General features: G+C 36.7%; 413 protein-coding genes, 5 tRNA genes, 1 pseudogene and 1 riboswitch (2 of these 420 running past the window's edge). Of the genes and pseudogenes, 182 read left to right on the top strand and 237 right to left on the bottom strand.

All coding sequences use genetic code 11. From position 1 onward, the window contains the following. The 4 genes from BGC7_RS07520 to BGC7_RS07505 all read right to left on the bottom strand — a co-directional run. A protein-coding gene (locus tag BGC7_RS07520) for an amidophosphoribosyltransferase (RefSeq protein WP_050700936.1) crosses the window boundary here: on the bottom strand, positions 1–461 show its beginning. It extends 946 nt beyond the left edge of the window; only the first 461 of its 1,407 coding nucleotides appear in the window; the start codon lies at positions 459–461; its stop codon lies beyond the left edge, outside the window. A gap of 73 nt (positions 462–534) precedes the next feature. Next, positions 535–1,728, bottom strand: coding sequence for a pyridoxal phosphate-dependent aminotransferase (locus tag BGC7_RS07515; RefSeq protein WP_050700935.1), 1,194 nt, complete (start codon positions 1,726–1,728; stop codon positions 535–537). A 56-nt stretch (positions 1,729–1,784) separates the two neighbouring features. Further along, complete coding sequence (locus tag BGC7_RS07510; protein WP_050700934.1) at positions 1,785–3,002, bottom strand: bifunctional 3,4-dihydroxy-2-butanone-4-phosphate synthase/GTP cyclohydrolase II; 1,218 nt, start codon at positions 3,000–3,002, stop codon at positions 1,785–1,787. A gap of 114 nt (positions 3,003–3,116) precedes the next feature. Continuing rightward, positions 3,117–5,186: an LptF/LptG family permease gene (locus BGC7_RS07505; RefSeq protein ID WP_050700933.1), complete on the bottom strand. Its 2,070-nt coding sequence runs from the start codon at positions 5,184–5,186 to the stop codon at positions 3,117–3,119. A 215-nt stretch (positions 5,187–5,401) separates the two neighbouring features. Here BGC7_RS07505 and BGC7_RS07500 point away from each other — a divergent pair. After that, positions 5,402–5,475: transfer RNA gene (locus tag BGC7_RS07500), tRNA-Met, on the top strand. Between the two features lie 168 nt (positions 5,476–5,643). On the opposite strand, the gene BGC7_RS07495 is transcribed toward BGC7_RS07500, so the two are convergent. The 10 genes from BGC7_RS07495 to BGC7_RS07450 all read right to left on the bottom strand — a co-directional run bounded on the left by BGC7_RS07495 (position 5,644) and on the right by BGC7_RS07450 (position 22,202). After that, on the bottom strand, positions 5,644–6,900 hold the full coding sequence (locus tag BGC7_RS07495; RefSeq protein WP_050700932.1) for a hypothetical protein: 1,257 nt from the start codon (positions 6,898–6,900) through the stop codon (positions 5,644–5,646). A 28-nt stretch (positions 6,901–6,928) separates the two neighbouring features. After that, on the bottom strand, positions 6,929–8,731 hold the full coding sequence (locus tag BGC7_RS07490) for a DUF4855 domain-containing protein (protein ID WP_050701079.1): 1,803 nt from the start codon (positions 8,729–8,731) through the stop codon (positions 6,929–6,931). Between the two features lie 92 nt (positions 8,732–8,823). Beyond that, positions 8,824–10,197 (bottom strand): BT_3987 domain-containing protein, encoded by a 1,374-nt coding sequence (locus tag BGC7_RS07485; RefSeq protein ID WP_185112958.1) that lies wholly within the window; start codon positions 10,195–10,197, stop codon positions 8,824–8,826. A gap of 21 nt (positions 10,198–10,218) precedes the next feature. Continuing rightward, positions 10,219–12,093, bottom strand: a complete 1,875-nt coding sequence (locus tag BGC7_RS07480; protein WP_050700930.1) for a RagB/SusD family nutrient uptake outer membrane protein — start codon at positions 12,091–12,093, stop codon at positions 10,219–10,221. A gap of 11 nt (positions 12,094–12,104) precedes the next feature. Continuing rightward, on the bottom strand, positions 12,105–15,233 hold the full coding sequence (locus BGC7_RS07475) for a SusC/RagA family TonB-linked outer membrane protein (RefSeq protein WP_050700929.1): 3,129 nt from the start codon (positions 15,231–15,233) through the stop codon (positions 12,105–12,107). A 233-nt stretch (positions 15,234–15,466) separates the two neighbouring features. Continuing rightward, positions 15,467–16,552: an SGNH/GDSL hydrolase family protein gene (locus BGC7_RS07470; RefSeq protein ID WP_050700928.1), complete on the bottom strand. Its 1,086-nt coding sequence runs from the start codon at positions 16,550–16,552 to the stop codon at positions 15,467–15,469. 9 nt (positions 16,553–16,561) lie between these two features. After that, entirely contained in the window at positions 16,562–18,469 is a 1,908-nt protein-coding gene (locus BGC7_RS07465) for an FAD-dependent oxidoreductase (RefSeq protein WP_050700927.1), read from the bottom strand. 2 nt (positions 18,470–18,471) lie between these two features. Further along, a complete protein-coding gene (locus BGC7_RS07460) occupies positions 18,472–19,653 on the bottom strand; it encodes a n-acyl-d-glucosamine 2-epimerase (RefSeq protein WP_082206535.1) in 1,182 nt (393 codons plus the stop codon). A 33-nt stretch (positions 19,654–19,686) separates the two neighbouring features. Further along, positions 19,687–21,087, bottom strand: coding sequence for a sugar porter family MFS transporter (locus tag BGC7_RS07455; protein ID WP_050700925.1), 1,401 nt, complete (start codon positions 21,085–21,087; stop codon positions 19,687–19,689). 11 nt (positions 21,088–21,098) lie between these two features. Beyond that, a complete protein-coding gene (locus BGC7_RS07450; protein ID WP_050700924.1) occupies positions 21,099–22,202 on the bottom strand; it encodes a DUF4434 domain-containing protein in 1,104 nt (367 codons plus the stop codon). A 636-nt stretch (positions 22,203–22,838) separates the two neighbouring features. On the opposite strand from BGC7_RS07450, the gene BGC7_RS07445 reads away from it, so the two are divergent. Next, on the top strand, positions 22,839–24,050 hold the full coding sequence (locus BGC7_RS07445; RefSeq protein ID WP_050700923.1) for an ROK family transcriptional regulator: 1,212 nt from the start codon (positions 22,839–22,841) through the stop codon (positions 24,048–24,050). Positions 24,051–24,159: 109 nt separating this feature from the next. Here BGC7_RS07445 and BGC7_RS07440 read toward each other — a convergent pair whose 3' ends face one another. From BGC7_RS07440 to BGC7_RS07395, 10 genes are all read right to left on the bottom strand, one after another. After that, positions 24,160–25,491, bottom strand: coding sequence for a TlpA family protein disulfide reductase (locus BGC7_RS07440; RefSeq protein WP_050700922.1), 1,332 nt, complete (start codon positions 25,489–25,491; stop codon positions 24,160–24,162). A 26-nt stretch (positions 25,492–25,517) separates the two neighbouring features. Next, positions 25,518–27,005, bottom strand: a complete 1,488-nt coding sequence (locus BGC7_RS07435) for a RagB/SusD family nutrient uptake outer membrane protein (RefSeq protein WP_082206532.1) — start codon at positions 27,003–27,005, stop codon at positions 25,518–25,520. Between the two features lie 11 nt (positions 27,006–27,016). Continuing rightward, the gene (locus BGC7_RS07430; protein ID WP_242034428.1) at positions 27,017–30,301 is read right to left on the bottom strand and encodes a SusC/RagA family TonB-linked outer membrane protein; all 3,285 of its coding nucleotides are present in this window, start codon (positions 30,299–30,301) and stop codon (positions 27,017–27,019) included. A 44-nt stretch (positions 30,302–30,345) separates the two neighbouring features. After that, on the bottom strand, positions 30,346–31,479 hold the full coding sequence (locus tag BGC7_RS07425) for a TlpA disulfide reductase family protein (RefSeq protein WP_185112957.1): 1,134 nt from the start codon (positions 31,477–31,479) through the stop codon (positions 30,346–30,348). 338 nt (positions 31,480–31,817) lie between these two features. Continuing rightward, complete coding sequence (locus BGC7_RS07420; RefSeq protein WP_050700919.1) at positions 31,818–32,618, bottom strand: inositol monophosphatase family protein; 801 nt, start codon at positions 32,616–32,618, stop codon at positions 31,818–31,820. A gap of 30 nt (positions 32,619–32,648) precedes the next feature. Beyond that, on the bottom strand, positions 32,649–33,737 hold the full coding sequence (locus BGC7_RS07415) for an AMP-binding protein (RefSeq protein WP_050700918.1): 1,089 nt from the start codon (positions 33,735–33,737) through the stop codon (positions 32,649–32,651). Between the two features lie 230 nt (positions 33,738–33,967). After that, positions 33,968–35,023 carry an o-succinylbenzoate synthase gene (locus BGC7_RS07410; RefSeq protein ID WP_050700917.1) on the bottom strand — a complete coding sequence of 352 codons (1,056 nt, stop codon included), beginning with the start codon at positions 35,021–35,023 and terminating at the stop codon, positions 33,968–33,970. Positions 35,024–35,033: 10 nt separating this feature from the next. After that, positions 35,034–35,855 (bottom strand): 1,4-dihydroxy-2-naphthoyl-CoA synthase, encoded by an 822-nt coding sequence (gene menB, locus BGC7_RS07405; protein WP_050700916.1) that lies wholly within the window; start codon positions 35,853–35,855, stop codon positions 35,034–35,036. A gap of 5 nt (positions 35,856–35,860) precedes the next feature. Continuing rightward, a complete protein-coding gene (menD, locus tag BGC7_RS07400; RefSeq protein ID WP_050700915.1) occupies positions 35,861–37,525 on the bottom strand; it encodes a 2-succinyl-5-enolpyruvyl-6-hydroxy-3-cyclohexene-1-carboxylic-acid synthase in 1,665 nt (554 codons plus the stop codon). Positions 37,526–37,538: 13 nt separating this feature from the next. Further along, positions 37,539–38,633 (bottom strand): isochorismate synthase, encoded by a 1,095-nt coding sequence (locus BGC7_RS07395; protein ID WP_050700914.1) that lies wholly within the window; start codon positions 38,631–38,633, stop codon positions 37,539–37,541. Between the two features lie 311 nt (positions 38,634–38,944). Between BGC7_RS07395 and lpdA the strand changes: the two genes are divergently transcribed. From lpdA to BGC7_RS07370, 5 genes are read left to right on the top strand one after another with little or no spacing between them, the layout of a single operon-like run. Beyond that, positions 38,945–40,294 carry a dihydrolipoyl dehydrogenase gene (gene lpdA, locus BGC7_RS07390; RefSeq protein ID WP_050700913.1) on the top strand — a complete coding sequence of 450 codons (1,350 nt, stop codon included), beginning with the start codon at positions 38,945–38,947 and terminating at the stop codon, positions 40,292–40,294. A gap of 12 nt (positions 40,295–40,306) precedes the next feature. Beyond that, the gene (locus BGC7_RS07385) at positions 40,307–41,059 is read left to right on the top strand and encodes a lipoate--protein ligase family protein (RefSeq protein WP_050700912.1); all 753 of its coding nucleotides are present in this window, start codon (positions 40,307–40,309) and stop codon (positions 41,057–41,059) included. Positions 41,060–41,109: 50 nt separating this feature from the next. Then, positions 41,110–42,453 (top strand): dihydrolipoamide acetyltransferase family protein, encoded by a 1,344-nt coding sequence (locus BGC7_RS07380; RefSeq protein ID WP_050700911.1) that lies wholly within the window; start codon positions 41,110–41,112, stop codon positions 42,451–42,453. Between the two features lie 18 nt (positions 42,454–42,471). After that, positions 42,472–44,502, top strand: a complete 2,031-nt coding sequence (locus BGC7_RS07375) for an alpha-ketoacid dehydrogenase subunit alpha/beta (protein WP_050700910.1) — start codon at positions 42,472–42,474, stop codon at positions 44,500–44,502. A gap of 20 nt (positions 44,503–44,522) precedes the next feature. Further along, a complete protein-coding gene (locus BGC7_RS07370) occupies positions 44,523–45,029 on the top strand; it encodes a flavodoxin (RefSeq protein WP_050701078.1) in 507 nt (168 codons plus the stop codon). A 176-nt stretch (positions 45,030–45,205) separates the two neighbouring features. Here the strand turns inward: BGC7_RS07370 and glgP are convergent, their stop codons facing one another. Continuing rightward, positions 45,206–47,791: an alpha-glucan family phosphorylase gene (gene glgP, locus BGC7_RS07365; protein ID WP_050700909.1), complete on the bottom strand. Its 2,586-nt coding sequence runs from the start codon at positions 47,789–47,791 to the stop codon at positions 45,206–45,208. Positions 47,792–48,003: 212 nt separating this feature from the next. Next, positions 48,004–49,656 (bottom strand): glycogen/starch synthase, encoded by a 1,653-nt coding sequence (locus tag BGC7_RS07360; protein WP_050700908.1) that lies wholly within the window; start codon positions 49,654–49,656, stop codon positions 48,004–48,006. Positions 49,657–49,801: 145 nt separating this feature from the next. Here BGC7_RS07360 and BGC7_RS07355 point away from each other — a divergent pair, with 145 nt between their 5' ends. The 4 genes from BGC7_RS07355 to BGC7_RS07340 are packed head-to-tail and all read left to right on the top strand — an operon-like array spanning position 49,802 to position 52,258. After that, positions 49,802–50,086 (top strand): hypothetical protein, encoded by a 285-nt coding sequence (locus tag BGC7_RS07355; RefSeq protein ID WP_050700907.1) that lies wholly within the window; start codon positions 49,802–49,804, stop codon positions 50,084–50,086. Next, positions 50,083–50,622: a 1-acyl-sn-glycerol-3-phosphate acyltransferase gene (locus BGC7_RS07350; protein WP_050700906.1), complete on the top strand. Its 540-nt coding sequence runs from the start codon at positions 50,083–50,085 to the stop codon at positions 50,620–50,622. Before BGC7_RS07355 ends, BGC7_RS07350 begins: the two co-directional genes overlap by 4 nt. Before the next feature lie 11 nt (positions 50,623–50,633). Then, positions 50,634–51,419 (top strand): nitrilase family protein, encoded by a 786-nt coding sequence (locus BGC7_RS07345; RefSeq protein WP_050700905.1) that lies wholly within the window; start codon positions 50,634–50,636, stop codon positions 51,417–51,419. Between the two features lie 26 nt (positions 51,420–51,445). Further along, positions 51,446–52,258, top strand: coding sequence for an META domain-containing protein (locus BGC7_RS07340; protein ID WP_050700904.1), 813 nt, complete (start codon positions 51,446–51,448; stop codon positions 52,256–52,258). Between the two features lie 101 nt (positions 52,259–52,359). Here the strand turns inward: BGC7_RS07340 and recA are convergent, their stop codons facing one another. Genes recA through BGC7_RS07320 form a run of 4 tightly spaced genes read right to left on the bottom strand, consistent with a single transcriptional unit; the run spans position 52,360 to position 55,019 of the window. After that, positions 52,360–53,382: a recombinase RecA gene (gene recA / locus BGC7_RS07335; RefSeq protein WP_050700903.1), complete on the bottom strand. Its 1,023-nt coding sequence runs from the start codon at positions 53,380–53,382 to the stop codon at positions 52,360–52,362. Between the two features lie 18 nt (positions 53,383–53,400). Then, positions 53,401–53,859, bottom strand: a complete 459-nt coding sequence (gene bcp, locus BGC7_RS07330) for a thioredoxin-dependent thiol peroxidase (RefSeq protein WP_050700902.1) — start codon at positions 53,857–53,859, stop codon at positions 53,401–53,403. Positions 53,860–53,877: 18 nt separating this feature from the next. Next, positions 53,878–54,408, bottom strand: a complete 531-nt coding sequence (locus BGC7_RS07325; protein ID WP_050700901.1) for a hypothetical protein — start codon at positions 54,406–54,408, stop codon at positions 53,878–53,880. Positions 54,409–54,443: 35 nt separating this feature from the next. Further along, complete coding sequence (locus BGC7_RS07320) at positions 54,444–55,019, bottom strand: LOG family protein (protein WP_050700900.1); 576 nt, start codon at positions 55,017–55,019, stop codon at positions 54,444–54,446. A 210-nt stretch (positions 55,020–55,229) separates the two neighbouring features. On the opposite strand from BGC7_RS07320, the gene BGC7_RS07315 reads away from it, so the two are divergent. Then, positions 55,230–55,730, top strand: a complete 501-nt coding sequence (locus BGC7_RS07315) for a surface-adhesin E family protein (RefSeq protein WP_050700899.1) — start codon at positions 55,230–55,232, stop codon at positions 55,728–55,730. Positions 55,731–55,780: 50 nt separating this feature from the next. Further along, the gene (locus BGC7_RS07305; RefSeq protein WP_157258679.1) at positions 55,781–57,535 is read left to right on the top strand and encodes an LIC_10190 family membrane protein; all 1,755 of its coding nucleotides are present in this window, start codon (positions 55,781–55,783) and stop codon (positions 57,533–57,535) included. A gap of 46 nt (positions 57,536–57,581) precedes the next feature. Here BGC7_RS07305 and BGC7_RS07300 read toward each other — a convergent pair whose 3' ends face one another. Continuing rightward, positions 57,582–59,201 (bottom strand): hypothetical protein, encoded by a 1,620-nt coding sequence (locus tag BGC7_RS07300; RefSeq protein WP_050700896.1) that lies wholly within the window; start codon positions 59,199–59,201, stop codon positions 57,582–57,584. A gap of 39 nt (positions 59,202–59,240) precedes the next feature. Further along, entirely contained in the window at positions 59,241–59,609 is a 369-nt protein-coding gene (locus BGC7_RS07295; RefSeq protein WP_050700895.1) for a YccF domain-containing protein, read from the bottom strand. A gap of 137 nt (positions 59,610–59,746) precedes the next feature. Here BGC7_RS07295 and BGC7_RS07290 point away from each other — a divergent pair, with 137 nt between their 5' ends. After that, positions 59,747–60,136: a hypothetical protein gene (locus BGC7_RS07290; RefSeq protein ID WP_050700894.1), complete on the top strand. Its 390-nt coding sequence runs from the start codon at positions 59,747–59,749 to the stop codon at positions 60,134–60,136. 24 nt (positions 60,137–60,160) lie between these two features. Here the strand turns inward: BGC7_RS07290 and BGC7_RS07285 are convergent, their stop codons facing one another. The 3 genes from BGC7_RS07285 to BGC7_RS07275 form a co-directional block, all read right to left on the bottom strand. Further along, positions 60,161–61,156, bottom strand: coding sequence for a hypothetical protein (locus BGC7_RS07285; RefSeq protein ID WP_050700893.1), 996 nt, complete (start codon positions 61,154–61,156; stop codon positions 60,161–60,163). Positions 61,157–61,331: 175 nt separating this feature from the next. Next, positions 61,332–61,766, bottom strand: coding sequence for a hypothetical protein (locus BGC7_RS07280; protein ID WP_050700892.1), 435 nt, complete (start codon positions 61,764–61,766; stop codon positions 61,332–61,334). 129 nt (positions 61,767–61,895) lie between these two features. Then, positions 61,896–62,660: a hypothetical protein gene (locus BGC7_RS07275; RefSeq protein ID WP_050700891.1), complete on the bottom strand. Its 765-nt coding sequence runs from the start codon at positions 62,658–62,660 to the stop codon at positions 61,896–61,898. 235 nt (positions 62,661–62,895) lie between these two features. Between BGC7_RS07275 and BGC7_RS07270 the strand changes: the two genes are divergently transcribed. Continuing rightward, positions 62,896–63,165 (top strand): zinc ribbon domain-containing protein, encoded by a 270-nt coding sequence (locus BGC7_RS07270; RefSeq protein WP_050700890.1) that lies wholly within the window; start codon positions 62,896–62,898, stop codon positions 63,163–63,165. A 4-nt stretch (positions 63,166–63,169) separates the two neighbouring features. Here the strand turns inward: BGC7_RS07270 and BGC7_RS07265 are convergent, their stop codons facing one another. Together BGC7_RS07265 and BGC7_RS07260 are read right to left on the bottom strand one after the other, a co-directional pair. Further along, positions 63,170–63,703 carry a GNAT family N-acetyltransferase gene (locus BGC7_RS07265; protein WP_050700889.1) on the bottom strand — a complete coding sequence of 178 codons (534 nt, stop codon included), beginning with the start codon at positions 63,701–63,703 and terminating at the stop codon, positions 63,170–63,172. A gap of 289 nt (positions 63,704–63,992) precedes the next feature. Next, positions 63,993–64,379: a hypothetical protein gene (locus BGC7_RS07260; protein ID WP_185112956.1), complete on the bottom strand. Its 387-nt coding sequence runs from the start codon at positions 64,377–64,379 to the stop codon at positions 63,993–63,995. A 115-nt stretch (positions 64,380–64,494) separates the two neighbouring features. Here BGC7_RS07260 and BGC7_RS07255 point away from each other — a divergent pair, with 115 nt between their 5' ends. The 3 genes from BGC7_RS07255 to BGC7_RS07245 are packed head-to-tail and all read left to right on the top strand — an operon-like array spanning position 64,495 to position 66,795. Then, entirely contained in the window at positions 64,495–65,148 is a 654-nt protein-coding gene (locus BGC7_RS07255) for an outer membrane beta-barrel protein (RefSeq protein ID WP_050700887.1), read from the top strand. An 11-nt stretch (positions 65,149–65,159) separates the two neighbouring features. Then, positions 65,160–66,026, top strand: a complete 867-nt coding sequence (locus tag BGC7_RS07250) for a TolB family protein (RefSeq protein WP_050700886.1) — start codon at positions 65,160–65,162, stop codon at positions 66,024–66,026. 4 nt (positions 66,027–66,030) lie between these two features. Next, positions 66,031–66,795 (top strand): CPBP family intramembrane glutamic endopeptidase, encoded by a 765-nt coding sequence (locus BGC7_RS07245; protein ID WP_050700885.1) that lies wholly within the window; start codon positions 66,031–66,033, stop codon positions 66,793–66,795. Between the two features lie 58 nt (positions 66,796–66,853). Here BGC7_RS07245 and BGC7_RS07240 read toward each other — a convergent pair whose 3' ends face one another. Then, positions 66,854–67,810, bottom strand: coding sequence for an NAD-dependent epimerase/dehydratase family protein (locus tag BGC7_RS07240; protein ID WP_050700884.1), 957 nt, complete (start codon positions 67,808–67,810; stop codon positions 66,854–66,856). A 3-nt stretch (positions 67,811–67,813) separates the two neighbouring features. Next, positions 67,814–69,010 carry a glycine C-acetyltransferase gene (gene kbl / locus BGC7_RS07235; RefSeq protein WP_050700883.1) on the bottom strand — a complete coding sequence of 399 codons (1,197 nt, stop codon included), beginning with the start codon at positions 69,008–69,010 and terminating at the stop codon, positions 67,814–67,816. A 191-nt stretch (positions 69,011–69,201) separates the two neighbouring features. Here kbl and BGC7_RS07230 point away from each other — a divergent pair, with 191 nt between their 5' ends. Further along, positions 69,202–70,233, top strand: coding sequence for a glycerophosphodiester phosphodiesterase family protein (locus BGC7_RS07230; RefSeq protein WP_050700882.1), 1,032 nt, complete (start codon positions 69,202–69,204; stop codon positions 70,231–70,233). 212 nt (positions 70,234–70,445) lie between these two features. Here BGC7_RS07230 and BGC7_RS07225 read toward each other — a convergent pair whose 3' ends face one another. Then, on the bottom strand, positions 70,446–71,387 hold the full coding sequence (locus tag BGC7_RS07225) for a hypothetical protein (protein ID WP_050700881.1): 942 nt from the start codon (positions 71,385–71,387) through the stop codon (positions 70,446–70,448). Between the two features lie 184 nt (positions 71,388–71,571). Here BGC7_RS07225 and BGC7_RS07220 point away from each other — a divergent pair, with 184 nt between their 5' ends. After that, positions 71,572–74,115, top strand: a complete 2,544-nt coding sequence (locus tag BGC7_RS07220; protein ID WP_050700880.1) for a S9 family peptidase — start codon at positions 71,572–71,574, stop codon at positions 74,113–74,115. A gap of 12 nt (positions 74,116–74,127) precedes the next feature. Continuing rightward, a complete protein-coding gene (locus tag BGC7_RS18305) occupies positions 74,128–74,487 on the top strand; it encodes a DUF3795 domain-containing protein (protein WP_082206528.1) in 360 nt (119 codons plus the stop codon). Here BGC7_RS18305 and BGC7_RS07215 read toward each other — a convergent pair. Then, the gene (locus BGC7_RS07215; RefSeq protein ID WP_050700879.1) at positions 74,462–75,376 is read right to left on the bottom strand and encodes a dimethylarginine dimethylaminohydrolase family protein; all 915 of its coding nucleotides are present in this window, start codon (positions 75,374–75,376) and stop codon (positions 74,462–74,464) included. The genes BGC7_RS18305 and BGC7_RS07215 overlap by 26 nt on opposite strands. Positions 75,377–75,484: 108 nt before the next feature. Here BGC7_RS07215 and BGC7_RS07210 point away from each other — a divergent pair, with 108 nt between their 5' ends. Continuing rightward, positions 75,485–76,444 carry an NAD-dependent epimerase/dehydratase family protein gene (locus BGC7_RS07210; RefSeq protein ID WP_050700878.1) on the top strand — a complete coding sequence of 320 codons (960 nt, stop codon included), beginning with the start codon at positions 75,485–75,487 and terminating at the stop codon, positions 76,442–76,444. 75 nt (positions 76,445–76,519) lie between these two features. On the opposite strand, the gene BGC7_RS07205 is transcribed toward BGC7_RS07210, so the two are convergent. After that, the gene (locus BGC7_RS07205; RefSeq protein WP_050701077.1) at positions 76,520–77,245 is read right to left on the bottom strand and encodes a pirin family protein; all 726 of its coding nucleotides are present in this window, start codon (positions 77,243–77,245) and stop codon (positions 76,520–76,522) included. A gap of 268 nt (positions 77,246–77,513) precedes the next feature. Between BGC7_RS07205 and BGC7_RS07200 the strand changes: the two genes are divergently transcribed. Both BGC7_RS07200 and BGC7_RS07195 read left to right on the top strand, forming a co-directional pair. After that, entirely contained in the window at positions 77,514–78,278 is a 765-nt protein-coding gene (locus BGC7_RS07200; protein ID WP_050700877.1) for a hypothetical protein, read from the top strand. A 55-nt stretch (positions 78,279–78,333) separates the two neighbouring features. Further along, positions 78,334–78,915 carry a DUF1287 domain-containing protein gene (locus BGC7_RS07195; protein ID WP_050700876.1) on the top strand — a complete coding sequence of 194 codons (582 nt, stop codon included), beginning with the start codon at positions 78,334–78,336 and terminating at the stop codon, positions 78,913–78,915. Between the two features lie 9 nt (positions 78,916–78,924). Here the strand turns inward: BGC7_RS07195 and BGC7_RS07190 are convergent, their stop codons facing one another. Beyond that, positions 78,925–79,881: a tetratricopeptide repeat protein gene (locus BGC7_RS07190; RefSeq protein WP_082206567.1), complete on the bottom strand. Its 957-nt coding sequence runs from the start codon at positions 79,879–79,881 to the stop codon at positions 78,925–78,927. Between the two features lie 237 nt (positions 79,882–80,118). Between BGC7_RS07190 and BGC7_RS07185 the strand changes: the two genes are divergently transcribed. Further along, a complete protein-coding gene (locus tag BGC7_RS07185) occupies positions 80,119–80,703 on the top strand; it encodes an acyl carrier protein phosphodiesterase (RefSeq protein WP_050700874.1) in 585 nt (194 codons plus the stop codon). A 3-nt stretch (positions 80,704–80,706) separates the two neighbouring features. Here the strand turns inward: BGC7_RS07185 and BGC7_RS07180 are convergent, their stop codons facing one another. Next, positions 80,707–81,444: a LexA family transcriptional regulator gene (locus BGC7_RS07180; protein ID WP_050700873.1), complete on the bottom strand. Its 738-nt coding sequence runs from the start codon at positions 81,442–81,444 to the stop codon at positions 80,707–80,709. A gap of 338 nt (positions 81,445–81,782) precedes the next feature. Between BGC7_RS07180 and BGC7_RS07175 the strand changes: the two genes are divergently transcribed. Continuing rightward, positions 81,783–82,085, top strand: a complete 303-nt coding sequence (locus BGC7_RS07175) for a hypothetical protein (protein WP_050700872.1) — start codon at positions 81,783–81,785, stop codon at positions 82,083–82,085. Positions 82,086–82,147: 62 nt separating this feature from the next. Here BGC7_RS07175 and BGC7_RS07170 read toward each other — a convergent pair whose 3' ends face one another. Then, positions 82,148–82,960, bottom strand: a complete 813-nt coding sequence (locus BGC7_RS07170) for an MBL fold metallo-hydrolase (protein WP_050700871.1) — start codon at positions 82,958–82,960, stop codon at positions 82,148–82,150. A 358-nt stretch (positions 82,961–83,318) separates the two neighbouring features. Between BGC7_RS07170 and BGC7_RS07165 the strand changes: the two genes are divergently transcribed. Further along, positions 83,319–83,861, top strand: coding sequence for a DUF4924 family protein (locus tag BGC7_RS07165; protein ID WP_050701076.1), 543 nt, complete (start codon positions 83,319–83,321; stop codon positions 83,859–83,861). Between the two features lie 2 nt (positions 83,862–83,863). On the opposite strand, the gene BGC7_RS07160 is transcribed toward BGC7_RS07165, so the two are convergent. Both BGC7_RS07160 and BGC7_RS07155 read right to left on the bottom strand, forming a co-directional pair. Next, entirely contained in the window at positions 83,864–84,235 is a 372-nt protein-coding gene (locus tag BGC7_RS07160) for a hypothetical protein (protein WP_050700870.1), read from the bottom strand. After that, positions 84,232–84,786 (bottom strand): RNA polymerase sigma factor, encoded by a 555-nt coding sequence (locus BGC7_RS07155; RefSeq protein ID WP_050700869.1) that lies wholly within the window; start codon positions 84,784–84,786, stop codon positions 84,232–84,234. The genes BGC7_RS07160 and BGC7_RS07155 overlap by 4 nt, the downstream gene beginning before the upstream one ends. Positions 84,787–85,023: 237 nt before the next feature. On the opposite strand from BGC7_RS07155, the gene BGC7_RS07150 reads away from it, so the two are divergent. The 3 genes from BGC7_RS07150 (at position 85,024) to BGC7_RS07140 (ending at position 89,282) form a co-directional block, all read left to right on the top strand. Then, a complete protein-coding gene (locus tag BGC7_RS07150; RefSeq protein ID WP_050700868.1) occupies positions 85,024–85,434 on the top strand; it encodes a DUF6249 domain-containing protein in 411 nt (136 codons plus the stop codon). A gap of 297 nt (positions 85,435–85,731) precedes the next feature. Then, the gene (locus tag BGC7_RS07145; protein ID WP_050700867.1) at positions 85,732–88,239 is read left to right on the top strand and encodes a TonB-dependent receptor; all 2,508 of its coding nucleotides are present in this window, start codon (positions 85,732–85,734) and stop codon (positions 88,237–88,239) included. Between the two features lie 140 nt (positions 88,240–88,379). Then, a complete protein-coding gene (locus BGC7_RS07140; protein WP_050700866.1) occupies positions 88,380–89,282 on the top strand; it encodes a DMT family transporter in 903 nt (300 codons plus the stop codon). 59 nt (positions 89,283–89,341) lie between these two features. On the opposite strand, the gene murA is transcribed toward BGC7_RS07140, so the two are convergent. From murA to rfbB, 4 genes are read right to left on the bottom strand one after another with little or no spacing between them, the layout of a single operon-like run. Then, on the bottom strand, positions 89,342–90,646 hold the full coding sequence (gene murA, locus BGC7_RS07135; RefSeq protein ID WP_050700865.1) for a UDP-N-acetylglucosamine 1-carboxyvinyltransferase: 1,305 nt from the start codon (positions 90,644–90,646) through the stop codon (positions 89,342–89,344). Between the two features lie 33 nt (positions 90,647–90,679). Continuing rightward, a complete protein-coding gene (gene murB, locus BGC7_RS07130; protein ID WP_050700864.1) occupies positions 90,680–91,687 on the bottom strand; it encodes a UDP-N-acetylmuramate dehydrogenase in 1,008 nt (335 codons plus the stop codon). A gap of 32 nt (positions 91,688–91,719) precedes the next feature. Continuing rightward, on the bottom strand, positions 91,720–92,454 hold the full coding sequence (locus BGC7_RS07125) for a hypothetical protein (protein ID WP_050700863.1): 735 nt from the start codon (positions 92,452–92,454) through the stop codon (positions 91,720–91,722). Between the two features lie 25 nt (positions 92,455–92,479). Beyond that, positions 92,480–93,616, bottom strand: coding sequence for a dTDP-glucose 4,6-dehydratase (gene rfbB, locus BGC7_RS07120; protein WP_050700862.1), 1,137 nt, complete (start codon positions 93,614–93,616; stop codon positions 92,480–92,482). Positions 93,617–93,817: 201 nt separating this feature from the next. On the opposite strand from rfbB, the gene BGC7_RS07115 reads away from it, so the two are divergent. After that, positions 93,818–95,152, top strand: a complete 1,335-nt coding sequence (locus BGC7_RS07115; RefSeq protein ID WP_050700861.1) for an NADP-specific glutamate dehydrogenase — start codon at positions 93,818–93,820, stop codon at positions 95,150–95,152. Positions 95,153–95,282: 130 nt separating this feature from the next. Here BGC7_RS07115 and BGC7_RS07110 read toward each other — a convergent pair whose 3' ends face one another. Continuing rightward, complete coding sequence (locus BGC7_RS07110) at positions 95,283–96,143, bottom strand: sigma-70 family RNA polymerase sigma factor (RefSeq protein WP_050700860.1); 861 nt, start codon at positions 96,141–96,143, stop codon at positions 95,283–95,285. Positions 96,144–96,374: 231 nt separating this feature from the next. After that, complete coding sequence (locus BGC7_RS07105) at positions 96,375–97,895, bottom strand: Do family serine endopeptidase (RefSeq protein ID WP_050700859.1); 1,521 nt, start codon at positions 97,893–97,895, stop codon at positions 96,375–96,377. A 271-nt stretch (positions 97,896–98,166) separates the two neighbouring features. Here BGC7_RS07105 and BGC7_RS07100 point away from each other — a divergent pair, with 271 nt between their 5' ends. Together BGC7_RS07100 and BGC7_RS07095 are read left to right on the top strand one after the other, a co-directional pair. Next, positions 98,167–99,042, top strand: a complete 876-nt coding sequence (locus tag BGC7_RS07100) for an alpha-1,2-fucosyltransferase (protein ID WP_050700858.1) — start codon at positions 98,167–98,169, stop codon at positions 99,040–99,042. Positions 99,043–99,052: 10 nt separating this feature from the next. Continuing rightward, positions 99,053–100,522, top strand: coding sequence for a sodium:solute symporter (locus BGC7_RS07095; protein ID WP_050700857.1), 1,470 nt, complete (start codon positions 99,053–99,055; stop codon positions 100,520–100,522). A 13-nt stretch (positions 100,523–100,535) separates the two neighbouring features. Here BGC7_RS07095 and BGC7_RS07090 read toward each other — a convergent pair whose 3' ends face one another. The 14 genes from BGC7_RS07090 to BGC7_RS07025 form a co-directional block, all read right to left on the bottom strand. Next, positions 100,536–101,066, bottom strand: coding sequence for a GNAT family N-acetyltransferase (locus tag BGC7_RS07090; RefSeq protein WP_050701075.1), 531 nt, complete (start codon positions 101,064–101,066; stop codon positions 100,536–100,538). A gap of 171 nt (positions 101,067–101,237) precedes the next feature. Continuing rightward, the gene (locus BGC7_RS07085) at positions 101,238–101,936 is read right to left on the bottom strand and encodes a cell division ATP-binding protein FtsE (protein ID WP_050700856.1); all 699 of its coding nucleotides are present in this window, start codon (positions 101,934–101,936) and stop codon (positions 101,238–101,240) included. 83 nt (positions 101,937–102,019) lie between these two features. Continuing rightward, on the bottom strand, positions 102,020–102,616 hold the full coding sequence (hisIE, locus tag BGC7_RS07080) for a bifunctional phosphoribosyl-AMP cyclohydrolase/phosphoribosyl-ATP diphosphatase HisIE (protein ID WP_050700855.1): 597 nt from the start codon (positions 102,614–102,616) through the stop codon (positions 102,020–102,022). A gap of 2 nt (positions 102,617–102,618) precedes the next feature. After that, positions 102,619–104,235: a S41 family peptidase gene (locus BGC7_RS07075; RefSeq protein WP_082206523.1), complete on the bottom strand. Its 1,617-nt coding sequence runs from the start codon at positions 104,233–104,235 to the stop codon at positions 102,619–102,621. Next, complete coding sequence (hisF, locus tag BGC7_RS07070; protein WP_050700853.1) at positions 104,232–104,984, bottom strand: imidazole glycerol phosphate synthase subunit HisF; 753 nt, start codon at positions 104,982–104,984, stop codon at positions 104,232–104,234. Before hisF ends, BGC7_RS07075 begins: the two co-directional genes overlap by 4 nt. Before the next feature lie 60 nt (positions 104,985–105,044). Beyond that, on the bottom strand, positions 105,045–106,148 hold the full coding sequence (locus BGC7_RS07065) for an acyltransferase family protein (RefSeq protein WP_050700852.1): 1,104 nt from the start codon (positions 106,146–106,148) through the stop codon (positions 105,045–105,047). A gap of 25 nt (positions 106,149–106,173) precedes the next feature. Next, the gene (hisA, locus tag BGC7_RS07060; RefSeq protein ID WP_050700851.1) at positions 106,174–106,896 is read right to left on the bottom strand and encodes a 1-(5-phosphoribosyl)-5-[(5-phosphoribosylamino)methylideneamino]imidazole-4-carboxamide isomerase; all 723 of its coding nucleotides are present in this window, start codon (positions 106,894–106,896) and stop codon (positions 106,174–106,176) included. A 3-nt stretch (positions 106,897–106,899) separates the two neighbouring features. Beyond that, the gene (locus tag BGC7_RS07055; RefSeq protein ID WP_050700850.1) at positions 106,900–107,358 is read right to left on the bottom strand and encodes a magnetosome magnetite crystal formation protein family; all 459 of its coding nucleotides are present in this window, start codon (positions 107,356–107,358) and stop codon (positions 106,900–106,902) included. 98 nt (positions 107,359–107,456) lie between these two features. Continuing rightward, a complete protein-coding gene (gene hisH, locus BGC7_RS07050; protein WP_050700849.1) occupies positions 107,457–108,050 on the bottom strand; it encodes an imidazole glycerol phosphate synthase subunit HisH in 594 nt (197 codons plus the stop codon). A gap of 3 nt (positions 108,051–108,053) precedes the next feature. Next, positions 108,054–108,584 (bottom strand): TlpA family protein disulfide reductase, encoded by a 531-nt coding sequence (locus BGC7_RS07045; RefSeq protein WP_050700848.1) that lies wholly within the window; start codon positions 108,582–108,584, stop codon positions 108,054–108,056. Further along, positions 108,581–109,003, bottom strand: coding sequence for a VanZ family protein (locus BGC7_RS07040; RefSeq protein ID WP_050700847.1), 423 nt, complete (start codon positions 109,001–109,003; stop codon positions 108,581–108,583). The genes BGC7_RS07045 and BGC7_RS07040 overlap by 4 nt, the downstream gene beginning before the upstream one ends. Positions 109,004–109,077: 74 nt before the next feature. Then, positions 109,078–110,946, bottom strand: coding sequence for a peptidase U32 family protein (locus BGC7_RS07035; protein WP_242034427.1), 1,869 nt, complete (start codon positions 110,944–110,946; stop codon positions 109,078–109,080). 41 nt (positions 110,947–110,987) lie between these two features. Continuing rightward, a complete protein-coding gene (gene metA / locus BGC7_RS07030) occupies positions 110,988–111,953 on the bottom strand; it encodes a homoserine O-acetyltransferase MetA (protein ID WP_050700846.1) in 966 nt (321 codons plus the stop codon). A gap of 109 nt (positions 111,954–112,062) precedes the next feature. Continuing rightward, the gene (locus tag BGC7_RS07025; RefSeq protein ID WP_199318985.1) at positions 112,063–112,866 is read right to left on the bottom strand and encodes a hypothetical protein; all 804 of its coding nucleotides are present in this window, start codon (positions 112,864–112,866) and stop codon (positions 112,063–112,065) included. 116 nt (positions 112,867–112,982) lie between these two features. Here BGC7_RS07025 and glpE point away from each other — a divergent pair, with 116 nt between their 5' ends. The 6 genes from glpE to BGC7_RS06995 all read left to right on the top strand — a co-directional run bounded on the left by glpE (position 112,983) and on the right by BGC7_RS06995 (position 117,964). Continuing rightward, positions 112,983–113,270, top strand: coding sequence for a thiosulfate sulfurtransferase GlpE (glpE, locus tag BGC7_RS07020; protein WP_050700845.1), 288 nt, complete (start codon positions 112,983–112,985; stop codon positions 113,268–113,270). Between the two features lie 157 nt (positions 113,271–113,427). Beyond that, positions 113,428–115,275 carry a 2-oxoacid:acceptor oxidoreductase subunit alpha gene (locus BGC7_RS07015; protein WP_050700844.1) on the top strand — a complete coding sequence of 616 codons (1,848 nt, stop codon included), beginning with the start codon at positions 113,428–113,430 and terminating at the stop codon, positions 115,273–115,275. Between the two features lie 3 nt (positions 115,276–115,278). Further along, positions 115,279–116,313 carry a 2-oxoacid:ferredoxin oxidoreductase subunit beta gene (locus tag BGC7_RS07010; RefSeq protein WP_050700843.1) on the top strand — a complete coding sequence of 345 codons (1,035 nt, stop codon included), beginning with the start codon at positions 115,279–115,281 and terminating at the stop codon, positions 116,311–116,313. A gap of 130 nt (positions 116,314–116,443) precedes the next feature. Next, positions 116,444–117,184 (top strand): outer membrane beta-barrel protein, encoded by a 741-nt coding sequence (locus BGC7_RS07005; RefSeq protein WP_157258677.1) that lies wholly within the window; start codon positions 116,444–116,446, stop codon positions 117,182–117,184. Between the two features lie 41 nt (positions 117,185–117,225). Beyond that, the gene (locus BGC7_RS07000; RefSeq protein WP_157258676.1) at positions 117,226–117,831 is read left to right on the top strand and encodes a hypothetical protein; all 606 of its coding nucleotides are present in this window, start codon (positions 117,226–117,228) and stop codon (positions 117,829–117,831) included. 60 nt (positions 117,832–117,891) lie between these two features. Continuing rightward, positions 117,892–117,964: transfer RNA gene (locus BGC7_RS06995), tRNA-Gly, on the top strand. A gap of 88 nt (positions 117,965–118,052) precedes the next feature. Here BGC7_RS06995 and BGC7_RS06990 read toward each other — a convergent pair. Both BGC7_RS06990 and BGC7_RS06985 read right to left on the bottom strand, forming a co-directional pair. Further along, positions 118,053–120,914, bottom strand: coding sequence for a glycoside hydrolase family 3 C-terminal domain-containing protein (locus tag BGC7_RS06990; RefSeq protein ID WP_082206521.1), 2,862 nt, complete (start codon positions 120,912–120,914; stop codon positions 118,053–118,055). A 56-nt stretch (positions 120,915–120,970) separates the two neighbouring features. After that, on the bottom strand, positions 120,971–122,608 hold the full coding sequence (locus BGC7_RS06985) for a beta-N-acetylhexosaminidase (RefSeq protein WP_242034425.1): 1,638 nt from the start codon (positions 122,606–122,608) through the stop codon (positions 120,971–120,973). A 557-nt stretch (positions 122,609–123,165) separates the two neighbouring features. Here BGC7_RS06985 and BGC7_RS17850 point away from each other — a divergent pair. After that, positions 123,166–123,249, top strand: a tRNA-Leu gene (locus BGC7_RS17850). 299 nt (positions 123,250–123,548) lie between these two features. Here BGC7_RS17850 and BGC7_RS06980 read toward each other — a convergent pair. The 3 genes from BGC7_RS06980 to BGC7_RS06970 all read right to left on the bottom strand — a co-directional run bounded on the left by BGC7_RS06980 (position 123,549) and on the right by BGC7_RS06970 (position 125,427). Next, positions 123,549–124,994 (bottom strand): ligand-binding sensor domain-containing protein, encoded by a 1,446-nt coding sequence (locus tag BGC7_RS06980; RefSeq protein WP_050700840.1) that lies wholly within the window; start codon positions 124,992–124,994, stop codon positions 123,549–123,551. A 268-nt stretch (positions 124,995–125,262) separates the two neighbouring features. Further along, positions 125,263–125,344, bottom strand: a tRNA-Leu gene (locus BGC7_RS06975). Positions 125,345–125,354: 10 nt separating this feature from the next. Further along, positions 125,355–125,427, bottom strand: a tRNA-Gly gene (locus BGC7_RS06970). 164 nt (positions 125,428–125,591) lie between these two features. Here BGC7_RS06970 and BGC7_RS18030 point away from each other — a divergent pair. Further along, a complete protein-coding gene (locus BGC7_RS18030; RefSeq protein ID WP_185112955.1) occupies positions 125,592–125,753 on the top strand; it encodes a hypothetical protein in 162 nt (53 codons plus the stop codon). 76 nt (positions 125,754–125,829) lie between these two features. On the opposite strand, the gene BGC7_RS06965 is transcribed toward BGC7_RS18030, so the two are convergent. Together BGC7_RS06965 and BGC7_RS06960 are read right to left on the bottom strand one after the other, a co-directional pair. Further along, complete coding sequence (locus BGC7_RS06965; protein ID WP_050700839.1) at positions 125,830–127,530, bottom strand: tetratricopeptide repeat protein; 1,701 nt, start codon at positions 127,528–127,530, stop codon at positions 125,830–125,832. Between the two features lie 131 nt (positions 127,531–127,661). Further along, positions 127,662–128,531 (bottom strand): mechanosensitive ion channel family protein, encoded by an 870-nt coding sequence (locus BGC7_RS06960; protein ID WP_050700838.1) that lies wholly within the window; start codon positions 128,529–128,531, stop codon positions 127,662–127,664. A 297-nt stretch (positions 128,532–128,828) separates the two neighbouring features. Between BGC7_RS06960 and BGC7_RS06955 the strand changes: the two genes are divergently transcribed. From BGC7_RS06955 to BGC7_RS06945, 3 genes are all read left to right on the top strand, one after another. Further along, positions 128,829–129,623 (top strand): TIGR02757 family protein, encoded by a 795-nt coding sequence (locus BGC7_RS06955; RefSeq protein ID WP_221406073.1) that lies wholly within the window; start codon positions 128,829–128,831, stop codon positions 129,621–129,623. An 89-nt stretch (positions 129,624–129,712) separates the two neighbouring features. Then, entirely contained in the window at positions 129,713–130,390 is a 678-nt protein-coding gene (rsmI, locus tag BGC7_RS06950) for a 16S rRNA (cytidine(1402)-2'-O)-methyltransferase (RefSeq protein WP_050700837.1), read from the top strand. 46 nt (positions 130,391–130,436) lie between these two features. Then, positions 130,437–131,309, top strand: a complete 873-nt coding sequence (locus BGC7_RS06945; protein ID WP_050700836.1) for a Cbp1 family collagen-binding glycoprotein adhesin — start codon at positions 130,437–130,439, stop codon at positions 131,307–131,309. 65 nt (positions 131,310–131,374) lie between these two features. On the opposite strand, the gene BGC7_RS06940 is transcribed toward BGC7_RS06945, so the two are convergent. From BGC7_RS06940 to mtaB, 4 genes are all read right to left on the bottom strand, one after another. Next, positions 131,375–132,001, bottom strand: a complete 627-nt coding sequence (locus BGC7_RS06940; RefSeq protein ID WP_050700835.1) for a DUF4294 domain-containing protein — start codon at positions 131,999–132,001, stop codon at positions 131,375–131,377. A gap of 81 nt (positions 132,002–132,082) precedes the next feature. After that, on the bottom strand, positions 132,083–133,111 hold the full coding sequence (locus BGC7_RS06935) for a glycosyltransferase family 2 protein (protein WP_050700834.1): 1,029 nt from the start codon (positions 133,109–133,111) through the stop codon (positions 132,083–132,085). Next, positions 133,108–134,019: a lysophospholipid acyltransferase family protein gene (locus BGC7_RS06930; protein WP_050700833.1), complete on the bottom strand. Its 912-nt coding sequence runs from the start codon at positions 134,017–134,019 to the stop codon at positions 133,108–133,110. Before BGC7_RS06930 ends, BGC7_RS06935 begins: the two co-directional genes overlap by 4 nt. Before the next feature lie 2 nt (positions 134,020–134,021). Next, positions 134,022–135,332: a tRNA (N(6)-L-threonylcarbamoyladenosine(37)-C(2))-methylthiotransferase MtaB gene (mtaB, locus tag BGC7_RS06925; RefSeq protein WP_050700832.1), complete on the bottom strand. Its 1,311-nt coding sequence runs from the start codon at positions 135,330–135,332 to the stop codon at positions 134,022–134,024. A gap of 176 nt (positions 135,333–135,508) precedes the next feature. On the opposite strand from mtaB, the gene BGC7_RS06920 reads away from it, so the two are divergent. The 19 genes from BGC7_RS06920 to BGC7_RS06830 all read left to right on the top strand — a co-directional run bounded on the left by BGC7_RS06920 (position 135,509) and on the right by BGC7_RS06830 (position 154,135). Beyond that, positions 135,509–137,176 (top strand): AMP-binding protein, encoded by a 1,668-nt coding sequence (locus tag BGC7_RS06920; protein WP_050700831.1) that lies wholly within the window; start codon positions 135,509–135,511, stop codon positions 137,174–137,176. A gap of 174 nt (positions 137,177–137,350) precedes the next feature. Then, a complete protein-coding gene (locus BGC7_RS06915) occupies positions 137,351–137,572 on the top strand; it encodes a hypothetical protein (protein ID WP_050700830.1) in 222 nt (73 codons plus the stop codon). Between the two features lie 151 nt (positions 137,573–137,723). Continuing rightward, complete coding sequence (locus BGC7_RS06910; protein WP_050700829.1) at positions 137,724–138,584, top strand: ABC transporter permease; 861 nt, start codon at positions 137,724–137,726, stop codon at positions 138,582–138,584. A gap of 18 nt (positions 138,585–138,602) precedes the next feature. After that, positions 138,603–139,868 (top strand): ABC transporter ATP-binding protein, encoded by a 1,266-nt coding sequence (locus BGC7_RS06905; RefSeq protein WP_050700828.1) that lies wholly within the window; start codon positions 138,603–138,605, stop codon positions 139,866–139,868. 4 nt (positions 139,869–139,872) lie between these two features. Further along, the gene (locus tag BGC7_RS06900) at positions 139,873–140,571 is read left to right on the top strand and encodes a class I SAM-dependent methyltransferase (RefSeq protein ID WP_185112954.1); all 699 of its coding nucleotides are present in this window, start codon (positions 139,873–139,875) and stop codon (positions 140,569–140,571) included. After that, positions 140,568–141,485, top strand: a complete 918-nt coding sequence (locus tag BGC7_RS06895; RefSeq protein ID WP_050700826.1) for a hypothetical protein — start codon at positions 140,568–140,570, stop codon at positions 141,483–141,485. The genes BGC7_RS06900 and BGC7_RS06895 overlap by 4 nt, the downstream gene beginning before the upstream one ends. A 16-nt stretch (positions 141,486–141,501) precedes the next feature. Then, positions 141,502–142,704 carry a glycosyltransferase gene (locus tag BGC7_RS06890; RefSeq protein WP_050700825.1) on the top strand — a complete coding sequence of 401 codons (1,203 nt, stop codon included), beginning with the start codon at positions 141,502–141,504 and terminating at the stop codon, positions 142,702–142,704. Between the two features lie 32 nt (positions 142,705–142,736). Next, a complete protein-coding gene (locus BGC7_RS06885; protein ID WP_050700824.1) occupies positions 142,737–143,570 on the top strand; it encodes a glycosyltransferase family 2 protein in 834 nt (277 codons plus the stop codon). Positions 143,571–143,573: 3 nt separating this feature from the next. Further along, positions 143,574–144,632, top strand: coding sequence for a glycosyltransferase family protein (locus BGC7_RS06880; RefSeq protein ID WP_050700823.1), 1,059 nt, complete (start codon positions 143,574–143,576; stop codon positions 144,630–144,632). Between the two features lie 3 nt (positions 144,633–144,635). Beyond that, a complete protein-coding gene (locus BGC7_RS06875) occupies positions 144,636–145,646 on the top strand; it encodes a glycosyltransferase family 2 protein (RefSeq protein WP_050700822.1) in 1,011 nt (336 codons plus the stop codon). Continuing rightward, positions 145,643–146,869, top strand: coding sequence for a glycosyltransferase (locus BGC7_RS06870; RefSeq protein WP_050700821.1), 1,227 nt, complete (start codon positions 145,643–145,645; stop codon positions 146,867–146,869). The genes BGC7_RS06875 and BGC7_RS06870 overlap by 4 nt, the downstream gene beginning before the upstream one ends. Then, positions 146,866–147,657: a glycosyltransferase family 2 protein gene (locus BGC7_RS06865; protein WP_050700820.1), complete on the top strand. Its 792-nt coding sequence runs from the start codon at positions 146,866–146,868 to the stop codon at positions 147,655–147,657. The genes BGC7_RS06870 and BGC7_RS06865 overlap by 4 nt, the downstream gene beginning before the upstream one ends. Beyond that, on the top strand, positions 147,642–148,499 hold the full coding sequence (locus tag BGC7_RS06860) for a glycosyltransferase family 2 protein (RefSeq protein WP_050700819.1): 858 nt from the start codon (positions 147,642–147,644) through the stop codon (positions 148,497–148,499). Before BGC7_RS06865 ends, BGC7_RS06860 begins: the two co-directional genes overlap by 16 nt. A gap of 50 nt (positions 148,500–148,549) precedes the next feature. Beyond that, positions 148,550–149,398 (top strand): glycosyltransferase, encoded by an 849-nt coding sequence (locus tag BGC7_RS06855; protein ID WP_050700818.1) that lies wholly within the window; start codon positions 148,550–148,552, stop codon positions 149,396–149,398. Next, on the top strand, positions 149,395–150,516 hold the full coding sequence (locus tag BGC7_RS06850) for a DegT/DnrJ/EryC1/StrS family aminotransferase (RefSeq protein WP_050700817.1): 1,122 nt from the start codon (positions 149,395–149,397) through the stop codon (positions 150,514–150,516). Before BGC7_RS06855 ends, BGC7_RS06850 begins: the two co-directional genes overlap by 4 nt. Continuing rightward, positions 150,513–151,208: a WbqC family protein gene (locus BGC7_RS06845; protein WP_050700816.1), complete on the top strand. Its 696-nt coding sequence runs from the start codon at positions 150,513–150,515 to the stop codon at positions 151,206–151,208. The genes BGC7_RS06850 and BGC7_RS06845 overlap by 4 nt, the downstream gene beginning before the upstream one ends. A 21-nt stretch (positions 151,209–151,229) precedes the next feature. Further along, a complete protein-coding gene (locus BGC7_RS06840; protein ID WP_050700815.1) occupies positions 151,230–152,195 on the top strand; it encodes a hypothetical protein in 966 nt (321 codons plus the stop codon). 233 nt (positions 152,196–152,428) lie between these two features. After that, positions 152,429–153,307, top strand: a complete 879-nt coding sequence (locus BGC7_RS06835) for a glycosyltransferase (protein ID WP_242034424.1) — start codon at positions 152,429–152,431, stop codon at positions 153,305–153,307. Between the two features lie 9 nt (positions 153,308–153,316). Continuing rightward, positions 153,317–154,135, top strand: a complete 819-nt coding sequence (locus BGC7_RS06830) for a glycosyltransferase family 2 protein (protein ID WP_050700814.1) — start codon at positions 153,317–153,319, stop codon at positions 154,133–154,135. On the opposite strand, the gene BGC7_RS06825 is transcribed toward BGC7_RS06830, so the two are convergent. After that, entirely contained in the window at positions 154,136–155,515 is a 1,380-nt protein-coding gene (locus tag BGC7_RS06825) for a methyltransferase RsmF C-terminal domain-like protein (protein ID WP_050700813.1), read from the bottom strand. It abuts the gene before it with no gap. Positions 155,516–155,875: 360 nt separating this feature from the next. Between BGC7_RS06825 and BGC7_RS06820 the strand changes: the two genes are divergently transcribed. Together BGC7_RS06820 and BGC7_RS06815 are read left to right on the top strand one after the other, a co-directional pair. Continuing rightward, positions 155,876–156,580, top strand: a complete 705-nt coding sequence (locus BGC7_RS06820; protein ID WP_050700812.1) for an SAM-dependent methyltransferase — start codon at positions 155,876–155,878, stop codon at positions 156,578–156,580. A 100-nt stretch (positions 156,581–156,680) separates the two neighbouring features. Continuing rightward, entirely contained in the window at positions 156,681–157,016 is a 336-nt protein-coding gene (locus BGC7_RS06815; protein WP_050700811.1) for a YegP family protein, read from the top strand. A 96-nt stretch (positions 157,017–157,112) separates the two neighbouring features. On the opposite strand, the gene BGC7_RS06810 is transcribed toward BGC7_RS06815, so the two are convergent. From BGC7_RS06810 to BGC7_RS06740, 14 genes are all read right to left on the bottom strand, one after another. Then, positions 157,113–158,534, bottom strand: a complete 1,422-nt coding sequence (locus BGC7_RS06810; RefSeq protein WP_082206516.1) for an ammonium transporter — start codon at positions 158,532–158,534, stop codon at positions 157,113–157,115. 41 nt (positions 158,535–158,575) lie between these two features. Continuing rightward, on the bottom strand, positions 158,576–158,932 hold the full coding sequence (locus tag BGC7_RS06805; protein WP_050700810.1) for a P-II family nitrogen regulator: 357 nt from the start codon (positions 158,930–158,932) through the stop codon (positions 158,576–158,578). Between the two features lie 23 nt (positions 158,933–158,955). After that, a complete protein-coding gene (locus BGC7_RS06800) occupies positions 158,956–159,684 on the bottom strand; it encodes a TorF family putative porin (RefSeq protein ID WP_050700809.1) in 729 nt (242 codons plus the stop codon). 386 nt (positions 159,685–160,070) lie between these two features. After that, a complete protein-coding gene (pyrF, locus tag BGC7_RS06790) occupies positions 160,071–160,898 on the bottom strand; it encodes an orotidine-5'-phosphate decarboxylase (protein WP_050700807.1) in 828 nt (275 codons plus the stop codon). Between the two features lie 40 nt (positions 160,899–160,938). Next, complete coding sequence (gene prfA / locus BGC7_RS06785; protein WP_050700806.1) at positions 160,939–162,024, bottom strand: peptide chain release factor 1; 1,086 nt, start codon at positions 162,022–162,024, stop codon at positions 160,939–160,941. Positions 162,025–162,366: 342 nt separating this feature from the next. Next, positions 162,367–163,149, bottom strand: coding sequence for a helix-turn-helix domain-containing protein (locus BGC7_RS06780; protein ID WP_242034423.1), 783 nt, complete (start codon positions 163,147–163,149; stop codon positions 162,367–162,369). Positions 163,150–163,538: 389 nt separating this feature from the next. Then, on the bottom strand, positions 163,539–163,916 hold the full coding sequence (locus BGC7_RS06775) for a DUF805 domain-containing protein (RefSeq protein WP_050700804.1): 378 nt from the start codon (positions 163,914–163,916) through the stop codon (positions 163,539–163,541). A gap of 185 nt (positions 163,917–164,101) precedes the next feature. Beyond that, on the bottom strand, positions 164,102–164,686 hold the full coding sequence (locus BGC7_RS06770) for a hypothetical protein (RefSeq protein ID WP_050700803.1): 585 nt from the start codon (positions 164,684–164,686) through the stop codon (positions 164,102–164,104). Positions 164,687–164,850: 164 nt separating this feature from the next. Then, a complete protein-coding gene (locus BGC7_RS06765; protein WP_050700802.1) occupies positions 164,851–165,585 on the bottom strand; it encodes a hypothetical protein in 735 nt (244 codons plus the stop codon). Between the two features lie 28 nt (positions 165,586–165,613). Further along, a complete protein-coding gene (locus BGC7_RS06760) occupies positions 165,614–166,858 on the bottom strand; it encodes a glycoside hydrolase family 88 protein (protein WP_050700801.1) in 1,245 nt (414 codons plus the stop codon). 11 nt (positions 166,859–166,869) lie between these two features. Continuing rightward, positions 166,870–168,105 (bottom strand): DUF2264 domain-containing protein, encoded by a 1,236-nt coding sequence (locus BGC7_RS06755; protein ID WP_050700800.1) that lies wholly within the window; start codon positions 168,103–168,105, stop codon positions 166,870–166,872. A gap of 153 nt (positions 168,106–168,258) precedes the next feature. Continuing rightward, positions 168,259–169,608, bottom strand: a complete 1,350-nt coding sequence (creD, locus tag BGC7_RS06750; protein WP_050700799.1) for a cell envelope integrity protein CreD — start codon at positions 169,606–169,608, stop codon at positions 168,259–168,261. Positions 169,609–169,670: 62 nt separating this feature from the next. Next, entirely contained in the window at positions 169,671–169,967 is a 297-nt protein-coding gene (locus BGC7_RS06745; RefSeq protein ID WP_050700798.1) for a winged helix-turn-helix domain-containing protein, read from the bottom strand. Positions 169,968–169,969: 2 nt separating this feature from the next. Further along, positions 169,970–170,575, bottom strand: a complete 606-nt coding sequence (locus BGC7_RS06740) for a hypothetical protein (RefSeq protein ID WP_050700797.1) — start codon at positions 170,573–170,575, stop codon at positions 169,970–169,972. A gap of 332 nt (positions 170,576–170,907) precedes the next feature. Between BGC7_RS06740 and BGC7_RS06735 the strand changes: the two genes are divergently transcribed. After that, positions 170,908–172,440 (top strand): hypothetical protein, encoded by a 1,533-nt coding sequence (locus tag BGC7_RS06735; protein WP_157258675.1) that lies wholly within the window; start codon positions 170,908–170,910, stop codon positions 172,438–172,440. A gap of 68 nt (positions 172,441–172,508) precedes the next feature. On the opposite strand, the gene BGC7_RS06730 is transcribed toward BGC7_RS06735, so the two are convergent. From BGC7_RS06730 to BGC7_RS17610, 4 genes are all read right to left on the bottom strand, one after another. Continuing rightward, positions 172,509–173,078: an RNA polymerase sigma factor gene (locus tag BGC7_RS06730; RefSeq protein ID WP_050700795.1), complete on the bottom strand. Its 570-nt coding sequence runs from the start codon at positions 173,076–173,078 to the stop codon at positions 172,509–172,511. Further along, on the bottom strand, positions 173,068–173,478 hold the full coding sequence (locus BGC7_RS06725) for a hypothetical protein (RefSeq protein ID WP_242034422.1): 411 nt from the start codon (positions 173,476–173,478) through the stop codon (positions 173,068–173,070). The genes BGC7_RS06730 and BGC7_RS06725 overlap by 11 nt, the downstream gene beginning before the upstream one ends. Before the next feature lie 87 nt (positions 173,479–173,565). Beyond that, positions 173,566–173,703: a hypothetical protein gene (locus tag BGC7_RS17845; RefSeq protein WP_157258674.1), complete on the bottom strand. Its 138-nt coding sequence runs from the start codon at positions 173,701–173,703 to the stop codon at positions 173,566–173,568. A 14-nt stretch (positions 173,704–173,717) separates the two neighbouring features. Further along, entirely contained in the window at positions 173,718–173,939 is a 222-nt protein-coding gene (locus BGC7_RS17610) for an ATP-binding protein (protein WP_082206513.1), read from the bottom strand. Between the two features lie 308 nt (positions 173,940–174,247). Between BGC7_RS17610 and BGC7_RS06720 the strand changes: the two genes are divergently transcribed. The 5 genes from BGC7_RS06720 (at position 174,248) to BGC7_RS06700 (ending at position 180,095) form a co-directional block, all read left to right on the top strand. Next, positions 174,248–175,180: a hypothetical protein gene (locus BGC7_RS06720; RefSeq protein WP_050700794.1), complete on the top strand. Its 933-nt coding sequence runs from the start codon at positions 174,248–174,250 to the stop codon at positions 175,178–175,180. 124 nt (positions 175,181–175,304) lie between these two features. Further along, on the top strand, positions 175,305–175,715 hold the full coding sequence (locus BGC7_RS06715; protein ID WP_050700793.1) for a DoxX family protein: 411 nt from the start codon (positions 175,305–175,307) through the stop codon (positions 175,713–175,715). A gap of 217 nt (positions 175,716–175,932) precedes the next feature. Next, the gene (locus tag BGC7_RS06710) at positions 175,933–176,412 is read left to right on the top strand and encodes a methylglyoxal synthase (protein ID WP_050700792.1); all 480 of its coding nucleotides are present in this window, start codon (positions 175,933–175,935) and stop codon (positions 176,410–176,412) included. A gap of 127 nt (positions 176,413–176,539) precedes the next feature. After that, the gene (locus BGC7_RS06705) at positions 176,540–176,878 is read left to right on the top strand and encodes a translation initiation factor (RefSeq protein ID WP_050700791.1); all 339 of its coding nucleotides are present in this window, start codon (positions 176,540–176,542) and stop codon (positions 176,876–176,878) included. Further along, positions 176,868–180,095, top strand: coding sequence for a UvrD-helicase domain-containing protein (locus tag BGC7_RS06700; protein WP_050700790.1), 3,228 nt, complete (start codon positions 176,868–176,870; stop codon positions 180,093–180,095). The genes BGC7_RS06705 and BGC7_RS06700 overlap by 11 nt, the downstream gene beginning before the upstream one ends. Before the next feature lie 159 nt (positions 180,096–180,254). Here BGC7_RS06700 and BGC7_RS06695 read toward each other — a convergent pair whose 3' ends face one another. Continuing rightward, a complete protein-coding gene (locus tag BGC7_RS06695) occupies positions 180,255–181,814 on the bottom strand; it encodes a sulfatase family protein (protein WP_050701067.1) in 1,560 nt (519 codons plus the stop codon). Between the two features lie 155 nt (positions 181,815–181,969). Here BGC7_RS06695 and BGC7_RS06690 point away from each other — a divergent pair, with 155 nt between their 5' ends. Further along, the gene (locus tag BGC7_RS06690; RefSeq protein WP_050700789.1) at positions 181,970–182,569 is read left to right on the top strand and encodes a hypothetical protein; all 600 of its coding nucleotides are present in this window, start codon (positions 181,970–181,972) and stop codon (positions 182,567–182,569) included. 33 nt (positions 182,570–182,602) lie between these two features. Here BGC7_RS06690 and BGC7_RS06685 read toward each other — a convergent pair whose 3' ends face one another. From BGC7_RS06685 to BGC7_RS06675, 3 genes are all read right to left on the bottom strand, one after another. Further along, entirely contained in the window at positions 182,603–183,877 is a 1,275-nt protein-coding gene (locus BGC7_RS06685; protein WP_050700788.1) for a peptidase U32 family protein, read from the bottom strand. Between the two features lie 92 nt (positions 183,878–183,969). Beyond that, positions 183,970–184,779 (bottom strand): tetratricopeptide repeat protein, encoded by an 810-nt coding sequence (locus BGC7_RS06680; RefSeq protein ID WP_082206511.1) that lies wholly within the window; start codon positions 184,777–184,779, stop codon positions 183,970–183,972. Next, complete coding sequence (locus tag BGC7_RS06675; protein ID WP_050700787.1) at positions 184,776–185,687, bottom strand: LysR family transcriptional regulator; 912 nt, start codon at positions 185,685–185,687, stop codon at positions 184,776–184,778. The genes BGC7_RS06680 and BGC7_RS06675 overlap by 4 nt, the downstream gene beginning before the upstream one ends. Before the next feature lie 230 nt (positions 185,688–185,917). Between BGC7_RS06675 and BGC7_RS06670 the strand changes: the two genes are divergently transcribed. Further along, a complete protein-coding gene (locus tag BGC7_RS06670; protein ID WP_050700786.1) occupies positions 185,918–186,583 on the top strand; it encodes a YceI family protein in 666 nt (221 codons plus the stop codon). 59 nt (positions 186,584–186,642) lie between these two features. Here BGC7_RS06670 and BGC7_RS06665 read toward each other — a convergent pair whose 3' ends face one another. Further along, positions 186,643–187,482, bottom strand: a complete 840-nt coding sequence (locus BGC7_RS06665) for an energy transducer TonB (protein ID WP_050700785.1) — start codon at positions 187,480–187,482, stop codon at positions 186,643–186,645. A gap of 440 nt (positions 187,483–187,922) precedes the next feature. On the opposite strand from BGC7_RS06665, the gene glmS reads away from it, so the two are divergent. The 7 genes from glmS to BGC7_RS06630 all read left to right on the top strand — a co-directional run bounded on the left by glmS (position 187,923) and on the right by BGC7_RS06630 (position 194,112). After that, a complete protein-coding gene (glmS, locus tag BGC7_RS06660) occupies positions 187,923–189,767 on the top strand; it encodes a glutamine--fructose-6-phosphate transaminase (isomerizing) (RefSeq protein WP_050700784.1) in 1,845 nt (614 codons plus the stop codon). A gap of 101 nt (positions 189,768–189,868) precedes the next feature. Next, the gene (locus tag BGC7_RS06655; RefSeq protein WP_050700783.1) at positions 189,869–190,399 is read left to right on the top strand and encodes a Hint domain-containing protein; all 531 of its coding nucleotides are present in this window, start codon (positions 189,869–189,871) and stop codon (positions 190,397–190,399) included. 5 nt (positions 190,400–190,404) lie between these two features. Next, entirely contained in the window at positions 190,405–190,842 is a 438-nt protein-coding gene (locus BGC7_RS06650; protein ID WP_050700782.1) for a PaaI family thioesterase, read from the top strand. Positions 190,843–191,048: 206 nt separating this feature from the next. Next, the gene (locus tag BGC7_RS06645) at positions 191,049–191,618 is read left to right on the top strand and encodes a PspC domain-containing protein (protein ID WP_050700781.1); all 570 of its coding nucleotides are present in this window, start codon (positions 191,049–191,051) and stop codon (positions 191,616–191,618) included. Between the two features lie 12 nt (positions 191,619–191,630). After that, positions 191,631–191,966 carry a PadR family transcriptional regulator gene (locus BGC7_RS06640; protein WP_050700780.1) on the top strand — a complete coding sequence of 112 codons (336 nt, stop codon included), beginning with the start codon at positions 191,631–191,633 and terminating at the stop codon, positions 191,964–191,966. Positions 191,967–191,970: 4 nt separating this feature from the next. Next, positions 191,971–193,458 carry a PspC domain-containing protein gene (locus BGC7_RS06635; protein ID WP_050700779.1) on the top strand — a complete coding sequence of 496 codons (1,488 nt, stop codon included), beginning with the start codon at positions 191,971–191,973 and terminating at the stop codon, positions 193,456–193,458. 174 nt (positions 193,459–193,632) lie between these two features. Further along, positions 193,633–194,112 (top strand): hypothetical protein, encoded by a 480-nt coding sequence (locus tag BGC7_RS06630; RefSeq protein WP_050700778.1) that lies wholly within the window; start codon positions 193,633–193,635, stop codon positions 194,110–194,112. Positions 194,113–194,169: 57 nt separating this feature from the next. On the opposite strand, the gene BGC7_RS06625 is transcribed toward BGC7_RS06630, so the two are convergent. The 3 genes from BGC7_RS06625 to BGC7_RS06615 all read right to left on the bottom strand — a co-directional run bounded on the left by BGC7_RS06625 (position 194,170) and on the right by BGC7_RS06615 (position 197,335). Next, positions 194,170–195,177, bottom strand: coding sequence for an AI-2E family transporter (locus tag BGC7_RS06625; protein ID WP_050700777.1), 1,008 nt, complete (start codon positions 195,175–195,177; stop codon positions 194,170–194,172). A 108-nt stretch (positions 195,178–195,285) separates the two neighbouring features. Next, positions 195,286–196,686: a DUF5723 family protein gene (locus tag BGC7_RS06620; protein ID WP_157258673.1), complete on the bottom strand. Its 1,401-nt coding sequence runs from the start codon at positions 196,684–196,686 to the stop codon at positions 195,286–195,288. Positions 196,687–196,711: 25 nt separating this feature from the next. Further along, positions 196,712–197,335: a hypothetical protein gene (locus BGC7_RS06615; RefSeq protein WP_157258672.1), complete on the bottom strand. Its 624-nt coding sequence runs from the start codon at positions 197,333–197,335 to the stop codon at positions 196,712–196,714. Positions 197,336–197,539: 204 nt separating this feature from the next. On the opposite strand from BGC7_RS06615, the gene BGC7_RS06610 reads away from it, so the two are divergent. Continuing rightward, complete coding sequence (locus BGC7_RS06610) at positions 197,540–198,523, top strand: cation diffusion facilitator family transporter (RefSeq protein ID WP_050700774.1); 984 nt, start codon at positions 197,540–197,542, stop codon at positions 198,521–198,523. Between the two features lies 1 nt (position 198,524). On the opposite strand, the gene BGC7_RS06605 is transcribed toward BGC7_RS06610, so the two are convergent. The 6 genes from BGC7_RS06605 to BGC7_RS06575 all read right to left on the bottom strand — a co-directional run bounded on the left by BGC7_RS06605 (position 198,525) and on the right by BGC7_RS06575 (position 207,034). Further along, positions 198,525–200,132 carry an MFS transporter gene (locus BGC7_RS06605; protein ID WP_050700773.1) on the bottom strand — a complete coding sequence of 536 codons (1,608 nt, stop codon included), beginning with the start codon at positions 200,130–200,132 and terminating at the stop codon, positions 198,525–198,527. 3 nt (positions 200,133–200,135) lie between these two features. After that, positions 200,136–201,239 (bottom strand): HlyD family secretion protein, encoded by a 1,104-nt coding sequence (locus tag BGC7_RS06600; protein ID WP_050700772.1) that lies wholly within the window; start codon positions 201,237–201,239, stop codon positions 200,136–200,138. Positions 201,240–201,241: 2 nt separating this feature from the next. After that, positions 201,242–202,549, bottom strand: coding sequence for a TolC family protein (locus BGC7_RS06595; protein ID WP_050700771.1), 1,308 nt, complete (start codon positions 202,547–202,549; stop codon positions 201,242–201,244). Further along, a complete protein-coding gene (locus BGC7_RS06590) occupies positions 202,549–202,974 on the bottom strand; it encodes a MarR family winged helix-turn-helix transcriptional regulator (protein ID WP_050700770.1) in 426 nt (141 codons plus the stop codon). The genes BGC7_RS06595 and BGC7_RS06590 overlap by 1 nt, the downstream gene beginning before the upstream one ends. Positions 202,975–203,194: 220 nt before the next feature. After that, positions 203,195–206,524 (bottom strand): DEAD/DEAH box helicase, encoded by a 3,330-nt coding sequence (locus BGC7_RS06580; protein WP_050700768.1) that lies wholly within the window; start codon positions 206,522–206,524, stop codon positions 203,195–203,197. A gap of 3 nt (positions 206,525–206,527) precedes the next feature. Further along, on the bottom strand, positions 206,528–207,034 hold the full coding sequence (locus BGC7_RS06575) for a hypothetical protein (protein ID WP_050700767.1): 507 nt from the start codon (positions 207,032–207,034) through the stop codon (positions 206,528–206,530). A 149-nt stretch (positions 207,035–207,183) separates the two neighbouring features. Further along, positions 207,184–207,279: riboswitch (TPP riboswitch) on the top strand. A 116-nt stretch (positions 207,280–207,395) separates the two neighbouring features. Between BGC7_RS06575 and BGC7_RS06570 the strand changes: the two genes are divergently transcribed. The 14 genes from BGC7_RS06570 (at position 207,396) to BGC7_RS06505 (ending at position 223,447) form a co-directional block, all read left to right on the top strand. Continuing rightward, on the top strand, positions 207,396–209,612 hold the full coding sequence (locus BGC7_RS06570; RefSeq protein ID WP_050700766.1) for a TonB-dependent receptor: 2,217 nt from the start codon (positions 207,396–207,398) through the stop codon (positions 209,610–209,612). A gap of 64 nt (positions 209,613–209,676) precedes the next feature. Continuing rightward, positions 209,677–210,297, top strand: a complete 621-nt coding sequence (gene pnuC, locus BGC7_RS06565; protein WP_050700765.1) for a nicotinamide riboside transporter PnuC — start codon at positions 209,677–209,679, stop codon at positions 210,295–210,297. Positions 210,298–210,464: 167 nt separating this feature from the next. Next, positions 210,465–211,529 (top strand): glycosyltransferase, encoded by a 1,065-nt coding sequence (locus BGC7_RS06560; protein WP_050700764.1) that lies wholly within the window; start codon positions 210,465–210,467, stop codon positions 211,527–211,529. Next, positions 211,526–212,590: a glycosyltransferase family 2 protein gene (locus tag BGC7_RS06555; RefSeq protein WP_050700763.1), complete on the top strand. Its 1,065-nt coding sequence runs from the start codon at positions 211,526–211,528 to the stop codon at positions 212,588–212,590. Before BGC7_RS06560 ends, BGC7_RS06555 begins: the two co-directional genes overlap by 4 nt. Before the next feature lie 10 nt (positions 212,591–212,600). Beyond that, a complete protein-coding gene (locus tag BGC7_RS06550) occupies positions 212,601–213,863 on the top strand; it encodes a hypothetical protein (protein ID WP_050700762.1) in 1,263 nt (420 codons plus the stop codon). Next, complete coding sequence (locus tag BGC7_RS06545) at positions 213,860–214,567, top strand: nucleotidyltransferase family protein (RefSeq protein ID WP_050700761.1); 708 nt, start codon at positions 213,860–213,862, stop codon at positions 214,565–214,567. Before BGC7_RS06550 ends, BGC7_RS06545 begins: the two co-directional genes overlap by 4 nt. After that, a complete protein-coding gene (locus BGC7_RS06540; protein WP_050700760.1) occupies positions 214,567–215,106 on the top strand; it encodes a D-glycero-alpha-D-manno-heptose-1,7-bisphosphate 7-phosphatase in 540 nt (179 codons plus the stop codon). The genes BGC7_RS06545 and BGC7_RS06540 overlap by 1 nt, the downstream gene beginning before the upstream one ends. Positions 215,107–215,118: 12 nt before the next feature. Continuing rightward, a complete protein-coding gene (locus BGC7_RS06535; RefSeq protein WP_050700759.1) occupies positions 215,119–216,147 on the top strand; it encodes a GHMP family kinase ATP-binding protein in 1,029 nt (342 codons plus the stop codon). A gap of 4 nt (positions 216,148–216,151) precedes the next feature. After that, a complete protein-coding gene (locus BGC7_RS06530; protein ID WP_050700758.1) occupies positions 216,152–216,985 on the top strand; it encodes a hypothetical protein in 834 nt (277 codons plus the stop codon). Positions 216,986–216,994: 9 nt separating this feature from the next. Next, positions 216,995–218,056: a glycosyltransferase family 4 protein gene (locus BGC7_RS06525; protein ID WP_050700757.1), complete on the top strand. Its 1,062-nt coding sequence runs from the start codon at positions 216,995–216,997 to the stop codon at positions 218,054–218,056. 19 nt (positions 218,057–218,075) lie between these two features. After that, positions 218,076–219,593 carry a glycosyltransferase family 39 protein gene (locus BGC7_RS06520; protein WP_050700756.1) on the top strand — a complete coding sequence of 506 codons (1,518 nt, stop codon included), beginning with the start codon at positions 218,076–218,078 and terminating at the stop codon, positions 219,591–219,593. A gap of 370 nt (positions 219,594–219,963) precedes the next feature. Beyond that, a complete protein-coding gene (locus tag BGC7_RS06515) occupies positions 219,964–220,665 on the top strand; it encodes a succinate dehydrogenase cytochrome b subunit (RefSeq protein ID WP_050700755.1) in 702 nt (233 codons plus the stop codon). Between the two features lie 45 nt (positions 220,666–220,710). Further along, positions 220,711–222,684 (top strand): fumarate reductase/succinate dehydrogenase flavoprotein subunit, encoded by a 1,974-nt coding sequence (locus BGC7_RS06510; protein ID WP_050700754.1) that lies wholly within the window; start codon positions 220,711–220,713, stop codon positions 222,682–222,684. A 7-nt stretch (positions 222,685–222,691) separates the two neighbouring features. Then, positions 222,692–223,447 (top strand): succinate dehydrogenase/fumarate reductase iron-sulfur subunit, encoded by a 756-nt coding sequence (locus BGC7_RS06505; protein WP_050700753.1) that lies wholly within the window; start codon positions 222,692–222,694, stop codon positions 223,445–223,447. 82 nt (positions 223,448–223,529) lie between these two features. Here BGC7_RS06505 and pncB read toward each other — a convergent pair whose 3' ends face one another. Together pncB and BGC7_RS06495 are read right to left on the bottom strand one after the other, a co-directional pair. Beyond that, positions 223,530–224,693 (bottom strand): nicotinate phosphoribosyltransferase, encoded by a 1,164-nt coding sequence (gene pncB / locus BGC7_RS06500; RefSeq protein WP_050700752.1) that lies wholly within the window; start codon positions 224,691–224,693, stop codon positions 223,530–223,532. Positions 224,694–224,797: 104 nt separating this feature from the next. Continuing rightward, positions 224,798–226,042 (bottom strand): DUF1015 domain-containing protein, encoded by a 1,245-nt coding sequence (locus BGC7_RS06495; protein ID WP_050700751.1) that lies wholly within the window; start codon positions 226,040–226,042, stop codon positions 224,798–224,800. A gap of 289 nt (positions 226,043–226,331) precedes the next feature. Here BGC7_RS06495 and serC point away from each other — a divergent pair, with 289 nt between their 5' ends. Further along, positions 226,332–227,405 carry a 3-phosphoserine/phosphohydroxythreonine transaminase gene (serC, locus tag BGC7_RS06490; RefSeq protein WP_050700750.1) on the top strand — a complete coding sequence of 358 codons (1,074 nt, stop codon included), beginning with the start codon at positions 226,332–226,334 and terminating at the stop codon, positions 227,403–227,405. 12 nt (positions 227,406–227,417) lie between these two features. Continuing rightward, on the top strand, positions 227,418–228,341 hold the full coding sequence (locus BGC7_RS06485) for a 3-phosphoglycerate dehydrogenase (protein WP_050700749.1): 924 nt from the start codon (positions 227,418–227,420) through the stop codon (positions 228,339–228,341). A 78-nt stretch (positions 228,342–228,419) separates the two neighbouring features. Here the strand turns inward: BGC7_RS06485 and BGC7_RS06480 are convergent, their stop codons facing one another. From BGC7_RS06480 to asnB, 9 genes are all read right to left on the bottom strand, one after another. Continuing rightward, positions 228,420–229,175 carry a C40 family peptidase gene (locus BGC7_RS06480; protein ID WP_050700748.1) on the bottom strand — a complete coding sequence of 252 codons (756 nt, stop codon included), beginning with the start codon at positions 229,173–229,175 and terminating at the stop codon, positions 228,420–228,422. Positions 229,176–229,278: 103 nt separating this feature from the next. Beyond that, positions 229,279–229,821, bottom strand: coding sequence for a C40 family peptidase (locus BGC7_RS06475; protein WP_050700747.1), 543 nt, complete (start codon positions 229,819–229,821; stop codon positions 229,279–229,281). A 207-nt stretch (positions 229,822–230,028) separates the two neighbouring features. Next, complete coding sequence (locus BGC7_RS06470) at positions 230,029–231,450, bottom strand: glutamate synthase subunit beta (protein WP_050700746.1); 1,422 nt, start codon at positions 231,448–231,450, stop codon at positions 230,029–230,031. Positions 231,451–231,465: 15 nt separating this feature from the next. Then, the gene (gene gltB, locus BGC7_RS06465; protein WP_050700745.1) at positions 231,466–235,983 is read right to left on the bottom strand and encodes a glutamate synthase large subunit; all 4,518 of its coding nucleotides are present in this window, start codon (positions 235,981–235,983) and stop codon (positions 231,466–231,468) included. A 234-nt stretch (positions 235,984–236,217) separates the two neighbouring features. Continuing rightward, positions 236,218–237,336 carry a hypothetical protein gene (locus BGC7_RS06460; RefSeq protein ID WP_050700744.1) on the bottom strand — a complete coding sequence of 373 codons (1,119 nt, stop codon included), beginning with the start codon at positions 237,334–237,336 and terminating at the stop codon, positions 236,218–236,220. A 139-nt stretch (positions 237,337–237,475) separates the two neighbouring features. Beyond that, positions 237,476–239,653 (bottom strand): glutamine synthetase III family protein, encoded by a 2,178-nt coding sequence (locus tag BGC7_RS06455; protein WP_050700743.1) that lies wholly within the window; start codon positions 239,651–239,653, stop codon positions 237,476–237,478. Positions 239,654–239,692: 39 nt separating this feature from the next. After that, entirely contained in the window at positions 239,693–240,922 is a 1,230-nt protein-coding gene (locus BGC7_RS06450; RefSeq protein WP_050700742.1) for an LL-diaminopimelate aminotransferase, read from the bottom strand. 36 nt (positions 240,923–240,958) lie between these two features. Next, positions 240,959–241,798, bottom strand: a complete 840-nt coding sequence (gene dapF / locus BGC7_RS06445; RefSeq protein WP_050700741.1) for a diaminopimelate epimerase — start codon at positions 241,796–241,798, stop codon at positions 240,959–240,961. Between the two features lie 375 nt (positions 241,799–242,173). Continuing rightward, a complete protein-coding gene (gene asnB / locus BGC7_RS06440; RefSeq protein ID WP_050700740.1) occupies positions 242,174–243,841 on the bottom strand; it encodes an asparagine synthase B in 1,668 nt (555 codons plus the stop codon). A 430-nt stretch (positions 243,842–244,271) separates the two neighbouring features. On the opposite strand from asnB, the gene BGC7_RS06435 reads away from it, so the two are divergent. From BGC7_RS06435 to pdxH, 6 genes are all read left to right on the top strand, one after another. Continuing rightward, positions 244,272–244,781, top strand: coding sequence for a hypothetical protein (locus BGC7_RS06435; RefSeq protein ID WP_050700739.1), 510 nt, complete (start codon positions 244,272–244,274; stop codon positions 244,779–244,781). A 129-nt stretch (positions 244,782–244,910) separates the two neighbouring features. After that, positions 244,911–245,222 carry a 50S ribosomal protein L21 gene (rplU, locus tag BGC7_RS06430; protein ID WP_050700738.1) on the top strand — a complete coding sequence of 104 codons (312 nt, stop codon included), beginning with the start codon at positions 244,911–244,913 and terminating at the stop codon, positions 245,220–245,222. A gap of 19 nt (positions 245,223–245,241) precedes the next feature. Then, positions 245,242–245,505, top strand: a complete 264-nt coding sequence (gene rpmA, locus BGC7_RS06425) for a 50S ribosomal protein L27 (protein WP_050700737.1) — start codon at positions 245,242–245,244, stop codon at positions 245,503–245,505. Between the two features lie 204 nt (positions 245,506–245,709). After that, on the top strand, positions 245,710–246,210 hold the full coding sequence (gene fldA / locus BGC7_RS06420; protein WP_050700736.1) for a flavodoxin FldA: 501 nt from the start codon (positions 245,710–245,712) through the stop codon (positions 246,208–246,210). 7 nt (positions 246,211–246,217) lie between these two features. Beyond that, entirely contained in the window at positions 246,218–246,571 is a 354-nt protein-coding gene (locus BGC7_RS06415; protein ID WP_050700735.1) for a DUF2023 family protein, read from the top strand. A gap of 142 nt (positions 246,572–246,713) precedes the next feature. Continuing rightward, a complete protein-coding gene (pdxH, locus tag BGC7_RS06410) occupies positions 246,714–247,355 on the top strand; it encodes a pyridoxamine 5'-phosphate oxidase (RefSeq protein ID WP_050700734.1) in 642 nt (213 codons plus the stop codon). Between the two features lie 26 nt (positions 247,356–247,381). Here pdxH and BGC7_RS06405 read toward each other — a convergent pair whose 3' ends face one another. After that, positions 247,382–248,407 carry a DUF4349 domain-containing protein gene (locus BGC7_RS06405; RefSeq protein WP_050700733.1) on the bottom strand — a complete coding sequence of 342 codons (1,026 nt, stop codon included), beginning with the start codon at positions 248,405–248,407 and terminating at the stop codon, positions 247,382–247,384. Positions 248,408–248,691: 284 nt separating this feature from the next. Between BGC7_RS06405 and ybaK the strand changes: the two genes are divergently transcribed. From ybaK to BGC7_RS06385, 5 genes are all read left to right on the top strand, one after another. Next, entirely contained in the window at positions 248,692–249,171 is a 480-nt protein-coding gene (gene ybaK / locus BGC7_RS06400; protein ID WP_050700732.1) for a Cys-tRNA(Pro) deacylase, read from the top strand. Between the two features lie 178 nt (positions 249,172–249,349). After that, entirely contained in the window at positions 249,350–249,580 is a 231-nt protein-coding gene (locus BGC7_RS17605) for a 4Fe-4S dicluster domain-containing protein (RefSeq protein WP_082206506.1), read from the top strand. A gap of 64 nt (positions 249,581–249,644) precedes the next feature. Next, on the top strand, positions 249,645–250,727 hold the full coding sequence (locus tag BGC7_RS06395; protein ID WP_050700731.1) for a 3-methyl-2-oxobutanoate dehydrogenase subunit VorB: 1,083 nt from the start codon (positions 249,645–249,647) through the stop codon (positions 250,725–250,727). 41 nt (positions 250,728–250,768) lie between these two features. Beyond that, positions 250,769–251,527: a thiamine pyrophosphate-dependent enzyme gene (locus BGC7_RS06390; RefSeq protein WP_050700730.1), complete on the top strand. Its 759-nt coding sequence runs from the start codon at positions 250,769–250,771 to the stop codon at positions 251,525–251,527. A gap of 11 nt (positions 251,528–251,538) precedes the next feature. Next, positions 251,539–252,093, top strand: coding sequence for a 2-oxoacid:acceptor oxidoreductase family protein (locus tag BGC7_RS06385; RefSeq protein ID WP_050700729.1), 555 nt, complete (start codon positions 251,539–251,541; stop codon positions 252,091–252,093). A 43-nt stretch (positions 252,094–252,136) separates the two neighbouring features. Here BGC7_RS06385 and BGC7_RS06380 read toward each other — a convergent pair whose 3' ends face one another. Next, complete coding sequence (locus BGC7_RS06380; RefSeq protein WP_050700728.1) at positions 252,137–253,060, bottom strand: putative 2-dehydropantoate 2-reductase; 924 nt, start codon at positions 253,058–253,060, stop codon at positions 252,137–252,139. Between the two features lie 566 nt (positions 253,061–253,626). Here BGC7_RS06380 and BGC7_RS06375 point away from each other — a divergent pair. Together BGC7_RS06375 and BGC7_RS06370 are read left to right on the top strand one after the other, a co-directional pair. Then, positions 253,627–255,936 (top strand): M60 family metallopeptidase, encoded by a 2,310-nt coding sequence (locus BGC7_RS06375; protein ID WP_050700727.1) that lies wholly within the window; start codon positions 253,627–253,629, stop codon positions 255,934–255,936. A 28-nt stretch (positions 255,937–255,964) separates the two neighbouring features. Next, positions 255,965–257,092: an Ig-like domain-containing protein gene (locus tag BGC7_RS06370; protein WP_050700726.1), complete on the top strand. Its 1,128-nt coding sequence runs from the start codon at positions 255,965–255,967 to the stop codon at positions 257,090–257,092. A 79-nt stretch (positions 257,093–257,171) separates the two neighbouring features. Here BGC7_RS06370 and BGC7_RS06365 read toward each other — a convergent pair whose 3' ends face one another. Then, entirely contained in the window at positions 257,172–259,685 is a 2,514-nt protein-coding gene (locus tag BGC7_RS06365) for an ATP-dependent Clp protease ATP-binding subunit (protein ID WP_050700725.1), read from the bottom strand. 544 nt (positions 259,686–260,229) lie between these two features. Between BGC7_RS06365 and BGC7_RS06360 the strand changes: the two genes are divergently transcribed. Then, positions 260,230–260,829, top strand: a complete 600-nt coding sequence (locus tag BGC7_RS06360) for an IMPACT family protein (RefSeq protein WP_050700724.1) — start codon at positions 260,230–260,232, stop codon at positions 260,827–260,829. Between the two features lie 39 nt (positions 260,830–260,868). Here BGC7_RS06360 and gldN (BGC7_RS06355) read toward each other — a convergent pair whose 3' ends face one another. The 6 genes from gldN (BGC7_RS06355) to BGC7_RS06330 form a co-directional block, all read right to left on the bottom strand. Continuing rightward, positions 260,869–261,912: a type IX secretion system ring subunit PorN/GldN gene (gene gldN / locus BGC7_RS06355; RefSeq protein WP_050700723.1), complete on the bottom strand. Its 1,044-nt coding sequence runs from the start codon at positions 261,910–261,912 to the stop codon at positions 260,869–260,871. A gap of 5 nt (positions 261,913–261,917) precedes the next feature. Further along, positions 261,918–263,342: a T9SS ring complex lipoprotein PorK/GldK gene (locus BGC7_RS06350; RefSeq protein ID WP_050701065.1), complete on the bottom strand. Its 1,425-nt coding sequence runs from the start codon at positions 263,340–263,342 to the stop codon at positions 261,918–261,920. A gap of 76 nt (positions 263,343–263,418) precedes the next feature. Beyond that, the gene (locus BGC7_RS06345; RefSeq protein ID WP_050700722.1) at positions 263,419–264,369 is read right to left on the bottom strand and encodes a PorP/SprF family type IX secretion system membrane protein; all 951 of its coding nucleotides are present in this window, start codon (positions 264,367–264,369) and stop codon (positions 263,419–263,421) included. Positions 264,370–264,574: 205 nt separating this feature from the next. Beyond that, positions 264,575–265,063, bottom strand: coding sequence for a hypothetical protein (locus BGC7_RS06340; RefSeq protein ID WP_157258671.1), 489 nt, complete (start codon positions 265,061–265,063; stop codon positions 264,575–264,577). A 192-nt stretch (positions 265,064–265,255) separates the two neighbouring features. Next, a complete protein-coding gene (miaA, locus tag BGC7_RS06335) occupies positions 265,256–266,161 on the bottom strand; it encodes a tRNA (adenosine(37)-N6)-dimethylallyltransferase MiaA (RefSeq protein ID WP_050700720.1) in 906 nt (301 codons plus the stop codon). Next, positions 266,161–266,712, bottom strand: a complete 552-nt coding sequence (locus BGC7_RS06330; RefSeq protein WP_050700719.1) for an IS1096 element passenger TnpR family protein — start codon at positions 266,710–266,712, stop codon at positions 266,161–266,163. Before BGC7_RS06330 ends, miaA begins: the two co-directional genes overlap by 1 nt. 623 nt (positions 266,713–267,335) lie before the next feature. On the opposite strand from BGC7_RS06330, the gene BGC7_RS06325 reads away from it, so the two are divergent. Next, positions 267,336–267,842, top strand: coding sequence for an outer membrane beta-barrel protein (locus BGC7_RS06325; RefSeq protein ID WP_050700718.1), 507 nt, complete (start codon positions 267,336–267,338; stop codon positions 267,840–267,842). Between the two features lie 59 nt (positions 267,843–267,901). Here BGC7_RS06325 and BGC7_RS06320 read toward each other — a convergent pair whose 3' ends face one another. After that, complete coding sequence (locus BGC7_RS06320; protein ID WP_050700717.1) at positions 267,902–269,356, bottom strand: ATP-binding cassette domain-containing protein; 1,455 nt, start codon at positions 269,354–269,356, stop codon at positions 267,902–267,904. A 189-nt stretch (positions 269,357–269,545) separates the two neighbouring features. Here BGC7_RS06320 and BGC7_RS06315 point away from each other — a divergent pair, with 189 nt between their 5' ends. After that, positions 269,546–270,217 carry an OmpA family protein gene (locus tag BGC7_RS06315; RefSeq protein ID WP_242034419.1) on the top strand — a complete coding sequence of 224 codons (672 nt, stop codon included), beginning with the start codon at positions 269,546–269,548 and terminating at the stop codon, positions 270,215–270,217. 278 nt (positions 270,218–270,495) lie between these two features. Here BGC7_RS06315 and gldN (BGC7_RS06310) read toward each other — a convergent pair whose 3' ends face one another. The 9 genes from gldN (BGC7_RS06310) to mce form a co-directional block, all read right to left on the bottom strand. Further along, positions 270,496–271,356 carry a type IX secretion system ring subunit PorN/GldN gene (gene gldN, locus BGC7_RS06310; protein WP_050700715.1) on the bottom strand — a complete coding sequence of 287 codons (861 nt, stop codon included), beginning with the start codon at positions 271,354–271,356 and terminating at the stop codon, positions 270,496–270,498. Positions 271,357–271,372: 16 nt separating this feature from the next. Further along, the gene (gldM, locus tag BGC7_RS06305; protein WP_050700714.1) at positions 271,373–272,944 is read right to left on the bottom strand and encodes a type IX secretion system motor protein PorM/GldM; all 1,572 of its coding nucleotides are present in this window, start codon (positions 272,942–272,944) and stop codon (positions 271,373–271,375) included. A 34-nt stretch (positions 272,945–272,978) separates the two neighbouring features. Further along, positions 272,979–273,905: a type IX secretion system motor protein PorL/GldL gene (gldL, locus tag BGC7_RS06300; protein ID WP_050700713.1), complete on the bottom strand. Its 927-nt coding sequence runs from the start codon at positions 273,903–273,905 to the stop codon at positions 272,979–272,981. Between the two features lie 72 nt (positions 273,906–273,977). Beyond that, positions 273,978–276,107 (bottom strand): T9SS ring complex lipoprotein PorK/GldK, encoded by a 2,130-nt coding sequence (locus BGC7_RS06295; protein ID WP_050700712.1) that lies wholly within the window; start codon positions 276,105–276,107, stop codon positions 273,978–273,980. Positions 276,108–276,442: 335 nt separating this feature from the next. After that, positions 276,443–276,907 carry a hypothetical protein gene (locus tag BGC7_RS06290; protein WP_050700711.1) on the bottom strand — a complete coding sequence of 155 codons (465 nt, stop codon included), beginning with the start codon at positions 276,905–276,907 and terminating at the stop codon, positions 276,443–276,445. 128 nt (positions 276,908–277,035) lie between these two features. Next, positions 277,036–277,485, bottom strand: a complete 450-nt coding sequence (locus BGC7_RS06285; protein WP_050700710.1) for a biotin/lipoyl-containing protein — start codon at positions 277,483–277,485, stop codon at positions 277,036–277,038. Between the two features lie 16 nt (positions 277,486–277,501). Next, positions 277,502–277,678: a hypothetical protein gene (locus BGC7_RS18025; RefSeq protein WP_185112952.1), complete on the bottom strand. Its 177-nt coding sequence runs from the start codon at positions 277,676–277,678 to the stop codon at positions 277,502–277,504. A gap of 22 nt (positions 277,679–277,700) precedes the next feature. Beyond that, entirely contained in the window at positions 277,701–279,251 is a 1,551-nt protein-coding gene (locus BGC7_RS06280; RefSeq protein ID WP_050700709.1) for an acyl-CoA carboxylase subunit beta, read from the bottom strand. Positions 279,252–279,339: 88 nt separating this feature from the next. Beyond that, the gene (mce, locus tag BGC7_RS06275) at positions 279,340–279,753 is read right to left on the bottom strand and encodes a methylmalonyl-CoA epimerase (RefSeq protein ID WP_050700708.1); all 414 of its coding nucleotides are present in this window, start codon (positions 279,751–279,753) and stop codon (positions 279,340–279,342) included. A gap of 327 nt (positions 279,754–280,080) precedes the next feature. Here mce and BGC7_RS06270 point away from each other — a divergent pair, with 327 nt between their 5' ends. Then, complete coding sequence (locus tag BGC7_RS06270; protein ID WP_050700707.1) at positions 280,081–280,344, top strand: hypothetical protein; 264 nt, start codon at positions 280,081–280,083, stop codon at positions 280,342–280,344. A gap of 158 nt (positions 280,345–280,502) precedes the next feature. On the opposite strand, the gene BGC7_RS06265 is transcribed toward BGC7_RS06270, so the two are convergent. From BGC7_RS06265 to BGC7_RS06245, 5 genes are all read right to left on the bottom strand, one after another. Continuing rightward, positions 280,503–281,219, bottom strand: coding sequence for a head GIN domain-containing protein (locus tag BGC7_RS06265; protein WP_050700706.1), 717 nt, complete (start codon positions 281,217–281,219; stop codon positions 280,503–280,505). A gap of 66 nt (positions 281,220–281,285) precedes the next feature. Further along, a complete protein-coding gene (locus BGC7_RS06260; RefSeq protein WP_050700705.1) occupies positions 281,286–281,675 on the bottom strand; it encodes a DUF423 domain-containing protein in 390 nt (129 codons plus the stop codon). 3 nt (positions 281,676–281,678) lie between these two features. Continuing rightward, complete coding sequence (locus BGC7_RS06255) at positions 281,679–283,040, bottom strand: citrate synthase (RefSeq protein ID WP_050700704.1); 1,362 nt, start codon at positions 283,038–283,040, stop codon at positions 281,679–281,681. 7 nt (positions 283,041–283,047) lie between these two features. After that, positions 283,048–283,500 (bottom strand): GNAT family N-acetyltransferase, encoded by a 453-nt coding sequence (locus BGC7_RS06250; RefSeq protein WP_050700703.1) that lies wholly within the window; start codon positions 283,498–283,500, stop codon positions 283,048–283,050. Positions 283,501–283,505: 5 nt separating this feature from the next. Beyond that, entirely contained in the window at positions 283,506–285,776 is a 2,271-nt protein-coding gene (locus BGC7_RS06245) for an aconitate hydratase (protein WP_185112951.1), read from the bottom strand. Between the two features lie 257 nt (positions 285,777–286,033). Here BGC7_RS06245 and BGC7_RS06240 point away from each other — a divergent pair, with 257 nt between their 5' ends. The 17 genes from BGC7_RS06240 to nifJ all read left to right on the top strand — a co-directional run bounded on the left by BGC7_RS06240 (position 286,034) and on the right by nifJ (position 304,951). Continuing rightward, entirely contained in the window at positions 286,034–287,524 is a 1,491-nt protein-coding gene (locus BGC7_RS06240; protein ID WP_157258670.1) for a fibrobacter succinogenes major paralogous domain-containing protein, read from the top strand. Between the two features lie 167 nt (positions 287,525–287,691). Beyond that, positions 287,692–288,741: a tetratricopeptide repeat protein gene (locus tag BGC7_RS06235; RefSeq protein ID WP_050700701.1), complete on the top strand. Its 1,050-nt coding sequence runs from the start codon at positions 287,692–287,694 to the stop codon at positions 288,739–288,741. A gap of 13 nt (positions 288,742–288,754) precedes the next feature. Further along, positions 288,755–289,306 (top strand): RNA polymerase sigma factor, encoded by a 552-nt coding sequence (locus tag BGC7_RS06230; protein WP_050700700.1) that lies wholly within the window; start codon positions 288,755–288,757, stop codon positions 289,304–289,306. Between the two features lie 58 nt (positions 289,307–289,364). Then, positions 289,365–289,721, top strand: a complete 357-nt coding sequence (locus BGC7_RS06225) for a hypothetical protein (protein WP_050700699.1) — start codon at positions 289,365–289,367, stop codon at positions 289,719–289,721. Positions 289,722–289,738: 17 nt separating this feature from the next. Then, a complete protein-coding gene (locus BGC7_RS06220; protein ID WP_050700698.1) occupies positions 289,739–290,191 on the top strand; it encodes a hypothetical protein in 453 nt (150 codons plus the stop codon). A gap of 234 nt (positions 290,192–290,425) precedes the next feature. Beyond that, positions 290,426–291,280 (top strand): ATP phosphoribosyltransferase, encoded by an 855-nt coding sequence (gene hisG, locus BGC7_RS06215; RefSeq protein WP_050700697.1) that lies wholly within the window; start codon positions 290,426–290,428, stop codon positions 291,278–291,280. Next, the gene (locus tag BGC7_RS06210) at positions 291,277–291,804 is read left to right on the top strand and encodes a GNAT family N-acetyltransferase (RefSeq protein WP_050700696.1); all 528 of its coding nucleotides are present in this window, start codon (positions 291,277–291,279) and stop codon (positions 291,802–291,804) included. Before hisG ends, BGC7_RS06210 begins: the two co-directional genes overlap by 4 nt. A 4-nt stretch (positions 291,805–291,808) precedes the next feature. Continuing rightward, positions 291,809–293,086, top strand: a complete 1,278-nt coding sequence (hisD, locus tag BGC7_RS06205) for a histidinol dehydrogenase (RefSeq protein WP_050700695.1) — start codon at positions 291,809–291,811, stop codon at positions 293,084–293,086. Continuing rightward, positions 293,086–293,526: a GNAT family N-acetyltransferase gene (locus BGC7_RS06200; RefSeq protein WP_050700694.1), complete on the top strand. Its 441-nt coding sequence runs from the start codon at positions 293,086–293,088 to the stop codon at positions 293,524–293,526. Before hisD ends, BGC7_RS06200 begins: the two co-directional genes overlap by 1 nt. 4 nt (positions 293,527–293,530) lie before the next feature. After that, positions 293,531–293,980: a cupin domain-containing protein gene (locus tag BGC7_RS06195; protein ID WP_050700693.1), complete on the top strand. Its 450-nt coding sequence runs from the start codon at positions 293,531–293,533 to the stop codon at positions 293,978–293,980. Positions 293,981–294,084: 104 nt separating this feature from the next. Beyond that, positions 294,085–294,663 carry a DJ-1/PfpI family protein gene (locus BGC7_RS06190; RefSeq protein WP_050700692.1) on the top strand — a complete coding sequence of 193 codons (579 nt, stop codon included), beginning with the start codon at positions 294,085–294,087 and terminating at the stop codon, positions 294,661–294,663. A gap of 89 nt (positions 294,664–294,752) precedes the next feature. After that, positions 294,753–295,781 (top strand): histidinol-phosphate transaminase, encoded by a 1,029-nt coding sequence (gene hisC, locus BGC7_RS06185; protein WP_050700691.1) that lies wholly within the window; start codon positions 294,753–294,755, stop codon positions 295,779–295,781. Between the two features lie 21 nt (positions 295,782–295,802). Continuing rightward, the gene (gene hisB / locus BGC7_RS06180; RefSeq protein WP_050700690.1) at positions 295,803–296,918 is read left to right on the top strand and encodes a bifunctional histidinol-phosphatase/imidazoleglycerol-phosphate dehydratase HisB; all 1,116 of its coding nucleotides are present in this window, start codon (positions 295,803–295,805) and stop codon (positions 296,916–296,918) included. Between the two features lie 99 nt (positions 296,919–297,017). Further along, positions 297,018–299,084, top strand: a complete 2,067-nt coding sequence (locus tag BGC7_RS06175) for a putative porin (RefSeq protein WP_050700689.1) — start codon at positions 297,018–297,020, stop codon at positions 299,082–299,084. A gap of 6 nt (positions 299,085–299,090) precedes the next feature. Further along, positions 299,091–299,900 (top strand): transporter substrate-binding domain-containing protein, encoded by an 810-nt coding sequence (locus BGC7_RS06170; RefSeq protein ID WP_087880052.1) that lies wholly within the window; start codon positions 299,091–299,093, stop codon positions 299,898–299,900. A 208-nt stretch (positions 299,901–300,108) separates the two neighbouring features. Next, positions 300,109–301,299 (top strand): AAA family ATPase, encoded by a 1,191-nt coding sequence (locus BGC7_RS06165; RefSeq protein WP_050701062.1) that lies wholly within the window; start codon positions 300,109–300,111, stop codon positions 301,297–301,299. Positions 301,300–301,381: 82 nt separating this feature from the next. Further along, positions 301,382–304,951: a pyruvate:ferredoxin (flavodoxin) oxidoreductase gene (nifJ, locus tag BGC7_RS06160; RefSeq protein ID WP_050700688.1), complete on the top strand. Its 3,570-nt coding sequence runs from the start codon at positions 301,382–301,384 to the stop codon at positions 304,949–304,951. 72 nt (positions 304,952–305,023) lie between these two features. On the opposite strand, the gene BGC7_RS06155 is transcribed toward nifJ, so the two are convergent. The 5 genes from BGC7_RS06155 to BGC7_RS06135 are packed head-to-tail and all read right to left on the bottom strand — an operon-like array spanning position 305,024 to position 313,393. After that, a complete protein-coding gene (locus tag BGC7_RS06155; protein ID WP_050700687.1) occupies positions 305,024–306,382 on the bottom strand; it encodes an alpha-amylase family glycosyl hydrolase in 1,359 nt (452 codons plus the stop codon). Positions 306,383–306,408: 26 nt separating this feature from the next. Next, complete coding sequence (locus tag BGC7_RS06150) at positions 306,409–307,758, bottom strand: SLC45 family MFS transporter (RefSeq protein ID WP_050700686.1); 1,350 nt, start codon at positions 307,756–307,758, stop codon at positions 306,409–306,411. A gap of 29 nt (positions 307,759–307,787) precedes the next feature. Continuing rightward, complete coding sequence (locus BGC7_RS06145; protein ID WP_050700685.1) at positions 307,788–308,819, bottom strand: LacI family DNA-binding transcriptional regulator; 1,032 nt, start codon at positions 308,817–308,819, stop codon at positions 307,788–307,790. A gap of 34 nt (positions 308,820–308,853) precedes the next feature. Further along, a complete protein-coding gene (locus BGC7_RS06140; protein ID WP_050700684.1) occupies positions 308,854–310,698 on the bottom strand; it encodes a glycoside hydrolase family 13 protein in 1,845 nt (614 codons plus the stop codon). A gap of 19 nt (positions 310,699–310,717) precedes the next feature. After that, positions 310,718–313,393, bottom strand: coding sequence for a 4-alpha-glucanotransferase (locus BGC7_RS06135; RefSeq protein WP_050700683.1), 2,676 nt, complete (start codon positions 313,391–313,393; stop codon positions 310,718–310,720). Between the two features lie 450 nt (positions 313,394–313,843). Between BGC7_RS06135 and BGC7_RS06130 the strand changes: the two genes are divergently transcribed. After that, complete coding sequence (locus tag BGC7_RS06130; RefSeq protein WP_050700682.1) at positions 313,844–314,629, top strand: threonine/serine exporter family protein; 786 nt, start codon at positions 313,844–313,846, stop codon at positions 314,627–314,629. Positions 314,630–314,635: 6 nt separating this feature from the next. Further along, positions 314,636–315,145 carry a threonine/serine exporter family protein gene (locus BGC7_RS06125; protein WP_050700681.1) on the top strand — a complete coding sequence of 170 codons (510 nt, stop codon included), beginning with the start codon at positions 314,636–314,638 and terminating at the stop codon, positions 315,143–315,145. On the opposite strand, the gene BGC7_RS06120 is transcribed toward BGC7_RS06125, so the two are convergent. The 13 genes from BGC7_RS06120 to BGC7_RS06065 form a co-directional block, all read right to left on the bottom strand. Beyond that, positions 315,142–315,975, bottom strand: a complete 834-nt coding sequence (locus tag BGC7_RS06120) for a metal ABC transporter permease (protein ID WP_050700680.1) — start codon at positions 315,973–315,975, stop codon at positions 315,142–315,144. The two genes, BGC7_RS06125 and BGC7_RS06120, sit on opposite strands and share 4 nt — an antisense overlap. A 21-nt stretch (positions 315,976–315,996) precedes the next feature. Continuing rightward, a complete protein-coding gene (gene metH / locus BGC7_RS06115; RefSeq protein WP_050700679.1) occupies positions 315,997–319,689 on the bottom strand; it encodes a methionine synthase in 3,693 nt (1,230 codons plus the stop codon). 10 nt (positions 319,690–319,699) lie between these two features. Continuing rightward, entirely contained in the window at positions 319,700–321,058 is a 1,359-nt protein-coding gene (locus BGC7_RS06110; protein WP_050700678.1) for a DUF3329 domain-containing protein, read from the bottom strand. Between the two features lie 11 nt (positions 321,059–321,069). Further along, positions 321,070–322,458 carry a DUF3329 domain-containing protein gene (locus BGC7_RS06105; protein ID WP_050700677.1) on the bottom strand — a complete coding sequence of 463 codons (1,389 nt, stop codon included), beginning with the start codon at positions 322,456–322,458 and terminating at the stop codon, positions 321,070–321,072. Between the two features lie 3 nt (positions 322,459–322,461). Continuing rightward, complete coding sequence (locus BGC7_RS06100) at positions 322,462–323,865, bottom strand: DUF3329 domain-containing protein (RefSeq protein WP_050700676.1); 1,404 nt, start codon at positions 323,863–323,865, stop codon at positions 322,462–322,464. Positions 323,866–323,867: 2 nt separating this feature from the next. Then, positions 323,868–324,323, bottom strand: coding sequence for an SsrA-binding protein SmpB (gene smpB / locus BGC7_RS06095; RefSeq protein WP_050700675.1), 456 nt, complete (start codon positions 324,321–324,323; stop codon positions 323,868–323,870). Between the two features lie 151 nt (positions 324,324–324,474). Next, positions 324,475–325,788: a ribosome biogenesis GTPase Der gene (gene der, locus BGC7_RS06090; RefSeq protein WP_050700674.1), complete on the bottom strand. Its 1,314-nt coding sequence runs from the start codon at positions 325,786–325,788 to the stop codon at positions 324,475–324,477. A gap of 120 nt (positions 325,789–325,908) precedes the next feature. After that, on the bottom strand, positions 325,909–326,478 hold the full coding sequence (locus BGC7_RS06085; protein ID WP_050700673.1) for a hypothetical protein: 570 nt from the start codon (positions 326,476–326,478) through the stop codon (positions 325,909–325,911). Between the two features lie 6 nt (positions 326,479–326,484). Further along, on the bottom strand, positions 326,485–327,072 hold the full coding sequence (locus BGC7_RS06080; RefSeq protein WP_157258669.1) for a hypothetical protein: 588 nt from the start codon (positions 327,070–327,072) through the stop codon (positions 326,485–326,487). Between the two features lie 40 nt (positions 327,073–327,112). After that, positions 327,113–329,155, bottom strand: coding sequence for an alpha-L-fucosidase (locus BGC7_RS06075; RefSeq protein ID WP_082206500.1), 2,043 nt, complete (start codon positions 329,153–329,155; stop codon positions 327,113–327,115). A 102-nt stretch (positions 329,156–329,257) separates the two neighbouring features. After that, positions 329,258–330,241: a beta-ketoacyl-ACP synthase III gene (locus BGC7_RS06070; RefSeq protein WP_050700671.1), complete on the bottom strand. Its 984-nt coding sequence runs from the start codon at positions 330,239–330,241 to the stop codon at positions 329,258–329,260. Positions 330,242–330,315: 74 nt separating this feature from the next. Continuing rightward, on the bottom strand, positions 330,316–330,501 hold the full coding sequence (rpmF, locus tag BGC7_RS17600) for a 50S ribosomal protein L32 (RefSeq protein ID WP_082206497.1): 186 nt from the start codon (positions 330,499–330,501) through the stop codon (positions 330,316–330,318). Positions 330,502–330,562: 61 nt separating this feature from the next. Further along, on the bottom strand, positions 330,563–331,135 hold the full coding sequence (locus tag BGC7_RS06065) for a YceD family protein (RefSeq protein WP_050700670.1): 573 nt from the start codon (positions 331,133–331,135) through the stop codon (positions 330,563–330,565). 186 nt (positions 331,136–331,321) lie between these two features. On the opposite strand from BGC7_RS06065, the gene BGC7_RS06060 reads away from it, so the two are divergent. Both BGC7_RS06060 and BGC7_RS06055 read left to right on the top strand, forming a co-directional pair. After that, positions 331,322–331,891, top strand: coding sequence for an AraC family transcriptional regulator (locus tag BGC7_RS06060; RefSeq protein ID WP_050700669.1), 570 nt, complete (start codon positions 331,322–331,324; stop codon positions 331,889–331,891). Positions 331,892–331,978: 87 nt separating this feature from the next. After that, a complete protein-coding gene (locus BGC7_RS06055; RefSeq protein ID WP_050700668.1) occupies positions 331,979–334,285 on the top strand; it encodes a heavy metal translocating P-type ATPase in 2,307 nt (768 codons plus the stop codon). 87 nt (positions 334,286–334,372) lie between these two features. Here BGC7_RS06055 and BGC7_RS06050 read toward each other — a convergent pair whose 3' ends face one another. Next, positions 334,373–336,259: a DUF3857 domain-containing protein gene (locus BGC7_RS06050; RefSeq protein ID WP_050700667.1), complete on the bottom strand. Its 1,887-nt coding sequence runs from the start codon at positions 336,257–336,259 to the stop codon at positions 334,373–334,375. After that, a complete protein-coding gene (locus BGC7_RS06045) occupies positions 336,252–338,270 on the bottom strand; it encodes a DUF3857 domain-containing protein (RefSeq protein WP_050700666.1) in 2,019 nt (672 codons plus the stop codon). The genes BGC7_RS06050 and BGC7_RS06045 overlap by 8 nt, the downstream gene beginning before the upstream one ends. 400 nt (positions 338,271–338,670) lie before the next feature. Here BGC7_RS06045 and BGC7_RS06040 point away from each other — a divergent pair, with 400 nt between their 5' ends. From BGC7_RS06040 to BGC7_RS05975, 14 genes are read left to right on the top strand one after another with little or no spacing between them, the layout of a single operon-like run. Continuing rightward, a complete protein-coding gene (locus tag BGC7_RS06040; RefSeq protein WP_050701060.1) occupies positions 338,671–339,039 on the top strand; it encodes an NADH-quinone oxidoreductase subunit A in 369 nt (122 codons plus the stop codon). Between the two features lie 14 nt (positions 339,040–339,053). Next, the gene (locus tag BGC7_RS06035; protein ID WP_050701059.1) at positions 339,054–339,605 is read left to right on the top strand and encodes an NADH-quinone oxidoreductase subunit B; all 552 of its coding nucleotides are present in this window, start codon (positions 339,054–339,056) and stop codon (positions 339,603–339,605) included. 3 nt (positions 339,606–339,608) lie between these two features. Continuing rightward, the gene (locus tag BGC7_RS06030; protein ID WP_050700665.1) at positions 339,609–340,142 is read left to right on the top strand and encodes an NADH-quinone oxidoreductase subunit C; all 534 of its coding nucleotides are present in this window, start codon (positions 339,609–339,611) and stop codon (positions 340,140–340,142) included. Positions 340,143–340,156: 14 nt separating this feature from the next. Then, complete coding sequence (gene nuoD / locus BGC7_RS06025; protein ID WP_050700664.1) at positions 340,157–341,392, top strand: NADH dehydrogenase (quinone) subunit D; 1,236 nt, start codon at positions 340,157–340,159, stop codon at positions 341,390–341,392. A gap of 8 nt (positions 341,393–341,400) precedes the next feature. Further along, positions 341,401–341,928 (top strand): NADH-quinone oxidoreductase subunit NuoE family protein, encoded by a 528-nt coding sequence (nuoE, locus tag BGC7_RS06020; protein ID WP_050700663.1) that lies wholly within the window; start codon positions 341,401–341,403, stop codon positions 341,926–341,928. Positions 341,929–341,937: 9 nt separating this feature from the next. Then, the gene (nuoF, locus tag BGC7_RS06015; protein WP_050700662.1) at positions 341,938–343,293 is read left to right on the top strand and encodes an NADH-quinone oxidoreductase subunit NuoF; all 1,356 of its coding nucleotides are present in this window, start codon (positions 341,938–341,940) and stop codon (positions 343,291–343,293) included. A 7-nt stretch (positions 343,294–343,300) separates the two neighbouring features. Then, complete coding sequence (locus tag BGC7_RS06010; protein ID WP_050700661.1) at positions 343,301–344,344, top strand: NADH-quinone oxidoreductase subunit G; 1,044 nt, start codon at positions 343,301–343,303, stop codon at positions 344,342–344,344. Next, positions 344,344–345,372, top strand: coding sequence for an NADH-quinone oxidoreductase subunit NuoH (nuoH, locus tag BGC7_RS06005; RefSeq protein ID WP_050700660.1), 1,029 nt, complete (start codon positions 344,344–344,346; stop codon positions 345,370–345,372). Before BGC7_RS06010 ends, nuoH begins: the two co-directional genes overlap by 1 nt. A gap of 13 nt (positions 345,373–345,385) precedes the next feature. Then, entirely contained in the window at positions 345,386–345,919 is a 534-nt protein-coding gene (locus BGC7_RS06000; RefSeq protein ID WP_050700659.1) for a NuoI/complex I 23 kDa subunit family protein, read from the top strand. A gap of 27 nt (positions 345,920–345,946) precedes the next feature. Continuing rightward, positions 345,947–346,450 (top strand): NADH-quinone oxidoreductase subunit J family protein, encoded by a 504-nt coding sequence (locus BGC7_RS05995; RefSeq protein ID WP_050700658.1) that lies wholly within the window; start codon positions 345,947–345,949, stop codon positions 346,448–346,450. Between the two features lie 3 nt (positions 346,451–346,453). Next, entirely contained in the window at positions 346,454–346,777 is a 324-nt protein-coding gene (gene nuoK / locus BGC7_RS05990) for an NADH-quinone oxidoreductase subunit NuoK (RefSeq protein ID WP_082206495.1), read from the top strand. A gap of 6 nt (positions 346,778–346,783) precedes the next feature. Next, the gene (gene nuoL / locus BGC7_RS05985) at positions 346,784–348,673 is read left to right on the top strand and encodes an NADH-quinone oxidoreductase subunit L (RefSeq protein ID WP_050700657.1); all 1,890 of its coding nucleotides are present in this window, start codon (positions 346,784–346,786) and stop codon (positions 348,671–348,673) included. A 15-nt stretch (positions 348,674–348,688) separates the two neighbouring features. After that, positions 348,689–350,122, top strand: a complete 1,434-nt coding sequence (locus BGC7_RS05980; protein ID WP_050700656.1) for a complex I subunit 4 family protein — start codon at positions 348,689–348,691, stop codon at positions 350,120–350,122. A gap of 18 nt (positions 350,123–350,140) precedes the next feature. Then, positions 350,141–351,532, top strand: coding sequence for an NADH-quinone oxidoreductase subunit N (locus BGC7_RS05975; protein WP_050700655.1), 1,392 nt, complete (start codon positions 350,141–350,143; stop codon positions 351,530–351,532). Positions 351,533–351,609: 77 nt separating this feature from the next. Here BGC7_RS05975 and BGC7_RS05970 read toward each other — a convergent pair whose 3' ends face one another. From BGC7_RS05970 to BGC7_RS05955, 4 genes are read right to left on the bottom strand one after another with little or no spacing between them, the layout of a single operon-like run. Beyond that, a complete protein-coding gene (locus BGC7_RS05970; protein WP_050700654.1) occupies positions 351,610–352,680 on the bottom strand; it encodes an RnfABCDGE type electron transport complex subunit D in 1,071 nt (356 codons plus the stop codon). Further along, positions 352,667–353,953 carry an electron transport complex subunit RsxC gene (rsxC, locus tag BGC7_RS05965; protein WP_050700653.1) on the bottom strand — a complete coding sequence of 429 codons (1,287 nt, stop codon included), beginning with the start codon at positions 353,951–353,953 and terminating at the stop codon, positions 352,667–352,669. Before rsxC ends, BGC7_RS05970 begins: the two co-directional genes overlap by 14 nt. 26 nt (positions 353,954–353,979) lie before the next feature. Further along, complete coding sequence (locus BGC7_RS05960) at positions 353,980–354,903, bottom strand: FAD:protein FMN transferase (RefSeq protein WP_050700652.1); 924 nt, start codon at positions 354,901–354,903, stop codon at positions 353,980–353,982. A 3-nt stretch (positions 354,904–354,906) separates the two neighbouring features. Beyond that, positions 354,907–355,320 carry a hypothetical protein gene (locus BGC7_RS05955; RefSeq protein ID WP_050700651.1) on the bottom strand — a complete coding sequence of 138 codons (414 nt, stop codon included), beginning with the start codon at positions 355,318–355,320 and terminating at the stop codon, positions 354,907–354,909. A gap of 147 nt (positions 355,321–355,467) precedes the next feature. Here BGC7_RS05955 and BGC7_RS05950 point away from each other — a divergent pair, with 147 nt between their 5' ends. Beyond that, positions 355,468–355,983: a hypothetical protein gene (locus tag BGC7_RS05950; RefSeq protein WP_157258668.1), complete on the top strand. Its 516-nt coding sequence runs from the start codon at positions 355,468–355,470 to the stop codon at positions 355,981–355,983. 11 nt (positions 355,984–355,994) lie between these two features. Here the strand turns inward: BGC7_RS05950 and BGC7_RS05945 are convergent, their stop codons facing one another. Further along, positions 355,995–357,644, bottom strand: coding sequence for an alkaline phosphatase (locus BGC7_RS05945; RefSeq protein WP_050700649.1), 1,650 nt, complete (start codon positions 357,642–357,644; stop codon positions 355,995–355,997). Positions 357,645–357,770: 126 nt separating this feature from the next. On the opposite strand from BGC7_RS05945, the gene surE reads away from it, so the two are divergent. Both surE and lpxB read left to right on the top strand, forming a co-directional pair. Beyond that, positions 357,771–358,544 (top strand): 5'/3'-nucleotidase SurE, encoded by a 774-nt coding sequence (surE, locus tag BGC7_RS05940; protein ID WP_050701057.1) that lies wholly within the window; start codon positions 357,771–357,773, stop codon positions 358,542–358,544. 13 nt (positions 358,545–358,557) lie between these two features. Next, positions 358,558–359,694 (top strand): lipid-A-disaccharide synthase, encoded by a 1,137-nt coding sequence (gene lpxB / locus BGC7_RS05935; protein ID WP_050700648.1) that lies wholly within the window; start codon positions 358,558–358,560, stop codon positions 359,692–359,694. Between the two features lie 28 nt (positions 359,695–359,722). On the opposite strand, the gene BGC7_RS05930 is transcribed toward lpxB, so the two are convergent. Genes BGC7_RS05930 through recO form a run of 4 tightly spaced genes read right to left on the bottom strand, consistent with a single transcriptional unit; the run spans position 359,723 to position 364,780 of the window. Next, positions 359,723–360,934, bottom strand: a complete 1,212-nt coding sequence (locus tag BGC7_RS05930) for a DUF6051 family protein (protein WP_050700647.1) — start codon at positions 360,932–360,934, stop codon at positions 359,723–359,725. 1 nt (position 360,935) lies between these two features. Continuing rightward, positions 360,936–362,201, bottom strand: a complete 1,266-nt coding sequence (locus BGC7_RS05925; RefSeq protein WP_050700646.1) for a DUF2851 family protein — start codon at positions 362,199–362,201, stop codon at positions 360,936–360,938. Between the two features lie 5 nt (positions 362,202–362,206). After that, the gene (locus tag BGC7_RS05920; protein ID WP_050700645.1) at positions 362,207–364,000 is read right to left on the bottom strand and encodes a MutS-related protein; all 1,794 of its coding nucleotides are present in this window, start codon (positions 363,998–364,000) and stop codon (positions 362,207–362,209) included. Positions 364,001–364,057: 57 nt separating this feature from the next. Beyond that, positions 364,058–364,780: a DNA repair protein RecO gene (gene recO, locus BGC7_RS05915; protein ID WP_050700644.1), complete on the bottom strand. Its 723-nt coding sequence runs from the start codon at positions 364,778–364,780 to the stop codon at positions 364,058–364,060. A gap of 358 nt (positions 364,781–365,138) precedes the next feature. On the opposite strand from recO, the gene BGC7_RS05910 reads away from it, so the two are divergent. The 3 genes from BGC7_RS05910 to BGC7_RS05900 all read left to right on the top strand — a co-directional run bounded on the left by BGC7_RS05910 (position 365,139) and on the right by BGC7_RS05900 (position 367,300). After that, positions 365,139–365,771 carry an HAD family hydrolase gene (locus BGC7_RS05910; protein ID WP_050700643.1) on the top strand — a complete coding sequence of 211 codons (633 nt, stop codon included), beginning with the start codon at positions 365,139–365,141 and terminating at the stop codon, positions 365,769–365,771. A gap of 12 nt (positions 365,772–365,783) precedes the next feature. Next, positions 365,784–366,734, top strand: coding sequence for a riboflavin biosynthesis protein RibF (gene ribF / locus BGC7_RS05905; RefSeq protein WP_050700642.1), 951 nt, complete (start codon positions 365,784–365,786; stop codon positions 366,732–366,734). Between the two features lie 245 nt (positions 366,735–366,979). Then, positions 366,980–367,300, top strand: a complete 321-nt coding sequence (locus BGC7_RS05900; RefSeq protein WP_050700641.1) for an RNA recognition motif domain-containing protein — start codon at positions 366,980–366,982, stop codon at positions 367,298–367,300. Positions 367,301–367,379: 79 nt separating this feature from the next. On the opposite strand, the gene dnaA is transcribed toward BGC7_RS05900, so the two are convergent. The 8 genes from dnaA to BGC7_RS05860 form a co-directional block, all read right to left on the bottom strand. After that, on the bottom strand, positions 367,380–368,789 hold the full coding sequence (dnaA, locus tag BGC7_RS05895; RefSeq protein ID WP_050700640.1) for a chromosomal replication initiator protein DnaA: 1,410 nt from the start codon (positions 368,787–368,789) through the stop codon (positions 367,380–367,382). Positions 368,790–369,115: 326 nt separating this feature from the next. Then, the gene (locus BGC7_RS05890; RefSeq protein ID WP_050700639.1) at positions 369,116–370,003 is read right to left on the bottom strand and encodes an MlaD family protein; all 888 of its coding nucleotides are present in this window, start codon (positions 370,001–370,003) and stop codon (positions 369,116–369,118) included. A 43-nt stretch (positions 370,004–370,046) separates the two neighbouring features. After that, a complete protein-coding gene (locus BGC7_RS05885; RefSeq protein ID WP_369799075.1) occupies positions 370,047–371,210 on the bottom strand; it encodes an N-acetylmuramoyl-L-alanine amidase family protein in 1,164 nt (387 codons plus the stop codon). A 77-nt stretch (positions 371,211–371,287) separates the two neighbouring features. Next, positions 371,288–372,295 (bottom strand): 2-hydroxyacid dehydrogenase, encoded by a 1,008-nt coding sequence (locus BGC7_RS05880; RefSeq protein WP_050700637.1) that lies wholly within the window; start codon positions 372,293–372,295, stop codon positions 371,288–371,290. Positions 372,296–372,547: 252 nt separating this feature from the next. Continuing rightward, entirely contained in the window at positions 372,548–374,077 is a 1,530-nt protein-coding gene (gene rny / locus BGC7_RS05875; protein WP_050700636.1) for a ribonuclease Y, read from the bottom strand. A gap of 116 nt (positions 374,078–374,193) precedes the next feature. Then, complete coding sequence (locus BGC7_RS05870) at positions 374,194–374,499, bottom strand: cell division protein ZapA (RefSeq protein WP_050700635.1); 306 nt, start codon at positions 374,497–374,499, stop codon at positions 374,194–374,196. Between the two features lie 13 nt (positions 374,500–374,512). Continuing rightward, positions 374,513–374,812, bottom strand: a complete 300-nt coding sequence (locus tag BGC7_RS05865; protein ID WP_050700634.1) for a hypothetical protein — start codon at positions 374,810–374,812, stop codon at positions 374,513–374,515. Between the two features lie 158 nt (positions 374,813–374,970). After that, positions 374,971–375,168 (bottom strand): winged helix-turn-helix domain-containing protein, encoded by a 198-nt coding sequence (locus tag BGC7_RS05860; RefSeq protein WP_050700633.1) that lies wholly within the window; start codon positions 375,166–375,168, stop codon positions 374,971–374,973. A 188-nt stretch (positions 375,169–375,356) separates the two neighbouring features. On the opposite strand from BGC7_RS05860, the gene BGC7_RS05855 reads away from it, so the two are divergent. After that, positions 375,357–375,935, top strand: a complete 579-nt coding sequence (locus tag BGC7_RS05855; protein ID WP_050701056.1) for an RNA polymerase sigma factor — start codon at positions 375,357–375,359, stop codon at positions 375,933–375,935. After that, positions 375,932–376,459: a hypothetical protein gene (locus BGC7_RS05850; protein WP_050700632.1), complete on the top strand. Its 528-nt coding sequence runs from the start codon at positions 375,932–375,934 to the stop codon at positions 376,457–376,459. The genes BGC7_RS05855 and BGC7_RS05850 overlap by 4 nt, the downstream gene beginning before the upstream one ends. A gap of 69 nt (positions 376,460–376,528) precedes the next feature. Here the strand turns inward: BGC7_RS05850 and trmD are convergent, their stop codons facing one another. From trmD to BGC7_RS05825, 5 genes are all read right to left on the bottom strand, one after another. Continuing rightward, the gene (gene trmD, locus BGC7_RS05845) at positions 376,529–377,212 is read right to left on the bottom strand and encodes a tRNA (guanosine(37)-N1)-methyltransferase TrmD (RefSeq protein WP_050700631.1); all 684 of its coding nucleotides are present in this window, start codon (positions 377,210–377,212) and stop codon (positions 376,529–376,531) included. 98 nt (positions 377,213–377,310) lie between these two features. Then, entirely contained in the window at positions 377,311–378,078 is a 768-nt protein-coding gene (locus tag BGC7_RS05840; RefSeq protein WP_050701055.1) for an SDR family NAD(P)-dependent oxidoreductase, read from the bottom strand. Positions 378,079–378,083: 5 nt separating this feature from the next. Continuing rightward, positions 378,084–379,304, bottom strand: coding sequence for a DUF4468 domain-containing protein (locus tag BGC7_RS05835; RefSeq protein WP_050700630.1), 1,221 nt, complete (start codon positions 379,302–379,304; stop codon positions 378,084–378,086). Positions 379,305–379,492: 188 nt separating this feature from the next. Then, a complete protein-coding gene (locus BGC7_RS05830) occupies positions 379,493–380,383 on the bottom strand; it encodes a DUF3078 domain-containing protein (RefSeq protein ID WP_050700629.1) in 891 nt (296 codons plus the stop codon). Positions 380,384–380,407: 24 nt separating this feature from the next. After that, positions 380,408–381,337 (bottom strand): glucosaminidase domain-containing protein, encoded by a 930-nt coding sequence (locus tag BGC7_RS05825; protein WP_050700628.1) that lies wholly within the window; start codon positions 381,335–381,337, stop codon positions 380,408–380,410. Positions 381,338–381,459: 122 nt separating this feature from the next. On the opposite strand from BGC7_RS05825, the gene cdd reads away from it, so the two are divergent. Then, positions 381,460–381,945, top strand: coding sequence for a cytidine deaminase (gene cdd / locus BGC7_RS05820; RefSeq protein ID WP_050700627.1), 486 nt, complete (start codon positions 381,460–381,462; stop codon positions 381,943–381,945). Here cdd and BGC7_RS05815 read toward each other — a convergent pair whose 3' ends face one another. The 12 genes from BGC7_RS05815 to BGC7_RS05760 form a co-directional block, all read right to left on the bottom strand. Continuing rightward, positions 381,946–382,644 carry a M48 family metallopeptidase gene (locus BGC7_RS05815; protein WP_050700626.1) on the bottom strand — a complete coding sequence of 233 codons (699 nt, stop codon included), beginning with the start codon at positions 382,642–382,644 and terminating at the stop codon, positions 381,946–381,948. Positions 382,645–382,719: 75 nt separating this feature from the next. Next, a complete protein-coding gene (locus BGC7_RS05810) occupies positions 382,720–383,478 on the bottom strand; it encodes a uroporphyrinogen-III synthase (protein WP_050700625.1) in 759 nt (252 codons plus the stop codon). Next, complete coding sequence (locus BGC7_RS05805; RefSeq protein WP_087880051.1) at positions 383,469–384,341, bottom strand: DUF4271 domain-containing protein; 873 nt, start codon at positions 384,339–384,341, stop codon at positions 383,469–383,471. Before BGC7_RS05805 ends, BGC7_RS05810 begins: the two co-directional genes overlap by 10 nt. Positions 384,342–384,413: 72 nt before the next feature. After that, positions 384,414–385,682 (bottom strand): methionine adenosyltransferase, encoded by a 1,269-nt coding sequence (gene metK, locus BGC7_RS05800; RefSeq protein WP_050700624.1) that lies wholly within the window; start codon positions 385,680–385,682, stop codon positions 384,414–384,416. A gap of 222 nt (positions 385,683–385,904) precedes the next feature. Continuing rightward, positions 385,905–387,581, bottom strand: coding sequence for a tetratricopeptide repeat protein (locus BGC7_RS05795; RefSeq protein WP_242034418.1), 1,677 nt, complete (start codon positions 387,579–387,581; stop codon positions 385,905–385,907). Positions 387,582–387,630: 49 nt separating this feature from the next. Beyond that, positions 387,631–388,620, bottom strand: a complete 990-nt coding sequence (locus tag BGC7_RS05790) for a PstS family phosphate ABC transporter substrate-binding protein (RefSeq protein ID WP_050701053.1) — start codon at positions 388,618–388,620, stop codon at positions 387,631–387,633. Positions 388,621–388,654: 34 nt separating this feature from the next. Continuing rightward, entirely contained in the window at positions 388,655–388,861 is a 207-nt protein-coding gene (locus tag BGC7_RS05785; protein WP_242034417.1) for a hypothetical protein, read from the bottom strand. A 102-nt stretch (positions 388,862–388,963) separates the two neighbouring features. After that, entirely contained in the window at positions 388,964–389,797 is an 834-nt protein-coding gene (locus BGC7_RS05780; RefSeq protein WP_050700621.1) for an energy transducer TonB, read from the bottom strand. Between the two features lie 30 nt (positions 389,798–389,827). Next, the gene (locus BGC7_RS05775; protein ID WP_050700620.1) at positions 389,828–390,487 is read right to left on the bottom strand and encodes an ExbD/TolR family protein; all 660 of its coding nucleotides are present in this window, start codon (positions 390,485–390,487) and stop codon (positions 389,828–389,830) included. A gap of 33 nt (positions 390,488–390,520) precedes the next feature. Next, positions 390,521–391,132, bottom strand: coding sequence for an ExbD/TolR family protein (locus BGC7_RS05770; protein WP_050700619.1), 612 nt, complete (start codon positions 391,130–391,132; stop codon positions 390,521–390,523). Between the two features lie 70 nt (positions 391,133–391,202). Beyond that, the gene (locus tag BGC7_RS05765) at positions 391,203–392,024 is read right to left on the bottom strand and encodes a MotA/TolQ/ExbB proton channel family protein (protein WP_050700618.1); all 822 of its coding nucleotides are present in this window, start codon (positions 392,022–392,024) and stop codon (positions 391,203–391,205) included. 406 nt (positions 392,025–392,430) lie between these two features. After that, on the bottom strand, positions 392,431–393,816 hold the full coding sequence (locus tag BGC7_RS05760; protein WP_050700617.1) for an aspartate kinase: 1,386 nt from the start codon (positions 393,814–393,816) through the stop codon (positions 392,431–392,433). A 249-nt stretch (positions 393,817–394,065) separates the two neighbouring features. Here BGC7_RS05760 and menA point away from each other — a divergent pair, with 249 nt between their 5' ends. The 7 genes from menA (at position 394,066) to secG (ending at position 399,457) form a co-directional block, all read left to right on the top strand. Continuing rightward, on the top strand, positions 394,066–394,971 hold the full coding sequence (gene menA / locus BGC7_RS05755; protein ID WP_050700616.1) for a 1,4-dihydroxy-2-naphthoate octaprenyltransferase: 906 nt from the start codon (positions 394,066–394,068) through the stop codon (positions 394,969–394,971). Continuing rightward, positions 394,971–395,462: a metallophosphoesterase family protein gene (locus BGC7_RS05750; protein WP_050701052.1), complete on the top strand. Its 492-nt coding sequence runs from the start codon at positions 394,971–394,973 to the stop codon at positions 395,460–395,462. Before menA ends, BGC7_RS05750 begins: the two co-directional genes overlap by 1 nt. Before the next feature lie 87 nt (positions 395,463–395,549). After that, positions 395,550–396,386: a 1-acyl-sn-glycerol-3-phosphate acyltransferase gene (locus BGC7_RS05745; RefSeq protein WP_050700615.1), complete on the top strand. Its 837-nt coding sequence runs from the start codon at positions 395,550–395,552 to the stop codon at positions 396,384–396,386. 131 nt (positions 396,387–396,517) lie between these two features. Beyond that, entirely contained in the window at positions 396,518–397,792 is a 1,275-nt protein-coding gene (locus tag BGC7_RS05740; protein WP_050700614.1) for a sigma-54 interaction domain-containing protein, read from the top strand. Further along, positions 397,789–398,292, top strand: a complete 504-nt coding sequence (lptE, locus tag BGC7_RS05735) for an LPS assembly lipoprotein LptE (RefSeq protein ID WP_050700613.1) — start codon at positions 397,789–397,791, stop codon at positions 398,290–398,292. Before BGC7_RS05740 ends, lptE begins: the two co-directional genes overlap by 4 nt. Before the next feature lie 5 nt (positions 398,293–398,297). Next, entirely contained in the window at positions 398,298–399,089 is a 792-nt protein-coding gene (locus BGC7_RS05730) for a hypothetical protein (RefSeq protein ID WP_050700612.1), read from the top strand. Then, on the top strand, positions 399,086–399,457 hold the full coding sequence (secG, locus tag BGC7_RS05725) for a preprotein translocase subunit SecG (protein ID WP_050700611.1): 372 nt from the start codon (positions 399,086–399,088) through the stop codon (positions 399,455–399,457). Before BGC7_RS05730 ends, secG begins: the two co-directional genes overlap by 4 nt. 56 nt (positions 399,458–399,513) lie before the next feature. Here secG and BGC7_RS05720 read toward each other — a convergent pair whose 3' ends face one another. Further along, the gene (locus BGC7_RS05720) at positions 399,514–399,963 is read right to left on the bottom strand and encodes a type I restriction enzyme HsdR N-terminal domain-containing protein (RefSeq protein ID WP_050700610.1); all 450 of its coding nucleotides are present in this window, start codon (positions 399,961–399,963) and stop codon (positions 399,514–399,516) included. Positions 399,964–400,037: 74 nt separating this feature from the next. On the opposite strand from BGC7_RS05720, the gene BGC7_RS05715 reads away from it, so the two are divergent. The 4 genes from BGC7_RS05715 to BGC7_RS05700 all read left to right on the top strand — a co-directional run bounded on the left by BGC7_RS05715 (position 400,038) and on the right by BGC7_RS05700 (position 403,530). Beyond that, a complete protein-coding gene (locus BGC7_RS05715; RefSeq protein ID WP_050700609.1) occupies positions 400,038–400,811 on the top strand; it encodes an AMP nucleosidase in 774 nt (257 codons plus the stop codon). A 5-nt stretch (positions 400,812–400,816) separates the two neighbouring features. Beyond that, positions 400,817–401,821 (top strand): DNA polymerase III subunit delta, encoded by a 1,005-nt coding sequence (gene holA / locus BGC7_RS05710; protein ID WP_050700608.1) that lies wholly within the window; start codon positions 400,817–400,819, stop codon positions 401,819–401,821. 13 nt (positions 401,822–401,834) lie between these two features. Then, on the top strand, positions 401,835–402,791 hold the full coding sequence (locus BGC7_RS05705) for an alpha/beta hydrolase (protein WP_050700607.1): 957 nt from the start codon (positions 401,835–401,837) through the stop codon (positions 402,789–402,791). Positions 402,792–402,939: 148 nt separating this feature from the next. Further along, positions 402,940–403,530: a porin family protein gene (locus BGC7_RS05700; protein WP_157258667.1), complete on the top strand. Its 591-nt coding sequence runs from the start codon at positions 402,940–402,942 to the stop codon at positions 403,528–403,530. 47 nt (positions 403,531–403,577) lie between these two features. On the opposite strand, the gene BGC7_RS05695 is transcribed toward BGC7_RS05700, so the two are convergent. Beyond that, positions 403,578–404,990 (bottom strand): ATP-dependent DNA helicase, encoded by a 1,413-nt coding sequence (locus tag BGC7_RS05695; protein WP_050700605.1) that lies wholly within the window; start codon positions 404,988–404,990, stop codon positions 403,578–403,580. 82 nt (positions 404,991–405,072) lie between these two features. Here BGC7_RS05695 and BGC7_RS05690 point away from each other — a divergent pair, with 82 nt between their 5' ends. Beyond that, entirely contained in the window at positions 405,073–405,882 is an 810-nt protein-coding gene (locus BGC7_RS05690) for a DUF3822 family protein (RefSeq protein ID WP_050700604.1), read from the top strand. Then, the gene (locus tag BGC7_RS05685; protein WP_050700603.1) at positions 405,879–406,424 is read left to right on the top strand and encodes an RsmD family RNA methyltransferase; all 546 of its coding nucleotides are present in this window, start codon (positions 405,879–405,881) and stop codon (positions 406,422–406,424) included. Before BGC7_RS05690 ends, BGC7_RS05685 begins: the two co-directional genes overlap by 4 nt. Positions 406,425–406,597: 173 nt before the next feature. On the opposite strand, the gene BGC7_RS05680 is transcribed toward BGC7_RS05685, so the two are convergent. Beyond that, positions 406,598–407,134: a DUF4251 domain-containing protein gene (locus BGC7_RS05680; RefSeq protein ID WP_050700602.1), complete on the bottom strand. Its 537-nt coding sequence runs from the start codon at positions 407,132–407,134 to the stop codon at positions 406,598–406,600. 474 nt (positions 407,135–407,608) lie between these two features. Here BGC7_RS05680 and BGC7_RS05675 point away from each other — a divergent pair, with 474 nt between their 5' ends. Beyond that, the gene (locus tag BGC7_RS05675; protein ID WP_050700601.1) at positions 407,609–408,463 is read left to right on the top strand and encodes a KPN_02809 family neutral zinc metallopeptidase; all 855 of its coding nucleotides are present in this window, start codon (positions 407,609–407,611) and stop codon (positions 408,461–408,463) included. Positions 408,464–408,640: 177 nt separating this feature from the next. On the opposite strand, the gene BGC7_RS05670 is transcribed toward BGC7_RS05675, so the two are convergent. Continuing rightward, positions 408,641–409,900, bottom strand: a complete 1,260-nt coding sequence (locus tag BGC7_RS05670) for a DNA recombination protein RmuC (RefSeq protein ID WP_050700600.1) — start codon at positions 409,898–409,900, stop codon at positions 408,641–408,643. 108 nt (positions 409,901–410,008) lie between these two features. Here BGC7_RS05670 and BGC7_RS05665 point away from each other — a divergent pair, with 108 nt between their 5' ends. From BGC7_RS05665 to BGC7_RS05655, 3 genes are all read left to right on the top strand, one after another. Then, positions 410,009–410,350 carry a hypothetical protein gene (locus BGC7_RS05665; protein ID WP_050700599.1) on the top strand — a complete coding sequence of 114 codons (342 nt, stop codon included), beginning with the start codon at positions 410,009–410,011 and terminating at the stop codon, positions 410,348–410,350. Positions 410,351–410,430: 80 nt separating this feature from the next. Beyond that, on the top strand, positions 410,431–411,279 hold the full coding sequence (locus BGC7_RS05660; protein ID WP_242034416.1) for a bifunctional methionine sulfoxide reductase B/A protein: 849 nt from the start codon (positions 410,431–410,433) through the stop codon (positions 411,277–411,279). A gap of 165 nt (positions 411,280–411,444) precedes the next feature. Further along, entirely contained in the window at positions 411,445–411,867 is a 423-nt protein-coding gene (locus BGC7_RS05655; protein ID WP_050700597.1) for a DUF5606 family protein, read from the top strand. An 85-nt stretch (positions 411,868–411,952) separates the two neighbouring features. Here BGC7_RS05655 and BGC7_RS05650 read toward each other — a convergent pair whose 3' ends face one another. From BGC7_RS05650 to clpP, 5 genes are all read right to left on the bottom strand, one after another. After that, the gene (locus BGC7_RS05650) at positions 411,953–413,548 is read right to left on the bottom strand and encodes a S41 family peptidase (protein ID WP_050700596.1); all 1,596 of its coding nucleotides are present in this window, start codon (positions 413,546–413,548) and stop codon (positions 411,953–411,955) included. Between the two features lie 67 nt (positions 413,549–413,615). Next, positions 413,616–414,077, bottom strand: a complete 462-nt coding sequence (coaD, locus tag BGC7_RS05645; RefSeq protein WP_050700595.1) for a pantetheine-phosphate adenylyltransferase — start codon at positions 414,075–414,077, stop codon at positions 413,616–413,618. Between the two features lie 4 nt (positions 414,078–414,081). Further along, on the bottom strand, positions 414,082–416,277 hold the full coding sequence (recQ, locus tag BGC7_RS05640; protein WP_050700594.1) for a DNA helicase RecQ: 2,196 nt from the start codon (positions 416,275–416,277) through the stop codon (positions 414,082–414,084). Positions 416,278–416,371: 94 nt separating this feature from the next. Then, positions 416,372–417,610: an ATP-dependent Clp protease ATP-binding subunit ClpX gene (gene clpX / locus BGC7_RS05635; protein ID WP_050700593.1), complete on the bottom strand. Its 1,239-nt coding sequence runs from the start codon at positions 417,608–417,610 to the stop codon at positions 416,372–416,374. Positions 417,611–417,647: 37 nt separating this feature from the next. Next, complete coding sequence (gene clpP, locus BGC7_RS05630; protein WP_050700592.1) at positions 417,648–418,316, bottom strand: ATP-dependent Clp endopeptidase proteolytic subunit ClpP; 669 nt, start codon at positions 418,314–418,316, stop codon at positions 417,648–417,650. 172 nt (positions 418,317–418,488) lie between these two features. On the opposite strand from clpP, the gene BGC7_RS05625 reads away from it, so the two are divergent. Beyond that, positions 418,489–419,391, top strand: coding sequence for a metallophosphoesterase (locus tag BGC7_RS05625; protein ID WP_050700591.1), 903 nt, complete (start codon positions 418,489–418,491; stop codon positions 419,389–419,391). Positions 419,392–419,491: 100 nt separating this feature from the next. On the opposite strand, the gene tig is transcribed toward BGC7_RS05625, so the two are convergent. Further along, entirely contained in the window at positions 419,492–420,862 is a 1,371-nt protein-coding gene (tig, locus tag BGC7_RS05620) for a trigger factor (RefSeq protein ID WP_050700590.1), read from the bottom strand. A 273-nt stretch (positions 420,863–421,135) separates the two neighbouring features. On the opposite strand from tig, the gene BGC7_RS05615 reads away from it, so the two are divergent. Together BGC7_RS05615 and BGC7_RS05610 are read left to right on the top strand one after the other, a co-directional pair. Further along, the gene (locus BGC7_RS05615; protein ID WP_050700589.1) at positions 421,136–421,834 is read left to right on the top strand and encodes a Crp/Fnr family transcriptional regulator; all 699 of its coding nucleotides are present in this window, start codon (positions 421,136–421,138) and stop codon (positions 421,832–421,834) included. Further along, the gene (locus BGC7_RS05610) at positions 421,831–423,342 is read left to right on the top strand and encodes a GH3 auxin-responsive promoter family protein (protein ID WP_050700588.1); all 1,512 of its coding nucleotides are present in this window, start codon (positions 421,831–421,833) and stop codon (positions 423,340–423,342) included. Before BGC7_RS05615 ends, BGC7_RS05610 begins: the two co-directional genes overlap by 4 nt. Positions 423,343–423,447: 105 nt before the next feature. Here BGC7_RS05610 and BGC7_RS05605 read toward each other — a convergent pair whose 3' ends face one another. The 8 genes from BGC7_RS05605 to pyrH all read right to left on the bottom strand — a co-directional run bounded on the left by BGC7_RS05605 (position 423,448) and on the right by pyrH (position 432,157). Beyond that, positions 423,448–424,611, bottom strand: coding sequence for an OmpA family protein (locus tag BGC7_RS05605; protein WP_050700587.1), 1,164 nt, complete (start codon positions 424,609–424,611; stop codon positions 423,448–423,450). 32 nt (positions 424,612–424,643) lie between these two features. Then, positions 424,644–425,741 (bottom strand): GDP-L-fucose synthase family protein, encoded by a 1,098-nt coding sequence (locus BGC7_RS05600; protein ID WP_185112960.1) that lies wholly within the window; start codon positions 425,739–425,741, stop codon positions 424,644–424,646. 10 nt (positions 425,742–425,751) lie between these two features. Then, positions 425,752–426,906, bottom strand: coding sequence for a GDP-mannose 4,6-dehydratase (gene gmd, locus BGC7_RS05595; RefSeq protein ID WP_050700585.1), 1,155 nt, complete (start codon positions 426,904–426,906; stop codon positions 425,752–425,754). A gap of 171 nt (positions 426,907–427,077) precedes the next feature. Continuing rightward, positions 427,078–428,274: a peroxiredoxin family protein gene (locus BGC7_RS05590; protein ID WP_050700584.1), complete on the bottom strand. Its 1,197-nt coding sequence runs from the start codon at positions 428,272–428,274 to the stop codon at positions 427,078–427,080. Between the two features lie 8 nt (positions 428,275–428,282). Continuing rightward, positions 428,283–429,716 (bottom strand): cardiolipin synthase, encoded by a 1,434-nt coding sequence (gene cls, locus BGC7_RS05585; protein ID WP_369799074.1) that lies wholly within the window; start codon positions 429,714–429,716, stop codon positions 428,283–428,285. Between the two features lie 106 nt (positions 429,717–429,822). Next, positions 429,823–430,749, bottom strand: a complete 927-nt coding sequence (gene rsgA / locus BGC7_RS05580; protein WP_050700583.1) for a ribosome small subunit-dependent GTPase A — start codon at positions 430,747–430,749, stop codon at positions 429,823–429,825. Positions 430,750–430,843: 94 nt separating this feature from the next. Next, positions 430,844–431,407: a ribosome recycling factor gene (gene frr / locus BGC7_RS05575; RefSeq protein ID WP_050700582.1), complete on the bottom strand. Its 564-nt coding sequence runs from the start codon at positions 431,405–431,407 to the stop codon at positions 430,844–430,846. Positions 431,408–431,446: 39 nt separating this feature from the next. Continuing rightward, positions 431,447–432,157, bottom strand: a complete 711-nt coding sequence (pyrH, locus tag BGC7_RS05570; protein ID WP_050700581.1) for a UMP kinase — start codon at positions 432,155–432,157, stop codon at positions 431,447–431,449. Between the two features lie 612 nt (positions 432,158–432,769). Between pyrH and BGC7_RS05565 the strand changes: the two genes are divergently transcribed. Then, positions 432,770–433,582, top strand: a complete 813-nt coding sequence (locus tag BGC7_RS05565) for a peptidylprolyl isomerase (protein WP_369799073.1) — start codon at positions 432,770–432,772, stop codon at positions 433,580–433,582. 134 nt (positions 433,583–433,716) lie between these two features. Then, on the top strand, positions 433,717–434,277 hold the full coding sequence (locus BGC7_RS05560; RefSeq protein ID WP_050700579.1) for an NUDIX hydrolase: 561 nt from the start codon (positions 433,717–433,719) through the stop codon (positions 434,275–434,277). Positions 434,278–434,289: 12 nt separating this feature from the next. On the opposite strand, the gene BGC7_RS05555 is transcribed toward BGC7_RS05560, so the two are convergent. From BGC7_RS05555 to BGC7_RS05535, 4 genes are all read right to left on the bottom strand, one after another. Beyond that, positions 434,290–434,793 carry a pyridoxamine 5'-phosphate oxidase family protein gene (locus BGC7_RS05555; RefSeq protein ID WP_050700578.1) on the bottom strand — a complete coding sequence of 168 codons (504 nt, stop codon included), beginning with the start codon at positions 434,791–434,793 and terminating at the stop codon, positions 434,290–434,292. Between the two features lie 93 nt (positions 434,794–434,886). Continuing rightward, a complete protein-coding gene (locus tag BGC7_RS05550; protein ID WP_050700577.1) occupies positions 434,887–437,436 on the bottom strand; it encodes an adenosylcobalamin-dependent ribonucleoside-diphosphate reductase in 2,550 nt (849 codons plus the stop codon). A gap of 314 nt (positions 437,437–437,750) precedes the next feature. After that, the gene (locus tag BGC7_RS05540; RefSeq protein ID WP_050700575.1) at positions 437,751–438,512 is read right to left on the bottom strand and encodes a zinc ribbon domain-containing protein; all 762 of its coding nucleotides are present in this window, start codon (positions 438,510–438,512) and stop codon (positions 437,751–437,753) included. A 118-nt stretch (positions 438,513–438,630) separates the two neighbouring features. After that, positions 438,631–439,728, bottom strand: coding sequence for a Nif3-like dinuclear metal center hexameric protein (locus BGC7_RS05535; protein ID WP_050701050.1), 1,098 nt, complete (start codon positions 439,726–439,728; stop codon positions 438,631–438,633). A 432-nt stretch (positions 439,729–440,160) separates the two neighbouring features. On the opposite strand from BGC7_RS05535, the gene BGC7_RS05530 reads away from it, so the two are divergent. Next, positions 440,161–442,668: a BamA/TamA family outer membrane protein gene (locus tag BGC7_RS05530; RefSeq protein ID WP_050700574.1), complete on the top strand. Its 2,508-nt coding sequence runs from the start codon at positions 440,161–440,163 to the stop codon at positions 442,666–442,668. A 77-nt stretch (positions 442,669–442,745) separates the two neighbouring features. Here the strand turns inward: BGC7_RS05530 and dnaJ are convergent, their stop codons facing one another. Further along, the gene (dnaJ, locus tag BGC7_RS05525; protein ID WP_050700573.1) at positions 442,746–443,888 is read right to left on the bottom strand and encodes a molecular chaperone DnaJ; all 1,143 of its coding nucleotides are present in this window, start codon (positions 443,886–443,888) and stop codon (positions 442,746–442,748) included. A 22-nt stretch (positions 443,889–443,910) separates the two neighbouring features. Then, positions 443,911–444,453 (bottom strand): nucleotide exchange factor GrpE, encoded by a 543-nt coding sequence (locus tag BGC7_RS05520; RefSeq protein WP_050700572.1) that lies wholly within the window; start codon positions 444,451–444,453, stop codon positions 443,911–443,913. Positions 444,454–444,810: 357 nt separating this feature from the next. On the opposite strand from BGC7_RS05520, the gene BGC7_RS05515 reads away from it, so the two are divergent. Beyond that, complete coding sequence (locus BGC7_RS05515; protein WP_050701049.1) at positions 444,811–446,652, top strand: SLC13 family permease; 1,842 nt, start codon at positions 444,811–444,813, stop codon at positions 446,650–446,652. 12 nt (positions 446,653–446,664) lie between these two features. On the opposite strand, the gene BGC7_RS05510 is transcribed toward BGC7_RS05515, so the two are convergent. From BGC7_RS05510 to BGC7_RS05450, 13 genes and pseudogenes are all read right to left on the bottom strand, one after another. Beyond that, a complete protein-coding gene (locus BGC7_RS05510) occupies positions 446,665–447,147 on the bottom strand; it encodes a GAF domain-containing protein (RefSeq protein WP_050700571.1) in 483 nt (160 codons plus the stop codon). A 4-nt stretch (positions 447,148–447,151) separates the two neighbouring features. After that, complete coding sequence (locus BGC7_RS05505; protein ID WP_050701048.1) at positions 447,152–448,375, bottom strand: WcaI family glycosyltransferase; 1,224 nt, start codon at positions 448,373–448,375, stop codon at positions 447,152–447,154. Positions 448,376–448,380: 5 nt separating this feature from the next. After that, a complete protein-coding gene (locus tag BGC7_RS05500; RefSeq protein WP_050700570.1) occupies positions 448,381–449,187 on the bottom strand; it encodes a glycosyltransferase family 2 protein in 807 nt (268 codons plus the stop codon). Between the two features lie 70 nt (positions 449,188–449,257). Then, positions 449,258–449,413 (bottom strand): annotated as a pseudogene (locus BGC7_RS18300) (putative colanic acid biosynthesis acetyltransferase); the annotation flags it as partial. Positions 449,414–449,780: 367 nt separating this feature from the next. Continuing rightward, positions 449,781–450,953 carry a glycosyltransferase gene (locus BGC7_RS05490; protein WP_050700568.1) on the bottom strand — a complete coding sequence of 391 codons (1,173 nt, stop codon included), beginning with the start codon at positions 450,951–450,953 and terminating at the stop codon, positions 449,781–449,783. Further along, a complete protein-coding gene (locus BGC7_RS05485; RefSeq protein ID WP_157258666.1) occupies positions 450,954–452,162 on the bottom strand; it encodes a glycosyltransferase in 1,209 nt (402 codons plus the stop codon). Continuing rightward, positions 452,159–453,484: a hypothetical protein gene (locus BGC7_RS05480; RefSeq protein ID WP_087880048.1), complete on the bottom strand. Its 1,326-nt coding sequence runs from the start codon at positions 453,482–453,484 to the stop codon at positions 452,159–452,161. Before BGC7_RS05480 ends, BGC7_RS05485 begins: the two co-directional genes overlap by 4 nt. Next, the gene (locus BGC7_RS05475; protein ID WP_050700565.1) at positions 453,481–454,713 is read right to left on the bottom strand and encodes a glycosyltransferase family 4 protein; all 1,233 of its coding nucleotides are present in this window, start codon (positions 454,711–454,713) and stop codon (positions 453,481–453,483) included. Before BGC7_RS05475 ends, BGC7_RS05480 begins: the two co-directional genes overlap by 4 nt. 9 nt (positions 454,714–454,722) lie before the next feature. Continuing rightward, positions 454,723–455,784: a glycosyltransferase family 4 protein gene (locus BGC7_RS05470; protein ID WP_050700564.1), complete on the bottom strand. Its 1,062-nt coding sequence runs from the start codon at positions 455,782–455,784 to the stop codon at positions 454,723–454,725. Then, the gene (locus BGC7_RS05465) at positions 455,777–456,799 is read right to left on the bottom strand and encodes a polysaccharide pyruvyl transferase family protein (protein ID WP_050700563.1); all 1,023 of its coding nucleotides are present in this window, start codon (positions 456,797–456,799) and stop codon (positions 455,777–455,779) included. The genes BGC7_RS05470 and BGC7_RS05465 overlap by 8 nt, the downstream gene beginning before the upstream one ends. 97 nt (positions 456,800–456,896) lie before the next feature. Continuing rightward, entirely contained in the window at positions 456,897–458,195 is a 1,299-nt protein-coding gene (locus BGC7_RS05460; RefSeq protein ID WP_050700562.1) for an MATE family efflux transporter, read from the bottom strand. 45 nt (positions 458,196–458,240) lie between these two features. Next, positions 458,241–460,610 (bottom strand): GumC family protein, encoded by a 2,370-nt coding sequence (locus BGC7_RS05455; RefSeq protein ID WP_050700561.1) that lies wholly within the window; start codon positions 460,608–460,610, stop codon positions 458,241–458,243. 5 nt (positions 460,611–460,615) lie between these two features. Next, positions 460,616–461,373, bottom strand: partial view of a polysaccharide biosynthesis/export family protein gene (locus BGC7_RS05450; protein ID WP_050700560.1) — the 3' portion only. 52 nt of this gene lie beyond the right edge of the window; 758 of the gene's 810 nt are visible here — the last part of the coding sequence; the start codon falls outside the window, past its right edge — the gene reads right to left on this strand; it ends in the stop codon at positions 460,616–460,618.

Raw genomic sequence — 461,373 nt, 5'->3', positions numbered from 1 at the left:
GAACCTTTTATCTTTTCAAAGACAAACTCTATACCCTCAAGAAGGGTTTCTCCCTGCGAGATCAGCAAAGCTATCAGTTCGGTCTGATTTGTCTGCCCCGAACTGAATTCCATAAAATGGCATCCTTTATCCAGTAATTCCTTTTCAAGATCTTCCAGGTTATTTACTTTAGCCACTGTTGCAACGGCATATTTCCCAAGATGCGAACTAATGAATATTGGTTGAGGATCAGTATCACTGATAACTCCGATACCGGAATTACCCTCAAACTTCTCTAAGTCTCCCTCAAACCGCAAACGAAAATAAGAATTTTCGAGATTATGAATAGCCCGGTGAAATGTATCTCCATGTAGAGTAACCATTCCCCCTCTGCGAGTTCCTAAATGAGAATTATAATCAATACCGTAAAAAAGGTCTGTAGCACAAGCCGATTTAGATATTGTTCCAAAAAAACCGCCCATTTTATTTATTCACTTAAATGCTGACTAACTGTCTCAAAGCCTGATACAAATCAGGTGTTATATTCTGTCTATTCTATTTCAACTTAGCAAGTGTCTCTTTTACTCTCTTCATTGCCTCAATGATATTCTCATCTGAAGTAGCATAAGAAAAACGAATATAGTCTGGAGCTTCGAAAGCCAATCCTCCAACACAAGCCACATGTCCTTCTTCTAACAAGAACATAGCCAAATCGGCAGAGGTCTCTATTTTCCGTCCATTATATGATTTACCCAAATAATAGCTACACTCAGGGAACAAATAGAATGCTCCATCCGGTTTATTTATCTTAAAACCTTCGATTTCCGATGCCAGCTTAACAATAAGATCGCGACGGCGAAAAAAAGCCTGACGCATTTCTTCGACGCATTGTTGGTCGCCCAAATATGCTGCCTCAGCTGCTTTTTGCGAAATAGACGAAGCTCCTGATGTATATTGTCCCTGTAATTTATTGCATGCCGAAGCAATCCATTGAGGAGCAGCCATCCAACCCAGACGCCAGCCTGTCATAGCATAAGCTTTGGAAACTCCATTGATAATAACTACCCTGTCATTTATTTCGCTGAATTGAGCAATACTTTCATGTTTTCCCAGATAGTTAATATGCTCATATATCTCATCGGCAATTATGATTATATTCGGATATTTAGCCAATACATCGGCTAAAGCCTTCAATTCTTCTTTACTATAGATACTCCCAGTCGGATTTGAAGGAGAACATAGTACCAATGCACGGGTTTTAGGCGTGATAGCTGCTTCCAATTGTGAAGCTGTAACTTTGAAGTCTTGCTCTATACCTGTACGAATCACTACACTTTTACCTTCTGCCAGCTTGACCATTTCGATATAGCTAACCCAACATGGTGCAGGTATAATTACTTCATCTCCCTTATCTACAACAGTGAGTAAAGCATTGCAAACTGCCTGTTTGGCACCATTAGAACATATTATCTGTTCGGGCTTATAACTCAGTCCATTTTCTTTTTCCAGCTTTTTGCAGATAGCCTGACGCAACGAGAGGTAACCCGGTACAGGAGTATAAAAAGAAAAATTCTCGTCAATAGCTTTTTTAGCTGCATCTTTTATATGTGCCGGAGTAAAGAAATCCGGTTCACCCACACTCAGATTTATAACATTGATTCCTTGAGCTTTCAGTTCATTGCTCTTTTGAGACATAGCCAATGTTTCTGATACTGCCAAACTGGCTATACGTCCTGATACTTGTGCCATTTCCAGATAAAATTTGATGTTTATATTGTTTTATTTTTCATTTTCTTTAGAAAGTACTAATCTACATTGTGAAGATCGTGCCCCATACGCTCTTTTTTGGTATGCATATAGAACTCATTATACTTGTTTGGTGTAATTTCGATAGGTACATTTTCCACAACCTCTAGTCCAAAAGACTCCAACCCGGTTCTTTTTATAGGGTTGTTAGTCAGAAGCCTCATTTTACAAACATGCAACTCACGTAAGATTGCAGCACCAACGCCATAATCACGTTCATCTGCCCGATACCCTAAATGGAGATTAGCATCAACCGTATCATAACCTTCTTCCTGCAACTTATATGCTTCCATCTTAGCCATAAGACCTATACCCCGGCCTTCCTGATTAAGGTAGACGATAACTCCTTTACCTTCTTTTTGTATCATCTCCATCGACTTATGCAATTGTTCACCACACTCGCAACGTTTAGATCCAAAAATATCGCCGGTAACACAAGAAGAGTGTACACGTACTAAGATAGGTTCATCTTTATCCCACGAACCTTTTATCAGCACAGCATGTTCGAGCCCGTTCGATTTTTGCTTGAAAGCAATAAAGCGAAAATCGCCGTATGCAGTAGGCATTTTTACTTCTACCCCTCTTTCGATTAGAGACTCCCGTTCTAGTCTGAACTTGATAAGATCTGCTACTGAAATCAATTTCAGATTAAACTTATCTGCCATTTCTTTCAATTCCGGCAGACGAGCCATTTCTCCATCTTCTTTCTTTATTTCGATAAGAACTCCAACAGGGTATTTTCCAGCCAAGCGAGCCAAATCGACAGCAGCTTCGGTATGCCCTACCCTGCTTAATACGCCTTTATCTTTTGCACGTAAAGGGAATATATGTCCGGGACGCCCAAAGTCTTCTGCTTTAGTATCTTTCTTCGTGAGAGCAAGAATAGTCTGAGCTCTGTCGTATGCTGAAATGCCAGTGGTTACACCATTTTTCAACAGATCGATAGAAACAGTAAAAGGAGTTGCATGTGATGCCGTATTGTGAGTGACCATCATAGGCAAATCCAACTCTTCGCAACGCTCGGCTGTCAATGGTGCACAAATAAGCCCACGCGCATGCGTTTCCATAAAGTTTATTTTTTCCGGAGTAATTGCTTCTGCCGCAATAATAAGGTCTCCTTCATTTTCCCGATCTTCATCATCTACTACGATTACGAAATTCCCTTTTCTGATTTCTTCAATCGCATCTTCGACTTTGTCTAATTTTATCTTGTCCATGTTTTAATATAATATCTTCTTTAGATCGCAGATCTATTTTATTATTTTTTCTCTGTTAATAATAGCAATAATTCGTCATCATTAAGTATCATTGCTTCAGATATTCTGTTTACTTTATGTATAAGTTATGATCTCAACTTCATTTTTATCTTTCTTCATTTGTTTTCTTACATACAAATATATCAAAGGGTATGCTAATAGAGACAATACAAGGATAATTGCATGATACCATTTAGAGCGTACTTTAATATCTTTATAGAATGAAAAGTAGTATATCATAGAACGTACAAAAAGGAGGAAGTAAAGCACACCTACGATCCACGAGAAGTTTATTATAGCTATTACAGACAATAACACAAAAAACACATAGATCAGACTTGTTATGTTGGAACTATTGCAATACAAAGATTCTGCCATATTGATATACTCCTTATCTTGCCGGTCTACAATATCATTTATTTCGGCGCCACGCGATTTAAGAATACTCAAAGCAGCAAGCTGCCTTGTTTTATCATAACTATATTTCTTATAATTTTGAATAACATCCCTAAGTTTATCACTATCCATAGACTGAAGTCCGGCAAGCACTTCCGATTTTATATTTAATTCGGACAAAGCAGGGATCTTCTCTATTATTTCATTTCGTTTCTCATCGTTTATTTTTGCAGGCGATTTTACAAACAATATTTTCCTAAAGAATTTATCATACGCCTCAGGATTAAACAATGCCGAATCATTCATTGCCTTATACGTCAAAAACACACCTACAGGAAAGAACACGGCAGAACTCAGCCACATACCCTGCCAAACCTCCCATACGGCATCACGTGCCATTTTGTAACCTATATTATCTACTATGTAATATACAATATACAGAGCAACAGAAACGACAACAGGCATTCCCAATCCCCCTTTTCGTATAATAGCACCAAGCGGTGCACCGATGAAAAAGAAAACAAGGCAAGCGAAAGACAATACAAATTTGCGATGCCATTCTACCTTGTGCATTCTCAGATTTTTCTGAATCGTTTTTTTCTGTATTCCTTCAATTATATTGTATCTGTTATTTTCCGCTTCATTGGCTGCTGTTGCATAATATTGAGAAACTTCGTCTCTGCTATATGAGTTTAACAGTGAGTCAAAGTCGAGAGGAACAATGGGTACAGTAGTAGGAATAGTATCTTTTTTATTATCCGAAGAATGTGCTGTATCATTCGCACTTTCAGCTTCCACTGTACGGGAATACTTCCGATCTGCCTTGTAGGATAAATATGTCCGTTCTCCGATAGTAGCTCTGTCTCTCTTATTAAGGCTGTCTATAAAGACTGTCATAGAGTCTATAGAGCGCCCTAACTCTACTATGTTTTTCGAGATTTGAGTGCCTTCCAGCGCAGATTCATCCATACGATCGAACCCAGCATTAAATGGAATAATTATCTTTTTTGTCTTAAAGTTCTCTCTACTATATGGAACAAACTGATTGTTGCTGTGACGCGATGTATTTTTAATATCTGCCTGTCTGAAATTAGCAAATCGCTGACCATCATACAAGTCTAGCAGAAGAAATGTTTTGTCTTCCGACATCTTCATGAGTGCAGAATCGCAGACGAAAACCGACATATTATTAAAACCTTCGGATGTCTGATATATCATAACATCTTTCAACATCTTGGTTTCCGGATCTTTCTTCTTTACATAAATACTATAATCAGGAATTACACTATAGAAAGATCCTTCCGGAATATCTAATTCCGGTGATTTTTGTTTTATTGATATAAGTAGAGATCTGAATTTTACATTTATACGAGGTAATCCTTCGTTTTGAAAAAAGAATGCGCCTATAGCGATTGCACCAACCAATATGATCAACGGTTGCATAGCCTTAAGGAGTGATACTCCTGACGCTTTTATCGCCAGCAATTCTAATCGTTCTCCCATATTTCCGAATGCCATAAGAGAGGCTAGCAGTAACGCCAGTGGCAAAGCCATAGGTATAAATTGCAAAGCCGCATAAAAGAAAAGTTCGGCCAGCACGGTTGTTTCCAACCCTTTGCCCACCAAATCTTCGACATAACGCCAAAGGAACTGCATTAATACAATGAACAAACATATCCCGAATGTCATAAAAAAGACAGGAAGGAATGTTTGTACAATGAATATATATAGCCTTTTAATCTTTAGCATCTATGAAACACGCAAAATTGTGTACAAAAGTAGTAAAAAGAAAAATGTTAAGGGTAATAATATATGGAAAGATAACAATCTTAATTTTTATTAGATATTTTCGATCTGAAAACAAGGATATTGCTCAATCTCCAAAAATATTTTCATCATTTTAGAAGAATATGCTTGTATTATATAAAATATTCTCCTATTTTTGCACCCGCTAATAGGATGATGGCGGGATAGCTCAGCTGGTTAGAGCGCATGATTCATAATCATGAGGTCCCGGGTTCAAGTCCCGGTCCCGCTACAGAAAGATAAAGAACTTACAAATATAATTTGTGGGTTCTTTTTTTATATAAAAATATGATGTCTAAGTACAACACAGCCATTGTCCAATATTATTATGTGGACAATGGCATGTTTCAGTAAATATAAATAAAAAGTAGTATTAACTCAAATCCGGATAATTGTAAAATCAGTTGAATATCAAGATACAGCCAGAGGCACCAGAAGAAGATATTTTCATTGTCTTATTCAACTCTTTTCCTTCTGTAACAGTAATATCTGAATTCGGAGTTTTTTCATAAAAAGAAAATAATTTACCTACATACTTATCCGGTAATGTTATTTCTTTATCAACAGCCTTTTTACAATCGATAAAGATCGTATTCTTCCCATTGATTACTCCTTCGTAACAGAGAATATCAGCATCATCGGCAATAGGCTTTATAAACCAAGTATAGACTCCTTGCCAAGCAGTTACATCTCCTCTTTTATACTGTTTATGCGATATAATTTTATGATAAGATTTTCCATTAGAATTACCTATAAAAATAATGTCATCGTCTGCAATAGCATCGTGACTACCCAAACCAGTGTCTATCAAAAAAGAAGACTGATATGCTTGTGAGTTTTTCTCTACATATTTTCTAAAAAACGGGTAATCTTTTTTCAGGAAAGTATCCACTTCTGACTGGAGAGTCCAATCTGAATATTTTCCATTGGGAGTCATTGTATGTGTCTCTTTTTCAAACATAGATTGCATACCATAATACATTTGAACTTCTACAGGATTCTCGTTATCGAAACTATGAGTAACAGATACTTGAATATTATTCTTCCGAATATAATAATCTACACTCTCTGTACATAGTAATTCATTCAACTTCGTTTTTCCTTCTACTATTTGAGGTTTAGCAGGATTCATGATATGATTTACGACTTTTACATGAACATAATCAACTAATGCCAATGTATCTTTTGTCGCTATTTTATCATCCAAATAGATAGCAACATTCTCGGTAGATGCCGTTTTAGTTACATTGTCTATGTAGGCATGATTACCTCCGGCCCAGCCAAAGCCGGTTATATTAAATGGACCGATATTATCGCTGTATGCTAAATTGAGAGTAAGAGAAGGGGTTGCGTCAGGAAGATTAGTCGGTAGTTTCATGTTGTTATCAATAACACCTACTCTGTAAAAAGTAAATATTTCATTAAACATACACTTTCTGAACCAGTAAAGAATATCCTTATCATCATTCAGCTTAGCAGATATATACAACTGATCTCCAACTATCTTAACCCTTAACTGATCGGTAACACCTTGATCTTCCCCATCATCCGAGATAGGTATTTCATTGGGTAAATCTTCTATATAAGGATGTTTACTGGCACATCCTAGCAGACAACATCCTACAAGTAAAAATATGCCAATAACTTTTCTTGTCATAATACTTATTTAAAACACAATATAATTTTCATTTCTTTTTTAATCTCTGAAATATGACCGGCTCATCGGTAGTCAACAAATCAAAGCCCCTTCTTATGCACCATAACATCTCTTGCGGATTATTTACAGTCCATACATTAGATATCATTTTCAAGTCTTTCAGTTCCTGTAGCCACAGGGGATTTTTGTGATATGCCCAATAATTATAATCGGCTCCTGTCGCTTTCATTTCAAATAATTCTTTGGGAGATATATCCTGTCCCAAATACAGAACTGGAGTATTTGATGGGGCTAATCTCACAAACTCTTTGATAGCATGACGGGAAAAAGAAATATATTCGACACGTTTTGTCAACCCCTTCTTCTTCACCATATTCAAAATAAGTTCTACGGCTTTTGTTTCACGCTCGGGACTACTATGGGGTTTTAGTTCTAGAATCAATTTTATCTTCAATTTTTTCGCCCTATCAAGAAATGCTTCCAACATAGGCATCGTTTCTCCATTAGAGAGTCGGAGTGTACGAAGCACTTCTGATGAAGTTGTTTCTATTTTGTGTCCGTCATATACGTCATCATGATTAAGTACAAGTTTATCATCCGAAGCCAACCACACATCAAACTCGGTACCATAACAACGAATAGAATCGGCTTTTACCAGTGCAGCTATAGAGTTTTGAGCAGACCCCTGAGTTTTCCAAAATCCTCGATGAGCTATCACTTTAGTTTTGTTTTCTAAAAGATTCTTATATCTGCCACGACGATCTATAATAAGCTTTGCTAACCGATCCATTATAGCATGATCTTTCGGATTGGTAGATTTAGCCATATCAAGAAACCCGGAAAATCCACTATAGTAAGTAATTGCAGACTCTTCGAAGACATTATTCTTTTCAAAATAGTCAATATAAGCTTTTAGACGATTATACGAAGACTCTTTAGCATCGTACAATGCCTTCTCATCAAATTCGAACTCCATACCCATATTATGCTCATGTGCAGACATACACGCATCCTCAAGCCTCTTGTCAGGAACTGATGCACTAAAGAAATGGTTAGGCTGCTGATATGCAATATCAAAGCCAAGTTCTTTCCACCTTTCAAACCCTTTAGCCTGCCAGTATGGTATCCAATAAAACTTCTTGTCTAAAGAACGGATATATTTACCTAAAGGAATAGTTAAATCTTTACAAGTTTCGACATCTTCGGATACCCAATAGAAACCGGCAAGATCAAGATGTTTATACTTTTCCTTTTTAAAACGCTTCATCAACAAGTCGATATACCAATAAGTAGCCTGTATCTGATCTTCTTCTTTCGAGAAATCCATCTTCTTTCCATTTATTTCGCCCCAATCTTTCTGTCCTGGAAGCGCTTCCGGCAACCCTATTACAACCTTATGCTTAAAATCAGGTTTTCCTATTTCTTTTATTTGATTCTCAATACACTGATCTAACGCAGACAAGGATTTACCCTCTTCGAAAATACGATCCAACAGCCATAGCCATTCTGTTTTTCTTGCATCATTCTTATCATAACGCGATCCGTAGCCATAGCCTTTCCCATCTTTGAACTCAAGAAAAAGAAAACCATCGAAAAGCCAATCTTTACGGCCGTCTGCATATTGATGTACAACATAAGGCTGTATCTGATCGACCGTCCAATCCAAGCGATGAACTCCACCCTGATAGATAAGAGCAAGATCCTGTATATCAGTTGTCATATATTCTTTTGGTGCCGATTGAGAATAGACACCATTAGTACCAGAAACTAAACATACGAATAATAAAATATTGTATGGAAAGACTTTAAAGAAAGTAGTTAAGTTGTTCATTTCCGAGATAGTGATATTTAAATTGTTAATATAAACACAAATAAATAGTAAAAGCACTGACATTATATTCAGTGCTTTTACAGCATCTAAAATTACATTCCCCAAGCATTAAATTCGGAGATATTCATCTGGGCACCTCCAAGATATACACTAAACGCATCCGTTATCACAAAGCGAATATACCGTGCTGTTGTTTTAGGTACATCAAAAGAGATACTGCGAGTGGCTTCGGTCGGTGCTGTCCAATTTGCAATACGACTCCAATTTTCTTTATCGGTACTGACTTCTACATATCCGGCTTTTGCATTTCCTCTCCATGCGTCTGCTCCTGTCGGATTATCATATCCTAATCTGAATAAAGCATACTCCTTTCCCATATCATATATAAAGTAATAAGGAAAAGGTTTTGGTGTAGTCCATTTAGAACCCCAGAAAGTAGCAACATTATTGTCTATTGTTTTTTCTGGTCCCCAATCTAAAGCTGCAAGCCATGCGATCTCATCTTCTTTCGATGAAGTATTCCATTCAAGAACCGCCCAATCTGTTTTACCTATTTTATCTGGCTGGAAACTAATCGGATATAGTATATATGAAGCATCCGGATCAACACCATATTTAGATACTGATGTAATCTTAATGGGAAGTACATAACTACCAAACAGATATGTATTTTCGTCAGGGATCAGTGCCTTTTTGTGAAACGTAAATTTGAAATAATCTTCATTAAGATTCATCGGGATAGACCAAGAGCCGTTTAACGTATAGGCATCTTCAGGTAACATTTTGTATGTAGTACCGTGAGTTGTATTATAATTATTAAGCAATTGCTCATCAACTTCTATCTGATAGCTTACTTTCGATTCACTAGGATAATTTATACTAACTTTAACAAATATGTCTTCCTCGTTTAATCCTTTTATAGTAGGCATAAATGCCGGAGAATATAAACCTGCATCAGCCATCTGTATATACGGCTGTTTTAGGGTAGGCACTACTACTGTCATTTGACGATCATCAGCAATATTAATAGTATTACCCTCGGCAGTCATCTGAATGGGTAAAGCATAGGAAGCTGAAGAAGGTTGCAGCAATGCTAACTTTTCTTCATCCCATTTTACTTCAATATATTTACTATAGTCAGAGTTATCAAAAACCAGTTGATTTTGTACAATAGAATAACAATCTGCCGGTAATAGCTGATAAGACTTATTATTATTTGTATTATATTCTTCCAAAAGGGTTTCATTAACCGAGACAGTAACCTTAGCACTTTGTTTGCCTATTCCACTTTTTACAATATATAATTTATATGGAAGACCTGCACCAAGAAAAACTTCTGCTTCTGTATAAGAAGGCTTCAGAAAACCAACTTGATCGTCTACTATTAAGCGTTCTTTATCATCATCACATCCTGTAACCATGATAAAAACAATAGCAATTAATATCTGATAAATATTCTTTTTCATAAGTATTCTCATATTTAGTATTTACCACCCGTAGTTTTGAGTAATGTTTCTCATCTCGTTCAACTGCTCCTGATTGATAGGGAAGAAATAATGTTTTGGTTCAAATTTACGATCTCCACCAATCCATACTTTCGTAGTCCTGTCCCACGATTCTTCATACTTAGTAGCAGACAGATTCAAAGTATAATTAGGTCCTGTAAACTCTTTCTCTGCAATCATCCAACGACGTGCATCATAGTATCTATGTCCTTCGAAGGCTAACTCAACCATACGTTCTTTCTGTATAAGTTCTTTTAGTAAGGGCTGATTGTTTATCACTTCCGGATAGGCTTCTTCCAATTTATTCAATCCGGCACGAGCTCTAACTTTATTTATATACTTCAGAGCCTCAGCTTCGTCTCTTTGTGGTTTCTCGTTACATGCTTCCGCGTAGTTAAGGTAAATCTCAGCCAAACGGAAATAAGGCCAAAATACATTTCCCCAGCTACCATTATCCGTATTTAATGCTGGATCGAGCATACGGCGCCACAAGAAACCAACTTTTACGCAGTCGCCACCACTACCCAAGAAAGGAGAAGTTCCACCATCATAAAATGTAACGAGCTTTTTACCCGAGTATTGATTTATCCAATAAAAGCCATTTGCAAATACTGATGCATAATAGCGGGCATCTCGTCCAACACTGCTATTATGAGCTTTAATAACTGCAAAATTCTCAATTGGATGGGTATATCCATCAGTAAATCCTGTATTATTAAAACCCGACTTAGAGTCGATAATAGGATTACCATTACTATCATATCCGGTAACAGGATATCTTCCTGAAGCAGCCATAGGATAAGTATCTACAAGTTTAAGGGAAGGACAAAAACCTCCATAAGCATTCTTCATTACCTTAGGTGGCAAAAATCGGGAATGAAAATAATAACCGATACCGCCCAAACCTGTATTAATAGGGTTACGTGCCCAAGCACCTAGGATGATCTCATCGTTCCATTCTTCAAATATAACACCTTGATAAGATTTAATAGCCTTCTGCATAGGATCAGACTCTGAAGTATTTTCATATAATTCATAAACATTCAGGTCAATAATATCTTTTGCGGCAGTGGCTGCTTTTTCCCATTTCTGAGGGTCAGATGTTTGAGGAAACAAGTAGTTGCCATACAGGTTAACCATTTTACCCTTATAAAGATCACATCCATTGAATAATGGACTAGCTGCATAAAGAAGTAATCTTGACTTGGCAGCCATTGCGGCTCCTTTGGTTATACGCCCTGCCCATTTGGTTTTATCATCAACTCCGGTAGGTAGAACTGCAATCGCTTTATCAAACTCTTCTACCATAAAGTTGACATTTTCGTCGACAGTATGCCTGTCTATATCTTCAGCCTTGATGAGAGAATCAGGAGCACGATCGCCCCAAATATATACAGGCCCATATTGTCTAAACAGTTCGAAGTAGAAGAAAGCTCTCAAAAAACGCGCTTCTGCCTTCATTATATTTCTGGTATCTGCATCTATCTCGAGACATTCATCTACATGCTCTATGAAAATAGAAGCCTGATTAATTCCCTTATATTTATCTTCCCAAATATAAAATGCTTTAGTTGTTGGTCCCCAAGAGCCTGTATTGAATATAAGATAATCAACCCACTGATACCAAGAGAATAAAGCTTCATCGCTACGAGGGACAGAACTTCCTTCTGCGAGGTATTCCGCCTCACGTGGCAAAAAGCTATATACATGGGCCAGATACTGCTCAGTAGACACTCTTTTGCTAAATGTCTCATCACGAGTCAACTGGTCAAGTAAAGTTACTTCCAAATAATCGCTACAAGAAGAGAAGAAGAGTGATAGAAGTAAGAATATTGATGATATTTTTAATTTTTTCATAACTGTAAATTTTAGAAATTAACATTTAGGCCCAAAGTCAAAGACTTCATCTGAGGATAAACATTCCCATAGCTGGAAGCCAATTCAGGATCCCACAGTTTGAATTTACTAAAGGTCAACAGATTGACACCTTGTGTATAAATACGAACCGACGAGAGGCGTAGTTTTCTTGATATGCTTTTGGGAATAGTATATCCAAGTTCTGTATTTTTCAGCCTGATAAAACTCATGTCGCGTAGCCAAAAAGTAGATGCTTGCAAATTATTCTCAACCTTACTCATTGACAAGCGGGGGTAAAGAGCATTTGGATCAGGATTGTCTAACGACCATCTGTTTTCTGCCACATCTTTATAGATCTGCCCAGTATTTAATATATTATCAGATGCACCATAGAATGCACTACCTCCTATTATTTGAGTTACACGTCCTACGCCCTGAAAGAAAAGGGATAGGTCGAAACCCTTCCAACCTACACTCACACCAAAACCATAGTTGATTTCAGGAATATTTGTATGTCCGATTGCCACCATATCATTTGCATCAATAACATTATCTCCATTGATATCTTTATACTTGATATCTCCGGGACGAACATTACCGAATGTATGTTTAGGGCTATCAGCTATATCTTGTTCCGATTCGAACAAGCCTAACGAAATAAGGCCTCTCTGCTGATTGTAAGGATAACCGGTTGCACTCAGATATGGCCAAATAGGGGTTGGCTTATCGTCATACAATACCTTATTCTTATTATAATTAAAGTTGGCTCGTGCAGAAAAATACCAGTCATTCAGGCGCTGTTCATACTCTAAAGACACATCGAAACCCTGATTTTTCATTTTTCCCAGATTAACGTATTGAGTCACATTCTGGCCAACAACACTAGGTACACTTTCTTGTTGAATATAGATTCCCGATCTGCGTTCATCGAAATAATCAACCTGTAGGTTCAATTTATTAAAAAAGCCAACTTCTAAACCAATATTTCCTTTCTTCGCTTTTTCCCATGCAACATATTCGTTTCCAGGAACACCTGTAGCAATACCACTTATATAACCTGAGCCGGGATTTGTACCAAAAATATATCCGCTGGCATTACTGTTCATTTCCGAGTTAAAAGCAAAGCGTCGGTCTCCTCCAATCTGATCATTACCTATTTCTCCATACGACCCTTTAAGCTTCAGCAAATGAACTAGCGAACGTAATGAATTCCAATAAGATTCGTTGCTAATTAAATATCCTAAAGCAAAAGAAGGGAAAAATCCAAAACGCTTTTTCGGCGAAAAGTTTTCAGACCCGTTATATCCGAAATTAAACTCAGTAAAATAACGATCTCCATACGAATAAGTTGCACGTCCTGCTATACCTGTATTCCTATATGGGAATGCATAGATATAACTAGCGGGGAAATTATTGGTACGACTTCTCATATTGAATAGGAACAGCCCTCCTACCCGATGATCTTGTCCAAAAACCTGATCGTAATTTAATGAAGCTTCGAAATTGGTTGTTCGCGATCCGCTATTTGACCTCGATAAAGTCATATAGTCGCTACCATCATTATTTTTCACAAGAATAAGATCTCCATTGTCATCTCTGCCCGTGGCAAAGTAAGTAGAAGGAGCTATTGTTCTGTCCAATGTTGATCCGTTATATGCATCCCACGAATATTTAACGTTTGCTTTTAATCCGGGAGTAATAATATTTGAAAAGTCCTGTGTCAAAGAAAACAGGGACTGAGCATTGTTTGCAAAATCCTGAGAGTATCCGGTACCATTCAATGCATTGTAAGGATTGATACCAACAACAGGACGAGATATTGTTCCGTCGGAATAAACTGTTGGAATAGATAAAGGAGGTGTTATTATAGTATAAGCATATAATGTGGACAGTGATGATCCGGGACGATTTTTTGTCTCATACTGAGTAGATAGAGACAAGCCCAACTCGGTAGAAGATGTTATATTTATATCAATATTGGATCGGAAATTAAACCTATTATACTTCATTGAGGCGTCATACCGATCAGTATCGCCAACATTGAATATACTTCCTTCTGTATAATAAGAACCGCCTACATAATATCTAACTTTAGGAGAACCACCTGTAACATTAACATTCACGCGTGTACTGTTAGATATATCTTTGAAGATAGTACTCATCCAGTCTACATTTGGATACAGATCAGGATCGGAACCATTTAAGTAAGCTGCACGTTGTTCCGGTTGTATCGCCAATTTACCCGAAGCTTCCAATGTTATGTCATTATAATAATCTATCCACTGTGAAGCTGAAGCCAGTTTTGGTAAACGTACGGGACTGGAGAATCCATATTCGACTCTAGCACTCACTTTTGGAGCAGACTCAGTTCCTCGCTTGGTAGTTATCAGAACAATACCATTAGCACCGCGAACACCGTACAATGCCGTAGCTGTTGCATCTTTCAATATAGAGAATGATGCTATATCTTCTGCATCAACTAAATCCAGATCACGTTCTATCCCATCAACTAAAACCAAAGGCTTATTATTGGCTCCGAAAGTATTAACTCCCCGAATCCAAAAGTCGGCTCCGGCTCCCGGCTCTCCCGAACGCTGCATAACAACTATACCGGCCAATTGTCCTGCCAAACCAGAACTTAGCTTAGCAACAGGCAATTTCAATTTATCTGTAGTTACTGTATTTATTGCACCGATTATACTTTCTTTCCTTTGTTTTCCATAAGCAACTACCGTCACCTCGTCCAACTCCGCTGCTTTAGGCTTAAGGTTTATAAGAAATTGCTTTTTAGTTCCAACCGATATCACTTGTGTTTCCATTCCCAAAAAAGAGAATTCTAATTTGTCATTATCTGAAACTTCTATTTCGAAGCTACCATCTATATCTGTAAAAACTCCCCGAGGACTACCTGCAACTAGAACGGAAGCACTAGGGATAGGATCTCCAAACTCATCTAAAACTTTTCCGGTAACTTTCTTCCTACCAATCTGATCGGTAGTCTTTAGAGAAAAATCAACAGGCTGTAAATAATAATCGTTTGCTACTGTATCTATTGTTGCAACAAAACATAATATTATTACACTGACTATTCGTATTCTCGATCTATAGAAGAACGCTTTTACTTGAAAATTATACATCATTAGTTTAGTAATTATTTTTAGATTAACTGATTTAATAAATTTTCATCCCGAACAAATCGTTCGACCTGAATAGAAGAAAAAGGTAAGCTCAATTTAAGTTTTTCATAGGCAATAATCTATTACGTTTATATTACAGTATTTTATTTACCAATAAGTTGTCAAAAGCAAAACCTGAATTAACGAAAGAACAGTATTACTTTTTGGGGTCTTTGCAAAAGATTAATAAGAACAAGCTATTTACTATCTGAATATTTTATTAAATTCTGAATAATAGGACAAAGCATATCGGCATATCTGACAAAACCGAGATCGGTAAAATGTATAGCATCAATAGTGGCTTCACCATCATGTCCTATCATATTGGCAGAAGGCACCAGATGAATATTGTTTTCTCCCTGACCTTTTAGCTTATCGAATAGAGCATGAAGAGCTTTATTTTTTGCTTCCACTTCTTTTGCCACTTTCCGATCGAATATCATATGTGTAAAGACCGGATCTTCAATAAACAGAATAGGCGTCGAAGAATGTTTTTCTCGTATAATTCTATAGAAATCTACTCCTTTCTCGTCCATTTGCTGCACAGAAGCATTTGGCACAAAATCGAGAATAAATGCTCCGGCATCTACTTCAGCCATTATATGAGCAATTTCCAGATCGAGAAAAGCATTCCCGCTAAATCCAAGATTGATTATTTCACGATTCAAACGACGGGATATAATATTGGTATGAGCCATACCGGGACGAGATGCACAGCCTCCTTGTAGTATGCTTGTCCCATAAAAAACTAAGGGTTTTTCTCTAACAGGATAGTCTATAAGCGGCTGAGACAAGTAGCTTATTGAATCGACACCGATAGACAAGGAAGTAATCCCGTCATAAAGAGGTAGATAAAGAAGATATTCCCTATCTATTGGTTCCATATTAGCAATAATGACAGCACTATTTTCATGCCCGAAAGGGCGGGCTACATTGACAAACCTCCATGCTCCATCCTTTAGGCTGTAAAGATCTAGTCCTTTCGTATTGACAAAAGTCATATGATCCATTACATTGTTGAACAATACGTTCCACTTTGCAGCAATTGTAGTCGAATTTGACCGAAATCTCACAGCCAGTCCGGCAGTATTTTTCCCTAGATTCCATAAAGGTTTACGCAATGTATCTTTCAGAGAATCGGGCAAACGCTCATAACGGGATTCGGTATGAACTGTTGCTTTTCCATAAAGAGGAAATTCGTCTGCATTATGATATACTATCTGAGAATTTACTTCCGGAAAATATAATAAGGCTATTAATAGTATGTACACTATATTTTTCATTATTAAACATCAATTTTTATTACACATTTGATTTCCATATATATCTACATCTTCATCGAATGGTCTTAATATACCATCTACCAATACAGCGAATGCACCTCTTGTTAGCAGCGAATCAAGATCGAACGTCCCTAAAGAATACTCTGTATATAAATTTCTTGCTTCTGATTCTACATTTGCATAAGAAACAGCCTGCTTACCATCCTGAATAATATGAAGTATCTCCAATACATCTTTCAGAAAAACATTTTTACCATCGATCTGTAATTTGTTTCGAATTGCTGGATAAAACTCCATGAGTTCATCCAGTTCCGATAGGAGTAATAAAGAATCTGCTCGTAGCCAGGTTTGGTTTTCCCATCCAATATTACGCCCTTCACCTCGAAGAATACCTGTAGAGCCTATTCGTTGATATACCGGAAAACGTTTATCATCCTTTTCTACGTCAAGATATGGTTGCAAATATCCATTGGCAGAAAGAAGTTTTTTTTGTACCTCCCGAACAGAAACAGCTTCAACTTTACATTTATTTTCTATTGCTATGGCCGCTAATACTCCCGCAGCCTGGCCAATCTGGAGAACTACAGGTTGCAGGCGCGTTGTTCCATTAACTAAATTAGATACAGAAATGGACTTTTCAGCTACAATCAATCCTTCTACATCTTCTGGTATTAATGCCCCTAAAGGAATTCCGTATGAGGGAACCGGATAGAAATAAAGATTGGGTAGCGACTCATCGCCATGATAGCGTCCATGATGATGATCTACCGGATAATCGCCTACGGCAATGTTTGTCCTGTATAATTTATATTGCTGGCTATAAGGCGCTGTTATGTAATCTAATGTGAAACGTGTTTTTCCATGTATCCTCCGCGACTCTCTGTGATATGGAATAATAGGCAACCTATTTTCTGTTGGAAATTCGTCATCAGCTAATCCAAGAGTAGTAAAGCCTAAGTCTTTCTGTAAATAATATACAAAATTCATTGTATGGTTTTTGGCCTTGTCTAAAGCATCTTTTCTCTCAGAAGACGATAATTCCAAAATATTTAGATAATAGTCGTTACCTTCGATAGGCCAATTAATCATATACTTGTTATTAGGCAATTTTCCGTATGTAATCATTTTATCTTTTGTCCACATTCGGTCAGGCTCTTTCGGAGAAATACAAAGATCATTTATACATGCACATGCAAAAAGAGTAGAATCATAAGCTTCGGGACGAGGAATAAGTACATCATGTCCATAATCTTTCAATATTGCCACATATGTGAGATCTTGTACAATGTCATTCGACAATAGAGGAGCAATACTTTCATAAGTTTCATTTTTGCTATCCATACCAATATCATATCTCACTCCGCACATTTTAGCAACATCACCCAACTCTGTCGCATCGACAAGAACAGACGCCTTTACCGTTTTAGTACTGCCATCTGTATCGAGGGTAATCTCCCACTTATCATTGATTCTACTAGCAGCAATAATAGTAGTCTTATACCAGACTTTAAGTTTATCCTGCTGAGAACACATTTTCTTAAAGATCAGATTTCCGACTGATGGTTCGAAAAGAACACTGCTAACCCATCCTGTCCTTAGAGAATCTGTATGCCCGTAATAACTGACAAGAGAATCCCTAAATTCGCCCCACAAACCTCCGGGTAATTTATGATTACCGTCGATAGCGCTAACTCCGGCTGAAGTTAACATCCCCCCAAGCCAAGTCGATTCTTCTACAATCAATGTTTCAATCCCCATTCTGGATGCCTGTATTCCAGCAGCAACCCCACTGGTTCCACCTCCCACAACCAATAGGTCGACCTCAGCATCCCAATTCTTTGAGATAGAACAACCTGAGAGAGGAAATACTGATGAGACAGCAATCATGAATAGGACAATTAGCATTGATTTTTTCATGATTATATTCCTGTTTTTCCGTTTATTTCTTCCAAAACCTTCCAACACTGATATAGTCCGCGTGGAACATGAAAACATCCTTTCCATTTTCCTCCTTTAAGAGAGAGTAATACTTCTCCCCGGCGATTAAGATACCCGTACCATTCAGGATATTCATGATCTTTAAAATGTGTCCAGGTATATTCATGAACCTTTTCAAACCACTCTAAACACTCTTTCGATCCAGTAAGACTATAGCCTTTAAGTAGAGATATAAGCGTTTCGATGTGTACCCACCACAGCTTCTGATCCCATTCTAACTGTTGAGGCGGACGTCCTAAGCGATCCATATAATAAAAAATGCCACCATATTCCTTATCCCAGCCATAATCAAGCATTTTCAATGTGTTTTTAACAGCCTTTTCTATCAAATGCGGTCTTTTGAGACGTTTTCCCAGATCCATTATAAACCACATAGCCTCAATAGCATGTCCGGGATTCATTAAGCGGCCATCGAAGGTATCGGATAGTTGTCCGTCTGTCGTTACATTTTCAACAATAAGTCCATCAAGTTCAGGACGACAAAACACATCCATAACTTCATGGATACATGTATCCATTAACTTAGCCAAACAATCTTCCGATATCAGATGCTCTACTTCGAGTCCGAGATTGCATAAGATCATAGGTAATGCAAAATTTTTCAGATCCCGGGTACCTGGGTACATTTTATTCCATTTACCTTTTGGATTATCTAATTTCGATAGGATAATATTGAACGTTTTACGGGCTATTTCTGCATATTCTTCATTTCCGGTAGCTTTGTTCAGTTGCCCGAATGCCATTGTGGCAAAGGTGTATGAAAATATATTATATGGTTCTACAAGCGGGCTACCCTTACTATCGAGAGAAAAATACCAATTGTAATTACCATCGTGTCCGTATTTTTTCAGAAATTCGCCTCCTTGTATAGCACAATCCAACCACTCCTGCCGTTTCTCCACATTGTTATACATCGAGGAAAACATCCAAACTTCGCGCCCTTGCAACCAGATGAATTTGTCCGTATCGAATACAGAGCCGTCTCTATCGAGGCAAGAAAAGTATCCTCCAAATTCTTTATCCTGAGAATTTGCGAGCCAAAAGGGCAAAACATTGTCTAGCAGCTCCGATTTGTACTGCTTCTCTAATTTTTTTAAATCCATAAGATTGTATTTTTTATAATGTATTTTTCAGATTTATGTTTCCCAGTATTTTTCTATTTCCTCCAAGGATTTACCTGTAGTCTCAGGCACCAATTTCCAGACTATAAGCATATATGGCACACACATAACGGCAAATAGAATGAAGGTTCCTTCAGGTTTCAGATTCTGCAACAACCAAGGTGTAAGCTGGCCTATGAGATATGTTCCTATCCAAAGGGAGAATCCGGCTATAGACATGGCCAAGCCTCGTACTTTGATCGGATACATTTCTGATAGCAGAACCCAGATTACAGCACAGATAGATACAGCACAGAAGAAGATATAGGCTAAAAAGAAAATTAACAACAGCACGTTAGGAATCCCCAGATCTGTTCCTTTTACAAAATAGAACGCAATAAGAAGAAGTGAAACAATCATACCCGAAACACCATAATATACAAGCTTCTTTCGCCCGATTTTGTCTATAATAAAGATAGCCAAAACAGTAGTCAGCATGTTTACGAGGCCTACAATTACCTGATAAAAAAGAGAATCATCGCCTGACAAGCCGCTACTCTCGAAAATAGAAGGTCCATAATAAAGGACTGCATTGACCCCCATAAACTGCCCAAGCATAGCAATAGCCACTCCTATGGCAACGGCTTTCTTTATGCCCGGCTTCAACAGGATACGCCAATTAGATTTGGTCTCACCTCCTATTGTATTTTTAGTTTCATTCATCTCATAGATAGCAGATTCTACAGATCCATATATATGACTCAATATAGTTTCAGCCTTTGCATCCCGTTTTTTCAGGATCAGCCATCTAGGGCTTTCAGGTATAAAAAATATGACAATAAAGAATATTAACGCAGGTATTACTGCCATACCCAACATACTACGCCAGACTTCGTTATGAAAAATATGATACAATACAGGAGTAGTCAGTTGCTCTGCTCCATTTGCAGAATAACTCAACAACGCATAATTAACAAGATATGCTCCCAAAAAGCCAACTGTAACAGCTAACTGATAGAGAGAAACAAGACGCCCTCTATATTCGGCGACTGATATTTCCGAAATATAAAGTGGAGAAATAATAGATACTACTCCTATACCAACTCCTCCTATAATTCGGGCTACAACCAGATGATCGAAATCGGAAGCCAAAGCACAACCCAGTGCAGAAACAGAAAATAGAATTGCTGCTACCAGAAGAGTTTTTTTACGGCCGAACTTGTCACTCAAAATGCCGGCACACATCACTCCTAGAATAGAACCGACAAGTGCACAACCAACATACCATCCCTGCGATAAAGCATCGAGCGAAAACTGGGCAGAAACCTGCGCTATCGTTCCCGATATAACCGCTGTATCGTATCCGAAAAGAAAGCCTCCGAGAGCTGCTACAACAGACAAAAAGCTTATATAGCTTATATTTACACCTGAATTCATTAATTGAAAGGTTATTTTATTTGAAAATATTCTTTATACCGGTCATACAAGTGCCCTGCTTGCAAGTATGCAGATTGAGGGCTCATAAAATGAGAAAACTCAAATGTTATCGCTTTATCATAACCCGCTCTTTTAGCAGCCTCTAGCTTCATTCGTAGTTTATCGAATTTGATAGGGAAAAATTTGATAGGCATATCCCGATCAAAGGTTTCTGCATTTGTCCAGCATTGAAGCCCATACTTATCGGCAAGTTTTTTATTCACTTCGAAGAATGCATCTAATTCGTCATAGTCAATTTGCCCGTCCTGAAAAGCACATGCATCAACAACACCTTTTATTCCGTCAAATATCTCACCCCATTCTTTTTCATGCTCCTGTATCGAAACCGATTCAGATTTTGTCAACTGCCCGGATGCAGCCATAACCGCTTTCTTCCCATCTATCCATGGAGATATAAATGTAGGTAACCCATTAGAAACATCTTTACACTGCTTTCCCATGGAATAAAAAGCATTTATAGCCCCCTTTGTCTTACGGCTTATTTCTCCACTGACATACCAGCCTCCAAAACTTTTATATTTTTCACCATATTTTTTCCAGACTTCATCTATCACATATTTATTATACTCTATTTCATGCGACAAGTCACCTGTATCCCAATACTCCCCTGAGTCGTAAAGCCCAAAATAAAATTTCATATTATATTTTGTAGCCAATCGAAGATACATATCTACCAAATCGACAGAAGGCATATAACAACCTTTCTTTAGGAGATATTCTGAAGGGTAGGTAATAAATTTGCGATATCCGGAACGGATCATTATAACTGTATCAATTCCAATATTCTTCATATAGCGAAAATCCAAGTCCCATTCTTTTTCGCCCCAATTCTGATGTGGTATATCATGTGATATTTCGTCAAGAAAGGTCGCCGAAATATGAAGCCCTGTCCCTTTAGGCACTATTAAATTACTATTGACAGATTCATCAATCACCAAGTCGTGCCTGCCCCCCGGTGCCCCCCCACCATATGCAGCAACCGTGGGCATTGCTACGACTGAAGCTCCGGCAATAGCGGCCTTCTTTAAGAAATTTCTACGATTATTGGTTTCCATATAGTATTTTAGTTATTAGTTACATTTACAATGTATCTTAGATATTTTTCCTTTCCGAGAACATATATCGCAATAAGGCTTCACATAAATTTTTATACCTACAATGGTAATCAGCCAACTTATTTATACATGTACCTCTTCACTTAAGGTATCAGATTTAATATAGGAGTTATGGTTATTTCTTTTCAACGGCAAATATGAAAATATATTTTTTAATAACAAAGCATTTAATAAAATATTTAATTATATAAGCCGATATTTAACATTAAAGTTACAATATGAGTTATATGTAATAAATTAATACAGAAACATATGATTATTAAATAAACAAAGAAAAATATAAAAGATAAATGCAAGCATCATTCTATCTCGAAACTAAAACACAGTCATAAAACACTATAAAACAGAATAATAGTTGATAAATAATATTATTTAGCAAACATTATTCATTAGCTTTAAGCTATAAATACTTTGACAAGTAGACAAACCAAAATCATACAAATAGCATTACTCATCAAACATTTACGACAAGACAAAACAACTAATAAAAAAAAACGCTCTATTTAATAATATTTTTACTTACATTTGTATTACTTTTTGAATAAATTTTAAAAAGTAGCATTAAATAAAAAAAACATGAATATACAGCTACTCCAAGAGATAGAAAAAGGTACAAAAAGTGCTTTAATAAAGAAAAATATTATTAATTACTATATCCAGAATGGCAGTTCTACCATCACTGAATTGTCGAAAGAGTTAGACCTAAGCGTTCCAACTGTCACTAAATTCATTGCTGAGATGTGTGAAGATGGTTATATTAACGATTATGGAAAACTGGAGACCACAGGAGGACGCTACCCTAATCTTTACGGTCTGAATCCTGAATCGGGCTACTTCATAGGTGTAGATGTAAAGCAATCTGCTATAAACATAGGGCTCATAAACTTCAAGGGAGATATGGTAGACCTCAAAATGAGTCTACCATATCAGATGCAGAATACTCCTGAAGCAATGAACAAACTATGTGAGCTGATTCTAAGCTTTATAGATAAGCAAACTGTAGACAAGAATAAGATATTAAATGTAAATGTAAATATATCGGGGCGTGTAAATCCCGAATCGGGCTATAGTTATAGTCTATTCTATTTCGAAGAAAGACCTTTAGCCGAAATATTAAGTGAAAAACTGAATGGATATAAAGTAACTATAGACAATGATACCCGTGCCATGACCTATGGAGAATATCTATCGGGCTGTGTAAATAGTGAAAAAAATATCATATTTGTAAATGTAAGTTGGGGCTTAGCTATAGGAATTATAATAGATGGGAAGGTCTATACCGGAAAATCCGGTTTTGCCGGCGAATTTGGGCATATGAAAATATATGACAACGAGATTCTATGCCATTGTGGTAAAAAGGGCTGTTTGGAAACAGAGGCATCGGGTCTGGCAATGCACCGCCGCCTTTTCGAACAGGTGCGTAATGGCGCCTCATCTCTACTATCAAAGAAAATACAAAAAGATGAGTCTGTTACATTAGACGAAATAATAGGAGCAATAAATAAAGAAGATGTGCTCTGCATAGATCTTGTGGAAGAGATAGGCCAAAAACTGGGAGAACAAATAGCAAGTCTGATTAATATATTCAACCCGGAAATGGTTATAATAGGAGGAACTGTATCAATGACCGAAGATTATATTATGCAACCCATAAAAACGGCCATACGCAAGTACTCTTTAAATCTGGTAAATAAAGACTCAACAATAGCTATTTCGAAACTAAAAGATAAAGCCGGGGTAGTTGGCGCCTGCCTGTTGGCACGTACTCGCTTATTCGAAATATATTAACTTATAAACCTCCTGCATACTCAAAAAATTCAAGACATGTCAAAAAAAGAAAGTACCAACCTAAATAGTAGTACTTTCCTTTTCTTAAATACATTATATACTAATAATATTAAAGATATTGTTCTAACAAGCTCTCTATCTTTTCCCCTGATGATGGTAGCGGTGCATAAGCATCTATAATTGTAAAATCGGGAGCAATGAGTAGAAAACGAGGAATAAATTTCAACTTCCATCCTTTCTTTAATGCTTCATTATCTATAGAAATAAATTCAGGCAAATGAGACTCCTTTTTTTCTAAAAACTTAAGCCATGATTTCTTCTCCGTATCGGTAGAAACTGCTAAAAACACAATATTTTTATCCTTGTATTTCTCTGCCAAACTATGGAAATACGGTGATTCTTTGATACATGGACCACACCATGTAGCCCATAGATCTACATAGATCGCTTTCCCTTTATATGAGCTCAATAGGACCTCTTTACCATCTGGTGTTGCCAATTTTAAGTCTGTTGCAACATGCCCTTTACTTAGAATATCAACAGAATTTCTTTTTTTCTGTAATTCATCACGGACATCTCCCGCAGGCAACTGCGCTAAATAGCTATCTATATTACTCAGATCTTGCTCTGTAAACTTACGGTCGAGAATATCAGCATATTCCGAAGCTTGAAACAGAGTTTTTATACGAGGTTTGAGCTCTATTGTCTGCTTATATATGCTATCATCATATACTTTCGACAACACATCACGTACCACTGCCACGTCCATATATTTATCCTCGTTTATAGATTGAAGCAGAGGGGTTATAATAGGAAGGAGTGATGTTTTGAAGGCTACTTGATTACCATCATCTTTAAACTTGTCGCCACCATTATAATAAAATAAATATGACTGATAACTATTAATTACATCGGCTGTAATACGGGCTTGCTCCAGATCCTTGAATGCAGGCGAAGCTTCTTTTACATTGGCTAATTCTACTCTACGGAGAGTAGCCAAAGAATCTATTTTGAATTTTATGGCATCAAAGCCAAATGATAAGTTGACTCGACCTATATTTCCTAAAAATGAGCCACCTTTAGGAAATAATCTTTTTTTCATGTACGTGTTTAATTCTTGACTTGTACCTTCAAATACAGCATCAAGATTAGAACTGGTAAGATTAGCCTTCAGATTGTCTCCCGGAGATAAATAAATGGTATTTCTTCTCAGCCTAAAGAAAGAAGGACGATCGAGAGGAAACGTAAGGCTAAAATTGCCTGCCGAATCCACATCCAACATCTGATCACGACTTGTTCCGAGTAAGTTGAGATCATTATCATAAGTCATATCAACTTTCTTTCCGGCCATATCAGAAATTGTACCATATATAGTTGCTGTACTTTGAGCTGCGGCAGTAATTGAGACAAAACTCAATACGACTAAACATATATTTTTCATAATCAAACTAATATATCTAAAAAAGATTAATACTTATTTTGTTCAATCTCTCCATGGCTCGCATTTATTTCTACCTGATTGATAGGCAAGGCATATAACGAACTTCCCACAGGAATTGTATATGTAATCGGTGTATTTACATCTACACCCGAAAGACCTATCTTGAAGAATTCACGGGTCATAACCACATCGTCTTCTTTCGTATCAGTCACACTAAAACGTCTGACATCATACATTCTGAAAGCAAAAGGAAGTTCTCTACGACGTTCTGCCAATACAATTTTGAGAGCTTCACTTTGGTTTGCAGCAGACAGAGGGGTGTATGTGCCTGCCTTGTAACGCTTAATTCTTAGATCATCAAGAGTTTTCAGCCCTGTTTGCCAATTTCCTGTACGAATCTGCGATTCAGCCTTTATCAATACTACTTCTGCGGTAGTAAGACCAGATATTGCATATCTTCCATCACTGAAAAAGTTGTAACGATAAGCTTCGTACGGAACACTAAATCTTCTGTTTCCATGCTCAACGTACAATAAATCGAAACGTAAATCATTTTGATGATCGTAAAGATCAACCAACTCTTTTGATGGCAAAAACCATTGAGAACGGTCATTTGCTAAGCGAGGATATATCCATTCTTGCCAGAAAAGAAATTTTGCAGCTCCCCAGTCATGTGTCTCACTATAATATAAGGTTTGAGCAGGTAAATTGCCTGTAGCCGGATATGAAATAGGATTAGACCATCCTAATGTATTATAGTCTAGCAAGTCGGGGGCATCTGTAACAGCATTAGTAGCATACTCCAATGCTTTATCATACCTATTCTGATAAAGATATAAACGTGCACGAAAAGAATCCACTGTGTTTTTAGATACCCGCCAAGGTAATTTAGGATCAACCTTTATTATCTTCGTTTGTGCTGCGACAGCCAAATCAGCGTCTATCAGATTATAAATTTCCTGCTGTGAAACTCTTTTTAAGGACTCTTCAAAGTCTATTCCTAACTTCTTGGGTACACCCAATGAGCTAAGATTAGCATCACTATATGGGAGCGAATAAGTATTTATGAGCACCCAGTAAGAATAGGCTCTCAGGAAATGAGCATTTACACGCACAGTTTCTCTATCATCATTCGATCCTGAGACTTTGTCTATATTATTTATTATAAGATTGGCTCTGTAAATATTAGAATATAAGCCAGACCACAATCCGTCTGTAGCCTGTGAAGATATTCCGTCAAAATAATTTGTAAGATAAAACATTCGATCTATAGAGAAGCTATTAGGCGAAGATTTATAGAGTTCTCTCGACACCTCATTATCATCGCTTCCTGCAGGAATATTATTACTTGTCTCATAAGCAAGAGTGGGTATATTATCTATCAAGGCAAGAAGTTGACTTACACTTTCTACAGGCGCATTAGTTGATGTAGATGGTGTTTTATCTAAAAAATCACCGCATGACGAAGCTAAGACAAAAAATGCAGATATTAGTATATATTTTAGATGTTTCATATTCGTATATTTTAAAAACTAAGATTTGCACCAAAAGTTATTGTTGTACTAGGTTTTTCTTTTCCGGGCAACCATTCCGGGTCATAGCCATATTTGTTGGCTGTATATATAAGTCCCAAGTCCCGAGCCTGAGCAAATACTTTAGCATTCTTTATCCATAGTTTCTGAAGAAGAGCTTTTGGTATATCATATTCGAGGCTAACCTCTTTGAGACGAATAAAGGATGCGTCTTCTACATAATATTCAAGGTTAGGTACATACCTGTCCCATCTATAAAAACCGGTTTCTCCTGCCAAAGGTAGTGTCGGGCGCAACGAACCATCACTTTCATAAAAGTCTTTTATATATCTGTTCAAAGTAAGCTTGTTACCTCCAATAGCAGGCACAGCTCCCAGAGTTGGCGCACGAAATACACCACCAAAATTACCGGTGAAGAAAGCATATAGAGAAAACCCTTTATAAGAAATTTTGTTAGTCCAACCAAAAGTATGGGGAGACACGGTGGTTCCACTATAATTTAATATAGACAATCCCAAAGTACGATTGTGTAAAGCAAGATCATTCATAGAGTTCTTTGCTCCATCGACACCATATACATAAGGAACGCCATCTTCTGTTCCTGCATACTGGTACGAATGAATACTACCAACAGGACGTCCTTCTACAAAAGTAGTAGATTCGACAAGCTCATAAGCATATAATGATGGATTATACAGTTTGGTAATTTCATTCTTATTGTATGCGTAGATTACAGTGGATGATATACCGAGATCTATTTGTGGAATTTTTAGATTTGCAGTCAGTTCTAGTTCTACTCCTCTGTTCAGTATTTCAGCATTATTTATCTTTTGAGAAGTAGTACCATGGGCAGAGGCAATAGATACCAATCCGATGACATCTTTACTCTTACGATTATAATATTCGATTTTACCCGATAAGAATTTGAAAAGGCCAAAATCGACACCCATATTTGTCGCATAAGTTTTTTCCCATCTTAATTTAGGATTTCCAAGACTACTAACACTGGCAACCACAGTATTTGTAATACTAGAGACTGTACTACCCATTGAGATTAATGTTTGGGGAGATGTACTTTTCTCCGCATTACCATTAATACCATATGTTACCCGGGGACTAAGACGATCTATCCATGAGATATTCTTCAAGAAGTTTTCTCGTTTAGCATTCCATTTTCCTCCTACCGACCACATTGGTGACCACCTGAGAGAAGCATCTTCCGATACAAAATTAGAACCATCGGCCCGTATACTAAAAGAGGCATTGTACTTTCCATCATATGTATAGCCGGCATTACCATAATAAGATAAATAGCGATCTACACGACTAGAAAAGGCTGTAGCACCTCCTGCAATACTGGCTGTAGCACCCGTAAAATCCTTAAAAGGATCTAAAGATCCGCCATAACCATAAGGAGGTACTGTAGTAGTATTTCTTTCTTTATCATATCCATATACATATGGATAAGTTGTTCCCTCAAGAGTGTATTCACTCACTTCGAGACCTCCGACAACAGATATATCATGTACTTTAAAAAATGATTTATCAAAATTTATCTGATTTCTAAACACATAGTTATAGTACTTACTTTTGCTCGGACGTTCAATTCCTCCTTTCGGTATTCTAGAGACTCCTACAACTTTTGTTGCAGAATTATACTCTGTCATAGTATTTACTAAATTCCTTACATAATAAGTATCTGCACTGTCAAAATTCTTTGTATCAGAAACACTTGACTCATACTGAACTCGTGTATCGTAAGTAAGTCCATCTATCAATTTGATATTTAAACCTCCTTGCACTCTATATTTTAGCTCTTCTGTTTTGTAATCACGTCCTCTGACCTCTTGCAAAACATTATATGACCAATCATCATAAGGAAATTTATCTAAAGGGAGTTGAGATTGCTCATATCTATTAAAAGTCAAAATATTAGGAGCATAAGTTCCATCTTCATTTAATAATAATTCGTATGGAGAAAGAGAAGATAACTCACTCAATGCAACTCCACTATTATCAGTGTCTTTCTTTTGTAAATTAGCAGAAAAATATACTGTAACTGCAGGCGACAGACGATATGTATTATTGAAATTAACCAGATATCGGTCATAGCCTCTCTTTATCGTATTCTCGTCTCTCTTTTCGTACATCAACGATAAATAGCTGGTACTTCGTTCATTTCCGCCCGACACACTTACGTTATATTGTTGTACTGCTTGCGTCTGCAAAAGGTAATCTTCGATTTGTCCTGTATTGTTTGTATTACGCAATCTCTCAAGACCTGCATTCATATCTGCTTCGGACAACCCTAAGTATTTATTTGCATAATATAATTCCTGAGCAAGAGTTAAACCTTTCCTTATATTACCAAACGATGGACTGTATTCTCCTGAAAGTATCCATCCGTTTTTTAGGGCATCCAATTCATAATTGACTTGAGTACGGCTATCAGCTAAAGCCCATGTATCATCCAAGTTAGGTTTTGTTGCAAACCTATAAAAACCTTGAACATCTATTTTCAATTTATCTTTAGTTCCCTTTTTAGTTGTGATAACGATAACCCCATTGGCCGACCTTGCTCCCCAAATAGATGCTGCGGCAGCATCTTTGAGAATAGTAACGCTCTCTACATCATTAGGATTAATAGAGTTGAATGAACCCTGAATGGGAAATCCGTCTACAACTAATAATGGAGCTTTGTCTGCATAGAGGGTACTAGCCCCTCTGATAACAAAACTCACACTTCCATCAAGACTCTCAGTAGCCTTCATTCCAGGTACCAATCCTTGCAAGGCAGAAGATATGTCGGAAGAAGGGCGAGCGGCAAGGAGTTCAGATCCTACTCTATCAAATGATCCTGTAGCTCGTTCTCTCGACAGTGTTTGGTAACCTGTAACCACAACCTCCTCCAGCAATTTAGAATCTACTCCAAGAACAACATCAATAGTTCGCTGACTATCTATCTTATACTCCGAAGGTTTAAACCCTGTGTACGAAAATATTAGAGTCTCGCCGGGAGCTACATCAATACGATATTTTCCGTTTTCATCCGTTATTGTACCATTCGTGGACAGTTTCACTGTAACAGACACCCCGATAAGAGCTTCTCCGCTCTCATCTGTTACAGTTCCCGAAATAGAACGTTTGATTTGCTGGATCTCCGATACCTGAAGCAAATCTTGCTCCTTCAGAGAATTTGCAGCCACATCTATAGGGAAAGAAACCAAATAACCTAACCCTAATATTAAACTTATTTTTAAGTAAAATTCTCTTTTCATTGTATTCATTTAAAAAATTCAACTAAAATCGAAATCCCATTTAATTATTTATTATCAAGATATTTACCTAATGCCTCCTTCAAAGCATCTCCTCGTAAATTTTTAGCAATAATTTTTCCGGATGTATCTAATAAATAATTTGTTGGGATAGAAGACACAGCATAATTCTGTGCCACTTCATTTTTCCAACCTTTAAGATCCGATACTTGCGCCCACGCTAAACCATCTGCCTCTATAGCTTTGAGCCAATCTTCCTTTTTATCATCAAGAGATACGCCCAATATAGTGAATCCTTTATCTTTATATTCATTAAAAGCCTTTACAACATGTGGATTCTCATGTCTACACGGACCACACCATGAAGCCCAAAAGTCGATAAGCACATATTTACCTTTATAGTCCGACAGTTTTATAGGATTTCCATTTACATCATTCTGACTAAAATCAGGAGACTGCTGCCCTATAGATGTAGATTTCCAAATGGTAATCTTCTTTGAGAAATCTTGTCCGAGATAAGAATCTTTTACGTCTTTCGAGAATAATTGAAACAAAGAGTCAGCTTCGTTTGCATCAGGATCATAACCTATACGTGTACGAAACAAAGCATCTAATGCAAAAAAGGAATCGTAATGTAATTCTGAAAATTTTTGAGCTAAAAGCTTTTCCTCATTTCTCAGAGAATCAAATTTATTCTTGTACAACGTTTTTACATCCTCTGTCTTATCAGTATCATTTAAACCATAATACTGAGAGTACAGCAATTTTCTTTTATCAGTGAGCACCTTAGAAAAATCTACCCATTCTTTTTTAAGCTCATTTGATTTTGTCCCTGATACTATAGCATTTTTTATAGAATCAGTACCTTCTATTGTTATAAGACCTTTTTCTACATATACATCCTGATAGTCGCGAACATCTCTACTCAAGCCTGCTTTATTTTCATGGTTAACAAAAATAGTTGCTCTAAAAGGGCTTATATAGTCACTCTTGAATTCGAAAGCACCTTGATTAATATAAGTTGAATCAATTTTAATAGAATCACCAAGCATATAACGCATATATATTTTAGTAGAATCTTTTACTTCTGATAATTTTGCACTAACAACATACGTGTCAATCTTCTCCTTGCAGGCCGACATTAAGATGATGCCTACCAAAATAAATACAGTTCTTTTCATGTGATATAATTTGAAATAAATTAGAAATAAACTCGTTACCATTAGTTCTAAAAAAGTGCAGACATTGCTTGAGGAAAACAATACCTGAAAACTATAAAGATTAATCTAAAGTATATTCGATAAGGAATAACACCCATTAACACTTAGCTTTTCCGTTTTTTAGATCTTTTCACAAAAGTACGAACTATACATACTTTCATTCAATACCATAAGAATGGTATTTTTACATCTCTATCACACGATTCTCTAGACAACTATAACAAAATGATAAAAAAAGCAGCCCCAAACTGACTTTCAGTTCGGAGCTGCTTTTTGCTGTATATAGTTATGTACTATTCCTAAGATAATTTATCCTGATAACCAGACGTTAACGATATTATTTCGCTATGAAGTTTATTGTTTGAAGCTACAATATAATGATTGTCACAAAAACCGGCATTTCCGGCAAAATCGGAAACTTTACCTCCAGCCTCCTGAACGATTAAAGCTCCGGCGGCAAAATCCCAAAGCTTTAAAAAAGCCTCAGCCCACATATCGTATCGCCCTATTGCGACAAAACATAGAGCCATTGCAGCAGAGCCGCAAAACCTCACACTAGACACTTTCCCATAAAGGCTATCAAGCAGATGGTTTATCACCGGTTTATACGTTTTATCGTTGTAAGGCAAATCTAATCCGGCGAATGCTTTGTTCATCTGAAAAGTATCGGACACGCTGATTCGCTTGCCATTCATATATGCTCCACCATCTTTCCATGCATAAAAGCATTCGTCGCGACAAACCTCATAGACAACTCCGATAAGAAATTCTCCTTTGTTCATCAGAGCAATACTCACACAGTATGGAGCATAATCCTGAATATAATTTGTAGTACCGTCCAAAGGATCTATTACCCAGTAATAGTCTTCCTGCGCATAATCGGCAGTTCCTTCTTCTGTTATAAACCCGGCTTGAGGTAATATTTCAGCAAGTTTCTTTACTAATATTTTCTCTGTTTCTTTATCTACATAGGAGACATAATCGTGAGAGTTTTTCTCCTCTATTTTATTTTTATCGAAAATAAGTCTTTCTCTTTTAAGAAATGCCCCTCCTTCGATTGCGACCTTACAAACCTCAGATGTAATATTTTTCAAATCCATATTATTATATTCATTAAATATATTTTTATTCTATGCTTGACGTTTCGAGATGTTTAAAATCATTTCTTTAAGATCCGAACGGCTAACCTTTCCTGTTTCGGTCAGAGGGATAGCTTCTATTTCAATTACCTTTTTAGGCAGATAGTAAGCAGGTATCTTACCGTTTAACATCTTTATATCAAATTTGTTTTCTACGACTAAGACAAGTATTTCTCCAAACTTAACATCCGGCAAAGAAGATATTGCAAAAGGAGCTGATATAAATGGCTTCAGCAACATTTCCACTTCTTCTATCTGAATTTTTACACCTCCGCTATTAACTACATTGTCTCTGCGACCGATAATGCGGAAACTCCCGTCTTTCTCTATTTCGGCCACATCATTTGTGTATAACTTCTCGGCCGACACTAAGGGTGCATCTATAATCAGAGTATTATCTTCGGACAAAGATAAAGCCACACCATCAAGAGGAATATAATTTTCAGTTATATCATCGCCATTCAATTTTCGGAGAGCAATATGAGACAAAGTCTCAGTCATTCCGTACGAAGAATAAACATTATTGGGGAAAAGCTTCAGTTCTGCCACAAGCATAGGATCAATAGCTCCGCCTCCTATCAGCAGATTTTTCACATTACGAAGTCTTTCTTTTTCAACGCCTGACTGCAAACTGTTATAGACTTGCATCGGAATCATTGCCGCAAAGTCGAAAGATGTATTTGTTTCTTTTAGAGGATTTCCATTAGGTGTAATTAAATACAGATCGAGCCCTGCCACTAATGCTCTTACAACCATCATTTTTCCGGCAATATAATCTAAAGACATACAAAGCAGAGCCTTATCTCCTTGTTCGAGACCAAGAAAAGAACATGTAAGCTTAGCACTTTGCATCATACGTTCTTTTTCTACGAGTATATCTTTTGGGGTTCCTGTAGATCCTGATGTTTTTACTTGCAAAAATGGAGATCGGGAAAACCAATCTTTGAGAAAGAGATACAACTGATAGTGAAAGTCCGATTTCAGGGCAAAAGTAGGAATACCTTTACTCTTAAAACTATCGGGTAAATAAACTCCACCATCAATAGTTACTGTTTGTCTTTTTATATAAAGCTGATACATAATCAAATAATAATGCTGATCAATAGTTTTACTTTCTTTTAAACAGCTATGCGACCAGTTTCAGTAGAATATAATTTTAACTAAAACCTGACAAAGTTGTACACTTTTCTTTTGTTTTTCTCAATTGTCATTATTCCCCCCCCTTGGCTTTGCCTAAGCCTCCACTTCGAGGCTGTTGGAGGAGATCATATATAGATAAATATTTTAATCTCAACTACGAATTAACATAATTAAATGATATCTGAAACGGAGAATTCTTTTTCTGTAGAATTATACCATAAACAATCACCTTTTATTTGCAAAGGCATATCCACATTATTAGTATAAAGAGCACCCGTACCAAGTCCTTGAGGCAGCGTATTGCCAAAAGTAGCACACCACTGAGCAATCGCATTCAGACCTATGTTAGACTCCAAAGCAGATGTTATCCACCAACTGATATTCATAGATTCTGCCAAGGCTATCCATTCGTTACACCCATTAATACCTCCATGCAACGTCGGTTTAAGGATAATATATTGCGGCTTTATCGAAACAAGCAGTTGCTTTTTATCTTCTTTACTGTTTACCCCTATAAGCTCCTCGTCAAGAGCTATAGGAAGAGGTGTTAATCTTGTTAATTCAGCCATTACTCCCCACTGTCCTGCACGTATAGGCTGTTCTATAGAATGTAAGTGAAGTTCTGAAAGCCGCCTTAATTTTACCAAAGCATCGGATGGAGAAAAAGCTCCATTAGCATCTACACGAAGAGTAATCTTATCTGCACTATAATGCTTGCGGATATATTGTAACAACTCCAATTCTTTTTCGAAGTCAATAGCCCCTATTTTCAGTTTAATACAACGAAAGCCTTGTTGCATCTTAGCTTCTATTTGTTCGAGCATATAACTATAATCGCCCATCCAGATCAATCCATTGATAGGTATTCCTCTTTCTCCTCTCGAAAAAGGAGTATCCCACAATTTTGAACCGCTTTGATCCAAATGGCGCAAAGCTGTTTCCAATCCAAACAGAATAGACGGATATGGCCGTAAAGCTTCAATATCCAAATATCCTTCAGTTTCAAGCTTCGCACAAAAACACATTAAATCCTGCTCATACTCATCATGATAATCAGGGCTCAAATCATGCAAAGGAGCACACTCTCCTATTCCCCATTTCTCAGGTTCAGAAACAGAGGATACAACCACATACCATACTTTATGGTCGTAATATACTCCTCTTGAAGTTCCTGCCGGACGCTTAAAGTGAAGAGTATAGGGAATTATTTGAGTTTTAAACTTCATTTACTTAACATCAAGGAAATTTAGGATATTTCTTAAAGTCTGGTTTACGTTTCTCCAAAAACGCATGCTTTCCTTCCTGAGCCTCGTCTGTCAGATAATAAAGCAATGTCGCATTTCCCGCAAGTTCCTGTATTCCGGCTTGCCCATCAAGTTCGGCATTCAATCCCATCTTTACCATACGCAATGCCATCGGACTATGCTGCATCATTTCGTGAGCCCATTTCACAGTTTCATCTTCAAGCTGTTCGAATGGAACGACTGTGTTGACAAGTCCCATTTCCAGAGCTTCCTGCGCTGAGTATTGGCGACAAAGGAACCATATTTCCCGTGCTTTCTTTTGTCCTACTATTCGAGCTAGATAAGACGAACCAAAGCCGGCATCGAAGCTTCCCACTCTAGGGCCTGTCTGTCCGAAGATAGCATTATCTGATGCTATAGACAAATCACAGACTACTTGCAACACATGACCTCCACCTATGGCATAACCGTTTACCATAGCTATAATAGGCTTAGGGAGCGAGCGGATTTGTTTTTGTACTTCGAGCACTTGCAGACGGGGGACACCATCTTTACCAATATATCCTCCTTTGCCTTTTACATTCTGGTCTCCTCCGGCGCAAAAAGCTTTATCGCCTGCTCCGGTAAGTACTACAACATAAATATCCTGATTCTCGTGACAAATACGCAGAGCATCGCTTATCTCCATCGTGGTAGTAGGAGTAAAAGCATTGCGATAACGTGGACGATTAATAGTTATACGCCCGATACCTTCAAAATAGTCGAATAGAATTTCTTCATATTCCTTAATGGTCTCCCATTGTCTAACTGCCATATCTTTTATTTTTTTAATTGATGATAATAATCTTTAAATACCTGCTTACTTATTTCCATATCGGTGATTACTTCCAAAACGATGGATTCGTCCACTGTCTCGTCCATGAATACATTCAGAGCATCGTCCAATTCCGATCTATCATATGCAGACAAGTACCTCATTTGTGCTGCTGCAATCCATTCCTTTGCATGACAATCATGTGTCGCAGCCACATATTTGGTCAATGACGGAGCATTACTCAGTCCCGGAAGCAGATGGAATATCCCTCCTCCCCCATTATTTATGAGCAGAATACGCAGATTCTTTATATCTCCTATATTCCATAACGAATTAAGTCCGTAGAAGAAACTAAGATCTCCGATAAGGAGATAAGTAATACCTTTATATACAGACGCAAAACCAATAGCCGAAGGCAAAGAGCTTTCTATACCATTTGTTCCACGATTGCAATATATATTCCACGAAAGTTTCTGATTGTACAATTGAACATTTCGAACACTAGAACTATTAGCAAGATGCAGAACAGCCCCTTCCGGCAACAAGTTCAAAAAAGCACCAACTGCCTGAATATCGGAAAAAGGAATATCTGAAGAAGGTTCTTCGATTGTTTCTGTAGCATCTTTCCACAGACTTTGGTACACTTTATCTTCTTCACTGGAGATAGCAGAGAGTAAATCTTCTAAAAATCTGACATCATCTGTCTCCACCAATTCTGTTAATGACTGAAAAAGATCTATAACTTCATTAGACTTCGTCAAAAGCCAATGTTCCTGCGGTCTGTCCGATCTCAGAAATTGCTTCAATCGCTTAGATACGATATGACCTCCGAGAGTAATTACCAAATCCGGAGAGAAATTATTCTTTTCCTCTTCCGACAAGGCATATAGCCATGCATCGAAATTGGAAATAAACAGAGGAGAAACACAATTTGAAAGATATTCTGTAAGAATAATACAGTCTGTATGCTGAGCCAGTTTTTCCAGTACATTTACTAAAGCCGTATCTTTAAATGATTGTCCTACAATGATCATTCTCTTGGGAAGTGATTGCCACTTCTTTGCAAAAAGCTGTACATCGGCCCTCTTTATAGGCAATGAGTAGTTGATCCGCCTTACTGTTGGAAGTTCCTTTATCGAATACTCGAAAAGAGGTTCTGAAATTGGCACATTGATATGAACAGGGCCTGCTTCGCCGGCAGTACAAGATATAAGAGCCTCGTTAACTAGCCGATTACAGAACCATTCGTCTTGCTGCGAATTAATTTCAGGCAAATTCACAGACTTCTTAACCATAGTACCAAATGCACCCGATTGAGGTAATGTTTGCCCATCCATCTGACCAATCCACTCGTGTGAGCGATCAGCAGAAACCACAACCAAAGGTAGCTGCTGATAATAAGCCTCAGCTACAGCCGGAGCAAAGTTGAGCAGTGCAGTCCCCGATGTACAGCAAACAGCAACAGGACGCTTTGTACTTTGAATAATACCTAAAGCATAAAACGCAGCGTTACGCTCATCTACAACTACATGACATCTGAACGAAGGATCTTGCGAGAACGTTTGTAAAAATGGAGCATTCCTCGATCCGGGAGACACAACAATATCTTTTATCCCATACTCTTTAAGTAATGCTACTGTCTGTAATACATTTTTCTTGACTGAAAACATACCGTTCTATATTTTAATCTATTACAGAAAGTATTGTCTGTAATTTATTTTCGGTTTCGTGCCATTCCTGATTCAAATCGGAAGATAACATTAGTCCTCCTCCTGCATATAGTCGAAGCATATCTTTTCCTATTTGTGCGCATCTCAGATTTACATATAATCTACTAAATCCATCAATATTAAGTGGTCCTACAAAACCGGAATAATATCTTCTATCGTATTTTTCGTTTTGTAGTATAAAATTGAAAGCTTCTTTTTTAGGAAAACCACAAACAGCCGGACTAGGATGAAGCAATTCAAGCAAATCCCCTATATTATAACCTTCTTTCAACCTAAAATCAAATTTTGTCTTAAGATGTTCTATTTTTCCCGATTGGGCATTAAAAGGACCTTCTTTTCGCATATGGACACCTATTTTGCCTATTTGTTCCTGCATATAATCTACAACAATCTGTTGTTCGCTTCTGTTCTTATCATCCCACTCTTCAGTAGATATTTCTTTTGTTCCGGCCAAAGCTACTGTTTTGTAGACTTCGTTTTTTTCCGACACTAATAATTCGGGAGAGATTCCTATCCATGTTCCCGCCTCGGGAGTATTGCAAAGAAACACAAAACTGGATTCATGCATATCGCAAGCTCGTCTAAAAACCTCTCCTGCCCAAAAGCCTGTTCTCTTATCAATATCTTGTGTACGCGATAACACGACTTTCTGAAGCCGACCATCTACAAGGGATGTATAAAAGGTATTGTAGACTGAGCTATATTCTTCAGGCGTACTTAAGGAAGATTGAGTCTTAATATCTATATGAGATACCTTTTGTTCAAACTTCTGACCTGACAAGTATCTGAAAATAGAGACTTCATCATTTAAATGAATATCCGGATGTATCAGAGAGACCGGAGTATCTTCCGAAATATTGAAAGGAGCTATAACAAAGCCGCTTTTAGTATTCAGTTCTCTATAGTCGTTTATTGGAAATACATTGTTCGTTGTCTGTAATATCAGGTTTATTTCTTGCTGTCTGGCAAACCTGTACAGAGCAAAACGTACATTTTTTTGAATTAGAGAGTCAAAAATTCGATAATCGAAATCTTGATTTAGTTTCATTATTTTATCAAAAATTACATCAAACAACAAAAATACAAAATAGTAGGCTGTTTGTGAACATCATCTCATTTTTTTATATTCAACAAATTTTTCTTCATTAAATGCAAAAACATATAGTAAGTTTTATCTTGATTTTAGACACATACACTTCATATATGAAGACAATATATAATGCAAAAAACAAATTACTATACAAAATGTAAAAAGATAAAAATCATCTAACAGGAAATAACTACCATCTATTAAACTAAAGCTTTGATTAATTTGTTTTATGATAGAAATATTAACCGTTAACAAATTATATAAAACCCATGAAATTTGATTTAGCAATCATAGGAGGTGGTCCTGCAGGATATAATGCAGCAGAAAAGGCAGCTTCAAATGGATTAAAAACAGTACTTTTCGAGAAGAAATATATTGGAGGAGTATGTCTTAATGAAGGATGTATTCCTACTAAAACGCTTTTATATTCAGCAAAAACACTGGATAGTATAAAAGCCGCAAGTAAATATGGTATCACAATTGATGCAGAACCGAGTTTTGACTTAACTAAAATTATTGCCCGAAAAGACAAGGTTGTAAAAAAGCTTACAGCAGGAGTCAGTTATAAACTTTCGGCAAATGGGGTTACTGTAGTACAAAACACAGCAACCATACTTGGCGAAAAAGAAGGACTTATACAGATTTCCAGTGAAGGAAAAACATACGAAGTCAGTTATCTGCTTATATCTACCGGATCAGAAACAGTTATTCCTCCAATCAAAGGCTTATCGGAGACGGAATACTGGACATCGAAAGAGGCTTTGGAATCGAAAGAGTTACCAAAGTCTTTGGCTATTATAGGTGGCGGAGTTATAGGTATCGAGTTTGCATCTTTCTTTAATAGTATGGGAGTAGAAGTAAATGTTATAGAAATGTTGCCTGAAATATTAGGGGCAATGGATAAAGAAACGTCAGCCATGCTTCGAAGCGATTATGCTAAAAGAGGAGTTAAATTCCATCTTAATACGAAGGTTATAGAGGTTACAGCTAAAGGTGTGACTGTAGAAAAAAATGGGAAAAGCGAAAATATTGGAGCCGACAAAGTATTGGTCAGTGTAGGACGTAGAGCCATAGTAAAAGACCTTGGACTTGAATCCCTTAATATTGAACTTCACAGGGGGGGCATAAAAGTCAACGAATATATGCAAACCAACCATCCTAAAGTATATGCAGCCGGTGATGTCACAGGTTTCTCCCTTCTGGCACATACTGCTATCAGAGAAGGAGAAGTAGCTATAAGCCATATCCTTGGAGAAGAAGACAGGATGTCTTACAAGGCTATACCAGGAGTTGTATATACAAATCCTGAGATAGCAGGAGTAGGGAAAACCGAAGAGGAACTAAAAGCTGAAGGACAGCCGTTCCGAGTATTAAAATTACCAATGGCTTACGCAGGCCGTTTTGTTGCTGAAAACGAAACAGGAAACGGATTATGTAAAATCATTGTTGATGAAAGCGAACGTATTATTGGATGTCATATGTTGGGCAATCCCGTATCTGAAATAATAGTACTTGCCGCTGTAGCTATAGACAACGGAGACACTGTAGAAAAGTTCCGTAAACACGTATATCCACACCCTACTGTAAGTGAAATAATACACGAAACATTGTTTTCTTAGACTCAGGCCAAGATGCTCTGTATAAATAACACATATACTAACGCTTATTTTAACCTTGCTTCAGAAGAATACTTATTAAAAAATTCTTCTGACGATATTTTTATGTTATGGCAGAACGAACCATCTGTTATAGTTGGAAAATATCAGAATGTTTGGGCCGAAATAAACATGGACTTTGTAGAAAAAAATAAAATTAAAGTAGTAAGGCGTTTTTCTGGAGGAGGAACAGTATTTCACGATTCAGGTAATCTAAATCTAACATTTATCGAAAATAATAAGAATGCAGATTTCGACAAATTCACAAACAGGATAATAGCCCTTTTGGCTCAGCTAGGTATTCATGCTGAATCCGATGCACGTAGAGCAATAAACATAAATGGACTGAAAATATCAGGAAGTGCACAATGTGTACACAAAGATAGGATTATGTTTCATGCAACTTTGTTATTCTCTTCCGATTTAGAAAGACTAACGACAACTCTTGAAGGAGATCCCGAACAGTTCGACAACAAGGCTGATGGCAGAATATACGTCAAATCCGTAAAAAGTCCGGTAACGAATATTCTTCAACATTTGAATAAGCCTATTGATATAGAATATTTTAAAAAATATATAATGTATTATTTTTTGAACGAAAAGCAGGGTAATATGGTTTATAACTTTAGAGAGGAAGATGTTACAACTATCTCTGAATTGATGAACAATAAATATTCTACAAAGGAATGGAATTTTAATGGCAGAAAAGCATTAGTAGAAACACATTAAAAGGATTTTAATCTTATAATATCAAATAACATATAACTTAAGTATAAATCATGGCAAAATTTGAAATAAAAATGCCCAAACTGGGCGAAAGTATAACAGAAGGCACAATTATATCCTGGTCAGTCAAAGTAGGCGACAAGATTGAAGAGGATGATGTTCTGTTTGAAGTGAACACCGCCAAAGTAAGCGCAGAGATACCATCTCCTGTTGCCGGAAAAATTCTTGAAATATTATTTAAAGAAGGAGATACTGTAGCAGTAGGCGTTGTAGTGGCAGTCGTAGAACTCGATGATGAAGGAGAAGATGAAGAAACCGCTCCTGCCGAAAGTGCACAACAAGACAGTCCTGCTTCCTCCGAGCAAACCTCAAAGGCTACATCGGAAGAGAAAGCTCCGGCACCGGCATCTGTTAGAGATGAAAAAGTAAGCAAAGGTACAGAAGAAAGATGGTATTCACCGGTTGTATTACAAAAGGCAAAAGAAGCCGGAGTAGGACAAGATGAATTGGATAAGATAGAGGGTACAGGATATCTGGGACGAGTAAGCAAACGCGATATCGAAGTTTATATAGACAATAAGAAGAAGGGTGTAACTTCTACTACCATTTCAAAACCTGTTAAGACAGAAAAAGCTGCTCCTTCCGCTCCTTCGCCTCAGCAAGATGCGCCAAAAGCCGCTCCTGTTACAGTTTCGGATGGAGATCAGGTAATAGCTATGGATCCTATACGCCGTATTATAGCAGATCGTATGGTTGCATCGAAAAAAACTTCTCCTCACGTAACTAACGTAATAGAAGTAGATGTAACTAAATTGGTGCGTTGGCGTGAAGCAAACAAGGATGCATTCAAAAAGCGTGAAGGTATAAGCCTTACATATATGCCTGCTATTGCAGAAGCAACAGCCAAAGCATTGAAAGATTTCCCTCGTGTAAACTCATCGGTAGATGGCTACAATATCGTAGAGAAGAAACATATCAATCTGGGATTTGCTGTTTCATTAAACGATGGTAATCTAATTGTTCCGGTTATAAAAGATGCAGACAAATTAAGTCTTAGTGGCATTGCCTCATCAATTAACTCAATGGCAAACAAGGCTCGGGCAAATAAACTAATGCCTGACGAAATACAAGGAGGAACATTTACTATTACAAATTTCGGCTCGTTCAAAAGTATATTCGGTACTCCGATTATCAATCAGCCGGAAGTAGCAATACTTGGAGTAGGCATTATAGAAAAGAAACCTTCGGTAATAGAAACTCCTGAAGGAGACGTGATTGCTATACGCCACAAAATGTATCTGTCTCTATCTTACGACCACCGGGTTATAGATGGTATGCTTGGAGGAAACTTCCTTTACAGCATAGCTCAATATCTGGAAAACTGGAACGAGAAATAACTTCTAAAAGAAAACGAAATGAAAAAATACGATATAAAAACAACTGAAAAAGAAACCCTGAAAAAATGGTATCACCTGATGACACTCGGACGTGCTATCGACGAAAAAGCCCCGGCTTACCTTCTACAGTCTTTAGGCTGGTCTTATCATGCTCCCTATGCCGGCCATGATGGAATACAGCTTGCTGTAGGGCAAGTATTTACCCGAGGCGAAGACTTCATGTTCCCTTACTATCGGGATATGCTTACAGTCTTATCGGCAGGGATGACAGCCGAAGAGCTCATTCTGAACGGTATATCGAAAGCTACAGACCCTGCCAGTGGAGGACGCCATATGTCGAACCACTTTGCCAAGCCGGAGTGGCATATAGAAAATGTATCTTCAGCCACCGGAAACCATGACTTGCATGCAGTGGGAGTAGCAAGAGCAATTAAGTATTACAATCATACAGGCGTTGCTATCACTTCGCACGGAGAATCGGCTATGTCGGAAGGATATGTATATGAAGCCATCAACGGGGCATCGAAAGAGCAGCTTCCTGTAATATTTGTTATTCAAGATAACGGATACGGTATTTCTGTTCCAAAAAAAGATCAAACAGCCAACCGTAAAGCTGTAGATAACTATTCGGGATTGAAAAATCTCAAGATAGTACATTGTAATGGAAAAGATGTATTCGATTCGATGAATACAATGACCGAAGTTCGTGAATATGCAATAAAAAATCAAGCTCCCGTATTAGTCCATGCTAATTGTGTGCGTATAGGTTCTCACTCAAACTCAGATAAACATACCCTGTATCGGGACGAAAACGAGCTTAAGTACGTAAAAGAGGCTGACCCTTTATTCAAATTTCGCCGTATGCTATTGCGTTACGAGCGATTTACAGAAGATGAACTAAAAGAGATAGAAGCAGCTGTGAAGAAAGAATTGAGTGCTGCAAATAAAAAAGCATTGGCTGCTCCTGATCCCGATCCTAAATCAATCTTCGACTTTGTAAGTCCTGAACCATACCAACCTCAGAAATATGTAGATGGTATACATAACGAGGAAGGAGAAAAGAAAAATCTGGTAACAGCGATTAATGAAACTTTAACATCTGAATTTCGACAAAATCCTGATACCTTCCTTTGGGGACAGGATATAGCTAACAAGGACAAGGGCGGTGTATTTAATATATCGAAAGGCATGCAACAGGAATTTGGAGACAAACGAGTATTCAATGCTCCTATTGCCGAAGACTTTATTGTTGGTACAGCTAACGGTATGAGCCGTTTCGATCCTAAAATACGCATAGTTATTGAAGGTGCTGAGTTTGCAGACTACTTTTGGCCGGCAATGGAACAGTATGTAGAATGTACGCACGACTATTGGCGCAGCAACGGAAAATTCTCTCCTAACATTACACTTCGTCTTGCTTCGGGAGGATATATCGGTGGAGGTATCTATCACTCACAAAATATAGAAGGAGCTTTGGCAACGCTACCGGGAGCACGTATTGTATACCCATCCTTTGCTGATGATGCAGCAGGATTATTACGCACCAGTCTACGATCAAAAGGATTCACCGTATTCCTCGAACCAAAAGCATTATATAATAGTGTAGATGCTGCAACTCCAATCCCTGACGATTTCGAGGTTCCTTTCGGAAAGGCTCGCATACGCAGAGAAGGTAAAGACTTAAGTATTATTACTTATGGCAACACTACTTTATTTTGTCTCTCTGTAGCCGAACGACTATCCAAAGAAGGCTGGTCGGTAGAGGTAATAGATATACGCTCCCTGATCCCATTAGATAAAGAAACAATCTCCGAATCTGTGAAGAAAACCAGTAAAGCTTTGGTAGTACATGAAGATAAAGTATTTGCAGGATTTGGCGGAGAAATAGCAGCTATGATAAGCTCCGAACTATTTCAGCATCTGGATGCTCCCGTGCAGCGTGTAGGCTCTACTTATACCCCTGTAGGATTTAACACAATCTTAGAAAAAGCTGTTTTACCGGGAGAAGATCGTATTTATGAAGCCGCTAAGAAATTATTGGAATTCTAAACACTCAAAACATATATATGATGAAAAAAATAGGATTATTTTACGGTACAAGTACAGCTAAAACAGCGACTATTGCAAAAAAGGTAAAAGCAGCCTTTGGTGATGCCAAAATAGACATTATACCCGTGGAAGATGCCTGGAAGAAAGACTTCGAAGAATTCGATAATATTATTGTCGGCGTTTCTACATGGTTTGATGGAGAATTACCAAACTACTGGGATGAAGTAAGACCTGAATTGGAATCTCTAAATCTAAAGGGAAAAAATGTTGCTATTTTCGGACTTGGCGATCAGATCAAATATCCTGAAAACTTCGTAGATGGCATAGGGTTGCTCGCTAAATCCTTTGAGTCGGCAGGAGCGAAACTCGTAGGATTGACTTCTACAGAGGGTTATAAATTCGAAAACTCAGCAGCTTTGCGCGACAACAAATTCTTAGGATTAGCTATAGATTTTGAAAATCAACACAGCAAGACTGATGAACGAGTTAAAAATTGGGCAGAACAATTAAAAAAAGAGTTCAATTAAAGTTCTATACCCATTTGTTACTCTAGTATGTAAAGCTACATATAGCAAGTTTGGCTTAGAAAAAACATCTTTGTTTTTTATCTGAAACTTAATAATAGATAGAATGAATAAGGCTGTATTGAGATTTTCAATACAGCCTTATATATTAGAGTTTATTTATTGGGGATTCTAAATTATTAGATCCAGCGAACATATGCAAAATCCTGACGATGTGCCATATCCGGATGCTTAGGATATACACGGTACGCAAAGTTACTTATTCCCGGGATTTTAGTCACGATATCCAATTCGAAATAAACCTTAGAACCATCTTGTTTTACTTGTTTAAGCTCGACAGTAGAAACAAATTTATTTACTTTAAGATCAGGATCATATTCTGTCATTACACAGTCAACGCCTAGATCCCCTTTCATCTCTTTCTTATCTATAACAACTTTTACATTAAAGACTTGACCTTCTGTAAAATTAGGAGATGCTAATTGTGTTCCGTCTTTTATATTCTGTCCATTAAACAGAAGTTCTTCTACTGTAAACTTATCCCAATTGGCAGCAGTATCTTCTTTCCACGCAGCCAACTCTTTTGCTTTAGCATAGTTATCTCCGGCTACCAACTTAATACGTTCTCTTTCCGGCTTATAGAAGTTCTTAATATAGTCATCTATCATACGTTTAGTCGTATATTCAGGTGCTATATGTGCTATAGAGTTCTTTATATACTGTATCCATTCGGGAGAATACCCTTTCGAATTACGAGCATAGTATAATGGTAAAATATCATTTTCGAAGATAGAATATATCTCAGAAGCATCCAACTCATCCTGATATGCCTGATTTGAGAATGTCCGTTTATCAGTAAGACACCATCCGGCATCTTTGCGATAACCTTCATACCACCATCCGTCCAACACAGAAAAATTAAGAACTCCATTCATCAAAGCCTTTTCTCCAGACGTTCCTGAAGCTTCAAGAGGACGAGTAGGTGTATTCAGCCATATATCAACACCTGATATCAGACGTTTGGCCAAACGCATATCATAATTTTCTAAGAAAATAATTTTACCAATAAATTCAGGTCGACGAGATATTTCTACAATATGTTTTATCAAACCTTGTCCGGCTCCATCGGCAGGATGCGCCTTTCCTGTATATAAGAACTGTATCGGGTATTTCTCATTATTTACCAGTTTTGACAAACGATCGAGATCGGTAAATAAAAGATGCGCACGTTTGTAGGTTGCAAACCGGCGGCCAAAACCAACAAGTAAGGCATCAGGATTGATTTTATCTACAAGAGAATATATTGTAGATGGTGCCTTCTGATTTTTGATCCACCCTTCTTTCATCTGCTCCTGAACATAGTGAATAAGACGTTTTTTCATTGCCATACGCAACTTCCAAACCTCTGCATCAGGAACATTATAGATATTATCCCATATTTCATGATTAGACTGATCTTCGTAGAAGTTCTTATCAAATGTTTTTTCATACAGCCCTTTCATTTCCTTTGCTGTCCATGTAGGCATATGTACACCATTAGTCACATGACCTACGTGTAGCTCTTCTGCAAAATAAGAAGGCCATATTGGCTGAAACATTTTACGGGAAACAATGCCATGCAGATAACTTACGCCATTAGCTTCCAGACACGTATTTAGAGCAAATACACTCATACTGAATTTTTCGTTGCTACCCGGATGCTCGCGTCCCATATCAACAAATTCTTGCCAAGACAAACCTAAACGAGCAGGATAACTTCCCATATATTTACCGAGAAGTCCTTCATCGAAATAATCATGTCCCGCAGGGACAGGTGTATGTACTGTATATAAACCTGATGCACGCACAACTTCCAATGCCTGATTAAATGTCAAACCTTTTCCTTCAATAAGATCTAACAAGCGTTGCAGATTGATAAATGCTGCATGCCCTTCATTACAGTGATATATTTCTTTCTTTATTCCTAATTTATTAAGAAGCATGATACCACCAATACCTAACAAATACTCTTGCTTCAACCTGTTTTCCCAGTCTCCACCATAAAGCTGATGTGTAATAGGTTTATCAAACTCACTATTCAAATCAATATCTGTATCCAGTAAATATAGATTTATTCGTCCCACATTTACTCTCCAGATATTAGCATAAACATCTCTATCGGGATAAGGTACTGCAAGGATCATTTGGTTACCATCCTCGTTCAATACAGGTTCGATAGGTAATTCTCCAAAATTCTGCGGTTCATAATTCGCAACTTGCTGACCATCAGGAGATATTGTCTGAGTAAAGTATCCGTAACGGTAAAGGAAACCAACACCAGTCAGGTCTACATGACTATCACTAGCCTCTTTCAAGTAGTCTCCGGCTAAAACACCTAATCCTCCTGAATAAATTTTTAATACATGAGAAAATCCATATTCCATACTGAAGTATGCCACAGATGGTTTTTCTGTATCAAATTTTTGAGACATATATGTATCAAAATTCTTTATTACACTTTTTACCTTTGCCATCAAGGCACTGTCGGCCAGAATTTCATCTATTCTTTCATACGCTAGTTTCTGCAATAATATTACAGGGTTATGTCCTGACTCTTTCCACAGTTCGGAATCAAATTCGGAGAAGAGGTCAGTTGCGTCATTGTTCCATACCCACCATAGATTATGTGCTATTTTTTCTAATGGGAGTAATTCCTGTGGCAGATTAACCTGAGTGTAGGCACTTCTCCAAGTAGGAGAGTTAGAATAACTTGCTTTAATTCTCATATCAAATATAATTACTTAAACTTTTATTTCTTGATTAATATAGTGTTAGGTTTGCAGTATCTTTCGATACTACAAATATAATAAAATATAGCCACTACAACGGCTATTTTACTGATAATACTTACTATAGATTATACGCAATCGTTTGCAATACAATGTTTACTCACATGCCAAACTATATAGATATTCCAAGGCAAAAGATATTTAGAAAATCATCGCCTTGCATCTGCCTTCTGTAGGGCATCTTTATACGCATCTTTATAGTAGTCAAAGAAATGATCCCAGTCGGCAAGATTAGCTCTATCCAAAGCAGCTTGTCTCAGAATCTTTTCTTGTTCGGCACTTTTAGTGGTCATCTCGAATACTCTATTGCAAATATCTTCCGAAACCTCAATAAAGTTATAATCGTCACGAGTGATGACTTCGGCTCCATCGTCCATTCCTTTTTCATCTCCCATTTTCCTCATCCACAGACCAAATCCAGCCAAGGAAGTAGTTATGGTAGGAACAGAGAATGCAATACTCTCATGAGGAGTATACCCCCATGGCTCGTAATAAGAAGGGAAAACAGTAACATCCAGCCCTATCAACAAGTCGTAATAAGCCATATTGAATATGCCATCATTTCCATTCAGATATGATGGAACAAAGATTATTTTCACTCTGTCTTCTTTTCTGTTCTGCATTTGCAAATAAGCAATCTGGCTAAGAACAGAATCATGATTCATATTATGTAACCAGTGGGTTATGTAAGGATAAGAAAGAGGTTCGGAAGGAGTTTTCTTGTCTTCCAATCTTTTTTTCAAATCCATACGGGCGTCGTCTATCCATGCAGGAACCATAATAAATGCAATTACATCTTTTTGCAATTGTTTGATCTGTTCCAACCTATGCATAGCATCAACAAATACATCCAGCCCTTTATTTCTGTATTCATAACGTCCACTTGTGGCAACTAATAGCGCATCTTCCTGTATATCATAGCCCAACAATTTTTCTGCTACATTTATCATAGCTTTACGAGCTTTTAATCTTTTAGTTTCATGACTTTTACCTTTTGGAATAAAGTCTTTTTCAAAACCATTTGGGGTCACAACAGGTTCACGATGCAGTAGTTGTTTACATTCGCGAGCAGTAATATCGCTAACAGTAGTAAAGCAATCGACATTTTGCGCTGCCATTTTTTCTACAGAATGCTTGGCAACCATATTCAATTCGCGAGCCATCTGATCACTATCGTACGCATTCAGATAATTATACAAAGGCTTATTATTACCGGCAATAGACCGCCCAATAGAAGTTGCATGGGTAGTGAAGACAGTACCTACAGCGGGTAAGCGATCTTTTATATATAAAGCACCCATACCCAGCATCCACTCATCGAAATGAGCGATAACTTTCTGATTTTGTAATTCATGAAAATTATAAAAGCTTTCTATAACTGTACCTGTGGCATAGGCAAATATACATGACTCGTCATAGTCTCCGTATGCATGAAGCGAATCTACCCCAAACTTATTCCACATTTCGCTATATATAGCATCTTTGGCTGGATAAAACTGATCAAAATTCACCAATACGACAATAGGAGCACCGGGAACATCCCAACGTCCAATTCTTATTTTCAATTTATCTTTCTCTGTTGCTGCTATTTTCCAGTCTTTAAGCAAATCATGCTCTTCGAGAAACCATGGACTTTCATTTTCTTTCCAGATATCCGGGCCTATGAATATAACCTTATCTTTGCACAGCTGCTGCATTGATTTAGCCTTTGTAGATAGGACTGTATATATACCTCCAACTTTGTTACAAACCTCCCAGCTTGCTTCGAAGATATAATCGGGATTGTAGTTGTCTGTTATCATAAAAATGGTTTCTATTTTTTAGCTTTGTAAATACTTATAAAATCATAAAGCATAAAGGTTGTGAGTATCTTTTTAGTACCTTTGCTCCTCTATTCAAGAGAGAACAAAGATAACAAAGATATAAACTTATTAAAATTATTTAGAGATGAGTAGTCGTAGGAAACTGAAAAAAAACATAAATAACATAATGGACCTGCTTTACATTGATTGTATTTTTTACAAAACGTTTGTTATTGACGCAGATAAAGCGGCAGCTGACAAAGTTATAGAAAAAATAGCAACAGCACATGACGACTTATTGAAACGTGTGAGCTGTACAGAAGGCAAAGAAGTAAAAGGGCGAGTTAAAGCTTATTATAACAAACTAAGAGCAGACATAAAGAACCAGACCAACGATATTGCCCGCGACATAGCAGCATTAGGAGAATGAGAAAATTTTGTAAGTTTATACTTAATTTTATAGGGTGGAAAATTGTTGGAGACACTAACCTACCTAGTAAGAATGTAATATGTGTGGCTCCTCACACAAGTAATTGGGATTTACCTTTAGGCCTGATAGTATATAAAGCAATGGGAAGAAAAGCGTCATTTCTCATAAAAAAAGAATGGTTCTTCTTTCCTATGAATCTCATATTTAATGCTTTGGGAGGAATACCTGTAGACAGATCGAAAAAGACTTCATTGACAGAGCAAATGGCAGAGCTATATGCAAAAAAGGAAGATTTTCAGTTAGCAATTACACCTGAGGCCACCCGAAAACTAAATACAGAGTGGAAAAAAGGGTTCTACTTTATTGCACTCGCAGCTAAAGTACCCATTGTGGTTGCAGCAATAGATTACGGAAAGAAAGAAGCCAACTTTAAAAAAGTTTTTCAACCTACAGGAGATGTCGACAAAGACATTGAAGAAATAAAAAGCTACTACATTGGTATAAAAGGACGCCATCCCGAACATTTCTCACTATAACAGAAGAGCTTATGCAAGAAGAATATAAATTAGGTGTGAGCCTTGTACAATATGATATTGCATGGAAAAATAAGCAACAAAACCTAGAATACATCCACAACGTTATTTCCCAACTATCAGGAAAAACTGACATAGTGGTTCTTCCCGAGACCTGTACTACTGGCTTTTCTATGAATAGTCACAATTTGGCCGAGCCTATAGATGGAAAAACCATCTCATCATTAAAAGAGTGGGCAAAGGATTTCAACTTAGCTGTTTGCGGTAGTTATATCGCTTCTGAAAATGGCATATATTACAATAGAGGATTCTTTATTACTCCGGACAAAGAATTTTATTATGACAAACGACACCTGTTCAGAATGGGTTGCGAACCTCAGTTCTTTTCGCCAGGAGACAAACCTCTTATTGTAGAATATAAAGGCTTTAAGATAAAACTTCTTATTTGCTACGATCTCCGTTTTCCAGTATGGGCCAGAAATGTCGACAACGAATATGATTTGCTTATATATGTTGCAAACTGGCCTGCATCGAGATCTAAGGTTTGGAATGCTCTGCTAACAGCAAGAGCATTGGAAAACATGAGCTATGTATGTGGAGTGAATCGCATAGGAAAAGATGGTAATGGATTGCAGCATGAAGGAGGTTCAAGGTTAATAAATGCTAAAGGTGACGATATTTGTATTATTGAGTTAAACCAAACGTGTGTTGAAACTGTCTATATATCAAAATCGGATTTAGAAAAATTCAGAGAGAAGTTTCCTGTATGGAAAGATGCTGATATTTTCAGAATAGAATAAACATTACATAACAATTACAATAAATTATGAAAAGTATTTTAAGAAAGGCTGCATTATATGTTGCAGCAATCGCCTTAACATTCGGATTACAAAACTGTAGCACAGTGAAACCTATTGACAAAAAAGATCTTACTGGTTATTGGGAATTAAAATCCCTGAAAGGAGAAGATTCCAAATCTGCATTCTCAGGAAAACTACCTAGTATAGAGTTTGATTTCGATAAAAATATTGCACATGGGAACGGTGGCTGTAATAACTATACAGGAGCGTTTACAATAAACGAAAAGAATGAATTTTCGGCACCTAATTTTGCTGCAACTATGATGGCATGCCTGCAATCGAACAAAGAACCAGAATTTTTATCAACACTATCAACTCCTAATCTTATAGTAGGTTTGAATGAATCCGGAGCATTAATTTTTTCCCAAGGAAAAAATGTCGTACTAGAATTTGTAAAAGGAACAGCACCTACAAAAGTAAATAACATAGTAAGTAGTGAAACTCTGACCGGAAACTGGGAACTAACATCTATTGCGGGAGGAGATATTACAGATCTATTTGCAGAAAGAGTTCCGAATATGAGTATATCTTCAGACGGAAATATATCAGGGAAAGCAGGATGTAATACATACCGTACTTCTTATAAGCAAGAAGAAAATACTCTTACCTTTGGTCCGGCAATATCTACAAAGATGGCTTGCCCTAATCTTAAAGGTGAACAGCTTTATTTGAGTTTCTTCAATTCTCCTCTACAGGCAGGAATAAATGGAGATAAGCTAACTTTCTTTAAAGGAGGAAATGTTGTATTAGAATTTACCAAAGATACATCTTCTAAATAAGGGGGAATATATAAAAGAATAAGGCTGTATTGAATATCAATACAGCCTTATTTTTTAGCACCTGTTGCTATATAAGAATCTAAAAAATAGATTTCTACAACTTATTTTTTATCATTCAATGCAGCAAAAATCAAGCCTTCCAATTCTTCTGCCAATTCCGGATTATCTTTTATCGTATCTTTTGCAGCTTCACGCCCTTGTCCTAGTTTTGTATCATTATAGCTATACCAAGAACCACTCTTCTTTATAATTCCGAGATCTGATCCCAAATCAATAATCTCACCCGAGCGAGAAATACCTTCTCCATACATAATATCGAACTCAGCTTTGCGGAAAGGCGGAGCAACTTTATTCTTCGCAACTTTCACTCTGGTCTGGCTACCTTTCACCTCATCCCCATCTTTTAGTTGTCCAATACGACGAATATCGAGACGTACAGATGAATAATACTTAAGAGCATTACCCCCTGTGGTTGTTTCGGGAGAGCCAAACATAACTCCAATCTTATCGCGTAACTGATTGATGAATATACAAGTAGTGCTTGTCTTATTTATCGCAGCTGTTAATTTTCGTAAAGCCTGAGACATCAATCGAGCCTGTAGCCCCATTTTAGAATCTCCCATTTCTCCTTCAAGTTCAGCCTTTGGAGTCAATGCAGCTACCGAGTCGATAACTACAATGTCAATAGCTGAAGAACGGATCAGTTGCTCTGCAATTTCAAGAGCCTGTTCTCCACTATCCGGTTGAGATATATATAAATTTTCAATATCTACACCCAGTTTTTCAGCATAGAAACGATCGAAGGCATGCTCTGCATCAATAAAAGCAGCAATACCTCCTGCTTTTTGAGCCTCTGCTATAGCGTGAATAGCCAAAGTTGTCTTACCTGACGATTCGGGTCCGTATATTTCTATCACCCTGCCACGAGGATAGCCTCCTACCCCAAGAGCAGCATTGAGGGCTATAGAGCCTGTTGGGATAACAGCAATTTCATCTACTTTATCATCTCCCATTTTCATTATGGAACCCTTACCATAACTCTTTTCTATCTTATCCATTGCTGCCTGCAATGCTTTTAGCTTTTCCGTATTAGGAGCAGCTTTCTTTTCTTTCTCTTCGGCCATTATCCTTATTTATTAATATTATTGATTCAAAATTTGATCGGCATGCTCTTTGGTCTTTATTTCTTTAGGACCTATTATTTTATCTATTACTCCCGATTCATTAATTAAAAATGTTGTACGGAAAGTCCCCATGTACTTTCTTCCTGCCAACGTTTTTTCACCCCATACACCAAAAGCCTCTACTAATTTCTTATCAGTATCAGCAATCAGAGGAAAAGGTAATTGCTGCTTTTCTATAAATTTTTTATGCGATTTCTCATCATCTACACTTACCCCTAATATTTGATAGCCAGCCTTTCGCAACTGAGAAAAGTTGTCTCTAAAACTACAGGCTTCAGCCGTACATCCGGGAGTATTATCTTTAGGGTAAAAATACAATACGAGCTTACTACCCTTATAGTCAGAAGCGTTTATTGTCTTGCCATCCTGATCTGTCCCCAAAACATCAGGGATTTTATCTCCTACATTTAAAGCCATAATTATATATTTTCGTTACTATTGTATATATGTTTTCTTTTCAAAGGAACTCTTCAGCTTGCGAACCTTATTTCTAACCTCAATCCCTTTATTAGTAGCTTCATTAAAAGCTATTTCCGCATCATTATATTCATTGATATCTGAATCTGGAATAGTGCCGAGTATGCCATATCTTTCGAGTAAAGTAATCTTTTCCTTTACAACATCAGTATATTCCAAAACAGACTTTTGATAATCATCACCCCCTTTAAAGATAGGCATTTCTTCAACCGTCTGTCCTATTGCATCTATTCTTTTCAGATAATCACCAGAAGAACCCTTAAGATCAAGATCTATTCTTTTCGACCACGCACGCTGTATCAGCTCTTCATATTCTCCGTAAACGACATCAATATCTCTTATCATATCTAACAAAAAATAGTTATAAGCGACCTTATTGTCGATTCTCTTGTTTACTTCTACATTTCGTTTCGTAGTTTTAGCTCCTTGTTGTGCATTCAATGTACCCACTAATATTAAAGAGAGTACCGAAAGTAATAATGTTTTCATATAGCTGTGTGTTTAATGTGTCAAGATAGAAAAATTTATTTGGTTTCAAACCACTTATCGTTCGCCGGAGGAATATAATCTTCCATTTTATTTAACAGAAGGTCTATATCATCATCAACAATCAAAAGCTCTCTATATTCTTCTTTCAAAAATCCTTTATCAATCATCTTTGATGACATCTCGATCAACGCATCGTAATACCCTTCAACATTCAGAAGGCCTACCGGCTTTTTGTGCAGAGCTAACTGCGCCCACGTCAACATTTCAAATAATTCCTCTAACGTTCCATAACCACCGGGAAGAGCAATAACACCATCAGAAAGTTCATTCATCAAAGCCTTACGTTCGTGCATTGTATCTACAACATGCATTTCGGATACATCCTTCAACTCCAACTCTTTCTTTTTCAAGAAATCAGGTATTACTCCTATTACTTTTCCTCCATTGCTTAAAGCTCCACCGGCTACAGCACCCATCAGTCCTACACGGGCTCCACCATACACAAGTCCATAGCCTCTTTCTGCTATTTCGTGTCCTAACTGAGCCGCCTGATCTACAAAAACACCCTCATTACCTGATGATGATCCACAAAATATTGATATATTCTTCATTTAATATTATAATTGCTAAAACTAAAATTCGCCATTATTCTTTTAACAACAAGAGAAAAGCAAAAGATATATTGACGAAAGCAGTTAAATCTCTTCATTATTGCCTAACAAAGATAATAATAATTAGATACAAATTTATCTAAGAAAGATACTGTTGAAAACTTTTGAAAACCTATCTTTGCTAAAGATTATAATAAAATTAGAACACAAATGAACAATAGATACACATATTTAGTCCTTATTTTAGTCACAATTATGTTAGCATCCGGTTGCAAATCAATTCAGTCGGGCACAAGTAAAAAGAGTACTACCGAATCTTGGTTTAATATAGCTGTAGCCGAAGATGTAGAAATATTTATAGATACTGCCAGCATCCGCAGTGAAGGAGCAATATCTTATGCCCGAGAAAAACGAATATACATCACCTCCGAAAGTAAAAAACTGTATGTCGACAAAATACGCGCTGAATATACAAAAATGAAAAAACCTGAAAAAGCTAATAGATGGAACGATTTCAGCTATTGTATATATAATTGTCTATATGAATGTACAAATAAACGATTCAGGGTACTATCAGTAGAAGATTACGATTCTACCGGCAAGTTAATAGCTAAAACAACACCTGCCAAAGGTGTTTTAAAATGGTTGAATGTAGATAGTGAAACGGTCGGAGATTACACATTCTTCTTTGTATGCGACTATGGACAATAATAATTTATAATATAAAATTGTTTATCTTTGCAGTCTTCTAATTCAAGCCCATGGTCGCAGTAACTATTTCATGGATAGCAATTTCTATAATATTCCTCTCTTTCGGAGATATTCTTATCTCGCTATATAACAAATTATGTAGCAAGAATGAAAGATATGGCATAACTAACACATTCTTGTTAGGCATGTGTGCTACTCTTATCCCTTTATCTACATTGTCTTTCTGGCTACCATCTAACCAATATATCTTGCTCTTATTCCTATTATTAAGCATTGCATATTGGGTATTGAGGAGAAAGCATTGCATACAAATCTTTGAGAAAGTCAGAGCAAAAATAAAAAGATACTCCCTGCTTGAACTCGTTACTTTCGTTATTCCTGCAATAAGTCTTATGCTTGTAATATTGTGGCAGGTGGGGGTTTTCGACTCTTTATTTTATCATCAGCAAAATATTCGGTGGAATGAGGAATATGCTGTTGTGCCGGGTTTAGGAAATTTGGAGCACCGATTCGGATTCAACTCTAATTATCTTTTGCTCTCTGCTATATTCAGCTTCAGGTTTTTATTCGAAGAAGCAGTATACAGTCTACATGTATTAGTCCTTTTATATATTGTATGGTGGATAATAAAAGAAATTATAGATTCGGGATATGAAGCAAAGAGAATAGCTCTATTGTTAGTTATTACGGGATATATATTTGCATTCGGATATTCTTTTACTGCAACATCTACCGATGCAATACCTAATGTAGTAGCACTATATCTCTTAATGCGTCTTTTATTATACCCCGATTCTGTCAAAAAAGATTTCTTATTATTAATAGTATTACCAGTATCCCTGATTACATTTAAGATATCAATGGTGCCGTTATGCATAATTTCCTTATATATAATTTTCAATCTAATAAAGGAACGAGTATATAAGAACACACTCTTTATCCTATCAGTCTCTGCTATTATAGTTATTCTTTGGCTTGCAAGAAACGTTATTGTATCAGGATATCTTATTTTCCCTTTCCACGAAATAGACCTATTCTCTGTAGATTGGAAGATCCCTAAACATGTAGCAATAGACGAACGTGATTTTATTCTATCGTGTGGGATCAGGTCTTTCAACGATATGATTCAGCGACTTTCTCACTGGCAATCAGACATTCCTGCCATAAAAGACTGGATATTGTATTTTTCATTCCTGAGTTCAATTATTGCATCGCCTTTATTGGTCATTTTTGCATTGACACGAAAAAGGTACCTGAATAAGGTTACCTACTTCATATATTTCATTCTATTGGCAACTCTCTGTCTTTGGTTTTCCGGAGGGCCCGATCCTCGTTTCTTAGGCGGCATATTATTTGCCGTTATGTACTTCGATCTCTTCATTCTATTGGCTAGAGAAAAAGAAAAAAAATGTCGCAGAATCGGTATTACTATCCTTTCTATGTTTACCCTGATTATGGCTTATTGGCCTATAACAAGAACTGACAGGTTTATAGATATGTTCCACTTAAGTAATGACAACAAAAGGGCAAGACCAATATGGAGTATTATATACAAGCAATATCCTTATAGAGAGTTATTAAAATCGTGGAATGCGTATGAGGATAAATTCACTCCATATCAATTAGGCAACCTCACGATATATACAAGCAGATCACCAGAAATTCCAAACGGAAGATTTGTATGTTTCGATTCTCCTTTTCCTTGTACAGTATTCAAAACTGACGACTTATCCAAATATCAGGATATCACCACTATTGAGGCTAGAGGGAATAGCCTGCAAGATGGATTCAGATCGAAAGAATAAAGCCCTATCTTTTACTGACAGAGCTTTAATTACATTTATCATAATATCAGCGAGGAACTATACCGTCACTCACTTCAACTTTAGGTAGTGTAACAGGAGACAGTGGTTTTCGAAAGAAATTGACAAAGCTCGTATAAGATGATTCATAGTACATTTTATTAAACATAGCATCTGTCAACAACAGAGATTCATCGTCATATCTTACCTTATTCGATACTTTTATATTACAACTTTCTGTAGACTGCGAACCATAACTGGAACATTCCTGAAAGAAAATGAAAAAACGAGCGATATTCTTCGGTTGAGACAAGCGATATTGTAATACGAGATAATTTTGCTTGAATACAATCATATCTTCTTTTTCCGGAGTATCTATAATTTCCTCACTCTGTTCTACTATATCCTCCAACCTATAGCCAATACCCGCGTACGCCAATACCGGAAGCCGGAGAATGGAAGATGTCTCTAATTGGCTTATAACCTTCAGATAATCATCTTTTGCTATCAAATAGAAGGATTGCCCTGCATACTTTTCATACCTGACAATGAGTATATATGATTTCTGCTTATAACTTAAATAGCGCATCTCATAACGTCCCACTGTTTCAAAATCGTACAGATAACTTTTATCATCAACCCAATCTCCTTCCGAAGAGTAATACCAACCTTGAATATTTCCAAAAACCGCAACAGGCTTAGAAACGGTAGCTCTTTCTCGATTCTGCCTGTCGGAGATACGAATGTAAGATACTGTATCTGAAGAATAGCCAATAGAGTCGAACGGCTGTCCTTCGATATACTCTGAATCGAAGTCTGTCTGATTCGAAACAGAAGCGTTTCGATCTGTAATACCATCATCTACAATACCAGATACAACCTTGGTTGCTGTCGTTAATGAATTTTCAGACTCAGAAACAGCTTGCTTCTGTTCTGTTCTTTGTATCATATTTCCAAAATCAAACTCAGAAGATTTTATTTTTTCGGACAATGGTATCAATATCTTTTCGAAATTATTCCACGCTGTTTCAAAATAAGCTCCTTTAAGATTTCCACTCATTATAGAAGCCAGCTCAGGCAAACGAAAACGAACAACATCTTCATTATCTACATTCTGAGCATTTATCGAAAAATCTTGCTGCTGACCATTACTATCTTTTGCCAGAGATTCAGCCATAAGCTTCAATAGTTTTTCCGGACCGAACCCGCTATCATTATCCGACATATAACCAAATGAAGGAGATGTAATAGTCAAAGTTTCTGCATTCTTCTTCTTAATGTTATTTACCAAACTGGCATACGAGCGCTCTGTCATTATATAGAAACAAACACGTCTTTCTGTATAAGCATTAGACACATAGGCATTATTTTCATAGACAAGGGCATAGAAATTTCTATCACCGCTTTTCAGTGAAATAAACTGCATCCAAATAAAATTTTGAGGAACAGAGCCTTTCGATTGAGCTTCGAGTTTTGAATCTGCAATAGCATTTTCATTCGGAATCCAGTTTCCGGATATATCCTGTCTCCATCCCATAGCATTTCTTAACTTCTCAGATTGAGCTAAAATGGTCAGTTTATAATCATTCGTAATTCTGCTCTGTGCTACCATACTTCCGGCATAGCATACAAGTAATATTACCAACAGGTGAAACCTAAAATACTTCATAAATAGACGTTTGTGTGTTTTGTAAATACGTAAAACTTCTTATTCTATCTTTTTACCAAAAGGGACTAAAGCCAGATGTATTAATTTAAAATGCTGCTTGCCAAAAGGAATACCAACGATAGTAATACAGAATAGTATACCCCAGAACAAATGAGTTAGAGCAATCCAGAAGCCACCAATAATAATCCAAATAATATTCATTACCAGACTAAGGCATCCTGATGAACTCTCATCTTGTACTACTTTGCTTCCAAAAGGCCATAGTGCAAGGATTCCCAGTTTGAAAGCCTGAATACCAAAAGGTATTCCTATAATAGTCAACATCATAAGAAAACCTGAAAGAAAATATTCTATAGCAACCATAAAGCCGCCAAATATAACCCATATAATATTCCCAATAGTTTTCATTATTCCCAATAGTTTAATATTAATAAGCAAATATAAGAGGAAAAATATATATTCTGATTTTAACGCTTCCTTTTTTATCTCCGGTAGTCTTTTTTAATACAGAAATTATTTGTTATTTTGTTTCAAATACACATTTTATGTCAAGGAAACTATATATAATACCATTTATCCTTATAACCTTTATCTACCTGCAATGCACTCCTTACAACAGCGATAAGGTGAATCATCAGTTAATACAAGGGAAATGGATGCTTGTTGAGGCTGATCATAACAACAAAATATTAGATACGGTTAAAGTAGACTATCAAAACAATCAAACGATACTGGTATTTGACGATAATAATTTTACTCAGTATATGCCAGATTTGAATGACACTATTAATTTAAGATTCCTCATTAAGGATTATAGCCTGGCTCTATTAAAAGACACAATATTTGTCAATACTTTTAGTATAAAGCAATTAACACAGGACTCCTTAATCCTTTCCCAAGAAACAAATAAGCGGATATATAAAAAGATAAAATAATATTTTCTTCGTGCTAATTAATAACTAGATACGAACCAGATTCATATAAACTTTTACAATTTTACTTAGATTACTCTCACTTCGCTCTTCTTTGTAGTCAGTGAAAGCATTTGCACTTTTTTTCTCGTATACCCAGAGAAAGAAACTTTCGTTAACTAACTGAAACTCTTCTCCATTCTCACCTTTATCAATGGGTACTTTTTTCTTATAAAAGAAATAAATTACATCATCTACTACTGTTACAGGGTAGTCCACTTCTTCCCACTTATCAGTATCTCTGTTGTAACCACGCATAATACACCTCCGATCTCCGCCTTCTGTATAAAAGTCGAAAGTAGTACCGATTAGTACTTTCCCCATTTTCTCATTATACACAGGATCAATATCCTCTCCATAATATCTGAAAAAGCCATTTATCTGCCACTTTCCCTTCGACAGATCGTCAAAGTCTATTTTAACTTTTGCAGGATTAACACCATTGGTAGCTGTCGGATTCGTATTAATTTCACGATTCGCCCTTGTATCAGTTATATTATATTTTGTACCGTCTGCGGTTCTTCCAGGATAATTCCTAAACCATTTTACCACTCCATCAGTAGCTCCTATCTCTCTAATGCGCTGATAGGTGGTGGTATCTTTCCCGGTGTGTTTACTTTTCCATTCGAAAAGAACTGAATCTACTTTTGTTCTATAAGTTCCTTCCTCTATAAGATCATAAAGGACATTAAACGTTTTGAATTTATATTCTCCCGTAGCCGGATCTTTAAAGAAAGTTGTCTTAAAGCCGTCATATTCAGTCAATCGAAAACCAGGGTAAGTTGTCTGTACTCCACTTGAAAATTTCACCTGTATTTCTTTCTGAGAATAATAAGTTTCCCATGTTCCCAAGATTTGATCTTCTAACAGATCTGTAGGAGGAGTCGGAGGAATCCATTCATCTCCTTTCTTCTCATCATTATTGTTGGAACAACTTACTAACCCGATAAGGGCGAAAAGTAGTATATATAATATTTTTCTCATTGTTTGCTGAATGAACCATTGTGTAATCGAGTGCAAAGATAAATAATTATACCTAAAAATAGGATTATTTCTATATTTTTCACTCCATATGTATACATTAATCAGAAGTTTAACAGTTACCTAAAGCTTTTTAACGTCTATATAATAAATATATTGTCTTACTAACTTTTATAATTTAATGACCTACATTTTTTAATATCATTTTGTACTCGTAGTCATAATCATGGACAATAACCTCCATCTCATTCGAAGATTTTGATAAAACCTTAAAGATTAATTCTTTCGATTTCTGCGCAGTGGCTCTCCTACGCATATAATCTCTATAAGAAACAATAATAGAATCTCCTTCTATCGTATATTTGCCGGTTATATTAAATATGATAATACCTTCTGCCGCCGAACCTTTATGAAATATCATATTATCCCGGAAAATGTAAGTATCAGGATTTTGGGTAATAAGCTGAACACTGTCTCCCTGAATACGCTGAAATTCAATCCAGCGTCCCACTATATCATTTTTCGTAATCACAGAAGGCTCCTGTGACACAACTAATTGGCTTAAAAATAGAAAAAGCCCTGTCAATAAAAAGATTTTTTTTAGGTTATTCATCTCTTGTTTTATAAATATATGTGTGTATATATTATTGTAGTCTTGTCTTATTATTCCAAAAAGCGAGGTGTATATTCTTATCAAATATACACCTGCCTTCTTTATTCACCAAACCTAATCTAAAAAACATTATCTATTTCTTTCCGAATTAGAAGCTAACCGATAGTTGTTTCTTGTCGACTGCGAAGGTCTATTAATCTTACCATTATCTCTATTTCTTTCTTGTCTGTTTCGGGAAGAGCTATAAGTATCATTACTGTTACGACTTCTGTCCGACCTCACATTATCATTACTTCTATAGTCTCTATTTCTATTATTATCTCTTCGATCATCAGACCTATCTCTATTATAATTATTCTGAGGACGACTTTCTCTATTTCTATTGTTATAATCCCTATCCCTATTGTTGTAGTCTCTATCTCTATTATTATAATCTCTATTATTACTAGCTGGTCTTGTATTTGAATACCACACTACCCTATTATTCCGACTATTATGATAACGATAATCTCTGCTATCTCGTATTACAACTTGATTGCGGTAACCTCTATAGCGAGCGTAATCTCTGTAGTGAGTACGGTGATATCTCCACGGCTCATGCACATTCAACACAACCTTGTACAACCCGTATAGGTCATAGTTGCGATAACCATATGGTAAATAGCGGGCTGACATCCACCTACCCCGATCATAATAATAGAACATTCCTATATTTACATCGTAGTAACAATCTATATCAGGGAAATAATAATAGTTTACATAATCGTAACCTACCGGCCCCCATGCAGGCTGACGCCCAATATTTACACTTATATTCACGCTTTGAGCCTCAACTGTATTATATAATGAAGTTGCGCCTATCAATAATGCAAATGCTACTATAAACTTTTTCATAATCGTAAGTATTAAAAGGTGAATACCATTATATCTTCTCTTTGCTTCTTTGATCAATACAGATAAAAAAAGATTAATCACAATTCATCTCTTTAACTATAATTAACCCTATCGATAAATTAGAACACATCCTATTGTATAGATTATCAGATACATTTATTTTTCGCTCAAACGAAATTTATCAATTTATTTTTTGTTAATTTGCAATATCACGATCAATCTAATACATAAAACTATGAAACATAAATTATGTCAGAGTTGCGGAATGCCACTCAGCAGGAAAGAAGACATAGCGACAAATGCAGACCAAAGCAAAAACGAAGAATATTGCATCTATTGCTTCAAAGACGGATCCTTCACTTCCGATTGCACGATGAACGAAATGATAGAAAAATGCCTTTCTTATTTAAATGAATTCAATAAAGATTCGGATGTTGAGTACACCCGGGAAGAGGCACTGAAAAACATGCAGGACTTTTTCCCTAAGCTTAAACGCTGGAGCTAAAACATTACAGTTCTGCAAACTCTTTTGCATAGCGTACTTCTCCTTTCGTACAAGAAAGGCTTCCCTCTACAAGCTCTATAGCCATAAAAACCTCTGAAGGTACATTAAAGGGAGGGCGTATACCCCATCGAACAGATGGCTTGAAGCCGAATTTAGGATAATAAGCAGAGTGTCCAAGAACAAAAGCAGATCTATAGCCCAACTGTTTTGCCTTATCCAATCCATAACGTATAAGGCGGCTTCCGATACCTTTTCCTTGCCAATCGGGAGTTACAGCTACAGGAGCCAATGCCAGACTAACATCTATATGCTCCCCTTCGACAATAGAGATGATAGAAAACAAAATATGTCCCACAACTTTGTCATCTACAATGGCAATCAATGATAATTCAGGGACGAAGGCTTCACTTAGTCGGAGCCTGTCCACCAAACGGGCTTCTTCTTTCCGTCCAAAGGATTTTGTATTGACATCATAGATCGCAGGAAAGTCTTGGGCATGTTCCTGCCTGATCTCTAATTCGAAAAGACTATCTTTCATGTTGGCAAGGATTTAAAGTGTCTATAAAGATACAAAAAGATCTATTCACTAATCTAAAAAGAGCTAAAGATTATAGTTGTTTAGAATAGGAATCCATCTCTCTTGTCGGTGAGCAAAGTATGATTTTAACTAAAAGGTGACAAAAGTGACATATATCACTTACTTTTTACATGTATCTTTTTACATTCTCTAAAAGAGATATTTTCTTTATAGATAAAGTTTTCAGGAATTAAGAACAGATACAATTATATGAAAATTATTATTATTCGAAACAATGCAAAAAAAGATTTTACTTTTCTCTTGTTTCTATTCTTCTCAGCCTCATCACTATTTTGTTCGGATCATCTTTGTCGGAAACAATAAGACTGTCTCCGTCTATCACATAAGAGCAAATACGGCTATCTCCCATCCTGTTTGTAACTTTCATTTCGTTATTGGTGATCGCATATACCCCCAGAAACTCCCTGCTGGTGACTATCCCATCGGAGCGTATTTCCATATACACAGTATCACGATCTATAAGCAACTCCGGCTTACAGATTGTATCATCGGGTAACAGAAAAAACGTAGCTCCCGAATCTTCAACCTCCATTGCCCAGCGTCCCATTATAGATTTTCGTTCACCGCAAGCCATAAAGGCAAGTATGCACAAACAACAAAATACAAGCTTTTTCATTTTCAAATTTAACTAAAACGCCGCAATATATAAAAATATCAGATATCTTTTCACTATATTTGGTTTGATTTAGTTCAAAAAGAATTGCACGATTATAAAAACCAATCTTACGCCTATGAAAAAGTTAATAATAACTCTTTTTGTCATAATTACCACTACTCAAATTATAGCACAAGAAGGTCAGAAGTTGAATTTCGGAATAGACGGCTCTTTTGGATTACATTATTCCAACAGTGAAAAATCGAATCCATTGGCAGGAGGTATCAGTGTGGGGTACGAGTACGACTTTATGTTCTTCTTTGGTATAGAAGCAGGGTTCCGTTTTGGTGGATTCAATCAGAAAATAACGTATCACGATCCTAATTTGGGAATAGATGCTACAGGAAACAACAAAACTTCGGGCAGCAAAGATATATACAGAGGTACATATTGGGCTCCATATATAGCACCTAAAATATATTTACCTATAGGCTACGATGAAAAGAGAGACCGTCCCCGCTTCGTATTTATAGAGAATCGTCTATCATATACCCGGATGAATCTGGACTTGGACAAAATATCCAATGAGAAAGGATCTGCCCACAAATATCGCTTACAATATGAGATTAGAGCAGGCTATCAATTTCCGGTAAATGACAAATGGGCTATTAACTGCTGGTTAGCATATAATACATTCGACTTTTCGAAAATAAATCCAAAGATTATAAAGCAAAAAACATCAACTCCGATACAGATAGGTATAGGATTTAACTATATTATAAAACAATAAAAACAGTACCAATGTCTGCCCAAAATCCGGAAAAAGTAACAAGTATACTCGAAATATTCGATACCACGACAAAGCAAAGACATGTAATCAGAGAATTTCCTTATCTAATAGAAGCTCCCGACTGGACTTCCGATGGTGAATACCTGATATACAACAGTGAAGGGCTGATATATAAAATAGCTCTTTCGTCGCCACATAGAGAAGAACTGATAGACACGGGGTTCGCATCGATGTGTAACAACGATCACCTCATATCTCCTGATATGAAATGGCTGGCGGTGAGTCACAGATCTTTACCTCATGGTAAGCCGACTATTTTTATTCTTCCTGCGCAAGGAGGTACTCCCCTACAGGTTACTCCATCTCAGCCCAGCTACTTGCACGGCTGGAGCCCCGATAGCAAAAAACTAACTTATTGCGCTAACCGGAATGGAGAAATGGACGTATATACAATCAATCGTGATGGTACGGACGAAACCCGGTTGACTTTTTCGGAAGGTCTAAATGACGGCCCTGAATATTCACCCGATGGGAAACATATCTGGTTTAATTCTGTACGTACAGATTTGATGCAAATATGGAGAATGCGGACAGACGGAAGCGAACAAACACAAATAACCTTCGATGAAGATAAAAACTCATGGTTTCCTCACATATCACCCAACGGGAAAAATGTTGTATTCATCTCATACAACAAAGAAGATTCTCTACCTCACGAGCATCTGAGATATAAGAATGTGGAAATACGTATGTTGTCAGACGAAGGGAAGAAACCACAATCTTTGTTCAGCCTATTTGGAGGACAAGGCTCTTTCAATGTCAATTCATGGTCTCCCGACAATAAGTGCTTCGCATTCATCAGCTATAAATTGGACTAAAGAAATGGAAAAGACAGATACAGACAATGCCTTATTAAGGCCTATTTGGAAGTTTTTTTCCTATAATTGGAAGTTTGGCCTCTTTATTATCCTATTATTAGGAATTCCACGATTCATTCTTGTATTGCATGCCAATTCGTCGGGGGCAGGCTACGGCTTAGTCTCTATTATTTTCATTATTATGTGGTTTACTCCTTTTATCTTTCTTAATAAAAAAGGAAGATATAAAATAGGACTCAAGAAACCTGAAAATAAATATTGGCTTTTGCTTTCCTTCATTATCGGAACAGGTTTCTGTGCCATAATGTTTTTAGGAGCAAATCTATTGTACGGAGAAACATTAGACAACAGCTTTGTTTACATTGCCAAATCATATATAGTCCCTCAAGAGGCACTGGATAACAGTAGGTTTTTACTCTTCATCACATTTGCTATATCGGGAATGATATTCAGCCCAATTGGTGAAGAATTTTTATATAGAGGTGTTGTGCACGGAAGTTTCGTTGGTGAATTCGGAGAGAGGAAAGCCTCCTTTATAGATAGTGCTGCATTTGCATTGACTCATTTAGCCCATTTCGGCATTGTTTTCGATTTGGGAATATGGAGTATGCCTGTCATACCTGCCTTATTATGGATAACCGGGATGTTTTTACTTAGTCAACTCCTCTTTATATGTAAGCAAAAAAGCGGGTCTTTGTTCGGAGCTGTAATAGGTCATGCCGGATATAACATAGCGATGATCTATCTCATTTTCTATCATATATTCTAAGAAAAAGAAAAGCACGAATACAAATCCGTGCTTTTTCTATTTATTCCGACAAAGAGCATTATACATGTACCTCTCTGGTCTTTAATACTTTTATCATATCAGCAGTCATTTTTTCCAGATTATATTCCGGACGCCACTCCCACTCCTGTCGGGCACACGTATCGTCCAGCGAGTTTGGCCACGAGTCTGCAATAGCCTGCTTCAACGGATCAACATCATATTCCATCACAAAATTAGGATAGTGTTTCTTTATTGCTGCGCAAATCATCTCCGGATCGAAGCTCATAGAAGCAATATTGAAAGAATTGCGATGTATCAATTTATCTGGATTAGCCTCCATTATATTGATCGCGGCATTCAAAGCATCGGGCATGTACATCATATCCATGAAAGTACCTGCCTTTATAGGACAAATAAACTTTTCTCCTTTAACAGCATTGTAAAATATTTCCACAGCATAGTCTGTAGTTCCTCCACCCGGATGTGTGAGATTTGAAATAATACCCGGAAAACGAACAGAACGAGTGTCTACCCCCCAGCGAGTATAATAATAATCACTCATAAGTTCTCCCATTACCTTTGTTATTCCATATACTGTATTAGGTCGTTGAACTGTATCCTGAGGAGTTTTGTCTTTTGGTGTATCAGGACCGAAAGCACCTATCGAACTGGGTGTAAAAACAGAACAATTATATTCTCGCGCAACATCCAAACAGTTCATCAAGCTACCAACACCGACATCCCATCCAAGCTTAGGATTTTTTTCAGCTGTAGCAGACAAGATAGCAGCAAGATTGTATATGGTATCTATTTTATACTTCTTCACCACATCGGCTATTTGCTGTACATTTGTAGCATCTATTTCGACAGTAGGCCCCCACTCAAAAAAACCTTCAGGATAAGGTGGTTTATAATATCCACAAATAACATTACTATCGCCATAGATCGAGCGTAGTTTTATACTTAGTTCCGAACCTATCTGTCCGGTACTACCCACAATAAGAATGTTTTTCATATTCTATTTAATTACACCTAATTCTTTTCCTATCTTCGTAAACGCTGCCACACACTTATCCAAGTGTTCTTTTTCATGCCCGGCCGATATCTGAACTCTTATACGAGCCAAATCTTTAGGCACTACAGGGTAATAGAAGCCTGTTACATAAATACCTTCATCGAGCATTTTCGCAGCCATGTCTTGCGACAATTTTGCATCATAAAGCATCACTGCGCAAATTGAAGACTGTGTAGGTTTAATATCAAAACCTGCTGCTTTCATTTTTGTTACAAAATACTCAGTATTTGCATGCAGTTTATCTTGAAGCTCATTTGTACGCTCCATCATTTCGAACATCTTGATACCTGCAGCTGTTATTGCCGGAGGTATAGAGTTAGAAAACAAATAAGGACGCGAACGTTGACGAAGCATATCTATAATTTCTTTCTTACCTGTAGTGAAACCTCCGATAGCTCCACCAAAAGCCTTACCTAATGTACCTGTTATTATTTCCACCTTACCTTTCAGATTAAACAGCTCGGTAGTTCCACGACCAGTTTTACCTACGACTCCCGCCGAGTGTGACTCGTCTATCATAATCATGGCATTGTATTTCCGAGCCAGTTCATATATCTTATCCATAGGCGCTACATTCCCATCCATAGAGAACACACCATCTGTGACAATCAGACGAAAACGTTGCGATTGTGCCAGTTTTAGCTGTTTCTCCAGATCTTCCATGTCTGCATTAGCATAACGATAACGTACAGCTTTACACAAACGAACACCATCTATAATAGAAGCATGATTAAGGGAATCTGAAATAATAGCATCCTGATCGCTTAGAAGAGGTTCGAAAACACCCCCGTTAGCATCGAAGCAAGCAGCATAAAGGATAGAATCTTCTGTACCGAAAAACTTAGCTATAGCAGCTTCAAGCTGTTTATGCAAGTCTTGTGTACCGCAAATAAAACGAACCGAAGACATCCCGAATCCTCGCGAATCCATTGCCTGCTTTGCTGCCTCTATCAATTCTTTATTATCCGATAGTCCCAGATAATTATTTGCACAGAAATTCAGAACCTCTTGCCCTGTGCTTACTTTTATTGCTGCTCCCTGAGGAGAAACAATAATACGTTCATTCTTATACAATCCTGCTGACTGAATATCAGCAAGCTCTTCTTGTAAATACTTTTGAAAGTTGGAGTATGTGCTCATAGTGTTTAAATTTGAATGTAAAGGTAATAAAATGTCAAAACATTAGACAGAGTTGCAGAAGAAAAAAACACATAAAATTCAATAGTTTATGCCTAAAAAACAAAAGAGTAAAAAGCAAAACAATAAGAGTAAAAAGTATTATATAAATCCTCGAATTTATTAACTTTACAATTCTAAAAAAATATCGAATCATGAAAAGAACCAACATCTTATTATCTTTAATTCTAATTTGCACCTTTCCCTTGTTTTCTCAATCAGTAAAACAGCTATTGGTGCTGGACAACTATCTCATACCTGAAAACAAGAAAGGCGCTGTTATAGGCAAAGTTATATCACAAACGAACAACAAGGTTAAACTTATTAAAGATACCTCAAATCTATTCACGATAGACAACAAAGGTGTACTAAAACTTAAAAAAGGAGCTACCATTACCAGTAATTCTGCATACAAGTATGAAATAACCCTAAAATACGGCAATGATGAAAAGTCGTTCGAACTGGTAAAAGACAATTTCATCCGTAACGGAGTAGTTGCACACAGAGGAGCTTGGAAACACCATGATGCAAGTCAAAACTCTTTAAAATCTTTAAAAAAGGCTATAGAGATAGGTTGTGCAGGATCTGAGTTTGATGTTTGGCTATCCTCAGACAATGCTGTAGTATTATCTCACGACCCTACAATAGGAGGAAAAACAGTAGAAGAAACCACAGCCAGCGAATTGTACTCTGTTGCGTTAAAAGATGGCGACTATGTACCAAATCTGGAACAATACATAAATTGTATAAAAAAGCAAAACAGAACGAGATTGGTACTTGAAGTAAAAACGTCACAAAAAGGAACTGAGCGAAGCGAAGCTGTTGCAGACTCATCGGTGCAGATTGTTCACAGACTAAAGGCTCAGGGATGGACAGACTATATTACCTTCAGCTTCGAAGCAGCATTACGTATTAGAGAACTAGACCCTACAGCACAAGTCCTTTATTTGTCTAACGACAAAAAGACCTTAGAAGAACTTAAAGCAGCAAAGATATCAGGAATAGATTACCACTACAGCAGTTTCTTCAAAGATGAAGAGTTGGCTAACAAGGCCAGAAAAATGGGACTTCTAACGAATGCTTGGACAGTGAATAAAAAAGAAGACATGAAGAAAATTATCGGTCAGAAACTAGATTTCATAACTACAGACGAGCCGGAAATACTATTAGATCTTTTGAAAGAATAAATAAAACATCTGACACAATCAATAAAAACAAAAGCACCGGAAGGATATCCTTCCGGTGCTTTTGTTTTTATCTATAGATAAATTTATATTTTAATTATGGAATTTCTATCCTTTTTTCATCTATATAGAAGCTTCTGCAAAATAGGCTATTCCCCTTAGCCTTTCCGGCTCGATAAAGATGTGGATTTCTCTCGTAATTCTATTCACAACTTCTAACGAGCCGGATTTTTTTCATCCTCACCTTTCTTCTGATAGCCAAAAGATATAGTATAACCTTCCGGGATATCGTTATTGTTGACAATTCCATTGAGAGTAACCTGTGTCAAAAGGTTATTCTCATCATATTTATAGTCGTATTGTACTTCTGCATACAGCTCAGCCTTTCCTTGTACCACTCTTTCTATAAGAACCCTGATTACATTGTTTTTACTTTTTTTACCCAGATAGTCTGACATAAAAACAAGATTTGTAAGCAAAAGACAACCATTTCCAGATGTAAGAGAAACCGTATTATGCATCATCTCGAAGCAATAGCGCGATGCCTGAGTATATTCAGACTCATTATAGAAGAAACTATATTTGAAATTATACGATGCATTATGTGTTATTATTTCAACAATATTGCCATCTTTTATTGTATACTCTTCTGTGTAAGAAGGTTCTTTATACCCCGTCCATGCATAGCGATCCAATTTAATAAGATACCCTTGCGAATCGTAAGAAAAGCGCATCGAGTCATCTTGTACCTTATTTGCATCCTTTTCATTAAGCATATCCCGATACGTTGTATGAAGCCCATATATAGCTCTGTCATTTTCATCTAATTTCAAAATAAGGCTATCATAAGTGATATAAGAAGATGCTTCTGTTTTACGAGAAAAAGCTATTTTTCCTTTTTTATAATCAACATTATATGCATCTGATGTATTATTTATCATTTGTAATGAATAATTGTCATCGTACAAAAACTTCAAATCATTACGTCTGATAAATCCGAGACCAGCTTCCGGATAATCGACAGTCTCTAATAACCATTCGATCGGCTTCTCCTCTTCATCTGGCTTAGGGTGATATAACTTTATTGATTCATTCTCGCAAGAAGTAGTTATAATAATAGCCAACAGTAGTGTCAGGCAATAAATAAAAAGTTTCATTTCTGTTCGTTATGAAGTTTCATTTTCGGAAATCCCAAAGTGCCGACAAAGATAATACTTTATAATATAAACATCAGTGTATTATACTTAAAAACCTGTACCAAAAGGTATTTTTTAAGATTTATATAGTTTATATTTTGCGGATTATATATCTTTATCGTTCAATTATTAAAAACACACCATCATGAGATCTCTGCACTTATTGGCAACTATTTTTCTCTTAATTATCACATTTAATCTATCTGCTCAAAAAAAACAAAGAATAGCTCAAATCTATTCTACAGCTCCTGTATCCGTAGTATCTCCGTTTGCAGTGGATTCTTTAAATCTAAAAGGTGAAAAAATTTCAGAAAAAGAAATATTAAAACTACAATTATCAATACCCGAACAAGCTGTATTCGTGAGGCCTCTAAAATCTGATACAGCAGGCTATTTTTATCCCGAAAAAGCCAAAGAGGGCACTACCTTACAGTTGTTTTCTTTTTATCTCAATTCTGACAGATATGCCAAAGGCTCACTAAAAATATCTACACCAAATATGTTTGAACTATATGTAGATAATAAGTTAGTAACATCAAAAACTACAAAAGAAAATAATTTAGGAGCCGGTAAAGAATTTACGGCAAAGCTAGAGCCCTCTTACCCTCTACCGATTCGTATAGTTATCAAACTATTGACTTCTGCCGATGAAAAGGCTTCTGCTGCTTTCAGAGTTGAGATAGAAAATGACAAAGGAAGTAACGATGCTACATTTTTTACAGAACACACTGATAAAAGAAGTATAAACTTTACAGATATGCTGTTAGGTAAACGAGTATCTAATGTAAAGATATCTCCCAATGGCGGCTATGCGCTCATCTTTTACAGAAATACCCTAGGAGAGAAAAGTGAGTCGTCTGTAGACTTGTACGATATTAATGCAAAAAGATATATTCCCATAGATAAAAACGCAAATAAACGTCTTCTCGACTGGATGCCTCGTAGCGAAAAGCTATATTATACCTCTAAAAATGACAAGGAAACCAATCTGATAAATATAGACCCCGCCACTCTGCAAGAAACTGTTCTTGCTAAAAACATACCTGACGAGTATATAACTTTTTCACCTGACGAAAGGTCTTTCTTATATACAAAACAGGAAAAAGGTGATGAAGCAAAAGGAGATCTTAAACTTTTAAAATCGCCCGAAGACCGCCAAGCCGGATATATGAACAGATCTTTCATTTATAAATATGACTTAATTAGCGGATTGAGTCAACAATTGACTTACGGATTACACACTACATCACTTAACGATATTAGTCCTGATTCGAAACAAATTCTTTTTTCTATTTCTGACGAGACTTTAACAGAGCGTCCTTTCAGGAAATATTCCATGTATAAACTAGACCTCACCACAATGTCTGTAGATACTATATGGAAAAATGAAGGCTTTGCTTATAGTGCGTCATTCTCTCCTGACGGGAAAAAGATATTGATACAAGGTGCCGGAGAAGCATTCGGAGGAATAGGACAAAATATAGCTGAAGGACAAATAGCCAACAGCTACAATCGGCTCGCTTTTATCATGGATCTTACGACAAAACAGGTTGATCCGATAACTAAAAATTTTGATCCCAGTATAGAGCAATGCTTCTGGAATCCTAAAGACAACCTTATTTATCTGCGGACAACAGACAGAGACTATGTAAACGTATATACATATAATCCAAATGCAAAATCATTCTCTAAACTACCTCTCAACGAAGAAGTAGTACGCTCTTTCTCTACGGCCAATAACGCTCTATATGCAATCTACCATGGAGTAAGTATAGACAATTCTACAAGAGGATATATATATGATCTGAAAAATCAGAAATCTACGTTAATCGCTGATCCATACAGCGAAAGATTATCACATATAGAATTAGGTAAATTCGAGGACTGGAACTTTACCAACTCTGTCAATACCAAAATTGAAGGTCGTTTTTACCTGCCTCCAAACTTTGACTCCAGCAAGAAGTATCCAATGATTGTCTATTATTATGGAGGTACTACCCCTACCTCACGTACACTGGAAGGACCTTATCCTCCACACGTATTTGCAGCACAGGGCTATATAACTTACGTAATACAGCCAAGCGGAGCAATAGGTTATGGACAAAAATTTGCCGCACTACATGTAAACGCATGGGGTAAACGTACAGCCGAAGACATAATAGAAGGCACTCAGCAGTTCCTCAAAGAACATCCATATGTGGATAGTAAAAAAATAGGATGTGTAGGAGCATCATATGGAGGCTTTATGACAATGTACCTGCAAACACGTACAGACATGTTTGCTGCTGCCGTATCACATGCAGGCATTAGTTCTCTCAGCAGTTATTGGGGAGAGGGTTATTGGGGATACACATACAGTAGCGGAGCCAGTGCACACAGCTATCCTTGGAACAATCCTGATCTGTATGTAAGGCAAAGTCCACTATTCAGTGCCGATAAAGTAAAAACTCCGATATTATTTACTCACGGGACTGTGGATACGAATGTACCTATCGGTGAAAGCATACAAATGTACACCGCACTAAAAATACTTGGCAAACCGGTCGAGTTCATTCAAGTAAAAGATGAGAATCATGGTGTAATGAATTACAAAAGACGTGTAGAATGGAATAACTCGATTATGGCATGGTTCGACAAGTGGCTGAAAGATGACAATTCGTGGTGGAATGGACTATATCCCGATAAATAAAAATTAAAAAACTTGGACAATAAACTAAAACCGTACTATGGACGAATACCTGCTTGCGGAGTTTTCTGCGGAGGGTGTCCCACATATACACGGGATAAGAATCCATGTCCGGGTGCTGAAATAAATTTTGCGCGATGCGATCGGTGCAAGACATTTCACCTATGCTGCAAGGAAAAGGAGATATCACATTGTTATGAATGTATGCTTTTTCCTTGCTCCAAATTTAAAAGTTTTGCAAAAAGATGGATAAGATATGGGCAAGACTCTATAGAAAATCAAAAACTACTCAAAGAATTAGGCTCAAAAGAGTTTCTCTTATACTACAATTCGAAGTATAAGAATGAGTTTATTCCCTTATCAAAGGAAGGGTAGAGCAGCGAAGCAATCCTCCCATTTTAGATATTTCGTGATACGGAATGGCTTCCACCTCTAGTCCCCATTCTTCATACATATGAGTATTTAGACGAGTAAAACGTTCTTCACTGACCACAATATCAGGAGAGATAGAAAATACATTTGTATTCATATAATACATCTCTTCCTGTGTAATCTCAAAAACATTATCTTTCCCGAAGAAATCAATCAGAAAGTTGCAATCATTCACATCTTTAAATCCTCGCTTGTAAATAATAGCCTTATCGTGTCCTACAGGCATAAATGTGCAATCGAGATGAAGGATACCCTGACGGGGATCGACATCATTCTTTTCCAGCTCGAGAGGTACAAATACTTTATCAGGAAATAGCTCTTTGAGAAAAGCAATAGCATAGGCATTGGTACGAGCTGTTTTATATTCGGTATAATCCCGCTCTGTATATGTACCTACAAAAATAGTGTCGTTATACAACACCACATCCCCACCCTCCACATGAGCTTTCTCCGGCAAATTATATATTTTATTAAATGCGATATCTCCATACACAGGTGCATATGCCTCCTGCTCATCAGCCCTATCGGGAATAATATTTGATGTAATTATCTTATCATCAATTACAAAAGCTACGTCACGAGCAAATACCTGATTACAGTTAGGAAGGATAAGAGGACGCAAAACTTCCACATTATGCTTTATTAGAGTTTGTTCGAAAATAGACATCTCGTCTGCAATATCTTCTTCTGTTGGGTAAGTCCTATTCAGTACTGCTTCATAAGATTTTGCATCGTAAGTTTCTTCTAATGTAGGTACCTTACCCAAAGAATATGGCTGTCCTAACACAACAGTTTTCAGTCGTGCTGTTTCGTTCTGTATATTTAATATCATAACTAAGCTTATTTAGATGATTTACAAATATATGATTTTAAGTTATTACTAGAAAATAATGAGTCTCTCTATTTTTCTATTTATATTTACACCTCAAACATTTACACAATGACAAAAGTTGCAATAACAGGAGCTGCCGGTAATCTAGGAGGATTGCTGGCTCAAGAAATGAAAGAATTAGACATTACACTTAATTTACTTATTCATAAAAAGGATGTCTCTTCCAACTTAAAAGGACAAAAAAATATATCTGTATTCAACATCGACCTATCAGACTCTGAAACGCTTAGCTCTTCCCTCGAAAATGTCGATGTAATCGTGCATTTTGCAGGTATATTATTTAAAGCTAATCCCGAAAAATTTCTACCAACTACCAATACTCAGTATTTCAAGAACCTTTTAGATATAGCTGTAAAAAAGCAGGTGAAACGTATAATACTAATCAGCTTTCCACATGTAGAAGGAAAAAGCACCCCCGAGAATCCAGCAAAAGGAGTATTGACTGGAAGCCCGGAGTCTATGCATGCAAAAACCCGGCTTGAAGAAGAGATATTACTATTCGAATATGGAGAAAAATATAATTTTGAGCCTGTATCTCTTCGGGTAGGCATGGTATATGGGCAAGGTATATTGATGATAGATGCAGCCCAATGGTTTGCCCGTCACTATATACTCGGTGTCTGGAAAAAGCCGACTTATATTCATCTGATCTCAAAAACAGACTTTGTAGACGCCACCATAGCCGCCACATTAAAGCCCAATATTAGAGGAATATACCATATAGGAGACGAAGGCATCCAGACCTTGCAACAGTTTCTCGACCAAATAACGACCTACAAAGGCAATCATAAGCCTTGGCGCATGCCTGTGTGGATGATAATGGCTGCCGCACGCACCTTCGAACTACATTCTGCCATATTCGGAACCCAAAGCCCTCTTACTGTCGATTTTATCAAGATAGGAATGGTGTCATATTATGGAGATACCAAGCGTATGCGAAAAGAATTGCTACCCAATCTAAAATATCCGACTTACCTCGATGGAATGGAGTTATTCGGCAAGCCATAGCAACAATAGCCTATAGAAAAACAAAAAGGGATTATCTTTTTTAGATAACCCCTTCTATATATAAGCTATTTGAATTTAGAAATTCATAGGTACCTCTATCAACAATATACGAGCATTTTCTGTATTTGCAGTTATCTGTATCTTGCCGATATCGGATAAGCCAATAGCATCTCTGTAATGCAACGTTTCATCCCCTACCGAAAATTCGCCCTCGATAACCATTACAAAAAGCCCATTACCTTGTTTTTTCAATTCATACTCAAGACTATTTCCTTTATCGAACGTACCGATACTGAACCATGCATCCTGGTGTATCCATAAAGAAGATGCGTCATTCTTTCCATTATAAGGCTCTACAATCTGTACCAGACGATTCTTATTATGTATAAAATCGAAGGCTTTCTGATCGTAGCGCGGCTTCACATTTTTTGTGTCAGGAAATACCCATATTTGGAAGAAGTTTACAGGTTTATCCTCATTCGCATTATATTCGCTATGAGTGATGCCCGAGCCAGCACTCATCACTTGCACCTCTCCGGTTTTAATAACCTCAGTATGTCCCATACTGTCTTTATGTTCCAAATCGCCATATAACGGGATTGATATTATTTCCATATTATCGTGAGGGTGCGTACCAAAACCTTCGCCACCCTTCACAATATCATCATTAACTACACGCAATGCTCCGAAATGAATACGATCGGGATTATAATAGTTTGCGAAACTAAATGTATGACGACTATCAAGCCATCCATGATTTGCATGTCCTCTACTTGAAGAACGGTATAGTATTGTTTTCATAACTTTTACTCCTTTTCTACTAAATGCGTATTGAATAATATTTAGAACTTTATAAAGTTTTACAATACAAAGATACGACATACATATACATATTAAAAATAATAAAAACAATACATATATATAAATATATTAATACATATACTGACCAAAAAAAAAGTTAATTATACAAAATAACATATCATAACAATAATGTTTTATAGAATGATAATTAGACTAATCTATAATATTTTATTAGTTTTACAGTTGAAGTAATTAGAAACAAGAAGTTATGAAATATCTCGTCTTTACATTACTATTTATAGTATTGCCCGGAATTACTTTCGGACAAAGTGAACAACTAAAAGATAGCTTTCCTCCATTAAAAAAGCCACCTATTCAGTATAATGAAAAGCTTGAAACATATCTACAACTCGACAACTCTCCTGCAGGCAAGCCTTTGAGCAATCCCAACATTTTTCAAAATACACAGAATGAAGGGATAAAGCCTATTGAATTGAATTTACCTCCTCTCGAAGTATATACAGGGCCACCTCTGGAGAGCAATACTTTTACCAGAAACCCGTTTGCAAATGATTATTCTCTCAATTCGGGTGCTGCTATCAATAACAGAACATGGTTAACTTCATTCTCTAAACAAAGTACATACCCTACTTTAGGTGCTGTCAGAAATGTTGGTGTAAACTTCCATTACATGCCACTCAACTGGTTGGCTCTATCCGCAGGTACTTATGCTTCTAAATCGAATCTAGGAGGACATTCTTTTAACGATGCCGGACTAAGTGGTTCTGCCAAATTTATAATAAATGACAGAATAAGGTTGAATGCCTATGGACAATACTCTGCTAATGGTGGCAAAAATGGTGTACAAGGCCCAATGATGGGAATGTATCCACAAACATTTTATGGAGGAACGATAGAGGTGAAAATAACTGAAAAATTCGGGATAGAAGGAGGAATCGTTAGGGAATTGAATCCATTCAATGGCAAATGGGTAAACAGACCTGTTATATCTCCGGTATTTTATACTAAATAAAACAGAATATCTCCGAGTTATTCTAAAAAAACGAAGGTACAAACTATCGTAGACCATGAAAAAGACACTAACATTTCTATTTTTCCTTATTCTTTCATCAATTATTTATGCACAGGATGAAAATTTCTATAAACGTCTTTCCGATGCTGCAATAGAATTGACAAAAGATAAAGTTGTATATGATCCTGCATATTATTCTATAGCTTATCCCAACGGCGACATACCCGCTGGCAAAGGAGTTTGTACAGATGTTGTTATAAGGGCATATCGCAAACTAGGGATAGACTTACAGCAAAAGATACACGAAGATATGAAAGCCAACTTCTCCAAATATCCCAAAAAGTGGGGAATGAAACGAACAGACCGTAATATAGACCATCGCAGGGTATTGAATCAAGCGACATTCTTCAGCAGATTTGGTACAACAAAAAAGATATCAGCTAATGGAAGCGACTATCTCCCCGGCGATATAGTCACTTGGGATTTAGGTGGAGGAATTACACATGTCGGAATAGTATCGGATAGGAAATCGACAGATCAAAAAAGGCCTTTGATAGTACATAATATAGGACAAGGACAGGTATTAGAAGACTGTCTTTTCAAATTTAAAATAACAGGACATTATACCTATGAATAAGAATGTACTCTATTTCTTCTTAAGAAATGGTCTTAGATCTTTTATAGCCTTTTTAGCCACCTTATTTATATTCAATTCATTGTAAGGATCTAGATGCATTACAATCTTATAGTCATCGATGGCATTATCATATTCTTTTTGCAATGTATAGACTGAGGCTCGTGTAACATATGCCAATATATTAGCCGAATCGAGAGATATCGCCTTATTGCAGTCAATCAAAGCTTTATCTAAATCTTTTTGCATCGAATAGGCTTCGGCACGTCCTCTGTATGCAACAATATTAACTGTGTCCAATACTATTGTCTTATTATAGTTTTCTATTGCTTTGTCAAATATCTCTTTAGTAAGATATATATCACCTCTTCTGTTGTAGATATCTGTTATATAAGACGGATTGTATTTAGACGCCCGATTATAATCTTCCAATGCTAAATCCAACAAATCTTGCTTTTGATAAATTACCCCTCTGTTATAGTATGCATCTGTATAATCTGCATTTAGCTTCAAAGCCTTATCATAATCGAGAATAGCAAGACTGTCTTTTTCCTCTATTTGATATATCCACCCTCTATTAAAATATCCTTTGGGAGAAGTGGAGTCTATTCCTATAATAATATCTGAATATTTAAGAGCTTTTGTATAGTTCTCTTTCTTCACATATTCTTTGTAAATAAAATTGTTTGCTTCAATGAGTAATATATTCTTTTTTCGAGGAGTAATGAGGGCTTTATCTGTATCTATATTTTCAAGAATGGTATGAAATGCATCCAGTCTATCTTTTATATTATCGAGGCTATCGGGTACTCTACTCATTTGCCGCCTGTATTCTGCAATATGCTGATCTTGCTTAATCTCCTTATCGAAGAGACCACAAGAAGTAGGAACAACAAGAAACAAGAGGAAAATAACTATATAATATATGACCGTCTTTAAAGATTGTCTCGCGAAGTCTGCTTTTATCATATTGTCTTTGTAATGTAAATTCAATAAGTTTGGCTGCCAAATGTGGAAGCAAAGGTATTAAAAATATGCAATGTATGGATAATAAATTCAACTCTGTTGTCGAAAAATAATATTAACGGCCAACACAGGAAATATTAAATATGTAAGCTTTACTCATAATTTAGTATTCATCTGTTATAAATATTATCTTTATACTTAGATTATACAGTAATACAGTAATACAGTAATACAGTTAAGATGAATTTTTTGGCTCATGCATTTCTTTCTTTTGGCAATTCAGATATTCTGGTTGGCAATATGATTGCAGATATGGTAAAAGGCAAACAGATAAACGATTACCCTCTAAGTATACAAAGAGGTATTCATATACACAGACAAATAGATGCCTTTACGGACAATCATCCGGCTACCCAATATGCTGCAAATTATTTGCGCCCCTCTGTAGGAAAATATGCAGGAGCATTTCTGGATGTAGCTTACGACCACTGTTTAGCCTTGGACAAGCAATATGAGCCAAAAGAAGGATGGAATTCTTTCTCTCAAAAAAGCTACAAACAGATTGAGTCATATGCCGACATACTACCATCCAAATTCTGCTCTATGTTCATGTATATGAGAAATGAAGACTGGCTGTATAACTATCGTTACGATTGGCTTATAGAGAAAAGTTTTTACAGGCTAAAACAAAGAGCCAGTTTTCTACAAGAGGAGGCCCCTGTTTTCGAGAACTTTAAAGCTCACTATAAAGAAATTGATGATAGTTTCAAGACCTTCTTTCCTGAATTACTCGCTTATGTAAAAGATATTACGAACAAGCCATAACTTTCAGAACACACTAGACACCTTTTGTATAATATTTAGAAGCTGCCCTACATCATCAAGCTTGAGTTCAAAATCAGAGTATTCTGGCGATGAATTCAAGGAATGACACATAATTGTCCCCTTCTCCACATCTTGATTCGATATTTGCTTACACAGAATTGTATTATCCAGCACTATAATCCAGTTAGGAAAATCCTCTGTATGTAATTTGTTGCGCCAATGCTCTTTATTCAACTCTCTGGCCAAAACGATATCACCATTACTGAGACTTCGCTTAGTATCATTGTCCATGCTATCTCCTTTTATTTCGAAAGCAAAGTAACGTCCATGTCCAATTTTGTCTACTATGAAATCAAACTCTTCAAATTCTTCGTCTAATATTTCTGCATCCCGACACTCATCTATGTATTTTGCATAAGCTTTTACAGGAATGAAAGGTACACGCATACGATACCTTCCGTTTGCCATTTCATAATATTTCACTCCCGATTTGGTTACAACAAAAGGCTCTTCACCTTTTATCTTATTCGAGCGGCTCATCTTTCCACTTCCAGTAGCCAACCATTCTTCGCTCACATTAAAATATGAAGCCAGAATAGATATATTCGATTTGTTTGGCTTAGTTTTTCCTTCTATATAATTTGCAATAGTACCTTTAGTTATAGCTGTATCTTTCCAGATACGATAAGCCGTAACGCCATCTTTCTCTAATAAAAACTTTAATCTGTCTTTAAACTCCATAATATTACTCTGTTTATAGTAATCGACTGAGTATTCACTATGCAAAAATAGTAAAATATTAGATCAAAAATATTTCCTGAAGGTTAAAAATGGTCGATTTGATTGAAAAATTCTCTTTTCTGACATATATCAATATCTATCATATATAATACAAAGAAACAGAACATATCAACTAAAATAGCTAAAATTTCAAATCCTATTTAAACACTACCCTTTAATATTTTTTAGCCAGCTTAATTTATTTATTCATAAACAATCAGGCTTTTACCATTGTTATTCTAATAAATATCTTATATTTGTTAAAGGAACATTTATAGAATTCTAAAATACGACACATCATGAAAGGATTTATATTAGGATTAGCTGTAGGTGCACTAGGTGTATATGCAGCATTACGACTAACTGATGAAGAGACACGAGAAGAACTACGCAACAAAGTAAATGATGTTACAGACAAAGCAAAGGCAGAATTAGATCATGGACTTGTTGTAGGTAAGAGCAAGGCGCTTCGTGCAGGTGTAAGAGCAAGACAGGAAGTAAGAAAAGGAAAGAAAAAAATTAACGAAGTCGCCGGAGATGTAGCAGGCAAACTGGCTGAGGAACTTTCTGACTTTGAAGCAAAGGCAAAAGCAAAAGCTTAAAGAATAATATAAAAAAAAGAAAGCAAAAGGGGTTATGCAAAAAGCATAACTCTTTTTTTGAATCAAAGCAAAGCTTTAAAGTTATCATTAAGCTTTTTCACCTTACTTTTCTTGTTCTTTGCATCATGATAGTACATAAGAGTGTAACCTTCCTTTTCGGCCTCTGTCAAAAAACGTATTTTTTCGTTTAAAGAAGTAAGAGCACACAGATCATAAGCAGAAATCCACTCTAAAGAGACATGAGCCGAAGTAGGTACAAGGTCGCCCGGAAAAGTAAAAATACCACTCTCTGTTTCAATAAAAGAAACCAACTGTCCGGAAGTATGTCCATCGTATAAACGTAAGTTGAAGCCTTCAGCAATCGCCACATCGTCCTCAATAAGGTATAATAACCCAGCATCATATATAGGCTGAATATTATCTGCAAAAAAAGAATCGGCCTCTAATCTGTTAGGATGTAGAAAACTATTCCATTGTGCCTTACTTAGCCAATATTTTGCGTTAGGGAAAGCAGGAATAATTTTACCCCTATCTATTGTAGTGGCTCCACCGCAATGATCGAAATGAAGATGGCTCAATACCACATCCGTTATATCTTCGACTTTCAGCCCTAAAATAGCTAAATTGTCCGGTACACTTACAATATCATGAGGGAGATAGTAAGATACGGTATCTAGGTTCTTATCTCCCATCCCGACATCCAATAATATTTTACGATCATTAGATACAGCCAGTGCACAACGCATTGCCAAGGGACATAAATTTTCATCATTCGACGAATATTTACGTTTCCAAGCCCTCTTTGGTACAGCACCAAACATTGCTCCCCCATCGGCCATTATGTACCCGGTTTCTATTATCTTTATTTCAAACATACTGCTAATATACAAAAAAAGAAGAGACGGTTTCTCAACCACCTCTTCCCGGACCTTAACACTAATATAAAACTAACATATACTATGATAAAAACAGGTAAAAATCAACTAAACAATCTATCTAACACACTATGAAAAAAGTAAGATACCTGTTTATCAATAAAACAATAATAGCTATTGATTGTTCAATTTTCTTTCATTTATTTTATTAACAATATCTACAAACGAATTCACTTCATATGCACAAACCGTTTGCAGAAAAAGGATAGAATATTGTACTACCTCTTTTGAAATTCTGTATATATTCTCTATTTTTGTAAAATATAATAGATATAGTCTATACAAAAAAAGAAAAGCAATGCTTATAGCTAAAAAACTAAAAGAAGAGAATATTAGTGAATACCTGTTATATATGTGGCAGGTAGAAGATATAATAAGGGCAAACAATTTTGATATAGAAAAAATATACAATCGGATAATAATTCAGTTCAATCAACCGGACGAAACAAAGGCTGCTATAAAATCATGGTATGAAGGTCTTATCGAAATGATGAGAAGTGAAGGTATAGTCGAGAAAGGCCACCTCATCATAAACAACAATATAATAGCAGACTTAACAGATCTCCATATCCGATTACTGAAGGATGACAGCAACACAGATTATTCTTCTGCTTATTATAAAACTCTACCATTTATAGTAGAGCTAAGAACAAAATCTTCGGGGAAAGATGTTCCTGAACTTGAAACGTGCTTTGCTGCTCTTTATGGCTATTTACTTATGAGACTGCAACATAAAGAGATATCGGGTGAAACACAGGCGGCAATTTCGCAAATATCTTCTTTCATCAGATTGTTATCTCAAAAATATAAAGATGAAAACAATGGAAGCTTGAGTGTTTAAAATTATTTCTCTTTTTTCTCCCTTATTTTCTCTCTTACTATAATATCACCTACCAACAATAAGAATACAGAGAGGAATATTAATACAACAACAGGATTAAAATCTAATCTAAGAATTTTGAAATCAGGGATTAGAGCCGAAAAATTAAATTCTAAAGAATGCCCCATTAGTCTGAAAACGACAACAGGTATAGCCAGAGCTCCGGCAATCAGTCCCATAGCCGCAAAGAATGACAAAATCCGATTTTTTTTATGCCGCTTTGCCACACTATATTCTACACGCTTCATTAACTTGCTTTCGAAAGCAGAAGAAGGCTCACTCAACTCCATTTTCTGGAATAGGCTATTAAGCCTATCATTATCCTGTTTTGTCATTGTCGTATGAGTTTATCTAGTTCAAAGTTCATAATTTTTCTTATTCTGTGCAACTTCACTTTCACATTTGCTACACTATGCCCAGTAATACTACTTATATCCTGAATACTCTGATTGTTGAGATAAAACATAGTAATCAACAATCCATCATCGGGAGGTAACGACTTTAATACCTGATCGAGATATTCCAATTTCTTTTCAAGGCTGACCTCATCTGTCACTTCTGATATATTTTCGTCCGGAATATTCGAAAACTTATCTTCGATGGCTACAAATTCATATTTTCGCTTACGCAACTCAGAAATAGTAGTATTATAGGCTATACGATAGAGCCATGTAGCAAAAGCTGAATCTTCCCGAAATTTATCTATTGACTCAAATACTTTTATAAAAACCTCTTGAGCAATATCTTCTGCGTCTGCCTGACAATGAACAATTTTACCGACAACTGTAAGAACCATCCTCTCATACCGTCGCACAATATGAATAAACGCATCGGTATGCCCATCTTTTATACAGCGGATATAATAAATATCATCAAAGTCAGCCATACCCGTAAGACGCAGTTATATATAACAGGTTACAAAGTTAGAGCAATAAAATTAGAAAAAAATTAAAGAATAAGGTTTCAAGCTAATTTATTTATCAAACAAGCATAACAAATACAGTCTATTACAATATCAAGACACAAGTTTAAGTATTTTATTTAATTTTACTTGTAACCTTTCAATAGAGCCTGCGTCAAAATGTACAAACAGATAAAAATATATAACTAAAAAATAATAATTATGAATGATTTAATTCCAGCTATTGTATGTGCTATCGTATTCTATTACATCTATAAGATAATAGAACTCTTCGTTAAGAAAAAAGAAAGAATGACTATAATAGAAAAATTTTCCTCAGGAATAGACCCGGAAATATTGCAAACTCCGATGTATAAGCCATTAATAAAAAATGAAAATAACTCTATATGGTCAATACGCAGTGGCCTTCTTCTTTTAGGAGTTGGATTGGGGCTTACTTTGGCTGTCATTTTCCATCTGTCGGGAACACCACGGGTTGCAGGTACTCAGGAATATTATGATTATCAAAACACAGTTTCGATTCTTTATCCTGCATTTGCTATCATATTTGGTGGATTAGGGCTGGTTATCGCCTATTTTATAGAAAGAAAAGACAATAAAAAAGCTGAATAATGAGAAAAGATATCTTGAGGTACGAAATAAGATAATCTGGCTAAAAGCAATTTCGAATTGCCACTAACAAAATTATAATAGCCAAGTATCTTTTTACTAACTACATACAAAGACCTATATTGTCCCAATAAAAATGGCAATATAGGTCTTAATTGTTAAAATACGAGAAAAAAGGAGCTGCATAGTGATAAATATATAATAAATCGAATTAACAGACATAACCTAAACAAAATGTTAAAATCAATTTTTATCTTCGTTTAACTAAAAACTAGAAATCGAAAACATACGTTAGGCATTATGAAACCTTATCTCTTAACCGTGATCTTGTTGATACTCAACGGATCGTCCATCTATTCCCAAAAAGGTACCCTTGAGAATATTATTATCAAAGGGCAAGTAGTAGATTCCTTAACTAAGGAAACAGTTCCTTTTGCAACCATCAAAATAATGGAAAAAGGGAAGCCTACGATTCTCTTGAAAGCTGTAGCAGCAGATGATAATGGAAAATTTCGGCTAGCTGTACCTCAAAAAGGCAGCTATATAGTGATTGCTGAATTTATAGGTAAAGAAACAGTCACTAAACATTTAGATATAGATGAAATCAAAACCATAGATATTGGAACAATAATGATGAAAGATAATTCGAAAGAGTTATCTGAATTTGTCATTTCAGCACAAAAACCTCTTGTAAAAGTAGATCTAGACAAAATCACATATAGCATAGAAGATGATCCTGAATCTAAGACCAACAATGTATTGGATATGTTGAAAAAAGTTCCATTAGTTACAGTAGACGGAGAGGAAAAGATTCAGCTAAAAGGTTCATCCAACTTTAAAATATACCTTAATGGTAAGCCTTCGAATATGATAAGTAATAATCCAAAAGATGTGCTGAGAGGCATGCCTGCCAATACGGTAAAAGACATACAGGTAATCACTGATCCCGGAGCTAAATACGATGCCGAAGGTGTTTCTGGAATAATCAATATAATAACCCAGAAAAACACTTCGATGGGAGGAATAACCGGAACTATAAATGGGCGAGTAGACGATAAGGGTGCATTTGGAGGAGGAACATACCTTTCTCTTAAATATGGGAAAATAGGCTTTACCGGAAGTTATAATTATTACGAATGGAAACAACCTAAAGGTATATATAGTTCTTTCCGAGAAGATCTTGGAAGTACTCAAGAATCTATGGATAATAGATATCTATATCAGAATGGGGTATCTAAAAACAATGGAAACGGACAATATGGTTCAGGCGAATTGAGCTTCGAAATCGACACACTAAATCTTATCAATGTAGGATTCAACCGATACCTAGGAAGTTCGAAATCGGAGTCAGACTGGCTTGTAGAGCTTATGGATATTAACGATATCAGTAAATATAATTATAATCAGTTAGGAAATACAAAGAATACTTACGGAGGAACAGATCTAAATGTAGACTATCAACGCTCGTTTAAGAAAAAAGACCAGTTATTAACAGCATCCTATAGATTTAGCTTCAGTCCCAGCGACTCAAAATCATCTACAGATATACAAAACCCTGTAGGGATATTACCTCCTGAAGCAATAATTAATAAACAATTTACTGATGCTGATATGAAAGAGCATACGTTTCAAGTAGATTTTGTTACTCCATTCAACAAAATACATAGCTTAGAAACCGGAGCAAAGTATATTATACGAATCAATGAGAGCAATAGTGGTATAGATATACTTAACTTGCTGGGAGAATGGCAAAACAATCCTCAAAACACAGATAAATTCAAACACGAGCAAGATATTCTGGCCGCATACGGAGGCTATAGTGCCAAATTCAAAAAATGGGGTATAAAAACAGGGCTTCGTTACGAAGCGACATGGCTAAAAGCAGAGTTTCCTCTAATGGAAGATAAAGGCTTTAAAGTAGACTACTCTAATCTCATACCTTCTGCAACTGTAACCTATCAGATAAAACCTGCGCAAAATATCCGATTGGGATATAACATGCGCATCTCACGTCCAGGTATATGGCAATTAAATCCATACAACAATACATCAAATCCTAATTATATTCAAATAGGTAACCCCGAACTAGATGCCGTGAAAACCCACTCGATAAGTAGTAATTATGGATATTTCAGTCAGAAAATAAATATAAACCTGAATATGTCTTACAATTTTCAAGACAACAGTATAGAAAATATAACTACCCTCGAAAACGGAATTAGCACTACAACATATCAGAACATAGGAAACAGAAAAAGTACGGGCTTATCAGGCTATATAAGCTGGAGTCCTAACGATAAATTAAGATTATACTCCAATATGTCCGGACAATATATTGACATAAAAACAAATAATGAAAAAAAGCTGTCTAATAATGGCTTCGGTGGCAGCATCTTTGCAGGAGGTCAATATACTACATTTTGGAAAATACGGACAAATGTAAACTCCGGTTTTTTTAGTTCTCAAATAAGCCTGGAAAGCAAGAGTCCTTCATTTTTCTTCTATGGATTATCTGTCAGTCGCGAGTTTGAATTGAAAAATAAATTTGCTAAAACCGTAACGGTAAGACTATATGGAGATAACCCTTTTACAAAGAATAAAGAATTCAAAAGTAAAACTCAGAATGAAGCATTCTTTTATGAATCTAACTCCAGCCAGCGTATGCGTACATTCGGTTTTGCTCTCTCTTTCCGATTTGGAGAGTTAAAAAGTCAAATTAAGAAAACTCAAAGAGGTATCTCTAATGACGACACCATGCAGGGAGGAGGACAAGGACAAACAGGTCAATCGGGAGGTCAAGGTCAATAAATAGATATAAGGAAATAGATGTTGTAACCTTAAGAGAAATATTTCCCTTAGGGTTACTCTTTTTTGAGCTATAAATAGTCGTCTTTTTATTAATTTATCTGAATCAGAAAACACTATCTTTGTCTAACTTTTTTATGATTATGAAACAGGCATTTATCAAGCTGCACCTATCTATACTCATCGCAGGATTTACTGGCATATTCGGTAAACTTATTACTCTAAACGAAGGCATGCTGGTTTGGTATCGGCTACTTATAACAACTATATTTCTTTTTCTGATGTTACTATTTAGTAAAAAGATGATAAGAATATCTCTAAAAAGTATGTTGAATATAGGTTTTGTCGGACTAATTCTGACTCTGCACTGGATTTTCTTTTATGCTAGTATAAAAGCATCAAACGTATCTATAGGAGTAGTATGCTTCTCTATGACAGGCTTTTTCACAGCCATCTTAGAGCCAATAATCAATAGAAGAAAGCTGTCTATGAAAGAACTGATATTTAGCATTATCGCACTCTGTGGAATAGCACTCATCTTTCATTTCGACACAAGATATCGTACCGGTATTATATTAGGAACTATATCTTCCTCTCTTGCAGCTTGTTTTGTTATCGCAAACAAAAGACTTGGTAATAATACCAACTTCTCGTGGAATATCACTCTCTTCTACGAAATGATAGGTGGATTTATATGTCTGAGTGCCCTCCTACCCTTTTATCTGATAATATTTCCGGTAGAATCGTTTATACCTTCGGGATTGAATATATTTTATTTGGTATTGTTCTCGGCTATTTGCACTATTGGTCTATATATGCTGCAAATACAAGCATTGAAAAGTATTTCTGCATTTACTCTCAATCTCAGCTATAATTTAGAGCCAATATACAGTATTATTTTGGCTATGATAATATTCAATGAATCGAAAGAGTTAAATCCTGCTTTCTATACAGGTCTTGCTCTGATAGCTGCTTCGGTTGTATTACAGATGCTATCTGTCATGAAAGAGCATAAAAAAATTAATACAAGTAGCCCGAATATATAAGAACAGAGGCTAAACCGTTTTAAAGGATAGCCTCTTCTATATAATATGTATTATTTCGCTTAGTCTAATCTCATAATATTTGCGCCTAACTGGCTCAATCTGACATCTATATTTTGGTATCCTCTATCTATTTGCTCTATGTTATGAATTGTACTTTTGCCATCCGCACACATAGCAGCTATTAACAAAGCAATTCCAGCGCGAATATCTGGAGAAGTCATTGTTGTAGCACGCATAGCTCTCTTACCGGTTCCTATTACCGTAGCACGATGAGGATCGCATAGAATAATTTGTGCACCCATTTCTATCAGTCTGTCGACAAAAAACAAACGGCTCTCAAACATCTTTTGATGTATAAGGACACTACCTTTAGCTTGTGTGGCTACTACTAGTAAGACACTGATAAGATCGGGGGTAAGTCCCGGCCAAGGTGCATCTGCAATTGTAAGGATAGAGCCATCTATAAATGTATCAATAGTATATTCAGCCTGAGCCGGAACAAATATATCATCTCCTCTTCTTTCGAGCTGAATACCTAATCGACGAAAAGCATCCGGAATTATACCAAGGTCGTCATATGCTACATTTTTTATGGTAATTTCCGAAGCTGTCATTGCAGCCATACCAATAAAACTTCCTATTTCTATCATATCCGGAAGAATACGATGCTGGATGCCTCCTAACTCTTTCACCCCTTCTATACGAAGCAGGTTTGACCCTACTCCGGTTATATTTGCACCCATTTTATTCAACATCTTACTTAGTTGCTGAATATAAGGTTCACATGCTGCATTATAAATAGTGGTTTCACCCTCAGCCAGCACAGCTGCCATCAGAATATTCGCTGTACCTGTCACTGAAGCTTCATCCAATAACATATAAGTACCTTTCAGTCTATCGGCAGAAATATTGTAAATCTGGCGCACATCATCATAGTCGAAATTAGCTCCTAGTTTTTGAATACCAACAAAGTGTGTATCAAGACGACGACGACCAATTTTATCTCCTCCCGGTTTAGGCAATGATGCTTTTCCAAAACGTGCAACAAGAGGTCCTATTATCATAACAGACCCTCTTAAAGATGCACTCTTTTTCAAAAACTCAGGGGTATACAGATAGTCAATATTTATATTCTCGGCTTTGAAAGACCATGTATCTTCATTTATACGTTTGGTTTCAACTCCCATTTCACCCAATAAACCTATAAGATTATTCACATCAAGTATATCGGGAATATTTTCGATAATTACTTCTTCCGAAGTTAACAATACTGCACAAATTACTTGCAATGCTTCGTTCTTTGCTCCCTGAGGAGTGATATCTCCACTGAGGCGACAACCTCCTTCTATGATAAATGATGCCATATTTTTAGTTTTTAGGTAAAGCCTGTCAGGCCATTAAAATATTCTTACTTCCGGTTCCAGTTCTATACCAAACCTATTTTTTACTTCATTTTGTACTTCTCTCATAAAGTTAACAATATCATTCCCATCCGATGATCCATAATTAACTATTATCAAAGGCTGATTAGGATAAGTCCCTATATTACCAATACATTTTCCTTTATAGCCGGCATTGTCGATAAGAAATGCGGCCGAAGTCTTAACCAATCCATTTTTTTGAGGGTAAGCCGGCAAATTAGGATAAGCCCTCGACAACTCTTCGACCTTACTCTGCTCTATATATGGATTTTTAAAGAAACTCCCTGCATTGGGCAACACTTTTTCATCCGGCAACTTTCGGGTACGAACTCTAATCACAGCTTCACGCACATTCTCTATAGTAGGTTCATGAATATCTTCGAGCTCTTTGTTCAAATCAAAATATTTAGGTGAATAGACAAAGGTACGTTTGAGATGAAATACAACAGATATTATAATATATTTGTTAGTCCGCTTAAAGATACTGTCTCTATATCCGAACTCACACTCTATATTCGAAAAAGAAATTCCTTCACCAGTCTCTATATCAATAGCAACCACTTCCTTTATCACATCTTTCACCTCCGCACCATATGCTCCTATATTCTGTACAGGAGCAGCCCCTACTGTTCCGGGAATTAATGAAAGATTTTCTAAACCGGCAAAACCTCGCTCTACACAATAGGCTACAAATTCGTCCCAGTTTTCGGAAGCATTTACTTCTATAAAAACATCTTCATCCTCATCTTCTTCATCCGATATTTCGCGTAATCCTTTTATTTGAGGGTGGATAACTAACCCATCAAAATCTTTTGTAAAGAAGAGATTACACCCTCCTCCGATTATAAGTTTTTTTTCTTGTGAGTGATCTGTTAAACACTTACGAAGATCTTCTACATTTTGCGGTTGACAGAAGATTTTGGCAATAGCTTCTGTTCTGAATGAATTGTAATTTTTTAATTGGGTCTGCCTATAATAGTCCATTTCGGGAATAATTGATTCAACAAAAGGTCTGATTAGCTATGCTTTCGCTTATACCAGACAAATAATAAAGAAAGAACAGTTATAACGCCAAGCACAATAAGTATAATTTGCCAATGGCTCATAACAAATCTAATGATAAAGATAAGTGCTAAAACTGCAACAACAATGCCTGCCACTTGTAAAATCCGACGAATAGTTGTTTTACGTTTCATTACAGCAAGTTCTTCTTCCGATGGGTAGATAACTTCTTCTACAGCCTCATCTGGTTTCGGCTCTTCTTTTTCGTAAGAATTGTATTCTTCGACATCGTCAGATGAATCCAGCTCCTCGTATTCTACATCTTCAGGCTGATTGTATTCTTCTTCCTTACTTGAAATAAAGAGCGTGCTCTTTATATCGTCTTCTTGTTCCATTTCTACCTCCGGAAGTACAGATTCTGAAATTATCATTTCCTCAGAAGCCCCCTCTATTTTTTCCTTAATAGTAGTCTCTTGTGAGAGAGACTTATCGTTGCGGGAAGCCTCTGTGTCAGCAAGTCGTATTATAGTATCCACTCTAGAGGATGCTACTTTGGTATCAAAATCTCCGTTATTGACCATTTCGATCAATTCATCTTCTATTGCCGGATATTTAATCATCAACGTTTTACAAGCATTTGCGAAATCACGAAAACGTTGTATTTTATCTATTCTTATCTTTACATCATCACCGTTACCGGCTGGTATATCGAGAATTTTATCAGCTAGAATTGCCTTCAAGCGCTCCATATGTCAGATATTATATTTTATGCTATTAACGGTTATCGTACATTTGCTCGTAATATTTCAGATAATCGCCGGAGGTAACCTCTTCTACCCAAGTCTGATTGTCCAGATACCAATATATGGTCTTAACAATACCTATTTCGAAAGAAGTTTGTGGCAACCACCCCAATTCTTCTGATATTTTAGTGGGATCAATAGCATAGCGCTGATCGTGTCCCTGACGGTCTTTAACAAAAGAAATGAGATTATTGTTAATCCAACTGATATCTATTGATCCATCTGCGTTCTTCTCTTTTTTCAGAAGTACCTCACGATACTCAGGCTTACTGTCCATAATATCATGTATGGTCTTTATAACCAACTTCACTATATCAATATTCTTCTTTTCGTTATGCCCACCAATATTGTACACCTCATCTAAACGTCCATGGTGGAGTACTGCATCTATTGCCTTACAATGATCTTCTACATAAAGCCAGTCACGCACATTGCTTCCATCACCATAAACAGGAAGCTGCTTGCCTGATAGTATATTCTTGATGATAAGAGGTATCAGTTTTTCAGGAAAATGATAAGGCCCGTAATTATTCGAGCATCGGGTTATATTTACGGGCATTTTGTAAGTTTCTCCGTATGCTTTTACAATAAGATCGCCACCTGCCTTTGCTGCACTATATGGAGATCGAGGATCTAACGGAGTAGCCTCGGTAAAGAAGCCATCTTCACCCAACGATCCATAAACTTCATCTGTAGATACCTGCAAATATTTAACATCTTTACGCCAAATAGGATAATTATTATCGTCTTTACCAACAGTCCAATATTTCTTTGCTGTATCTAGTAAATTTTGAGTTCCCAAAACATTTACCTGAAGAAAAAGTTGAGGGTTTTCGATGCTTCTGTCCACATGGCTTTCTGCGGCAAAATTCACAACAAAATCAATCTGATAGTCTTCGAAAACTTTGTCTGTAGCCTCTTTGTCACAAATATCGCCCTTAACAAAGACTACCCTTTTATCGTCCAACTCTTTTGATAGTGTACCCAAATTACCGGCATACGTCAATGCATCGAATACAATCAGCTGCGCATCAGGATGCACATCTAACATATATTTCACAAAATTTGAGCCGATGAAACCGGCTCCTCCCGTGATTAAATAAATCATTTTTTTCTTTAGTTAGTATACTATCGCAAAAATAAGAAAAAAACAAGACTAAAATACATCTTCCAAATAATATATACAGTAATTTATCTTAATGGAAGAGAACAGATTTGAACAAATATCACTTTTAAGGCTCAAATATTATCAAATAGATATATTTTTACTACATTTGTATCCTCCATAAATCAAAACCTATTATAAAAAATGAAATCAGAACAAGTATTATCAGAATTGAAACGTAGATTTCCGAACGAGTCGGAATATCATCAAGCTGTACAGGAAGTGCTCGAATCTATAGAGGATGTATACAATCAACATCCCGAATTCGAAAAGGCAAATTTGATAGAAAGACTTTGCATACCTGACAGAATTTTTTCGTTCCGCATTACTTGGGTAGATGACAAAGGAAATACTCATACCAATATGGGATACAGAGTGCAGCATTGTAATGCAATAGGCCCATACAAAGGAGGTTTACGCCTACATGCTTCTGTAAACCTTTCTATCCTCAAATTCTTAGCATTCGAACAAACATTCAAAAACTCACTTACTACTTTGCCAATGGGTGGCGGTAAAGGAGGTTCAGACTTCAGCCCTAAAGGAAAATCGAATGCAGAAATTATGCGTTTCTGCCAGGCATTTATGACTGAACTATGGCGCCACATAGGCCCTGATACAGATGTTCCCGCGGGAGACATTGGTGTGGGTGGACGAGAAGTTGGCTATTTGTTCGGAATGTATAAAAAGCTGGCTCGTGAGTTCACAGGAACTTTCACCGGAAAAGGGCTTACTTTTGGTGGATCTCTCATCAGACCTGAAGCAACCGGATATGGAAACGTATACTTCCTTCTCGAAATGCTTAAAACTAAAAATATAGATATCAAAGGTAAAAAATGCCTCGTTTCCGGTTCAGGTAACGTTGCTCAATACACTTGCGAAAAACTAATAGAATTAGGAGCTATCCCTGTCTCTTTATCAGACTCAAACGGATATATATATGATCCGGAAGGCATTACTACCGAAAAGTTAGAATACGTAAAAGAGCTAAAAGAGCTTTACAGAGGTCGTATTAGCGAATACGCAGAGACATATGGATGCAAATATGTACCAAACGCACGTCCTTGGAGCGAAAAAGGCGACATAGCGCTACCTTCGGCAACACAAAACGAAATCAATGGCGAAGATGCTAAGAAACTGGTCGAAAATGGAATCTTTGCAGTTTCAGAAGGAGCAAATATGCCATCTACCCCTGAAGCCATAGAAGCATTTCAACAAGCTAAAATACTTTATGCTCCGGGCAAAGCGGCTAATGCAGGAGGTGTTTCTGTTTCCGGTCTAGAGATGACTCAAAACTCAGAACGGTTAAGTTGGGCTGCAGAAGAAGTGGACAATAAGTTGAAATGGATAATGCAAAACATTCACGAAAATTGCGTGAAATATGGTACAGAAGCCGATGGCTATGTAAACTATGTAAAAGGAGCAAATATTGCAGGATTTATGAAAGTTGCAAAAGCTGTGATGGCACAAGGAATTATCTAAATTACTCGAAAAAAAGTATATTGGAAGAACACTTTCAATATACTTTTATCTTTCTTTCAAAAATAAAAAGAGAGCTTTTAGGATTATCCTTAAGCTCTCTTTATAATTTAAACTTTGGTTACTTTCTATTTTAACCTAAGTAGCTTTTTAGTAATTTGCTTCGTGAGTTTTGACGTAGACGCTTAATTGCTTTTTCCTTGATCTGACGTACACGTTCGCGAGTAAGTTGAAATTTATCACCAATTTCTTCCAGGGTCATTTCCTGATATCCAATACCAAAGAACATTTTGATAATTTCACTTTCTCTCTCTGTCAATGTTGATAATGCCCGCTCAATTTCTTGTTGTAGCGACTCATTTATCAGCGTACGGTCGGCAATAGGAGCATCGTCATTTACAAGAACATCTAACAAGCTATTGTCTTCTCCTTCAACAAAAGGAGCATCCATTGAGATATGACGTCCTGAAACCTTCAACGAATCGGATATTTTGTCTACAGGTATGTCTAATTGCTCGGCTAGCTCTTCTGCTGATGGCTTGCGTTCGTTTTCTTGCTCAAATTTAGAGAAGGCCTTGCTAATTTTGTTTAGCGAGCCAACCTGATTGAGCGGAAGGCGTACGATACGCGATTGTTCTGCTAGAGCCTGCAATATAGATTGGCGAATCCACCATACCGCATAACTAATAAACTTAAATCCTCTTGTTTCGTCAAATTTTTCAGCAGCTTTAATTAGTCCGAGATTTCCCTCATTGATTAAGTCTGGTAGGCTGAGTCCTTGATTCTGGTACTGCTTAGCTACGGATACAACAAACCTAAGGTTTGCTCGTGTCAGTTTTTCTAATGCTGCCCGATCTCCTTTTTTTATGGCTTGCGCCAACTCCACCTCTTCTTCAACCGTAATAAGATCCTCTCGACCGATTTCTTGTAAATACTTGTCTAAAGACGCGCTTTCACGATTCGTAATTGATTTTGTAATCTTTAACTGCCTCATATACAGATATATGTATTAAAACATCTCGAAAATGTTTGCAAATATAGCAAAAAAATATAAAATACAGGCCGCAACCTGCCCTTATTCTTAATTTCCTTAGTTAATTTTACTCAAAATGATTTTTACTTAGCTTTTTGTTGTATAAAGTTTAAATACAATTTGTATATAAGTAATAACGCTTAAACAGTGTATTTGTTCCTGTTTAAGCGTTAATTATTACAAGTAAATTAATTATTCACTAAGATCTACAGCATAGAATTTCTTACTTCCATCTGCTGCAATACCAGCAACGAACAATCCTTTATCCTGACTATTTGCTACAGACTGAACAATACTTTCGACCTCAGAGGCAGAAGATACCGGTTGGTTATTAATTTTCTGTATAATAAATCCTTTTGCGATACCTTGCTTATGGAATTTTCCGGCATTATCTACTCCGGCTACTTCTACCCCATAGCTGATACCTAGTTGTTTTTTCTTTTCTGCACTTAGATCTTTGAATGCAGCCCCTATAGCACCCATAGCATCACCTTTCTTTACAATAGCTGTACTTCCTGAATTATTTTTTAAAGTAACATCATATGACTTATCTGCATTTCCTCGTTTGACCTGTACCTTAACTTTATCGCCAGGACGGAAACGGTTTACCTGATCCTGAAGTTCGCTTACATTTCTAACTTTCATTCCATTTATAGATACTATGACATCGCCTTCCTCTACTCCGGCTTGTTTAGCTGGACTCATTTCTGCAAAGCCTCCTACATAAACACCTTCATTTACAGCCAGATTCTTTGTCTTTTCAGGATCAGCTTCTTTTGCCATAGGTATATCTTGTATCATCACTCCTAATACGGCACGCTGCACAGTTCCATATTCTTTTATATCGGCTACAACTTTTCCTGCTATAGAGATAGGAACAGCAAATCCATATCCGGCAAAATCGCCTGTTTGGGAATAGATCGCAGTATTGATACCAACTAATTCTCCATTAGTATTTACCAATGCACCACCACTGTTACCTCTATTAATAGCTGCATCTGTTTGTATAAATGACTGAATATTATTAGATCCTGAAGAACCAATATTACCACGTGATTTTGCACTAACTATACCAACAGTTACAGTCGATGTTAAATTGAACGGATTCCCAACAGCTAATACCCACTCTCCAACTTTTAGATTATCCGAATTACCGAAAGGTATATATGGTAAATCCTTACCTTCTATTTTTAATAAAGCAATATCAGTCTGAGGATCGGTACCAACAAGTTTTGCAGTATATTTACTATTATCATTTAACGTAACCTCTATTTCAGAAGCTTTGTCTATTACATGATTGTTGGTTACAACATAACCATCTCCTGATATAATTACACCTGACCCGAACCCTACACTTGGCTGAGGATTACCATATCCTTGACTATCTCCTCTATCTCCAAAACCAAAAAAATATTCGAAAGGGTCTATCATACGCTGACGCCCCCCTTGTGGAGTCTGAGATTTTACTGTAGATTTGATATGTACTACTGCATGTATAGAATTCTCCGCAGCTTTTGTAAAATCAGGATACCCCTCCGCAGTAAAGGCGGCAAGATGAACTCCTTTTTGATCAAACTCATGCCCATAACTGTACACATCGGCAGAACTATATCCTTTTCTGTAATCCATGAAGCTATATGTACCATATGCAGCTCCTATACTCACTAATGCAACCAATGCGTAGGTTGAAATATTTTTCCAAATTTTATTCATATGCAAGTATTATTTAATTAATTATTCAAAGTTCTTTCTAATTCTTTTTTGATTAAATTTCTGTTTCAAATGTAAACACAAAAACTATACACTTGGTATGTGATTACTCTATTTTTTAACACTTTTAACCGAGCAAATCATCTTTATTGCAATTTTAACAATTCGCTAAGACTTTTTGTCAGTATAATGATAAATAAAAGATGATTTCGTTAGTTCTATTCATGACAATAATGCTTATTTTTGCTCCAGTTTTACCAGAAGATATACGAATATGAAAACCTGTAAACTGCAAGGAGGACTGGGAAATCAAATGTTTCAATATGCTGTAGTCAGAGCCACCGAAGCAGATAGAAACAGAAAAGTTCTCCTTGACACTTATTTTCTCAGAGAGAATAAAGGCTCTACTGACACCTTTACAGCAAGAGAACTGGAACTCGATATCTTTCAGAATCTCAATGCCGATTATCTTACCAATAGCTGGCGAAAGATATTACTTTCAAAAGGCGTTTTTTATCGATTGATACGTACCGTATTGAGAGTATCTCCTCTGGTTGTAAAACAAATAGAGAATGAGTTTATAAATATACCTCAAAGGAAAAATCTCTACCTTGATGGATATTTTCAATCCGAAAAGTATTTCAGCCATATAAGAGAAGAGCTACTCAATCAGTTTAAGTTTCCTTCACTGGATGGGAGAAATACAGAGTTGGCAAAGAAGATGACGATAGAGAATTCTGTAAGTATACATGTAAGACATGGAGATTTTCTAAAACTCAAAACGGTCTCAGATTATCACGGAGTACTGCCATTGAGCTATTATAAAGATGCTTTAGAGAGGTTGGGAACAGAAAAGGATCTGACCTTTTATATATTTTCAGATGATTCCGATTTTATACGATCTGAGTTTGAATTTCTATCCAACAGGCATATTATAGACTGGAATACAGGTCGGGATAGTTGGAAAGATATGGCTCTGATGAGTACTTGTAAACATCATATTATTGCCAACAGCAGCTTTAGTTGGTGGGGAGCATGGCTTTCGTCAGGAAACGGTTATACGATCGCTCCTTCCAAATGGTTTGGGGACAAAGCTAATTACAACATCTCTGACTTTATACCAGATAGATGGCAGACAATAAACATATGACAGATAATAAATGATGGGAGTCACTATTTTAATCATTATCGCGATATACTTTCTTGCATTGCTTGCTATATCATATTTCGTAAGTAAGAAAAGCAGTGACAATGATGCCTTCTTTCTAGGCAATAGACAATCACCTTGGTTTATTGTAGCTATTGCTATGGTAGGCACTTCCATCTCTGGTGTTACGTTTGTTTCTGTGCCCGGAATGGTTGGCAAGTTCGACATGACGTATATGCAAATGGTCTTTGGTTTTGTGGCTGGCTACTTTGTCATAGCCTACGTCTTATTACCTCTATATTACAGGCTAAATCTGACTACGATATATGGCTATCTGGAGAAGCGCTTTGGATTCTATTCGTATAAAACAGGAGCTTCATTCTTCATCTTATCGAAAGTAATAGGTGCTGCTGCCAGACTTTATCTGGTAGCTATGATATTGCAAACATTGGTATTCGATCAGTGGAATATTCCATTTTGGGTCACCGTTACAGGTATTATCCTTCTCATTTGGGGATATACCTTCCGCAGTGGAATCAAAACTATAATATGGACTGATACGCTACAAACATCGTGTTTGCTTCTAGGAGCAATACTAATTATATGGCAGGTAGCAACCAAGATGAATATGAGTTTTCCTCAGGTAGTAGATGCAATAAGCAGTAGTGAGCATTCCCGCATATTTGTTTTCGATGATTGGGCCTCGAGACAGAATTTCTTCAAACAGTTCCTGAGCGGAGTATTCATTACAATAGTAATGACGGGATTGGATCAGGATATGATGCAAAAGAACCTTACTTGCAAGACACTCAAAGATGCTCAGAAAAACATGGTGACATATGGGTTCTCTTTTGCCCCAATCAATTTTATATTCCTATCTCTAGGTATATTACTTCTTCTCTTTGTAGCTCAGGAAGGAATAGCATTGCCAGAGAAATCGGATCAGATATTGCCTATGCTGGCTTCAGAGTATCTAGGGCTTCCGGTACTTATATTCTTTACTATTGGTATTATTGCAGCGGCTTTTTCGAGTGCCGATTCTGCCCTTACCGCTCTTACAACATCAGTATGTATAGACTTGTTCAATATAAATAAAGAAGATGCTGTAAAAGCCCAGAAAACGAGGAAGAAAGTCCATGTCGCTGTCAGTCTCGTTTTCCTTTTAGTTATATTAGCTATCAATTACATTCAGCAAGAAAACATTCTGGATACAATTTATAAAGTAGCATCTTACACTTATGGTCCTTTGTTAGGTCTATTCTTCTTCGGATTGTTTTGCCGAGTAAATGTAAAGGATAAATTTGTACCAATAGTCTGTGTATTGGCTCCGATACTAAGCTTCTTCTTAGAAACCTACCTACATCGGGCTTATAACTATCAGGTAGGATATGAAATACTATTAATCAATGGTTTGCTCACTGCATTCGGGCTACTATGTATATCGCACCGAATAAAGAGTAAGCAAATAATTACCAATAACTAAGCTTTATCAGCTTTTAGCAATTATATACTATACTATAAAGCTTGCTTCTTATTTCAAGCATTTCTTTATCTATTGCCAAATTGCCATACGTCATGAGCATCATTGGTACTACTCCTCCATCTTCATGGTATGCTGGCTGCTGATATGATATATCTTCCCACAGCTTAAATCCTAAACGCTGATAAAACCCTATTCTACGTTCCGAAAGAATAGTCGTTGGCAATTCTACCTCGAGTAATATAGGCTTGTTTGCATATTCTATAAAGAGATTTATAACTTTACCACCATATCCTCCATTTCTAAACTCGGGAGAAATAGCAAAGTGCTCAGCAAATATAAAATCACCTAAATCCCAATAGGTAAGAAATCCTACAATCCCTTCATCCTCTACGGTAACTGAAATAACAAAAGGAGAATTTCCTTTGTATAAATCCAACATTTTTTCTACAGGACGGCGCTCACTTAGAGGGAAAGACTCTATATAAAGATTTTCAACAAACGATACCTCCTGATGATTCCGGATATCTAATTTTCTAATTTCCATAAGCTTTAAGTTATATCTCAACTACTATCTTTTATCTTTCAATGCAAATCTAAAACCAATTTTAACTAAAACCTGACAAACTTGTACTCTTTCCTCTTGTTATTATTTATTGTATTCAACAACTTTTATACAAGAAGAAAGCTATAGTATAGATAAAAAACTAAGATAAAACTAATTGCCGGTATTATGCAATTTGACATCCTTAAGAAGTCCGTCTTCACATTTGATAATCCTGCCGGGATATTTTTGTACTACAGCATAGTTATGAGTAGACATAATAACAGCAGTATCTCCCTGAGATATAGTGTGCAATAATTCGACAATCTGATTGCCTGTTTCCGGATCAAGATTACCTGTCGGTTCGTCTGCTAAAATAATCTCGGGAGAGTTCAGCAGGGCACGTGCTATAACTATACGCTGTTGCTCTCCACCTGATAGTTCGTGCGGCATTTTATATCCTTTATTTTGCATGCCTACCTGAGCCAACACTTCATTGATGCGTATGTCTATCAGGTCTCTGTTTTTCCATCCTGTAGCCCGTAAGACAAATTCAAGATTTTTAGATGCTGTACGGTCAATAAGTAACTGAAAGTCTTGAAATACAATTCCTATTTTACGTCTAAGAAACGGGACATCCCTTTTTCTTATAGATTCCAACTCATAGTCCAATATTCGGCCATGCCCCTTCTCTAGCGGAATTTCATGGTATAAGCTCTTAAGAAAAGTACTTTTACCGGAACCAACTTTTCCTATCAGATAAATGAACTCGCCTTCGTCGATCGTAATATTTATATCGCTCAATATAGTATTACCATCACGACCAAGATCGACTCCCTCATATTTTACAATTGTATCTTTTGACTTATCCATAACTATTCCATTGGTTATTTACAGTCAACAGTTATCTGTAAGTATAGTTCAAAAGAACCTGTTTACCTGTGACTTATTTCTTATTATTTTTTATGTCGTTTCTGAAGTTCTCTAGCTAGGTCTTCGATACTCAACCCCTTAGATGTAAGAAGTACGATGAGGTGATAAAGCATATCGGCAGACTCGTAGACCAAACGATCGTCTGTACCATTGCAAGCCTCAATAACAGATTCGATGGCTTCTTCTCCTACCTTCTGAGCCATGCGGTTTACCCCCGATTGGAACAATGAAGTTGTATAAGAACCTTCCGGCATTTCATTGTAACGTTTTTCAATAAACTGTTGAAGATATTTCAGAAAGAGTATATCTTCTTTGTTCTTCTCTTCGAAACAAGTATCTGCACCGGTATGACACACAGGTCCTACGGGATTTACCTTTACGAGGAGTGTATCTTGGTCGCAATCTTCTTTTATACTCACCACATTAAGAAAATTACCACTTTCTTCGCCTTTTGTCCACAAACGTTGTTTTGTGCGGCTAAAAAATGTAACTTTTCCTGTTTCCTGTGTTTTCTTCAGAGCCTCTTCATTCATATAGCCCAACATCAACACTTTGCTTGTTTCATTATCCTGTATAATAGCAGGAATTAAACCTCCGACTTTTTCAAAATTCAGATTCATTGTTATTTATTATTAATACGATCGAGGAGCCATAATAACTCCGTATCTTGATCGAAATTATATTTCTTATAGTCTTTATATTCAGGCATCATATCCGGCCAAAATATCTTTGCTCTCTTGTCTGCAACAGGAAGAAAATATTGAACACTGTTTGATATACTTCCTTTTACCTTAGTGTATGGTAATTCGAACGGTGTGACCTCCATATATGTATTAGGAGCTTGTGACGAAGGCACTCCAACTATTATTGCACCCATTTTCCATAAATAGAACGCATAGTGGAAAGCTGCACTAAAAGTCTGAACATCGGTCAATACATATACATGTTTGGGAGTGTACACCGGCTGTCCATTCAGATCTTTTATAAAGACACCCGCTCCACCCATCGCATTGCTTACAAAGATATCTCTTTTTTGCTGTATTGTTTTCTCTTCTTTCTTTTTTGTAAAGAAAGTATAATTTCCAAACCGATAATTTGAATTATTGGATTCATTGTATTTACTCAATGTAGTCCCATATTTCTCCATGAGCAATGGAGATATCAATCTGTAGAAAACATTATTCATGTCTGTATTCAGATATTTGTCTCCATACAACATATACAAACTAGGCAATGTTATATCAGTAAACCCTCCTCCATTTTTTCTTAGATCTATAATAAGATTCTCTGATTTGTTTTCAGACATCTCACACAACATACTTTTGAATATTTCAGAGAAAGATGGAATATCGTCTATCGCTTTGTCTCTATCGTCAGGTAACTCTTTATACAATATGCGCTTATATAGATTTGTAAGCATATTCTCAAAGCCTGTCCAGTTATTTTCTTTCATATATAAAAAACACTCCCGTGACATTATACTCCCAACTTTCATATACATAGTCTTACCTTCATTATCTAGGTAATCGAAGTACAAATAATCTCCCAAAGGTTCCTTTTTCCATTTTGGGTATTCTACCCTTTCTTGTATATCTGAAATCTTATTTTCTGAAAGCTCAAGATTAAACTTTTTCTCCTCATCGTCTTGTGTTAATACAGTCAGAGAAATATGGTCTTTCAAGTCGGGAAAAAGCCTGTATATATGAGAAGGATTATGTGTCATCATTTTTAGAGCATTATATCTGCTGTACTTATTTTCGCATGGTATAATCCGGGAAATCAAAACACATAATGAATCAATGGATATATTATTTATAGCAGTAAGACGTGCACCTAAATATTCCTTATACTGAAAAGATATTTTTTCTATTAGTAAACCATCGGAGATAACACGTAGAGATATAGGTATATATTTCCCTGAACTCTCTGTCTTAGAATCTGAGTTTAGATATGAATGTCCATCGTGTAGTCCGGATAAGAGGGAGCTTAACAAAGCGGTGTACTCTTTCAATGTAATATTGTCCGTTTCAATCTTTTGTTCAAGATCAAAGATCTCTTTGTGAAATTTCACTTTTCCTCCAAACTCAGTATATGGATCCGGATGAGTTTCTTCGAGCAATTTCACAAAATATCTCAACTCGTAAGATAAGGAATCTTTCAGCAAATATTGAGCATTGACTACCGATATACTTATTATCAATAGTAAATACAATAATATTAGATTCCTACAAAGTTTCATCTCACGTTGATATTTTCCTTTTTCAAATAATCTTTCAAGTCTTTTATCGCAATTTCTCCAAAATGGAATACACTAGCTGCTAATGCTGCATCGGCTTTGCCTTCGATAAAAACATCCTTGAAATGCTTCATCTTCCCTGCACCGCCTGAGGCTATAAGGGGAATATTGAGAGTTTCTGAAAGCCTTCGGAGAGCATCATTTGCATAACCTGTCTTTACTCCATCATGGCTCATACTGGTAAAAAGAATTTCACCTGCACCAAGATTTTCGGCTTCTTTAGCCCATGAGAACAGTTCTTTCTCGGTCTTGTTACGTCCTCCGCTGGTGTAGCAATGCCATATACCATCTTCGAAGTTAGCATCTATCGCACAAACACAAACCTGTGAACCAAAGTTTTTAGCTATCTCTGTTAATATTTTAGGATTTCTTATCGCTGTTGAGTTCACAGACACCTTGTCGGCTCCGGCATTCAGAAGTCTGTCTACATCAGACAGCTCATTTATACCTCCTCCTATAGTAAACGGTATATTTATATTGGCTGCTATACGCTTAACAAGATCTGTAAAAGTCTTTCGCTCTTCGTGAGAAGCTGTTATATCAAGAAAAACAAGTTCGTCTGCGCCTTGTTCACTGTAACGGATTCCGAGTTCTACAGGATCACCTGCATCACGAAAGTTTACAAAATTTACTCCCTTAACTGTTTTACCATCTTTTACATCCAAACAAGGAATTATTCTTTTTGCAAGCATTGTTTATCTCTTTTATTAGTTTTTCCTATAAAAATTCATTTCTCAAAAGTTGAACTTTCATCAATTACTGGCGTATACCTCTGCTTTCTTAACTCTTTTTTGCCTCATCTGTTCTATCTTTTTAGAAACCAGCTCGTTCAATAAAACTGAGCATAAAAGAGTTAGCACTACCAAACTGACACCGTACGCACCATCTGCATACAAAAATTTGAAAGGTCGCATGCAAATGAGGACAAATGTATGTGATATATATACAAGGTAAGATAATTCTCCTATATTTCTGTCAAATTTCCAACTTTTAGTCAATATAAAAATAAAGGGCAGAGCCATAAAAAAGATTGACAAATAGGCTATCCGCTTAATATCATATTCTAATGGCAGAAAGCTAAAAGCAAAAGTGATAGCCAGAAAACCAATCCATATAGAATTTAAGTAGACTTTCTTTATTTCTACAGCTGCTATCCTTTTGTAGATATGATATGCTATGATACCAAAAATAAAAAAGACCAGTTCAGTAGGGAAAAAGCGATGTGTCCAAGGATCATGGTTCAACCCGAATCCATATGATATAATAAACCGAAGAATAAGCAAAACAACAATCATTCCGATCAGATACCTAATCCGTTTTTTTACTATAAACGGAGCAATAAGATAAAACGTCAGCTCCAATGCAACAGTCCATGCTTGTGGCACAAAAAGAAAATCGCATAAAGCAGGATCAGACGCGGTGAAATCGGATGTAAAGAACAGATTCCCTGATGAAACATCCAACCCTAGAAACAGTACAGTATCTTGAAAAAACAATACAATATTGGTAAATATCAGAAATAGGATACTCCCTATACTCATAGAGTCGAAATATTCTGCATAAATATGAAAAAAACCACTCCCACTATATAAGTAAGCCGCTAACGAAACCAAAACGGTAGCAATTAATATTACCCAATAAACGGGATATATTCTCAAAAAACGATTTGATATAAATAACTTGTACGATCCATTAGCTCCAATATATTTTTCCTTTAATATCAATGCCATATAGAACCCCGATATTATATAAAATACCTGTACCGCTAATTGTCCTCCAACAAGTCGAAAGCCAAATATATCAGTCGAATGTGCTATCACTACAGATATAGCCAAAATTAGTCTTATAGTTCCCATGTTTACAAGGTCGGAAGAAATTTCATTATGCTACCACCCTATTTAATTCGTTTAGCGTTACTTTATTCTCATAAATGGCTTTACCTAAAATAACAGCGGGTACTCCGGCAGCTTCCAGATCGAGAATATCCTGAAAACAACTTACTCCTCCGCTGGCTATAAGATACAGATTAGGAAATGCTTCAAGAAGCTCTTTATACAAAGCTATAGACGGGCCTTGCAGCATACCATCTTTACTGATATCGGTGCAAACAACCTTTGTCACGCCTTCTTTCATATAATCATTGAGAAAGGGAACTATATCTATAGAAGTAGACTCTTGCCAACCCGAAACAGCTATTTTATTATCTTTACAGTCTGCACCAAGTATCACTTTTTCATTACCGTATTTTTTTATCCAACCGGTAAACAAATCTCTGTTTCGGACAGCTATACTTCCGCCCGTAACCATTGATGCACCTGCGTTGAATGCTTTTTCTATATCTGTATCACTCTGTACACCACCTCCAAAATCAATAGTAAGTGAGGTAAGGGATGCTATTTTTTCAAGAACGGCAATATTCACTATCTGTTTGGCCTTAGCCCCATCGAGATCGACCAAATGGAGACGCTTGATACCGGCATCTTCAAACATTTTAGCCACCTCGAGAGGATCTTCGTTATATACTTTTTTTATGTCATAATCGCCTTGTGACAAACGAACACATTTACCGTCGATAATATCTATTGCCGGAATAATTTCTATCATATTTTACTTAAAAAATGGAATGGTAAGCGGATATTTCCAATATTCGCCATTAGCCGCCTTTACAGCTGCTATAATAATACACACGAGTTCTAATACACCTATCGCAATAAGCATCGGAATACCAATCAACAACAGAATCAGCACCGCCGATACCGAAGCATATATAATCATACTAATCATAAAGTTAGTTATATTTTTACCATGCTTATCTACATTTGGATTATCTTTATTTATCTGCCACATAATAACAGGGGCAATAAAACCCAGTCCAAAAATGATGAACCCGGCAAACTGAGACAGATGCATCAAGGTAAGATATGTATTTTCGTCCATTCCCAACGATTTCGTACGAGGATAATCTTCATTCAGGATTTTAGACTTTTCCTGTTGATATTCTTCTTCTGTGATGGCTCCTTTAGATCTGAGATCTTCGAGAGTTTTTAGATCTTCATATTTGTCCATTAGTTTATAATATTAGATATCGAATAAAATTTAATAATATATTTTCTAAACATAACTTCCCTTTATTTACACACCCAAGGAAAAACAGATCTGCAACTTTAAATTATTTCTATAAAGTTTCTAAGAATCTGTTCTCCTACTCCTCCACTCTTTTCGGGATGGAACTGAGTTGCATAGAAATTGTCTTTGTGCATTGCTGCACTGAATGGTTGAATATAATCAGTAGTAGCTGTTGTATGATCGCTAAGGGCTACATAATAGCTGTGTACGAAATATACAAACTGGTTTTCGAGTGATGAGTCAAACAGACTACTATTTACATTATATATATTGTTCCAACCCATGTGCGGCACTTTATCCTCATGCTTTTGAGGAGTAAACCGTTTTACATCAGCATCAAAGATATTCAGGCAATCAACATTTCCTTCTTCGGAGTGAGAACACATAAGCTGCATACCCAAACAAATCCCCAAAACGGGTTGTTTCAAATCCGGTATAAATTTATCCATATCAGTTTGCTGAAGATATTGCATAGTAGAACTAGCCTCACCTACTCCCGGAAATATCACTTTATCGGCTTTCCTGATCAGCTCTTTGTCTGCTGTAACAATAGCATTCACACCAAGCCGTTTGAGAGCATGTTCGACCGAGAATATATTACCAGCATTATATTTTATAATAACGATATTCATGTTTTATTTCTTTGCTAGTAGAGAATCTATAAGAGAGACCATCTCTTTAAATTCTTCTACTTTATATAAGCGTGTCAACATTACAATTCTCCCATCACGGTCTATAATTATATTACGAGTAATACCTGCTTTTTTATCAGCATACAACCCGAATATATCAGCAGCAGGGTCGAGCCCGATAGGATATGTAACCCCGGTAGATTTGGCAAATTTAAGAACTGTTTCGGCCGGCTCTTCCCGATCTATGCCATAAAGGGCAAACCCTGCATTGTCTTTATGCTTTTGCCATATATCAGATTCTATATAAGGCATTTCTTTGCGGCAAACTCCACACCAACTAGCTGTAAACTGTAACATTACAACTTTGCCTCGGAGTGAAGATAGTTTCACTTTTTCGCCACTAGGTAAACTCATTTCAAAGTCGGGAGCTATATCTCCAACTTTTACTTTATACTGGTTTTCATACAAAGTCTCCTGTGCACTGACGTTTGTAATAAAAAGTATCGAAAAGAAGATTGCAAATAAATTCTTCATATTATATTTTCATTTAAATGTTGCCTGTTTATTAAAAAACGTCTAAACCAAAGAGAAAGAGGTAGAGAAGCCAATGCTCCTAACATATCTGCCCAAAAGTCGTACCAATCCCCACTTCTTTCAGGGAAATATTTATATTGCAGTATTTCTATCAGTCCCCCATAAAGGATAGGAACCAATATAGCAAAAACAATAAGTTTAAGTATTATTATTTTACCTTTCTTATCGTATATATAATTGAAAGAGGCTACCCCTGCCAGCCCGAAATACATAAGGAAATGTACGATTTTGTCTGTAGCTATCGGAAGTTCAAGACTCACATCAGGCACATCATCGGAAGGTATAAGGCAACACAGATAGAATATTACAATAGCAACAATTGCCGGAGGCCAGCTGTACTTAAAGATTTTTTTCAGCATATAATACTCCCTTATGTTTATTATAGACATCAAAGATAAATAAAATATCAATATGTATATCTGCCAGATGAAAATTAGCTATATACTTTCATTTCGCAAGCTTTGCAATCGAACGAAAGTCGCAATTTAGTATTGTTATATATCAAAAAGAAAGGTTCTTTGTAAGGATGTTTTTCCATAGTTTCTTTTGGACACCAACCTAGCGACTGCTTAATGCAATGTCTTGTAAACATCAGAGGCACATCTTTTTGCTCTTGTTTTTCAAATGCCGGCTGAACGACTTCAGACTGGTGTTGTTCATAAAAGTCTTTACTTTTATTATTCATCACGTTACCCAGATATGAGATATTCTTTACAGGAAAAGGATGATAAGTTTGTTGATGTTTTACAATATCCTGTTTGTAGTTTATTTTCCTTACAGACAGAAGCCTTTCTGTAACTTGACGACGCCATTCGGAGACAACAGACGAAGGAATAAACCAGCTTTCTTCCCAATTGATATTAACTTCTGTTACATCAAATATTGTATTACCGGTTTTACTCAGGTTGTTTTTTATATTTTCTCTTTGATCTTTTTGTGCAGGCTGTTTTTCCTGATCGAAATTTACAATAACATAATTATCATCTTCGTCGACAATTTCAAGAGAAAAACCCGAAGGTATTTCTGTCATATTTATTGCAACTCGGATTTTTCGATCAGCAGATTTCTTCGACAATAGCTTCTCAAATTCGTGATCGTAGTTTCTGTAAACGAATGTTCCTTTCTTCAAGTAAGGTATAGATGCAGGAAAAAGGCATTCACCTTCAACCCGATTGACATGAATCCCCTCCAACTCTTTCTTATTATTAAAGAAACACAGACCATCTCCATTGCTTATTTTTTTCTGAGTATTGATCCGAATGTATTTAGTTGTAACCTCCGAGACTTTTCCTATAGGCTCGCCTACCGATTTGGGTGAATCTACAGACCATATATTATTAGTACGATTATGCAAAAAATATTTAGTGAACCCTCTATTAAAACTTTTTTCCAGATTCGGTTCGAATGTATATACAGTGTGTCCTGTCGAGGCTGGCATATATTCGGGACGCCTTTTAAAAATCTCATTCAATTTGCTACGGTAATACGCCACAGTATTCTTTACATAAGAAACATCCTTCAACCGCCCTTCAATCTTAAGAGAGCTTACTCCTGCATCAAGCAATTCTTCCAGATTATCGGAAAGATTAAGATCTTTCATCGACAGAAAGTGCTTTTTTGTCATTATTTCTTCTCCATTGGCATCCATCAACGAATAAGGCAAGCGACAGTATTGCGCACAAGACCCCTTATTTGCGCTTCGCCCCGATAGAGCATGACTAAGATAACACTGCCCGCTGTATGATACACACAAAGCTCCATGAACAAAAGCTTCTAATGGGGTAGACACCTGCGCCGCTATATCATGTATTTCGTCAATAGTCAATTCTCGGGCTAATACTATCTGTTTGAATCCTGCATCTTCAAGAAATTTCACTTTCTCTACAGTTCGGTTGTCAGTCTGTGTGCTTGCGTGCAAAGCAATTGGAGGCAGGTTAAGCATTGTAACACCCATATCCTGTACTATGAGTGCATCTATCTGCGCATAGTCGTACAGTTCCCATATCAATTTTTCGGCATTTGGCAATTCTTTATCGGTAAGTATAGTATTAAGCGCTACATATACCTTACAATTGTATAGATGAGCATACTCTGCCAAAGCCCTTATATCTTCTATACTATTGCCTGCGGCTGCACGGGCACTAAACTGCGGCGCACCAATATACACAGCATCGGCGCCATGATTAATGGCTTCGATTCCGCACTCCAGATTTTTAGCCGGAGCTAATAGCTCTATTTGACGTGCTTTTAACAATGTTATATTATAATTTTGTTTGAATTGATTAGAGACCGATTTCATCATCTATAATCAGTCTCTTTGTAGCGTATAATAACTTATACTTGTTATATATAGTACATATAGATTCCATTCGCCGGACCTATCTCCCTCAAATCTTTAATCTTAGTTTTATCGTACGGAGTCTCCTGATAAACGAAATAATTCAACCAATTATTAAACAACAGATTACCATGACCTGACCAGCGAACTACAGGCTGATTAGATGGGTTATCATTTTTATAATAATTGACAGGAAGTTTTATCGGCAGCCCTCTTTCCACATCTCTTACATATTCGTTATGAAGAGTATAAGGGGCGTATTCGGAATGTCCGGTAAAATAAAATTCGCGCCCACCACGAGAAGCAACTATACCCACTCCTGAATCGTCAGACTCAGACAATATTTTCAACTCTTTGTAATTTAAAATATCGTCACGAGTCACAGTCGTATGTCGACTGTGAGGTATATAAAATTCATCATCAAATCCTCTGAACAAAGGAAACTTCTTATCATGTGCAATATGCTTGAATACTCCAAACATTTTCTCGGGCAATAATTGCTTCTTCACACCATAGAAGTGGTACATTGCCGCCTGAGCAGCCCAGCATATATATAAGGTAGACGTAACATGCGTACGTGCCCAATCGAAAATAGATGATACCTCCGGCCAGTAGTTTACATCTTCATAATCATACAATTCTACAGGAGCACCTGTTATGATCATCCCATCATAAAAGTCATCCTTTACTTCACTAAAGTTTTTATAAAATGTCAGCAAATGCTCTTCCGGTGTATTTTTTGAAGTATGGGTTTCCAGTTTCAGAAACTCAACTTCTACCTGCAAGGGATTATTCGACAGAAGCCTGATAAGGTCAGTTTCTGTTGTTATTTTTATGGGCATCAGGTTGAGAATCAACACACGCAAAGGACGTATATCCTGCTCGTTGGCTCTCAGCTGGCTCATTACGAATATATTCTCTTTCTTTAATATCTCTATTGCAGGCAGATTGTTTGGTATATTAACTGGCATTGTGCAATTGTATTTATTGATTTACAAAGGTATAAAAAAGAACAAATGAAAGATAGCCATTCTACCTTTCATTTGTCTATATATTTAGAAGAGAGTATCTAAAATGTTCTTAAAAATGCCAATTGAATCCAAAAGTGTATGTCCATTCTGCAAACCAAAAGGCTTGTTTAGCCTTATCATCACTAGATTTTGTAGTACGTATACTTGGCATATTAATATAGCCTTCTTTTACTTCCGAACGTAAGAAAAACAGATTCCACAAATTAACATCAAGCCCCCCCTTAGCACTAAGTCCAAATCCGGCCAGATGAAAAGCATCATGACGTTCATTTCCCATCATCGTAACATTACTTCTAGGCATCAGAAAACCGGCACCTCCTCCTATGAGACCATTAACTTTCAATATTCCTTTATGATAAAAGTTTCTGTAATACTCTATTTCCGAATTAATATAATTCAGACCATCGGTATGCTCATACATCAGAAAATCGTTAGTCAGCTTTATAGTATTATCATCTTTTATGCGCGATTCAAATCCCGGTTTTACGTATCCATCTATATCTACTGTTTGGTTTTCATCCATTACATACTTCATATGATCCACACCAATGGTCACAGCAAGATTATCCTTTATAAAATATCCGATCCGGAAGTTTGTTTGTGGTATAGTAATACGGTCTATCCTTATATAATTATAGTAGCTGAATTTAGTCTGACGATCATGTGCTTTCACATCATGTAAGGTAAATTTATAGTCTTTACCCTTGAAGTGTATATCAGAATTTGTGTATCCACTTCTGTTCCAGCCCCAGAGAGCATAAAATGTTCCTTTTTTATAAGCAGGTTCCGATTGAGAGAAACCTAATAATGAATAGAGAGCAATAAAGCCCAAAAGAATAATTTTGTGTCGCATAGTCGTATGTTTAGTTTTTTTATATATAATGTTATCGTATTTAAATAACAAAAACCGAACTCATTTGTTCAATCTATAACAGGAGTAATTTTAATAGATAATATTGATTTTAAAATATGTTTTATAAACGAATAAGTGCAAAGGAAGCTAAGAGCATGTTACAATCAGGTACTGCGGCTATAGTTGATATTAGAGATATCACAAGTTTCAATTCTGGACATGTTCAGGGTGCATACCATCTTACTCAGGAAACGCTGCCCGATTTTATCAAAGATCACTTAAAAACAGAAACGATTTTTGTTATGTGCTATCATGGTAGTAGTAGTCAACTGGCAGCTCAATATCTAGTAGATCAAGGCTTTGAAGATGTATATAGTATAGATGGCGGATATGAAGAATGGTAAATATACAGTAACAAAATTTGTCAAATTTGGATAAAAGAAAGCATTAAGGCTATAAATCAATTCTTTTTTGGCTTTTTTCCCTAAAATAAGTTTGTTTATTCATGAATACTTTTTTCCTTTGTCCAAGATTAATATACTATCTTTATATATAGAAAGAATGCAAAACACAGTAGAAATTAAAGAAGTAAAAGACATTGTTATCCGGTTTTCGGGAGATTCGGGTGACGGTATGCAGTTAACCGGAACTATCTTCTCAAATCTCTCAGCTATTTTTGGCAATCAGATATCAACATTTCCTGACTACCCCGCCGAAATACGGGCTCCTCAAGGTACACTTTCAGGCGTTTCAGGCTTTCAGGTTCATTTGGGTAATCAAATATACAATTCGGGCGACAAATCCGATGTATTGGTGGCTATGAATCCTGCGGCATTAAAGGTGAATGCTCAGCATCTGAAACAAGACTCGGTTATTATAGTAGATGCCGACTCTTTCGAGAAGAGAGATATGGAAAAAGCACTCTTTGCCACAGAAAGCCCTTTTACCGAATTGGGTTTAACGACACAGCAAATAATAACAGTACCCATCACCTCCCTTACCAAGAGTAGCCTTGAGGGCATGGAACTGGATATGAAATCTCGCATACGTTGTAAAAACATGTTTGCTTTAGGTCTCGTTTGCTGGTTGTTCAATAGACCATTAGATGTAGCAAATCATATGCTATCGGCTAAGTTTGCAAAAAAGCCAATTCTGGTCGAGGCCAATCTCAAAGTATTAGCAGATGGTTATAATTACGGACATAATACAGATATGTCTATAACATCATATAGAGTAGAAACCGTAAATGTAGACAAAGGTTATTATCTCGATGTAAATGGAAATACCGCAACAGCCTACGGGCTCATTGCCGCCTCTGAAAATTCGGGACGCCCTTTATTTTTAGGATCATATCCAATTACTCCCGCTACCGATATTTTACATGAGCTTGTAAAGTTTAAGCAATTAGGAGTAAAAGCGATACAAGCTGAAGATGAAATAGCTGGAGTTTGTACTGCAATCGGAGCCAGCTTTACAGGCAGCCTTGCCGCTACCTCTACCTCTGGGCCCGGACTTGCCCTAAAAAGTGAAGCTATCGGGCTTGCCGTAATGGCCGAACTGCCTCTTGTGGTAATTGACGTACAGAGAGGAGGCCCTTCTACCGGGCTACCGACAAAGACAGAACAAACCGATCTTCGTCAAGCGCTTTATGGCAGAAATGGAGAAAGCCCTATAGTGGTTATGGCCGCCGCCACACCTACCGACTGTTTCGACATGGCATATTGGGCTTCAAAAGTTGCATTAGAGCATATTACACCTGTCATTCTATTAACAGATGGCTATATAGCAAACGGAGCATCTGCATGGAGAATTCCCGATTTAGAAAAATACCCGTCTATCGTTCCTCACGACCAGTCTCTGATTCCCGAAAACGAATGGAGAAGTGCTCTACGAGACGACGAAAATTATGCACGATATTGGGCAGCAGCAGGTCTCGAAGGTTACACTCATAGAATAGGAGGTCTCGAAAAAGATTATAATACAGGCGCTATCTCTACAGATACGGCAAACCATCAGAAAATGGTAGATACTCGTCAGGCAAAAATTGATAAGATTGCCGATTCCATTCCTCCTCTAGAACTCATAGGAGGAGAAGATGCCGATCTGCTTATTGTTGGTTGGGGCGGTACTTACGGACACCTGCGTGAAGCTATGGAAAAGATGAACGAAAACGGTCAGAAAGTAGCATTAGCTCATTTCCGTTTTATAAATCCTCTACCTAAAAATACTGAGGACGTCCTTAAAAAGTTTAAGAATATCATTGTTGCAGAACAAAATAATGGTCAGTTTGCAGGCTTCTTAACCGAAAAGATTTCGGGGCTGAATCTCTCCCGATACAATAAAGTAGAAGGACAGCCTTTTTCTGTATCTGATCTTATTGATTCATTTACAAATAAACTAGAAGAGTAAATTATGATGGATATAAATTTGAAATTAGCATCGTCACATCAGTCTAAAGACTATAAAAGTGATCAGTATGTACGTTGGTGTCCCGGATGCGGAGACCATGCTCTTCTCAACTGTTTGCACAAAGCAATGGCCGAACTGGATATAGAACCACACATGACTGCTGTTATTTCCGGCATTGGTTGCTCTTCCCGTTTACCATATTATATGAATACTTATGGTTTTCATACCATACATGGTCGTGGAGCAGCTATAGCAACAGGTGTAAAAACAGCAAAACCGGAGCTCTCTGTTTGGCTGGCAACAGGAGATGGCGACTGTCTGGCTATTGGAGGAAACCATTTTATTCATGCAGTACGGCGCAATGTAGATATAAATATATTGTTATTGAATAATAAAATATACGGACTGACAAAAGGACAATTCTCTCCAACATCTGACAGAGGATTTGTTTCCAAGTCTTCTCCATTTGGTACAGTGGAAGATCCATTTCATCCGATCGAACTAACGCTAGGAGCACGAGGAACATTCTTCGCACGTTGTATAGATGTCGATCTGGCAAATACGACAGGCATACTAGCCGATGCAGCAAGGCATAAGGGTACATCTGTAGTAGAGATACTTCAAAACTGTGTTATATTTAACGATGCTATCCACGAAAACATTGTGGACAAGGCATGGAGAGCCGAACGCACTATAATGCTTAAACACGGTGAAAAAATGTTGTTCGGAGCCAACAAAGACAAAGGTCTGGTAATGGATGGATGGACACTAAAAGCCGTTACAATAGGGCAAGAAGGATACACAATTGACGATGTGCTGGTTCACGATACCACGACCATAGACAATACTTTACACATGAAGTTAGGGCTAATGTCTCTCGAATCGGGCTTACCTGTAGCATTAGGTGTGATACGTGATGTAAAATCTCCAACGTATAATGATGGAGTAGAAGAACAAATAACAACAGTTCAGTCTAAAAATAAAATACGTAAACTAAAAGATTACCTGATGACTAAAGATATCTGGGAAGTAAAATGATATTTATTTAACATTTCTGCATAAAAAAAGCTGTTTGGTATTGCATCAAGTAGCTTTTTTTCTTTTATTTACAGAATATTATAAAAAAAAGGATCTCTACACTAAAAAATCTAATGTAAACAAACTCACTATGAAGAAAAAAATCTGCATGATTCTTTTATCATTCACTGTTGCAGGTCTATCAATGTATGCACAGGAGAATAAAACAGAAGACAATTCTGTACAATTAAAGAGAACTGTTCGTAAGAAATCTGAAAATCAAAATCTAAAAACAGATGAGATGATTACCTATCGAGACTTTCGATTCACTATAGGAGGTGGATACGCCCGTCGGTTAGGTGAAATTATGCAATCTGGTAATACAGATATCGACAAACTGACAGAAGGTCTAAAGAACGGATACAATATTGACGTAGAAGCTCAATATTTCTTTAAAGAACATTGGGGGCTAGGACTTAATTTTTATTACAACAGGCAATCTAGTAGTAGTAATGATATTCTCATCGGAGACATTATGATTCGGGATGCAAAAGAGAATATTGGCTTTACTTACATCGGCCCAACATTTAATATGCGTTATAATCTGGGCTCAGCATTTACTCTATATATGAATCTGGGACTAGGAGCTCTTTTTTACAGAGATGAAGCTATTCTTGACGGAGGAGGTTATTCTTATAACAAAACAGTACTCGGCTCTTATGCTTCCATTTCGGGAGATTATCAATTCAATCAAAATATAGGCGCAGGATTGAAACTATCAGTAGGCGGTGGTAGCATATCAGGGGAAGAGTTCAGCATGGACAAAAAAGATAGAATGAGCTTATCTAACTTTATGGTAACAGCATATATAAGTTTTCGTACTTCTAAGTAATCTTAATTTCAGCTATCATGACTAATATAAAATCAAAACCAATGAAATATTTTATCCTTTTTACTCTTACGTTTCTTTCTCTTTTTACATTTGCACAAGAAACGCAATTACCAGAACTCATTACGCCTGCCAAAGGTAAAAGTATGGTTTATTTCACTCGAACTTCGTCTGTAGGTATGCTCATTAATTTTTCTTTTTATGATGGAGAAGAACTGATAGGAAAACTAAAACCAGGTAAATTTATAGCCTACGAATGTAGTCCGGGAGATCACGTCTTTATTGGAAAAAGTGAAAATACGGACTATGTAGAAGCAAACCTTGAAGAAGGTAAAATATACGTTATAGATTCGGAAGCTCAGATGGGTGCATTCAAAGCCCGGGTAAAACTTGTACCACTAGATAAGACGAATGAGAAAAAGTATAAAAAAGGGAGAAAGAATTTCTTGAAGCTAATAGCTAAAAACAAAGGCGAAGTAGTTTCTTTTGAAGAAGAACAGCCGACAGAAGAAGTAGACAATGAAAAAGAGAATAATTCGTCAATGAGCAAGACTTTAGCCAAGTTCTATGAAAATAAACAAAAGAACAAAAAGATAACACAACTGACACCTGAGATGTATGTAGACATGGAAAATTTACTTCAAGAATAAGATTTATCAGGAAATCTCTTGTCATATACGAAAATTGATTATATATTTGCACACTCAAAAGCGAAAGTAGCTCAGTTGGTAGAGCACGACCTTGCCAAGGTCGGGGTCGCGGGTTCGAATCCCGTCTTTCGCTCAGATTTTCGCAAAATAAAAAAGTTCCAAATTGAATTATTTGGAACTTTTTTATTTATTAATACTAATATCTTTTTCGACAACCTGACCTATCGTTCTATTCCTTCCATATTTACTTCAGCAATCTCCACCTTACCGGAAGTAATAAGAATACGCACATCACTTGCCAGATCATTCTTAAGCAAATAATCAATATAGTCATTTATCACTTTTACTTGTCCTTTATAAACAGTTAGAAACTGTCCGCCACCGGAAGAAATCTGAACTTCGAAAGTAGAATTCTCTTCTGCCGACTTCCACCAAACCGAGATTTGAGAAGGTTTGCTATTAGCCAACATCGGGAAAGTAAGGTAATCTCCTTTTACTCCTGACCATATAGTCGTTAAATTGTTATCGATAACATTTGCAAGTTCACTTTGACGATTATTGCCCTCTATATTATTAGCGGCCAACTCCAAAGTTTTATAATCTTTCACAGTCAGAGTTTCTTTAAGACGAATATCTTCCGAAGAAGCTCCGATCATTATACTAAAGTCACCCGGTTCTATCACCCAATGTTCATCTAAGTTTAGGAGTTCTAAATCGCGAGGATAAATAGTAAAGGAAATCTCTTTAGTTTCTCCTTTTTTGAGATGAATGCGTTCAAATCCTCTGAGATTTTTTTCATACGTAGTCACTGAACTTAGTAAATCCCTTGTATAAAGCTGTACTACTTCGTCTCCATCTATCTGCCCACTATTAGTTACTTTACACGTTACAGTCGCTGTCTGATGAGGAGTTATCGTTTGTGGTACCACCTTTATATCCGAATAGTCAAAAGTTGTATAACTCAAACCATAGCCAAATGGATAGAGAGCTCCGTTAATGCGGCTCATATTGCCTTTAAGTCCACTATTGCGGCCACCATCTACCTGAGATGCAGGTTTAGCAGGAAAATTGAACGGTATCTGTCCCACTGTTTTAGGAAAAGTTACTGTAAGTTTTCCGCCCGGATTGTAGTCTCCGAATACTATATCAGCCACAGCTTTACCTCCCTGCGAACCAGGATACCATGCTTCAAGAATTGCCGGAACATATTTATCAGCCCAATTTATGGAATTAGGTCTTCCATTTATAAGGATGAGGACAACAGGTTTTCCCGTTTCATATACAGCTTTAAGCAGATCTAATTGTCTCCCCGGTAGATCGAGACTAGAACGTGATTTATTTTCTCCACAGGTACGATTATTCCCTCCTAAGACAACAATAGCAACATCGCTCTTTTTAGCATTCTCTACAGCTTTATTTATTTCCAGCAACTCTTCCTCATTAAGAGGTGTCGGCAGAATTTCCGATTCTGGCCAGTTAGCATCAACAACATCACAACCTTTAGTGTATAGAACGTCGACCTTATTTCCTACTTTTTCTTTTACTCCCTGAAGTACAGTTATTACATCCACAGCCAACGGGCCATAGTGCTGAAGGGCATAGGTTGCATCATCAGCATTAGGGCCACAGATACTTATTGTTTTCACAGATTCTTTTGCTAAAGGTAATAAAGCATCCGTATTTTTAAGAAGGACAATTGATTCTCGAGATGCCTGCAAAGCAACCTCTTGGTTTTCGACACTGTTTATCTCCAGATCCGCTTGTTTCAGATCCATCTGGTATGGAGAGTCGAAAAGCCCGACTAGGAACTTAACTCTCAAAATATCGCGTACACGATCATTTATTATATCCATACCTATTGCACCTTCGTTTATCAGGTCTCTCAGAGGAAGAACATACGAATCGGGAGAACGAAAAGTACATCTTACATTAAGCCCCGCTAAAACGGCCTGTAAGACAGATTCTTTCATATCGGTAGCAGTATGATGTTTACTATAAAGGTATTCAACAGCATCACTGTCTGATACAACATAACCTTTAAATCCAAATTCTTTCCTCAGGCGTGTTGTCAACCAATAATAACTGCTCTGTATAGGGAATCCGTCATAATCATTATATGAACTCATTGCTCCCAATATACCTGCTTCTTTTATTACTCTTTTCCAAGGATAGACATGTATATTCTCTACTTCTCTGGGCGACATCTGGGGGTCTACTCTCGACATACCTTCACGGGCACCCTTATTGTTACTATAAGCAATATAATGCTTTGCAGTAGAAGCTACCTGATAATTGGTCTGCATACCCTTTGTCATGGCTATACCCAATTCGGCAACAAGATATGGGCTCTCACCATAAACTTCTTCGTACCTACCCCACCGCTGGTCGCGTCCTACATCCAATATAGGAGCATACACATTGGTATATCCTAACAAACGGCCTTCGCGCCCGGTAATATATCCGACTTTGTGTATCAGTTCTCTATTCCATGTATGGCCTAATCCCAGCTGAGTCGGAAAATTTGTAGCTATGTAGCTTTCTACACCTCTTATTCCTTCATTTGTGAAATCGACAGGTATTCCAAGTCTTGTTTCTTCGATAAAGAAACGCTGTACTTCATTGATTGCCCAAGCATGACGTGAAGCCGGCCAAACAAAAGGGTTGTCGGATGGAGGTAGCCCCCATTGTTGGAAACCATTAAGATGCTCGTCAATAGCCCCTACTCCATCTTTCCAAAGTTTATTTTTCCACTCGGCAGTAGGTAAATCATCCTGCAAAACTCTTTTATAACCATAAAGAGTTACCATTTGGCAGGTCTTTTCTTCAACAGTCATCTGAGAAAGTAAATCTTCTATACGATCCTCTATAGATGCAGACGGATCTTCATATACATCCATCTTATTATTTTTATTAAAGTCTATCCAACCTTGTTTGTATATAGACTTTTGAGGAAGTTTATACTTTATAAGATCTTTGGCTGGAGGAATTCTATTACTGTTTTGCTGAGCGGAAACTCCAGAATTACATAACAGCAAAACAGATGCAATAATAACCCACTTTATATTGAACTCTTTTATATACATATCAATTAATAAACAATTCTTTTTCATACAAAATATAAAACTTAATATACAAGCATTTACCCTTCGCTTATAACATCTGCTTTAGATGGCCCCCAAGGCTCGGGAGTAGTACTTTTATCGAATATATCGAAATAATTTATTCCTTCCGATTTGAGGTAAATTAAAAATACAGCAACGCGTTTTTCAAAATCTTCATAATCTTTTTTCTCTGCATCTGTCCATCCATCTTCGGCTATGGCTAGCAAACGAGGAAAGGTCATAAAATCGAGTCGCTCTTTTCCCGCTACACGCTCTGTCCACAAATTAGCCTGCAAACCAAGTATCTGAGACTTATTATTCGCTATGAGACTACTAATACTTTCAGGAAAATCATATACTGTGGTCAGCTCATTAAATTTATTACCCCATCTGCGCCCTATTTCGTGCGATTGGTCTTGTACAAAATCAAAATAGCATGGTATGCGAGGAGTAAGAATTACATCGAAGCCATCATTCAGAGATCGAGTCAAAGCCTCCGGCTTATCGTGACGCCACCACATTACTACTGCTTTGGAAGGGTCTAGGCCTACACTCGTTATTTCGTCCCATCCTATCATTTTCTTGCCCTTACTATTTACTATATCACATGCACGGCGTACAAAGTAATGCTCCAACCCTACCTCGTTTTTCAGATTGTTAGCTTTGATAAAATCCTGCATGGTTTTATCCGTAAACCACGATTGATTGCCATAATGCACTTCATCGGCACCGATATGAATATAAGGGGCAGGAAAAAGATCGGCTATTTCAGTCATTATATTATCAATAAACTCATAAGTTTCTTCTTTAGCAGGATGGAAAGTAAAATCTTTCCATCGTCCCTCGCCTCCACCCGATATTTCTGGATAGGAACGAGCAGCAGCAGTTGCATGTCCCGGCATGTCTATCTCAGGTATTACCATGATATGACGTTCGGCTGCATACGCAACTATTTCTTTCACATCTTGCTGACTATAAAAGGCATGAGGTGCATCTTTATCATCCCAGCTACCAATAGCTCCTATCGAAGTAAGCAGTGGATATCTTTTTATTTCGATACGCCATGCAGGCTCATCGGTAAGATGCCAGTGAAAACGATTAAGTTTGAGACGAGCCATTATATCAAGATATTGTTTTACAGCTTCCTTGCCAAAAAAATGGCGCGAATCGTCCAACATATAGCCACGCCACGACAACAAAGGCTTGTCATCTATCTCGACACAAGGAATAGTCAATCTGTTTTTAGCATCAGTCGATATCATCTGAATAAGGCTTTGCAAAGCATAGAAAAACCCTTCGGACGAAGAAGCCGAACAGAGGATCTCATTTTCTTTTACATCAATCCTATAGGCCTCAAATCCAAGATCGGCATCGTGTTGTAAAAGAATAGAGTTCTTAATGGACTGCTTAGACTTACGTGCATCATTTATTCCTGATTCGATAAGCGATAATCCATAACTCTTATTGATATCCTTTTTGAAAACTTCGGTACTAACATCATACGTAATACCTTTCTTAACAATTTGAGTTTTACGATTCAGCTCAAATTGCCCTTCTTTAATTTCTACTTTTTGAGGTTTAGGTATAATGTTTATACCACCGTTAGCATGTGTGTTAATTAATGGAAATAGAAGTAACAGACTTAATAGAAGTCTTTCGGTTAAAAATCTCATCATATTTATTATTCTTTTTAGGAATTTTTAGTCTATGTATTCAGGTTTATCTAAAGATAACGTCTATTTATATCTCCAAAGGTAATATTTAATACAGGTAGCATGGGGTAAATTTATACATTTGAGGGGCAAAATCATCCAGAGTATAAGATTTTACTATTATACGAGCCTAAAATATAGGAATACTCTTCTTTTCGGTATAAAAGAAACTTGTATCTCAACAGATATTCTAAAACAAAACAGTATTATTTGAGAACTTTACACACCCTTAATCCAAAGAATCTCTGTTCTTAAAACATACTGAATTTGTAGGCTGAGAAACAAATTAAGATCAAAATACTTGCATATATTAAAAAGGATGTCTACTTTTAAGTCCGAATTTGGAAAAGCAGATTTCAGAGGATATCTGTTTAACAATTTAAGACAAGAAATATTTGAAAATACTCTCTTCTTAAGTTGTTTCTGACAAAGATTAACAAAAACAATATAGTGAATGTGGTTTCAAATATCCTTTTCATTCACAGATGTGGCAATAGTCACATTTTTTTGTTTATGTATATACACACGTGGTGGAATTGGTAGACATGCTACTTTGAGGGGGTAGTGGACGCAAGTCCGTGTGAGTTCGAGTCTCATCGTGTGTACATATTTATTTTTCAAGCGCTTGATTATCTATGATTTTCAAGCGTTTTTGTTTTACAGGTAAACGCAAAGGGCAACGAATGGTGAGGTTTAGAGTTTAAAAGATATTTTCTTTAGGGATGTATCACTTGCTTGACCATCTTTTGCATAAAATTACACTTAGCAATAAATTCATCTTCTGAAATTTCCATATTATAAAATTGTTTTGCAGTTTTTACATTAACTATTACTATCAAAACATCATGTATAGAAACTCTATACTTCTTACTAAAATCTTCCGAAACCGTAAAACTATCGAAACCTATCTTGTTGTGAAAATTAAACCATTATAAGTTGCTATCCACTTATTTCCATCTTTATCAATAGTTAAAGTACTTACATAGTTCTTTGGGATAAATGAATTAGCATTATCGTATATTTCCCAATTATCATTTTCTTTACGAACTAAAAAATTACCTGTACAAATCCATATAATTTCATCGTTTTTCCCCTCAAACTTTATGTCAGATATTGTCGAACTCGGTAATTTCGAGTTTTTCATCGTAAATACAGTCCACTTACCTTCAGGTGTAATCATAACAACTCCTCCAATATTATCATGTTTACCCGTACTAACTCCAATCCATATATTCCCTTGTTTATCCCCTGTGACTACTCTCACACTATTAGCAGGAATTTTCGAGTTTTTACTATTATAGGTTTTCCATTTCTTCCCATCATAGAAGCTTACACCTTGGTCAGTGGCAACCCATAAATTATTAGACTTATCTCGATATACACCACGAGTGGTATTACTTACTAAACCTGAGTTACCTACATTGTATTCAGACCATTTGTTGTCAGTGTATTCGTAAAACCCTTCGAATCCAACAATCCAAATTGTACTATCTTGTGATATTGTTTTTCCCGATTTTTTTAATGGAGAATTTGATTTGTCAATAGTTTTCCAACTATCTCCATCAAATACTTTTATTTTAGACATTGTTTCTGTCCATACATTGTCATTTTTATCAATTGTTAAATCCCATGATACAGTGTTGCCCATTTGATTACTTTCAAGTCCGCTATTGTTTGCATCAAGGACAGTCCATTCCTCTCCACTAATCTTCACAATTCCGCGGTCAGTACCAATCCATACATTTCCCTTACTATCAACCTCTGCGCTTCTACAAAGATTATAGGGGAGTTTTGAGTTTTGAAAGGTATATAATTTCCATATAGAATTAGTTTTCTCATCTTTTGCTATATTAGGATTGTTAGTCGTGTTTTTGTTCCGCGTGTCTTTTGGCAAATCATATAAAGGGTTATGCTTATCTGTTATCTCATGTGCTCCCAAATTTCCATCAGAGCCTAAACGGCGAACATCAGCCTTCCCATTTTTAAATGTAATATGAACAATTGCACATACAGGATTTCCATTATTTATCCATCTCGTTCGCTGAATAACTTTACTTAGATTAAATTCATTTGATGGTATGTTTGTTTTGTTATCTGCACTAACTAAGCATGCATTTCCACTCTTATCAACGTATATTTGCATCACCAATATTCCCTCAATTTGAGTTAACGATTTTCCTTCCAACATCGGAGTTAATAATTCTTCATTTGAAATACGTGCAGAAGTTATTTTGCTTTCTAATCCGAAAGCTTCTATTTTGCAGTCTTCAAATTTTTCAGGGAATAAGTTTTGAGAGTACGAATTTTCTACTATTAAGATTGAAAACAAGAGAATAATTAGTTTCTTCATGCTTATTAGTTTTTTTAATGGAGATTTATAAACAAATATAATTGAAAATTGTGGACCAGCAGCGTTCTTCCTTTTTTTATAAAAGTATTCTAAATAACTATTTACTATTAATATTTAGACTTTATATTTTAATAAATAAGGTTTTATCTTCTACTATCAAGATGGAAAAATGTATCCTTCGGACTACACATTTAATCAACACAAAATAGCAAGTTATAGAAATGGAAAAAGCGACAAAAAGAAAATCAATTCAATTTGTCGCTCTCAGTGCGCATGAAGGGACTCGAACCCCCACGAACATAGTTCACTGCCACCTGAAGACAGCGCGGCTACCATTACGCCACATGCGCTTGTTCAACGAGCGAAAAACGGGGTTCGAACCCGCGACCCCAACCTTGGGAAGGTTGTGCTCTACCAACTGAGCTACTTTCGCGATTGATATTGTAAAATTAGTATATTTTTTTTATCCTGAATAATTAATTTTAGAATTTTTTGAAACCATTTTTAAGATAATCATTGCCGAAATAAATAGGCAATAATAAACAAATTCTTAGTTACATCTGTTTAAATAATGAAGTAACATTAAATTATTGTATCATGAAAGATAATCAGATAATTACGCCTTCCAGAGAATTTAAAGGCTACGAAGAGGCCCGCAAACAGAAAGATAATTCTCCACCTGTGATCATAACAGAAAAAGAAGTAAAAGCCGCCCTTAACAGGATAAACCCTGACGAGCACAGTATGGACAGAGGATAGTTTTACTAAAACAAAAAGCAAATAAAAAAAGCCTTTATTCTAAGAATAAAGGCTTTTTTGTATGCTATGTAATGAATTATTTCAACAGCATATTCTTTACATCCGAATTGGTAAGGAATTTTGCAAATTCAATATCACTAAGAATACTACTAGCAGATACTCCTTGATCAATTGCTGATTTCAGGTTACCAACAACTCCTGAAGTATTATTAGTTCTTGCTGCTACAATAGCAGACAAATAATAAGTTGTGGCATCTTTCTTAGATACTCCGTTCAGAGTTTGTTGAGCTTTATTATAATTTTTTGTCAAAATCTGAGCCAACGCAGCATTATTTGATTTAGCTTCACCAAACGATTGTACAGCTTTATTATAATCACCTTTCTGAATATACAATAAGCCTAGAGCCTCACCTAAAGAGTTTGCTCCAGATGCATTTCCTAACAACTGTTCTGCTTTTGCAGTATTACCTTCTGCCAAAGATAGCAGTGCCTGATTCATGCTAGCTTCCGGTGCATTTGAAGAAACTCCTGCTGCCTTATTAAATGACTGTACAGCTTTTGCAGCTTGTCCGTTACTATAATAATAAGCACCTAAGTTGTTCCAACCACGATAGTCATTTGGATATTTTTGAGTAACAAAAGTATATACTTTTTCTTTCGATACACCGTCAAGATTAGCAGCATATAGCAATTCTTCTACAGAAAGACCTGACATATCTGAATTAACTGCGCTTTTAAGCTCTTCGTCAGTCTTACCGATAACTTCGACATTAGCGATCAAACGAGAACGACGAAGTTTTGGTAGAATAGTTTCAGCAAGATCTGAGTATACCGCAGAAATATTTTTAATTTCTTTTTCTCTTGTTTCAGGATCAGGATACATTGACAATACACGCAACACTAGATCTTTGTCCTGAAGACTAGATGCCTGTACCAATTTTTGGAAACCATCCCAGTCTTGAGCTGTATATTTAGCGTTAATCTCTGTATCTATCGCTTTTTTCTTAAATTCTTTTGTAAGATAATCTGTTGTATTTTTCTCACGTTTTTCTGCCAACTTCTCATTCAGGTCTAAACCTCCATCAGGAGATGCATAAGCAGAGACTTCTACATTTATATTTTTACGAGCATCATCATCTGCTTCTTTTACAAGATCTTTCCATGCAGCCAAGTTTGAAGAATTAAGTTCGCTTGAACGTAATTCTGCCTGTTGGATAAGGAACATAATATCTGCATCATAAGTTTCTTTAATAATTCTCTGGAAAGCATCGGGAGCTGTTGCCGGAGTAACTGTAGCGGCACTAGCCAAACCTGCTGTAGAGTTCACACCATCAGCAATTTTAAGATCACCAAATCCGGGAATAGTTTTACCATCTCTTGAAAAAGCAAATCTCAAATACAATTCTGATTTTTTCATTGCGGGAGTATAGTTAAACTCTGATCTAAGAGTTATTGCTCCACCATTTTCCTGACTTATAACTGTACCATTACCTGCTACTTTTTCACCTTGGTAGGTATATGATGTACCAAGAGCCTCTCCACCATCATATTTCAGATACGGAGTCACTACAACACTCATATTCTTATCAAACCATTTTGCAGGGAATCTACCATTGATAGTTACAGGAACTTTTGTTCCCACAAGTTCTAGAGGAGACGGGTTCACCGAAAATAGGGAATTACCCAGTGGACTAATTGTCTTCTTGCTACATGATGTTGCCAAAACAGCAACCAGCATAATTAAGGAAAGGAATAATTGAAGTCTTTGCCTTTTCATAGTTAAAATAAATTATTAATTATATTGTTTAATATAGAGATTTCTTCCTTTTTCACAAATCTACTTTATTTCTTTCTCAAATAGAAATGTATCTATTCAATTTTCACTATAAATAAGAGATTTAATATTTTTTAATCCTTAAGCATTCTCACACTTAGCGACGATGGTGTATAAATACCTTTATCACTAAGAGTTGCATATACTTTTTCATTCAGATCTACACTTGTGGCTGCATAGTCTGTACTACTAACCCACACTCTTATTGTTATATCAATAGATCCGTTGTTGACCATAGTTACTCCAACAAAAGGAGCCGGTGTTTTCTTTATAAGATTGTTATCATTAATTATAGCTAGCAATGTGTTTTTCAACTCATTCACATCATTTCCATAATTAATATTGAAGGTAATATCAACACGCCTCTCTTTTTGTGCTGAATAGTTTACAATATTTCCGGTTGACAAAGGGCCATTAGGAACAAAGATCGTTGTATTATCACCCGTAAGTAATACTGTATACAATATACCGATAGACTGCACTGTACCATCGACTCCTTGTGCTACAATTCTTTCACCTACCCTAAATGGTTTATTGACCAACAGCATAACTCCACCTGCAAAGTTAGACAGATTGTCCTTCATAGACATACCAACTGCCAGCCCTGCTGCTGCTAGAATAGCCGCAAAGGATGTTGTCTGAATACCCAGAATATTAACAATGATAAGGAAAAGTAATACTTTAAACGTAATATTAGCTAAACTATCGAGAAAGCTCTTTACGGTTTTCTCAATATTACGACGTTCGAGAAAACGGTCTATAAATTTACGTAGCCATTTTATAACCCAACGACCGATGATATATACAACTATTGCAGCCAGAATTTTCAGTCCGAGTGAGACTGCCGAGTCGAACAATTGGTCAAATAAACGATCAAATGTACTTATTGCCGAAGCAGTATTGGTTATATTAATACTGTCATTTGGAAAAATGTCTAAAAACATAGTAATATTTTAATCTTATTTTAAACTTACACAAGACCAATTTCTATGCATATAGAGGCAATAAAGCCTTTCGGAGGCCTTAAGCTTATTGGGCAATAATTGGGCAATTTTCTAAAATAAAAAGGCTTCAATAACCAGCCTTAATATTCAAAGCACAAAAATAATATAATAAGAATCATTATAATCTAAAATTGGAAAGAAAATATTAAAAATAAGACGAATTAAACAGATACATTTTCTTTAATCAAAATAAGAAGAAAAAATCAATACATTTGTAAAACAAAAAAAGAAATAACCGTGACATATAACATACAATTACTAAAGTTAAAAGAACTGCTGGATAAAAAGACAGAACAGTATAATAACAGCGGATTTATAGTCAATGATCCTATCTCCATCCCACACTCCTACACTTTGCTGCAAGATATTGAAATAATGGGATTTTTCGCTTCCATCTTTGCTTGGGGACAGCGGAAAACCATCATAAATAAATGTAGAGAGCTTGCCAACAGGATGGATAACAGTCCGTATCAATTTATAAAAGAACATTCTGATAGTGACTTGCAAAAATTACTGAATTTTAAGCACCGCACATTCAATGACACCGACCTCTTATATTGCATCCATTTCTTAAAATATCACTATTCATCGAATCGAAGTTTAGAGAATGCCTTTTTCAAGGAAAATAACATGGATGTAGAAAGTGCTTTAAATAATTTCCAATCCTATTTTTTCAGTCTGCCAGATGCTCCAAAAAGGACACGCAAACATATCCCCTCTCCTATTCAGAAATCGGCGTGTAAACGCCTGAATATGTACCTTCGGTGGATGGTAAGGCAAGACAAAAACGGAGTAGATTTCGGAATATGGAAAAGTATTAAGCCGGCAGCTCTTATCTGCCCATTAGACTTACACGTCGAACGAACAGCCCGTAAACTAGGGCTTCTGGAGAGAGATAAGCCCGACTGGAAGGCTGCAATAGAATTGACTGAAAATCTAAGAATATTAGACAAAGACGATCCCGTAAAATACGACTTTGCATTATTTGGCATTTCTATTGAAGAAAAATGTATTATCGATATACATCAATAATATTATACGCATTATGTCCGTTTTATATTACAAAGGTTGATTTTTTATTATATTTGTAGCGTTAATAATTGAATTCTGAAAGAAAGGAAATGGGGAAGCTGCATATTATACCTACACCTGTTGGTAACTTAGAAGACATGACTTTCAGAGCCGTACGTCTCCTAAAAGAAGCCGGACTAATATTAGCTGAGGATACTCGGACTACAGGTATTTTACTCAAACATTTCGAGATTCAGAACAAAATGCAGTCTTATCATAAGTTCAATGAACATAAGGCTATTGCTCACATAATAGATCGTCTCAGCCATACTGAAGAAAATATAGCTTTGGTTTCGGATGCCGGTACACCCGGTATTTCTGATCCGGGTTTTCTTATTGTACGTGAATGTGTAAAAGCCGGAATAGAAGTAGAATGCCTACCGGGAGCTACTGCATTTGTACCTGCTTTAGTAGCTTCGGGTATACCTTCCGATCGCTTTTGCTTCGAAGGATTCCTTCCTCAAAAAAAAGGACGCATGACACGTCTTAAGATATTAGCAGAAGAGCCACGAACTATTGTATTTTACGAATCGCCTCACAGGGTATTGAAAACCCTTACACAGTTAACAGAGTATATGGGAGAAGATAGGTATGCCGCCACTTGTCGCGAGATATCTAAAATGTATGAAGAAACCCGTAGAGGCACGCTAAAAGAATTGGTATCTCATTTTTCTGTGAACGAACCAAGAGGAGAATTTGTTATAGTAGTATCAGGAAAAAATGATTGATTATAAATATAATAGATAATAAAACTAATAAGTTAAACATTTGAATATGAAAAAACTAATGGTAAGTTGCTTATGCCTATTTGCATTAGCATCATGTAATGTAAAAAACTCAGATGAATATAAGGCTTTGCAGGCCGAAAGAGATTCTTTGGCTCAGATAAACACTCAAAGTAACGATGAGCTCGCGGAAACCAACAGCCTTATAAGTGAAATAGAAGATAATTTCAGACAAATAAGAGAGGCTGAAAAATATCTGGCTATAGAATCAAAGAACAAAGGTGAAATGTCTAACGACACAAAAACCAGAGTGAAAGACAATTTTGAAATGATCAATGAGATTTTGAAGAAAAACAAAGCCGATATCGATAAACTGAATCAACGTTTGAAAAATAATTCGGGGCAGATGGCTACTTTCAAAAAAACAATTGAAAACCTAAATGCAGAGTTAACAGAAAGAGCCAATACTATAACTGAGTTACAAAGCTCTCTTGCAACACGCGACGCACAAATTGCCGCTTTGCAAACTGATGTACAATCTTTGTCTGAGAACGTAGAATCTCTTGCAACACAGACAGCAGAACAGTCTTCGAAGATTAAATCTCAAGACAAGGAGTTGAATACAGCTTACTATATTTTTGGCACATCTAAAGAATTGAAGGAAGCTAAAGTTGTAACAGGCGGGTTTTTAGCATCGTCTAAGATACTGAATGAAGGTATAGAAAAAAGTAAATTTATCAAAATAGATATCCGTGATGCACACAGCATACCAGTATATGATAAAAAAGCAAAATTACTATCAGACCATCCAAAAGACAGTTACAATCTGGATAAGGATGCTAGTGGTAAGATTATTATTAAAATAACAGATTACAAAAGATTCTGGAGTTTAACTAAGTTCTTAGTTGTTGAAGTAGGATAAATTGCATATATAAAATATAAAAAGCNNGCTTTTTATATTTTATATATTTTTCTATATGTTACTTATTATTTAAATGAGTGATAATTTACAGAATAGTAGTAATCGACCGTTCCATCTTCTATCTGTAATACGATGGCTTCTATAGCGGCATCTTTTCCATGAGGATCATATTCTGCTTTCAGACTATTACCAAAAAGACTGGCAAAAGCATTATAAACACCTGCTTTAAAACTTCCCACAAGAGCTTTAACAATATTATATGAAGCCGTGTTACATTCTCTATCTATCAACTTAATAAGAATTTTACCTTGACTTTTAGTCATTTTCTTCATTTGAGGCTTATATTCAGCCATCATATACTTCTGAACATCTTCGAGATATTTTTGTTTCTCCTTCTCAGTACTAAAGGTCCCCATATACTCATAGGTCTCTATAATAGATGAAGCTATCATACGGGCATACGGATATGTTTTCTTCACATCTCTTACCAATTTAGAGTACTCCTGTCTTTCTTTATTACTTCTGAATTTTAGAGGAGCAAAAATATGAACCGGCCTTAGAGCATATATGGGAACTGTATCCCCTTCATATATCATCGCCATGTCAATATATGTCTTAGGCTTCTCTTCCTGCGCTTTGATAGTAGCGGAAAACAGAAGTATAATACAAATAAGAAACACTGACCTTTTCATATACTAGCCAAAATTGAGTCTTCAAATATACAAGAAAATATAATATGTAAATATAATTTAGTATTAATTATGGAAGATACTCTAAATGAACCGATTCAAAGAAGAAAACAGCTTCATTCGTCGTAAATGATAAGCAGCAAGAATACTTTTGGAATAAATTGTTCGTGGAACGGCAATAGTAGTTTTTCTCAGATTCTCTTGTCTTACTTCTCTATATGCTTTTCTATTGTTATAGAAATCCCTGTGAGCCCTTATAATTTCCTTTGCATTTGCATACTTTCCGGTAAGGGTGAATTGAATAGCTGCTATATAGTCTAAGAGCAAACGGATTATCATTATACGTTTAAGCGTATCTTGCGGCAGATTTTTATAGAGCATCAGCAAATTGTTCCTAAAATTGAGGTAGGTCTTTCTCGGGCTTTCCTTCTTCAAAGTCGCTGCGCCCACATGATAAACGACCGATGACGGAACACAGACAATTCGTTTTCCTCTACATCCGAGCCTCCAACATAAATCTATCTCTTCCATATGAGCAAAAAATGTCGCATCGAAACCACCTGCTGCGAAGTATTCTCGAGATCGTATCACAAGACATGCTCCGGATGCCCAAAGCACATCTATCACCTCATCGTATTGTCCTCTATCTTCTTCTAGTGTCTGAAAAATACGTCCTCGACAAAAAGGATATCCATACTTATCCAGATACCCTCCCCCGGCTCCGGCATATTCAAAAAACGTTTTGTTTCGCTGTGCTAATATTTTAGGTTGAGCAGCTACTACCTGTTCATTCCGATCCAAGAAATCAATTATAGGCAACAGCCAATTATCCGTAACCTCTACGTCAGAATTAAGGATGACAAAATACTCGGCATTCACCTCTTTCAAAGCCCTGTTATACCCCTCTGCAAAGCCATAATTTTCAGGTAAAGCAACAATCTTTATTTGTGGATACTCACTTTGAAGAAAAGCAACAGAGTCGTCCGAAGACCCATTGTCAGCAACAACCAATTCGACTTCGGGCAACGTAGAAAACTTTACAACAGAAGGAAGGAACTCTTTTAATAACTTCTTCCCGTTCCAGTTCAAAATAACAACAGCAACTTTTTTCATTTTCTGTGGGCTTGTTCTACTTCTTCTCGTGTTCTTTTCCACCTCTTATGTGTCCATAGCCAATATGCAGGATTGCGTAAGATTGTTTTTTCCATAGCCCTTATATACGTCTCCGTAATGGTAAACTCAGGTTCGTCGGCAGGCTTATCTGTAATATATCTCACTGTTGCCCGATAATATCCGCGCTTCAATTTTTCAATATCAAGATAAGTTACGGCAAAACCTGTTTGTTTTGCAATACGTTCGACTCCTGTAAAAACCGGAGTATCTTGATTTAGAAACTCTGTCCAATAATGAATATTTTGAACCGAAGGTGTTTGATCGGCCATAAAACCTATCAGCACTTGTGTTTTACTCCTTCTTAAATTAACTATAGAGCGCAATGTATTCTGCTTGGGAATTCCTAACGACCCGAATCGACTGCGTATTTTCAAGAAGATATCATCCACAGCTTTATTTCTCAACGGCTTATAAATCTGACCGAGTATTACTCCTGAATATTTCCCATTGAAATTTAAAGAAATAGAAGGTACCCATTCCCAATTGCCGTAATGTCCAAGAAACATAAGAGCTGAATTACCATCTTTCATCAGATCTTTTACTATATCTATATTTTCAAACTGCATGCGCTTTTGCATTTCTTCATCCGAAATATGTAGCAGTTTTATAGTTTCTACAAAGTAATCGCAAAAGTGATGGTAGAATTCTTTTTCTATAGTCAAAAGTTCCTTATCTGTTTTCTTAGGAAAGCTATTTCTAAGATTCTCTTTAACAACCCTCAGACGATATCGACCAATCTTATAGACTAAAACATAAAGAAGATCTGACAGTATATACAATACACTAAATGGAAGAAGTGCATGTAAATACATCCAACCATAAATTATATAATACAATACTTTATTCATACTTAACCTTCTATTAGTGCGGTTTCGACCTGATTAAATTCTCCCAGAACTATAGTTTTTACCTGATTTGCTTTACTCTCGTGAAAAGATGTTTCAACTTTTACATAGTTTTCAGTAAATCCATACATTTTATCGTCATGTTGCGCATGTTCGAACAAAACCTTACGTGGCTTGCCTTGCTGAGACTGATAAAATCTATGAAGTTTTTCGTCAGACAAGTCAAGTAAAATTTTACTACGAGCATGTTTTGTCTTTGCATCCACTTCATGTTCTATTTTCAAAGCCTGTGTATTAGGACGCTCCGAATAGGTAAAAACATGCAATTGAGAAAAATCAAGCCCCTCAAGAAACAATCTGGCTTCTTCAAAATACTCGTCAGTCTCACCTCTTGTTCCTACAATTACATCTACTCCAATGAATGCGTCGGGAAGTATTGTTTTTATTTTTTCCACCTTATGTCTGAATAACGCTGTATCATATCGGCGACGCATTAATTTCAACACTGTATCCGACCCTGACTGTAAAGGAATATGAAAGTGAGGAGCAAAACGTTTCGATTGTGCCACAAATTCAATAATTTCATCCGTTAGTAAGTTGGGCTCGATAGACGATATACGATAGCGTTCTATTCCCTCTACTTCGTCCAGAGCTTTTATAAGATCAAAAAAAGTTTCGCTGGTCGTCCTCCCAAAATCCCCTATATTTACTCCGGTCAGCACGATCTCCTTCCCTCCTCTCTCTGCCACTTCACGGGCTTGCTTCACCAAGCTCTCTATAGTGCCATTTCTACTACGACCTCTGGCAAACGGAATGGTACAGAAAGAACAAAAATAATCACAGCCATCTTGCACTTTCAAAAAGTAGCGGGTTCGGTCGTCCTGCGAACAAGAAGGAACAAACGACCTAATGTGATTTGTCTTAGTCGTGTGGATAACTCCCTTGTCTTTTTTCTTCAATTCATCTAGATAAGCAGTAATATCAAGTTTTTGCTCCGATCCCAATACAATATCTACCCCATCTATACCAGCTATATCTTCGGGCTTCAATTGAGCATAACATCCTGTAACAATAACATATGCTCCAGGATTGTCTTTTATCATCTTTCGGACAGCCTGTCTACATTTCTTATCTGCAAACTCTGTCACAGAACAGGTATTTATAATGCAAATATCAGCCGACTCACCATCTCTGGCTTTACGAACACCAACCTGAGAAAGTTGCTTACCTATGGCAGAGGTTTCTGCAAAATTGAGTTTACACCCTAGAGTAAGATAAGCTGCTTTTTTATTTTCAAATATCAAATTATCTATCATTGTATACGAACATACTAAATAAGTAATAATAAACTAAATACATTTTACTCTTAAAGTAATAAAAAAAGTAAAGGGTACAAAATTACACAATTACCCGAACTTTAGAATAAAAATACTTGCAGATTCTGCTCATAGTTTCTATTTTTGCACAATTCTACCTAAAATGAGCAATATTTATGATTGATAAAAATCTAATCGAATTATATGAAAACAGTTTCAAATACAACTGGGACTTAAAAGGATTATCTGATTATTCAGAAAAAACAACTTTATACTATAAAGATCTGGCACGGGAGATAGCCCGTATCCATATACTATTAAACGAAGCACAAGTACAAAAAGGAGATAAAATAGCACTGATCGGAAAAAATAATATTCCATGGTGCATAGTTTATCTGGCGGTTATTACATACGGAGGGGTTATTGTACCCATACTTCAAGACTTTCATGCTGATAGCATACAACATATTATCAATCATTCCGAGTCGAAACTTTTGTTTACAAGCACCAGTATCTGGGAGTCTCTCGACGAAGACCACCTACCGGAAATAAGAGGCGCTTTCTCTGTCAATGATCTTCAACTGACCAGCCTATATGAAAAGAAGGGAGAGAAGCTTTCTCTTATAATCGACTCTTTGGATGATAAAATGAATAAAAAATATCCAAACGGATTTAGTCCGGAAGATATCAAATATACCAAAGTAGATAATTCCGAATTGGTACTGATAAACTACACCTCAGGAACTACGGGCTTTAGTAAAGGAGTAATGTTATCTGCCAACAATCTTGCAGGAAACGTAACTCACGCACACTATCTACAGTTACTATTCAGAGGACAAAACATTGTATCTTTTCTCCCTTTGGCACATGCCTATGGTTGCGCATTCGAATTTCTATATTCGCTTACCGAAGGCTCTCATACAACATTGTTAGGAAAAGCCCCATCACCCAAAATACTGGCTGAAGCTTTTGCTGAAATAAAACCTAACCTGATTATATCTGTACCTCTGGTTATAGAAAAAATATATAAAAAAGCTATTCTTCCCAAAATAGAAAAGCCTGCTATTAAAATGGCATTAAAAATACCTATTGTAAGAGATCAGATATATGCAAAAATAAGGAAAGGAATGATGGAAGCTCTTGGTGGAAGCTTTCACGAAGTTATAATAGGAGGTGCCGCTTTAAACAGAGAGGTGGAAGCATTTTTATATAAAATAAAATTTCCTTTTACTGTTGGATATGGAATGACAGAATGTGCTCCACTTATATCATATGACCACAACTACGATTTTGTTCCAACCTCATGTGGAAAAATACTTGACAATATTATGGAGGTAAGAATAGACTCGGAAGATCCTTACAACACTGTAGGTGAAATACAGGTTCGGGGCGAAAATGTAATGATGGGATATTACAAAAACGAGGAAGCGACAAAAGCCGCCTTTACCGAAGATGGATGGCTAAGAACCGGAGACTTGGGAACTATAGATGTCAACAACCGTATATTTATAAGAGGTCGCAGCAAAACAATGCTATTGGGCCCTAGCGGACAAAACATCTTCCCAGAAGAAATAGAAGCTCGCTTAAACAACCTTCCTTTTGTACTCGAAAGTCTTATAGTAGAGAGAAACGGTAAACTGGTAGCTCTAGCCCACCCTGACTATGAAACGATGGATGCTGCCCATGTAGATCATGATATGCTACCTGCTATAATGGAACAAAACAGGCAAAATTTGAATAAAATGCTTGCATCGTACGAAAACATCGCCTCTATCCAAATATATCCGAGTGAATTTGAGAAAACTCCTAAAAAAAGCATAAAAAGATATCTATATGATAATTAAACAATTACATGGAAAAAGCTGCAAATTTTGACTAATAAAAATATTATTCTAAAAAAAACACTAAAAAAAACATAATTGTGTTATACAACATCTGAATAATATATATATCTTTGCATCGTGTTATCTGAAATAACTCAAAAACATTTACCGTTTAAGTTTTAATAGAAAAGAAAAATGAAAAAATTAGTTTTATTTGCTGTTGCTGTTGTTGCAATTTCTTTGGCTTCTTGTGGAGATAACAAAGCTAAATTAGAAGCTGAACAAAAAAGAATCCAAGATTCTATCGCTGCTGTAGAAGCTGAAGCTGCTGCTCAAGCTGCTGCTGCTCAAGCTACTGCTGATTCTATCGCAAAAATAGCTGCTGACTCTATCGCTGCTCTTTCTGAGAAGAAATAATCTTAGCTAACAGCTTAGGAAAAAATTGCAACCTATATGAGGCTTCTCATATAGGTTTTTTTGCATCGTTACAATTTTTAAACAAAAAAAATCAGCAAAAATAGCTATCTTTGCAGATTGAAATAGAGCACAAACATGTAATCATAAATAAATGGAAGCAGACAAAGAGCACTGGGACATTGTAATTAAACCGAGAGGAAGCAACTTTTCATTAAATATAAAGGAAGTCTGGAAATATCGGGACTTAGTAAGAATGTATGTCCATCGCGATATTGTAACAGCCTATAAACAAACTATCTTAGGCCCAATATGGTATGTGATTCAACCCTTATTTACTGCATTTATGTATATGTTCGTATTTGGAGGAATCGCAAAAATATCTACAGACGGATTACCTCAGATTCTTTTTTACTTATCAAATATATTGTGCTGGAGTTATTTTAGTGAATGCTTAGGAAGGGCTTCAGGAACATTTGCTGCAAATGCGGGTGTATTTAGCAAAGTTTACTTTCCTCGTTTGGTAGTTCCAATTTCCGGAGTGATATCAAACTTATTAAAGTTTGCTATCCAATTGGGCTTATTCTTAATCGTATATATTTATTTCTATGCGAAGGGAGCTAATATACAGCCCAACATTCATATTCTTTTGTTTCCTCTGTTAGTATTTATGTCGGCAGGACTTGGTTTTGGATTTGGAATAATAATATCTTCTATGACTACCAAGTACAGAGATCTGGCTATATTATTCGGTTTCGTAACACAGTTATGGATGTACGCTACTCCAATAATATATCCACTATCGGCAATACCTGCAAAAGCAAGTGCCTTTAAATGGATAATAGAATTAAATCCAATGACACCAATAGTGGAAACAATGCGATATGCGTTTCTGGGACAAGGAGTATTTTCATGGTATTCGATTGGATATTCTTTAATTGTAACAATTGTTATTATGATTATAGGCACTTGGACATTTAATAAAATGGAACGTAGTTTTATAGATATAGTATAAATAAAGAAGAAAAGATAAATGTCAGATATTGCAATAAAATTCGACAATATTTCGAAACAATACCGTTTGGGGCTTGTTGGCACAGGTACTATAAGCCACGATATTAATAGATGGTGGCATACTGTGAGGGGAAAGGAAGACCCATATTTGCGTGTAGGAGAAGTAAATGACAGATCGACAAAAGCAATAGGTGAGTATGTTTGGGCTCTAAGAGATATATCTTTCGAGGTGAAACAAGGGGAAGTTTTAGGCATTATTGGAAAAAATGGTGCAGGAAAATCGACTCTACTCAAAATATTATCACGGGTTACGACACCAACCACAGGTACGATTAAAGCCAAAGGACGCATTGCATCTCTACTTGAAGTGGGAACAGGCTTCCATCCGGAGTTAACCGGAAGGGAAAACATATATATGAACGGATCTATCATGGGGATGACTAAATCTGAGATAACAAGTAAGCTCGATGAAATAGTTGATTTTGCAGGAATAGAAAAATATATCGACACACCCGCAAAACGGTACTCTTCAGGTATGACCGTTCGTTTGGGATTTGCCATAGCCGCTCATCTCGAACCCGAAATATTGGTAGTTGACGAAGTACTTGCTGTAGGCGATGCTGAATTTCAGAAGAAAGCAATCGGCAAGATGCAAGACGTAGCACAAGGAGAAGGTCGTACAGTGCTGTTTGTAAGCCATAATATGGGAGCAGTGAAGGCTCTCTGTACACAATGTCTACTACTAAAAGACGGATCTGTAGCTTTGACTGGAAATACTGACACTGTTATAAATCACTATTCAACAATTTCTAACAATAATATATCTGAGCATTTAGATGAATGGATGCTCTCGTCGTGTGGTCGACTAAAATTAAGAACTCCATATTTTTTGAATGAACAAGGGATTCCATCTGAGATTTTCTCACAAGGAGAAAACATCAATGTGGTATTCGAGTTTGAAATGTTAGAACCTCTAAAAAAGATTGTTGTTGGTGTCGCACTAAATGATATGCAAGACTCAAGAGTATTAACAACTCACTCTATAGATGACAACAACTTTGCACCAACACCAGACCAATTAAGAGGCAAAGTAAAAATTATGGCTTCACTAAAAACACAATATTTGGCACCTAAGAGTTATCAAATATTTTTCGGAGTAAGAGATGAAGCTAACAACAATATTATAAAGAGTAAAAACCCTTTGTTAATCAATATTGATCCCAGTAGGAAACTGGACGGCAATGACGGAATATTGGTTAATGCAGGAAATTGGCAAATATTATAGAGGCATGGATAAAATAAAATACTCTTTTCATAACAATCGAAGAATAGACAGATTGCTGAACAAAATGCATTTGACCTTTATCCTAAAGATAAAAGACAAATACAAAACGAGTCAGAATATAAAAAAGAATAAAAAGAAGGCCTATCGAATGTTGGAAATTGGGCCAGGTCTGAATCGTATAAAAGACTTTGAGACTTTGAATATTATAGATGGAAGAGATGTAGATTATATACATGATCTGACAAAGAAGCTCCCTTTTGAGGATAACTCTTTTGATATAATTTATGCCAGTCATGTATTAGAACATGTACCCTGGCATCTTCAAAAAGAAATATTTAATGAATTACACCGTATCCTTAAGGCAGGAGGAACATTGGAGATATGGGTTCCGGATGGATGGAAGATCATTAAAAATGTGTATGATTATGAGGTTAACAATATAGATAATATTCATTTGGATGGATGGTATCGTTTTAATGAAGAAAAGGATGTTATAATATGGGCAAATGGCCGTATTTTCACCTATGGAGATGGTAGTGGTAATATATATCATCCTAATTGGCATAAAACGATTTATACTCCTAAATTCCTATATTCATTATTTGATAAAACAGGCTTTAAGCATATAGAGCAAATGTCTAACGAGGAAGTTAGAGGTTATGATCATGGTTGGATTAACTTGGGTATAAAAGGTACAAAATGAATTATCGAAATATAAGTCAACTAAACGAAGCTATTTTAAAAAATATTGACAAGGTTCCGTTTGACATTGATTTGGTTGTAGGAATTCCGCGTAGTGGTATAATTCCAGGAAGTCTGATTGCTCTATACCGCAATATTCCTTATGTCAATTTAGGAGAATTTGAGTCAGGAATAATGTTTGCTGGCGGAGAAAGATTAAAAAATTATAATGCTGATAGTATAAAAAGGGTCCTTATTATAGATGATTCATTATGGTCTGGTAAAGCTCTATCTAACTGTAAACAAAGAATAGAAAAACTTCCCTATAATTTTAATTATATTTATGGAGTTGTATATGTATTGCCTGAAAGTAAAGATTTAACAGACATATACTTTGAGGAACTGCCCATACCAAGAGTCTTTCAATGGAATCTGTTTCATCACACTCTTATCTCCAATTCCTGTGTAGATATTGATGGTGTATTATGTGTAGATCCCACAAAGGAAGAAAACGATGATGGCGCTCGTTATGAAGATTTTATTTTAAATGCAAGAGCTTTATATACTCCTACAGTAAAAATTAATACCATTGTGTCATGTAGGCTGGAGAAATATAGGGTGCAAACAGAACAATGGCTAGCAGAGCATAATATTGAATATAACAATTTAGTATTACTAGACTTGCCAAACAAAGAGGCTAGAATAAAATGGGGTAAATATGGAGAATATAAAGCGAAAGTATACATACAAAGCTCTTGTTCTTTTTTTATCGAAAGCTCTTTAAAACAAGCTACTACTATTGCAAAAATCACAGGAAAATTAGTATTTTGTACCGAAACATTTGATATAATTTCGATTCCTCATAGCAATTCATATTACATGGTTAATAGAATAAAACAAAAAATAAAGAGTGTCTTCAAAAGGATAACAAGTTAATTACAAAACAAGATTAATGAAAATTCTGCATATTAATACCAAAGATACAGGAGGTGCGGCTAATGCATGCATGCGCATACATAAGTCTTTACTTGACAAAGGTATAGGCTCTAAAGTGTTAGTATTAAGAAAAACAAAAAACATTCCTGAAGTATATCAATATAGCTATTGGGATTTTCCAAAGTCTAGAATCGACACTCTGAAAAGGACGATAAAACTAGCTATCTACGAACGTCATTTAAGAAATCAAAGAGCGAGAATGACTGTCCCAGTTGAGATTTTATCCTATCCCACTACAATTTATGATATTACCGAACATCCTTTTTATAAAGAGGCAGACATAATTCAACTCAATTGGGTTTCCGGATTTTTAGATGAACCAAGTTTTTTCAAAAAGAATACAAAACCTGTGATATGGAGAATGGCAGATTTATATATCTGTGGTGGAGGCAATCATTATGAAAAAGAATTTCCGTTCAATGCATACCAAGATATTTTAAATAAAAATTACATTATAAGAAAGGCTAGCCTCGAAGGAAAAAAAATAAATTTAGTAGCAATATCAAACTGGACAAAGCAAAAAGCTCTCGATTGTGAATTATTAAAAGGGCAACCTATTACCATAATCCAGAATGGCATAGATACGAATATATTCAAACAATATAACAAAAAATTAGTAAGGGAAGCTTTAGGTTTGCCTTTAGAAAAAAAAATTATATTATTCGGAGCCGATGTTCTATCTGTTCCCCGAAAAGGAATGCATCTGCTTTTTGAATCAATAAATAGCCTTACTGAAAATAAAAATGTTTTATTTTGTGCGTTTGGAAATACATATATCCCTCTCAAAGAGAATATTCTCCCTCTAGGTCCTATCGGCGACGAGATTTTACTTGCTATGATATATTCCGCAGCAGACTTGTTTATAATGCCTTCTATTGAAGAAACATTCGGGCAAGTAATTCTTGAATCTTTAGCTTGTGGCACCCCGATCGTTTCTTTTCCTACAGGGGGGGCATTGGACACAATTAAAGATAATTTCAATGGATTTTTAGCTAAAGATTTTACATCAAAAGGTTTAACTGCTGCAATAGAAAAAGCACTTTCCTTTTCTTTTAACAGAGACGAAATAAGAAATGATATTATAAGGAACTTCAATGTTGTTGATAAAGCAGATCTCTTTATTGACTTATATACTTCTATACTAAATCATAAGAGTTGACAAGAAATATATTCTTCTAACCTCCCAAAACAATGACACTTTCCATCATAACAGTAAATTACAACAATGCCTCAGGTTTGGAAAAGACAATAATAAGCGTCCTAAACCAAACCTATAAAGACTATGAATTTATTATCATAGATGGAGGCTCTACAGATGGAGGGAAAGAAGTTATCGAATCTTACACAGATAAAGTTAACTATTGGGTGAGCGAGCCCGACAAAGGGATATATAACGCTATGAATAAAGGAATTGTCCAAGCTAAGGGCGATTATTGCATTTTTATGAACTCAGGAGACATCTTTGCATCCGATGATGTATTACATAAAATATTTCACAACCAGTCATACAACACTCCTCAGATAAGAGGCAATCAGATTACCAACTTCAAAACTCACACAGAACGATGGGTAAATTTTGGTAATAGAGATGTTACCTTATACGATCTATATACAAGTTCGTTCCATCATCAGGCAACTTTTATTAAGAGAGACTTGTTCATTAAGTATGGATCTTATAATGAAGATTACAAAATAGTTTCCGATTGGGAATTTTCATTGAGAGCATTACTTGGTGGAGAAAAATCTACTTATATCGATGTGGATGTGGTGATATATGAATATGGAGGTACAAGCTCTTCCCTCGAAAACAAAGGAGTAAAAGAGAATGAACGCAATAGTATACTAAACAAATTATTACCTAAATATATCTTATCCGATTATATAGATCTATATAATATAAAGAAAGAAAGACAATCTTTCTATGGCTATTACGTAATGACTGATTTTATATCAAAACATAAATCAGTTCATTTTTTATTTCGAATAATAAGTAAAATCTATCGGACTTTAAATATTACCAATTAAATTATGAAAATACTAATTACAGTAGATCAAGCTAATTGGTTAAATCCCATTATCAATTTCTATACAGAAGCAATGAGTAAATATGCAGAAGTAATAACTGCTATTTCTCCGTTTTGGAATAGTAATCTGAAATTTGACATTATCAATATACAGTGGCCTGAAGCCTTAATTTCTGTTCAAGAATACGATAAAAATTTACTAAACAAACTAGAAAAAAGGCTCTCATTCTGGAAAGAGCTTGGGACAAAAATTGTAGTTACTTGTCACAACCGGTTACCACACGACCAAAAAGAATTTGACAAAGAGATATATAATCTCATTTATTCAAATGCAGATGGTATTATTCATCTTGGAAACTATAGTCTGAACGAATTTAAAATAAGTAGTCAATATAAAGACAAAGAACAAATAGTTATTTACCACCCTAATTATTTAGACCTGCCAAACTCCATATCAAAATTGGAGGCAAGAAAGAGACTCGGGCTAAATAATGAGGATACTATTTTTATGTCCTTTGGAAAAATAAGAAAACAAGAGGAAGAAGATATGCTGACAACAGCATTTTCTATGTTTGAAAATAAGAAAAACAAGAAACTTATTATAACAAATTCGAAAACCTTATCGTATAAAACAGGTAGAAAAAAGCCTTTCTCTCGTTTGAAATATGAGATAAGGAAAAGACGTTTAGCCGCCAGAAACATAGAAATAGAAGGAAATAAGTTCATTTATGATGACGACATTCAGATATATATGAATGCAGCTGATGTTATAATAGCCCCTCGGATCAACAATCTGAACTCCGGAGTCGTTTTCCTTGCATATTCATTCAAGAAACTAATAATAGCCCCAGCTATAGGAAACATCAAAGAGTTTCAAGAAATATTACATAATCCGACATTCAACCCATCTTCTATCGATTCTCTTTTTCAAGCAATGAATAGTTCTATAGAGCTTCTAAATACAGATATTGCTCACAATAATTATTCTTTTGTAAAAAAAGAATGTGACAACTATAAAATAGGAAAAGAGCATATAGATTTTTTTAAAAAATTAATAAATTAAAGAATGCAACCTTTGGTGTCTATAATCATACCATTATACAATACGGAACAGTACCTGAGTTCAACACTAGATAGTGTCTTGTCTCAGACATATTCCAATTGGGAACTGATAATTGTAGATGACCATTCCACCGACAATTCGTATGCAATTGCTGAGCAATATGCTATAGGCGAGGAGCGCATAAAACTAATAAGAAGAAATAGTCAGCTTAAAGGTGGTTCTGTTTGTAGAAATATTGGAATAAAAAAGGCTGAAGGAAAGTACATCATTTTCCTCGACTCTGATGACTTATTATATAATAAATGTCTTGAAAACAGAGTAGCCTACATGGAGGAAGAACTTTCTCTCGACTTCTGTGTCTTTCAGATGGAAATAATATCACCTGACAATACCAAGCAAAATATCTATCTGACTCACAAAGAGGATAACTATTTATATGCCTTCCTTTCTTATAGACTGGCGTGGCAAACCTCTTGTCCTATATGGAAATCTGAATTTATAAGAGAAAATATGATTGGTTTCGATGAAAGGTTTCCCAGACTGCAGGATCCGGAATTTCATACACGAGCACTTTTAGTAGAGAACATACGATATCAGGTTTTAGATGATTTCAGCTATCTGGATTCTGCATATCGTTTTGAATTTAAAAAATCAAATATATCAAATACTATTACAGGATTCGAGCTATACGCAAATATGGTCTGTGATAAAATCAAAGACAGAAGAGATTATAATAATTGTATAAAAGCCTTGTACGGAACTTATGAGGCTATGGTTTATCATTATTCAGTGTCAGAAGAGTCTGATTTACGAAAAGAGGTTTCTAAAATGAATAGAGTTAATAGTTTTTTCTATTCTAAAAAAATAATAAATAAAAAATTATACTTTAAAACGAATATTTTCTTACATTACATTCAATATAATTTATATAAATTGAGCTTTATAAATAAACTTCTATTGAAAATAGGGTTTGATCATTTTTATGGTTACAGATTCGATACAGAAAATAAATGAAAGTAGTACACATATCATCATCTGCCACATATGGAGGTGCGGCAATAGCAGCTTTCAGGCTTCACCGAAGTCTGATGAAAGAGCATGATATAGAATCTGCTTTCGTTCAAAGGTTTCCGATAGACAGAGAATCTGCAAAAGAAAATAACATATATACGGCAAATACAGATCGTAATTTGATAACACGTATCCGGAAAAGATTCAACGTACACACCGAGCATTACCACTGGGTGAATCTCAATAAATATCCCAAAAATTACGAAATTGCCACATTTGCTACCACATCATACCGATTAGAAAAATTACCAATAATAAAAGACGCAGATATTATCCATTTGCATTGGGTAGCAGAATTTCTTAACTATCCTACATTCTTTAAAAATATAAAACAACCCATTGTATGGACATTGCATGACATCAACGCATTTAGAGGTATGTTCCATTTCGATTCTGACAGGGAGAAAAACTCTGAACATTATGGGGCACTAGACCAGAAAACGCTGGATCTAAAAGCAAAATCCATCAACAAAAAGGATGATATATCCATTGTCTGCCTATCTGAATGGATGAAAGCCAAGTCACAAGCAAGTAAAGCCTTTCAGAGATATCCTCACTATTTGATTCCTAACGGGATCGAATTTTCATATTATCCTCTCAAAGAGAAAGAACAAGCAAGATATAAATTGGGAATCAATAACAGCAAAAAAAACATTCTTGCAGTAGGAGCTTCTCTCGAAAACGAGCAAAAAGGGTTTCCCATACTATTTGACGCCGTAAATAAATTAAACCCGGACTTGTTCAATTTAATTACGGTAGGCAGTCTTTCCGACAAATCGTATATAAACAAGAATACAAACCATATTCATGCTGAAAATATAAACGACACTACTATTTTGAACGATTATTACACCGCCGCTGATATAACTGTTATCCCTTCGAGAGAAGATAACCTACCGAATGTGATGCTCGAATCGTTTGCCAACGGAACACCCATTATAAGTTTCAGTAATGGAGGCATGGCAGAACATGTAAAAACTGGCGAAAACGGAATCTTAATCGAAAAAATAGGAGTTGACACGCTAGTGCAATCTCTGAATGACTTTTTGAACGATAAATATACTTTCAACAGAGAACAAATCAGACAATATGCTGAAAATAACTTTAGCGATACGTTGCAGACAGAAAGGTATATTAAACTTTATAATGAGATACTTGGCAGATGAAACTATCTATAATAACAATCAATTATAACAATGCTGACGGACTTCTCAGAACGATAGAAAGCATCATGCCCCATTGCTCAGAAGATGTCGAATATATTGTTATCGATGGTGCATCTACCGACGGCAGCATAGAACATATCCGGAAATATGCTGAACAGATAAACTTTCAGATGAGCGAGCCTGACAAAGGCGTATTCGACGCAATGAACAAAGGCCTGTCGAAAGCAACAGGCGACTATCTCCTATTTATGAACAGTGGCGATATATTGAATAAAGATATCGACCTAAAAAAAACAATTTCACACCTTGCCGGAGGAGAAGATATTATTTTCCATAACATAGAAATAGCAAATTGCCACAATGCGAAAAAACAGGTAAATACTTGTCCCGATTATATCGACTTTAAATTCTTTGCAGAAAGATCACTTCCTCATCAGGCATCGTTCATAAAAACAGAAGTACTCAGAGCGTACGGAGGATATAACGACTCAATGAAGCTAGGTGCCGACTGGGCTTTTTTTGCTGACGCTATATGCTTGCGCCAATGCTCTTATAAGCATATAAACGAATGCTTTTCTACTTACTATCTCGATGGAATAAGCTCCGACTCGGCCAATCATGCTCTATTATGGGAAGAGAAAGAAGAGCATATCAAAGAACATTATCCGTTGTATCACAGTTTATATAAAGAATGGAGAAGTAAGAGTCAAGAATTATACAAACTGAAAACTTCGGTAAGTGTAAGATTACTTAAAAAAATAGGTTTTTTGAAATGGCTGAAACTATAACCCCTTTAATTTCGATTATCGTTCCATGTTACAATCAGGCAGAATATCTACCCGAAGCTTTACAGTCTGTTCTTGATCAGACATATCAGAATTGGGAATGTATTATCGTAAATGATGGTTCTCCTGACAACACGGAAGAAGCCGCCTTGCAATGGGTAAATAAAGATAATCGGATAAAGTACTTCTATAAAGAAAACAGTGGAGTTTGCGATACCCGCAACTATGGAGTGGCGCAAGCAGTAGGAAAATATATCCTTCCCCTCGATGGAGATGATAAGATAGGGCCGGATTATCTGAAAGAAAGTATTGAAACATTTGAGAAATATCCGGAAGTAAAACTGATATACAGCGATACAATTCTTTTTGGCGAACGAAACGAAAAGATCATAAACAAAGAATTTGTCTTCGAGAATATGATAACTGAAAATCAGATTTTCAATTCTGCAATATTTCACCGTGCTCATTTTATTGAAGTTGGGGGATATAACCCCAATATGGTGAATGGAATAGAAGATTGGGACTTTTATCTGTCATTGCTGAAACCAACCGACAAAGTGATTAAACTGAATGCTTTTCATTATTTGTACAGAATAAAATCAGTGTCTCGTTCTGCGGCAATCAATACTCACAAAGAAAAAAACGATGCAATGCTTCTCCAAATGTTCAGGAATCATGTACCTTTGTTCTTAGAATATTTTAATCCGATAAGAGACCGCATCGAAGCAGAACACTATAAGCAGGAGGCAAAGGCGTATAAAAACTCTTCGGAATATAAGATAGGAAGACTTCTTTATGCACCTTTCATGTTTATAAAAAAAGTCTTTAGGAAGCTATTCTCTTGAGAAGATTCACAAACTATTAAATATGTTTATAAGAACATACACAAAGCTCGATGAAAGTAAATATCATACTCATTACATATAATCATTCACATTACATTCGGCAAACGCTCGAAAGCATTCTTATGCAACAAACGGAGCATGATGTAGAGATTGTAGTTGCAGATGACTGTTCGCCCGATAATACTTTAGAGATTATCAAAGAGTATGAAAATAAAACTTCATTTTCTTTCAAATATCTCGCTAATGAGAAAAATCTAGGTTATGTAAAGAATTATCAACAAGCATTTGCAGCTTGTTCGGGAGACTATGTAACCATCATGGAGGGCGATGACTATTGGACAGAATCGAATCATCTCGAAAACCATATTATCTTTCTCGAAAGCCACCCCGAATGCTCCATGTGTTTCAATCGCCACGTACGCCTGTTCGAGGATCAGAACAGAGAAGAAATATTCGACTGGAATACTGACAAGGAATTCGAACTGATAACAACCTCGCAACTGGCAACAGGAAACCGAATAGGCAATCTTTCGTGCTGCACATTCAGAGGTAGGCTGATAAAAGACATTGACCCGAAACTCTTCGACATAGAAATCGCAGACTGGATGCTAGGTATGTATATGGGACAATTCGGCGCTTTGGCGTATATCAAAAATGTTACCTCTGCTTATCGTATACACGACAACGGGCAATGGTCGAAAATGAACGAAGAGCAGCAAAACCTGCGCATTATAGAGTTGGTAAATCAATACGACAAGTATTTCGACTATAAGTATACCAAACCATTTACAAAATACAAACAAGGGCTGCAAACTCTACTCTATGGAGACAAGTCTCTGAAAGGCAGAATGAAAAAAATTACTCCCGATTTTGTAAAAAAGATATATAGAAAATTATGAGTAAAAAAATATTAGTCACACAACCGGCACTTCCGCCATTAGAAGAATTCATCCCTTATCTGGAAAAGATATGGGACAATAAATGGCTGACCAATAATGGCCCTTTTCACGAACAATTTGAAAAAGAATTGGCGGCATATCTGGGTGTAAAATATATCTCTGTTTTCTCGAACGGTACGCTGGCGCTAATCACAGCGCTGCAAGCATTACGCATTACGGGAGAGGTAATAACCACACCATTCAGCTTTGTGGCTACAACACACTCTTTGTGGTGGAATAATATCAAACCTGTATTTGTCGACATCGACAATAAATATTACAATATAGATCCCGCTAAGATAGAAGCTGCCATTACTCCGCGAACCACAGCTATCATGCCTGTTCATGTATATGGCAATCCGTGTGATGTAGAAGAAATACAACGCATAGCAGACGTATACGGGCTAAGAGTAATCTATGACGCAGCACATGCTTTTGCCGTAAAAAAAGACGGACAATCTGTGATGAATTGGGGCGATTTGTCTATACTCAGCTTTCATGCAACGAAAGTGTATAACACAATAGAAGGCGGTGCTATAGTTTGTCAGGACGAGAAAACAAAGCAACGGATAGACCTGCTCAAAAACTTCGGATTCAGAAATGAAACTACTGTTATAGAACCGGGTATCAACGCCAAGATGAACGAACTACAAGCTGCTTACGGGTCTTTGCAGCTAAAATATGTAGATAGTTATATTAACAATCGCCTCAGTCTGGCTCAGCTATACAACAGCTTATTGAAAGGTATTGCAGGTATTACAATAATGGAAGTAGCCGAAGGAGTAGAACATACCTACCCTTACTATCCTATACGAATAAATGCAAAAGAATACGGGATGACACGGGACGAACTATACTTTAAGTTGCAGGAATATGATGTTTTCGGTCGTCGCTATTTTTACCCGTTAATTAGTGATTTTCCGACCTACAAGGGGCTTCCATCTGCCAATACAGCCAATCTACCTGTTGCAACACAAGTGTCGAAAGAGATTATTTGCCTGCCAATGTACGCAAATTTGTCTGCCGAAGATGTAAAAAGAATTTGCGAACTAATAGAAAATAAGCCTTGGCAAAAATGAAACTTGGAATAATGCAACCTTATTTCTTACCGTATATCGGGTATTTTCAGCTAATGAACACAGTTGACAAATATGTGATATATGACAATATAGAATATACGAAAAAAGGCTGGATAAACAGGAATCGCATACTCCGAAACGGAAGTGATGTTCTAATTACTATCCCTTTAGAAAAAGATTCGGACTATCTGGATGTAAGGGAGCGTTATGTTTCTAAGAATTTTGACAGAAAAAAACTGATCAATCAGATTCGTGAGGCATACCGCAAAGCTCCGTTCTTTGATACAGTAATGCCATTGTTAGAAAATATAATAAACAAAGAGGAAGACAACCTTGCCCACTATATATTTTATTCGATAGAACAAATAAAAACTTATCTGCAAATAGAAACAGAACTGATTGTATCGTCTACCATAGATATGGATCATACGCTGAAAGGGCAAGATAAAGTAATAGCATTATGCAAAGAACTGAAAGCTGACTGCTATTACAACTCGATAGGCGGACAATCCCTGTACAGCAAAGAGGACTTTGCCCGTGAAAATATAGAACTTAGTTTTTTATCGAGTAATACTATCGAATACAAGCAGTTTGGAGAAAACTTTGTACCTTGGCTTTCTATCGTAGATGTTATGATGTTCAATTCGGTAGAGGACATAAAAACAATGTTAGAAAATTATCAACTAATATAATCTTAGTGACAGATAAATAAGATGAAAGAAATAGGTGGATACTTCGAACTCCAGCTACGCAAAGGCGAGCACTATCACACAGGAGCTGTGCAACTAAATACAGCACGCAACTGCCTCGAATATATACTTAGGGCAAAGAAATATAAGAAAATATATATTCCGTATCTCGATTCGGAAGTAATCTGGGAACCGATTAAAAAGCTGAGAATAGACTATGAATTCTATTCTGTCGATTTCAGGCTCGATCCTATTTTCGACAAAGAGTTGGGAAAAGACGAAGTATTCTTCTTCTCCGATACCTATGGTATAAAATGCTGTACAGTAGAAAAACTGGTGAAAAGGTTTGGCAAGCAATTGATTGTAGACAATACGCATGCTTTCTTTTCACGTCCGCATGAAGGCATCGACACCATATATTCTCCACGTAAGTTTTTTGGGCTTCCCGATGGAGCTTATCTGTATACCGACACATTATTGGATGAAGAACTGGAGCAGGATATGTCTATTCCTCATATGACTCACCTTATGAAACGTATCGAGTTTGGAAGCGCAAGTGCAGCCTATCAGGACTATCTTGACTATTGCGCCAGCCTTGTTGGTCAACCGATAAAACGGATGTCGAACCTCGCATCGGCTCTGCTTGCAAATATAGATTATGAGAATTTGAGAGAGCGACAAATCAAAAATTTCAACTATCTGCACTCGGTCTTAGGCAAAGAGAATAGATTCGAATACGACAATTTCCCTGCCGATACTTGTCCGTTGAGCTATATGTTTTATTCCGAAGACCCTAACCTCAGAAAAAAGCTGATAGAGAATAAAATATATGTTTCTACATACTGGAAAGAAACATTGGCTCTTGTAGAAAAAGATTCTGCCGAATACAAGGTTGTAAATTATCTGCTGCCTCTGCCTTGCGACCATCGTTACGATGAGGAAGATATGAAGAGAATAGTGGAGATAATACACAGTATAAAACTCCAATAAACAAGATGTACAAAAAGAATATCTTTATCTATATCGTGAGAGATAATCCTTTGATTACAATAAAGTTTAAGAAAAATATAATATTGACGAAACAAGTACAACTTTGTCAGGTTTTAGTTAAAAAGTCAAAAGCTAGCACAGGTGGAATAAGTTTATTGCGTCAGCAGTTTCTACCCTCCGGGAAGACAAAGAGGGGCTTTTAAGTTGTACAAGTTTGTCAGGTTTTAGTTAAAATGTCAGAGCAAAAAAACATAATGGTATCCGTTTCCATGATTACATACAATCATGAGAAATTTATTGCTGAAGCCATAGAGGGAGTTGTGATGCAAAAGACAGATTTCCCCTTCAAACTTGTAATAGGGGAAGATTGCAGCACAGACAGCACTCGTGAGATCTGTATTGAGTACCAAAAGAAATACCCCGATATAATACGTCTTCGTCTGCCGGAAACCAATCAGGGTATGATGCTCAATTGGATAAACAATATTAGCAGCGGACAAGGCAAATACATCGCTCTGTGCGACGGTGACGACTATTGGTCAGACCCATACAAATTGCAGAAGCAGTTCGACTTTATGGAAGCCCACCCCGACTTTGCCCTATGTTCGCATAAGGTTCACACACTGATGTGTGGGCACTTGGACGAAAACATAGAAATGGAGCGTGACGTACTTACTACCGAGGATATTCTGGCTAAAGACTGGGGATTGCTCACTGCCTCTATATTCTTTCGCAAAGAGGCACACAAAACGCCCGACTGGTACTACAAGGTAAAGAACGGAGACTATGCCCTGCAACTTATAGTATCGCTATCGGGAAAAATAAAATTCCTGCCCGACTATATGGCCGTATACAGGCAGCATTTGGGAGGAATGTCTTCCACGCTGAAACCGCTCAACCAAACTGCCTGGATGTTATTCTTATTAGACGAATTCAATAAATATACAAGCAACCAGTTCAAAAAAACAATTATAGAGCGCATCAGGAGGATGTATAAGTTACAAATATACTATGCCAAGGGGTATGGACTGAGGAAAGCCGCAGCAGTGCTTATGCTCTACCAAAAACTAATATTTGTAAGCCCATTTCTATTAAAATCGAAAAGAAAATAGCATTTTCCCATGAAGTTATCAATAATAACAATAAACCTGAATGATGAAGCAGGTCTCAGAAAAACGATAGACAGCGTAGTATCGCAAACATTTACCGACTACGAATTCATTATTATCGACGGTAAGTCTACTGATGGTAGTGTAGGATTAATAGAAGAACTAGGCGACAAAGTATCTTATTGGGTAAGTGAAAAAGACAGTGGCATATACAATGCACAAAACAAGGGCATAAAGCAGGCCAAAGGGGAATACCTCTATTTCCTTAATTCGGGAGATGCTCTTTATGCTGCCGATACGCTCGAAAAAGTTTTTGCCGCCGATCCTCATGATCCATTTATCTGCGGAAGTTTTTACATGGAGCAAAAAGGTCAGTTGACACCCGACACATCGTATAAAGACCGTGATTGGAATCTGGCTATATACGAGCTATTTTCGGGCTTCTTATGCCATCAGGCATTCTTTATACACCGCAGCAATTTTGAACAGTTTGGTCTATACGACGAATCGTTGCGAGTGGTAGCCGATTGGAAATTGTTCTTTCAGGGAATAGCAATCGACCATCTGCCGGTGAAATATGTCGACACTTTTATTGTTATATACAATATGGAAGGTTTCAGCACTCAGATAGGCGGCGAGGTTATTTACCCCGAAAAACTAAAGGTATGCAGAGAATTGCTGAAAGAAAGCGCCGTAAAAAGACTCGAACGGCTCTATTATCTAGAACAGAATGGCTTTGTTACAGACATTATGAAATCGAAAAGCTGGATATACAATTGCTTCCGTGCATTCTGTAAAATAGGCAGAATATTAGGCTTTGTCAAAGGATAACTAAATCACCCTCACTTCTCTCTCTGGGAGATTGGAAGAGCGAATGCGCCACTCCTGCGGATAAAGATTATTTGCTCTGTTCCCTATATTTTTCACAAAGCCCAGAGGTATATCTCGATAAGTGAGTAGCAAATAGCCCTTGGGATAATCAGCCAGTACCAGTGCCTCTTTGCGAAGAAATGCGATGGCAGTAGCCCAGTCTATTTCGCAGGAAGTGAAAGCTTCTATATTCAGGCTATTAGTCAGAGCCAAAGACTGATCGGGGATAAAATCTTTCCCTTTAAATTGCCCCAGACAAATACCTTCCGAAACGACATTAAGGATGGAACTTATTGTCAATAGGTCTTCGTACTGAGCGGAAGGAAAGGCATACCAATTATCTCTCTTTTGATAGAAGGTGAATTGCTCTTTATTCAGTATATAGTTCTTATATACAGAAGGTAAGTCTTCCTTTGCCTGTTTGTTCTTACCACCTTTAGTTCTCTTCATACCCGTTTGTTCAGATTCCGGCTTTCTCAATAAAGCAAAGAAAAAGCCTTCGCCCTTGGTCTTATGCGGAAAGAAGCGATAGGCTGTTACTCCATCTATCAAAGAAGGGGTTATCCCCCACTCTTCTTTTGTTTCTACAGGAAGAATTTCTGCATATAGCTCGCTCCTAAGCCATTCTACATTTGCCTCATTCTCCTCCATGTTATATGTGCAAGTGCTATACAGCAGCAATCCTCCCGGCTTGAGCGCAGGCCATATATCAGCCAATATTTCACGTTGGCGAGCCTGACAATGCATCACATTATCTTCAGACCATTCGGAAATCGCATTTTCGTCTTTGCGAAACATACCTTCGCCCGAACATGGAGCATCTACAAGTATGACATCGAAGAACTCTCTAAGTTTACCTATCTCAAATGAATTATTGTTGGTAACCACAGTATTAGGATTACCCCATTTAGCAATATTCTCAGCCAATATATTTGCCCGAGAGCGAATTATTTCATTAGCTACCAACAAACTTTGGCTACTGATAGTATCAGCTATCAACGTCGACTTTCCTCCCGGCGCCGCACATAGGTCAAGAACTTTTACATCTCCTTTCAGGTACTGTTTCAGAGCATGTCCGACAAACATAGAAGAAGCTTCCTGTACATAATAGCATCCGGCATGAAACAAAGGATCGAACGTAAATTGAGGTCTTTGAGACAAATAATATCCTGAATCAGCCCATGGAACAGAAGAAAAATCAGGCTTATCTATCTGTGCAGTCTTAATTTTATTATAGCGTATGCTAACAGGAGTTTCTTCGTTGAGAGATGCAGCAAACTTGTCCCATTCTTCTTTCAATAAAGGTTTTGTACGAGCTATGAAATCGAGAGGCAGATTCATTCTTAAATATTTATATTTTTGCAAAGTTAGGACAAAAATATTTTTTCAGAATAAGAGAATCACTATTATTTATTCATTCGCATGTATGTATAGCTGATATAAAAGAGACTCTATAGATTTTTTACTTATTTTTGTCTATGAGAATCATACTTTAGATAAAGGAGTGGAAACTGTTTTCTTTTTTCGAAACTTTATCTATATAAAGAAAATATGCTTAAGAAACGGTATTAAAAGTAACAAATAAAAAAATGAGCAAAAAACGTTACTTTCGTTACTTTTTAGTTAAAATCATGCTTGACATAAACAGACGAAAATAGTCTGTATTCACTTTTTTGATATAAACAAACGATCTATTTATATATGCAACCATCTCTTTTTTTGATCCCTGTAACACTGGGTGAAACCGGTATAGGAGAAGTTATTCCTCCACACAACAAAGATATTATCTTACAAATCAAATATTTCGTAGTAGAAAATATTCGGTCGGCACGTCGTTTCCTTAAAAAGGTGGACGGTAACATAAATATAGATGAACTCACGTTTTACGAATTAAACAAACATACCAACCTCGACCAAATAGACAGCTATCTGCAACCCATATCTAAAGGATTTCATGTAGGAATAATTTCGGAAGCCGGCTGTCCTGCTGTAGCCGATCCGGGAAGCGATATAGTAGCTATAGCTCAACGAAAAGAATACAAAGTAGTGCCTCTTGTGGGTCCGTCGTCGATACTACTATCGCTAATGGCATCGGGTTTTAACGGACAAAGCTTCGCTTTTCAGGGCTATTTGCCGGTAGATGTTTCCGAGAGGGCGAAAAAGATAAAACAGCTCGAGAATCTTATTTATCAGGAACATCAAACACAAATATTCATAGAAACCCCCTATCGCAATCAAAAACTGGTAGAGGATATACTCAAACATTGCAATGCTAATACAAGACTATGCATAGCCATGAACATAACGTGTGAAGATGAATACATAAAGACCAAGACAGTAAAACAATGGTCGAAAACACTGCCAGATATGGCAAAGCAACTCTGTATTTTTCTCCTCTATAAATAGCGATTTAACTCCTTTTGGTTGAAAAAGATACATAGCCAAAACATTTTATCATTATCTTACGTTCTTATTTAATACAAACATCTTTTTAAAACTAAACAAAATGGGAAAATTTGAAATTAAAAAAAGAAAGAACGGTGAATTTCAGTTCGATCTTAAAGCTAGTAATGGACAAGTAATACTTACAAGTGAAGGCTACACAACAAAAGAAAACTGCAAAAACGGTATTGAATCAGTAAAAAAGAACAGTCTGGTAGAAGCTCGCTTCGACAAACTGGAAGCTAAAAATGGCAAACCATACTTCAATCTGAAAGCCACTAACGGACAAATAATAGGTACAAGTGAAATGTATGAAAGTGTGGCCAGCAGAGATAATGGTATCGCATCTGTTACAAAAAATGCACCTGATGCCGAAGTCGTGGATTTGACTCTCGAATAAGAACGGGTTTTTAACCTACAATAGAAATGGAGTTCCTATCGCAGGAACTCCATACCTTCTCTGAATTTTTTGTGTTTTTGATAGTATAAGATATTTCTATTCATCCTCGCTATAAGCTATTTCTCCATGCTGAGAGATATCTAATCCGATAGATTCATCTTCCTTAGATACTCTAAGCCCAATAGTCTTATTAACAATGAAGAACAAAATAAATGTCAGAACTGCACTATAGGCTATAGATGCCACAGTTGCAATTATTTGTATCCATAACTGGTTCCAATCTCCATACAATGCACCTTGCACTCCACCTTCTCCTGTTATGGCCTGAGTAGCAAATACACCTGTAAGAACAGAACCTACGATACCTCCAATGCCATGAACACCAAAAGCGTCAAGAGAATCGTCATATTTTAATTTTGGTTTAATATACGCTACCATCCAGAAGCAAACAAGAGCAGACACACCTCCGATAGCAATTGCACCGGCAACATCGACTGTTCCTGCAGCAGGCGTAATGGCCACAAGTCCGGCCACTGCCCCTGTACAAAAGCCGACTACGGTGGGTTTCTTATACATAATCCACTCAAGGCTCATCCATATAGTAGCAGCAACACATGTAGCCAAATGCGTTACAAGAAATGCATTGGCAGCGAGGCCGTCAGCAGCCAAGCCGCTTCCTGCATTGAAACCAAACCATCCTAACCAAAGTAAAGCAGTCCCAATGAAAACAAACGGAATATTATGAGGAGTAAACGGATGACCTATAGTCCGATACCCCTTGCGGCGTCCTAACATAATCGCCATAACAAGAGCAGATATCCCAGCATTGATGTGTACAACTGTACCCCCTGCAAAGTCGATTGCTCCTATTCCTTGCAACCAACCTCCACCCCATACCCAATGAGCCATCGGGTTGTATACTATTATAGACCATAGAACTATAAATACAACATAACCTGAGAATTTGATTCTTTCTGCAAAAGCTCCAATTATCAAAGCAGGGGTTATAACAGCAAACATACATTGGAAAACAGCAAATAGTATTTCCGGTATGTTTCCTGCTGTAAGAGTGTCTAATGTCAATCCGGAAAGAAACACTTTGTCCCATCCTCCAATCACAGCCCCTAAGGCGCTATCAGCCTCCATAAAATCAGTCCCAAACACCCAGCTATATCCGAATGCGATCCACAATATACTGATAACGCCCGTAACAAAGAGGCATTGCATTATTATACTTAAGATATTCTTTTGGCGAACCAGTCCTCCATAAAACAAAGCTAACCCGGGAACAGTCATCATCATGACCAATATAGTGGCAACTATCATCCAAGCTGTATTTCCGGAGTCTAATGTAGGTACTTCTTCGGTAACGGTAACAGCCTCTATTACAGGAATGGCCGCAGTTACCTTCGCCGAATCTGTAGCTAATGCGACTGAACCTTGTGCTGCCACAAATGAAGGCACAGACAATATCATTAATAACAGGATAGTAATATATTTGAATAAAACTCGTTTCATATTCTATATTTTTTTTGCTTAAACCTTTATAAACCAAATCCTTATTTATCGTCCTCTTTATCATACAAAGACTCATCTCCATGATCGCCTGTACGGATACGTATAGACTGTTCGACACTGGAAACGAATATGCGGCCATCGCCACTTTCTCCTGTATATGCCGAACTTAGAATTGCCTCTATAGACTTATCTACATTTATATTTCTCACTACGAATGATATATATATACGGTCTATAGCATTTATATCATAAGCTATACCTCTAAAGATTAATCCTTGGCGAGCACTACCCTGTCCTTTTACATCCCACCATGACAGAAAGTCAATATCAGCTTCGTGTAACGCCGCACGTACTTCATTGAACTTTGATTTGCGAATAATCGCTTCAATTTTTTTCATATTAAATAATAATTAAGAATGATTTATTTTATTGAGATTCCAAATACGAAATGAATATCTTCCGTATTGGGGTTACAGATTATATTTGCAAATACAGGCAAAGAATACGAATCATTGATCTTTATACTCTTCGATGCATTAAGCATTATAGATGTAAATTTAAAACCGGATGTAGGGTATACAGAACTTTCCCATGGTGTAAATCCGGCAGCGATCCCCATATCAACTCCTTTTACCGAAAAAGGGTATGCAAGCTCTACATAAGTAGAATACGAGTTATCTCCATTTTCCTTCTTATTACCTTTTCCTAATAAGAAAGTGTTCCATGATATACTCAACGGAAAGGCCTCGGGCAAGGTATAGCCTAATGTTGCTTCCAGATAATGACCATTAAATCCATCTTTCGGACTACTAAAGTAACGGAAGGCATCTTCTCCGTCCCACCAATAATCTGTAACAGCTAATTTTAATCCACTTTTTTCGTAAGATGCATAAAGGTCAACCTCTTTTTTACCAACACTACTTATATCTGTTGCCCCCCATGCTCCTAAAGTAAAGCCACTCATACTGGCACTTATCCCCGGCTGTACACTTGCCCCAGCTTGCTTAAAACCTCTCCAAACATATGAATTGACCAAATCTGCACCAAGATCGACTTCAATTTCAGACTGAGCTTTGATCTGCATTACAGATGTAGTACAAAGAATTGCGATAATCAAACAAACGTTTTTCTTCAATGTTGAAATTTCCATAATCAAAATATTTAAAGATGTTAAACAAACATTTTTACTTTACTTTTGATTAGAAAAATGATACAGGAGTTTCTTTTTGATATTTTACAATGGCAAATATATATCATTTTATCTTTTTCAACAAAACATTTTAAAGTTTTTTTTAAGAAAAATTACACTATCCAAATTATCTTATTCATTATAAGACACATTACCTCAAAAATAAAAAGCCCCGTCATAGGTCTTGACAGGGCTTTTATTAAAAGATAAAGTAATTTATTTAGAAATGTACAATTTATTATTAGTAAAGAAAATGCTTCAGACTAGAATATAGCAGAGTACACGAATGTTCAATATATCAGAGATAGTAGATGAATAATTCTTTTAGGAATATTTATTTAGAGCATTTACGAATTCAGCTTTTTTAGATAACCGGACATTTCTATCTGTAATTTTTCAGCCTCGCTTGCGGCTGCAAATGCAAATTCGCGAGTATTATCAGCATAAATAATAGAACGGGAAGCGTTTACCAACAGTCCACACTGAGAATTCACCCCATATTTCACTACCTCTTCCAAGCTACCACCTTGTGCACCTACACCCGGTACTAAAAGAAAATGATTGGGTACATACTTACGTATGTCGGCAAACATTTCACCTTGCGTGGCTCCTACTACATACATCAACTGTTCGTCAGAAGCCCATTCCTGAGATTTTCTCAAAACTTTTTCGAACAAGCGTTCTCCTTCTTTGTCTTCGAGAAACTGAAAATCGGCAGAGCCTTTGTTCGAAGTCAAAGCTAAAAGAATAACCCACCTGCCCGGATATTTTACAAAAGGTTTCACACTATCCTCTCCCATATATGGAGCTACAGTTACAGCATTCGCTTTTAAATGTTCAAAAGCAGAAACAGCATACATTTCCGATGTATTTCCAATATCTCCGCGTTTGGCATCAAGAATGATAAACTGATCAGGATATTTTGTCCTTATATATTCTATTGTTTTCTCTAAAGCCAATATCCCTTTTATACCCTGACTTTCATAAAAAGCCGTATTGGGCTTATACGCTACACAATATTTATATGTCGCATCTACTATTGCCTTATTGAAAGAATATATCGGATCTTCTTCTTCTAACAAAAAAGATGGAATTTTTTTTATATCAGTATCGAGTCCTACACAAAGAAAAGATTGTTTTCTTTTTATATTTTCAAATAATTCTGCTTTAGTCATAATAGTATCTGAGTATTTAAAATCTCTCTATATTTCTATTTTATAATTCACTTTCCTTTAATCTTTCTGCATTTTCGGCTATTATCAATTGATCTATAATAGATTGAATTTCGCCATCCATAACTCCTGCAAGATTATACAATGTCAGGTTTATACGATGATCGGTTACCCTGCCCTGTGGATAGTTATATGTACGTATTTTTGCAGAACGGTCACCCGTGGAGACCATAGTTTTACGCTTCGATGCAATCTCTTCCTGATATTTACTCAATTCTATATCATATAGTTTTGTTCTAAGCATTTGCATAGCCAACTCTCTATTCGCTAATTGAGAACGTGCCTGCTGGCAAACAACGACTAACCCCGAAGGTTTGTGCGTAAGCTGAACCTTTGTTTCTACCTTATTTACATTCTGCCCCCCTGCTCCACTCGAACGAGCAGTTTGCATTTCTATATCGGCTGGATTGATATCTACATCTACTTCTTCGGCTTCGGGTAAAACTGCTACTGTAGCAGCCGATGTATGCACACGTCCTTGTGTCTCTGTAGCAGGTACGCGTTGTACACGATGAACTCCGGATTCATATTTAAGTATGCCATATACACCCTCTCCGCTAACGGTAAAGATTATTTCTTTATACCCTCCAGAAGTTCCTTCCGTAAGGCTTGTCACTTCTGTTCTCCAGCCTTTGAGTTCGCAGTATTTAATATACATACGATATAGGTCACCGGCAAATATAGCAGCTTCATCTCCACCTGTTCCACCTCGAATTTCGACAATGGCATCTTTAGCATCTTGCGGATCGGCAGGGACTAATAATATTTTTATTTCTTCTTCCAGATGGGGTAATCTTTCATTTGCCAGATCGAGCTCTTCTTTTGCGATCTCTCTCAGTTCGGAATCATTTTCTGTTTCAAGTATATTTTTAGCTTCATCAACTGTAGTTAACAATTGGTTATATTCGTTACGAGCGTTGCTAATTTTTTCGAGATCCCGATATTCTTTATTTAGCTTTACATAGCGCTTCATATCTGCAATAACAGAAGGGTCTGTAATAAGCTTTCCTATTTCTTCGAAACGTATAACTAAAGCATCTAGCTTCTCCAGTAAGGATGATTGCGCCATTTTCTTATTCTTAAAATTTGAGAACAAAGGTAATTAAAAAAAGACTAAAACGAGAGGCATATAAGGGTACTATAAAGAAGAATTTAAGGTTTTAGTTACACTAATAAATAATCATAGATTATATAAAACGCAAAAAGCCCGCAAATTCTCTTCGCAGACTTTCCAACCTTAACACAAACTTTACAAAACTACACAATAATAGAGTTAAACTACAACCTAGTCAGGTTTTCATTTAGCATAAATATATTTCCTCATATATTTACACTACAAATGTAAGGCTATAACAATCATCTATCATTACATAATCATGCCTGCTTTTTCATAAATTACACCTTTTTGTGATTAAGACTTGGAGAGCTCCTTTTTATTTCTAATTCTGCCCGGAGTTGTACCGAATGTAGTTTTACAAAAATCATTGAAATGAGATGGAGACGAAAAACCATATTCATCGCTAATCTCTTTAAATGATTTTTCAGTACTATTTAACTGATGATAAATAAGCTTAGCTCTGGCATCCCTCATCCAATGATATGCTGATATTCCAAAGACCTTTTTAAATCTCTTCTGAAATCCAGAAAGACTATAATGAGTCATATCAGCAAGCTCCTGAACTGATTTTGCTTTATGATAGTTCTTCATAATGAAATCGGAGAACGATATATCTTTACTCAGCAAGGGATAGAAGAATCCTAAAAGTTCTGTTTTTGTATAATAAGCTCTCAATAGATATAGAAATTCTTTAACTTTCAAAGCGAAAAAATAGGTACATTTCAATCCGTCTGAAATACATGTATCTAAAAACAGTAAAAAATCATTTGTGCGTTCATTTATATCCAGATAACAAATACCTGATTTGATCATATTATTTTTTTCCTCGCGCAATAACATATCTAATGAGAAACAATCGCACAACTGTTTTGTATTATGCAGCCGGATTATCATTATTGTAGAATCTGAATCAGCCTGACCTGACAGAGCACTTCCGGCCGTAAGAAGCAATATTTTACCTTTATACAGTTTTTCATCAATACTATTACCTAACGAAAATGATAGAGTTCCATCCATCATAAATAGAGCCTTATTCTCCAAAGCAGAGATATCCCATCTTTGCCTCTTCCCCAACATTATTTTTTCAATTGTTGGCCTGGCGCCCTTCTCATAGTTATAGCAAGAAAGATGTTCGTGAGGATATAATAATTCCATTTGGTATTATTTAACTATATGTTTACTCTATTATTAACTCTATATTATTGCATGTACAAGTGAGACTCTTCAAAAGCCTACTTCATTATTATTGTATCTCTGGATGAACAAGTTTTGTACAAATTCGTTTTACTTCGCTGACTAAGCAAAAGAAGCTTGTTGTCCTTCTAAGAATTACTATAACACAAAAATAGAGAAAATATTCGGAGAATACCCACTTTAACATTTTTTTAGTTATCGTAAATATCTATAGAAAACAAAAAGCATGGATATTGAGAAGTATCCATGCTTTTTTATCGTTATTTCAATGATTATTCGCCAGTTTTAGGATCCGGTCCATATTCATTATCTCCTTTTTGTCCTTCTGTACAAAGCATAATAAGAAGCCAAATAGATCCAATAAAAGGTATAAGACACACAAGAAGCATCCAGCCACTCTTGCCTATATCATGCAACCTTCTTACGCCAACAGCAATACTTGGCACCAATAAAGCCAACATAGCCAATCCTGCAGCTCCCGTAAATATTGCACCTAATGTACTTGCAATTAGGCTTAAAATAATAGCAACGATATAAACAGCAAGAACAATGATGTATTGAAATAATACAAACATCCAATACTCTTTGCGTCTTGCTCTTCCATTAAAATCTGCGTAATGTTCTTTTACGACTTTTAAAAACCATTCCATATAGTTTGTCTAGTTTATGTAAGTTCCTACTCATTTGGCTTTTCGGATACGCCTCGTTTTTTTTCCTGGTTTCTGAACTCCAATTCATTTATTTTTGCAAAAGTAATAAAAAAAGTGAATAGAACAAACCCGTTTAGAGTAGTACGCTAGTTTACTGATATTTACAAATACTTTCTCTTCAAATATTATCTATTAGTAGTTGATCCTGATCTCGATGTAGTAGTGGTAGTAGATTTATCATCATTCGATCTTGTAGTCTCCGACTTCTCTGGAGTAGATCGTCCTGTAGTATTTCCGGTCGATGGTCTAGTACTCGGCCTTGTATTTCCCGGTTTCTGATTGTTTTCGGGACGACTAGGCTCTGTTGGCCTATTAGGCTGAGAAGGTCTGCTCGGCTCAGAAGGACGACTTGGCTGTGAAGGGCGATTGGGTTGCGAGGGACGATGTGGTCTATTAGGCACATAAACCGGAGGTCCCGGATCAAGCCCTACTGGCGGAACTTCTTCATACATAAAATCATATCCGGTCATTCGTCCATCAAGAAACTCAATAGCATACACTTCGCTACGATAGGTATGATATTCGAAAACTTCCTGCCGACCATACTGGGTGTAACTGGTAGATAAAATTCTCACAGGATTTCCCATTATCCGACTAACCTCCATTTGTGTCATACCCTGAGATAAATTATTCACATCGGCAAGTTTTATCGCTCCACAAGATGTGAGGAGGAATGCTATCATAATTATTATTAGAGATAATTTCTTCATATTTATCTATTATTTATAAGTTCTATCTTTTTATATTAGAACATGAAATATATTGAAAGGTTTAATTCTCTTTACTTTTTATATATAGAAAGCTCATTCCACTATTGAACCTCAACTATAATGTTAATGCAGAAAAGAAAAACACTGATATTAATATATATTTATTATAATACAGCTTTCAATGGATTATATTCTACTACCTTATAAGAATCGGAAGAAAAATCTATATAATAGTAATGATATGTATCCCTCTTGTCAAATTCTCCGTTTCGGTCTGCATCTTCTATTGTTTGGAAGTAATAACGAGAACACCAGCTAACCCACTCGCCTCCTCTGTACTGAAAAAAGTTTTTAGATATTTTCAAAAACCCTGTTCCATCCAGATTGCTGATATATAAGGAAGTAATATCCCTACTATCTATAATCCCATCCTTATTTGTATCTTTATCCTGTAAAATATACAACAGATAATGCTTGTCTTTTTTACGAGCCAAATCACGCATATACTCAACACTAGATATATTCAACACTTCTTTGGTTAGTGGACGCGTAACACCATTGTCTACATCCTCGAATAACAAATACGTTATATTGCCTCTGATAAAATCCTTACTATTATTCGCCATCGGCGCCTCATAACCATCGTAAGAAGACTTTGAAAATCTGCTTCGCTTCGGTTCATCCAAACTTACAAAGCCTATAGGATGAATTATAATGCGTGTACTGTCGAAATAGACAGGCGATTCGGCCATCAACACTTTAGATGTATCGGTCAATATATTTTCAATCGACAATGTGCTGGTATTATCATCCGTATAGTCCACAGGTTCTTGTCTTTTGTTTCCTTCACAAGAAAACATAACAAGAATAAATGTAAGGAGGAAAATGTATATTTTCATATCTAATAATTTATTTTAGTGGACAAACTTAACTCTTAAGATTCTTGTATCTTACCAATGCTTCCAAGAAATAATAATCAGCATATACCAACGGACGATCAATTTCGGAACGGTGAGGTATACTACCCACACAGTGCATAATAAGAAAATCTGCATTTTTACCTAAAGGAGCCCTATATGTAGGAGAAGCCAGGCTATGAATCATCTTCTCCGCATAATCTATGTAAGATTGATTATTGGCAATTTGCCCTAACTCGAAAAGAGCAGAACAAACAATAGCTGCGGCTGACGCATCACGAAGCTTTTCCTGAAAAGTAGCAGAATAAGACCTTTGCCCAGGAACATATCCATCCACACCTACATTGAAGTCCCATAAAGGAACTAAATCGTCAGGTAAATTTTTCAGATAGTAATCCGTTGCTTTAACTGCTGCATCCAGATATTTTTTATCTTGTGTTTCACGATACACCATAGTAAATCCATAAATAGCCCACGCCTGCCCACGCGACCATGTAGAATTGTCACTAAAACCCTGTGCTGTCATTTTCCCTACCACATTGCTACTAACAGTATCGTAGGCAATAACATGATAGGTACTAAAATCTTCCCTAAATTGGTTCTTAAGTGTGGCATCGGCATGTTGTACGGCAATATCATAATATTTTTTATTCCCCGATACCTTTGAGGCGTAAAAGAGCATTTCCAGATTCATCATATTATCAATGATTACAGGATAGTAAAACAAAGAACTGTCATTCCACGATTTGAACCTATTCCATGATTTTATAACTCCCGTTTTTTCACTAAAACGAGTAGACAGGGACTCTGCACTTTCGATAAGAATATCTTTATACTCCGGTTTTGGCGCAAGCCTTTCTGCGTTACCATAGCTACAATACATCATAAAACCTAAATCGTGATGTCCTGTAAAAGTTTTTAAAGGTTCTAAAGATGCAGTCCATTTCTCGGCAATATCTTTCCACTTAGAATCTTTAGTCAGTTCGTACAAATACCATAACGAACCGGGAAAGAAACCGGGAGTCCAGTCATACATATTGGTAACAGCCAAAGTGCTGTCTTTCCTCATAGTGCGCGGATAATTCTTTCCTGTAGGCTCTCCTACCTGTTCCAGCATTTTATCTGTCTGAGCTGTAGCGTATGCAATATTCTCATCTACAAACTGACTTTTAGCTCTTTCGTCAGAACTACAAGAGAATATACACAGAGACAAAAGTCCTGTGACAATAAATAATTTAAGGTTAAGGTGTATCATATATTATTCAATTATTTAGCTATTGACTGATGGTAATCTTTAGGAAATGCTTTACCTCCCCACGCTTTTTGAGATGTCCACTCTTGAGCAGGCGAAGTCCAAAATGAGTGATCGGCTGATAAACCCAATGGTAAAAACACTAACGAAGTGATATACAGACTACCATTATTTGTATAATAATCGGCCAGATTAGTTTGATGTCCGACAAAACCAAGCTGTAAGAATCCCTCCTTATTAAAGTTTCCTTCCATCGAAAACATTCTTTTCATCACCGCAGTCAGAGCACTACGCACTTGCCCCTCAGACATACTCTCAGGCAATCCATATTTCCATGCAGACAAAGCTAATGTTTGGAAAGCACCCATACGGTATGTCATAGATCTTCCTACAGCAGGAAATGTTCCTTCGGGCGATATCAGACGCTCTATCAGCTCATTATATCTTTGCATACGTCTCAATGCTAAATCCAGGCTAATAACAGAAGGTTTCTTCTTCTGTTCGGCAATCTCTACTATCTCGACCAACATAGGATGTATTACATAACCATTATAATAGTCGAGCGAAAACTCAGGCCCATCTCCATACCAGCCGTCTCCGAGATACCACTCATTCATTTTGCGGATAGCGACATCGAGAGCAAAACCATCATAATCCTCTCCTATCGACAGCAAAAAGACCTCAACCATACCCCGAAACAATAACCAGTTGTTATAAGCAGGCTTTATTGTTCTCAACGATTTGAACTCTTTCACATAACGATCTTTCGTAACCTGATCGAGAGGCTCCCATAGAGCCTTTGGTGCACGTATAAAACTATTAGCAATATAAGCAGCATCGACCAACACCTGACTAGATCCTGTCCATTGTAAGTAATCGGGACTATCGGGATTGACAGCATTAGCATAGCTCAGCAAAGCCCATTCACGCATCTGTTTTCTACGCTTACCCTCCGAGGTTTCATCATCGGGTAAAGCCAGCCACGGAGCGACTCCCGCCATTAACCGGCCAAATGCTTCCATGTATGTAACGTTTTTGGTACGTCCATCCCAAGTAGGACTAAGCTCTACTGCCATATTCTTTTTAAGCTCACCCTTACTCATATTATAGAGTACGGGTTCTGATAGTTTACACAGCATATCTACCCAATAGGCTCTATCTTTTTTCATCTTATCTGTTTGAGAATACAGACTTAAGCTGATAAGAAAGCAAAGGAGAACAAATCCAAATTGGAATGTAGTTTTCTTCATGGTCATCAAATTATTTACAAGGTCTTTTAATTATAAAATTCGTTGTAAGCAAAGATAATATTTTGCTTATTAATACAATAAAAAAAGGCCTGAAATGTTATTTAACACTTCAAACCTTTTCTTAAAACTTATGTAAACGCAATGAGCTATAAATTATTTATCATCTTGTGAGATATATTCAGAACTGTTATCTTCTACAATTTCGGACTCATCGGTATTGTTCTTATACCAATCTACTCTTCGTAACACAAACATTACTATAGCCAAAGCTATGAACAGACCTACTGCACCAAACAGCAATGCCATGTTTTCCTGTTGCAGTATGACATAAAGATACGCATAGAGAATTGTCAGGAATAATCCCATCATGGCTGTTTGTTTCAGGTTTTTGAACATAGTAGTGGAGTATAGGGTTATCAAAGCTGTGGTTGCAAAAGCCGATATAAGATAGGACAGACTAAAGCTAAGATGCTCGGATATAGCAAGCAATAGCGTATAGAACAGAACCAATGCACAGCTTACCAATAGATATTGGACAGGGTGAATCTTCTTTTTACTCAACAGCTCGACCAAAAAGAATACGACAAACGTGAGTACAATAAACATTATAGCATATTTAACAGAACGCATTGTCATCTGATATTTATCGACAGGAAGCTTGAAATCGACACCAAGAGAGGAAGATGTTAATTTCTCGTTGCTACCCTTCCACATCTGCACATAGTTGCGGTTATAATCGAAAACACTCCATTTGGCATCGAATCCGTTACTATCTATTTTGCGCTCGGGCAGAAAATTCCCATCAAAAGATACTGTTTTCCATGGCGACTTAAGGTGCACATGTGTTTCTTTTCCTATAGGAGTAAAATACAAGCCTTCGCTGCCATTAAGGGTTAGTAAAAAATCGAAATTATATTCTGTCGTTTCCGGGTTTAGAGGAAAACTAACTGTCAATCCTGAGTCTACAGTACTATTCGCATTTACGCCAGGTTGGACGGGTTGCAGCGTTCCATTTACATTAAACTCAATTTTATTTTTTACCCCCTGAAGATACGGAATGCCAATAACCACATGGGCGTCTTTCCAAATCACAGATTCCTCTTTTATATTCAGCTTACGATAGTCGGGTAGGGCAAACTTACCTGACACCTGCAAGTCTGATTGATAAACGAGAGTTTTAAAAAGACTCCGGTTTCGCTCTTCTGTGTTTACATTACCATCTACCTCATAACTGTCGGGGAGAAAATAAGCATAGTTGATCAATAGATTTTGATTTTTATCCACTCCCACCTGATAGGGCAACACAAGTATAGGCCCTGTTATTTTCTGCACCCCACCCCACTTGGTACTAATATCGTCCTGAGCAGACTGCTGATTTTCTTCGCGTTCCTCTACAAGCGATTTTATAAGGCTGATAGGTATCAGCATAACTACGACCAAGACTGCAACAACAATAATTTTGACAAAAATCATGTCTACATTTATTCCAAAGTTTGTTTTCATAATGAGAATTTATAATTAATTAAAAGTTCTTTGAATTTCAAAGCAAATGAATAAAAAAATAATCAGAGAGGATTAATTAGTTTTTCAAGAGCATCGATATGTTCTTTAAAAAGCTTTTCTCCCAATGGAGTCACTTTGTATGAAGTATTTGGTTTTCTCCCCACAAATTGTTTACGTACCTCTATTACCGATTCCTTCTCTAATGCCTTCAAATGACTAGCCAAATTCCCGTCTGTGACATCGAGCAACTCTTTCATTGTATTGAAGTCGACGCTGTCATTAACCATTAATACCGACATAATCCCTAGTCTGACACGGCTGTCGAAGACTTTATTCAAGCCAGATATAATATCTTTCATAATCAACCGTTTTTACCAGACTTCATGTCATATTTATAATAGATTACAATGCCATATATTATATGCATAACACCAAAACCAACAGCCCAAAACAACAATCCGTTATATACAAATACCCCCGCAAGCAAACCTAATACTATTTCACAAGCTCCAAGTATCTTTATATCTCGATAGGTACGTGCACCGGCTGTAATGAGTGCCAAACCGTAAAAGATGAGCATAGATGGCGCTACCATGCGAGTTGCATGCTGAAAGATGAGTATCACACAAAAGATACCTCCTACAAGCATAGGCACCGAAAAATCTTTCACTATCTGGACAGTAACAGGCATCCAAAGCTTTGCTCCACTCTTTTTGGCCTTCTTCATGCAAAAGAAAAGCCCAGAAAGCCCAGCACATAACAATACAAGACCTGCCAATATTATAAAATCATATAATTTACTATTTGTAAAAGTAAATTGCTCCGACAAAATAAGATGCCCTACACCGGCACCCAACAAAGCAAAAGCTCCGGCAGAAACACCAGACATACCACTCAGCGAGAGAAATTTACTCGAACGCTCCATCATGGAACGTATATGCTTCAGATCTTCAAGATTTGCATCCATATCATTCTACTTTGAAACACAAAGTAAATAGATATATTCGAACTAACAAAACAAAACAATAAAAACTTAAACAGATTCTCAATCAAAAGTGGATATAAGCCTCCCGAAAGGACACTTTTAAACATCTAATATACAACAAAATATAGTCAAATAAAAATTTAACATTATATTTTAGAAAATCATATAGAGAAAGATTCTAAAACCAACAGAATTGCATATCTTTGCCAAAAACAGACAAAAAAGTGTAGACATTATATTTAATATATGTATTGGAGTGGAAGACAAACAATACATCTTTCTTTCATAGAAAAACTTTACTAATTGGGACAATAATGAATGTAAGATTAATGATTTTATTAGCCTCTTGTTACTTACTTACTCAAAGTATGGTAGCACAAGTGACTATTGGCAGCAACGAAAAACCTCAAAGCTATTCGGTACTAGAACTTATTTCTTCAGGCAAAGGAGGTCTACGTATGCCTCACTTCACTACCACAGAACGCAACAACTTAAATTTAGGCTCACTAACAGGGGATACTGCGACTAAGGCTGTTGGTTTATTTATTTACAACACAACTAAGAAACAACTTGAGTATTGGGATGGTACTAAGTGGGTAGGAACCAGTGGAGAACCTACCGAACCATGGTTTGTATCAGACTCAGCTAAGCAGGCAACATCCAATCTGCAAGACATTTATCAGATGGGGTCTGTTGCTATCGGATATGACGGCAAAGCAGATCCAACGGCGATACTGAATGTACAATCGGCCAATAAAGGTGTATTACTTCCCAGAGTAACATTAAAAAGTTCTACTGACAAAACTACAATCGTAAACCCGACTACCGGATTATTAGTATACAATACAGGTAACAACGTAAATTTCAGCACGGTGGGTTATATGTTTTGGGACGGTGATCAATGGAGGATCTTTGCCAATGCTTCTGCTGAGTCTGCATCTGCCACCCTGAACTGTTCAGGCACATCAATGAGTCCGAGCCAGCAAGTTGTGGGAGGAACACCTATAATATCAGGTACTGTATTGCAAATACCATATTCGGGAAGTAACGGGGGTAGCTTCAATGGAACAACACTTACTTCGGTAGGCAACCCGGATGTAAAAGCTACTATTTCCGGAGGCATGCTATCAGTAGGGAATGGTATGCTCAACTTCTCATTGTCAGGTACGCCAACAATAGACCAACAGGCACCTAATGGTATCACTTTTGATCTCGCTAACTTTCTTTCATCCAATACAGGTATCACAGGCTGTAACGAAGTTACTGTTGGGAACGTTCTAACGGCATCAATAGAAGAAACATCTGTAATGGGATACTTAATGTACACTACAGACAATACAGGCAATGATGTAGGAACTACTGGGTATACACTACAATGCAATTCACCCGATGGTAAGTTCTCAGCAAGAGTTCGTGTGCCATCAGGTGTAAGTTCGATTGCAATAGGAAACCAATATATAAACATACAGATAAGAAATAATCAGGATGCTGCACAAACCGTAATATGGAATTACAATACCATTTACAGCGGTGGAACCGTAGCAGGCGCCAATACTCTCACTATACCAGCTAAAAGATGGGGTGGAAATAATAGCGATAGCGGCAGCACATGGTATAATGCTACAGCCTATAACACGGCTTATGGAGGTTATATGGGAAATATAGGTATTTATGACGGGAGTGGCCCCGAATACAGACGCTATACATGGATTCCGTTGGGCGCTAACAATAAAGTATCTTATGAAATTCTTGTCATGGCGGCTTTAGACACTCCTACTCCGGGAACAGCAGTTTCACCTGAAAAGTTAAAAGTCTTTATTAAATTTACCCAGGTAACAGCTCAATAAAGAGTTATCCCTCAATCATCAGACATAATATAATAAAAACAGCAATGAGACTTCTCATTGCTGTTTTTTTATTGGTATAGAAACTCGTCATACAGCTTCCGCAGCTTCTGTCTCAAATGCAAGACTGCATATCTTTTACGCGAAATAAGAGTATTTATGGCAATACCAGTAGCACCTGATATTTCTTTAAAAGAGAAGCCGTCTATCTCCGTCAGCTCGAATACATCCCGCTGTTCGGGAGGTAACTCTGACAATGCTGTTTCTAACTCCTGCCACACCAACGAGCGCAGATATTCTTCTTCGGGAGAGGAATCATCATCGGCCAGCACATTTGCAATCTCAATTAAAAACAATTCATCTTCGTCTGCGCTATAAACAGTGGGCATTTCCACCTCTTTTCGCTTACGGCTACGATCTATAATTTGATTATTGGCTACCGAATACAGCCATGCAGACATGTGTTCGATCGGCTTATCTATCAAATCGACCTTCGAAAGTTGATAAAAGACATTTTGCAAGATATCCTCACTATCTTCTTTCGACAATACACGTTTATTTATATAATTTCTTAATTGTGCACGATACTTCTTAAAGATATAGGATACGCTCTGTTGGCTATTCGATATATCATTGGTCATATTCGCGATCCGTATTTTCTTGTCTTTCGTCAGAATGATTTCTTCTACAACAGTCATCCCCCCTCTTCCAGTGCTCGTTCATATGTTTTCGGATATACTCTTTACGCTCTTCGCGAGACATACCTTCCATTTTATCTTTAAGCCCATGCCAATGAGCAAAGTCCTTACGCCTGTCTCCGAAAGCACCACCTCTACCCCACTTTCCAAATCGGCCGAATCCTCCAAGCAACAATCGACATAATATCATCAATCCGGCCGCTTGCCAGTAATTGATTGTCGTCCAACCAACGATTGAAGGGATCAATGCGTTCCAAAGCAACATTACAACAGCTATAGCAGCAGCAAAGACTGCAATAAAAATAAACACTCCTAATATTCTTTTTATTCTAAAATTTTTCATATCAATTTATTTTTTTATTTCACAGAACAATTATTTATCTAAATATAACTTTTAGTGTCGATTACATAGTCAAAACACATTATTTTTTTATTTCACGATAGTTTCGCCTACCCAAAAGATTAAATACAAAATGCTTGCCAAAGCCATCAACAATGAGGTCAGAATAACCAAAGCCGGCATTATCGCATTCTCTGCATTTCCTTTTTTCTCTATACTTTTTTCCATTTCTATAATCATTATTAAACTAATATTAATTCAATAGCATCTACAGGACAAACCCAAGTACATTTTCCACAACCGACACATCTTTGCAAAAACTCTACTGTAGCATAACTTCGATCTTCTTTATATACCATCCCCAGCACTCTTGGCCTGCAATGTGAGACACATTTTTCACAACCTGTGCATTTCTTTTCAAATATATGTAACGATGCTACTTGCTTTTTTTCTCTCCTAAACATTATTCTTTTTCATATTATACATTATCATTCACTTTAATAACATTGGGGATATATCCATTATTTATGACGAATGAGAGAGAAATATATTTTATATTTTTTGTCGAAAAATTAAATAAAACGAACAACTATCTATTTACAAACAAGTTACAAAACAGCAAACACATCAAGAATGTTAGATAAAAACTATCGGTTCTTTTATATGGAGTAATATTTGTATTTTTGAACACCCAAAACAAATGAATCTTTTCAGACGGATTGACAGTAATAATTCTGAAATGTGACATCAAATATTAACATGTACTTAGAATATGAAAAAACTACTTATCTCAATAATTTTAATCTCATTAACATGCTCTCTATTTGCTCAGAAGAGTAGTAAAACAGATTTAGCCATACCTTACGATAGCACAGTCAACTTTTTAGGAAAGAATGCAACCGGATATACAGGACAAGAACTGTTCCTCATGGGATTGGATAAACCTTCGCAAGCCTATGGTTACAGCGGATTTATTCTCAAATACAAAAAGGATGATGGTTTGTTGAATGACGAAAAGAATATATATAAGTCAAACGATAACTACAACTCCCGGTACGAGGATCTTGCCCATAAATATTTTCATGTATTAGAAGTGATAAAACACCCTAAAGGGAAGCAGGGAGAAGTCAGCACTAACACCGATTTTTATCTAAAACTGCAAGAATTGACCAGTGGAGACATTGTATATTATAAATATGATGTAAATGCAGAATATACTTTTCCATTCATTGTAAGGGGGTATTTTGAAAAACAAAGACAACTGTTTACAGGAAATGTATATGTACTTTCGGACAGTGAATTGAAAATGTCCCGAAATATAGTCACAGGAAAAGCAATAACTCCTATAACAGGACAAAAATGGAAGTGTACGGATGTCAACATTGACAATAGCACTAACGAATTATCTCTGATACTGCAAAATCCGGGAGGAGTAAAAATATCAGTTCCTTTTTCTATACTAAAGGCAGAAGGTATTAAAACAATATATACCGAAAGTGAAGCCGACAGCTATACGAAGCAATTCAATCAGAATAACTTTCGCCGTATTCTACAAAACAAAATACGTGTAGGGATGACAAAAGAAATGACCCGACTGGCGTGGGGAGAGCCTACAGACATAACCACAAAAGGAGCTACCGAACTTTGGAGTTACCCTGCGGGCAATCTGACATTCAGAGGAGACAAAATAATAAGTACCAAATAGATATAAACAAAAAAACATACAAGATCCTGCATACGAGAGACTAATGGAATCATGAACATAATTTATATATTATTGTTTATTATTTAGGCTATAGTAACAACAATATAAATAGATTAAGGAAATCATGAAGATATTAGAAAAGAATACAGACTTGGGAATACTTATACTCCGTCTGAGCATAGGTATTTTAATGCTGTTGCACGGCATCGCAAAATTGGTATACGGGGCTGGTGGAATAGAGCAAATGCTGGAAGCTTCCGGTCTGCCATCATTCATCGTGTATGGAGTATATGTAGGAGAAGTCATAGCACCTTTGTTCATCATACTGGGGTATGGCACACGTATAGCCGCAGCCATCTTTGCCTTCAATATGATAGTGGCTGTAGGTATGGCTCATGCTGCCGAAATATTCACGCTTAGTCCTACAGGAGGATTGACAATAGAGTTACAGGCCTTATATTTCTTCGGAGCTGTAGCCCTTATATTTACCGGTGGTGGAAAATATGCTTTGAGCAGCAAGAAACTATGGGATTAACAAACTGATATAGTTAAGTATAAGAATGGTCGGATATAGTTTTCGGCCATTTTTTATTCTTGCAATATTCACAAGTTTAATTATTACTTAACCAATATGAAACAGAAAAGTTTTATCTTTGAAAACATAAGATATTAAGATCTTCTATTTAGGAAGCAATAGAATAGTAATAACATAAGAATGTGACTGAACTTCACATATCACAAAAGAAACAATTATGAAAAAGAAATTAACAATAGCTTTGGTTGCACACGATCACCGCAAAGCAGATATGGTAGAATGGTGTTATTACAATTCCGATTTTTTAGCAGAACATCATCTTGTGTGTACAGGAACTACAGGAGCTCTTATCAAAGAAGCCTTTGAAGAAAAAGGAATAAATGCAGAAATTACACGCATGAATTCAGGTCCGTTGGGTGGTGATGCGGAAATTGCAGCAATGGTAGTACGACACGAGATCGACTTCGCCATTTTCCTGATCGACGACCTCAACCCGCAGCCACATGAAGCAGACATTATGATGTTACTGCGTCAGTGTCGTGTACACAATGTACCTATTGCATGTAACCGATATAGCGCCGACTTGATGATAACCAGCACATTGTGGGACGATGAAGACTATACACCAACGAAACCTCAGTATGTAAATTTTGATAGGGCTGCTTTCGACGAGATGTTTAAGAAAATGAAAGATTAAACATCTTATTTATCTATAAAATAGAAAATTAGAATAAAGACCCGACAAAAAGGAACAAACAGAAAAACATCCAAAAAAAGTACAAGTTTGTCAGGTTTTAGTTAAAAAATGAAATAAGCGAAAAACGATGAGCGACTGGAAAGACCGTCTGAATGTAGTATATTCGACCAATCCAAATTTCGAATACGAAAAAGAAGACGAAGAAGAACAAGACACTCTGGCTAAGGAAAAGCAACAACTCCGAATCTCTTTGGATAAACGAAACCGAAAAGGAAAAGCCGTCTCGCTAATTACAGGTTTCATTGGCACTACCGAAGATCTGGAAGCATTGAGTAAACTACTGAAAGTTAAATGCGGAGTCGGAGGTTCAGCCAAGGATGGAGAGATAATTATTCAAGGGGATTTTAGGACAAAGATACTGGAACTCCTTCAAAAAGAAGGATATATAAAATCACGTGTTATTTAACGACAAAGTAAATCTTCATGTATATAAGGCTTCGGCAGGCTCAGGAAAAACACACCGCCTGACCGAAGAATATCTGCACCTACTATTCTCGTCCGAATACGCCTACAGGCACATCTTAGCTGTCACCTTCACAAACAAGGCCACAGACGAGATGAAAAACCGTATAATATCGGAACTGGCCAATCTAGCCACAGGCAAGAAATCGGACTATATAAAATCTCTGTCGGAAGAATACAAGCTAAACGAAATACAGGTAAGGGAAAGGGCTCGTAACACTCTTATCAGAATATTGCACGACTACTCATCTTTCTCGGTCAGTACAATAGATAAGTTCTTTCAGCAGACAATGCGTGCTTTTACCCGTGAAATAGGACTAGGAGGCGGATATAACGTGGAACTGGATACCGGCAAGGTACTAAGCGAAGCCATAGACTCCATGTTGTATGATCTGGAAAGCAGCGACAATAAACTTTTGCTCGATTGGCTGATACGCTTCTCGGAAGAAAAAGTAGAGAATGGCGAAACATGGAATATAAGAAACGACATACAGTCGCTTTCTTCCGAAATATTTAAAGAAAGTTATAAAGCATATAGCGATAAAGTACAGTCCGATATTGCCGACAAGCAATTGATGACCGACTATAAAGATATGCTCTTTGCCATCATACAGACTTTCGAAAATACTTCGCAGCAAACAGGCGAAAAGGCTCTGAATATAATGGAAAGGTATACCCTTACTCCGGAAGATTTTAAAGGAGGCGCCCGTTCTCCGTTCTTTTCGTTCATCAAATGGGCTAATAAGACTGTAACTGAACCTACAAATACTTTTCGGCTACTTGCCGATGATGTATCTAACTGGTACACAGCAAAAGCAACTGCCGAAACGAAAGCTAAAATAGAATCTGCCTATACCGAACTAAATGCTTGTGTATGCGATATTGTAGCTCACTACGATGACAGTAAGACTTACCAGACAGCTTATGAAATAAACCGATACTTCTTCACTCTGGGTATACTTGCCGATGTAGACAGCAAGATAAGGAAGAACGCCTCAGAAAACAATATAATGCTGATATCGGACACGACGGAGCTGCTCAATCGTATTATAGAAGGCAATGAGTCTCCTTTCATATACGAAAAAGTAGGTATGCGCATTAGCAACTATATGATAGATGAGTTTCAGGACACGTCGGGCATGCAATGGCAAAACTTCCTGCCTTTGGTGCGAGATAGTCTTAGTGCAGGCAATAAGGACTTTATAGTAGGTGATGTAAAACAAAGTATCTACCGTTGGCGAAACTCGGACTGGAAGCTGCTCGACGAACAACTGGACAAGGATTTCGAGACAGAAGGCATAAACCACGAAACACTGAATGCCAACTGGCGAAGTGCACGTAATGTGATAATGTTCAACAATGCGATTTTTTTGCAAGGTGCACAACTATTGCAAGAGACATACAACAGATCGCTCGAAGACGTAGACGATAAGAGACTGCAACCGTTTCTGACACGTATAACAAAAGCTTACGATGAGCTGATTCAATACATTCCCGAAAGCCACAAGGACAACGAAGGACATGTAAAAGTCGAGTTTATAGAAAACACCGAAGAACAAAGCTGGCAAGATCAGGTATTGGAGCGGCTGCCTTCGCAAATAGAATTGTTGCAAGACAAAGGGTATTCATTGAAGGACATTGCTATTCTTGTGCGTACAAAAAAAGAAGGAGCTGATGTAGCCAATCGGCTCTTGGAATACAAGAGTTCACACCCCGATTCTAAATACAGGTATGACATTATATCGGATGAAGCCTTGTTTGTAGGCAATTCGAAAAGCATAAAGCTGATAATAGCATTATTAAAATACCTTCATACACCAACAGACAACTCCCTGAAGGCTTTGGCTGTATACGAGTATTTCAAATATAACAATCAGCTGAATGCGGAAGATGCTCTCCAAAAATACTTTTCAGCAAAGGACGAATTACCTGCCGAAATAACAGCAGAACTTAGCCGCATACGCGAACTACCTCTCTATGAAATGACTGAGGAAATATTCAATTTGTTTCGTAGTGCAATGGAGGATAATGAGCAAATATATATGCAATCATTTCTGGATATGGTGCTGGACTTTACGGTTCGTTATTCTTCCGACCTGGACAGTTTCCTGAAATGGTGGGACGACACGGGTGTGAACAAAACGATATTCACCCCCGACGAGCAGGATGCTATTCGCATAATGACCATACACAAATCGAAAGGGCTAGGTTTCAACGTTGTACTGATACCTTTCTGCAACTGGGAAATAGACCATAAGCTGACAACAATTCTGTGGTGTCACCCCGAAGTTGCTCCATTCGACCGATTGCATCTAGTACCCGTTAAGTATTCGCAAAAACTAAAAAACACTATTTTCAGTTACGAGTATTTTGACGAACGTCTCCATGCTTTTATCGACAATATAAATATCTTATATGTAGCCTTTACCAGAGCGAAAAATGAGCTTATCATATATTCTCCAAAACCTAAGAGAGATGAAATAAATAATATATCATCACTACTTTGGGCTAGTATCAATAACGAACAAGCAACCAACAACAATGCCCTGCTCTTGTCTCTGAATAAACACATTGACGAAGATGAAGGAATATTCGAGATAGGAGAAAATTATTCCTCACAGAAAGAGGATAATAGAAAAGATACTAAAGAGATCAGTATAGACGCTCTGCCTAGCATACAGTATGACAGCCGGGTAAAACTGCGGTTGAAAAACAAATACTATTTCTCAGACACAGGTAAACGGGATTATGGTATATTGATGCATGAGATAGTAAGTAAGATAAATACCATATCGGACATAGACAGGGCTGTGCAGGAATACCTGACAGCAGGAGATATAACCAAAGAGCAGGAGGAAGAGATAAACGACAAGCTACGACAATACCTATCTTCTCCTATTGTATCGTCATGGTATTCTGGAGAGTATAAGGTACTCAACGAAGTACAAATACTTCAACCCAAAGGAACTTTTAGCCGTCCCGACCGTGTAATGATCAAAGACGGGGAAGTGATTGTTATCGACTATAAATTCGGACAAAAAGAAGACCGGAAATATATTCGTCAGGTAAAATATTACATGGAACAAATACGAAAAATGGGCTACGAGAACATCAAAGGATATGTATGCTATATAGCTTTGGGTAAGGTTGTTGAGATATAAATTAACATTTCACATTATTTAACCAGAGCGACATGAACAATCTTCGATTTGTTACGTTAATATTATGTGTTTTTCATAGTATTAGATTTAAGGTTAACAATGAAGATTGGTTGTCGTGACGACAACCATTTCTTTTTTACATAAGCAAAACTTATATCTTTAATACTCGTCTACAGCTAGTTTGGTTCTATAGTTCGTCAGAGCAGTTTGCAACTCCGCTGTAATTTTTTCATATCCACCTTTACCATACAGATTATTAAGTTCGTGAGGATCTTCTTGCAGATCGTACAATTCATTACAGTCTATATCTTTGTCATTAGCCATCTTTCCTTCACCATAGAAATGAATTAGTTTGTACCGATCGGTACGTACACCATCATGTCTGCGAACGCTATGGATGGCCGGATAATCATAATAATGATAGTATAAATCAGTTCGCCAGTCTGTAGGCTTATCTCCGCCAAACAAAGGCTCAAGCGATACCCCACTCATTTCTTTGGGCTTATCCACTCCGGCCAAAGACAGAAACGTAGGAGCATAGTCTATATTTTGCACAAGAGCATCGACTTTTACTCCTGCTTTTATTGCCTTAGGATAATGCATTATTAATGGAGTTCGGAAAGATTCTTCATACATAAACCGTTTGTCGAACCAACCATGCTCTCCCATATAAAAGCCCTGATCTGATGTATATACTATCAGCGTATTATCCATCAGCCCTTCTTTTTCCAGATAAGCTATAAGGCGTCCGACCTGATCGTCGATACTCTTTATACAACGAAGATAATCTTTAATATATCTCTGATATTTCCAATTGAGAAGCTCATCCCCAGTAAGATTCTGACCTATAAAGTTCTCGTTTCGGGTATGATATGCATTATTCCATGTTTTCAGTTGCGATGGAGTCATTCTATCTAAGGATTGCTCAAGCCCTTCAACATTCCACTCTTTATTATAAGGTGGACGATCTTTAAGTTCATACACTTTAAGATCATAAATCAGAGTCATTGTCTTATCTATAGTCATATCCTGAGTATGAGCAGGAGAACAGCGCGTAGCGTAATCATCTCTGAATGTTTCCGGTTTCGGGAACTCGATATCTTCATATAAGTCCAAATACTGAGGTTCGGGCATCCAGTTTCGATGCGGAGCCTTATGATGTACTAATAGACAAAAAGGCTTAGACTTGTCTCGTTGTTCAAGGAATTCGATAGAATGGTCTGTTATCAATGTTGTAGCATACCCTTCCTCTTTCACATATTTCCCATTTGTCTCTTTAGATTTGAATTCGGGATTGTAATATTCGCCCTGATCCCACAATATATTATAATAATCAAAACCTTTAGGCTCACATTGCATATGCCACTTACCTACTACAGCAGTCTCGTATCCGGCCTGCTGAAGCAGTTCGGAGAAAAAGGTCTTTGTAGAATCTATACCTTTACCCAGCTGACGTTGTCCATTCTGATGACTATAAAGCCCTGTCATAAGACATGCACGGCTTGGCGTAGATAATGAATTCTCAACAAAAGCCTGACGAAACAAAATACCTTCATTTGCCAACCTGTCTATATTAGGAGTAGGAGCTAGTTGAGATAATGGATGCCCATATGCACTTATCGTCTGATAAGAATGATCATCTGTCATAATATACACAATATTGGGAGTCTTTACCTTATCTTCTTTCGGCGCGTTCTTTACAGTACATGCGCTGTTCATCAAAGTTATTGGAAGAACAACAGCAGTAATGGTCTTCATCTTATTCATGTTCTCAAGGATGTATTGATTTATATCACAAATATAGTATTTTTGATCGATGAATCATTGGCATATTTATTGCGAATAAGGTTTTTTACAAATATGAACAGGAAAATATGATTGATAAAATAAAAGAACTTCGGAAGATAATTCCTATTCCAATAGGAGAAGCCTCTCAACTATTAAAAGATAATGGTGGAGACATAGAGACCTGCATTTACAAGTTTAAAGAGAAATCGCTAAAGGAAATACAACAGATTACAGGTTGCGATGAGACTATGGCCTCAGAGCATTACGAAAGAGAAAAATATGATTTCAACAGGACAGTATCCAGTATAAGGGAAACCTTATTCGATGAGAACTATACTCCCATAGAAGGCCTTACCAAGGAAGGAATATCTGCGGCGCTGCAATGGATAAGAATTGTTGATTCCGACGGTTTTGGAGTAGCTATAGAATATGATATAATAAATACAGCTTCAACGACTATATTGCTTATTCCTGCCCTACACGAAACTGCGCTGCAGATAAAAGAAGCCAAAGAAGCACGAGATAAAATATTTGAGGGCTATAAAGAAACAGATCTTTTAGAAGAATTTGTGCGACGTAGTAAGCTATTGGATGACAATAAAGAATTTGCTAAAGCAAATCAGTCTATAAGTTTAAAAACAACTATATTAAAGGAAGAACTGCTAAGGCATTTTCGTAATTTATAAAAAAAGAGGCATCTGTATGATGCCTCTTTTCTCTTATGCTTTTTCTACAAACTTCTTTTTCTTTTCTACTTTTATCAACTTAAAAAGTTTATCAGAAGGACGTATCTTATCTTCTACCTTTATCGAAAATTTTTCACCCTTTACTGTTTCGGCTACAGGCTTCAAGTCGACTCTGATTTCGTCTACAATCTGAGTAACAGCACCGGTAGTGGGACCGGTGATAAGTATTTCATCCCCAACTTTCAGAGACTGTGTTTCCATTAAAAATTCGGCAACACCAAGGTTTGAGAAATATTTAATTCCTTTTCCGATATATATTTTTCGTTTGGTTGCTCCCGAACCATAGTTGCTAGACCATTCACCCAAACGCTGACCAAGATAATAACCATCCCAGAAACCACGATTGAACACAGTAGCCAAGCGTTCATCCCAATCTGCAATTTTATCTTCGGTAAAAGTATCGGAACAATATGCCCCTATAGCTTCCTTATAGCATTCCACTACAGTACGAACGTATTCCGGCCCACGTGCACGCCCTTCTATCTTAAATACACGAACACCTGCATCCATCATCTTATTCATAAAATGAATTGTCTTCAAGTCTTTTGGAGACATAATGTATTCGTTATCTATCTCAAGCTCTATGTCAGTTTCTTTATCTTTTACAATATATCCTCTTCGGCATATCTGGTTACATGCTCCTCTATTTGCCGAAAGGTCTTTTTCATGCAAACTCAGGTAACATTTACCCGAAACCGCCATACACAGAGCACCATGACTAAACATCTCTATCCGTATTAATTCTCCTCCGGGACCTTTTATCTCCTGTTCTACTATATCCTTGTATATAGCTGCTACCTGATCCATATTCAGTTCACGAGCCAATACTACAACATCGGCAAACTGTCCGTAAAATTTAAGAGCTTCTGTGTTGGTTATATTTAATTGGGTAGAAAGATGTACTTCTACTCCAATACTGCGTGCATACATCATAACAGATACATCCGATGCAATCACAGCCGACAACTGAGCATCCTTAGCTGCATCTACAATTTTGTGCATCAATGAAATATCATTATCATAAATGATTGTATTGACAGTAAGATAACTTTTCAACCCATTTTCTTTACATATAGACGCAATCTGCTTGAGGTCGTCTAAGGTAAAATTATTAGAAGATTTAGCTCGCATGTTCAGACCTTCTATACCAAAGTATATTGAATCTGCCCCTCCCTGTATAGCAGCAGCCAAAGAATCGTATGATCCTACAGGTGCCATTATCTCAAATTCCGATATGTTATTTCTCATTATTGTGTTTTAGAGACTCCTGCCTCCATTATCTTAAAATTGGACTGCAAAATTATCCTATTTAAACGGATCTTACAAAATATATAATGTCTTTAATATTCTTTAGCCATTTTTTCTTTGGCGGCCTTTATGCTTACTTCCACCTCTTGCCTAAAGCTTGATTCGGATTGTGAGTCCAATACATTAAGAGTCGATTCATAATCTTTTAGAGCCAACTCATATTCGCTCTGCTCATAATGCGTATTACCTCTGTTGTAATAAGCAAAAGGAGACGACTCTAATTCTATTGCTTTATCAAAATCGGATAAAGCCTCCTCATAATGCTCCATTTTTTCATGTACCAGCCCTCTGTTATTATAAGCACTAGCATAATCAGGCATAAGTTCAACTGTGCGGTTCAGGTCGTGTAAAGCTTTCTCATACAACCCCATATTACTATATATAGAACCTCTATTGTAATATGCCATTCCATCGTTAGGATCAAGCTCTATAATTTTGCTACTGGCATTCAATGTTTGTATCTCATCTCCTTCCTGATAATATACAGTTGCCAGATGCAGATATGTTTTAAGAAGCACTTTATCTCTCCATTCGGGATCTTTTTTATACTTCTCGTCAGTATTGATGCGTTCTATCAGATTGTTCAACATATTAATCTTTTGCTGAGATGTACCTAATTTATTCAAAGCCAGATATACATCATTATTGAACTTCACCAGACTTTTCTCTCCCTGCTTTTTCCGCCTTGCAATCAGATAAAACATGAGGGCAAAAAGAATAAACATGAGAACAAAAAGAGCAATTACCCCGACCATTCCAATACCAACAAAGGAAGAGCTACATGAAGAAAATAGCATCACAGAGGCAACCGAAAGAGCATATTTTATATAACGTGTTATCATTGGGCTGTATTTACATGAGATTTTATAAATGTTCTTATTTTATCTATATAGCGTGGTTCTATTTTGTTTTTATTATAAGCCAGATATATAGTATTTGTAGCAAGGCTGTTTCCCTGCCATAGTACTTTGACCTGTTTATTTTCCAAAGCTTTTCCTGCAATGAGGTTAGAAGAAACCGAAAGTCCGTCACTATTACCTACAGCTTTCAAAATAGCATCATTATCGGGTATAGTCGCACTTAGCTTCAGTATAGGACGTTTCTTGAAATTCTCGCGCCAAAAACGCCTGATCAAAGCCAAGTCGCTACTGTATGCAAACCATTTCTGAGATCTTAGCCATTTCTCAATGCTGACCGAATCTTCACGGGCAATATGCCCATCTATTTCAGTAGTATCAAATACTGTACTGCAAACAATCATAAACGATTCTGTGAACAAAGGCTCATAAGTCAGAATTTCTTCCGATTTGTTTTGCCTCGTTATAACAGCAATATCCAGTTCGTTGTTAACCAACTTCTCGATAAGAACATTGGCTAATCCATACTCTACCGAAAGATGCAAATCCTCTTCTGTCCCTACATACTCTGCAAGATAGTTTTTAAATATCTCAGAAGGTGTTCCAAAGCGTATGCTGGGCGCTTTGTTCAAAACAGTCCTTTTAAACTCAGACTCTACCCTCTCCAGATTATCTATAGACTCTACAATCTGAGTATATAGCTGTTTACCATACTCTGTGGGCATCATCTTACGAGGCATTCTCACAAACAAAGGCTTTCCAATATAACTCTCCAGCGATGCCAATTGGATACTCATATTGGGCTGCGAAATCATCAATTCCTGTGCTGCCCGTGTAAGGGTTCCATATTGATAGATAGCCTTAAAGGTTCTGTACCATTCTAAATTAACCATTTAATACTAAAATATTTAAATCTTAAATTCGACCTCGAAAATGAAAAACAATATACCTTTTATATTTGTTAATAATATATAGAAAGTCTATTTCAAACACAAATCTATAAAATTTTTAATAACAATATATAAAATAAGCTATTTTGAGAATAGAATAACATCATTTAACTTTGCCACATATTTGATAATAAACAATCAATTAATAATATAAACCAAAACAGGAAACAAGGATGAAAACATACTTTTTAGCAATCGCCACTCTTTTATTTGTAGTGTCGTGCAATACAGCCACAAAAAACAAAGTAGAGGGAACAGATGCTCAGGCAGCAGCTGAAGGTGCAGGACAAGAGTTGACAGTAGACACACAAGCCTCGTCTATACACTGGAAAGGATCTAAAGTAGGCGGCTCGCACCATGGTACTATCGGGCTAAAAAGTGCCACTTTAGCAATTAACGGAGAAGAGGTTGCTTCCGGCTCTTTTGTTATAGATATGAATACTATAACAGATGAAGATCTTACACAGAAAGAAATGAATGACATGTTGGTAAATCACTTAAAGAGCGAAGATTTCTTTGATGTGGCTAAATATCCAGAAAGCTCGTTTACCATCACTAAAGTAGAAGTTGCCACAACTCCAACGGATAGTGTATCACACATGGTTAGTGGAAACCTGAAGCTAAAAGATGTAGAAAAGAATATCACATTCGGAGCTAAAATAACAAAGGAAAACGATATATACAAAGCAGTAACTGTTCCTTTTACTATCGACCGCACACAATGGAATGTTAAATATGGCTCGAAGACATTATTTGCCGATCTGAAAGAAAATATAGTAAATGATAATATAGAGTTACAAATTACTATAGTAGCAAAAGCAGTACAACCTCAGCAATAAAATTAAAACGGTAGTCTACAAAAGTCTCTGTAAAGAATACTACAGGGGCTTTTCTATTTTTATTTTGGAAGAACAAAAGGAATAGGAAGAACAACAGACATAGCAACAGCCTTTCCGTCTTTGAGGCCGGGTATCCATCTCGGCATTTTCTTAATTAAGTAAAATGCTTCCTCATTGCAATCCATGAATATACCTTTCAGCAATCTTATATTTGTTATTTCGCCTTCGGCAGTTATAGTTATATTAAATAATACACGTCCTTCGATACCATATTCTATTGCCCTTTTAGGATATTTCAAATTGGCAGCAAAATAAGCATCTAATGCTTCCTGTCCTCCCGAAAATAAGGGAGCCCGATTCAACGAATCTACTATCAAAACAGGTATAGAATCTTTGGCGCCTTCTACCTCCAGCTCTTTTACAGGCTCTTCGAGATGGGTGTTTTTAGGAATTAAATTTTGAGGATCTTTTATAAACTCACGAAGGTAATCGTTTAGCTTAAAGGTTATCAACAACTGAAACTGCTGTTCTACAGTAGTAGTCGAAGATGACACTTTATCCCATTTTGGCATTCTCTTCAAAACCCGAACTACCTCATCGTCAGCCAACGGATCAAAACCCCTTAGTATTTCAACATCCTGTACCTTTCCTTCTTCGTTAAGCTTTACTTTTACAGAAACATCTCCTTCCATTTCTATTTTAATAAGCAAAGGCGGATATTTTACATTATCCGATATATATTTATATAAAGCGTCCTCTCCTCCGGGAAAGAGATAAGTATCGAAAACCTTTTCCGAAGAATTATCCGATTTCGATAAACTTACAGTAACACCACTTTGGGCAACAAGATTGTAACTAAAAAATAAGAAAAACAGAAAACAGAAAAATTTGCGTATCATGTTTACTCTACAAAGTTTATTTTTTTCATTAGTCTTAAACACTACGAAACAAATATAAACAAAACGGTTAAGACATAAAGTTTCCTTTTAGATTATTTAAGCGAATCAGAAGTTGAATTTATATTTTATACAAAAAAAAGAACTGCTGCTAGAACAACAAATCTTTATCTATATACAACCGCTCCTAGCGAGGAGGCTTGGGAGAAACTAAGAGAAATAAATAATGATAAATGCAAAAAGGAGAGGAAAATGTACAACTTTGTCAGGTTTTAGTTAAAATTATAGTTGCACTTACTTTTGAACTTTAATAAATTCGAACAAACACAAGACGTCAAAAAGACAAGATAAAAGCGTGGAAATAAAACTAAAGATACATTTGTTATTCATAAATAAAAAAATGATCTTTTTTATTTAACTTTACAACCAAAACTAAAGTTAGTATGTGTGGAATAGTAGGATATATTGGCTTCCGAGAAGCCTACCCCATTTTGATAAAAGGCCTGCACAGGCTCGAGTATAGAGGGTACGACAGTGCAGGTGTAGCAATAATAAACAACGAGAATAAATTATCTGTATATAAAGCCAAAGGTAGAGTACAGGATCTTGAAGAATACGCCCGCGACAAGAATACCTCGGGTACGATAGGTATTGCACATACCCGATGGGCAACACATGGCGAGCCCAGCAATGCAAATGCACACCCTCACTATTCGCAAAGTGAATCTCTGGCTCTGATACACAATGGGATCATAGAAAACTATTCGGTACTGAAGGCAGAATTGCAAAGAAAAGGATATACTTTTCAAAGCAGTACAGACACAGAAGTATTGGTACAACTCATCGAATACATAAAGCAATTAAACAACTGCAACTTGTTCACCGCTGTTCAGCTAGCATTGAATCAGGTAGTAGGTGCTTATGCAATTGCTGTAATAGAAAGAGGAAACCCTGACCAGATCATAGCAGCCCGAAAAAGCAGCCCTTTGGTAATAGGAATTGGCAGTGATGAGTTTTTCATTGGTTCCGATGCCTCTCCTATTATAGAATATACAAATAAGGTTATTTATCTCGATGATGAAGAAATCGCAATAATAAAAAGACACGAAGAGCCTAAAATAGTTACTATCTCGAACATAGAGAAAACACCCGAGATAAAAGAGCTGGAAATGAATCTCAGTCAGTTGGAAAGAGGAGGTTACCCTCACTTCATGCTGAAAGAGATATTTGAGCAACCCGAAACTCTAAAAAACTGTATGAGTGGACGAATCAATATAGAAGGTACGAATGTTACGCTATCCGGTATTATCGACCATAAAGAGAGATTTATAAATGCTCGCCGAATCATCATCATCGCTTGTGGTACATCGTGGCATGCGGGGTTGATAGGAGAATATCTGTTCGAAGAATTTTGCCGTATCCCTGTAGAAGTGGAGTATGCCTCCGAATTTAGGTACAGACACCCTGTTATATATCCCGACGACATCGTAATAGCAATATCACAGTCGGGAGAAACAGCAGACTCTCTGGCTGCTATAGAGCTTGCCCGCAAAGCCGGAGCATTCGTTTACGGAGTATGTAACGTTGTAGGGTCATCCATTCCCCGTAATACAGACTCGGGATCATATACTCATTGCGGCCACGAAATAGGTGTTGCTTCTACAAAAGCATTCACAGCACAAGTTACGGTTCTTACTCTGATGGCACTTGTTATAGCAAAAGAGAAGGCAACAGTGAGCAATGAACAATATCTGAATACAATTAAGAACTTACAAGATATACCGAACAAAATAGAACGCATACTCTCGCTGAACGATAAAATAAAAGAACTATCCCTCATCTTTACTTATGCTCAAAATTTCATTTATTTGGGAAGGGGTTACAACTATCCTATAGCGCTAGAAGGAGCTCTGAAGCTAAAAGAAATCTCCTATATACATGCCGAAGGCTATCCGGCAGCAGAGATGAAGCATGGCCCCATAGCACTTATAGACAATGAGATGCCAATAGTAACAATAGCTACGAACAGCACTATATACGAAAAGGTAGTGAGCAATATTCAGGAAATAAAGGCTCGTAAGGGCAGAGTCATAGCTATCATCAATGAAGGGGACGAAACAATGAAAGCTCTGGCAGATCATTATATAGAAATACCTGCCACACAGGAGTGTCTCGATCCATTACTTACTTCTATTCCTTTGCAGTTACTGGCATACCATATTGCAGTAAATAAAAATCGGGATGTAGACATGCCACGCAATCTGGCTAAATCCGTAACTGTAGAATAAATAAACTGAAGGAATATTTTTTGATAACTTACGGCTAAGGTTATCTTTCTGTAAAATATTCTTATATTTGCAAAAAACTTTACATAAAAACAGATTTAGTTATGAAAATCAAAACATTCTTCTTTGCTTTAGTTTGTCTTTTTATACTCAGTTTAAGTATGAATGCACAAAGTAGCCTAGCCGCAGGAACCCGGATAACAATGGCTGACGACAGCAAAAAAAATATAGAGAAGATTATTGCAGGAGATAAAATACTTGTTTTTAATATAAAGGACAAAGTGTATGAAGAAAAGAAGGTGAAAGGCATTAAGAATGTAATGCAAAACCGTCTTATCCGCATCACTCTCGAAACTGGTGCAAACATCACCGGAACAATAGAAAATCCTATATATGCAGAAAAGGGATGGGCTTCTGTAGACCCTAACCGCACCAGAACAAACGAAAAGTATGGCAATACTCAACGATTGAATATAGGTGAGTTTGTATTATACTACAATACTACAACTACCGACTATGTAGAAGTAAGCGTGATTCAAGGGATTCTCGATCCGGTACAAACATTCAATATAGAATTGGAAGACAGTAGCGAAGGAGCTTTCATAGCCAATGGATTTTTAGTTGGGATTAATTAATAGACATGAAGCTCGACTCAAACGATATAAAAGAACGTATAAAAAACACATTGATGGAAACGCTAGGCATCACTTTCATTGAATCTGATGACGAAGCTTCACTCGAAGCTATTATGCCCGTTACACAAAAGCTTACTCAAACAATGCGCATCTTACATGGCGGAGCAACAATAACTTTAGCCGAATCTTTAGCCGGAGCCGGCTCCAACACCTTATGTGCAAGTGACGAACGATGTTTTGGTATGCAGATTAGTGCAAGCCACATATCAAGTGCCGAAGTTGGTGATACAGTCAGAGCCAAAGGCACAATATTGCACAAGGGACGATCTACTCATGTTTGGAATGTAGATGTATTTTCAGAAAATACCAACAGACTTATATCTACAATTCGCATTACAAATGCCGTAGTAAAAAAGGTCATATACATAAAAGCTCATAAATAAAGATCTATCTTCTTCTATTTAGATAAGTAAAAAGTTAATTGAAATTCAATTAACTTTTTTTATTATTTACACTAACTACTAAAAATCAAACAATTACACTAATTTCACAAAACATAACAGTACTATGTATTACATAGTATATTTATTTATTAATATATTTGCATTACAAACAACAGTGCATAAAACAGTATTAAATAAAATAGGATATGAAAAGAGTTACAAATGTTAGTATAGGGAAGATAAACTTTACCATAGAAGACGATGCCTATTTCAGATTAAAAGAATATCTGAAAAACTTTGAAGAAACAATAGAAGATAAGAGAGAAGCCAAAGAGGTAATGGAAGATGTAGAAGCCAGAGTTGCCGAAATCTTTCAGAAAGAAATGAAATACCCAAATCAGGTTGTTAATATATCGCTTGTACAGATAGTTATAAATCATCTAGGGGAAATAGAATCAAAACCTGAATATGAAGAAGACAATTCTCAGAATAACAATCAAAATTACATGGAAGGAGAAAAGAAATTCTATCGCGACATGGATGGCAAAATGCTCGCCGGTGTGTGCAACGGAATAGCCACTTACACAAAAATAGATGTAACTATTATACGCATCCTATTTGTAGTTTTGGCATTTGCATACGGAATAACTATAATATCTTATTTAGTCATTTGGATCGTAGCGCCTAAAGCAACCAGTATAGCTCAAAAGCTCCAGTTAAGAGGATATGCTACTACTGCCGAAAACATAAGAAAATTTACCTCACAACACAAATAAACACCAATAATTATGGAAGTTATAAATGTAGACAATATAAAAGCCCAAATGCGCAAAGGAATACTGGAATACTGTATTCTAAGTATTTTATCGAAAGGAGACGCATATGTATCTGACATTATCAACGAGTTGAAAGATTCGGAGATGATTGTCGTAGAAGGAACCTTATACCCATTGCTTACCCGCCAAAAAAATCAGGGAATATTAAGTTACCGCTGGGAAGAATCGACGCAAGGTCCTCCGCGTAAGTATTACGAAATAACAGATAAAGGTCGCGCTGTACTCAACGAACTTGATATTGTATGGGCAGATCTGGTCAGAGTTATAGACAACATCAGAAATAAATAAAACTATGAAACCAACAATAAAAGTCAGCATAGGAGGAATGGCATTCGACATTGAAGAAGATGCCTATCATGTCTTTAATGATTATCTGCAAGCCCTGAAACAACACTTCCAAAGGAATGCTGAGGCCGAAGAAATAATAAACGATATAGAGCTGCGCATGAGTGAACTATTGCAAATGCGGATGAAAAGTAAAGAAACAATATTTACACTCAGCGATGCTCAGGAAATAATCTCTATAATGGGTAATCCTAAAGACTTTGAAGATAGTACAACATCTTCTTTCCACGAAGAGAATATTCCACCAATCAACGATAATAATAAAAAGAATAGCGATCTGTTCGAGAAAAAACTATACCGGGATAATAGCAATAAAATTATAGGAGGCGTTTGTAGTGGTATCGGGCATTATTTCAGAATAGATCCAACAGCTATACGGATTGGAGTGGCTACAGCAGTCTTCTTATTATATCTTTTCTCGTTCAAAGCGATAGCAACAATAGTACTTGCATATATATTATTATGGATAATAATGCCTGCCGCCAAGACTTTTAAACAAAAGCTCGCCATGACAGGAGATAACCCTTCGATAGAAAACATAGAAGAACGACTACTGTCTCCCTCAAGAAAATATAAAGGAGCGTCAGCTAATAGTTTTATAAAAGTTTTTGTCAATGTTATAGCTATACTTATAGCTATTGTATCTTTTATCTCCTTCATAGGTGTTGTCGCTTTATTAATATGGTTATATGTAGACACCGATATATTAGGCGCCACCAACTATATGGTCTTACTGGGTTATAACACACTGGAATTGCAAACGGCATTGGCCGTAGTTCTTGCCACACCGGCTCTTGGCTTATTTTGGTTGATGATGAAAATTGTAAGAAGAAGCTCATTTACAACACGTACTCTTGTTAGCTTTATCATAGGATTAGTTATTTGGATAGGGGCTTTAGCATATATAGGAAATACAGGTTTCAAATTTGCATATTCATTCCAACAAGAAGGAGAAAACATCGAAAACATTGCTGTAAATACGACTTCGGACACCCTCTACGTCAAAATAGGAGAAGAATATATGAGCGCACATCCTCAACCGATTAATTCCGCAATGTTTTATCGAGGAGAGAAAATCAGAGACAGACAAGTGACAATATTACCTCCAATAAAAATAGAAGAAGATTCTCTTCTTTCAACATACAAAATTGAGATAAAAAAAGTTAGTTTTGCAAATAATAAAATTCAGGCAAACAGAAAAGCCGAGTCTGCGAAACTGGACTATATTCTTTCTGATTCTCTACTGACTATCAAGCCTAACTGGTATGATAAAAGCAACAAATGGAATTTAGAAAACTATATAGTAACAATAACAAAACCAGCTAATAAAAAAGTAATTATCGAGTCTCCTCTGAGAGAATCGTATTGGATTAATCCTAATAAAATATACAACTATGGTTATAATTATCATTATTACAATCATTATTTTGATTGAAAGAATTGTCCAAAAATTGATATGACAATTATCAGAGACGTAGTAATAGAATGGAGAATGTGTTATAGGATATAAGCTTAACACTTTTTCCATTTTAATTCCTCAAAAAACACAATATAATTCATAAAATATCGTTTTTATTATGTACATTTGTGAAATAAACTTAATTCCCTCGTGAAAATAGGGTTCTTGACATATTTGCTCATACCATTAATGGCTTTATTCCTATCGCTTAATTCTTGCGACAAGGAGGAGAACACTTATACCAAAAGTGTTGAAGGCCATTGGATATATTCAGGGACAAAAGCAGAAGTTTATGTTACAGATCCTTCCGTAAAGCAAGCAATAATCGATTATATAGAAAACAGATATAAGTCATATCAGGTAAGCTATGAGCTAAAGAATGATAAGACATATTACTATTATATCAATTATGCCGAACCACTAAAAGGAATATATCATTTTACAAGTAAAAACATTTACTCGATGGATGATACCAGAGGAGTTAAGACTGCAGTACAGGAAAATTCTACAATATCTATTATATCAGATCTAAAAGAAGATGTCTCGAGTATCTTAGATATAGACGAAAGCGTAATTATTAAAGCAAATGCGATAGATTCTTTCAAAAGAGGACTTTCTTCAGAAGAATAGAAAAATTAAGATAAAAATAAAGAGGAGCTATTTGATAGCTCCTCTTTATTTTTTTATCTATTTCGGATCCAAATATTCTATCTTAAATATATTGAGACAAAGTATAAACATAGACAAAAACAGAGGCCCGAATATAACACCCCAGAAACCAAACAGAGTAAGACCGATAATAACACCAAAAACGGTGATAAGAGGGTGTGTATCGGCCATCTTCTTCTGCAATATAAAGCGGATTAAATTGTCCGAGTTGGAGATTACCACCAAGGCATATATAGCCAATCCGATACCATTGAACCAATCGCCGGACAAGCCCAAATAAAGAGCTAAAGGAAACCAGACCAAAGAGGTACCAACAAGAGGTATAATAGTAGCAAAACAAGTTAGAAAGCCAAACAGAATAGGGTTAGGTGCACCAAATATCAAATATCCAATAAGAGCAACTAAACCTTGTATAACGGCAAGAAGAGGAATACCCACCGCATTCGATTTAACCATCATATTTATTTCAGTCAAAACATTTCTCTTATTATCTTCATTGAATGGCAACAAAGTATAAAGGTAGCTCTCCATTCGCCGCCCTCCAATAAGCATAAAATAAAGAAAAAAGATAAGAACCAATGAGTTTATCACAAAACTGCTTACACTATTGACAAGCACCTGCCCTACCTTAGGCAAATATCCGGCAGCAGTAACTATATTATCGGAACTAAGAACATTATATCCTGTCCGTTCTTGTATCAGACCCGAAAATCGTTGAACAGCATCTATTGTAGCTGTAGGATCAAGGTTTATACCATGAAGTTCATCTATCAAAAGCCATACTGCAATAGAGAAAGGAATGAGAAAACAAAGAATAGCTTCTCCCAGTATCAGAATAGCAGCAATACTGTTTTTCATTTTCTTCTTCTCTGTAAGAAAAAACATTTGCTTCCTTACCATAATATATATCGTAGAAGCACCTAATATACCACTTAGAAAAGGTGCTATTTCCCGAAAGAGAATAATACCCATGAAAAGGATAAGGATAATAAGTGAATATTTCCAGTATTGTTCTTTTACATTCATATTGAAATAAATAAGATTAATAACTTATATTCTAGAAACAAGACCTAAATATATAAAAAACAAAGAGAGATATTAAAAAATTCCTTTATTTTATTTCCTCTTAACGATCTAGTATCTTTTCTTGCCTAAAGGTATGCTCATCCCGACTTGCAGATTAAGTGCCCGACTTGTTGTAGGAATGAATTGAGATGAAACATGAGGTATAATATAATCGCTCGCAAAGAAGAAATTTACTCCTTTAGATGGAGCCAGATGTAAAGCCATACCAAACGTATCTAAATTACTATGCGAAAAAGAGTAGCTGGTAGTGGCTGCAAGCCACGAACAAGGACGATAATTGAGAGACATCGTATATTCCGATATATTCTTATAGTTACCAAAGCGGATTGAATATAATGCTCCCACAGAGAACTTTCGCTCCCAGATTTCATATTCGACACCGAGATTCATATTCATACGTAGCTTAGAAACACGCCCCTTTTCTTTTTCTCCTTCAAGATTAACAGCCTTCTTTATATCGTCAAATGCTTTTTCGAATACGTCACTCAATGAAGCATCATCATCTCTGAAAATATTATAATCGTGAGGAGTAACAGTTACGTCAGTTTCGGATGAATGAAGGTTTACTGTATTATTTTTAGTCCATGCTATAAAGCCCAGATCGTTCAAAGCCGCAGATACCTTCAATCCCTTCATAGACGGATTAATATTTTTAAAATCGTACACAGCGCCTATATCAAGCCCGAAACCAATACCGGGAACAGTAAACTTAGAACCGAAATCGAAACCATCAATATATCCCTCACTATCGTATCTTTGTTTTATTCCTGGTGCCGAAGCCCTTAAAGAAACCTTAGACCTTGCCGTCCAATAGTCAGGCCCGGCATCTATTGTCAGGCTTTTAGCATCAAGATCAAAATCTCCAATACCACCAAGCAACTTGGCTCTGACACCTACCGTCAGGCTACGATCAAGAAAAGGCCGTGAATGTGCCACGCCCAGTTCGATAAAAGAATTACCAGTCGCTCCTAAATCGGAAAGATCATATCTGGTCTGTTCATTTTGATCAAAACCTTCTTTTAGCAATCCAAAGAAAGGCTTAGGTATATTTAAGTCTACATGTGTCCTTATTCCAAAATCGAAATTCCAAAAGCTATCGCCTCTGTACATCCCCAAAGCGAAAAGTTTTATGTTGGCATCGACATTCACATAATTATTATTAGATAGCCCCGAAAGAAAATCGTCAGTATTTATACTCTGATGCATAAATGTTACTCTCCTACCCTCCGTCCCTCTAAAAGAAAGGTGATCGAGATTTATTGTATTTGTTTGAGCATTTGCATATATATTGGGAAGTACAGGCACTATCAAATAACCCTGGTCGGGTATCAAAGCCGGATTCAGACTATTCCTCAGATAAGACGTCTGCATAAAATAGTCGGACTTAACTTGTGTAAATCCTTTAATAACAGAAAAAATGCAGATTACTAAAATCAGAATTATGCGCATACTCTCTCTATACATTATCTAAGACTTACAGTTCGTAGTAAAATCCTCCGGTTTTGATGATAGCATCTCTCAAATAAATATAATCGTTTTTGCCTATCCACACAGAACCATCATCGGAACTGAGAACAATAGTATATTGCAAGTCTTTTGCCTCCTGCATATAGCGCATATATTGAGAAGCTATCTGAATGGACAATTTCTGATTCTTTACTGTTGTCAGGCTTTGTTTTGGTATAACAACATTTTCGTTCCTTTGTCCATCTCGATCTATTATACTCAGATACAGATCTATTGTTATACCTTTTATGGCAATATATATATCTACGTCAGAAGCTATTTCGACAGTACTGGCTCCTTCAAAGAAAAAATTCTTGACAGCATTACCTTCAAAGAGATTTCTCATTGTATCAGTTTTCACTATCGAGAAATCCGGTATCGGCACTCCCCACGGCCTCTCTCCCTGAGGAAGGCCGCTAAGATATATTGTATCCAGACTACCTAATGGAACAGGAGGTATTTTTATTACTCCACTTTTGTCTAAGTTAGCCCAATCGTATTTTTTATCTATACACGAAGAAACCACAAAGAGAGATATTATACCTATTACTATACAATTCAGTAAGTATTTCACTACTATAATATTTAGCATTTCTACAACAATAACAAAATTAAAGTATATTAGAAGATATTGCACCTTTTTCGGGACAAAAGATGCGTATTAAACAAAAGAATTATTCTCCAATCTAGTATGAAGTAATTTATGTAGCGGAAAGATTGAATAAGTTTTATAATTATTTTCCATGTCTGCCGGAAAAACTATTTAACTTTGGAGTAAACTATAAAACGACCAGTAATGAATTCTGAATCGGGTAGAGTCAAACAACGCATACAAACGATTGTAGTAATATGCGGAGTATTTCTTCTTATAGGAAAATTTACAGCTTATTACTTGACAAACTCTGTTGGGATCTTGACAGATGCTATGGAAAGCATTGTTAACGTAGTAGCAGGACTAATAAGCTTATATGCAATTCATCTGGCTGCCAAGCCCAAAGATAAAGATCATCCGTTTGGACATGGAAAAATAGAACTCATTTCAGCATCAATAGAAGGTATTCTTATATTTGGAGCAGGTGCAGTTATTATCTACGAGGGAATAAGCAGGTTATTTACCCCCTCTGTCATCGAGAAGTTAGATTTTGGTATCATCGTAGTTGCCGCTGCCGGATTGGTAAATTACATATTAGGCTGGTATAGCATTCGTCAAGGTAAGAAGTACGATTCCATAGCACTTATTTCGGGGGGGAAGCATTTACAGTCCGACACTTACTCCACAATAGGGCTTGTCATCGGCTTACTGGTTCTATATTTTACAGGTTTGGTTTGGATAGATAGCGCTTTGGCTATTATTTTTGGAGGTATCATTGTATATACAGGAATTAATATTCTCCGAAAAACTATCACAAACCTTATTGATACAGCAGATAGTGCCACTCTTGGTAAAATAACAGAAGCTATTAATGAAAACCGGAAAGATGACTGGATTGACATACATAATCTAAAAGTACTAAAATATGGTAGTGATTATTTCATAGATTGTGATCTCACTCTACCTTGGTACTATAATATAAATGAAGGTCATACACGATGCGAAGATTTACGAATGTGTCTCATCCAGGCTTTTCCTCAAGATACAGTAATATCTATACACTCCGATTCTTGTCTGGAAAAATACTGTACATCTTGCCTTGTAAAAGAGTGTCCTTTTAGAAAAGAGGCTTTTGTAAAACAAGTAAAATTTTCGACCGATAAACTAATAACTGTAGAAGAAGGTTGAATTATCCGGACATATCGTTGCCCATCTTCATCAACTTCACAGGCTTGAATTGTAAAAAGTAAAGAACTATCCCTACCAACAGAATTATACCCAATATAAGCATCCAGCCTGTAATCGTTTTAATACTGACTGTTATAGCCTGTATCTGAATCCTTTGATATAATAGATTCGTTGCTATTTTATGTGCGTCCTCTACACTCCATCCCTGTTGTAGTGCCGTATTTACCGATGAAGAAAACTGGCTTGAGGCTAAAGCATTTTGCATGTCTACACCTTCCGAAAGTACACTTACATTCTTTTGTTGCAAGCGATACAACCAATTAGTCAGTATAGATGCTCCAATAGCCGGAGCCAATGCCGAACGAGCTGAAATAAGGAAGAACGCATTATATATCAACTGTTTTGGAGACAATCCAGATATACCATATATAGCAAATGCCACAAATAAGACAAGCATACCAACTCCTCTCAAAAACATAAGTAAATACAAATCCTCATACATGCCCGATGGAGTAATCTTAAAATATAATAGCCCAATTGATATCGTGAAACACGCAAATCCTAAAAAAATAAGCCACGCCATACGTATTTCCTTCATAAACCAATAATAGCAGATTATAGCTCCGACAACAAAACCCGGAATCATATAAAGATACAACTCATTGATATGAGTACTATCCAGCCTCAGCACATTGGTAGTATATGAGGAGACAAGAATACTGAATGATGCGAAGAACATGAGTACAAAAGAAAGAAGATACACCGTAACCGAGTTTCGGTTTTTAAGTACACTAATATCTAAAAAAGGTTTATCGGAAAATTGTCTGCGTATAAACAGCCATCCGGTGAGAGGTATCAGCACTGTTGCAGTGATAATACTGCCCGAGGTAAACCAGTCCTTTGTTTTACCATATGTAGCCACATAGATAATAGACATAAAACAAACGGATACAAGAAAGAAGCTTGTCCAGTCTATTTCTTTGAATGGAATTTTCACCAGCCTGCGTGCATAAGTCATGCACACTACTACTGCTATAATAGCTACTAACAGTACCAATATCATAAAATAATACATATACTGCCAGTTATATATATAAGCAAATTCGGCAGTAAGCACAAGAGACAGTTGTCCGCAAGTAAGAGTTATAGGGTAGAATTTAGCATAAAACTCGTTACGTGTTCCACTGGGGCTAAATGCCGGCATTAGAATATTGATAGTCTCCACCATCGAGAAAGCCTTAAAGTAACCTATAAAAAAGCTACATACAATGATAACTTCGATATAGCTTGTTTCGGCACAAATAAGACTGAGAGCCACCTGAAATAATAAGACCACAAGTATTATTGTTTTGGCTGTAGCAATAGGCTTAATCTTTGGTATCACCAAATGTGCAACAGCCATACCTACAGACGAGGCATAATATGCAATATTTATGTCCTCTGAAATAACCCCCAAATAACTGGATATATCAATATTACTTCCGGTATACGCTCCATTCACTAACAATATAGGAACCAATATAGTGAGAGCCACTACCACCTTCAGCCAATTGGGTACCCAACTTCTGAAAGGGCTTATGGTTGTTGTTCGTATTACTGGAATTATCATCTCTTAGTCCTTTATGGCTTCTGTAGTTACCATCATTCCTGCTCGTAACTTTTGCATATCCTCTGCGGAAATATCTACAAAGTCGATACGAACAGGGATACGCTGTTGTATCTTGACAAAGTTACCTGCCGAATTATCGGTAGGAAGCATCGAATACTTCGAGCCTGTAGCTTCCGATATTGCAGTTACTCTGCCCTTAAACGTTTTCCCTTTGATAGCATCTACCTTGATTTTTATTTCCTGACCTATATAAATATTTTCAATCTGCATTTCACGATAGTTAGCAATAATCCATTTATTATCATTCTTTATCAGATTGGTTATTGTTTGTCCGGCCTGCACAAGCTGCCCCGCTTCAAGCGTCCGCCGTCCTACATATCCACTATAGGGAGCAATGATAGCCGTATATGAAAGATTGAGCTTTGCCATTTCTAGATCAGCCTCACGCCGAAGTATAGAAGCTTCTGCATTACCTTGTTTTTTTGAAGCTTCTGTCGATGTTGACCTCAACGATTCTTTCTGTCTCAGCAGGGCTGAATAATGAGCCTTCTGCGCTTCATATTCACTTTTCACCTGATCGTATTGCTGCTGCGAAACAGATTCTGCATCCAACAGGTTCTTGTACCGTTTCAGGTCTTGCTCGGCTCTCCAAAGGCGAGCTTGAGCCTCTTCTATATTTGCCTCAGAAACAGTAACATTTGTTGACGTTGTAGCTATGCTCGACGAAAGTACAGATGCAGAGCTTTTTGCATCCATTACGGCAGCTTCAGCATCAAGCAACTTAATCTTAAACTCCCTGTCGTCTATAATCAATAGTGTATCTCCTTTTTCTACCCATTGATGTTCGGTGAAACGCACCTCTTTTATGTATCCTGTTATACGGGAGTTTATCGGAGTAATATACTGTTCTACAGAGGCATCGTTTGTTATCTCGTAACGATAATATCGTATAAAGAAATTTACCCCCCAAGCTATACCACTCAGTGCCAGCAAGATACTGACAGTATTAAGGATTATATTGCGTACACGCTTCTTTTTAAGCTTTCGATAAGCTTCTTTTTCTTCTAATCTTTCTGTATCTACTATTTTTGACTGTTCTGTATCCATAATCAGAGATTTCCACTAACTTTTTGCAGTTGATAATAAGTATATATCGCTTTTGTTTTGGCAGAAGTAAGTTGTAGCTCTGCTGTCAGAAGGACTGAATTCGCATCCAGCAAATCGGTTAATATTGCCAACTGGTTAAAATATTTATTTTTTACTATACGGTAATTTTCTTTTGCCTGCACAAGCGATTCGTTCAAAGCATTTATCCTATCCAATGCTTCTTGATGTTTTACATACGCCGACTTCACATTGGTACGTATATTTTGTTTCTGCTGTAGTTGCGCCAATTCTTGAAGACTGACCTGCTGTCTGGCTACATTGGTGTTGCGTTTCTTATCGAACAGGGCAGATATATGATAAGACAAATTGAGACTTACCCCCCATGCGTTCAGAAACAGATCTTGCGCCGGAGAGATGTTCGGTATCGGTCGGGCTAAAGTATTACTTGCCTGTAGCGACAAGGTAGGGAGGTAGTCGGCCTTAGTTAGTTTCAGGTTGCTGCGGGCTATGTCTATATTACGTTCTGCCATTTTCAGATCGGGGTATTGCAAATATGCCTGATATATATAATCGCTCTCGGGCAATGTATTGGTACGTGAAGCCAGAAGATCCATATCAGGTTCTAAAACCAGACTTTCATCCAATCCCAATACAATATTAAGTTGCTGGGAAACAAGAGATATATCATTTTCTGTTTCTTTATACGACAACTCATAGTTTGTGAGTAAAAGCTTACTCCGCAATACATCGTTAGTTGTTATCATACCCTGCTCCTTCATTTTCTCAATATCTTTGAGACGAACCTTAGCTTCTTCTATATTTTGGGCATATACATCTCGGCTTTTGTACAAATTAAACAAGTCTAGGTATTTACCTATCAGCCACAGTTTTAATTCTGCTTTATCTTTTTGCAAGCCTAATTCTGCAACTTCTTTTTCCAGACGGGCTTTTTCTATACCATTGCTGATTCTTCCACCCTGATAAATAGGTTGAGTGGCGCTGATTTGATAATTTTGCTTCCAATCCGGAGCTTCGGAATGTTTCAAGAAAGACAGATCTTTGTCGAGAATTGTCGGTGTACCTACATACCCTAACAGCCCACTAACATAAATATCAGGCAACTGCTTTTTCTTTGCAAGACCCAGTTTGTCTTCCGAGATATGCGCTTTAATTACAGATTGCTGTATTGCTATACTATTTTGCATCCCTCTCTCGAAAAGTTCTTCTACTGTAAGCCTATACGGCGATTGAGCTATCAGTAGCGGTAAAACCGAGAAAAATGCGATAATTATTATTAAACTTCTTTTCACTACTTTTCTTTTATAGTCTGTGTAAACTCCTGCATATATTCGATACATATTCCGATATGCTCCAAATCGAGACATTCTTCCATTTGGCTATACACGTCTTCAATTATTCTTTTTATTTCTTTGTAAAGTTCGTTACCCTTTTGTGTGAGGAGAACAAGCTTGCTCCTTTTATCATTCACATCCTCTTCTCGTCTTATCAAGCCTCTTTTTTCCATATTCTTGATAAGATAGGACAGACTCGATTTATCTTTAAACGTCAGATTTGCCAACTCTTGCTGATTTACATTGCCGGCTCCATCAAGACATCGTAAGATGTGCAACATCTCAAATGTCACATCTATATTATGTTCTCGTATTTCTCTATGGATTATCTGACGGTAGTAAGACTGGGTCTGCAATATTGTTTGTATAAATTTTTGCACCATGTCCATGTTATTTGAGTGCAAAGATACGACAAAAAAACAATTAGTTGAACATTCAACCAAACATTTTTATATTATCATAAGTTCAATAAAATTACAGAACTTACCAAGCCTATATTTTACAGTTTACTTTATCTATAAAGTTTTTAATAAACAGTACGAGCAAACTAGAAAAAAGTAATAAATGAAAAAATAAGAGAAAAGAGTACAAGTTTGTCAGGTTTTAGTTAAAATCATCCGGCAGGATATTTTTGTAGATTGGATTTTGATGTAGTATATAGTCATTACCGATAAGAAACAGTTGTTCACGAGCACGGGTAAGAGCAACATTAAGTTTGCGATCTACTGTACCCTCCCTGTTCATATTACTAAAATTGTCCAGTTGATAAGAATGGTTGAAGCAAAAGGAAACGAGGATAATATCTCGTTGGCTCCCTTGATATCGTTCGACAGTGTCTACCATGATATCAGCTAACTCAGGAATTCCTGTCTCTACCAGTTTGTGTTTTATAAGAGCTATCTGATTACGGTAAGGAGCTACTATTCCTAGAGTCCGATTAGAGTTGAAGGTCAAGTCGTTTTTTCTATATAAAGAGACTACTGCCTTGGCAATAGAAACTACCATGTCGGCTTCCGCCCTGTTTGTTTTATCTGTAAGATTTGTATTATCAACTTCTCGTACAGGACAAAAAGAAACTCTGCGGGTAGCTACAAGTGTCTCGAAAAAATCGTTCTCATCGTAAATTCTATATAACAGAGGCTCAGTCTGCCTTTCAGTAGCTATTTGCAGCTGACTATCGTAAAAAGAAGCATTAACGAGCTCGGCAATCTTTTCGTGCATACGACCGTGATATGTAAGAGTATCATAAGCTTGTGTCCATTCTTTTTTAAGACAGATACGAAACAGCCTTTCGAATAGAGATTCACGGCAGTCGTATAATTCGATAGAGTTTAGTAAACCATCTGCAACCTGTGACTTGTTCTCGCTCTGGAGAGTAATGGTAGATAGCTGCTTGTGGTCGCCTATCATAATGAACTTGTCAAATAGAGGAAGCAGTCCTACTATTTGCGGCTCCAGTATTTGTGAAGCCTCATCTATAATAGCTACATCGAAATGCTTTATAGCCATAAGTTCAGGCTTTCCGATAACAGAAGCCAAAGTACCCACAAATATACGAGCATGACGTATTTCGTCAAGCAGTTCTTTTCTGCTTCGGGCTTTATGCGAAACGTTTTGCAACAGGCGATGACGATATGCTTCGCCACACGACAGCTCCGAACCAATTCGTATATATCGGGTACAGTCTTCTTCTCTTTCGGCAAATGCCTCACAGATAGCAGCGCATAGTTCATCTACTGCCCTGTTGGTATATGCCATTACAAGGATATTCGTATCTGGCGAAGTATATAATTGCTCTATAAGTTTTCGGGCAAATATAGAAGTCTTTCCTGTACCGGGAGGACCTACTATAAGGAAGTAGTCTTGTGCGGCAATGGCTTTATCAATTACTTCTTGCTCCTTACTCTCTTTTGTCATGACTGTGCTTCTACTTTCTTTATACGATGAATCGGGCTTTTGATGCCCCAGCAATAAAGCCTTCCTGTCGGGAGCGGAAGACAAGAAAGAGAAAAGGCTCTTAAACATATTGTTGTAGCCATGATCGAGTTTGTCGTGCTCTACAGTCCAATATTTGTAGCGGGAAAAGAAGCTGAGGTTTCGCTGTTTGTATCTGAAGCGCAGAACAACCTGTGCTGACGATATTTCAACCACCGTGCCTTTAAGAATCTGATTTGTCAGAACCGTCTCATCTTCATTCTGTTTAGGATAGAGAATACAAATCTCTCCTTCACGGAAATTGACGCATTCATCGGGGAAAGTTCTTTGAAAGGAGATTACCATATCCCGACCGCTACTGTCTATTCTTTCTATTTCGAGATCGGATATAAGTTCTAAAGCATCCTGTCGTTCATGGAACGTTGTGTTCCAAAGGCTGGCCACGCTCATTGACGAAGCACTACCTTCATCACCAACTTTCAGCAGGTATAGTTCTCTTGATATAAAATTGACATAACGATTGAAGTATGCTCTTTCAACTGTACTTGCATTATTAAGCACCTTTTGCATTTCGTCCAATTTGTCGCAGAAGAACTGAGGTACTCTTCCATAACTATCAAGATCGAAAAGAGATGAGAACACATCTGCTACACTATCCGAGTCGCCTGTATATAGCTTATGTTCGGTAGCTATAACCATATTGCGGATATTGATTATCTCTTTCTCGAGTTTATGATATGTGGCAGCAAAGCGCAGATTCTCACCTTTGTTTTCAGCAGAAGAGTATAATATGGTTGGATAAATCTGACGGGAACTTTTTCCGAACACACTCTGTATCATCAGCCGATAGACTATAGTTTGCGTCTCGTGATTAGGCGCTATTCTAGTTACGTCTTCGCGGGGATAAGGAGGCTTCCCTGACTTCAATTCTACAATACGGCTTACTCTATTATCGTCACTTGACAATTGAAGCAAGTCGAGACGCCCCTGAAAACCATACTTTTCGCAGAAGAAAGAAGGTTCCAGCATACACTCTTCTCGGTTAAATCCATTAGCGGGCATATCCTCCTGAACAACTCTTTTGATATTAGCAAACTGAGTCTGGGCTTTTATCATAAACTCCTTAAAGTCGGCATTACTTGCAATATCTTTACATGCTGCATACTCAAAGGGCATCGTCTTAAATGATTTAAGAAACACCTCATCGAAAGAAAGCTGATCTATATCTTCAGCATAGATAAGTTCATCTAAGAAGAAGTTAGCCAGATTTCCGAGCAATATATAATGCGTATTTACACTCGGCTCGAACTTCCGTCTAAAATAGTGCAGATGTGAACTTCCATACGACTGAAAGCACTCAGCTATTGCAGAAGCATCTATCAAATAATCGGGCTCAACTACAATTATATTGGGTACACAGTAGCCCGACTTATCAATCTTTGCATCTATAAGATTTAGTTGTGCCCCAACCCAAAGATTATCTAGCGTTTCTTTGAAGTCTTCTTTTAAAGAAGACAAGAAAGGCTGTATCTTTATTGTATGCCCGATAAAAGAATCGGCTTCGCATTCTATAATACCACTATTTTGATCGATAGAGGTTATTTGCACCCGTATTTTCTCAAATACTCCTTCTTGTACAGCTACAAGAGAATCTTCATTCTCACAGAATACAGCATCATTGCCTATTGCCCGTAAAAATCGCTCAACTGTTTCTTTAGCCTGTTCATATTGATTGGTAGAGATTGTATTCTGTTCGCTTTTGAGAAGGAAATTAGCTTTTACACGTACATTTTGGAGTTGTCGTTCAAGCGATTTTGGCAGGGTATATTTCTGGCCAATAAAGACAATACGGGAGAATAAAGAAGGAAACTGCAAAGATTCCTCGGATGTGATATCTTTGCAGTTTCGTTCCAGTATTTGTTTAAGTCTGATATACTTATCCCGTAAAGATAAGGCAGACTTATCTATTTCTCTTATTTCGTTAAGATAATCCGACATTGATTAGTCTCGGACATATATATCAAGGCTATTATTGAATGTAAATATAAGAGGGCCACCATCACCGATATTAGAAGTACCAGTAATTGTAATATCCACATATCCCTTGTACCTCATAGCATCGATAACATCTGCCATGAAATTCTTAAACCCATTATCATCAATAGCAAACTCTCCGTTTCTATCTGCATAGATAGTCCCCATATAATCATAGCTTATATTTCCTCCATCCGCAAATAACCTTAAAGTAACTCGATCTTGCTGTACCATATTGGATACAATAAGCCATGAATTCAGAGTTCTTACTTCAAGTAATTGCATTCTAGTAATATCTGTATCCAATATTCTTATTGTATAATTAAATCTCCCATTATATGTATCAACAGGCACTTCTGTTTCAAAATTAAGAGTAGTTGCTTTCCAATATTCATCATTCTCACAAGAAGAGAATGTTACCAGTGCAACAATTAATAATAGTGTTGTAAATAGTTTGTTTTTATATCTTTTCATAACAATTAATAATTTAATGACAAAGGTACATTTTTATCTTTAATATATAGACTCTGATTTCTGCATTTAGTTACATCAGAAATTAGCATTTATAGAAACAATTTATAAAGATTAAACACTTATTTATTAAAAAGGTTTACTTATCTTTGTCGCAATCTTAGGGGTGCCTTAATATAACGGGCTGAGATCATACCCACACACCTGATCCGGATAATGCCGGCGTAGGGAAAGAAGAAATGCTCATGTGCGCACGCATATTCTTTAATTTTCTAGGGAAGTCATCTTAATAAAAACCCCTTTTTTGTTTAACATGTGTATGGCAATCAGAATTGCTATGTACTTTATTAAAGTAATAACTTAAATGAAAAAGGTATTTCTTATTCTTTCTGCTTTGTTTACAAGCAGTGTAGTAATCTATTCACAACAGAAGGCTGACAGTCTTAAAGTTGTAAAACTGGAAGAGGTCGTTGTTTCTGCCACACGGGCAGGAGCAGATGCTCCAATCGCCTACTCCGATTTGAGTGAGGGACAAATAAAACAGGACAACGCAGCAAAAAACATTCCGTTCATTTTGCAGACCTTACCTTCTGTAGTATCCTATGGCGAAGGAGGAACAGCGGTTGGGAACACATCGTTTCGTATTCGGGGAACAGATGCAAATCGCATCAACATTACACTAAACGGCATGCCGTTAAATAATCCTGAGAGTCAGGAAGTATATTGGGTCAACCTACCCGATTTGTCAAACTCTCTTCAGAGTATGCAGGTACAACGAGGCGTAGGTACATCTACTAACGGCACCGCCTCCTTCGGAGCAAGTATTTCTATGCAGACCTTGGGCGGAAGACCAAAAGCCTATGCAGACATATCTTCTGCCTATGGACAATACAATACATTCCTATTGTCAGGAGCTGCGGGTACAGGGATTCTCAAAAATGGTTTTTCACTTGATGCTCGTTATTCTGCCATAAAAAGTGATGGATATATTCGTAACGGAAAAGTAGACCACAAAAATATTTATGCAGCATTATCCCATTATTCCGATAAGCAATTGATCCGCCTCATATACATGAACGGGATTCAGCACACAGGAATAACATGGTGGGGAATAGACCCCGAAATGGTAAAAAAAGACCGCCGCTACAATCCTGCAGGAGAATACACTGATGATAATGATAAAACCCGTTACTATGATAATGATACGGACAACTATTATTCTAACATAGGACAACTAATCTATACACGCTACCTGTCCAATTCGTTGACATTGAATATAAATTTGAGTTACAATAACGGATATGGATATTACGAAAACTATCTGACAGGAGAAACATTTGCCAACTATGGGCTAAGCAATCAGGTAGAAAATGGAAAAATCTATGAAAACTCAGATCTTATACTCCGTAAGCTAATGAAAAATAATTTCTATGTAGGTGGAGCAAATGTAGAGTACAATAAAGATAAGTTCAAGATTTCGGCTGGTAGTATGTTTACCTATTATGATGGTGAGCATTATGGAAGAATACTTTGGATAAAGCATAATGAGAATATCCCATACGGTTATCAGTGGAACCGGAACACTGCTGTAAAGCAAGATGTCAATGCATTTCTGAAAGCAGAATATCGTCCTATAGAAAATCTATCATTATTTGCAGAAGTACAAGACAGGTACATAGATTACAGAATGAAGGGCCTGGATGATGATTTAATAGACCTGACCAATAAAAACTATTATAACTTTATCAATCCACAAGGAGGACTATCTTATCGTTTCAGCAAATACAATGAAATTTATGGTTCTGTGGGGATATCTAATCGCGAACCTCTACGAGCAGATCTGAAAGAGTCTTTAAAAAAGGGAGTTTCTCGCAGTATCAAACCTGAAAGACTGTATGACTATGAATTTGGATACAAATATGCGAACTCCATAGTCGCTTTCAGTGCCAATTACTATTATATGGACTACAAAGACCAATTAGTACAAACCGGCAGACTAAATGAGGTAGGTTACAAACTACAAGAGAACGTTCCTGACAGTTATCGCACCGGAATAGAGCTATCATTAGCTTATACACCCACATACTGGCTGCGTATGGACGGAAATATTACATTCAGTAGAAATAAGATAAAAAATTATACAGCTTATTACAGACAATATGATATGGACGAGAATGAGGTAGAGCAAGCTACCGAATTTTTCAAGTCTACAGATATATCCTTTTCTCCTAATACTGTCGGTAGTTTTATTCTTACTTTCAAACCTTTCGAAAAGGAAGAATTTAGTCTATCTTTTGCAAATAAGTATATAGGACGTATGTATTATGACAACACTTCTAATCCGGACAACCGCCTATCAGACTATTTGGTTACTGATATGGTCGCATCATATACTTTAGATGCAAAGAAGATAGGCAAATTCGATTTTCAGTTTTATATTAACAATATGGCTAGTATAAAATATAACTCGAATGCATGGGTAAGTACTTCTGTTTTGACAGACGGAACAAAAACTGTATATAAAGGAGTGTTCCCTCAGGCAGGAGCGAACCTTATGGGACGAGTGAGATACCGTTTTTAATTGAAAACTATGTAAGGAGTGCCTTTTTTGCCATACTTAAGGCACTCCTTATTTTTTTAGCTTTATGACTGATATTATAACATTTATAGAATCTAACTGGATTAGTATAACAGGAGCCTTAATAGGTTTAATATTTCTGTATTTGGAGTATAAGGCCAATGTTTGGATGTGGGCTGCAAGTATAATAATGGCTGCATTTTACATCTGTATTTTCTATAAGACAGAATTATATGCAAGTATGACTATATACATATACTTCTTTCTGGCATCCATCTATGGATGGGTAATGTGGATAATGCGAAATCGGGATAGAGATACCGGCGAAGAAATAATAAGCACTGTACCTTCTAAATATATATTACCTCTTGCTCTTGGAGTAATATTAACATTCCTAATTATATACTTTATACTGATTCAATTTAGCCGAAGCTCTATCTTTATTACTATAGGTGACGCTACTACAACTGCGCTAAACATAGTTGCCTTATGGATGATTTCGCGGAAATGGGCTGAACAATGGCTATTGGTAATTCCGGCCAATTTAATATCAGGAATTTTACTGTTTGCTCAACACGATAGTATGTCTGGAACTCTGTTCATCGTATATTTTATTGTTTCCATTCTTGGATACTTTAGATGGAAAAAGATCGCCACTCCTGAGAATAACAACACAATAAACAGTTAACAACCAAGACACCACATTGGGTTAGTCAGGTCTTAAGGTATTTTTTACATTCTATTTATCATTAAAGAGTTACAGTATTCTAATGATAATTTATAAATGTAATTTTTTCTATTTTTCTGAACAAAAGCTATTATCTTTGTATCTTTTACATAGGCAAGATTACATAAATGAGGATTTTTCAGATAATTACGGTCTCTGAATATGGTGGAGCACAAACGGTTGTAGCAAATCTTGTAAAGGCATTAAGTCCTGAGCACGAGCTTTTTGTTTTGTTTGGAGGCAACGGTGAAGCATGGGACTCGCTAGGACATAACTTTACAAAAATCAGATTAAACAATCATCGCAAAGAAGTTTCATGGAGAGATATCGGTTTATTATTAAAGTTGTTTTATTATCGTTTTAAGTATAGGCCGGATGTAGTACATCTGCATTCTTCAAAAATGGGAGTATTGGGGCGTATCGCCTTCTCTTCTAAAAGAATAGTATATACCGTACATGGATTCGACTCCATAAGAAAAGCATATCCTCGATTTCTTGTTGTTGAAAAAAAATTAAAAAACAGGGCATTCCGTATAGTTGGTGTAAGTAAGTATGATATTGCAGTCTTAAAGGAAGAAGGCATAACTCAAAATGTAGTATGTGTCTACAATGGTGTTGTAGATGAATTTGAAACCAATTCCTACATTCCCGAAAATATAGTAACCAAATTAGAAGAAATAAAGAACAGATACTCTAAAGTTGTGATGTGTGTATCACGTATATCGAAACAAAAGAAATTTGATCTGTTTTTGGATATTGCCAGACAAATGCCACAGTATGCGTTTGTATGGCTGGGAAATAAAAATGAGATAGAAGGGTTGCCCGACAATGCCTATTGCTTGGGAGAAGTTCATTCTGCTTATTCTTGCTTGAGATATGCCGATCTGTTTATACTCCCATCCAACTACGAAGGTCTTCCCATGTCTTTGTTAGAAGCCTTATCCTTTAAGGTTCCTGTTGTTGCATCTGCGGTAGGAGGAATTACAGAAATTCTCGATGGAAAGAACGGATTTACTGTAAAGAACGACATAACCGAATTTGAAGAAAAGATATCATATACACTTTCTGAAGAAAATATTCAAAAAAGCATGTCGGAATATGCAAGACAATCATATCTTGCTAACTTTACTATCGAAAAAATGGTGGCTGGTTATAAAGCTATATATAACGAAATAACTCGCACAAAAAAATGAATACCCCTTTAGTATCAGTATTGATGCCTTGTTACAACGTAGAGCAATATGTTAGAGAATCGCTTTATTCGATCTTGAACCAAACATATTCCAATCTGGAGGTAATAGCAATCAACGACTGTTCGTCCGATTCCACCGGTGAAATATTACATTCCATAGCGCAGACGGATAACAGAGTAAAGGTTGTGGATAATGAACAGAATCTGAAACTGATAAAAACACTAAATAAAGGGATATCTCTATGCAATGGGGCTTATATAGCCCGAATGGACGCAGATGATATATCGTTGCCTACACGAATAGAAAAAGAAGTCTGCTTTTTGGAACAACATACCGATCACGACATAGTAAGTTCTCTATTTCTGGCATTCAGATCAGAGAACCTTAACAAAAAGAGTCTTCACCAAAGTCCTCTACTCGACTTGGAACTAAGAGCATATATGCTATTTAAATCCGGAATTTGCCACCCTGCCGTAATGATTCGCAAGCGGGTTTTTACAGAATTAGGATTAAGTTTCGAACGAGAGTATCTGCATGTTGAGGATTATGCTCTATGGTCGGAGGCCATATATAAAACAAAAATTGCAAATATAGGAGAACCTCTTTTGCTCTACCGTATACATAAACAGCAGGTATCGTCACTATACGAAGATATACAAACGGAAAATAAGAAAAAAGTATTTAAAATTCATTGCTCTCAGCTAGGTCTACCTCTCGATGATGAATTTCTCGACATATACACATCTGTAGCAGAAGCTGTGCCTTTACTATCGTCTTTTAAATATCTTGATAAATGTGAAGAATTTATGCTTAGACTGATAGAAATAAATCGTAACAAACATTTCTGTGACGCCTCATACCTCGAACGTATGCTATCAATACATTGGTTGCGATTATGTGCGAACTCAAGATTAGGATTAAAGGTTTTGAAGCGATTACAAGCTTCTATTCTTTATAAGGAAGAGAATTATACATCCCGGGATTTTGCCATTCTTTATACAAAGTGTACTTTTAAGCTTAAATATAAGAAGTCCCTTATTTACAAACTTGTGTTCAGATAAAAAATAATCTATGGATAAATTGAAGCATTACATACCAATGTTATTGCCTCTGCTATTAACTTTTTACCATATATATCCGCAGGCGTTAGACGTGCGGGGCTCTTCCTTCATTCTGTTTTCGGGAATAATAGGGTTGGCATACTACGCATATCATCGCTTCCCTTTCAAAGAGACTATATATCTTATCGCAGCCATGTTATTCATGCTATTCTGGTTCTATACGGTATCATGGTACAACAATACAAACGACCCTTATACCTTAGGATATTTTAAGAGTGAAATAGCCTGGTTTTTCTCATCGTATCTCATTGTGCTTTTTATTTACAAGGTCCATACTAAACCTTCTGTCAATACGGTGTTGATGTATATTGTCATGGCAGTAGCATTACAATGTTTTATCACCTTCATCATGTATTTGAATAAGGATATCGCCGATTTCTTTTTCTCTTTACAGCTACAGGCACAGTATACAGAAGATGTAGTAGGTGAGAACAACTGGCAACGACTAATGGGTTACGGCATCGGGTTCTTTGGTGCCGGAGCAAATAATGGTATTGCATTAGTTATTCTTTCGTATCTTTTAATAACTAAGCCTCTCGAGAATAAAGAGTTTTTATTATTGGCCGTTTTATATGTATTCATTTTCTACATAAGTCTGTTTATGGCACGTACTACAGTTATCGGTGCAGGGGTTGGGTTCGGACTTATGGCATATCTCTACTTTACAAATAAAGACGCTAAAAAGAAGCAGGCTCGACGATTTCTGTTATCATCAGTCTTTTTATTATTTGCGGGTTATTTATTTGCGATGTTCTATTTTGAGGGCCTTTCCAATTGGGCATTTGAATTATTTATCAACATTGCAGAAAAAGGAGAAGTAACAACACAATCTTCGAGTGGGTTGAAAGAAATGTTTAGAATACCTAAGACAATAGGAGTTCTTTTATTTGGTGACGGACGAATGGTATTTAGAGGTACCGATGTGGGATTCTCCAGAATGTTGTTCTATGTTGGTGTCATTGGCTCCATTTTATTCTATGGCTATGCTTTTTTCATAGTCAAGATGTGGGGGACAAAACATAAAACAATAAATCTATTAGGCTACTCATTAGCAATATACAGCTTGATCTTAAACGCTAAAGGATGGTACGACCTGAACCATATCTTGTTTATGATCTTCTTCTTCTTTATGTTTTACAAGTATTACATTTATATTCCAAAACTAAATAGTACGAAATTACAGAACAATGGTTTTATTAAAAGCACTATATGAAAAACGTTGATGAATGTATAATTCTTGCCGGAGGATTTGGTACAAGATTACAGTCGGTAGTCAGCGATGTACCTAAAAGCATGGCTCTTGTAGCCAATAGGCCTTTTTTAGAATATCTCTTTGAATACTTAGAACAACAAGGCATCAAACATGTCGTACTTTCACTTGGATATAAAGCAGATGTGGTAATAGATTGGCTCAAATCGCAACAAAGAAAATTTGACATTTCTTATCAGATTGAAGAAACTCCATTGGGTACGGGAGGAGCCATTAAATTTGCTTTCGAAAAGATACAAGGAGATAGTGCTTTTATTATTAATGGTGATACCTTTTTTGATGTCAACTTGAACCGTTTTCAAACATTTCACAAATCGTCAGATGCAGATATTTCTATTGTTCTGAGAGAGATGTCGGAGTTTGACAGATACGGATCAGTAAATATTGCTTCCGACAATAGAATTACTCGTTTTAACGAAAAGAAATATTGCAAATCGGGGCTCATCAATGGCGGAACCTATCTGATCAACAAAATTACTTTCGAAAGATTGAATACAGGACAACAATTCTCTTTCGAAAAAGATGTTTTGGAAGCACATATATCTGACATACAAATATATGGACATATAGAGAATGGGTATTTTATTGACATTGGTATCCCTTCTGATTTCGAAAAAGCAAACCTTGACTTTAAAAGTAAATTTTGATGACAAATACAACTAAATATAATTATCTTTTTCTCGATAGAGATGGAGTCATTAACATTGAAAGACCTAATGACTACGTCAAAAACAGAGACGAATTTATTTTTACAGATGGTGCATTAGATGCTATCACAATCCTATCTAAGAAATTTGAATATATTTTTATCATTACGAACCAGCGAGGGGTTGGCAAGCAAGTAATGAGTCTTGTCAATTTGGCCGATGTACATAATTATATGCTTACAGAAATTAAAAAAGCTGGAGGTAATATTTCCGAAATCTATTTTTGTACAGATACTGATTCTACCTCAATCAACAGAAAACCAAATATCGGTATGGGTTTCAAGGCACAATTTGAATTTCCCCAAGTAGACTTCCGGCACTCTATTATGGTGGGCAATAGCAAATCTGATATAGAATTCGGTAATAAACTCGGAATGTACACAGTTTTGGTTGGAGATAAATACGATAAAAAGGATAAAATATACAAAAGCGTAAACGCTTATTACGAAAATCTATATAAGTTTGCACAGAACTTATAAACACACCCGAGAATGATAATAAGGAGCAAAGCACCATTTCGTTTAGGTTTAGCAGGAGGAGGTACAGATGTGTCTCCCTATTCTGATCTATATGGAGGATGTATTCTAAACGCTACAATCAGCTTGTATGCCTATGCAAATATCGAACCACGAAATGATGGTAAGATTATTTTCAGAATGACTCAGACTAATGAAGAATATACATTTGACTCTGCCTTAGAACTACCCATATTGAACGACAAAGCAGACCTGATGAAAGGTATTTATAATAGAATTGTAAAGGATTTTATAAACAAACCCTTGTCGTTCACCCTTACTTGCGAACTGGAAGTACCTTTTGGTTCCGGACTTGGGACATCTTCTACATTGGCTATCGCAATATTGGGAGCCTATACCGAGTGGTTATCTTTGCCACTGGGCGACTACGATCTGGCATATCTGGCATATCAGATAGAGCGTATCGACCTGAAACAGGCAGGTGGAAAACAGGATCAATATGCAGCAGCTTTTGGCGGATTCAATTTCATGGAATTCTATGCCGACGACAAAGTGATTGTAAATCCTTTGCGCATACGTAACGAAACCATAAACGAGTTGTCTAACAATATGCTTTTATATTATACAAATTCAAGCAGAAACTCGGGAGACATCATCGAAAAGCAACAGAAAAATGTAAAAGACCAGAAAGAAAAATCGGTGGAAGCAATGCACCAGATAAAAAATCAGGCTTACGAAATAAAAGAGGCTATACTCAAAAATAATCTGGATGAGATAGGACGTATTTTACATAGAGGATGGACATATAAGCGAGAAATGGCTGAAGGTATAACCACTCCCTTATTTGAAGAGATATACAATGTTGCTATCGAAGCAGGAGCCTCTGGCGGAAAGATATCCGGAGCAGGAGGTGGAGGCTATGTGTTTTTCTACTGTCCGGGCAATACCAGATTTGCTGTAGCAAAGGCTCTCGAAAACATTGGAGGAAAAATTCAGCCTTATTCATTCACTAAAAAAGGGCTAGAGACCTGGTTTATTAAGTAAAAGAATGAAATTTGCAGTTCTCATACGAGTATATGACAGAGTAGAAGACTTGAAATACAATCTTCAGGTAATTTCCAAAACATGGAAAGAAAACGAATATTATATCATAGTTATCAGCAATGGTAAAAATAATGGGTACGAAATACTCCCGGAAGCCATGCCTCTGATAGATAAGCTCGTTATCCTCGAAGAAAATGCAGGACACAGAAAAGGTAACTCACAACTCTTATTAGAAGGCATTAAATATATCCCCTCCGATTGCGATTACACTCTTATTTTGGAAGCCGACACATGGATGTATCAGGACAAAACAATAACGAAGTACGGACGACTTCTGTCTCAAAAACAAGATAAAGTATGGGCCAGTGCCGACTGGTACGACAAATACTATGCACTAGCAACAGATTTTGCAATCGTTAAAACAGATTACATAAGGAAGAATCCTGGCATTTTCGACTTCGAATTATTTCCCGAATGTCATATTTCGAACTTCCTTCGCGATACCAATGCAGGCTATATATGGATAGAAGAAAACATGCCGGTACATGTTCCTAGCTATATCCGATACAAATATCCTTATGTGCCCAATATCAAAGAAGGTCGCTTTTATGTTTTCCCAAAATCAAAAACGACGACACATCATATAGAATATTTGCAAGGCGGAATAGAACAGAAGAAAAGATATTTCAATATATTGGCAGATACAGACTTTTTCCCAAACGTAAAATCGGGAAATAAAACATGGAACCGCTTTAAAATGAAATTTTGGATATCATTGAGCAAATGCTTCGTAAAAAGAAGCTGGTATAGTAAAAAGACTTATAAAGAAATAATATAAATTGGATATATGTTTGTTGTAAACGGAAGATATCTTACACAAAAAGCAACTGGAGTTCATCGCTATGCGTTCGAAATATGTAACAAGTTGCATGAAATGGGCGTCGATTTTCATGTCGCCATTCCTCAGGATATTCACCCCGATTACAAATTCAAATTCAAAGTAGTACGATGCGGCTCTCTCAAAACCCATTTGTGGGAACAAATCTCTTTGCCCCGTTATCTGAAAAGCATTGGCTCTCCGCTGCTTATCAGTTTCACAGGCTGTGGTCCTCTGAATTACAACAACCAGATAATGACTATCCACGATGTTTCACACGAACGATATCCTCAATGGTTCTCTAAAAACTATTATCGTTTCTATCATTATATGATGCCGCGTGTAGGAAAAAAAGCCCATGCTGTGCTTACTGTCAGCGAATTTTCGAAGAATGAGATAGTTGACACTCTAAATATAGATAGAGACAAAATACATGTGATCCATAGCAATGTTCCTTTTCACAACAAACCGACAGAACGCGAAATTCTCAATTTCCAGCGCGAGCCTGACAAAGAGAAATATATTATAGCTGTTTCTTCGATGGATCCACGTAAAAATTTTGTTCGCTTGGTAGAAGCATTCGAAAAGATAGAGGACAAAACCATAAAGCTTTATATCATCGGAATGTCATTTAAAGCATTCAACACCCCTGATATGAAAAAACTGTTGAGCGAGAATGTATATCTCCCCGGCTACATACCGGACGAAGACCTTCCCGCAATGTATCAGAATGCGCTACTGTCTGTATACCCGTCTCTATACGAAGGCTTTGGCCTTCCTCCGTTAGAGTCTATGACATTCGGTTGTCCGGCAATAGTATCTGATATTCCCGCCTTACGGGAAGTTAGTGAAGATGCAGCATTATATATCGACCCTTTTGATATTGACGACATCACAATGAAGATAAGCCTTTTACTATCAGACGATATTCTAAAAAAAGAACTTCAACAAAAAGGTATAGAACAGATTCAAAAATACTCTTGGAAAAAATCTGCAAAGCAAGTGTCTGACTTAGCACGAAAGTTTATATAGTTGAATGTATTTATAAAAGATGATAGATAAATCAGTTAATATAATTCCGACAAAATGTAGAGAAAAATATAATAATGAAATTCTGCTGTTCCTGTTTTCATTTTTAATTCTCTTTTTTACATCAAAATGCTCACCTCTATACTTTTTTAATGAATGGTGCGACCCAAATATCTATTTTTCAATAGGAAAAGGTTTGTTTCATGGAAAGGTAATCTACAAGGATTTATTTGACCACAAAGGGCCTCTGATATTTTTTATTTATGGAATAGGTTCGCTTGTTTCCGACAGAAGTTTTCTCGGAATTTATTTCATAGAAGGATTGTTGTTATTTCTTAATCTATTATTTGTATATAAAATAGCCAAACTCTTTTTGAAGAAAGATTGGGCTTTTATTGTGCCATTGCTATATACGTTCCTACTATTATGTCGTACCAAAGAAGGAGGTTCAGCCGATGAGTTTATAACTCCTTTCATAACGATAAGCTTCTATTATACACTTCTTTGTTGTAACAGCAAAGATATTGAAACTAAGAAGATTTGTAAATATCTTTTCTTGCAAGGATTAATGTTTGGTCTGGTATTCTTTATCAAGCTGAGTTTTGTGGTTTATCTGATACCTTTATTGTTTATCCCGCTTTATAAACTAATATTGAGTAAGAGGGTTAAAGATATACTGCTTATCGGTCTATCCTTTATAGGTGGATTTTTATTAGTAGCACTCCCTATACTAACATACTTTCTCCTAAATTCCGCTTATAACGATTTCATTTTTGCTTATTTCGATTTTAACAAATTATATGCAAGCAGAAGTTTCGGACTTAAATTCGATGCGTTTGCTAATATTGCAGCCCGATTTTACCATCGTGTATTTGAGCCCGATTTCTATTTATATACACTTTTATTTGGTTTAGGGGTCACAATGTTTTCAAAGAAATATTTAAAAAGTATTATAGATAAAATATGTATTCTTCTCTCATTCACTTTTCTGTATATAATGGCAACCTCGGGTCCTCACGACATGGACTACCCTTATGTCGTATTAAGTACATGGAGTATAATGGGATTTATTTTCATTGCTGACTATGCAGATAAGTGTTATAAAAGGAAAACAGGAGGTGTTTTTAAATTAGTTTTCATCATTCTGATAATAGTTGCAGGTTGCATAAACAAAAATTTCTTTGGTGAGGATATTAATTGCTTATTGAGAAAAATGAAATGTGACTATTGGCAAATTCGTTTTGCAGAAAAGATAAATAAAGAGGAAAACCCTACATTAATAACATTAGATCTTTACGTAGATATTTTTACCGTTTCGGGAGTTGTTCCGGATGATAAATACTTCTTTCACCCTAATATTCTGGATACAGTATTCCCCGATATAAAAAATTCTTTTATAGAAAACATTAAAGAAAAGAAAACGAAATTCGTAGTTTCTGCAAACAAGGAATTCCCTCTTATAACAAACAATTATGACATTATAGATGAGCATTGTATCCGTGAAAATGCTTGTATCTATTTGTTTAGACGAAAAGAATAGCGAGAGCAAAAAACGAAAAAGGACTAAAAAACTGTTTACAAAGTCACAAGATTAAAAAAGAACGTCACTTCTGTTGTTCAATTGTGCTATTCTGCATTCATAAATGAATACGATTTGAATATAACTATCATTGCTCAGAACAATTGTAATCACAGTCCATACTCCAGATTCTCAGAAGCTCTAAATTCCTGAAATAACTGAGAATATAAAGCATCTTTTTGATTCAAAAAGACATGTTTTCCCTTTGAAAATCCCTTTATTTAGCCTATTTTTGCAATGCAATAGAAAAATACAATACCAGATGGTTATTTTCTATAATTTATAGTATCATCAAATTAACTATTCTAAATAACTAAAAACGATTTAATTTATGAGTTGGTTACTTAAGTCTTCTATTGGTAAGAAGTTGATCATGAGTATCACAGGTATCGCTCTTGTTTTATTTTTGCTGTTTCATGCAGCGATGAATTTTACGGCAGTGATTTCTGAAGATGCTTACAATACCATTTGTGCTTTACTTGGAGCCAATTGGTACGCTGTAGCTGGTACTGGAGCTTTAGGCGCACTTGTTGCTATTCACTTCATTTATGCATTGATTCTGACTATACAGAATCGGAAAGCTCGTGGAAGTGATTCTTATGCGGTAAATGTACGTCCAAAAAATGTAGAATGGGCATCTCAAAACATGCTTGTACTAGGCATCATTGTCATCGGCTTTATGGTGTTACACCTTAGCCAGTTTTGGTACAAAATGATGTTTGTAGAACTGATGGGGCATCATGAAGTTCAACTAGGCGATACAGTAGTATCTCCACAAGATGGAGCTGCATTCATTAAGTACTATTTTAGTCAGACTTGGGTTGTTATAGCATATCTTGTTTGGTATGTAGCATTATGGTTCCACATTTCTCACGGTTTTTGGAGCGCAATTCAAACTATCGGTTGGAACAATCTGGTTTGGATGAACCGCTGGAAAGTAGCCAGTCAAATAGTTGCTACTCTTATTTGCCTGATATTTGCATTTGTGACCATCTATTTCTACGTAAGACATCTTTGGTGTCCGTTTGCATAATCGTAGATCAGATTATTTTTGTTAAAGATTAAAAGAAAAACAGATATGAGTACTATAATAGATCCAAAAAAAGATTCGAAAATACCAGAAGGTTCATTGGCAGAAAAATGGACCAACTACAAGGCTCACCAGAAACTGGTGAATCCTGCGAACAAACGCCGCCTAGACGTTATAGTAGTAGGAACAGGTCTTGCTGGGGCATCTGCGGCTGCATCTCTTGGTGAGATGGGCTTCAATGTATTAAATTTCTGTATTCAGGATTCTCCTCGTCGTGCGCACTCTATCGCTGCACAAGGAGGGATCAATGCTGCAAAGAATTATCAAAATGACGGTGACTCTGTTTATCGTCTTTTCTACGATACAATCAAAGGAGGAGACTACCGTGCACGCGAAGCTAACGTATATCGTTTGGCAGAAGTTGCAAACAGTATCATCGACCAATGCGTAGCACAAGGTGTTCCTTTTGCCCGCGAATATGGAGGTTTGTTAGATAACCGTTCGTTTGGTGGAGCGCAGGTATCACGTACATTCTACGCTAAAGGACAAACCGGACAACAGCTACTATTGGGAGCCTACTCTGCTCTTAGCCGTCAGGTAAACAAAGGAAGTGTAAAACTATACACCCGTTACGAAATGGTTGACGTTGTTCTTATCAAAGACAACAACGGCGAAGAACGTGCACGTGGTATTATAGCACGTAACCTTGTAACAGGAGAATTGGAGCGTTTTGCTGCTCATGCAGTAGTTATAGCTACAGGTGGATACGGAAACACATTCTTCCTTTCTACAAATGCTATGGGCTCTAACGGATCGGCAGCTATTCAGGCATACAAAAAAGGAGCATATTTCGCTAACCCTTGTTTTGCACAAATCCACCCGACTTGTATTCCTGTACATGGAGAGTTTCAATCAAAACTGACTCTGATGTCAGAATCGCTTCGTAACGACGGTCGTATCTGGGTACCTAAAAAGAAAGAAGACGCCGAAGCTATCCGTACAGGAAAGTTGAAGCCTACTCAAATAAAAGAGGAAGACAGAGACTACTATCTGGAAAGACGTTATCCTGCCTTTGGGAATCTGGTTCCTCGAGACGTAGCATCACGTGCTGCTAAAGAAAGATGCGACGCTGGTTATGGTGTAGGTTCTACAGGACTTGCCGTTTATCTGGACTTTAGCGATGCAATCAAACGTCTTGGTAAAAATGTAGTAGAAGCCAAATATGGTAATTTGTTCCAGATGTATGACAAGATTGTGGACGAAAACCCATACGAGACTCCGATGATGATATATCCGGCTATCCACTATACAATGGGTGGAATCTGGGTAGACTACGAGTTGATGACGTCTATCAAAGGTCTGTTTGCATTAGGAGAAGCTAACTTCTCTGACCATGGAGCTAACCGCCTTGGAGCATCAGCATTGATGCAAGGGCTAGCCGATGGATATTTCGTACTACCTTATACTATACAGAACTACTTAGCCGATCAGATTTCAGTTCCTCGTTTCAGCACAGACCTGCCGGAATTTACACAAACAGAAAATGCTGTTAAAGAAAAGGTAGCTCAGCTGATGAGTATAAAAGGAAATCGTTCTGTAGACTCTATTCACAAACAACTAGGTTTAGTTATGTGGGATTTTGTAGGTATGGGACGTACAAAAGAATCTTTGGAAACTGCTATCGAAAAACTGAAAGAAGTTAAGAAAGAATTTTGGTCTAATGTTCGTATACCGGGAGAGGCTACTGACTTAAACACCGAATTAGAAAAAGCCTTGCGTTTAGCCGACTTTATCGAAATAGGTTTATTGATGGCTTATGACGGACTAAACCGTAACGAGTCTTGCGGAGGACACTTCCGTGAAGAGTATCAGACTCCTGAAGGAGAAGCAATGCGCGACGATGAGAATTATTCTTATGTTGCATGTTGGAAATATCAGGGTGAAGATAGTGCTCCTGAATTAATTAAAGAGCCTTTGGATTATGAATTCGTAGTAAGACAACAAAGAAACTATAAAGCGTAAAACGACAATGGAAAAACTAATCAATATAACATTAAAAGTGTGGCGTCAGAAAGGACCAAAAGTAAAAGGTGCTTTTGAAACACATTCACTTGAAGGCATTTCAACAGAAAGTTCTTTCCTGGAAATGTTAGATATTCTGAATGAGAAATTGATCAACGAAGGCAAAGAGCCTATCGTATTCGACCATGACTGCCGCGAAGGAATCTGCGGGATGTGTAGTCTTTATATCAACGGACATCCTCACGGACCGGATGAAGACATCACAACTTGCCAGTTACACATGCGCAAGTTTAAAGATGGAGAAACAATTACTATCGAGCCATGGCGCTCTCACGGCTTCCCTGTGATTCGCGACTTAATGGTTGACCGTACAGCTTTCGACAAAATTATGCAAGCAGGGGGTTATGTAAGCGTTAATACAGGAGGTATACCTGACGCGAATGCAATTCCTATTCCAAAAGTAGATGCAGACGAAGCCATGGATGCTGCTTCTTGTATTGGCTGTGGAGCTTGTGTTGCTGCTTGTAAAAATGGTTCTGCCATGCTATTCGTTTCAGCTAAAGTTAGCCAATTAGCCCTTCTACCTCAGGGTAGAGTAGAAGCATCGCGCCGTGCGAAAGCAATGGTTTCTAAAATGGACGAACTTGGTTTTGGTAACTGTACAAATACTCAGGCTTGTGAAGTACAATGTCCTAAGAATGTATCTATCGCCAACATTGCTCGTATGAACCGTGAGTTCCTGAAAGCTAAATTCCAAGACTAAGATTCATTTTCCTATAATAGAAAGCGACAGTTCAATCGAACTGTCGCTTTTTTACTATTCTAAATTAATATAATAGAAGATATTATTCCAACCCGAGTGTCCTTATGCTTAAATCTATCTCCTTCTCATCTCCAGTATGCTTACCTTCAACATCTGACAGTTTTACAGCCTTAAGATATTTCGGATCATTTTTATGAGCCTTCACATCGGTTAGCTTTATTACTATGTTAAGTGCCTTTACACCAACATCATTCGAAAAGAAAGTACCTATTCCATAGGTATCGTGTATACGGCCTGCCACATGATCTTTTATCTGCTTTACTGTCTGTAGGTTCAGAGAATCGCTAAACACAAGGGTTTTAGAAGTGGGATCTATACGAGTCTTCTCATAAAAGCCTATAGCCTTATCAGCAAACAACAGAGGATCGCCACTATCGTGACGCACTCCGTCGAACAGTTTAGCCTGTTTCTGACTGAACGAACTGAAGAAAGAGTCGGTAGTGTAAGTGTCGGTAAGGGCTATCCCCAGACTTCCATCATATACAGCAACCCAAGCCTCCAGTCCCTTTATATTAGCTGACCGATAACCAAAAATGGCTCCATGGTACATAAACCACTCGTGCGGCATAGTACCTATAGGAGTAGTATTGTATTTCATAGCCAGATAAACATTGCTTGTTCCTTTGAAGAAATCACCGGAAGATTCTTGTAATGCTCCTACAACTTTATCCTGAACATCGAAAGAAAAGCGACGGCGAGTTCCAAATTCCGAATAATCGGCTTCGAGCCCTTTTAAAGCAACACCTTTCTGTATGGCTTTTCCTACAAAGTCTTGCGGAGTAGCACCCATCATCTTAAAATAAAGCTCTGAAATAATTGCCAAAAGTGGAACTTCCCAAAGCACGGTACGATACCAATATCCTTCGATAACAACACTAAGATCGCCATCGGTTTGAACGATTTGTACCTCTGCCGGATCGTATCGGTAGCCTTCGAGAAAGTCGATGAAGACGGGATCGAAAAAATAGCATCTTTTCTCTATAAATCTCTTCTCTTCCTGTGTCAGCTTCAGATTAGCCATGGCAGCAACCTCTTCTCTCATTCGTTCGGCAAAGCCTTCGGGAAAATCAGTTTTACCTCTATTGGTAAATGCATACTTTACATAAGACCATGGATAACGCTTCTGAATGGCATGCATTACCGAGAATTTGTAAAGATCATTATCCGTAAAATGTTGTATTATCATAAGTTGTTTTTATTTGCAAAACAAATATAGTATTTATATACTAATACTAACAAATAATAAAAGCCGGTGTTCGATCTCTCTTACACCGGCCTTTATTATTTTGTTCAATCTAGCTTATGTATTACTAGCCCCGATCTTAATTTAGGCTCGAACCAAGTTGTTTTGGGGGGCATAATATTACCGGAATCAGCAATATCCATCAATTGTTTCATGGTAACAGGATAAAGAGCCAAGGCGAATTGCATTTCTCCACTATCTACTCGTTTTTTCAATTCTCCCAAGCCTCTGATTCCGCCCACAAAATCGATGCGCTTGTCAGATCGTAGATCCTTTATTCCCAATATCTCATCAAGTATATACTTGGAAGAGATGGTTACATCCAGAACGCCAATAGGATCATTATCATCATAAGTACCTTCTTTAGCCGTCAGACTATAACATTTTTCATCGACGTATATCGAGAAATTGTGCAAGCCCGTTGGTGCTGTAATATCACCGCCTTTTGACTCTATAATAAAGTGTTTTTCGAGTTTTTCCAACAACTCAGCAATAGTCAGTCCGTTAAGATCTTTTACAAGGCGATTGTAGTCTATAATATTCAGCTGATTGTCAGGAAAACATACAGCCATAAAATAGTTATATTCCTCATCTCCTTTATGGTTCGAATTTTGTTTTGCCTTCTCAGCTCCAACCAAAGCAGCCGCTGCCGAACGATGATGTCCATCAGCAATATAGAGATTTGGTATCATAGCAAATATCTCTGTTATTCGCTCTATATCTTTCTTCTCTCTGATAACCCAAAAATGATGACCTACTCCATCGATTGCAACAAAGTCATATTCGGACGGCATTGCTATTGTTTTTTGCACTATGGCATCAAGCTCTTCATTGTCTGGATATGCAAAAAACACAGGCTCTATATTTGCATTATTTATGCGCACATGCTTCATCCGATCCTCTTCTTTATCTCTTCGGGTCAGTTCATGTTTTTTTATCTTATCGTTCATATAATCCTCAACATGCGAGCATACCACTAAACCATATTGAGTCTTTCCATTCATTGTCTGAGCATATACATAATAGTATTCATCGGGATCTTGTACCAGCCATCCGTTTTCCTGAAATTTATTAAAATTATCTACTGCCCGCTTATACACATCAGGATGATGCTCATCTATCATCTCCGGAAAGTCTATTTCCGGCTTAATAATTCTATATAGCGATTTTTCATTGCCTTCGGCTTCAAGGCGCGCTTCTAGTGAACTAAGAACATCGTAAGGTCGGGAAACGACTTCTTTTACAATAGACTTGGGTGGTCTTACCCCTTTGAATGGTTTAATGATAGCCATAGTGTTTCAGCTTTATTATAAGGTTATACAAGTTTTATTCTTATAAAGAATAAATAATTTCAATCCGAATGCTTTCTTTTTATTACTTACAAATATATAAAAACAATAAAAACAGGACGAATATTATTGAAAAATAGATACAAAATAAATCACAGCAAACATTTTGACAATAAAGATAATACACAGAAAATATATTTCTTATTAAATCTCTTTGTTTTAAGATATAATTCGTAATTTTGATATTCTGAAGTGAGAGAAAAATACTAATTTCCTAAATTTTTATAGACTAATGAAGAAATATAATTTTAGCGCGGGACCGTCAATTCTTCCTCAACAAACAATAGAGGAAACAGCAAAAGCCATATTAGACTTCAATGGCTCGTCTTTTTCTTTAATGGAAGTAAGCCATAGAGGTAAAGACTTTCAAGCTGTGATGGACGAAGCTGTGGAATTGTTTAAAGAATTGCTGGATATTCCGGCCGGTTACTCGGTTCTATTTCTTGGGGGCGGTGCCAGCTTACAATTTTGCATGGTTCCTTATAACTTGTTAGAGAAAAAAGCTGCTTACTTGAATACCGGAACATGGGCAAGTAAAGCTCAAAAAGAGGCAAAACTATTTGGAGAAGTAGTAGAAGTTGCTTCATCAAAACCGGCTAATTTCACTTATATACCTAAAGATTATGTGATTCCAACAGATGCAGACTATTTTCATATCACAACTAACAATACAATCTTCGGTACAGAGATACATACAGATTTAGACTCTCCGGTACCATTGGTAGCAGATATGTCTTCTGATATATTCTCTCGTCCAGTAGATGTTTCTAAGTATGCGTTGATATATGGTGGAGCTCAGAAAAATCTTGCCCCTGCCGGAGTAACATTTGTAATTGTAAAAGATGAAATATTAGGTAAAGTAAATCGTCCTATACCTACTATGCTCGATTACCGTACTCACATAGAAAATGGATCTATGTTTAACACTCCTCCTGTAGTGCCTATTTATGCAGCCATGCAGACATTGAGATGGCTAAAGGCCAATGGTGGGATACCTGCTATGTACAAGAAAAATAAAGAAAAAGCTACATTATTATATAACGAAATAGACAGAAATCCTGTATTTAAAGGAACATGTGCAGTTGAAGACCGCTCATTGATGAATGTTTGTTTTGTCCTTTCTTCAGAATATGAAGGAAATGAAGCTGATTTCTTAGCCTTTGCTAAAGAAAGAGGTTTGTACGAACTTAAAGGTCACCGTTCGGTAGGTGGTTTCCGTGCTTCTATTTATAATGCAATGCCAATAGAAGGAGTACAGGCTCTTGTTGATGCAATGCAGGAGTTTGAAAAGAAAATAGCTAAATAAGAAGGTGTAATAATGAAAGTATTAATAGCAACAGATAAACCATTTGCAGCAGAAGCGGTAACAGGTATTAGAAATGTAGTAGAGAAAGCTGGATACGAACTCGTGCTTTTAGAGAAATATACAGAAAAACAGCAGTTATTGGATGCTGTAGCAAATATTGACGCAGCAATTATTCGTAGCGACATTTTCGATAAAGAAGTGCTTGACGCGGCAAAGAACATGAAAATAGTGGTTCGTGCAGGAGCCGGATTCGACAACATAGATCTTGATACTGCTACAGCGAACAGCATATGTGTAATGAATACACCCGGACAGAATGCTAACGCAGTAGCAGAACTGGCTTTAGGGCTGGCTGTATATGCAGTTCGTAATTTCTACAACGGTACATCTGGGACAGAACTGATGGGTAAAAAGCTAGGTATTCATGCTTATGGCAACGTAGGACGTAATGTTGCACGTGTAGCCAAAGGCTTTGGTATGGACGTATATGCATATGATCCTTTCCTATCAGCAGAAGCCATAGAAAAAGAAGGGGTAAAAGCAGTTGCTTCGGCAGATGATTTATATACTACTTGTCAATTTGTATCATTACATATACCAGCTACAGCAGAAACCAAGAATTCGATTAATTATGCATTATTAAGTAAAATGCCTAAAAATGCGTTATTAATCAATACTGCTCGTAAGGAAGTTATAAATGAGACTGAAATAGTAAAACTAATGGAAGATCGTAAAGATTTTAAATACGTTACGGACATTATGCCGGGTAATCATTCCGAAATGGCGGAAAAGTTTACTGGTCGCTATTTCTCGACTCCTAAGAAAATGGGAGCTCAAACAGCAGAAGCTAATACTAATGCAGGTATAGCTGCCGCAAACCAGATTGTTGATTTTATAGCAAATGGTAATGAGCGATTCCGAGTAAATAAGAAGTAAGAAATTACTTATTTACAATACAACAAAAAAGGATGGCTTGATCTCAAGCCATCCTTTTTTATTCGTTTATACTAATTTTTATATTCTTCCGCCTTTTCGCCAAGCTTTACTATAATAACCTTCAGACAAGGTGCTAACTATTACACCGTGCTTAATAGAAGCATGGATAAATTTGCCATCACCAATATATACTCCTACATGATTGATATATTTCTTATTAAATGTAGAAAAGAATACCATATCTCCGGGCAATAAATCTTCTTTAGCTATAGATTCTGTTACATTTTTTGCTATCGCTGTACTAACTCGGTCTAGCTGTATACCAAATACATTTTTATAGATAATATTTGTAAATCCTGAACAATCTACCGCTTTACGACTCATCCCTCCTCTACGATAACGTGTACCTAACCAATCTGCTGCCTCTCGATAAAGAGGTAGCAAAGTCACATCAGCAATAGTTACACCTAAAAGAGATGATAGTTCTTCCATTTCTTTCTTTTCTATCAAACGCTGTTGTAAAGAGGCCAAAGACTTAGAAAAGCTTGCATCGGCCATCAAATCACTAGATACTGAAGCTGAGAGAAGAGAGTTATCAACCAACTTTTGCTTTACCTTCGGCAAGGTAACAGATTCGCCATCGGAGGTCGTAACAGCTATATTATGATGAGAAGACTGTTCTACTTTTACTTTCTTAGTAGTCACAGCACTTTGTTTAGGCTTATTCTTACTCGATTTAGAATGTTTCGGAGTAATAGCTGCAACATGCAGCATACTCATAGAAAACAATATAAATAAAGATGATACTTTTAGTAATTTCCTTTTTACAGACATGTGCTCGATTTTTAAATCGGATAAAAATAGGAAATTTCAATTAGATATAGATAACATGATATATGTTATTGATCATTTTTATATTATTTTAAGAAGTTCAGAATTAAGTCTTTATTCTTCCTCCTTTTTTCCATGTTCTATTATAATAATCCTCGTTAATATGACTAACAATTACCCCTTTCGATGTAGAGGCATGAATAAAGAATCCGTCTTTAAGATAAATTCCCACATGATTTATCCTATTATGATTTTTCGAAGTAGAAAAAAATACTAAATCACCTGTCCGCAAATTATGCTTCGAAACTTTATGCATCTTATGTTTCGCCAGATCGGAAGTAGACCGTGGCAATATTATACCATATACCTTTTGGTATATCAAATATGTAAAACCGGAACAATCGAGGCCTTTTCGGGACAAACCCGCATATCTGTAAGGAACACCCAGCCACAAAGAAGCTTCTGCATATAATGGCATATTGAGATCATCTTCTTTATCTGTATTTTTGAGTTCTACTCCAAGCCTATCGGACAAATCAGCCACTTGTAAAGGATCGTATAGAGTAGCCGGCTGAGAAGTTCTACAAGATGGAAACAAAACAACAGAAAGAATGACAAAAAAGATATATCTTATCGATAGTTTACCCATAATTATTTTTTTGTAGGAGCTGGTTTTTAATCACATCATATATTTTCAAATAAGCCTAAGCTCTTAAGTCTTGATAAAGATAGTTATTATTACACTAAATTTGAATGAGGCTAAAAAGTAATTCTTTTTTAGCCAGCATGTCTTCAAATAAAAAGGGTAATATCTTTAGAATAAAGATACCACCCTCCTATCAGTGTGTTTAATTAATTATACCTTCAGAAAATCGTCTATATGCTTCGCTGTTTCTCGACCCGAAGCAATACACTTAACCACTAAAGACTGACCACTCACACAGTCTCCTGTTCCAAAAACTTTAGAAAGACTGGTTTCTCGTTTTGCATTAGTAGCAATATTTTTACGGGCATCTAACTCCAGACCAAGCTCTTGCAGCAACCCTTCTTGAATAGGATGCACAAAACCAAGAGCAAGAAAAACCAGATCAACTTTCAATATCTCAGGTTCGCCCACTTCTTTCATTATATGGTTGCCTTTTTCATCTTTATCCCATGCTATTTCGACAAGTTCAACAGCAGTAAGCTTTCCATTCTCTCCAATGAAACGTTTTGTATTCAGAGACCAACGACGTTCACATCCTTCGAGATGAGACGAAGAGGTTTTCAACACAACCGGATATGGCTCCGGCCAAGGATTCTCCATATCATCCAGTTTCTTCGGCTTAGGAAGTATTTCAATCTGCAATATACTAGCAGCACCCTGACGATTAGCTGTGCCTATACAGTCCGATCCGGTGTCTCCACCCCCGATCACTAATATATTTTTTCCTTTAGCATCAATGACTTGTCCGGCAGGTACTCTTTCCTTTGCTATCAACTTATTTTGCATTGCAAGATATTCCATTGCATAATATACTCCTTTCAAGTCGCGTCCATCAACAGGAAGATTCCGAGGAACTTGTGAACCTACAGCAACACAGACTGCATCGTATTGCTTAAGAATATCTTTACCCTTTACATCTTTTCCTATTTCGGTATTGGTAACGAATTTAATTCCTTCTGCCTCCATCAGCTTCAGGCGTCTGTCGATAATATTCTTATTCAGTTTAAAGTCTGGAATACCATATCGCAGCAAACCTCCGACACTATTACTTTTTTCGAAAACAGTAACCTCATGCCCTTTTTGATTCAACTGATTAGCAGCGGCCAGCCCTGAAGGGCCTGATCCGATAACAGCTACTTTCTTTCCTGTTCTGGATGCCGGAATCTTCGGAAGAATAAAGCCTTCATTAAAAGCATGCTCGAGAGCAGAAGCCTCATTCTCACGGATTGTTACCGGAGCCCGATGTATGGACAAAACGCATGATTTTTCGCACGGAGCAGGACATATACGTCCTGTAAATTCCGGAAAATCATTTGTCTGCATCAGTACTTCGGCTGCCAGCTTCCAATTTCCTTTATAAATATATTCTTGCCATTCGGGCATTTTATTTCCTAACGGACATCCCCAATGACAGAATGGGATGCCACAGTCCATACAACGTGATGCCTGCTCACGTCTATCTTCTGTATTTAGAGTTTGTTCTACTTCTCCAAAATCGAGGATGCGTTCCTGAACCGGACGATATCCTGCGTCTTTTCTTTTTACTGTTAAAAATGCTTTCGGATTACCCATGATTCATTCCTCCTTTTAATAATCAAATTCTACCTGAGCTATTTTTTGTTTTATAGCTTCCAATTTTTCGTCTTGCAACACTTTCTTGTATTCGATAGGAGTAACCTTCATAAACCGTTCTACTTCTGTGTTCCAGTTGTCGAGAATAAATTTCGCCAGGGGACTGTTTGTATAAGTATAATGATTGGTAATCAACTGACGTAGCTCACGACTATCATACGTGTCTTCTATCAATGTCAACTCTACCATTTGCATATTACAGAAGTAATCGAAATCATCGTCCACATTATATACATAAGCAACTCCTCCACTCATGCCAGCAGCAAAGTTACGTCCTGTCTTACCCAACACTACAGTGCGCCCGCCTGTCATATATTCGCAGCAGTGATCTCCTGCTCCTTCCACAACAGCAGTAGCACCACTATTGCGTACACAAAAGCGCTCTCCTACTCTACCATTAATATAAATTTCTCCGGATGTAGCACCATAGAGTAATGTGTTACCCGCTATGATATTCTCTTCGGGACGGAATGTTGAAACAGCTGGAGGAACAATTACTATTTTACCTCCCGACAATCCTTTTCCGACATAGTCGTTCGCATCTCCTTCCAATCTGAAAGTTACACCATGTGCCAAAAATGCACCGAAGCTCTGTCCGGCAGAACCCTGAAATGTACATTTAATAGTATCGGCTGGCAAACCGGCATTACCATATTTTTTTGCTATTTCGCCCGACAGCATTGCACCCACAGTTCGGTCTGTATTTCTTATTGTGCGAGATATTTCTATCGGCATAGCCTTGTCAATAGCTAGGCGAGATGTAGTAATCAGCTTAAGGTCGAGAACATCATCGAGCTTATGCTCCTGTTCCTTAACACGATGTATCGCATTTGTTTTAGCTTCTTTAGGGAAATATATCAAACGAGATAAGTCCATCTTTTCAACCTTCTTATTCACATCGCTTTTTACATATTTAAGCAAATCAGCACGCCCGACAACCTCATCGAGAGATTTAACACCCAACGAAGCCAAATACTCACGCACCTCTTCTGCTAAAAAGTTGAAATAATTAACAAGATATTCGCTACGCCCTATAAATTTCTTTCTTAGTTCTTCATTCTGTGTAGCCACACCTACAGGACAAGTATTCAGATGACATTTGCGCATCATAATACATCCCAAAACAATCAACGCACTTGTAGCAAAGCCAAACTCTTCTGCACCTAACATAGCTGCAACAATAATATCATGACCTGTTTTCAATTGGCCATCGGTCTGAAGATAGACCTGACCACGAAGATTGTTCAATACAAGAGTTTGTTGCACTTCGGCCAAACCTATCTCTAACGGTAAGCCCGCATGCTTGATCGAACTAGCAGGACTGGCTCCTGTACCACCTTCGCATCCACTGATAACAATACGGTCTGCCTTTGCTTTAGCTACACCGGCAGCAACAGTACCTACACCACTCTCCGACACAAGTTTTACACTAATCTGAGCAATGGGATTAACGCTTTTCAAATCGAAGATCAACTGAGCCAAATCCTCAATAGAATATATATCATGGTGAGGCGGAGGTGATATCAATGAAATGCCCGGAATAGAATGACGCGTTTTAGCAATTATCTGATCTACCTTAAATCCCGGTAATTGTCCGCCTTCTCCCGGTTTTGCACCCTGCGCTATTTTTATCTGAAGCTCATCTGCATTCACCAGATATTCGGCTGTAACACCAAAACGTCCTGAGGCTACCTGTTTGATCGAAGAACGAGCATTCGTTGCAAAACGTTCGGGCAACTCACCTCCTTCTCCGGTATTACTTTTCCCTCCAATGGCATTCATTGCCACAGCCATAGCCTCATGTGCTTCGCGACTAATAGAACCAAAAGACATGGCTCCTGTAACAAATCGCTTCATTATAGAGGAAACAGGTTCTACCTCCGATATATCCAACGGGTTCTTAGCCGGATCGAAATCCAGAAAGTCCCGTAAAAATATTTTTTCCGGTTTAGTATCTATCGATTTTGTATATTCTTTAAATTTCTTGTAACTACCTAAACGAGTAGACATTTGGAGATTCATTATAGTCTCGGGATTCCATGCATGATACTCTCCATTTCGTCGCCAAGCATATATACCTTGACTAACAAGAGAAGGATCTACAAAATCTTCTTCAAAAGCCTCATAATAAGCTTCGAGCGTATCACTTGCTATATCTCCCAAGTCAATTCCCTCTATTTTAGAAGTCGTTCCACTAAAATATTTATTGATAACACTTGATCCAATACCTACAGCTTCAAAAATTTGCGCTCCAAGATAACTCTTCAATGTAGAGATACCCATTTTAGACATTGTTTTCAGCAAGCCTTTATTGATGGACTTCACATAATTTTTCATCGCTGTGTGAAAGTCGAGATGTACATCGCCTTTCTTTACTAAATCTTCTATTACAGCCAAAGCCAAATATGGATTGACCGCATTGGCTCCATAACCAAACAACAAAGCAAAGTGCATTACTTCGCGAGGTTCGGCAGACTCAACAACTATATCAATCTGCATACGCTTACGACGTTCGATCAGATAATGATGCACTGCCGAAACAGCAAGTAAGCTTGGTATCGCCGCATTTTCGGAGTTGACTCCCCTATCGCTCAGTATTATATAGTTATTACCATTATCTACTGCTTTTTCTGCACTTTTACACATTTCGTCAATCGCTTTCTCCATACCGGTAGCCCCTTGTTTTGGGTCAAACAACATTGGGAGAACTTCACATTTGAATCCTTTATATTGTAAGTGAATAAGCAGGTCTAACTCTCTATTGGATAAAAACGGATTGGATAAACCCACCATTTTTGTATGTTCCGGTATCGGCTCCAATATATTTTTGTGTAAAGAACCAATATATCCGGCTAAAGACATCACCAACTCTTCCCTAATAGGGTCGATAGGTGGATTTGTAACCTGTGCAAATAACTGACGAAAATATGTAAATAACCGTTGAGGCTTGTTCGATAATACAGCTATTGGCGTATCGTTTCCCATAGATGCGGTAGGCTCTTTTCCCTCAATAGCCATTGGCATAAGTATCTTTTCGATATCTTCTTTATAATACCCGAATACTTTCAGCAACTTCGTGTAATTATCTACGCCATATTTAGGAGCTCTACCAGAAGAAATATCATCGAGAGACAATCGGTTTTTAGACAACCACTCACGATACGGATATGCTTTAGCCAAATCTTCTTTCAGTTCGGCATCGTATTGTATTGTTCCTGTCTCGGTATCTACCATAAGCATCTTACCGGGACGTAGTCTTCCTTTTTCTTTTATTTCGGATGGTTCGAAAGGTAAAACTCCCATTTCGGAAGCAACTACCATAATGTCGCTATGCGTCATCAGGTAGCGGGCGGGGCGCAATCCGTTACGGTCGAGTAGTCCTCCAGCATATCGTCCATCGGAAAAAAGCAACGTGGCGGGACCATCCCAAGGCTCCATAAACAAACTATGATATTCATAAAATGCTTTCAGATCTCTTGATATAGGATTTTTATCATTCCAAGATTCGGGAACCATCATAGCCATAGCATGAGGCAAGGATTTTCCTGACATCACAAGAAATTCCAATACATTATCGAAAGATGCACTATCGCTCATATGTGGCTGTACTATTGGCCACAGGTCATTAATATTACCTAGCAGATCAGATTTGAGAACGCTTTCCCGAGCCTCCATCCACAGGCGGTTGCCTTTTATCGTATTAATCTCTCCGTTATGAGCAACCATACGGAATGGGTGTGCCAAATCCCAAGTAGGGAAAGTATTTGTACTAAAACGAGAGTGAACCAAAGCAATAGCACTTGTCAGATGAGGATTGAGTAAATCGGGATAGTAATGCCTCAACTGTTCTGAAGACAACATCCCTTTATATATAATACGTTTGGTAGACAAGCTTACAATATAAAACGCTCTTTTAGTTTCTTGCGAAAAAACTTTAGATTTAATAATCTCTTTTTCTATTTTCTTTCGAAGCAAATAAAGTTTATGCTCCAAGTCCTCCTGACTGATTCCTTCTTCGCCAACAATAAATATTTGTTTGATCTGAGGTTCGTTTGACAGAGCCATTTCACCCAGTATTTCGCTATTAACAGGCACATCGCGCACAGCCAATAGCTTCAACCCTTCCTTATCTACATATTGAGTAAGAGTTATCATACACGATTCCGCTTCAGCGTCACCTTTAGGCAGAAAAACCAACCCTGTCCCATAATGTCCTTTTTCTGGTACAGGAATCCCTTGTAACAATATAAACTCGTGTGGAATTTGTAACATTATGCCGGCACCATCACCGGTTTTATTATCTGCATTCTCTGCACCACGATGTGTCATGTTCTCCAATACACGAAGGCCATTCTCAACGATAGCATGAGATTTTGCACCTTTCATATGAAGTACCAAACCTACTCCACAGGCATCGTGTTCGTAGGTTGAATCATATAATCCGTACTGCATTGCTGATCTTAAATCTTGCATAGTCAATAGTTGATATATAAATTGAATGAAAAATCGAGATTTACCCAATTAATTAACCTGACAAATATACAACTTTAAAGAAGAAAAATAGACTTTTTGTTACAAAAAATATGTTTTTTAATAAAAAGAACAAATTAACCTAAATTCAAAAATCATTTTAACAAAAATGAATAAAAAAAATAGGTTTAAAGAATCCTTAAACCTATCATTTATCTACAAAAAAATTTTATCTATTTATAAGGTGATGCCTATTCCGGCGTAGAACGTGTGTGTATATAGTCTTTTAGGAGGTACTCTGAACAGAAAATCGACATCATAATTTAGTATTAGAGCTAAAGACTTTGTTAATCGTACATTTATACCTGCGACAGCTCCTACTGTAACATCTGTATCTCCTTTTAATCGTTGGGCATTTAAGCCAATCCCTAAAATCGGCTGAATTAGTCCATCATTATTCCACAAATATTCTAAATACAAGGGAATCCTTACATGCATTCCGTCTTTCTGTCCCTGATGGAAAGAAACCGTTTGCACAAAAGACAAGAGCATACCACCCTTCAAATAAAGATTATCACCAAGCCGAGGTAACCATAAACGACCCAGTATCCCAAATACAGGGTAGGTTGTATTCTTCAAAATCTCTCCACCATAATAGAATGCATCCTTATTATTGGCATACTTTCCATAATTGGTGAATCCAACTACCGGCTCTAACCTCAGCTTAATTTCGGGTTTTTGCTTATAGATAATACACAAATCATCTTCACAGACCTGATCATGATACTTCTGAGCCAAATTAATAAGCCCTTTATGAGATAAACGTTTATTCTTTCTTATTTCAGCTTTCATACCCTCAAGATCAGGAACATTATTTGTATACGCCTCTAATATATCCTGATGATCTGTTGTAATAAAACGATACTCCCTGAGAACCCCCAGCACATCCTTTTTCTTCACCATTCCTTCCTTAAAAGGCAACATTTTAAGACTCATATCGGACCTTTCGATGTAGTAACAATCCTCTGAATCTTTTCTTTGGTAATAAATATTAAGACGACCGTTCACCAAAAATTCTAAAAAGCACCTTTGTCCATCTATCTCTTTAACAACAAAATACTTCCCTCCCTCTATACGATATGCACAAATATCCTCAGGAACATAATTTTTGAGAACACTGTTTTGTCTAAATGTACAGATCCGACTCATTGAACCATCTCCCATTTCTCGAATCTCGCCATAAATAGTATCTCCTCCCTGAAAGACTAAATAACCTTTTTTAAAGTCATTTTGAGCATTTAGATGTACAACAAAGAGGGCAAAACAAAGAGATAAGAAAAGAACTGCTTTCTTCATAATTTATATTAGATATAAAGGCATTTATTCTGTTTAATTAACAATTGCAAAGATATAAATTATGTAAGACTACACAATACAGATCAAAATAAAAAGTCCCGGGATAAATCCCGGGACTTTTATGTTTTGATAATTACTATTATCTAATAAATAGTAATTCTCTATATTTAGCTAGAGGCCACATTTCATTATCTACAATCAACTCTAATTTATCAATATGATAACGAATACCATCTAAATAAGGAGCTACCGTATCGTGATAAACTACAGCCTTTTCACGTTCACTTTCAACATTATTCGCAACTTTACGCGCATCTATCATTTCATGAACCTTAGCATTGATTGCGTTCACATGAGTAGATACCTTCTCAATCAATCTAAGTTGTTCTGCACCCAACACCTTATAGTCATCAGATATATCTTTTAGCTTAGAAACGTTTGTCAACAAGATAGACTGATAAGAAATGGCTACAGGTATAATATGATTAAGTGCCAAATCGCCTAGAACACGTGACTCTATCTGAATCTTTTTAGTATAAGTCTCCCATTTCACTTCATTACGGGCATGAAGTTCTACTTCCGACAATATACCTGTAAATGTTTTGATACTCTGTTTAGAAGTATAACTGTCATAAATAACCGGAACGCTTGTTTCGCAGTCCAATTTACGTTTTTGAGCCTCTTCCTTCCAGTCGTCGCTATAACCATTACCATTGAATCGGATAGAACGAGATTCTTTTATATATTTTTTCAAAACTTCATACAAGGCTTCTTCTTTAGACTTACCTTTTTTAACAAGAGCATCTACTTCTTGTTTAAATGTTCTCAACTGTTCTGCAACCGAAGCATTAAGAGCCGTCATAGCAGAAGCACAGTTAGCAGAAGATCCCACTGCACGGAATTCGAAACGGTTTCCTGTAAATGCAAATGGAGATGTACGGTTACGATCAGTATTATCTAACAAGATCTCAGGAATCTGACCTACCCCAAGACTAATCTGCTTTTTACTATCCACAACAATAGCATCTTTTACAGCACTTTTCTCAAACTTGTCAAGAATATCACTTACCTGTGTTCCTAAGAATACAGAGATGATAGCCGGAGGAGCCTCATTAGCACCAAGACGATGTGCATTTGTAGCAGAAGAAATTGAAGCTTTTAACAAGCCATTATTTTTATATACAGCAGCTAAGATATTAACAACGAATGTTATAAATCTTAGATTCTCAACTTTATCTTTTCCCGGAGACAACAAATTTATTCCTGTATCTGTACTAAGCGACCAGTTATTGTGCTTACCAGATCCGTTAATACCTTTAAATGGTTTTTCGTGGAACAATACTTTGAAAGAATGCTTACGGGCAACTTTATCCATTACAGACATAACCAACAGGTTGTGATCGACTGCCAGATTACATTCTTCATAAATAGGGGCTAACTCAAACTGATTTGGAGCAACTTCATTATGACGTGTTTTTACAGGAATACCTAGTGAATAAGATTCATATTCAAGCTCTTCCATAAATTTGTGAACACGCTCTGGAATTGCACCAAAATAGTGATCTTCCAACTGCTGATTCTTAGCACTCTCGTGACTCATCAGAGTTCTTCCGGTAAGAGCTAAATCGGGACGTGCCATAAACAAGTCTTCATCTACAAGGAAGTATTCCTGCTCCCAACCCAAATTAGATTGCACTTTTTTTACATCCTTATTAAAATAATGCACTACATCAGTAGCTGCTTTATCTACAGCCGCCAATGCTTTCAACAAAGGAGTTTTATAATCGAGAGCCTCACCAGTATACGATATAAAGATAGTAGGGATACACAAAGTGTCGCCTACAATAAAAGCAGGAGAAGACGGATCCCACGCCGAGTAACCACGAGCTTCGAACGTATTACGCAATCCTCCCGAAGGGAAGCTGGAAGCATCAGGTTCTTGCTGAGCAAGTAGTTTTCCTTCAAATTCTTCAATAAGACCACCCTGTCCGTCATGCTCTACAAAAGCATCGTGCTTTTCGGCAGTACCATCTGTCAATGGATGAAACCAGTGTGTATAGTGAGTTACTCCATTTTCTAAAGCCCACATACGCATTCCCGCAGCCACATGTTCTGCCAGATTACGATCTACAGAACCTCCTTTATCAACAGCATCAGCAAGCGCTTTAAATGTCTCTTTTGATAAATACTTAGACATAGCTTTACGGTTAAATACCTTTTCGCCATAATATTCCGATGTCTTTTTTTCCGGAATCTTCACCTCGACAGGTTTCCTTTCCGAGGCCATAGCCACTGCTCTAAAACGTAACTTTGTCATACAATTAGTTTTTATTGAATTGTTATATATACTTCTTTTTTATATCGAAATCTTTTTTAGCCGACTAACTGCTTCTTTCGTATTTTCGAGTGTACCAAAAGCCGTTAATCTCAAATAACCTTCGCCACTAGGGCCGAAACCAACTCCCGGCGTACCCACTATATGAAGATCATTGAGCAAGTAATCAAAAAATCCCCACGAACTAACCTTGTCCGGTGTCTTAACCCATATATACGGAGAATTTACACCTCCATAAACTTTCAAACCCTGTTCGGCAAGGCCGGCACGAATAATTCCTGCATTATTCAGATAATAATCAATAGTCGCCTTCACCTGTTTTTTACCCTCTTCGGAATAACAAGCCTCAGCAGCACGCTGAATAACATAAGGAACACCGTTAAATTTTGTGGTGTGTCGTCTGTTCCATAATTTATTCAGAGACACAGCCTCACCCGATTTAGTGTACCCCATCACAGCCTTAGGAACTACAGTATACGCACAGCGTGTACCCGTAAATCCTGCCGTTTTGGAAAAACTACGAAACTCTATAGCCACCTCTTTTGCTCCTTCGATTTCATATATACTATGAGGAACATCATCTTCTGTAATGAAGGCTTCGTATGCACCATCGAATAATATCAACGCCTTATTTTCTAAAGCGTAATCGACCCAAATCTTCAATTGCTCTCTGGTCAAAGTTGTTCCTGTCGGGTTATTAGGATAACACAAATAGATGATATCCACTTTGCTTTTCGGCAATGATGGGACAAAATCGTTTTCGATAGTACATGGAAGATAAACCAATTTACTCCATCGCCCATCGACAAACTCGCCTGCCCTACCAGCCATCACATTAGTATCTACATATACAGGATATACAGGGTCGGTAATTGCAACAATATTGTCTAATCCTAAGATATCCCCAATATTGCCAGTATCACTTTTAGAACCGTCACTGACAAAAATTTCGTCAGCAGCAATATCAAGACCTCTGGCCTTATAATCATTTTCTACGATTGTATTCACTAAGAAATCATAGCCTTGTTCTGGCCCGTAACCCCTAAAAGATGCTGAATCGGCCATTTCATCCACAGCAGAATGAAGAGCCTGTACTACAGCAGGAGGAAGAGGGCGGGTAACATCTCCAATCCCCAATCGTATAACGTTCGCATCAGGATGAGCTATCTTAAATTCATTGACTTTTTTAGCTATGTCGGAAAACAAATAGCTCCCCGGTAATTTAGGGTAGTTTTCGTTTATTAAAATCATTTTGCTAGTTCTATTTTTCTTTTTTATTACAATTAATCAATACAGAACACCGTCAAAAACAGTTACTGCATCACCTGTCATATAAACGCGATTATTATCAGGATTCCATTCTATTTCGAGGTCGCCACCTAATAAATGTATTGTAATCTTTCGATCGCAATGCCCATTGAGTATAGCAGCAACTGCGGCAGCACAGGCTCCTGTTCCGCAAGCGAGAGTCTCCCCTGCTCCTCTTTCCCAAACACGCATATTCAAGGTATTTCTATCTATTATCTCTATAAACTCAGTATTAGTTTTACGAGGAAATATAGAATGCTTCTCGAACATAGGCCCTATAACCGGTAAATCCAAATTCTTAATATCTGTGGTAAAAACAACAGCATGAGGGTTGCCCATCGAAACACAAGACACCTCCCATGTTTTGCCATTCACATCCAACGGATAGTTTAAAACGGGCTCACTATCGACATTCACCGGAATGAGAAGAGGATCGAGAATAGGCTCGCCCATATCTACTGTTACTTTACGGGTTCGAGCATCACCATCGAGCAGCGTAATATATTTCAATCCGGCTTTGGTCTCCAGCGCTATTTCCTTTTTCGAAGTCAGACCATTGTCGTAAACAAATTTACCCACACATCGTGAAGCATTTCCACACATCTCCGCTTCAGACCCATCTGAGTTAAACATTTGCATTCTGAAATCTCCTACCTGAGAAGGTAATATAAGTACAAGACCATCTGAGCCAATACCAAAATGACGATCACTTAATCTGACAGCCAACTCTGAAGGATTATTTACACTTTGCTCCAATGCATTTATATAAATATAATCATTGCCGGCACCTTGCATCTTAGTAAATTTCATCTCCTTCATCACTCCTCCTCAGTTATATATTTCAAAGTTTTTATGTTATAATTATTCTTTACTGTGCAAATTTCATACAAAATATCCAATTTTGCAAGAAATGAATAACATTTTTTCATGTTTAACAAAATAAAAAAATCTTTTTGATTTATTAAATTCAGTATTACCAAACAAAAAGACACTAAAGAAAGCCCTTCAACGTACACATGTATAGTTACATCTTTATTATGCTCTTATAATTGTATATTTTGCAATCTTATTGCAGCAAAATATTTCTTTTATATAACTTTTTATTATCGGATTACACCTAAGCAAAAACCCTTAAATAAAAAAAGAAGGAGAATCCAATCCTCCCTCTTCTTATTCAATCTAATCATCAGATATTTAATCGTAAGCCTCTGTATGAACCGCTTTTACCGCACGTCCTGATGGATCCACCTTATTTTTAAAAGAGGCATCCCACTCCAATGCAACTGCCGTACTACAAGCAACCGAAGGCACCGAAGGCACTGTACGGGCAGCAGATGCAGACGGAAAATGCCCTTCGAATATAGTGCGATACCAATACTCCTCTTTAGACATTGGCGGGTTTACCGGAAAGCGCTCCGAAGCACGCTCCATTTGCTTATCAGTAACTTTCTTTGCCGCTACCTCACGCAATGTGTCTATCCAGCTATAACCAACTCCATCTGAAAATTGCTCTTTCTGCCGCCAAGCTACACTTTCCGGCAAATAGTCAGAAAATGCTTTGCGCAATATATATTTTTCAATTTTACCACCTCCACACATTTTATCTTTCGGGTTTAGCCTCATGGCAACATCCATAAATTCTTTGTCAAGAAATGGCACACGCCCCTCAACACCCCATGCAGCCAATGACTTATTAGCACGCAAACAGTCATACAAGTGTAGATTATCAAGTTTTCGCACAGTTTCTTCATGAAGCGCTTTTGCATCCGGAGCTTTATGAAAGTACAAATATCCTCCGAAAAGCTCATCAGACCCTTCCCCTGACAATACCATTTTGACACCCATCGACTTTATGAAACGCGCCAACAAATACATCGGAGTAGACGCCCTCACTGTAGTAACATCATACGTTTCGATATGATATATAACATCACTCAATGCATCCAGAGCTTCCTCTACTGTAAAATGTATCTCATGATGAACAGTCCCTATATATTCCGAAACCTTTCGTGCTGCAACCAAATCGGGTGAATCTTTTAAACCCACAGCAAAAGAATGTAACTGAGGCCACCACGCCTCCGATTCATTATTATCCTCGATACGACGTGCGGCATAACGTTTAGCAATAGCCGAAATCACAGAAGAATCCAATCCTCCGGACAACAACACTCCATAAGGAACATCGGACATTAATTGACGATGAACAGCCGCCTCGAGCGAAGAACGCAACAAAGCCTCATCAGACTCATTATCTTTCACATTATCATAATTCATCCAATCGCGAGTATACCATTGATGAAGAGCGCTATCTTCTTTACTATATATATAATGTCCCGGCAAAAACTCCTGAACATTAGGACAGATACCCTCTAAGGCTTTCAATTCACTGGCTACATAAAACTGACCTTTATCATCATAACCCATATATAGAGGAATAATCCCCATATGATCGCGACCAATAAGAACAACATCATTATCTACATCATACAAAGCAAATGCATATATCCCATTCAATTCCTCAAACAGATCAACACCTTTATCTCGATATAAAGCCAAAATAACTTCACAATCGGAATGTGTCTGAAACTCATATTCAGGATAACGGCTTCTTATTTCTTTATGATTATATATCTCTCCATTTACAGCAAGAACCAGCTTGTTATCTTTACTATATAGCGGCTGCTTACCAGAATCGACACCAACGATAGAAAGACGTTCATGAGCCAATATAGACTTACCCCCGCAATAAATACCCGACCAATCCGGGCCACGATGACGTATCTTTTTCGCCATACGCAAAACCTGACTCCTCAAAACATCTACATCCTGAATCAGATCAAACACCCCTACAAATCCACACATATATTATACTTTATTTATTATAACTCAATACAGCCCAGCAAATTTATAACATTTTATCAACAAAACAAACAAAACAAAAGATATATGATATATAAAGTATGTTTTTAAGCATAAAATAACACAAATAAAGAGAAGCTAAAGACAATAAGACTTGCAATCATCAATTACAGAAGAAACATTAATAATGCGAATCAGTAGTTGATATGAAAAGATTTATCTATATATCAGTAAGGAACCCAATAGAAGAAAAATGACAAACACGAGAAGTAAGAGAAAAGTTGTACAACTTTGTCAGGTTTTAGTTAAAATTGCATTTTACACCAACAGAAAACCATGTATTTCAGATAAAGTCAACTACTGATTCGCATTATTATAAAAAATATATGCGTATCTTTGCCGAAACATTTGCAAAACAAAACATCATTACCCAATGAATAAGAACATATTAACAATTTTGCTGACGGTGGCAACAGGCTTACTCATTTCATGCGGAAACGACGACTCTCAAGATCCACCATCTGTCCTTGGCACATGGCATATAATAGAACAAAGCTTAACATCAAACTATCCGGAATACGACAAAAATGCCAACAATTTATTCAAAGAAGATCATAAAAACTACTATCTAAAAAGGGAGATAGCGCAGGTAGAACCGGGCGTAGGGTCTATAAAAACGACAGCTACCGCCAAAAATTCGACTAGCGAAGTACCCGAAAGAAACAGACTTGATACATATACAATAACCAAAGACACGATGTATGTCAGCGATCAGCGTTTGGGGATGACAAAATACACAATGCGACTAGACTACGAAGTGTTTATTACCTATATGGAAGTCACCAAATACGAATTGGACAAAATAATAACCGAAATAGGAGGAGAAAAAGCACTCATTCCCGATAATATAGTCGGCAAAATAAAAATGGTAGAACGCAGATAATCTTGCAAAAAGATTTGAATAATTCCTTGCGTTTTATTATCTTTGCCACCCGATTGTCAATAGGCCTACAAGAAACCACACCAATAGGTGGTTCGCCTCAGACACATAACCTGTAAATATAAAAAACAGATGTACGTAATTGTAGACATTCAAGGACAACAAATGAAGGTTGAAAAAGACCAAAAACTGTTTGTTCACAGAATCAACGCAGAAAATGGCTCTCAGGTAGAGTTCGAAAAAGTATTGTTAGTAGACAAAGACGGTGCTGTTACAGTAGGTGCTCCTACAGTAGAAGGCGCTAAGGTTGTACTAGAAGTAGTATCTCAAGTAAAAGGAGACAAAGTTCTGGTATTCCACAAAAAGAGAAGAAAAGGATACCGTAAACTAAACGGACATCGTCAACAATTCTCAGAAGTTATAGTTAAAGATATTATTGCTTAATCAGTAAAAACAGAAGAAAATGGCACATAAGAAAGGTGTAGGTAGCTCGAAGAACGGCCGTGAATCGGAAAGTAAACGATTAGGCGTTAAAGCTTTCGGTGGAGAAACAGTTAAAGCCGGCAACATTATAGTTCGCCAAAGAGGCACAACCCACCACCCGGGAGAAAATGTTGGAATAGGAAAAGACCATACATTGTTTGCATTAGTAGACGGTGTAGTAGTTTTCCGCAGAAAGAGAAATGACAGATCGTTCGTATCTGTTCTACCTCAAGCAGAAGCTTAATAAAGTAAAGCTAGATATAAAAAGCTGTCCGATTTCGATCAGACAGCTTTTTTCGTTATTACTCATATCTAACTATCAATCTGCACCTTCACAAACAAATTAACAATATCTAAGTATAAACATATACAAATTTCATTATTTATAGGTATTGTCTCGCTTCTCTAATCAGACTTACTTTGCAGATATAATTTAAACATTTATATCATGTCCAAAATAGGAATATACTACGGTTCAACAACAGGCAACACTCAGGAAGTAGCAGAGGAAATCGCAAAGAAACTTAATGTCGACAAATCAGACTTACATGATGTTGCAAAAGCAAATTCAGACTTTTCTTCATACAGCACTATTCTATTTGGCTCATCAACTTTGGGTTTTGGAGACCTGCAAGATGATTGGGAAGACTATATTGGCAAAGTAAAATCAGCAGACCTTAGTGGTAAGAAAGTCGCATTATTTGGCTGTGGTGATTCTTCTTCATATAGTGATACATTTTGCGACGCCGTAGGGAAAATATACCAGACAGTTAAAGACAAAGGTTGTCAACTTATAGGACAAGTCAGTACCGAAGGTTACACTTATGATAGTTCCGAAGCCCTAGTCAATGGACAATTTGTCGGACTACTTATAGACAATGATAACGAATCGGACATGACAGACGAACGAATCAGCAATTGGGTTGAAAATCTGAAAAAAGAAATTTAATAAGGATATGCGTATTTTCTATCATCTTATCTATGAGTACAAAAAGGGAGTGAGAGATCTTATACTCTGCACCCTTAACGCCGACACAGAAGACAAAGTAAGGTGGAAACTAGAGAAAAATGCAATCAGGTATAAAATAGAAAAATTAAAGAACGGAAATATAAATGTATTCTTTGGTAAAGACGAATGTATGCAAGTTGCCGACAGGATATGTAGCAACAGACCACTGAATTTGTTATCGCCCGAAGAGGATTTCATCCTTGGGATAATGCTAGGATACAGTATTTCGGAACAATGCAACAGATATTGCAAGAAACAAAATAATAAGGATAAAAAGGAAAACATACTTTGTTTAGTATAACTTTTCTATTGATAGTTTTTAGTTGATCTATATCCCTGCTGACGTGATGCTAGCGGGGATCTTTTTTATAGGCAACAATATCTTTCTGCAACTGTTTAATATTAATACAAGCTAATTGATAAATGACATTACAAAAAGAAACATGACGGATCTATTTAATATACGCAGAGACTTCTCCTTGAAAACGCTTAGCGAAAGCGATGTAAACCCTAACCCTATAAACTTGTTCGAAGTATGGTTTAAGGAAGCTGTTGCCGCTGAAGCTTTAGAGCCTAATGCAATGAACCTGGCAACATCAACACCTGAGGGAAGACCATCGTCGAGAATAGTTCTTTTGAAGCAAATAAAAGAAGAAGGATTCGTTTTTTTTACAAACTACAACAGTAGGAAAGGTGAACAAATGGCACTTAATAAATATTGTGCACTCAACTTCGTATGGCACGAATTGGAAAGACAGGTAAGAGTGGAGGGAATAGTGGAGAAAATATCATCAAAAGATTCAGACTCATACTTTGAAGTACGTCCCGAGAAAAGCAAATTAGGCGCATGGGCATCGCCTCAAAGCAAAGTAATCCCTAACAGAGAGTTTTTGGAAAAGCTTATGCTAGACTTTGAGAACCTTTATAAAAACAAAGAGATACCTCGACCTGAAAACTGGGGAGGGTATATAGTAAAACCTTACTTGATTGAATTTTGGCAAGGCAGAAAAAACAGACTGCATGACAGACTTCAATACACACTGTGCGAAAATAAAGATTGGAAAATAGAGCGCCTTGCTCCTTAATCAGCAAAGCGCCCCACTTGTTGTGCTTAATCTTTATTGTGACGTTTTCTTATTTTTAAGTATATAAAAAATCCACCGATCAGCAGAATCCATAAAGGCCAAACTGTTATTATCAAGATAAAAATATCACCAAGAAAGGAGAAGCCTCCTACAAGAGCATCTTGTATTTTAGCTCCGAATCCGAGCTCAAATGATTTTATATCTATTTCATCTCGTATCACTTTTTCTTTTACTATCTGTGTGTTTTGATACAACTCTATTTTTATCGAACTGAAAGCAATCTTATCGTTAGTATTATATTCTGATATTTTAACCTGATCGGCCTCTTCTAATGTCTGATCTAAAGATTTTTCTGCCAGCATTACATCTTCAAGCTTGCCACTCCTTGTGGCTATAGCAGAAGAAACACGCCCTTGTTTTTTATTTAGTCTTGCTTTTTTCAGATCATCAGCCATCAGCTTCGTCGTAACATCTTCTGCGTCCACTACTCGGTAATCTATCAATATAGCTAGTGGGGCTATCTGTCTTAGAACAGAATCTAAAGTACCACAAGGAACCCGCAAGTCTAAAGACGCAACAAGATTATTGTAATGAACAACACATGCCGAATCTTCAGATAAATTTATTTTCTGTGACGAGGAATGCTGATTCTCTATCGATGACTTAAGAATAATACCATCGCTTTTCAGTATAACATCTTCTATCATTTGCGTTGCTTCAGGAACACTCTTTACTTTAAATTTCAGCTGCGCTGTACGCATCAACTTATGAACTTTATCACTGTTTGCGTTCGAAGCAGCTGAAGTTGCAATAAAATTAGGATGAACAATTTGAGGTGGAACAAACTGTACAGAAGAAGAAGCTTTTTCTTTCTCATTAGATAGCCCATACGCAATATCCAGAGCTTCGTCGGCACTATTTTTTTCCTCTGTCGGCACAGAGGTCATAGAATAAGAATCAACCGATTCCATTCCTGAACCTTTATCACCACAGGAGAATAAAAAAACTACTCCTAATACAAGAACTGCTAATACTATACTTATTCGTTTCATAATGATATTTTAAATTTTTGTATTAGTTAATGAAATCATATTTTATATCAAACTATTTAAACTTGCCATCTAGTATTTTTAATTTTATCTATGAAAAAATACATATTTCATAATAATGTTAAAAGCAATATATAAATAATAGATGAAAAAAGTTACTTTCGTTACTTTTTAGTTAAAACAGCAATTTCAGGCTACTTTTGATTAATAGAGAATTTAAAAGAGTAAATTCCATAAACTTTTACAACAATCAAGTGTTCGAATAATAAAATCTGCAATAAACCTGTATGAAAATAGAAAAAACAAACGCAGCCAGACTTCTCGATAAAGAGAAAATAGCATATACTTTAATCCCTTACCAAGTAGATGAATCTGACCTTAGTGCTATACATGTAGCAGAACAACTGGGAGAACCTATCGAGCAGGTATTTAAAACGCTAGTACTAAAAGGTGATAAAAATGGCTACTTCGTCTGTATAATACCGGGAGCAGAAGAACTGAATCTTAAAACAGCAGCAAAAATTTCCGGAAATAAGAGTTGTGACATGATACCAATGAAAGAGCTACTAAATATTACAGGATACATACGAGGAGCATGTTCGCCTATTGGGATGAAAAAAATATTTCCTTCATTCATAGATGAATCAGCAAAGAACTATCCGTTTATATACATAAGTGCAGGCAAAAGAGGATTGCAGATACAAATCGACCCTACACACCTCACAACGACCTTTAATATAAAAAGTGTAAATTTGGCTCTCGAATAGATGCTTAGACAACTAGCTGAGATTCAATACACAAAAGCGATCTAAGAAAAACTAAATATACTTAACAGCTTCTTTTTTTAACATCTTTATTCGCAAAAAAGAGAATTATCAAAAGAAATACCTATACCTTTGTGTGAGATCAATTAGAACAATGTGCTAAAATAATTATAATACTAAAATGGCCAAAATCAAAGGAACTGTAGTAGTAAATGAAGAACGCTGTAAGGGCTGCAACCTCTGTGTTGTCTCATGCCCCTGCGACGTACTCGAGCTGCAACCAAGAAATGTAAACCAGAAAGGTTATCATTATGTTTACATGAAAAGCCCTGATGCTTGTATAGGATGTGCCAATTGTGGGTATGTATGCCCGGACGGATGTCTCACAATATACAAGAAAAAATTCGAATAGTATCTGACGGTTTACAAAGTTTAAATAGACTTTATGTAGCCCGTTTTTTAATTAATCAAAGCTTATGTCAGAAGAAATATTTTTAATGAAAGGCAATGAAGCCATAGCGCATGCCGCAATAAGGTATGGTGCCGATGGTTACTTTGGTTATCCTATAACTCCGCAATCGGAAATAATGGAAACACTTATGGCGGAAGCCCCATGGCAAACAACAGGCATGGTTGTGCTTCAGGCAGAGAGTGAAACAGCTTCTATAAATATGGTATATGGTGGAGCCGGATGCGGCAAAGCCGTTATGACTTCCTCTTCAAGTCCCGGAATGAGCCTTATGATGGAAGGGGTTTCTTATATCGCAGCAGGAGAACTCCCCTGCCTCCTTATAAATGTAATGCGTGGAGGGCCGGGGTTAGGAACAATACAACCCTCTCAGGCTGATTATTTTCAGGCTGTAAAAGGAGGTGGACATGGTGACTATAGATTAATCACCCTAGCACCAAATTCGGTACAGGAAATGGCTGACTTTGTTACTTTGGGATTTGATCTGGCGTTTAAATATCAAACACCTGCAATGATATTGACCGATGGAGTTATCGGACAAATGATGGAGAAAGTTACTCTTCCAGCATTCAAACGAAGAAGAACTGAAAAAGAAATAAGAGAGCAATGCCCCTGGGCTACTCTAGGCAAACCCGCAGGCAACAAGCCGAATGTGATAACAACCTTGGAGTTAGATTCTCAGAAGATGGAGATAAACAATCTTCGCTTACAGGCCAAATATAAGAAAATTGAGAAAGAAATTTGTATGCATCAGGAGGTAAACTGTGAAGATGCAGACTATATATTAGTAGCTTTTGGCTCTGCTGCCCGCATCTGCCAAAAAGCAATGGAACTAGCTAGGGCACAGGGGATAAAAGTCGGACTAATACGCCCGATTACCCTATGGCCATTCCCATCTAAAGAAATAGAAAAATATGCGTCTAAGATAAAGGGGATACTTACCGTGGAAATGAATGCCGGACAAATGGTAGAAGACGTTAGATTGGCTGTAAACGGACAAGTAAAAGTTGAACATTATGGCCGTTTAGGCGGTATTGTACCTACACCCGGAGAAGTATTAAACGCTCTTGAAAATAAATTTGCCATCTGATAAAACAATGGCTTTAATAGTAATTTTCTAAGATTAATATTATGAGTATAAATATAATAGACCCTGCAAATCTGGTATATGCAAAGCCCGAATTGATGAACGAAACGGAAATGCACTATTGTCCAGGTTGCTCACACGGCGTTGTACACAAATTGATAGCCGAAGTGATAGATGAAATGGGACTCAAAGAAACAACAATAGGCATAGCCCCTGTGGGTTGTGCTGTATTTGCATATAACTATTTGGATATAGACTGGCAAGAAGCTGCTCATGGACGTGCGCCTGCATTGGCCACAGCCGTAAAACGGCTGCTTCCCGAAAAAATGGTGTTTACCTATCAGGGAGACGGAGACCTTGCTGCCATTGGTACTGCCGAAACGATACATGCAGCCAACAGAGGAGAAAATATCGCTATCATATTCATTAACAATGGCATATATGGCATGACAGGAGGACAAATGGCTCCGACTACCCTCTTGGATATGAAAACAGCTACAACGCCAAACGGACGCGATGTTTATGAGAATGGATATCCCCTCAAAATATTAGATTTGATGGCACTGTTGCCGGGAGTATGTTTGGCTACACGTCAAAGTGTACATACCGCAGCTTCGGTAAAAAAAGCTAAGCGAATGATAAGGAAAGCGTTTGAAAACTCCATGGAAAATAAAGGTACATCTATCGTAGAAATAGTATCTACCTGTAGCTCGGGATGGAAAATGACACCTGCCGCATCTAACGATTGGATGGTTGAAAACATGTTTCCCGTATATCCATTAGGCGATTTAAAGAATATCTAAAACATAAAAGCATGACACAAGAAATTATAATTGCAGGCTTTGGAGGGCAAGGAGTATTGTCCATGGGTAAGATATTAGCCTATTCTGGCCTTATGGAGAACAAAGAAGTATCGTGGTTTCCTTCTTACGGGCCGGAACAACGCGGAGGAACTGCCAATGTGACCGTCATATTGAGCGATACCCCTATAAGCTCACCTATCGTTAACGAATACGATATCGCAATAATCTTAAACCAACCTTCTCTTGACAAATTCGAATCTCATGTGAAACCGGGAGGTATTCTTATATATGACCCGAACGGATTTCAGCACCCTCCTACAAGGAAGGATATAAACATATACAGCATAGAGGCAATAGACACTGCTACCCTAATGAAGAACAGCAAAGCCTTTAACATGTTCGTGCTAGGAGGCTTATTGAAGGTTGCACCTATGGTTAAACTAGAGAATGTAATGCTTGGTTTAAAGAAATCTCTTCCCGAACGTCATCATGGTTTATTACCAATGAATGAACAAGCTATACATAAGGGGATGGAGATTATTCAAGAAGAAAACAAAATTAATTAATACAAATAACAGGAACAAGCATCAATTACTGATGCTTGTTTTTTTATTTATGAATTAAGCCGGCATTTATGAACTTAAGTTGTTTTTCCAGTATAGAAACACGCGGCATAATACAGCCTGCTTTCGCAGCTTCCTCTATTGGACGAGAATAAATGTACTTTATTTCGAGAGGTCGACCTGCATCGAAGTCTAACTTCATACTAGGAGAATAAGGTTTCATTTGACGAGTCATTTCAAGCATTTCATCGACGTAAGAATCAGCTATTTTATTCTTTAAAACACAATTAGCAGCATCTACCACCTCAACCATAATATCACGCATAAGACTCTCCGTAACAGGATTATCCATCAAGACGTTTGTCTCTGTATTTAGTACAACCGTCATTCCATTGAAAGGTATATTCCAAACAAGTTTCATCCAACGGGATTCAGTTAAGTTTACTTGTCGGGCATCAATACCAGATTCTACAAAATCAGAAATAACAGAAGCAACTAAAGCCTCATCCGAATTTGAATACGCTCCAATATTAAGTTTTCCATAGTCGAGATGAGCAATATGACCATCTCCTATTTTATTAGAACAAATAAAAGCCAATCCTCCGGCAATAGATAGTTCAGGAAAGTCTTTGAGTAGATCATCTTCTAACCCAAGACCGTTCTGAATCAGGACAACTAAACTTTCTTTGTGAAGAATTGGAGGAAGCAAATATTTTAACTGATGATTATTTGTAGACTTTAGGCAGACTAAAACAACATCACATTTAGGCATGTCCTCTGTATTATTATATGCGTTTATTTGTGGCAGAACAAAGTCTCCATCAACAGAATCAATTACCAAACCATGGCTTTTCACATATTCATAATCGGAACGAAAAAGAAAATGGACATCTTTTCCTGCATGCGCAAGCTTCCCTCCATAAAACCCTCCAATAGCACCTGTACCCACCACTGCATACTTTAACGACATAGCTTTTTTATACAAAGATAGAATAGTTTACTTTAATACGGGATATAGAATACAATAACTCAGTCTTTGCTTTTTTAATAAAATAATTATGCGAGCCAGCAATTAAAACCATATCTCATGTAAGAAAAGATCTACTGTCAGTATAACAAAACTTTATCTATATACTGGTTAATAAAGTAGTAAAAGAACTAAATAACAACAATTGAAAAAACGGAAGGAAAGAGTACAAGTTTGTCAGGTTTTAGTTAAAATTAAGTAGATGTAGGAATAACCCTCGTGATTACTCCACATTATAGGGGCAGAGACGAGCTTAGCCTCTACAGATAACAATACGGCAGTAATTATTTTTACGATATAATTTGGTTAACTTCTTCATTTTTAACAAAAGTTACAGTTTAGCTATTTGGATAAAAGATATAACAAATGGAGTAACTCTTATTGCCTATCCATGCCTAATTTTAACAATGAATAAAAATAGAAGTTTACTTCATATCTAAAGTTAAATTGACCAGCATTCATTAACAGCTAACTTGTTAGTGAACTATATTAATCTAAACTAATAAAAAATGAAACACACATTTTTCCTTGAAACAAGGGTCAAACTGGCATATTGTACCTTGCTAGTTTCACTATTATTATCTTATTCTTCATGTACGGATACAGAAACGAAGATTATTACTAATTCTCTGGCAGCTTCTTCCGAAACAATAGTTTTTGGCTCAGGATCCGCTTCGCAAGAACTAAAATTAGAAACATCTATCGGAGAGAATGAATTAACAGTAACAGTTCCTTCTAATAGTAATTGGTGTACTGCTAATATAAAGAATGGATTTTTAACTATAAGTGTCGCAAATAACGAATCGGAAACTATAAGAAAAACAGTTATCAGCATTATAGCTAAGAATCAGAAACAGGATATACTTGTGACACAAGATAGAATGTTTTCAAAAGACATACTCTTGAAAGTCGCAAAAGTTACAACTACATCTCAGGCAGAAGGTCTTGAAGCAGATAAAATGATTGATGGCAATACTGACACTTATTTCAACTCTCAATTTGGAGCTATAACAGAATGGCCATTCAATCTCGATTTTTATTTCGAAGATATTGACCAATTAGATTATATAACACATATTCCACGCCAAGATGCTGGTAATAAGTGGGGAGCGATAGGTAAATTTGAACTGTGGATTGCCACCGAAAGCAATAATGTTCTGACAAAGTATGGAGATTACGATTTTGGAATGGTTCTAAAATCGGCATCAAAAATTGAATTCGAAAAACCGATAGAAAAGCCTACACAAGTCCAGTTCAGAATACTCTCGGGTCTTGAAAACAGAGTAAGCTGTGCAGAGATGCAATTTTACAGAAACAACACATATGACTTTTCTCACTTCCTTCAATTCTTTACAGACGCCAGTTGCTCCGAAATTAAACCAGGGTTGACAGAGGCTGACTTGAATAAGATTCCCGATTTATTCTACAGAAATATAGCTCTTTCTATCTTCAATGACACATACGATAAAGAATTCAGAATACAAGAGTACAGACCATACCAGCATCCTTTGGTAATGGCTACTATCAATAAAACTGAGAAATATGACCTTAAGGATAATGCAACCGGAATATATATAGAAAAACCAGGCGAAGACTTTGTGGTTTTTGTTGGCGATACTAAAAAGCAAGATATAAAACTTGTTATAAAAGACTATCAAGCCGATAAGGAGGAAACTCTACCACTAAAAGAAGGTCTAAATATATTAAAACCGTCACTTCCCGGGCTACTATATATATATAACCATACGGACGATAATATTCCTCTATTCTTAGAAACGGATGCTGAGAAAAAAGCTGCTGCTGCAAAAACTGTAAAAATAAATATTGTTTCAGGTGCTATAAATGGCTACTTCGATATACAAAAGCATACAGCTTCTGACTGGGATCGTCTACTTACTAATTATGCCAAACATACTGAGATAGATATCCTCGGAAGACATTCTCATGTAACATGGATAACAGCCGAATACCGCAAAAATAATACTAACATAGTCAAAATGACAGAGAACATTGACAAGATCGTTGATTCTCAAAAAGAGTTCATGGGGCTATATTACTATAAAAAAGAAATGACTAACAGAATGTTCCTATTTATAAAGTACAGTGTAGCAGCGGCAGCAGCAGGTGCATACGGAACCTATTACAATGCCAGCTATTCGAATGTATTTTGTACAGAAGGCGGATTTAACACAAGACTATGGGTTTTAGGACATGAAGTAGGGCATATAAATCAAGTCCGCCCTGGAGTAAAGTGGGCAGGTACAACAGAAGTTACTAATAATCTGTACGCAATGTATAATCAGCAAATTATACTTGGCGAAGCCGAACGACTCAATACGGGTAGCGACAGCTATAATGTTGCATTCAAAGAAATCATAGAGAATAAGCAACCGTGGGTATTACCCGACAATTACGGTAAACACATAACAAAACTACCTCCTTTCTGGCAACTTAAGTTATATTTTGTAGATATACTAAAACAAGAACATTTTTATCACGATTTATTCGAACATTATCGAGTAACTGAAAATCTGAACCAAGCAGTTTTAGGAGATAATTATCATGGTATGCTACAACTAGACTTTGTACGACAGGTATGTAATACGGCGAAAATGGATATGATTGAGTTTTTTGAAGATTGGGGTTTCTTAAGACCTATAAACAGAGTTGTCGACGATTATGGTGATAAGACCCTAAAAATCACTCAAGAACAGATAGATGCTCTAAAAAAAGAAATAACTTCTAAGAATTACCAAAAACCTGCAATCAGAGTACAGGATCTGACCGACTTGAACTATAAAGAATACATTAATAAGTAACCTTACAAACCATTAAGAATAATTCAGAATGAAAGATTATATAAAAAGTCTACCAATTTTAAGCATTGCATTATCCTTATTACTTATTGGCTGCGAAACAAAAACGGAATATATAGAATCTCTTGAGCCTCAAAGTATAAAAATATTAGATATAACTGATAATACAATCTCTGTATACACAACAGAAAGTTATCAAATAGAGCTTAGCGTTTCTCCAGAAAATGCTGAGATAAAAGCTCCGGTGGTCTATCTATACAGGTCTAGTGACAAAGATGTATTTATAGTCTCTGAGAATGGACTAATTACTGCAACTGGTATTGGAGAAGCCGTACTTCATATAACAACAACTGAGTATCCCGGACTGAGAGCTCTGGCAATGGTAAAAGTAAGTGATCGCTATTTTGACGTTACATCTATAGAAGTGGATCCTGAATTTAAAAACTATTCGATGGCAATAGGTGCAACATTAGACTTAAGTGGACATGTCACTATAAAACCAGACAATGCAACGAACCCTGCCGTAACTTATCAGTCCTCGAATACGGAAGTTGCAACGATAACAGAGCTAGGGTTCATTGAAGCTAAATCTTTGGGTACTACCACAATCAAAATAATACCGATAGACGGTAGCCCTGTATATGGAGAATGTACGATAAATGTAAAAGAAGTTACATATACCCACTTAGACAGAGCAAACTGGATTGTAACTCCATCTCATGCACTTCCGAAAGACGTAGCATTCAAGAACGCACCGGAAAGTATTCTCGATGGTAAGTTAGACACAGGTTTATCAATGGTTAAGCCGGGTAAAACCTTCGAAGGAGTAACTGTACCTGCTGGTGACATCCCATCTTTTGTGGTCGACATGGGCAAAGAAGAAACATTTGAGTATCTGCGAATAGATCATAGATCGACAAGTAGCTATGAATACCTAAGACCATATAAGCTTTCTCTGTTTGGCAGTAATGACAATACTATATTTACTCCTATTTTAGAAAATGTAGCTGGTCAACCCACTGAACCAAATTTCACAATACACATTCCAGTTAAAGTAAAATATAGATACATTAAAGTAGCTTATACTGAATGGAATACCAAAAGCGGTTCTTCGATTCAAATATCAGAATTGAATATTGGGAATAAGACTTTCCAATAAGTGAAATCTTAATTATAATAGTTGGAGTAAAAAAATGGGAGTAATAGTATTACTCCCATTCTTCATTGTATAAATACTACTATTTAGCGATTGCTTTCAATTTATCATTTTCTTTATCCACTTCGAAAGTTATAGTACCACCTTCTTTTACAGCTCCAGACAGTACCAATTCTGCAATCTCATCCTCTACATAGTTCTGAATTGCACGCTTAAGTGGACGGGCTCCAAACTGGACATCATACCCTTTCTCTGCAAGGAAATTTTTTGCATCCTCATTCAAGTCTATGATATACCCAAGTTCTGTCATTCGCTTGTTGAAACCCTTCAATTCTATATCTATAATCTTTTCTATAGATGTTTTATCCAACTGGTCGAAAGTTATGATGTCATCCACCCTATTCAAAAATTCAGGAGAAAAAGTTTTGTTCAAAGCTTTTTGAAGCACACTTCGTGAATATTCTCTATTTGCGGCAGATTGTTTATTAAACCCAATACCTCCACCAAAGTCCTTCAATTGACGAGTACCAACGTTCGATGTCATGATCAGGATAGTGTTCTTAAAGTCGACCTTACGGCCAAGACTATCTGTCAAGTGCCCTTCATCCATCACCTGAAGAAGAATATTATAAACATCTGGGTGCGCTTTCTCTATCTCATCAAGTAGTACAACCGAATATGGTTTCCGACGAACTTTTTCGCTCAACAATCCACCTTCTTCATATCCCACATATCCGGGAGGTGCTCCGACCAAACGAGATACATTAAATTTCTCCATGTATTCACTCATATCAATACGAATCAATGCATCCGAAGAGTCAAATAATTGCTCAGCAATCATTTTAGCCAAATGAGTTTTACCAACTCCAGTTGGACCAAGAAACATAAATGAACCTATCGGCCGATTTGGATCTTTAAGACCTATACGGTTGCGTTGTATAGCTTTCACAATTTTATTTACTGCCTCATCTTGTCCCACGACAGCAGCTTTAAGGCTATCTTTCATACCGATCAGCTTAACACCCTCTGACTCCCCTATTCGCTGAACAGGTACACCTGACATCATGGATACAACCTCGGCAACCATTTCGGCATCTACTGTTTCCGGCTTCTCTTTCAGAGAGGCTTTCCACTCAGCTTCTGCCTCATCCAATTTAGCAACCAGTTGTCGTTGAGTATCTCTAAAGCTTGCAGCCAACTCGTACTTCTGAGCTTTTACAGCATCACCTTTCTGCTCAATAACGTTTTTCAGCTCCGCTTCTATCTCTTCAATCTCTTTAGGAACATGAATATTCGCAATATGCATACGAGAACCGGCTTCATCTAACGCATCGATAGCTTTATCAGGAAAATTACGGTCAGTTATGTACCTATCAGTAAGTTTAACACACGATTGCAAGGCCTCTTCGGTATACTTTACATTATGATGTTCCTCGTAACGCTCTTTTATGTTGTGCAGGATCTGCAAAGTTTCCTCAGCTGTAGTAGGATCTACCAGAACCTTTTGGAAACGACGCTCCAATGCTCCGTCTTTCTCTATATTCTTACGATATTCGTCCAAGGTAGTAGCACCTATACATTGTATTTCGCCACGAGCCAAAGCCGGCTTCAACATATTTGCTGCATCAAGCGAACCTGTTGCACCGCCTGCCCCTACTATTGTATGTATCTCATCTATAAATAAGATAATATTAGGGTTTTTAGACAGCTCATTCAGTATTGCTTTGATACGTTCTTCAAATTGCCCACGATATTTAGTTCCTGCTACCACAGATGCCATATCCAGCGCGATAACACGCTTATCAAATAACACACGTGATACCTTTTTCTGTGTAATACGTAAAGCCAAACCTTCGACAATAGCCGATTTTCCGACTCCGGGCTCACCAATCAGAATAGGATTATTCTTCTTACGACGGCTTAGAATCTGGGCTAAACGCTCTATTTCTTTTTCTCTACCTACGATAGGATCAAGTTTCCCCTCCATCGCAGCTTTAGTCATATCTATGCCAAAGTTGTCAAGTACAGGCGTATCTGTTGCCTGACGAGGTTGCTGTGTGCCAACATTAGAATTGTTTGCAACAGCCTCATCTTCATCTTCGTCATCATCTGTAAAGTCTGCACCCATACGAGGCGATTCTTTACTATTATTGCTCAATATATCACCCATACTTTTTATATAGGTAAATGCTCCATTATAATCCATATGATAATCTTCTAACAGCATTGCCGTAATATTGTCATGATCTTTGAGAATAGCTAAAAGCAAGTGCTCCGAATCAGTTTCCTGACTACGGGTCAAGCGAGCTTCCAGAATACTCATTTTAAGTATTTTCTCTGTGCTTTTGCTCAATACTACTTCACTGTTTGGGTATGCATCCTCCTGTTGCTTTAATATGTTATTATCAATACTTTCTTTAAACTCAGTCAAATCTATTCCAAAATCCTTTAATGCCTGTATGGCTAATCCATCTCCATTGCGTAGAATACCAAGCATCAAATGTTCAGGAGCCAGATAGTTAGTTTGCAGACGTCCTGCCTCTTCCCGACTATAAGACATGATCTTGCGAACCCTTGTTGAAAAATTATTTTCCATAACCGTCTTATTTGATGTTTTATGCGTAATCGCGTTTAATACAAATATAAGATATACTTTCTAATATTATTTAGAGATAATCTTAATTAACTTCACTATTATTATTCAAACAAAAATGATGCCATAAAGTTTATAAGCATGTTACAAATTAGAGAATAATTTTTCAAAAAGTCATAACAAATTAAACAAAAACAACATTATTTACAATAAATATTTAACAAAATATTAATATGATATTTTTTTTATATTTTATATATCATTTTGCTTGTGTATATAAAAATAATACTTTACTTTTGTAATGTATTTTTCATGGTATTAGATTTATGGTTAGGAGTGAAGATTGGTTGTCGTGATGACAACCATTCCTTTTTTCATCAAATTTCTTCCTAAACAAACAAGACGTAATGCACTTATAATATGATATATACAAAAAAAACATTTAGATAAAGCACCATCCAAAAATCGTTATCATCAATAATTCATCAGACAACAGACAATACTCTTTCTATTTACATATACTACAAAACTATTATCTTTGTATGGTATGGATGATATTTTTAAAACAATAACAAAGGTTTCTAAGGCTATTTATACCGAAAAGCGTAGTAAATTCATAGCCTATGCCATCCCTATACAATCAGTAGAGTGTGTGAAAACCGAGCTAGATAAACTACGCAAGGAATATTACGATGCCAGACATATATGTTGGGCATATATGCTCGGAGCTGATAGAACTGACTTTAGAGCAAACGATGATGGAGAACCTTCCGGCACTGCAGGAAAGCCTATATTGGGACAAATAAACTCAAATGAGCTGACAGATATCCTGATAGCAGTGATACGTTATTTTGGAGGTATAAAATTAGGTACGAGCGGACTTTTTGTTGCATACAGAGAAGCTGCCGCCATAGCTATATCTGAAGCCGAAATAGTAGAGAAAACCGTAGACTGCAATACCTCATTCAGCTTCGAATATCCTTTTATGAACGATGTAATGAAGATAGTTAAGGATCTCGAGCCAATTATCCTTAACCAAAGTTATGATATAAACTGTATAATGACACTACAGATAAGAAAGTCCTTATTCGATGAATTAAAGAACAGATTAAGCAAAGTGGAAAGCTTAAATTTTATAAACGAATAAGAGAACCCTTGCAGCCTCTCTTTTATTTTCATATCATCTTTAACGTCTATCTCTTGCCGAATAAGACACGCCTGAATTACCTGATGATTTTGGCTTACTTCTTTTAGGAGTTTTAGCTTTGCCTTTCTTAATGTTACTGTTTTGCTCCAGAGCTTTAATAGAATCATTGAGAACCCACAAACCTTTATCAAACTGCCTCAATTCTCCTTCTATCTTTTCCTGAGCTTGCTTTAAACCTTCTTCTGTCGGATACTTCTGATTCAGAAATTTATTCTCCATATTAGTAGTCTTAAATATCTCCCCATCATATAGTCTCATACGAAAAAAGTCGTCTATGGTTTTATTCATAACATTATTTAGATCAGAGGTCATAATAGGCATACGAGCAGCATACGGACGAATATTCTCGTAGGGAATCCAGAACTGAGGCTCACGCAATCCCATACTTGATGAAGCACCAAGATCTACCCCATCCAAATATTCCTGTCGAAACAAAACCGGACATATGGCTACAGTCTTTACTCCCAATACAGAATTGGACTGATCGAAATACCATGCTTCTTTTACATAATACCCAAGAGCTTCATTACTTGGAATACTAAATTCGTCATATACAAACGCATCTCCATTCTTCTGATAAGGTATTTCCAAACGTTCCAGTATATTACCAAAATTAACCTTCAATTTGTCTGTAAAAAAATCTTGACCGTTATTCCAGTCATAAGCAATAAGATTACCGTCTCCCATCAGCTTGAAAATCATTGTATAAAGATTCATTTTATCTCCAATAGGTTGCACCGGATAAAACAATGCTGCATTTTTCCCTTTAGACAAATCGAGAAAACGATATACTTCACGCATCCAGGTAGCATTAGACAAGTCTTTGTTTTGCTCTGCATTCATCATCTCCGAACGAACAGAAAGCTTAGCAACCTTAACGCCTTCATTTTCTGTAACACCACGCTCCTGTTGCTGTTTCTTTGCCAATCTGTCACGTAGCGACGAAGATTGCTCTTGCGCAAGAGCATTAATGGCAAACAGACAGGTGACTAATATAATAGTTATTAAATATATTCTCTTCATTGCTTTTATTTCTTAGATTTTGCAAATCCGACTTGTGTCCTCACACACCGGAATCCAATATAAGACCGGGGCTGATTTTGAAATTCTCCTTCTCTCAAATCGCCTCGAATATTTCGTCCCACATCTTTCCACGAACCTCCTTTTACAACTTTTTTCTTTATTGCATAAGGATCTTCCTTTGCCGCGTCATATTTATATTGTGGATTCATATCATTCATCATAGCACTTCCCGACTCTGTATAAGCCGTGGATGTCCATTCCGAAACATTCCCAGCAAGATCATAAATTCCGAAACGGTTCGGAACATAAGACGCTACTCTGGCCGGAATCAAGTTACCATCTTTTGTGTAATTTCCTTCTCCAGGCTTAAAGTTTGCCATAAAACAGGCTTTCTCATCCATTGTACCATCTTTATCCCAAGGGTATTTATTCTCTGTTCGACCATTACGAGCAGCAAATTCCCACTCTCCTTCGGTAGGCAAACGGAAGTTTTCTATAGGACGGGAGTTACGGGGTTGGCCCATACGATAAAACTTGGTTCTCCATTCGCAGAATGCAGTTGCCTGCTCCCAAGTCACCCCGACTACAGGGTAATCATTATATCCGGGATGAGAAAAATACATCCGCATATAAGGCTCATTGTACGCATTATTAAAATCATTGACCCAAACAGTAGTGTCGGGATAAATATTTACGATCTTGGTATGTACGAAATCATAAAGAGAGGTCAACGGGCGCACTATTGTCTGATTGACAGGAACACCTTCCTCATTTATATATGCTGTATCTTTAGAGATCATCACCACTTGCCCCGGATCGACCATTATATCTGTATTAAGAATACGATCCTGAGGATTGATTCTATTGCGACGCTTAGCAGCCTCGGTATAATCGAACCACTCGTACATAAAGTTCATTTGTTTAGGGTCTATTCCCTTTTGTCCTGTTATAGGATGAACCGTATAAACACTATTTATTGCTCTTTCCTCCTCCTCTAAAGGTCTCTTTGGAATAGGCTTTTTCCAGTCCAGATATGGTTTTACGGGATCACCATAGCGGTCTTCCGTTATTTTGAAGGTCTCATCACCACCAAAGGCCGGATCAGCTAATCTTTCACGAATAATAGAATCTCGCACCCAATATACAAACTGGCGATACTTTGAGTTTGTGACTTCCGTTTCGTCCATCCAGAAATTATCGACTGAAACTCCTTTAGGATTAGCCTTTATATCCCATAAAGAATCACTTTCGGCAGGCCCCATTTCTATAGAACCGCGCGAGACAAGAACCATTCCATATGGAGCAGGTTCTGCCCAAGAAGACCCTTTTTCTCCGGTAACTTCTCCACCAACGCCTGAATTTCCTGTCGATCTACCACAGGAAACGAACATCGTAAGTGAAACTATAATAATAAAAAACAATTGTTTCATATATAATGCTTTGACAGCTTTTCTTTTGTAATTTTGTAAATAAACAATTCTATTTTGTGAGATCAACTTATTTCCGCTATAAAATTCTTATACTCTTACTTATACCCGGTTCCCTTTTCTTTGTTAAAGGAATACTATAACGTATAAATAACTCATGACTACCATTACCAACTTTCGACAATGCCGATGTAGAAAGATCGTATGAATAGCCTGCATCGATATTCCGAATTTTTACGCCTAGCAAAAATACAAAACCTTCATCTTTTCTCCAAGATATTCCGCCATTGAACATCTTATTATATTCAACTTTTGCCGTAACGTCTATTTGGTATGTAACAGCATCAGATTTAAAGAAAGCAGAAGGCTGCAATTCTAGTAACGGATTATTTAGTTTTATATTGTATCCTCCCATCAAATAATATGTACGTGCAATATAAGCAGAAAGATCGTCCCCTAGATCAAATTTAGGATCCCATAGGTGAGTAGCAGAAAACCCGACATAGTAGTTCGGAGCAATCCATGCCACACCAAGTCCGGCATCTATTGTTTTATCACCGATGCTCCCCATAGGCTTTGCCGGATCTAAAGGATCGTGATAATCGCTATCGGGTATATGTATTTTGGCTGCATCAAAATCTATATTCATCAATCCGGCTTGCAATCCGACATGCAGAAACCGATTATTTTTAAACTTAAACTTATATGTATATTGTCCCATTACATATGAGTTTGAAAACAGACCGATCTTTTCGTTTGTCACAACAGCACCTACACCATGATCTTTACCCAAAAATTTCAACGGCATATTTATAGATACTATTGAAGTTACCGGCGCATTAGTCATCCCCACCCACTGGCGACGATGTAACATAGCACTCTCTATATTATTTGTTTCTGCGATGAAAGCAGGATTATAAAAATTCTTCATTCGCCAATATTGACTTATCTGAGCATCCCACTGTCCATATACAGCTTCAGTGCAGAAAACCAACATTAAAACAAACAATATTATATATTTTACCTTCATCCAAAAATAAAGAGATACAGGGTGCAAAGTAACTACAATTTATTTATAAACAACGACTAAGCTTATCATAAATTGTGCGGATAGAGTAAATTAAGAAAGCTAACTCTATCTTATTAGCTATCTTTTCAAGTAGCCTTAAATTAATAACAGGCCTGATTATACAATTAATCAAGCCTGTTATTTCGATATAATTAACTATTAATTATTATTTCGGAACGTTGAATTGATCCAACATAAGAGTTATCCTAAATTCATATTCTGCTAATATATTATCATTTCTTTTCATGTCGGACGGCTGAAAGAAGAATGCTACTTCGCCGGGAGTAAAAGCACAACTTATCCTTACCGAATAAGAAGGATCAGTTCCATTTTGGGGAAATATAATATTATAGGGCAACATTTCTAGCCATTCATTATCAAGCCCCGGGTTCACAAACACTCCTCCGACCATTGAGCCATAATTATATATATCTGAGCTCAACTCATTCAACTCGAAGAAACACTCGTAACGACCATCTACAGCATTCCACACCCATTTATTTTGGCTGTTGCCGACCACAAAATTATAGTTGGTAGCTTCAGCTCCCGTATAATATTCTTCTGTAACTCTTGTAATGTCATCACCACAGCTACTAAACCCCATTAGTCCTGTCATAATAACTAATGACATAAGTAAATACTTTAATGTTTTCATATATCTTTTCTATTATAATTATATTCAAATATATTGATTAACATCCAATTTAACAATAAAATGTAAAAGCCGTTATCTAAAGGTTGATATTATCACTTTTATTAACACTTTACATCTATTCATATATTGAATTACTTTTTTGAAACTTATTGTTTGTGTCTTTTTATTACTAACAGCAATGATAAAGATAAATCAAGAAACTATATCTATTATTGTATTTAAAGCATCTTCACCTTGAGCCGTTGACAAATTTATCCAATTGATCTCTTTATCTCTCTTAAACCACGTCATCTGTTTACGAGAATAAATACGAGTACTTTGCTTTATTTTTTCAATTGCAAAGTCCAATGTCCACTCACCATCAAAATACCTGAACAGTTCTTTATAACCAACAGTATTTAATGAATTTAGATGCCGATAAGGATAAAACCGCTTAGCTTCTTCGAACAACCCCATATCCATCATATCATCAACCCGCCGATTAATTCTATTATAAAGATCTTCACGATCGCGCATCAGACCTATCTTTTTTACAATAAATGGACGAGGCTTCTTAGTTTTACTCCGAAATGAAGAATAAGGCTTGCCTGTCATAAGACAAACTTCTAAGGCATGTATCACTCGTTTATAGTTCTTAAGATCTACTTCATTATAAAAATCAGGATCAAGAACCTTCAACTGAGCCCTGATAGGCTCAAGTCCTTCTTGTTCATATAGAGAATAGAGCTCTCCTCTCAAACTTTCATCTATAGTAGGAACATCGTCAATCCCATTGCAAAGAGCATCAATGTATAACATAGACCCTCCTGTGGCTACTACCGTATCGTGTGTCTTATGTTGTGTGGCAATTACAGACAATGCATCCTGCTCAAATTCACTGGCGCTATAGTAATTTTCTACATTGAGCATCCCCACTAAAAAATGAGGTACCCGCCGCAATTGATCTTCTGTAGGAGCAGCAGTCCCTATTTCCAATCCTTTAAAAAACTGACGTGAATCGGCTGATATTATCGAAGAATCATAGTGTTCGGCTACACTAAGACTTAGTTCTGTTTTACCTACTCCGGTAGGACCAAGCAGGACTATAAGTTGTTTCATTAATATTCTTCATCGCTTGGGGCAGCAACATCATCAAGCCCATCAAACCCCTCGGTATCAAGTTCATCCATATCGTAGCCCTCGTCGCCATAGAAATTTTCGCCTACATCGAATGTTGTAACACTGGTGGCAACCGTGTCAAAATCGACAAACTGCGCAGGAGCTTGACCCACAGACTGAGTACACAAAGGCTCTTTAATATCTTTACCGGTAATGATCTCTCTCAGCTCCATAAAGAAAGCCCTTTCTGTCATATAGTCGAATACATACATAAGTTTTTGTCTCTCATCTTCCAGAAAATCGTCTAATACAGAGGCTTCCATTGTAAATGAGTCTTCATCTGAACTCGTATCCATTTCAACAAGAGTGATCTCTCTTTCTTTTTCCCAGTCATCGCCACAAATAAAAAAAGATGTCATCTCACCTTCTTTATATCCAACGGATTTAATAATCGCTTTGTGCAGATCATAGAATGTAGCATCTGCATTTATCTGAATTTCCCGTTTGAAGTCTTCCACTTCATCTGACAAGAGTAAAAACCGAAATATCATTATTTATTATATTATTTTATTTACAATTCAAAATTAATACTTTTTTCATAAAGAAAAATACTGTTACAGAGAAAACAAGTTTTTTTAGGTATGGCCTCTAAACTTTTATTATATTAATACGGATCGAAGGTTAACTATGCCTTAAATATCTGTTTGCTCGCATGCTATCAAACACGATTTTAACTAAAACCGGACAAACTTGTACTCTTTTTCTCTTATCTTTTCATTCATCATTCAGCCTTTATTCAATCAGCTTCCTCACTGATATATAGATAAATCTTTTAATATCAACTACCGATTCCTTTATATAATAATTATTGACGAATTTCATAGAAACAATCCTTGTTATTAACCACATTGAACGAGCAGAGGTAAGCCTAGCTCCTACAAATACAATAATAGAAATATATGATTTTTACAACTTAATTATTTTTTAACACCAATTAGCACCGAATCAGCATAAGACTATAAGTAAAGCACTCAAAACAAACTACATACACAAAACAAAAACTAACGAAACAAATAAATAATACAGATTATTTTACAAAGATTAATATTTTATACTATCTTAGCAACCTGAACGAGCTTTATAAACAATTAAATAATTAGAGAACTTTTAAATTATGAAAAAATTATTTTTATTATTGGCTTTAGTAGCCATCACAAGCACAGCAACTTTTGCCCAAATAGGAAAAGGAGAAAAATCTGTAGTAGCTAACGCAGGTTTCCAGTCTGACCCTATGCGTTTTCTTATTGGAGCTCAAGGACGTTATAATATCATAGACAATGTGCGTATTGCTCCTGAGGTATCATTTATATTCCCTAAGGACAAAGTAATGGGTCTTGATATAAACCTGAATGCTCATTATGTTTTTGATTTGAGTAGCAGTGCAGAAGGTTTGTCTCTATATCCTTTAGCAGGTTTCGCTATGCAAAATTATCGTATAGCAAAGCGAACATTTTATGGTGTAGAAATACCTTCAAGCAGTGGTACTAACTTCGGATTCAACTTGGGAGCCGGTGGATCTTACGATCTAAGTAGTACAAATTACCTGAATGCTGAAATGAAATACACTTTCAGCGATGGAGATTGCTTCACGTTCACAGTTGGTTACGGATTTAAATTCTAATAAAAGAATTCAATCAGATAAAAAAAGGAATACCAAATGGTATTCCTTTTTTATTTTTATTATTTATTTTTAGTCAACACCAAACGTTTATCTACGACTTTTGGTATTTCATTTTCGTAATGGGTTACATAAATCAGTGTTTTCCCTTGAGAGCAGAACTCTTCAATAACCTGCTTCACTAATTTTTTATTATCCGAATCAAGGCCATGCAAAGGCTCATCCAAAATCAATAGATCGGGATTCTTCACAAACACCCTAGCTAGCAAAACTAAACGTTGCTCTCCCGAAGATACGTTTAAGAAAGAAGTTTCCTGTAAATGAGCGACACCAAATACTCCCATCCATTTCAGCGCTACTTTTTCCTGTTCGGCATTACATTTCCTATACAATCCTACCGTATCGAAAAAACCGGAACCTACCACATCGAGACATCTTATGTTTTTAAGATAGTACAAGTGCATCTCAGGTGAAATATACCCTATGCGCTTTTTTATATCCCAAATACTTTCTCCGGAACCACGGCGACGGTCGAAAAGAATAATATCATTAGCATAAGCCTGTGGATTATCACCGCATATAAGACTCAACAGGGTTGACTTTCCTGCCCCATTCACACCAAGAAGAGCCCATTTATCTCCCTTTTCTATTTTCCAGTTCAATCCATTAAGTATTGTACGCTGTCCATAACTGATCTTAATATCAGTAAGGATTGCAGCACCATTAAAGTCAGAGATATTTTCTTCATTTCTTTCAAACGAATCTGGTAATTTAGGAAGGCTTCGTACAGGGAAGAGACTGTTTACATGTTTTTCATCAGAAAAGAACTCTTCTCTACTAACAACTGGTAACAGCCCTTTCTCCGACACAGGCAAGATATGTGTTATCAGTTCCGGAACATCATGAGGATTCGATAAGACTAAAATAAGTTGTAGATTTTCAAAATCAGCAAGTTTGAAAAGCAGTTCATTTAACGTAAGTCTGGAAGCTGCATCCAGTCCTATATAAGGATTGTCTAAAATCAAAACTTTGGGCTTTGACAACAAAGAGCGTATGATCAAGAACTTCCTTAACTCTCCACTTGACAACAAATTAACTTCTTTTTCCAGTAACTCAGAGACACCAAACCAATCGACTAAAACATCTAACCAAGAATCATCTACTCCCAAAACAAGGTCTTTTACTAAAGGGACTTCTTGTTCGTCACCTTTATTCCATCTCTGCTGATAATAACTATTTCCTGTATCTATTATGCTATAGATATCTCTAAAAGCAACATATTTTATCAATTTAAAGACAGACTTTTCATTTCCATCCAAATCTTGACAAACAATTTCTCCCGATTTTAAAGCATACTTACCAAGTAATGTATCTATCAATAAAGTTTTCCCGCCTCCATTTGGGCCTAATACAGCCCAATGCTCTCCTGATTTTAACTTCCAAGAGATCGGATTTCTGAATCGTAAATACTCCTGTCTTGCAACTACTTCATTTAATTTTAATACTATTCCTGACATTTTAATTATAAAAAAGAGATTAAAGATAACTAATTAAAAATCTATCCATATCTCAACATAAATAAAAATGAACAAACTACTATTTTCTGTGTTTAAAAAGAAAGTTAATTGAGAATAATATATTAATTTTGTATCTTAGTATATAATATAATTTAGGATTTTCCTTAACACCGTAATCACAATATGAAAATGAGATTTATATTACTACCAATACTTTTAATAGTATTATCACTTTCACTAAACGCACAAAACAGAGTCACGACAGAAAAAAAGGTTGACCCTTGTGCTTGTGAATCTGTAAGAGACTCTGTATTACTCCAACTCAACAGCAGAGAAGAAATCATCGTAGTGAAAAGAAGCGCTCAGCAGCTTAGTGTAAGCCAATCAGAAATGGCTAAACGCAGAAAAATGTATGATTGCCCAGACATTTTAGCTCCGGCACCTCAGGCAGAGAGTAAAAAGATAGATGAGCCTACAAGAAGGCCTATAGATGCTAAGCCTGAAGAAAAACCAATCATTAAGAAAGATCCGTTTTTCTTACCTGATCCTGTTTTCTTCCGTATAAACAAATGGGTAATAGATCAGGCTGAATGGGCCAAAATAGAATTGGCGGTAGATCATCTTAATAAGAATCCTGAGGCAACTGTGGTTGTTACAGGTTATGCAGACAAAAAAACAGGTAATGCTGCTATAAATCTAAAATTGTCTAAGAATAGGTCTGAAGCTGTAGCTAAAGCTATGGAAACAAAATATGGGATTGCCAAAAACAGAATATCAGTAAACTGGAAAGGAGACGGACTACAGCCATTCCAATTAGAGAATGACAAGAATCGTGCAGTACTCTTCCTGATCAATCCATAACAAGAATAAACCTACATAAAAAAGGCTTTAATAGATCTATTAAAGCCTTTTTTATACCCTACAAAATACTATTAAAAGAATCAAGACACAATATGTCATTCGCAGATTAAATGCCAACAACAGTCACCCAGATCACATTAAGGATTATAATTAATACATCTGTATTTTCTTTGAAAGAAATAGAGTCCATAACAATTCTATTTCAACTCATTACACAAACAAAGAAGACAGAGATAATATATCTCTGTCTTCTTTATTTATTATAACATAAGACTATATTATCGTCTTCTTTCTGCTGCGTAGAACTTTGCCTGAATATAATCCAACTCGTTTTCTATACGCTGACGTTCTTTGATAAGATCTTTCATTTCAGGGAAGTAGTGAGACAATTGTCTCAAACCAACTTGATATATACATCCTCTGTACCATCTATTTCTTATGATGTCGAATATAGAAGCATTACTTAAAACCGGTGTTACATTAGCAACTGCAACAGGAGATTTAGCTCTGGCCAAATATACACTCACATCATCAAATGCAACCCAAAACAAAGGATAGTATTTACCTTTTTCTAACAATACCGGACAAATGTGAGTAACTCTTACATCTCCTTTAAAAGTCTTTATATCGAAATACCATCTTTCCTTTACCAAGTAGTGAGATATTTTGTCAGAGGGAACATTCTCCAAGTTATATTTAGTGCTTTCCCCATCAGGAGTAATCATATTGTCATACAAGACTTTCTTAGCATCTAAAGCTTTACTATCAGTAATCTCCGGAGTAGCACCATACTCATACGCTTTCACGGTATTAGTACTTATAAGATTTATTAATAAAGAGAATAAATTCACTCTATTGTCCGTTGACTTAGCCGGATAAAAAAATGTTTCATTACCTTCTGTATCCGCAGCTATCTGACGATATATCTCTCTAGACCATATCGTTGATGAATAATCATTCATAGAGTTCTCCATAACAAAAAGTTCGCGCGAAGATATGTCTGTTGCTGCATCTTCGGCTGTATTTGTTACAACATCTACCTGATCCAATATTCTGGGTCCATTATTTGCTGCGTTTTGTGCAATAAGCGGACTCGCTAGAAAAAAACCGCCTAAAATTAATGAAATCAAATATTTCATAATACTTATTTTTGTGTTAATTAATTCTTACTTCCATTGGATAAACTTCTCGGTCTATTCCATCCGGCCCTTTCACCTTTATACTAGTAATAAAGAACTGTGTACCTCTATTCATCCGACGGATTTGTTCCATCTGACGAGACGAAAAGTTTGCTCCGTTCGACATCTCAGGACTAACATTCCCCATAGCATCTATCGCCATCGTTCTAAAACTAAGTACATTGAAAGGAATATTTAATATACCATCATCAATAGATGCCTTAATTCCAGTTGCACTTAATATAACTGCTCTGGCCAAAGAGCCTTTTCTAAAGATACGTGTATTTCCATTATGATCTTTATATTCTATATATGGTAACGGCTCTGGCAATGCACGTATTCTAAATTCTTTAGATGCTATTTGCTGCGTAGCTCCATTTACATTAGCAGATACAGCTATAATAAACTTCTTACCAATATTGGAAGCTGAAGGTTTAGCAATCCATTGACCATTTGAGCCTTGAACTAAAGTACCGCCTTCCATTGCTCGGGCAGTTACATCATTTGTAGCAACTCCCGGAACTGATATGCTAATTGGATTGTCAATACCTGCATAAAGCACATCCATCAATAATGGCGCAATAGTAGCCATAGGTTCCATTACGGTGTATTTCTGTGTAAATTCACGACGTAGAGGCCTTCCCATTCTATCTATTAGTTCTATAAAGCCACTAAACGAATTAGCTCCAATAACTCCGGCAGGTCGCTCATACAAACCGTTATTTGCGGTTGGTAACTCTTTACCATCTATTACTATCTTAGGACGCTGAGTTGTATCTACTGCCGCCAATATTATATTAGCTTTATAAGTAGTTCCTCTCATCACCATATTTGATTGAGGAATAACAAATGCACTCAGTTCATTCACCCTGATATCCTCTAAATCTATATTTTGAGAAACAACATTGAGGACTTCGCCTTCTGCCTGTCTTATATTCACCTGCAATTCGGACAACAAAGTAACAGCTGCTATACTTGGCATTTTTTCGAAAGAAGCCTGAAGCCAGTTTTTTCTATCTTTTTTTGCTCTTTCCGATGGTTCAGTAGAAAGGGTTCTTCTTACCACTTCCTTCTTTTCCTCATCATTAATCAGCCCAACAACACTCTCGCGGTACTGATCCAATCTTCTTTTCAGCTCATTCCCCTTTCCTCCGATAGGAGATAGCATAACTTCAGAAGCAGCATCTAGATTATCTTTAGACTCTAAATTATTTACATCTGCATCAGCTCCATCCGATTCCTTTGCAATTTGCAATTTCAATGATTGAACAAAATCAAATAAGGAATCTGTTTGAAGTTTAACTCCCTGTGCCGTAATAAAAGACTTCTCTGCTTTCTCAGAATTAGCTGCATATGCAGCATCTATTTCAGAATATATTTTACGATTTCTTTCCTCAGCAACTTTAATAGATTCCTGAAGATTGTCATTCATCAATACAAAACCATCAAGTACTTCTGTCGATATATTCAGGGCTAGCATCGCTATAAAAACGAGATACATCAGATTTATCATCTTCTGTCGCGTTTGTTGCCCTTTAGTTAATGCCATCAGTTATCTTCTTTTTAATTTCTAATCAAAAAAATCAGAAATTATTCTGGTTCATATTGCTATTATTATTTGTTGTCATAGCCTGCAAAAGACGCGCATATACATTATTCAATGATTCAATATGCTTTGTCATTTTTGCAGATTCTTCTCTAAACATATAACTATCGCCAATAGCTCCATCGTACAGATTTTTCATCCGTTGCAAGCTATCATTTATATATCTGATGGCTGCCATTTGTTCCGAAATAGTTTGTAGCTGACCGCTGAACACCTCATTCAATCCACTTACATTTTGATTTAATGTAGCCAGATTATCAGCGAACCCATTAGCATCCGTAACATTTCGATAGGCATCTAGTATTTTTTGAGACGCTTCATTCAAAGAATGTATAGTATTGGAAAAGTCATCAAGATTCTGAGCAGTATTAGATAAACTTTGTGCGTATTCCGGATTTATCGAGTTCCCAGAAGAAGAAGGTGCTATATTTCCTACAGAAGAGTTTCCGGAAGAAACTACATTTGAAGGTGCAGGCTGGCCTCCGACAGAAACAGAAGTTCCTTGTTGTTGCAATCCACCAAAAGAGCCATTTCCTCCTCCGGCTACAACCACAACATGACCAGATGCTCCCGTAGTTTTGACCTTACTCTCTTTAGATGTAGTATTACTAATATCTTCTAAAGAATCAACTCCTCCAATAGCACTACCACTACCTACAATGACACCGCCATTAGTTTCAGACTCGAGACTACCAATAGACGCATAGTCGAATCCGGCAACAACAAAGACCAGAACTTCGACTATCATACCTGCCATTAAGATATAATCGCCTCCTTTAAAATGCATAATTTTACACATTGCTCCTGCAATAACAACTGCAGCTCCCCAGCTATATAAGACATTAAATAAAATTTGCCCTTTTCTACTGGCTAAGAATAGTCTAAAATTATGCATTTTTCCCATTTACTTATATATTTACAATAACACTAATATTTACCACAATATAAAAACAACGTTATATATTGTTTTTTAGTATTATTTCAATCTACCTTTTTCATCAACGCCCCACGATCTCACACATCTGAAACCGATAAAAGAGCGGGCTTTATCTTGGAATTCTACAGAACGATCACCTGATTTTACAGTTGCATCTTTCCATGAACCTCCTTTTATTATTTTACGTTTCAATATTGCAGGATCTGATAATACTGCTCTATAGCTAAAGTCAGGATTTGCTTCATCTGCCATACGATCTACAGACTCAGTAAATGTTGTTGTAGTCCATTCTGCAACATTACCGGCCATATCATACAATCCAAATCGATTTGGCAAGAAAGAAGCCACAGGAGAAACAAGATCTTTAAGATCTTTAGATGCTCTGAAGTTAGCATGAGCCAATCCATCTCTTGTATGAGTTTCGTCCGAATACCATGGATATTCAAGCTCTGAGCGTCCATTTCTTGCAGCAAATTCCCATTCTGCTTCTGTTGGCAAACGGTAGCCTTCGAAACCAACTAAACCGCATTTACCATCCTCAATATATTTTTTTGTACGCCATGCGCAATACGCATCAGCAGCCTCCCATGTAACACCCACCACAGGGAAGTTATCATATGCTTTTGAAGAGAAATAGTGTTCTACATATTGCTCACTCTTAGCATTAGCAAAATCTGTCATCCAACTCATTACATCCGGATATACATTTACGATGTATGTATTGGTAAAGTCTGCCTTATCTCCTTTAGATATTCTCGATAGAGTTTCACGAACAATATCCCCTCTTAGATTTACATACGCAGTATCTTTTGTTATCACGATCGATTTAGCTTCACCATCACGCATTTTAGCTAAAAATGCATAATAGCTTTTCGAATCGAACCAATCATATTTATAATTGATTGTAGATGTTATAATTGCATCTTTATTATTTCCACCAACAACACTGGCAATAGCAGCAGCTTCTCTCTGAGTAGGGTTTTTCCAAGGAATAGGTTTATGCCAATTCAACCGTTGTCCTACCGGATTGTATGCTTCATTAGGTCGTACCAATACTTTGTATGTAGGGTCGCCTCCATATGAAGGATCGGCTAGTCTTTCACGTACAATAGAGTCTCTTACCCAAAACACGAACTCTCTGTATTGTTTATTTGTCACTTCAGTCTCATCCATCCAGAAAGGACTTACTGCAACAAGTTTGCGAGGAACAGAATCTCCCCATAAAGGGTCTACACCTGTACCCATTTCGATATTACCTCCGGGAACAAGTACCATATTATCACAACCACGAGCTATATTATACGGTAGATTCAGACGAGTTTCAATTGCAGGGTCGATATATTTAGGACGCCCAAACTTATAGGTAATACCAGCAGTAACCTGAGCTATACCATTATTACTCATATCTCCATTCTGTCCATCAAAAGAGTCACTGATCAACACTCCTCTACCTTCAACAAACACTTGAAAATCTCTAAAGATAGAGTATGCCATATGGCCACCTAGACTCGCTCCAAAGAAAGTGTTATTAAGAGTTCCTCTATGAGCAAATCTCTGATAAAGACCAACTCCAAGAAACGGATGTATTTCAAACTTTCTGTTAGGAGTATAACCTTGCAACAAATTTAACAGATTTAAAGATATATCTCCTGAAGCACTGAAATAACGAAGATGTTGCATATAATAATTTTCGTTTTCATTCCATTTAGTAGGATGCCAACCACGTTTTGCATCATACACATAATCAACACCTTCAACCCATCCCATATATCCCCAAGATGGATCTTTTGTTATCAGATTAGCTTCATTAGTACCATTTTTCCACCATCTGGAATAAGTTCCACTCCAACCATCATTAAAACCATGAAGAGAACCTCCTGAAAACTGGAGACGTAAGGTTACCAAGTTACCCATACGACGACCAATGGTCAAAGTTGGAGCATATGTTAGCCTACTGGAAAGTGAAATACGATTTCCGGCCACACCATTATCATCCTCGCCAAAATAAGTCTGGACACCAGACCCAACAGAAATAAACCAGAGAGGATCTTTCAATAAGTATTCGTTTCGAGAAGGAACTGAATACGACCCAGGTCTTTCCGACTGGGCATAAAATACTATTGACACACAGAGCAATAGCAGTGAAGTTAGTAAAGTCTTTTTGTTCATATATTCTATATCAGTTATTACAACTATATATCAAGTGTCGCAAAGATAATATATATTTTTTAATATATTAATTTAATATACTAAAATTACATCTTAGAGAGTTGAATCTCGTAATAATAAGGAGTTTATAATATCACTTCACTCTGATCAGACAAGCTTAATATTAAATTCAATTTATTTATAATATAAACAGAAAAACAAGGTTATTGTTTTCGAAAATAAGCCTTATTATTTTATAGAGACAACAGTATATATATTTACAGATATTAACACTTGAAAAAATATCAAGAGGCTGGATTCTCATAATCCAGCCTCTTGCCATATATTTTATTATTTTACTTGTGCGTATAGTTTATAAAGAATAAAACTTTAGAGATACCCGCTTGAGGATAATCGTATTGATAATCTTCTGTTTCGTCCAACTCTACAGTCAAAGCATTTTTGTTAACAACTAGCTTTGTTATACCACCACCATCTTCTTCACCATCAATAGTTGTTGTAAGCAAGTTGTCTTTGTAGACGTAAGAACCTCCATATGAAAAAGTACCATCTTCATCTTCTCCGGCCATTACAAAAGTACCATTTTTATTAAACGTTATTGTTTGAACACCATCATTATAACCTATAGCATCTTCTTTTATCAGGCCTTCCACGGTTTTATCTGTTGCTACAACAGACACTTCAGTTTTAGAGTATTCCCATGTTCCTACGATAGCATCATCGTCATCGTCGCTACAAGAAGCAAATCCAATTAATAAAGAAACAGCAAGTACAGAAAATAATAGTTTTGAAAGTTTCATGCTTATTTAATTTAATTAATAATAATAATAATATAATTTCACTACAAGACAATAGACGCAAAAAAAATAAAATGCTGCATGGACTTATTGCCTACAGCATTTTATTTTAATATTCTATTATGTAAATCTTATGCAATAGCTAAAATCACGACTCCTTCTAGAACAGAGTCTCCAACATTTACATTAATACTCTGAACTGTACCATCTATAGGTGCAGCCAATGCATTTTCCATCTTCATAGCCTCCAATGTAGCTACTTGTTGGCCTTTTTTCACAACGTCACCAACATTTACATTGATAGCAACTACAATACCCGGAAGCGGTGACTTCAATGCGCCGGCACCCGATACAGTACCTGAGCTAGCAGGGGCAGAAGCTGTAACTTTAGGTGCAACAGGAGCAGAAGCTACAGGAGCTTTTGCTGCCGGACGCGAAACAAAAGTAACTTCTTCTTCATTGTTTACTAACTCTACCGAGTAATTAGTTCCGTTTACAGCTACTTCGGCAACAGAGTTATCCATCTTATTTACGGCAACTACGTATTCTTGACCGTTAATTCTATATATGAATTGTTTCATAATAATATTTCAAGTTTTATTTTCTTACTGGCTGTTGAAGCATAGCATTCCCTTTGTCTGCCCATGGCAAATAATCTTTTGACACATGCTTTATAGTCAGCACATTGCTTTCTACATCATGTTGGTCTTGCATATCATATATAGCCATGGCTATAGCTGCTAAAACTTCTGTCGGTATATAATTATCACTCATAATTTTTTAATTTTTAGAGGAATTATAGAGGCAGGTTATCGTGCTTTTTAGCCGGATTAGCTTGCCTTTTTGTTCTCAGTTGTTCTAACGCACGTATAACGCGGAAACGAGTATTACGTGGCTCAATAACATCATCAATATATCCGTAGCGAGCTGCATTGTATGGGTTACAGAACAGTTTGTTGTACTCTTCTTTCTTCGCAGCAAGAGCTTCAGCCGGATTGGCAGCTTCTTTGATGTCTTTTGCATAAAGAACTTCTGCGGCACCATCAGCACCCATTACTGCTATTTCGGCACTAGGCCATGCATAATTAATATCACCACGAAGTTGTTTACAACTCATCACAATATGAGAACCTCCATATGATTTGCGAAGGGTTACAGTCACTTTAGGCACAGTAGCTTCCCCGTAAGCATAAAGAAGCTTTGCTCCGTGAGTAATAACACCACCATACTCCTGTCCTGTACCCGGAAGGAATCCCGGAACATCAACAAGTGTTACCAATGGAATATTGAATGCATCGCAGAAACGCACAAAACGAGCAGCCTTACGTGATGCGTTGATGTCAAGAACACCAGCCATATATTTAGGTTGATTAGCCACAACACCAACAGACTGTCCGTTCATGCGAGCGAAACCAACAATAATATTTTTTGCATATGAAGAATGTACTTCAAGAAACTCTCCATTATCTACAACGGCACCGATTACTTCATACATATCGTATGCTTTGTTCGGATTGTCAGGTATAATTTCATTCAACAGATCATCCATTCTTGCGATTGGATCTGCACATTCGCGACGAGGAGCTTCTTCCATATTGTTTGAAGGAAGAAAACCGAATAATTTCTTAATCAGACTTATACCTTCATCTTCGTTAGGAGCTGTAAAATGAGCTACACCAGACTTGCTTGCGTGAACACTTGCTCCACCAAGTTCTTCCTGAGTAACATCTTCACCTGTCACAGTCTTCACAACTTTAGGCCCTGTCAGGAACATATAAGACAAGCCTTCTATCATAAGAGTAAAATCTGTAAGAGCAGGAGAATATACTGCACCACCGGCACATGGTCCGAAGATACCTGATATTTGAGGGATAACCCCCGAAGCAAGAATATTGCGTTGGAAAATCTCTGCATATCCAGCTAGAGCATTTACTCCTTCCTGAATACGTGCACCACCCGAGTCGTTAAGACCGATTACAGGAGCACCTACCTTCATTGCCATGTCCATCACTTTACATATCTTCATGGCTAAAGTTTCTGACAATGATCCTCCTATCACAGTGAAGTCTTGTGCAAAAACATAAACTAAGCGACCTTCTATTGTTCCGCAACCGATAACAACACCGTCACCAAGGAATTTAGTTTTTTCCATTCCGAAGTTTGTACAACGATGTTCTACAAACATATCGAATTCTTCGAAACTACCTTCATCAAGCAACAATGATATACGTTCGCGTGCAGTGTATTTGCCTTTTGCATGCTGAGCTTCTATTTTTTTCTCACCTCCACCGAGGCGAGCTTTAGCACGAAGCTCCATCAGCTCTTTTACCTTTTCAAGTTGGCCCATGTTTTTTTATTTTAGATTCTAATAATTTGAAAGTTTTTTTACGCAAAAAATGACTTTATCTTAATCGTAAGTAAAGTCATTCTGTGATTTATTTGTTAGGATGTTCGCACAATTCGGTAAGTACGCTTCCTGTTGATTTTGGATGAAGGAAAGCTATCTGAAGACCTTCGGCTCCTCCACGTGGGGCTTTGTCGATCAACTGTACTCCCTTAGATTCCATTTCAGCCAAAGCATTTGCAACACCATCCTGCACGCTAAATGCGATGTGATGAATACCTTCGCCTTTTTTCTCAATAAATTTGGCGATTGTACTGTCCGGGCTTGTAGGCTCAAGAAGCTCGATTTTAGTTTGTCCTACTTTAAAGAAAGCAGTCTTCACCTTTTGGTCTTCTACTACTTCAATATTGTAGCATTTTAGACCTAAAACACCTTCGTAATAAGGCAATTGTTCTTCGATGCTTTTTACAGCAATACCTAAATGTTCGATGTGTGAAATATCCATGATTTAATATGAATAAAAAGTTATTATTTAGTTCCGCGCAAAGGTACTATTAAATTATAAGACAACGAAATTAAATTTACAAAAAAAACTTCAAATATGCACATAAATACAAAAAGTGTGCAATACATCTTACATAGATAATAGCGACACATCCTTCTCTAGAAAAAGCATTCTATAAGTAAATTGGCTCGCAAATCATAAATCTTTGTTAAATAAGCCCTCTGAATGTTTATAATGTTTTAAATGAAGACGTTTCTCAAACATTTGACAACAAACATTTGTTTATTTTTTGAGGGTTTGTAATCTAATTTATTAAAGCAGGATATTATGAAAAAAGAAAGAATGTTTAAAGTGGGAGATATTCTTTATCGAGTTGACCCACGCAAGTTGTCTGTCAAGGTAGTGAAAATATACAATGTAGATGAAACGTATAATTATACAACAACTACTTACGAGAATTTCTCTATAGAATGTGAAAAAAAACACTTTCGGATACCGTTTAATAAGCTTCCATTCGAGTTTAAAGGACTTTGGTATTTTCTTTACGAAGAGGATGCTAATAGTTTTCTAAAAGCCCAAATGGGTTTATAGACGCCCTATTTCAGAAATACTTATATCACTTTAATACCTTCGTCCTTGTTCTATACAAGCAAAGGCTAACAATATTACCAAAAGAGGACAAGTAAATAAAAACTCCGAATTCAGAGATTTAACTGAATCCGGAGTTTTTTATTAAATTACATCATTACTCAATCGGCCTTAACAACTTTTCCCGATCCGGCTATTGATTGATCTATTTTAGGATCTCCTTTATATTGTACGTTTCCGCTTCCGGCCACATCAACCCTCAGATACTTATTAGCAGACACAAAAAACTCTCCGCTTCCGGCAAGCTTACAATTAACGGAATCAGCTTGCAGATCAAAAGCATGAATTTTACCGCTACCGCTTATTTTGGTTCCGAACAGCTCTGCAATACCTGTTATTTTAAGGTCACAAGATCCGGCTATCTTAGAATTTATTCTTTTTGCCACTATACTATCTATAGTAACCTCTGCACTTCCTGCAAGCTTTATATCAAAATCTTCTGTTTGTAGCTTTCCTTTTATCAGAGCTTTTATAGAACCACTCGATACAATACCGGCCAATTCTTTAGAGTTAGTATAGATATTATATTTCGATGGTTTAATTTTCTTTTCACTATCTATAGTAAGAATTCCATCTTTGGTTTCAATAACTAATAAGGGAAGTATATTTTCATCGGTTTCTATTCTCAAATATGGAGCATCATTAACTTTCTGTTCATATTCGAGTGTCGCTCCACCACTAAATTTTATTGTACTATAATCTGAGATATTAAACTCTTGTTCTTTAATTACTTTGTTTCCTTTCACCGATTTAAAATCACAAGACTGAGCCGTATAAGCTATTAGAAGTAGACTAAATGCATAAAAAAAAGTTTTCATATTGATATGTTTTTTGTTATTGTTACAGATATGACTCAATTGTATCGGATTTGGTTACAAAAAAGATCAGGATATTTTCATTTTTATAAAAAATATTATCAATAAAATCCATCCTGTTATTAAAAATGCGCCGCCAATAGGAGTTACAGGCCCAAAAGATTTAAGATTCACATTCCAGTATTCGGCAAAGCTCAACAAGTAAATACTGAAAGAAAACAGCAATACTCCGACCATCAGACATATAGCAGCCCATTTTTCGATAGAAGTAGAAAAGCTCAATGCAAACCCCAATATAAGAAGCACAATAGCATGATATATCTGATATTTCACCCCGGTTTCGAAACTCACAAGTTTTTCGGGAGACAATATGCTTTTAAAAGCATGAGCACCAAACGCACCTAATATTACAGCCAAAGCTCCATACAAACCGGCTATGATTAATACGAATTGCTTCATAAATTACATTCTATCTTTAATAGAGACATATTCACGTATATCCGCAGCATTCTTATATGCCGGACGAATAATACGCTTTTGTTTGAAGTTGAGTTCCTCTATACGGTGAGCACACCAACCCACAATACGAGCCATTGCAAACAAAGGAGTAAATATTTCTTGTGGGAGACCTATCATATCGTAAACAAAACCCGAGTAAAAATCGACATTCGCACAGACTTGTTTTTTCACAGATTTACCTTTTTTTTCCATAAAGTTATATATGGCGCGCTCCTCAAGCAGACTCATGAAATTAAACTCATCTTCGCGTCCCTTTTCAATGGCCAGATCACGAGCCATTTCTTTCAACAAAACTGTACGTGGATCGGAAATAGTATATATAGCATGCCCCATACCATAAAATAACCCTGTTTTGTCATACGCTTCTTTATTCAAAATCTTCAGAATATAATCGTCTACTTCTTCTACACTACTCCAATCCTTGACATTCTTTTTTATATTCTTCAACATATCCACAACCTTTAGGTTAGCCCCTCCATGCAAAGGGCCTTTCAGAGAGCCTATTCCTGCCGCAATGGCAGAGTATGTATCAGTTCCGGTAGAGCTGGTTACACGCACTGTAAATGTTGAATTATTACCACCACCATGATCTGCATGTACCATAAGCGCTAAGTCAAGAATTTTCACATCCAGCGGTGTATAATGATGACCTTTCATCATATATAAAAAATTCTCAGCTAGAGACAGTTCTGGCTGAGGGTGCCGTATATGCAGCGACTTACCTTCACTATGCCTTAGTGCATTATGCGCATAAGCCACTATTGTAGGAAAAGTTGCCACCAAGTTCAAAGATTGCTTAATCAGATTTTCGGGTGTTGTATCATCCGGCTTTTGATCGAAAGTATATAATTCCAGAACGCATCGTGACAAATAGTTCATTATGTCGTTTCCTACCAAATCGAGAATATGCATTACTATTTTTGCATTAAGATCCATTGTTTTACTCAAAAGCTGAGAAAACTCAGTAAGCTCTTCTTGCTTAGGAAGATTTCCGGACAAGATCAAATACACGACCTCTTCAAATCCCAATCGGTTCTCTTTTTGTGCACCTCTCACTATATCTTCAAGACTAATTCCTCGATACATCAATTTACCGGGTATTGGATAAGTATCGCCCTTTTCATCACGATCGTACCCAACTACATCTCCAACCTTTGTAAGTCCGACAACAACTCCGGTATGATCTTCGTTGCGTAAACCTCTCTTTACATTATGTTTTTGAAATAGCTCATTATCAATACTACAAGTATTTGAGACTGTATTCGAAATTCGGTCTACTATTTCATTATTATTTAATCTTTCCATGATATATCTAATTAGTTGTATTTATTATCAAATCACAATTCATTTCTATATTATCTATTTTCGCACCCAAACTTTCATAAAAACTGATAGCAGGCTGATTCCAACTAGATACCTGCCACCTCACTTTGTTACATTTTTCTCTTTTGGCAAAGTCAATGATTTTATTTATCAACAAAGTTCCTATACCTTTTCCTCTATATTCTTGCTTTACATACAGATCGTCCATATATAAAGATTTCCCAACCCATGTATAGTAAGAGAAAAAACATGTAACATAACCGGCAATATTATTATTGTCGTCACGAGCAACAAATCCAAGAATGAATTCTTTTTCCTGTTTCATCTGTTCTAAAGTATTTACCATTCGCTCAGGCACCTTTTCGAACACAGCAAATTCTTTGAAAAGAAAAATCAGATCTTCAAAATCATATTCTTCTATTGGACGAATTGATATAGCCATCTCTATTATTTACGCTTCATAAAGTTTAGTGCACTACCAGCCTTGAACCACTCTATCTGTGTTTCGTTATATGTATGTGCAACTTCAAAAGATTCTTTTTTACCATCCGAATGAGTAAGTTCAACTGTTAAGTTTTTTCTCGGAGCAAAGCTCGACAAACCTAGTATGCTTATTTTATCATCCTCTTGTATTTTATCATAGTCATTTTTGTTGACAAAAGTAAGAGCCAACATACCTTGCTTCTTCAAGTTAGTTTCATGAATACGTGCAAATGATTTTACCAAAATGGCTTTTACATTAAGAAAACGAGGCTCCATTGCTGCGTGTTCACGAGACGAACCCTCTCCATAATTTTCTTCGGCAACAACAACTGATCCCTGACCGGCAGCCTTAAATTTTCTTGCTAACTGAGGTACAGCAAGATACTCCTTGGTAGTAGGATCTAATACCGAGTTTGTTTTATCATTAAATGCATTTACTGCTCCAATCAGCATATTATCGGAAATGTTATCCAAATGCCCACGAAAGCGCAACCAAGGACCTGCCATAGATATATGATCAGTGGTGCACTTTCCTTTTGCTTTTATCAACAAAGGTTGTTCTAAAATATCAAGTCCATTCCATGACGAGAACGGTTTAAGCTCTTGTAAACGTTGAGAATCGGGTGCTATCCTTATTTCTATATCCGAACTATTTGCCGTGGGTGCAATATAACCTCCATCTTCCATACTGTAACCCGAAGGAGGTAATTCATATCCTTGCGGCTCCTGCAATTTAACCTTCTCGCCGTTCTCATTTACGAGTGTATCCGTCATTGGATTGAAGCACAAGTCGCCTGCAATACTAAGCGCAGCCACTATTTCAGGCGAAGTAACAAATGCATGGGTATTTGGGTTTCCATCGTTTCTTTTTGCAAAATTACGATTGAAAGATGTAACAATTGAATTTGGACGATCAGGGTTATCACTCTCACGTTTCCATTGACCAATGCATGGGCCACAAGCATTTGCCATTATTGTAGCACCGGCATCTTCAAATGCAGGCAATATACCATCGCGTTCTGCTGTATATCTCACTTGTTCCGATCCCGGATTTATAATAAACTGAGCTTTTACTTTTATATTTTTTTCTTTAGCATCTTTTACTATTGAGACCGCCCGCGATAAATCCTCATACGAAGAATTGGTACACGAACCGATAAGTCCTACTTCCATCTTTTGTGGGTAACCTTTCTCTCTTACCACTTTTGCAAATTCAGATATAGGGTGTGCAGCATCAGGGGTAAAAGGCCCATTTACATAAGGCTCAAGTTTTGAAAGATTGATCTCGATAAGTTGATCAAAATACTTATTTGGATCAGCAACTACTTCTTCATCAGGTCTCAGATATTCCATTATTTCATCTGCCATTTCAGCAACATCCGTCCTACCCGTTGCCTTCAGATAAGATGAAGATTTAGCATCGTACGGAAATATAGATGTTGTAGCCCCTACTTCTGCACCCATGTTACATATAGTGGCTTTACCTGTAGCAGACAAGGAATCTGCTCCCTCTCCAAAATATTCTATAATAGCATTAGTTCCTCCTTTTACAGTAAGAATACCTGCCAGTTTGAGTATTACATCCTTAGGTGATGCCCAGCCTGAAAGCTTACCTGTCAATTTCACACCAATCAACTTAGGCATTTTTAGTTCCCATGGCATACCTGCCATGACATCTACAGCATCTGCTCCTCCTACACCGATGGCGATCATCCCTAATCCTCCTGCATTTGGCGTATGAGAATCTGTACCAATCATCATTCCTCCGGGAAAAGCGTAATTTTCGAGAACAACCTGATGTATTATTCCGGCACCCGGTTTCCAAAAGCCAATACCATATTTATTGGATACTGAACTTAAAAAATCATATACTTCTTTATTTGTAACCTCAGCTGTATTCAAATCTTCTTTAGCAGACTTATATGCCTGTATAAGATGATCACAATGAACTGTAGATGGTACAGCAACAGTAGTACGGCCAGAGTTCATCAATTGCAACAGAGCCATCTGGGCTGTAGCATCCTGCATGGCAACCCTATCTGGCGAAAAATTGACATAATCTATTACTCGTTTATAGTTCTGAATATCTTCATCCAGAGCCAAGTGTGTGTATAGTATCTTCTCACTCAGTGTTAATGGTCTATTCAAGAATGCTTTTACCTTCTCTGCTTTTGATGGATAATGGTTATAAAATCTACGGATCATCTCTATATCAAAAGTGCTACTTTTTATCATATGCCTTTTTATTTTGATTGGTTTTTAGTTTCTAATTGCTGTAAAAACAAATGTAATAAAAATATTTAGTTTGTAAATGTATTACACAATAATCAAACTGATATCTTTTTTCTATGACTTGTTTAAAGAAATTTATATCATGCTTTATTTTTCATCAAAAAAACACAAAATATTAAAAAGTAAACAATATATTGATTGAATATGTTTTATCAAAAATGAGACAAAACGAATCACAATAAATTACTCAATTCAAAAAAATGAAAACTTGTACTAAGCTAATTACAGTTCTCTTAATCTTTTTTATATCAATTCCGACAACATCTCAAGTTACGATAGGTATGGGAGAAACTCCAGCTAAGACAGCCCTACTTCAACTGAAAGACCAATCTGCTGACGAAAATAATATAACAAGTAAGACTGGAGGTTTTCTACTACCCAGAGTGGGGTTAGTAAACCTGAAAACTTTACAACCATTTGTGGAAACATCAGAAGCAGGTTATGCAGATGAAAAAAAATCGAGTGTCGGACTTTTTGTATATAATATAAACCGATTAGAAAGTGACAGTATCTACCCCGGACTTTATTACTGGGATGGAGAGCAATGGGATATGATATCCACCCGCATAAATCAGGGGAATAACAATAGCGGTGCTGGCAACGACACCATACGGGAAGTAGAACCACCCTTAATTGATGTAGAGGATCCAAAAACATTGAACCTCTCTAATTGCTATATTGTAGGCTATGGGAAAACTGTGGATATTCCAATAATAAAAGCATTTGCAGTATGGATACAGAGACTTGATGCTGACTTACACTCCTTAGAAAGCGGAACTTTATCTGTAGAATTATTATGGCAAGATCGTCCGGATTTGATAAAGAGTGTCTCTTTGGAGGAAAACTCTGTAAAAACCAAATCGAGAATACGGCTATCCACTAATGACCAACACTTTACAGGAAATGCAGTTATTGCAATAAAAATAAATGGAACTATTTATTGGAGTTGGCATATCTGGGTAACAGACTTCAACCCTGATGACGCTACACACCAAAAAAATTATAATGGCTATGTATTCATGGATCGAAACTTGGGTGTAACTTTTATCAACGAGGGTGCAGTAGGCTCAAAAGGGCTACATTATCAATGGGGGCGAAAAGATCCGTTTCCGAACTCTTCGTCCACAACCGGAAACTCAGAAAAAGATATATACCGAATAGACAACTCTTTGACAGGCATTTCTAAAACAGATATAATGGGAGTACCTTTGGTCAACAACAATCATATGGAAACGGCCATAAACAACCCGAACAATTTCTACTATACGTCTTCTTCTCAGGGAGACTGGTATTCTAATGTTGCGACAGAAAAAGATGATTATCTATGGGACGAAGTAGGAACTCATCAAAAGACCCCATACGATCCATGCCCTCCGGGATGGCGTGTACCTAAAGCCAATACAAGTTCATCTAACCCCTCTCCTTGGGATGGGTTACCATCTGAGAATTTCGTTGCGGGCACAGGTATAGATTTCTCTAGTGCTAATGCCGGATACTATCCTGCCGCCGGATATAGGTCGGGCACTAATGGACAATTGACTGATATAGGTCATACTGGCTATGTATGGTATGGTTCAGTCTTATCTGTAGAATATTATGCATTCAAACTGCTTTTTGCCCCATATAATACAGCTACAAACGATCGTGCATTCAGGGCTGTAGGCGCTTCGGTAAGATGTGTAAAAGAATAATTCAATCAAATTCTAAATAAACAAAAGGATACAAGAAATTGCACCCTTTTGTTTGTTTTGAACAAAGAGTTGGTATTCCAAGTTGTAAAAAATACCTAAGAGTTAATCTAAAAAGACTATATTCCGAGTATTTTCTTACTTTTGTATTTCTATAAATTTTAGTTTGCATGAGAAAATACTTAATTATAACATTCTTATTATTCACATTTACATATTCTTATGCGCAACCGTCATCAGAAAAGCTCATTAGACAAGGTGTTGCGCTACACGACAAAGGACGTTACAAAGAAGCAATTACCTGCTATGAAGAAGCATTGAAAGTCAATCCGACCTCAATGTCTGCTATTTATGAAATGTCTCTTTCCTACCTACAGTTGAAAGACAATGAAAAAGCAATCAAATACAGCACAAAGGTTATAACTGCAAACTTCCAGCCCCTGTTAATGGATGCATATATAGTTAAAAGTACAGCTTTTGCCAATCAGGGAAAAGTAGCAGATGCTATAAAATTGTTAAACGAAGCGCTCGATCGGTGTGGAGACGAGTATCTACTCCATTTCAATCTAGGACTAAGCTATTTCAATAGCAAGGACAATAAAATGGCTGTGCAGCACTTGAGAAAAGCAATAGAAATTGACGCTACACATTCTAGTGCATTCCTACTATATGCGTACGCATTAAGCGATTTGGGACGCTGGGTACAAAGCTTTTATTCATTCCACTTTTTCCTCTTGCTAGAACCAAATACAGAACGTTCGAAAGATGCCTTTGGCGAAATGTTTGATATAATAAACAGTAAAATGGACGATACTCCTGAAAAATTATCGCCGGAAGAAGGAGTAGACAGACGAATGATATATGACTTAATTAAAAAGAAAAAGACAGGAGCTACGGACGATATATCTAATTACAACTTCTTTGTTGAAGCTTCTAAAGCTATATTTTTTACTTTAGGACAAATGCAAAATGATAGCCAAAGCGGTCTACTATGGTACTTTTTCGTACCTACATATGATGAAATTTTAGGATCAGGACATTTTGATACATACTGTCGTTATATAAGTGTTTCTTACTTTCCGGAATCTCTGGCTTGGTGGGATAAAAATAAAACACATGTAGACAACTTTATAGAATGGTTCGAAAACGGACAAGGAGGAGTTGATGAAGAAGCAGATTATGGAGACGACTCTGACCTAGAAGACATCCCTAGCAAATAACAATTTGATATTAATGTCACAAGAAACAGAAAATAATTTAATAGAAAAGCTTCACAACCCTAAAACACAGCAAGCTGCATTCTCTGAATTAGTAAAAGAATTCAGTGAGATCCTATATTGGCAGATACGAAAAATAGTACTAAGTCATGACGATGCCAACGATGTTTTGCAAAATACATTTATAAAGGTATGGACAAGTATAGATAACTTTAGGGGAGACTCAAAGTTCTCTACATGGCTCTACCGTATTGCTATCAATGAAGCTATATCTTTCTTGAATAAACAACGTTCTGCAAATAATATATCTCTCGACGATGCTGACTCTTTTCTCATATCTCGACTCGAAGGAGATGAGTTCTTTGATGGAGATGAAGCTCAGTTAAAATTACAAAAGGCAATTCTCACATTACCGGAGAAACAAAGGATAGTTTTCAACCTAAAGTATTTTGAAGAAATGAAATATGAAGAAATGTCGGAAATACTTGAAACATCGGTAGGGGCATTAAAAGCCTCATATCATCATGCGGTAAAGAAAATCGAAGATTTTTTATCTATTGAACATTAAACCTTTTCATATATTTATAGTCTATATTCTAAATAGTGTTTAAAAAGAGTGTGTAACTATGCTGAATCATATTGACGAAAATAAGAATCCGTTTAAAGTGCCTGAAAATTATTTTCAGAACTTTAATGCTGAGATAATGGATAAACTTCCGGCCAAAGAAGCTAATAAAGGAAAGATTGTTCCATTGTGGAAAAAGGTTATACCTTGGACAGCAGTTGCCGCAGTGTTTGCCGGAGTACTTTTCTTAACAGGAGTATTTAATCGCACTACTGTCAACCCGGATACAACGGCACATCAGCCGGAATCTGCAATTACAAATGGATTGGCTTCAACTGAGGATGAAGAATATTACTATTCATTCATCGAAGACGAAGTTGTTAAAGCCAAATATAAGGAGATGATATACAACCAATAACTAAAGTAAAATTTTATATGAAATCTAAAAGCGTTTTAATGTTATTTCTGCTATGTATAACATTTTCTGTTAGCGCTCAGATGAGACATGGTAGTGGTTTCGATATAGAGAAGATAAGAAAAGAAAAAGCCGAATTTCTTAAAAAAGAAATGGACCTCACCGAAAGTGAGGCTAAGGTGTTTTTACCTCTCGAGGCTGAGTTCATGACTAAAAAATATGAAGTAAACAGGAGTGCACGCAGAGAAACCCGAGAACTAAAACGAAAAGAAAATAAAACTGAAGCAGATTACAAAAGAATAACTCAGTTGAATCTGGAGTCGGAGCAAAAAGAAACCCAGCTTCAAATAGAATATTATAAGAAATTTGCAGAAGTGTTGTCTGCTCAAAAGATAGAAAAATATAGAAGTGCAGACTTAAAATTTAAAGAAAGAATGCTGCAAGAGCATCGGAAAAACAATCCCGGAAAATGATCTTTTTATAAAAAACTTTCATAAAGTTTGTTTTAATCTAAATAATATATATTTTTGTCTTTGAAAAGAAAGAACAACAATGAATAATAATACACATCATCATCATTTTATATTACTGCCACTTGGTAAGTAACATATATTGATGTGATGTTTACAAAAATATAGTAAGAGCTTGCCTGATGAGGGTAAGCTCTTATTTTTTTCTAATAAAATTATAAATAAAATATATATATCATGGTATTAAGAATTGCAATACAATCTAAAGGTCGGTTATTTGAAGAATCTATGGCTCTTTTAGGTGAAGCAGGTATCAAAATGAATAATATTAAGAGAACCTTGCTTATACCTGCTAAAGATTTCCCTGTAGAAGTACTATTTTTACGAGACGACGACATACCTCAGGCTGTAGCTACTGGTGTAGCTGATATTGGAATAGTCGGAGAAAACGAGTTTGTAGAAAAGAATGAAGTCTCGGACATCATAAAACGCCTTGGTTTCAGTAAATGCCGATTATCTTTGGCTATACCTAAAGACGAAAATTACAGTGACATAAAATGGTTTGAAGGGAAAAAAATAGCAACATCATATCCTCACATACTAAATAAATATATGCAGGAAAATGGTGTCAAATCTGAGATACATGTCATATCTGGCTCTGTAGAGATATCTCCCAGCATAGGCCTGTCAGACGCAATATTCGATATTGTCAGCTCAGGGGGCACATTGGTGAGTAACCGTCTGAAAGAAGTCGAGGTCGTTATGCGTTCAGAAGCCTTGCTTATAGCAACTAAAGGACTATCTCAGGAAAAAAGGGATATTCTGGACGAATTGATATTCAGAATAGAAGCTGTACAAAGCGCAGAAGGGAAAAAATATGTACTTTTGAATGCACCCGAAGATAAACTGGACGAAATATTTGACATCCTACCGGGAATGCGAAGCCCTACAGTAACACCTTTAGCAACAAAAGGCTGGTGTTCAGTTCAGTCTGTTATCGAAGACAAACGCTTTTGGGAAGTAATAACTAAACTTAAAGCTTCGGGAGCTGAGGGTATAATTGTATTACCGATCGAGAAAATGATATTATGATAAAAGTTTCAGAAGAAATAGTACTCAACCCATTGTCGGTCGATGATATTTTCAGAATCTTCAACACCCTGAACGAACAACGGGAATATATGCGTGAATGGTTGCCATTTGTAGATACCACTCATGTAGTAGAAGACACTGCGGACTTTGTAAATCATGTACTTCAAACTACAGATAAGCAATTCACCATCTTTTATCAAGATAAATTTGTTGGGTTAGTCGGATTTAAAGATACTGACTGGAGCAATAAGAAAACAGAAATTGGCTATTGGCTTTCACAACATGCACAAGGAAAAGGCATTATAATACGCTCGGTAAAAGAACTTATCCAATATGCTTTCGACGAAATGGATATGAACCGTATTCAGATTAAAGTAGCCGAAGGAAATCACAAAAGCCGTCGCATACCCGAAAAAATCGGATTTCAGAATGAAGGAATCGAAAGGGATGGAGAGCTATTGGTAGACAATATATATACAGATATTGTAGTTTATAGCTTGTTGAAAAGAGAATATAATAAATAAAATTATGCAGATCATAATATATCCGCAACGTAACGAATGGGAGCAAATACTGACTCGCCCTGTTTTTGACACATCATCGCTCAATCTGACAGTAGATTCTGTTCTTAAAGATGTAAAAAGCAGAGGAGACGAAGCCGTTTTGGAATATGAAGAGAAGTTTGACAAAATAAAGTTATCTACTTTAACAGTCAGCAAAGAAGAAATCGACAAATCGGAGGCTTTAGTTTCAGAAGAACTGAAATCAGCCATCCGCATAGCAAAACAAAATGTAGAGACATTTCATCGTAGCCAGATATTCGAAACTAAGAAAGTAGAAACCACTGCGGGGGTTACTTGTTGGCAAAAGGCTGTTGCTATAGAAAAAGTAGGTTTATATATTCCGGGAGGAAGCGCCCCTCTCTTTTCCACGGTATTGATGTTGGCTATTCCGGCAAAAATAGCAGGATGTAAAGAAATAATTTTATGCTCACCCCCTAACAAAGAAGGGAAAATACATCCGGCAATACTCTTTGCTGCAAAAGAAGCAGGAGTGGATAAAATATTCAAAGCAGGAGGAATACAGGCTATTGGCTCAATGGCATATGGCACCGAGTCTGTACCCAAAGTGTATAAAATATTTGGCCCCGGCAACCAATACGTAATGGCAGCTAAACAATTGGTAAGCCTCAAGGACGTAGCCATAGATATGCCGGCAGGTCCATCGGAAGTACAGGTTATAGCTGACGAAACATCAAATCCGAAGTTTGTTGCAGCCGACCTATTATCTCAGGCCGAACACGGGCCCGATAGTCAGGTTATACTGACTACGACTAGCGAGCCTTTTATCTCCGAAGTACTTCATGAAGTGGAGCGTCAACTATTCGAACTGCCTCGGCGCGAAATAGCAGAAAAAGCATTACAGAACAGTAAGCTCATTTTATTGAGAGATGAGAACGAAATAGTGGAGATGACCAACCAATATGCTCCCGAACACCTGATAATAGAAACTGCAGAATACATGGACATGGCCGACAGAATAATAAATGCAGGCTCCGTATTTCTGGGCAGCTATACACCCGAAAGTGCCGGAGACTACGCTTCGGGAACAAATCACACTCTGCCAACAAACGGCTATGCAACAGCATATAGCGGTGTAAACCTCGATAGTTTTACAAAAAAAATTACCTTCCAAAAAATAACTAAGCAAGGTATAAAAAATCTAGGGCCAACCATAGAAGTAATGGCTGAAAACGAAGAACTATTTGCACACAAAAATGCAGTAACACTGCGCTTGAAAGAATAATGCATCCCCTAATAGTAGAATACGGAAGCACTGAATATGAAGAAATGCTATCTTTGCGAACAAGGGTACTAAGAGAACCATTAGGACTATCTTTTTCGGAAAAAGATCTGGAAAAAGACAAAGACGATATTCTTCTAGGTCTCCTTTTGCCTGAGGAACAAAAGGTAGCTGCCTGTTGCATTCTCACCCCTATTAATAGTCTATCGGTAAAACTCAGACAAATGGCAGTCGATAACGATTTACAACAGTCGGGACTAGGAACTGCTATGCTCTCTTTTGCCGAATATGTATCTTCACGGGAAGGGTTTCAACAGATCATATTAAATGCAAGAAAAACGGCAATCGGTTTTTACGAAAAATATGGATATCAGATCATAGGCGAAGAATTTACAGAAGTAGGAATCCCACATTATAAAATGAAGAAAGAAATCATAAAATAAAAATATGGAAGAAGAAAAAAAACAAATATTGGACATTGTATCCCAATATATAGACATCACATTGACGCCTTTTGGTAAACCTCAAAGGTCTGTAATAGATGTAGAAAAGCGTGCACCAATGTACGATGGAGCCGGAGTTGTATATATGCTATCTATTTTCGAAAAAGGCGATTTGGTTAATAATCGCATAGGTACCTATATGGTATTGCCCAATAAAGGCGATCAGGCAGGCTTCCACGAACATGGAAGCAAAAAAGAGCAGGAGTTGTATGTACTTGTAAATGGGCAAGGCGAATACATAGAGCGCGAAGGGCTTGACAACATTACAAGAAAATTCAACCTGAAGAAAGGAAATGTAACATCTATACAGGGAGATAACAACTACCATTCGATAATAAATACAGGCAACGAGCCTCTTATTATATTTGTAGTCACTACTTACGAAAAGCAGTAGTAGGTGTTTTAAACATTTTTACCGCTTAAATAGATTCAGCCTTAACAATTTTAGTTACATTTAAAGGTAATTACTAATTGTTGAACATCTAAATCTGTTTTATCATGGGTAAAAGAATATTAATGCTCGCCGGCGACTTTGTCGAAGATTATGAATTAATGGTTCCTTATCAGGCTCTTTCTGGTGTCGGCTTTCATGTAGATGTAGTCTGTCCGGGAAAGAAAGCCGGAGAACAAGTGGCAACGGCCATTCACGATTTTGTAGGCTTTCAGACATATGTTGAGCTTCGTGGTCATAATTTTGTACTCAACAAGAGTTTCGACAGTGTAAATCTTAGTGATTATGCAGGGCTTTATATAACAGGAGGGCGCGCACCGGAATACATCCGGCTCGATCCTAAAGTGTTAGAATATACCCGCTATTTTTTTGAGAAGAATCTGCCTGTCGCTGCCATTTGTCACGGAATACAAATACTTACGGCCGCCAATGTTGTAAAAGGAAGAACTCTGACATGCTATGTAGCTGTAGGGCCGGAAGTAACACTTGCCGGTGGCAACTATAAGGATATACCGGCTACAGAAGCTATTACAGATGGCAACCTAACTACATCTCCTGCTTGGCCAGGACATCCGGCTATATTGCGGGAGTTTTACAAATTGTTGGGTGTAAAAATAGAATTGTAAGCAATTGAATTGAAAAATAGAATAGCTACAATAATCTATATGATATTATTGTAGCTATTATTTTATAAAGGATTTAGGATCAAAGAACAATGAATTTAGAACAATTAGTACGCAAAAATGTATGGGAAATGAAACCATACTCTTCGGCTCGGGACGAATTTAAGGGCGAAGCTTCTGTTTATCTCGATGCTAACGAAAATCCGTTAAACGACAAATATAATCGCTATCCCGATCCTTTACAATGGAAATTGAAAGAAAAAATAGCACAAGTAAAAGGAGTAAATCCTGAAAAAATATTTTTAGGAAATGGTAGTGATGAACCCATAGACCTAGTTATTCGTATTTTTTGTGAGCCACGTATAGATAATATTGTCGCAATAGATCCTACCTATGGCATGTATCAGGTTTGTGCAAATGTAAATGACGTAGAATACAGAAAAGTATTACTGAATGAGAATTTTAATTTCAAAGCCGATGAGCTGTTGAAGAATACGGACGAGAAGACTAAAATCATATTCTTATGCTCTCCTAACAATCCTACAGGAAATCTTCTCGATACCAAAGAAATAGAGAAAACATTAGAATCTTTTGACGGAATAGTGGTTGTAGATGAGGCGTATATTGACTTTGCTTCCGAAGCTACATGGCTAACCCGTCTCCACAAATATCCAAATCTTATAATTCTTCAAACATTCTCAAAAGCGTGGGGACTGGCTGCTGTTCGTTTAGGCATGGCTTTTGCATCACCCGAAATCATCAAACTGTTTAATAAGGTAAAGTATCCATACAATGTTAATATTCTCACTCAGAATTTTGTTAATGATGAATTAGATAAGTTAGCTCTAAGAAAAGAATGGATACAAATATTATTGAATGGGCGTGACTATCTCAAAGAAGAACTATCGAAGCTACCTTTTGTTGAGAAAATCTACCCTACTGATGCAAATTTCCTGCTAGTAAAAGTAGATGATGCCAACAGCTTGTACAAGCAACTGGCAGGCAAAGGTGTAATTGTACGTAATCGTAACACGGTGTCGCTATGTGTCGGATGCTTACGGATAACAGTAGGTACAGACGAAGAAAATAAAAAGCTGATAGAGACATTACAGAATATTTAAGAAGAAAAACTCCAAAAAGAAATGAAGAAAAAGGCCTTATTTATAGATCGAGACGGAACGATAGTGATAGAACCACCAATAGATTATCAACTGGACAGCTTCGAGAAGCTTGAGTTCTACCCTAAAGTTATACGGAATTTATACTTTATCCGAAAAAATCTGGATTTCAAATTTGTCATGGTTACCAATCAAGACGGACTAGGTACAAACTCGTTTCCGGAAAACACATTTTGGCCTGTTCACAACCTCATGCTAAAAACCCTGCAAAGCGAAGATATTACCTTCGATGATATTCTGATAGACCGTAGTTTTCCCGAAGACAATGCACCTACACGCAAACCACGCACGGGACTATTAGGCAAATATCTTACCGAAGAATATGATCTGAAGCATTCCTTTGTAATAGGTGACAGACTAACCGATGTAGAACTAGCTAAAAACCTGGGAGCAAAAGCTATCTTCCTTCGCAACGACATAGAAATTCCTGAAGAACTGAAAAACGTTTGCGCATTGCAAACCACCGACTGGGATGTAGTGAGTGAATTCCTTTTTGCCGGAGAACGTAAAGCCGAGATAAAGCGCACTACAAAAGAAACGGATATATATGTAGCTCTCAATCTGGATGGAAAGGGCGATTGCGATATATCTACAGGATTGGGCTTTTTCGACCACATGCTCGAACAAATAGGCAAACATTCGGGACTGGATTTATCAATAAAAGTAAATGGAGATCTTGCGGTAGACGAACATCACACCATCGAAGATACTGCTCTAGCTTTGGGCGAAGCTTTACACAAAGCATTTGGCGATAAGCGAGGCATCGAACGCTATGGCTATTGTCTGCCTATGGACGATTGCCTGTGCTCTGTTGCTCTCGATTTTGGAGGACGTCCATGGTTGGTTTGGAATGCTGAGTTTCATCGTGAAAAAGTAGGAGATATGCCAACAGAAATGTTTCTGCACTTTTTTAAATCACTCAGCGATGCAGCAAAAATGAATCTGAACATAAAAGCAGAAGGTACTAACGAACATCACAAAATAGAAGGTATATTTAAAGCATTTGCGCGAGCTCTAAAAATGGCAAAGAAAAGAGATATCTTTAATTATGAGCTTCCTTCGACTAAAGGTGTTATTTAAACATAATAATAAGATTGTAGACGCAATAATCTGTACCTTCGCTTGTTTTTAAAGAAACATTAACGTCTCATTTTTCATTTTTTGTGTAAGTTTGCACCGATGAAAAAACATATAATAGCATTGCTCTTGTTTTTGGGAATATGTCTAGCAACTAGTGCCCAAAACAGACCGAATGTTCCCCATTCTACAGGAGAGGGGCATACACATACAGACTCTCTTCATCCTGACTCGGTGAACCTTCCGGTTAACCAGACCAAGATTGATACTGCAAAAATAGATATGCCCAACATATACGCATGGAAAATAACACCGCGCCTAGGCGAACGTATATTCGTTCCACGCGATACTCTCCTCTATGGCTTCCATCAAAGTATGTTAGTGGACGGACGCAGTGTTGCTATGGGATATCTTGGCAATGTAGGCTCTCCGGCTCAGTCTAAAATATTCTTTGAAAGACCCGAGCCTTCACGTTTTAGTTTCTTAGATGCAATGTATCTATGGCGCAAAAATCCGGAAGACCATTATTATCTTAATACCAAAATTCCATATTCAAATATAAAATATCAGAGTGGTGGGGGTGGACAAAGTGCCGAAAACCGCTTTCAAGCAGAAATGTCGATGAATATGGGTAAGAAGTTGAATGTAGGTTTCGATTTTGACTATATCTACGCTCGTGGATTTTACAATTCTCTCTCAAATAAGCAAATGAGTTATGACTTCTATGCCAGCTATATAGGAGACAAATACAAGATGCATGTTTTCCTGCACAATAACAATTTTACCAATATCGAAAATGGAGGGATAAGTGATACTCTTTACATAACTCGCCCCAATTCGGATGAAGTAAGACTGGATCGATCGTATTCAGGAAACACACTGGATATTCCGACTAGAATGCAGAATACAAAAAACAAGATGAGAGGACGTCATCTTTACGTAACCAATCGCTACGATTTAGGAAACGAGATGGAAGAATATGCCGTAAACGACAGTGTTACAGCGTGGCGTAAAAAGCCGAATTATGTACCTCTTGCCAGCGCAATACTTACTACACATTATACAGATCAACGAAGAAGGATAACGTCTGATTTTGCAAAAATGGACAACCTATATCTGCCTTACACCCTCTCTGACGAACTAATTAAGGATCCTAAATATGTACAGAATATAGACGATTATATGTCATATTATTCATTCAAAAACACATTTGCTCTGGCTATGAATGAAGGCTTTCGCAGTTGGACTAAATTTGGGCTTACAGCCTTTGTAGAATATGATATGAGAAAGTATTCTGTTCCCGGAGGATTGCCCGGACTGCATGAAAGGCAAAGCGAAAATGCTTTAAATATCGGAGGAGTTTTATCTAAAGAGAAAGGAAAATATCTTAGGTATAAAGCAACAGTGGAGAAGGACATGCTAAACTCCGATTTTAGAGCAGAAGGAGAGATAACTTCGATGATTGGTCTCTTCGGAAAAAATCTGTCAGTAAAAGCAAACGCATATATAAAGAATATAAGCCCGGGATATACAAGGAACAACTTCTCTTCCAAATACTGGAACTGGAATGAAAACCTCAGCAATACACGTAGAGTATTCATCGGTGGGGAAATTTCTTTACCCGAGTTCTCCTTCTCCAAGACAAGAATAAGTGGAGGAGTAGAGACAATCAAGAATTACATATATTACGGTGCTGATCGCTTAATCGCTCAAGAAACAAGCGACGTACAAGTTGTATCTTTCAGGCTCGATCAGGATTTCAAAGCAGGAATATTTCATTGGGACAATCAAGTCGTATTTCAAAAATCGACTAACGATGTTGCCATTCCGTTGCCTACATTGAGTGTGTACACTAATGTATATATAACAAGCAAAATAGCAAAGGTGCTGACATTTCAGTTAGGCGTAGATGCTCATTATCACACTTCATATTATATGCCCGGCTATGAGCCATTAACTATGCAGTTTTATAACCAAAATGAGATGAAACTAGGAAACTTCCCTATTGTTACAGCCTATGCAAATTTACATCTCAAATATACACGTTTCTTCTTGATGATGTACAATATTGCGGAAGGCATGGGCAACTCTCAATCATTCTTATTACATCGTTATGCGGCAAACCCTCGTATATTGAAGCTTGGCATTTCTTGGCAGTTTAATAATTGATTAGATATGTTGAAAAACAAGAGATTTATCATAATATCATCCTGCCTGCTACTAATTGCTATCGGATGGATTATTTTTTCGGGGAAAAAGCAATCTCCAAAAGATTTTGCCGAGATAGAAAAAGATGGTAAACTGCGTATAGTAACAGATTACAATTCTATCGGCTATTATGTATCCGGAGATACTATTGCGGGATTTAATCATGACCTTATCGAGCTGTTAAAATCTCACATACCTCTCTCTGTAGAAGTTTTACTCGAAGCAAATCTGAGTAAAAGTATCGAAGGGCTGAAAACGGGCAAATATGATGTATTAGCACGCAATATACCGATAACTTCCGAGCTTAGAGAATCTCTACGCTTTACCAAGCCTGTATCTCAAAACAGGCAGGTACTTATTCAGCGCAAAAAAGATTTCAATGATGGAATCCCCCCTTTACGAAGTCATTTAGATTTAGCAAAGAAAACACTCTATGTGCCCACTAACTCTCCGGCAATTCTCAGAATTAGGAATCTGTCTCACGAAATAGGAGATACAATATTCATAAAAGAAGATGATACATACGGCGCCGAACAGTTAGCTATGCTTGTAGCATCGAAAGACATCGACTACGCTGTTTGTGACGAAATTGTAGCTTCTAAAGTCGCTGAGTCAATTCCAGAAATAGACTATGCTACTCTTATAGGATTTACCCACTTGGAAGCATGGGCTGTCAGTGAAAAATCACCGGTCTTACTAGACTCGATGAACGTTTGGATAAAACAGGTGAAAGCAACAAAAGAGTATGAAAAACTTTATCGGAAATATTACAAATAGTTTCACAATCGTATCTCTTAGGTTATATTAATTTTCTATTATAAATAGCCTTTTCTTATATTTTGTTTATTCTTATTTTAGTGATAGTTATAATAATTCAATTTATAGCTACCCTCTTTTTTGACAAAAAAATGATTAAAATTGCTATCTAGACTTTGCAATGCCGTGAAAAAAGAGTATCTTCGTCGAGTTTAATACAATGAATTTAGTGGAACCATTTTTTCGGACACATAAGTATTTGGTTGAGCATCTCGAAGGGCTTATTCCCAGACTGTTGATGAAGCAAATTGATTGGAGCCAACGACTAATTGGGATAAAAGGAACCAGAGGTGTAGGTAAAACATCTTTTCTACTCCAGTACGCCAGAGAATTCTTTGACTTGGATAAAAAAGATTGTTTGTACATAAATCTAAACCAATTCTACTTTACAGTAAGAACTATCACTTCTTTTGCCAAAGAATTTGTTGAAAGAGGAGGTAAGACATTGCTGTTAGATCAGGTATATAAGTACCCAAACTGGTCGAAAGAATTAAGAGAATGCTATGAGTTGTACCCTCAACTCAAAATCGTATTCACAGGCTCTACTGTAATGAAGCTTGATGAAGACGAAGAATTATCTTCCATTGTCAGTGTATATAACTTGAGAGGATTCTCATTTAGAGAATTTCTCAATATACTATTAAATAAGAACTTCGAGCACTATTCGTTAGAAGAACTTATAGCCAATCATCAGCAGATAGCGGAAGAAATCTGTAAACAGATAAATCCTTTAGATCATCTTTGGCCATATATGCATCACGGCTATTATCCATTCTTTTTGGAGAAGAAGAATTTTTCAGAAAACTTACTTAAAACAGTAAACATGATGCTTGAGGTCGATGTTTTGTCTATCAGACAAATAGAATTGACCTATTTGCCCAAACTAAGAAAGTTACTGTATCTCTTGTCTCTGTCAGCTCCGGGCAAACCAAATATCAGCCAACTCAGCATAGATTGTGAAATATCAAGAGCTACTGTAACAAACTATCTCGAATATTTAAGAAGTGCACGCCTTATAAATATGCTTTATCGCGAAGGAGAAGAGTTTCCTAAAAAACCGGATTTAGTATATATGCATAATACAAATCTGATGTTTCCTCTCAAAATGACTCCAATTGCAGATCAGGCTTTGAGAGAAACTTTTTTTTATAATCAGATTCATCATAGCGACAGTAAACTAAAAAAAGCTTCGAAAAGTGGAATGTTTATTGTAGAAGATAATGAGAACAAATATAGATTTAAAATAGAAGGACAACGAAGCAGAGGAAAAAACAAGCAGGAATGGCTTTATGCTGTTGGAAATCTGGAAACAGGTGAGAAGAACATTATTCCTCTTTGGCTTTTTGGCTTTTTATATTAACCAAATAAATAATATTTTAAAAGAGTTTAAAAACTACATAGGTCAATTAAATTAAAGAAGGTAATCAACAAATACTAAAAGTATGGCTAAACAAAAAAAATTTTTAACATGTGATGGTAATCAGGCTGCTGCACATATTTCATATATGTTCAGTGAAGTAGCTTCGATCTACCCTATCACACCATCGTCGACTATGGCAGAATATGTCGATGAATGGGCCGCTGCCGGACGTAAAAACATATTCGGCGAAGTGCTCAAAGTTCAGGAAATGCAATCCGAAGCAGGTGCCGCAGGTGCTCTTCACGGTTCGCTACAGGCAGGTGCATTGACGACTACATATACAGCATCGCAAGGATTATTGCTGATGATTCCTAATATGTATAAAATTGCAGGAGAACTTTTACCTAGTGTATTCCACATCTCTGCACGTGCACTAGCTGCACAAGCTTTGTCTATTTTTGGAGACCATCAGGACGTAATGGCTGCCCGTCAAACAGGTTTTGCTATGTTCTTCTCCGGTTCGGTACAAGAAGTGATGGACTTATCTGCTGTTCCTCACTTGGCTACTCTTGAATCCCGTATTCCATTTATGAATATTTTCGATGGATTCCGTACTTCACACGAAATCCAAAAAGTGGAAGAAATGAATCAAGAAGATTTAATTCCACTTATTGATCAAAAAGCAGTAAAAGAATTCAGAGAGAGAGCTCTGAATCCGGAAAATCCGGTTACTCGCGGAACAGCTCAAAATGATGATATCTACTTTCAGTCTCGTGAAGCTGCAAATAAGTTTTATGATGCAGTACCTGAAATCGTAGAAAAATATCTTGCAGAGATATATAAGATTACAGGACGCAAGTATGGCTTGTTCGACTATTACGGAGCAGAAGATGCAGACCGCGTAATCATAGCAATGGGTTCTGTTACAGAAGCAATAAAAGAAACTGTTGATTACCTGAATGCAAAAGGAGAAAAAGTCGGCTTAGTAGCTGTTCACCTTTATCGCCCGTTCAAGGCAGAAGCATTCTTGTCGGTAATACCTAAAACTGCAAAGAAAATCGCAGTATTAGACCGTACAAAAGAACCGGGAGCACTAGGACAGCCATTATACATGGACATTAAAGATTGCTTCTACGGATCTGAAGATGCGCCTACGATTGTAGGTGGTATTTATGGGCTTTCTTCTAAGGATACTACTCCGGCTCAAATTATGTCGGTATATGAAAATCTTGGAATGAACCTTCCTAAAAATGATTTTACGATCGGTATAGTAGATGATGTTACATTCAAATCTCTTCCACAGAAAGAAGAAGTTTCTGTAGACGACACTACATATGAAGCTAAATTTTATGGTTTAGGTTCAGACGGTACCGTCGGTGCTAATAAGAATACAGTAAAAATTATAGGAGATAATACTGATAAATATTGTCAGGCATATTTTGCTTACGACTCTAAAAAATCAGGAGGATTTACAGCGTCTCATCTTCGCTTTGGCGACAACCCTATACGTTCTACGTATTTGGTAAATACTCCAAACTTTGTAGCATGTCACGTTCCTGCCTATCTTCATCTTTATGATGTAACTAAAGGGTTGAAAAAGAATGGAACATTCTTATTAAATTCGGTATGGAGCAAAGAGGATGTAGGTAACTACTTACCAGACAATGTGAAGAAGTATCTTGCAGTAAACAATATCAATTTCTATATCATCAATGCAACAAAGATTGCTACAGAAATAGGTTTGGGGGGACGTACAAATACAATTCTTCAATCAGCATTCTTTAAAATATCTAACGTAATACCTTACGACCTTGCTGTGGAACAGATGAAAAAATTCATCGTTAAGTCTTACGGACGTAAAGGTGAAGACGTTATAAACAAAAACTATGCTGCTGTAGATCGTGGTATTGAACTTGAAAAAGTTGAAGTTCCAGCCGAATGGGCAAACCTAGTTGTTGGCAAATCGGAAGAAGATGATGCTCCTGAATTCATCAAGAAAGTAGTACGTCCCGTAAATGCTCAACGAGGTTACGATCTTCCTGTATCTGTTTTCGTAGGACGTGAAGATGGTACTTGGGATCATGGAACAACCGAATACGAAAAACGCGGTGTTGCTGCATTTGTTCCTGTGTGGGAAGCTGAAAACTGTATTCAGTGTAATCAGTGTGCATATGTTTGTCCTCACGCAACTATTCGTCCGTTCGTTTTAGACGGAAACGAGCAAGCTAAAACTCCTGAAGGAGTAGAATTGCTAAAAGCTCAGGGTAAACAGTTTGATGGTATGGCATTCCGTATTCAAGTAGACGTACTAGACTGCCTTGGATGTGGTAACTGTGCTGATATTTGCCCGGGTAAAAAAGGGAATTCAGCTCTTAAAATGGTTGAAATAGGTGGTCAATTCCCTGAGCAAGACAATTGGGATTTCATGATCAAAAATGTAACTAGCAAGGCTCACCTTGTAGATACTAAACTGAATGTTAAAAACTCTCAGTTTGCAACTCCATTATTTGAGTTCTCAGGTGCTTGTTCCGGTTGTGGTGAAACTCCATATATCAAATTGGTTACTCAATTATTCGGAGACCGTATGTTGATTGCAAATGCAACAGGTTGTACCTCTATTTATGGTGGTTCTGCACCTTCTACCCCTTATCGTAAGAATGAGGAAGGAAAAGGTCCGGCTTGGGCTAACTCATTATTTGAAGACAATGCTGAGTTTGGTCTTGGTTATGCTTTAGCCAACATTACTATGCGCGATCGCTTAGTAAAACTAATGACTCAGGTTCAGGACTGCGACAAATGTTCTCCTGAATTGAAAGCTCTATACAAAGAATGGATAGACAATAAAGATGAATCTGAAAAGACAAAAGAACTTCATGCTCAGATCATGCCATTACTCGAAAAAGAAAAAGAGAACTGCGACTATTGTAAAGAAATATATTCTTTGAAACAATATATTATCAAGCGCTCTATCTGGATCTTTGGTGGTGACGGTTGGGCTTATGATATAGGTTTTGGTGGTCTTGACCATGTAATAGCTTCGGGCGAAGATGTAAACATTCTTGTCTTAGATACAGAGGTGTATTCTAATACAGGAGGTCAGTCTTCTAAATCTACACCAGTTGCTGCTGTTGCTAAATTCGCTGCTGCCGGTAAGAAGATACGCAAGAAAGATCTTGGTATGATTGCTACTACTTATGGCTATGTATATGTTGCACAAGTAGCTATGGGAGCAAATCAGGGACAATGTCTGAAAGCTATCAAAGAAGCAGAAGAATATAAAGGACCATCATTGGTTATTGCCTATTCTCCATGTATCAGCCACGGCTTGAGAAAAGGAATGGGACATGCTCAGGATGAAGAAAAGGCTGCTGTTGCATGTGGTTACTGGCACTTATGGCGCTACAACCCTATGTTGGAAGAAGAAGGTAAAAATCCATTTACAATGGACAGTAAAGAACCGGACTGGAGCAAATTCCAAGACTTCCTTAAGGGAGAGGTTCGTTATACATCTCTTCAGAAATCAAATCCGGGAGAGTCTTCTGAACTATATGATGCTGCTCAGAATAATGCAATGTGGCGTTATAAGAGCTATCAAAGACTAGCTGCCGAGGTATTCGACAAGTTCGATGAATCGACAGAACTACAAAATTGATAAGTTCTATACATATCAAAATAAAAAAGTCCCGGAAATATTCCGGGACTTTTTTATTATAGATTCCACTACTTATTCTCTGGTAAGTACCCTATATTCCCAAGCCTTTAAAGTCTTAGGTAGATTGCCAATCAGCTTGCCTGTAAAAACATCATAATAGTTATTTCGTCCTAAAGCATCATTACTCGTATATGTTATATTTCTATCCGACAAATTCAACATAACCATAAGTTCTTTCCCTGCCTTTTCTCTCGAAAATATCAACAATTCTTTTCCAGCATTAGAAGTGTAGATTCTCACATCTCCTCCCATACTTCCGGCACGTAAGGCAGGATGAGTATGCTTCAATTCATTCAGTTTCTTATAGAATTTAGTAGTCCCATTTTCAGTCCATGACGGAACCATATCTTTCTCAAAGAACGAAAGACGTTTTTTTAGCCCGACTTCTTGCCCTGTGTATATCATCGGCATGCCATTCAATGTATATGTAAGAACAGCAAAAGCTTCTATACCTTTTCCATAACGTTCAAATTCGGTTCCATTCCATGAATTTTCATCATGATTAGTAAGAAAATTCATTTTATAACCATCCGGGCATTTTATAGTATCAAGTTTTTGAATATAAGTAGTCAGGTCTTCTACATTTTTATTTCCTTTACTCACATCCGCCATCATGTGCATCAGTTCCCATGAGTAATTAGCATCGAAAGCATGTTCAAGTAAATCATAGTTTTCTGATTCAGCCAACATGAAGACAGGTTTTATACTATCTAAAGCCGGACGCACGTCGTTCCAAAAATCAGTGGGTACTTCATGCGCCATATCGCAACGATAACCATCAATCCCGAAGTCTGTAATCCAATACTTCAAAGCATCTAGCATGCCTGCACGCATATCCTTATTATCATAATTGAGCTCATAAGTATCAGTCCAGTCATAAGGACTTTTAAAATTACCCGCTTCATCTCTAACATACCAGTCGGGATGTTCTACTGTCCATACGTTATCACAGCCGGTATGGTTGGCAACCCAATCAAGAATCACCTTAAAACCCATTTCATGAGCTTTATCAACTACTCTTTTAAAGTCCTCTTTTGTTCCAAATTCAGGATTGACTTCCTTATAGTCTTTTACGGCATAATAACTACCTAAAGTACCTTTACGATTTTTCTCTGATATAGGATGAATTGGCATAAACCATAATACATCAACACCTAGTTCTTTTAATCGAGGAAGATGCTGTTCGAAAGCTGCAAAAGTACCTTCTTTTGTATATTGTCTTACATTCACTTCATAAATGACCGCATTGCGAGTCCAATCCTGATGAGAAACTGTACATTTTTCTTTTGGAGCCTCTATCTGCTTTTTCGAATCACAAGAATAACCTGCAAAGATTACTGCTATTGCAATAAACAATAATTTTGTTTTCATTCCTCTTTATTTTTTAGTGATTAATATTACTTTTTATTTTCCAAACTTTGCATAACCTGCTCATCGTGATTAGTCTCTTTAACAAAGACAACAGAAATTGCTGCTAATAACATAGACACTCCTGCTACCACCAACATAGAGATGGAACTTCCTTCAACCACATATTTGAGAATCAAACCTCCTGTCAATCCGGCAACAATCTGAGGAATTGTAATAGTTGCATTAAATATCCCCATATATACTCCCATTTTATTAGCCGGGAGTGCAGCAGACAAGATTGCATATGGCATAGCCAATATAGCAGCCCAAGCTATACCTACACCCACCATAGAGATTAAGAGCATATATTTATCATCGAATACATACATGGAGGTCAGCCCTAAAGCTCCAAGGAACAATGCCAGAGAGTATACTTTTCGACGTCCTATCTTATCTGCTATTTTTGCCATAAAGATTGCAAATATTGCAGCAAATATACCATATACACCACTAAGTACTCCATTCCAGTTTCCTGCTTCATTATATGCTTCAGACAAAGGATCTGTTGTATGCCAAACATTTTCGGCAATTCCTCCTATAGCATATACCCACATTATGAACAATGCAAACCATGAAAAAAATTGCACAATACTTAGTTGAAGCATCGTTTTGGGAGTTTCTCGCAATATAGCAAGAAATGATTTCTTCTTCTTCTCCTCTTCCGTTATATGGTTATACTCTTCATATTCCCTAGGCGGATATTCTTTTACTTTGAAACTTGTCCATAATACAGTAAGCAAGAGGGCCCCGCCTCCAATGTAGAAGGCCCAGATGACCGATGGCGCAACTTTATCCCCGGCCTCGGGTATATTTTGAATGCCTATCCATGTGAGTATAAAAGGAAGAAATGACCCTACTACAGCGCCAACATTAGTGAGAAAGCTTTGAGTAGAATATCCCAGATTCCGCTGTTTTTCATTGACCATATCACCAACCAACGACCGGAAAGGCTGCATGGAAACATTAAAAGCACAATCCATAAACAATAACATAAATGCCCCAAAAATAACCGGAGGCATAATAGCAGCCGCAAACTCTGAATTTGGCATAAAAAACATAGCAATGGCCGAAACAATAGCTCCTCCTAAAATAAAAGGGATGCGTCGCCCAAGACGAGTCCATGTACGATCGCTCGACAACCCAATAATAGGCTGTACAAGAAGACCGGCAACAGGTGCTGCGAGCCAAAATAGGGGTAACTCGTGTGGATCTGCACCCAATGCTGAAAGAATACGACTTGTCTGAGAACTCTGTAATGAATATCCAATTTGTATACCCAAAAATCCGAAACTAAGGTTCCAGATTTGCCAGAAGGAGAGTGTTGGTTTTTGTTTCATGGTTATAGTATGGTTTTTATAAACTATTTCTATCCGTTTCCGTCCGGAAGCTTACGTGTTGTCTGCCGAGCTATCAACGAAGTCTTTATTATCTTATTTTTACGCGAAATATGTTCCGGGTTTTCTACTTTTTCAAGAATAAGCCTCATAGCTTCTTCTCCTACAGTCTGCGGATGTTGATCCATAGTAGTAAGCATAGGATCTGTATCCTGAGATATATTAGAATTAGAAAACCCAAATATAGATATTTCTTCAGGCACTTTTAGCCCCAATTGCTTTGCTGCAACTAATATCCCCGATGCCGTATAGTCATTCATGGCCATAAAAGCATCAGGGCGATTTGGCTCCTGCAATATTTCCATAGCCCTTTCATATCCTAAAGATTTTGTATCAGCAATACGTATCAGATTCTCATCCACCGATAAGTGATATTTGCGCAATGCATCTAAATACCCGTTCTTACGGTTTTTCGAAATCTCAAGGTGTGTTGGAGCTGAGAAAAAGGCTATACGCTTACAACCTGTTTTTATCATATATTCTACAGCAGTAAATGTTCCTGAGTAATCGTCTACCACAACTTTATCAGTATCTATACCTGTACAGATACGATCGAAAAAGATTACAGGAATATCATTATCTATCAACTCCTGAAAATGGCCATACTGTGTTGTAGTCTTCGATTGAGAGATTAGTACCCCACAAACACGAGCCTTTATCAAAGTTTGTACATTCCTTATCTCTTTATGATAATCTTCTAATGATTGACAAACTATCACATGATAATCTTTCTCTTCTGCCACAGTCTCCATACCCGAAAGGACTCCTGAAAAGAAATGATTAGCCAACTCGGGCACCATTACACCAATAATATTATTGTGCTGTGTACGCAGGCTTAACGCTAATGCATTCGGCTTATACTTATGTTTCTTCGCATATTCCTGAACCAGCCTTCTGGTTTCGGAACTTATATCGGGATTATCTTTTAAAGCCCTCGACACAGTCGAGGGCGATATGTTCAACTCTCTAGCAATATCTTTAATGGTAAGAGGGCCTTTTTTCATGAATTTTCAGATTTTGATACTTTCATAAAAGTAATCAAAATTCTAATATCATTACGCTTCTAGGCTTAATTGTTAATGTCTTACCAGTCAGGTTTATTATATTTTCACTAACAATATCTTTTGCTTGTGTTGCCGGTAGCACTTCTTTATAAGCAGACAGATCTATAACCTTCTCCTCATCTGTACCACTAAGGAAGACAACCACCGACTTTCCATTATACTCTCTTTGATATACATATACTCCATTGGTAGGTGCAAAGTGCTTTAAAGAACCTTTAGCTATAACATCATTACCTTTGCGCCAATTCAACAATTTGCGCATATAATCAAATGCTTCATTCTGATGAGCTGTTCTTTCCGAACGGTTAAAAGCATTTACTTCATCTCCAGCCCAACCTCCGGGAAAATCGCGGCGAAGATATCCATCTCCTTCGCTCTTATCGGCAGCCATTAATATTTCTGTACCATAGTATATTTCGGGAATACCACGAGTTGTCAATAAAAACGCAATCGCCTGTCTATATCTGTTAAGGTTGGAAGTCTGGCCTATATTTCTAAAAAAACGGGAAGTATCATGATTGTCCAAAAAGATTAATAGTTCGTGTGGATTTTGATAAACAATATCCTGTCCCAAATACTCATATATACGAGATAGTCCCTGATCCCACGTTGTTTGCTCATCAAAGGCTTTTTCCATCACACCCATCAGTGGAAAATCCATTACACAGCGCAGATTCGAATTGCGGGGAGCAGCTAACTTACTGTCTTTTTGCCAAAAGGCAACTGCAACATTATTATGAAGCCATGTTTCGCCGACAATATTAAAATCAGGATATTCTTCTGTAACTTCTTTACACCAACGAGACATCATATCGAAATCTGCATATGGATGAGTATCCTGCCTGATTCCATCAAGACCGCTATATTCAATCCACCAAATACTATTTTGAATAAGGTATTTTGCTACATGACGATTGCGCTGATTAAGATCGGGCATAGATTCTACAAACCAACCGTCGATAGCCAATTTCTTATCTGCTGCCGAAACGTATGGATCATGCTGTGTTGTAGTTTTATATGATGTTTGAACATATTTGTCAGGATAGTTGAACCAATCTCTCGATGGTCTGTCTGTGAAAAAGAAATGTTCACTACCACAGTGGTTGAAGATCATATCCATTACAACCTTCATCCCTCTAGCATGAGTCTTGTCTACCAGATCAACAAAGTCCTGATTAGACCCAAAACGACGATCTACTTTATAATAATCTGTGGTAGCATATCCATGATAAGATCCTTCGTCCATATCGTTCTCCAAAACAGGATTAAGCCATATAGCAGTAACTCCCAGATCGTGAATATAATCTATATTGTTACTTATTCCCTTAAAGTCGCCACCATGACGGGCATACTGCCCGTTTCTGTCCACTTTAGCTTCACGCATCCCTGCAACGACATCGTTAGAAGTATCTCCATTGGCAAAACGATCGGGCATTATAAGATACAGAACATCATTGGAGTTGAAGCCAATTCGGTTAGCTGAATTCGGTTTACGTTCACGAAGCTCGTAAGGAATCACTTTCTTATCCTTTCCCTGTTGCAGTACTATATCAAATTTTTCAGGTGATGCATCAGACAAGTCCAAATATAAAATTAAATAGTTCGAACTTTCCAGTTTTACTATTTCTTTCAGCCGTGCTGTTTTAGATGTTATGCTAACATTTGATTTTGCAACATCGCTACCATGTATGAGTACTTGTAGTTCTGCATTTTTCATGCCCGCCCACCAAAAAGCAGGGTCAACGGTCTTTACATCAATAGCGAGGATTGACTGTGTAATAAAAACAAAAAGTAATAAGATTAAACAGTTTTTCTTCATGGGTATAATTTATTATTATTTATTCTCTGTCGGATGACTTTATCATATTTCTCACATTCTCATTGAACTCAGCCGAGGCAATAAGCTCTTCCAAAGTGATGTGCATCCTGTATCTCCAATAATGTTGAGATATGGCAGGAATATTTATTCTTTCTTCTTCAGCAACGCTTCTTTTTAGTTTATCATCTACAGACAACCAGTCTTGAAGAGGAAGTATAACTAACATGGAAGGAGAGTTAAGATGGTTCATTAATATGTGTCTGCAAAGATCAGCTGAACAATCTTCGGGTGCAGGCCCTTGTTTCCATAGCACCTGATTGTAGTATGCTTGGGTAACTTCTCTATTTTCGTGCCACCAAGCTCTGATAGGAGCCATATCGTGAGTAGATGTAGTACAAACACTCAGATAAGGGAGATTCTGCAAATTATTAAACATTACATTCCTCGCTTTAGGCATGCGCTCTATCTCAAGACTCAGTATTTGCAATTCGTTCATTACCGATGGTACCGATTCGGGTACCATACCCAAATCTTCGCCACAAACAAGCATCGAAGTAGAAGATATGAGAGGAGGAAGTTTTTTCATTGCCTGATCACGCCAGTACTGATTGTGCCGATTATAGAAATAATCGTTATAGATACGATTGAAGGCATATTTTGCTCCTTCATCCAGATATTTGTACGAATAACTATATTGAGCAGTTATACGTGGATGGAACTTTTCAGGATCATGTTTATCTCGGATGAAAAGGACTTCGTTGCACAAACCGTATAAACCATCTCGGATACGGTCATTTTTTTGTCCTGAAAGGCCATTAAATATTTCTTTAATTTTGACTTGGCTATTGCAAGATTCTTTCAATTCGTAACGCTGCCATGCTATAGGGTGGAGATAGGCATCAATCACCTCTTGTGTGTATTCGCCGAAGAGATCGCCTAAAAAGCTTTCATGGATAAAAGGATGAGTCATACGAAAATCATCGAACCACATCCCAGCCGATTGTATCTCATTTACCGACAAAGGCAGAGCAGGACTGAAATAGCCAAGTAAGCCTTGTACCGATGACAATGGAATTTCCCATATCCGGAAAAAGCCCAATATATGGTCTATACGATAAGCATCAAAGTAATCAGCCATTTTGCGAAAACGCTTGATCCACCACTGATATCCGTCTTTAGCCATTTCTTCCCAATTATATGTAGGAAAACCCCAGTTCTGACCAAAGAAAGAAAAATCGTCAGGCGGTGCACCTGTTTGCACATCCATATTAAACAGATGGGGCTCAGTCCATGCTTCCACACTACAGCGACTAATCCCAATAGGAATATCTCCCTTCAATATCACATTGTGTCGGTGTGCATACTCTTTTACCTCTAATAATTGCTCGTGTAACAGGTATTGAACAAAACAGTGTAGATTTATCGCATCTCTGACAGTGGACTCTGTTTCTACCAGTTTTTGTAATTTCTTCTTATTATACTTCTTAGATGTCTTCCATTTCAAGAAATCGGAAGTCTTATGTTGATCTCTCAAATAAGAAAAACAGGCGTATGGGAAAAGCCACTCTTCATTATGCTTATAAAAGCTTAAATATTCTTTACTTTCAAGAACATTTTTACCCGATTCGTTGTATAAATCTGCAATATAAGATTGTTTTAAGCTATAAACTTTTTCGTAGTCTGTATCTTTTAGCTGATTCAACGCTTCAGCCTCTTTCTTATATTTATCGAATAATGCTTTATCTTTCAGCGGATAAGATTTCAAGCCCAAATAGATGGGATGTAAAGCATAGATAGATATGGCATTGTAAGGGTAAGAATCTGTCCACGTATGTGTATTGGTCGTATCGTTTACAGGAAGCACCTGTATTATTTTCTGATTAGTTACAGCAGCCCAATCTATCATTTTTTTCAGATCAGAAAATTCTCCAATCCCAAAGCTATCTTCAGAACGCAAAGAGAAAACAGGAATTGCAACCCCTGCTGTTTTCCAGTTTATCCAACCATACCAATAATCCAAAGACTCTACAAAAACAGATGTTCCCTCAGACTTAGCTGCTACAGACACAGGATATAATATCCGGTTTATTCCTTCTTCCCAATGCACTACCGTCTTTGCGACGGTATCATATATTGCTAACTTATATTCTTGAGGAGATTTTATCCATGTTTTATTTATTACAAGCTGCCAAATTCCATATTTTGTTGGAGAGAAATGTAATGCTTTTTCAGGCTCCCAGTTTCCCAGTTCTTTCGAATCTCCACATAATATCAATATTTGATCCTTATTGACATAAGGACAATTTACACTTAGAAGAATTGAATTTTTATTATATTTCAATTTATTGTCATCGTCGTGATAAAAGAAGCTGCCGGAAAAACCTGATGTATAAAGGAATTTTTGTTGAGGCGCATTCTTCCATGTATCTTTCACATCAAGAAGATCGACACCTTTTGTTTTCAGATATCGTCTTCCCCACTCTCTTCTTATTGTTTTAGAGTGATCTTTTATAAGATAAAAATACTCAGCATCGTCATCTGAAGTTTCAAATTCGACTGACCATTGAGATCCGGGGCTATATATCATCTCCAAGGATTTATTTTCATCAAATCCTCCTAATGAGGAAGACGATCCACAAACATGTACTGTTTGCCCCCAGTTTGTATAATAATTAATATGTAATTTAACTCTCATCTAAAACTTACATTTATGGTTATTAGATCAACAGGTTATAGGACTATATGTTTACCTAAACAAAACTACTGATTAAAAGACAAAAAGCACATCTTTCTCTTTTTATTTTAGACTAAAATAAATTGCAAACGATTGCATGAAAAAGCATTTTTCTGATGTATTAATTAAGATAAATGAGAGTCTGTAGGAGAATACATGCTAGTTTTCGTGTTTCCAAAACTTTATCTATAAAGAAAATACTTTCTTTGGTGCAATGTTAAACGTAATAAGTAAAAGACAGGTAAAAAGTGTACAAGTTTGTCAGGTTTTAGTTAAAATACTGATCAGTTAGCAGTAATCAGTCAACAGTTAGATATGTTACAGTATTACTTTTTATCGAGTAAGATGCAAATCTATATAGAACAAATTCTCGAAACTGTTATCTTTGCATAAAAACAGATCAGTAAAAAAATGTCGGAATACTACAAAAAAATACCAGCACAACGTTTTGCCGATTTAATATTGGATATCGGAACTTATCTTCTGGCATCGGGAGCTCACTGTGGGCGACTCAACAGCAACTTGGGGCGTTTGGCAACAACATGGGGTTTTGATGTGAATATGAGTCCAACATTCAGTGGCTTGTTGGTTACAGTAAAAGATAAGAATGATCCCGAGAATTCGATCACAAGATACAAGCTCTCCCCTCCTCACAACGTTCACTTAGCCATATTAACGGAAGTGTCTCACCTCTCGTGGAAAGTACAGGAAGAGAAATTACCTATCGAAGAGGTAGAAAAAGAGTTTATTCGTATAAAAAACAAACCAAACTATAAAGACCTGCCTGTTGCAATAGCAGTGGGATTTTCATGTGCCGGATTATGTCTGTTTTCAATGGGAGACATAATGAATGCTTTAGTAGCATTTGTTGCTGCATTCGTTGGGTTTATTGTAAAAAGCGTATTTGCAAAAAAGAAATTCAACCCTATGATATGTATTTCTATTGCAGCATTTACAACAACACTTATAGCGGGATTAGGACGCCTATACGGTATCGGCACTCACCCTGAAGCTGCAATGGCTACCGCTGTTCTCTATCTTATACCAGGAGTTCCTCTTATCAATTGTGTAATAGATCTGATAGAAGGATATTTGTCGTCTGCAATCAACAGGGCGCTGTTCGGAGGTTTCATATTGCTTTGTATAGCAGCCGGAATGACGCTCTGCATTACATTAATGGGAATAAGTAATTTTTAGAAAAAAATGGAAGAACTAACTATAATAAATATACTTCGCGATTTTGGAATTGCCTTCGTGGTAGGATTTTGCTGGGGTATACTTTTCGGTTCACCCAAACGCCTACTCTGGGTAGCCGGACTACTCGGCGGAATGGGGCATTGCATCCGCTTTATTCTTATACAACTCGATTTTGGCCTCATCACAGCAACTCTTGCGGGATCTGTCTTGATCGGGCTGGTAGGCATTTTTGCGGCTCATAGGGTAAATAGCCCGCCTGTTGTATTCACAATGCCGGCATGTATAACAATGATACCCGGTATGTTTGCATACCGCACAATGCTGGCAGGAATAAAAGTTACGGATATCTCTACTGTAGAACAGAATCCTCGGATATTGATAGAGATGTCACACAACCTTATGCTAACCATGTCTCTGCTGTTTACTCTTGCTATAGGAATATGTATAGGAGCACTACTGTTTCGCAAACAAAGTGTAAAGCACATTTCCTTCAAAGATATGATAGGAAAAGGTTAAGCCAATACTTTCCTTTGTCGTTTATGAACGAGCCTTACTAATGAGCGAGAAATAAGAAAGACTACTATTTGTGTAAAGATGATGAAAACCCCGGAAGGAACATCCAATACGGCTGATAGAAACAGCCCTGCGATACAGGCTAAAAAGCCTATAAGAATAGAGAGCAAGATCATCTTTACAAAGTTTGAGGTAAAAAGATTTGCTGTCATTTGAGGCACAGTTAGTATCGACATAAGGAGCACTATCCCTACAAGACGGATTGACAAGACAATGGTAATAGCAATACCCATCATCATAGTATATTTAATCAGATTGACTGGTAGCCCCCGTGTTTTGGCAAAGTCGGGATCGAATGCAGCAAAAAGGATTTGCTTACCAAATAGTGTAAAAACAAGTATAAGGACAAGTGACAGAATAGCCAGATATGTTATATCGAGCCTGGTAATGGTAAGAATATTACCAAAAAGATAGTCTGACAGATTGGGAGCAAAACCGGGTTTCAAGTATATGAAGATAATACCAATGGCCATTCCCAACGACCAGAATGAGCCTATTGCAGAGTCTTCCCGAACACCTTGCCGAGACGATAGCCATTCTATACCAAAAGCCGACAATATGGAAAAGATCATTGCAGACAGAATAGGATTCCATCCGAAATAGAACCCCATACCAATGCCTCCTAACGAAGCATGTGTTATTCCTCCGCTGATAAAAACAAGCCGGCGAATGACAATATAAGAGCCTATAATGCCACAGGCTATACTGGCAAACAAACTGCCCAGCAGGGCATTCTGAAAAAAAGGATAAGATATAAGATCAAAAAACTGCATTTGCTAAAGAGCCATTATTTACTATATAAGATTTGCTGCCAAGAATTTACGAATAAGTTTTGGATCTTCTCCACGCTTTTCGATATATGCTTCAGCCTGATCTTCAAGAATATTGCCTATATTAAAGTATTTCGACTTGGGATGAGAAATAATAATACCACTCACCGACGCATTTGGTAGCATAACTCCATTCTCTGTTAATTCTACTCCTATTTCAGTTGATTGTAGCAAATTTGTATTAAGTAAGAAATTGATAGACTGATCGGGAATAGAAGGATAACCCACAGCCGGACGGATACCCTGATACTTGAGAGTAAACATTTCGTTTACAGTTATATTCTCATCTGCCGCAAAGCCCCAATACTCTTTTCTTATTCGGGCATGAAGCCACTCTGTTGCAGCCTCCGCCAAGCGATCAAGAACAGATTTTAATAACAGAACTTTATACTCATCTCCTTGTCTTTCATACTCGCTCATCAACTCATTTGCTCCAACTCCCGCAGTAACAGTAAAGCCCCCAATATAATCTTTCTTTCCCGAAGATTTAGGAGCTACAAAATCGCAAAGAGAAAGATATTCTCCCTTGTCGTTCTTCTTTTGCTGGCGAAGCATTGGAAAACAAATATCATTAATATACAAGCATTCACTATCGCTATATGCGTCGAAAATACCAAAGACAGCATTTATATATCCGGCTTTATTGAACACAAGTTGGTCTAACAAAGCTTTGGCATCTTTATATAATTGCATGCCTTCCGATGCTTTTTCTCTCTCCGATTCGGGAAAAGAGTTTAACCAAGTCGCCCTGCATGCAGGACAATCATCTATATTCTGAACCGAGGCATAGCGTGCAGACAAGTTCCAAGAATGGAAAAAGAATTTCCAGTCTACATATGGAACAATCTCTTCCACAGGTATATTCTTCAATACCTGTCGACCATGTACAGATGGTTGTTGAGCTACATAATTGTTCCATTCTATTTTCATACCTTTTACAAGAACTTCGGAGAAAGGAAGTAAATCGGCTTTTTTGTCACCGGCTGTATCTCGCAAAGAGGCGTATTCGTCCCGCACTTCTTTTATATAATTTTCTTTAGTAGTAGGATTGATTAGCTTGCTCACTGCGGCAGGAGCTTGTGAAGCATCTTTTACATATACTACCGACCCATTATTATATTTCGGATCTATCTTGATAGCTGTATGCAGCTTGGAGGTGGTAGCTCCGCCGATCATCAGAGGAATGGAAAAACCTGCTTTTTCCATCTCATGTGCAACTATGCTCATTTCTTCCAGCGAAGGAGTAATTAATCCGCTAAGACATAGGATATCGGGCTGCTCTTCTTTCACCCTTTGTATAATAACTTCGGGGGGAGTCATAACGCCGAGATCTATCACTTCATAATTGTTACAAGCCAGAATAATAGCCACAATATTTTTACCGATATCATGTACATCACCTTTTACTGTTGCAATGATAAGCTTTCCTGCCTTATTGCTTCCCGAAGAAGACGCTTTTTGTTCTTCTAATACCGGTTGAAGAATAGCTACGGCACGTTTCATTGTACGAGCTGTTTTCACAACCTGAGGAAGAAACATCTTTCCTGACCCGAACAAATCTCCGACCTTATTCATACCATCCATCAATGGCTTGTCTATTATATCGACAGCCTTAGGATATACCTTAAGAGCTTCTTCTAGGTCTTCTTCCAAGTGATCACTGATTCCTTTTATCAAAGCATACTGAATACGTTCTTCGAGAGGAAAAGAGCGCCATTCTTCCACTTTCAGTTCTACAGTACCAGTTTTTTCATTCTTTATTTTTTCAGCATATTCTATCAACTCGTCTGTAGATTCCGGTCTGCGATTGAAAATCACATCTTCGACCAGATTCCTTAATTCGAGAGGAATATCGTCATACAATATAGATTGTCCCGGATTGACAATACCCATATCCATGCCTCGCTGTATAGCATAATAAAGAAATACAGCGTGCATAGCTTCACGCACATAATCATTCCCTCTGAAAGAGAAAGACAAGTTACTGACCCCTCCGCTTATTTTGGCATGAGGGAGATTCTCTTTTATCCAAGTAATAGTTTCCAGAAAATCGACAGCATAATTTCGATGCTCTTCAATGCCTGTAGCTATTGCCAATATATTGGGGTCGAATATTATATCCAGCGGATTAAATCCATCATTGACCAATAGTTTATAAGCCCTTTCACATATTTCGATACGGCGGGCAAACGTATCTGCCTGTCCTGTTTCGTCAAATGCCATCACAATAACAGCAGCACCATAGCTGCTAACTAAACGAGCCTGATGGAGAAATTCCTCTTCTCCACCTTTTAGGGAAATAGAGTTTACGATAGGCTTTCCTTGTACACACTTTAGCCCAGCTTCAAGCACCTCCCATTTGGAAGAGTCTATCATTACCGGAACACGAGACACATCCGGATCTGAAGCCATCAGATTGAGGAAAGTTGTCATTTCTTTTACTCCATCGAGTAAGCCTTCATCCATGTTCACATCCAGTACTTGTGCTCCATCCTCCACCTGCTTGTGAGCAATAGTAAGAGCCTCTTCGTACTTTTCTTCTTTAATTAGTCGAAGAAATTTTCGGGAACCCGCCACGTTTAAGCGTTCACCTATATTCATGAAGTTTATTTCGGGCTTTGCCTCTAATAGCTCCAATCCCGACAACCACATATATTTCGGCTTTTGGGCAGGAGTATGAGGTATAGCATCTTTCACAATATCTACATATTTTGCAATATGGGCGGGAGTAGTACCACAACAGCCTCCTATAATATTAACGAGTCCTTCGTCGATAAACTCTTTTATCTGGTTTGCCATTATCTCCGGCGTCTCATCATATTCTCCAAACTGGTTTGGCAAACCAGCATTAGGATATGCAGAAACATATGTAGGAGCAATACGTCCAAGTTCTTTCAAGAATGGCTTCATATCGGAAGCTCCAAACGAACAGTTAAGTCCTATAGACAGAAAATCGATATGACTTACAGAAGCAAGGAAACCTCCAATAGTTTGTCCCGACAGCGTACGCCCTCCTTTATCTGACAGGGTAACAGAAATCATTATTGGCAAACTGATATTACGCTCTTTTCTTACTTCTGTGGCAGCAAACAAAGCTGCCTTCGCATTCAATGTATCGAATATTGTTTCTATTAACAACAAATCGACGCCTCCGTCTACCAATCCTTCTATCTGTTCTTTATAAGCAAAATACAAGTCATCAAAAGTTACAGCCCTAAATATAGGGTTTTCCACCTTCGGACTCATAGAAGCCGTTTTATTCGTAGGCCCTATCGAACCTGCAACAAAACGAGGCCGATTAGGACTTTGTTGGGTATATTCATCAGCTGCTTTACGAGCCAACCTGGCCGCAGCAACATTTATTTCTCTTACCAAGTCAGACATATTATAGTCTTCCATAGATATAGAGTTGGCATTGAAAGTATTGGTTTCAATGATATCCGTTCCTACCTCAAGATATTCACGATGAATAGCCTCAATAACATCGGGACGAGTAAGGCTTAGTAAATCGTTATTTCCTTTCAACAGAGTGGTGTAGTCTTTAAATCTTTCGCCTCTGAAATCTTCTTCTGTCAGTTTATACTTCTGTATCATGGTACCCATTGCACCATCCAGAATCAGAATTCTTTCTTTTAATATATCTTGTATTTTACTCATTATCTCTTTCCTATTGAATAACTTTTACGGAATCTACAGCATAAAATGCTGCGTATTTCTTATTTAGCCAAAACTGAGAGTCGGAAGATAAGTCTTCAAACTCATATTTTGCAGGCAAAGTTATCTTATCTTTTAATACTATGTCTTTATTACCCTGTTTTTTCTGTGTTTCTATATACATTTCTCTCTCCTTGAACCGTTCTGAGAGAAAGTGAACATTTTTATATTTATTATAATAATCGATTACAAACCATAAAGAAAGAACTGATATAATAATCAGGCTTACATTCTTTATCTTATATTTACTAAACTCCAGATTGGCAAATAAAATACCTGATGCTATAACAATCAGCGTTACAATACCAAATATAGCCCGAGGAGGAAATATAGGCGATGCTGCCATAGACAGACACGCTACATGTGCCGAAACAAAGAACAACAAAGAGCCGCACAATGTTTTGTTCCTTAGCCCATCTTTCACTTGTTTTTTATATAAAAAGAATAATACTGAATATATAACAGACAGAGGCAATACATAGACCAAATATCTGTATCCTACCTTCATAATCCGATACAAAATATTTTCAATAAATGATTTATCTGCCAAACCCATACTCTCGTTCACAAACTCGGAACGAATGTAATTGCCGGGAGCAAGTACCATAAAAGCCCCTCCTACACATACGCCAACGAAACCACAAATAAACCATAGCGGAACTGCCCTTTTCCGATATCGAAGCAGAACGAACATTGCTACAATGAAAAAGACCTGAGCGACAAACATATTCTCGTTTGTCCAGCCGGCAATAATACCTCCTAAGAAGAATAGCAATAGGTATATATGATTATTATAAGTTCTGTCTGTGATGTAAAATGAATAATAGAGGTAAAGATAGGCGATAACGATCAATGTTCCCCAAAGATAATTAGCTGTTCCAACAAGCCACAATACAGTATTATTGAACGCCGGAAGAACAAGCCATAACACCAAACCCAAAATGAGGAACAGCCAAGCATCAGTTTGCCTTCCTTTGTTGCAAATGCAATATACGATATATAAATAAAAAACATAAGCCGCACTATTCACTAGATCGCTTACCAATAGTCCTGCCCACGAAAGCAGATGGGCTATGGCATGAACAACAGTACGACCTCCCCACGAGAAATATTGGTCGAGCAAACGTTGATAGATCTGAGATAGAACACAGCTATTCTCAGAATAAATATATCCCCAATCGTCAGCATAGAGAGGGTATAATCTATTCAAGATAAATATAAGGACAAAGAATAATAACACAAAAGCTAACAGTGTGGCATTTTTTCTTCTGCACCCTATTACTCTACTCTTTGAATTATCAAAATCTGACATTTATTCTTTCTTTACTTCGGAGCTTCTATTTTCACAGAATTTATTCCCCAATATTTTGAATATGCTTTTTCCCACAGATCTCCTTCGAGGTGAGGAAGGTCGTATACTTTCTGGATATAAAAAAATGAGCTCTGAGGCTCGAATCTATCATTAAAAATAAAATCTGTCTTTCCTTTCGACTTCTCTTTTATGATAAGCGCCTCTCTCCTATCGAAGACATTTCTTAGCCTAATTGTATCTTCTAAAGTAGAAGAGTACGAAATGACTAAAAAAACGACTAATGTAATACATACAACATAATTGAAGATATAAATAGGCTTATATGAAAAGTCAAGATTTGCATACAACAACAAAGTTGCTATAGTAAACAATACAATGATGCCAAACCATACCCTTTCTGGAAAAATGGGTGCGGCTGTCATAACCAGCATAGAAATAGTAGCCATACAGAAAAAGACAACAGACAAACGCAACACGCTCTGCTTATTTCCCTTATCTCCTATTTTCCAATACGCAACAAAGCTAACCAGATAGATAAGGGTAGGCACTATTCCATATACAAGGTAAGCCTTTGCAACAGACACAAACCGATAGAAATAGTACGAATAACTAAAGTTACTCTCATTGATGCCATGTACTATACTAAGCTCCATTTTGTTTCTTATATAATTACCGGGAGCAAGCAACATAAAACAGCAACCAATAACAACTCCAATAAAAGCAATGATAGCCCATTTCGGAATGTTTCTTTTTTCATACTTGAGCAAGGCAAAGAAAGCTACAATAAAAAATAGCAGGCCAACTACCAGATTCTCATTTGTCCATCCGGCAACAACGCCTCCCAGAAAGAATAAAACATATTTAAGAATGCTCTTTTCATTATTTTCTCCCGCCTTATGACGAAGGTAATACATACAAAACGGATAAGTAAAAGCTACAACAAATAAACACCCCCACAGATAATTTGCACTTCCTGTCAGCCAGACGATACTATAAATCAGTTCAGGAACAAGTACCCAAATAAGAGCACTGATAGCCATAAACAAAAGTGGATTGATCCGTCTACGGTAATCGGCTATAAAATATATAAATACGACTAATATAACGTATGCAATACTATTCAACAAATCGCCCCATGACTCGCCTAAATAGAGTAAATATTGAGCGATGGTGTGAGCCACTGATCTTCCTCCCCAAGTGAAATAGTGACAATACTGAGACTCTAAAACATCGAAAAATCCGGCAACCCGATCAGATGTGCGTCCGTAGACAAAAGAATATACCCAATCGTCAGTATATAAAGGGAAGAAATGATTTAGTACATATATACCCAGAAATGTAACGAGAATGGCTATATACAGAAATATCGTATTATATTTTGTTCTTTTAAGTTTGTCCATACTTTAGAAAGGATTAGCCTTATTTTCTTTTACTATAATAGTTTTTACTCCTTTATATTTCCCCAAACGAGTATCCCAAGCAGGATCTATAACCAACCAATCTTGGAGATCGAGGACAATCAGTCTCGAATCTTTCTGTTTGAATAATTCGTCAGTAATCACGATATCCTCAATACCTTTTCTCTTTTCTGTTTCTATCATTATATCACGACGCTGACACATTTCACTGAAACGCGCCAGCTCTGAATAGTTTTCGAAATAAGAAATCAAATAAATAATAAATGCAACTGTAAAAACAGTATAGCTAGCTATTCCGACTTTTTTACCCGAAAGGTCAATATTAGCAAATAGAACTCCCCAAGCAGTAATTAGCAGTATGAGTATACCAAACCAAGTTCTTTCAGGGAACATTGGAGCCCCAGCCATAACACAAGTAGCTACAATAGAAGAACTAAACAGAAGTAGAGACAGAGATAAATACTCTTTCTTCTTCTCTCTTTTTCCTTTTAACCAACATAGAACTAATGATAGTAAATATATAACGCATGGAATGAGAATATAAACAAACGACAGCTTTACGACTGTAACAAAACGATAAAAGTAGAATGACAGATTTGCTTCTCTCAAGTGATGTGCTACCCACAAGTCATTTTTGCTTCTGATTGCATTACCGGGAGCTAGCAGCATAAAAGCACAACCGACAACAGCCCCTATAAGCCCCAATATCATCCATTTCGGTATATCTCGTTTTTGTAAGCGGAGCAAAGCCAATAATCCGAAAAGAAAGAAAATGAGTGCAACTCCCATATTTTCATTTGTCCATCCGGCAAAAACACCTAAACAGAACAAGCCTAAGCGCTGAAATAATGTATCTTTTTGTCCATCCCCAATATAAGATGATACATAGAACCAAATAAATGAGAATAAGATAAGGCATCCCCATAGATAGTTTGCACTCCCTGTTGTCCAAAGTAGATTTTGTGACAAAGAAGGTAACGAAAACCAGATAAATATATTCACAAACAAAAATAACACAAGATTAGTCTTATTTCCCTTATTAGCTACAGAATACATAAGAAGCACAAGAGACAAGTAGGCAAGAGTATTTAGTACATTAGCCCACGATTCGCCCAGCCATAACATAAACTGCGCTATACTATGCAAAACAACTCTTCCTCCCCATTTATAATAGTGAGCATACTCACTCTCTAAAATATCGAGAATTCCATCTATTGGTTTCCCATTAGCCAGATTGAAAGAATAAAACCAATCATCGAGGTAAATAGGATAAAGCACATTTAACAGGTAGAAGAATATCCCAATAAGAAGGACTAAGCCTCCCAAAACTAACTTTGAGGCATTATTCTTATACCAAGTTATAGAAAATAAGTTTCGAGATGCGTTCATCTTTATTCACCCTTCATAGCTCTGTCCATAGCTCGCTTATCATCTTTTTCTCTCAAAGACTGACGTTTGTCATATTGTTTCTTACCTCGGGCTACTGCTATATTTACTTTTGCAAGTCCCCTATCGTTTAGAAAGAGACGAGTAGGAACAATCGTATATCCTGTTTCTTTGACTAATCGTTGCATTTTCCGCAATTCTTTCTTATTTAGCAATAGTTTACGATCGCGGCGCGCTGCATGATTATTGTACGATCCATAGAAGTATTCTGCAATATACATATTGCGTACCCACAATTCATCTTTTTCGAAAATACAAAAAGTATCTACCAAGCTAGCTTTTCCCAGACGAATAGATTTTATCTCGGTACCTGTAAGAACTATACCTGCCGTAAATGTTTCGATGAACTCATAGTCGAAACTGGCACGTTTATTTTTTATATTTATGTTTGATTGATCCACTGTTCTTTGTTATAAAATATGTGTTCATTATCTAAAACCTACAAAAATACAAATTTCAGAAGAAATTTTAATGAAATTACCGATATATCAATTAAATAAAAAAGCAAAGACCCCCATAATGGAGGTCTTTGTATAAAATATTTAGCATATATTATTTTTCTCTGATAAATATATTGATAGGCGTACCCGACAAATCCCAATTATCTCTTATTCTGTTTTCGAGAAAGCGTTTGTAAGGCTCTTTTATCCATTGTGGAAGATTACAGAAGAATACAAACGAAGGCACTTGTGTTTTTGGCAGCTGAGTTATGTATTTTATCTTAATATATTTCCCCTTATTTGCAGGAGGTGGTGTATGCTCTATTATAGGCAGTAGCACTTCATTTAGCTTATGAGTAGGTATTTTTGTCTTACGACGACCATATACATCTTTAGCTATTTCCAACACTTTCAATATACGCTGTTTGGTAAGAGCAGAAGCAAATACTATAGGAAAGTCGGTAAATGGAGCTAAACGTTCGCGGATAGCTTTTTCAAATGTCTTGATTACAATTTGCTCTTTATTCTCTACTAAGTCCCATTTATTGACACAAACAACAAGCCCTTTATTATTTTTCTGAATTAATGAAAAAATATTCATATCCTGACTCTCTATACCTTGCGTAGCGTCAATCATCAATATACAAACATCAGAATTTTCAATGGCTTTGATAGAGCGTATGACAGAATAATACTCTAAGTCTTCCGTTACTTTTCCTTTTTTGCGTATACCTGCTGTATCTACCAGATAGAAATCCATATTAAATCTATCGAAACGAGTATATATCGAATCCCGTGTAGTTCCGGCAATGTTGGTTACAATATTGCGTTCCTCATCCATCAGTGCATTCACAAAAGACGACTTACCGGCATTAGGTCGCCCAACAATAGCAATACGAGGTATTTCTTCAAGGGGTTCGTCTACCTCATTTTTTGTAAATTTGGAAATAATCATATCCAACAAATCCCCTGTTCCCGAACCATTGATAGCCGAAACGTTGATAGGATCTCCTAAGCCCAAAGCATAAAACTCTGCAGACTGAGCATGCAGATTAAAATTATCAGCCTTATTAGATACTAACAATATTGGCTTCTTTGAACGACGCAGCATATTTGCTACATTAGAATCCAAATCAGTAAGCCCATTCATCACATCCACAAGGAAGAGAATTACATCAGCTTCTTCAATGGCTATTTTAACTTGTTTATTGATCTCACTTTCGAATACATCTTCTGAGTTTACAACCCATCCACCTGTATCTACCAGAGAAAACTCCTGTTTTCCCCATTCTACTTTACCGTACTGTCTGTCACGTGTTGTTCCGGATGTCTCATCCACAATAGCTTGCCGGCTTTCGGTCAAACGATTAAAGAGAGTTGATTTGCCTACATTAGGCCGACCGACTATAGCTACTAAATTTCCCATACAATTATCTATGTTCTCTAAATTTAGGTGCAAAGTTAGTGTTTTTTCTCGGAATTTTCTTTAATAAAAAAGTCCGTATTAAAAACGGACTATATTATTAACTTATATTTATTCTGAAACTTAGCGAAATACAGAATTGCGCGTACACCAAATAAGCGTATCACCCTCAACCATATTCTTCAATTCTCCAAAAGGAGACTGACCGGCAGCAACCTCTCCGTTCATATCTTTCTGCGGAGGTACTTGCTTTATCTGAAATTTCTCCGAACCATTTTGTTTATGTGCTATATAGTGCTGACGTATTGTAATCATACGCTGATCTCCATCTCCAAAATATTGCCACTGAGATGCTTTTGAGATATACAATGATCCTCCTTCGAATTTGCACGGGCTTTTTTCGGGTAATGCTAAGCTGGCCTGAGGATCTATTATTATATTATCTTCGAGAAAAGTAATAGTAGTATTTACATAATACTCATAGGTAGACTCTGGGATAATTTTTCGAATGCGACTCGTTATACTGCTTTCATCTAACTCAACACCTCCCTGTTCAGAGTCGGTACTTTTCACATAGACTTTGAAAGGTTCGATTGTAGAGGCACTATAACGTATGATATCTCCTTCGTCATCGCCACAGGATGAGAGCAAAACTAATACGAAGAAGAAAATGAATATTTTATGTTTCAACATAATTCTTTAGTTATATACATATACCATATTGCACCAAGCAATAGTATCTGACGGATTGGTAAGATTATCTTTACTATCGTATCCCGCAAGTTGCAACACTTTATCTAAACTCATTTCATTAGCCGTAGAAAAGATTGTATCACGGTTAGTGTCTTTGATTGGATAGCGAACCATCGAGCGCTTATAGTAAAGATAATTTTCGGAGCTACCTAAAGCAACAAACACTTTTTTCTTACCGGAATTGATTATAAAAAGAGAGTCTTTGTCGAACACATAGGAAGACAAGATCTTATTAGACGACGAACCTACAGGATAAGTATAAGTTAATTTATCTCCAAAAAATTCAACAATTCGTCCTTGATACAAAATTGGCTTGTATACAGTATCGAAATATAGAGCCAATAGATCTCTATCTTTCAGATTATTATAGTGGATAGTATCTGCACCTTTAGAAGAGCCCTGACATACTAAAAAATCTGAAACATCAATATAGCTGACAGTTCGTTCACGTGGCTTTATATCATCATCACTGCTGCTGCAACCGACAAGCATAGAGAACACAGATACAACAAGCAGATATATAAAGTATTTCATATTTATTTTTTTAGACATGTAAAGATAGATAATTTTTATTTCACTTGGTGATTACGCCCAACTCAGCAACAATATATTTATCTACTTCTTTTGTCAATTCAAGTGGCTGCATTTTTAAATACCGACATTTAGTAACATCATTAAATAATGTCATCTGCACTATAGGGTTATTCTTTATATTCTTGAAGTCGGCACCATCCTTAACCTTCGTCCAATTCTTACTATCAAGACTTGTATAGAAATTATATTTGACTATATTAGCTGCTTCCACATTATTAACGGGAATATAGGAAAAACCTTTCAATAATAGAACCTCTCCTAAATCGACAACTAAAGGTTCACTCTTATCCATCTCTGCAAAAGTATGTTCACTTCCATCTATACAAAATGCAGCATCTTTTCCAGAAGAGATTACCGACCATAAGATTGGAGATACGTCATATTCTTTTGTAGAAACTCCACTTTTTCGTCCATTACTAATAGCAATGGCTTTTACAATACCTTTCTTCGGCATAGAGAAATCCTCTTCGAATTTCATCGACTCTTCGGAAGGAACATCTCCGTTTGTTGTATAGTATATATCAACTTGCAGATCATCTGTATTTATAGTCACCATTCCTGATTTGTCTCTTTCTATCACTGGAGAGGATAATAAAACTTTGTCCAGATAAAGCCCTATCTTACTTATTACAGGACAAGCTAACCCTTTAAACTCTATTTTCAGTCTACTTGTCTCTACGGTAGGAAAGCGAAGAATACGTTTATAGCCAATAGTTGTTCCATCTAACAGATCAGACCAGTCACCATTCTTATCGTTCCAATAACTCACCTTAAAAGAAGAGATACGCTGTCCCAGTGGTATGTATTCTTGTAGCATCAACCGATTAAACATTTTGTTACTGCTTAGATTTATCTCTACGGAAGGTGTTAAATCATTATCCTGTGTTGCCCAATAAGTCTCGTAGTTTTCATCGAGCATATTCGATGCACGATATTGACTTCCTCTCTCATTACTTGCGTTTATCTCAGCTCCGGATATAAGGTTATCGGCAAAAATATCATTAATTGCTTTATGAAAATCCATTAAACGAACCGAATCGTTATAGTGAATACGTCCGCTCCTGTCCGGTGGTACATTTAACAGTAAATTTGAATTACGTCCGACTGAAGTATAATATATATCAATAAGCTGTTCCAATGTTTTTACTTTCTCGTCTGTAGAAGGACTATAAAACCATCCCGGCCGAATAGAAACATCTGTTTCGGCAGGAACCCAAGCCTCTCCTCCTTCATTTCCCATATTCAACACTTCGGTAGTAGGAGCATCATGTCCAGGACCAAAACCAGTAATATTGAGTGTAGACCAATTTGTTTTACCTGCCACACCACGTTCATTACCCATCCATCGACAACCCGGGCCCACATCACTAAAGATTACAGCATTAGGCTGATTCTTATACACTACACTATGAAATAATGGCCAATCATAAACCTGTTTCTTTCCGCCATGCCCTTCTCCGTTTGCTCCATCAAACCATTGCTCAAACACATCGCCATATCCGGAAAGCACCTCATTCAAAGTATTAGCAAAAATCTGGTTATAATCAGACGTTCCATATGCAGGATGATTCTGATCCCATGGTGACAGATATACACCAAACTTTAAGCCATATTCTTTACATGCCTCTGACAGTTCTTTCAATAAATCTCCTTTTCCATCCTTCCAAGGACTTTCACGCACAGTATGTGTACTAAATTTACTTGGCCAAAGGCAAAAACCATCATGATGTTTTGCTGTTATGATAATACCTGTCATACCCGCTTGCTTTGCTGTAGCCGCCCATTGTCTGCAATCAACATTTGTTGGATTAAAAACTTTAGGATCTTCCTTCCCATCACCCCATTCCACATCTGTAAAAGTATTAGGACCAAAATGGACAAACATATAATACTCCATTTGTTGCCAATCGATCTGAGGTTTGGAAGGTAAAACCCCATAAGGTTTTGGAGGTTGAACACTTTCACAAGAAAACAAAATAGGGATCAGTAAAAAAAAGCAAAACTTATTAATAACGGCTTTCATTTGTAGTATGTATTAAATTCTTCCCGAAAATAAGAGTTTTTGAGGAATAAAAAAAGACAACCTTAGATAGGTTGTCCTTTTTTAATTCTTATTATGATATAATCAATAAGCCCATTTTAAATATAGTGCTCCCCATGTAAATCCTCCTCCAAATGCTGTAAGAATTAGGTTATCTCCTTTTTTCAATTTAGATTCCCACTCATACAAACACACAGGAATTGTTCCGGCACTCGTATTTCCGTATTTTTGGATATTTATCATTACCTTTTCGGCAGGAAGTCCCATACGATTACCGACAGCCTCTATAATACGAATATTTGCCTGATGAGGCACAAGCCAATTAACAGTATCTTTTGTCAGATGATTACGTTCCATAATCTCTACAGAAACATCTGCCATTTTAGACACAGCATGTTTAAATACAACTTGTCCTTCCTGATATACATAGTGCATACCTTTATCGACTGTTTCGTGTGAAGCCGGATGGACAGATCCACCACCATGCATATGCAAATGAGGAATACCTACACCATCTATATGAAGAATAGAATCCATCACACCTACCTCTTCTGTAGTAGGCTCAAGCAAAACGGCACCCGCAGCATCACCAAACAGAGGACAAGTAGTACGATCCTTATAGTTTGTAATAGAAGTCATTTTGTCTCCTGCTACTATAATCACTTTTTTATATTTGCCCGATTTTATAAAATTAGAGCCAATTTCCAAAGCATAAATAAAACCTGAACAAGCAGCTTGAATATCAAATCCTAAAGCATTTTTAATTCCACATGCTTCAGCCGTCATTGCAGCAGTAGAAGGGAATATATAATCGGGAGTAGTAGTAGCAAATATTATCACCTCTACTTCTTCCGGTTTAGTATTTGTTTTTTTCAAGACCATTTTAACGGCTTCCGCACCCATCGTAGATGTACCCTTATTCTCACCTTTTAATACATGGCGTTCTTTGATACCAACACGCGACATTATCCATTCGTCTGTTGTGTCAACTATTGTTGCCATTTCGGCATTAGTCAAAACATCTTCAGGAATATATGCACCAATACCGGTTATTGCAGCTCGAATCATTATTCTCTTTGATTTTTGTGTCTATTAATAAAAAAAATGCCCTATTGGATAGGGCTTAAAGATTCGGTATCGAATTAAACCGCCGCACCTTTTTCTATTGCCAATTTACCTCTGTAATATCCACATTCAGGACAAACAGTGTGAAATACATGCCAAGCTCCACAATTAGAGCATACTGCAAGCGTAGGAGTCAGAGCTTTATCATGAGTTCTTCTCTTTGCGGTTCTAGATTTTGACTGTTTTCGTTTCGGATGTGCCATTTTTTCTGCTTTATTTAGTTATTTTTATTTATCTAATTTAGAAAAACTATTTTCTATTATATTAATCTTCATCTACAGAGACATCTTTAAGAGCATCCCATCTTGGATCTGAAAAAGAAGAATCATCCTCTAATTCAACATCATCTGTTTCTTCCTCTGTATCATCATCAGCACTTCTTGCTCTGTGCTTATTTAGCTTAGAAGACATTGCCTTGTTACAAGTCCCAGCCGGATGTACTTTCTTCGTAGGCAGGCTCAAAACAATAAATTCGTAAAGAAACCATGCTATATTTATTTCTCCATCTTCTTCCGGAATAATAACTATTTCATCGCTTTCTTCTGAGTATTCTTTTCCAAATTTCACAATGAGCTTACTTTTAGTTTCTACAGGCATAGAAATATCATCAAGACATCTATCACATGGAACTGAAACAGCACCGTTAAGTTCAAAATTAAGCTCGAAGGTCATAGATGTTTTCTTTAAAGACACCAAAACCTGCACGCTACCTTTTTTTACATCAGCTGTACCATCATCAATAAGTGCAAAATACTTATTGTCCAAATCATATTTGAACTCATGCTTCCCTTCAGATAAACTTCTTAAAGGTATATTGTATAAACTAAACTTTCCCACGTCTATATATAAATATCAATATATAAGAAAAAGAACGGCTGCAAAGATATAAAGTTTTTTTGAGAATATAAATAATTAACGACATTTCTTGAAAACTATAGGAGCCTTGTAAAACAGAAAAGTCTATCGAGAATAAATATACGATATAATTTTTTACCTTTATATGCAATTATACATTAAATAGAAATGGAGACAGAGAAGCTATATATAAAGAATATGGTTTGCGACCGCTGCAAAATGGTAGTCAAATCGGAGCTCGAAAAACTGGGTATCACAGTATTGAATGTAGACTTAGGAGAAGTTATTTTAAGCAGCCCCCTAAGCGATCTTCAAAAAACACAGATACAAAAAGCTTTAGCCCCAATAGGTTTCGAAGTTATTGATGACAAGAAGAGCCGACTGATAGAACAAATAAAGACTCTGATTATCGAGTTGGTACACTATAACAACAATGATCTAAAAATAAATCTTTCAGATTACCTCAGCGAAAAACTGCATCACGACTACAACTATATAAGTAATCTGTTTTCGGAAATTGAGGGATCCACTATCGAAAAGTATTTTATAGCACAAAAAATAGAGAAAGTAAAAGAACTTCTGGTTTATGACGAACTAACGTTAAACGAGATTGCTTTTCGGCTTAATTATTCGAGTACAGCACATTTAAGCAGTCAGTTTAAGAAAATAACAGGACTCACTCCCAGTTACTTTAAAACTATAAAAACGAATAAACGAAATCCTCTCGACAAGGTGTAAATCTTATAAAACTATCAATAAATAATGTAACACGAATAATCATTTTCTATGCCATCTTTGTTATACTAAAATCCAAAACAATAAGATATGGCAACTTTAAATAATAAATCTCTCCTAAACAACAATAACTCGAATAACAAATCAACCTCTGTTAAACCCAATACTAATCTTGTATTTGCAGAATCTAAAGCAGTGAAAGCGGAGTTTCCGGTCACAGGTATGTCATGCGCATCATGTGTTGCTCATGTACAGTCTACATTAGCCAAGCAGCCCGGAGTAACTAAAGCTTCTGTTAATTTGGCTAATGCAACCGCATACGTAGAATACATACCAAACATATCTTCTCCCAAAAAGATGAAAGAGGCCGTACAAAACTCCGGATATGATCTCATAATAGAAGAAACCGATGAACAAGAACTGGAAGATATTAGAAACAAACATCTATCTGATCTAAAAAAGAACTGCATAGCATCTATTGCTTTCAGCATTCCATTAGTAATAATAGCAATGCTGTTCCACACAATGCCTTACGCCAATTATATCATGTGGGCACTATCAACACCAATCGTATTTGTTTTTGGAAGACAGTTTTTTGTTTCGGCGTGGAAGCAAATAAAACATCGGTCGACCAACATGGACACTCTTGTTGCTCTAAGTACAGGTACGGCATATCTATTCAGTGTGTTCAACACAATATATCCGTCATTTTGGATCAATAAGGAACTAGAACCACACGTATATTTTGAGGTTGCAGGCGTTGTCATAGCATTTGTTCTTCTCGGAAAATATTTGGAAGATAAAGCAAAACAAAATACTACTTCGGCAATAAAACAACTTATAGGATTGCAACCCAACACAGCTATTGTTGTCAAGAATGGCAAATTTGAAGAAACACCTATAAAAAGCATACAAATAGGTGACGAAATAGTAGTGAAGCCAGGCGAAAAAATAGCTGTGGACGGAAAGATAGTCAAAGGCAACTCTTTCGTAGACGAAAGCATGATAAACGGTGAGCCTCTAGCTGTAGAGAAAACCGAAGGCAATAAGGTATTCGCGGGAACAATCAACCAAACAGGCAGCTTTCATTTCGTTGCCGAAAAAGTAGGAAAAGATACGCTATTGGGACAGATCATAAAAATGGTACAAGAGGCTCAGGGAAGCCAAGCCCCTATACAGAAAACAGTTGACAAGATATCCAGCATATTTATTCCTGTTATCGGAATCATTGCTCTCATTACATTCTTTTCTTGGTTTTTCTTATCAGGAGATAACGGATTCACACAAGGCTTACTATCTATGGTTACAGTACTTGTTATAGCATGTCCTTGTGCTCTTGGGCTTGCCACTCCCACTGCAATCATGGTAGGCATAGGCAAGGGTGCAACAAATGGCATACTGATAAAAGGAGCAGAAGCTTTAGAGAAAGCTCAGAAAGTAACGGCTATAGTTTTGGACAAAACCGGAACTATAACAGAGGGCAGACCTCACGTTACAAGTATGAAATGGATCGCTGAGCCAACTAAAGATCTGAAAGATATATTATATACTATAGAAGCATATTCGGAACATCCCTTAGCTGATGCAATTAAGAACTACCTTGAAAAACAAGCGACTCTTCTTACCCAAATAAGAGTAACATCCCTGACCGGAAAAGGAATAGTAGGAGATACAGGAACAGAGAAGTATTATATAGGGAATAAAAAACTCCTTGAGGAGCAAGGAATATCTCTATCGGAAACTGAGCTTAATTATATAGAAAATGAAATAAACAACTCTAACAGCGTTGTACTTTTTGCAAGTCAGACATCACTCTTATCTGTAATAGCTATCACCGACACAGTAAAAGAAACATCGGCCGACGCTATACGAAAATTACAATCGTGGGGACTGAAAGTATATATGCTCACAGGAGACAGTAAACGCTCGGCAAACCTGATAGCAAAACAAGTAGGCATACCCGAAAGCTATGTAAAAGCAGGAGTACTACCTGCTGAAAAAGCAACATTCATAAAAGAACTGCAAATAAACAAAGAGGTCGTGGCTATGGTAGGAGATGGCATAAACGACAGTGGTGCTCTTGCCACAGCAGATGTTAGTATAGCAATGGGTAAAGGCAGTGACATAGCGATGGACGTAGCTCAGATTACAATAATATCATCAGACCTCAACAAGCTTTGTCAAGCCATAAAACTCTCGAAAGCCACCGTAAGAACCATAAAACAAAATCTGTTTTGGGCATTTATATATAATATAATAGGTGTACCTATTGCAGCAGGTATATTATATCCTATTAACGGGTTTTTACTAAACCCAATGATTGCGGGAGCAGCTATGGCTCTAAGTTCGGTAAGCGTTGTCACCAACAGCTTATTACTAAAGCTAAAAAAAATATAAAGAAATAATTACTGAATAAAAAAGGTAACAAGAATAACATATATAAGATGTGTTATTCTTGTTACCTTTGTGTATCTGTATATAAAATTAAATCTTTTTCAAGACAAGCCGTTGCTTTGAAGCATTTATCATTTTTGTAAAGAAGTCTTTTATCGCCTCATATTCTGACTTATCATACCTGCCTGTAAATATATCCTTTCGTTGAATATAAATGACCTTATTCCCTTCTGACATAACTTCTGTTTCGAAAGTACCAAAAGGTGTTGTCAATGATACATTTTTAGGCATAGATTCTAAGGTATACAACTCTGGTATATTAAATACTATCGTATCTGATTCTGAATAACCATGAGGAATGTCGATATCAAAGACACGCGTAGCAGACGAAAAAGGATTGCTTACGCTCTTATCCAACGGACATATAGGTATAAACATTCGTGTACCTGTTTTATTAGCAAACTCTCCTGCCACAAAATCGGAAGTCAAAGTACACGAAGGACTCTCTGTTTTTTGCTCTACCACATTTATATTGCTATACTGAATTTTAGGGAATTTCACATTACCGTTTATATACTTCAAAACATAATCTCTATCTTTTGAGGTCATATACCATACATTAGAATTGTAGGCATGAAGATATTCAGAGAAAGAAAGATTTCCCTTTGCCGAGCCGTCCTCACCTACATTAATTACAAGATTAGTTATCGTTTTATTATCCTTATCAGCATACTCTGGCAAACGACACAACGTACCACCTTCGTCTGAAACAACTAAAGCATCGTGACCCGCTATCCTGTTATGAATATATCCAAAAGGCAATCTCTGAGAAGTACACTCCAGCCATATACTATCGTTCTTAAGCGGAACTAATAATATAGCATGATCTGTTTGGGTTACATTTGTAAAGTCTTTATATAAGTCTCTCTCTCTCGTACTTATTTCACAATAATTAGAAGAAATACCCACCGCACTCAACATCGCCTTCATTGCATTCGACAATCCTTTACAGTCACCAAAGTTGGTCTTTAACACAGATGAAGCCTCTATTGGCTGAAAGCCGCCTATACCTAATTGAATGCTCACATAGCGAGAATTATCCTGAAGATATTTATATATTATTTCAACCTTCTCTCTATCGGTCTTGACATCCTTTACCATATCTTGCAATTTAGATACAATCAAAGGAGGTAGTACATCACGTGTTTTTAGTAATTTGGAAACCCACAGTCCATAGTTTTTCCAGTCCGACATATCACCACATTGAGAGTCGAAGCAGAAATTAGCAGGAGCGATAAGCACACGAGGAGATAAGACATATCCAGGAGGAGAATATGGCTCGCTTATCATAGGCTTCATATTATTTGCAGAAAATATATAAACCTGTTTACCTGACTCTTGCTTCTCCTCTATTTTAAAATCAGCATTAGATGTATATCTCAATTTCATACTAGTAGGAAGTTCTATTCTGTAATTAGCCTCAACCACAGCTTCTCCGTATCTAGCAATCGGAGCAAAAGGCGGATAAGAAATAATTCCATTTTTCCACTTCTGTTCATAAGTGTATTCCACTGTATAAGGATAGGTAGGAACTTTACATTCGTATCCAATAGAATAACTATCAGTAGCCATTTGCTCAGACATAGATGACACAGTAAGGTCCTTTTTTCCTATTTTTTTAATCACTGCACCCGAAACATTCCTTATCACCCCCGAAAAGTCTTTCAATTCTCTAAAATTATCACCATACGTACGGAAGTCAGCATAACCTTTTCCCTGCTCATTAAGGACAGTTATCGTTTCCTTTACTTTGTATGTGGCATTATTCAGGTCGCTCTGAATAAATACCGCATCAAAATTTTGGATTATGGCTACCGCATCTTTACGAAGACTATCTTCTATGACTACAACATTTCCATGGGCATAACCCGCCAAAGTAAATAGAGCACAGATAAAAATAAAAATGTATTTATTCATTTACCACATTATTTACAGGTTGTTCTTCTACTACCTTTTTCTTAAAAACAATTTGCTCTGAGTTTTTCAATACCAATTTAGCAAAGAAGTCTTTAAGAAGATCATATTCATTAGGCAAAAACTGTATTTTCTTCAACTTGTACTGATACTGCAATCTAATAGCCTTATCTGTTGCTACTATTCGGTAAAGAAGTGAAATATCATCATCATTCATTACAAGCTTTTCTGACTTAGGCAGCTCATCAATAACATACCCATCGGGTATATCTAAGGTAACAACCTGAGCATAATTATATAAATATGGGAACTGAACCGGAAATTCTCGCTTCTCTTCTTTAAATGGATTTGTCTTATAAAAGTTGTCTATTAGTGGATTCACATACAAGAATTCATCTCCCAATGCCAAATCTGCACCTTGAACATATTCCATTTTCAGCTCTTGTCCTGTATTATCAAGATTGGATATATTAAAGTCATCAATTGTAGCAGAAAGATCTTTGCTCATTTGCTCCACAAAAGCATCCTTATCCTTAGCTCCAAAATAGACACCTCTCGCATTATAAGCGGCAATCCCCTTCAGCGTAACATGAGTCTTCGCTTTTCTTTGAGAATCAACAAAGGAACAATGGGCTATCTGCAATTCGGAACCTTCAGAAAAACCAGTGAGGTCAACCCAGTCTCTATAATCATTTTCCAAGATGCGAGCCTGAGGAACCAAGCATTTTGGAGGCAATAAGTTCCAATCTCCATATTTGGTGGCCGCATCAGTAAAGTAGAGAGTAGTATCTATACGAATACCTGTTATTACATAATTAAAAGCTGAAATACTTGGATAAGTAAAAGGTATACGCCCATTACTTCTCGTACTTAAAAGAACAGGGAACGCATCAAAACCACCTGCCTTAAGAGCGTTTATCAAAAGGAAGTTTACATCGGCACTATTTCCTATACTGTTCTTTAATACATCTTTCAGATTTGTAGGGTAAAATGAAGTTCTATCATTCCATTTCACTTTATACTTCACCATATCCTGAATTTCTTTAGCTCGTTCCAGATTCACATCGGTCTTAGAAATTTCTTCTTTGAACAAATCTGATTTCTTTAAGTTTCCTCCAAAGGAAGAACTATCAAACAACTCTTTATCTATATTAGCCCATGTAGTAGAAAAAGATTTAATTGTCTGATAAGGCATCTGAATCGTTTTAAGCTCAAATCCTACTCTTGAGATAAAGTCTCCTACCGTCCATAAATAAGACTCATCCTTCAACGCCGGAATATTATTTCCTGTGAATTTATAGCGTTCTGCCGTACATTTATGATTTACCGACTGAGTACGCCCACTCTCGTCAGTAAGCCTCATAAAAATAGTCTCATTCACCGGTTCAGTCTTAGTATCTATTCTGATATACCCCTGAAAATCTACATTATACCTAAAATATTCAGGAATAGTTACCTCATAAGAAGTATTAACTATAGGTATGCTAGACTGAAAATAAAACGATCTTAAGTCATAAAAGAAATCGGAAACGATAGTATACTTATATTCAATCACAGAACCAACCTTAGCTGCTGGCATTGTTATTTTTTTTACTTTCCATTTATTATCCGTATCCTCATCAAAGATATTGTCTTTCGAAAGCTTTGTTTTCACAATCTTTCCATCCTCTAGATTGTAGGTAGTACCGGATAGGCCTCGTATCTCTTCTTTATTTCTACTACTAGCTTCATAATAGCTAATATCATTATCACACCACGACAAGCCTTCAGTTTTCAATATTTTAATTTTGACTTGCATTGTAAACTCAAACCGGAAGCCCGATCTTTCGTCATAAACGAACCGAGTTTCCCCGGTTTTTAGAAGCATTACGGCAGCAGCTGTAGTATCAGCAGAATATTCTGTCATCTCTAGCTCTTCTTTTGTCGCATTACCATATTTCGACTGCGAATACAGATTAGAGAAAGAACAAAAGAAAATAAATAATAACAAAACACAACAGGCATTCTTTTTCATAGAGGTTGGATTTTAGATTTCCACAAATATATATAATTTAACATAAACTTCTTAAACAAAATCTAAATTTCACTGAAAATATTTCCATTTATTTAGTTAACAAACACATATCAATCAGTGTAAATAAAAAAATTAACACATAATATATTTCCCTTACAATTTATAGATAAAAAATACATATAAATTCCATAAATAGGAAAATAACACATCAAATAAAAAATAGTCGAAATACACTTTAATATCATATTGCTAAGTACACTGAACAAAACGCCGTATTTTTTGATCTACAGACACTTTTTATAACATTATCGATAAAATATATGAGTCATTTTGTTCCTTTTTGAGAATAAAAAAAAGTATCTTTGTTACAGTAAAAACAAAGTATGTTAAAATAGAAATTATGAGTTCAAATCTTTATGATTTTTTACCCATATTGATGCAGATAGTTTTTTCTGTGGCATTTGTATTTGTCACAATATTTGTATCTGGTATGATTGGTCCTAAGCATAGAAGTTCACGAAAAGAGGCAAATTTTGAATGTGGACTAGACCCTATCGGGAATGCCCGCTCTCCTTTTCCTGTAAAATATTTTCTAGTTGCAATATTATTTGTCCTTTTCGACATCGAAATCATATTCATGTATCCTTGGGCTGTAAACTTCAAAGAACTGAGTTGGGAAGGATTTGGTAAAATGGGCATATTCATCGGCGTAATTGTTGTTGGATTTCTCTACGAAGCTAAACGTAAAGCTCTGGATTGGGAAAAATAAGAAGTTCTGAAATTATGAGTAAATCACCAAATATAAACGTTGTCCCTGCTCCTGATGGTTACACAGGACATGGTTTTTTTGCCACTAAGTTCGACTATGTAATAGGACTGGCACGCGCAAATTCCTTGTGGCCATTACCTTTCGCCACATCATGCTGCGGCATTGAGTTTATGGCTACAATGGCATCCACATACGACATGGGACGCTTTGGAGCCGAGCGCAACAGCTTCTCTCCTCGTCAGGCTGACATGTTACTTGTTATGGGAACTATCTCGAAGAAAATGGCACCAATACTACGTCATGTATATGAACAAATGGCTGAGCCTAAATGGGTGATAGCAGTTGGGGCATGTGCTTCTTCGGGAGGTATATTCGACACCTATTCTGTACTACAAGGCATAGACAAAGTAATACCTGTCGATGTTTATGTACCCGGATGTCCACCTCGCCCCGAACAAATACTCGATGGTGTTATGCAACTACAAGAACTCGTAAAACATGAATCTATTCACCGCAGAGGTTCTGAAAAATATCAGGAACTACTCGAATCATATAAATTTGAATAAAGCATGGCTCTGGAAACAACTATCATAGAAAAAGAGTTGAGTGATAAATTCAGCGATCAAGTTCTGAATTTCAGGATGGAACGGGACATTTTCACATTCGAAGCCACGCCTAAAGCAATAAAAGAGGTAATAAGCTTTATGAAAGAGAATGAAACATTACGTTTCAATTTTCTGACAGATTTATGCGGTGTTCACTACCCTGACAATGAAAAAAACGTACAATTTACTGTAGTTTACTTACTACACAATTGGGTAGACAATATACGGGTAAGAGTAAAAACATTTCTCAACGGAGATAAGCCCGAGGTAGACAGTGTGGTGGGAGTATTTGCTGCTGCCAATTGGATGGAACGTGAAACTTATGATTTCTATGGTATTATATTCAAAGGACATCCAAATCTGAAAAAGATATTAAACGATGATGGAATGGTTTCGTTTCCGATGCGTAAAGACCATCCTTTAGAAGATGCCGGTAGAACTGATAAGGACGACCGCTTCTTCGGAAGAACACCAAATAACTATGAGTCGGACAAATAAAGCAAAGTAATGATATGGCAGATCAACTAACAAATTCAGAACATCGCTTTGCGAAAATAGTCAGAGAACAAACTTTCGAAGATGGACGAGAGTTGTCTGTCCTCAATTTTGGGCCTACACACCCTTCTACCCATGGCGTATTTCAGAATATATTGCTTATGGACGGAGAGCGCATCATCGACTGCGACACCACAATAGGCTATATACACCGTGCTTTTGAAAAAATAGCGGAACACAGGACTTTCTATCAAATAACCACTTTGACCGATCGTCTTAACTATTGCTCTGCACCAATCAATAATATGGCATGGTGGATGACTGTAGAAAAATCACTGGGAGTAGAAGTACCCAAACGTGCACAATACATGAGAGTGATAATAATGGAGATGGCACGCATCACCGACCACCTCATATGCAACTCTATACTAGGTGTCGATCTTGGAGCATATACTCCGTTTCTTTATGTAATGAAATACCGTGAACTAGCATACGAAATATACGAAGAAATATGTGGTGCACGTATGACTACAAATATGGGACGCATTGGTGGATTTGAAAGAGACTTCTCTGAAACCGCATGGCGTAAAATAGACGAATTCATCGAAGGTTTTCCTAAAGCATGGGATCAACTGGAAAGACTTTTTGCCAGAAACAGAATCTTCATGGACAGGCTTGTTGGCGTAGGAGCTATTTCTGCCGAAAAAGCAATGAATTATGGTTTTACAGGGCCAAATCTTCGTGCTACAGGAATAGACTATGATGTACGTGTCGCGCAGCCATATAGCTCTTATGAAGATTTCGACTTTATAGTTCCTGTCGGACAATCAGGCGACACATACGACCGCTGGTGTGTACGAGCTGCCGAAATAAAAGAAAGTTTGAAAATAATGAAACAGGCTCGTGATAATATGCCACAGGGTACTTACCACGCAGATGTTCCCGACTACTATCTTCCTCCTAAAGAAGAAGTATATACAGAAATGGAAGCACTTATCCAACATTTCAAAATAGTAATGGGAGAAGTTCCTGTCCCTATAGCAGAAGTTTATCATGCAGTAGAAGGCGCTAACGGAGAATTAGGCATGTATCTTATCACAGATGGCTCAAGATCTCCATTTCGTGTACACTTTCGCAGACCATGTTTCGTATACTATCAGGGATTTGGAGAAATGATAAAAGGCGGTATGTTTTCAGATGCCGTAGCCACACTATCTAGTATTAATGTTATTGCCGGAGAATTAGACGCATAATTTTTTTGATGGAAACAAATAGAGAGTATAAACAAATAATAAATATGTCGGAGAAATTGATGGCTCGTATAAACGAACTATTGAGTCATTATCCTGCCGATAAGAAAAAATCTGCAATGTTACCTGTTTTGCATGCTGTACAAGATGCACATGACAACTGGCTGAGCCTAGAATTAATGGATAAAGTTGCAGAGATACTAGAGGTCACCTCTATCGAAGTATATGAAGTTGTTACATTCTATACAATGTTCAATCAAAAGCCTGTGGCCAAATATATGCTCGAATTTTGTCGTACTGCCTGTTGTGGCTTACGCGGAGGAGAGGATCTGATGGATTATACCTGTCAGAAATTAGGCATAAAGCAGGGTGAAATTACTCAAGACGGTTTATTTAGTGTTGTCGGAGTAGAATGTCTGGGAGCTTGCGGATTTGGGCCTATGCTCCAGTTGGGAGATAACTATCACGAGAATCTCACAAAGGAAAAGATAGATACTCTGATAGAAGATTGTAAACAAGGTAAAATAAGCCTATATTAAGTTTTTGCGATGGGTAGAAAAATTTTATTAGAGAAAATAGATATTCCCGGAATACAGGAATATGAGGTTTATCGCAAAAATGGCGGTTACGCTTCTGTAGAGAAAGCACTAAAGACGATGATCCCTGACGAAGTTACCGAGCAGGTAAAACTATCGGGCATGAGAGGACGTGGAGGTGCAGGATTCCCTATGGGCATGAAATGGAGTTTTATTGACAAAAAATCAGGAAAACCCCGCCACCTGGTAGTCAACGCTGACGAATCGGAACCCGGCACATTCAAAGACCGCTTCTTGATGCATCACATACCTCATCTTCTTATCGAAGGGGCAATCGTATCCAGTTATGCTTTGGAAGCTAACCTGTCATATATCTACATTCGCGGAGAATATATGTGGATATTCAAAATACTTGAGAAAGCAATAAAAGAAGCCTATGCCAATGGGTGGCTAGGAAAAAACATACTTGGTACTGGATACGACCTCGATCTTTATGTCCATTGTGGAGCAGGAGCTTACATTTGCGGAGAAGAGACTGCTTTGATAGAATCTTTAGAAGGGAAACGAGGCAATCCTCGCATCAAACCGCCGTTCCCTGCCGTAAGCGGATTGTGGAATGAGCCAACGGTTGTAAACAACGTAGAATCTATCTCTACCGTATCGTGGATCATAAACAACGGTGGTGAAGAATATGCAAAAATAGGATTGGGAAAATCGACAGGAACAAAACTCATGTCAGCTTCGGGACACGTCAAAAACCCGGGGGTATACGAGATTGAACTGGGATTGTCGATGGATGAATTTTTCCATTCCGACGAATACTGTGGCGGCATGATAGACGATCGTCCGTTGAAAGCAATTATACCCGGAGGATGCTCTGTACCGATTCTGCCTACTCAATATATATTTAAGACGGCTAACGGTGAAGATCGTCTTATTTCATACGAATCGCTGGCAGATGGAGGGTTTATTACCGGATCATCACTTGGTTCCGGCGGATTTATTGTGTATAACGATAGTGCTTGTATTGTTCGCAACACATGGAATTTCTCACGTTTCTTTCATCACGAAAGTTGTGGGCAATGTTCCCCTTGTCGCGAAGGAACAGGATGGATGGACAAAATACTTAAGCGTATAGAAACAGGAGAAGGGCGTGAAGAAGATATAGATCTGCTTTGGAGTATTCAAAGTCAGATTGAAGGTAATACTATATGTCCGCTGGGAGATGCAGCTTCATGGCCTGTAGCCGCAGCAATAAGGCATTTCCGTGAAGAATTCGAGTACCATGTACGTTTTCCTGAAAAAATAAAAGATAGAAATCACTTTGTGAACGAACCGATGGAAACAGTTCGTCACCTATTGAAATAACAGATATATGAAAATTACAATAGACGGACATATAGTAGATGTGGAACCGGGAACTACAATCCTGCAAGCCGCCCGTGTAGTGGGCGGCGATAGTGTTCCTCCTACCATGTGTTACTATTCCAAACTAAAAGATTGCGGCGGCAAATGTCGTTGCTGTTTGGTAGAAGTAACTAAAGGTAGCGAAAGAGATCCTCGTCCGATGCCAAAGCTGCAACCATCATGTGTCACCGCCGTACAAGAGGGTATGGAAGTGAAAAGCGCAACATCCGAAAGGGCTATAAAATCGCGTAGAGCTGTATCCGAGTTTCTGCTTATAAATCACCCTCTCGATTGTCCGGTTTGCGATCAGGCTGGAGAATGCGACTTGCAAAATCTTGCATATGGCAACGGAAATTTCAAATCTCGTTATGTTGAGCCGAAAAGAACTTTTGAGCCCGAAAACATAGGACCTTATATACAACTACACATGAATCGTTGTATTCTTTGTTATCGTTGTGTAAAACTGGCCGACCAGCTAACTCCCGAACGAGTGCATGGAGTAGTTGGAAGAGGCGATCATGCTCAGATTTCTACATATATAGAACGCGCAATAGACAATGATTTTTCGGGAAATGTCATCGACGTATGTCCTGTAGGAGCACTGACAGACAAGACTTTCCGCTTCAAATCGCGGGTATGGTTCAATAAACCTTTCAATGCGCACCGTCATTGTACTAAATGTTCGGGCAAAGTGACTCTCTGGATGTTCGGCGATGCTGTACAACGTGTTACCGCACGAAAAGATCAGTGGCACGAGGTAGAGGAGTTTATCTGCAACGAATGTCGTTTCGAGCATAAAAATGCAGAGGAATGGACAATAGAAGGGCCTCGTAAATTTGAAAAACCATCTGTTATCAATGTCAACAACTATACAGAACCAATACATAAAGTGAAAATAGAAACTGACGATTTGGTTTTGGAAGGGCGCGAACAAGACAGAAAAAAAATAAGTATGGAGAACTCTCCTTACGATGAAAACGAGTTAGAAGCAATAAAGAAAACTAGAGAATAATGGAGTTGGCTATTATCTTAGAAAAATTGATCCTCATAGTTCTGGTATTTGCAGTTACCATGCTATTTGCATTGTATTCAACTTACGCAGAACGCAAAGTCGCAGGATTCTTACAAGACCGTTATGGTCCTAACAGGGCTGGTCCTTGGGGTTTGTTACAACCGATATGCGATGGCGCAAAACTGTTCGCAAAAGAGGAATTTATGCCCAATACACCGAACAAAATACTGTTTGTGGTAGGACCCGCCGTAGCAATGAGCGTATCGCTGCTTGGTGTATCTGTGATTCCTTGGGCTGAAAAGTTTATCATTGCAGGATATGAGTTTATCCCTCAGATAGCGGACGTCAATGTCGCTGTACTATATATTGTTGCTGTATTGTCGACAAGCGTATATGGTGTAGTTATCGGAGGATGGGCTTCCAACAACAAATACTCTCTGCTAGGTAGTATACGTGCAGGCGCACAAATGATTTCATACGAAATAGCAATGGGCTTATCTATCATAGCACTCATTATGATGACAGGCACATTAAGCCTCAGAGAAATCACAGAACAACAGAGTACAGTATGGAATGTATTTGTTCAGCCTCTTACCTTCCTCATCTTTCTCATTTGTTCCTTTGCTGAGTGTAACCGTACACCATTCGACCTCGCTGAATGTGAATCGGAACTTGTAAACGGACATCATACTGAGTTTTCATCGTTGAAAATGGGATTTTTCATGTTCTCTGAATATGCGAGCATGTTCTTCTCTTCGGCTTTTATTTCAGTATTATTCTTCGGAGGATATCTCTATCCGGGGATGAGCTGGGTATCAGAAAACTGGGGAGTGAACATAGCCAATATTCTGGGTGTATTATCCCTTCTGGCAAAAACGACATTCTTCATTTTCTTCTATATGTGGGTACGTTGGACAATACCGAGATTCCGTTACGACCAACTAATGAAACTAGGCTGGAAAATGTTGTTTCCTTTGGCAATAGTAAATATATTCCTTGTAGGGATAGGAGTCTTGATTTTCAAATAATAAAGAGTTTACCATGTCGATAAAAGATATATCATTATCAGGAAGGAAAACGGAAGTCGTCAACAAAAAGATGACCTTCATAGAGCGCATATACCTGCCTGCCATAATTCAGGGATTGAGTATTACTATAAAGCATTTCTTCAAGAAAAAGAATACAATACAATATCCCGAACAGCAACGTGAATTCAGCCCCGTATATCGTGGACAGCACGTATTGATGCGAGACGAGGAAGGACGAGAACGCTGTACCGCCTGCGGATTGTGCGCATTATCGTGCCCGGCAGAAGCTATAACAATGGTAGCCTCGGAACGCAAAAAAGGGGAAGAAGATCTATATAGGGAAGAAAAATATGCTTCGGTATACGAAATTAATATGCTTCGTTGCATATTCTGTGGCATATGCGAAGAAGCCTGTCCTAAAGAAGCCATTTTCCTGACAAAATCAAAATTGCTTGTCAAGCCTAAGCTAGAAAGGGAAGACTTCATTTACGGCAAAGATAAGTTGGTGATTTCAGTGGAGGATGCCAAAGCCCGAAAATATGATTAACGAATTACGAAACAACTCAATATAAATATGATTACAATAATTTTTTATATTCTGGCAGCCATTACACTGGGAACAGGAGCTTTGACCGTTTTGTCTAAGAATCCTATCCATAGTGCAGTGTATATGATTATTTGTTTCTTTTCTATTTCAGGGCATTTCCTTCTACTCAATGCATTATTTCTTGCAGTAATCAATATTGTAGTATATGCCGGAGCCATTATGGTGCTCCTTTTATTTACTCTTATGCTGATGAACCTCAGTGAACAGCACGAGCCTAAAAAGAAGGTGATTAGCCGTGTAGCAGCAACGATCTCTGCATGCCTTATGGGGGTAGTGCTGTTAGCAGCGTTATTAAAATCGACACCGGTAATAGAATCGTATAAAGCTGAAGGATTAGACTATCAGTCTGTAAATATAATAGGTCAGGTACTACTGGAAGAATACCTCGTACCATTCGAGTTTGTATCTATCTTGCTTATTGCGGCTATGATAGGAGCAGTACTGATTTCAAAAAAAGAGAAAAAAGCTTAAGCCATGCTGAATAATATATTAGAACAAGTAGGAATTGACAATTACATCTACCTCTGCATTTTGCTATTTACGGTAGGTGCAATTGGACTGTTGTACCGCAGAAGTACAATAGTAATGTTAATGTCGGTTGAGATAATGCTTGCCGCAGCTAATATGCTGCTCACCGTATTCTCGGTATATCATCAAGACTCGAGCGGACAGGTATTCGTAATATTCTCATTGGCAGTTGCAGCCGCAGAAGTTGCCGTAGGATTGGCTATACTTGTAGCAATCTATAGAAATATAGGAACAATCGACATTGATAAATTGAAAAACTTAAAAGGATAATTTTGGATGGAAACAATACTGGTATTAATACTTCTTCTAAGTCCGTTTATTGGCTTTTTAATCAATTTGCTGGTAGGTAAAAAAATTACAGGACGTTGCCTGACAGGGATTATTGCCACCTCGGCAGTATTGATCAGCTTCGTTATATCCTGTATCTTTTTCATCCGTATATTATCTACAGGTGAAGCTGTTCATGTCAACCTTTTCCAATGGCTGGCTCTCGGCGAATTTACCACCGATATGTCTTTCACACTCGACCAACTGTCTCTACTCTGGTTACTGTTTGTGACAGGTATAGGTGCTCTTATACATATCTACTCTATAGGGTATATGAAAGGTGACGAAAATATAGATCGCTATTTTTCTTACCTCAACCTATTTATCTTCTTTATGTCGGTACTCGTTACAGGAAGTAATCTCCTTGTAATGTTTATCGGATGGGAAGGTGTGGGACTATGTTCTTACCTTCTTATCGGATTTTGGAATAAAGATCACAAAAACAACGATGCAGCTAAAAAAGCATTCGTGATGAACCGTATAGGAGATTTAGGTTTTCTTGTAGGTATTTTTACGCTGGGTTACCTTTTCAAAACAGTAGACTACGAAACACTCAAACTTGCAGTTTCCTCAACATCAAATCCGGAGGTGTCATCTTTGTTGGGTGTAGCTACCTTTGCATTGTTCATAGGGGCTACAGGAAAAAGTGCCCAAATACCATTATACACTTGGCTTCCTGATGCTATGGCTGGCCCTACTCCTGTATCGGCGTTGATACATGCTGCCACAATGGTTACAGCCGGAGTATTTATGATTACACGCCTGAATTTCATTTTCGACCTTACTCCTAATATAAAAATCTTTATTGCCATAGTAGGAGCTATAACAGCTCTATTTGCAGCATCTATTGCAGTTGCCCAGACCGACATAAAAAAGGTACTCGCCTACTCTACTGTATCTCAGCTCGGACTGATGTTCCTTGCACTGGGATTGGGCGCATATCATATTGCAGTATTTCATGTTATCACTCATGCGTTTTTCAAAGCCTGTCTGTTCTTAGGATCAGGATCGGTAATACACGCAATGGGTGGAGAGCAGGATATGCGAAGAATGGGCGGACTAAAAGGTGTGATGTTAATAACTTATTCAACTTTTGCGGTTGCTACTGTATCTATATCGGGAATACCGCCGCTTGCCGGATTCTTCTCCAAAGATGAAATAATGCTTACAGCATTCGAACATAATAAGTTTTTATGGGCAATAGCTGCTTTAGCATCTCTGCTTACTGCATTCTATATGTTCAGAGTTTTGTACCTCACCTTCTTTAAAGAATTTAGGGGAACAGAAGAACAAGAGCACCACTTACACGAATCGCCTAAAACAATGACAATGCCGCTTATCGTATTGGCTATACTGGCTATATTCGGAGGGCTCATAAGTCTGCCATTTGGTCTTAGCTGGCTCAATGGATTCATAGAACCGATATTACCGGGGTTGACCCTTGCTGAACACCCGCCTATCGGAGAACAAGCTATGACAATGGTTATATCCACATTGATAGCATTTGCCGGATTGGGATGGGCATATTTCAAATACATCAAAAAATCGGAAGTCCCAGTCGAAGATGATAAGATCACCGGATTTATAAAAGTCCTTTATAATAAATACTATATAGATGAAATATACAATGCTTTGTTCGTCAAACCGACCTATGCTTTGGCTAGTTTCTTCGATAACGTCGTAGAGAAAGTTCTTAAAAACTTCTTCAAAGGTGGCGGGCAACTCATAGAAGCCGCATCTGCTCCGGCAAAGAAACTTCAAAATGGAAGTCTCGGATTCTATATGTTCTTTTTTGTATTAGGCTTCTGTGCATTGATCATCTGTTTATTTCTTGTATAAAAATCTTAAGGAAACATGAATATAGTAATCATATTGATAATATTATTAGGAGGTGCAATCTTCACTTATCTTTCGGGAAACAGGTTTGCGTCGAAAGTAGCTATCCTTTTTAGTGTTGCCGCAGCGGTTTTTTCTGTTGCTTTATATCTGAAATACGGAGCGGCAGGAGCAACTTTCAGTATAGACTGGATCAGTAACCCCAATATATCTTTTTCTTTAAAGGCAGACGGGCTGGCAATAGCAATGGTATTGCTGACAACGATATTGCTTCCGATAATCATATTAGCTTCTTTGCATCGAGAGTTTAAAAACGAAAGGCTTCTGTACAGTCTTATTATGTTTATGGCTTTTTCTATGACAGGAGCTTTCCTTAGCAGCGACGCACTATTATACTATATATTTTGGGAAATGTCTCTGATCCCTATCTATTTTATTATCATATTTTGGGGAAACGGAGAAATCGCCAAAAGGCGCAAGGCTGCAATGACTTTCTTCCTGTTCACATTTGTAGGCTCACTCTTTATGATGGGAGCGATCATATATCTTTACACACGAACAGGCAGCTTCCAACTCGAAGCATTTTACAATGCCAACTTGAGCAATACAGAGCAAATATGGATATTCCTTGCTTTCTTCCTTGCTTATGCTATTAAGATACCGATCTTCCCGTTTCATACATGGCAAGCTAATGTATATCAAAAAGCTCCGGCTGTAGGTACTATGCTATTGGCAGGTATAATGTCCAAGATGGGAGCATATAGTGTGATACGCTGGCAGTTGCCGACAACGCCTTATGCCACAGAAGAGTTAAGAACTGTTATTCTAATTCTTTGTATCATAGGGGTTGTATATGGATCTATTATGGCGTTAAGACAAAATGACCTCAAACGTTTTATGGCTTATGCGTCGTTATCGCATGTGGGATATGTAGCAGCAGGAGCTTATGCTCTGACCTTCGACGGACTGGAAGGTGCTGTAGTGCTAATTCTGGCTCATGGTTTCGGTATCGTAGCTCTGTTCTATTCGGTAGATATTATACAAAACAGAACACACACATTAAAGATAAGCGAACTGGGAGGTTTGAAAGGATACGCCCCTAAATTTTCAGTAGCATTTTTCATTAGTATATTATCTTCGATAGGAGTGCCATTAACTTTTAACTTTATCGGAGAGTTTACAATAATGTTTGGAGTATATCAGGTAAATATGTGGTATGCAATAGCAATAGGAACATCTCTATTTCTTGGGGCTCTGTTCATGCTCCGTATGTTTCAGTATGTAATGCTCGGAGAGCCTGCAAAAACTCCTTTTAGAGACCTTTCTAAAACAGAAGTAACTGTGTTTAGTCTCATAGCCATAGTATTATTTGTATTTGGGGTGTATGTGAAACCAGTAACAGACCTTGTAGGTACAAGTTTGTCGGAGATAATGATGTATATTAACAGATAAAATTTAGCAAGATATATAATGAGTACATTAATAGCCATTTCAGGATTAGGAATTGTTTGCCTGTTGTTAGAGGTTCTCAATTTGAGGAAAATTCTTATACCTGTTACCCTCATCGGACTAATAGCTGTTTTAGGAATGACCATAACAGAATTTTATCTGGGAGAGTCTTTTATTGCAGTAGATAAATATAATATGGTGCAGAACAGTGGATTTTCGCAAGGATTCTCCATCTTGTTCATCATTATTGCATTACTCATTATTCTTATGAGTCCTAAATTTTATCAGGAAAACTTTGTCAAAATAGCGGATTATGTTTCTCTCAAAGTATTTATGCTTGCAGGAGCTGTAGCAATGATCTCGTTCGGAAATTTTGCAATGTTTTTCATCGGACTCGAAGTATTATCCATCACAGCATACGCTTTAGCATCGAGCGATCCTAAGAGTTTGAGAAGCAATGAAGCCGGAATGAAATATTTTATTATGGGGGCTTTCGCTTCCAGCTTTATCCTTTTTGGTATAGCATTAATCTATGGAGCTACTACTTCGTTCGACATAGCTGAAATAGCAACAGTATCGCTGACACAAGGGGCTTCTTTACCAATATGGTTCAACATCGGGTTTGTGATGATAACCGTGGGTATGATGTTTAAAGCATCTATTGTTCCATTTCATTTCTGGGCTCCTGATGTATATGAAGGTTCACCAACTCTTGTTACAGCAATGATGAGTACTTTGGTAAAGGTTGCTGCAATAGGAGCTCTATTTAAAATAGTAAGTATATTATCCGTTGCTGTGACTCCAACCTATCAGACACTACTTGTGGTACTCTCTATACTGACTATGATCGTAGGTAACATTACGGCTCTAAGACAGAAAAATATAAAACGAATGATGGCTTATTCCGGGATATCTCATGCAGGATTTATGATGATGACCTTATTAGCTGTAGGTACATCTGCCAATGCAGTATTATATTATGCAGCAGCATACAGTTTTGCCGGAATCGCCGCCTTTGCGGTTATATTAAGTGTTACCAGAGGCAAAGACAATGAAGATATTTCAAACTTCTTCGGACTGATAAAACGCCAGCCTGTATTAACAGCTATACTTGCATGCGCTTTTCTTTCGTTAAGCGGGATTCCTATATTCGCCGGCTTTTTTGCAAAATTATTTGTATTTGAGCAAATGCTGCAACTCAACCATGTACTGTTAGTTGTATTTGGTATTTTAAACTCTGCTGTGGCTGTTTATTACTACTTGGGAGTAACTAACGTAATGATTGTTAAAGATCCCGAAACAGAAGAAAGATTAAGAGTCCCATTCGAATATAAAGCAGTGGCTATAATAGCTATCACACTCAATATCCTTTTAGGAATATTTCCATCAATAATAATGGGAATAAAGCTTTAAGAAAAGTAATTACATAAGATAAATAAGGAGCAAATAGAAAATATTTGCTCCTTATTTATTTTATCATTTTTATTTTACTACAACTGCTTTTCTTTAGCAATGAAGCGAATGACACAGAAAAGAATATATACAAAAACAAGATACATTATAGCCCCTGTGTGGTGTAAATATATCATAGCAAAGGTTGCTATAAAAATCATAGATGTAACAGCCAAACCTTGCCACGAACGTGTGAGCCAATCCAATTTCTGCCCCCATACTTTTGGACGAAAAACCCAGTTGACTGGACTAACAAAAGCATTAAGCAACAAAATAGAATATGACATATATTCGTATTTCACATCGTTGAGAATACAGATAATAGCAACAACTCCAATCATTGCCCCGTAGTATAATTTACCGTAGTTAGCAGATGTACTCGAAGGCATATCCGTAGCCATGAAAATAGCGCTCAGCATAAGTCCTCCCAACGAGAATTGAATAGTATAGTCAGAAAAGCCTGTGAATACAAGTAATAATACAGAAAAAGATACTAAAAGAGCAAAAGGGATGTGCCATGAGATTCGTCTTCGTATAAGAAGATATAGGCCGCCCAATACCAAAAAAAATACAGAATACTCTCCAATAGCTCCGGAAGCCTTGAAAAACAACTGATTGAAGAAGTCGCTCCCAAAAAGATCTATATTACTTATATTTACAGCCGTTTTGTCATACCAGATAGTGCGTGAAGCCATAACAGCAGGAAAAAAGACTGTCATAAACTCGCGCCCAACCAAAGCCGGATTAAATACATTACGCCCCATACCTCCCCAAAGAAGCTTACCGAACAATACGGCCATAGATCCTCCAAATGCAACGACATAGAGAGGAGTAAAGGGAGCTATGGTAAAGGCCAAAAGAATGCCTGTTATTATAGCCGATCCGTCCGCAACAGAATCTGTCCGCTTAAAAAAGATGGCAGAGAAAATAAATTCAGTAATTAAAGCACTTCCTACGGCAACCAGAACAACCATCAACGGTATATATCCAAATGCCAGATATGATATAACTATAGCAGGCAGTAAAGCTACAATAACATCTGTCATCACCTTACCGATACTATCATCTGTTCTTACGAATGGAGCATAAAGAGTTTTATCGTATTGCATCAGCTTGCTGTTTTAGTTTTATCTTTCCTTTTTTTATACTTTCGATAAGAGCTACATTGGCAGGACATATATATTCACATGCTGCACACTCGATACAACTACTTATACTATATTTTTCAAGATTAAAGTATTTACCTTTTCTATAATGCTCTTCAAATTTCATCGGCATAAGCCCCATCGGACATACTTCGACACAATATCCACAAGAAATACAGTTCTCTCTCTTTATTTTTTCTTTTTTTGTCAATATTATACCTGATGTACCTTTCGTTACAGATGTATTACTATTTGTTACAGCGCGCCCCATCATCGGACCTCCCACAACAACCGTATTATTTTCGGCAGATATCCCAAGCACATCAAGTATATAAGATATCGGAGTTCCTATTTTCACTTCATAGTTTCCCCCTTCGCAACCATTGCCTGCAACAGTGATAACACGATTGACAACAGGTTCGTGAAAAACGACTGCCTTGTATATAGCATATATAGTACCTACATTGCTAACAATAACTCCGGCATCGCGAGGCAATACATTACGAGGTAGTTCCAACCCGGTCACAGACTTTATCAACTGTAACTCTGCTCCTTGAGGATAATCATTGGACAGAGTAACGATACGAATATTTTTATATAATGGATTGTTGAGAAAAGGCTCGAATACTTTTTGCAGCTGCTTGTTTTGCTCTTCTATAGATATAACAATTTCTTGCGCACCAAGAATCCTATTTATAATTGCAATTCCCTCCAGAAGTTCCTTCGTTCGCTGCGACATCAACGCATAATCAGCTGTCAGATAAGGTTCGCACTCGGCTCCATTTACGATAAAGGTATTTATTTTCTTACCATCCAGAGTGTACTTAACTGCTGTCGGAAACTGAGCTCCACCCTCTCCTACTACACCGCTACCTCGTATGATATTTAAAAGCTGTTCAGAAGTAAGGGTTTGTAGATACAACAATGAAGTTGGTCTTACTTCAACTTTTTCTTCAAAGTCATTTTTAATTACAATGGTATTTACAAGAGTACCATCTGCAGAAGAATATTCCTCAATAGCCTCTACAATACCCGATACAGGAGAATGTACATTAGAAGAAAACACACCCTTAGACTCTGCTATTAACTGAAATTTACAGACCTTATCCCCAACGTTGACTATCGGGACAGAAAAGTCTCGCATGTAGTGAGGAATAGGGATATACAAATAAGGGACACTCTCTATTGCTACAATCCTCTTCCCTTTCGTCTTATTCTTTCCTGAAAATATATGCATAATAAAATCAACGCCTTATTACCAGACTAATTATTTTTCTTATTGACAAACCTTTTCGTTCCAAATATTCTATCATCCTCGTCAAGAAGGAATCCTTCCACTTTGTATCGGGATGATAATTGCTCCATTTTCTGTAGAAAATCTTCTCCTGACAGGCAATACAGTCCTGTAGATATTATATCGCCGACCATGCAATTATCACTTATAACTCCAACTTGCTTATTTGTCGATGGCATACCTGTTTTTGCATTTAAGATATGTCCATATTCTTTTCCATTAATTTCCAGGAATGTTTTGCTCTGAGACGATGTAGAATATGCTTGATCTGCAATATCAACATTAAACAAGACATTTTCTTCTTTAGGCTCTCGAACAATAACCTGCCATGCCGGATGAACATTGTCATTTATTGCACAGATAGTACTACCTCCTGCATTTATTATCGCATCGTTCACACCTACCTGTCGCATGTAACCTACTAGTCTATCCACAGCATATGCTTTTATAAAAGAACCTGTAATCAACTCCTGACCATCTGCTATTCTTACTTTGTTTCCTTCTATCTCGATATTACGATAACTGACCAGCTTGCGATTCTCTGCAATCTCTTCCTCTGTAGGAATACGGCTGTGCTCGCTTCTGTAAAAGCCCCATAAACGAATAAGGGGCATGACTGTAATATCATATGCTCCAGCAAAAAAATCAGATAGTTCCAAGACCTGCCTCAGTATATTTACGGTCTCACTGTCGACTTCGACAAAGCTACCTGCAGCTTTATTGATGCGATCAATATATGAATCCGGCTGATATGAATTATATTTTTTATCAACATCTTCTAAGATAGAAAACAATCCATCGAAAAAACTGTCGTCATAAAATGCAGAAACTTTGATCTTAATATGTGCATGAAATAAATATCGGGTCTGAGCCTTATATATTCTCTCTGCCATTATTTATTCTGTCCCTGAAGACTCTTCTGGTGTAGCTTTCTCTATTACAGTTTCTTCCTTCACCTCTTTCTCTTCTTTTTTAACTTCAGGTTCTGTCTTTTTTTCAGAAGAAGACTTAGCGGCAGGCTTCGGTTTCGTAGCCGGTTCTTGCTTAGTATCTTTTGCCGGCTGATTTTGAACAGGTTTAGAGTCTTTTTTATCTTTATTATCTTGTTTAGAATCTCCGGACTCTTCTTCACTCTCTTTCTGATCGGACTTTTTCTCTTCGGTTACAGGTTCTACTGATTTAGAAGACTTATCTTTCTTCTCCTCTTTAGTTGCATTGTTCGCAGCATTAACCTTATATCCCCACACAATAAGAACTACTCCAAAAAGGAATAAAGCTATTTTTTTCAAATATTTTATTATATTTTTCATACGAAAGAGTTATTACTTTGTCATTTTTATACAAAAATAAAGAAAAGTTCGAATTGATAAAAATGATTAACTATTTATAGCAGATCAAATCTATTTATGATAATTTTAAAAAGTTTTATACATTTGTACGCCGAAAATAAAAAAATAATGAAAATCAAGATTCTCTTCTTTATATCTATCCTGTTTGTATCTATTCAACTCAATAGTGCTTCTCCAACAAAAGGAGAGAACAAAATAGTATTACCATATCTGGAAATAAAAGATGATGTCATAAAATTTGCTGCTACGGACGTACATCAAATGATACTGAGAAAGAACAGAGGATTCTTATGGCCTGCAACAAAGATAACATTATCGAAAACTGGGGATAAATTATTTTTTGACATTGTAGCAATAGATAACTCATGGTGCAATATGCTCACCCGAGATGAAACACCTTACGGCTTTTTCGTTATTGGAGGCAGAATGTTTGTTGTGGCATCTAAAGACAGAAATTTCGACTTCGATAGCTATTTTATTCGCGACAATGAAATAGAAAAAACATTCAACAGGCCCGACGAGACTGAAAATACTACTGTTAAAAACCCAATCTGGCAATATCTTCACAAAGGCACTATGGCTACAGTTCTTAATTCTCTGAATATAAGAAATCTAGGAAGATAGATAATAATCTATCAGAATTTATCTCTTAAGTTTTGTGGCAAATAGAAAGTATCATTTTTATCAATATAAACAGTTACCGTATTTAAAGGTATTGACTGTCCATTAATATATGCCAGCGATTTGAAAGCAGGAACAGACAATACCTTACCTCCTTTTTTCACTTTTAATATAGGAAAACTCGCCGACTTATCTATCCAATAGTCCATACCCGCAAAAACATCAGTATGTTTTGCAAAAATTTCTGAAGTCATTGTCGGTAAAGACTTTTTCAAACCCAAAACATCAAATAAATATTGATTTATCTCTGCATTCGTATTCATCCCCATAGGAACATTACCTTGCGGATGGTATGCTGCAAGAAATACTTCTTCTCCGGTGTGGTTACCCGAAGTAAATCCAAAATATGTACGGGAATTCATTATATTAATAACAACAGAAGCTACATTCAGACTATTAGCAATCTCTGTATATCCGGGCTTTTTGTAGTCTATTGATTGAAGCACTGCATTATATTCATCATCTGTTAAGTTGATATTAGCATACTCTTTAAATATTTTTCTAAAATCTTCGGGTTTAGAGTTTAAGATTATCTCGCTTAGTCCATAACCGGTTTTTTTATATTCTGAAACCTTACCAAAGAGAGTAGAAATGGAAGCACGCTCTCCATGATTAAGATTTTTATTCCCTATAGTGAAACCACTATTGCCATGATCAGGCAGAATAACGATTGTAGTCTCTCCATTATTTTTAGCAAAATCCATAGCTAGAGCCACAGCCTTATCAAAGGCCAAATATTCCGTGATACAGCCGATAGCATCATTACCATGTGCCGACCAATCAACCTTGCTACCTTCTACCATCAGAAAAAAGCCATTCTCATTTTGAGACAATTTCTCAAGAGCTTTTTCTGTCATTTCCGCTAAAGAAGGAATCTTTGTAGTATCTCTGTCGAGGTCGTAAGGATGCTCTCTTTCACAAAACAGAGCCCAAGCTTTATCTTTTCCTTTCAGACTACGAAAAGCTTCTATATCATCTTGAACCAATGTAGTTCCTGTATTTCTGAAATATTGCTTTATATCATCGGTTATAATAGAATTACCACCACCAAACATGACATCTAAATTTTGATAAGCCATTTGTGAAGCAATGTAGCCATAGTTATTTCTATCATAGTAATGAGCGGAGCAATCAGCAGGCGTAGCATGAGGAAACTCGACAGTAACAACAAGACCAACAGCTTTATTTTGCTGGTATTTGGCTGCTTCTAAAATAGTAGCCAAAGGCTGATAAGCCATTGAGGGATTTACGGATACCAGATCATTAACTGTATCAGCTAACGGATAGACAGCAACATTCCCTTCTCTTTGTTGCATACCTGTCATATAACACGATGTAGTAGGTGCAGAATCGCCAATAGGAGCATTAGACGAGAAGGTCTTTACTGTTCCGCAAATATAAGGATCGACAGCAAGCCTGTCTCCCCCCAGATTATTATAGATCTGATACCAGCGAGCAGCTGATACAACTCCTATTGAAGTACCATCGGGAATCATTAGTATAAGATTCTTCGTCGGCATTACAGGTTTTCTATATTGTTGCTGCCCTAAAACATTTAACAAAGCAAAAGGCAGCAGAAAAAAGCACAAACTAAATTTTCTCATAATCCTATTTAAAAGTTGTCAATAGTTACAAATATCCATTTACAGAACAAAGGTAGGTAGAAGTTATTTAAAATATTGGCGTATCTTTGTTTCTTAACTGAAATATGACAATTAGGCTATAAAATGATGGAGAATAAAAAACCTCTGATATTAATTACAAACGATGATGGATTTAGGGCAAAGGGTATAGAGGCTCTGATAGACAGTGTAAAAGGACTGGGAGAGATTATAGTTGTAGCTCCCGACGGACCACGATCCGGCATGTCTAGTGCAATAACCTCTTTAGTACCATTAAGAGCCCATCTTGAAAAGGAAGATACCGATTTTAAATTATACAGTTGTTCCGGCACTCCTGTAGATTGTGTAAAACTAGGAATAAATGAGCTTACCGACCGTAGGCCCGACATAGTATTATCCGGTGTAAACCATGGGTCTAATGCTGCGGTAGCAGTCTTATATTCGGGTACAATGGGAGCAGCTTTGGAAGGGGCTGTTTTTAAAATTCCTGCTATCGGGTTCTCTTTGTTAGACCACGATCACAATGCAGATTTTTCTTTCTCTAAAAAATATATTCGTAGCTTAACAGAAAAAGTTTTAAATGAAGGCTTACCTACAGGAACATGTCTGAATGTAAATATTCCGAAAGGAGCTGAAATAAAAGGGATCAGGATTTGCCGACAAACATCAGGGCAATGGACTGCTGAGTTTATGACATCTAAAGATGGTTCTCAAAAACAAATATATTGGCTTACAGGAGCTTTTGAAAATGATGAACCACACGATGAAATGACCGATGAATGGGCCTTAGCCAATGGTTTTGTATCTGTAGTACCTGTAAAAGTAGACATGACCGATCATGGATATATAGAATCCATAAAAAGTTGGGAAAAATTAGTCTGAAATATATAATCATATGAAATATTTTATTGTTGCAGGAGAGGCCTCCGGCGATTTACACGGATCGAACCTGATGGCTGCATTAAAAGAAAGAGACCCGGAAGCAGAATTTAGCTTCTTTGGAGGAGATCTGATGCAAGCACAAGGAGGCATACTGATTAAGCATTACCGCGAAATGGCTTTCATGGGATTTATTCCGGTATTACTTAACCTGCGTACAATTCTCCGCAACATGAAAATGTGTCAGAAAGAAATTATTCAATTTCAACCTGACGTTGTGATATTAATAGACTATCCGGGTTTCAATCTGAAAATTGCAAAGTATCTGAAAACACATACTCAAATACCTGTCTATTATTATATTTCGCCAAAAGTTTGGGCATGGAAGGAATACAGAGTAAAATCTTTCAAGAAGTATGTAGACGAAATGCTATCTATTTTACCCTTTGAGGTGGAATTCTATAAAAAGCACAATTACCATATCGACTATGTAGGCAATCCCGTTGTAGATGCAGTTGCCGACTTTAAAGGAAAAAACACGAATGACTCTTTCGAGCAATTCAGAGAGGATAATAAGCTGGACAACAAACCTGTAATAGCTTTATTAGCAGGTAGCCGCCAACAAGAGATTAAAGATAATCTTCCGGCAATGCTTCAGTCTATAGAAAAATATACTGAATATCAACCCATAATAGCAGGCGCGCCCGGAATAGATCCGGAATACTATACAAAATATATCGGGAATCACTCCTGTAAAATCATTTTCGGACAAACTTATCGTTTGCTCCAATATTCAGAGGCTGCTCTTGTAACTTCGGGTACAGCTACCCTTGAGACAGCACTATTCAGAATGCCGCAAGTAGTATGCTACAAAACACCAATCCCTCGTATTGTTTATTGGGTTTTCAAAAATGTACTGCATACTAAATATATATCTCTAGTCAATCTGATAGCAGACAAGATTGTAGTACAAGAGTTATTCTCTAAGTTTTTCTCTGTTAGTTCTATTCAGGAAGAGACCAACAGACTCTTATATGATGACTCTTATAAAAACAAGATGCTCAAAGAATATGATGAAGTGATAAATATCTTAGGAAAACCCGGAGCATCGGGGCGGGCAGCCGACATAATTATTGAGAAGCTAAAGCACTAAAAAGCTAATTTTAAGCACTCTTGTATATTTACTTTAAGAATTCGCTAATCTTATCAAATGTGAGACGGAATTGTTTATCCACTTCTTCTGCTATTTTAGGTAAAGCTGGAAACGGATCTTCATGTATATATTTGTATGGATAGTCGAGTGTTTCTATTCTGATAGGGATATCCCGAAGAGAACCCTGTAAAGTATTTATAACCTCATAGGTAGGCACTACCTCATCCTGCGCAAGAGTTATCGCATAAAATCTATCACTCATTTCTCTAAAACGCTGCTCACGGTCCGACGTTTGAGAGCGATAGTTGAGCATACTCCTGAAGTTATTGCCTTCGGGATGGGTATGCATATAATGACGAAGTACTTCATCTCGTCTCATATGGCTTTCAAGATGCTCCACCACAAACGAATAAAGGCTCACATTGGCCTCACTATCCAATATAAATTTGGATACAGGAGATAAACGGTTAAAAACAGCCCCTCCGCAAAAAGTAGCATATTTGGAACTAGAAAAATGTCCATCCTTATTACTCATCATCAATATTTCGCCAAGAAACGTTCCAATAGAGTAAGAGAAGAAGTCGATGGTAGCCTCACTATCAATAGCCGGATGAAGATCGTTTTTGAAATTTTCGACAAAATCAATTATATCATAATAAGTCTGCAATCCCGACCAGATAAAACGCTGAGGTTTGTTATGCAAACGGGTACTTATAGCCACATTAGACAGACTGGAACAGATAACATCGGGGTGTCGTTGTTTTCTTTGTTCGCTAACACGATACATCTCGCGTGTACTGCTCCATACTGCCGGAGCCCTATTCATATGAAATGCAATAGGAAACATCACTATGGATTTCCCTGTTTTGTCTACTATATATTTTGCCCAAGGCAAGTATTTATACCATGTTTTTTCGTTGAATCCATGAAAAAGAAAAATGATTCCTTTTGCCTTCGTTACATTTTTGGGCATAATCATATGATAACGGAATTTGATATTCTCCATTATCTCAGCATCTTTCTTATTCAACATCTGCTGAATAATATCAGGCTCATAGTCCTGAGGTACGCTCGGGATAAACTCATAATCATCATTATTACCCAATCCTCCGGGAAGGATAAAGCGATAATTGGATTCGAATGTAAAATTACGCATTACCAGACTCTCATCCATTTCGATTTCACTGTCTGAGTAATTTTCTATCTTTTTCAGATGATTGAAGAGGTCTATATATTTCATTTTATTTTTCCACTAATAATTGATGTCCTATTCTACAAAATAAACATTTACGAGGCTCACAATATTCACGCTTCAATTGTATTATTGCTTGTGAATCTGCGGCATTATTTAAAGGCATTTTCAATTTGGCAAAACGCTTGGTTATCACATTTTGTTCAGGCTTCAATGTTTCCAAGAATCGCAATGCCCGTTCGCAATGCGCTTCGCTGTCTATACTTTTTCCATAAAGAAATAAAATGGGAGCAACGGTATTTATCAGAATAATATCCAAAGACGAATCACCAAGATATTTAGATTTCCTTTCCGAAGCTACACCAAAAGCATAATGCATCTGCCAATACTCCGAAGCATTTACATGAAACATCAACCTGATGCGCCCAATATCTTCATTTTCGACAACTTTAGAAAACAATCCATATGAACTATGCAACAAAGCAGCCAGTTGTGCTATCCTTATTTGAGGAAAGGCTGTAGGCCGTGACCTTAAACTTTTAAAGATATATGATTCTAACGGCTTAAGTTCAAATTTATTTTTCAAAAACTCATATTCTTTCTTCAATAGTAGGAAATAATCATCATCCGATTTCAAATCAGAAAGCATTCCCGACTGCCCAAATAAGAGAGCTTCTATTTGTATAAGATTATCTCTATGCTTTTGAATACACTTTAACGGAAGACTTAGAGCCAAACGCTCGAATGAATCGGAATTAAGACCGAATCCGAAGTTGCGGGAGAGAAGAACATAGAAAACATCTTCCCACGAATTACCGAATCTTGAAAGCAACTCTTCTATATGGTTCGACTTACGTTCCAACCGTTCGATCAGTAAAGTATTCATCCACGAATTGAGATGAAAAGAAGGCATTGAACCGATATAATTGCAACAAGGAATATCGGTATTGGAATGTAATAGAAATTCATAATTCTGCCTGACATGATCCGGAACTACAATCTCACATTGCAATATACTATTACCTAACTCATTAAAAACTTCACAATTCGCTTTTTCCACAACATGCAATACAACTGAATTATATCCTTTATCGGTATGATGTTTATGTTTTACCCAATCGTCAGACGAATTGTGTATTTCGATATTACCAGCCCAAGTTTTATCTCCGATTTTCACTTTGGCATTAAAAAAATCAGGACCTGCATTTGTGTTGGGTAGCCCCACATCTAAAACCTCAATGGGTTGTCCGTCTGTTGTTTTTAGGTTATCCTGAAACAGACGAAATTTCCATACATAATGTAAAATTTCTTCCATAGTTGCTACAATCCTGTTATACCCATTTTCTTCATTAAGAAGCTCGCATTCATGTTTTGAGCAACTCCTTCTCTTATCTTATACGAGAAAGATAGATGCTCGTCTTTTATATCAGCCTCGAATCTATAATTTTTTATCGACTCGGGAAACTCATTTTCAAGATTGCCCAAAACCAGATCGTGTGTTGCTATAATACCGTTACCATCCAAAGAGACAAGCTGCTTCATAAGGGCTATAGACCCCTTCTGTTTATCCTCGGAGTTTGTCCCTTTAAGTATCTCATCAAGGATAATAAAAAGCTGCTCACCGGCTTGTAAACGATCAATAATCATCTTCAACCGTTTTAGCTCGGCAAAGAAATAAGATTCGTTGTCGGCAAGCGAATCCGATGTACGCAAATTGGTAACCAACTGATATGGATAAAATACTAAAGAGGACGCATATACGGGCAATCCGGCGCAAGCTAAAACAAGATTTAACCCGACAGTACGCAAATAAGTGCTCTTGCCAGCCATATTAGCACCTGTAACAACCAGGAAGTACGGTTCTTTCTTAATATACACATCGTTTTGCACACAGACATTTCTATTGAGCATAGGATGTCCTAACCCTTTTGCTTCTAACTTAAATGACTCCGAAACCTTGGGATACGTATAATCGGGATGATTGTATGCAAAAATACCCATAGAAACCAGACTGTCGAATTTTGCCAGCACCTTAAACCACCCAATAATACTATCTTTGTGAGTCCAAATCCATTTTTCGATTCTGATAGAAAAAATTATATTCCAAAAGAATATGGGATTGAGAATGAGAAAACCCAAAACATTGAATGACTGATCGAGATTATTGCTATACGATTTAAGTTCGAGAATAGCAGCAGAAGCAGACTGCTCTCCTACAACCTTATTTTGCAAATCCTGCAACATAGGATAATCAAACTTTTCGTCCTCGATGATACGAAAGAGCTTGGAATATGTCTGTAATACATCCAATCTCTTTTCAAACAGGTTCATTTTCTCTTTAATGTCTTTTATCGGGGCAAGACTAAGCAAAAAGCATATTGACCAACTCAATCCCATTATAGAGAGAGGAATTATACCCAATACATACAATACTGTAAGAATAGCAAACAAGACAGGTATAATATATACAAAATATCTCCAATAACTCTTCGACAGTTGTTTGGTTTGCATATACTGTTGCGAAAAAAAATGGACGTTAAGATCTTCCGTTTCATTCATTTGCCCTATAGCCCTAAACCTTTCTAACAGTTCTTTTTTTGCAGCAAGTTCTTTCACTGCATCCTGATGATTCTCTATATCTTCTTTTTCGCTATAGGTATAAAGTAGAAATTCGGCTAACTGCTCTTTCCCGAAAGAAGTGACACTGCGATTGATCGATTGAAAAAAAGAATAATTACCGAATATGTCTAAATCGACACTATAGCTGTGGTTAGAGTCTGCCTTTTCTACTGCTCCATCAAAAGCCGAAAAATCATAATCCAGCCCTTTCAACTCATTCTCTGCATTCTGGATGAGTAACTCACAATACTTTTTTTCGACAAACAGTTTGTTGTGGTATTTCATAAAGAACAAGAAAAGAATCAGAGAAATTCCAATGGCCGCCAGTATTACGAGTGTATTTCCCCACAACAGATAGCAAAGAGCAAAACAAACAAGAACGACTACAAGCCGAACAGTGCCTACCTGAAATATAGTTTTCTTTAATCGGGACAACTTTCTCTTTTCTGTCTCAATCAAACTCTTATACGAATCTTTAACTTCTTCTAATGTCATATGTGTTAGTTTATATTTTTCTTTCTTTAGGCTTTTCCTCTATGATCTTATGCTTTTTCAAAACAACTCATGTAGTACATCTAACGACTTCAATGCAGGAAAATCATACAAATGTAATCTATAATATTCGAGAATACGGCTGATAACCGTTATCCGGTCTTGTCTGGTAAATACAAAATGGTGCATGTTTTCATAAGAGATACGAGCCAGAAGTGATAAAGCTTTACTATCATACCTATTCAAATAATGCTTGTGGAGAGGTTGCCGTGAAACAAATTCTCCGTTTATCATGTCGAACATATCATTCTCTCCATACTCTTCCAGATTGGGATAAAAACCCATAAAATGGCTCAACTTAAGCATAAAGACCAAATGAAAATTAGCTATACTTTTTTCTGTCATATCCAGTACTTGCACCGACTGTATCAGGAATTCGAAAAGATGCTTTCCTTCATTAGTGTCACGCAATACTCGGGTAAGGAATTCGGAAAGAAAAAAAGCCATCGATGTTTTCTTTATATCTCCGGTTATATCATAAAAATAGACTTCGTAGCGTGCTTCTCTTATTCTTTGAATATCTCGCGAAGCCTGATGTTCCACTTCCATATCGAGTACAGCCAACGGTGAAAACAAGGACTTAGGCACTTTAGAACTCTTTCCTTTGGTTTTAGAAACCATATATGTTACACGTCCAAACGACTCGGTAAATATATGAGCAAGAATATACTTGTCATTATAGTTAATGCTATTGAGAACTAAGCCTTTTGTTTTATGTAACACTATTAAATATTTTAATTTGCAAAACTATTATTTATTATTATCCTTCTATACATAATTAGGCAGTGCCGATTATAGAAAAGACAGACTCCAGTCTTTTTTCAACCTTAATGTTAACAAAAATACAAATACAAAATTGAAAATGATATCTCTTAAGGAATAAATAACTAACTTCGTAGCTGAACTTTGCGAAGGCAATGTATGGGTTTTCTATTTATCTATACCGTAATGGAAAGCATAACAGATACAAAAAGGTAACAAATGAAAAAACACCGAAAGATTGTCACTTTTGTCACCTTTTAGTTAAAATTTAGAAGGAGAAGGTGGTCGCAAGCCTAAATATAAAACAGAACTTTAATTTATGGATAAGAAGATTAAAAATATACTATTCGATTTCGGAGGTGTAATTATAAGCCTTAATAAACAAAATGCACTAGACCGGTTTACCGAAATAGGATTTCCCAATATAGAAGAGTATCTGGGAGAATTTCGTCAAAAGGGTATCTTTCTTGAGTACGAAGAAGGAAAGATTGATCCCGAAAATTTTTATAAAGAATTCAGGAGACTAGCTAACAAAGAGGACATCCCATCCGAAGATATAGATTCGGGCTGGCTGGCATTTCTTATTGGCATTCCTCCATATAAGTATGATTTATTGAAAGAACTCCGTAAAAAATACAATGTTTACCTACTGAGTAATACCAATCCGTCTGTTATGGCTTGGGCAAATTCTAAAGACTTCTCCCCGGAAGGTCTCCCTATAGGCGACTTCTTCGACAAATGCTATGTATCGTACGAAATAGGGCATGCAAAGCCGGATCGGGAAATATTTGATTTTATAATTGAAGATTCTAAAATGATTCCTGCCGAAACCCTATTTTTTGATGATGGAAAGGCTAATATTGAAATAGGACAGAAACTGGGATTTGAAACATATCTGACCAATCAGGATGAAGATCTTAGAAAAGTATTTGTTGACAGAGGATTGTTATAATTTTTTGTATAAATGCTAATCATTGATAAACATAATAAAATAGCTCATCCCCCGCTAGTTGCCACTATCGGATTCTTTGACGGAGTGCACACCGGACACCGTTATCTGATAGAGCAGGTGAAGGCGGAGGCTTCGAAACGAGGATTGCCATCTGCCGTTATCACCTTCCCTGTACATCCTCGAAAGGTATTACAAAAAGATTATCAGCCTGCATTATTGTGCGGATACACTGAGAAAACAGAAAGACTTGCTACTACAGGAATAGACTATTGTGTATGTCTCGACTTTACAAGAGAGATATCTGAACTATCGGCGCAGGAGTTTATGAAAAACATTCTTAAAGAGAGCCTGCTTGTCGACACTCTCGTAATAGGTTACGATCATAGGTTCGGACACAATAGAGAAGATGGATTTGCCGATTATAAAAGATATGGGAAACTCATTAATATGAATGTAGTCGAAGCAACTGCATTGCCCGGAGCAGACCATGTCAGTTCTTCCAGAATCAGGCGTTTGCTCGGAGAAGGGCATGTAAGGCGAGCCGCAAAGTTACTATCATACAACTATACTATATCCGGGAAAATAGTAGAAGGGTTTAAGGTAGGGAGAACAATCGGTTTCCCTACAGCAAATATAGAAGTATGGGAGACATATAAGGTAATCCCCGCCTTTGGTATATATGCCGTTTTTGTGCATGTAGATAATAAACGCTATGAAGGTATGCTCTATATAGGAAAGCGTCCGACTCTACACAATGGAGATAATATAAGTGTTGAGGTCAATCTTTTCGATTTCGATGGAAATTTATATAACAAAGATCTCACAGCAGAATTTTTAGACTTTGTGCGCCCCGATGAGAAATTTGATAATATAGATACCTTAAAGAAGCAAATACAGAATGATAAAGAAACCGTAATCAAGGTGATTGAGAACTATAAAAAATTATATATGCACCCGAAATAGTGCCTGATATTCATATACGACATCAAAACAAGAGTAATAACAAAAAAATAATGGGCTAAATCATTTATTATATGAATTTTATTTTTACATTTGTTGTCGCATAAGAGTTCTTAAGTATAGTTTAAATATTTCTTTTCAAGTCTTTTTCCCTTCTTGGTAACCTTTCTTGTCTAGTCTTTTTAGCTTTTTCATTTATTTACATCTTCTGCAAAAGTATTTACATTTTTTAATTTTATTTTTTTACAATGAACATTTTTATTGCAGGGTTGAGCTACAGCATCAACGACAATGATTTGAGAGATTTATTCAGCGAATATGGTGAAATCTCTTCGGCAAAAGTTATTATGGATAAAGTAACAGGCCGCTCAAAAGGCTACGGCTTCGTTGAACTTGCTGATGACGCATCAGGACAAAAAGCTATTGAAGAGTTGAATGGTGCTGAATATGACGGAAGAACTATTTCCGTATCTGAAGCTCGTCCTCGTACAGAAGGTGATCGTCCTCGCAGAAGTTATGACAATAACAGAGGAGGAGGCAACGGTGGATTCAGAAAACGTGAATATTAATCAGCACGTCTAAGATAAACTAAAAAAGAGTCATATTTTAAAATATGACTCTTTTTTGTTTGAGTATCTATGGTGATGATTAGTTCTTCAACTTCTTTTCTATTTCTGCTATCTCATCCCTGAAAGCTTTATCAACCTCCATTTGCTCTCTAACAGTCTTGCATGCATGAAGCACAGTAGCATGGTTCTTCTTACCAATCAAAGAACCAATCTGAGCCAAAGACATTTCAGTATAGCTCTTTGATAAATACATTGTAATCTGTCTGGCTTGCACTATCTGACGTTTTCGAGACGCAGTGTGTATTAGTTCCGCCTTAATGTTATAGAAGTTGCAAACAGCCGCCTCTATAGCATCCACAGTAATCTTTTTAGCCTCTATCTTCTTTATAGCCTGACCAATTACACGTCTGGCCAACGATAGATCTATTTCTTTATTATAGACCAAAGAGTGCGCCATTATAGAAACAATAATACCTTCTAGGTCACGTGCATTATCCGTTACGTTCTCTGCTATATAATCGACAACATCTTCCGGAATCGACAAACCATCGTGGAGGATCTTGTTCTGAAGAATTTTCAACCTTAAACTTTTATCAGGATGTTCTATCTTTGTTGTCAACCCCCATCTAAATCTGGTTAACAAACGCTCTTCAACTCCTTGAAGCTCAGACGGAGCCTTATCTGAGGTAAGAATAAGTTGCTTATTATTCTGATGTAAATGATTGAATATATGAAATAATGTATTTTGAGTCTTTTCTATTCCGGCCAACTCATGTATATCGTCTATAATAAGGACATCGATTCCTTGATAGAAGTTTATAAAATCATTGGTTGTATTATATCTTCCAGCATCGGCATATTGTATTTTGAATAAATGTGCAGATACATATAATACTCTCTTCTCCGGATATAGTTCCTTGATACGTACTCCTACCGCATGGCATAAGTGAGTTTTCCCCACTCCCGATTTACCATGAACAAATAATGGATTAAATGCTGTTTTACCAGGGTTCTTTGTAATTGCCTCTCCTGCTGTACGGGCCAACTTATTACTCTCGCCTTCAAAGAAGTTATCGAAAGTATATTTGGAGTTAATCTGAGAGTCGAAATCGTCTGCAACTACTTTTTGAAAAGGATTCGGTATTTTCCCGTTATTTTTTAATGTAACTTTATCTATAGTGGTAGATATAGATTTAGCATCTGCTCGATAGTCTACAACTGTATTAGTCGTATTTTCTACCAAAATACGATATTGCAGTATAGTATCTCTGCCTATTTCGCGATGTAAAGTAGTCTTTAGAAGGTCTACGAACTTATCTTCCAGATATTCATAAAAGAACTGACTGGGAACTTGTATTGTGAATACCTTATCTTCATACGAGAGCGGAACAATCGGTAAAAACCATGTTTTAAAAGCTGCTTCCGGAATATTATCCTGAATAACTTCTAAACAATTTGCCCACAATGCCTGAGTTGAAGAAAGATTCATTAAGTATTTATATTATTAAAATTTAGTATTATTTCGTTCGTTTCGTTATGTAAATTTCAGAATTAAAATTAGAAAAAAAAAGGGGTATCAAATTTGGTTTTCTTGTTAAGAAAATATCTGATTTAGTTTCAACCACTTAGGAGAAAAGCACCCAATCAAGACAAAAAGCAAGCCCAATCAGCTAGTACACAACAATATACATACATAAACAGGAACTAAACAGCTTTTTAACAATCTCTAAATTTCCTTCTGAAAAGCATTCTTGTCATGCTTTTAGAAGAAATGTGCCACCACCACTCTATTTATAACAATTCTAAATAAGGCGATTAAAACACCTTTACATTTATATAGCGCGAAGGGTTCTCTCTTACATCTTTCAACAACAAGGAAGCATTACCAATAGTACTGTTCAAGCTATCGTATAGCTGTCTATCATTAAGCAGTAAACCGAGTGAGCCTTCCTTAGAATTGATTCTATTGGACAACTGATGTAGATTTTTCATAGTAGAGTCTATAGAGCCAAAAGTAGATTTAATATCCATCTGGCTAAGTTGCGAAGACACTCCGGTAAGATCAGTAGACATTTTATTCAAGTTACCTGAAATAACAGGTACATCTTTATTCAGAGTAGCCATCATAGAATTTAATTGGTTAGTTGATTTTGCCAGATTTCCCGTCATTTGATTAACATCGGCCAATGACTGAGTTAATGCCGGACTGTTTACTAATGCTTGCAATCCTGTTAGAATAGAATCAATTTTAGGCACTAACTGCTCTATTTTAGGCAACATATTATCTGCTGCATCAAGCATTCCTTTTTTCTTTATTCCAATAATTGTGTCGGACGAGGAATAATAATCTTGAGTATACGGGTTCGATTCAAATATAATTGTAGCAGATCCCAGCATGGAGACATCTAAAGACATCTTGCTTCCTTTAGGAACTTTAACCCCCTTATCCATATTTACATACACCACTACTTTGTTTGCGCTTCCGGGCTCTAGCTCCATAGACGAAACCAGACCAACCTGAAATCCATTTAATGTAACAGGAGTCGATTGAGATAAGCCAGACACATTATCAAACACGACCATATACGTATGTGACGACTTAAATATATTTACCCCTTTAAGGAAACTAATCCCATAATATAAGAGGAAAATTGCAATTACAAACGCGATACCTATTTTTACTTCTTTTGAAATTGTTCCCATAATTTATTTTCGTTGTGTATATAATCGTTATTATTTGTGCCAATTATTTTAATCGCTCGCCATTCTTTAACTTAATAACAAACGCATCTTTAAACTTAGCTCTGACGGTTTTCTGAATTCTTAGGATTTCATTATAATCAGTTGTAGAACCAAAGGTATATTTGATACTAGCACCGTCCTTATAATAAGAAACCGGAGAAAGACCTTTAAACAATGATGACTTCTCTGGCAAAACCTTAGGAGACACCATAAACTGAACTCTGTACTCTACCTGATTTGCTGCAATCTTTGATTCATTGGTCTCTTTTTTCACTTTATTTGAAGAAGCCAAATTGGCTTTAGTATTCTTTTCTACAGTTTTCTTTATAGGTACAGTATCAATTGGCTTCACGGCTTCAGCAACCTCCGATTCTTCTTGCATTGCAAGTTCATCATTCATAGAAGCAATTTCCTCTTCCAGCTTATCATCTACAGCATACGAGAACTTACCCTGTTTTTTATCATAATCCTGCTTAAATTTTTTAAAGCCTGAATATATAGCCGTAGCCATAGATCGCTGTCCTAGCCTTGAAGAAAGAAATTTGGCCTCAGCCTGGTTGTTTATAAAACCCAATTCGATAAGTACACTAGGCATACTTGTTTTTCGTAAAACCAAAAAACCAGCCTGCCGAACACCTCTATCTGTTCTCTTTGCTATACTTTTAAAATCATTCTGTATAAACCCTGCAAATTTAAGACTTTGCTCCATATACTTATTGGTCATAAACTCAAAAATAATATAGGATTCGGGCGAATTAGGATCAAAGCCTTCATATTTTCGAGTATAATCGTCTTCTAAAAGAATTACGGAGTTTTCTCGTTTGGCCACTTCCAGATTTTCAGCACTTCTCGCCAATCCTAATATATATGTATCAGCTCCGGAAGCATTTGTTGTTTTCGATGCTGTAGAATTTGTATGAATAGATATAAATAAATTAGCTTTTGCTTTGTTAGCTATTTGTGTCCGCTTATCCAGATCTACAAAAACATCTTTTCTGCGGGTATAAACAACTTTTACATCATTAAAATTCTTCTCAATCAACTCTCCAAGAATTATTGCAACACCCAGATTTATATCTTTTTCTTTATATATGCCTCTAACTGCTCCTCCATCTTTCCCTCCATGTCCCGGATCAATGACGACAACAAACTTAGATTCTGCTGACATTATGAATGTGCAGAAAAACATTAGAAAAAAGAGTAAACCTACAAAACGCTTCATATCAATAAAACTCGGAGAATATCCTACTGCTTATTCACAACTTCATTCTCAAGCTCTTTTCCTTCAAAAAAAGATTGAATATTATCCATTGTGGTATGGGCAATATTAGACATTGCCTCTTGTGTAAAGAATGCCTGATGAGAAGTAACAATTACATTATTAAATGAAAGCAGACGGGCAAGAACATCATCTGTCATCACAGCATCGGAGTGATCTTCATAAAAATAAGCTCCTTCTTCTTCATACACATCCAATCCTGCATATCCTACTTTTCGGGATAATAGACCTTCAATCAGATGCTTGGTGTGAATAAGTTTACCACGCCCTGTATTTATTATCATTACTCCTTCTTTCATTTTAGCAATGGATTCTTCCCTTATCAAATATTCAGTTTCTTTAGTAAGAGGGCAATGCAAAGTAATGATATCCGATTGTCCATATAATTCATTCAAAGAAACATATTTCACACCAGTAGCTTCAGCCCATTTTGTATCAGGGTATAAGTCATAAGTAAGAACATTCATACCCAGTCCCTTGAAAAGACCAACAGCAACTTTTCCGATTTTACCGGTACCTATAACTCCTATAGTTTTTCCATACATATCGAACCCCTCGAAGCCAATAAGAGAAAAATTGCCATCACGGGTACGAAGGAAAGCCCTATGTACTTTTCTGTTAAGACAAAGCATTAAAGCCAATGTATGTTCGGCAATAGCATGTGGAGAGTAGTTCGGAACGCGAACAACGCGAACACCTTTTTTTGCCGCTGCCGCAATATCAACATTATTAAACCCTGCACAACGAAGTGCTATTAGTTTAATACCGTAAGAGTATAGTTTATCTATAACCTCAGAATCAACCTTTGCATTTACAAAAATACAAACTGCATCTGCACCACTTGCCAGAAGCACATTATTCTTATCGAGATGTTCTTTATGAAAGACCAACTCAAAATTATATTTTTCATTTACCTTATTAAAGGTAGCTATATCATATGGCTTTGCATCGAAAACCGCTATTTTGTATGCCATAACTAATAATTTTTAGAATTAACTTACCATATAACTCAATTACAAAAGTAATTAAAATAACTTTTATCCTCAAAAGTATAGCCGTTTGTTTTATTTTCAGATAAAAGAGTATCTATTGGGTTATGCCCACATAGGCTCCGCCAAGCTATACATACCTAAGATAAACGTTCTAGAAAAAGAGTTCCATTTAATACAAAAAAGTAAGCGAGGCATTACAACCCCGCTTACTTTTAATTATATATTTCAAGAATATTATTTTGCATAACTGACTGCTCTTGTTTCCCTGATAACTGTAATTTTAACCTGTCCGGGATAAGTCATTTCATCCTGTATTTTCTTAGCTATATCGGCTGATAATTTCTCAGTCTCTACATCATCAATCTTATCTGCCCCAACAATCACCCTCAGTTCGCGTCCGGCTTGTATTGCATATGTTTTCAATACACCCGGATAAGAAAGAGCCAATTGTTCCAGATCATTCAAACGCTTAATATAAGCTTCTACAATTTCGCGACGCGCACCAGGACGTGCACCTGAAATAGCATCACATACCTGGACTATAGGGGCAAGAAGAGTTGCCATTTCTACCTCATCATGGTGAGCACCGATGGCGTTACAGACATCAGGCTTTTCTTTATATTTCTCAGCCAGCTTCATACCTAGCAAAGCATGTGGCAATTCCGGCTCATCGTCAGGCACCTTACCTATATCGTGCAACAGTCCTGCTCTCTTAGCTTTTTTTACATTCAAGCCTAATTCGGCAGCCATTATCGCACAGAGATTTGCTGTTTCACGAGCATGTTGCAATAAGTTTTGTCCGTAAGACGAACGGTATTTCATTTTTCCTACAAGGCGAATCAACTCTGGGTGTAAACCATGTATACCTAAGTCGATAGTAGTACGTTTTCCAGTTTCAATTATTTCTTCTTCAATCTGTTTTTTCACCTTTGCCACAACTTCTTCGATGCGAGCAGGGTGTATCCGACCATCTGCCACCAACTGATGCAAAGCCAAACGGGCAATCTCTCTTCTCACCGGATCAAACCCTGACAGAACAATCGCCTCTGGAGTATCATCCACTACTATTTCAATCCCTGTAGCAGCTTCCAATGCACGAATATTACGGCCTTCGCGACCAATAATACGTCCTTTTATTTCATCCGATTCTATATGAAACACAGTGATTGCATTTTCTATAGCCGTTTCTGTAGCAACACGCTGTATGGACTGCACTACAATCTTCTTAGCTTCTTTATTAGCTGTCATCTTAGCCTCTTCCATTATATCATTTATATAGGATTGGGCATGAGACTGAGCTTCATCTTTAAGCGCCTCTACAAGTTTTTCTTTCACCTCTTCTGCAGACAAGCCAGAAAGAGCCTCAAGTCTTTCCACTTCCTGTTTATGCAGCTTATCCAGATCTTGCTTTTTCTTTTCAACAACTTCAAGCTGATTATCCAGATTAGTCTTAATTGTATCCATCTCAGCCTTCTTACGTTGAAGCTCTTCTTGCTTCTGAGTAATACCAAGTTCACGTTGCTTGATCTTAGCCTCAGCAGACTGAAGCTTTGAATTTCTGCTATTCACCTGTTTCTCGAACTCAGACTTCATCTGCAGCGCTTGTTCTTTTACTTCCAGTAATTTATTCTTTTTAATTACCTCTGCTTCTTGTTCGGCTTCACGCACCTGACGTTTGAACCTTGAATTTGACATAAAATTCAATGCCCCCCACGTCAGCAAGCAACCGACTACAAAAGCTATTACAATAAATAATATATCCATAATTTGATATTCGTTATTAAAAGTTCATTTCTATATAAAATCAAAAGCACTAATTTAAGCATGGATAGCCCACACTTAATTAGTGCCTTAGATATTTCTCAGTTTAAAATAAGCCTTTATTTTACTTGCTTTTTCAGATAATCGTCTAACTCTTGCGTAAGTTCTTTTATCCTCGACTCAAACGAGTTTGTTCTCAATTGCCATTCTACTTTCTCGGCCACCGCCTGAAGTGCAGTCATGGCCATATAGTCTGTATTTTTTAATGACTGAGATTCGTTTCCTGTAAAATAATTCCTATATTGTACTAACTTATAATCTATTTCATCCGCAGCTTTTCTGTACACCTCCTCATCGCTCCTTTTTATGCGAAGGGGGTATCTCATGTCTGCAATGCGTAGATTAATTACCAAATGATCGTCCATAAAATCTAACTTATCAGTATTTCAACATGGCGATACATCTATCTATATCTCGCACTAATTTAGCCAATCTTTTCTTCGTGTGCTGTAAGTCTTTTCCATCTCCATCCGATGTAAAAGATTTTACAAATTTCAGATTGTCATATTTTGCTTTAAGCTCGCCGACTTCCGACTCCAAACCTGTTATTATCAGCACCTTTTGTGAAAGCTCTTCTTTCAATTGAGAATTTTCAACCTTAAGCACATCACAGAGATACATCAACTGCCTCATTCTTATTTCGAACTCAGCCAAAAGTTTTTCATCATTTTCTGCCATAATTTAGCCTAAAAGCTAGACAAAAATAAAAAATAGAAGCGGATTATCAAAATAATTCCCCTTCTAAATTCACATAAACAGAGAGTAAGGCTATAAAGCAAAAAAGAGGTATTATCACAGAATGACAAATACCTCCTTATTTCTTCCAGCCACTACTCTTATAGTAGAACTACCTGAAGATCGTCTTTCAGTTCATTAAAAGCAATTTTCCCTTCTCTGGCAAGCCATCCTAAAGCAGCATACATATCTTTTTCAGTCAATTTACACGCTTTTTTAATTTCTTTGAGTGATTTACTTCCATCTGCGTCAAGGTATGTCCAAATAATACCTGCGTTTGTTCCAATTTTTTCTTTCATAATGGGTGCTTATTAAAAGATTAAACTTCGTTATTATTTTCAATAACAAAAGTACACAAAATGAACCAGCACTACAATTCTTTATTAGATTATTTAACAGAAAGATAACTTTCTGATATACTTATTAGATCTCTGCCTATTTGGATATTAATCAAATTCTTGTAGATTTGTATAAAAATGACACTAATTTGCGATTTTTCAGCTTAAATAAAAAAACAGATACTTTTTCGGATGAAGAACTCTTATCTCAGTTCAGAGAAACAAGTAAAATTGTTTTTTTTCAAGAATTGTATGAGCGTTATATCCCTCTGATATACGGGCTTTGTCTCAAGTATCTCCAGAATCCGGAGCAATCGCAAGATGCAGTTATCGACATCTATGAAAATTTATCTCAGAAAATTCACTCTTACGAAATAAAGATATTCAAAAACTGGCTATATAGTGTAGTAAAGAATCATTGCTTCCATATCCTAAAAGAAAGCAAAAAAGAGATTATTGTTAATTTCGATTCTCAGATTATGGAATCGGACACAGAATTTACTCTATTTGGAGAGGAAAGAGATGACGACAAAGAGGAAGCCTTAAGTAAATGTATGGAAAAGCTTCCCGAGCCTCAAAAAGTAGCTATAGAGAAATTCTTTTATGAGAATAAGTCTTATGCGGATATTGTGGATGAAACAGGATTTCATCTGAAGAGTGTAAAAAGCTATATACAAAACGGAAAGAGAAATTTAAAAATCTGTATTGAAAAAAATCTGGAAGAATGAAGTTTTTAGAGTACATAAAAGGGCAAAGAAAAGGAAAAAACGCCAATCGAATAGAAAAAAATTCGATGACAGACCCGTTTTTGTACGAAGCGATAGATGGCTTTGATTCTATTGACGACAATCATATAGAGCGTATAAACAGTATAAAGAGCCGAATAAGAGCTAAACAAACGAAACGGATCAGCTTTAGTAGATTTGCGCGGGTGGCTGCAATAATAGCTGTTTTAGCATTCGCCTTCGGAGGATATTTATTTATTGATTATCACAAACCTAATTTGCAAGCTCAGGAATCTAGCGTGCAAACGATAATTGATGTATATATACCTAATAATTATTACATTGAGAATATAACATCAATTGCTCAGCGAAATACAAAAACAGTAAAGTCTACAAAAATATCTATTTCCCGATTTAAGGTGGAAGAAAACTCAAGCCATTCCATTAATGAAAAGGAAATAGAGATTTTAGAAGCAGCAAAAAAGAATGAGGAACCTATAGACATATATTTGCCAAAAGGTTTTTGAAAAGAAAGTTCAGCAATAATACAAAAGACTAGAAAATCCGTGAATTTTTCTGGTCTTTTTTATATTCAATTATTTATTATTTTCTAAAAGATCCGAGCGAAGGCGTTCGGTACGTTCCATAGCTTGTTGCAATTTCCAATCATCTATCTTGGCCTGATGACCTGACAGGAGTATATCAGGCACTTTCCACCCTTTGTACTCTGCCGGACGCGTATACACCGGAGGAGCAAGCAAATTGTCCTGAAAGGAATCGGAAAGGGCAGATTGCTCATCGCCTATAGCACCCGGAAGAAGACGAACTATAGAATCACACATCACGGCCGCAGCAAGCTCCCCTCCTGTGAGAACATAATCGCCAATAGATATTTCCCGAGTAATCAAATGTTCCCGTACCCTATAGTCAATACCTTTATAGTGTCCGCAGAGTATAATAATATTTTGATAAGAAGACATTTCATTCGCTATCTTCTGATTGAAAACCTCTCCGTCAGGCGATGTATAGATAATTTCATTATAGTCTCGCTGAGCTTTCAAAGCCGAGATTGCATTATCTATAGGTTCGATCTGAAGCACCATTCCAGCTTCTCCTCCAAATGGATAATCATCTACATTACGATGCTTATTTGTTGTATAATCACGCAAGTTATGAATTGCGATCTCCACAAGTTTTTTATCCTGTGCCCTTTTAAGAATAGAACAGTCGACAAGACCAGTAAACATCTCAGGAAGCACACTTATTATATCTATACGCATAATATCAATATTAGGAGGGACAAAGATAAGAAAAAGAAAAAGAGTACACGATCTTGTTAAAAGCGTACTCTTTTGCAATCCTTCAAATATTTACAAGTCTATTTCTTCTCTTCTTTATGGAACATATTACCTGTAGCCTGAGCTGTAGGCATAACAAGCATGTCCTGAATATTTACATGAGCTGGCTGCGAAACAGCATAATATACAGCTTCTGCTATATCATCTGCATTCAGGTTCTCATAGCCTTCATATACTTTATCGGCTCTATTCTGATTGCCCTTAAACCGAACTAATGAAAATTCGGTTTCTACAGCTCCCGGGCAAATCTGAGTAACACGAATATTGTATGGAAGCAAATCCATACGCATACCCTGATGCAAAGCATTTACAGCATATTTTGTCGCACAGTAGACAGCTCCATTAGGATAAACGGCTTTGCCAGCAATAGAACCTATATTGACTATGTGCCCCGACTTCTGCTCGACCATAATAGGGGATACTATTCGCGTCATGTACAACAAACCTTTGATATTGGTATCTATCATACGCTCCCAGTCGTCAACCTCGCCTTCGTGTATAGACGATAATCCGACTGCAAGTCCGGCATTGTTTACAAGAATATCTATAGTCTTCCAATCTGAAGGAAGACTGCTAATTGCCTGTTCTGCTTCATTATATTTCCGAACATCGAAGCACAATGAATACACTCTCGATTCATATTTTACCTCGATTTCTTTTTCCAGTTCTTCAAGCCTTTCCCGACGGCGACCTGTTATAATCACATCATAGCCTTCCTTTGCCAAACGTAAGGCAATAGCCTTACCTAAACCCGAAGTTGCCCCTGTGATTAAAGCTATTTTCTTCATAATTTTTATTTTATCCAAACATTTACAATCTCGCCGATATACATTTTATGATATCCGTTTTTAGTCCAGTCTCCTGATGTAGGCTTTGCAACCACTCCTTCCGGAGATAACTGTTGACCAACCATCTTTTTACATTCAAAGATCATCCAAGCCTCAGAGAAAGCAGTAGCTCCCGAAGGCAGTTTGATAGGTGTAAGCCCCGATCCTTTTATTTTATCTGTATTTCGACCACTTACCGAACCGCAATATTTTACAGCATCTTTATAAGCCTCTGTATAGAAAGATATTGTATAATACTCGCCTTTATCCATTGTTTGCACAGAGTAACGAGTAGGATTCAAGAAGCAAAAAGCAACAGGTTTTTCCCAGAACATACCTATTCCTCCCCACGATGCTGTCATCACATTCGTTTGATCTGCTGTACCTGATGTTATAAGAGTCCAATCGTTCAATAACTTTATATAATTACCAGGAATCTTATCTGCACTTACTTGCTTATATCCAGATAAAGTAGACACCTCCACTCCAATATTAGAAGGAGTAGCTTGTTCTGTTACAGGAGCAGGAATCGGAGCCACCTCTACAGGCTGAGGTCTCGTTGGCTGAATTGCAGGTTGAGGCTGAGCGGTAACTGCGGCCACCGCACCGGACGTAGCGACAGATCTTGTTCCATTCAGATATCTGTCAAGAGATTCAAATACACTTTGAACACTATCTATCGTTTGTCTTCTAAATTTATCGTAATATTTATTTAAGGAATTTTTCTTCTTATTTATAGCAATATCATCTATTATCATTTCTTCGGCAGAAAGAGATTCTTTTGAGTCTGGATATTGATATCGGATATTACGAATAGTAACATCACACTTATTTCCACCAATATTCAATACCAGTTGATAAGACATTTTAGCTCTATCAAGAACAAGCATACTCTTTTTAAAAACCAGATACATTTCTCCCTGACATGCAATATTTTTACTGTCTATATCAGCTAACAGCACCCTACTAGACAAGTCTTCAACAGACTTATAATTCTCATCTGCCCATTTGTTTACGACTTTAAATAGATCTGCATCTGAGATTATATTATCTACAGGAACCGTTTTAAAAAAAACGACTTTGCCTTCAATCTCAGGTACAGCTCCAGCCAAATATTTAGGATCATCTTTCGCACCGACAAACAAAGAGACAAATGCGCATAAAGAAAGTAAGAGATACTTATTCATATTTTACCATTTATATTGTTAGTTGCATAAAATTAATACAAATCGGACAACCCGCAAACAATGTAATAAACATTTATGAATGTTATTTCTAAGAATAAACAATTTTTCAGAATCTTTCAAAAGAAAACGAGACACTAGCTTTATAGTTAGTGTCTCGCTTTTTATTTATTGCGATCTATAGATATCTTTTAAAAATTATATGCAAACCCAACTCCGATCATTTCTTTGAACTGAATCTTTGGACCTTCTGTTGTTCCGTCTTTTTTTACATTTTTTACATCATCGTCATATTTCAGCGTCGTATTTATATTAGCAGACAGATATTTATTTATTTTCATATTGATAAGCAAGTCCCAGTTAATATCTACATTTCCAAATGAACTGTTATATGCTGTAAAAAAGTCTACTGTAGATATTACTTCTACATTTTCCATGACTTTCTTTTGGGCACGGGCTTTCATATAAGCACCAAACTCGGCTCTAAATCGATCACCTTTATCCACTCCAAAGGCACCTATACTCGACAAGTAGTCGTCTTCTACAAAAGTAAGCTTTCCTGCAACGGGAGATAGATAAACAGAATAATTAGTATTTGGACGATATTCTAGTCCCAAAGAGATATTAGAATATGCCGGAGCAAAAAACTTCGATATATAATTATCCTTATTCGGATAGTTATAACCCTTATAAAATTGAGTTTTAAGGTCACCCATTACCGTATAATACCACTTGTTATCTGTAGAATAACCTAACTGTGTAGTAAAATCAATTTTATCACTTGTTTTTTGCGTTCCTAGAGTTTTTGTATTTGTCAGGCCATACTCTAAGGATAGAGCATTAGACCACAACCAATTTCCTGTCTTACGCTGCAAAGAGCCATTTAGATATGCTGTACCAGCTACTGATGATTTTTCTCCTCCTGCTGCCCAATTACTTTGTGTTGTCTGGGAAGCATTTAGCCCCGTTACTCCTTTCAGATACCACTTTCCATCTTCAAGCTTCTCTTTTTCTTTAGCATCCTGAGCAAGTAACCCCAGAGAAGAAGCTAAGAAAAAAAATCCTAATATTATTTTTTTCATTCTTTATTTATATTTTCAATTAATTTATCTTAATCTTAACACATCACCTTCTACTGGAACGTATTCATAGTCTTTTTTGTTCATCTTATAAAGATTTTTGACCTTAACTCCATACAGTTGAGATATACTGTGCATAGACTCTCCCACTTGTACTACATGGTCATAATAGGGCTTATCTGCTTTCGATTTCTTCTTTTCGAAATACACCAAGTCTCCCGCTTTTAGAGGAAAACCTTCGGGTACTTCATTGTATTTACACAAATCTTTCGCCTTGAAACCAAACTCAACAGCAATACCCTCATAAGTATCTTCGTCTTGAGCTATAACGTAAACCAGATTATGTGTTTTATAAGGAGTATGTTTATAATTCTGAGTTAAGAAACGCTGCTCTTCCTCTTGCAACTCACTGGTACTTTTCCCTTTTTTATCATATTGATACAGTTCATAGTCTTCTATCAGCTTTATCAACTTATTTGCATAAGCCTGATCGGTAGCATACCCTAGTTGCTGTAGGCCTCTCGCCCACCCTCTATAGTCTGTTATTTTCAAGGAGAATAATGGAGAGTATCTCGACCTTTTCAAAAACTGAGAATGGTCTTCGTACGAATCTTCTACTTTCTTATATTTACGGAAACAATCATTGAGATTATCATCGGCTTTATAGACCTTACCACCAGTCCAATCCTTATGACATTTTATACCAAAATGATTATTTGCGTCACGGGCAAGGCTACTTTTCCCTGCTCCTGATTCCAAAAGCCCTTGTGCCAGAGTTATACTTGCAGGAATCTTATGTTTCTTCATATGGTCTAGTGCAATACTCTTGTATGTATCTACATAATCGTCATAAGCCTTATATCGTTTGGCCTGTGCAAGGGCTGACATTCCGGGTAATAGAAGCAGAGATAATATAATTATAAAGATTACTGAATCCCGTTTCGAAACTTTTTTCATATATTTATACTGTTTAAATATTAACTTAAGGTCTTAGACCTTTTTGTTTTGCAAGTATAACAACAATAATATGTTATATTTGGAAAAGCGTAACATTAATTACTTTCTTTTACTTAATTATAGTGAAAACATTAAATTTAACAACAAAGATAAACGTTTACACTTTCGATGAAGCTTCCGAAAGCATAAAAAAACTTATAGAAGCAGCTAAATCAGCGACAAAGACAGCTTATGCTCCATACTCGGAATTTTGTGTCGGCGCGGCAGTCATGCTCGATAATGGCAAGATAATAACAGGAAGTAATCAAGAGAATGCAGCCTATCCTTCAGGGCTATGTGCCGAAAGGGTTGCTATATTCAGCGCAAATGCACAATATCCGAATAAAGGAATGGATGCCATTGCTATTGCAGCATTCAATAAAGGAGATTTCACAAATGTGCCGTGTTGCCCTTGTGGTAGTTGCAGGCAGGTAATGGCAGAAGTGGAAAGCCGTTACAACAAGAAAGTAAAAATAATCATGTACGGAAAAAGTGAAATATATGAAGTAGACTCGATAGACGCACTACTACCTCTTAGTTTTGGGAAAGAATCTTTATCTGATATATAATCACCAATTTGTTTTATATGCTCTCAATTCTTTAGTTAGCTCTTTTGCTTTTCCAGAAGTCACACTATCCAATAGTTTCCAAAATCGTTCACCATGATTCATTTCTCGGGTATGACATAGTTCGTGCAGAATGACAAAATCGACTAAATACTCCGGTAAAAGCATACAGTAATAGGATAGATTTATACTTTGTTTAGAAGAACAACTTCCCCACCTGGTACGACTTTTATTAATCGTCAAAGTTGAATACGAGAAATTATAGAGAGCTGATAATTTATCTATTTTAGAAGGAAATAAACGATTCGCCTCATAGCGTAAAGTCTTATCGACCATTTCTCGAAGAGTTTTCTGAACAGAAGGAGCATCATATTGTGTATTCACCGGACACGATATTGTAAGCAATCCATCTTTGAGTTTCAAATAATAATTATTAGTAGTACTACTCTCTATAATTTTCAATTCGAAGCTAAATGTCTTAAATGTTGTTTCCGGAGTCAATAATAATTTAGCAGAAGACTGTTGCAGCAATTTAAGCAGGCGTGGCTTCATCTCCTCTATAGCTCGTCGAATATAATCCTCCGTCATAGAAGAAGGATGAGTCAATTGCAAATACTCCTGCTTCTTTCTTACTATGATTTTCCTTGCTCTGGGATTAGAAAGGAGTTTTATTTCGCCTAAATTTTCAACCTTTATTATCACTAAGTCTTTATATATTATAAAAAAAGCTTAACATCGGATAGTTAAGCTTTTAGTTTATATTTAATCTAATGGATTTTACTTCGCTTTATGATTCTCTTTTATAAAAGCCTCTAATGCAGCAGTCATTGACGGCACTCCCGGCAGAGGAGCTTCACAGTCTAGTCTCAAACCCGCATCACGCACAGCTTTAGCAGTTGCAGCACCAAAACATCCGATAGCCCTATCTCCCTGCTTAAAGTCCGGAGCATTCTTTAATAAAGAAACTATTCCGGCGGGACTAAAAAAGATAAGCATATCATAAGACAATATCTCTTGCTCTGTAAATTCATTGCTTACGGTACGATACATTATAGCCTTAGTATAATCAACCTTTTTGCTATCCAATACAGATGTAAGATCTTCTGTATGTACATCCGATACAGGCACAATAAATTTTTCTTTATTATGCTTCGTCAGAGCTGTACCCAGCCCATCCATTTTACCGGTCGTACTAAAAAATATTTTACGTTTTCTATATACAATATATTTCTGAAGGTATAAAGCAACAGCTTCGGATATACAGAAATATTTCATTGCTTCAGGCATTACTATTCTAAATTCTTCGCATAGTGCAAAGAAATGATCTATCGCTGTTCTTGCCGTGAATACTACAGCTGTATAATCTTGTATATTGATTCGTTGTTGTCTGAATTCTTTCGCATCCAATCCTTCTACCCTTATGAAAGGGCGAAAGTCCATCTGTACCTGATATTTTTCTGCAATATCAAAATATGGAGATTTCTCAGTAGCTGGCGCAGGTTGAGAGATCATGATCTTCTTTACTTTTAAAGCCATAGTGTGTTAAAATCGTCAGTTCTATATAATAAAGTCAACCCTATAAACAAAAACATATATGGTAATATTTCAAAGGTGCAAAGGTAGGTAATCAAATACAAAAAGTTAAATTTTTCTCTAATAAAAAAGACTATTATTTGATAAAAAAGTAATATTTGAACTAATAGAAATATTATCACCATGAATACTACAATCTGAAAGTGCCAATACTCTGAATATACCAATAAGAGAGTAGGAATGAAGAATATAATACCTAACATCTCTAAAGCTACAATCTGTATACGCCGTAGTGTAAACATAGAAGAACGCATATCGAAAATATACCCGAATATACTATACATAGCATCCTTAACCCCATAGAAAATGCCTATAAAGACAATGAATAAGAGTATCTTTATCATCGGACTTTGCATAGCACCTACTTCCGGCATCTTTTCTATAAAAATATCATATGTAGATATAGCCATTAACACTACCGCCTGAAAAACAAGGAAATAATTATAAAGAATTTCTGTTACCGTCGTTTGTTTCGAAAAACGAAGTCCTCTGTCTACAGAAAAGAGTGAGTAAAAATTATCCTTAATAAAAGTATATCCGCCATTGTAAATATGAGTAAAAAACAAAAAGCATAGTAATAGCAATCCGAATACACTATCTACATGCTCCATATTGAAAGGCAAACGAGTGCCTTCATATCTTGCTTTTTCTGAAATTATCGAGGTAGTTTCTTCCTTATTTTGCACATTTACCATATCTACGATCTTTCCCTGCAAAGGAGATCCTATATGAAAAGCATCTGTAGCAACACTATCATGTTGTCCCTCTGCAATGCTTATATATGATATGGTATCCTGTTGTTCCAATACGGAATATATTATTTAGAAAACACATCTCTTCCTTTAGACCAAGAAGAGATGTGTTTATATTATAAGTAATTATATATTAAATTCTTTCTTTATTGCGTCTACATAGTCTAGCTTCTCCCATGTAAACAATTCTACCTCTAACGTTAAGCCTTCAGGGTTGTAGCGTGATTGAAAATGCTTTTTCACGACTTTCGGCTCACGTCCCATATGTCCATATGCAGCTGTTTCGGTATAGATTGGATTTCTTAGTTTCAATCTTTGCTCAATAGCTTTCGGACGCATATCAAACAATTTTTCTACTTTCTTAGCTATTTCTCCATCTGTGATATTCAAATTGCTCTTGCCATATGTATTTACATAGATATTCATCGGCTTTGCCACACCAATAGCATATGATACCTGAACCAATATCTCAGGAGAAACCCCTGCCGCCACTAAATTTTTAGCTATATGACGAGATGCGTACGCTGCTGAACGGTCTACCTTCGATGGGTCTTTCCCCGAAAAAGCTCCACCTCCATGTGCGCCTTTGCCTCCATAGGTATCTACAATAATCTTACGGCCGGTAAGACCTGTATCACCATGAGGACCTCCTATAACAAAACGCCCTGTTGGATTTACGTGATATGTAATATCATCTGTAAACAAACGCGCAATATCCTCTCTGAATTTATATTTCTCTTTAACTCGCGGGATAAGGATATTTACAACATCATCTTTTATCTTAGCCTGCATAGTAGCATCGTCTCCAAAATCATCATGTTGTGTAGAAATTACAATCGTGTCAATCCTTAAAGGAGTACCATTGTCATCATATTCTATTGTAACCTGCGATTTTGCATCAGGACGTAAATATGGCATTAATTCAATATCATTCTTACGGATAGCAGCAAGCTCTAGCAATAATGCATGAGATAAATCAAGTGCCAATGGCATATAATTATCTGTTTCATTTGTTGCATATCCAAACATCATCCCTTGATCTCCTGCCCCCTGATTCATAGGATCGGCTTTTCCGTCCACACCTCTATTTATATCATCAGATTGTTCGTGTATAGCAGAAAGAACCCCACAAGATTTAGCTTCGAACTGATATTCGCTTTTTGTATAGCCTATCTGCTCAATCACTCTACGAGCAGTTTCCTGAATATCAATATATGCTTTGGATTTCACTTCTCCGGCCAATACAACCTGTCCTGTTGTAACTAATGTTTCACAAGCTACTTTCGAATTGTTATCATAAGCCAGAAATTCGTCTAGCAATGAATCTGAAATCTGATCTGCAACTTTATCCGGATGTCCTTCCGAAACAGATTCAGATGTAAATAAATAACTCATATGTGTAAAATTTTACTGTTAAAAAAACAGGAAAGACAAGTATAGTGCAGCAAGATATAAAATGGTTTAGCATTTTTTCATGTGGTTGCAATCGATACAAATCTATCCACTAATTCCGAATGCAAAGATACTTCTTTTTATTAATTAAATACTTACTATTAGAAATAAAATAGCCCAAGCATAAAGCTTGGGCTATTTTTTATAATAATTTGTATAAATCAATTATTTTGCACTTGCAAATTCAAATAACATTTTACCATTTCCATTTTCAGGATCTAGTTCCAATATTTTCTCTGCATATTCTTTTACTTTAAGCTTATCATCTGCTTTCTTATGTTTATCGAATTGCAAATAGAAATAATAGCTTAAATAGCTATATGCTTCGATAAGCTCTTTCTTATTTTCGCCATCATTCTTATCAAGAATAACTTTCACTGTTTGCTCATAGTATGGTCTTGCCAAACCTGCTGTTGTTTCCGGATCCATAGACGCATTTGCACGGGCTCTCCAGAAAGGTCCCATATAGCTATCTGGGATTCTTTCTCCAACTACAGCAAATGCTGCGTCAGCCTCTTTATACATCTTCAATGCATTCTGCCAAGCCTCATCTACAGTTACATTTGCAGTATCTTTTTTAACACCATCTCCTGCAATATAGAAATAACGACCCATTTGGAAATAATCAGAAGCTTCCGCTTTCTCTCCAGATACAGTTATATATCTTTTATAGAAATCAGCAGCATCAGCATACATACCTTCGTTAGCACAAATAGATGCAATCTCTTTATATAAGTTTGCTTTCGAAGAGTCTATTTCAACTGCTTTCTTATACTGATCAATAGCTTTAGTTTTATTACCTGTTTCGCTTAAAACTTTACCATAGGCAAGATAGTCCTGAACAAGATATCTGTTTGTACTATCATTTGCAGCAGCATCTACAGTAGGCTTTTGTATACTAAAGAACTTATCACCTGCTGCCAGTCCTGCTTGATAATCTTTCATATCATTATTATTATACATAGACAGACGGTTCAACACAAAGTTGTTTGGTTCTTTTTCCAAACCCTCACTTATGTATTTTTTAGCTTCATCATATTGTCCTGTAAAATATAGAACAGAAGCATAACGAGTAAGATCTTCTACTGTATAATCACTACCTTTAAAGTATTCTTTGTATGGTTCTATTGCCTGAGGATAAAAGCCATCACGACGATATAGTTCTGCCAGTTCTTTATAAGCAACTCTATAATCAGGACGAATCTCAAGTGCCTTTTTCAACATTTCGGCAGCTGTATTACGGTTGATATACTCATATACACGAGCACCTTTCATATATGCAAGAGCACACGATGCATCAAAATTAATTGCTTGATCGTATTGCATAGCAGCATCTCCCGGCTTATTTTCTTTAGCCAACATATCTCCTTCGAAAATGTACACTAATGGAGATTTTTTGTCTGCCTTACGTGCATCCTGCAATTTTTCAAGAGCTTTTTCCTTCATGCCATTATCCAGATAAGCCTGAGCTATGGCAAGAATTACTGTTACATTTTTCTTATTATCTTTTTGTTTCTGTATATTTTTAAATTGATCTTCAGCTTCTTTAGGGCTAGATTTCAACTGCAACTTGGCTAAACCAATAGCACAAAGAGCAGATTCCGGATCTTTTGCCAAACCCTGTTCATATTGAGATTTAGCCTCTGCAATATTTCCTTCCTTATAAGCTATTTCACCCAGATAATAATGTGATTCTGCCGGAGCCTGACCCATGTTCTTAGTGAAATACTCTTTTGCTAATTTCATTTCACCAAGACTTAAATAATCAACGCCCGGATTATTTTGAGCAAAGGCTGAAATACTGATAATAAAACTCAATAAAGAGCCTAAAAAATACTTCATTTTCATCTTTCTAATAATATTTACTGTTAATGTTTGTTCTATAATGTGTTTAATCTTTCAGTGTAGGGCTTGCTCTAACTACTCTGGTGAGCTGGTAAGCGGGATAAAGACCTGCTTTAAGAACTATCCTCTGGCCTTTTTCGCCAGCAGCAAAGTTAACAAAACCTGATGGCAATCCGCCCCTCACATCTGAAATTATTATATAAAGGTCTCTACTCAGAGCATATTCTTGAAGAGCAATGAATGCAGGATATGGCTTAAAACTGTTTTCTACAGTAGCTTTATCAGCCTTGCTTACAGACACCACTTTGATATTGTCAATAAAACTTAAATTTTTCGGATCATTAGGATTACTGATCCAATTTACCCCAATAATGCCTAATGCATTAGGGTTTGCGGCAACATAGTCTATCACTAATTGATTAGGGGTACGTTCACCCAAATCAATCGCTCGTATACTATCTGTCGATCTAGCCTTCAGATTATTTCCCAAAGGCATATCTTTACATATAGAATCTCTTATAAATCTGACAGTACTTGAATTGGGACTATCGAAAGTCACAGCAATCTCACCAAGTTTCGAATTCGGATTAAGTTCTTTCCATGTACGCACTTGTCCTGTCATTATCTTTTTTATATCAGCCACAGATAGCAGCGAATCCGGATTAGCTTTATTTATAATCAAGGCTATTGCATCTGTCGCATATTTCTGAGACCTAACTTGTTGTTTACGGTCCTTTATTATTTGCGTCTCGTTTGGTGTAAGTTCTCGTGCAGCGATAATAACACGTATACTATCTTTCATGAACAGATCGAAAGCTTGTGTTTCGCTTGTATATGTAGGAATAATATATGCTTCGTTGTATTGAGATTCGAAAACATCTATTTGTTCCTGTACAATTGGAGCAAAGCATTCATCAACTGTAATCTGCGCAATACCACTTGTAGGAGTATCTGTACGCGTAACTTTAGGCCCCTGGCATGAATAACAAATAAGAAGGGCTACTAAAATAATCAAATTTAAACTTTGCTTTTTCATAACTTTACTTTTTACTATTGTCTGTCTAGTTATCTTAGGGCGTTTTCCATGCACGGTATCCTCTAAACAAGCCATATGCAAAAAACAATACAGCCATAATTATACGTGCAGCAATATTAATATCCTTAAAGATAGGAGTAAATACAAGTAGGATAGACACACCTAAATAAAAGAATATCATAAAAATCCCAAATATAGCTTTAGGAGACCAATTTTTCGTAGGTTTATTTTCTTTTTCCATCTTCATTATTTGAAAAAGAAGAGAAGATGATTTTTTAATTCAAACTTCTCTTCTTTACTGATTTTTATGTTATTAAAAACAAATACTTCTAAGAATGTCTTATTATTGTTTTAACTTGAAAACAATCGGAAGTGTAAAGTACACAGGAACATTCAATCCATTTTGTTTTCCCGGAATCCATTTAGGCATCGCCTTCACAACCCGTACAGCTTCTCTGTCGCAAGAAGGGTCGATACCACGTATTACTGTTACATCAGAAATAGTTCCGTTTTTGGTTACAACGAAGCGAATAGTTACACGACCTTGTATACCTGATTCCTGAGCAACAACTGGATATTTCAGGTTTTCTCCAATAAACTTATGCATTTCAGTTTCTCCACCGGGGAAACTAGGCATTTGTTCTACTGTTACAAATGGTTTTTCTTCTACAGGCTTTTCTTCCACAATTTGTTTGTGTTCTCTCAACTCTGCAATATCAATACCATGTTTGTCATCAGTACCTTTCACGTCTGCCACTGAAATCTGAATCTTAGTCTCTTGGACATCCGTTTGACTTATCATCTTATCTTCAACAACTTCTTCGTCCTTAACAATTGTAGGAGGAACGAATTTTACTGTTGTTTTCAATGGTGGCGGTGGAGGCGCCGTTTCTTGCATAATTTTATTCTCTTCCGGAATTTCTTGTTCTACCGGAATTTTAGACATCTCATATGCATCATCCATTGGTCCCATCTCTGATTGTGTCAGATTTTTCACTACCGACACCAAACTTGGCAAGGCAGATACAAATCCTGCAAAAACAAGGACTACGAGGAATGCTACTATATGTCTCTTCGATGACGATTGACGTAATTTGTAGGCTCCATATTGCTTATTTTTACCTTCAAATACTACATCACACCATTCAGAAGAATTTAATTTGATATCTTTTGACATAATTTTTTACTCCTTTCTTGTTAAATGTGATTATTGTTTAGGTGGTGCTGCTTCTGCTCCATAAGCCCCTTTTGTCTTCAGGTTTTCAAGTAAGTACTGATCCCCTTCTGTCATATCTACAATAGCATATTTATCAATACTGCATATTTGCATTTCATCTAGTGCGTCTACAAGATTTTTATAAGTAGATTCAGAAGTAGGTTTTATAACTACAACCTGTCCATCTTTCACTCCTTTAATTTCTCTTGATCTTTCCTTAAACACATCATCAGACATTTTCTTGTTAGTCACGTATTTCTCGTGTCTAAGCTCGCGCATTTGGTCTACAACGTCTTTATTACGTTCTAACAATAAAGCACGCAACCCTTCTGGTGAATAGTTTGTTTCTTTCAAGGTAGTATAATCTGTATAATCAGGAATACCTGTATAGTAATATACTTTATTATCGTCTCCAAGCAGTAGCGTTACCGACTTAGAGTCTTTTACCTTTACTTCATCTTCCTTAGTCAGTTTCTCGTCGGTAGGCATCGCAATATCCATGATTTGCGGTTTACTCAATGTGGTACAGAACATGAAGAATGTAATCAATAACATGTTCATATCCACCATCGGAGTAAAGTCTACTCGTAGAGTCTGTTTTTTTGGTTTACCTTTTTTTTCTTCTCCGCCACCGGTATCTACAGAAGCCATAATTTTCTTTTTTTAGTTAATAATTTTAGATTATTATAGGCCTTCCGGCATTCCTCTCAGAGACGTAATAAGGCTATATCTGTTTTCTTTCATTTTTACCAGAGCTTTCATCACATCATCTACCAGAGGATATGCTGTAGTTTGGTCTGCCTTGATAGCGATACCCATATTGTCGCCACTTACTTCTTTTGCATGTTTTATCCAACGTGAAAATTGGTTGTTTGCGCTGTCAAGCGGCACGCCGAATTTCTTAATCTCACTATCCTGGTCGCTTAATGGCAAATCTAAGAAAGCAGACATTCTGTTCATAGGCACACCAATGTGTGTTTGTTCCACGAACGATCTTATCTGTTTATCTGTAAATGTAATGCCATAATCCTGTCCCATCAACTCCAATACCGCTTTTTTACTTTCTTTTCTATCTATATTCAAAAAGACTTTTCCATTTGGGTCAATCAATATAGTTAGCACATTATTTTCCGGTATTTTTGTTTCAGATACCGACGAAGGTGTAATCACCTGTACCGGTTCTTTGGGTAAGAATGTTGCTGTAAGCATGAAGAATGTGAGCAAAAGTACAGTAACGTCACTCATCGCAGTCATATCGATGAATGTACTCTGTTTTTTTACTTTAATTTTTCCCATCTTCTTTTTATTCTTTTCTAATTAGAGTAGAATTTCATTCAAATTCCACAAATTCTCTCAAAAAAATTAATTATTTAGATAAACCTCCGTGTAGAGTTGTGTAAGTTTGGCCAATAGCAAAACCAACTTCGTCTACAGCATTAGTTATATCTTCAACTTTTCCTGAGAAATAAGAATAAGAAATAATAGCACAAGCACCAGTACCAATACCCATCGCTGTATTCATCAAGGCTTCAGAGATACCGACAGCAAGAGCTGTTGAGTCTGGAGCTCCTTCTTGTCCCATCGCACCAAACGACTTGATCATACCAAGTACTGTTCCGAATAGTCCCATCAGAGTACCTAGAGTAGAGATAGTTGCAATAACTGACAAGTTTTGTTGCAAATAAGGAAGTTCAAGAGTTGTAGCTTCTTCAATTTCTTTTTGAATCATTGCAGCTTTTTCATCATTATGGATGTCTGCGATTTTTTCAACATCTGAATATCTAATAAGACCAGCTTTTAAGATATTAGCTACTGAACCTTTTTGCTCATCACAAAGTTTTGATGCTCCGGCGATGTCGCCTGCTTCTAGTTTTGCTTTTGCATTCATTACAAATTTAGCAGTATTACCTTTTCCACTAGCTCTGTTTAATGCGAAGAATCTTTCAACTGAAAGAACCAATACTGTAAGCAACAATGTGATTACGATAGGAATTACAAATCCTCCTTGGAATAGAGTTCCTAAGATGTTTGCATTGAGTGGGTGACCTTTTTCGTCAAAGTTGCTTGGAGCTCCAGCTACTAAATAGAAGAATAGATGAGCAACAATAGCACATCCAATAACTACTATCATAGCAGAGACGCCTTTTGATCTTGGTTTTTGAGTTGGTTGTTGTTTTTTAGTTTCCATAATGATAATAAATAATTTAAGTTTAGTGAATCAATTTTTCTTTTTTATTATTGTTATACATTCAATATTAAAACTCAAAAAAAGCCATACAGTGAGCTTTTAAGGGTACAAATATACTATTCCATTTTATCTTTTAGTATATTTTGTCTCCAAAATTGCACTCTGATTAACGCTCTTAATAAAATATAACGTTGTTAATAAATTATTATTTTTTCGTAAAAGCAATTTTACTAATATAAATTCTGACAAACTCAATAAATATAAGTAACTGTTTATGTGGGATTTCTGTTACAAAATGTGTCCACTTAGGTATTAAATTCTGTAAAACTCTTTTTTACAGCAAACAAAAATAGGATTTAAAATTATTCTTTACAGTTAAAAAATACAAAAAAAGTCTTATTAAAACCTATTTATCAATACAAAGCTCATCATTGAGAGCGATAACCGCATCATTATAGCATTCTCGCTTTATCACAAACTGCATATTCACTTGCCTTAGAGACTGACCGAAGCTTTCTACATTTATTCCCCTATCGAACAAAGCTTTTGCAGCCCTATACAAGAATCCTGGAATGGCAATATTGGTACCCATAGCACAAACCAATGCGACTCTAGCTACAACTACCTGATAAAAAACAGATTCGAGTTCAGATATTAATTCTCTGGATTTGTAATTATCCCAAACTACCATTGTGATAGAGTTTGCATTCGTTGACTTAAGAATATAGCTTACTCCAAATTTCTGAAATATCTGCATTATTCTTAAATCGAAGCCAACCTCCCCTACCATCATAGGATCATGTATCTCTATTGCCAACACTTTATTTGTACCTGAAACAATCTCTATCTTAGGAACTTCAGAAATATAATCTTTAGTAATCAATGTCCCCGGGTGCTCAGGCTCAAATGTATTCTTAATGCGTATATCTATATTTGCTAATTCGAGAGGCTTAGCTGCTTTGGGGTGTATAGCCTCCATACCTATATCTGCCAACTGATCGGCAATAATATAATTAGTGCGTCCAACAGGTACAGTCTTATCTACCCCGACAATATTAGGATCAGCACTCGACAAATGATATTCCTTATGAATAATGGCCTCCTGAGCCTTCACTTCTACAGCGATCTTACTAAAAGTCACTTCTGTATAGCCTCGATCGAATGCTCTCATAATCCCCTCGGTACCTTTCGTATAGCCGGTAGCAATGCAAAGATCTTTACTGAAGTCAATATTTTTGAATGCTCTGTGAATACGTTCATCAATAGTCAAAGGCATAGAGTCATTAAAACCGCATAAATCTATAAAACGGGCAGATATACCATTATTATTTAGAATATTGACAGTATTCCATGCTGAATGAGCTTCACCTATCGACGCCAGAATTTCACGGGCAGCCAGACAAATATCATCTGCCCTCACATAGCCCGAAGCCATAACTTTGCTAAGACTGTGTAGCATTGTCTTAGCCTGTTTTATACGAAAAGTGATAAACTCTCTGGCCTCCTGAAGATCGAGTCCAATTTCTTCAAATCCTTTATTAATAAGTAACAAACGTTGACAAAGACTATCCAGCCCGATACTGTAATCACTATTTTCGAGAAACTGCACATACACACCAGGCTCTCCGGTTTTCTTATGCTCCAGCAACCAGTTAGTCACATTGTTATAAGCAGACACTACGAAAATACGGTTATACATCTCATCCTGAGAACGTTTTCCGACAATTACATTATCCAGGGCTTCTTTAAACTTAGACATTGAAGTCCCGCCAATCTTCTCTACAGTAAGCATTTTTATAATAAGTTTGAACTTTTTTGATCGGTGCAAAAATAATAAAATAATCTCATTATATGTATTATAAAGTATTAATGTAATATATCTAATCTAAAATAAATACAGAAAACCAAAAACAAAAGAAAATCAGAATAAAAAAGAAATAATAAACTAGCCAGAATACAATCCTTGATCGTTTATTTACTCTTTAAAGGAATAAGAAAACGACAAAAAACGTATCTTTGCACCTTGAAAAATCTATAATTTATGGCATCTTTAAAATCCTGGATATCGGCTCTGCGCCCTCGCACACTCTTTTTAGCCGTTGCTACAGCCTTATCAGGAAGCGCTATTGCTCTTAGTGTAAACCAATTCAGTATTAGTGTATTTTTCCTTACATTGATGATTGCGACCATATTGCAATTATTATCCAATATGGCGAACGATTTGGGGGATTTTCAACATGGAACAGATATAACCGGCGAACGTGTAGGTCCTAAACGCACTGTACAAAGCGGAGCCATTACTCCCTCACAAATGAAAAGAGCAATTATTGTGGCTATTGCCTGCGCTGCCATAGTAGGTTTACTCCTTATATATATAGCTCTTCAATTTATGAATCCAATATATATTACTGCATTCTTAGTATTGGGTATACTATGTATTATTGCTGCCATAAAATATACTGCAGGGAAGAATCCCTATGGCTATAAAGGCTTCGGAGACATATTTTCTTTTGTCTTTTTTGGTTTAGTGTCTGTAGTAGGTACATACTTTCTGCACACACACCTTATTGATTCCCGACCTTGGCTACCTGCCATCGGACTAGGGTTTCTTACAGTTGCTGTCCTCAACCTGAACAACATGAGAGATCTGGACAATGACAAAAAATCCGGTAAGATCACAATCCCCGTACGAATAGGTTTACACAATGCCAAGCTGTATCACGCCGTTCTTACTATTGGCTCTTTGCTCTGCTTCATAGGTTATTCCCTACTCTACTCTGCACACTGGTATCAATATCTGTACCTTTTATGCTTTGGTATTTTCATAAAACTACTGACCGATATATTCAGAATAAAAGAAAACAGGCTATTGGATCCATATCTGAAATATACATCTATGGGAACCTTTTTCTTATCGGTATGTTTTTCTATCTGTATCAACTTGTAATGAAAAAAATAGGACTTTTATCAGATACCCATAACTGGTGGGATGACAAATACGAAAAATATTTTGCCGACTGCGACGAAATATGGCATGCCGGCGATATAGGATCAATTGACTTGGCCATACAGTTTGAAGCATTAAAACCATTTCGTGCTGTGTATGGAAATATAGATGACAGCAAGGTTCGTGCAGCATATCCTGAAAATCTTCGCTTTTCGCTCGAAGATGTGGATGTCCTTATAACTCATATTGGCGGTTACCCCGGAAGATACGATCCACGTATACGCCCCATATTATTTGCCAAACCTCCAAAACTATTCATCACCGGACATTCCCATATACTGAAAGTAATGTTCGACAAAAAGCTAAACTGTTTACACATAAATCCCGGTGCAGCGGGCAAGTACGGATTTCACAAAGTAAGAACACTCGTTCGCTTTGTTCTGGACAGAGGAAATATATCAGACCTTGAGGTTATAGAATTAAATGACTAATCTCTTATTTGCCTATTATAGCATTTTTAGCGAAATTTGCAGAAAGATACTCTTAAAATCAAATAGGTCTACGACCGTAAATTCAGAATGAAAGAAAAACTATTAAGCTACGATGATGTCCGAAAAATGAGCCCTGTTCTGCGTGGCCCGTTTGGAAATATATTAATAAAATTCGCCATGTGGCTCACTGGCATGAACAAGGTGAATAGGATATACGACGCATCGAAGCAATATGAAGGAGTTGATTTTTGCAAGCATTTACTAAAGGACGTTGGTGTAAACATTGTGGTAGAGAATATAGATGTACTGAAGCAATATACAGGAAAAGCATTCATCACAGTATCCAATCATGCCTACGGACACATAGACGGCATTGCGGCCATAGCTACAGTAGGTTCAGTACGCCCTGATTACAAAATGATGGTAAATTTCATACTTGGAATGATAGACACTATGTCGCCCAATTTTATTGCAGTCAACCCTTTTCAGAGTGGAAAGATTGCACAAAAATCGAGTGTAGAAGGAATAAAACAATCAATAGACCATCTCCGATCAGGACATCCAATGGGATTTTTTCCGGCAGGCGCAGTATCTAAAACAAAAGTCCGAAAATTCAAGATGGAAGTAGAAGACCGGGAATGGCAAGAGCCTGTTTTGAAACTGATAAAAAAAGTAAAAGTCCCCATTATCCCCATGTATTTTAGCGGTAAGAACTCTTGGTTCTTCAACTTTCTCGATCTGGTCAATTGGAGATTGCGTTCACTGCGGCTTGGTCACGAAGTATACAACAAGAGAGGCAAAACAATATATCTCCGCTTTGGTACACCTATTCTTCCGGAAGAACAAGCAAAGTATACAGACATAAAGGAATACGGTGAATTCTTAAAAGCTAAAACATACGCCTTAGCTAAGGCTACAGATTAATAGGCCACTCTTTACAAATCTTCACTAAAAAAGACTGACAAGATTGGAATAAATATGTAATTTTGTCAGGTTTGGAAATAGAATGTGAATAAATACAACATTTATTCATCATATTAATTTGTAGTAAAAGAATGGCAAAACCAGATATACAACAGGTAAAACAACGCTTTGGAATCATAGGCAACAGTCCCGATCTGAATCGCGCTATCGACATTGCTCTGCAAGTTGCCCCAACCGATATGTCAGTATTGGTTACGGGAGAAAGTGGAGTTGGTAAGGAGAATTTCCCTCAGATAATACATCAATTCAGCCATCGTAAACATGGAACTTATATCGCAGTAAACTGCGGTTCTATTCCGGAAGGCACTATCGATTCGGAACTGTTCGGTCATGAGAAAGGCTCGTTTACCGGAGCTACCGGTGAACGTAAAGGTTATTTTGAAGTAGCCAATGGGGGAACTCTATTTCTTGACGAGGTGGGCGAACTACCTCTTTCTACACAAGCCAGACTACTTCGCGTACTGGAAACGGGAGAATTTATAAAAGTAGGATCTTCGAAAGTAGAGAAAACAGACGTGCGAGTAGTAGCTGCCACCAATCTGGATATGATAACAGCTACCCGTAATGGCCGTTTCAGAGAAGACCTTTACTATCGTCTTAATACAGTACCTATCCGCATACCTGCACTAAGAGACAGAAAGGACGACATACCTCTCCTCTTCCGTAAATTTGCAAGCGACTGTGCCGAAAAGTATAGTATGCCTCCAATATCTTTGACCGAGAGTGCTAAGCAGATGTTGAAAGAATATTATTGGCCGGGAAATATCCGCCAACTAAAGAATATAACAGAACAGATTTCGATAATAGAACAAACCAGAGAAATTACTTCTGAAATACTGAAACTATACTTGCCTGCCAATGAAGTAGGACTAGTACCAATAGGAGCTATAAATCACAGCGACCAAAAAAGTTTCAGCAACGAACGGGAAATACTCTATCAGGTATTGTTCGATATGAAGAAAGACATGAACGAACTAAAAAAGATTGTTCATGATATTGTAGCCGGAACTCTGAAACCATCCGATATTGTATCGGCTTCTGCAATGGACAAACATGATAAGGTTTTAACTCCAGTAGTAGTAAGTGCGGGAGACCGAACAACAAGCCTATCTGTAAAAGACGATGCACACGCTATAATACCTCCTGCCAGCATCAGTGAAGCAGATGTAATAGATGCGCCGGAATACGAGGAGGAAACACTTTCTTTGCAGGATGTAGAAAAGGACATGATAATAAAAGCTCTGGAGCGCCACAACGGAAAACGTAAGAATGCTGCACAAGACCTAAAAATATCGGAACGTACATTATATAGAAAAATTAAAGAATATAATCTCGAAAATTTATGAGAAAGATCATTCTATTCTGCTTACTCTCTGTTGTAGTTATCTCCTGTACTGTATCATATAAATTTAATGGTGCATCAATCAACTATCAGGAAACTCCGGATATAGATTTGCGCGAATTTCAGAATCAAGCTCCTTTAGTATACCCTTTGCTTACACAGGTATTCAATGAGCGGATGAAAGATGTATTTACACGTAATACAAAACTAAGGTTCACAACGGTTAATCCGGCTTTGGAAATAGAAGGAGAAATTGTGCGTTACGATCTGACTCCACAGGCTGTACAGGAAAATAATCTGGCAGCACAAACCCGCTTAACTATGGCCGTTAAGTTTCGCTATCGGAACAATAAAAGACCCGAACAAGACAAAGAAGAAACAATTTCAGCCTACAGAGATTTCTCTAGCAGCCTTATGCTGACAGACGTGCAAGATCAGTTGATAAAAGAACTTACGGAAGATATAGTAGACCAAATTTTCAACGCAACTATGTCTAACTGGTAAACAATATGGATATACAGCAATTGTATCAGATAATACAAGGTGAGGCAGACAATAATAAGTATGCTTCGGATATATCTGAATTGAAAAATATAATTACTGAATATCCTTATTTTCAGGCAGGACTATTTGCCTATTTAAGATCTTTATATATATCAGACTTCGAAAGTTTCGAGGATGAGCTACACAGAGTAAGTATATTTATAAATGACAGAAAAGCTCTTTTCTATTACATTTTCAGTGAAGAATATAGTCAGTATTTTGAAAAGACAACAAAGAAAGAGATATCTGAAGATAAGACCAGTGTATTATTAAATGCATTTTTCGACTCCAGAGGTGAGAATCAAGACGAGCACGATAATCTGGAATATGGTATTTTTCATACAACGTTGGCGTCTACGGACTATTTCTCCTATGTTCAGTCTACCCATCAGGAAGAGCAGACAGATACGCCTGATCCAGAAATCAGCCAGATTCAATTAAAACATCAGAATATAATAGATTCTTTTATTACTAAATCAGAATCGGAGGAAGGAATAAGCATTCAGCTAAAAGAGGAAAACGAACAGGTAACAGCCCTTAAGAACGAAACAGAGGAAGAAAACAGCGAACTAAACGAGGATGTATTTTTTACAGAAACCCTTGCCAAAATATATATAAAACAGAAAAAGTATGAGAAGGCTTACAAAATTATTAAACATTTAAGCTTGAATTATCCGAAAAAAAATATTTACTTTGCAGACCAATTGAGTTTTCTCGAGAAATTGATTATAAATACGAAATTTAAAGATACGAAATGATCACACTTATTACTGTATTAATTGTAATTGCAGCCATTGCCCTAATACTAATAGTCCTTGTTCAAAATTCTAAGGGAGGCGGACTAGCTTCCGGTTTCTCTTCTTCGAATGCTGTTATGGGTGTTCGTAAGACTACCGATTTTGTAGAAAAAGCAACATGGGGACTTGCAGTCTTTATTATGGTGATGAGTATAGTATGTGTTATGATTAAGCCTAAAACAGCGGGCGATGCTTCAGCTCCAATAATTGGCGCTCCGACTCCAACAAACACAGCTGTTCCGGATATGTCAACAACATTACCTAGTCCTAACACGACTACACTTCCTGCTCCGGCTGGAGATCAACCGACAACACCTCCTGCTAAATAATAAAGTAATATAGGATATAAGAAATATAAAGCTTCTCTAAATTAGAGAAGCTTTTTTTATAGATCATTATATGAAGGTATATCCGACAAATATTCGAACGACTGAGTTTCGTAATTCAACTTACAACAATAATGGTTTAGCCCATTAGATACGACAAGGTATTTCACTCTAAGAACAATATTATATCTTACAATCTGATCGAAGACATCCTGCGTAATATTTACTTCAGGCGCCTTATATTCAACTATCATAATGGGGGATAACCCTTTATCATAAATAACGGTATCACATCGTCGCTTTTGATTGTGCAAATTTATCTGTATCTCATTAGCAATCAAAGAAGCCGAATACCCTTTATTTACTATTAGATAATTTACAAAGTGCTGGCGCACCCATTCCTCGGGAGTGAGAGCTATGAACTTTCGGCGCAAACGGTCAAAAACAGTTAGCTTTCCTGCTGTTTTTTTTACATTTATATCGAAAGGGGGTAAATTTAAATCCAACATTTGTTACCTTTGTTAATCACCGTCAACAATGAACGTGAAATCCTTGTTTAATAAGAAACAAAAGTAAAGCTTATATGAAAACAAAACAAGAAATAGTAGAAAATTGGCTTCCACGCTATACTAAAAGACCTTTGGAGCAATTTACCAAACATATACTACTCACCAACTTTGCCAAATATGTAGAAGTATTTGCCAATTATTTCAATGTACCTATTGTTGGACTCGATGGTAATATGCCTAATGCTTCAGCAAACGGAATTACGATCATTAATTTTGGAATGGGTAGTGCAAACGCGGCCACAGTAATGGATCTATTAAGTGCAATAGAACCCGAAGCTGTCCTGTTTTTAGGAAAATGTGGTGGGATAAAAAAACATAACAATCTGGGAGACTACATTCTTCCCATTGCCGCTATAAGGGGAGAAGGAACATCTAACGACTATTTCCCGCCCGAAGTCCCTTCTCTTCCTGCATTTAGCCTTCTGAGATCGGTATCTTCAACAATAAGAAACCATAACAGAGATTATTGGACAGGTACGGTCTACACCACAAATCGTCGTGTATGGGAATATGACGAAGTATTCAAAGAATACTTAAGGAAGATACGTACAATGGCCGTCGATATGGAAACTGCAACTTTATTTACATGCGGATTTGCCAATCAGATACCGACAGGAGCATTATTGCTGGTATCAGATCAGCCAATGATCTCGGATGGTGTGAAAACAGAGAAGAGCGACAACGTTGTCACTAAGAATTTTGTAGATGAACACGTTATGATAGGGATCAAAGCTCTTACTACCCTCATAAATAACGGAGAGACAGTAAAACACCTGCGTTTTGAATAAGATATATGACATTTGAACAAATAAAATCGGATATACATTCACGAAAGTTTAAGCCCGTTTATCTCCTTATGGGCGATGAACCTTATTATATTGATGAGCTGACAGACTCTTTGGTCAATACGGTATTGCCCGAAGATGAACGAGATTTCAACCAAACCATCCTCTATGGAATGGAAACCGATGTCGCATCTGTTATAACGCTGGCTCGCAGTTTTCCTATGATGTCGGAATATCAGCTAGTAGTCGTTAAAGAAGCGCAAAACCTAAGTAAAATTGAGGAATTGGAAGTTTATGTCCGCAACCCACTTCAAAGCACAGTATTAGTTCTTAACTATAAGAATGGAACTCTCGATAAGCGAAAAAAATTATATGCAGAGATCGATAAGCATGGAATAACATTCGAATCGAAAAAAATACCGGACTATAAGATGTCTGCATTTATTTCATCTTATATACAGACGAAAGGGCTCTCTATAGACCAGAAGTCGTCACAAATGTTATCTGATTATCTGGGAAACGACCTTAGTAAGGTTACAAATGAGATCACAAAATTATTAATAGCATTACCGCAGAATAGTAAACAAATTACGGCCGAACTAATAGAAGAAAATATCGGAATCAGTAAAGATTTCAATAACTTTGAACTACTAAAAGCCATTATAGAAAAAAACATATTCAAAGTCAACCAAATAGCAGATTATTTCGAAAAGAACCCGAAAAACAATCCCATGATCGTAACACTTGTTGTCTTGTTTAATTTTTTCAGCAACCTGATGATATGCTATTGGGCTAAGAATAAAACAGAACAAGGTATTGCAACCGAATTAGGATTAAGAAATCCATATCAAGCAAAAGATTATGTTGTCGCTCTGAAGAATTACAACGCCTTTAAATGTATGGAGATACTAGCCCTACTGCGTACATACGATGCCAAAGGCAAAGGTGTCGATAATCCATCTACTCCTGATGGAGAATTGCTAAAAGAATTATTATATAAGATAACACATTAAACTATCTCGATTTATGAGAAGAAATCTTGTTCTTTTTCTATTTTTTGTATGTTCTCTGATTACAGCACATACTTATGCAGGCAATGATATAAAAAAAGAGACTTTCGCTTATTCAATAAAAGGGAGTGATACTCTGAGATTAGACAAATACGACCTGCCGGCAATTACTCCTGGCAACGCAAAACCTTGTGTTATATTTATGTTTGGCGGTGGATTTGTAAGAGGAACAAGAGACCAGCAAAGCTATCTTACTTACTTCGACCATTTAGTTAAGAAGGGTTACACGGTTGTTTCTATCGACTATCGTCTAGGATTAAAAAATATTGATCCGAAAACCGAGCCTATGCAATTTGTCTCATTACTTACCAACAGTATATCGATTGCTGTAGAAGACTTGTTCGATGCAACCTCTTTTGTTATAAGCAATGCTAACGACTGGAATATAGACACCGGTACCATAATAACAAGTGGATCCAGTGCCGGAGCAATATCCGTATTGCATGGTGAATATGCAATAGCTAACAAAGAAGAACAAGCTAAAAAGCTCCCCGAGAATTTTAATTATGCCGGAGTAATTTCTTTTGCTGGAGCAATATTTAGCACAAACGGAGACCTTAACTGGCAATCGTCTCCTGCACCAATGCTGCTATTTCATGGCGATGCCGATAGTAATGTGCCTTATGACAAAATAGAATTATATAACATTGGATTTTACGGTTCGAAACACATCGCAGTTCAGCTAAGTGAAAAGAATTACCCTCATTACTTCTATAAAATAGAAAATGCGGCACATGAAATATCGAATACTCCAATGAAATTGAACCTATCAGATATAGATGCTTATTTGAATCAACTAGTAGAAAATAAAGAACAGAAAATTATAAATACTACAGTAAAGCAAATAGACAAACCTGAGATGAAAAAGGATTTCGAATTGATGGACTATATTAAATCGAATTTTGCACATTAAATTATATTTATAAATATCAGATCGCCTTTGCCGTATAATCAGCAAAGGCGATTTATCTTTTCAGCTACGAAAACTAAAACTAAAGTAAATCTGTTATTATAGATGTAGTGTCTTAATTACTACATACTATAAACTAAATATTATGATTATGAGAAAAATAGCTTTATCATTGATAGTCTTATCATTATTTGCAGTTACATCATTGCAAGCTCAAATTAGATTAGGAGTAAAAGGCGGAGTTAATATATCCGGAGTATCTGGAGACAACATCGGCGATTTTGTAGATAATAACCTTACAGGATTCCATATTGGGCCTACCGTAGAATGGTTATTAGATGGATCATTTGGGCTAGAAGGAAGTGTGCTCTACTCAGAGAAAGGAATCAAATTTAAAGATGACAAGAGTCATCGTACCGGTTATATTGAAGTTCCTGTTAGTCTGAAATATCGTTTTCCTGTAGAAGGAACTGTTAGACCATATTTAACAGCAGGTCCATATATTAGTTTCAAAGTTTCCGGAGATGATAAATTTGACGTTATTAAGGATGATATCCAAGGGCAATGGAAATCTAAAAGCTTTGGTGGAGGATTGAAATTTGGAGCCGGTGTTGAATTATTCAAAATGTTACAAGTTGGTGCAAGCTATGACTTGGGACTAACCGATAACTATAAACTCAGCGATGGAAACTATTCTGTAAAAGAGAGAATTTGGTCTATATCGGCAGGTGTATATTTCTAATAGTTGCTTAAAATAAATAAGAAGCTCTTCTTAACGAAGAGCTTCTTTTATACAAATTCGTCTGGAAGATTAACCAGATATAATTTAGAACTGGCCCTTGTAATTGCAGTATACAACCATCGGTAAAAGTTTACACCCAAATGATCTTCCGAAATATATCCTAAGTCGAGAAATACATTTGCCCACTCGCCACCCTGCGCCTTATGGCATGTGACCGCATAAGCAAACTTTACCTGTACAGCATTAAAATACGGATCAACTTTAAGCTTTCTCATTTTCCCTGCTTTTGTAGATATGTCTGCATAGTCTTCAAGGATATTTAAGAATAGCTCCTCACCTCTTTCTCGTGTAAGACCTGCAGCATCAGAATGGAGGGTATCCAAAAGAATCTTCACTTCTAGCTCCATATCATAATCAAGACTTCTGACCAGAACATCACAAAAACGAAAGCCATACAGTTCTTGTTCTTTACGAACTCTGACTACTTCAACAATCTCTCCGTTTGCAAGGAAGTCTATTTTTTCTATGTTCTCTGTCCAGAAATAGTTGTTCTTTGTAATCATCAACATGTCTCCTGCCGACAGTTCTTCTTCCCTGTAAAGAATACGGTTGCGAACTCCCTGATTATAAATATTGCACCGCTTATTAGATCGTGATATTATCATTGTATTCTCTATACCATGGCGATCATAAGCGGCTGATATTTCGTCAATAAGATCTTCACCCGATATTCGGAGTATGTCTGTAAATTTATTCAGTTTAAGTTTTGGATACGCCTCCGTTTTCCCTTTATTCAGGGTATTTCGTATGGCTGTAGCATTATATAGTATGCCCGAACTCTCTGCCTGACGCACAATCTGTAACAACATAGCATCTCTGACCTCCAGCCCGTAACCTTCCAGCACTGGTATTTGCAGTGCAGGACTATCTTCTTCGCCAACGGGTGGCAACTGTGCCGAATCTCCGATTAATAACAAGCGACAGTTTTCACCCGAATATACGTAGTGAATAAGATCGTCGAGTAGCCTGCCCGTACCAAAAACAGAAATATCTGTTCCCGAATTACTTATCATAGATGCCTCATCTACTATAAAAAGGGTATCTTTATGTAGATTATCCATGATACCGAAACTACCAAAGTCGCCCGAATATTTTTCCTGCCTGTATATCTTCTTATGTATAGTGAATGCAGGATGATCTGAATAGGAAGAGAAAACCTTAGCAGCACGTCCGGTGGGTGCGAGCAATACTGTTTTTTGCTTAAATTCAGTCATCGTCTTTACCAATGCACCCAAAAGCGACGATTTTCCTGTACCGGCATAGCCTTTCAATAAGAAAATAGCTTCATCTTTTGGTAAAAACAGATAGTCGATAATCTTTTCTAAAGCTGCATTTTGCTCTTCGGTTAGTTCGAATGGAAAATTTTCTTTTACTTTAGCTCTGAAAAAATTACTTAGCATTTGGTCTACTTTCTTTTATTGGAAGTTAAAAGTAGTAGATAAAAATATCTTTTTCTAACTTTGTGTACAGAAAATTGAAATTATGTTTTTACCTGACAATATCGATCTTGGACATTCCGAAAGATATATACTATCGATACGTATAAATCCTGACGGTTTTATGTTCTCTATTTCCGACCCCGAAAACGGGAAAAATTATTGTCTGCGAGAAACAACATTTTCTACCACAGATGACTTATTAAGCAATATTCAAAGAATTATTTTCGATCTTAATTTTCTTACACAGGAGTTTAAGCAGACAAACGTGGTCTTTGTCTCAAAGAAATATGATCTTGTACCGGCTGCATTCTACGATTCTAAACACCAAAAAGAATTATATGACTTTTCGCACTTCGATAAGTCTAGTCATCTATTATCTGGCTTGATAGACAAACAAGATATAATCTTATTATACGATGCGGACGACAAAATCGTAAATTTTTTATCCAGAAACTTATGGTCTCCTCAATTCTTTCATCATTCACATCTGACAATTAATATGCTTGAAGAAAGAGGATTAGTAGCGGGCAGAACAGCAAAGATGTTTATCAATCTCCATGGTAAATATATGGATATCATCTGTTTCCGAGATGCAAAATTACTACATAGCATCACTTATGAAAGTGAGCCTCTGACAAATCAGCTTTATTATATACTAAAGATGTGGGAACAATGCGAGTTTGACCAGATTGAAGACTATGCCTACATAGCCGGAGATACCGATGCGGCAATAAAAAATAAATTATCAGAATACATTAAAAATATAAATACAATAAATGCTCCGAGCGAGATTCACTTTTGGAATGAGGACGCTAACCGAGCACCACTAGACTTACTTACCCTTGCACTATGAGAATTATCAGCGGAAAATATAAAGGTCGCAGGTTCAACCCACCTAAAAGTTTCAAAGCACGTCCGACCACAGATTTTGCAAAAGAAAATCTGTTTAATGTACTAAATAATGAAATAGACTGGGAAGATACAACAGCTTTAGATCTATTTGGAGGAACAGGTGGTATAAGTTTCGAACTGGTGTCGAGAGAGTGCCCTCGTGTAGTCTGTGTAGAAAAGAATTTCAATCACACATCATTCATCGAAAAAACAAAAGCGGAGCTTAAGATTGGTTCGGAAATGATACTACTCAAAATGGATGTATTCAGCTATCTGGAACATTGTAAAGAGCAATTTGACCTTATCTTTGCCGACCCTCCTTACGATATGAAAAACTTCACAGAAGTTCCCCGGCTGGTTTTCGAAAAAGATTTAATAAAAGCAGGTGGAATATTTATTCTGGAACATTCGAAGGAGTATGATTTTTCAGATTTACCACTATTTGAAAATAAACGTGTGTATGGCAGTGTAAACTTCAGTATCTTTAGAAAACCTTCCGAATAACAGATTAGATGTATATAAAAAAGAAAAGGTTGTCATCACGACAACCAATCTTCATTGTTAACCTTAAATCTAATACCATGAAAAACACAGTACAAAGATAAGCGATTTTTTATGTTATAAAACATGTTTACCTGTTTTTATTAGCAATATTAACGTTATTTAACTAAATTGTATTATAGAGCTCGTCCTTTAAATACATTTGACTCATCCTCAGGATATAAATTACCTGAGAAAGTTATTATATTACCACTAAAATTAGGATATATTGTAGCTGTACATTGATTTGTGCCCTCATACATATTGATAAAAACAGAGGCAGATACCCCAATACCAGTTACCATCATGCTATAAGATATATTTCCTTTCTTATCTGTACTCATTTGCACATTCGAAACAGTACCGTCTACAGTAATACCACCTATGCCATTAGGACCTGCATATGGAGAATTAAAAGCCATTTGTATAGTTGCTTTTTTATCATGCATAGATATAAAATTAGTATTTGATGTTACATAAGTAAAATGTCCATGCTTAAAGGTAATCTTATCTGCTTCCAGTACAAATGCCTGTTCATTTAATGCCTGAACAGCTTTCTCGAACCATGCTCTATTCTCTGCGTCTTGTAATGCTTGCTTAACAGGATTCTGTTGAGTTTTACATCCGGTCAATGTAACAATTAATAACATTGACAAAAATTTTATTGCTTTCATATTGTTGATTTTTAGTATCTTCTCTAAACACTTAAGAATATATATAATAGAAACATTACAATTCTCTTTTTGTTTGTATACGGAGAGGTACTTTCTAGAAAACAATATCCAATTTAAGAATATTTAAACAAGAATAGATTAAGCACCTTATTTTCAAACAAAAAAGAAAGTATATACGTTTAAATCCAAATACATTATCACTCTAGTAAAATACACATAATTATAAATATTGATAATGAGTATTTAGATTATACTTACGCCGGATAAAGATTTACTGTAAGGGTAACAAAAGTTTATCTATATAAAGGTGAATAGGTAGATTGATAGAAAGAAGAAAAAAAGTGATGAATATGAAAAATTTAAAGGAAAGTTGTACAACTTTGTCAGGTTTTAGTTAAAATCGTATTTTTACCGTAGTCGGGTAAGCAGATGTTTCAGTTAAAACAAACTATTGATTCACATAAATATTAAGATATGAGACTTGGAGGAAGAAGAACGAGCGACAATGTTGACGATCGCAGAGGCAAAGGATCGTCTGGAAAAATATCTCTTGGCATAGGAGGAACTATAATAGTAGGACTATTGATCTGGATTATGGGAGGTAACCCTCTTGATGTAATTACACAACAAGTATCTGATGGTATAGAAACGGAGAAGAACTATACACCCTCAGCAGAAGAAGAAAAAGCCGCTACTTTTGCTAAAACTATTCTGGCAGGAACAGAGGATGTATGGACAGAAATATTTAAACAACGAGGAGCTAAGTATACTCCGCCACGTATGGTCTTATTCAGTGGAGTTACACGTTCCGGTTGTGGCAACGCATCGTCATCTACAGGCCCGTTTTATTGTCCCGCCGATCAAACTGTTTATATAGATTTGTCATTCTTCAACGAGATGAATAGCCGCCTAAATGCAGGAGGAGATTTTGCTTATGCCTATGTTATAGCACACGAAGTAGGACATCATGTTCAATACCTCCTTGGGACATTAGATAAAGTGCACAATCAACAACAACGGCTAAGTGAGAAAGAAAGTAATCAATTCAATGTAAGACTAGAATTACAAGCAGACTTTTATGCCGGAGTATGGGCTTACCACGATAACGAAAACTTTAATTCGTTAGAAGATGGCGATATAGAAGAAGGCTTGAATGCTGCTTCTCAGATAGGGGATGATCGTTTGCAAATGCAATCGCAAGGTTATACTGTGCCTGACAGTTTCAATCATGGAACCTCTGCTCAACGTACTAGGTGGCTAAAAAAAGGGCTACAAACAGGAAATATTGATAACGGAGATACATTTTCTATAGCTTATGACAGATTGTAAGGCCTATTAATTGCAAAAGTAAACTTATATAAAAAAGAAAAGGTTGTCATCACGACAACCAATCTTCATTGTTAACCTTAAATCTAATACCATGAAAAACACAGTACAAAGATAAGCTATTTTTTATGTTATAAAACATGTTTACCTGTTTTTATTGCGAATATTAATATAATTTAACTATACATCGCTATCTGGAAGTTCTTTTTGAGCTTTAATACCCAGTTCTTTAAGCATTTCTGCCTGCCGTATCAAATTTCCATTACCTTCTTTCAACTGAGAAAAGGCTTTATCATATGCTTTTTGAGAACGCTCGATATTTTTCCCTACATCTTGCAATGTATCTACAAAGCCAGCAAACTTATCGTATAGAGCGGCTCCGCGCTTGGCAATTTCAATAGCATTACGGCTTTGATACTCCCGCTTCCACAAGTCGGCAACGACCTTTAGTGATGCTATCAGATTGGTAGGACTAATCAGCAATATACGTTTTTTGTAGGCATAATCCCAAAGTCCTGAATCGAGCTGCATTGCCAATATATATGCCGGTTCGTTGGGGATGAACATCATTACAAAATCGAGGGATTCTACATAATCCTGATACGATTTACGGCTAAGCTCGTCTATATGCTGTTTTATAGATAATACATGCTCCTTCTCTGCTACGATTTTCAACTCATCGGTTTCGGACTCTACATATTTTACATACGCGCTCAATGAGACTTTAGAGTCTATGATAATCTTACGTCCACCCGGATAGGCAACAACAATATCCGGCTGCATATAATTCTCGAGTTCATTTCGCACTCGGTTTCCGTTTTCGTCCACTATATATTCCTGAGCGAAATACTCCTCACCCTTCTTTAGCCCCGATTTCTCCAATATAGATTCGAGAATCATCTCACCCCAGTTACCTTGCACCTTATTATTCCCCTTCAGTGCTTTCGTCAGATTATTGGCATCTTCACTTATCTGATTATTCAACGCCACAAGCTCTCGAATACGTTCTTCTAACGAAAATCGCTGCTTCGACTCCTTATCATACGTCTCCTCAACTTTCGTCCTGAACTCTACGAGCTTTTCATTCAAAGGCTTTAGTATCGCCTCCATATTGGACTTATTGACATCGGTAAATCGCAGGGTTTTCTCTTCTAATATCTGATTAGCTAATATCTGGAAGTCTTTATTTAGCTGATTTCGGGTATTCGTCAGTTCTTCCTGCTGACTTTTCATCTGCATATCCTTGGCTTGTAGCATAGCTTCTGCTTCTGCTATCTGGCGTATATTTTCTATTCTCTCTTCTCCCAAAGCGTCTTTTTCCTGTATGAGACGATCAATTTGTGAGCGCAATTCATTTTCTTTCATTTTGCTATTTCTCGCCAGAAGACAAATAAATACAGCAGCAATAATAAGTATTATTAAAGTGAAAACTAATTCCATATATCGTTTGTTTTTAAAGAAACGAAAGGTATTTAAAATATCAGTGTTAACAAAATTTGCCTCAAAAAACTTGTGAACAATAGCTATCCGAAATATTTTTGTCAGACAATGAAGATCATAAGAAGCAGAAACTTCCCTCCCAAAAACTTTAGTGCAATAAATCTATTCGGACTGATTATTGTAAGAGAAGATTACGGAGAACTCTCGGATGTAGAAAAAAATCATGAGAGGATTCATACTCGTCAGATGCTGGAGATGTTTATTATATTATTTTATCTATTGTATGTTATAGAATGGCTTATAAAGCTAGTAAAATATAAAAACAGCCATGAGGCATACAAGAATATATCATATGAAAGAGAAGCATACTCTAACATGTATAACCTTGACTATCTAAAAAGAAGGAAACCATATAGTTTCATTCATTATTACAGAAAGGAGAAGATATGAAAAATATATTATACTTTTTGGGAATCTTTATAATAAGCATATCCTCATGTGCTCAAAACCAAAATAAAACAAAAGAAATTATGAAATACAACGAATTAACCCCTGAAGAAGAGCGTGTAATAATATATAAAGGTACAGAGGCACCATATACAGGAGAATATATAAATAACAAACGCAGTGGAATATATGTATGCAGAAGATGTAACGCTCCATTATATAATTCGAGTGACAAATTCGACTCCCATTGTGGATGGCCCTCTTTTGACGATGAAATAGAAGGTGCAGTAAAGCGTATACCGGATGCTGATGGACAGCGAACAGAGATTATCTGCAACAACTGTGGCGCACATCTCGGGCATGTCTTCCTTAATGAAGGATTTACGACTAAGAATACCCGTCATTGCGTGAACTCAATATCATTAAAATTTATACAAGAAGAAAATAAAATGATCAAGAAAGCTTATTTTGCCTCGGGTTGTTTCTGGGGCACTGAATATTACTTTATGAAAGCCCAAGGAGTGAAGCACACCGCTGTAGGCTTTATGGGTGGACATGTTGATAATCCCACTTATCAGCAAGTTTGTCAGAAAAATACAGGGCATCTGGAAACAACAGAAGTGGAGTATGACTCATCGAAAACTTCATATGAAGACATGGTGAAGCTATTCTTCGAAACTCATGATTTCACTCAAACAGACGGGCAAGGGCCAGACATAGGACCTCAGTATCTTTCTTGTATCTTTTATTCCAATGATGAAGAAAAAGAGATAGCAGAGGAATATGTAAAGAAACTTGAAGACAAAGGCTTCAAGGTTGCTACTATGCTCAAATCTGTTTCTCAATTTTGGAAAGCAGAAGATTACCATCAGCAATACTATGAGCATAAAGGAACTAAGCCTTATTGTCATATATATAAAAAGATTTTCTAAGCAAGTAGCAAAAATAATTGAATAGTTATTCTTTATTTTTCAGGTCTCAAATTACGTAATTTGAGACCTAAACATTATTTTTGTCGGTCAGCCGAACATTATTATCAGAAGTGATGACAACATTTTATAAAAACTAACTTATATACTTAATTAAATTGAATCAATATGCTAAAGACTATCTTATCAGTATCGGGTAAACCGGGATTATACAAATTATTATCAAGTGCCAAGAATATGGTTATAGTAGAATCTCTAATTGATAGTAAGAAAATGCCTATTCATGCCCGCGATAAAGTGGTATCGTTAGGAGATATATCTATATACACCGAAGCCGATGATGTACCTTTAAAAACTATTTTCTCCTCGATAAAAGGAAAAGAAAACGGGGGCAAAGTTTCTATAAATAAATCGGGAAAACCTGAGGAATTGAGAAAATACTTTGAAGAAATACTTCCTGATTTTGACAAAAATCGTGTTTATACCAACGACATAAAAAAGATGCTTAATTGGTATGATATTCTTACCGATGCAGGCATAGACTTCGAAAAAGAAGAAGCCGCTGAAGAAAAAGAAGAAGCTGCTGAATAATACATATTATAAGTATATTATAATATAAAAAGGAATGATTCTCACGAGTCATTCCTTTTTTGTCAATTTATATATAATAGAAAATTTACCGTTTTCTCAATAGTTCTTGATACAGATGCTCATCACGAATAATATCATAGCCTTTTTTGAATGTATCGCTATATTCATTGAATATTCTCACCAACGTCTCCATATCGTACACATCACGGCCAATAAGAGCTTTTATTTGCATCTTAAGAATATCTTCCGATTTTAAATATTCGTCTTCTTTAAATTCAATTTTCTCTTCTGTGGCAGCAACTTTAAGTTTGTCCAATATATCGTCCGACACAATATAGTTCTTATAAAACTTCTCCTTTGTCGGATATTTTTTCAGTATATCGTCTCTGTGATTATCAACCTCTCCATAAGCAATTTTATTTATGATGCCTCTATTTGCCACATTAGCCAGATAAGGAGTATATTTTGTAGTATCGAGAGGTACAAAAAAATCTGGCATAATACCTCCACCTCCATAAACAGTACGATGATTAACCAAAGTTTGATATTTTAGAGAATCAGGAAAATGAATACTATCGGCATGCATCATTTCTCCTTTATTGTAACGATCTATAACATCCATATTGTATGAAGTTACATCTCCACTCGTATATGGTTTTTGAATAGAGCGGCCTGTTGGAGTAAAATAACGAGCAACAGTAAGCCGTATCATAGATTCGTCAGGCAAAGGAATTTGACGTTGTACTAAACCTTTTCCAAAACTTCTTCGTCCAACAATTACTCCTCTATCCCAGTCTTGAACAGCACCAGAAAGAATCTCACTAGCAGAGGCAGAGCCTTCATTTATTAATATTACAAGGCGACCATCTTCGAAAGCTCCTTTACCGGAAGATATTTCATCTCGTCTCGGTTGTCGGCTACCTTCAGTATAGACAATAAGTTTACCCTTACCCAAGAATGCATCGGAAAGGTCAATAGCCGGAGCCATATACCCACCTCCATTACTTTCCAGATCTAGTATAAGGTTCTTCATCCCTTGACTTTGTAGTTTGGCTAAGGCCTGTTTAAATTCGTTAGTAGTAGTTGCTCCAAAGCGCATAATGCGAATATAGCCTGTGGTATGATCGACCATGTAGCTGGCATCTATACTATATACAGGTATTTTATCACGAGTGATTTTGAAAGTCAGCAGATCGGGAACACCTTTTCTCAAAACCTTCACTGTCACCTTCGTTCCTTTTGGCCCTTTGAGGTGAGACATAACAAATTTTGTAGAGCGTTTTACTCCGGCAATCAGTGTGTCGTTTACATACATAATTTTATCACCTGCCCGCAATCCGACTTTCTCGGAAGGACCTCCCGGTATTGTCTCGATAACATACAGCGTATCAGTCATCATATTAAAAGATATACCTATCCCATCGAAATTACCTTCGAGCGGCTCATTCATATCTTTGACTTCATCGGCGCTTATATATGTAGAATGAGGATCGAGCTTAGTTAGTAAAGATTTTATAGCATCCTCTGCCAGCTTTTTATCATCAACATTATCTACATATAGATTTTCGATTATAGCCATTGTAGTGGCTACTTTCTTTGAGCCTTCGCTCATTTTAAACTGAGCAGAAACACCTGTCGCTATCACAAAAAAGGAAAGAACAGCTATTGTTATTTTCTTCATATTTTATTTTATTTTACATCAATCCTTAGCGAAAGTCAGAAGCCTACGGGCAAATAAATGTACCTTCTTAGTGCTTAAGAATCAATCCTTCGGGTAAAAACTGCGTTACATCATGTCCATATCTAAGCAGTTCTCTTACTATTGTAGAGCTTATATGAGTATATTCTGGCTCTGTAAACATTATAACAGTTTCTATTCCTGATATTTTTCTATTCATATCGGCAATTGTTTTTTCATACTCAAAATCATTTACCGAACGGATGCCTCTTACTATAAACCCGGCATCAATTGTTTTTGCATAATCTACCGTTAGCGTATCATAGGCTTCGACACTGATACGAAGCTCCTCTCTGTACAAAGAGCGTATCATATCTAAACGGCTTTCTAAAGAAAAAAAATGACTTTTAGAATCGTTCTTACCAATGGCAATAACGATCTCATCGAATAAATCAAGAGATCGTTTAACCATTGAATGGTGTCCTATTGTAAAAGGATCGAATGTTCCGGGAAATACACCTTTTTTTTTCATTCTATCAATTTGCCATATCGGAGATAAATTTGATCCTAACTAAACGGATTTCATCTTCTGAATATTCTCCCAGTTCCTTAATAGCATCCTCCAAGTCATCAGATTCTGCTTCCTGAAAATATTCGAATATGTCATCCATATGATCTTCATCTATTACTTCATGCAAAAAATAATCTATATTTATTTTGGTTCCGGAGAAGACAATAGCCTCAACTTCTGTCAACAGCTCAGAAAACTCAATACCTTTAGATTCTGCCAAATCGTCAAGAGCCACTTTTCGGTCTATAGCCTGAACAATAGCAACTTTTAGTTTCGACTTATTGGCAACGGTACGTACTCTAAGATCTTCGGGACGCTCTATTTCATTTTCTTCTACGTGTTTTTTTATTATTTGTAGAAACTCTGCCCCATATCTCTTTGCTTTACCCGCACCCACACCTGGAATATTCTGTAATTCTTCCACTGTAATAGGATATATCGTAGCCATAGCTTCGAGTGAAGGATCCTGAAAGATAACATATGGTGGCACATTATGGTTTTTAGCCATCTTTTTCCGCAGATCTTTCATTATAGAGAAGAGAACGGGATCGACAGCAGAGCCTCCGCCCCCACCTTTTACAACTACATCATCGATACTTTCATCATCGTCCATATCGTCTTCGTCTGCTGTAGTTATTTTGAAAGAGGCTGGCTTCTTTAAGAAGTCTTTTCCTTTTTTAGTAACTTTCAATAAGCCGTAGTTCTCAATATCTTTTTCGAAATAACCGGCAATTAAGGACTGACGAATTACTGCATTCCATGTATCTTCGTCGGCATCATCACCCGAACCAAAGACATCCAAATCCTGATGTCCGTAAGTTTCTATCTCTGATGTTTCTTTACCTCTAAGAACATTAATAACATAATCTGATTTGAACTTTTCTTTCAGCGCAACGACAGCTTCAATAGCCGTCAATAATAAATCTTTAGCTTCCACTTGTTTTTTAGGGTTTACACAATTGTCGCAGTTTCCACAATTTCTTTCTTTATATTCTTCTCCAAAATAATGAAGGAGTACCTTTTTCCGGCAAATAGCTGTTTCTGCATAAGCAGCTGTTTCAAGAAGTAGCTGTTTTCCTATTTCCTGTTCGGCAACCGGCTTGCCTTGCATAAATTTTTCTAATTTCTGTAAATCTTTGAAGGAGTAGAAAGCAATACACTTTCCTTCACCTCCATCGCGCCCGGCACGTCCGGTCTCCTGATAGTAGCCTTCCAAACTCTTAGGCATGTCGTAGTGTATGACATATCTCACGTCGGGTTTATCAATTCCCATTCCAAAAGCTATAGTTGCTACTATAACGTCTACCTGTTCCATTAGGAATGCATCTTGGTTAGCAGATCGGGTTCCCGCATCTAAACCAGCATGATAGGGTAAGGCATTTATATTATTGGTTTGCAGTATTTCTGCAAATTCTTCCACTTTTTTTCTACTGAGACAATATATAATACCGGATTTATGACCTTGCGTCTTAATATACTTAATAATATCTTTATCTACATTGTTCGTTTTCGAACGAACTTCATAAAAAAGATTCTCTCTGTTGAAAGAAGCTTTAAAGACATCGGCATCTATCATTCCCAGATTTTTCTGGATATCCAATTGCACTTTTGGAGTTGCTGTAGCTGTTAATGCTATTATAGGACTTTTCCCTATCTCTGCAACAATCGGACGAATACGTCTATATTCCGGACGAAAATCGTGTCCCCATTCAGAAATACAATGTGCTTCGTCAATCGCATAAAACGAAATCTTTATCTGTCGTAAGAAATCAATATTCTCTTCTTTGGTCAGAGATTCCGGCGCTACATATAACAATTTAGTCTCTCCTGAAAGAATGTCTCCTTTTACAAGCTCAATAGCAGCCTTATTCAGTGATGAATTTATAAAATGGGCAACTCCATCTTCTTCACTAAAATTGCGCATAGCATCTACCTGATTCTTCATCAGCGCAATTAAAGGTGATATGATAACAGCTGTACCATCCATCAATAGGGCCGGCAATTGATAACAAAGAGATTTACCTCCTCCTGTTGGCATCAGAACGAATGTATCTCTTCCGTCCAACAAGTTTTGGATAATAGCTTTCTGGTTTCCTTTAAACTTACTGAACCCAAAATGCTTCTTCAGTGCAAGCGATAGTATATCGTCTCTTTCAGACATATTCAATTAAAATAGACCGTTGTTATATACGAAGATAAAATGCTAAGTTTAAAACTCCAACTTTATACGGACTATTTTTTATAAATTATTGAATTTATTGTGAATTTTTCAACTTAAGCATCTGGGACTTCTCAAGCTGCTGTTCTGCATATTCTTTCGAAATATGCAACTTAGCCTCGTTAGATGAAGGAATATTGAACATCGCATCCATCATAATACTCTCTACTATAGAGCGTAACCCCCTTGCTCCTAACTTGTATTCTATAGCTTTATCTACAATATATTCATAAACTGCATCGTCGAAGGTTAACTCTACATTATCCATCTGGAAGAGTTTTACATACTGCTTTATTATCGAATTTTTAGGCTCAGTCAAAATTCTTCTCAATGCGCTTCTATCCAAAGCGTCGAGATAGGTCAATATAGGCAAACGTCCTATTATTTCAGGGATAAGTCCGTAAGACTTTAAATCCTGAGGAGCAACATACTGCAACAGATTTTCGCGGTCTACTTGTGCATTATTTTTTGTAGATGCATATCCGACCACCATCGTATTGAGGCGTTGCGCAATTTTTCGTTCTATTCCATCGAAAGCACCTCCACACACAAAAAGTATATTCTTTGTATCTACTGCTATCATTTTCTGATCGGGATGCTTACGCCCTCCCTGAGGTGGTACATTTACGATAGAACCTTCCAACAGTTTCAAAAGACCCTGTTGAACGCCTTCTCCGCTAACATCACGTGTTATAGAAGGATTGTCACTTTTACGTGCTATTTTATCTATTTCGTCAATAAAGACGATACCTCTCTCGGCTGCTGCAACGTCATAATCTGCGGCTTGCAGCAGTCGGGTGAGTATACTTTCTATATCTTCTCCTACATATCCGGCCTCCGTCAAAACGGTAGCGTCTACGATAGCAAATGGTACATGCAGTAATTTTGCAATAGTACGAGCCAATAGCGTCTTTCCTGTACCGGTAGGGCCAACAAGTATTATATTCGACTTCTCAATTTCAATATCGTCATTCTTTTCCTGTAAGATACGCTTGTAATGATTGTAAACTGCTACTGACAGATAACGTTTGGCATTATCTTGTCCGATAATATATCCATCCAAATATTCTTTTATTTGTTTTGGACCGGGCAAACTATCTCTATCAATACCAAGTGTGGATTGTTTTTTTGCCTCAAAACTCTCTTTTACTATCTGATATGCCTGTTCGGCACAGCTATCGCAAATATCGGCCGACAAACCGGCTATAAGCATATTCACATCTTTATCACTCCGGCCGCAAAAGCTGCAATGACTATTATTATCTTTTTTTGACATCTATCTGTTAGTAAGTAGAAGATATAATTATTGGTTATTATTTATTTTTAAGAAGCACTTCATCTACCATACCATATTCTTTGGCTTCGCCTGAAGTCATCCAATAATCACGATCTGAATCTTGCGCTACCCTGTCGAACGGCTGTCCTGAATGATCAGAAATTATAGTATATAGCTCTTTCTTCACCTTTCCTATTTCGCGGGCTGTGATTTCGATATCCGAAGCCTGTCCCTGAGCACCCCCTAAAGGCTGATGTATCATTACGCGGGAATGCTTCAATGCAAAACGTTTACCTTTTTCGCCAGCTACAAGCAATACTGCTGCCATAGAGGCTGCTATACCGGTACAGATAGTAGAAACATTACTGTTTATAAACTGCATAGTATCGTATATACCATAACCGGCATATACAGATCCGCCAGGAGAATTGATATAAATAGAAATATCTTTCCCAGAATCAGCCGAATCTAAATAAAGTAGCTGAGCCTGAATAACATTTGCTGTATAATCATCAATCTGGGTACCTAAAAATATAATGCGATCCATCATCAGACGGGAGAAAACATCCATCTGAGCCACATTCAACTGACGCTCTTCTATTATAGTAGGTGATATATAGCTGCTTGTAATATCTACATATTTATCCAAAGCAAGGCCATTCATTCCTAGATGCTTTGTTGCGTATTTTTTAAAATCGTTGTTCATAAAGCTCTTTTTTTAGTTTAATCAATATAGTATCATTGTACTATAGGCAATTATCATGCCACCTTTTTGACATAAAAAAGAGGCTAAGGTTAGCCTCTGCTTATGAGAGCAAAGGTATAATAAAAAATGGAATGTCTAAGAAATATTATACTAACTTTACTGTAAAAAGATTATGAAAAATATTATTATTATTTTACTTTTCACATTTACTTTACTCAACTCTTCCACAGCTCAGACCGCAAGCGAAAAACCCATACTTAAATTTGGACTTATAGCTGACCCTCAATATGGAGATTGTGAAACTAAGGGCAGCCGTTTTTACAGGAACTCATTAGATAAATTGAGAGATGCTGTAGAAGATATAAACCAAACAGGTGTTTCTTTTACTATCAATCTGGGAGACTTCACTGACAGAAGTCCGGCAGACTTAGACGCTGTATTATCGGAACTAGACAAGTTGAATAGCAATATATACAATACAACAGGAAACCATGACTATGCGAGTGTAGATAACAATCAGTTGCTATACGACCGACTTTCAATGCCATCAGACTATTATAGCATAGACTTACCACGCCTTAAGTATCGTTTCATCTTTTTAAATTCTAATGAACTGTCTACATACTCTAATGTTACAGACACAGCCAAACTTACCGAGCTTACAGTAATAAAAAACAAACTAAAAACTGAAGGCAGAAAAAATAATCAAAATTGGAATGGAGCATTCAGCAATGAGCAACTAATGTGGCTGGAAGAACAATTAAAAACAGCAGGGAGCAGCAATACGAAAGTTATCATATGTCTACACCACACTATTTTCCCGGAAAACAATCACAATCTCCTCAATAATTTAGAAACCTTAGAGATAATGAGCAAATACAAGTGTATAAAAGTCGTGCTCTCGGGACACAATCATTTTGGAAATTTCGGTTATTATAGCGGTATTCCATTCATCACTATAGAAGGAATGATAGAGACTGAAAAAGAAAATGCTTATGCCATAGTAGAAGTATACAATGACACTATAAAAATAAAAGGAAGAGGGCGAGTTCCCTCCAGAGAGATAAACTTTTAATATCAAACAGAAATACTAGCATAACAAGAAAAAAGAACAGGCAGCAAGATTTTCAGTTTCTTGCCGCCTGTCGTATATTTATAAGTTTATTCAGATCGAATTAAGCTTCTTCTTCCTTTTCGAAAAACTTACGGAATTCGTCTAACGAAATTTCTTTCTCAACAACTCCTAGTGTAGTTTTTAGAGAATCTATAATCTTATTTTCCATTGCTCTATCGAGTAGATTACGTGCATTATCCTTGTTTTTCAACATATCATTTGCATAGTTTTCTACCATCTCATCAGGAAGATTCATCATTCCATACTGTGCAAACTGAGCTCTTGCTGCCTGCATAGCTATGATCTTCATATCATCGTTCTCTATTTTAATGTCCTTATCTTTGGCAATCTGTTCTTTAATCAAATGGAACTTCAAATCTTCAACAATCTTTGGATAATCATTTTCTACAGATTCTGCTGTTCTTTCTTCACCCGAAGCCAACAACCATCTTTTTAGGAAAGCATCAGGGAATTGAACATCTCCAATTTTATTTTCGAGTAACACCTTAGCGTCAAGCAAGAACTTATAATCACTATCAGGAGCAAACTGTTCGGATATAACTTCTTTTACTTTGTCAGTAAACTCAGTCACATCTTTCACGTTTCCTTCACCAAATACTTTATCGAAAAGTTCCTTATCCAATTCTGCCTCTTGGTAACGTGTAACTTCTGTTACTTCGAAACTAAATTCAGGAGCAATCGCTTCCACAGCATTTTTGTCGATATGAAGTAGAGAAGCTATTTCTGTTTCGTTTCCTTCATAAGCTTTTCCCGGATTGAATACAATCTTATCACCAGATTTAGCCCCTACAAATTTTGCCTGCTCTGTTGCTTCTTTCATATAAGATGGCATAACGATTCCTGCCTCTACATATATACCGTTTTCTTTTACTTCTCCGTTTTCCAATTCATGGATAACGCCTCTTATAAGATCTGTTTCCTTAGCACCTTCTTCGATCTTATCATATTTTCCATAATTAGCTTTATATGATTCGATTTGTTTATTCACCAACTCCTCATCAACATTGATTTTATAGTAAGTGATTTTATCTTTCTTAGTCAAAGACAACTTGATTTCGGGAGCAAGAGCAATATCAAAGAAAAACTCATAATCTCCTTCTATCGAGAAATCTATTGGCTGCTGTTTCTCTTCGTTTGGTAGAGGCTCGCCCAATACATTCAATTTATTTTCCTGAATATAATTATATAAACTCTCTCCTACTATTTTGTTGATCTCTTCAGCCATTATAGATTTACCATACATCTTCTTCACCATACCTGTTGGCACAGTTCCCGGACGAAATCCCGGTACATTAGCTTTCTTACGGAAAGTCTTTAACGCTTTATCTAATTGTTCTTGATAGTCTGCTTTTGCTACACTTATCTGTAAGATAGCATTCACACTATCTAAATTTGTCAGAGATACATTCATCTTAACGATCTTATTTTAATTATTGTTCTAATTCTAATACATTCTAAAACAATCAAAAAGAGAAACCCAAACTAAACACTTAACGTCTCTTTTTGGTGGTGCAAAAATACTCTTATTATTGTAATTTTCAAAGGGAAATAAATATTAATATCTTTTCTTTTTTTATAAAAAAAGTGAGTACGGGGTTAAAAAGATGTTGTGCAACATGTTTCATATTAAAAAAATCTTAACTTTGTTTTAGATTAATAGTATTTTTTTCAAACTTTTCATATAATGACAGATAGCAGCAATGTTGTAAGTTTATCGGAAAGCATTCCTGAAATATGGGATTTGCTGAATAGCAAAGAAAGAGAATTGATCTCAGCAAATGCTAAAATACTAGACTTCAAGAAAAATGAGGTAATATACCGTGAAGAGGAAATGCCTTTGGAATTGATGTGTCTCTGCAACGGGAAAGTAAAGATATACAAAGATGGTGTAGGCGGTCGCAGTCAAATAATAAGAATGATAAGACCTACCCAATATTTTGGTTATAGAGCCTATTTTGCCAACCAACCATATGTCACTGCCGCTTCTGCCTTTGAGGCCTCTACTATATGCCTTATTTCTATGAAAATAATAGAGGAGATTGTTGTAAGTAACCCAAAGCTTGGCATGTTCTTCATCAAAGAATTGTCTACTGATTTGGGTATAGCCGACGAACGGGTAGTAAATCTTACACAAAAGCATATTCGCGGACGTTTAGCAGAATCCTTAATATTCCTGATAGAAAACTATGGGTTGGAAGAGGATGGCGCAACAATAAGTATATACCTGTCGCGAGAAGATCTGGCTAACCTTTCTAACATGACAACGTCTAATGCGATAAGGACTTTATCCACGTTTGTAGATGAGCATATTATAACTCTCGATGGGCGGAAAATAAAGATTATTGACGAAGAAAAACTACGTAGAATAAGTAAAATCGGATGATAACTAATATTGCCAGAAAGTATCTGGAATACCGATACAAAGAAGTTGACAGATTTATCAACCAACCATTCGATACACAAAACAGAATACTTGACTATCTTCTTCAGAATGGAAGCCAAACAGTTATTGGACAACAATATAACTTTGCTCACATAAAGACCAAAGACGATTATAGAAAAACCGTACCTGTATTCCACTATGAAGATCTACGACCTTATCTGGATAAAATAATTGTAGATAAACAACAAGATGTTTTATGGAATAAGCCTGTAAAGTGGTTTGCTATGTCGTCGGGAACAACCGAAGACAAGAGTAAATACATACCCGTAACCCAAGAATCCCTGACTAAAGGACACTACAAATGTGGAGAACAGATGCTTGCCATTTACGGGCAAAGCAATCATAATGCCAAGTTCTTTTTTGGCAAAACTTTAGTGTTGGGAGGAAGTAAGCAGATAAATAATATCGGAGATGGTATATTTACCGGAGATATATCTGCGATCTTAATAAAAAATCTGTACTTCTGGGCAAAACTGAGCAGAACGCCGGAGCGCATTTCTCTTTTACCCGACTGGGAGCTGAAACTACACGCTTTGACGGAATATGCCGTAAAAAATGACGTAAGAGCTTTTATGGGAGTTCCTTCCTGGCTTCTGGTACTGCTAAAAAAAATAAAAGCTGAAACAGGTAGAGAATTAACAGACATCTGGCCCAATCTGGAAGTATTTTTTCATGGTGGAGTCAGCTTCACGCCGTTCGAAGAGCAATATCATAAGATTATAAAGAAACCTAATATGTATTATTGGGAGACATATAATGCCTCGGAGGGTTTCTTCGGTGTTCAGTACTCAAATGATTCTAAAGATCTACTCCTCATGCTCGATAATAACATCTACTACGAGTTTATTCCCATAAATGAATGGAACAGTGAGAATCCTAGAACTTTAACTTTAGATGAGGTTGAAACCGGACAAAACTATGCTATACTGATATCAACAAATGGTGGACTTTGGAGATATATGATTGGAGATACTATAGAATTCACCTCCACCAACCCATTCTTGTTTAGAATCACAGGAAGAACGAAGAATTTCATCAATGCATTTGGAGAAGAGGTGATTATAGACAATGCCGAGAAAGCTTTAGCTGATGCCTGTAAAGCAACTAATGCCCAAATAGAAGAATATACAGCTGCTCCTGTTTACTTCGGAGACAATAACACGGGTGCACACGAATGGCTTATCGAATTTTCTGTAGAACCGGACAGACTAGATACTTTCATTCAAGTACTAGACAACAGCTTAAAGAAAGTAAACTCCGACTACGAAGCTAAACGCTCTTATAATCTATCTTTAGGAACACCTATAGTAAATAGCTTACCAAAAGGCACCTTCAACGAATGGATGAAATCTATAGGCAAGCTAGGAGGACAAAATAAAGTACCTCGTCTCTCAAACAACAGAGACTATATGGATAAGTTATTACTCTTCTTAGAAAAGAATAACTAAACACATCTCTACGTTAATAAGAGAAAAGGCAACTCAGCAAATTATAAAAACAAAAAAAGAGAGCAGATCTATCTGCTCTCTTTTTTTTGTATCTGTTCTCTGAAATTATTCAGCGAAGAAGATTGCAACACGGTTCCATGCATTTTCTGCATATGGTTGTTCTGTATCGCCTTTCCATTCTACTGTTACACGGTTGCTGTTGATGTTGTATTTGTTGATTAACGCATTAGCAACATTTTTAGCACGTTTTTCAGAAAGTTTATTGTTGATAGTTGGGTTACCAGTTTTCTTATCAGCATAACCTACGATCTTAACTTTAGCGTTAGGATTGTCTTGTAGATATTTAGCTGTATTGAAGATGCTAACTTCTTGATTTTTGTCAATGTTAGCACTTCCTAGACGGAAGAATACTACATTAGAAACAAATGAACCTTTATTAACTTCAACAACTTTTTCTACTGTTTTAACTTCAGGACATTTAGGGCAATTTTCAGGACGTTGAGAAAGTCTTGCATTTTCTTGACGAAGTTTGTTGATTTGGTTGTTCAAATCATCAACAAGACCTTGATCCATCAATAGAGCTTCAGAGAAGTCTGTTTTGCTACCTAATTTGTAAACTAAACTAGCAGAAGCATTAGCCAAGATGTCATAAGAAATCTTATTAACATTGTTTGCCTTGTCAAAATCATCTTTCAATGTAGATGCAGAGATTTCAATAGCTAAAGACAGTCTGTTAGAAAGTCTGAAGTTGTTGATGATACCAGCATTAAGAGTCAATGATTTTTGGCTAGTCGGATGTAATTCTGTTCCTTTTACTTTATAATCCCAACCATATGCAGCTCCAAGACCAACAAATGGAATAAAGCTATATACACGTTTAGAATTATACTTCAACAAGTAGTCGGAAACATTCCACATAAAATCGAATTCTCCACCTACATATTTATGGTGCATCATATCATTTGCATTATTCTCAAATGTGTGAATTGCACCACCTGTAAATTTGAAACGGCCTCCAATATAAGGATTAAACCATTTACCAAATTGAAGCTGAGGAGCTACAGTTGGACGACTAAGGAATTTTGCATCGCTATCGTTATCTCCCAAATAAACATTAGCTCCGGCACCAATACCGATAAACCAATTATCCCAAAAACCGTTATCAGCAAAAGTAGTATTACGACCTGGTTTAGTACTAAATCCACTTTCTTGAGCAGACATAGTAATAGCCGCAAAAACTAAAACTAAAAGTAAACTTACTTTTTTCATAATCAATCTTTTAAATTATAATTAAACACTATTTATTCTATTGTATACTTATTGTACCAAGAGTACATTCTATAAAGTCCATCATTAATTCCTATTTTATGCTTCCAGCCTAATTGATTAAGCTTAGTTACATCCGACAATTTCCTCATTGTTCCATCGGGCTTGCTGGTATTAAACCACAATTCGCCAGAAAAACCAACAATTCCTTTTATCAAATTAGCGACATCCTTTATTGAAATTTCTTCGCCAGTACCTACATTTATATGCGTATTTCGTATTTCTCTACTTTCTATAACATTAGTTAAGTCAAAAAAGTTTACAGATTCCATAACAAAAACTGTCGCATCAGCCATTTCATCGCTCCAAAGGAACTCTCTCATAGGCTTTCCTGAGCCCCATATTTCGACCTGAACTCCTTCTGTATTTTTGCGTACTCCATACTTAGATAAAACCTCAAGAATACTTTCTTCAGTTGACTCTCCATTAACATTTTCTATGGGGCGCATGTTCAAGTCCGTTCTTATTGTGTCCCATTCATTTGCCTCTAAACATTTACCTAAATGGATTTTACGGATCATAGCCGGTAAAACATGGGAAGTTTCCAGATTAAAATTATCGTTAGGCCCATATAGGTTTGTAGGCATTACTGCTATAAAGTTTGTACCATATTGAAGGTTATAACTTTCGCACATTTTCAAGCCTGCAATTTTAGCTATTGCATATGGTTCATTTGTATATTCTAAAGGCCCTGTCAACAAAGCATCTTCTCCCATTGGTTGAGGTGCCTCTTTCGGATATATACAAGAACTCCCCAAAAATACTAATTTTTTAACATTATTCATATACGATTGATGAATAACATTATTTTGAATCATCAAATTCTCATATATAAACTGTCCTCTATAGGTATTATTTGCAACAATACCTCCAACTTTAGCTGCCGCAAGAAAGACATACTCAGGCTTCTCTTTCAGAAAGAAATCAGCAACTTCGTTCTGATTAGTAAGATCCAGTTCGGCATGTGTTCTTAAAACGAAATTTGAATAACCTTTATTTTGCAGATTTCGTAAAATAGCCGAGCCAACAAGCCCTCGATGTCCTGCTATATATATTTTAGCATTTTTATCTATCATTGATAGCTTACTCAAAGTAATTTAAAATCCTATATCCACCATTTTTCAAAAACTCTTCTTTTTTCATCAAGTCCAGATCATGTACAACCATATCCTGACAAAGAGCTTTAAGATCGTATGTAGGTTCCCAACCCAGTTGAGTCCGGGCTTTTGTATTATCACCAATCAATATATCAACTTCTGTTGGACGGAAATAAGCAGGATCAACACCAACAACAGAACTTCCTATTCTCTTTTTGAAGGCAGCAAGATGCTCTTCTCCTACTTTTTTAGCGAACATATCATCATCAACATTTACTATAAAGCCTTCCTCTTTATCTTCAACACCGCGAAAATCCACTTCAACTCCAACTTCGGCAAAAGACATTTTAATGAAATCGCGTATAGTAGTTGTCACACCTGTAGATATAACATAATCGTCCGGTTTATCTTGTTGCAATATAAGATACATTGCTTTTATATAGTCTTTGGCATGCCCCCAGTCTCTCTTGCTGGATAGATTTCCCATGAAAACCTTATCTTGAAGATTGAGTACAATACGAGCTACAGCACGAGTTACCTTTCTTGTTACAAAAGTCTCTCCTCTTAAAGGAGATTCGTGATTAAACAATATCCCATTGCTCGCATGCATACCATAAGCCTCTCTATAGTTTACAGTAATCCAATATGCATATAATTTTGCTACAGCATATGGGCTTCTAGGGTAGAAAGGTGTTGTTTCCTTCTGAGGAATCTCTTGCACCAACCCATAAAGCTCAGATGTAGACGCCTGATATATACGAGTTTTATCTGTCAGATTTAACAAACGAACCGCCTCCAGCACACGAAGAGTACCAATTCCATCTGCATTAGCTGTATATTCCGGAGTATCGAAACTCACTTTCACATGGCTCATAGCTGCAAGATTATAAATCTCATCAGGTTGAATATCTCCAATGATACGAGTAAGATTCATACTATCGGTCATATCGCCATAGTGAAGAATCATATTTCTATTTTCGTCATGAGGATCCTGATATAGATGGTCGATGCGATCTGTATTGAAGAGCGAAGATCTCCTTTTAAGGCCATGCACTGTATAGCCCTTTTTTATCAAATACTCCGACAGATATGCTCCATCTTGTCCTGTAACGCCTGTGATGAGTGCAACTTTTTTGCTCATATAATATAAAACTTAATAAATCTAACTTATTAAGATTGTCTTTAAACTTTTATTCTTTTTCTATTGAATTGATGTCCGGTTTCTCCAAACAAAACATACAAGCCACAAAGATATATTTTTTTTAACCAATACAAATATAAAATATCTATATTTTGGCCTTTTCTACTTTTTTTATTCGCTAATCCCGCTTGAGAAGTCAATATCTGCGAATAAAGCATACCGTTTTATTACACGGCTATCCTTATCTAATAAGAAGAAAGTAGGTGTACTCATTATCCCGTAATTAATAAAATTCACACCTGCAAACCCTTTATAATCGCACAATTTATCTTCTTCGGCCCAAGGAAAGCGTTTTACATCTTTTTCAAACATCTCTTTTTCGTGGTCTGACGATAATGAGACTACTCGAACCCCCATTTGGTTTAATTTTGAATAATTTTTTATTAATTTTTCTAGCTGAATATGACAATTCTCACAGTCGGGCTGATAAAAAACTAGCAAAGTTTTATTTGCTTTTGCTCCTTTCAATGGAGTCTTAAGCCCATCAATAATAGGAGCATACGTTCCTTTTTTCACTTTAGCCATAGAAAAAGCCGAATACATTTTACCTTGAGGGAACTCTATTCTCCCAGACTCTTGAATATATGGAACTATTATATCAAAAGCGTCGTCCCATCCATATTGTTCTGTTATAGTAACAAGATTATCGGCCAAATGTTCAAAGACCTCCTGCGACTTTATACGCTTCATTATTTGAACCATATTACTACCAAAAGATTCCTGATCAGGACCTAAACGTACAATACCATCTATCACATTATACCAAATACTACTTGTATATAAACGATCCATATCTAACTGATCTAATGCATATGATCTAACATTTGCCTTTTCCATCAAGCTTACATTATTTGTAGAAACTCTATTTAACGCTTGCATATAACGAATAAAGCCAACGAAATGTGGGGCATATAAGGATGTATCATCGGTAGGATGTGCTCCATTTTGCATAATGGAATAGAGATACTCGTTTTCTCGGGAATGTGTAAATTGATATTTCTTATCATCCCCTTGCTCTACTTCAAAGTTCTCATTATTAATTATAAAGTTGACATGAGCCCCTTCATTTATCAATAATGTACCCATCCCAATATACCCTGCATCCTTCTTCGGAATATTAAGAACAGCTTCCCCTAGAAAGGAAAGATGCCCTTTTACTATCGTGTCCTGCTTTATTCCTTTATTTAAAATAAGAACATAGTCTTTATTTGCTTCGGCTGGAAGTTTTACTTTTATTGTCTGCGTTTTTGCCACAACAGTTGCAACGAGACAGACTGATAATATTATATATCTATATATTTTCATCATTTTATTTTTTAAAGCAGTGGAGAAAACAATCTCGTCACAGACTCCTTAAATTTCTCGATACGGGAACGTTTCTCCCATTCTTCGATAGTCAACAATGTGGATTGTTCTATATCTCTGAAGAAAATCTCTTTTGCTTTATTACACGTTTCTTCATTATAAATAAAGGCATCTATCTCAAAATTATGTTCAAAGCTTCGTACATCCATATTGGCTGAACCGGTTATAGTTAACGAGCTATCTATAACCATCAGCTTGGAATGCAAGAAGCCGGCCTCGAAGAAAAAAACATTCACCTTGGCGTCCAACACTTCTTTAAGAAAAGACATTGAGGCAATATGCACAAATGTAGTATCGGAATGTCGTGGCAACATTAACCTCACATCGACTCCACGCATAGCTGCCATTTGAATAGCTAATAGTAATGAATCGGTAGGTACAAAGTATGGTGTCTGAATATATACACATTCTTTAGCATTCGTTATGGCCTGCAATATACCTAGATGTATATCTTTAAATTGTCCGACAGGGCCACTTGTAACCAATTGCATAAGATTATCACCTTTGTTTTCAAGAATGGGATAATACGAATCAGAGGCCAAAAATTCTTTTCGGGACGAATACCAGTCGATAAGAAAAGAAGTCTGAAGCCCTGCTACGCCCTTTCCTTCAACCTTTATATGACTATCGCGCCATATTCCATTATTAACGCCTTTTATATATCTGTCAGCCACATTCATTCCTCCAACAAATCCGACTTTACCATCTATTACAACAATCTTACGGTGGTTACGGTAATTAACCCTACTTGTTAAAATCTTAAAAGCCACTTTCAGGAAAGGCTGAACCTCTACCCCACAAGTTTGCATATCTTTGAAGAAATTACGCTTAGCCTTCCACGAGCCTACATCATCATATATAAGGCGTACCTCAACCCCTTCCGACGCTTTCCGCACAAGGATATCCCGAGTTTTCAACCCAATTTCATCATCTAAAAAAATGTAATATTGGATATGAATATGCTTTTCTGCTTTTTCCATCTCTTTGAACAAAGCCTCGAATTTTGAGACTCCATCAGAATAAAACGTAACATTAGTGCCACCATACAATGGTGATGCTTTCAATCGATTAAGCAAGCTGACTAGTCCTTTATGCTCAACGGGAGGATTAAGTGTTTCCATCAGCTCTTTACGCCCAATGGAACGACGATTGAGCTTTTTATACATCTTATGAGATATAAGACGCTGCTTACGACTATCCTCTCCAAAAAAGTAATAAATAATAAGGCCAACCAAAGGCAGAAGCAACAGAACAAGCACCCATGAAATAGTTTTCAGGGGATTCCTATTTTCCGAAATAACGACAATCATCGTTCCCAAGGCTGTAGCCACATACAGGATTTGGAAAATAAGGATTACATTACTTGCTGTTTCCATTGGTTCCATACAGGTATGTATAAATCTGTAGTTTCAAAGTTAAAATAAAAATCTATATATCAAGGCAAAAATTATTATCCTTAATTTGTAATCTCATCAAGTTTGTGTAGAATATCTATTTCCTGTACTTCTCGTCTATATCCTCCTCCATCATACTTAGATATGACTTATAGCGGCTTTCACTTATATAGTGATTTTCGACAGCATCACGTACTGCACAGCCCGGTTCATTGATATGGATGCAATTATTGAAGCGACAATCTTTGGAAAATTTGAATATATCGGGAAAGAAATGAAATATTTCATTCTTTTCCATAGATACTGTTCCAAACCCTTTAATACCGGGAGTGTCGATAATAAATCCACCTTCGGGCAATTCTATCATTTCAGAAAAAGTTGTCGTATGCATTCCTTTTCCATGGTAACCAGAGATAGCCCCGGTTTTAAGAGCAGCATGAGGTATAAGAGAGTTTATGAGTGTAGATTTACCCACACCCGAATGTCCGGAAAAGAGAGTTACTTTTCCTTTGATTCTATCTTGTAAAGAATGTAAGCCTTCCTTATGTAGCGCCGATATTTTTATACACGGATAGCCTATATATTCATACATACCTATGAGAGCATCCATATACTCGATCTCGTCCTCTGTATATATATCCGTTTTATTAAATAGTAAACTAACAGGAACCTGATATGCCTCAGCCGAAGCTAAAAATCGATCTATAAAGACTGTCGATGTTACAGGATGGTTTATAGTAACTATAAGAAAACACATATCTACATTGGCCGCAATAATGTGGGATTGCTTAGACAAGTTGGAAGAGCGACGGATAATATAGTTTCTACGGTCTTCTATTTCCGTTATCAGAGCAGTACCTTCATTGTTTTCTATGATAGATACTCTATCACCTACTGCAATAGGATTTGTACTGCGTATACCTTTAAGACGAAAGTTACCTTTTATCTTACACTCTATATCACGCCCGTCATCGGTACGAACCTGATACCAACTACCTGTATTTTTTATTACAAGACCATCCATCTATCAATGTGTAATATACAAATGTGCCAATGTGCCAATACAGAGAAATATCTGCTTATCGGCATATTGGCATATAATCCATTGGTATATTGCTTTATACTGTCAATATTTCTTTTTCTTTTGCAGCAAAAACTTCATCTATTTTCTTGATATATTTATCATGAACTTTTTGCATATTGTTTTCTGCGTCTTTTGCCACATCTTCGGCAACACCGTCTTTCACAGACTTTTTAATAGAGTCTATTGCATCACGGCGAGCATTGCGTATGCTTACTTTTGCATCTTCAGCCTCTTGTTTAGCCTGCTTCACTAGCTGCTTGCGGCGCTCTTCTGTAAGCGGAGGTATAGTAAGACGAATAACCTCTCCATTGTTGTCCGGTGTGATGCCCACATCAGAATTCAATATAGCTTTTTCAACCTCTTTTATCATCTGTTTTTCCCATGGCTGAATAATTATAGTTCGGGCATCGGGTGTATTGATAGCTGCTACACCACTCAGAGGAGTAATAGTTCCGTAATATTCTAATTTAATACCATCAAGGATGTGTGGATTGGCTTTGCCTGCGCGTATGCGCACCAATGTTTCATCCAAGAATTCGACAGATGATTGCATTTTCGCTTCTGCCTTTTGTTCAATTTGTTTTAGGTCTGCTGCCATTTTTAGTAGACTTTATATTAATATTTCTAGTTTTTTATTTTATGCATGTACATATGTACCGATGTTCTCTCCTTTCATCAACCTTTCTAAGTTGCCGGGAGTATCCATATCAAAAACAACAATAGGCAAATTATTTTCTTTACACATTACCGTTGCTGTCATATCCATCACTTTCAACCCTCGACTATAAACTTCATCGTAAGAAATAGTATCAAATTTTGTAGCTGTAGGATCTTTCTCCGGATCGGCTGTATAAATACCATCTACACGCGTACCCTTAAGCATAGCATCGGCCTCTATCTCAACTCCACGAAGCGAAGAGCCCGTATCGGTAGTAAAAAACGGATTACCTGTACCACAAGACAGAATAGCAACTTCTCCATTTTCCATGGCTTCTATTGCCTTCCATTTACTATATATTTCACCAATAGGCTCCATGCGGATGGCTGTAAGCACTCTTGCTTTTTGCCCGATTGCAACCAAAGCCGAGCTTAGAGCCAGACTATTGATTACGGTTGCCAGCATTCCCATCTGATCGCCTTTTACTCTATCATAGCCTTTAGAAGCTCCACTAAGCCCACGAAAGATATTTCCTCCTCCAATAACGATACTCACTTGCACACCCATATCCACAACTGTTTTTATTTGAGTAGCATATTCGTTAAGGCGATTTACATCTATTCCATATTGTTGTCCTCCCATCAGGGATTCTCCACTGAGCTTGAGTAGTATTCTTCCGTATTTCACTATATTTCGTTTTTAAAGTTCGTAAAACTATTTGTTTTACACCTAAACCAAATGTCAACGCAAGTTGTAACCTAGGTGTAGACGATTAGAATTTGACTTCTGTTTATATAATGCAAATCTAGTATATTTTACGAAATAATAAAAGTGTTATTCTATAATACAATTCTTTTGAAAGATATAAAGATAGACATGTCAAAGCTATTCTATAAAAATAGTTTGTTAATGGTTATGGAAAAAAGAGTTATTAAACCTTTAATAAAACATATTACTTTCACTAAAAAATAAAAACCATGAAACAAACACAGAGTTTTACAGAATCTATACACTGATTATGTGTTGTACATTTATTATTTCCTGCAACAAAGGAAAAGAAACACAAAGTACAATGCAAATCACCTGTTGCTTACCATAAGGGTAATAAAAGTTTATCTATAAAAGCCCTCCTGACGAAGGGAGGCTTAAGCGAAGCTAAGAGGATTGAATAATTAATTAAATGAGGAAAATAGTGTACAAGTTTGTCAGGTTTTAGTTAAAATTGTATTTTACAGGAATCGGTAAAACGATTGTTTCACCCAAAAAAGAATTACATTTGCTATCTATTTAAAGATATCAATTATGAGAAATTTGTGGATTATACTCCCTATAATATTATTAACAACTATGTGTAGCAACAAACCCAAAGATCCTATAGTACTGATTAAAACAAACTATGGAAACATTAAAGTAAGACTGTATAACAAAACACCAATACACAGGGATAATTTCCTAAAGAAAGCCGAAGAAGGTTTTTACAAAGATTTAATATTCCATCGGGTTATAAAAGATTTTATGATACAGGGAGGTGATCTAAGAACGAAAAATGATGCCGACTCTCTGTCTGAAGAAAAGACGATAGGAGACACAATCTCTGCCGAAATAAAATTCCCCCTCTATTATCACAAACGTGGAGCACTAGCTGCTGCAAGATGGGGCGATTCGGAAAATCCGACAAAGGCTTCCAGCATATCGCAATTCTACATCGTAACGGGTGAACTAATATTTGATGAAGAATTAAACAACCTAGAGAAAAAACGTTTCGAACGATTGAAACAGCAAATTTACAACGACATACAATCTGACAACAAAGAGGTGATAAAGACATTGTACAAAGAAGGTAATAAAGAGAAAATCACGGAACTAAGAAACGAGTGGCAGGCACAGGCTATCAAAGAAGCGGAAAGCAGAAAAGCTGAAACAAGATATAGCGAAAGTCAGCGCGAGTTTTACAAAACGAAGGGAGGTACACCTTTTTTGGATGGTGAATATACAGTATTTGGTGAAGTTATAGAAGGAATGGATGTGGTAGACAAAATACAAAATGTAGAAACAAACGGCAGAGACAAACCTATACAAAAAGTAGTGATGGATATGGTCGTATTAGAGAAATAAGGATTCGATTATCTATATACTATATAGAACAAGACTGAAGGAAAAGAAGAAATGCAACATAACAAAAACTATATGAAAATGTTACTTTCGTTACTTTTTAGTTAAAATCAAATTACCTTGAAAATAAATATAGAATGACAAAAAAAGATGATAAAGCATGGAAAGTACTAAAAAGTGAGTACTTGTTTCAAGAACCATGGTTAACTATTCGCAGAGAACATGTGCAACTTCCGAATGGAAATGAAATACCGGACTATTACATCCTTGACTATCCTGATTGGGTAAACATTATTGCCATTACTAAGGATAAGGAGTTTGTTCTTATACGACAATACAGACATGGCCTAGGCTATACAGCAATGGAACTATGCGCAGGAGTCTGTGAGAAAGAAGACGAATCACCTCTTGTATCTGCCAAACGTGAATTGCTCGAAGAAACAGGTTACAGTAAGGGTAACTGGGAACTATTTTCGGAATTTTCGGTCAATCCGGGTACGCATACTAATATGACTTATTGCTTTGTAGCCACCGATGTAGAAAAAGTTTCAGAACAAAATTTGGAAGCTACTGAGGATATTACAGTTCACTTACTAACACTGAAGGAGTTGATCGAGTTACTTAGCAAAGACGGTATCAAACAGGCTGTCCAAGCAGCTCCTCTCTGGAAATATCTGGCTATAAATCATTTGACATAATAAAACACAGGCCTAAAACTCTAGCTTATCCTTATAATTGCGAGAATTGGGGTGAGGAACACCAAACACCTTGGTAGAAATATCTTCTATTTCGACTTTCCATACCCTTACATTATTTACAGCCGGAACAGAGTAAGTAAAAGACCTGTCTGTATATTGTTTCATTATAATATTCAAGGCTTCGACCTTTTTGTCGAAATCTTCTTCAAATACGACTTTACCTCTACAGATAACACTACTACCCTTCATGCGGTAGCTACATGCGACCTCTTCATTCTGATAAGTAAGAGTAGGCTCGGTACAGAAGGTTATACATACATTTGGGTTGTTCTCCAACGAAGTAACACTATTGCCCTCCTGAGCCGAATGCAAAAACAGAACATCGTTTTTATACCCAAAATTCATAGGAATGACATAAGGTAATCCCTCTGTGGTAATCATCCCTACATAGCAGACCTTGTTCTTAGATATGATCTCTTCTATAAGGTGTCGCTCTTCTACAGTTACTGTCATCATAGTGTCTCGGCTTTTTAATATTTGCGACAAAGATAAGACAAAAGCGGGAGTGACAAAAGCCACTCCCACTCATATCATAATATTTGTATTACATTATCCGCATTTAGATGCTCCACAATTGGTACACTTCATACACCCTTCCTGATATATCAACGTTTCGAGACCACACACCGGACATTTCTGTCCTTTAGCCTCGGTTTCGTTAGGCAGGTATTTTTTCAGCGCCCGTTCAACACCATTCTTCCATGTGTTGATTGTCTCACTATTCAGTTCGAGTCCTTGCACCAATTTAACTACCTGATCTATAGGCATACCATAACGAAGTACTCCAGAGATAAGTTTAGCATAGTTCCAAAATTCCGGATTGAATTTATCATTCAGTCCTTCTATTGTTGTTTTATAGCCTCTCTTATTCTTAAACTGGAAGTCATATGAGCGCTCACCTTCATCATTTACAGTCTTGATAATGGCACCATGATTTACATTCTTAGGTAAGACAAGTCCTTCATCGTCATCTGCAATACCGGTAAAGACCTCATATGGACGACCATCCAACAGCCCGATAAAAGCAATCCACTTTTCTTTATTATTCTGGAATTTAATAACGTCAGCTTCCAATTCACGAGGACGTGTAGGCACTATGGCCGGACGTTCATAGCAGTCATCGCAATTATCTTCTTCTTTCTTAGATTTATCATCAGCAGCAACAAGTACGCCTGCACGCGAACCATCACGATAAACGGTACAACCTTTACATCCACTCTTCCACGCTTCTATATAAAGGTCATTCACTAAGTCTTCCGAGACATCGGCAGGTAAGTTTATCGTTACACTAATAGAATGGTCTACCCATTTTTGGATACGCCCTTGCATCTTTACTTTCTCCAACCAATCAACATCATTAGATGTAGCTTTGTAGTATGGAGATTCTGCAACCATGGTTTCCACTTCTTCGTTGGTGTATTTTTTAGATGTCGGGTATCCTTTACTTTCCATCCAAGTCACAAATTTGTGATGGAATACAATATACTCTTCCCACGAATCGCCATTCTCATCCACAAAATCAACCCGCACTTCCTTATCGTTGGGATTTACCTTACGGCGACGCTTATATACAGGCATAAAGACAGGCTCGATACCTGATGTAGACTGAGTCATCAAACTGGTAGTTCCGGTAGGAGCAACTGTAAGACATGCAATATTTCGACGTCCATATTTCTCCATATCTTTCAGCAGTTGAGGATCGGCCTCGGCCAAACGATTAATGAAAGGATTGTCTTTCTCGCGTTTGAAATCGAATATTTCAAAAGCACCCCGTTCCTTAGCCAAGTCTACAGACGATCGGTAAGCAGCCAAAGCCAATACACGATGTACTTCTTCAGCAAACGCAGTAGCTTCTTCAGTACCATAACGAAAGCCCATAGCAGCAATCATATCTCCCTCGGCAGTAATACCAACTCCTGTACGACGACCTTGCAATGTCTTTTTACGAATCTTTTCCCAAAGGTGTCTTTCCGGCCATCTCACCTCATCCGTTTCAGGATCTTCATCTATTTTTGACAAGATTTTATCTATTTTCTCTGTCTCAAGATCAATAATATCATCCATTATACGCTGAGCCAGCGCTACATGCTTTTTGAATAACTCAAAGTCAAAATAAGCATCTTTTTTAAACGGATTGACTACATAAGAATATAGATTGATCGCCAACAAACGACAACTATCATACGGACAAAGAGGTATCTCGCCACAAGGGTTAGTTGATATTGTTCTGAATCCAAGATCAGCATAACAATCCGGAACAGACTCTTTTATTATCGTATCCCAAAATAGGACTCCCGGCTCTGCCGATTTCCATGCATTATGTACAATTTTTCGCCAAAGTTGAGTAGCATCAATATCTTTTACAGTTGTAGGCTTCTTTGAATCGATGGGATATTGCTGAGTATATACAGAACTATCGACAACGGCTTGCATAAAGGTATCATCTACCCTTACGGAAACATTTGCACCTGTTACTTTCCCTTCCACCATCTTGGCATCGATGAAAGACTCTGAATCGGGATGTTTAATACTTACACTCAACATCAATGCACCACGGCGACCATCCTGAGCCACTTCTCGCGTAGAGTTAGAATATCTCTCCATGAAAGGAACTAAGCCCGTAGAAGTCAACGCTGAGTTCTTAACAGGAGAACCTTTTGGACGAATATGAGACAAATCATGTCCTACACCTCCACGACGCTTCATTAACTGCACCTGCTCTTCATCTATGCGTATAATTGCACCATAAGAATCGGAGGGTCCATCAAGACCAATAACAAAACAGTTAGATAGTGAGGCTATCTGAAATTCGTTCCCAATCCCAGTCATAGGACTTCCTTGTGGTACGATATATTTAAAATGATCGAACAAGTCATATAGCTCTTTGCTTGTCAATCCATTTTTATACTTAGACTCAACTCGTCCTATTTCGTTAGCCAAGCGCCAGTGCATATCTTCAGGTGAACGCTCATAAATCTTCCCTGAGGCATCCTTCAAGGCATATTTATTCACCCATACCTTAGCAGCTAATTCATCGCCGTTAAAGTAATCTAATGCAGCGTTATAAGCTTCATCAAAAGTGTAAATATTCTGTTCCATTTAAATTATATTTTAGATATTTTAATTCTTGCAAAGTCTATGTATTCAGATTTACATGCAATATTACTGAATAAGTAAAGATGAAACAAATTTTGCAAGATCATTTTATCAACAAACAATAAAGTTTTCCTTTTTAAATCATAAATAATTAACAATAAGAATATTAATATTTTACAAAATCCAAAAAAATTTCCTTTTTGCAATTTCACATAAAGATAAACGAACAACAATATAATAAAGTTCATTATAAAAAGCAAAAAAAATAGCCGAAAAATATATTTTTCGGCTATAATCTATTTTAGAAAAATTATAATTTATTCAGCACCTATAAGTTCCGGGTCTATCATAATACGTCCACAGTATTCACATACTATAATCTTCTTCCCTATTTTTATATCCATTTGCTTTTGTGGTGGAATTTTATTGAAACAACCTCCACATGCACCACGTTCGATACAAACAAGAGCTAATCCATTACGGGCACTTTTACGAATACGTTTGAATGCCGTCAATAAGCGAGGCTCTACATCTGCCTCAATACCCTTAACTTCTTCTCTCAACTGCTCTTCCTGTTGTTTGGTCTCAGAGACGATACTATCAAGCTCTTCTTTTTTCTGTGCTAAATCTGCTGAACGATCTTCTAAAAAAGCTTTACTTTTTTCAACCTGCTCTCCTAAGTTTTTTGACTCCTGAGTAAATTCACGAACACGTTTTTCGGACAATTCTATCTCAAGAGTTTCAAATTCAATTTCTTTACTCAAATGATCAAACTCTCTATTGTTGCGCACATTATCTAATTGCTCTTTATATTTCTCAATTTTCAATGTACTGTCTTTAGCTTTTTGTTTCTGATGAGAAACAGCTGTATCTGCCTCTTTCAGCTCAGTCTCATATTTTTTTATACGAGTTTCTAAGCCGATTATTTCATCTTCAAGGTCTGCAACCTCAAGAGGAAGTTCTCCACGTAGAATCTTAATATTATCTATCTCTGACAACTTCTGTTGCAGCGCATAAAGAGTTTTCAGCTTATCCTCTACTGCGATTTCTTTGTCTGATTGTTTTTTAGCCATACTTATTGATATTTAATTATTATACTATAATCCTAATAATAAAAAAATGCAGTAATCAAATAGCTATTCAAGAACTATCTTCTTACTACATCATCCATAAACGCAGGGAGTAAATCACCTCTGTTTATAAATAGTTGACAGGATTTACATCAAACCCTGACATATATACCGCAAAGGTAGGATATTTTTTTGAAATTATATCAAAAAAGATATTCTTTGTAAAAATCTCGGACTCATAATGCCCCACTACAGCAAGAAGCAGTTTATCCTCTACATCATAGTAGTCGTTATATTTTGCCTCTCCGGTTATAAACACATCTGCACTATAAGAGATTGCCTTAGGAATAAGAAATGCTCCACTTCCACTACACAAGGCGACATCCCGTACGGGCTTCCCTCTCAATGCTGAATACTGTATCGTTTTCAGGTGAAATGTATCTTTCAGCAAATACAAAAAGTCTTCTTCTTCCAGCTCTTCGGGCAGAGTGCCTACAACACCACTACCGGCCTGTTCCCAAAGATTTTCTAAAGCATAAAAGTCATATGCGGGCTCTTCATAAGGATGTACCGAGATCAAAGCACGTAAAGCCTCACCTCTTTTAAATGCAGGCAGTACCATCTCTATACGAACTTCCGGCTCGGTATGCAATTCGTTTTTATCTCCTACAAATGGGTTTGTATTTTCTCCTGCCCTAAAGGTACCTTCTCCTTTTATATTATAGCTGCACCAATCGTAATTACCTATACTTCCGGCTCCAATACCAAACAGAGTACTTCTCACTAAATCGGCATGGGAATAAGGAACAAAAGTAACCAGCTTAAGCAATTTTTCTTTTTGCGGCTCCAATATCCTTACATGCTGCAAGTTGAGCATTTCTGCCAGATAACGGTTGATACCTTGGTGAGCATTATCCAGATTAGTATGTGCAGCATAAATAACGATGTCATGCTTACACGCCTTTATTACACAACGCTCAATATAGTTCCGTCCGGTGAGAGATTTAAGGCTCTTAAACATCAATGGATGGTGAGATATTATCAGATTACAACCCAGAGCGATAGCCTCATCTACCACAGCTTCTGTTACATCGATACAAACAACAGCACCTTTAGCCTCCTGCCCTATATCTCCTATCTGAATTCCACTATTATCGAACCCTTCCTGTAAAGGAATAGGAGCTATAAGCTCTATGGCGTGTAATATTTCTTTTATTTTCATAATACTAAAATTAGTCCTTGACATTAGAAAGGTATAAAAATAATCGTAAATATTGAATATTCATAGAAATCAAAGAATGACTTTACTTTTAACAATCATTCTATCAACTTTCGCCCAACCATAATTTTAACTAAAAACTGACAAAGTTGTACACTTTTCATTCTTTCTCTGTTTATCGCTTTTAACATTATTCGACAAAGGATATTTTCTTTATAGATAAAATTAACAGGATACTGTCATAAAATAAACGGCAAATTCATCTTACTCAGCGGAAGCCATATAGTATATATCAACTTTTTATATACTTTATCGATATAGAAATGATCTTTTTCATAATTTTACTGTTAATTATAGAAAAAGAAAAATTTGAACTTTTACGCAAGACAACTTATCGCAAGCTTTTGTATTCTTAGCTGCATCTTAGCTCCTCTAAAAATGAGGGCACAAGATACCTATGAAGATTCTATAGTAATACAACTGGGAAAGAATATAAAAAAACCTCTTTATCAAGGTAAGCAAAAGAGACATGGAGCTTTCTACAACTGGGCTTGGGGCAAACATTACTCACACTTATATTATGAGCCTGTTACGACTAAAGCAGTATCGTTAAACTCTCTGTTTGGTGGATTAGATATTGTACAACAAATACCATCTCTACACGCCATTATATTAACCAACAAATATAAGCAACCTTATTTACTAAAGCCTCTGGGCGGTTCTTCGAGCTTTCTCGAATCAAAATTCTTTACAGATATCTACAAAAAAGAGGACTTTAAAGACACCTATCTCAACGACTTCATTATGGAGGCATACACAATAATACATCCGTATATGATCACGGTCTCCGACAGATTAGCAAAATCAATTAACATAAGCTCTACAAATCCGGAAATACTATTTGTTACCGGCGGTATTGAATCTGACACAATAGCTGACGGTAGTCTCGTAAAGAACAAACTTGCGAGTATAGCTAAACTACCTAAGACGAAAAGTAAAGATGTTCTGCATGGCATTGATACTTTATTATTCAATATACAAAATGACAAAAAATATAAAGTAGATCAAAAACTGTATATCCGCACCCGTTTATTCGACATGCTGATCGGAGACTGGAATAAAGTTTCGGAGAACTGGTACTGGCTACCTTCATCAAAGGGAGACTCAACAATCTATACACCACACGTATACGACAGAAGTCACGCATTCTCCAAGGTAGATGGCGCACTATTCAAAGAATTGCTAAATATGTTGGGACTGGGATTTATTACCAATTACGACAAGGAATTGAACAAGGTGGAAAAATTTAACAAACTAGCCTACGCTCAGGATATAGCCATTACTCAAAACAGCAAAGAAAGCAATTGGCTGGAACAAGCACGATTTATAAAAAGTACAATAACTGATAAAACAATAGACAAAGCCTTTGCCTCGCTCCCAATAGAAATGCAAAATGAGAGCACAGAAAAGCTAAAAGAGAACCTAAAACAAAGAAGGGACAATCTGGAGCATACAGCATCCAAATACTATCTGCACATTCAGAAGACTCCTGTATTGACAGGCACAAACAGCAATGACAGTATATTGATAGAGCAAGGTAAGAATAAGACTCTACGCATAAGAATATATGACAGAGACAACAATATTCTGGTGCTGGATAAAGAGTACAGAGGGAAATATACTAAAGAGATATGGGTTTACCCTTTAGATGGAAATGACATTTTGAGCGTCAGCAAGTCTAAAAGAAACATACCTCTTTTACTCATAGGAGGCAAAGGAGATAACAATTACCAAATAAAGACAGGTAACAATGTTTCCATTTACGAGACATCTTTAAGAAAAGAGGAACTAACAAGAAAATATAAACACTCGAAAACTAAAGTAATTGTTCCGAACGATGAAGAAGCGATGAATTACGATTATCGTCAACTCCGCTACACAAAACTAGCACTCACCCCGATAGGTATATATGACTCTGATTTGGGGCTGAATCTAGGAACATCACTATCATATACAATATATGGATTCAGAAGAGCCCCTTATAGCAGACGCCATCAGATAAGCTACGATTACAGTCATGGTTTTACTTATCAGGGAATATTCCCCAGCTATGATGAGAAAAAGAGTTTACATGTAGTAGCATTTATTGGCAGTCCGGCATATTTCTCTAACTTTTTCGGCTTTGGAAACGATACTAAAGGATATAAAGGAGAGAAGAAGAACTATAATCGGGTAAATATTAGCAAATACATGATTAGCCCTTCTCTATATTATAATATTAGCAAAGTGCAAACGGTAAATGTATTCGGATCTTTTGAACTATATAAAGTAAAGAATCCAAAAGACAGAGACCGATACATTAATAAGGTATATGAAGATGGAAATTCTATCTTTTCTCCAAGATACTATCTGAATACAGGAGCTGAGTATGAAATAAATAAGAAGTTCAAAGGTGCCTTATCTTCCTTTAAGTTCTCTTTATCAGCCGGATGGAATATCAACATAATCGATCCGGTGAAGAACTATGCATACTCTACAGCTAGTCTCGGACTAAATATAAAACTAACTGACAGAATCACATTAGCGACTTTAATAAAAGGAAAAGCTCTTTCATCTAACAAGTATGAGTTTTTTCAGGCAGCCACGACAGAACTTAGAGGATATCGAGACAACCGCTTTATAGGAAAACAGTCTCTATATCAATATTCAGATATACGCTTCGATCTTGGGCGCTTGCAAAACCCATTCACACCACTAAACTATGGAGTATTTGCAGGAATAGATCATGGTAGAGTTTGGTATCCTTTAGAAGATTCAGGGAAATGGCACTCTTCGTATGGTGGAGGCTTCTGGCTAACTTTACTTCGCAAATTCACCGGAAAATTCTCATACTTTGGATCAGAAGACGGGAGTCGTTTTAGTTTCGAACTAGGTATGGGTTTTTAGAATACCTGTACAAAAAAAAGCAATCTTTTCAGATTGCTTTCCTCTCTCAGTATATAAACAGGTCTTAGACCTTATGTTTAATCAAACATTTTCCTAAAATGCCTGAATATTTTATCCTTTACAGATTTGCTAGGTTGAAAATTAGGAGAATTCTCCAATCCTGTCAGAGTTGACTTTTCGCTATCACTTAAAGTTTCAGGGATATATACACTTATATTTATCAGCAAATCTCCTGTTCCATACCTGTTAATACTAGGCAATCCCTTATTCTTAAGGCGTAATACTTTGCCCGGTTGAGTTCCGGGTTCTATGGTTACTTTTACTTTTCCGTCTATTGTAGGAACAACAACATTGCCACCAAGAGCAGCCGTAGAAAAGCTTAAAAGAAGATTATAAACTACATCATTATCATCTCTAAACAATTCCGGATGTTGTTCTTCTTCTACAAGTATAAGCAAATCTCCATTCACACCTCCATGGCGAGCAGCGTTACCTTTTCCGCTCATCGAGAGTTGCATACCTTCTGCTACCCCCGCAGGTATATTTATCGAAATAACTTCTTCTTCTTTGACGATACCTTCGCCTGCACAGTGCGAGCACTTCTTTGTTATTGTTTTTCCTTCACCGTTGCAGGTAGGACAAGTAGACTGCGTCTGCATTTGTCCCAATATCGTATTCATTACACGAGTAACTACTCCCGATCCTTTACAAGTAGAACAAGTTTCGTAAGCTGTTCCACCATCGGCTCCTGTACCCTTACAATAGGTACATGCAACAAACTTGTTGACTTTTATTTTTTTCTCTACTCCCGCAGCAATATCTTTCAGGGTAAGTTTAACTTTTACTCGAAGATCCGAGCCTCTATTGGCTCTCGGGCCACGTTGCCCTCCGAATCCGCCAAAGCCACCACCGAAGTGACCACCAAAAATATCACCAAACTGAGAGAATATATCGTCCATTGAGAAACCACCCGAATGACTGCTTCCAAATCCACCAGGTGCAGAATGTCCATATCTATCATATTTTGCACGTTTTTGTTCATCGCTCAAAATCTCATATGCTTCTGCGGCTTCTTTAAATTTATCTTCGGCCTCCTCGTCACCCGGATTCTTATCGGGATGATACTGGATTGCTTTCTTACGATATGCTTTTTTTATTTCTTCAAAAGTAGCTGTCTTTGTTACTTCCAGCACTTCATAATAGTCTCGTTTTGTTGCCATCAATCTCCTTTTCTATTTTCTGTTATTTTGCAACAATTACTTTGGGATAACGAATAACCTTATCATCAAGCATATACCCTTTTTGCACACTATCTACTATTTTATCTTTATCGTCCTCTGACTGAGCCGGAACAGTAGTTAAAGCTTCATGTTTGTCAGTATCGAAAGGCTGACCAATAGTCTCTATTTCGGTTACTCCATGCTTGGTAAGGAAATTCTTAAACTTACTATAGATAAGTTCTACTCCTTCTTTTACAGCTTCTATATCTTCTGTTTTAGAGATATTATCTAAAGCTCTTTCAAAATCGTCAACCACAGAAATAACATCTAATAAGACTCTTTCGCTGCCCAACTTCAGCAACTCAGCTTTTTCCTTTAATGTACGCTTACGATAGTTGTCAAACTCTGCGTTCAGCCGCAAATAAGAATCATTCAGCTCATTATATTTTGTTTCCCAATCGGTCACATTGTCACTGATGTCATCTTGTTTTACATCTTCCAACTGATCATTTGTCAGATCTTTTAGTTCTTCCGAACTTTCTGTATCGGTGTATTTATCCTCCATATCTTAGTATTTATCTTATTCTTAATCAATTAATCGGGAGCAAAGACAAATCACCACTAAATGATCCATCTGTATAATCTCACGTTATTACTTATACAACAAAAGGCTTGCCAAAACTCGATAAGCGAGAGCAAAAGTAATATATTTCGATCAGATGCCTAAATACATTGTACAAAATGAAGCTTCAAACTGATAGATTGTATTTATAAAAGCAAAAAATAGTAAATAAATCCTATCTTATCTATAATCACAGTAGAAAGGCGGGAGTACATGAGAGAGGATTTCTATCTTTGTAATTATTGATGGAGAATAAGTAATTTACAAATCAACATGGAACTATCTTCTTTACTGTCTCAAATGAATATTACTCTCATAGTACTGGTTATAGCATCAGCATTTTTCATGAGTGGAAAAGTACGTTCAGATCTGGTCGCCGTATGCGCACTTCTCGCTTTGGCTATATTTGGAATATTGTCCCCTAGCGAAGCTCTTGCCGGCTTTTCCAACTCAGTTGTTATCATGATGATAGGCTTATTCGTTGTAGGGGCAGGTATATTTCGTACAGGACTAGCCAAAATGATAAGTAGTAAGATATTACAAACCGCTGGCAGTAACGAGAATAAGTTGTTCATATTAGTCATGCTTGTTACGGCTTCTATAGGCGCATTTGTGAGCAATACGGGAACTGTGGCTGTGATGATGCCTATTATAGTTAGTATGGCAGCCAGTGCTAATATAAGCTCGCGGCGCTATCTTATGCCTTTGGCTTTTGCCAGCAGTATGGGGATGTTTACGCTGATCAGTACTCCTCCAAACCTTGTGATACAAGACGCATTGGTAAATGCCGGATACGAAGCTCTTTCATTCTTTTCGTTTGCTCCTATTGGTTTTGTTGCCCTATCGGTGGGAATAGTTGTTTTATTCTTCTTAAGCAAATTACTTGTTACTAAAGAGGACTCCTCATCTTCGAAGAAAAAAGGTAAATCTTTAAAAGAACTTGCAGAAGAATATAATCTGTTGCATCAATCGTATAAAATAGAAGTCAACGAAGACTCTCCTATACTAAACAAAACTCTTGCTGAACTGAAAATAGCAACAATATATGATATTAGTATAAGTAAAGTAATAAGGACAAATAAGAATTCGCGATTCAGAAAGAACTATACAGAAGAGGTTGCAGGACCGAAAACAATTATACAAAAAGGAGACGAACTTTATTGCCATGGTGATATAGAAAATATTCAAAGATTTGTTACCGAAAACAACCTTCACTTTGAGAAAGAACGTAAACCTAATTCCTTTTCAGATTTTCAAGAATCGGGAATTGCAGAAGTTTTTATTATGCCTAACTCGAGGTTGATAAATCGTACAATATCGGAAATACAGTTTCGAGAAGAATATAATGTCAATGTACTAGGTATTCAGCGACAAAAAGAATATCAAATGCATGACATAAAAGATACTAAATTACATTCGGGAGACGCATTACTGATACAAGGAACATGGAAGGACCTTGCCAACCTCGACAGCAGGCAGGACGACCTTGTATTGGTTGGGCAACCACTAAAGGAAGCAGCAAAAGTTACCTTAGACCAAAAAGCCCCTGTTGCGGCAGGTATAATGATACTGATGGTAATAGCAATGGTTTTTGAGATATTGCCGTCTGTTATAGCAATTATGCTGGCTGCTGTAGCCATGGTTATAACTGGCTGTTTACGGAATGTAGAAGAGGCTTACGGTAGTATCAACTGGGAAAGTGTTGTTTTGATTGGAGCAATGCTGCCTATGGCAACCGCATTTCAGAACACAGGAGTAGACACCTTGATATCAGGGAAATTAGTAGATACTCTAGGGGGAGATAGATTTGGAGAATTAGCTCCTTACGCTTTGCTTGCAGGGATATACTTTTGCACCTCTCTTCTCACTATGTTTATAAGCAATACAGCTACAGCAGTATTATTTGCTCCGATAGCACTCAAAGCAGCAATCGGCATGGGAGTGAGTCCGTATCCATTCTTATTTGCAGTTGCGGTTGCTGCCAGTATGTGTTTTGCATCTCCATTCTCAACGCCGCCGAATGCTCTGGTTATGACTGCCGGACGTTATAGCTTTATGGATTACATAAAAGTAGGACTGCCCTTGCAGCTGATTATGGGTATTGTAATGATACTTGTACTTCCTTTTATATTCCCTTTTTAAGAGAAGAAAAGATCAATATTGGAATTCGATAAGTCGAACTATCTCTTCTAGATAGTGAGCGTCTGTAGCATCAAAATGATTGACCTGATTACTGTCTATATCAAGTACTGCAAACACTTCATCTTTATCGAACAATGGTAGTACAATTTCTGAACGGGAGTTTGCATCACAAGCGATATGTCCGGGAAACTGGTCTACATCTTCCACTATCACAATACGTTTTTCTTTCCATGCAGTGCCACAAACGCCTTTGCCATACTTTATTCGGGTGCAGGCAATAGTACCCTGAAAAGGGCCTAACACGAGCTCTTCTCTCTTTACGATATAAAAGCCTACCCAGAAAAATCCGAAAGTCATTTTTAAGGCTGATGATATATTAGCCATATTGGCTATTGTATCAGGCTCTGCCTCTATCAATGCTTTCAGCTGAGGAAGAAGCAACTTATATTTTTCCTCTTTGGGAAGATCATTATTTATCAGGAGAGATTCTGCCATAATTTTACTTTTTGGTAACTGTTTCTAAGAACCGGGATAATATTCTGTCTTTATTAAGATAGTTTTCAGCATACTCCCTTGCATTTCTTCTTATTTCTGAAGTATCCATAGATAGGGCTTTATCGATCGCTTCTTTCAAATCTTGCTCCGACTCAGGCTCGCATAATATCCCCATATTATTTTTCTTCACATCTTCGTATAGAGAAGTGCCTGCTGCCGCTGTAACAATAGCACAGCCTCCGGCAGCGAGAATTCCTGTCAACTTACTGGGCATAACCAAATCGGAGGCTTCCTTTTTTTGCAAAACCAAATGAATATCGGCAGATGAAAGCAAAGCCGATAGCTCTTCGTATGGCTGTAGTGGATAAAACTTCATATTAACAAGATTCCTACCCATCGCCAGTTTTTCGAGATTATTCTTTTCGGCTCCTGAGCCAACCATTATGAAATGGATATTTTTTTGATCTCTATATTCTGCCGCCACATTGATGAGTAGATCTAGGCCTTGCTTTTTGCCCATATTGCCGGAATACAAAATTACTTTATCTCCGAAAGGAATATTCAATTTGTTTCTTAGGCTCTGTTCAACAGGTAAGGGTTTTATAAAGTCTATATCAACCCAGTTGGGTAGCATTACAATTTTATCTTCCGGAATACCCTTATTCTCAATACGCTGCCTCATACCTAAAGTAAGGGTTGAAACATAATCGCTTCTCTTGAGTAAAAACTTCTCTAACCGAAACATCAATGATAATAATGTCCCGTTTGAAAGCATATTCAGATCTTTTGCCGCATCTATCTGTAGATCTTGAATATGAGTTACCTGTATTGTTTTTCTGAATATGGAGTATATATAAGGGGAAATACCGATATGGAACGGAGGACAAACGGTTATAACCAAATCGTATTTTTTCTTGAACAGAGCAGCGAACCACCGAAAAGAACTACTGCAAAGGAAAGAAAACTCATGGATCATGCGCTTCTTTGAGTCAACTTGTTTAGGTACATAAAACGGACAACGATATACTTTCACACCGTTCAGCTCTTCCTTGCGCCACCATTTCCCTCTGTATCGGGGATGAATTTCCCATTCGGGATAGTAAGGCATAGCCGTAATTACATGTACATCATTACCTTCTTTTGCAAACCACTCTGCCATTTCGCCTGTATATTTTCCAATACCTGTGAGTTCCGGGGTGTAGTTAATACCGTATATTAAAATGCGCATATTAATCATTTAAACTTAGCTTCTCTTATTTTAATTTTTATAAGAAACTCATAATAAGCCATATTAGCACAATATATCAAACCCGGTGTTCCTTCTAAAAAACCTAGATTTAATACATATGCATGAAAGAAACGCAGGAAAGGCCATCCAGGTATTCTTATTAACCAACTTTTTAAAGCAACATTTCTAATACTCTTGCTTTTAGAAAAAATATTTCTAAGAGGAGGGCACTTTTTCAATCTATCAATAGCTTCTAAAGAAGAATAACGATTATGTCTATCAAGCCACTGTGCCCAGCCTTTCGAAAATCCATAGTGTAGATATGGTTCTTTTATATACATGATATCCCCTTTAACTTCTCCTTCTTTTTGTCCATGCCCAAAATCAGTGAAGGAAGCTCTTCCTTTTCTTAGTAAACGAAATTGCCATTTTGGAAAATTGTCGCAATGCTTTAACCATCTATTTTCAAGCATCATTTTCCAACAACAATAAAAGCCGGCTACAGATTCATCTGCATTATTAATTCCTTCTTTGATTGCTTCAACAAATCCAGTTGTTGCAATTTCATCAGCATCAAGAAACAATACCCAGCCATATTTTATATCCAGATTATCTAAAGCAAAATTACGTTGATCACCAAAACTTTTAAAAGGATTGAAACTTAGCTTTGCCCCATATTGTTCGGCTATGTTAATTGTCTTATCTGTACTGCCAGAATCTAAGATATGAACGTCATCAGACCATTTTAAAGAATCGAGACATTTAGGTAAATCTCTCTCTTCATTCTTAGTTAAAATAATTATAGAAATCATTTTTAATTCAAATCTTTATTGAAAATTTATATTATTGTTAGATCTGAAATCATAATTAGTTTAAAATTTCTCTTTTCTTTATCAATTTTGCAGGATTGCCTCCAACGACTGTCCATGGGGCGACATCTTTAACTACTACAGCCCTCGCAGCAACAACAGCACCATCTCCAACAGTTACTCCTGGGGCAACGAAAGCCTCTGCTGCTATCCAGACTTGATCTCCTATTGTAATAGGATTTGTAAAAAGAGGAAATCCCAATAGAGTGTAATCATGTGTGCCAGTACAAATATGCACACCTTGTGAAATAACGGATCTTTCTCCAATAGTTATTCTCCCTTGAGAATATAATGTTGCATCATTACCAATCCCACATTCTTTTTTTAGTTCCAAATTCCATGGAGCCCAAATTTTAACTTTTGGATATACATGTACCCCCTGTCCTATTTTTGCGCCAAACAGCTTTAAGACGAAAGAGCGCCAAATATGAAACGGACGAGGTGAATATCGGAAAAACAAGATATATGTTATTATCCAGACAAGTCTAGCCAATCTGTTTTTCAGAGAGAAAGAAGGCCCTGTATGTGTGTCTGTATTATGCATCCTTAAAAACATTAATCATTTTATCAGCCATTTCTTTTATAGAGAAAGACTGTACATATGTATTTTGAGCGTTTTCGCCTATTTCTATTTTCTTCTGAGAAGACAAAGATAGCCAATCTTTCAACATTTCATATACACTTTCTTCTGTATCAAAACCGATGAATCCACCTTCTCCAGCCTTTATTTCTCTCCAAATATTTACCTTATTTGTAATAAGAACAGGTTTGGCACATGCCATGGCCTCAACGATTGCAATACCAAAATTTTCTTGATGGCTTGGAAGAATAAATGCTTCGCAATTATAAAAAGCTCCCCATTTACTGTCGCCAGCAAGCATTCCCGGAAACAAGATATCCATATTATTCTTGGCTATTTTCTGTATTTCCTTTCCAAAGTTAGTACCGAGCCCAGGGCCCGCAACAATCAATTGGGGTAGTTCATTGTTTTCTAATTTCAATTTAAGATATGCTTTTATGAGAATATCTACACCTTTTTTTTCGTGAATACGGCTAAGAAATAACCAAAGTGGTTTCTTGTTCCAATGAATACATTTCTCAAAAAAAACATTTCCCATTTCTGTATTATATTCAGGAGGAGGTAGTACTCCATATCCGATATTCAATTCCCTCTTTGGTTTATAAGGAAAGAAAGGCTCTCTTGCCAAAAGGAGTTCTTCTTTACATGTAAAAAGGATTCCATCGACATTATTTACAACTCTATTTTCTATTAATTTCCAAAACAACCAATTACGTATTGCTTTCAATTTCCGCCCTTTTGCTTTCTGAAAATAGGGATCGAGCATTCCATGTGGCATCACATACAAACGAGGCACTTTTACCCCAGACTTCTTTAAGTTATTCCAAACTTTATATGTGCCATAACTGTGATATAGCCACAGTCCGTGTATAATCACTACATCGTATTTCAAAATATTATCAAGCAACCATCTTTTCAAATCTGGACAATAAGCATACGGGCCAGTAGACGGACCAATAGTATATATCGTAAAATCGTCTGTTCCTAAATATTCAACATCGGAGGAATCGAAACATAAAACATCATTATCTATCCCTCTTCTTTTAAATTCAGAAATAGAGTTACGAATTCCCTGACAAGGCCCTCCTCCTTTAGGATCCATACTAGATATTACACGTAATATTTTCATTTATAGCATATACTTAATAATATCTGAAAACGAATTATAATTAATTTCTGCATTATAATTATCATCCCAGAATTTAATAATTTTGCTTCTATCATAGTTGATTTTCTTCATTTTTATAATAGATGCAGAAATTTTTTCTTTCAAAAGTTCCTCCTCTAATAAAATACCGGTAGTATCATTAACTATTTCTGAGACCCCACCTACATTTGTAGCTAATATCGGAATGCCAAAAGAAATCGCTTCCATTATGGAAACCGGAACACCCTCTGATGAACTCAGATTTATAAATAAATCGATATTCTCATTTCTATAAAAATCAAATATTTTATTATTAGAAACCATTCCATGAAACTTATATTTTAAGTTTACAACATTTGCTTTTTCTAGTATATCTTCCACGAATAATCTTTGAGGCCCATCTCCGAAATGATTCCAAATCACATTAAACCCTGTATTTAAAGATGCTAGTTCAACAATTGACTCCGCTATCAGATATACTCTTTTTACATCAATGATATTCGATACAGACACTATTGATATATTTTCAGAAGAAGAGCATTTTGAAATACCATTTTTATTGATTGTCCCCAGTTTAGATACTTCAATATTATCCAAATTATATTTATTTTTTAAATAGGAAAGTCCATGCGTAGATATTGCTACTACTTTATCTATCTTATAGATCATCTTGTCTCGAAAAGGAAAAAAACCCAAAGGACTAATTTCCTCATATAAATCTCCACGATGAACACGTGTTATTATTTTAAAAGAATCGTCTTCTTTCTTCTTGTTTACTAGTACCTCGACCACAGGGCTAAACCAATATGAATAAACTAATGAGGAACTATATTTTTTCACCAACGTATGAATATTATCGTCAAATATAGTATAAGCAACCATATATTTTAATAAATTCATCATTTTTTTCCGTTTAAGACATAAGCGCCCATAAATAATAAGCGTTGTAAAACTGTGTATTGAAAAAATAGATTTAAATATCCAAAAATATTTTTTTTTGAATTCATGGATTAAACTATAATCAATAGTAATATTAGGTGGAGTTTCTCGAATACAATCACAGCCTTTTGAAGGAACTATAACAATATTATCAAATTTTTGAGACAAAAATTCAATTTCACTTTCCAAAAATGTTTCTCTTTTTCCAAAAGGAAATTCGTTGGTTATCAATATTATTTTTGAATCTTTCAAAGCTCTTTAGTTTCTATTATTTGATTTTTCTTAGTGGTATGTTCTGATGTTGCTGCAATAAGTAAACCTCCAATCAAGGTACTAAACCCTAAAGCTGTGGGCTGTGCCCATAACCCTTGTAGGATAGTAAGACCTCCAAAACTCAATAACATCCAGGCTAGAGGCTCCTCTTGTATTAGCATTCTTATTGCTCTAAAAGTCAATTGTATTACTAAAATTATTCTTATTAAAATTACAGATAATCCTAAAATTACTCCCATTTCACCAATCATTCGCCCCCATTCGGCTTCTCCTAATATAAATGCCCTATCTCCAGAAAGATAAACAGCAGCCATATTAGAGCCGATTCCGATTCCATATCCCCAAAAAGGAAGGTTTTCAGAACCTGTTATCGCATTAACCATTCCTCCTAAGAAACGATCTATCAGTACGCCTTCAGCTCCACCTTCACTTTCATTTGCTGATGTAAACCTAGCTAAAAAGACCTCAATACTTGTATTAAACAAAGACGTTTGGGCTAAAACAGCAGTTATTATGACAATAACAAAGACAGTTACTAAAAAGCGCCATAAATATTGGGGTTTTCGAAGTAAAACACAACCGACAAAGGATAAAGATAGCAAAGCTTGAAAAAAAACAGTTCTACTTATAGAAATAGGAATAGCAATAAGAAATGCTATTGATGACATGATTAACAACCATCGACTAATTTTTTTAGGAACCAACCAAAAGTAGAATAAGAATGCTCCTGTAAGCCCCCAAAAAGAAGCATTTCCTGTTGCAAAAGAGAATGTACCAGAAGAACGGAAGTAACCTAAAGCACCTCCAAATCCAGAGCCAGTTATATCCCCTCCGACTCCTCTGTTAATCCATGCTGATTGAGGACTGATATACTGAAATATATTTATTATAACCATTCCTATAGAGATACATAGAATTAATTTTCCGACCCGAATAACATCTTCTTTATTAAAAATCTGGCCTATAACAAACATCAATGGGAAATAGATCAACAAAGTGCGAGCACCATATATGGCAATCAATAACTCTCCGTGTCCAAAAAGAATTGCAATGAAGAAAGAAATAATCCCAACAAATCCTACAACAGCAGTATAGGCATTCATCTTTAAAACTCCCCTTTTCCATGACATAAGAATAAGCCACATTGCAAGAGGATCTCTTACTACAAGTAGTGGCGTAGCTAAAGATGGTAAAAACCATTTTCTTAAAGCTCCTTCAAATATTAGAAGAAATATATATATCCAAATACCTTTTTTTAGGGTATCAAGATATTTTGTCTTTGTTATGTCTATTTCATTCACAATCTTATAGCGTCAATTAACTCTTTTTGGTACATACTCCATGGACGTTTCCTTGCTGTTTCCATAGCAGCTTTACCAACTTCTATAATATTTGACGGGGTAGCAGATAATTCTTCTATTATTCTACTCAATGAAATTACCGATCCGGATGGAATTAGCCATCCATTCTTACCATGCTCTATTAAATCTGGTGCAGCAGATCGGTCAGATGCTATTACAGGAGTCCCTTGTGACATTGCTTCTGTCATAACCATACCAAAACCATCAAATAAAGAAGGAAAAAGAAGAATATCATGTTCTCTCATTACTTTCAGGACTTCTTTGTGTGGCAAAGTGCCTAAGTAAGTATGTTCTGAAATCTCATTCTTTAAGGCTTCATTATCGGTCATTGATCCTACTAAAGTTAATTGGACTTTATCTTTTAACTCTCTTATAGCCTCAAAAACATCAGCTAAGCCTTTAGGTTGGGTTAGCTTACCAACAAATAATAATTTCAATTTTCTATTATCTTTAAAATCATCATAGACCCTGTTTTCTTTCTCTATAGGAGGAAAGCCATAGGGTACAATTTTAATAGGAGGAAGCTTGCCTGGATACTCCTTCAGTGTTTCAGCCGTAAATCGACTGGCAACAATAATCATATCAGCTAAAGCTATTTCTCTGTCTTTTCGTTCTAATTTTTCCTTAGAATCTTTAAAGCCAGAAAAAGTATCGCTCCATTGTGGATAACGTTCTTTCTCCTCTGACAAAAGTTTATGAAATGCCCGCCAATATCCTGTTGATAAATCATAAAAGCATTTTACACCACACTTTTTTGCTTCTATAAAAGAGTACATTGCTCCATCAGAATAAGCATATATAGAGTCTGCTCCTTTAAGAGCTAAAGCAGGCAAGTCTGTCGCAATTTTTTTATCAAGATGCTTGTAAACAGATGCTACACTAAAAGGATCCTCGTCATGCTCTATAAGCTTGTTAAGTTTCATTTTCATTGAGATCATGCGACCAAGCTCATATCTACAGTAAGTTTTTGTATATTGTCTCAATACAGGATTATACATTCTTCGCTGTATAAGGGAAAGGAAGGGTAATTTTCCTAACTTATGCAATAAAGTTTCAGGAAAAACTGCAATTGTTGTATAGAAATAGCTTAGTAAACCCGCCTCAATAAAGCCTTCTGCTGTAGCCCTTGAGTTTGCATTTCCTGTCGGATGTGATAAAATAATTTTCATTATTGTTGATTACATTAAAAAAATAGACTGCCATTGATCGATAAGAATATTAGCCGCAAATTTCTTTTTATAGAGTTCTTTTTGCTTCTCTCTGGAAATTCTTCCATTTTTAATATCATCAGCTAAACAGAGAATCTCTCTTTTTATCAAATTATAATCTGATGGATCCTCTACCAATCTTGTTGAATCTTTGGAACATGCAATATCTTTAATACCTCCTTTATTAGATGCAATCCAAGGAATACCTGCACTCATTACTTCTAATAAGGAAATTGGAAGCCCTTCTGAATCCGATAAAAGTAAGAAAGCATCAATATATGAGTTTACTTGTATAAGTTCTTCTTTCGTTTTAAATCCTCCATGAAAAACGATATTGGGGAATTGTTCAAAATATTTAGGTGTAAAAACATCTCCTATCCCCCAAAGGTTAAACACTATATGAGAACAATCTTTATCATTACTTAACTGACAAATTAGCTCTATACCTTTACCATTAATTAAACGTCCATAATATCCGAAGTTAAGAATATCTGAGTTTCCTAATGGCCCTGAAATACTATCACCAAGATCTCTAGAAAAACATGGTATAGAATCAATTCTTCGCCCTACAACATCCTCTATTTCTCTTGCATTTTTATTAGAACAAGCAATAATAGTCTTCGCTCCCCTTAAGGCCTTTGTATATTGGTTTCCCCATGTTTCTTGATCTCCTTTTCCTCCAGAGGAGTGATGGTGATGTACCCAATTAGGGATTCCCATTAGTTTTCCGACAATATAAATACTCTCACCTTGTCCATTAGTATATAGGGCATCATAATTCTTATTACGGAGTTTCAATAATGTCTTTATTAACCACAACGTACTTTTATATTTTTGAGGACTATAGTAAAAATAAGTGTTTAAGCAATTATCTCTTAGTGTTTGTTGATCCCTATCCAACATTTTAAAACGAGGAACAATAAGATCTATTTCAACGCCCACAGAGCACATCTTTTGACAAAATTCTAAGATATGATTTTCTATTCCTCCTGTCTCAGTTAATTGAGTACAATACAATAAAATCTTAGTCATGTCCTTTCGATTTTAGACTATATACTCTTTTCAAATTTGGAGGATAGAATCCTATCTTTAGCCAAAGGGATATCACTCGACTATAAATGCTTGCCTTAATAAAAGATGTCCTTCTAATTTTTTTTAATTTTAAATCTTGAGGGCTTTTCATTATATTGTAACCAGCCTTAACAGATTCCACAACAATATTAGATAGAAATTGCTTTCTTGATTCGATCCTTTTTCTATTTATTCTGGGCTTTTCCAATCTATCTTGCCTCAAAACATCTTCATATGAATATATCTGCATAAACTCACTAACAGAAGCAATTCTAGGGTCGTTTAAATTAGGATGTATCAAAACTACGTTTGCCCCCATAGCTAAACAAGGTAAAGCACAATGAATTTTTGTTGTAATAACCAATGCAGCCTTACAATATCTCTCTAATAAAGAATTCATTAAAAGAGAAGCTTCATCAACATATTGATCAAATGAAATATCGGCGACTGGAGGATTATGCGAAACTCTTATAAATTGCTGTTTGAACTGTTTTTCAAGAGCCATCACCACATTGTCTGGAATTGGATGATCAACATTATCCACTAATAGATATTCTCCTTTTCCCGTGTTATTAATTTCAGGCCTTCGCTCAGTTGTTATTGTTAAACATCCAGAATAATATGCTGGTATCCCCCAGCCTAAAAATAAATTTAATGTTTTCTTATCTCGACATCCAATAGGTGCATTTTTCAAGAAATGATCTCTTACATACTTTTCTTTAAGCATTTTAGATTCTGCGATATGCACAGAGACATAAACTGGCTGAATATTATCTGGTGGCGGAAAACGATCCCAACTATGCATATACCAAGCGTTCCCAACAAGAAGTCCTTGCTCATTCTTATCTAAAGAAGCTAAATCTTCTCGATCAGCAGGAATTGCATTCTGAGGTAAAAATGGCTTGGCAACCATTCCTTGTAAAACATCTCCTAAGTTACCTCTATATTTTCCTTCTACGATATAATAATATTTCATATTTAAATTTATAAATTACAATATTCCGATTTAATCACCTCTTGAATTAAATAATCTGCTTTTATTTTCATCTAACTTACTAAGTTAAACAAAATAATCATCCTACGACCTGTTGATTATAGTTTTTAATCCTAAAAAAGAAAAAGGATAGATTGACAAAAACTTCAATTATCAATAAATATATACTATAAACTAACACACCCTCTAAAGTCGATAAATTAAAAAGAAGAATTCCTACTATTATAGCCAATAAATTAATAGGAATAGATATCATTGGATTTATTACCCAACCTTTTGAGGTTGACATAGCATAAACAGCTCTAGAAAACAAACCAATACAGCTACCAGTAACTTTTAACAATAGGGCAAGATTTAGATTTTTGTAGTTATTCCCTAAAAGCCATAAAATAGGATCAGACAAGAGATATGTAAATATCAATAAAAGCAAAGCTAAAATTAAGACAAAAGATATAACGAAAAAGAAACATCTCATAAGATATTTCTTTTGAGTCAATATAGCAAAACGAGGTATAAATAATGTATTTATCAAAATCTCAAACATGGTAAATAACACAACGATTCTTGTTAATGCGCCTAATTCTGCAACAGAATATGTATTACCAAATACAGAAATCAGCCAAATCGTAATCTGTCCAGAAAAGGCATAATAAAGAGAACTTGGATATAAACGTTTTACTATCTTCAACACGTTCTTTCTGTCTTCTAAATTTGGCTCTTGGCTCTTATCAACAAATACATTTGCAATCTTTCTTAACTTTATATTACCATACATACGAGGTATACCACTTGCCAAAACAGCTACAAAAGCCCAAGGGAAAGCAAAAATAGATATTCCGGTCAACACCAGGCGACCAATACCAACCTCTACTTGATTTCGTTGCAAAGGAAGTATAGCTTGATGCAGTTTTGCCGGAACTTGTAGTAATGTATCAGATAATGCTGCAAAAAAAGCCGGGATTAAAGATACTGTTATGAGAGCTATGGTCAGCCAACTAACTCCATGAGTATGTAAAAGATAGGCTAATATAGGTATTGAGATAATTAAACTACCAATCGCAAACTTACGCCGTAGATCCAAGCCTGTAGCCAGAACTGCTCCTAACTTCTCTCTATCTTGCCAAACTTTACCTCCCTGAGCCATTACTCCGGTAGAGATACCTCCATCGGAAAGTACTGTCATTGTGCCCAACATTGTGTTTGCTAATGTATATATCGCATATTCCTCTACAGGAAGCATTCGGATCACTAATATTCCACTAACAAAACCGACTGCTTGCACAATCATCTGTGCAGAACCTGTAACAGAGATTAATTTGCCCCAGTGTAATGCTTTTGCATAGTGGGGATGATTCTTTATATTATACAACTTACTCAAGACTCTTAGAGTTAATACAAAAATTGAAGCAAGTTCTTACATTTATCATTTCACAGCTCCATAACCATAAGTGTATCCATAACCGTATCTGCCATATCTTCCTTTATTTTTAGAAGGTTCTACATCATTCAAGACTAGATACATTTCCGGCAATTTGTTATCGGCATATACTTCATTAATAAACGAAACTGCATTTTTAGGAGTAACTCCTTCCCTTGTCACATAGACCGTAGCATCGGCCAGAGAACTAATAAGGAATGTATCTGAAACCACACCAATAGGGGCAGAGTCTATTATTATTATATCAAATTGTTCTCTCGCTTCTTCCAATAATTTCGACAAGGCTGGTTTCATCAATAATTCGTTAGGATTAGGAGGTATAGCTCCTGCTTGAAGGATTGATAGATTCGGAAAATCTTGTATTGAAGACAACATTGACACCCAATCAGGTTCACTTCCGGAAAGGTAAGAAGACAGACCTACTCCTTTCCGAAAATTCATTTCTGCAGCCAACTTTGGATTACGAATATCCATGCCTATTAGTAATACTTTTTTATCAGAAAGTGCAAATGATGCTGATAGATTTATACTGACAAAGGTTTTGCCTTCTCCCGGGATAGTAGAAGTAACCAAAACAACTTTTTTATCAGGTTCGTCAAGTATAAATTTAATATTGTTGCGTAATGTTCTGAAAAGCTCAACAATCGGAGTAGTTTTATCTTTACCAACAACAACAACAGCATCTTCTTCTTTTTTCATGATTTCTCCAACAACAGTTACTGCTGATAATTTTTCCAGTTCTTCTCTACCGGTTATACTTAACTGTAACTTACCTTTTATAAATATTACAATAATAGGTATCAGCAAACCTATAAGGAAGAAGGCCAAAAAGATTGTATTTCTATTTGGTGAAACAAAACCCGAAGAAGATAAAGGATCTGTGATAACTTTAGCTTTATCCGAAGTAGCAGCCATTGTTAAGTTTGTTTCTTCCAGCTTTTGCATTAAAAATAAAGAAATAGATTGTTTTACCTGTTGCTGTCTCATTATTTCAAGAAGCTCTCTTTGCTGAGTAGGTAAAGACCTTATCTTAGATGAGACCTTTGAAAGCTGTTTATCTAATTGTCGCTTCGATACATTAATACTGTTTTTAACATTATTAATTGAGAGTTGTATTCCTTCACGCATATTACTTAGGCTCTCCTGTGCCTTTATCCGTGTAGGATTTGACTCTCCTGTACTTTTCTCCAATCGTTCGTATGCTAATAGAGATGTGTTATATTCAGAGATTAGTGTTGCTAGCCCCGGATCATTGACAACTAAATTAGGTATCAACTTGGCCTTATTCTGTGGATTTCGTGTAAAGCCTTCTATCAATTCTATAGTTTTTAGCTGAGTCTCTATTTCTATTCTGTTTTGTTCTAGAGAAGACGTCTGACCTACGAATACCTGGGCTTCAGATTCCAAATCAGTTATTCCCTGTTGAGTCTTAAAGCTAACAACCTTATCCTCAACACCTTTCAGCTCAGAGTTAATCGTAATCAATCGATCCTCAATGAATCTTGCTGTATTGACTGCTATTTCATTATTCTCATCTACATTATTAGCATTATATATTTTCACAATAGTATTAAGAATATCAATACCTTTGGTCGTATTCAATACGCTTAAAGTAATTCTCAATACAGAAGAACCTTTTGTTGTTGTATTAATTTGTATCCTAGAAGCAATACCTCCTGCAACTGCTGATGCATTTTGAATTTCCACAACATAATCAGGATTATCTTTACTATTCTCATAACCTGATCTGTACCCAATAGCAAGTTTACCCAATCCTTCAGGCAGATCAACATTACCAGGTAGACCTATCGTTTTAGAAGGAATTTCCACCTGAGAGTTTCCGACTTCATAAGTTCCGGATATATCAACTCCTATATTTGAGGTTTTAATTTTTAAAGTAATTTTCCCATTCAGTTTTTTCGGATCGGTATCTTCTAAAGTCACAACATAAGGACAGTTTGTATAAATCTCTGTATCTCGAAAAAAACCATTGATATAATAAGAGGTATGCAAATTTAAGGAATCAACAACCTGCTTCATCAGATTAGGAGATGACAACACTGCTACTTCATTGTCTATATTATTTGTAGTGCTTATTAGCCCTAAAGACTCAAGATCACCTAAAGATCCGACCTGGCTACTAGAGGAACCTTTGCCTTCTTTTATTAAAATAGATGTTGACACATCGAATATGCGATCTTTCTGAAGATACACTAACGTTCCTATAATGATAAAAACGCAGACAGAAAATAAAAACCACTTCCAATGAATCAGATATTCGGAAATAATCTCCCTTATATTAATATCATCGGCTTCTTCTATATTTGTATTTTTTGCAGTCGAGAACTTATTCATACTTATTATCTAGTTATTAAAGATATAATTGATAAAAGAAGAGATACCCCAGATATAGCTAATCCTTCCAATGTTCCAAATTGAGAGTTATTCCCTTTAGATTTATTCGCTTCAACGAATATCTTATCATTTTGCTGCAGATAATATATATTATTGTCTAATAAGATATTCTTATCTTGAAGATCTATTCGATGAATATTTCTCTCTCCTGCTGCGTTTTCTCTTATAAGTAGTACATTACTTCTTTTCCCATATATAGTCAGATCCCCTGCTGAAGCCAATGCGTCAAAGATAGTCATTTGCTCGTTAGAGCTAGTATATATGCCAGGTTTAGCAACTTCACCTAAAACTGTCACTTTATAATTGAGAAATCTGATATTTATAACAGGCTCTTCATTTATATACTTAGGATATAATAAGCCATGTAACAGAGTTAGTGCTTCTCCTTTTGTGAGACCTCCAAGTTTCAATTTTCCTAAAATTGGGAAATTTATATACCCTTGACTATCTACAATATAAGTTTGTACCTGTCCTTGATTATTAGAAAGAGACTTTAACCCTGTATCATCAGCTAATTGAGTAGAGTATAACGGATTAAATCCAGAAGAAGCAGCAATAGTCGGTGTTGTAACAATTATACTCAACTCATCGTTAGGCATAATTTTTGCTTCATAATTTTTTGCAGCCTTCTCAAACTCTTCTTTTGATATGGTCTCCGCTTCTTTTACGTAAGGTAGTTTTTTATAAGCAGTGCATGAACCTA

Source organism: Dysgonomonas sp. BGC7 (assembly GCF_001261735.1).
GTDB lineage: Bacteria > Bacteroidota > Bacteroidia > Bacteroidales > Dysgonomonadaceae > Dysgonomonas.
This window is presented reverse-complemented; position numbering and strand designations above follow the sequence as displayed.

What these genes read in the sequence shown, in the direction of transcription:
- BGC7_RS06110 (WP_050700678.1), bottom strand. Translation starts at nt 321,058, where the DNA reads ATGTCAGATTTTGATAATTCAAAGAGTAGAGTAATAGGGTGCAGAAGA.
- BGC7_RS05860 (WP_050700633.1), bottom strand. Translation starts at nt 375,168, where the DNA reads ATGAAAGAAAAAATTGGAACAAACGCAGGTATTATTTGGACATACCTT.
- bcp (WP_050700902.1), bottom strand. Translation starts at nt 53,859, where the DNA reads ATGGCTTTAAATGTAGGAGATAAAATCCCTGATGTTTTGGGGACAGAT.
- hisA (WP_050700851.1), bottom strand. Translation starts at nt 106,896, where the DNA reads ATGATAGAAATTATTCCGGCAATAGATATTATCGACGGTAAATGTGTT.
- BGC7_RS05840 (WP_050701055.1), bottom strand. Translation starts at nt 378,078, where the DNA reads ATGAAGAAAATAGCTTTAATCACAGGGGCAACTTCGGGTTTAGGTAAG.
- BGC7_RS05670 (WP_050700600.1), bottom strand. Translation starts at nt 409,900, where the DNA reads ATGGAATTAGTTTTCACTTTAATAATACTTATTATTGCTGCTGTATTT.
- BGC7_RS07215 (WP_050700879.1), bottom strand. Translation starts at nt 75,376, where the DNA reads ATGATATTAAATATACAGAACGAAACAGCACGACTGAAAACTGTTGTG.
- BGC7_RS06620 (WP_157258673.1), bottom strand. Translation starts at nt 196,686, where the DNA reads ATGCGCATAATTCTGATTTTAGTAATCTGCATTTTTTCTGTTATTAAA.
- BGC7_RS06960 (WP_050700838.1), bottom strand. Translation starts at nt 128,531, where the DNA reads ATGTTTTTAGACATTTTTCCAAATGACAGTATTAATATAACCAATACT.
- BGC7_RS06570 (WP_050700766.1), top strand. Translation starts at nt 207,396, where the DNA reads ATGAAAAAGGTATTTCTTATTCTTTCTGCTTTGTTTACAAGCAGTGTA.
- BGC7_RS05665 (WP_050700599.1), top strand. Translation starts at nt 410,009, where the DNA reads ATGAAGATCATAAGAAGCAGAAACTTCCCTCCCAAAAACTTTAGTGCA.
- BGC7_RS05890 (WP_050700639.1), bottom strand. Translation starts at nt 370,003, where the DNA reads ATGGGAACAATTTCAAAAGAAGTAAAAATAGGTATCGCGTTTGTAATT.
- BGC7_RS07510 (WP_050700934.1), bottom strand. Translation starts at nt 3,002, where the DNA reads ATGGACAAGATAAAATTAGACAAAGTCGAAGATGCGATTGAAGAAATC.
- BGC7_RS06245 (WP_185112951.1), bottom strand. Translation starts at nt 285,776, where the DNA reads ATGATAAAAAGTAGCACTTTTGATATAGAGATGATCCGTAGATTTTAT.
- BGC7_RS07015 (WP_050700844.1), top strand. Translation starts at nt 113,428, where the DNA reads ATGCAAAACACAGTAGAAATTAAAGAAGTAAAAGACATTGTTATCCGG.
- BGC7_RS06130 (WP_050700682.1), top strand. Translation starts at nt 313,844, where the DNA reads ATGTCGGAATACTACAAAAAAATACCAGCACAACGTTTTGCCGATTTA.
- BGC7_RS05975 (WP_050700655.1), top strand. Translation starts at nt 350,141, where the DNA reads ATGAGTACATTAATAGCCATTTCAGGATTAGGAATTGTTTGCCTGTTG.
- BGC7_RS07165 (WP_050701076.1), top strand. Translation starts at nt 83,319, where the DNA reads ATGCTTATAGCTAAAAAACTAAAAGAAGAGAATATTAGTGAATACCTG.
- BGC7_RS05950 (WP_157258668.1), top strand. Translation starts at nt 355,468, where the DNA reads ATGAAAATCAAGATTCTCTTCTTTATATCTATCCTGTTTGTATCTATT.
- BGC7_RS07455 (WP_050700925.1), bottom strand. Translation starts at nt 21,087, where the DNA reads ATGAATTCAGGTGTAAATATAAGCTATATAAGCTTTTTGTCTGTTGTA.
- BGC7_RS05650 (WP_050700596.1), bottom strand. Translation starts at nt 413,548, where the DNA reads ATGAAGAAAATAACAATAGCTGTTCTTTCCTTTTTTGTGATAGCGACA.
- BGC7_RS05555 (WP_050700578.1), bottom strand. Translation starts at nt 434,793, where the DNA reads ATGATGACAGTAACTGTAGAAGAGCGACACCTTATAGAAGAGATCATA.
- BGC7_RS06930 (WP_050700833.1), bottom strand. Translation starts at nt 134,019, where the DNA reads ATGAATAAAGTATTGTATTATATAATTTATGGTTGGATGTATTTACAT.
- BGC7_RS06080 (WP_157258669.1), bottom strand. Translation starts at nt 327,072, where the DNA reads ATGAAATACTTTATATATCTGCTTGTTGTATCTGTGTTCTCTATGCTT.
- BGC7_RS05715 (WP_050700609.1), top strand. Translation starts at nt 400,038, where the DNA reads ATGAAAACAAAACAAGAAATAGTAGAAAATTGGCTTCCACGCTATACT.
- BGC7_RS07320 (WP_050700900.1), bottom strand. Translation starts at nt 55,019, where the DNA reads ATGAAGAATATATCAATATTTTGTGGATCATCATCAGGTAATGAGGGT.
- BGC7_RS05910 (WP_050700643.1), top strand. Translation starts at nt 365,139, where the DNA reads ATGGATAAGAAGATTAAAAATATACTATTCGATTTCGGAGGTGTAATT.
- BGC7_RS06340 (WP_157258671.1), bottom strand. Translation starts at nt 265,063, where the DNA reads ATGAAAACATTAAAGTATTTACTTATGTCATTAGTTATTATGACAGGA.
- BGC7_RS06475 (WP_050700747.1), bottom strand. Translation starts at nt 229,821, where the DNA reads ATGGGTAAACTATCGATAAGATATATCTTTTTTGTCATTCTTTCTGTT.
- BGC7_RS06770 (WP_050700803.1), bottom strand. Translation starts at nt 164,686, where the DNA reads ATGAAGAAATTATCTCTAATAATAATTATGATAGCATTCCTCCTCACA.
- hisF (WP_050700853.1), bottom strand. Translation starts at nt 104,984, where the DNA reads ATGCTTGCAAAAAGAATAATTCCTTGTTTGGATGTAAAAGATGGTAAA.
- BGC7_RS07160 (WP_050700870.1), bottom strand. Translation starts at nt 84,235, where the DNA reads ATGACAAAACAGGATAATGATAGGCTTAATAGCCTATTCCAGAAAATG.
- BGC7_RS06720 (WP_050700794.1), top strand. Translation starts at nt 174,248, where the DNA reads ATGAAAAAACTACTTATCTCAATAATTTTAATCTCATTAACATGCTCT.
- BGC7_RS07245 (WP_050700885.1), top strand. Translation starts at nt 66,031, where the DNA reads ATGGAAAAGACAGATACAGACAATGCCTTATTAAGGCCTATTTGGAAG.
- BGC7_RS06345 (WP_050700722.1), bottom strand. Translation starts at nt 264,369, where the DNA reads ATGAAGGTAAAATATATAATATTGTTTGTTTTAATGTTGGTTTTCTGC.
- BGC7_RS07000 (WP_157258676.1), top strand. Translation starts at nt 117,226, where the DNA reads ATGAAATATTTTATCCTTTTTACTCTTACGTTTCTTTCTCTTTTTACA.
- metA (WP_050700846.1), bottom strand. Translation starts at nt 111,953, where the DNA reads ATGCCAGTTAATATACCAAACAATCTGCCTGCAATAGAGATATTAAAG.
- glpE (WP_050700845.1), top strand. Translation starts at nt 112,983, where the DNA reads ATGTTTTATAAACGAATAAGTGCAAAGGAAGCTAAGAGCATGTTACAA.
- BGC7_RS05955 (WP_050700651.1), bottom strand. Translation starts at nt 355,320, where the DNA reads ATGAAAAATATAATAAAATATTTGAAAAAAATAGCTTTATTCCTTTTT.
- BGC7_RS07475 (WP_050700929.1), bottom strand. Translation starts at nt 15,233, where the DNA reads ATGATGTATAATTTTCAAGTAAAAGCGTTCTTCTATAGATCGAGAATA.
- BGC7_RS06985 (WP_242034425.1), bottom strand. Translation starts at nt 122,608, where the DNA reads ATGATGAGATTTTTAACCGAAAGACTTCTATTAAGTCTGTTACTTCTA.
- BGC7_RS07205 (WP_050701077.1), bottom strand. Translation starts at nt 77,245, where the DNA reads ATGAAAACAATACTATACCGTTCTTCAAGTAGAGGACATGCAAATCAT.
- BGC7_RS05690 (WP_050700604.1), top strand. Translation starts at nt 405,073, where the DNA reads ATGTTTTTACCTGACAATATCGATCTTGGACATTCCGAAAGATATATA.
- BGC7_RS06460 (WP_050700744.1), bottom strand. Translation starts at nt 237,336, where the DNA reads ATGAAGAAAGCAGTTCTTTTCTTATCTCTTTGTTTTGCCCTCTTTGTT.
- tig (WP_050700590.1), bottom strand. Translation starts at nt 420,862, where the DNA reads ATGAATGTATCTCTGACAAATTTAGATAGTGTGAATGCTATCTTACAG.
- BGC7_RS06150 (WP_050700686.1), bottom strand. Translation starts at nt 307,758, where the DNA reads ATGAAACAAAAACCAACACTCTCCTTCTGGCAAATCTGGAACCTTAGT.
- BGC7_RS06045 (WP_050700666.1), bottom strand. Translation starts at nt 338,270, where the DNA reads ATGAAAAAGAATGCCTGTTGTGTTTTGTTATTATTTATTTTCTTTTGT.
- BGC7_RS07425 (WP_185112957.1), bottom strand. Translation starts at nt 31,479, where the DNA reads ATGAAAAGAACTGTATTTATTTTGGTAGGCATCATCTTAATGTCGGCC.
- BGC7_RS06515 (WP_050700755.1), top strand. Translation starts at nt 219,964, where the DNA reads ATGAGTTGGTTACTTAAGTCTTCTATTGGTAAGAAGTTGATCATGAGT.
- BGC7_RS06550 (WP_050700762.1), top strand. Translation starts at nt 212,601, where the DNA reads ATGGATAAATTGAAGCATTACATACCAATGTTATTGCCTCTGCTATTA.
- BGC7_RS06105 (WP_050700677.1), bottom strand. Translation starts at nt 322,458, where the DNA reads ATGGACAAACTTAAAAGAACAAAATATAATACGATATTTCTGTATATA.
- BGC7_RS05830 (WP_050700629.1), bottom strand. Translation starts at nt 380,383, where the DNA reads ATGAAAAAAATAATATTAGGATTTTTTTTCTTAGCTTCTTCTCTGGGG.
- BGC7_RS06685 (WP_050700788.1), bottom strand. Translation starts at nt 183,877, where the DNA reads ATGAGAAATAACATATCGGAATTTGAGATAATGGCACCTGTAGGATCA.
- nuoD (WP_050700664.1), top strand. Translation starts at nt 340,157, where the DNA reads ATGGCAGATCAACTAACAAATTCAGAACATCGCTTTGCGAAAATAGTC.
- pyrF (WP_050700807.1), bottom strand. Translation starts at nt 160,898, where the DNA reads ATGACTAAAGCAGAATTATTTGAAAATATAAAAAGAAAACAATCTTTT.
- BGC7_RS06505 (WP_050700753.1), top strand. Translation starts at nt 222,692, where the DNA reads ATGGAAAAACTAATCAATATAACATTAAAAGTGTGGCGTCAGAAAGGA.
- BGC7_RS05900 (WP_050700641.1), top strand. Translation starts at nt 366,980, where the DNA reads ATGAACATTTTTATTGCAGGGTTGAGCTACAGCATCAACGACAATGAT.
- BGC7_RS05660 (WP_242034416.1), top strand. Translation starts at nt 410,431, where the DNA reads ATGAAATACAACGAATTAACCCCTGAAGAAGAGCGTGTAATAATATAT.
- BGC7_RS06665 (WP_050700785.1), bottom strand. Translation starts at nt 187,482, where the DNA reads ATGATACGCAAATTTTTCTGTTTTCTGTTTTTCTTATTTTTTAGTTAC.
- BGC7_RS07460 (WP_082206535.1), bottom strand. Translation starts at nt 19,653, where the DNA reads ATGGATTTAAAAAAATTAGAGAAGCAGTACAAATCGGAGCTGCTAGAC.
- trmD (WP_050700631.1), bottom strand. Translation starts at nt 377,212, where the DNA reads ATGCGTATAGATATAATAAGTGTGCTTCCTGAGATGTTTACTGGTCTT.
- BGC7_RS05745 (WP_050700615.1), top strand. Translation starts at nt 395,550, where the DNA reads ATGAAAGAAAAACTATTAAGCTACGATGATGTCCGAAAAATGAGCCCT.
- BGC7_RS06395 (WP_050700731.1), top strand. Translation starts at nt 249,645, where the DNA reads ATGTCAGAAGAAATATTTTTAATGAAAGGCAATGAAGCCATAGCGCAT.
- pncB (WP_050700752.1), bottom strand. Translation starts at nt 224,693, where the DNA reads ATGATAATACAACATTTTACGGATAATGATCTTTACAAATTCTCGGTA.
- BGC7_RS06225 (WP_050700699.1), top strand. Translation starts at nt 289,365, where the DNA reads ATGCTGAATCATATTGACGAAAATAAGAATCCGTTTAAAGTGCCTGAA.
- BGC7_RS07035 (WP_242034427.1), bottom strand. Translation starts at nt 110,946, where the DNA reads ATGATGAAATCGGTCTCTAATCAATTCAAACAAAATTATAATATAACA.
- BGC7_RS06250 (WP_050700703.1), bottom strand. Translation starts at nt 283,500, where the DNA reads ATGGCTATATCAATTCGTCCAATAGAAGAATATGATTTTGAAGATCTG.
- recA (WP_050700903.1), bottom strand. Translation starts at nt 53,382, where the DNA reads ATGGCCGAAGAGAAAGAAAAGAAAGCTGCTCCTAATACGGAAAAGCTA.
- der (WP_050700674.1), bottom strand. Translation starts at nt 325,788, where the DNA reads ATGGGAAATTTAGTAGCTATAGTCGGTCGGCCTAATGTAGGCAAATCA.
- BGC7_RS06535 (WP_050700759.1), top strand. Translation starts at nt 215,119, where the DNA reads ATGATAATAAGGAGCAAAGCACCATTTCGTTTAGGTTTAGCAGGAGGA.
- BGC7_RS05765 (WP_050700618.1), bottom strand. Translation starts at nt 392,024, where the DNA reads ATGGAAACTAAAAAACAACAACCAACTCAAAAACCAAGATCAAAAGGC.
- BGC7_RS07420 (WP_050700919.1), bottom strand. Translation starts at nt 32,618, where the DNA reads ATGGATTTGAAAAATATTACATCTGAGGTTTGTAAGGTCGCAATCGAA.
- BGC7_RS05475 (WP_050700565.1), bottom strand. Translation starts at nt 454,713, where the DNA reads ATGAAAATTATTTTATCACATCCGACAGGAAATGCAAACTCAAGGGCT.
- gmd (WP_050700585.1), bottom strand. Translation starts at nt 426,906, where the DNA reads ATGAGCAAAAAAGTTGCACTCATCACAGGCGTTACAGGACAAGATGGA.
- BGC7_RS05780 (WP_050700621.1), bottom strand. Translation starts at nt 389,797, where the DNA reads ATGTCAAAAGATATCAAATTAAATTCTTCTGAATGGTGTGATGTAGTA.
- BGC7_RS05995 (WP_050700658.1), top strand. Translation starts at nt 345,947, where the DNA reads ATGATTACAATAATTTTTTATATTCTGGCAGCCATTACACTGGGAACA.
- BGC7_RS07140 (WP_050700866.1), top strand. Translation starts at nt 88,380, where the DNA reads ATGAAACAGGCATTTATCAAGCTGCACCTATCTATACTCATCGCAGGA.
- BGC7_RS06200 (WP_050700694.1), top strand. Translation starts at nt 293,086, where the DNA reads ATGCATCCCCTAATAGTAGAATACGGAAGCACTGAATATGAAGAAATG.
- BGC7_RS07210 (WP_050700878.1), top strand. Translation starts at nt 75,485, where the DNA reads ATGACAAAAGTTGCAATAACAGGAGCTGCCGGTAATCTAGGAGGATTG.
- BGC7_RS05550 (WP_050700577.1), bottom strand. Translation starts at nt 437,436, where the DNA reads ATGGAACAGAATATTTACACTTTTGATGAAGCTTATAACGCTGCATTA.
- BGC7_RS06315 (WP_242034419.1), top strand. Translation starts at nt 269,546, where the DNA reads ATGAGATTTATATTACTACCAATACTTTTAATAGTATTATCACTTTCA.
- metH (WP_050700679.1), bottom strand. Translation starts at nt 319,689, where the DNA reads ATGAGTAAAATACAAGATATATTAAAAGAAAGAATTCTGATTCTGGAT.
- mce (WP_050700708.1), bottom strand. Translation starts at nt 279,753, where the DNA reads ATGGATATTTCACACATCGAACATTTAGGTATTGCTGTAAAAAGCATC.
- BGC7_RS06270 (WP_050700707.1), top strand. Translation starts at nt 280,081, where the DNA reads ATGAAAAAAGAAAGAATGTTTAAAGTGGGAGATATTCTTTATCGAGTT.
- BGC7_RS07100 (WP_050700858.1), top strand. Translation starts at nt 98,167, where the DNA reads ATGAAAACCTGTAAACTGCAAGGAGGACTGGGAAATCAAATGTTTCAA.
- glmS (WP_050700784.1), top strand. Translation starts at nt 187,923, where the DNA reads ATGTGTGGAATAGTAGGATATATTGGCTTCCGAGAAGCCTACCCCATT.
- BGC7_RS06240 (WP_157258670.1), top strand. Translation starts at nt 286,034, where the DNA reads ATGAAAACTTGTACTAAGCTAATTACAGTTCTCTTAATCTTTTTTATA.
- BGC7_RS06375 (WP_050700727.1), top strand. Translation starts at nt 253,627, where the DNA reads ATGAAACACACATTTTTCCTTGAAACAAGGGTCAAACTGGCATATTGT.
- creD (WP_050700799.1), bottom strand. Translation starts at nt 169,608, where the DNA reads ATGAAAACAAACTTTGGAATAAATGTAGACATGATTTTTGTCAAAATT.
- BGC7_RS06735 (WP_157258675.1), top strand. Translation starts at nt 170,908, where the DNA reads ATGAATGTAAGATTAATGATTTTATTAGCCTCTTGTTACTTACTTACT.
- BGC7_RS05750 (WP_050701052.1), top strand. Translation starts at nt 394,971, where the DNA reads ATGAAAAAAATAGGACTTTTATCAGATACCCATAACTGGTGGGATGAC.
- BGC7_RS05530 (WP_050700574.1), top strand. Translation starts at nt 440,161, where the DNA reads ATGAGGGCACAAGATACCTATGAAGATTCTATAGTAATACAACTGGGA.
- BGC7_RS05775 (WP_050700620.1), bottom strand. Translation starts at nt 390,487, where the DNA reads ATGGCTTCTGTAGATACCGGTGGCGGAGAAGAAAAAAAAGGTAAACCA.
- BGC7_RS06615 (WP_157258672.1), bottom strand. Translation starts at nt 197,335, where the DNA reads ATGCTAAATATTATAGTAGTGAAATACTTACTGAATTGTATAGTAATA.
- BGC7_RS06545 (WP_050700761.1), top strand. Translation starts at nt 213,860, where the DNA reads ATGAAAAACGTTGATGAATGTATAATTCTTGCCGGAGGATTTGGTACA.
- BGC7_RS05760 (WP_050700617.1), bottom strand. Translation starts at nt 393,816, where the DNA reads ATGCTTACTGTAGAGAAGATTGGCGGGACTTCAATGTCTAAGTTTAAA.
- BGC7_RS06140 (WP_050700684.1), bottom strand. Translation starts at nt 310,698, where the DNA reads ATGAAGAAAAACTGTTTAATCTTATTACTTTTTGTTTTTATTACACAG.
- BGC7_RS05970 (WP_050700654.1), bottom strand. Translation starts at nt 352,680, where the DNA reads ATGCAATACGATAAAACTCTTTATGCTCCATTCGTAAGAACAGATGAT.
- BGC7_RS07115 (WP_050700861.1), top strand. Translation starts at nt 93,818, where the DNA reads ATGAAATCAGAACAAGTATTATCAGAATTGAAACGTAGATTTCCGAAC.
- gltB (WP_050700745.1), bottom strand. Translation starts at nt 235,983, where the DNA reads ATGCAAGATTTAAGATCAGCAATGCAGTACGGATTATATGATTCAACC.
- BGC7_RS07155 (WP_050700869.1), bottom strand. Translation starts at nt 84,786, where the DNA reads ATGGCTGACTTTGATGATATTTATTATATCCGCTGTATAAAAGATGGG.
- BGC7_RS07045 (WP_050700848.1), bottom strand. Translation starts at nt 108,584, where the DNA reads ATGAAGAATTTATTTGCAATCTTCTTTTCGATACTTTTTATTACAAAC.
- prfA (WP_050700806.1), bottom strand. Translation starts at nt 162,024, where the DNA reads ATGGCGCAATCATCCTTACTGGAGAAGCTAGATGCTTTAGTTATACGT.
- BGC7_RS06755 (WP_050700800.1), bottom strand. Translation starts at nt 168,105, where the DNA reads ATGAAGAAAACTACATTCCAATTTGGATTTGTTCTCCTTTGCTTTCTT.
- BGC7_RS07430 (WP_242034428.1), bottom strand. Translation starts at nt 30,301, where the DNA reads ATGAAAAGAGAATTTTACTTAAAAATAAGTTTAATATTAGGGTTAGGT.
- BGC7_RS06190 (WP_050700692.1), top strand. Translation starts at nt 294,085, where the DNA reads ATGGGTAAAAGAATATTAATGCTCGCCGGCGACTTTGTCGAAGATTAT.
- BGC7_RS06895 (WP_050700826.1), top strand. Translation starts at nt 140,568, where the DNA reads ATGAATTATCGAAATATAAGTCAACTAAACGAAGCTATTTTAAAAAAT.
- BGC7_RS05930 (WP_050700647.1), bottom strand. Translation starts at nt 360,934, where the DNA reads ATGAAATATATAGACCTCTTCAATCATCTGAAAAAGATAGAAAATTAC.
- BGC7_RS06690 (WP_050700789.1), top strand. Translation starts at nt 181,970, where the DNA reads ATGATTGATAAAATAAAAGAACTTCGGAAGATAATTCCTATTCCAATA.
- clpP (WP_050700592.1), bottom strand. Translation starts at nt 418,316, where the DNA reads ATGAACAACGATTTTAAAAAATACGCAACAAAGCATCTAGGAATGAAT.
- BGC7_RS06765 (WP_050700802.1), bottom strand. Translation starts at nt 165,585, where the DNA reads ATGAAAATATACATTTTCCTCCTTACATTTATTCTTGTTATGTTTTCT.
- BGC7_RS18025 (WP_185112952.1), bottom strand. Translation starts at nt 277,678, where the DNA reads ATGAGTGATAATTATATACCGACAGAAGTTTTAGCAGCTATAGCCATG.
- rpmA (WP_050700737.1), top strand. Translation starts at nt 245,242, where the DNA reads ATGGCACATAAGAAAGGTGTAGGTAGCTCGAAGAACGGCCGTGAATCG.
- pdxH (WP_050700734.1), top strand. Translation starts at nt 246,714, where the DNA reads ATGACGGATCTATTTAATATACGCAGAGACTTCTCCTTGAAAACGCTT.
- BGC7_RS06235 (WP_050700701.1), top strand. Translation starts at nt 287,692, where the DNA reads ATGAGAAAATACTTAATTATAACATTCTTATTATTCACATTTACATAT.
- BGC7_RS07485 (WP_185112958.1), bottom strand. Translation starts at nt 10,197, where the DNA reads ATGAAAAAGAATATTTATCAGATATTAATTGCTATTGTTTTTATCATG.
- BGC7_RS06100 (WP_050700676.1), bottom strand. Translation starts at nt 323,865, where the DNA reads ATGAACGCATCTCGAAACTTATTTTCTATAACTTGGTATAAGAATAAT.
- BGC7_RS06170 (WP_087880052.1), top strand. Translation starts at nt 299,091, where the DNA reads ATGTTGAAAAACAAGAGATTTATCATAATATCATCCTGCCTGCTACTA.
- BGC7_RS07385 (WP_050700912.1), top strand. Translation starts at nt 40,307, where the DNA reads ATGCTCTGTATAAATAACACATATACTAACGCTTATTTTAACCTTGCT.
- BGC7_RS06390 (WP_050700730.1), top strand. Translation starts at nt 250,769, where the DNA reads ATGAGTATAAATATAATAGACCCTGCAAATCTGGTATATGCAAAGCCC.
- BGC7_RS07085 (WP_050700856.1), bottom strand. Translation starts at nt 101,936, where the DNA reads ATGGATAAGTCAAAAGATACAATTGTAAAATATGAGGGAGTCGATCTT.
- BGC7_RS06980 (WP_050700840.1), bottom strand. Translation starts at nt 124,994, where the DNA reads ATGAAGAAACTAATTATTCTCTTGTTTTCAATCTTAATAGTAGAAAAT.
- BGC7_RS06605 (WP_050700773.1), bottom strand. Translation starts at nt 200,132, where the DNA reads ATGATAATTCCAGTAATACGAACAACAACCATAAGCCCTTTCAGAAGT.
- BGC7_RS18030 (WP_185112955.1), top strand. Translation starts at nt 125,592, where the DNA reads ATGAAAGATAATCAGATAATTACGCCTTCCAGAGAATTTAAAGGCTAC.
- BGC7_RS05925 (WP_050700646.1), bottom strand. Translation starts at nt 362,201, where the DNA reads ATGGAAGAAATTTTACATTATGTATGGAAATTTCGTCTGTTTCAGGAT.
- glgP (WP_050700909.1), bottom strand. Translation starts at nt 47,791, where the DNA reads ATGAGAATTAAAGCAAGTTATTCTAACTCTCCTACTTGGAGAAGTGCC.
- BGC7_RS05795 (WP_242034418.1), bottom strand. Translation starts at nt 387,581, where the DNA reads ATGAAGTATTTTTTAGGCTCTTTATTGAGTTTTATTATCAGTATTTCA.
- BGC7_RS07380 (WP_050700911.1), top strand. Translation starts at nt 41,110, where the DNA reads ATGGCAAAATTTGAAATAAAAATGCCCAAACTGGGCGAAAGTATAACA.
- BGC7_RS07315 (WP_050700899.1), top strand. Translation starts at nt 55,230, where the DNA reads ATGAACAATAGATACACATATTTAGTCCTTATTTTAGTCACAATTATG.
- menB (WP_050700916.1), bottom strand. Translation starts at nt 35,855, where the DNA reads ATGGCAGTTAGACAATGGGAGACCATTAAGGAATATGAAGAAATTCTA.
- BGC7_RS06415 (WP_050700735.1), top strand. Translation starts at nt 246,218, where the DNA reads ATGCGTATTTTCTATCATCTTATCTATGAGTACAAAAAGGGAGTGAGA.
- BGC7_RS05605 (WP_050700587.1), bottom strand. Translation starts at nt 424,611, where the DNA reads ATGAAAAAAGTAAGTTTACTTTTAGTTTTAGTTTTTGCGGCTATTACT.
- BGC7_RS05700 (WP_157258667.1), top strand. Translation starts at nt 402,940, where the DNA reads ATGAGAAAAATAGCTTTATCATTGATAGTCTTATCATTATTTGCAGTT.
- murA (WP_050700865.1), bottom strand. Translation starts at nt 90,646, where the DNA reads ATGGCATCATTTATCATAGAAGGAGGTTGTCGCCTCAGTGGAGATATC.
- BGC7_RS05770 (WP_050700619.1), bottom strand. Translation starts at nt 391,132, where the DNA reads ATGGGAAAAATTAAAGTAAAAAAACAGAGTACATTCATCGATATGACT.
- BGC7_RS06220 (WP_050700698.1), top strand. Translation starts at nt 289,739, where the DNA reads ATGAAATCTAAAAGCGTTTTAATGTTATTTCTGCTATGTATAACATTT.
- BGC7_RS06030 (WP_050700665.1), top strand. Translation starts at nt 339,609, where the DNA reads ATGGCTCTGGAAACAACTATCATAGAAAAAGAGTTGAGTGATAAATTC.
- BGC7_RS07355 (WP_050700907.1), top strand. Translation starts at nt 49,802, where the DNA reads ATGAGTAGTCGTAGGAAACTGAAAAAAAACATAAATAACATAATGGAC.
- BGC7_RS06370 (WP_050700726.1), top strand. Translation starts at nt 255,965, where the DNA reads ATGAAAGATTATATAAAAAGTCTACCAATTTTAAGCATTGCATTATCC.
- BGC7_RS06050 (WP_050700667.1), bottom strand. Translation starts at nt 336,259, where the DNA reads ATGAATAAATACATTTTTATTTTTATCTGTGCTCTATTTACTTTGGCG.
- BGC7_RS06485 (WP_050700749.1), top strand. Translation starts at nt 227,418, where the DNA reads ATGAAAGTATTAATAGCAACAGATAAACCATTTGCAGCAGAAGCGGTA.
- BGC7_RS06810 (WP_082206516.1), bottom strand. Translation starts at nt 158,534, where the DNA reads ATGAAACGAGTTTTATTCAAATATATTACTATCCTGTTATTAATGATA.
- BGC7_RS07275 (WP_050700891.1), bottom strand. Translation starts at nt 62,660, where the DNA reads ATGAAAAAGTTTATAGTAGCATTTGCATTATTGATAGGCGCAACTTCA.
- hisG (WP_050700697.1), top strand. Translation starts at nt 290,426, where the DNA reads ATGGTATTAAGAATTGCAATACAATCTAAAGGTCGGTTATTTGAAGAA.
- BGC7_RS07415 (WP_050700918.1), bottom strand. Translation starts at nt 33,737, where the DNA reads ATGTATCAGCTTTATATAAAAAGACAAACAGTAACTATTGATGGTGGA.
- BGC7_RS06280 (WP_050700709.1), bottom strand. Translation starts at nt 279,251, where the DNA reads ATGGGCCAACTTGAAAAGGTAAAAGAGCTGATGGAGCTTCGTGCTAAA.
- BGC7_RS06940 (WP_050700835.1), bottom strand. Translation starts at nt 132,001, where the DNA reads ATGAAAAGGTCAGTGTTTCTTATTTGTATTATACTTCTGTTTTCCGCT.
- frr (WP_050700582.1), bottom strand. Translation starts at nt 431,407, where the DNA reads ATGGCAGCAGACCTAAAACAAATTGAACAAAAGGCAGAAGCGAAAATG.
- BGC7_RS05870 (WP_050700635.1), bottom strand. Translation starts at nt 374,499, where the DNA reads ATGGACGATCATTTGGTAATTAATCTACGCATTGCAGACATGAGATAC.
- BGC7_RS06845 (WP_050700816.1), top strand. Translation starts at nt 150,513, where the DNA reads ATGAAACTTGGAATAATGCAACCTTATTTCTTACCGTATATCGGGTAT.
- nuoH (WP_050700660.1), top strand. Translation starts at nt 344,344, where the DNA reads ATGGAGTTGGCTATTATCTTAGAAAAATTGATCCTCATAGTTCTGGTA.
- dapF (WP_050700741.1), bottom strand. Translation starts at nt 241,798, where the DNA reads ATGAAGGAGATGAAATTTACTAAGATGCAAGGTGCCGGCAATGATTAT.
- recQ (WP_050700594.1), bottom strand. Translation starts at nt 416,277, where the DNA reads ATGTCTGAAAGAGACGATATACTATCGCTTGCACTGAAGAAGCATTTT.
- BGC7_RS06650 (WP_050700782.1), top strand. Translation starts at nt 190,405, where the DNA reads ATGAAGCTCGACTCAAACGATATAAAAGAACGTATAAAAAACACATTG.
- nuoL (WP_050700657.1), top strand. Translation starts at nt 346,784, where the DNA reads ATGGAAACAATACTGGTATTAATACTTCTTCTAAGTCCGTTTATTGGC.
- coaD (WP_050700595.1), bottom strand. Translation starts at nt 414,077, where the DNA reads ATGAAAAAAAAAGGTGTATTTCCCGGAACATTCGATCCTTTTACAATA.
- BGC7_RS07220 (WP_050700880.1), top strand. Translation starts at nt 71,572, where the DNA reads ATGAGATCTCTGCACTTATTGGCAACTATTTTTCTCTTAATTATCACA.
- BGC7_RS07370 (WP_050701078.1), top strand. Translation starts at nt 44,523, where the DNA reads ATGAAAAAAATAGGATTATTTTACGGTACAAGTACAGCTAAAACAGCG.
- BGC7_RS07495 (WP_050700932.1), bottom strand. Translation starts at nt 6,900, where the DNA reads ATGACAAGAAAAGTTATTGGCATATTTTTACTTGTAGGATGTTGTCTG.
- BGC7_RS06560 (WP_050700764.1), top strand. Translation starts at nt 210,465, where the DNA reads ATGAGGATTTTTCAGATAATTACGGTCTCTGAATATGGTGGAGCACAA.
- BGC7_RS07195 (WP_050700876.1), top strand. Translation starts at nt 78,334, where the DNA reads ATGAAAAAGACACTAACATTTCTATTTTTCCTTATTCTTTCATCAATT.
- BGC7_RS06405 (WP_050700733.1), bottom strand. Translation starts at nt 248,407, where the DNA reads ATGAAACGAATAAGTATAGTATTAGCAGTTCTTGTATTAGGAGTAGTT.
- menD (WP_050700915.1), bottom strand. Translation starts at nt 37,525, where the DNA reads ATGTTTTCAGTCAAGAAAAATGTATTACAGACAGTAGCATTACTTAAA.
- BGC7_RS06870 (WP_050700821.1), top strand. Translation starts at nt 145,643, where the DNA reads ATGAAAGTAGTACACATATCATCATCTGCCACATATGGAGGTGCGGCA.
- BGC7_RS07040 (WP_050700847.1), bottom strand. Translation starts at nt 109,003, where the DNA reads ATGCTGAAAAAAATCTTTAAGTACAGCTGGCCTCCGGCAATTGTTGCT.
- BGC7_RS06580 (WP_050700768.1), bottom strand. Translation starts at nt 206,524, where the DNA reads ATGTCGGATTATCTTAACGAAATAAGAGAAATAGATAAGTCTGCCTTA.
- lptE (WP_050700613.1), top strand. Translation starts at nt 397,789, where the DNA reads ATGAGAAAGATCATTCTATTCTGCTTACTCTCTGTTGTAGTTATCTCC.
- nuoK (WP_082206495.1), top strand. Translation starts at nt 346,454, where the DNA reads ATGCTGAATAATATATTAGAACAAGTAGGAATTGACAATTACATCTAC.
- BGC7_RS06775 (WP_050700804.1), bottom strand. Translation starts at nt 163,916, where the DNA reads ATGGAATGGTTTTTAAAAGTCGTAAAAGAACATTACGCAGATTTTAAT.
- BGC7_RS06730 (WP_050700795.1), bottom strand. Translation starts at nt 173,078, where the DNA reads ATGACCAATGATATATCGAATAGCCAACAGAGCGTATCCTATATCTTT.
- BGC7_RS06075 (WP_082206500.1), bottom strand. Translation starts at nt 329,155, where the DNA reads ATGAAAGCCGTTATTAATAAGTTTTGCTTTTTTTTACTGATCCCTATT.
- BGC7_RS06480 (WP_050700748.1), bottom strand. Translation starts at nt 229,175, where the DNA reads ATGTCTGTAAAAAGGAAATTACTAAAAGTATCATCTTTATTTATATTG.
- BGC7_RS06905 (WP_050700828.1), top strand. Translation starts at nt 138,603, where the DNA reads ATGTCAGATATTGCAATAAAATTCGACAATATTTCGAAACAATACCGT.
- BGC7_RS07190 (WP_082206567.1), bottom strand. Translation starts at nt 79,881, where the DNA reads ATGATAAAAGCAGACTTCGCGAGACAATCTTTAAAGACGGTCATATAT.
- BGC7_RS07095 (WP_050700857.1), top strand. Translation starts at nt 99,053, where the DNA reads ATGATGGGAGTCACTATTTTAATCATTATCGCGATATACTTTCTTGCA.
- BGC7_RS06740 (WP_050700797.1), bottom strand. Translation starts at nt 170,575, where the DNA reads ATGGATGCAAATCTTGAAGATCTGAAGCATATACGTTCCATGATGGAG.
- BGC7_RS06820 (WP_050700812.1), top strand. Translation starts at nt 155,876, where the DNA reads ATGCAACCATCTCTTTTTTTGATCCCTGTAACACTGGGTGAAACCGGT.
- rfbB (WP_050700862.1), bottom strand. Translation starts at nt 93,616, where the DNA reads ATGATTTATTTAATCACGGGAGGAGCCGGTTTCATCGGCTCAAATTTT.
- BGC7_RS07375 (WP_050700910.1), top strand. Translation starts at nt 42,472, where the DNA reads ATGAAAAAATACGATATAAAAACAACTGAAAAAGAAACCCTGAAAAAA.
- BGC7_RS06350 (WP_050701065.1), bottom strand. Translation starts at nt 263,342, where the DNA reads ATGAAACAATTGTTTTTTATTATTATAGTTTCACTTACGATGTTCGTT.
- ybaK (WP_050700732.1), top strand. Translation starts at nt 248,692, where the DNA reads ATGAAAATAGAAAAAACAAACGCAGCCAGACTTCTCGATAAAGAGAAA.
- BGC7_RS06875 (WP_050700822.1), top strand. Translation starts at nt 144,636, where the DNA reads ATGCAACCTTTGGTGTCTATAATCATACCATTATACAATACGGAACAG.
- BGC7_RS07490 (WP_050701079.1), bottom strand. Translation starts at nt 8,731, where the DNA reads ATGAACAACTTAACTACTTTCTTTAAAGTCTTTCCATACAATATTTTA.
- BGC7_RS07280 (WP_050700892.1), bottom strand. Translation starts at nt 61,766, where the DNA reads ATGAATAACCTAAAAAAAATCTTTTTATTGACAGGGCTTTTTCTATTT.
- BGC7_RS05785 (WP_242034417.1), bottom strand. Translation starts at nt 388,861, where the DNA reads ATGGAAAAAGAAAATAAACCTACGAAAAATTGGTCTCCTAAAGCTATA.
- BGC7_RS06825 (WP_050700813.1), bottom strand. Translation starts at nt 155,515, where the DNA reads ATGAATCTGCCTCTCGATTTCATAGCTCGTACAAAACCTTTATTGAAA.
- BGC7_RS06000 (WP_050700659.1), top strand. Translation starts at nt 345,386, where the DNA reads ATGTCGATAAAAGATATATCATTATCAGGAAGGAAAACGGAAGTCGTC.
- BGC7_RS06365 (WP_050700725.1), bottom strand. Translation starts at nt 259,685, where the DNA reads ATGGAAAATAATTTTTCAACAAGGGTTCGCAAGATCATGTCTTATAGT.
- BGC7_RS06120 (WP_050700680.1), bottom strand. Translation starts at nt 315,975, where the DNA reads ATGCAGTTTTTTGATCTTATATCTTATCCTTTTTTTCAGAATGCCCTG.
- BGC7_RS07300 (WP_050700896.1), bottom strand. Translation starts at nt 59,201, where the DNA reads ATGAAGTATTTTAGGTTTCACCTGTTGGTAATATTACTTGTATGCTAT.
- dnaJ (WP_050700573.1), bottom strand. Translation starts at nt 443,888, where the DNA reads ATGGCAACAAAACGAGACTATTATGAAGTGCTGGAAGTAACAAAGACA.
- BGC7_RS07200 (WP_050700877.1), top strand. Translation starts at nt 77,514, where the DNA reads ATGAAATATCTCGTCTTTACATTACTATTTATAGTATTGCCCGGAATT.
- BGC7_RS07145 (WP_050700867.1), top strand. Translation starts at nt 85,732, where the DNA reads ATGAAACCTTATCTCTTAACCGTGATCTTGTTGATACTCAACGGATCG.
- BGC7_RS05470 (WP_050700564.1), bottom strand. Translation starts at nt 455,784, where the DNA reads ATGACTAAGATTTTATTGTATTGTACTCAATTAACTGAGACAGGAGGA.
- BGC7_RS05500 (WP_050700570.1), bottom strand. Translation starts at nt 449,187, where the DNA reads ATGATTTCTATAATTATTTTAACTAAGAATGAAGAGAGAGATTTACCT.
- BGC7_RS07435 (WP_082206532.1), bottom strand. Translation starts at nt 27,005, where the DNA reads ATGAAACATCTAAAATATATACTAATATCTGCATTTTTTGTCTTAGCT.
- BGC7_RS06040 (WP_050701060.1), top strand. Translation starts at nt 338,671, where the DNA reads ATGAGTTCAAATCTTTATGATTTTTTACCCATATTGATGCAGATAGTT.
- BGC7_RS06155 (WP_050700687.1), bottom strand. Translation starts at nt 306,382, where the DNA reads ATGAAAACAAAATTATTGTTTATTGCAATAGCAGTAATCTTTGCAGGT.
- BGC7_RS05960 (WP_050700652.1), bottom strand. Translation starts at nt 354,903, where the DNA reads ATGGCAGAGAGAATATATAAGGCTCAGACCCGATATTTATTTCATGCA.
- BGC7_RS07150 (WP_050700868.1), top strand. Translation starts at nt 85,024, where the DNA reads ATGAATGATTTAATTCCAGCTATTGTATGTGCTATCGTATTCTATTAC.
- mtaB (WP_050700832.1), bottom strand. Translation starts at nt 135,332, where the DNA reads ATGATAGATAATTTGATATTTGAAAATAAAAAAGCAGCTTATCTTACT.
- BGC7_RS07505 (WP_050700933.1), bottom strand. Translation starts at nt 5,186, where the DNA reads ATGCTAAAGATTAAAAGGCTATATATATTCATTGTACAAACATTCCTT.
- BGC7_RS07075 (WP_082206523.1), bottom strand. Translation starts at nt 104,235, where the DNA reads ATGAAACTTTGTAGGAATCTAATATTATTGTATTTACTATTGATAATA.
- secG (WP_050700611.1), top strand. Translation starts at nt 399,086, where the DNA reads ATGATCACACTTATTACTGTATTAATTGTAATTGCAGCCATTGCCCTA.
- rsxC (WP_050700653.1), bottom strand. Translation starts at nt 353,953, where the DNA reads ATGCATATATTTTCAGGAAAGAATAAGACGAAAGGGAAGAGGATTGTA.
- BGC7_RS07285 (WP_050700893.1), bottom strand. Translation starts at nt 61,156, where the DNA reads ATGAGAAAAATATTATATATACTACTTTTCGCCCTTATCGGGTTAGTA.
- BGC7_RS07255 (WP_050700887.1), top strand. Translation starts at nt 64,495, where the DNA reads ATGAAAAAGTTAATAATAACTCTTTTTGTCATAATTACCACTACTCAA.
- rsgA (WP_050700583.1), bottom strand. Translation starts at nt 430,749, where the DNA reads ATGGATGGTCTTGTAATAAAAAATACAGGTAGTTGGTATCAGGTTCGT.
- BGC7_RS05980 (WP_050700656.1), top strand. Translation starts at nt 348,689, where the DNA reads ATGAATATAGTAATCATATTGATAATATTATTAGGAGGTGCAATCTTC.
- BGC7_RS06645 (WP_050700781.1), top strand. Translation starts at nt 191,049, where the DNA reads ATGAAAAGAGTTACAAATGTTAGTATAGGGAAGATAAACTTTACCATA.
- rplU (WP_050700738.1), top strand. Translation starts at nt 244,911, where the DNA reads ATGTACGTAATTGTAGACATTCAAGGACAACAAATGAAGGTTGAAAAA.
- BGC7_RS05835 (WP_050700630.1), bottom strand. Translation starts at nt 379,304, where the DNA reads ATGAATAAGTATCTCTTACTTTCTTTATGCGCATTTGTCTCTTTGTTT.
- hisIE (WP_050700855.1), bottom strand. Translation starts at nt 102,616, where the DNA reads ATGAATCTGAATTTTGAAAAAGTCGGAGGTTTAATTCCTGCTATTATA.
- hisC (WP_050700691.1), top strand. Translation starts at nt 294,753, where the DNA reads ATGAATTTAGAACAATTAGTACGCAAAAATGTATGGGAAATGAAACCA.
- BGC7_RS06385 (WP_050700729.1), top strand. Translation starts at nt 251,539, where the DNA reads ATGACACAAGAAATTATAATTGCAGGCTTTGGAGGGCAAGGAGTATTG.
- BGC7_RS06530 (WP_050700758.1), top strand. Translation starts at nt 216,152, where the DNA reads ATGAAATTTGCAGTTCTCATACGAGTATATGACAGAGTAGAAGACTTG.
- gldM (WP_050700714.1), bottom strand. Translation starts at nt 272,944, where the DNA reads ATGGCATTAACTAAAGGGCAACAAACGCGACAGAAGATGATAAATCTG.
- BGC7_RS07105 (WP_050700859.1), bottom strand. Translation starts at nt 97,895, where the DNA reads ATGAATAAAATTTGGAAAAATATTTCAACCTACGCATTGGTTGCATTA.
- BGC7_RS06640 (WP_050700780.1), top strand. Translation starts at nt 191,631, where the DNA reads ATGGAAGTTATAAATGTAGACAATATAAAAGCCCAAATGCGCAAAGGA.
- BGC7_RS06860 (WP_050700819.1), top strand. Translation starts at nt 147,642, where the DNA reads ATGGCTGAAACTATAACCCCTTTAATTTCGATTATCGTTCCATGTTAC.
- kbl (WP_050700883.1), bottom strand. Translation starts at nt 69,010, where the DNA reads ATGAGCACATACTCCAACTTTCAAAAGTATTTACAAGAAGAGCTTGCT.
- BGC7_RS06260 (WP_050700705.1), bottom strand. Translation starts at nt 281,675, where the DNA reads ATGAAGCAATTCGTATTAATCATAGCCGGTTTGTATGGAGCTTTGGCT.
- menA (WP_050700616.1), top strand. Translation starts at nt 394,066, where the DNA reads ATGGCATCTTTAAAATCCTGGATATCGGCTCTGCGCCCTCGCACACTC.
- BGC7_RS06710 (WP_050700792.1), top strand. Translation starts at nt 175,933, where the DNA reads ATGAAAAAGAAATTAACAATAGCTTTGGTTGCACACGATCACCGCAAA.
- nuoE (WP_050700663.1), top strand. Translation starts at nt 341,401, where the DNA reads ATGGAAACAAATAGAGAGTATAAACAAATAATAAATATGTCGGAGAAA.
- gldL (WP_050700713.1), bottom strand. Translation starts at nt 273,905, where the DNA reads ATGGGAAAAATGCATAATTTTAGACTATTCTTAGCCAGTAGAAAAGGG.
- BGC7_RS05790 (WP_050701053.1), bottom strand. Translation starts at nt 388,620, where the DNA reads ATGAAAAAGCAAAGTTTAAATTTGATTATTTTAGTAGCCCTTCTTATT.
- BGC7_RS06555 (WP_050700763.1), top strand. Translation starts at nt 211,526, where the DNA reads ATGAATACCCCTTTAGTATCAGTATTGATGCCTTGTTACAACGTAGAG.
- rpmF (WP_082206497.1), bottom strand. Translation starts at nt 330,501, where the DNA reads ATGGCACATCCGAAACGAAAACAGTCAAAATCTAGAACCGCAAAGAGA.
- BGC7_RS05825 (WP_050700628.1), bottom strand. Translation starts at nt 381,337, where the DNA reads ATGAAAAAAGTTTCGAAACGGGATTCAGTAATCTTTATAATTATATTA.
- BGC7_RS06880 (WP_050700823.1), top strand. Translation starts at nt 143,574, where the DNA reads ATGAAAATACTAATTACAGTAGATCAAGCTAATTGGTTAAATCCCATT.
- BGC7_RS05810 (WP_050700625.1), bottom strand. Translation starts at nt 383,478, where the DNA reads ATGGCTTTAAAAGTAAAGAAGATCATGATCTCTCAACCTGCGCCAGCT.
- BGC7_RS06600 (WP_050700772.1), bottom strand. Translation starts at nt 201,239, where the DNA reads ATGGATACAGAACAGTCAAAAATAGTAGATACAGAAAGATTAGAAGAA.
- cls (WP_369799074.1), bottom strand. Translation starts at nt 429,716, where the DNA reads ATGGAACCAATGGAAACAGCAAGTAATGTAATCCTTATTTTCCAAATC.
- BGC7_RS06320 (WP_050700717.1), bottom strand. Translation starts at nt 269,356, where the DNA reads ATGTCAGGAATAGTATTAAAATTAAATGAAGTAGTTGCAAGACAGGAG.
- murB (WP_050700864.1), bottom strand. Translation starts at nt 91,687, where the DNA reads ATGGACTATTATAGGCAGACCCAATTAAAAAATTACAATTCATTCAGA.
- BGC7_RS05680 (WP_050700602.1), bottom strand. Translation starts at nt 407,134, where the DNA reads ATGAAAGCAATAAAATTTTTGTCAATGTTATTAATTGTTACATTGACC.
- BGC7_RS05590 (WP_050700584.1), bottom strand. Translation starts at nt 428,274, where the DNA reads ATGATGAAAATATATAGATATATAATATTATCAGTCTGTCTCGTTGCA.
- BGC7_RS06210 (WP_050700696.1), top strand. Translation starts at nt 291,277, where the DNA reads ATGATAAAAGTTTCAGAAGAAATAGTACTCAACCCATTGTCGGTCGAT.
- BGC7_RS07175 (WP_050700872.1), top strand. Translation starts at nt 81,783, where the DNA reads ATGAAAGGATTTATATTAGGATTAGCTGTAGGTGCACTAGGTGTATAT.
- BGC7_RS17845 (WP_157258674.1), bottom strand. Translation starts at nt 173,703, where the DNA reads ATGGAAAAAAGTATAGAGAAAAAAGGAAATGCAGAGAATGCGATAATG.
- BGC7_RS06450 (WP_050700742.1), bottom strand. Translation starts at nt 240,922, where the DNA reads ATGATTTTAATAAACGAAAACTACCCTAAATTACCGGGGAGCTATTTG.
- BGC7_RS07295 (WP_050700895.1), bottom strand. Translation starts at nt 59,609, where the DNA reads ATGAAAACTATTGGGAATATTATATGGGTTATATTTGGCGGCTTTATG.
- BGC7_RS07515 (WP_050700935.1), bottom strand. Translation starts at nt 1,728, where the DNA reads ATGGCACAAGTATCAGGACGTATAGCCAGTTTGGCAGTATCAGAAACA.
- BGC7_RS06935 (WP_050700834.1), bottom strand. Translation starts at nt 133,111, where the DNA reads ATGAAAAAAGTTGCTGTTGTTATTTTGAACTGGAACGGGAAGAAGTTA.
- surE (WP_050701057.1), top strand. Translation starts at nt 357,771, where the DNA reads ATGGAGAATAAAAAACCTCTGATATTAATTACAAACGATGATGGATTT.
- BGC7_RS05720 (WP_050700610.1), bottom strand. Translation starts at nt 399,963, where the DNA reads ATGTTGGATTTAAATTTACCCCCTTTCGATATAAATGTAAAAAAAACA.
- ribF (WP_050700642.1), top strand. Translation starts at nt 365,784, where the DNA reads ATGCTAATCATTGATAAACATAATAAAATAGCTCATCCCCCGCTAGTT.
- BGC7_RS17610 (WP_082206513.1), bottom strand. Translation starts at nt 173,939, where the DNA reads ATGTTTAGGAGAGAAAAAAAGCAAGTAGCATCGTTACATATATTTGAA.
- BGC7_RS07270 (WP_050700890.1), top strand. Translation starts at nt 62,896, where the DNA reads ATGAAACATAAATTATGTCAGAGTTGCGGAATGCCACTCAGCAGGAAA.
- BGC7_RS05505 (WP_050701048.1), bottom strand. Translation starts at nt 448,375, where the DNA reads ATGCGCATTTTAATATACGGTATTAACTACACCCCGGAACTCACAGGT.
- BGC7_RS06635 (WP_050700779.1), top strand. Translation starts at nt 191,971, where the DNA reads ATGAAACCAACAATAAAAGTCAGCATAGGAGGAATGGCATTCGACATT.
- BGC7_RS05520 (WP_050700572.1), bottom strand. Translation starts at nt 444,453, where the DNA reads ATGGAGGATAAATACACCGATACAGAAAGTTCGGAAGAACTAAAAGAT.
- BGC7_RS06125 (WP_050700681.1), top strand. Translation starts at nt 314,636, where the DNA reads ATGGAAGAACTAACTATAATAAATATACTTCGCGATTTTGGAATTGCC.
- BGC7_RS05695 (WP_050700605.1), bottom strand. Translation starts at nt 404,990, where the DNA reads ATGCTAAGTAATTTTTTCAGAGCTAAAGTAAAAGAAAATTTTCCATTC.
- BGC7_RS05885 (WP_369799075.1), bottom strand. Translation starts at nt 371,210, where the DNA reads ATGTCAGCAGAATCTAAGTTTGTTGTCGTCATTGATCCGGGACATGGA.
- BGC7_RS06800 (WP_050700809.1), bottom strand. Translation starts at nt 159,684, where the DNA reads ATGGAAATTTCAACATTGAAGAAAAACGTTTGTTTGATTATCGCAATT.
- BGC7_RS05850 (WP_050700632.1), top strand. Translation starts at nt 375,932, where the DNA reads ATGAAGTTTTTAGAGTACATAAAAGGGCAAAGAAAAGGAAAAAACGCC.
- BGC7_RS06010 (WP_050700661.1), top strand. Translation starts at nt 343,301, where the DNA reads ATGAAAATTACAATAGACGGACATATAGTAGATGTGGAACCGGGAACT.
- BGC7_RS06745 (WP_050700798.1), bottom strand. Translation starts at nt 169,967, where the DNA reads ATGAAAGATATTATATCTGGCTTGAATAAAGTCTTCGACAGCCGTGTC.
- fldA (WP_050700736.1), top strand. Translation starts at nt 245,710, where the DNA reads ATGTCCAAAATAGGAATATACTACGGTTCAACAACAGGCAACACTCAG.
- gldN (WP_050700723.1), bottom strand. Translation starts at nt 261,912, where the DNA reads ATGAAGAGAATATATTTAATAACTATTATATTAGTCACCTGTCTGTTT.
- gldN (WP_050700715.1), bottom strand. Translation starts at nt 271,356, where the DNA reads ATGAAATATTTGATTTCATTAATTTTAGGCGGTTTTTTTCTAGCGAGT.
- BGC7_RS06835 (WP_242034424.1), top strand. Translation starts at nt 152,429, where the DNA reads ATGTCAGAGCAAAAAAACATAATGGTATCCGTTTCCATGATTACATAC.
- BGC7_RS07480 (WP_050700930.1), bottom strand. Translation starts at nt 12,093, where the DNA reads ATGAAAAAATTAAAAATATCATCAATATTCTTACTTCTATCACTCTTC.
- metK (WP_050700624.1), bottom strand. Translation starts at nt 385,682, where the DNA reads ATGAGTTATTTATTTACATCTGAATCTGTTTCGGAAGGACATCCGGAT.
- BGC7_RS06285 (WP_050700710.1), bottom strand. Translation starts at nt 277,485, where the DNA reads ATGAAACAATTCATATATAGAATTAACGGTCAAGAATACGTAGTTGCC.
- BGC7_RS06145 (WP_050700685.1), bottom strand. Translation starts at nt 308,819, where the DNA reads ATGAAAAAAGGCCCTCTTACCATTAAAGATATTGCTAGAGAGTTGAAC.
- BGC7_RS07350 (WP_050700906.1), top strand. Translation starts at nt 50,083, where the DNA reads ATGAGAAAATTTTGTAAGTTTATACTTAATTTTATAGGGTGGAAAATT.
- BGC7_RS06540 (WP_050700760.1), top strand. Translation starts at nt 214,567, where the DNA reads ATGACAAATACAACTAAATATAATTATCTTTTTCTCGATAGAGATGGA.
- miaA (WP_050700720.1), bottom strand. Translation starts at nt 266,161, where the DNA reads ATGAAACAACTTATAGTCCTGCTTGGTCCTACCGGAGTAGGTAAAACA.
- BGC7_RS07360 (WP_050700908.1), bottom strand. Translation starts at nt 49,656, where the DNA reads ATGATAACAGACAACTACAATCCCGATTATATCTTCGAAGCAAGCTGG.
- BGC7_RS06435 (WP_050700739.1), top strand. Translation starts at nt 244,272, where the DNA reads ATGAATAAGAACATATTAACAATTTTGCTGACGGTGGCAACAGGCTTA.
- BGC7_RS05740 (WP_050700614.1), top strand. Translation starts at nt 396,518, where the DNA reads ATGGCAAAACCAGATATACAACAGGTAAAACAACGCTTTGGAATCATA.
- BGC7_RS17605 (WP_082206506.1), top strand. Translation starts at nt 249,350, where the DNA reads ATGGCCAAAATCAAAGGAACTGTAGTAGTAAATGAAGAACGCTGTAAG.
- BGC7_RS06705 (WP_050700791.1), top strand. Translation starts at nt 176,540, where the DNA reads ATGAGCGACTGGAAAGACCGTCTGAATGTAGTATATTCGACCAATCCA.
- BGC7_RS06175 (WP_050700689.1), top strand. Translation starts at nt 297,018, where the DNA reads ATGAAAAAACATATAATAGCATTGCTCTTGTTTTTGGGAATATGTCTA.
- BGC7_RS06470 (WP_050700746.1), bottom strand. Translation starts at nt 231,450, where the DNA reads ATGGGTAATCCGAAAGCATTTTTAACAGTAAAAAGAAAAGACGCAGGA.
- BGC7_RS07225 (WP_050700881.1), bottom strand. Translation starts at nt 71,387, where the DNA reads ATGAAACTTTTTATTTATTGCCTGACACTACTGTTGGCTATTATTATA.
- BGC7_RS07240 (WP_050700884.1), bottom strand. Translation starts at nt 67,810, where the DNA reads ATGAAAAACATTCTTATTGTGGGTAGTACCGGACAGATAGGTTCGGAA.
- BGC7_RS06760 (WP_050700801.1), bottom strand. Translation starts at nt 166,858, where the DNA reads ATGATACACCTTAACCTTAAATTATTTATTGTCACAGGACTTTTGTCT.
- BGC7_RS06230 (WP_050700700.1), top strand. Translation starts at nt 288,755, where the DNA reads ATGTCACAAGAAACAGAAAATAATTTAATAGAAAAGCTTCACAACCCT.
- BGC7_RS05510 (WP_050700571.1), bottom strand. Translation starts at nt 447,147, where the DNA reads ATGGCAGAATCTCTCCTGATAAATAATGATCTTCCCAAAGAGGAAAAA.
- BGC7_RS06085 (WP_050700673.1), bottom strand. Translation starts at nt 326,478, where the DNA reads ATGTTGAAACATAAAATATTCATTTTCTTCTTCGTATTAGTTTTGCTC.
- BGC7_RS06715 (WP_050700793.1), top strand. Translation starts at nt 175,305, where the DNA reads ATGAAGATATTAGAAAAGAATACAGACTTGGGAATACTTATACTCCGT.
- BGC7_RS06670 (WP_050700786.1), top strand. Translation starts at nt 185,918, where the DNA reads ATGAAAACATACTTTTTAGCAATCGCCACTCTTTTATTTGTAGTGTCG.
- nifJ (WP_050700688.1), top strand. Translation starts at nt 301,382, where the DNA reads ATGGCTAAACAAAAAAAATTTTTAACATGTGATGGTAATCAGGCTGCT.
- rny (WP_050700636.1), bottom strand. Translation starts at nt 374,077, where the DNA reads ATGGATATATTATTTATTGTAATAGCTTTTGTAGTCGGTTGCTTGCTG.
- BGC7_RS07180 (WP_050700873.1), bottom strand. Translation starts at nt 81,444, where the DNA reads ATGGAGTTTAAAGACAGATTAAAGTTTTTATTAGAGAAAGATGGCGTT.
- BGC7_RS06675 (WP_050700787.1), bottom strand. Translation starts at nt 185,687, where the DNA reads ATGGTTAATTTAGAATGGTACAGAACCTTTAAGGCTATCTATCAATAT.
- BGC7_RS05730 (WP_050700612.1), top strand. Translation starts at nt 398,298, where the DNA reads ATGGATATACAGCAATTGTATCAGATAATACAAGGTGAGGCAGACAAT.
- BGC7_RS06890 (WP_050700825.1), top strand. Translation starts at nt 141,502, where the DNA reads ATGAAAATTCTGCATATTAATACCAAAGATACAGGAGGTGCGGCTAAT.
- BGC7_RS05945 (WP_050700649.1), bottom strand. Translation starts at nt 357,644, where the DNA reads ATGAGAAAATTTAGTTTGTGCTTTTTTCTGCTGCCTTTTGCTTTGTTA.
- BGC7_RS07125 (WP_050700863.1), bottom strand. Translation starts at nt 92,454, where the DNA reads ATGGAGCGCTTGAAGGCAATTCTAGCTGATAAAATTCTCGATATACCA.
- BGC7_RS07410 (WP_050700917.1), bottom strand. Translation starts at nt 35,023, where the DNA reads ATGAAGTTTAAAACTCAAATAATTCCCTATACTCTTCACTTTAAGCGT.
- lpxB (WP_050700648.1), top strand. Translation starts at nt 358,558, where the DNA reads ATGAAATATTTTATTGTTGCAGGAGAGGCCTCCGGCGATTTACACGGA.
- BGC7_RS05610 (WP_050700588.1), top strand. Translation starts at nt 421,831, where the DNA reads ATGATAACTAATATTGCCAGAAAGTATCTGGAATACCGATACAAAGAA.
- BGC7_RS07340 (WP_050700904.1), top strand. Translation starts at nt 51,446, where the DNA reads ATGAAAAGTATTTTAAGAAAGGCTGCATTATATGTTGCAGCAATCGCC.
- BGC7_RS05880 (WP_050700637.1), bottom strand. Translation starts at nt 372,295, where the DNA reads ATGGCATACAAAATAGCGGTTTTCGATGCAAAGCCATATGATATAGCT.
- BGC7_RS05465 (WP_050700563.1), bottom strand. Translation starts at nt 456,799, where the DNA reads ATGAAATATTATTATATCGTAGAAGGAAAATATAGAGGTAACTTAGGA.
- BGC7_RS06850 (WP_050700817.1), top strand. Translation starts at nt 149,395, where the DNA reads ATGAGTAAAAAAATATTAGTCACACAACCGGCACTTCCGCCATTAGAA.
- asnB (WP_050700740.1), bottom strand. Translation starts at nt 243,841, where the DNA reads ATGTGTGGATTTGTAGGGGTGTTTGATCTGATTCAGGATGTAGATGTT.
- BGC7_RS06510 (WP_050700754.1), top strand. Translation starts at nt 220,711, where the DNA reads ATGAGTACTATAATAGATCCAAAAAAAGATTCGAAAATACCAGAAGGT.
- nuoF (WP_050700662.1), top strand. Translation starts at nt 341,938, where the DNA reads ATGGGTAGAAAAATTTTATTAGAGAAAATAGATATTCCCGGAATACAG.
- BGC7_RS07185 (WP_050700874.1), top strand. Translation starts at nt 80,119, where the DNA reads ATGAATTTTTTGGCTCATGCATTTCTTTCTTTTGGCAATTCAGATATT.
- BGC7_RS06135 (WP_050700683.1), bottom strand. Translation starts at nt 313,393, where the DNA reads ATGAGAGTTAAATTACATATTAATTATTATACAAACTGGGGGCAAACA.
- BGC7_RS06575 (WP_050700767.1), bottom strand. Translation starts at nt 207,034, where the DNA reads ATGAAAAGATATAAAAACAAACTATTTACAACACTATTATTAATTGTT.
- BGC7_RS06680 (WP_082206511.1), bottom strand. Translation starts at nt 184,779, where the DNA reads ATGATAACACGTTATATAAAATATGCTCTTTCGGTTGCCTCTGTGATG.
- BGC7_RS07010 (WP_050700843.1), top strand. Translation starts at nt 115,279, where the DNA reads ATGATGGATATAAATTTGAAATTAGCATCGTCACATCAGTCTAAAGAC.
- dnaA (WP_050700640.1), bottom strand. Translation starts at nt 368,789, where the DNA reads ATGAATCTTTCTTCAACTCAGGCATTGTGGGCAAATTGTTTAGAAGTT.
- BGC7_RS06830 (WP_050700814.1), top strand. Translation starts at nt 153,317, where the DNA reads ATGAAGTTATCAATAATAACAATAAACCTGAATGATGAAGCAGGTCTC.
- BGC7_RS06625 (WP_050700777.1), bottom strand. Translation starts at nt 195,177, where the DNA reads ATGAATGTAAAAGAACAATACTGGAAATATTCACTTATTATCCTTATC.
- BGC7_RS06885 (WP_050700824.1), top strand. Translation starts at nt 142,737, where the DNA reads ATGACACTTTCCATCATAACAGTAAATTACAACAATGCCTCAGGTTTG.
- BGC7_RS06035 (WP_050701059.1), top strand. Translation starts at nt 339,054, where the DNA reads ATGAGTAAATCACCAAATATAAACGTTGTCCCTGCTCCTGATGGTTAC.
- BGC7_RS05615 (WP_050700589.1), top strand. Translation starts at nt 421,136, where the DNA reads ATGACAGATAGCAGCAATGTTGTAAGTTTATCGGAAAGCATTCCTGAA.
- BGC7_RS06780 (WP_242034423.1), bottom strand. Translation starts at nt 163,149, where the DNA reads ATGTTGGGGAAGAGGCAAAGATGGGATATCTCTGCTTTGGAGAATAAG.
- BGC7_RS05560 (WP_050700579.1), top strand. Translation starts at nt 433,717, where the DNA reads ATGACAAAAAAAGATGATAAAGCATGGAAAGTACTAAAAAGTGAGTAC.
- BGC7_RS06915 (WP_050700830.1), top strand. Translation starts at nt 137,351, where the DNA reads ATGAAAAAATTAGTTTTATTTGCTGTTGCTGTTGTTGCAATTTCTTTG.
- holA (WP_050700608.1), top strand. Translation starts at nt 400,817, where the DNA reads ATGACATTTGAACAAATAAAATCGGATATACATTCACGAAAGTTTAAG.
- BGC7_RS07025 (WP_199318985.1), bottom strand. Translation starts at nt 112,866, where the DNA reads ATGCGACACAAAATTATTCTTTTGGGCTTTATTGCTCTCTATTCATTA.
- BGC7_RS06060 (WP_050700669.1), top strand. Translation starts at nt 331,322, where the DNA reads ATGGAGACAGAGAAGCTATATATAAAGAATATGGTTTGCGACCGCTGC.
- BGC7_RS06855 (WP_050700818.1), top strand. Translation starts at nt 148,550, where the DNA reads ATGAAAGTAAATATCATACTCATTACATATAATCATTCACATTACATT.
- BGC7_RS06655 (WP_050700783.1), top strand. Translation starts at nt 189,869, where the DNA reads ATGAAAATCAAAACATTCTTCTTTGCTTTAGTTTGTCTTTTTATACTC.
- hisH (WP_050700849.1), bottom strand. Translation starts at nt 108,050, where the DNA reads ATGAATATCGTTATTATAAAATATAATGCTGGTAATATATTCTCGGTC.
- BGC7_RS07170 (WP_050700871.1), bottom strand. Translation starts at nt 82,960, where the DNA reads ATGTTTGAAATAAAGATAATAGAAACCGGGTACATAATGGCCGATGGG.
- BGC7_RS06945 (WP_050700836.1), top strand. Translation starts at nt 130,437, where the DNA reads ATGAAAAAACTAATGGTAAGTTGCTTATGCCTATTTGCATTAGCATCA.
- BGC7_RS06525 (WP_050700757.1), top strand. Translation starts at nt 216,995, where the DNA reads ATGTTTGTTGTAAACGGAAGATATCTTACACAAAAAGCAACTGGAGTT.
- BGC7_RS07465 (WP_050700927.1), bottom strand. Translation starts at nt 18,469, where the DNA reads ATGAAAAAATCAATGCTAATTGTCCTATTCATGATTGCTGTCTCATCA.
- BGC7_RS05515 (WP_050701049.1), top strand. Translation starts at nt 444,811, where the DNA reads ATGAATATTACTCTCATAGTACTGGTTATAGCATCAGCATTTTTCATG.
- BGC7_RS06840 (WP_050700815.1), top strand. Translation starts at nt 151,230, where the DNA reads ATGAAAGAAATAGGTGGATACTTCGAACTCCAGCTACGCAAAGGCGAG.
- BGC7_RS07110 (WP_050700860.1), bottom strand. Translation starts at nt 96,143, where the DNA reads ATGAGGCAGTTAAAGATTACAAAATCAATTACGAATCGTGAAAGCGCG.
- BGC7_RS06070 (WP_050700671.1), bottom strand. Translation starts at nt 330,241, where the DNA reads ATGATTCGAGCTGCAATAACCGGTATTGGTGCATATATTCCTGAAGAT.
- BGC7_RS07265 (WP_050700889.1), bottom strand. Translation starts at nt 63,703, where the DNA reads ATGAAAGATAGTCTTTTCGAATTAGAGATCAGGCAGGAACATGCCCAA.
- BGC7_RS05705 (WP_050700607.1), top strand. Translation starts at nt 401,835, where the DNA reads ATGAGAAGAAATCTTGTTCTTTTTCTATTTTTTGTATGTTCTCTGATT.
- BGC7_RS07440 (WP_050700922.1), bottom strand. Translation starts at nt 25,491, where the DNA reads ATGAAAAATATATGTTTAGTCGTATTGAGTTTTGTCTCAATTACTGCC.
- BGC7_RS06900 (WP_185112954.1), top strand. Translation starts at nt 139,873, where the DNA reads ATGGATAAAATAAAATACTCTTTTCATAACAATCGAAGAATAGACAGA.
- BGC7_RS06295 (WP_050700712.1), bottom strand. Translation starts at nt 276,107, where the DNA reads ATGAACAAAAAGACTTTACTAACTTCACTGCTATTGCTCTGTGTGTCA.
- BGC7_RS06455 (WP_050700743.1), bottom strand. Translation starts at nt 239,653, where the DNA reads ATGACAAAGTTACGTTTTAGAGCAGTGGCTATGGCCTCGGAAAGGAAA.
- BGC7_RS06965 (WP_050700839.1), bottom strand. Translation starts at nt 127,530, where the DNA reads ATGAAAAGGCAAAGACTTCAATTATTCCTTTCCTTAATTATGCTGGTT.
- BGC7_RS06055 (WP_050700668.1), top strand. Translation starts at nt 331,979, where the DNA reads ATGGCAACTTTAAATAATAAATCTCTCCTAAACAACAATAACTCGAAT.
- BGC7_RS06990 (WP_082206521.1), bottom strand. Translation starts at nt 120,914, where the DNA reads ATGTATATAAAAGAGTTCAATATAAAGTGGGTTATTATTGCATCTGTT.
- BGC7_RS07005 (WP_157258677.1), top strand. Translation starts at nt 116,444, where the DNA reads ATGAAGAAAAAAATCTGCATGATTCTTTTATCATTCACTGTTGCAGGT.
- BGC7_RS06805 (WP_050700810.1), bottom strand. Translation starts at nt 158,932, where the DNA reads ATGAAAAAAATTGAAGCGATTATTCGCAAATCAAAGTTCAATGAAGTA.
- BGC7_RS05655 (WP_050700597.1), top strand. Translation starts at nt 411,445, where the DNA reads ATGCTAAAGACTATCTTATCAGTATCGGGTAAACCGGGATTATACAAA.
- BGC7_RS07055 (WP_050700850.1), bottom strand. Translation starts at nt 107,358, where the DNA reads ATGGACAAATATGAAGATCTAAAAACTCTCGAAGATCTCAGATCTAAA.
- BGC7_RS07325 (WP_050700901.1), bottom strand. Translation starts at nt 54,408, where the DNA reads ATGAAAACATTATTACTTTCGGTACTCTCTTTAATATTAGTGGGTACA.
- BGC7_RS06255 (WP_050700704.1), bottom strand. Translation starts at nt 283,040, where the DNA reads ATGGAAAGATTAAATAATAATGAAATAGTAGACCGAATTTCGAATACA.
- BGC7_RS05625 (WP_050700591.1), top strand. Translation starts at nt 418,489, where the DNA reads ATGAAAAATATTATTATTATTTTACTTTTCACATTTACTTTACTCAAC.
- BGC7_RS06865 (WP_050700820.1), top strand. Translation starts at nt 146,866, where the DNA reads ATGAAACTATCTATAATAACAATCAATTATAACAATGCTGACGGACTT.
- BGC7_RS06195 (WP_050700693.1), top strand. Translation starts at nt 293,531, where the DNA reads ATGGAAGAAGAAAAAAAACAAATATTGGACATTGTATCCCAATATATA.
- BGC7_RS06325 (WP_050700718.1), top strand. Translation starts at nt 267,336, where the DNA reads ATGAAAAAATTATTTTTATTATTGGCTTTAGTAGCCATCACAAGCACA.
- BGC7_RS07260 (WP_185112956.1), bottom strand. Translation starts at nt 64,379, where the DNA reads ATGAAAAAGCTTGTATTTTGTTGTTTGTGCATACTTGCCTTTATGGCT.
- BGC7_RS07065 (WP_050700852.1), bottom strand. Translation starts at nt 106,148, where the DNA reads ATGGGAACTATAAGACTAATTTTGGCTATATCTGTAGTGATAGCACAT.
- BGC7_RS07250 (WP_050700886.1), top strand. Translation starts at nt 65,160, where the DNA reads ATGTCTGCCCAAAATCCGGAAAAAGTAACAAGTATACTCGAAATATTC.
- BGC7_RS05865 (WP_050700634.1), bottom strand. Translation starts at nt 374,812, where the DNA reads ATGGCAGAAAATGATGAAAAACTTTTGGCTGAGTTCGAAATAAGAATG.
- hisB (WP_050700690.1), top strand. Translation starts at nt 295,803, where the DNA reads ATGAAGAAAAAGGCCTTATTTATAGATCGAGACGGAACGATAGTGATA.
- clpX (WP_050700593.1), bottom strand. Translation starts at nt 417,610, where the DNA reads ATGTCAAAAAAAGATAATAATAGTCATTGCAGCTTTTGCGGCCGGAGT.
- BGC7_RS06590 (WP_050700770.1), bottom strand. Translation starts at nt 202,974, where the DNA reads ATGGTGCAAAAATTTATACAAACAATATTGCAGACCCAGTCTTACTAC.
- BGC7_RS06920 (WP_050700831.1), top strand. Translation starts at nt 135,509, where the DNA reads ATGATTGATAAAAATCTAATCGAATTATATGAAAACAGTTTCAAATAC.
- BGC7_RS05675 (WP_050700601.1), top strand. Translation starts at nt 407,609, where the DNA reads ATGAGACTTGGAGGAAGAAGAACGAGCGACAATGTTGACGATCGCAGA.
- BGC7_RS05455 (WP_050700561.1), bottom strand. Translation starts at nt 460,610, where the DNA reads ATGAATAAGTTCTCGACTGCAAAAAATACAAATATAGAAGAAGCCGAT.
- BGC7_RS07290 (WP_050700894.1), top strand. Translation starts at nt 59,747, where the DNA reads ATGTCAAGGAAACTATATATAATACCATTTATCCTTATAACCTTTATC.
- BGC7_RS06815 (WP_050700811.1), top strand. Translation starts at nt 156,681, where the DNA reads ATGGGAAAATTTGAAATTAAAAAAAGAAAGAACGGTGAATTTCAGTTC.
- BGC7_RS06520 (WP_050700756.1), top strand. Translation starts at nt 218,076, where the DNA reads ATGATAGATAAATCAGTTAATATAATTCCGACAAAATGTAGAGAAAAA.
- BGC7_RS07090 (WP_050701075.1), bottom strand. Translation starts at nt 101,066, where the DNA reads ATGGAAATTAGAAAATTAGATATCCGGAATCATCAGGAGGTATCGTTT.
- BGC7_RS06330 (WP_050700719.1), bottom strand. Translation starts at nt 266,712, where the DNA reads ATGATATTTCGGTTTTTACTCTTGTCAGATGAAGTGGAAGACTTCAAA.
- BGC7_RS06495 (WP_050700751.1), bottom strand. Translation starts at nt 226,042, where the DNA reads ATGGCTATCATTAAACCATTCAAAGGGGTAAGACCACCCAAGTCTATT.
- BGC7_RS07230 (WP_050700882.1), top strand. Translation starts at nt 69,202, where the DNA reads ATGAAAAGAACCAACATCTTATTATCTTTAATTCTAATTTGCACCTTT.
- BGC7_RS05490 (WP_050700568.1), bottom strand. Translation starts at nt 450,953, where the DNA reads ATGAAAATATTACGTGTAATATCTAGTATGGATCCTAAAGGAGGAGGG.
- BGC7_RS07345 (WP_050700905.1), top strand. Translation starts at nt 50,634, where the DNA reads ATGCAAGAAGAATATAAATTAGGTGTGAGCCTTGTACAATATGATATT.
- hisD (WP_050700695.1), top strand. Translation starts at nt 291,809, where the DNA reads ATGCAGATCATAATATATCCGCAACGTAACGAATGGGAGCAAATACTG.
- BGC7_RS06360 (WP_050700724.1), top strand. Translation starts at nt 260,230, where the DNA reads ATGGATGATATTTTTAAAACAATAACAAAGGTTTCTAAGGCTATTTAT.
- BGC7_RS05685 (WP_050700603.1), top strand. Translation starts at nt 405,879, where the DNA reads ATGAGAATTATCAGCGGAAAATATAAAGGTCGCAGGTTCAACCCACCT.
- rsmI (WP_050700837.1), top strand. Translation starts at nt 129,713, where the DNA reads ATGGGGAAGCTGCATATTATACCTACACCTGTTGGTAACTTAGAAGAC.
- BGC7_RS07305 (WP_157258679.1), top strand. Translation starts at nt 55,781, where the DNA reads ATGGTCGCAGTAACTATTTCATGGATAGCAATTTCTATAATATTCCTC.
- BGC7_RS07445 (WP_050700923.1), top strand. Translation starts at nt 22,839, where the DNA reads ATGAATATACAGCTACTCCAAGAGATAGAAAAAGGTACAAAAAGTGCT.
- BGC7_RS07395 (WP_050700914.1), bottom strand. Translation starts at nt 38,633, where the DNA reads ATGAAACTAAATCAAGATTTCGATTATCGAATTTTTGACTCTCTAATT.
- BGC7_RS06695 (WP_050701067.1), bottom strand. Translation starts at nt 181,814, where the DNA reads ATGAACAGCGCATGTACTGTAAAGAACGCGCCGAAAGAAGATAAGGTA.
- serC (WP_050700750.1), top strand. Translation starts at nt 226,332, where the DNA reads ATGAAGAAATATAATTTTAGCGCGGGACCGTCAATTCTTCCTCAACAA.
- BGC7_RS06610 (WP_050700774.1), top strand. Translation starts at nt 197,540, where the DNA reads ATGAATTCTGAATCGGGTAGAGTCAAACAACGCATACAAACGATTGTA.
- BGC7_RS05920 (WP_050700645.1), bottom strand. Translation starts at nt 364,000, where the DNA reads ATGACATTAGAAGAAGTTAAAGATTCGTATAAGAGTTTGATTGAGACA.
- BGC7_RS06380 (WP_050700728.1), bottom strand. Translation starts at nt 253,060, where the DNA reads ATGTCGTTAAAGTATGCAGTGGTGGGTACAGGTGCTATTGGAGGGTTT.
- lpdA (WP_050700913.1), top strand. Translation starts at nt 38,945, where the DNA reads ATGAAATTTGATTTAGCAATCATAGGAGGTGGTCCTGCAGGATATAAT.
- BGC7_RS07450 (WP_050700924.1), bottom strand. Translation starts at nt 22,202, where the DNA reads ATGGAAACCAATAATCGTAGAAATTTCTTAAAGAAGGCCGCTATTGCC.
- BGC7_RS06725 (WP_242034422.1), bottom strand. Translation starts at nt 173,478, where the DNA reads ATGAAAAATTTTAGAATAAAAAGAATATTAGGAGTGTTTATTTTTATT.
- pnuC (WP_050700765.1), top strand. Translation starts at nt 209,677, where the DNA reads ATGACTGATATTATAACATTTATAGAATCTAACTGGATTAGTATAACA.
- BGC7_RS07470 (WP_050700928.1), bottom strand. Translation starts at nt 16,552, where the DNA reads ATGAAAAATATAGTGTACATACTATTAATAGCCTTATTATATTTTCCG.
- BGC7_RS06910 (WP_050700829.1), top strand. Translation starts at nt 137,724, where the DNA reads ATGGAAGCAGACAAAGAGCACTGGGACATTGTAATTAAACCGAGAGGA.
- BGC7_RS05565 (WP_369799073.1), top strand. Translation starts at nt 432,770, where the DNA reads ATGAGAAATTTGTGGATTATACTCCCTATAATATTATTAACAACTATG.
- BGC7_RS06265 (WP_050700706.1), bottom strand. Translation starts at nt 281,219, where the DNA reads ATGAAAACTTTTTTTTATGCATTTAGTCTACTTCTAATAGCTTATACG.
- BGC7_RS06290 (WP_050700711.1), bottom strand. Translation starts at nt 276,907, where the DNA reads ATGAAACTTTCAAAACTATTATTTTCTGTACTTGCTGTTTCTTTATTA.